Here is a 433,394-nt window from a genome sequence, read left to right as displayed (position 1 = left end):
AGTAGAAGTTCCCGATTTTGCTGACACGCCCTCCGGTGGCGGGTCTGGCCACAGAATTTCTTGACGACCATAGAGCATTGGAACCACCTGATCCCATCCCGAACTCAGCAGTGAAACGATGCATCGCCGATGGTAGTGTGGGGTTTCCCCATGTGAGAGTAGGTCATCGTCAAGATTGAATTCCGAAACCCCCGTCTGCTCACGCAGATGGGGGTTTTGTTTTTGGGCTGAAAAAAGCCACGAGACATTTCTTGAAATGAGTTAAGTTTTCGCTCCATGGTGCCGACAGCATGGTGAGCAATGCGTGCACCAAAGTAGAGCAGTCACAGAACGCTGCCTACGTACACAACGAGTGTTGTACCCGCACGCATCCCCACTATCGGCATAGAAGTCTATGAAATGAATCTTAAATTCAGCCATAAAATCCTTTTGGCCGCCTCTGGTGTCGTGGTTCTCGCCTTTGCGCTGTTCACGCTGTACAACGACTATCTACAGCGCAGTACCATCCGGCAGAATCTCGAGTCCTCCGTCCAGCAAGCCGGTGACCTGACCGCCAGCAGCGTGCAGAACTGGTTGGGCGGGCGGATCCTGGTACTGGAGAACCTGGCGCAGAACCTGGCCCATCAGGGCAGCAAGGCCGATTACCCGGGCCTGGTCGATCAACCGGCATTGACCTCCAACTTCCAGTTCACCTATGTCGGTCAGACCGATGGCACCTTCACCCAGCGTCCTGACGCGAAGATGCCCGACGGCTACGATCCACGTCAGCGCCCCTGGTACAAATCCGCTGTCGTGGCGGACAAGACCATGCTCACTCCGCCCTATATGGCCTCGGTCGGCGGCCTGGTGGTGACCATCGCCCTGCCGGTGAAGAGCAACGGGCAATTGCTCGGTGTGGTGGGGGGTGACCTGAGCCTGGAGACCCTGGTGAAGATCATCAACTCGGTGGACTTCGGCGGTATTGGCCAGGCCTTCCTGGTCAGCGGCGACGGGCAGGTGATCGTCAGTCCTGACAAAGACCAGGTGATGAAGAACCTCAAGGACCTCTACCCGAACTCCGGGCTGCGGATTACCAAGGGCATCCAGGAAGTCACCCTGAACAACCAGGAACGGATTATCTCGTTCACGCCGGTGGTGGGCCTGCCTTCGGCGGACTGGTATATCGGTCTGTCCATCGACCGGGACAAGGCCTACGCGCCACTGAGCAAGTTCCGGACTTCGGCGTTGATCGCGATGTTGATTGCCGTGGTGGCGATCGCGGTGTTGCTGACCCTGTTGATCCAGTTCCTGATGCGTCCGTTGACCACCATGGGTCGCGCGATGCAGGACATCGCCCAGGGCGAGGGCGACCTGACCCGCCGCCTGAGCATCGAGAACCGGGACGAGTTCGGCGAGCTCGCCGGTTCCTTCAACCAGTTCGTCGAGCGCATCCACGCCTCCATCAGTGAAGTATCCTCGGCCACGCGCCAGGTGCACGACCTGTCCCAGCGGGTGATGAACTCCTCGAATGCCTCGATCATCGGTTCCGATGAGCAGAGCGCGCGGACCAACAGCGTGGCGGCGGCCATCAACGAGCTGGGGGCGGCCACCCAGGAGATCGCCCGCAACGCCGCCGATGCTTCGCAACACGCCAGTGGCGCCAGCGAGCAGGCGGACGACGGGCGTCAGGTGGTGGAAAAAACCATCCTGGCGATGACCGAGCTGTCGCAGAAGATCAGCCTGTCCTGCACCCAGATCGAAACGCTGAACGCCAGCACCGATAACATCGGGCACATTCTTGATGTGATCAAGGGCATCTCCCAGCAGACCAACCTGCTGGCCCTCAACGCGGCGATTGAAGCGGCGCGGGCGGGGGAGGCGGGACGCGGGTTTGCCGTGGTGGCCGATGAGGTGCGTAACCTGGCCCACCGGACCCAGGAATCGGCGGAGGAAATCCACAAGATGATCACCTCGCTGCAGGTCGGTTCGCGGGAAGCGGTGACGACCATGAACGCCAGCCAGGTGTCCAGCGAAGAGAGCGTTGAAGTCGCCAACCAGGCCGGTGCCCGTCTGGTCAGCGTGACCCAGCGGATTACCGAGATCGACGGGATGAACCAGTCGGTGGCGGCCGCGACCGAGGAGCAGACCGCGGTGGTGGAAACCCTCAACGTCGATATCAACCAGATCAACCTGCTGAACCAGCAGGGTGTGGCCAACCTGAATGAAACCTTGAAGGATTGCGATGCCTTGGCGCAGCAGGCCGGACGGTTGAAGCAGTTGGTGGACAGTTTCAGGATCTGATAGCCGGGCTTGTCTGCGAGGCTTTTGGCGGTCTTGAGGCCGCCTTCGCGGGCAAGCCCTGCTCCTACAGGTTTATGTCGTACACGAAATCTGTGATTGACGCTGTACTGTAGGAGCAGGGCTTGCCCGCGAAGAGGCCCTCAAGAACGCCAAAGCCCAATCAGCTCAACAACGTCCGCACATTGTTCATCGCATCATCGGCAAACCCCTGAACAAAACTGCGGAACCCCGGCAGCGCCTCCTCACCACCACTGGCCGGTTCGGCAATGATGGTCCAGGTTGCGCGGCTGCGGTCCGCATCCAGCGCCTCGACCGTCATCGACGCCCACAGCTGGCCAACCCCCAGGGTGTTGTAGATCGTCGTCCAGGTCATCCGCCGTGCCTGCTCGTCCCGCGAGTTGAGCTGCTCGACCACCAGGTTACCGTCCTTGAAGAACTTCTTGCGCAGCGAGCCGACGCCTTCACCGGTGATCTCGATGCGCTCCAGCGCCGTGATAAACGCCGCAAAGCCACCGAAATCGCCGACCACGGCCCAGACCGTAGCGGCGTCGCGGGCCACTTCCACCGATGAAATCACCGGGCTGCCTTGTGGATTGCGGATCAGGCTATCGGGTTGCAGGTTATTCATGATGTAACTCCTTGTGGGTGGGGGGTGAATCAGATGAATTGAATCTGTTTGAGGTAGTCGCAGCCCTTGCGCAGCAGCGCCGGGGTCTTGGCCGGGTATTGCTCGCCCATCTCGCGCACGGCTGCGGCGGCATGGGCATGGCCGATGGCCGAGATATCGCCGATGTCCTCTTCGAAACCGTTGAGGTAGAAACCGAGGACTTCGAACAGCGCATTGTTGCTGTCGACCCGGTGTAACTGGCGCTGCCAGTCGGCGACACTGACCAGCTGGAAGTCATGGCCGGCTTCACGGAACGAGGCCATGTAGTCGGCCCAGCTCAGGGGTTGCGGGTTATGCAGGTTGAACACCCCGTGGGCGCTGGTACGTCGGCCATGCATGGCGATGAAGCGGGCGAGGAAGTCCACCGGCATCAGGTCGAAATTGAGCTCCAGGGCGGGCACCTGGCCCAACTGCAGCGAGCCCTTGAGCATCAGCATCAATCGGTTCTTGTGGGGCTGGCTGACCCCGGTGCGGCTGTTGAAGCTGATATTGCCGGGCCGGTAGAGGTTGACCCAGGCGCCTTGCTCGCGGGCCCGTTGCAGGATCCGCTCGCCGACCCACTTGCTCAGGTTGTAGCCGTTGCGGATATAGATCGGCGGTGTCTGGGCCGCCGGTTGCTCGAGCACCCGACCCTCGGCATCGGTACTGCTGGAGGCCGACAGCGTCGAGATGAAGTTGAAGATCTTCTTGCTGCGCCCCTCGCACAGGCGCAGGCATTCGAACAGCGGATCGACGTTATCGGGTGCCAGCGACTCGTAGTCGAGCACGTGGTTGACGTTGGCCGCGTTGTGCACCAGCGCGCCGAACTCGCGATCGATCCGTTCATAGACCGCCGGGGCGAGCCCCAACAGAGGACGGGTCAGGTCGGCGGCATGGACCCGCACCCGGCTCAGATCCAGGTGCTCCAGGCGGTTTTCCCGCAGGGCCCGGGCAAAGCGCTCGGCCGCCGGTTCCGCGGCGCTGTCGCGGACCAGGCAGGCGACCTCGACGGCCCCGCCGGCCAGCAGCGCTTCGACCAGGTGCACGCCGACAAAACTGTTGGCGCCGGTCACCACCACCTTGTTCACATCACCGGTGCGATCAGCGGGCAATACGTTGAGGCCCAGTTCCCGCTCGACATCGATCAGGATCTGCTCGCTCAGGGCCTGGCTGGTAGCCGCGCCACCGACCAGCATCGCCAGGCGGCACAGGGTCGGTTCCTCGATAAAGCGGTTGATGGAGATACCCCGGCCATACTGCTCGCGAATACCCAGCAGCATTTTCGACAACAGGATCGAGTGGCCGCCCAGGTTGAAGAAGCTCTCGTCGGTGGAGATATCTTCGACAGGCAGTTCCAGCAGCTCGGCCCAGAGTTCCAGCAGGCGACTTTCGTCCGCCGTGGCGGGTAACCGGCGGCGGCTGTTTTCGGGCGTCTCCACCGGCAGCTTGAGCAACGCCGCGCGGTCGATCTTGCCGTTGCTGGCCGAAGGCAGGCTGGCCAGCTCGGTGTAGACGGTCGGTTGCATATAGTCCGGCAGGTAGCGCTCGGCATGCTGCCTGAGGGCGTCCTGGCCGCCGGCAGACTGCGGCTGGCTCATAAAGGCCAGCACCCGCCGCCGGGGATCGATGACCACCGCGATCTGGCGGTACAGCCGGCTGTCGCGCAGGCACTGCTCGATCTCCTCCGGCTCGACCCGGAAGCCGCGAATCTTCACCTGGTTGTCCCGGCGCCCGCACAGCTCGATGCCTTCGCTGGTCCACTTGGCCATGTCGCCGGTGCGGTAGGCCCGCAGGCTTTCGCCCTGGCCCAGCGCCAGTTGCAGGTAACTGTCCGCCGTCTTGTCGGGATTGTTCAGGTAACCGAGGCCGACCCCGGGGCCGGCGATATACAACTCGCCGACGGTCTGCTCGGCGACCGGCTGGCGCTGTTCGTCGAGAATCAGCACCTGGCTGTTGGCGATGGCCTGGCCCAGGCTGCGATTGCCGGAGCCGGGCTGGAAGCGCCTGGCGGTGACCAGCACGGTGGTCTCGGTAGGGCCGTAGAGATTGTAGAAATGGCACTGGGTCGAGAGTTTCTCGATGACATCCGGTTCGCACACGTCACCGCCGGTCATCACATGGCTCAGGCCCAGGGGCGTGTCCAGCGGCAGGATACTCAGCAGTGCCGGCGGCAGGAAGGCATGGCTGAGCCGTTGCCCGCGAATCAGCGCCAGCAGTTGCAAGGGATCGCGACGCTGGTCTTCAGTCGGCACCACCAGCGCCGCGCCGCTGACCAGGGTCGGGAAGATGTCGATCAGCGACGAGTCGAAACTCAGGGTGGAGAACTGCAGCACCCGACTGGTTTCGCTGAGCTGCACATAGTCGGCATACCAGGCGGTGAAGTGGCTGAGGTTGTGCTGGCTGAGCAGCACGCCCTTGGGCTGTCCGGTGGTGCCCGAGGTATAGAGCGCCAGGCAGGGTGCCTGGGGGGCGCGTGCCTGGCGCACCAGGGGCTGATCAGTCGGTTTTTGCGCCAGGCCACGGACATCCAGGGCCAGCAGCTGTTCGGCCAGGGAAGATTGTCCGTCATGCAGCAGCAGGCTGGCGCCGGCATCCTTGAGAACGAACAGTTGGCGTTGCAGCGGGTGGCCCGGGTCCAGCGGCAGATACACCGCGCCGGCCCCGAGAATCGCCAGGATGCTGGCGTACAGCGCGGGGCTCTTGTGCTGGCAGAGCCCGATCACCGGCGGTTCGGTGAACGGTCCCAGGGCATCGAGCCGGGCCAGCAGACTTTGCTGGATCGTCCGGCTCAGGTCGTGCAGTTCCCGGTAGGTCAGCGACACCCCGTCCAGGGTCAGCGCGGGGCGTTCGGCGAAACGCAGCAGGCTGCTTTCGATATGCTCGATGACCGACACCTGGGCCAGGGCCAGCAACTCGGGGCGGGCGGTCTGGTTGAGACGGTGTTCGAAAGCCAGCGTCTCAAGCCTGCGCAGATCCTGTTCCGGGTGCTCCGACGCCGATGGCAACGTGGCGGCCTCGGCAAAGTATTCGGCGTCACGGGAATAGCGGCTGACCTGCAAGGCCACCCGCTCCACCAATGCCTGGACTGCGGCGAGGCGTAGCGCCTGGCCGTTTCCGGAGCCGTCCTGATCAACCCCCAGGCGCTGGATCAGGCGGCTCCCGGCATCCTCGACCAGCCGACAAAGCAGGCTGAGTGCGGGCAGGCCCTGGGGCGCCACGGGCCCTTGTTCCAGGCGCAGGGCCAGGTGAATGCAGGCGCCGAGGTCGCGCCGCCAACTGGTGGGCAGCACCAGGCTGCCATCTTCGATCAACAGATCCGCCGCGCCCGGCGGTTGTGCTTCGATGGCCTGTGCGTGACTCAGGCGTTGAATCGAATGACCGTGCTGTTCCAGCTCGCGGAGCAATTCATCCAGCGCCTGGCTGCTGCCGACGAGCAAAAGGGTGAGACGTCTCATGATGATCTCCTTGGCTAGATCAGGTAGTCGCTCAAGGCGTCCTGAACACAGGGCGAATCGAGCAGCGAGCTGTTACGCAGAAAGCGCACGATATTGATCACCAGCGGATGGTGGCGATTGATCGGATACGCCAGCCCCAATGCCTCGCGCCTGAGTTCCTGGCGAATCGCCTCGCTCACCGGCAGGTGCTCGATCACGCGGAAGTCGAAGGCTTTCTGGATGTCGTTGGTCAGGTAATGGACGATGAACACCGGCAGGATCTGCGCGATCAGGTCGCGGTCGTCCTCATTCGCGGTCTGCCAGTAGATCCGCACCAGGCGCGTCCAGAACCCGGCATGCCGGCCTTCGTCGAGCAGGTGGTCGGCCATCAGGCCCTTGATCGAGGGTTTGATCGTGTCGTCCTTGGCAAAGGCCGCGACATCGTTGGTCACGGTGTTTTCCGAGATCGCCACGCAGATCAGCTCCATGGCCGCTTGCAGGTGCTCGGGGGCCATCCCCATGGCCGCCGGGATCGCCCGGCTCAGTTCGATTTCCTCGGGCAGCTCAAGGGGTTCGATGCCGGTCATGGCCACGGTCTGCTGCATGAAGTCCATGGCCACCAGGGCGTGATAGTCCTCGTCCACCACCACGGTCATGGCGTCATAACGACAGGCGAACGGAAAGCGGATCGGGAAGCGCCCCTTGGCAATGCTGCGGGCGGTGCGGTCGACGATATCGGTCTCGAAAATCACCACGTCATTGATGAATTTGTAGAGGCTCTGCAGCAGCACGAAATCCCGCTGCTCCGGACACAGGGTGAGGAAACTCTCGCTGCTGACCAGGGGCTGGCGGCTCAGGGGATAGATCAGCCGATCGTCGTCCTCGAGCAGGCGCCGTGGGCGGGTGCGGATGCTGGCGCGGCTTTCCCAGGCATCGGCGAAGGAGGTGTAGTCGACGGCGTTCATGAGAGGGCCACCTCGACGGCGCGTTCGCTCAGGCTCAGTTGCAAGCCGTCCCACAGCGCCAGGCGGCTGTCCACGGCGGCCAGGGCGGCGCTGTAGATCTCCGCCTCGCGTTGCGGCTGACCGCCCACCAGGCGTTCGAGCAAGTGTTCGGCCGCCGGCCCGTGGTCCTCGGAGTCGACATCGATATGCCGTTGCAGGTAGTAGCGCAACGTCGGGGCCTGGGCGTGATCGATGCCCCACTCATCGAGAATCCGCTGGAACATCTGCGGGATGACACTTTCCCGGCCGTGCAGAAAGGCCGCGGCTACCTGATGCGCCGAGGCGTGGAGGGCGATATCGAGGGTGTTTCTGACAAAGCCGATCACCATCGGCGCGGCGTTCACCGTGCGCAGCGCGGTGTCGACCGTCACGCCTTCACGCAGCAGTTCGATGAAGTGCTCGATGGCGGCCGTGCTGGCGCCCACCTCGCGCATGGCTTCCAGATACAACTCGAAGTGGCTGCAATGGCCGGGGCCTTCGCGTTGGTCCGATTCCTCGCCAAGGACAATTTCATTGATCAGGCGTGCGGCCTGGGGGTCCCTGGGCGGCAGCCAGGGCAAAGTGGTACAGGTCAGTTCCTGTTGCAAGCGCTTGGTCAACGACATGAAGTCCCAGACCGCAAAGACATGGACTTCCATGAACCGTCGAAGGAGTGAAAGTGAATGAATCTCACTGAATACAGGATGTTGGGTCAGTTGTTCTTTACGGGCGTCGAGAAGGTGCTTTAGTGCGCTCATTAATATTCACCACGTGTCTGCGAAGTTGAAAGGGCTGTGACAGGTTGCACGGTGTTTTCTATACGGTATGGCGGTGTCACGGTGTTGCATTGGCTAACGGGCGGACGAACAGAGTCCTCAATAAGAAATTGAAAGTATCGAGAGGGATCACGGCGTATTTAACGTACGCCAAAGTGTCATCGTGCAAGCGTTTTGAGCGTATTTTGTTTGGTGTTGCCGGGCGCCTATGTCTAGGCTGGCTAAGGCCTTGGCGACAGGGGTTGCCCGAAAGCCATTAAAAATTAATACAAATAATCAGCGCGGATCAAGTTATTTTTAGAACAATTGTAAGTGGCACTTTTTAATAGATGAGTGTCCCCGATAACACTGGCGATGCCGTGTTTTTAGGGGTGAGAGTGCCCCTTCCGAATAATAACGATCAGAATTTAAATGAATGATGGAATGCCTCATTCAACTGGCTCTCAATGGGATGGATTAATAGTTTGATAGGCGTGGCCGAGACACGGCTGATCCGTACTTCCGGCGCGTGGAAGTGCTCCTTGGTTGAGTGATGTAATCCGAAAGTTGCATGCGCAGAGCCGTACGTCGCTCGTCAATTGATTATCGGTGAGCAAGCCTGTGCCCAAACGGACAGTTCTGCTATCGCCGGAAGAGGCGAAACCTGTCCGAAGCGGTGAATAGATAGGGTCATCCCGCGTGGCAGGGCGTGCGCCCACGACCTTTTTCACAAATCATGGAAAACAGCTGATGGCAGCTTGTCGGCGGTGTTGTTATCGCTCACCGACAACCCGTCTCATCAGCCTGTGGGCTGCCATGCACATCGGTAGAACAGCAGACCCCGGGCCCAACAGGCGTATCGGCTCAGGGGTCAAGACCGGGCCTGGGCCAGATAACGCAGAATCACTTCAATGCCGCGTTGCAGGTGGTGTCGCAGATTCTCCACGCACACCTCGATCTCGCCGGCCCGAGCAGCGCTGAGAAGGGCGCGATGGTCATCCTGGGAGAGTTTGCCCAGCCCCATGGCGGACAGGTTGAAACGCAGGAAGCGTTCTTCTTCCACCAGGCCCTGCTTGATCAGCTTCAACAGTTTGTGATTGGGGGCCTTGCTGTAGAGCCCCATGTGGAACAGGCGATTGAGCCGTCCGACCTGGGTATAGTCCTGTTCGGTTTCCAGCAGATCGATATAGGCCTCGATCTGCTTGAAGTCGTTGTCATCGAGCAGGGGCACCGACAGGCGCAGGGCCTCGGTCTCCAGGAGGATCCGCAAGTCGTAGGCTTCGATGGAATTATCGACGATCAAAGGGGCAACCACGGCCCCCTTGTGATGCACCACATTCAGGAGTTCCTGGGCTTCGAGCTGGCGCAGGGCTTCACGCACGGGCATGCGGCTGACGCCGAACAGCGTCGCCAGTTCCTGTTGGCGCAAGGCCAGGCCACAGGGAAGACGCCCGTCCAGGATGGCGTTGCGCAAGGTCTCCTCAATCACCGCCCGGGCCAGATGGGCGGGTATGGGTCCATTGACGTGAACGCTGTTCAAGGGATTCGGTTTTTCCGCCACGCGACTACTCTGTTTTGAACAAGGTTGAAGGGTGATCCGATGGCACACTAGAAGCTGCCCGGGTGCTTGTCAAACCGTCCATTCTCTGCGCCTGAGGCACGCGATAACGGATGATTGCATGGTGCCATTCTCTTTCACCAGCCCTCACTGAAACTATCAATCGATTCCCAAGTGGCTGTAGGGACTCGCCCTCTTGGCGATGCGTATTGCTTCCCGCGGCTCCAGTGTTTTGCACAAGGTTCCAGAACCCGGGTTTTCAAGGTATCCGGATGTGTCGGAGAGGTCCTCGGGGCGCGTGAAAAAATCATCGCCTCTCACCGGCTCGGCGCCGGGGCGCTTATGAAAAAGGCCCTATTGATATTCCTTAATAGTATTTAAGTTATCTCTCTTATATCTATATCGTCATATTTCTGCGTGCTCACCGACCCTTGGGTGGGCCGTATGAACTGAACCCACACGCGACCCGCGTGAGTGTCTGATCACCAAGTGCACCTCTGAGCGTGCCCTGCGCAGGAGTCCTTCCATGTCCCTGGCTTCTTCCGTTTCGACCACCGCTGATGCCCCGGCACAGCACTTCGACGTCCGCCCCTTTGATGGATCGGTGGGCGCTGAAATCGTCGGCCTCGACTTGAGCCAGGCGCTCAATGCCGAGGACTTTGCGCGCATTCACCGTGCGCACCTGGATCACCCTGTGGTGGTGTTCCGCGACCAGCGCATCAGTCCCGAACAGCAGATCGCCTTCAGCCGTCGGTTTGGCGTGTTGCAGATTCATGTGCTCAAGCAATTCCTGCTGGCGGGGCACCCGGAGATCCTGATCGTTTCCAACATCGTCGAAAACGGCCAGAACATCGGCCTGGGCGATGCGGGCAAGTTCTGGCATTCCGATCTCTCCTATAAGGAGCTGCCGAGCCTCGGTTCGATGCTGCACGCCCAGGAGCTGCCATCCGAAGGCGGCGACACCCTGTTTGCCGACCAGCACAAGGCCTGGGACAGCTTGCCCGAGGCCCTGCGCAAGGCGATCGAAGGCCGTTCGGCGGCGCACTCCTACACGGCGCGTTACAGCGAGACCAAATTCGAAGGCAACTGGCGGCCGACCCTGACCCCTGAACAACTGGCCCAGGTCGCCGAGGTGGTGCATCCCATCGTGCGTACCCACCCGGAAACCGGACGCAAGGGGTTGTTCGTCAGCGAGGGTTTCACCACGCGGATTGTCGGCCTGCCGGAAGACGAAAGCCGCCAGCTGCTGAGCGAGCTGTATGCCCACAGCGTGTTGCCGGAAAACATCTACCGCCATCAGTGGCAGCCCCACGACCTGGTGTTCTGGGATAACCGTTCGCTGGTGCACCTGGCTGCCGGTTGCCCGAGTTACCTGCGGCGCAAGCTCTACCGCACCACCATCCAGGGCGATGCCCCGTTCTGATCCGATCGCTTCAAGGAGCATCCCCATGCCTGCACCCTTTGCGTTGTGGCCGAAACTCGGCCGTCTCACCACCGCCGTCGGCCTCGGCTTGAGCCTGTTGGCCGGCAGCCTGCTGGCGCCTGCCACGGCCCAGGCCGAGGGCGAGATCCGCGTCGCCGAACAGTTCGGCATCGTCTACCTGTTGCTCAACGTGGTCCGCGACCAGCACCTGATCGAGAAATACGGCAAGGCCGAAGGCATCGATATCAAGGTCGACTGGACCCAGCTGTCCGGCGGCGCGGCGATCAATGACGCGCTGCTTTCCGGCTCGGTGGATATCGCCGGTGCGGGTGTCGGGCCCTTGCTGACCATCTGGGATCGCACCTATGGCAAGCAGAACGTCAAGGCGGTCGCTTCCCTGGGCAACTTTCCCTACTACCTGGTGAGCAACAACCCGAAGGTCAAGACCATCGCCGACTTCACCGACCAGGACCGCATCGCCTTGCCGGCGGTTGGCGTTTCCGTGCAGTCGCGCTTCCTGCAATACGCCGCGGCCAAGCAGTGGGGCGACAAGGAATTCAATCGCCTGGACAAATACACCGTCGCCGTCCCGCATCCCGACGCCACGGCGGCGCTGATCGCCGGCGGCACCGAATTGACCGGGCACTTCTCCAACCCGCCGTTCCAGGAACAGGCGCTGGAAAACCCCAACGTGCATGTGGTGCTCAACAGCTACGACCTGCTCGGGCCGAACTCGCCGACGGTGTTGTTCGCCACGGAGAAATTCCGCAACGACAACCCGAAAACCTACAAGGCTTTCGTTGACGCCCTGGCCGAAGCGGCCGAGTTCGCGCAGAAGGACAAAGGCGCGGCGGCGGACACCTACCTGCGGGTGACCAAGGCCAAGATCGACCGTGCGGCGCTGCTGAAAATCATCGACAACCCGCAGTTCGAATTCAGCGTGACGCCGAAGAACACCTACCCCCTGGCCGAGTTCCTCTATCGTGTGGGCGCCATCAAGCACAAGCCGGAATCGTGGAAGGACTACTTCTTCGAGGACGCCAAACTGTTGCAGGGGAGCTGACCGACATGAATGCCCCCTTGCAAGGCCACACGGCCAGCAACCCGAGCGTCGCCACCCCGGCGTTGCTGGCGGTCGACCAGGTCAGCCTGGAATACCGCACGCCGGCGCGGGTGGTGCGGGCGACGCATCAGGTCAGTTTTGAAGTCGACCGTGAAGATCGTTTTGTGCTGCTCGGGCCTTCGGGCTGTGGCAAGTCGACCTTGCTCAAGGCGGTAGCCGGGTTTCTCCGGCCCTGTGAAGGCGAGATCCGCCTGCAAGGCCAGGCCGTCACCGAGCCGGGCCCGGACCGTATCGTGGTGTGCCAGGAATTCGACCAGTTGCCGCCCTGGAAAACCGTCAAGCAGAACGTGATGTTTCCGCTGCTGGCGTCCGGCAGCCTCAAGCGTCGGGAGGCGGAGGAGCGGGCGCTGCATTATCTGGAGAAGGTCGGGTTGTCGGCCTTTGCCGATGCCTATCCGCACACCTTGTCCGGCGGTATGAAAGCCCGGGTGGCGATTGCCCGGGCCCTGGCGATGCAACCCAAAGTCCTGCTGATGGACGAGCCCTTCGCCGCCCTCGACGCCTTGACCCGGCGCAAGATGCAGGAGGAGTTGCTGCAGCTCTGGGAGGAGGTGCGCTTCACCCTGCTGTTCGTCACCCACTCGATTGAAGAGGCGCTGGTGGTGGGCAACCGCATTCTGCTGTTGTCACCCCATCCGGGTCGGGTACGGGCGGAGATCCACAGCCATCAGTACAACCTGCACAGCCTGGGCGGCGTCGAGTTCCAGGCGTCGGCGCGACGGATCCACCGGCTGCTGTTCGACGAAACCCCGCAGGCTGAAACCGAACTGAATTTCGCCGATATCCGCATCGCCTATTGAGCGGCTGGAGGAATGCCCGATGAGTCTTTCATCCCCTGTGCGTGAAGAATATGAAGTGGTCCTGGAGCCGTTGCTCGAGGTCCCGCTGGAGCGCGAACTGCCTCTGGGGCAACGGTTGTGGCAACAGGGCTGGTTACGCAAGAGCCTGATCCTGATCTTGCTGGCGGTGCTTTGGGAGGCCGCGGCGCGGTATCAGAACAACGATCTGTTGCTGCCGAGTTTTCTGCAGACGACGAGTGCGTTGTACGACGGCCTGATCAGTGGTGAGTTGCTGAGCAAGGTCGGGATTTCCCTGGTGGTGCTGCTCAAGGGCTATGTGCTGGGGATCGTCCTGGCGTTCGCCTTGACCACATTGGCGGTGTCGACCCAGTTTGGACGGGACCTGCTGAGTACCCTGACGTCGATGTTCAACCCGTTGCCGGCGATTGCGTTGCTGCCGCTGGCGTTGCTCTGGTTCGGATTGGGGCAGAACAGTTTGATTTTCGTGCTGGTGCACTCGGTGCTCTGGGCGTTGGCGCTGAATACCTATGCCGGGTTTCTCGGGGTGTCGGAGACCTTGCGCATGGCGGGGCGTAATTATGGTTTGAAGGGTTTGCGTTTTGTGCTGTTCATCCTGATTCCGGCGGCGTTGCCGTCGATTCTCGCGGGGTTGAAGATCGGCTGGGCGTTTGCCTGGCGCACCCTGATCGCGGCCGAATTGGTGTTCGGCGCCACCAGCGGCAAGGGCGGGTTGGGCTGGTACATCTTCCAGAACCGCAACGAGCTCTACACCGACAAGGTATTTGCTGGCCTGGCGGTGGTGATCCTGATCGGCCTGCTGGTGGAGAACCTGGTGTTCGACACCCTGGAGCGAATCACGGTGAAGCGTTGGGGGATGCAGCGCTATAGCTAATGAGAATGCTTTTGAGAACGCCTACGTCGCGGGGTCGCGACGAAGATATTACATCTGTCCTTTGGGGTTCTTTGATGCGGGTCAATAGTCCGATGATCGGATGGAGGCATATTGATATTAGTGTTTACATGACGACCTTACTACTGTCGCGCATCGATAGGGAGGGCCATTCAACCCCCCTCTGATCTCTGCAAGAGTGGGGCGGCGATCAACAAAGTCCTGAAGCACCGGGAAGGAGCCCGACACCGTGTTTGTCTTCCTTCCCGTGAGTGGGCTACCGCCATGCCTGACATTCAGGATCTTTCCCAGGTTTTCATCCAGACCCTAGAGCAGAGCATCGACAGTGTTGTGGTCATTGATAGCCAGAACAGGGTCATCCTGTTCAACGCTGCCGCCGAAGCCTTGTGGGGGTACAGCCGGGAGGAGGTGATCGGGCAGAACGTCAGTATCCTGGTGCCACAGTTGATCCGTGCGGAGCACGACGGCTACATCGATGCCAATCGTCGCAGCGGCCTCAACAAGATCGTCGGCACCAGTCGCGACGTGCTGATCGAGCGCAAAGACGGCGCCCGGCGTTGGGGGGCGATGTCCATCTCCAAGGTCAAGAGCGACGGCCAGTTGATGTACACCGCCTTCATCAAGGACATCACGGTCCAGCATGAAGAGCGCGAACGCCTGTATCTACTGTCACTGGTGGTCGACAGCACCGAAAACGCAATCATCGTCACGGATGCCCAATGGCAGATCCGCTACGTCAACGGTGGGTTCACCGAGATGTTCGGCTATGACGAAGCCGCCGTGGTGGGACGAACGCCCATCAGCCTGATTGCCCCCTATTTCGAGGTGGGAGATATCGCCGCCATCCGTGCTCAGTTGGGGCGCGGTGAGGCATATCACTCACAGGAATTCGGTTATCGCCATGATGGCCGTCGTGTCTGGTGCAATGTCACTACCTATCCGGTGCTCGATAGCCTCGGTCACCTGACCCATACCGTCAGCGTGCTGATTGACGTGACTCATTCGCGAATGCCGGAAGTCCTGCGGCACAAAGTGCTCGAAGCGATGGTTCGAGAGGAATCACTGGCGGCCTTGATGATGTTGGTCTGCCGTGAAGTCGAGCGGATTGCCCCTGACGTGATTGCTTCGATTCTGCGGGTGGACGAAGGGGGCACCTTGCACCCCCTGGCCGCCCCCAGCTTGCCTGAACATTACTCCAATGCGTTGGATGGCTTGCGCATCGGGCCGCAAGTGGGGTCTTGCGGTACGGCGGCGTTCAGCGGTGAGCCGGTGGTTGTGGCGGACATTGCTCATCACCCGTTCTGGGAAGGTTTTCGCGACAAGGTGATTCCGTTGGGGCTCAAGGCCTGTTGGTCGACGCCGATCAAATCCAGTTCTGGCCGGGTGCTCGGGACCTTCGCGTTCTACTACCGGGAGAGGCGCGAGCCGAGCCCGCTGGATCAACTGCTGGTGAATGCCACGATCCACCTCTGCGCGCTGGCCCTGGAGCGCGAAGAGTCCCGCGCGCATATTCGTCAGTTGGCGTTTTACGATGACCTGACCGGGCTGCCCAATCGCAATATGCTGCACGCCAAGGCCGACCAGGCGATTGCCGATTCGGTGCGGAGCAAGAGCAGCCTGGCCGTGGTCTTCATTGACCTGGACCGCTTCAAGCAGGTCAACGACTCCCTTGGGCATGCGGCGGGCGATGAGTTCCTGTGCATGATCGCCCGGCGTTTGCAGGAGCGGCGACGCAAGCAGGATATTGTCTGTCGGCTGTCCGGCGATGAGTTTGTGCTGGTATTGCCGCAATGCTCGCTGGAGCAAGTGACCGATCTTCTCGTCAGTCTCAAAAGCTGCCTGAGCGTCCCGTGCCAGATCGCCGGGGTGACCCTCAAGCCGTCCGCCAGCATTGGCGTCAGTATGTTTCCCGAGGATGGCCGGACCATGGAGGTCCTGCTGCAACGGGCCGACATTGCCATGTACCAGGCCAAGACCAGCGCACGGGGCAGCGTCAGTTTCTTCAGTCACGGGCTGGATCAGATGGCCAAGGGGCGGCTGAGCCTGGAAACCGCTCTGCGTGAGGCGATTGATCGCAAACAGCTGCATCTGGTGTATCAGCCGCAGGTCGATCTCAACCATCAGGACCTGTGCGGCATCGAGGCCTTGGCGCGTTGGAATCATCCGCAATTCGGCGAGGTATCACCCTGCACATTCATTCCCATGGCCGAGGAGTGCGGCCTGATCGGCGAGTTCGGCCAATGGTCGGTGCGTGAGGCTTGTCGGCAGCTGGCGAGCTGGCGTCGTCAGCACCTGAAGGTGCCGAGCATTTCGGTGAATCTCTCACCGACCAATTTCCACAACCGTGATCTGCCACGTTTTATCAGTCGGGCCTTGTCGCAGAACGGACTGGTGGCGGCGGACCTGACGGTGGAGATCACCGAGAGTGTGTTGATGGACAACAACCCGGATACCTTGTGCACGATCGATGAGATTCATGCCCTTGGGGTCCGTCTGGCCATGGATGACTTCGGCACGGGCTATTCGAGTTTGAGCTACCTGCGGCGCTTGCCGATCCAGGAGCTCAAGCTCGATCGCAGTTTTGTCCACGACCTGGAAACCGACGAGACCAGCCAGGCCCTGAGCGAGGCTGTGATTCGTATCGGCGAGAGCCTGGAGTTGCGGGTGGTGGCCGAGGGGGTGGAAACCCTGGCCCAGCAAAGGATTCTCCAGGCCCAGGGCTATGAGGTGGCGCAGGGGTTTCTGATTTCAAAGCCGATGCGGGCGGCCGAGCTGGGTGCCTGGCTGGAGAGTTTTCGGCTGAATGCCTGATGTTCCATTAGTCGCGGCCTCTGGTGCGTTGATATACATCCGCTGATTTTGTGGTGCCTGTGCTGCCGCCTTCGCGGGCAAGCTCCGCTCCCACAGTAAATCTCGCGTCGAGCCTGGAGTTTGCGTGCGACCTGGAACTACTGTGGGAGCGGAGCTTGCCCGCGAAGGCGTCTTCAGCAACACCGCAGGCCCTGGATCAGCCCGTAGTCCCCATTGTCGACGTCTCATCAATCACCGAGTCCACCCACGACTGCGCCAACTCGATCAGATGCACCGTCCCCATCGCCAACTTGCGCTTCGCCCCGTCGAGTTGGTCGGCGGACTCGTAAGCCGTGGCCGCCGCCGATTGTAGGATCGACAGCGCGTTGACCAGCTTGTCTTCTACGCTGAGTAACGACGGGATACGAGTGGGCGAGGGCGAGAAGGTTGGGTGAGGTCTGAGTGGGTCTTCGCTCAGCGGCAGCCCGTAGTGCGCAAAAGCGCGTTCGGCAGCGGCATCGAAATGAGGTTTTCCGGTCTTTGCGCGACGTGATGCCGGGAAAGTGATCGGCGGGTCGGGTGTAAGTCTTTTATCCATGGTCCAGCTCCTACATGTACGTAATGAGGGGCCATCGATTGCCGTTCTCACGCGGCAAAGGGTGGCAGCTGTACACAGGGTGAGAATACCGGACAGTAGGCAACCGGCCAGACCGAAGTCTGCCTGCGCACAGCCGCCATGAAGCGTTTTCTGATGAAAAGGCGTTCGTAACGAAAGTGGCGCTGATGCGCTTACTGAGCACGGGTTCTCACGCCCGATCGCTGATTTTGCAGCGATAGGACGAAGACTAGTGACCGCTTCCAGCAGGCGCAAGGCGAAAGGATTTTCTAGGAAACTTCAGGCAAGGGAAAGGGAATTGTCCGGTAATCAGGGGTTCTGCAAAAACACCACATACCCCCGAAACCACTCATTTCCCTGCAAATATCCCGGCGCCTGCCATTCGCCGCCCTGGATCAAACCGATCTTGAACGGCACGCCCAGCCGGTTCATCCGTGGCAGATACGCGGCGTAATCGGGAATGCTGTGCCGCCCCTGATACGTCTGCACCACCACCTCATCCACCACGCCCTTGAGTTGGGCGATGGCCGCCGGGTCGGCATTGCTGCTCCAGTCCATCAGTCCGGTGATGCTCAGGCGCAAGTTCGCGGGCAGCCGCTGGCGCAGGTCGCGCAGAAAAGCGGCATATTCGTCGAGATAGCGGGTGCGGGCATCGAAGTCGATCTGGATGCCGACCACCGGATTGCCCGCTTGTTGCCAGCGTTTCACCTGGCCGAGCAACTGCTGATAGACCGACTCCGGCCAACGCAGGGTGTGGGCGCGATAGACCACCCAGACCTCGCCCCGGGTCAGGCGTGGAATGGCAATGCCCTGGGCGATAAAGTTGACCGTCCGCTGCGGCGAGCGCCGCGACTCGCTGACCTGGCCTTGCAGGATGTACAGGCTCTTGGCCTGGCTCAGCACCGGCTGCGGGGCGACGCCGCTCCACAGCCAGAAACTGTCGTAGTCCCGCGCATCGACCGCCGCCCGGGCATCGGCCAACGCCAGCAGCCCGGCCAGCAACAGCCAGCGCCAGCGACCCACGGCCACTTACCAGTAGTACTGCAGCGACTTGCCCCACTGGGTGCTGGCATAGCTGGTTTTAAGCTGTTTGAACCAGGCCTTGCGCTGAGCCGGTGTCACTTCTTTCCCGCCGCAACTGTTGTAGCCCGAGGGCGCATAGCAGTTGATGGCGCGGAACAGTGCGTAGGCCTTGTCGGTGGACGACGCCTTGGCATCGCCGATCACGCTCTGGTAGCCGTCGAGACGCGAGAAGGTCGTGCCCTTGAACAAGGACGCGGTCCCGCCCAGTTCATCCGCGCTGCGCTGGCTATCCAGCGGCATGCCGTCCAGGCTGTTGCGCAGGATGAATTCCCCCAGGCAGTTCAGCGCCTGGGGCTGCTTCGCGTCGGCTTGCAAGGTCGTCGCCGTCTCGCCAATGGTCGGGCAGGCATAGCCGGACTCGGCCTTGGCGCCGCTCCAACGGAACAGCTTGAGCGGCTGGCCGCCACTGTAGGTGTAACCCAGCGAGGCACCCAGTTTGGTGTCGGACGGCTCGGCGGGTAACTGCTTGAGGTCGGCGGTGAAATCGGCGTAATGGCCCAGGCGCAGGTCCTTGTAGAGCAACACGAACAGCGCCGTATCCCGCTCGGTGGAAGCTTCCCCCTGGGCGACCTGACGCAGCAGTCCGGCGTCGGCGATATGCCGCAGCAGGATGGCACGCACCTGCGCGGTCTTGATCGGCGAGTCGGCGGCAAACACCTTGGCCACCTGCTGGTTGCGCTCGTAGTGATTGGCCAGGGCCAGTTCGACCTGCTCGCGTTGCAGTGGTTGGTGGACCTGCGGCAGCAGTTGCAGCCAGAGGGCTTCGGCACCGTTCACGTCCTGTTTTGCGTCCAGGGCCAGGCCGCGCAGCATCTGCTGGCTGAAGGCGAGGTAGTCGAGTTTCGCCGGGATCTCGGTCGGCAGGCTCTTGAGCGCCAGCTCCGGGTTTTTCGCGACATACAGTTGGAACGCCGCCTGCAAATAGTCATACAGCGCCGGTTGCGCGGCGAAGATCGGTTTCTGCGCCTGGAGGATTTCCAGGGTCAGCTTGGGCGTGGCGTTCTCGCCGTATCCGGGGCGCATGCCCATCAGGTCGTCGAGGGCCTGGAACAAGGGGTGCTCGACCTTGCCGCCGCCGAACAGCATCTTGTTGTCGATCTCCTGCACCAGCTCGTCAGGCGTCACGTTGCGCTGTTCGGCCTTGGCCTGGTCCAGTTGCCAGAGGTATTCGGTCGCCTGTTTTTCGGCATTCCCCGCCAACCAGTAGACCCGGCGCAACAGGCCACGGGCGGAGGTCGCATAGAGGCCCTCGGGCCAGGTGCCGAGGTAATGCTGGAAACCTTCTTCGGCCAGTTTCAGCTGGGCCGCGTCGGCCTCTTCCTTGGTCGGCATGCCGTCGCTGTCGAAGGTGTTCTGTTGCGCCAGGTTGAGGGCGGTGCGCGCCTGCATGTACTGCGCGGTTTCCTTCAGCCAGGGTTGCGGGCTTTCGCCCAGGCTGGCGAAGGCCTGGGCGGCGTCGGCGAAGCGCCCGCTATAGAAGCTGATGGCACCGTTCAGGTAGCTGGTAAATGCTTGGCCCTGGGCCGATTGCACGGCGGGCACCAGGCTTGCTTGCTGCGCCGGCTCCCAGGCGCAGGTGCCGAGCATCTGCACGCGAGCGCGGGCCAGGGCCTGGCGCTCGGGGTCGGGCAGTTCGCTGCTGCCCAGCAACTGGTTGATAAAGGTCGTGGCGCTGTCGGCGTCGTTGCTGCGGCAGCGGCCACCCTCGCCGGACAGCAGCGAACTGACGGCGGTGTCGGCGTTTTCGCGGGTGATACCGAGTTTTCCCAGGGCCTCATCCAGCGGGGCGGCGACGGGCTTGCCTGGTTCGGCGCCGACGACCGGCTCAGGGGCGGCGTCGAGGCGGGTCGTGGCGAACGGTACCGGGCCGAAGCCCGCGCCCAGGTCGTCGTTGCTCAACGGGTTGGGCGCCAGGGGCAAAGCGCCCTGGTCGGCGAGCAACAGGCGCAGGTTGACCCGGCTGTCGTTGCCCGGGTTGAGGAAGGCGAGGTTACTGCAGCCGTCGAGGCTGTACTTGAGCATTGACCAACGCGGGTAGCAGGTGTCGTCGGAACTGGCCAAGACCTGTGAGCAGAAGCCGGCGCTCACCGCCAGGGCCAGAGATGTCAGAAGACCGATACGCATGAATTGTCCCTAATTCGTTAAACGAGCGGCAGCGAGGCCGGGAATGGCGCGAATAATACCGAAGCCGGGCCACAACACCTATGCTTGTACCCAGCACGGCGTTGCAGCCTGTGATCTGCCGCACATCGGCGACCGCCCGGTCGTTCGATAAACATAGTGGCAATTGGCTTGACGCTTGATACGGCTGCCGTAGACTCGCGATTGTCCGACAAGGAGTCCCTTAATATGTGGTGTTTGCGGGTGGGTGTGTTTGGGTTGTCCTGCATGGCGTGCCTGGCTCAGGCGCAGACGCCGGCCGAGACTGACCCGCTGTTGGATAACAATAATAATGCTGCAGCGACCCATGCCGTCGCCGCGAGCGAGGCCCGTGGCGTGTTGCGCGCCCGTGACCAGGCGATGCTCGCCAGCGAGCTGTCGGGGCGTATCGTCGAGTTACCGTTCAGTGAAGGTGAAACCTTCAAGCAGGGCGACACCCTGGCGCGGTTCGACTGCTCGGCCTATCAGGCCCAGCTCAATGCCGCCCAGGCCGCCAGCCGCGGTGCCAGTGAAGAGCTGGCCCACAATAAACAGTTGGCTTCGTTGAACTCCGTCGGCCGCTTCGAAGTGGCCCGCGCCGAGGCCAAGCTCGCCGAAACCCAGGCCCAGTCCCAGGTCTACCAGGTACAGGTCAGGCGTTGCAGCGTGATTGCGCCCTATGACGGCCAGGTCGTGCAGCGCAAGGTCCAGCGCTATGAAAGCGTCTCGGCCGGGTCGCCGATGCTGGAGATCGTCGACAACCGTACCCTGGAAATCCACCTGCTGGTGCCGTCGCGCTGGATGGGCAAGCTCAAGGCCGGCCAGACTTTCAGTTTTGTACCGGATGAAACCGGGCAGCCACTGACTGCCACCATCAAACGCCTGGGCGCGCGGATCGATGAAGGCAGCCAGACCCTGTTGCTGGTGGCCAGCCTGCCCAAGGCCGACGGCCTGTTGGCGGGCATGAGCGGCACCGCGCGCTTCGAGGCGCTGAAATGAACGCACCGGTAGCGGGTGCCGTGGAGCGGGTGTTCGCCCAGTTCCTCGACCTTGAACGCGTGACCCGCGCTGCCCGCACCACCGAACAGCTGGCTTATAGCCTGGTCAACGACGGCCAGGCGCTGTTTGGCTTTCGCCACGCTGCCCTGCTGATCGCCGGTAAGGTGCGGGCGGTCACCGGGGTCAGCTCGGTGGAACCGAATGCGCCGTTTGTCGCCTTCGTCGAACACGCCGTGGCGCAGATTTTCAAGCTGGAACGGGCCAAGCCGGCGACCGTGGTGCCGATGGACGCCTTCACCGCTTCGGTGCGCGAGGACTGGCAGAGCCTGTCGGCGCCCCAGGTGTTCTGGCTGCCGCTGCTCGATCACAAGGGCGAGGTCTTCGGCGGCCTCTGGCTGGCTCGCGACAATCCCTGGAGTCCTTCCGAACAGGTGCTGCTGGCGCAATTGGGCGACACCTACAGCCATGCCTGGCTCGCCCTGCAGCCCCGCCGGCCGTGGCGTTTGCGTTTCACCCGCAAGCGCCAGGCGTTGCTGGTGCTCCTGGCGCTGCTGAGCCTGTTGATTCCAGTGCGCCAGTCGGTGCTGGCGCCGGCGGAAGTCGTGCCGCTGGCCGGCCGGGTGGTGGCAGCCCCGCTGGACGGGGTGATCGCCGAATTCCTGGTCAAACCGAACCAGACGGTGAAGACCGGCGACCTGCTGGTACGCTTTGAAAGCACCACCCTCAAGGCCCAGGCCGATGTGGCCCAGCGCGCCCTGGGCGTGGCCGAAGCCGAATTGAAGGCCAATGCCCAGCGGGCTTTTGCCGATGCAGAGTCGAGTTCGAAGATCGATTTACTGGCGGCGCGGGTCGAGCAGAAACGCGCCGAGCGCGATTACGCCGCCGAATTGCTCAAGCGCAGCGAAGTGCGCGCCGAACGTGACGGTATCGCGGTTTTCGCCGACGCCGAACGCTGGACCGGCAAGCCGGTGCAGACCGGTGAGCGGCTGATGGAAATCGCCGACCCGAGCCAGGCCGAACTGCGCATTGAACTGGCGGTCGGCGACGCCATTGCCCTGACGTCCGACGCCGAAGTCGCCTTGTTCCTCGACAGCGACCCCTTGCAGCGTTACTCGGCCAAGCTGGAGCGGGTGGCCTACGAGGCGCAATCGACCCCGGCCGGGCAGTTGGCCTATCGCCTGGATGCCAGCTTCACCGATACCCCGGTACCGCGTATCGGCTTGCGCGGCACGGCGAAACTCTTCGGCCAGCGCGCGCCGCTGGCCTTGTACCTGCTGCGCCGGCCCTTGGCCGGGCTGCGCCAGAGCGTCGGGCTGTAATGAACCTGCCCAGCCTGCGCGCGGATCTGCAGCTCACCGCGGCCGCCCCGGCGTTGGATGGCTCGCCGCGCTGGACCCTGGCCGACCCGGTGCGCGGGCGTTATTTCAAGCTCGGTGTCCAGGCCATGCGTTTGCTGCGGCATTGGTCGCTGGGTGATCCGACGCAGGTGCTGCAAGCGGCGAACCGCGAACCGGGCCTGCCCCTGGGCGACCCGGAGCTGGAGCAGTTGCTGGGCTTTTTGCGTTCCCATGACCTGATCGCCTCGCTGGACCCGCAACAGCGTGCCAGCTATGCCTGGAAAGCCGCCGCGTCGCGCCAGAGCCTGTGGCAGATGGCGCTGCATCAATATCTGTTTTTCCGCATTCCCCTGTGGCGCCCGGATGCCTTCCTCAATAGTGCCTGGCCCTGGCTGCAACGCTTCGGCCCGCGCCTGCTGCGCTACGGCTTGCCGGCCACCCTGGGGCTTGGGGTATTCCTGGTTTCGCGGGACTGGGAGCGTTTTCTCTCGACCTTTCCGCACCTGTTCAGCCTCGGCGGGGCCATGGCCTTTGGCATCGCGCTGTTCTTCGCCAAGCTCTGCCACGAGTTCGGCCATGCCTTCATGGCCAAGCGTGCGGGGTGTCGGGTGCAGAGCATGGGCGTGGCCTTCATGGTCATGCTGCCGCTGTTCTACACGGACGTCAGCGACGCCTGGCGGATCAACGACCGCAAGGCGCGATTATTGATCGGGGCCGGCGGGGTCATGGCCGAGATGCTGTTGGCCTGTATCGCCCTGCTGGCCTGGTCGCTGTTACCGGATGGGCCGGCGCGCACGGCGGCGTTCATGCTCGCCAGCGCCACCTGGCTGACCACCCTGGCGGTCAACCTCAACCCGTTCATGCGTTTCGATGGTTATTTTCTGCTCAGCGACTTCTGGGAAATCGACAACCTTCAGGGCCGGGCCTTTGCCCTGTGCCGCTGGCGCTTGCGCGAGGCCTTGTTCGGCTACGACGAGCCGGCCCCGGAACCCTGGCCGCCGGCGATGCGCCGACGCCTGCTGTGGTGGGGCTTCCTCTCCTGGTTGTGGCGCGCGGCGCTGTTTTTCGGGATCGCCCTGGCGGTCTATCACCTCTTCTTCAAATTGCTGGGCATCTTCCTGATGATGGTGGAACTGGGTTGGTTCATCTTCCTGCCGATTTTCAAGGAGACCCGCGAATGGTGGTCGCGACGTGAGCAGGCGCATACCCCACGGGTGTTGCTCAGCGGCCTGGGTCTGCTGGCGCTGCTGTTACTGGTGGTGGTGCCCTGGCGCAGCAGCGTGGAAATACCGGTGATGCTGGAAGCCGGGCGGGTCACGGCCCTGCACGCGCCGGTTGCCGCGCGGGTCAAGCAGGTCAATGTGCATGATGGGCAGATGATCGAGGCGGGCACGGTGCTGGTGGAGCTGGAGTCGCCGGACGTCGATTCGCGGTTGATCATCGTGCGCCGTGAAATCGATATCCTCCAATTGCAGATGCGCCGCCAGGCCGGACGCAGCGAGACCGCGGCGGATGTCGGTATTCTTGAACAGCGGCTGGCGGAGGCCGTGGCCGAATACCGGGGGTTGCAGGCCCGTCGTGAGCGTTTGTTGCTCAAGGCACCCCAGGCCGGCCAAGTGCGCGACCTGATGCCGCAATTGGCGGTCGGGCGCTGGGTTTCGACCAAGGAGCCGCTGGCGCGGGTGGTCGAGGGTGGCACCCGTATGCGTGGTTATCTGGCCGAAGAGGACTTGTGGCGAGTTGCGCCGGGGGCGAAAGGGCGTTTTGTCGCGGATGACCCGATGCGCCCGGCCTGGCCGGTGGAGTTGCTGGACGTCGACGCCAACGGTGTGGCGGCTATCGACCAGGAGGCGCTGACCTCCGATCACCATGGCCCGATTGCCGTGCGCCGCGACGAAAACCGTCGTCCGGAGCCGGTGCAGGCGCAGTACGGCGCCCGCTTGCGGTTGCTCGAGGACATGCCGACGCCCAGCCATCCACTGCGTGGTGTAGCGGTGTTGCAGGGACGCAGTGAGTCACTGTTGGGCACGGCCTGGCGGCGCATGGCCGCCCTGGGCGTGCGGGAGAGTGGTTTCTAGTCAGTACAACGGTTCAGGGAGTACAACCGATGTTGAACAATGCGTCTGCCGCCGGTTTGTCCATGCGGCCCTCACGGCCTACCGACGGGCCTTTTCTGCAGAGTCTCTATAAGTCGGCCCGGCCCGAGTTGCAGTGGATCGACGCCGATCCCGAGGTGGTCGAACAAGTGGTCGCCCAGCAATTCCAGGTGCAGGAGCATGGGATCGGCGAGCACTTCCCCGATGCGATGCACTACGTGGTGGAAAAGCTCGACATCCCCATCGGCGTGCTCAGCGCCGACTTCGGCCCCAACGAAATCCGCGTGCTGTACCTGGCGTTTATCCCGGCGGCCCGTGGCAAGGGGTTTGGTCGCAGTGTTCTGCAAGGGGTGCAGAAGGCCGCCGAGCAGGTGCGCTGCCCGGTGGCAACGGTGGTCTGGGCGAGTAATCCCCAGGCGCGCCAGCATTACCTGGCGCTGGGGTTTCGGGTCGAAGAGAGCTCGCCAGGGGCTGAACGCTTGATCTGGTACCCGGGTTTCAGTTGAAAACGATATTGAAGTAACCCAGCGCCGGATCACGGCCCAGGGGCGGCTCGCGGGACACGAAGACGGCGTCCACGCGACCCAGTTGCGGTAACTCCAGGGCGCACAGGCCGTCGACGAACTCCGTCGGTCCCAGGCTGCGCAACACCACGTTGAAGGGAATCCGGCTGCTTTCCGGCAGGCGCGATTGCGGGCGCAGCACGATCGACTCGATCTCGATCGGCAGCAGGCTGCCGTCGGGCAGGTGCAGCGGGCAGTGCTGTTTCATCAGCAACTGGAAGTGTTCACTTGAAACTTGTTGCAGCATCGATATTCTCCGTCATGCACGGCAAGAATCAGGGCATTTGGCTCAATACCGCTCAGTCAAGGCCAAACACGGTCCCTGTAGGAGTAGAGCTTGCTCGCGAAGAGGCCCGTGAGAGCACCAAAAGCTTCGCGGCGTACGGCGACCTGACAAGCCCGGCTCCTACAGGTTTTGTGGCGCCTTCAGCGCGCGTTCCTGATCAGTTACGGGAAGGGAACAGCCCTTGCAGGGCGATGCTGAAGTTCACCACCAGATACGGATTCATCGTTCCCACGGGCACGCCGCTGCCGGGTATGGCCAGGGTTCCGCCGATGGTGGTGGTGGCGCCTTTCAGGGCGACCGGCGAGGCGCCTTGCGCGTCTGAGTAGATCGCGGCCGAGGGCGGCCCGCCAGGGACGGATGCACCGATATAGGCATTGGTGGTGGTCGGTGCGGTGACCGGATTGCTGGCGACGCTCGCCAGGTTGATGGTGGTGCTGACGGTCAGGCCGGTGGTGGGGATCGCTTGCGGCGGCAGGTTGCTGCCCAGGATGGAGACGTGTTCGGTGCCGCTGGCTTCACCCATCACCCGGGTCGTCAGGCCCGGTCCGGTGCCCTGGGCAATGGGCAGGCGGCTTTGCAGGTTGGGCAGGCCGAAGGTCTGCACGCCATTGCCACCGTAGGTCGTGCCGAGCAAGGTGAACAAAGCCTGGTACTGCTGGATATTGAGCAACTGGCCGTTGCAGAGCGCCCAACCGTTGGGGGCGAAGTTGAAGCCGAACATCTGGATACTGCCGAGAAATACGTCCATAGATCCTTATCCTTCAGCTGTGTTAAGTGAAGTGCCTTGCCCGTTGGACGGGCTGCGTAGGCCGCCGATCCGGGTCTGCTGTGCACCGTCCTGAAGCGTAGACGCTGTCCTGGCCCGCGCCGGGTTTTTTGCATGCTCAAGGTCGTGATGGGAACAGTCAGGCAAGGCGGTATCGTTCTAGCCTACAATCACCGCGTCATACCCCCCCAGGCGGGTGCAGTTGTCGATTTCTAGAGGATGGTGATGGGCGTTCCGAGCAATGATGAAGTAGCAAAACGACTTTACGGTCAGCCTGTCACGCATCCGCAATCCCTTGTCCAGTTGCTTCGCGAACCCTGGCTGATAGCCCTCCTGCTATTGGCCGTGGCGTTACGTCTTTATGAACTGACGGCCTCGGCGATCTGGGGCGACGAAGGCTCCAGCCTGCTGCTGGCCCAGTTCCCGCTGGCCGGCATCTGGTCCCATGCGTCCCACGATGTCCATCCGCCGCTGTATTTCATGCTGCTGCATGTCTGGATCGGCCTGTTCGGCGACTCGATCCTGTCGATCCGCATGATGAGTGCGGTGCCCGGGGTGATTACGGTGCTGCTCGGTACCTGGCTGGCGCACCTGGTCGCCAACCGGCGGGTCACGATGCTGACCTGCCTGCTGCTGACCCTGCTGCCCACGGCCGTACGCTACAGCCAGGAAATACGCATGTATTCGCTGATGGGCGTATGGCTGCTGGGGGCCACCATTGCCCTGGTGTATTGGGTTCGTGAGCCCGCGCGCCAGCGTTATCTGGTGATCTATGCGCTGCTGATGGCGGCCGCCTTCTATACCCACTACTTTTCGGCGTTGTGCGTGTTGTCGCACTGGCTCTATCTGCTGGTGATCCGCCCGCAGCCCGGCAGTGCACACCGTCACATCGCGCGCCGCGAGTGGTGGTTGGCCAATGTGGCGATCGTGCTGTTGTTCCTGCCCTGGCTGCCGGGGCTGATCGACCTGGTGCGGCATATGGAGGAGTTGAAGGTCGGTGGCGATGTCGGCTGGGAGCCGCCGGTCACCTTGCGCTCGCTGCCGTCGATGCTCTGGCAACTGATGGCCCAGGACGACGGCGAAGGCATGCCGCTGTGGCTGTTCGTCACCTTGCCGGGCGTGATGGCGGCCGTGATGACATTCCTCGTCTGGACTGATCGCAGCCGCCACCGCTTCGACACGCTGCTGGTGATCTACAGTGCGTTGCCGTTGCTGCTGGTGTTCGCCATTTCGTTTGTCTCGCCGGTGTTTATCGAGCGTTACCTGACCGTGCCGGCGCTCGGCCTGCCGATTATCCTGGCCTTGGCCGTCGACCGCCTGGCGCGGCGCTTCAAGGTCCTGGCCGTGTTGCTGCTGCTGGCGGTCCTGGCGGTGGAGGGCGTGGGCCTGAAGAACAACTACACCGTCGACGCCGGCGATCAGTTCAACAATATGGTCGAGTACATGAACCAGCACAGCGTCGCCGGTGACCAGGTGGTGCTGGGCGACATGTTCTGGCTGCTCACCTGGGGCTACTACGACAAGAGCGCCACCGCGCCACGGCTGTACACGCCGCCCACTGCCAAGGGCGTGTCGACCCGACCCAACAACTATGGTTTCGGTACGCTCGTCGATGAAAGCGCTGGCGTCTACCTTGATCGCCTGGACGACCTGCCCCAGGGCAATGGCCGGGTCTGGCTGGTGATGAGCCGCGTGGCACCGGATGAATTCCCGTCGATTCCGGACAATTGGCGAAAAATTGACCAGCATGCCGGTGGCGACACCCAGGCGGTTTTATATGAGGTCTGTCACCCTTCGTGTAGTGATGACTCACCGCAATAGGTCCGATTTAGAGCCATAAAGTCATATTTTATGCCCATAAACATCTCTGTTTGTGTGTTTTTAGACTTAAAACGCAGATGGTTGATATCAAAATACTACTAGTGTGAAATATTCCCTTTAGGCTACGCTTTGTCCTACAAATGGACTTCCGTCTAGGGTGAAGGGATTGCGTAGTTTTCACTTTGTCTCCGGTTTGCCGCGCTCAGGGTCAACCCTGCTGTCCGCCATTCTTCTCCAGAATCCCCGCTTTCATGCCGGCATGAGCAGCCCGGTCGGCACCCTGTTCAACAGCGTGCTGGAACAGTGCAGTGCCGGCAGCGAGTTCGGCGCGGTGATCGACACCGATATGCGCCGCCGTCTGTTGCGCGGCCTGTTCGAGTCCTATTACGCCGACAAGACCGAGCAATCGGTGGTCTTCGATACCAATCGCCAGTGGTCGGCGCGCCTGCCCGCGCTGATGGACCTGTTCCCCCAGTCCAAGGTCATCGCCTGCGTGCGCAATGTCGCCTGGGTCATGGACAGTCTTGAGCGGCTGTATCGCGCCAACCCCTTCGAGAACACCAAGCTGTTCAACGACGAAGTCGAGCGCAACACCGTCTACAGCCGTTGCGAAACCCTGGCCCAGCGCAATCGCCTGGTGGGGTTCGCCTGGACCGCGCTCAAGGAAGCCTATTACGGCGAACACGCCGACTCCGTGTTGCTGGTCGACTACGACCTGCTGTCCCAGGCGCCGGAGCGGGTATTGCGGTTGGTCTACGACTTTATCGGCGAACCTTGGTTCGAGCACGATTTCGACCATCTGGTGTATGACGCCCCGGCATTCGACCAGGCCCTCGGGGTTGCCGGCCTGCATAAGGTCAAGCCCAAGGTGGCGATGGAGCCACGGCGTACGATTCTGCCGCCGGACCTGTTCGAAAAATATGCGACGCTGTCGTTCTGGAACGATGGTTCAGCCAGCGCCGCCAATGTTATTCGCATGAAAACCAATACCGCGATCAGTTGATCGCGGTTTTTTATTCCAACAAAAAAATCCTTTGGGCGTGTGAGCGCTCGAGTGCAGGTGAAGCATGTGGTGGAGCAAACAGAAATCGCGGGCTGAAGGCGTGAGAACCCTGGTTTCACCCATGATCATTCCGCTCGAGCCGCGCATGCTGTTCGACGGCGCCGTGGCGGCCACCGTGGCCGAAGCCGCGCAGCCGGCCAGCCACGCCACCACCGATGCGGCGAAGGCCCCGGCCACCGATCACGCGACCGCGCCCGCCGATGCCCACCCGCAATCCGATGCCACGCCGACCCCGGCGCCGGCCGCCGTACCCGGCCAGTCGGTGGTCTTCGTCGACTCCCGGGTCCAGGATTTCAGTGCCCTGCTCAAGGGCATTGCGCCCGGCACCCAGGTGGTGGTGTTGCAGGCCGGCAAGGACGGCCTGCAACAGATCGCTGATTACCTGGACACCCATCAGGGCGTGAGCACCGTGGAAATCATCGCCCACGGCAACTCGGGCGACCTGTGGCTGGGCAGCACCTACCTTTCGTCGACCAACGTCGCGGCGCGGGCCGACATATTGGCGCGTATCGGCAATGACATGAATGTCGGCGGCGATATCCTGATCTACGCCTGTAATACCGCCGAGGGTGCCACCGGCCTGGGCTTTGTCGACTCCCTGGCGCAATACACCGGGCGCGATATCGCGGCATCGACCAACCGCACCGGCCTGGGCGGCGACTGGACCCTGGAAATTTCCACCGGGGTCATCGAAAGCCACAACGTGCTCTCGGCCGACGCCATGGCCGCGTACCAGTACGCCCTGTCGACCATTACCGTGACCAGCAACGCTGACAGTGGCGTCGGTTCACTGCGTTCGGCCCTGAGCAGTGCGGTGGCGGGCGATATCATTACCTTCAACGCCAGCATGACTGTCAACCTGAATTCGCAACTGGTCATCAGCAAGAACCTCACCATCGAAGGCGACCTGGACCACAACGGCACACCCGATGTGATCCTCAGCGGGCAATACAAGACCCAGGTGCTCATGGTCAATTCCGGGGTCACCGCGACCCTGGACGGGCTGGTCATTACCCAGGGGTTGGCGGTGGGCAATGGCGCGGCGGCCGGGGTCGACGGCACCGCGGCGATGGGCGGCGGTATTGTCAACGCCGGTAACCTGACCCTGAACAATGTCACGGTGACCAGCAACGCGGCCTCGGGCGGCGGCGGAGGCGGCGGGGTCACGGCGCCCTACGTCGGCGGCGCGGTTGGTGGTGGCGGCGGCGGCGGTGGTGCTCTTGGCGGACAGAATGGTGGTCATGGTGGTAGCTCGGGCTTCGGTACGGGGGTCTATGGCGGTACCTCCGGCACCGCTAACCATGGCGGTACCGGCGGCGGCTACAACCCCAACTACATGGGTGGCAAGGGGGGTAGCAGCACCGGCGGCGCGGGCGGTATAGGCGCCGCCAACTACAGTAGCGGCGGTAACGGCGGCACGGCGAACAACGGCACCATCTCGATTGGTGGCGGCGGTGGTGGCTCCGGTTGGGACAAACCTGGCCGGGCCGGCGCATCGGCCAGCGGCGGTATCTACAACGCCAGCACCGGTACCCTGACCATCGTCGGCACTTCGGTGATTTCCGGCAACATCGCGGCTGGCGGCGGTGGTGGTGGCGGCGGTGGCCTGGGCGGCTCCGCCGACTCCGGTGGCGCGGCCGGCAAAGGCGTCGGCGCGATCTGGAACAAAGGCACGTTGTTGATGACCGCCGCCAACTTCGCGGCGATGACCGGCAACGTCGGTGGCAGCGGCTCCGGTGGTCCGGCGCTGGGCGGCGGCGGTACCGGCGCCAGCGTGGCGGCGGTGAACAATATCTTCAACGACGGCGGTACGCTCAACACCGCCTATGCGCCGGCGCCGACCGCAACCATCGTGGTGACCAACACCGCGCAGCATATCGGCAGCACCTCGCTGGTGACCATTACCTTCAACCAGGCAGTGACCGGCTTTACCAGCGCCGACCTGACGATTAGCAACGGTACCCTGGGCACCCTGAATACCAGCGACAACATCACCTACACCGCGACCTTTACACCGAACTCGAGCGTGACCAGCGCCACCAACCATATTGTCCTCGACAATACCGGCGTCACCTCCACGTCGACGGGTACACCGGGAACCGGCACCACCTCGTCCAACAACTATGCCATCGATACCGTGCGGCCGACCGCGACCGTCTCGGTGGTCGCGCCTACGCTGAGCACCACGGTCAACTCGACGGTGAACATTACCTTCAGCGAAGCGGTGAGCGGTTTCAGCCTGGCCGACATGACGGCGTCCAATGGCACCCTGAGCAACCTGACTACCAGCGACAATATCCACTGGACCGCGACCCTGACGCCGAGCGCCAGCAACAATAGCAGCGGCAACGTCATCACCCTGGACAACACCCTCTATACCGATACCGCGACCAACGCCGGTACCGGTACGACCACCTCCAACACCTACGTCGTCGACACCGTGCGACCAACCGCGACCATCGTGGTGTCAGACACGGCGCTGAACGTCAACGGTAACACCTCCCTGGTGACCATCACCTTCAGCGAGACGGTCAACAATCTTGCCCTCGGCGCGTTAACTGTTGCTGATGGCAGTCTGAGCAACCTGGTCCAGGTCGACGGCACCCACTGGACCGCGACCCTGACCGCGAACCCCGGGGTCAACCATGTCGGCGATGTCATCACCCTGAACACCACCGCGATCAGCGACGTCGTGGGCAACACCGGCAGCGGCACCACCACCTCCAACGCCTACGCCGTCGACACCGTGCTGCCGACCGCGACCATCGTGTTCGGCAATACCAACCTGGGGATCGGCCAGACCTCGCCGGTGACCATCACTTTCAACGAAGCCGTGCCCGGTTTTACCAACGCCGACCTGACGGTGTCCAATGGCACCCTGAGCACGGTGAGCACTAGCGACGGTGGCGTCACCTGGGTCGCGACCTTCACCCCGACGGCGGCGATCGTCAGTGCGAGCAACCACATCACCCTGGACACCAGTCATGTGAGTGACGCTGCGGGCAACGTCGGTAGCGGCACCGTCACGTCCAACAACGTGGCCATCGACGGTGTACGCCCGACCGCCACTATCGTTGTGTCGAACAACAACCTGGGTATCGGCGGCACCTCCACGGTGACCATTACCTTCAGCGAGGCGGTGAGCGGTATGACCCTGGCCGACCTGACGACCGACAACGGTACCCTCAGCGGCCTGAGCACCAGCGACAACATCACCTATACCGCGCTGTTGACGCCGGTGGCGGGTATCACCCAAAACAACAATCACATCGTCCTGGACAACAGCACGGTGATCGACGGTGCCGGTAATAGCGGTACCGGGACCACCAGCTCGAATGCCTATAACCTCGACAGCACGCGCCCGACTGCAACCATCGTGATGGCCAACCCGACCCTGGCGGCCGGGCAGAGTTCATTGGTGACCATCACCTTCAGCGAGGCGGTGACCGGCTTCGACAACAGCGACCTGAGCGTGCCCAACGGTATCCTGACGGCAGTCAGTACCAGCGACGGAGGCATCACCTGGACAGCGACCTTCACCCCGACCAACGGCGTTCACGACACCACCAACCTCATTAGCCTGAACAACAGCGGTGTGCAGGATGGGGCGGGCAACGCCGGCACCGGCATCACCAACTCGGGCAACTTCACCATCGACACCGTGCGCCCGACCGCGACCATCGTGGTGGCGGATAACGCCCTGAAGATCGGCGAAACCTCGCTGGTGACTATCACCTTCAGCGAAGCCGTGACCGGCTTCAGCAACGCCGACCTGACGATCAGCCACGGTACATTGACCAGCGTCACCACCGGCGACGGTGGCATCACCTGGACCGCGACCTTCACCCCGACCAGCAACATCACCAGCGGCAGCAACGTGATCGAGCTGAACAACACGCTCGTGGCGAACGCCTCGGGCAACACCGGCAGCGGTGTTACCGACTCCAACAACTACAGCATCGACACCCAGCGGCCGACGGCGAGTATCGTGGTGGCGAACAACGCCTTGAATATCGGCGGTACGTCGCTGGTGACCATTACCTTCAGCGAGGCGGTGACCGGTTTCAGCAATGCCGACCTGACGGTCGCTGACGGTACGCTGAGCGCTGTCAGCACCAGCGACGGCGGCATCACCTGGACCGCGACCCTGACACCGAATGCGGCCACGACCCACACCGGCGACGTGATCAGCCTGAATAACACCTTGGTCAGCGATCTCGCCGGCAATGCTGGCGCGGGAACCACCCTGTCCAATACCTATGGCGTCGATACTGTGGCGCCGACCGCGACCATCGTGGTGTCCAACACGGCGCTGAACGTCAACGGTAGCACCTCCCTGGTGACCATCACCTTCAGCGAGACGGTCAACAATCTTGCCCTCGGCGCGTTAACTGTCGCCGATGGCAGTCTGAGCAACCTGGTCCAGGTCGATGGCACCCACTGGACCGCGACCCTGACCGCGAATCCTGGGGTGACCCATACCGGCGATGTCATCACCTTGAACAACACCCTGTTCAGCGACAGCGCAAGCAATGCTGGTAGCGGTACCACTACCTCCAATACATACGCCATCGACACCCAACGCCCAACGGCCACTATCGTGGTCGCCAACAGTGCACTGAGCATCGGCCAGACCTCCCAGGTGACCATTACTTTCAGCGAGGCGGTAACCGGCTTCAGCAATGCCGACCTGACGATTGCCAACGGTACCTTGAGCGCGGTGAGCAGCAGCGACGGGGGTATCACCTGGATCGGGACCTTCACCCCGACCAGCAATATCACCCACGCCAGCAACATGATCAGCCTGAACAACACGACGTACACCGACCTGGCCGGCAACGCCGGCACGGGCACCACCGATTCCAACAACTACGCCATCGACACCCAGCGTCCGACCGCGACCATCTCCGTGGCGAACAACAACCTGGGTATCGGCCAGACCACAACGGTGACCATCGCCTTCAGCGAAGTGGTGACCGGCTTCAACCTGTCCGAGCTCAGTGTCCCCAACGGCACCCTGTCCAACCTGGCCAGCGCCGATGGCGGCAAGACCTGGACCGCGACCCTGACCCCGACGGCCGCCGTCACCGATGCCACCAACCTGATCGTGCTGGACACCAGCCTGGTCAGCGATACCGCGGGCAATGCCGGGTCCGGCATCGCAATTTCCAACAACTACGCCGTCGATGCCACCCGGCCGACCGCGACCATCAGCGTCGCCAACCCGAACCTGACCGCCGGCCAGACCACCGTGGTGACCTTCACCTTCAGCGAGAAAGTCAGCAACTTCGACCTTTCGGAGTTGAGCGTGGCCAACGGCGTGCTGTCCAACCTGGCCAGCGCCGACGGTGGCAAGACCTGGACCGCGACCCTGACCCCGACGGCGAACGTCACCGACCCGAGCAACTTCATCACCCTGGATAACAGCCTGGTCACGGACCTGGCCGGCAACGCCGGGACCGGCTTCGCCAACTCCAACAACTTTGCGGTCAATACGGTCGCGTTGGGCGGCGATCCGCAGTTCCGCGTGGACACGCCCGTGGCGCGGCCGGATGCGCCGAACCAACCGCTGCAGCCACAGATCAGCGTCGCTCCGACCGGCAACCTCGGCTCGCCGCTGGGCTTCCCGCCGTTGTTCGAACAGCGCAGCTCGGGAGATGGCCTGCCACCGCTGGGCAATATCTTTATCAATCCGAACGTGCTGGCGCCGAGCTTTATCGCCCAGGTGTTCAGCAGCGACAGCGGTGCCACGGGCAGTACCAGTGGTTTCCTCGGTTTCGGCGGCGGCGATGGCGGGGTGTTCGGCAGCAGCACCATGTCGAGCATCTTCAATCGCGAGTCGGGCAACAGCGACACCTCGGCCAACCAGGTCTTCGACCGTAATGGCAAGGGCCTGGGCGAGCCGGCACAGGGCGCGCGCGGTATTTTCGGCGCGCCGACCCTGGGGCAGCAATTGCAGAAAATCAAAGACGGAGAGCAGAAACAGCTGCATGAACTAGCCTGGGCATTGGAACAAGTCGGCATCAGCGAAATGTCGGCCTGAGCACGATTGGGAAGCTGCGCCGACGCTGGTCGGCGCCTATAAAAAAAGAATGCAGTAGTCAGGGGCGGTGCAAGGGATGAGAAGAAGTCATAAGTTGTTCAGCGTCAGCTTGCTGGCGCTGGTAGTCAGTGGTTGTGCCGTCACCAGCCAGCCGATCGATCGTAGTGTCAGTGAACAACGTGCCAAGAGCGATATGCAGACCATGTTCAAGGATCAGGAGCCGCTGAATGGCCCGCTGACCTTGCACCAGGCCATGGCCCGAGCGGTGAAGTACAACCTCGAAGGCCGCCTCAAGATCATGGAAGAGGCCCTGGCCAAACGCCAACTCGACCTCGCCAGCTTCGACATGCTGCCACGCATGGCGCTGTCCGCCGGCTACGCCGGGCGTAACAACGTCAGCGCCTCCAGCAGCCAGAACGTCCAGACCGGCGAGCAGTCCCTGGTCCCTTCGACCTCCCAGGACCGCGACCGTCGTGTCGGCGACCTGACCATGGTCTGGAACGTGCTCGACTTCGGCGTGAGCTATATCAACGCCAAGCAGCAGGGCGACCAACGCCTGATCGTCCAGGAACGCCGGCGCAAGGTGGTCAACACCATCGTCCAGGACGTGCGTTCGGCCTACTGGCGTGCCGTGGCCGCCGAGCGCCTGCTCAAGCAGATCGACAGCCTGATGGCGCGGGTCGAGCAGGCCCAGGGCAACAGCGAGAAAATGAGCGACCAGCGTATCGGTGACCCGGTCCAGGCCCTGGGTTACCAGCGCGCTTTGATCGTCGCCACGCGCCAGTTGGAAGAACAACGCAAGGCGCTGACCCTGGCCAAGACCGAGCTGGCGACCCTGATCAACCTGCCCATGGGCACCGAGCTGACCCTGGCGACCCCGGAAAACTACGAGATCCCGGAACTCAAGGTCGACATGGGCAAGCTGGAGCAGGAAGCCCTGGCCAACCGTCCGGAACTGCGCGAGCAGGACTACCAGACCCGCATCAGCGCCAACGAAACCCGCAAGGCCATGCTGCGCCTGCTGCCGGGCCTGGAATTCTCCGCCGGCGGCCATTACGACAGTAACTCCTTCCTGGTCAACGACAAGTGGGCCGACTACGGCGTCAAGGTCACCTGGAACCTATTCAACGTGATCTCCGCCCCGGCGGCCATCGACGTCGCCAAGGCCGGTGAAGAGGTCGCCACGGCACGCCGCCAGGCCATGTCCATCGCGGTGCTGGCCCAGCTCTACGTGGCCAATGCCAACTTCAACGAAGCCGTGCGCCAGTTCAAGACCAGCCAGCAACTGTCGAATATTGACGGGCAGATCGCCGGTCAACTGCGCAACCGCTACAAGGCCGCGGGGCTCGGTGAACTGGACCTGATCCAGGGCGAGCTCAACACCTTGCAGGCCGACCTGCGTCGCGACCTGGCCTATGCCGACCTGCGCAACGCCTATGGGCAGATCTTTGCCAGTGCCGGGCTTGATCCGCTGCCGCCGGAAGTCTCTTCGACCAAGATCCAGTCGATTGCCGGGGCCTTGGCCAGCCGTGAATCCGACTGGGCCGCGGGCAAGATCGATGAACCTGTGAGGTCTGCTCAAGCGAAATGACCGACCTGACCACGGGGTCCATCAGCGCCAGCCGGCGCGAGGCCTGTGTCGAACACTTGCTCGACAGGCTGGGCGCGGGCGGAGTGATTCCTTGAGCCGGCCGGCGTTTTCCCGCCTGCCGGTCGCCGTGGACCTGCCACTGCTGCGCCAGGCCTTGGCGCAGTTGGGCGACAGCGCCTGGGTAGCGCATTTCAATCGCGATTACTTCACCGGCGAGTGGAGCGGGGTGGCGTTGGTGTCCGCCAACGATGCCCCGGGCGAACTGGCGCCGGGCAAGGGCGAGGCGGTTGCGCGCAAGCCTTGGCTGGAGGACTCGCGCTGGTCCTATGGCTTGCAGGGCCTGCCGTTGGAAATCCGCTCGGCGCGCCTGCTGCGGTTGGGGCCGGGTGGGCGAATTCATGAACACCGTGATTACGACCTCGGTCCTCCGGACGCCGACCGGCGCCTGCATATTCCCCTGCTCAGCCCGCCCGACGTGGAGTTCATGCTCGACGGACAGTGCATTCCCATGAGGGCCGGCGAGTGTTGGTTTCTCGATCTGGCGCGGCCCCACAGCGTCGACAACTGGGGTGATAGCGAGCGGGTTCATCTGGTGCTCGACTGTCGCCCAAGTGCCTGGCTGGAACAGCAGATCGCCGCGGGCCTGCCGAGTACTCCGGCGCCCGGCCTGGGGCGGGCGGCCATGGCGCTCGAGCAATTTCGCCAATGGCTGGAGCGTGACCCGCAACTGTGCCGTGAGCTGCAAGCGCAAACCGACAGCGAGGCTTTTATCGCCCGGGCCCTGGCGCGGGCCGCCGCCCATGGCTTGCATTTCGCCCATGAGGACCTGCGCGCGGCCATGATCCGTGGCCGGCGTTGGAATCCACCATGGACGGCCTGAAGGACTGGTTGCCGATTCGCGTCTGGCGCGAAGACCTCCATTGGCGTGTCGATTGGTGCTGGTTCGGCGAGCGACGGCTGGATCAGCCGTTCTTTGGCGATTCGGTGGACGCGGCCCTGCAACTGCCGTTCAACCAGGTCTTTCGGCGTGAGACACCGCTGGCGGTGCTCAGCGAGTGGCAATTGCCGGCGGTGGCGCCGAGCGCCTTTATCTATCACGCCTCGCGCTGTGGTTCGACGCTGATCGGTCAGATGCTGGCGCAGTTGGACAGCCATATCGTAATCAGCGAGCCGCCGCCCCTCGACCGCCTGTTGCGTGATGACCTCGATCCGCAGGGGCGGCGCGCGGCCCTGCAGGGCTTGTTGGCGGCTTACGGTCAGCGCCGCAGCGGCAGTGAGCAGGCCCTGGTGATCAAGCTGGACGCCTGGAATATCGGCGAGTTGCCGTTGCTGCGCGAGTGTTTTTCCGAGACGCCCTGGCTGTTCCTGTACCGCGATCCGCTGGAAATAGCCGTGTCCCATGTGCGCCGGGCCGGTATGCAGATGGTGCCGGGGATGATTGGTCATAGCGTATTGGACACCCCGGGGCAGGATGACTCGCGGGAGGACTATATTGCGGCGCGCCTCGGGCGGATCCTTCAGAAGGGTTGGGAGCACTGCGTGGCTTTTGGCGGTTTGCCGGTCAACTACAGCGAGTTGCCGGGGGCGCTGGAAGGGCATCTGGGGGCGTTCTTCGGACTCGACGCGGAGCAACGCGACCAGGTGTTTTCCGTGGCCCGACAACACGCCAAGCAGCCAGACCAGGTGTTTGTGCCGGATAGCCAGGACAAGCACCGGGAGGCATCGGAGCGGCTCAAGGAGCGGGTGGCGTTCTGGGCCGAGGGGCCTTATCAGGCATTGGAAACCTTGCGGGCCGAACGCAATCCTCCAGGAACATCCGGCCGTCTCTTGATCGCGCGCAATGGACGTCAACGCTAACGCGCGTCAGGTCTTATCTTTCTGTGACAGATCCGCCATCCCCTTCAACAACTCGATCGGCAACGGAAACACGATGGTCGAACTCTTGTCCCCGGCAATCGACGACAACGTCTGCATATACCGCAACTGCATGGCCCCCGGCTGGCGCCCGAGCATTTCGGCGGCCTGCATCAATTTTTCGGAGGCCTGCAATTCCCCTTCGGCGTGAATCACCTTGGCCCGCCGTTCCCGTTCGGCCTCGGCCTGCTTGGCGATGGCGCGGATCATCGACTCGTTGAGGTCCACATGCTTGATCTCGACATTGGCCACCTTGATCCCCCAGGCATCGGTCTGGGCATCGAGCACCTGCTGGACATCGGAATTGAGCTTTTCCCGCTCGGCCAGCAGCTCATCCAGTTCGTGTTTGCCCAGCACCGCGCGCAACGTGGTCTGCGCCAGCTGGCTGGTGGCGGCGAGAAAATTCTCCACCTGGATAATTGCCTTCTGCGGGTCGAGCACGCGGAAATACAGCACCGCATTGACCTTGACCGAGACGTTGTCGCGGGTGATCACGTCTTGCGGCGGGACATCGTGGACCACGGTGCGCAGGTCCACCCGGACCATCTGCTGCACCAGCGGAATCAAGATGATCAGCCCCGGTCCCTTGACCTGCCAGAAGCGTCCGAGCTGGAACACCACGCCGCGTTCGTATTCGCGCAGGATGCGAAAGGTCGATGCCAGCAGCATCAGCAGCAGAAGCGCGAGCAGCGCGCCGGAGCCCAATTGCAGGACCATGATCAATCTCCTCGCCTTGGCGGGTCGTCAACGGCTTTCACTTCCAGGAGCAGGCCCTTGCGTGCGATGACCCGGACCTGTTGGCCGGGATGCAGCGGCGTGGGGCTGAGGACCTGCCAGTTTTCGCCTTGCAGTTGCACCCAACCGGCATAGGCATCGCCGGCTTTCAGGGCGGTCACCGGGGTCAGGCTGCCTTCCAGTCCGGCGTCGCCGCTGACCACCTGGCGCTGGCGGGCCTTGAGGGCCGCGACGATCAAGCCGACCAGCAGGAGCAGCCCGATCAGCATCAGGGTGAGTTTCAACGGCCGTGCGGTGTTGTCGTCGAACAGCTGGGGGTCGAACAGGACCAATGTGCCCGCCACGACGGCGACCAGGCCACCGAAGCCGATCACGCCGAAGCTGGGCAGGAGCGTCTCGGCGACGATCAGGGCGATACCCAGCAGGATCAGCCCGGAACCGGAGTCGTCGAGGGGTAACACGATCAGGGTCACGACGGAGTCGGCGCCTTCAGCAAGCTGGTGCCCGACGGGCCAGACGATCAGCCACCCGATCAACAACCAACGCCACCAGCAACGACCGCTCACTTGCATTCTCCGCGAGTTCGTTACCCCCATTAAGAAGCTTAGTCGAGCTCTGGCGACCCACCGGATAAACGCAGGCTTGGAGCCCCACGGAACCTGTAGGAGCAGGGCTTGCCCGCGAAGCTTTTAGCGATCTCAAGGACCCTTTCGCGGGCAAGCCCTGCTCCTACAGGTTCCGTGTCGGTTCAAGATTCCGCGTATGGCCGAATTTGTGGACTCGAAGCTTTAGACCCGACTCGACTATCGAGGACCTGTGATAGCGAGAACGGTTACTGACGTTAAGCCGACGCTCCACGGCGAACTGCCTAGACTCTTACTCAAGGAATGCAGCAAACCCATCGCCCTGGGGCATTCGACAGGGCCCGGAGGTGCATCATGCGCATGGCAAAAACCGTGCAGCGCAGCCTGGAACAGGCGCACTGCGAATTCGACATCGTCGCTCATCCGCATTCGTCCAGCAGCCTGGAAACCGCCCGCCTGGCGGGGATCCCGGCCGAACGCATGGCCAAATCGGTGGTGCTCGACGACCAGCACGGCCACTACCTGATGGCGGTCCTGCCCGCCAGCCAGCACCTGGACCTGAGCAAGGTCCGTGGCGCCAGTACCTGGCAGATCACCCGGGAAAGCACCCTGGCCTATCTGTTCCAGGATTGCGAACGCGGGGCGGTGCCGGCGCTGGGTGAGTCCTATGGCTTGAAGATGGTGGTCGACCCGCAACTGACCCGCCAACACGACATCTACCTGGAAGCCGGCAACCACCACAACCTGGTGCATATGCAGATGGACCAGTACCTGAAGCTGGTTCCCCATGCCGAGGTGTGCGAGGTCTGTCACTAAGACCCGGGCGCTGTCTGTTTTCGACTCACGCGGTGCTTCACAGCGGGAACGCGCTTGCTCGCGAAGCTGTCTGACCGGCACCGCCCTTTTCCTTGTACCGGAGACCTCCATGGAATCGCCTGACCACAGTCTGCCATCCCTGTTCAAGCAATTGGGCTTGCCCGATGACCCGGCCGGCATCGACCGATTCATCGCCACCCATTCGCCACTCAAGCCGGAGCTGCACCTGGCGGACGCGTTTTTCTGGAGCAAGAGCCAGGCGGATTTTCTGCGTACCGAGATCCTGGACGATGCCGACTGGGCGGAAGTGGTGGATCAGTTGGATGTGTTGTTGAGGAAGGGGAGAGGGGTGTAAAAAAAAATGTGGAAAATGCCCTAAATGTAAAAAAATCTGGGGAAGAGTAAAAAAATCTGGGCTTTAATCGCGTTAGTCAGTTTTTTCTGTGGATGCCCAGAATGCAATTTGTCGGTTATGCCTATCTGCGTGATGCGCTGAGGTTAAAGGCTTTTGCCTTGAAGCGTTCAGCGATGATCAAGCCTGTGACGCGTATTACGCTGATAGGCGATTGTCTTGCCGTTCCTCATGGGGTTTCACCAGGCGACGGAAGGTATCTCGACCATCTGCTTTTTGCGCTGAAACACGAAGGTATCAACCTTTGCCTGCTGGCACAGGTGCTGGAAGCCATTCCCGCCGAACAGTTATTGCAGGAGTTGGCGAAGGCTCCCAACGGGGTCTTTATCCGAAAAGCCTGTTTCCTTTGGGAGGGGTTGAGCGGGCGTCGACTCGACTATGAGGCACCGGTGAGAGGCAGCGTTGTTCCGCTCTTCGACCCGAAACACTATTTAACGGGCCCTAGCGTGCGTAATGCCCGGTGGCGAGTTGATTTTAACGGCCTGGGCTCTCTGCACTATTGCGCTACGGTAGAGCGTACTCCCGAGCTGGAAGACTTGCTGAGTCTCGATATCCTGGGACGCGCCAAAGCTTTTTTGGTCAGCTTACCCCCGGAGATGATGGATCGCGCCATCAACTGGGCTTACCTCCACGAAACCCGTGACTCCTTCGCCATCGAGAAAGAAGAGCCCAGCGAAGAGAAGTCCCGACGTTTCGTTCAACTGCTGCGCCAGGCCCATGAAGGCCGGCTTTTAAGCGAAGAGTACTTGGTGGAGCTGCAAAACAGTACCGTCTCCAGCCCGTTCGATAAGGCGGCCTTGTTCCGTCATGAGCAAAACCATCTGCACAACGGATTGCGCGGCGCGGCGGGGGTGAGCTATGTGCCGCCTACCCCCGAGTTGTGTCGCGAGCTCATGCAGGAGCTGATGGTGTTTGCAAACGAAGCCCCCCGACAGATCGATCCTTTGGTGGCGGCGGCTGTGACGGCGTTTGGCTTTGTGTTTATCCATCCATTCATGGATGGCAACGGTCGCCTGTCGCGTTTTCTCATTCATCAGGTGTTGTGTCGTTCCGGCGCGTTGGAGCACGGTTTGCTGTTGCCTGTTTCCGTGGCGATGAAGCACGAGGAGCAGAACTACCTGGAGGCGCTCAAGGACTTTTCCCAGCCGACGCGTGATTTCTGGAATGTCACGTGGCTGGACGGGGATCAGATGGCTTTCGAGTTCATCGGTCACCCTTCGATTTACCGCTTTTGGGATGCGACCCGCTGTGTCGAGTTCACCCTGCGTATGGCCCGCCGTGCGCTTGAGGTCGAACTGCGGGAGGAGACGGAGTTTCTGGATCGCTACGACCGCGTGGTCAAAGCCGTGAACCAGCGCTACGACGTGCGCGGTAGCGATTTGTCCCGGTTGGTGATGATGTGTCTGGACAATGGTGGCAAGGTCTCGAAGCACCGGCGCAAGCAGTTTCAATACAGTGTGCCGGAGGCGGTTTTTGATTTTATTGAAGAGCAGGCGGCGCAGGTTTTACCTGAGCAGTAACAACTGTGTTCTACAGCTTTCGTCGTTCCCGGGTTCGGCGACATGCCTGGTAATGTATTGCCTGAGCTTGGGCGTTTTGCCTCCGTTGCGCCCACTGAATCATCAATCCTATAGTTTGCTCCGTCGGCACCTGTCGACAGCGGATTTGGCGATCCGATCAACCGTGTGAGCGCAAACAGCGCCCAGGCTTTGTTGCACGTATTCGAAAATGCGGGTAATAGCGTTATGGCGGCTGTGCGTGGGAGACCTTCGGGTCTGCCGGGTTACATGGTTTCCGGTTCGCCAACCTGCGTACAGCTGCCACCCTTCGTTTGGCGACGGTGGATGACAGCTTCAGGTTTAGAACTTTGGAGCTTTAACCATGACTATGTACCACCCACTAACTACCAACCCCGCCGGCACCCCAGTCCTGCTGATCGACACCCAAGCCCCGCTACGCCTGCTCCACGAAACCGCCTGCGCCCGCATCCGTGCCGGCACCGCGCAACTGGAAACCCTCACCTCGGTCACCGTCAGGAACATCGACGACGCCGATCTGTACCGGCTGACCAACGGGGCTTACCTGCTGCTGCAGGATGGCCTGGATATTCTCGACCTGATCCAGTTCCGTCTCCCCCGGGAAACCCCATTGCAAGCGTGACGCGTGGCTTTCACCCAATCGCTGCTCGTTCCCATTGTGGCGGGCAGCGCCGTCCACGGGCACGGAGCAACGGTGCAAGAACGCTGAAGTTTCCCAAGCCAAAACAGCAGAATTTTTACATCACGCTACGATTCAAGCCCGACGATTCCCCAAGCACCTCATCACCCGTGAACTAGGCTTGAGTTCAGCCGGGCCACCCTGTCCCCAGCCGTTACCCGGTCGAATGAAGTAATTGTTTCAAAACTTGACGAGCCCCCAACTGATGCGAGATATTGATAGTTAGCAAACTAACAATGCGAATCTCCCCGTGTCCAAGCCCCTCGAACAGCTGCACAAGCACATCAGTGCCGGCCTCGTCGTCGCCTCGCGCCATTGGCGCCGGGTGTGCCAGACCACGCTGGTCAACTATGGGATCTCCGAAGCCTGCGCCATGCCGTTGCTGTTGATCGGCCGTATGGGGCCGGGCGTGCGCCAGGTCACCGTGGCCCAGGAAGCCGGGATGGAAAGCCCGTCGCTGGTGCGCCTGCTCGACCAGTTGTGCAATGCCGGCTATGTGCTGCGCAGCGAAGACCCGAGTGACCGCCGGGCCAAATGCCTGAGCCTGACCGAGGCCGGCGAGCACTTGATGCAGGACATCGAAATCCAGTTGATCCGCCTGCGTAGTGAAGTGCTCGACGGCATCGCTCCCGCTGATCTGGAAGCGGCGCTGCGAGTCATCCGCGCCTTCGAAGCGGCCGGGTGGAACCTGGGAGTGGCGAATCCGTGAACGGTTTCTGGACCGGCATGCCCCCCGCCCGCGACTGGTTCTACGGTGTACGTACCTTCGCCGCCTCGATGATCGCGCTGTATATCGCCTTGCTGATGGAAATGCCGCGTCCGTACTGGGCCATGGCCACCGTCTACATCGTTTCCAGCCCCTTTGTCGGTCCCACCAGCTCCAAGGCCCTGTACCGCGCGGTCGGTACTTTTCTCGGCGCCTCGGCGGCGGTGCTGTTCGTCCCGCTGTTCGTGCAGACACCCTATCTGCTGGTGGTGGCGATCGCGCTCTGGACCGGCATCCTGCTATTTCTCTCGCTGCACCTGCGCACCGCCAACAGCTACGCGCTGATGCTCGCCGGCTACACCATGCCGATGATCGCCCTGCCGGTGGTCGACAACCCGCTGGGGGTGTTCGATGTGGCGGTGTCGCGGACCGAGGAGATCTTTCTCGGCATCGCCGTGGCGGCGGTGGTCGGCAGCATGTTCTGGCCCCGGCGCCTGGCCCCGGTGTTTATCGACGCGGCGGGCAAATGGTTCGGCGATGCCTCGACCTACAGCCTGCGTTTCCTTTCGCGTAACGTGCAGGCCGATGAAGTCAGCGCGCTGCGCTCGGCGATGGTGGCGACCTTCAACAGCCTCGAATTGATGATCGGCCAGTTGCCCCACGAAGGTGCCCGGCCGCAGACCGTGCGCAACACCAAGGAGTTGCGCGGGCGGATGATTCACCTGTTGCCGGTGGTCGATGCCCTGGACGATGCTCTGTATGCGATGGAGCGGCGCACGCCGGAGTTGGTGGCGCGTTTCGAACCCTTGCTCGTGGCCACCCGCGAATGGCTGGAAAGCACCACAAAAGGAGCGCCGGTTGAACGCTGGCAAAGCCTGCGGGCCGAGATCGAGAGCCTGCAACCGAGCCCGCTCGAGCTGGATGACCGACGCCAGTTGCTGTTCTCCAACGCCCTCTACCGCCTCGGCGAATGGATTGACCTGTGGCAGGACCTGCGCAGCCTGCAATATGCCATCCAGTGCGAAAGCCAGGACAGCTGGCGCGCGGTCTATCGCCACTGGCGCCTGGGCCGCCTGACGCCGTTTCTCGATCGTGGCCTGATGCTCTATTCGGCGGGCTCGACGGTGCTGGCGATCATCGTCGCTTCGGTGCTGTGGATCCTGCTCGGCTGGACCGACGGGGCCAGCGCGGTGATCCTCGCGGCGGTGGCCTGCAGCTTTTTCGCGGCGATGGACGACCCGGCGCCACAGATCTACCGGTTCTTTTTCTGGACCGCGATGTCGGTGATTTTCGCCAGCCTCTACCTGTTCGTGGTGCTACCCAACCTGCATGATTTCCCGATGCTGGTGCTGGCCTTTGCCGTGCCCTTTATCTGCGTCGGCACCCTCACCGTGCAGCCGCGTTTCTACCTCGGGACCTTGCTGACCATCGTCAACACCTCGTCCTTTATCAGCATTTCAGGGGCCTATGACGCGGACTTCCTGAACTTTTCCAACGCCAACCTGGCCGGCCCCCTGGGCTTGCTGTTCGCGTTTGTCTGGACCCTGGTGGCCCGCCCCTTCGGCGCCGAGCTGGCGGCCAAGCGCCTGACCCGGTTCAGTTGGCACGACATCGTCAAGCTGACCGAGCCGGCGACCCTGGCCGAGCACCGACATATGGGCGCGCAGATGCTCGACCGGCTGATGCAGCACCTGCCGCGCCTGGCCATGACCGGCCAGGACACCGGCGCGGCGCTGCGGGAGTTGCGGGTCGCGCTCAACCTGCTCGACCTGCTGGCCTACACCCCGCGTGTGTTGGGGGTGGCGAATGTGCTGCTCAAACAGGTGGTGGAAGAGGTCGGCGAGTACTTCCGCGCCTGCCTCGAGGCCCGCGAGCGCCTGCCGGCTCCAGCGCCTTTGCTGATGACGATGGACCGCACGCGCCGGGCCTTGAGTTCCCAGGGCCTGGACGATGGCGAAACCCGCCTGCACCTGTTGCACGCCTTGAGTGGCCTGCGCCTGGCGTTGTTGCCCGGCGTCGAGTTTGTCGATAGCGGCGATCAGCCGGAGAGCGTTCCGTATGGGATCAATGGAGTGCCGTTATGATCGGTGAGCTGGATATCAGCGGGGTGTTCCTGCCCACGCTGCTGGTGCTGATGGGCATTACGTATGCGCTGTACCTGGTGGTGCACGGGCTGTTGACGCGCGTCCACTTCTACCGCCTGGTCTGGCACCGGGCCTTGTTCAACGTCGGTCTCTACGCTTTGTTGCTGGGCGTTGTGGATTCGTTCAGTCGATACCTGATGACATGAAAAAACCTCTTTTGACCATTGGCCGTGTAGTCCTGACTTTGCTGGTGGTGATCTTCGCCTGCCTGGTGGTCTGGCGCATGGTGATGTACTACATGTTCGCGCCCTGGACCCGGGACGGGCATATCCGCGCCGATATCGTGCAGATCGCCCCGGACGTGTCCGGCCTGATCCAGCAGGTGCAGGTGCGCGACAACCAGCCGGTGAGCCGCGGCCAGGTGCTGTTCAGCATCGACCAGGATCGCTTCAAGCTGGCGCTGCGCCAGGCCAGGGCCGCCGTCGCCGACCGCCAGGAAACCCTGGCCCAGGCCCAGCGCGAGAACAAACGCAACCGGGGTCTGGGTAACCTGGTGGCCGGCGAGCAACTGGAAGAAAGCCAGTCGCGGGTCGCCCGTGCCGAGCTGGCCCTGGCCGAAGCCCAGGTGGCGGTGGACGCCGCGCAGTTGAACCTCGATCGTTCGGTGATTCGCAGTCCGGTGGACGGCTACGTCAACGACCGCGCGCCCCGCGAGCGGGAGTTTGTCACCGCCGGGCGGCCGGTGCTGGCGGTGGTGGACAGCGGCTCATTCCATATCGACGGTTATTTCGAGGAAACCAAGCTCGACGGCATTCATGTCGGCCAGGCTGTGGACATTCGGGTGATCGGTGACAACGCGCGGTTGCGCGGGCATGTCGAAAGCATCGTCGCCGGGATCGAGGACCGTGACCGCACCAGTGGTACGAACCTGCTGCCCAACGTCAACCCGGCGTTCAGCTGGGTGCGCCTGGCCCAGCGGATTCCGGTGCGCATCGCCTTCGACGACGTGCCGGCGGACTTCCGCATGATCGCCGGACGCACCGCCACGGTGTCGATCATCGATGACGCCAAGGCCGCGTCGAAGAAAGAGGCCGCGCAATGAAACCGCTGGCGCAAGTCGCGACCCTGGGCCTTGGCCTGATGCTGTCGGCGTGCTCGATGGTTGGCCCGGATTATCACCTGCCGGCCGACTCGGCGATGCAACGCAAGGACCTGCAAGGGACGCTCGCCGGTGAAGGCGACAATGTGGTGTCGGCGCCGGTGCCGACCGATTGGTGGCGGCTGTACCAGGACCCGCGCCTGGATGAGCTGGTACGCCAGGCCCTGGCGTCCAACACCGATTTGCGCGTGGCGGCGGCTAGCCTGTCACGGGCCCGGGCCCAGGTGGAAGAGGCCGAGGCGGCCGGCGGTTTCAGTGCCGGGGTGAAAGCCGGGGCCCAGCGCTTGCAGGAGTCCGGCCAGGCCTTCCTGCTACCGGAAAAGGTCCCGGTGGCCAATATAGGTGAAATCGCGCTTTCCGCGTCCTATCAGTTCGACCTGTGGGGCACCTTGCAGCGCGGCATCGAGGCGGCCAAAGCCAATGCCGACGCTACCCAGGCGGCGGGCGATGTGGCCCGTATCACCCTGGTGGCAGATGTGGTGCGCTCCTACACCCAGATCTGCGCGGCCAACGAAGAGCGCGGGATTGCCGAGGAGTCCCTCGCGCTGCAATCCCAGAGCACCGAGCTGACCAAGCGTCTGCGCGATGCCGGGCGCGGCGACGAAACCCAGGTCACCCGTTCCCAGACCCAATTCAAATCCCTGCGCGCCGAACTGCCGCGCTACCAGGCCGCGCGCCAGGCTGGTTTGTATCGCCTGTCGATGCTGTTGGCCAAACCCCTGGACCAACTGCCGGGCGGTGTTGCCGATTGCGCCGCGCTGCCGCATATCACTCAATTGTTGCCGGTGGGCGACGGTGCCGAGTTGCTCAAGCGCCGTCCGGATATCCGCCAGGCCGAACGCCGGCTCGCGGCAGCGACGGCCAGCATCGGCGTGGCCACGGGCGAGCTCTACCCGAACATCAGCATCGGTGCCACGGTGGGGACGGTCGGTATTCTCAAGGATCTGGGCGAACCGTCGACCAACCGTTGGGGCTTCGGCCCGGCCATCAGTTGGACCGTGCCTACCAACGGCGCCCGTGCCCGCATCCGCGAAGCCGAGGCCGGCACCCAGGGTGCCCTGGCGCACTTCGACGGTGTGGTGCTCAATGCCATCCGCGAAACCCAGACCAGCCTGGCCCAGTACACCGCGCAGCTTGATCGCCGCGATGCCCTGGCCGATGCCGAGCAGTCGGCCAGGCTGGCGGCGGACCAGACGCACCGCTTCTTCAAGGCCGGTCGCGCCTCGTTCCTCGCCGACCTGCAGGCGACCCGCACCTACACCGATGTGCGCGCCCAACTGGCCTCGGCCAATACCCAGGTCGCGATGAGCCAGATCGATTTGTTCCTGGCCCTGGGCGGCGGTTGGGAAAGCGGACGAACGCCACCTGTTGAGCACACGAAACCCTGAGTCCATTGCTATGCTTTGAACTATCGGCTGGTCGCCGCTGGTGGGGAGCACTGGGTGAATCCTAACCATCGTGGTCAGCGTGGCCCGATGGGGATTCTAATAATGAAAAACCCTTATGCTCCTGGTTTCTGGTGTGCGGTGGTGGCGCTTGTCCTGCTTTCGGCGACCTACTTCTATGGCGTCATGCTGGCGCACCAGATCGACAAGGCCCTGGCCTTTCTCGACAGCGCCACGGCGTTGATCGCGGTGATGTCCATCGCCGTGGTGGCCTGGGCCAGTTACCAGGCGCAGCAGGTGAAGAAACGCCAGCTCTCCCAGAGCAAGACCCTGGTGCTGGTCTGGGATACCAAAGTCGCCCTGCGCCGGGTCGAAACGGTCTTCGACCGCTATTTCTGGGGCAGCTACTGGCAACCCGGTCGGACCTTCCAGGAAGTCATGGGCGAACTCACCGGTACGCCGCTGGAAAAAAGCCTTGAGATGCTCAAGATTCAATGTCTGAAACTCGACCGCGAAGTGGCCCATGACGAACGCCACTGGTTGACCAATGCCCGCGAATTGTCCGATGTGGCCACGGCCATGGCCCGTGAGCGGCATCAACTGGACGTCTGCGACCCGCGCAATGACTCGGCGGACGGCGTGGTGATCAACCGTGACTTCGAGGTGCTGGTGTACACCTGGACCGCGCGTTTGAAGACCTTCGACCATCAACTGGATGAGATGGAAGTCCAGTATTCCTGAGTCATTGCTGTTCCTGCCCGGCGGTTGTTGATCCGCCGCAAACGTGCGCGGGACGCCAATAGGCGCTGCCGAACGCACGATTCCCGTACTGCGCTGTCAGTCATTTCGCTTTTGTTCGTAGGATGAGGTGGTGGCCAATGGCCTTGCGGGCAAAGCCTTGGGGCCTGCTCCGGCAAATGCTACCCTGCGTCCCTTCGGGCATTGTCGAGCCGGCTCCGGTCAGGGGTCAGGAAGACCAGCATTTCTCCATTTAACGGACATCGATCGGGTCAATTCATGAATAAATCAGCGGGCTTGCTTTTAGGTTTTGTCGTGGTGGTCGGTGCGGTGAGCACCGTCGGCGCGTGGTACACCGGCAATCAGTTGGAAGGGGTGCTGAACACTTCGATCCAGGACGCCAACCAACAGCTGAAGACTGCCCTGGCCAGTGCCGGCGGCAGCGCGCAGATCGAGCTGGTATCGCTTGATCGCCATCTGTTCACCAGCACCGCGCACTACCGCGTCAAGTTCCAGAACCTGCAGGCCGGCGCGGAGAAGAAAGACCTTGAGCTGCTGTTCGTCGACCATATCGAGCACGGGCCGTTGCCGTGGTCGCGTCTCAAGGCGTTCAAGCTGGCGCCGGTGATGGTCAACAGCAACTACGAGCTGGAAAAGAACGACACCACCGCCAAGTGGTTCGACGCCGCCAAGGGCGCCGCGCCGCTCAAGGGCCAGGTTGCCCTGGGCTACAACCGTTCGGTGGACGGCAATGTCGAACTGGTGCCGCTGGACTTCGCGCCGAACGCCACCAGCAGCCTGAAATTCTCCGGGCTGAACCTTGCGGTGACCGCCAGCGACCAGGCGGCCAAGATCAAGCTCAACGGCTATATGGATAACCTCAAGGTCTCCACGGTCACCCCTGAGCAGGGGCCGGTGCAGGTCGAATTGAGCGGCCTGACCCTGGCCAGCGACCTGACCAAGAGCGACCTGGGTTTCTACCTGGGGCAGAACACCCTCGAGTTGAGCGAAACCAAGCTGGGCTTTGGGGTCAAGCCGGCGGTGGTCACCATCAAGGGCTTCGAGCAGAAAGACTCGACGCAAGCGCAGGGCAATGTGCTCGCCGGACGCCTGGCCTATAACATCGCCTCGATCGACTACAACGACAAGCCGGTGGGCAGCGCCCAGATGAGCTGGACGGCGAAGAACCTGGATTTCCCGGCGATGCAATCGCTGATCAAGCTGTACCAGGTCCAGTTGGAAGCCTTGCAAAAGGCCCAGGCGGCAGGGGCTGAAGACCCTGAGGCGGCGGTTCCGGAACTGACCCCGGCCCAGCAGGCCCAGGCCGAAGCGGACATCAAGCAAGTGTTGACCGGCAAGCCGCAGATCGCCCTGGAAAATTTCTCGATCAAGACCGCCAACGGTGAGAGCCGCGCCAGCCTGGTGGTGGACCTGACCAACCCGTCTTCCACCGATCTGCCACCGGTGGAACTGGGCAAGCAACTGGTTTCGCAACTGGATGCCAAGGTGTCGTTGTCCAAGCCGATGATCGCCGACCTGGCGGGCCTGCAAGCGCAGATCCAGGGTCAGACCGACCCCAAGGCGATCACCCAGCAAGCCTCGATGGCCAGTGAAATGGCCGGCACCATGGCCTTGTCCACGGAGATGGCGACGGTGCAAGGCAGCGATATCATCTCGACGCTGCACTACGCCAATGGCCAGGTGGACTTCAACGGGCAGAAAATGCCGGTGGAAGATTTCATCACCTTGCTGCTGACCAAGTTCGGTGGTGCGAGCGGCGGCGAGCAGCCTTAAGCGGCGTTCAGCCAGAGGTGACGCTTTCCAGTCGATACCCATAGCCGTAGATCGTCAGCAATTGCCAGCCGTGTTCGGCGGTCAGGCCCAGCTTGTTGCGCAGGCGATAGATATGGGTATCGAGGGGCCGCGAGGAGAGTATTTCCTCATGGGGCCAGAAGCGCTCATAGAGGTACTCGCGCGACAGCGGCCGCCCGAGGTTGCTGAACAGGCAGCGGGCCAGGCGATACTCACGCTCGGTCAGGTTGACCGGGCGGCCTGAGCGGGTCACGGTCAGTTCGGCATCGTCGAAACTCAAATCATTGAAGATGGCGATTTCGCTGGTATTGCCGCGCTGTCCGGCATGCCGACGCAGTACCGCATTGACCCGCGCCTTGAGTTCATTGGCGCGGAACGGTTTGCTCACGTAATCGTCGGCGCCACTGCCCAGGGCCAGGACGATATCGCTCTCGGCATCGCGGCTGGTGAGCATGATCACCGGCGGCGGTACTTCCATGTGCTCACGGGTCCAGCGCAACAGCGCCAGGCCGCTGAGGTCCGGCACCTGCCAGTCGAGAATCAGCAGGTCGAAGGTTTCCCGGCGCAACTGACGCAACAGGTCCTCGCCGCGCTCGAAACCGTGCAGGGTCCAGGGGGCTTCCCCGACACCGGCCATCTGGCCCAGGGTCTGTTCGACCCGGCGCAGTTCGGCGGGTTCGTCGTCGAGTATGGCGACACGCATATCTGGAGCGTTCTCCTAGCTTAACGGCGGATGTGTCTCTCAAAAGGGGACTCTACAGGCTATTTCCTACGCGAAGGTCTGTAAGTCGGCTGTCAAATCTGAACAATTCTGGCGATTTCCTCAAGGACCGGTGACGGCTGGCTAGGCTGATGTCAAATGGCTTTTACCCGGCGTACCGCGGCCTTTGTGGGGGCAGGCGCAGGGTAACGATTTGCACGGTCAAGGAGAAGGATCCATGGGCAGTCCCTTTCGTTTCAGCGGTTTGCCATCCTGGGCGGTGCTCGGGTTGTTGTCCGGGTTGAGCCTGTGTCTTGGTTTCGGTTTTGTCGTCGGGCTGTTCCATTACGGGGCTGCCCGTCCCTCGCTGGTTGCCGACCGTTTACCCGTGGTGCCCGAGGGCAGCTGGATAGCGCCATTCTCCGCACCGACGCTATGGACCACCGGTGAGGTCATCACCCCACGGGAGCAGCCGCGCTGGGTGTTCTGACCGGCAAGGGCAATTCTGAACAAATCTGACAGATTCGCCGAGCACCGCCGTTTTACCCATAGAGTAGCTTCAGCACTAAAAGGGGCACTTTGGAGCAAGTCCGACCCACGGACGGGTGGCGGTTCGGATCCACACGGACCGCCGCCAAGGGAAGCCAGGATGCCTTCCCTTGGCCATTTTTCCGTCAGGCCCCGGTGTGCATTCATACAAAGCAACACAGTGTGGCCAGGCTGACTGGGGCACTGTGGCATGATGGGCCCGGATGGTTGTGTGCCGTCGTTCCTTTACTTCGATCCTGCTCCCTCCAGAGCCTGAGCGGCCAAGCCCATGAGCGAACGCTTTCTTTCGCACCCGTATTTTCCTGCTCTCCCGTCCCGTCCGAGCCTGCTGCTCGGCATTGTCTTCTGCCTGTTCGGCCACGCTGCCCTGGCGGCCACACCGGCCCTGCGCGCGCCTTACCTTGATCGCGAACAACAGTGCCGTCCGCAGCCTTTTCCGGCGGTGGTGCTGCACCTGGCGGGCGAGGCCTGGAAGCTGGATGCCAAGGGCAAGCCGCTGGCGCTGGAAGAAGGGATGAGCCTGGAGGAACACGAAGGGGTGAGAACCTCGGGCGATGCCTTTGTCAGCCTGGTGCTGGGCGACGGTTCGCGGATCGTCCTGCCGTCCAACTCGCAGGTGCGTTTGCAGCTGGACGACACGCAGTCGATCCCGCAGATACAGCTCGAACAAGGTCAGGTCGAGTCCTATGTGATCAAGCGCATCAGCGAACATGATCGCTTCCAGATTCGCACCTCGGTCGGCGTGCTCGGGGTGCGCGGTACGCACTTTCGCACCCGTAGCGAAGAGGGTCAGTCGCTGGTTGAAGTGCTCGACGGCCAGGTCGCGGTGAGTCGCGCCGAAGCGTCGCCGGCACCCGGCAACAAGGCGCGGGACAAACTGCCCGTTGCGGCTGAGCCCGCGGTCAGGGTCAACGCCCGACAGGGCCTGAAGATCCAGGACCAGGGCGAGCTCAAGCCGGTCGACCTGCTGGCGGCTCCACGCCTGCTCGGGCAGGACGGCCAGCGTGGCGACAAGCCGATCTGGCAACTTTTTCTCCAGCCCCTCGACGGCGCCCGGCGCTATCGCGCGCAGGTCGCCACCGACGCGGCGTTTCTCAATATCAAGCAGGAACGTTTTTCCAGCACCCCGGATATCCGTTTCAGTGGTTTGCAGGCGGCGTTCTACCATGTGCGGCTGTCGGCATTCGACGAGCAGGGACTTGAGGGCCAGACTGGGGTCTACGATATCTACTACTGGCCCAGGACGGTTCATGAGCAATAGCTGCGGTATCCGGCGTCCATGAGGTTGTGGCGACGGCACGAGGGACGCGAGCCGACGCAGGCACAACGGCTGTTTCGTGGTTTGTTGCGCGAATGGCTGCTGGTGGGCCTGTTGTTGCTGCCGCTGACCGCCGTGCTCTCCTTGAGCCAGAACCTGGCGTTCAGCCATTTTCTCTATGACCGGTTGAGCCGCCTGAGCCCCTTGCCGGTCGATCCACGGATCCTCCTGGTGACCATCGATGACCGCAGTCTTGAGGCCCTGGGGCGCTGGCCCTGGCCGCGCAGCGTGCATGCCGAGCTGCTCGAGCGCTTGAGCGCCGTGCAGCCCCGGGGTGTGCTGTTCGATGTGATTTTCAGCGAGTCGGAGGCTGCGGGCAGCGGCGACGAGCGCCTGGCCCAGGCCCTGTGCCGCGCCGGCAATGTGGTCTTGCCGCTGTTGCGCGAAGGCGTGCCGCGCTTTGCCACGGCGCTGGGCGAAGTCGGGCCGATCGAACCGCTGCGACGTTGCGCCAGGGCGGTCGGCCATATCAATGTCGAAGCGGATAACGACGGCGTGGTGCGCGGGGTATTCCTGCGCGAAGGTCCGGTCCACCAGCCCCGTGAGCAGTTGGCCTGGCTGGCCTATCAGATGGCGCTGCCGGAGGCTGAGCGGCAACCGATGCCCGGTGCCGGAAGTGTTTCCGAGCTCCACGGATGGCAACGGCAGAACGCCATCTTGGTGCCCTTTATCGCGGCGGCTGGCGGCTTCCCCAGCGTGCCCTATATCAGCGTGCTGCGCGGTGAAGTGCCAGCGACGCTGTTGCGTGATCGGCTGATCCTGGTGGGCGCGACCGCACCGGGCCTGGGGGATCGCTATGTCACGCCGGTGTCCGAGCAGGCCGGCACCACCGCCGGGGTGGAGATCCAGGCGAACCTGCTCAATGGCCTGTTGCAGCAGCGCAGCATTGTCGAGCTGGCGCCACTGCCGGGCATGCTGTTGTCGGTGTTGGCGGTGGCCCTCCTGCTGGGCGGGCTGTTGTTGCGTGCGCGTTATGCGTTGTGGCTGACGCTCGGCAGCATGGCGGCGGTGCTGCTGGCGGCCTGGGGGTTGTTGCGGTTCGGCCTGTGGTGGTCGCCGGCCGCCAGCCTGAGCGGTTTTTTGCTGGCTTACCTGATCTGGAACTGGCGGCGCCTGAGTGCGGTACTGGCTTACTTCGGCTGGGAATTGGCCCGTCTGAACGACGAGCCCAGGGTGCTGCCCGAACGGCGCCGGGTCGTGGTACCCAAGGGTGATGTGTTGCAAGGTCGCATCGAGGCGTTGGAACAGGCCCTCGGGCGCACCCGCGATACCCGGCGGTTTATGGCCGACGGCCTGGAATGCCTGCCCGTGGCAACGTTGATCACCGACACCCAGGGCCAGGTGCTGCTCGCCAACCGCAGCGCGCGTGACCTGCTGGGACCCATGCTGGTGGGCGAAGATTGGCTCGATTGCCTGGCGGACCTTGGTTTTCCCGGTGTTGGCGGGCCAGTGCGGCCAGCATTGGCCGAACTGCCGAGCCAGGAATTTCGCGACAGTCGCCAGCGCACCCTGCACCTGGACCTGGCACCGCTGCGGTCAACGGAAGATGAAGTCACCGTCGGCTGGCTGTTCAGCCTGGCGGACCTGAGTCTTGCACGTGAGGCCGAGCAGCAACGGGCGACCTTGTTGCGCTTTCTGTCCCATGACCTGCGGGCGCCGCACTCGGCGATCCTGGCACTGCTGGAAGTGCAGCGCGCGCAGCACGACGATGCGCCGCTCTATCGCCAGATCGAACAGCAAGTGCGCCGGGCCCTGGGTCTGACCGAGGCCTTCGTGCAGTTGGCGAAGGCCGAGTCGGAGGCTTACACCTTCGCGCCGGTGCTGTTCGCCATGCTGGTGCTGGATGCCTTCGACCAGGTGGCCCCTTTGGCCCAGCTCAAGGGCATCGAGCTGCGCCATCGGCTCGACGAGGTCGATGAAAGCCTGGTGCGGGCCGATGCCTCGCTGCTGACCCGGGCGCTGTTCAACCTGCTGGAAAACGCCATCAAGTACAGCCCTTCCGACACCATCGTAAGCCTCGATGTAACGGTAGCGGAGCATGAACTGACCTGCAGCATTGGCGATCAGGGGCGAGGCATCAGCGCATCGGCATTGCCGCAGCTTTTTGAGCCGTACAAACGCTTTGCCGGCCCTGACAACACCGAAGGCCTGGGCCTGGGCCTGTCGATGGTCAAGGCGGTGATCGACCGGCATGACGGGCGTATTCACTGTGTCAGCGTCGAGGGCCAGGGCACGACGTTCACGCTGTGCCTGCCACTCTGGCAGGACTGAATACGTGGCGCCCCAGGTCTTTTTGGCTGGCACCGGTCGAATCGATCTTGGCTTTTGTTTTTTGGTCTACCCTTCGAGAACGACAGACGGGCGGCGTGTTCGACTGCTGTCGCTAGGCTCCCCTGTGTGTCTGCATCAGGCAGGAGCATTGGACTCCGGCTGTCACTGGGGAAATGGACGATATGCCGCGTAATGCTCAACTCTGCCTCGAGGGCAGATTGCACACGTTGCTGGGAGTGGCGTTGTGCAGCCAGTTGCTCTGGCCCCTCAATGCCTTCGCCGATGCCGCCTACGACCAGCTTATCCGACAGGCCCGTGACGGCAGCTACACCCCGGCACTGGTGCTCTTGCGCCAACTGCCCGCCCCGCAACAATCCGCCGGCCAGATCAGCGATCACTTGCAGATCGCCAGTTGGGCCGGGTTGGACGCCGAAGTGGTCAGTGTCTATGAAACCCAGGGTGCCCAGCGGGTCTTGCCGACCCAGGCCCTGACCGCCGTCGCCCGCGCCTATCGCAACCTGAAACGCTGGGATGAAGCCGAGCGCCTGTACCGCCAGGCGATGGAGCGCGAACCGCAGAATGCCGACCTGCAACTGGGCCTGGCAATTACCGAGGCCGATGGCGGTGACCCGCAGGATGCGGTGCGCCGGGCGCGGGAACAGGTCGACAAACAACCCAACGACCCGGCCCGCCGCATGGCCCTGGGGTATGCGCTGACCCGCTCGGGCGCTAACAGTGATGCTTTGTTCGAGTACGACCAGGCTTTTATCCGGGCTTCGGATAAACCCGAAGTGATGCGTGAATACCTGTTCGCCCTGGAGCGCGCGCGCCTGCCGGAGCCGGCCCTGCGCCTGGCCCAGCGGCATCCCGGGCTGATCGACGCGGCCGCGACCCGGCGCCTCGAAGGCGAGCTGGCGGCCGAGCGGGTCCGCCTGGCCGAGCTGCCGACCCGAACCGAACAGGAACGTTTTGTCGTCGCCGATCGTGCCCTGGCCGACTACGACCGCTTGCTCGCGGCCTGGTCCGCGGACCCGCAGGCCCATGATGATGTGGTGCACTGGCGCATCGATCGCCTGGGTGCGCTCAAGGCCCGCTCGCGCAATGCCGAGGTGCTGAGCGAGGCGCAAAAACTGATCGATGAAGGGGTGACGATCCCACCCTATGCCCAGCGCTGGATTGCCTCGGCTTACCTCGCGGTGCGCGAACCGGAGAAGGCCGTGGCGTTGTATCGGCAGATTCTCGCGGCACCCAGCGCGGACCCCATCGACCAGGCGGGCGATACCTCGGCGCTGGTCTATGCCCTGGTTGAAAGCGACCAGCCGGAAGAAGCCCGCGCGTTGGCGGATGCCCTGGCGCTCACCGTACCGCCGCGATTGCAGCTCAAGGGCGTGCCGGGCGGTGTTCCCAACGATGCCTGGCTGGACGCCCAGCAGTTGGCGGCGCAGATGGGGCAGCACAACGGCGATCTACCCGCCAGCGAGCAAGGTCTGGAGGCGCTGGTGGCACAGGCGCCAGGCGAGGTCGGCTTGCGGGTGGCCCAGGCCGATATGTACCTGGCCCGTGAGTGGCCACGGCGTGCCGAGGCCTTGAACAAGGAAACCGAAAGTGAGGCGCCGCGCGACCTGGGGTTGGAAGTGGCGCAGGCCAACACCGCCCTGGCGTTGCAGGAGTGGCGCCAGCTCGATGTGCTCACCGACGACGTTGCCGCACGGTTTGCCGAGAGCCTGCAGGTCCAGCGCCTGGAGCGTCTGCGCGAAGTCCATGACATGGCCGAGTTGCGGGTCGAGGCCTATACCGGCAAGAGTTTTGGTGGCGGCGCCGCCGGTGCCGGTGCGGTGACCGGCAGTCGCGACTACGGCATTGAAAGCACGCTCTACAGCCCGCCGATCAATGAGGACTGGCGGCTGTTCGCCGGGGCCGGTTACGCCTTTGGCCGTTTTACCGAAGGAGATGCCCGACGGCGCTGGCAGCGGCTTGGTATCGAAGATCGGACCCGTGACATGACCCTGCAGGCCGAGGTCTCCAACCAGTCCTACGGCTATGGCGACAAACTCGGCGCGCGCCTGGCGGCGGCCTTCGATATCAACGATCACTGGCAATACGGCGGCAGCCTCGAACGGCTGTCGGCGGCGACGCCGTTGCGCGCCTTGAACAGCGACATCAGCGCCAATTCGGCGAGTGCATTCCTGCGTTGGCGCGCCGACGAAAGCCGCGAGTGGAAGCTGGCGGTCACGCCCTCGCATTTCAGCGACGGCAACAATCGTACCGAGGCCCTGCTTACCGGACGCGAAGGTATCTACAGCACGGCCCATGTGCAGGTGGACCTGGGCCTGGAGGTCGGCACCAGCCACAACAGCAAGAGCGAAGACGTGCCGTACTTCAATCCCAAGTCCGACTTCAGCGTGCTGCCGACGGTGAACGTCAATCATGTGCTTTATAGCCGCTACGAAACCCAGTGGAGCCAGCAATTCCAAGTCGGTGCCGGGACCTACAGCCAGCGCGATTATTCGACAGGTGCCGTTGCGCTGCTGGGGTATGGCCAGCGGGTGAGCTGGAACGATGTGCTGGAGGCCGGAGCCAACCTGAGCTGGATCAGTCGGCCCTATGACGGTGACCGCGAACGCGACGTGCGGCTGACCGTCGATCTGACCTACCGTTTCTAGAAGGGGATGATGATGCCTTGGATCACGCGTTGCATCCTGTTGCTGGGAGCCTTGCTGATCGGTGCCTGTGCCCAGAAGCCGGTCGAATTTGTCGCGCCCGCGCAGCGTAGCGTGCCGATCAATGAAGCGCCCTGGCCGAAAAATCATTTTCTCAGCCTGACCTACCATGACATTGAGGACCGCGACCCGGACCAGGCGGTGGTTGCCGTGCGCACCGAACGCTTGCTCGAGCAGCTGGCGTGGCTCAGGGAGAATGGCTATCGGCCGGTGACCGTGGACCAGATCCTGGCGGCGCGCAAGGGTGGGCCCGAGTTACCGCCAAGGGCGATTCTGCTGACCTTCGATGACGGTTACGCGAGTTTCTACACCCGCGTGATGCCGCTGCTCAGGAGCTATCAATGGCCGGCCTTGCTGGCCCCGGTCGGCGTCTGGATGGATACCCCGGCGGATAAACCGGTGGATTTTGCCGGTGACATGCGCCCGCGCTCCATGTTTCTGAACTGGGCGCAGATCAAGGAAGTAGCGTCCTCGGGACTGGTGGAAATCGTCGCGCACACCAACGCCAACCATCACGGCATGCTCGCCAATCCCCAGGGCAACCTGCAACCGGCGGCGGCGACCCGGCGCTACGATTCGGCGACCGGTCGTTATGAAAGCGAGGCCGATTTCGAGGCTCGCACGCGCGCGGATGTGCTGGCCATCTCGGCGAAGATTCGTGCGGCCACCGGTTATTCGCCGCGGGTCTGGATCTGGCCTTACGGCACCGCCGATGGCACTGCATTGAAAGTCATCAAGGAGCAGGGCTACCAGATCGCGCTGACCCTGGACGACGGTATCGACAGCCTCGACCAACTGATGAACAGCCCGCGCCTGCTGGTGGCGGCGGACCCGGATGGGGCGCACTACGCCAGTGCTGTTGTCGCGGTGCAGAACCGTTTGCCAATGCGCGTGGTGCATGTCGACCTGGATAATGTCTACGACCCGAACCCGGCCCAGCAGGAAGCCAACCTCGGCATGCTGGTCCAGCACGTGGCGGATATGGGCGCCAATACCGTGTTCCTGCAAGCGTTCGCCGATCCGGCGGGGGACGGCCTGGCGCGTTCGCTGTACTTCCCCAACCGCCATCTGCCGATGCGCGCCGACCTGTTCAATCGCGTTGCCTGGCAACTGCACACCCGGGCCCACGTCAAGGTCTTCGCCTGGATGCCGGTGCTGAGTTTTGCCCTGGATGAAAAACTGCCCCGGGTGACGCGTTGGGACCCGGCCAGCGGGCAGGCCTCGGTGGACCCGAAACAATACAAGCGCCTGTCGCCGTTCGACCCGAACGTACGGCGGATCATTGGTGAGATCTACGAAGACGTGGCCCGGCTGACCTCGGTCGACGGCATTCTCTACCACGACGATGCCGTGCTGTCCGACTTCGAGGATGCCAGCCCGCAGGCACTACGGACCTACGCCGCCAATGGCCTGCCGGGCACCCTCGGTGCCCTGCGCGGTGATCCGGCGACACTGCAACGCTGGACGCGGTTCAAGAGCCGCTACCTGATCGATTTCACCGCCGAACTCACCGCGAGGGTCCGCGCCATTCGCGGCCCGCAGGTACAGACAGCGCGCAACCTGTTCACAGAGCCGGTGATCGATCCTCAGAGTGAAACCTGGTTCGCCCAGAACCTCGACGACTTCCTCGCCAGCTACGACTGGACCGTGCCCATGGCCATGCCGCTGATGGAAGGGCAGAGCGAGAAACAGGCGGGCGACTGGCTGGAGGGCCTGGTCGGCAAGGTCAAGCAACGCCCGGGAGCGCTTGACCGCACGGTGTTCGAGTTGCAGGCCCGGGACTGGCGGCAGAAGCCGGCGACGGACCTCGACGGTGAACTGCTGGCTGACTGGATGGGACGACTCAAGCGCCAGGGCGCCAGCAGTTTTGGTTATTACCCGGACAACTTCCTGGATGGCCGCCCGGCTGTGCAGGCCGTGCGCCCGGCACTTTCCAACAAGTGGAATCCCTAGATCATGATGGATCGAATCCTGGCTCTGGTCGTCCTGGCGCTCGTCCTGGGGTTTCCCCTCGGCGTGATTTTTCTGGTCACCGGGCAATTCCTGATGGACTTCGTATTTTTCTACCCGTTGTTCATGTCGGGTTTGTGGATGGCCGGCGGTTTGTACTTCTGGCTGCACTGGGAACGCCACTGGCCCTGGGAAGCCGATACCTTGCCCCCGGCGCTGGCGGGTGAGCCGCTGATCTCGATCCTGATCCCTTGCTTCAACGAAGGGGACAACGTTGCCGAGACCATCGAGGCCGCGCTGGCCCAGCATTACCCGAACATCGAAGTGATCGCCATCAATGATGGTTCCAGCGACAACACCGGCCCGTTGCTCGACAGCCTGGCACTGCTCGACCCACGTTTGCGGGTGATTCATCTGGCGCAGAACCAGGGCAAGGCGGTGGCCCTGCGCATGGGCGCCGTGGCGGCCCGCAGCGAGTACCTGGTGTGCATCGACGGCGACGCCTTGCTGGCACCGCACACGGCGGCCTACCTGGTGGCGCCGCTGTTGCAGAACGTGCGCCTCGGCGCCGTCACCGGCAATCCGCGGATCCGCACCCGCTCGACCCTGGTCGGACGGGTCCAGGTCGGTGAATTTTCCTCGATCATCGGTTTGATCAAGCGCACGCAGCGGGTCTTCGGGCGGATTTTCACCATCTCCGGGGTGATCTGCGCCTTTCGCCGTACGGCGCTGGACCGGGTGGGCTACTGGAGCCCGGACATGATCACCGAAGACATCGATATCAGCTGGAAGCTGCAACTGGATCACTGGAGCATTTTCTACGAGCCGCGGGCGCTGTGCTGGATCCTCATGCCGGAGACCCTGCGTGGGCTGTGGAAACAGCGGTTGCGCTGGGCCCGGGGCGGCGCGGAGGTCCTGTTCAAGAACATCCGGGGCATCTGGCAGTGGAACCATCGTTACCTGTGGCCGCTGTTGTTCGAGTACTGTCTGTCGACCGGCTGGGCCTTCACCCTGCTGTTGTCGATTGTCTTCTACTGCATGGGGCTGTTTATCGAAATGCCGGCCTCGATTGCCGTGCACCGCATCGTGCCGCCGGCCTTTACCGGGTTGCTGCTGGCAATGGTCTGCCTGGGGCAGTTCGCGGTCAGCGTGCTGATCGACCGCCGCTACGAAAAAGACCTGTGGAAAATCATGTTCTGGGTGGTCTGGTATCCACTGGTGTTCTGGTTCATCAGCTTCTTCACCACCCTGGTCAGCTTTCCCCAGGTGCTGTTCCGCCAGAGCGGCAAGCGGGCGCGCTGGGTCAGTCCGGACCGGGGGATCAAGCCCGTCGATGACGACAAGCAGAAGGTGCGGTCATGAAAATCATCAGAACCCGCCAGCGGCCGTTCATGGTGCTGGTGGATGTGGTCCTGACCGTGCTGGCCTGGGTCGGGCTGTGGTACCTGTTGATCCAGGGGTTGATACCATTGTTCGACGGGCATACGGGGCCGCGGATCGATATCTCGTTCTTCGACGCCGTCAATACCCTGGAGGTTTATCTGTGGGTCGGCCTCTTGAATGCGGCGGTATTGATTGCCTGGGCGCGTTATCAGCAGCGCAAGAGCCGTGGTTTCAGTCGGCGCCGTTTGCCCGCGCCGGTGGTCGGGGATGAGGGCTTGAGCCGCAGTTTCAAGCTCAGCGAGGACAACTTCGCGCGGATGCGCCAGTCGGCGACGATGATCGTGCATCACGATGAGCATGGTGGGGTGCTTGAAGTGATTACGCCGCTGTATCGCGTTGAGCCGCAGGAACAGCCGCTGGCCGCGCCTGCGATCATCCAGCTGCCATCGGAGGATGACGGCAGTCGCCCGTCGCTGTAGCGCCGGTTCGCGGTGAGGCCCGAACCTTAACTATCTAGTGCACGGGGACGTCGTTTCGCGCTCTACGCTTTTCCCTTTTTCCATGGAACAAGGGAAATCCTATGAAAACCTCCGTAGCGGACCCTCCCGGGGAGGCCGTCGAGCCGGTAGCGGTTTTACCCGATCCCCGTGGCGCCACCCTGGAGCGCCTCGCTGAAAAACTCGGCGAACGTATCGCGACCGCGCAACGCCCCAGCCTGTTGCTCAATCGGCTCCAGGCGGCGCTGGTGCGTGGGCACGATAGCCAGCACCAGCTCTGGAAGCTCTTCGCGCAAGCGCCGCGGATCGGTGCGTTGCTCAAGCAGATCCTGACCGAGGCCTTCGGACACGATCCGCACCAACTGGTGTTCGCCCCGCCGTTGCATTCCGGCGACGGCCAAACGGCGCGGACCCTGGCGCAGGTGGCCATGTCGCTGTTGCGCAATCCGTTCCTGTCCCTGGTACCGGGTCATGCCGTGCGCCTGAGTCTGGCTGACGAACCGGAGAGGCTTTTGGCACTGGACCCGGAGCAGGTGCTGGCACGTCTGAAGCGCTTGGGGTTGTCTTCCCGTTTCGACACGGCCCTGCGCGGCTATTGGCATGAGCCGGCGTGCGATAGCCCTCTGTCACGACGCGAGCGCCTGATCGAGCTGCACAAGCTGCAGTTTCACGACAAGGCCCTGTTGGCCTATGGCACTGATGCCTTGTCCGCTGCCGGATTCAACATGCTGATGGGCCTGCTGGACGCACCGACCCCGCAAGCGCGGGCGCTTGCCGGCGGTCGCTGGGGGCGACTCAGGGTGTCGGAGCTGGTCTGGCCGGGAAAGGGGGCGGCAACGGTGGTCTTGAGCGGCGCTTTGCACCTGCGGGGTTCCGGTAGCGCCGAGCGGGGGAGGCAGCTGATTTTCGTGCCTGGGGTGTTGGAGGAGTTTTTCGAGTTTGCCAGCCACGCCGAGATGCAACACCGGCTCGCGGAGCTGTTCAACGAGCCGGGGAATTATCGGCCCTGGCAGTTGCTTGCGCTGCAAGAGCGCCATCAGTTGTTCCCCCAACCGGATGGCCCAGCCCTGGCTTACCGTTTCCAGGAGGGGGCCGAGCTTGGCGGCGATGCCCTGGCCCACAGCGCCCTGAGCCGGCTGGATACCCAGTTGGCCAACGAGTGGGCCGCCGCGTTGTTGCTCAACAGGGCGTATATGCTGCCCGATGGGGTGGTCGATGTCGGACGCCTGACGCCGCTGCAGGCGGTGGACGCCATGCAGGAGTCGCGCACGGCGCTGACCGGCTTGCCGCCCCTTAGGACGATGCTTGCACAAAGGCTTCGACATGATGAGCGTCGTCGGAGGCTGGAAATCAGCTTCGGCAGCCTGGACGCTGATCTTCCCGTGCGCCTGCGCCAGGGCAAGGTTCGGCAGCAGGAGCTTGGTCTCCTCAAGCTGCTCGATGAACAGGACCCCGGACGCGACACGCTGGCCTATAGCGAGTTGTTGACACGCCACGCCCTTTGGCGACAACAGCTGGTTTATGTCCAGGGCCTGCTTCAGGGCAGGGACCGATACGGCCAGTCCGAATTCTGGAACACCCGGGATCGGGCGGGGGACGATCTTCCAGACAAGTTGCTCAAGGGGCGCTGGCAGGGACTGTTGCACGAGGCGAAGATGCAGCATCAGCTCGGGATGATTGATCAGGAGGAACTGGCGCGGGTGCTTGATGTGCTGCCACAGGCGTTGGCGGACGTGCGTATGGGCAATGAGACAGAAGTCGTCGCGATCAGCCTGGGGCCGCTTGACTCAGGGTGGTCGCTGACGGGCGCTTGCGTCATCAGTACCCGAGCGGCGCTGGCCGATCCGCGCTCGAGCGTATCGGCACTGCTGTTTGTGCCGGGGCGGCTGGGCGGACTGCAACGCTTCCTGACCCTAGACGGCCTTTCGCAACAGTTGGACGTCAGCTTGCGTAGTCCGGAGTGCGAAAGTCTCTGGCCGTTGATTGCCCGGGACCGGCGTGGCGAGGCACGTCGCTGGGTGCGAGGGAGGCCCGGCGGTGAGCGGATTCCCATCCACTATCAAGCGATTGAAAGGGACGCCCTGCAACAGGGACTCCAGCAACAGATCCAGGATCACCTGCGGGTCTGCCGGTTGATCGAGGACGGCTTGCGGCCGTTCTCGGAAATCGGCGACGCCCGCAGTTCCCTGCAACTGCTGGCCCATGAGCTGGAGGAGAATCTGGGCGTGCCGGACCACGATGCCCGCGAGCGCGCGTTGGACAATATTGCGCTGCTGCGGCTCGGTGCGAAGCAGGCGCAAGGCCTTCCCGACTGGCTGCCCACGGCGACCCGCGCGATCCGCCGGCAGTACGCGCGACTGTTGGCCCGCTATCAGAGAAATATGCATGCCCTGGAGCTCAAGCTGAAACGCCAGCTACCGGACCTGGACGACTTTGCCCGGGAGAGCATCATCGAGCAGCTCAAGCGCGATGGTTTTTACCCGGAACTGGATATCGACAAGCCGCTGTTCGATCTTCCCGACAGCGTCGAGCGGGTGTGGGCCGGGCATCCTGAACGCACGGTGGGCGAGGCGGGTCCGAAGACGGTGGTCAGCGAGGGGCGCACGACCTACAGCTTCTTGCGCCTGGCCCTGGAAAACCTCGATCCGCAAGCGCCCGGAACCAAACGTCGGTTGCAGCATGGACGAATACTGGACCGGGCCTGGCAACAGCGACTGACGCCGGATTATCTGATGACGACGATTTCGGCACTCGATCTTGGCGGCCACTACGACACCCTGATCCAGCGGGCTTTTTACGGCGTCGATGATCCCAGGCTCGAACCGCTACGGGCGTTCGATCAGGTGCTGTTGTATCGGCTGGTCAGGCAGCGGGCCCGAATGGAATTGTTCAGCGCTCGGCAACAGGGGCTCAGCAACTGGGCCGCCGAGGTTTTCGAGAGGGCCCTGAATCTGGAGTCTGCCGCCGACCTGCGCACCGAGCAGCTTGAACTCGAATTGCACTTTGTCACCTTCGCCGGCCGGGGTTTTGCCTGGGCCCGGCATGTGGGCAATGCCGTGGCCATCCACGACAAGGTTTCTGCACGAACGCTCATCTATTTGCCGGGCGCTCCCCATGAGCAGGTGCTGACCGAGCACGCCGACCTGGCGACGGCGCAACGGGCACTGGTCAATATCGAGCGGGCGCCGCAGCGGGTGGCGGATATTGTGCAAAGGCTGGCGGCCGGTTGGGAGGCGGAAGTCATCGAGGGTTATCCCGCCGAGCAAGACCCGGAGGCGCTGCGCTCAAGGCTCCTGGCGCCTGCGCGCGATGATCGGCGGCCAATCGGCTTGACGCCTTTGGGGATCGGTCCGATGGCCACGGTCAAACCCACTTCGTTGTTCAAGGCCGTCAAGAGCTGGTGGACGAGCGAGCCGGAGCAACCCGTGCCGGATTCCGCGGCGTTGGAAAAGGAGGTGAGGCGCGAGATCGCGGAAAATCCCGGACGCTGGTTGCGGTTCAGGAAAACCCAACGCTGGGACCTGTCGCTGGTGCTGGCGCATGCCTTTGTCCTGCGGGCGCAGCAACGGGCCCGGACAGTCTCGAACTCGGCTCGACAATTATCCCAGCTGCGCGAGTTGCATGAACGCGAACAGCGCTCGGCCTACTGGCTCAGGGTGTTGTCGGTGGTGCCCGTCGTCAGTATTGGGGTCAATGTCCGGGAGACGGCCGTGGCGTTGCGTCGATTTCACCGCAGCGGTGATCCGCGCGATGCCCTCGAGCTTTTCAAGGCGGCACATATGACGTTGGTCGACGCCGTGCTGACCTTCTACCCGTTGAGCAAGGGCGCCGGCGTGGCTTCCCGGCCGTTACGGGTCGGTCATGGGGGCTGGTCGCGTGCGGCCTTACGGACCCTTGATCGTCGGCAGAGCCTGTCTCACAAAGGCGCGATAGCCCTGAAAACGAAGGTTGCCCCAAAACCCAAACCCTTGCTCCCCGGCTATGACGCGAAGATGACCCCCGACGATGCGGTGGCCCTGCACGGTCCGGCCAATGCCGGCAGCTACGCGAAAAACGGCGTGCAGTTCATCACCGATGGCAGCACCAGCTACGAGGTCTACCGGCCGAAGGGCGAGAGTGTCTTGCGCTTGAAGAAAACCGCCGTACAGGACAATGAGCTGATTCTGTATATCCGCGAGCCGGGCGAACACCTGTTGCGCGCCGATGCGCCCGAGCCGCAGCCGGGTCCCAGTCGCGCGATGTGGCAACCCTGGACGCGGCCTGCGTTGCCGGAGTCCGCCGGTGCGCCCGTGCTGCAACTGGAATGGATGACCCGTCGGCCGGCCTTGTTGCCCGTGGATTGGAAGACCCGGGGATTGGTCCTGGAACGCGACCAGGTCGTGGAGTTGTCGGCGAGCCGGGGGCTGTATGCACGGCGGGGGGCTGAACACGTTCGACTGCTGAAGATCGATGATCGTTATTTCGAACTGCTTCCCGATGGTTCCGGGGTTCACCCCGATATCGTTTTTCTGAAACGTCCCGTTCCGTTGTCTGCCCATGCCGAGGCCGACTTCAACCTTTGGTGGACGCGCCTGGACGAACAGCCGGTACCGGCTACTTTTGATCCGCGCAGCCAGAGCTGGACAGTGCGTTCCGCCTTGTTTGACGAGCCTCTGGAGCAGTCCCTGGCGCAACCCCTGGCGGGCATGACACCGGTGAGCCTGCGCAAGACGGCCCGCCGGCTGATCGAGCGAACCGATATGGAGTATTCGTCGGCCACGGCGACCCGGATGGTCGCGCTCAAGCGCACGCAGGAAGCCTGGAGCTCGCGGGGCGTGCGCATGGATGTGCTGTTGCGCGAACTCGATGCCCGGCCCCTGGGGCAGACTTACCTGCGCATCGGTGGTGCGGCCGATACAGCGGGCTTTTCCCGGTTGGACTTCGATCCGCCCCAGGCCGTTAATCCCCGGCTTTTCGACGCCAGGGGGGCGGCCCGTATTGCCGAGTTGGCCTCGAACAGCGAGAACGCCGTGATCGACATCTTGCATCGTCATGGCTTTGTCGTGACCGAGGTCCCGAAATCCCAGTCCTTCAATACGGTCAACCTGTTCTGTACTCACCCGAACTCGGAGCATCTCTACTACATCATGCTCAAATGGACCGACAAGCGTTCGATACCCATGACCCGCTACCAAGGGGGTCCACGACAGTTGACGGATGGCTGGTTCAACCGACATTTCGATTTGAGGCCGCTGGGTCAGCGCGCGCTGCTCAAGCCGGTCAAGGAGGCCATGGAGCAGGGGCGCCTGGTGAAGCTGATCGCGGGGCTGCAGCGCTCGGGGGATACCGGGCAGGTCACGGTGTACTTTACTCGGGTGGTCTAGGGGGGGCAGAGGGCTGCGGCCATGGTTGTTGCCCTATGACGAATGACCCTGATCTTGACCTTGGGGATGGCGTAGGCGTAGGCTCTGACTCAAGAAAGTACTGATGCGCTGGCTGAGTTACAAGTTATCCAGGCGAGTGTTTTCTTGGTTGCACTCAGGCCGCTTATAGCGGCCTTTATTTTGCCTGTCGTTTAGGTCTGATTCTGTCCTCCTTCGGCACGATGGAGTAAAGCTCCGCTATGGGCTTTGGGGCTGTAAGCTCAAAAACCGTCTTTTGCGGCCGATGAGTTACGGCAGGTTGTTACAACCAGTTATAATCTTCACCCTGGGCGGCTTGCATACCTTGAATTTTGCCCCCTATAGTTCAGCATGTTGCTGCACAAACCAGTGACTGGATTTGGCGATCCGAAACAAGTTAGGCACAGTTGTATCATGTCTTTTCGTGGGTGCTATTGGCCCTGGCGATTGCAGTTCATGGTGACTGTGTGCGGGAGACCTTCAGGTCTGTCGGTTTATTTAATTTGCCGGATCGTCAATTCAGGAGTTATGTAATATGGCGCAATATATTTCGCTGCAAACCAATCTTTCCAACCGCCCTGTCCTGTTGATCGACAGTCACGTCCCCGTAGCTCAGTTGTTGGAATGCGCGCAGCAGCGCATCAAGGCAGGTACCGATCTACTGGAAAGCATCACGTCCGTGAGCATCACCTGTCTTGAAGATAACGACTTGTACCGATTCACCAGTGCTGCGTATCTGCTGCTCCGGGAGGGGGCGGATTTGCTGGAAGTGGTCAGGCGGAGGGTTGACGAATAGCCGGCGTTCACTACCCATTACAAACTTGAGCGCAAGCCCTGGCATTTTGTGCGGGGTTTTTCGTTGACGCCCTTTGTGAGAGCGGAATAGATCAGGGACGTAGATGGATACCATTGTCATCAGATATTACCAGCAAGCTAAGTCCGGGCTCTCTGGTACAGTTTGTCTGACCCCATTAGGTAAAGAGACACTCGAGTCAATCTCTGAGGTTTTGCTCCCAAGTTCTGCTGCCCACAAGGTGTTCTGTATCAAGAAATTCACTGGTGTGGACAACTACCGTTGGCACGTTGAGGGTGTGTGTTTGGTGTCACTTCCAACTGCGTCACCCGTGGTTTACGCAGTGACCCTGAGCAAAATATTTCAAGGGCCCCCAGAGGAGTATCTGCAGAAGACAATGACAAAAAGAGGGTCATCCCTTAGCAAGATCATTCAGAGCGGCACCGTGGTCGAAGTTGACTACTGGTTCATCCAGGCTATCGGTCGGGAAGATGGGTTGCTGAAAACGAATAAACGCTATTCGGATACCTTGCAGAAGGGAGAAATGCACAAGCGGCGTTTGGCTGTGGTCGTTCGTGTTAACCGGAACGTTGTTCAAGTGGCACCGGTTACTTCTGATCCCCAGAGTCCCAACGACAAGACCACTTTCCAGCTTTCTCGTGAGACCCTGGATCAGCTCACCGTATGGGGTTCCAGTGGAAAACAAAGCTGGGTGATTTCGAGCATGATTGAATCCGTATCAGCCAGCAGGATTTTGCCTCCCATCACAGACTATGAGGTGCGAGGAGTGAAACGCAAAGGTCGCAACCTCAACTACGTGCTTCGCCTCACTCCTGATGAAAAGGAACTGCTGAAAGGGTGTCTGACCCACACCATTGGTGTGACCGATTACCAGCAGACCAAAGATAGGCTGGCGGCGGCTCAGCAGCAGATAACCACACTCGCGCCGACGCATGCTGCCCTGGAGGCAGCCAACGCGAAAATTGCGCAGTTGGAGCTTGAAAGGACTGAGCTTGTCTTGGTGAATGAGGTTGCAAATGACTGGGATAAGCGGATGGGGGGAGGTTGCTTGCAGACGGCAGTGGATGAGCTGCGTGAATTGTACTCCGAGATTGAAGGCGAGCCTGCTGGCGGCTAGGCCAATAGCTCCGTTCCGCTTACGTGGGTTACTTATTCAGGCTTGACACGCAAGTGCCCCCCTCGATAGCATTGATCCCATTGGCGGGGATCACTGGAGCAGTACCGGAACCTCGCGACGGCCTATGGGCATATACTGCAAAAGAAAACGTAAACAACAAACCGCCTATAGGGCGGTTTTTTGTTGGGCAAAAAATGTGGTTTTTTATAAATGGCACCTGCCGTTACCACTGAATGAGTGGTCTGTCCCGGCCGACCCAGACCCGAAAACAAAAATGCCCCGAATCAACGATCCGGGGCATTTTATTTGCAGATGGTGCACCAGGCGGGATTCGAACCCACGACCCCTGCCTTCGGAGGGCAGTACTCTATCCAGCTGAGCTACTGGTGCTTATGCGGGCGACATCATACCCATGTCGGCTCGGGGCGTCCATTCAGGTTTTGTCGGGAAATTCTCTTCTTCGGTTTTCCGTGCTCATGGCCCCGGCCCGCCTCGGTTCGAGCCGTCCGCCTGGTAATCGCCGCCTTCGCGATTTCCAGGGACATCGCGAAGGCCCTGACTTCACGTTGATCAGAAAAACCCGGCAAAAGCGCCATTTTCGTTCTTTTTTTCGAACAGACTATTGTCCTTTACCCCCATTGATCCTAGGATTCGTTTGAGATTTCAAACGCTCTTGTCTGGGTGCTGAACCGCACGGCAATCTCATGTGCGCTATTTATGTGCTTCGGCCCGGTGAATGAATTTCCTGACGGCAGCCTCCAAGGCGCCTTTCTACAATCAATAATTCGCTGCGCATCAGCGCGGTGCTGTTAAGGAAAGCCTACATGCAGCTCAAAGACACCCAGTTGTTCCGCCAGCAAGCCTATATCGATGGGGCTTGGGTCGATGCGGACAATGGTCAGACGATCAAGGTCAACAACCCGGCCACGGGCGAAATCCTGGGGACCGTGCCGAAGATGGGCGCCGCCGAAACCCGTCGCGCCATCGAAGCCGCTGACAAGGCCCTGCCGGCCTGGCGTGCCCTGACCGCCAAAGAGCGTGCGAACAAACTGCGTCGCTGGTACGAGCTGATCATCGAGAACCAGGACGACCTGGCCCGCCTGATGACCCTCGAACAAGGCAAGCCATTGGCCGAAGCCAAGGGCGAAATCGTCTACGCCGCTTCCTTCATCGAATGGTTCGCCGAAGAAGCCAAGCGTATCTACGGTGATGTGATTCCCGGCCACCAGCCGGACAAGCGCCTGATCGTGATCAAGCAGCCGATCGGTGTCACCGCCGCCATCACCCCGTGGAACTTCCCGGCCGCGATGATCACCCGTAAAGCCGGCCCGGCCCTGGCCGCCGGTTGCACCATGGTGCTCAAGCCCGCTTCGCAAACCCCGTTCTCGGCCTTCGCCCTGGCCGAACTGGCCCAGCGTGCCGGTATCCCGAAAGGCGTGTTCAGCGTGGTGTCCGGCAGTGCCGGCGATATCGGCAGCGAGCTGACCAGCAACCCGATCGTGCGCAAACTGTCCTTCACCGGCTCGACCGAGATCGGTCGCCAACTGATGGCCGAATGCGCCAAGGACATCAAGAAGGTTTCCCTGGAACTGGGCGGCAACGCGCCATTTATCGTGTTCGACGACGCGGACCTGGATAAGGCCGTCGAAGGCGCGATCATTTCCAAGTACCGCAACAACGGCCAGACCTGCGTCTGCGCCAACCGCTTGTACATCCAGGATTCGGTCTACGACGCGTTCGCCGAGAAGCTGAAAGTGGCGGTCGCCAAACTCAAGATCGGCAACGGTCTGGACGAAGGCACCACCACCGGCCCGCTGATCGACGAGAAGGCGGTGGCCAAGGTCCAGGAACACATCGCCGACGCCCTGAGCAAAGGCGCGACCCTGCTGGCCGGCGGCAAGTCCATCGAAGGCAACTTCTTTGAGCCGACCATCCTGGTCAACGTCTCCAAGGACGCCGCCGTGGCCAAGGAAGAAACCTTCGGTCCATTGGCGCCGCTGTTCCGCTTCAAGGACGAAGCCGAAGTGATCGCGATGTCCAACGACACCGAGTTCGGCCTGGCTTCCTACTTCTACGCCCGTGACCTGGGCCGTGTGTTCCGTGTGGCCGAGGCCCTGGAATACGGCATGGTCGGTGTCAACACCGGGCTGATCTCCAACGAAGTCGCGCCGTTCGGCGGTATCAAGGCGTCGGGCCTGGGCCGTGAAGGCTCCAAGTACGGCATCGAAGACTACCTGGAAATCAAATATCTCTGCCTGGGCATCTAACCCGGTCAGGTGGTTCAGCGAGAGGGGCACGAGAGCGCTGCTCCTGTCGCGTTTCAAACGACACTTCAGTGTGGCCGGAACGCTGTACCAGTCGATCATCGTATGCTGGTGCAGTGCCTCCCTGCCGCGTCATCCTTGAACCACGCCGCCCGATGAGCGGTGAATGAGGACACCATGAGCAAGACCAACGCATCCCTGATGAAACGCCGCGAAGCCGCTGTACCCCGCGGCGTCGGCCAGATCCATCCGATCTTCGCCGACCACGCGAAGAACGCCACCGTGACCGACGTTGAAGGTCGTGAGTTCATCGACTTCGCCGGCGGTATCGCCGTGCTGAACACCGGTCACCTGCACCCGAAAATCATCGCCGCCGTGACCGAGCAGTTGAACAAGCTGACTCACACCTGCTTCCAGGTCCTGGCCTACGAACCCTACGTAGAGCTGTGCGAAAAAATCAACGCCAAGGTCCCGGGTGATTTCGCCAAGAAAACCCTGCTGGTCACCACCGGTTCCGAAGCCGTGGAAAACGCCGTGAAAATCGCCCGTGCCGCCACTGGCCGCGCCGGCGTGATCGCCTTTACCGGTGCCTACCACGGTCGCACCATGATGACCCTGGGCCTGACCGGTAAAGTCGTGCCTTACTCGGCCGGCATGGGCCTGATGCCTGGTGGCATCTTCCGCGCGCTGTACCCGAACGAACTGCATGGCGTGAGCATCGACGACTCCATCGCCAGCATCGAACGCATCTTCAAGAACGACGCCGAGCCCCGTGATATCGCCGCGATCATCATCGAGCCGGTCCAGGGTGAAGGCGGTTTCTACGTCGCGCCCAAAGAATTCATGAAGCGCCTGCGTGCCCTGTGCGACCAGCACGGCATCCTGCTGATCGCCGATGAAGTGCAAACCGGCGCCGGTCGTACCGGTACCTTCTTCGCCATGGAACAGATGGGCATTGCCGCCGACCTGACCACCTTCGCCAAATCCATCGCCGGCGGCTTCCCGCTGGCCGGTGTCTGCGGCAAGGCCGAATACATGGACGCCATCGCTCCCGGCGGCCTGGGCGGCACCTACGCCGGTAGCCCGATTGCTTGCGCCGCGGCCCTGGCCGTGATGGAAGTGTTTGAGGAAGAGCACCTGCTGGATCGCTGCAAAGCGGTCGGCGAGCGCCTGGTGACCGGTCTGAAAGCGATTCAGGCCAAGTACCCGGTGATCGGTGAAGTGCGTGCCCTGGGCGCGATGATCGCGGTCGAGCTGTTCGAAGGCGGCGACAGCCACAAGCCGAACGCAGCGGCTGTGGCCCAGGTCGTGGCCAAGGCCCGTGACAAGGGTCTGATCCTGCTGTCCTGCGGTACCTACGGCAACGTATTGCGCGTACTGGTTCCACTGACCTCGCCGGACGAGCAGCTGGACAAAGGCCTGGCAATCATCGAAGAGTGCTTCGCCGAACTCGCCTGAGTTGTGACGCGATAGACAAAAAGACCCGCTCCGGCGGGTTTTTTTGTTTTATGAGATCGCAAGAGTGGCTTTTGGCTGTATCTGCCTGTGCGTATTGACTAATGTGTCAGGATTGCTCTCGGAGAGTGCTTGATGACCGCTGTGGATCTACCCGCTGTACCCCGTGTGTTGATTGCCGAGGCGGAGCCTTGGTCACGGGACCTGCTCAAGCAGGTGCTGTTGAACGTGCGCTGTGATGCTCGACTGGAAATCTGTGCCGACGGTCACCACGCGCTCGAGTTGCTCAGCGAACGGGCGTTCGACCTGGTGATCGCCGACTGGGAGTTGCCGGGTGTCGATGGCCTGAGCCTGCTGCGCGGTCTGCGCCAGAAAAAGCGCACGCCACTACTGCCGTTCATTCTGGTGGGCTCGCGCAATGACGTGGCCAGCGTGCGGGAAATCCTGCCGCTGCAACCGACGGCCTACCTGACCAAACCCCTGAATATGGAAAGCCTGACCCAGCGCCTGCAGGATCTGCTGCTGGACGCCGGGCAGGCGGTCTCGTGCGAAATTCCGGCCCTGGCGCCGGGCATGACCGTGGCGAAGTTTCTCGAGCGCCGCCGCGAGGAGTCGGACGGCGCGCCGTTGATGGCCGACGTGCAGGTGGCGGTCAATCGCAGCCTCAATCCCGGTGGCCTCGACTTGAAGGTGTTGGAGCAGGAAATTCGCACCGACCCACAAATCACGGCTGTGCTGATTGCCGCCGCCAACAGTGCGGCCCAGCATCACGGCAGCGGGGTGCAGACCCTGGCCCAGGCATTGCAGCGGCTTGGCGCGGCGCAGAGCATGAACCTGATCCTCGGCCTGACCCTCAAGCGCAGCGCCCGGCTCAGTGATGCGGCCCTGGGCGACTACGCCGAACGCTACTGGAATCTGTCGCTGCACACGGCCGAATACGGCCACTCCCTGGCGCGTTTGCTCGATCTGGATCACGAGCGTTGTTACTGCGCGGGTTTGTTGCATCGCCTGGGTGACCTGGCTTTACTGCGTTGTCTGCAGGAATGGTTGAGCGCCGGTGGTGAGCTGGATGATGAACTGATCGGTGAATCGCTCTATGCCTTTGGGGCTGCCTTCGGTTCGGCGCTGCGCACGCGCTGGCGCCTGCCGCTGGAGCTGCGGGAGCTGATTGCGGCGGTCTACCAGCTCGGTGGCGGGGTTTACTCGCGCGAGGCCCTGGTGATGAGCCTGGCGGCGCAGATGGCACGGCTGACGCCCCACGAGGGCGTCGAAGAAATCGCCAAGAGCCGCACGGCGCGTTTGCTCAAGGTCGGCTTGCCGGAGCTGATGCGTTTGCGCAAGAACTGATCGTCTCTACGCCAGTACGATCTGGTTCTTGCCTTGGCGCTTGGCCTGGTACATGGCGCTGTCCGCCCGGGCGAACAGCGGGTCGAGGGTTTCGTCCTGGGGCGTCAGGCTGGTCAGGCCCTGGCTGACGGTGACGCCGAAGCTCTTGCCGTCGTGGTTGAAGCTCAGGCGCTGGATCTCCCGTTGCAAGCGCTCGGCGATCTGCTGGGCCATCTCCGGTGCGCAGCCGGGCAGCAGCGCGGCGAATTCTTCACCGCCAATGCGTCCGAACAGATCACCCATCCGCAGCGCCCCGCGCCCGGTCTCGGCGATCCGTTGCAAGACCACATCGCCTTCGGGATGACCGTAGGTGTCGTTGATCTGCTTGAAGTCATCGATGTCCAGCAGCAGGAACGCCAGGGGCGAATCCTGCAGGCGGGCTTCTTCGAAGGCGCGATGTGCACTGTCGAAGAAGTGCCGGCGGTTGCTGCTGCCGGTCAGCACATCGGTGGTGGCCAGGCGCTGCAACTCGTCTTCCAGGGCTTTCTTCTCGGTGATGTCCTCGGCGATACCGACCACGATCACTCGCTGCCCCGGCTCGGCGTGACGACTGATAAAGCACTTGTCGCTGAGCCAGCGGATCTGCCCGTCGGCGCTGATGATGCGGTACTCGCGGTCTTCCACCGCACCCTTTTCCAGTACCTGGGCCAGGCTGCGTTCGGCGTAGTCAAGATCGTCGGGGTAGATGCTGTTGCGCCATTCGCTGTAGTCGGCCAGCAGCAGGCCGGCCGAGCGGCCAAAGATCCGCTCGTAGGCGGGGCTGACGTAGAGCATCTGCTGGCTGTTCCAGTCCAGGGCCCAGAGCACCGCATTGACGCTGACCAGCAGGGAACTGAAGAGTTGTTCGCGTTCGCTCAGGCGCGCGACTTCGGCCTGGGCGTGCATCAGGGCCAACAGGGTTTCAGCGGCTTTTGGCCACTGTGGGAGGGAAGGCGGTTTTGAGTTCTTGTTGACCATCGGCACTCATCTCACAGGGCGTGCCGACCGTTATGGCGGCACGGCCACGCTACGGCCCGCCGGGATGGCGACGTGCTTTTGAGATAGGGCCAGGGCCGCTAAGTTCCGTTCGGCGCGCCCTGGGGGGAGGGCGCGCCGATCAACGGTGTCAGGCGACCGAGGGACGTAGCGAGTAGGTTTTCAACTGGTCGGCAAAGTCACGCAACGACTGGATGCCGCTGGCTTCGGCTTCGTGGACCCAATCCTTGATCGCGGCGAGCATGTCATGGCCATTTGAGCTGGTCTTGACCCAGATCTGTTGCAGGGCCAGGCGTTTCTCGTAAATTACCTTGAGTGCCTGGCTGTGGGCGAGCATGGTTTCGATGCGCACCTGATGGTTTTCGCTGAGCAGGCTGGTTTCCCGCGACAGCAAGCGCTTGGCGCGGTGGAACTGGTGGCGGACCGAATGATCGACCTTGGCCAGCTCCTGCTGCACCAGCGGTGCGATCACCAGCTTGCGGTACTGGGCCATGATCTGGAAGCGGTTGTTGAGGATCGCCATGGCGGTGTCCATGTCCAGATGACCCTTGCCTTCGACCCGGTGGGCGATGGGGGCGACCCGCTGTACCTTGGCCAGGCCCAGGAAGCTGAAGACCTTGATCCAGGCCCAGCCCAGGTCGAACTCCCACTTCTTGACCGACAGCTTGGCCGAGTTGGGATAGGTATGGTGGTTGTTGTGCAGCTCTTCGCCGCCGATCAGGATGCCCCAGGGCACCAGGTTGGTGGCGGCGTCACGGCATTCGAAGTTGCGGTAGCCGATCGCATGGCCCAGGCCGTTGATCACGCCGGCGGCCCAGAACGGAATCCACATCATCTGGATGGCCCAGACGGTGATGCCGATGGCGCCGAACAGCAGCAGGTCGATCACCGCCATGATGGCGATGCCGAGCAGCTTGTAGCGCGAGTAGAGGTTGTTCTCGAGCCAGTCGTCCGGGCAGTTCTTGCCGTAGATACGCAAAGTCTCGGGATTACTGGCCTCGGCCCGGTACAATTCGGCACCGGTACGCAGGACCGTGGACAGGCCGAGGATCACCGGACTGTGGGGATCGTCGACGGTTTCACATTTTGCGTGATGTTTACGGTGGATAGCCGTCCACTCGCGAGTATTCTGTGCCGTGGTCAGCCACAGCCAGAAACGGAAGAAGTGTTTCAGGCCAGCATTGAGCTCCAGGGAGCGGTGGGCCGAATAGCGGTGCAGATAGACCGTGACGCCGACAATGGTCACGTGGGTCATCAACAGGGTGACCGCCACTGTTTGCCAGGCTGACAGGTCAAGAAAACCGTTGTACCACATAGGCTGTATGGCCCTCGAAAAAGTAAAGAACAGCCCGTGCATTATCACCGAGCCCACAGAGAAAACCAGTCGCTGTTTCAGATAAGAGTGGCGGGATGTTTCTTACTCTATAATTCCGGCCAGTTTGTAGGGCAATTTGGCGTTTCTAGAGGGATTTAGCACTGTTTATGTCGATTTCAACTCGTAATGCTCTGAGGTCAGGCCTGTTGTACCTGTTGCTGTCGGTCCTCTGGATCCAGCTCAGCCAACGCCTGTTGAGCAGCTTTTTCGATGACCCTGAACAGTTGCTGCAGTGGCAGATCGTTCGCGGTTACCTGTGGGTGAGTGTCAGCGCCGTGCTGATTTTCCTGATTCATGCCCGTTACCAGCGTTTCGGCCAGGCCGTCCCGGACTTGAAGCCCGGGTCCGAGGATCGCGAGCGCTTGCGACAGGCGGCCGCGGTGTTCGATTGCACCCGCGAGGGCGTGCTGGTCACCGACAAGGACGGCTTGATCGTCCACGTCAACCGCGCCTTTGTCGCCATTACCGGTTATCAGGAAGCCGAGGTGCTGGGAGAGCGGCCGAACCTGTTCAAGTCCGGTCGGCATTCGGCGGAGTTTTACCAGAAGGTCTATCAGACGCTGGACGCCACCGGCGAGTGGAGCGGCGAGATCTGGAACCGGCGCAAGAGCGGCGAAATCTACCCGCAATGGCAGACGATCCGCGCGATTCGCGACGATTTTGGCCAGCTCAGCCAGTATGTCGCGGTGTTTTCCGATATCAGTGCGATCAAGGACTCGCAGCACGAGTTGGCGCAACTGGCCAACTACGATCCCCTGACCGGCCTGCCCAATCGCCTGCTGTTCACCGACCGCGCCTCCCAGGCACTGGCCTCGGCGCAGGTGCACAAGCGCGGTTGTGCCTTGCTGCTGATCGACCTGGATCACTTCAAGATCATCAACGACAGCCTCGGCCACAATGTTGGCGACCAGTTGCTCAAGGCGGTCGGCGAGCGCCTGCAGCACCTCTTTGGCAGCGGGATCAGCCTGGCCCGCCTGGGCGGTGACGAGTTCGCCGTGCTGGCGGAGAACTGTCCGCAGGTGGTGCAGGCGGCGGCCCTGGCGCAGCGGGTGATCGAGGGTTTGAAGGAGCCGTTCCAGCTCGACGGGCATCAATTGTTCATCAGCGCCAGCATCGGTATCAGCCTGTTCCCCAGTGATTCGCTGAATGCCGAGCAATTGTTGCGCAATGCCGACTCGGCCTTGTTCAAGGCCAAGAGCGCGGGGCGCGAAGGTTATGCGTTGTATACCGAAGAACTGACCGCCCACGCCCAGCATCGGGTGGAAATGGCCGGTGAGTTGCGCCGGGCGCTGGAGCAGGACGAGTTGCGGGTCTATTACCAGCCGGTGCATGACCTGAGCAACAGCCGGCTGATCGGGGTCGAGGCCCTGGTGCGCTGGGAGCATCCGCAGCGTGGGCTGGTGTCGCCTGGCGAATTCATTCCGATTGCCGAGCGCACCGGGCTGATCGCCGAGATCGATGCCTGGGTCATGGAGCAGTCCTGTCGGCAGATGTGCCAGTGGTTGCAGGAGGGGGTGGAGCTGTCGTTTATCGCGGTGAACGTCTCCAGTCGTCTGTTTGCCCGTCGCGAGTTGTACCAGCAGGTGGCGAAGGTGCTGGATGACACCGGGCTGGACCCGGCGCTGCTGGAGCTGGAAGTGACCGAAAGCGCGGTGATGGACGACCCCGAGGTGGCGTTGGAACAACTGCATCGCTTGCGCGAGTTGGGCGTGAGCCTGGCGATCGATGATTTCGGCACCGGGTATTCCTCGCTGCTGCGGCTCAAGCGGCTGCCGGTGCAGAAACTCAAGATCGACCAGGGTTTTGTCGCCGGTTTGCCGTGGGACGAAGACGATGCGGCGATTGTCCGGGTGGTCATCGCCCTGGCGCAAAGCATGGGCATGCAGGTCCAGGCCGAGGGCATCGAGCAGGCCGATCAGGCGCGTTTCCTGCTCGATCAGTCCTGCGACCTGGGGCAGGGCTACTGGTTCGGACGACCGATGCCGGCGGATCAGCTCGATTGGCAACGTGCGCCGGTGATTGCCTGATTATTTCGAGTTTCAGGTTGAACGCGGCCCTGTGGCGAGCGGGCTTGCCCCCTCGCCAAAGTGGCTCGCTCACCCCTTGGAATGCTTCAGCCACCGCTACAACCCGCGCCACTCCTGATAATGGTATTTGGTTATATTAAAATTCTTAAATAGTATTTTTAAGAATAACTTCCCCTGTCTAAGATTGCCCTCACGCCACAAGCAGTGCCCCACTGCCGGGGCAACTCTCATTTCAGGAGCACGACCATGAGCGCATCTCTGCGTAGCGTTGACGGCCAGGACGAAGCAACCATTCTGCGTGAGATCCAGAGCGCCTTGCGCGATCTGCGTTTCGGTGCCGTCGAGATCACGGTTCACAACGCACAAGTGGTCCAGATCGAACGCAAGGAAAAATTCCGTCTGCAAAACCCGGGCACCAAACCCAGCTGAACCCCGCGTCTTCCTCTGTTCAAGCAGAGGCCCGACTGGATAACCGGAGGGCGTCATCTCCCCCCAGTCAAAAACAGAGCGTTCGAGCCCGAATGCGGGCCGCAAGCGCCATAAGAAAAAGCCAATACACCAAAATTTTCGGGAGCTTCACCATGTCGTCGATTCGCCGTTACGCCCTGGCTGCGCTCGCCAGTGCCGTGTTTGCCGGTTCCGCCGTTGCCAAGGATTACGAGCTGCTCAACGTGTCCTACGACCCGACCCGTGAGCTGTACCAGGACTACAACGCCGAATTCACCAGCTTCTGGAAGCAGGCCCACCCCGGCGACAACGTGAAGATCCAGCAATCCCATGGCGGTTCGGGCAAGCAAGGCCGTGCCGTGATCGACGGCCTGCGCGCCGACGTGGTGACCCTGGCCCTGGCCGGCGACATCGACGAAATCGCCAAGCTCGGCAAGACCCTGCCCGAGGACTGGCAAAAACGCCTGCCGGACGCCAGCACCCCCTACACCTCGACCATCGTTTTCCTGGTGCGCAAGGGCAACCCCAAAGGCATCAAGGACTGGGGCGATCTGGTCAAGAAAGACGTCTCGGTGATCACCCCGAACCCGAAAACCAGCGGCGGTGCGCGCTGGAACTTCCTCGCCGCCTGGGCCTACGGCCTGAAAGCCGGCGGCAGCGAAGCCAAGGCCCAGGAATACGTGAAAGAGCTGTTCAAGCACGTGCCGGTCCTCGACACCGGCGCTCGCGGCTCGACCATCACCTTCGTCAACAACGGTCAGGGCGACGTGCTGCTGGCCTGGGAAAACGAAGCCTTCCTGGCCCTGAAGGAAGACGGCGGCGCCGACAAGTTCGATATCGTCGTGCCGTCCCTGTCGATCCTCGCCGAGCCACCCGTGGCCGTGGTCGACAAGAACGCCGAGAAAAAGGGCAACACCGAGATCGCCACCGCCTACCTCAAGCACCTGTACAGCCCGGCCGGCCAGGAGATCGCGGCGAAGAACTTCTATCGTCCACGTGACGAGAAGATCGCCGCCAAATACGCACAGCAGTTCCCGAAACTGGACCTGGTGACTATCGACAAAGACTTCGGCGGCTGGAAAACTGCCCAACCGAAGTTCTTCAATGACGGTGGCGTGTTCGACCAGATCTACACGGCGCAATAAACCGTGAATTAAGCAGCCAGCACAGAGCCCGCATTCACCTGCGGGCTTTGCGTGTCAGTTCCGTTAACCAAGGACTTTTATGTCACGTCGTATCTCCCCCGTCATACCCGGCTTCGGGCTGACGCTGGGCTACACCTTGGTGTACCTCAGCCTGATTGTGCTCATCCCCCTGGCGGCGATGTTCGTGCATGCCGCCCAACTCACCTGGGATCAGTTCTGGGCGATCATCTCGGCACCGCGGGTTGTTGCAGCGCTGAAGCTGAGTTTCGGTACCGCGCTGTACGCCGCGATCATCAATGGCATCATCGGCACGCTGCTGGCCTGGGTGCTGGTGCGTTATACCTTCCCCGGCCGCAAGATCATCGATGCGATGATCGACCTGCCGTTTGCCTTGCCCACCGCCGTGGCCGGTATCGCGCTGACCGCGCTATACACGCCGGCAGGCCTGGTGGGGCAGTTCGCCGCCGACCTCGGTTTCAAGATCGCCTACACCCCCTTGGGCATCACCCTGGCGCTGACCTTCGTCACGCTGCCGTTCGTGGTGCGTACCGTGCAGCCGGTGCTGGCCGATATCCCCCGGGAGATCGAAGAAGCCGCCGCCTGCCTGGGGGCCAAGCCCTTGCAAGTGTTCCGCTACATCCTGGTGCCGGCGTTGCTGCCCGCCTGGCTGACCGGTTTTGCCCTGGCCTTTGCCCGTGGTGTCGGTGAGTACGGCTCGGTGATTTTCATCGCCGGCAACATGCCGATGAAAACCGAGATCCTGCCGCTGCTGATCATGGTCAAGCTCGACCAGTACGACTACACCGGCGCCACCGCCATCGGCGTGATGATGCTGGTGGTTTCCTTTGTCCTGCTGCTGCTGATCAACTTGCTGCAGCGGCGCATCGAACACCCATAAGGAGGCGCGGAACATGTCCCAATCGTCTATTTCCGCCGCGTCCTCGGCCAACGCCGCCCGTCGTGGCAGCGCCGTGTCGCGACATATCCTGATCAGCCTTGGCTGGCTGGTGTTTTTCCTGTTTCTGCTGCTGCCGCTGTTTATCGTGGTGTCCCAGGGCTTGAAGAATGGCCTCGGCGCGTTCTTCAGCGCGATCCTTGAGCCCGATGCGCTGTCGGCGTTGAAGCTCACGGTGATCGCCGTGGTGATTTCGGTGCCACTCAACGTGGTGTTCGGGGTCAGCGCCGCCTGGTGCGTGAGCAAGTACTCGTTTCGCGGCAAAAGCATCCTGGTGACGCTGATCGACCTGCCGTTCTCGGTCTCGCCGGTGATTGCCGGCCTGGTCTACGTGCTGATGTTCGGTGCCCAGGGCTTCTTCGGCCCCTGGCTGGCGGATCACGATATCCAGATTGTCTTTGCTCTTCCGGGCATCGTCCTGGCGACCATCTTCGTCACCGTGCCGTTCGTCGCCCGTGAGCTGATCCCGCTGATGCAGGAGCAGGGCACCCAGGAAGAAGAGGCCGCGCGCCTGCTGGGCGCCAACGGCTGGCAGATGTTCTGGCATGTCACCGTGCCGAACATCAAGTGGGGCCTGATCTACGGCGTGGTGCTCTGTACCGCCCGGGCGATGGGCGAGTTCGGTGCGGTGTCGGTGGTCTCCGGGCACATTCGCGGGGTGACCAATACCCTGCCGCTGCACGTCGAGATCCTCTACAACGAATACAACCACGTGGCCGCGTTCGCCGTGGCGAGCCTGTTGCTGATCCTGGCGCTCTTCATCCTGCTGCTCAAGCAGTGGAGCGAAAACCGAATCAACCGCCTGCGCGCCGCTGCGGCGGAGGAATAAGTCATGTCGATCGAAGTCCGTAATGTCAGCAAGAACTTCAACGCCTTCAAGGCCCTGGACCGCATCAACCTGGATATCCACAGCGGTGAGCTGGTGGCGCTGCTCGGCCCGTCCGGTTGCGGCAAGACCACCCTGTTGCGGATCATCGCCGGGCTGGAAACCCCGGACGAAGGCAGCATCGTGTTCCACGGCGAAGACGTCTCCGGCCATGATGTGCGGGATCGCAACGTCGGTTTCGTGTTCCAGCACTACGCGCTGTTCCGTCATATGACGGTGTTCGACAACGTCGCCTTCGGCCTGCGTATGAAGCCGAAGAACCAGCGTCCGAATGAAAGCCAGATCGCGACCAAGGTCCATGAATTGTTGAACATGGTGCAGTTGGACTGGTTGTCGGATCGTTATCCTGAGCAGCTATCCGGTGGTCAGCGCCAGCGGATTGCCCTGGCCCGGGCCCTGGCGGTGGAGCCCAAGGTGCTGCTGCTGGATGAGCCTTTCGGCGCGCTGGATGCCAAGGTCCGCAAGGAGCTGCGGCGCTGGTTGGCGCGGCTGCACGAAGACATCAACCTGACCTCGGTATTCGTGACCCACGACCAGGAAGAAGCGATGGAAGTCGCCGACCGTATCGTGGTGATGAACAAGGGCGTGATCGAGCAGATCGGCTCACCGGGCGAGGTGTATGAGAATCCGGCCAGCGATTTCGTTTATCACTTCCTCGGTGATTCCAACCGCCTGCACCTGGGGGACGACCAGCATGTGCTGTTCCGGCCCCATGAAGTGTCGCTGTCGCGCCATGAACTGGAGGATCACCATGCGGCCGAGGTACGTGATATCCGTCCGCTGGGCGCGACGACCCGGGTGACCCTGAAAGTTGAAGGCCAGAGCGAACTGATCGAAGCCGAAGTGGTGAAGGATCACGACAGCCTGATCGGCTTGACGAGGGGGGAGACCTTGTTCTTCAAGCCCAAGGTCTGGCAGAAGCAGGCCAGTCTCTAAGGGCACGGCGGACCCCGTAGGCGCCTGGCTTACCAGCGCAGCTTTTGGTGGTCTTGAGGGCCCTTTCGCGGGCAAGCCCTGCTCCTACAGTCTTCTGTCGGTACGACACGATACTGTAGGAGCAGGGCTTGCCCGCGAAGAGGCCTTTACAGGCACCGGCTATTTCAAACGGCCGTCCGCTTCTCCCGCAACCGCACCGCCCCCACCCGCGCCTCGATCTCATGCTTGAGCTCCTGGCGCAGCCCGAGCAAAAACAACAGCTCCGCCACCACGAACAACGGCCCGACGATCAGCCCGCTGAGATCGTCGACAAACGCCGGCTTGCGCCCTTCGTAGTAATGCCCGACAAACTGGATCGCCCAGCCGATCACGAACAGGCCGATTCCGCTCGCCAACCACACCAGCGTGGCCTGCGCCGCAAGGATTTGGCCCACCCAAACGGATAGGCCGAGCAGCACCGTCATCAGCAGTCCGAGGGCCAGTTCCAGGCGCAGATAAAACACCGCCGAGACCACCGCCAGAAGCACTGCGGGACTGATTCCGAGCCCGGCTACCGGCCATTGCGGCCGTGACAGCAACACCGCCACGGCGACCACGATCAGGGGAATGCCGATGAAGTGGCTGGCGATATTGCGCGGGTCACGGTGATAGTCCGCGTATTGACTGAGATGCTCGACGAGGTTTTTCATTGTTATTCCTCCTGTAGGGTGATGGGATCATGCCCTGCGTGAAATTTTTACTCTGTCAGCTACACGACAATTGTCTCGGAGTTCTCATGGATGTATCTGCCTGGCGCTCGCGCCTGCTGACCGGACACTGGTTCAACCATCTGCCCGCTCACTTGCAGGATAGCCTGCTCGCCGCCGCCAAGGGCCGACGCCTGACGCCTGGCCAGCGCCTGTTCCAGCGCGGCGATCCGCCGTGCGGGCTGTACGCGGTGCTGGAGGGGTCGGTCAGGGTCGGTGCCGTCAGCGAGAAGGGCAAGGAAGCCTTGCTCGGGGTGATGGAGCTGCCTTACTGGTTCGGCGAGATTTCCCTGTTCGATGGCCTGCCGCGGACCCACGACGCTTATGCCGTGGGGCACACCATCCTGTTGCAGGTGCCCCAGGACGTGTTGCTCAAGCTGCTTGACGAGCACCCCGAATACTGGCGGCAGTTCGCTTTGCTGATGAGCCAGAAACTGCGCCTGACCTTTATCGGCCTGGAACAGTTGAGCCTGATGCCGGCACCGGCGCGCCTGGCGCATCGGCTGTTATTGATTGCCGAAGGCTATGGGGAATTGAACCGTTCACGGCAATTGCTCGAGGTGTCCCAGGAGCAGTTGGCGGCGATGTTGTCGTTGTCGCGCCAGACCACCAACCAGATCCTCCAGGATTTCCAGCAGCAGGGGATTCTGCGCACCAGCTATGGCGGGATCGAGATCCTCGATCTGGAAGGGCTGCGGGCTACGGCCAGCGCCTGAGTCGCTCTTAGCGCAGCCCGTCGCGAAACTGCCCCGGGGTGATCCCGGTCCAGCGCTTGAATGCCCGGCTGAAGCTGCTGGTGTCGGCAAAGCCGAGCAGATAGCTGACCTCACTCAGAGAACACTGCGGGTCGCGCAGATGCAACAGCGCGAGGTTCTCCCGACACTCGTTGAGCAAGGTGTCGTAGCGCGCGCCTTCATCGGCCAGGTGCCGTTGCAGGCTGCGCAGGCTCAGGTGCAGCGTCTGGGCGATGCGTTCCGCCGACGGTTCGCCTTCCGGCAACTGGGCCTCGATGGCCTCACGCACGCGGCGCTCCCAGGTCAAGGGCTTTAATTGCGCCAGGGTCCGGTTGAGTACCGTCTCGTTGTGCTCGGCCAGTTCCGGGTTGGCGTCGTCCAGGTGACTGTCGAAATCGCTGCAGGCGAACTCCAGCCGGTCCTCCTCGGCGGCGAAGAACACCGGCGCGCGGAATACCGTGTGCCAGGGCGTCGGATCGGCCGGCTCCGGGCGTCGCAGATACACCGCCAACGGCGCGTAGTCGCGGCCCAGGCGGTTGCGGCAGGTGCGTACATAGATCGAAACGAAGGCATCAATGGCTTCGGGGGCCGGTGCCGGGCTGTCCTTGGGTACCCGCAGGCGAAAGCGGTAGCGTTCGCCTTCGCGGCTGAGTTCCAGTTCCAGGGCATCGCTGACCACCTGGTGATACCGCACGATCCGTTCGAACACCTCGCGCAGGCTGCCGCTGGCCACCAGTGCGTAGCCGAGGGCGTGGAAGGTGGTCGGACTGACAAAGCGCGAGACCCGCAAGCCGATGGCCGGGTCGCCGCTACTGGCCACGGCCAACTCCCACAGGCGGGTGGTGGCCGACAGCGGGTAGCGGGCGTTGGGGTCGTCCATCAATTGCGGGTCGAGTCCGGCTTGGTGGCACAGGGCGGCGCTGTCAAGGCCCAGGGCGTCGAGCTGCTTGCGCAGGGCGCGGGTCCAGCTGGAGAGCGAGGTCGGTTCAGGCATGTTGGCGTATCCGGTCAACGGGTTGGCGTTCGCGGCTACGACCTCTGATGCTGCAACGGCGCAGGATACGAACATCAATAACTAGAGGATGGAATCATGGACGGTGTTTGCGCAAGTCCCGAACGCATGAATGCTCAACAACGATCCGCCTATATTCGCGAAAAGGTCATGTCCCGGGGCGTCGAGTTGCGCCGGCGTTACCCGCTTTTGAATCACCAGGACGCCCTGGGCGCGGGTATCCTGGCGTTTGCCCTGGCCGGAATGATCGGTTCGGCGGCGCTTTATGTGGGTGGATACCTGGCTTGGTGGGGGTGTTTGTTACTGAATGCTTTTTTTGCCTCGCTGACCCACGAGCTGGAACACGACCTGATCCACAGCATGTATTTCCGCAAGCAGCGGGTGCCGCACAACCTGATGCTGGCGCTGGTCTGGCTGGCCCGGCCGAGCACCATCAACCCCTGGATTCGGCGCCATCTGCACCTCAATCATCACAAGGTTTCCGGCACCGAGGCGGACATGGAAGAGCGCGCCATCACCAATGGCGAGCCGTGGGGGATTGCCCGCCTGCTGATGGTCGGCGACAACGTCATGTCTTCGCTGATCCGCATGCTGCGGGCCAAGACCTGGACCCACAAGTTCAGCATCCTCAAGCGCACGCTGAGGGTCTATGCGCCACTGGCGTTGCTGCACTGGGGCGCGTGGTACGTGTTTCTCGGGTTCCACGCGGCCAACGGGATCGCCGGTCTGCTGGGCAGCTCCATCGACTGGTCAGCCCATACCCTGGCGGTGATGCAGGTGATCGATATCGCGGTGGTGGTGATCATCGGGCCGAATGTGCTGCGGACCTTCTGCCTGCATTTCGTCAGTTCGAACATGCACTACTACGGGGATCTCGAGGCGGGCAACGTGATCCAGCAGACCCAGGTGCTCAATCCCTGGTGGTTGTGGCCGTTGCAGGCGTTCTGCTTCAACTTCGGCAGCACCCACGGGATTCATCATTTCGTGGTCAAGGAACCGTTCTATATCCGCCAGATGACCGCGCCGGTGGCACATAGGGTGATGGCCGAGATGGGTGTGCGTTTCAATGATTTCGGGACCTTCGGACGGGCCAACCGGTTTGTCCGGCCGGAGCGTGCGGGCGTGCAGGCGGTGCAACCGGCGCGGGGGTAAGAAGGCTCGCGGCGGCTCAGATCTTTTGTGTATCGACCGCGACCAGGGTCTCGATCATCGCCCGCGCCGCCGGTGACAGGCGAAACCCGGTGCGGCTGACGATGCCGCAACGGCTATGCAGGCTTTCGATGTTATGGGGCAGGTTGCGCCAGTGCAGCCGCACCAGCGAGCCCTGTTCCATGTCCTCGATAAAGGCCTCTTCGGTGCCCATGCCAATGGCATCGGACTGGCGAACGATCTTCACCAGCGCCGGGTAATGTTCGGTCTCGATACTCGATGAGAAGTCCTTGCGACCGCTCAGGTTCGCCAGCAACTTACGTACGCCGGGGGCTATCAGGGCACTTGCCAGCGGGTAATCGAACAGGTCGTTGGTCGACAGGCTTTCCTTGGCCAGCAATGGATGCCCAGGGCGGCAGAAAAACACCCCGCGACGGGGTGTCAGCGCCCGGGTCTGGAAATCCGGATCGGCCTCGAAATGGCGGATATCGGCGATAAAGAACTCGATCTCTTCACGACCCAGACTGCGGCTGAGTTTTTCCCAATTCTCCACTTGGAAACCGGTACGCACTTTCGGATAGGCATCGATAAATCGGGCCGTGGCTTCGGGGACCAGTTTCACCGCCGAGGCGGTGTCGCAACCGAAGCGCAGCTCGCCGGCATCGAGCTTGGTCATCTGGATCACTTCGGCACTCAACAGGGCGGCGCCCTGCACCAGGGTCAGGGCATGTTGCAGCACCACCTGGCCTTCGGGCGTCGGGCGCAGGTCCTTGTGGCCACGCTCCACCAGCACACAACCGAACTCCTGCTCCAAGCCCTGGATACTGCGGCTGAAGGCTGGTTGGGTGATGCCCATGGCGTCCGCCGCTCGAACAAAACTGCGGTGTTCGTTGAGGGCGATGAAGTAGCGCAGCTGGCGAAGATCCATAAGCTTTCCCTGCATCCGGAAAATGACCCGTAGGCATTGGCGACGAGTGGGGCTTGAGGTTTTAAATGGCGACTGTTATTCCGTCAATGAATAGTTATTGTGTTTCTTAGATCTATTTAGAATATTCATAGAGCGTTGTTATGCGCCGCTCTATTCTCAACGGTGTGAGCCTTAGCCTGTCTCGAACCTAGGCGAGTTGGTTACATACCCAAAAGAGCGGGTTATAAGGGCAGGGTCAAAAGAGTAAGTTATTCACAATGCTCATGGTTCATATAGCCAATCAATTGAGAAATAACCGGTGGTGCAATTGGACAGGCGTTACAAGTCCAACCATGCTGGGTGTCGTGAGTTTCAGGAGAACCTCACTTTCAGTGGAAGAGTGTATTAACGACATAAGGAGAACGCATCATGTCGAGCATCAATGGAACTTATGTAAACGCCAACTCTGACGCCAGACTGGTCGTGACCGACGGTAACGACTCGAACGGTTCCTTCAGCGGGCAGATCACCCAGGCCGGTGTGAATTACAACGTGACCGGCCACTACCACTTCCAGAACAGCACCGGCCAGCCCACGATCATCGCCTTCACTGGCTACAATGATGGTCACGGCTATGTCACCTTCGCCGCCTTCTCGCCCGACCACAATTACGGGCGACTGAGAGCGAGCGGCTCACGCAGCACCTTTGACGGCCAAGTGGTCGGTCTGGGTGGCGAGTTCGTCAAACAGTAATAAAGGCAACACAATATACTGCCAGGCCAACGAACGGGTGAGTGGCTGAAACTGCTCATCCGCTCGAAGTACTGGCGGTATGTTTTGTCGTGTTTGTTAATGATCAAATACGCATTTTTATTGTTTAAACTTCCCTCTTTCTTACGGTCAAATCCTTCTTCTTGTTGCCGGGTCATCTGCGCAGTTATCAGTGCGCTGATCGCCGCTGCGTGTTTGAAATTCGACAGACAAGTGGCGGTTTCGGGCCTTGAAGGCATGCCCTGAGCGAATATTTTCGATGCCTGAAAGGCATGGCTTTTCGAACGATGGGCTGCAGCCCTTGAAACACGCGGTCTTGAGCGGATCAGCGGAAATCTATATTCATTTTTGTTCTATGTATAACTTTAAAGATTACTTTAAGGCCTAAGCAGCCTCCGTGGATCATCGGCACCTCGACGCCGCCAAGCGCGCCTCGACGATTTTTTGCTGAAGACCGCAGGAGTTATTCAATGGGCAATGTCCAGACCGCTGCCAGTGCACATGAGGTGCGCAGGCACCCGGCACCGGGTGGCGAGTTGGTTGACCTCGGCCGGCCCCATCGCGCGCCGCTGGGGCAGTTGCGTCTGCAGAAAGTGCCCAAGGGCATCCTCAGCCGACGCGAGGCGATCTTGCTCGGTGTGTTCGCGCTGGTGCTGCATGGCGCGGTGATCTACTGGCTGAGCCAGAAGGAAACCCCGGTGCTGCCGGTGGTGCCGCCGGAAATCCCACCGATGACCATCGAGTTCTCCCAACCGGCTCCGCCCGTGGTTGAACCGCCGCCTCCACCCCCTCCGCCTCCGCCGCCCCCACCGGTGGTCGAGCCGCCGCCGCCAGTGGTCGATGAGCTGGCGGCCAAACCGCCGCCGCCCAAGCCGGTGCCCAAACCCAAGGTCAAGCCGGTGCCCAAGCCTGAGCCGAAACCTGCGCCCAAGCCGGTCGAGCAACCGCCCGCGCCGCCAGAGCCAGCGGCTCCGGCAGCGCCACCGGCGCCGCCGACGCCGGCACCGGTGACCCCGGCTTCGGCCAGCGCCGCGTACCTGAAGAACCCGGCGCCGGAATATCCGCAGCTGGCTCAGCGTCGCGGTTGGGAAGGCACGGTCTTGTTGCGGGTGCAGGTCCTGGCCAGCGGCAAACCGGGCGAGATCCAGATTCAGAAAACCAGTGGTCGCCAGCAACTCGACGACGCCGCGCTGGCAGCGGTCAAGCGTTGGAGCTTTGTCCCGGCCAAGCAGGGCGATGTCGCCCAGGTCGGCTGGGTCAGCGTACCCATCGACTTCAAGATCCACTGATCGGCACCCAACGCGCTAAACGCTTCCACAGAGGGAACACATCATGACGTTACTGGCATCTCCACTCCAATCCATCGAAAGCGCGGTGATCTGGCTGCTGGTGGTTTTCTCCGTCGCCACCTGGGGCCTTGCCCTGCTCAAGGGCGTGCAGTTCGGCCGCCTCAAGGCCCAGGATCGCAAGTTCCACAAACAGTTCTGGGCCGCTTCCAGCCTCGACTCGGCCGCCGAGCTCAGCGAAACCCAACCGGGCGCAGCCGCTCGCGTGGCCCAGGCCGGTTATGCCGCGATCCAGGTCGGCGATGCGTCCCACGCGGCGGATCTGAGCCAGGCGATCAATCATCAGGACCGTCTCGAACGTGCCCTGCGCCAACAGATCGTGCGGGAACGACGCTCCCTGGAAACCGGCCTGGCGGTAGTCGCCAGTATCGGCAGCACCTCGCCGTTCATTGGTCTGTTCGGCACCGTGTGGGGGATCATGGAAGCCTTGAAAGGCATCAGCGCCGCCGGGTCCGCGAGCCTGGAAACCGTTGCCGGGCCGATCGGTGCCGCGCTGGTGGCCACCGGTGTCGGGATCGCCGTCGCGGTGCCGGCGGTGCTGGTTTACAACTATTTCCTGCGTCGCCTGAAGCTCACCGCCGCCGACCTCGATGACTTCGCCCATGACTTCTACAGCCTGGCGCAGAAGAGTTCGTTCCGCGTGCTGATCCACCCGACGGCGAACAAAACCGCCGCCCAGGGCGGTGCGCAGAAAGTGAAGGAGGCGTCCTGATATGGCCTTCTCGACCCAGGACAGCGATGAGGTATTGAGCGAGATCAACGTCACGCCGCTGGTGGACGTGATGTTGGTGCTGCTGGTGGTGTTTATCGTCACCGCGCCGCTGCTGACCAATGCGATTCCGATCAACCTGCCGAAGACCGAAGCCGTGGCGCCGGTGGAGCAGAAGGACCCGCTGGTGGTGAGTATTGATGGCAGCGGCAAGCTGTTCCTCAACAAGGATGAAATCAAGCCCGAGCTGCTGGAGTTCAACCTCCAGGCGGCCAAGGCCAAGGATCCGGACCTGCGGGTGCAATTGCAGGCCGACAACGGCGTGAACTACGGCGAAGTGGCGCGGGCCATGGCCTCCATCGAGCGGGCCGGGATCACCAAACTGTCGGTGATTACCGCACGCTGAGGGCAACACATCTTCGATGTTTCTTGGGCCGTCTCCTTGGCAGGGTGCGGCCCTTTTTTATTTTCCACGGAGCAACTGGCAAATGCAGAACCTGTGAGCCGGCTTGCCGGCGATGGCGGCTGGATAGTCGATGCAGGACTTGCGGGCCTCATCGCCGGCAAGCCAGCTCCCACAAGGATTCGCGTCGACAAGGAGTGATTCGCAAGCTCTTATATTTCTTTATCGTCTTAATAAATAGCTTCTTATTCCTTAACGAATATAACTCTCCTCCCTATACTCGATCGGGAACGCAAACGCTGGAGGAGGTGTACCCCATGCGCAACGAGTCGATTCGTTATCTGATCGTGCCGGGCTGGCAAGGATCGCCAGAAGATCATTGGCAAACCCACTGGCAGAACAGCCTGCCCAACAGTGCGCGGGTGGAGCAGGCCGACTGGCTGACGCCGCGCCGCGAAGACTGGGTCGCGGCCCTGGCCGAAGCCATTGCCGCGGACGATACGCCGGTGATCTTGATTGCCCACAGCCTGGGTTGCATCACCGTTGCCCACTGGGCGCAAACAGCGCCGTTGCACCTGCTGCGCCAGGTCCGTGGTGCATTGCTGGTGGCCCCGGCCGATGTCGAGCGTCCCGCCTGCGCCCCGGCCTTGCGTAACTTTGCGCCGATTCCGAGCGACCTGCTGCCGTTTCCGAGCCAGATCGTCGCCTCCGACAACGACGCCGCCGTCAGCGCCCCGCGGACCCTGGAACTGGCCCGCGACTGGGGCGCGCAAGCGAGCATCCTCAGCGGTGCCGGGCATATCAATGTGAAGTCCGGTCACCAGCGTTGGGAACAGGGTTTTGCCTACCTGTACCGCCTGCAGACCCGAATGGAACAGCATTCCCTGCGTCGCGCCTGAATTCTTTCTTTTGCTTGAACGCCCACTGCCATTGGTGGTTTGGGGCGGGAGCCTGCCATGAGCCTGCATGAAACCTTCGGTCAGCCGCTGCTGACCTTTCCCGATTCGGAAAAAAGCCCACTGAGCATTCGCGCCAAGGCGCTGGTGTTCGTCGACCCGCGTTCGCGGCAACTGCGTGAAGAACTCGAAACCCTGGCGCCCAAGTCGGTGCCGGTATTGATCCGTGGCGAGACCGGGACCGGCAAGGAGTTGCTCGCCCGGCATATCCACCGCGCCAGCGACCGCACCGGGTTGTTTGTTTCGGTGAACTGCGGCGCCATCAGCCCGACCTACGCCGATGCCGAACTGTTCGGTTATGCGGCGGGGGCCTACAGCGGTTCGGCCAGCAGTCGCGCCGGCTGGTTCGGCTCGGCCAATGGCGGCACCTTGTACCTGGACGAGATTGGCGACCTGCCGTTGCCGATCCAGGTGAAGTTGCTCGCCGCCCTGGAAAATCATGAAGTCACCCGGGTCGGCGCGCCGCAGCCGAGTCCGGTGGATGTACGCCTGGTGGCGGCCACCAGCATCGACCTGGCCCAGGCGGTGGCGGTCGGTAAATTCCATGAGCGCCTGTATCACTACCTCAGCGAAGGCCGGCTGGAGTTGCCGGCATTGCGCGAGCGGGTCGGCGATATCCTGCCCCTGGCCGAGTATTTTCTCGGTATCTACAGTCAGCGCCTGAGCCTGCCGGTGCCACTGGTCAGCGAAAGTGCCCAGCGTGCTCTGGAGCGTCACAGCTGGCCGGGCAATACCCGCGAGCTGGAGAATGTCATTCACTTTGCCTTGCTGGTGAGCAGCGGCGACGAGATTTTGCCGGAACATTTGAATCTGTCAGCGCCGCTGGCCTTGATCGAGCAATTTATCGGCAGCAGTTCCCCTGAGGAACTGACGGCGCTCAAGCGCCTGCTGGATAACGCGGGCGTCTGAGCTTCTGTAGGAGCCGGCTTGCTGGCGATTCGGGCGACGCGGTGTTTTCAGGTACACCACGTTATCGTTCATCGCCAGCAAGCCGGCTCCTACAAAGGGCAGGGTCTGTATGAACAAAATGGAATATGAAGATGAATAAAAGATATTGTTCTGGAATAAAAAATATCGGTATCTTCTGCCCCACGCCAGCGATATCACTTTACTGGCACCTCTCTCTCAAGGCTGTCGTCGATGACGACCGTGATCTTCGATAAGGACACTGCATGAAAAAGGTTCTGTTGTTTACCGCATTGGCGGCCGCTCTGGCGGCAGGTCTGGCCCAGGCCGGCGAGAAACTGGTCGTGGCGGCAACGCCGATCCCCCATGCCGAGATCCTCGAGCTGATCAAGCCGACCCTGGCCAAAGAAGGCGTGGACCTGGAAATCAAGGTCTTCACCGACTACGTACAACCGAACACCCAGGTGGCCGAGAAACACCTGGACGCCAACTACTTCCAGACCAAGCCGTACCTGGATGGCTTCAATAAAGGCAAGGGCACCAACCTGGTCACCGTGATTGGCGTGCACGTCGAGCCTTTCGGTGGTTACTCGAAGAAAGTCAAAAGCCTGGCTGAGCTGAAAGACGGCGCCACCGTGGCCATTCCGAACGAAGGCAGCAACAGCGGCCGTGCCCTGCTGCTCCTGCAGAAATCCGGTCTGATCACCCTGAAAGACCCGACCAACGCCCTGTCGACGCCCAAAGACATCGTCAAGAACGACAAGCACCTGAAGTTCAAGGAACTGGAATCGGCCCTGCTGCCACGGGTTCTGGACCAGGTCGACCTGGACATGATCAACACCAACTACGCGCTGGAAGCGGGCCTGAACCCGGCTAAAGACGCACTGGTGATCGAAGGTGCCGATTCGCCTTACGTGAATTTCCTGGTAGCTCGTCCGGACAACAAGGACAGCGACGCGATCCAGAAACTGGCCAAGGCCCTGACCAGCCCGGAAGTGAAAGCATTCATCGCCGAGAAGTACAAAGGCGCGGTATTGCCGGCGTTCTGATTCGCGAAGAACCCCTTCCAAGGTTTGAACGCCGACGAGCAACCAGCGTCGGCGTTTTTTATTGCCCGCTCGGTTGTTTTCTCACTGCTCGGCGCAATGCCATCAACAGCTTCACGATGTCTTGTGGATCGAGCTTTTCCGGCGCTTTTGCCTGAACCATATAGTCTTCCTTGTTATGGGCTGGCCATTGAGCGGGCCATGTTCGTCCGTGCTTGGAGCGCCCATTGGGTAAAAAGATCCGTATTGCGGTGCAAAGGAAAGTAGCCGCCCGCTGACTATCCGGCAAATCCGTCGGGCGGGTTTTAACCCAGGGTCAGTCCGGCCAGTTCCAGGCCGGCTCATCGAGCCTGTCCTGGCCGACAACCCCGGTCTGTCCGAGGATTTTTTCCAGGACGATGGCGTTGCACGCCGGGTCCTGCTGCAACGCCGCTATCAGGCGGCTGGCATGGGACACCACCCACAGCTGGCAGTGCTCCGAAGCCTGTACGATCAGGCGCGCCAAGGCCGGCAGCAGGTCCGGGTGCAGGCTGGTTTCCGGTTCGTTCAGCACCATCAGGGTCGGTGGCCGGGGCGTCAGCAACGCCGCCACCAGCAGCAGATAACGCAAGGTCCCGTCCGACAGCTCGGCAGCCGACAGCGGTCGCAGCAACCCTTCCTGATAGAACTCGATGGCAAAGCGCGCACCCTGCAACGGCGCGATCTTCAGTCGTGAGCCAGGAAAGGCATCGCTGATGGCCGCGTGCAGGGCTTCGGCGTCGCCGACTTCGATAATGGTCCGCAACGCCGCCGCCAGGTCGCGACCGTCGTGATGCAGCACCGGCGTGCGTGTACCCAACTGGGGCTGGCGTACAGGCGCGTCGGCATCGCTGCGAAAGTGATCGTAAAAACGCCAGCCGCGAATGCTCTCACGCAGTAACAGTACTTCCGGCGAACCGCGCAGATTGCCGACCTGATCGAACAGGCTGTCGAAGCTCGGCGTGTGTTGCGCCAGCACCTCCCAGCCACGCCCTTCGCGGGCCTTGACCATGGGCCCGGAACGTCCCACCAGCAGGCTGGCCGGGCGATACAGGGCACCGGCCCAGATGCATTCGCGCTTGATCTCCGGGTCCAGGGAAAAATACGAACTGCTCGGCTCCGGCAAGCCGAGGGAAATGGCGTAGCTGAAGTCCTCACCGGCAAACCCCAGGCGCAGGCGCTTCGCCCCCTTGCGGACCTGGCCTTCAATGGCCACTTCACCGTTGCGCATGCGCCGGCTGATGGTTTCCGGCCCCGCCCAGAAGGTCGAATCCAGCCCGCCTTCACGCGCCAGTGCGTTGACCACCCCGCCCTGGGCGGTTTCCGCCAGCAGGCGCAGGGCGCGATAGAGGTTGGATTTGCCGCTGCCATTGGGCCCGGTGATCAGGTTCAGTCGACCCAGCGGCACCACCAGTTGGTTGATCGAGCGGTAGTTGGCGACCGCCAGGGTCTTGAGCATGAAAAGCGTCCTGCGGGGTGAGTTGAGTTGTTGGTGTGCAGTGAGGGAACCCTGTTCTACGCTAACAGTCGTAACCGCACTGGCGAAACTGTATTACGCAAAGGAGCGTGCATGAAGGGGCATCGAACACAGTGGATGGTCGCCCTCGGCCTGGCAGCGCTCTTGAGTGGATGCGGTCATGACAAACCGCCTGAACCCGAGCGGCCGCGGGTCTTCGTCGAGCAGGTGCAACGCAAGGATTTCGGCGCCGCCGTGACCCTGACCGGCGATGTCCAGGCCCGGGTCCAGACCGACCTGTCGTTCCGTGTCGGTGGCAAGATCATCCAGCGCTCTGTCGACGTCGGCGCGCGGATCTCCGCCAAACAGGTGCTCGCCAAGCTCGACCCCAAGGACCTGCAAACCCATGTCGACACCGCCCAGGCCGAGGTCAATGCCCAGCAGGCGCGGGTGCAGCAGACCAGCGCGGCTTTCGTCCGCCAGCAGAAGCTCCTGCCCAAGGGGTATACCAGTCGCAGCGAATACGACTCGGCCCAGGCCGCCTTGCTGAGCAGCAAGAGCGCGCTCGCCGCGGCCCAGGCACAGTTGGCCAATGCCCGTGAACAGCTGAGTTACACCTCGCTGATCGCCGAGGCGCCCGGGGTGATCACCGCCCGCCAGGCCGAGGTCGGGCAGGTGGTGCAGGCGACCATGCCGATCTTCAGCCTGGCCCGTGACGGCGCGCGCGACGCGGTGTTCAACGTCTACGAGTCGCTGCTGGTGGAGCCGCCCGGCGACCAGAGCATTACCGTGACCCTGCTCGACAACCCGGCTATCCAGGCCACCGGCAAGGTCCGTGAAGTGACCCCGGCGGTCTCGGCCCAGAGCGGCACCGTGCAGGTCAAGGTCGCCCTCGGCGCGCTGCCGGCCGGCATGGACCTGGGCTCGGTGGTCAGCGCCACCGTCACCGCTCCCGGCAAAGCCAGTATCGAGCTGCCCTGGTCGGCCCTGACCAAGGACATCAGCGAGCCGGCCGTGTGGCTGGTGGACGATAGTGGGAAGGTCAGCCTGCACCGGGTCAAGGTCGGACGCTACCTGACCGGCCATGTGATCATCAGTGACGGCCTCCAGGGCGGTGAAAAGGTGGTGATCGCCGGTGGGCAGTTGCTCCATCCGGACATGCTGGTGGAGATCGCCGCGCAACCGGCCAAGGGAGCCCAGCCATGAAGCGCCTGTCGCTGGTGTTGCTGAGTGGCGCCTTGCTGGTCGCCTGCTCGAAACAGGAGCCTGCCCCCGAACCGGTACGCCCGGTGCTGTTCGTCGAGGTCACGCCGGCCCTGGAACAGAGCCTCGGGCGTTTCGCCGGGAGCATCCAGGCACGTTATGAAAGCACCCTGGGTTTTCGCGTCTCGGGACGGATCGCCCGGCGTTATGTGGATGTCGGCAGCGAGGTGGCGCAGGGCGCCTTGCTCGCCAGCCTCGATCCCACCGATCAACAGAACCAGTTGCGCGCCGCCGAAGGCGATCTGGCGCGGGTCCAGGCGCAGTGGATCAACGCCCAGGCCAATGCCCGACGCCAGCAGGAGCTGTTCGACCGTGGCGTCGGCGCCCAGGCGCAACTGGACGTTGCCCAGACTGACCTGAAAACCACCGGAGCTTCCCTGGAGCAGGCCAAGGCCTCGGTCAGCCAGGCCCGCGACCAGCTCGGCTACAGCGAACTGCACAGCGACCACGCGGCGGTGGTCACCGCCTGGAAAGCCGAGGCCGGCCAGGTGGTCAGCGCCGGCCAGCAGGTGGTGACCCTGGCGCGTCCCGATATCAAGGAAGCGGTCATCGATCTGCCGGCCGCCTTGGCTGATCAGCTGAGCGAGGGCGTCGAGTTCCTTGTCGCCAGCCAACTTGATCCTTCCGTCAACACCACCGCCCGACTGCGAGAAATCGAGCCCCAGGCCGACAGCGCCACCCGCACCCAACGTGCCCGGCTGACCCTGGCCGAGACCCCGGCGGCATTTCGCCTGGGCAGCTCCATCAGCGTCACCCTCAGCTCGGCCATTGCGCCACGGACCCGCCTGCCCCTTTCGGCACTGCTGGAAAGCGGGGGCCAGACCCGGGTCTGGATCATCGACCCGCAGAGCCAGACAGTCGCATTGCGTGAGGTCCGGGTGCTCAGTCGCGATGCCGACGGCGTGCTGCTGGCTTCCGGCGTCAAACCCGGCGAACGGGTGGTGAGTGCCGGAGTGAACAGCCTGAAACCGGGGCAGAAAGTCAAAGTCGCTGAGGAAAAAGCCCAATGAAAGGGTCCTTCAACCTGTCCGAGTGGGCCCTCAAACACCAGTCGTTCGTCTGGTACCTGATGTTCGTCGCGCTGTTGATGGGGGTGTTTTCCTACATCAACCTGGGGCGCGAGGAAGATCCGTCCTTTACCATCAAGACCATGATCATCCAGACCAAATGGCCCGGCGCCACGGTGGATGACACCCTGGAACAGGTCACCGACCGCATCGAGAAAAAACTCGAAGAACTCGACTCCCTGGACTATGTGAAGAGTTACACCCGGCCGGGCGAGTCGACGGTGTTCGTGTTTCTGCGTGACACCACCAGCGGCAAGGACATCCCGGAGATCTGGTACCAGGTACGCAAGAAGATCGACGATATTCGCGGTGACTTCCCCCAGGGTATCCAGGGACCGGGGTTCAACGACGAGTTCGGCGATGTATTCGGTTCGGTCTACGCCTTTACCAGCGACGGCCTGAGCATGCGTCAGCTGCGCGACTACGTGGAACAGGTGCGGGCGCAGATCCGCGATGTGCCGGGCCTGGGCAAGATCCAGATGATCGGCGCGCAGGACGAAGTCCTCTACCTGAACTTCTCCACCCGCAAGCTGGCCGCCCTGGGCATCGACCAGCGCCAGGTGGTGCAGAGCCTGCAATCGCAGAACGCGGTGACCCCGGCCGGGGTGATCGAGGCCGGGCCGGAGCGGATCTCGGTGCGGGCCTCCGGGCAATACGCCTCGGAGAAAGACCTGGAGGCGGTCAACCTCAAGCTCAATGATCGTTTCTACCGGCTGGCCGATATCGCCGAGATCAGCCGCGGTTATGTCGACCCGCCGACCCCGCTGTTTCGCTACAACGGCCAGACCGCCATCGGTCTGGCCATCGCCATGAAGAAGGGCGGCAATATCCAGGACTTCGGCAAGAGCCTGCATGCGCGCATGGACAGCTTGACCGCCGAACTGCCGGTGGGCGTCGGGGTACACAAGGTCTCCGACCAGGCTGAGGTGGTGGAGAAGGCCGTCGGCGGTTTCACCAGCGCCTTGTTCGAAGCGGTGATCATCGTGCTGGTGGTGAGCTTTATCGCCCTCGGCATGCGTGCCGGGCTGGTGGTGGCCTGCTCGATCCCGCTGGTGCTGGCGATGGTCTTCGTATTTATGGAATACAGCGGCATCACCATGCAGCGGATCTCCCTCGGCGCCTTGATCATCGCCCTCGGCCTGCTGGTGGACGATGCGATGATCACCGTGGAGATGATGGTCACGCGGCTGGAGAAGGGCGACACCAAGCAGCAGGCGGCCACGTTCGCCTACACCTCGACGGCCTTTCCGATGCTCACCGGCACCCTGGTCACCGTGGCCGGCTTCGTGCCCATCGGCCTCAATGCCAGTTCCGCCGGGGAATACACCTTCACCCTGTTCGCGGTGATTGCCGTGGCGATGCTGGTGTCGTGGCTTGTCGCGGTGCTGTTCGCGCCGGTGATCGCCGTGCATATCCTCAGTGAGAACGTGAAGGGCCATGGTGGCGAACCGGGACGTGTTGCCCGGGTGTTCAACGCCGGTTTGCTCTGGTCGATGCGCAATCGCTGGTGGGCCATTGGCCTCACGGTGCTGGTGTTTGCCTTGTCGGTGTTTTGCATGCGATTTGTGCAGAACCAGTTCTTTCCGTCCTCGGACCGTCCGGAAATCCTTGTCGACCTCAACCTGCCGCAAAACGCCTCGATCAACGAAACGCGCAAGGCGGTGGACCGACTTGAGGCGAGCCTCAAGGACGACCCGGATATCCTGCGCTGGAGCAGCTATATCGGCGAGGGCGCGGTCCGTTTCTACCTGCCCCTCGATCAGCAATTGCAGAACCCCTACTACGCGCAGTTGATCATCGTCAGCAAAGGCCTGGAGCAGCGCGCCGCGTTGATCGAGCGGCTGAACAAGCGCTTGCGGGAGGATTTCGTCGGCATCGGCAGCTTTGTCCAGACCCTGGAAATGGGCCCGCCGGTGGGGCGGCCGTTGCAGTACCGGGTCAGTGGCAAGGACATCGACCAGGTGCGCAAGCATGCTATCGAGCTGGCAACCATCCTCGACAAGAACCCCAATGTCGGCGAAACCATCTACGACTGGAACGAGCCGGGCAAGGTGCTGCGCATCGATATCGCCCAGGACAAGGCGCGGCAGTTCGGTTTGTCATCCGAGGATGTGGCGAGGCTGATGAACAGCATTGTCAGCGGTTCGCCGGTGACCCAGGTCAAGGACGATATCTACCTGATCAACGTGGTCGGGCGGGCGGTGGACAGTGAGCGGGGCACGCCGGAAACCTTGCAGAACCTGCAGATCGTCACGCCCAACGGGGTGTCGATTCCGTTGCTGGCGTTCGCCACCGTGCGTTATGAACTGGAGCAGCCGCTGGTCTGGCGCCGTGATCGCTTGCCGACCATCACCCTCAAGGCCGGGGTGCGTGGCAACTTGCAGCCGACCGATCTGGTCAAGCAGTTGAAGCCCGATATCGACCAGTTCGCCGCCGGCTTGCCACCGGGTTACAAGGTGGTCACCGGCGGTACGGTGGAGGAGAGCGGCAAGGCCCAGGGGCCGATTGCCAAGGTGGTACCACTGATGCTGTTCCTGATGGCGACCTTCCTGATGATCCAGTTGCACAGTGTGCAGAAGATGTTCCTGGTGGCCAGTGTCGCGCCGCTGGGGCTGATCGGCGTGGTCCTGGCGCTGGTGCCGACGGGCACGCCGATGGGCTTTGTGGCGATCCTCGGGATTCTCGCGCTGATCGGCATCATCATCCGCAACTCGGTGATCCTGGTGACCCAGATCAACGAGTACGAGAGTAATGGTTATGCGCCGTGGGATGCGGTGGTGGAGGCGACGGAGCATCGACGCCGGCCGATCTTGCTGACGGCGGCGGCGGCGAGCCTGGGGATGATCCCGATTGCCCGGGAAGTGTTCTGGGGCCCGATGGCCTACGCGATGATCGGTGGGATCGTGGTGGCGACGGTGCTGACGCTGATGTTCCTGCCGGCGCTGTATGTGGCGTGGTACAGGATTCGGGAGCCGGAGCAGGAGGTCCGGTAGAAAGGTTTTTTCGGGTATGCCCCGATATCCCTGTAGGAGTCGGCTTGCTGGCGATAAGGCCAGTGGGCCTTGCATCGCCTGACCGGACGCCATCGCCAGCAAGCCGGCTCCCACAGGTTTTGCGCCGTACTCAAGATTTGAGTACGACTCGAACATTGTGGGAGCGGAGCTTGCCCGCGAAGGGGCCAGTGATCACTCCGCCGTCGACGGTTTCTCCCACAAATTGATCCCGCCTTCCTGGGCAAAGCGATCGATCTCCGCCAGTTCTTCCTGGGTGAAACTCAGGTTCTTCAGCGCACCGACGTTCTCGATGATCTGCTCCGGCCGGCTGGCGCCGATCAGGGCCGAGGTCACCCTTGGATCGCGCAAGGTCCAGGCCAAGGCCAATTGCGCCAGGCTCTGGCCACGACGCTGGGCGATCTCGTTCAACGCCCGCACGTGGGCGATATTCGCCTCGGACAAGTGCGAGGCCTGCAACGAACCACCGCCCGGACGGTTGACCCGCGCATCCTTCGGCACGCCATTGAGGTATTTATCGGTCAGCAGACCTTGCGCCAATGGGGTAAAGGCAATCACCCCGGTCCCCAGCTCGTCGACGGTGTCCAGCAGGTCCTTTTCCACCCAGCGATTGAGCAGGTTATAGGCCGGTTGGTGAATCAGCAGCGGGACTTTCCATTCTTTCAGCAGCGCGGTGATCTCGCGGGTTTTCACCCCGGAATACGACGAGATGCCGATATACAGCGCCTTGCCCTGCTGCACGGCGGTAGCCAGGGCGCTGGCGGTTTCTTCCAGCGGGGTGTCCGGGTCGAAGCGGTGCGAATAGAAGATATCCACATAGTCCAGGCCCAGGCGTTGCAAGCTCTGGTCGAGGCTGGCGAGCACGTACTTGCGTGAACCGCCGCCCTGGCCGTAAGGGCCGGGCCACATGTCCCAGCCGGCTTTGCTGGAGATGATCAGCTCGTCGCGGTACTGCTTGAAGTCTTCGCGCAGCAGGCGGCCGAAGTTGATCTCGGCGCTGCCGTAGGGCGGGCCGTAGTTGTTCGCCAGGTCGAAGTGGTTGATGCCCAGGTCGAAGGCGGTGCGCAACAGGGCGCGCTGGGTGTCGATCGGCGTGCTGTCGCCGAAGTTGTGCCACAGTCCCAGGGACAGCGCCGGCAGCACCAGTCCGCTGCGTCCGACGCGGCGGTAGGGAATGGAGTCGTAGCGGTTTTCGGCAGCTTGGTAAGTCATCGAATCCTCTCTCGTTTGGCAGTCAATACAAGTTGTCGCTATAAAAATCGGTTGGCCGGCCGCTCCAGCCCCAGGTGCTCGCGCAGCGTCTTGCCTTGGTACTCTGTTCTGAACAGCCCGCGGCGTTGCAGTTCCGGAACGACGCCAGCGGCAAAGTCTTCCAGCCCGCCCGGCAGATGCGGCACCAGCACGTTGAAGCCGTCCGCCGCCCCGTGTTCGAACCAGGCCTGCAGCTCGTCGGCAATCTGCGTCGGCGTGCCGATCAGGCTGTAGTGCCCACGTCCGCCAGCGATGCGCCGTCCCAGTTGCGCCAGCGTCAGGTTTTCCGCGCCGGCCAGTTCGGTCAACAGTTGCTGACGGCTTTGCTGGCCGCTGTCGGTCAACGGCAGCTCCGGCAGTGGCCCGTCCAGCGGGTATCCAGACAGATCGAAGTTGCCCAGCATACGCCCAAGTAGCGCGACGCCAACTTCGGGTTCGACCCATTGCTGAAACGATTCATATTTTTCCTGGGCCTCGGCCTCGCTCTGGCCGACCACGACAAAGACCCCCGGCATGATTTTCAGTGAGTCGGTCGAACGTCCGAACTTTGCCAGGCGGCCTTTGAGATCGGCATAAAACGCCTGGGCCTTGCTCAACGACGTCTGCGCGGTGAACACCACTTCGGCGGTTTGCGCCGCCAGATCACGGCCGAGCTCCGAGGCACCGGCCTGGATGATCACCGGCTGGCCCTGGGGCGAGCGGGCGACGTTCAGCGGGCCCTTGACCTTGAAGTGTTCGCCGCTGTGATTCAACACATGCAACCGGGCGGGGTCGTAGTACTGGCCGCTGGATTTGTCGCGGGTAAAGGCGTCGTCTTCCCAGCTGTCCCACAGCCCTGTGACCACCTGGTGAAATTCCCGCGCCCGGCTGTAGCGTTCGGCGTGGCCGATATGTTCGGCGCGCCCGAAGTTCAGGGCCTCGGCGGCGTTGTCCGAGGTCACCAGGTTCCAGCCGGCGCGCCCGCCGGACAGATGATCCAGCGAAGCGAACTTGCGGGCCACATGGTACGGCTCGTTGTAGCTGGTGGTGGCGGTGGCGATCAGGCCTATGTGATCGGTCACCGCGCTTAACGCCGACAGCAAGGTCAGCGGTTCGAAGTGTTCCGAGCGGGCCATGCGGCTGGCGATTTCGGCGCTGGGCGCGGCGACGCTGTCAGCGACGAACAGGGCATCGAACTTCGCCGCCTCGGCGACGCGGGCCAGGTGTTTGTAGTGGGCGAAATCCAGCCCGGCATTGGCCGGCACATCCGGGTGGCGCCAGGCTGCGACGTGGTGCCCGGTGGCCATCAGGAAGGCGCCGAGTTTCAGCTGGCGCGGGGTGTGGGTCATGACAGAGTCCTTGGCGATCTATTGAGGGTTGGTGCACGCAACGGCTCAAAAATCCTTGCGCAACTGGATGCCGAAGTAGCGCTGGTCATCCCGTGGCACGGCGCGGTAGATGTAGTTGCCGCCGCTGGCCAGCAAGGGTGAATAGGATTTGTCGGCGAGGTTTTTCCCCAGCAGAGCGACCCGCCAGCCCTGGCTGTAATCGGCCAGGGCAATGCTTGCGTTCCAGATCCCATAGGCGCCTTGCACGGTGTCGGGGTTCTGGCTGATGTCGTACTGCACCTGGCTCTGCCAACTGAAGTCGGTACCCAGTTCGACATCCAGGCCGTTGTCCAGGGGGATGCTGTAGTCGGCGCGCACGTAGCTCTTCCAGTCCGGGCTGAACGGCAGCGGCTTGCCGTTGACGTTGCAGCTGGCCGCCGCTCCCGGCGGGCAGGAGAATTCGTCGATCCGCGCCTTGGTGTAGGCCAGTGCACCGGAGAACTTGAGGTTACGGGTGGCCTGCAAGGCGTAATCGGCTTCCACGCCTTCGGTGCTGACGCTGCCGGCGTTGATCAGGCGCGTCACCACTTGCCCGGCGACGGTGTCGAAGAAGTTCGCCTGGTAGTTGCTGTAGTCGCTGTGGAACACCGCCAGGTTGGTGGTCAGGCGATTGTTCCAACTGGTGGCCTTGATCCCGGCTTCCCAGGTGTTGGAGGTTTCCGGTTTCAGCGCGTCGGTGTCCCGTGGCTGCATATTGAAGAACACGTTGTAGGCCGGGCCTTTGTAGCCGCGCGAATAGGTCAGGTAGGTGGTCACCGCATCGCTCAGGTCGTACTGCACGCCGAGACGCCCGGACCAACCGTCTTCGGCCACCGAACCGCTGCTGCTGGTGGCGGGCTGGATGCCGCTGACGGTGGTGGCGGAGGTGGATACCCGACGATGGTCGTAGGACAGGTCGTCGTGGGTCCAGCGCAGGCCGGCGATGCCGCGAAATGCCGAAGTGAAGTTGAGGGTGGTTTCGCCGAACGCCGAGTAGCTGTCGCTGGTGGTGCCGTAGTGGGCGACGCCACGATTGACGCTGCCGGGCGCGGTCAGGGTGCGTTGATAGGTTTCTTCGTCCTTGCCATGCAGGTAGAACAGGCCGCCGACGTATTCCAGGAATTGGCCCTTGGGCGAGGCCAGGCGCAGTTCCTGGGAGTACTGGTTGAAGTCCAGCGCGCCCTGGTCGGCGGTGCCGGGGAAGGCGGCCGTGATGGTGCTCAGGCGATCGGCGTCCTGGCTCTGGTGGTTGCTCCAGCCGCGCCAGGCGGTGATCGAGGTCAGGGTGTAGTCGCCCAGGTTCCAGTCCAACTGGCCGGACAGGCCCTTGTTGATATCGTCGACCTCGGTGCGGGTATCGGTGTTGATATCGCGGTTGTCGCTGGAGGCCCGGACCGGGTTCAACGCATTGGCGAAGGCCGGGGTCAGGGACTTGCTGACCACGCCGTTGGGCGCGTTGTCGTGGGACTCCATGTAGTCGGCGGCGAAGGTGAATTTCACGTCCTCGTTGGGGGTGAACTCCAGCTTGCCGCGCACGCCCTTGTGGTTGTAGCCGTTGACTTCCTGGCCGCTGGCCTTGTTCTCGACGTTGCCGTCATAGCTGCCGAACAGGGTGGTCAGCGAGCCTTTCAGGGTCTCGGGGATCAGGCTGCCGCCGATGCCGAAACGGGTGCGGCTTTCGTTGCCGCTGTAGTACGACTGGTCGATATAGCCGTGGGTCTCGGCGGTCGGGGCCTTGGTGACGATGTTCAGCACGCCGGCCGAGGCATTCTTGCCGAACAGCGTGCCTTGCGGGCCGCGCAGCACTTCGATGCGGTCGAGGTCGAGCAGGTCGAGGGTGGCTTGGCCTGGACGGCTGTAGACCACGCCGTCGATCACTGTGGCCACGGTGGGCTCGACCCCCGGCGAGGTGGAAATGGTGCCCACGCCACGGATGAACAGCGAGGTGTCCTTGTTCGAGGCGCCGGTGCGGAAGTTCAGCGTCGGCACTTGCTGGACGATGCTGGCGACGCCGTTGCGACTGTCGCGCTCCAGCTGTTCGCCCTCAACCACCGAGACCGCCACCGGGACTTTCTGCAACGATTCCTCGCGCCGCGTGGCGGTGACGGTGACGGGCTTCAGTGTCGGCTCCTGGTCGCTGCCGGTGTCGGCGGCAAACACCGCGGATGGCGGCAGGGCGGCGAGCCCGGCGAGCAGCCAGCCCAGGTGTGGACGACGTGGTGTGGTGGCGCGAATCGACTGCGCCAGTGTGCGTTGAACCCCAAGTGTGTTGTGCATGTGTTGCCCGCTCGAAAAATGGCCCTGAACTGCTGTCGCTCTGCGTCGACGGCGCCTGAAATTTGTCTTGGGGCATTCGCTCGAGCGAGTAGCAGACAAAGCACTTTGTTAGCGCTAACATCGCCAGTATCGGAAAGGTCGACATAGACCGTCCAATACTGAAAAATTACTTTTATATTCCTTTTTGTTTTTTTAGACGGGCCGCACTTTGACTGCTGAAAAATCGCCAGGCCGCAAACGTCGGGGCGCCGGACGCGTCACCCTGAGCACGGTGGCCCAGGAGGCCGGGGTCTCGGCGATCACCGTGTCGCGGTATTTCAACAACCCGGAGCAGGTCTCGCCCGAGCGTCGTGAGCGGATCGCGGCGGTGGTCGCGGCCCTCGGTTATGTACCGAATCTGGTGGCCGGCGGCCTGGCCTCGGCGCGGGGGCGGATCGTGGCGATGGTGATCCCGAATATCTCCGGGCCGATTTTCGCCAATACCATTCAGGGTTTCAGCGACACCCTCAGTCGGCATGGCTATCAGTTGCTGCTGGCGTCGAGCTACTTCTCGGCGGAGCAGGAGGAGAGTGCGGTCCGCGCCTTTCTCGGCTGGTCACCGGCGGCCCTGGTGCTGACCAGTCATTTCCATAGTGCGGGCACGGAAAAAATGCTCGCCGAGGCGGATATCCCGGTGATCGAGACCTGGGATTACCAGCCGCAGCGCGAACCGATGCAGATCGGTTTTTCCCACCATGAGGTCGGCGTGACCGCTGCGCGTTACCTGCATGGCAAGGGTTATCGACGGATCGCCTTTGTGCAGAACAGCGCCCCGGGGGACTTCAGCGCCCTGGAGCGTCGAGACGGTTATGCAGCGACCGTTCGGGAGCTGGGGCTGGAGCCCTGGGTGTTTGCCCCGGATGCTGACCTCGCACCGTTCGAGGCCGGCAAGCAGGCGATGCAGGCGCTGATGAGTGGCGCGTCGAAACCGGATGCGATCATCTTCGCCAATGACAACCTGGCCGCCGGTGGCCTGCTGGCCGGGCAGCGGGCGGGGTTGAAGATCCCCGAGGACTGCGCGGTACTGGGCTTCGGCGACTATCCGTTTGCCGAAATGCTCCTGCCGAGCCTGAGCACCATCAAACCGCCGGCCCTGGAGATTGGCGTGCTGGCGGCGACCCGAGTGTTGGAGAGCCTCGGGGTGTTGCCGGTGGACGAGGTGCAACGCTTGAACCTGCTGACCTGCCAGTTGATCAAGCGGGAAAGTGCCTGACTTCAAACGGCCTTGGCGAAAACCTCGCTGATCCAGTCGACGAATACCCGCACCCGTGGCGACATATGCCGGTTCTGCGGGTAGAGCACCGACACCGGCATGGGCGGCGGCGGATGGTTCGGCAGGACTTCCTTGAGCAGACCCTGGCCGATCTGCTCCGCCACCCGGTAATGCGGCACCTGGATCAGCCCCAGCCCGGAAACCGCCGAAGCGGCATAGATCTCGGCGCCGAACACCGACACCCGGCCCGCCAGGGGCACTTCCCGTAGCTCGCCGGCTTCGGTGAACTCGAACGGGAACAGTTTGCCGGTGACCCTGGAAACATAGTTCACGCCCTGGTGTTGGCTCAGGTCCGAGAGACTTTGCGGTTCACCGTATTTGCGCAGGTAGGCCGGGCTGGCGCAGGTCACCTGGCGCAGGTTGGCAACGCGCCGGCCGACCAGCGAGGAGTCGCCGAGATTGCCCGAACGCAGCACGCAGTCCACGCCCTCGGCGATCAGGTCGATAAAGTGGCTGGCCTCGCTCATCGAGATCTCGATATCCGGGTAGCGCTCGAGAAACGCCGGCAGCGCCGGGACCACGAAGTACCTGGCCAGCGTCCCCTGCAAATCCACCCGCAAACGCCCCTTGGGCGCCACCGAACGGAAGGCCAGTTCGGCTTCTTCCAGCTCCGCCAGCAACTGCACGCAACGGCGGTAATAAGCCTCGCCATCCAGGGTCGGGCGCACGCGCCGGGTACTACGCTCCAACAGCCGGGTGCCGAGCCAGGCCTCGAACTGATTCAGGGTGTGGGTCAGGGTCGCGCGGGGCAGGTTCAGGTCTTCGGCGGCCAGGGTGAAGCTGCTGCGCTCGTAGATCCGTACAAAAGCCTTCATGGCCTTGACCTGGTCCATGGGCGCTCCGTTGCGATTGATTGTTGGCGATTATTGAATAGTAAAGCCAACTATCGAGTATTTATCACCCTGGGTAAACATGTGAAATTGGCGCCACACCCAACCCACGCCCCAGGAGATTCGACATGACTACCCAGACTCGGAAAGTGGCCATCGTTACCGGCGCTTCACGCGGCATCGGCGCGGTTATCGCCCGTCAGCTCGCTTCGGAAGGTTTTGCCGTCGCCATCAACTACGCCAATAGCGCCAACGAGGCTTCGGCACTGGTGGTGGAACTGCGCCAGGCCGGCCACCAGGCCATCGCGATCAAGGCCGATGTCGCCAGCTCCGCCGACGTTGCCCGCCTGTTCGATGAGACCGAGCAGCAACTGGGCAAGGTCGATGTGCTGGTCAATAACGCCGGGATTCTCAAGGTCTTGCCGTTGGCCCAGCACAGCGACGAGCTGTTCGAGCAGACCTTCGCCATCAACACCCGTGGCACCTTCAACACCCTGCGCGAGGCCGCGACGCGGATGAATGGCGGCGGTCGTATCGTCAACTTCTCCAGCAGCACCGTGGGCCTGAACCTGCCGGGTTACGCGGTGTATATCGCCAGCAAGGCGGCGGTGGAGTCCTTGACCCACGTTTTCTCCAAGGAGCTGCGCGGCCGCCAGATCACCGTCAACGCGGTGGCCCCGGGTCCGGTGGCGACTGAACTGTTCCTCCACGGCAAGAGCGAAGAGCAGATCCAGACCTTCGCCAAGATGCCACCGCTGGAGCGTCTCGGTCAGCCGGAAGATATCGCCAGCGTGGTGTCCTTCCTGGTCAGCCCGGCTGCTGGCTGGGTCAACGGCCAGATCCTGCGGGCCAACGGTGGCCTGGTCTGATCAGCGCATCACCCTTTGAATGATCCCCCGGTTCGCGGGCGGTCAGGCGCGTGCGCTTGAATACACCGAGGGGCCCTACGTAGGAGTGGTGCATCAGGCACTGCAAGGCCTTGCGGTGCTGTAGCCGGCGGATGCGGATGTCGCCGAGGTGGTCAATGCCATGGCCGATCGGGGTAGGGGATTTGTTATGGGTCAGTGGTCAGTGAGAGGGCGGGTTTCGATCTACAGTGTTTAGTAAGGGATGAGCGTCTGAATTAAGTCATGTGTGGCGTTCAAAATGGCTTTCGCGGGCAAGCTCCGCTCCCACGGGTTCCGAGTCGTGTCCAAACTTGGCGCACGACAGGGGACCTGTGGGAGCGGAGCTTGTCGGGACGCCGCACCGCCGCGAAGGCGGAATCACAGGCAACACAGCTCCCGGAGGCCAACCCATGCACACCGCCATCATCCTCGCCATCGGCCTGATCCTGCTCGGCTGCACGCTGTTCTTCGGTCAGCGCCTGGGCATCAGCCGGCAGATCCTCGGCGCCGGCTTTCTCGGTATGTGGCTGCTGGCGACCATCGTCAACGGCGCCATCGGCGTGATCACCGCCCACCAGAGCCTCCTTTCGGAGTTGATGATCGGGCTGGCGGTGTTCGGCTTGCCGGCCATCGCCATGGCCTTGTTCATGGTGCTGGACCAGACCTGATCCCAGGCTTCAACGGACCAGATGCAGGAACTGCATATGCCGTTCGTACTGGTCGAGGATGTCGTTGATGATCTGCTCCTTGCTGTAGCCCATCAGGTCATAGTCCTGGCTGCCTTCGCGCAGGTGCACTTCGGCGCGGTAGTAGCGGCGGTTGCGCAGTTCCTTGGGGCCCATGCCGCCACGGGCGAAGGACGGCGTGAAGTAGCCGCGCATTTGCACCTGGTAGATGAACGGATGCTGGTCGTCATGGCCGATTTCCAGGCTGACGCTGTCATTCGCCGGGTCCGGCTGCGTGACCACGTTCAGGCCCTTCTCGACAAAAACCGCACTGACTTCCTCGATGGCCGGACGCACCGTCTGGTCGAGGAAGCGATACACCTCGTCCCGCGACGGAAAGTGCACCGCCTGGCTCAGGCGTTGGCGCCAGCCGCTGCGTCGTGAGCTGGACAGCGGCGCGAGGGAGTGCAATTGGGCGATCTGCTTCTGCGACTCCAGGTAGAACGCCTTGTGCAATCCCCACATCATCAACAGCAGGATCAGCGAGAACGGCAGCGAGGTCAGCACCACCGCCGACTTCAGCGCATCGATGCTGCCGGAGAACAGCAGCGCACTGGTGATCAGCGCGGTCATCGCGCCCCAGAACACCCGCAGCCATTTCGGCCCGTCTTCGTCGGCGCTGCCGCCACGGGCGGACAAGGTCGAGAGCACCACGGTGCCGGAGTCGGCCGAGGTGACGAAGAACACGAAACTGATAAACACCGTGATCGCAATCACGGTCCTGCTCCAGGGATAGGTTTCCAGCAGCAGGTACAGGGTCCGCGACGGGTCGTCGATGGCCGACTGGCCGAGGGCGCTCATGCCGTGGTTGAGCACCTGGTCGATGGCGCTGTTGCCGAAGATCGACATCCACGCCAGGGTGAAACCCAGCGGAATCAGCAGCACGCCGAAGACGAACTCGCGAATGGTCCGGCCGCGGGAAATCCGCGCGATAAACAGGCCCACGAACGGCGACCAGGCAATCCACCAGGCCCAGTAGAACACCGTCCAGCCACCCAGCCAGTCACTCGGTTTGTCATAGGCGTAGAGATCGAAACTCTTGGTCGGCAGCGCCCCGAGGTAGTCGCCGACGTTCTGGATCAGGGTGTTGAGCAGGTGCTGGGTGGGCCCGGCGAACAGCACGAACAGCAGCAGCGCGCAGGCCAGCAGCATGTTGATGTCGGACATCACCCGCACGCCCTTGTCGACACCGGCGACCGCGACGGCGATGGCCGCGCCCATCATCAGGGTGATCAGCCCGACCTGGATCCACTGGGTATGGGGCACGTGGAACAGGTAGTCCAGGCCCGAGTTCAGGTGCAACACGCCAAAGCCCATGTCGGCACCGAGGCCGAACACCGTGGCGATAATGCCGAAGCCATCCACGGCATAACCGATGGGCCCGTTGATGCGTTTGCCGATCAGCGGGTAGAGCGCCGAGCGCAGGGCCAGCGGCAGGTTATGCCGGTAGGCGAAATAGGCCAGGGCCATGCCGACGAAGGCGAACACGCCCCAGCCGTGCAGGCCCCAGTGCAGAAACAGGATCTGCATGGCCTGGCGCGCGGCGGCCTGGGTCCCGGCCTCGCCCTGGGGCGGTTGCAGCAGGTGGGTCAGGGGTTCGGAGACGCAGAAGAAGAACAGCGTGATGCTGATCCCGGCGGCGAACAGCATGCCGGCCCAGGACAGGTAACTGAACTCGGGTTCGTCGTGGTCGGCACCGAGCTTGATCTTGCCGTAGCCGGACAAGGCGGTGACCACCACGAAGACCAGGTACAGGGTCATCGCCAGCATGTAGTACCAGCCGACCGTATTGGCCGCCCAGTTCTGCGCCGCCAGCAGCCATTGGCCGGCCGCTTCGGGCAGGGCCATGACCACCAGGCCGAACAGCAGGATAAAGCTCGCGGCGAAGTAGAACACCGGCGGGTTCATGCGGATCAGGCCGCTGGTGGAGAGGGGGGAGGTGCTCATGAAACGGGCACCTCAATGATATGAAACGTGGCTGGACATCTCGGACTCAGCAAAGGCAAGCCTCCTGTTGTGAGCGGGCAGCGAACCGCCGGTTTAACTTGAACGAACGGTCAAGTTAAACACGGATAAGGCGTTCAGGACTAATCGCAGGGCTCGGTGGTGCTTTTCTTACGTGGGCTTTAGGCGGGATGTATGACGCTTGTTATGAGGAAATCGTTCGGGCCTCTTCGCTGGCAAGCCAAGCTCCTACAGGTTTGTTGTCGTACGCGAAATCTAGGTACGACGCAAAACCTGTAGGAGCTTGGCTTGCCAGCGAAGGCGGCCTGACAGGCGATAAAGTTGTGCCTGGACTCAGCGCTGCGTCCCTTCCTCATGCTGCTGCAGATTCGCCTGGGTCAGGTTGCAGCCCGCCGGCACGCTGCGGGTCAGCCAGACATTGCCGCCGATGGTGGCGCCGCGGCCGATGGTGATCCGCCCGAGGATGGTCGCCCCGGCATAGATCACCACGTCGTCCTCGACAATCGGGTGACGCGGATGACCCTTCTGCAACTGCCCGTCCTCGTCCGCCGGGAAGCGCTTGGCGCCCAGGGTCACCGCCTGGTAGATGCGTACCCGTTCGCCGATGATCGCGGTTTCGCCGATCACCACGCCCGTCCCATGGTCGATAAAGAAACTGCCGCCGATCTGCGCCCCGGGATGAATGTCGATGCCGGTGGCCGAGTGGGCAATCTCCGAGCTGATCCGCGCCAGCAACGGCAACCCGGCGCGGTACAGGTGATGGGCCAGGCGATGGTGGATCACCGCGAGAATCCCCGGGTAGCACAGCAACACTTCGTCGACGCTGCGCGCCGCCGGGTCGCCGTGGTAGGCCGCGAGGACATCGGTGTCGAGCAACCGGCGCAGCTCCGGCAGGGCCATGGCGAAGTCCTGGATCAGTTGCACGGCTTTGCTCTGGACCTCGGCGTCCGACTCGCCGCCATGTCGCGCCACGTAGCGCAACTCCAGGCGGGCCTGGGCCAGCAAGGCATTGAGGGCCGCATCGAGGGTATGGCCGACGTAGAAGTCCTCGCTTTCCTCACGTAGGTCCACCGGCCCCAGGCGCATGGGAAACAGCGCGCCGCAGAGCGATTCGAGAATCTCGGCCATGGCCTGGCGCGACGGCAGCTCGCGACCGCCCTGTTCATCGCTGACCCGGCCATTACGGCTGCGCCACTCATCCCGGGCGCTACGCAACTGGCCGACGATGGTCTGTAGTTGCCAATGGCTGGAACGCTCGCTCACGATCAAATCTCCGACGGGACGACCGGCCCATCGGGTCGCCTTAATGACTTCCACTTTACGGCACCGACACAAACGGTAATTAAGAACGAATGGTGCTTTCCTCAGAACTTTCCGGCATAAGCGAATGACAGTTGCCTGGGGAAAAGCCGCTGCCTATAGTCCAGGCATCTCCTACAGCCAGCTCGGACCCATGATCAAACAACAGCTTGCCCGTTTTAACCGCCTGGAACTCCTGGCCCAGGCCACTCCCCTGGAAAAGCTCGAACGCCTGTCGGCGTGGGTGGGCCGCGATATCTACATCAAGCGCGATGACCTGACGCCCCTGGCCCTGGGCGGCAACAAGCTGCGCAAGCTGGAATACCTGGGCGCCGATGCCCTCGCGGTCGGCGCCGACACGCTGATCACCGCCGGCGCCATCCAATCCAACCATGTGCGCCAGACCGCGGCCCTGGCGGCCCGCCTTGGGTTGGGCTGCGTGGCCTTGCTGGAAAACCCCATCGGTACCGAGGACGCGAACTACCTGGGCAATGGCAATCGCCTGTTGCTCGACCTGTTCGACGCCCGGGTCGAGCTGGTGGACAACCTGGACAATGCCGACGAGCAGTTGCAGGCCCTGGCCGAGCGCCTGCGCAGCAACGGCAAGAAGCCGTATCTGGTGCCGATCGGTGGCTCCAATGCATTGGGCGCGCTGGGTTATGTGCGGGCCGGCTTCGAGCTGGCGGCGCAGATCGAAGACAGCGGACTGGAATTTGCCGCGGTGGTGCTGGCCTCCGGCAGTGCCGGGACCCACAGCGGCCTGGGCCTGGCCTTGAGCGAAGCGTTGCCGGGGTTGCCGGTGGTCGGCGTGACGGTGTCCCGTAGCGACGAGGCGCAGCGGCCGAAGGTGCAGGGTTTGGCTGAACGTACGGCCGAGTTGCTCGGTGTACCGCTGCCGGCCAGTTTCAAGGTCGAGTTGTGGGACGAGTATTTCGCTCCCCGTTATGGCGAGCCGAACGCCGGGACCCTGGCGGCGGTCAAGCTGTTGGCCAGCCAGGAAGGCATCCTGCTCGACCCGGTCTACACCGGCAAGGCCATGGCCGGGCTGCTCGACGGCATCGGCCGCCAGCGTTTCGAGGACGGTCCGATCATCTTCCTGCACACCGGCGGGGCGCCCGCGTTGTTCGCCTACAGCACTGTGCTGTAGCCCGACACCAATTGTGGCATCAATAGGTAATAAAATAGAATATACAAATAGTTTTTTATTATTTTATAGAATATTAAGTGCTCGCTATAGTCGCGGCGCAGGCGATTTGGCGCGAGACGCCGGCGCCGCTTTAAGGCAGGATTGACGCTGCTCTCCAGAGCGTCAGTTTCGCGTTCCTTCCCATAAGAAAACACACGGGGCTCGTCATGAATATTTCCGCATTTCGCAAGCGTCTGCTGGTCGGCAGCCTGGGGTTGGTACTCGGTGCCGGACTGCTCGGCCAGGCCTTTGCCGGTGAGCAACTGGACAAAATCAAGAAAGACGGCGTTATCAACGTCGGCCTGGAAGGCACCTACCCGCCGTTCAGCTTTATCGGTGCCGACGGCAAGCTGGCCGGTTTCGAGGTCGAGTTCTCCGAAGCCCTGGCGAAAAAACTGGGGGTGAAGGTCAAGCTGCAACCGACCAAGTGGGACGGGATTCTCGCCGCCCTGGAGTCCAAGCGCCTGGACGCGGTGATCAACCAGGTGACCATCTCCGAAGAGCGCAAGAAGAAGTATGACTTCTCCGAGCCTTATACCGTTTCCGGTATCCAGGCCCTGGTGCAGAAGAAGGACGCCGACAAGTTCAAGACCGCCCAGGATCTGGCGGGCCACAAGGTCGGTGTCGGCCTGGGCACCAACTATGAACAGTGGCTCAAGGACAATGTGCCGAAAGCCGTCATCAAGACCTACGACGATGATCCGACCAAGTACCAGGACCTGCGCGTAGGCCGTATCGACGCGATTCTGGTGGACCGTCTGGCAGCCTTTGAACTGATCAATAAAACCAACGGCACCCTGGCCGTTTCCGGTGAGCCGTTCTCCCGTCAGGAAGCCGGTATCGCCCTGCGTAAAGGCGAACCCGAGTTGCTGGCCGCGGTAAACAAGGCCATCGACGAACTGCGCGCTGATGGCACCTTGAAAAAGCTGTCGGAAAAATACTTCAACGCTGACGTCACTCAATAATGGAAGCAGCTTTTCAGCTTGCGTTGGACTCCGCGCCCTTTCTGCTCCAGGGCGCGTACTACACGGTCATCCTCAGCCTGGGTGGAATGTTCTTCGGTTTGCTGCTGGGTTTCGGCCTGGCCTTGATGCGTCTGTCGCGCTTCAAGACGGTGAGCTGGATCGCCAGGGTCTATGTGTCGTTCTTTCGCGGCACCCCCCTGCTGGTCCAGCTGTTCGTGATCTATTACGGACTGCCGCAGATGGGCATCGAGCTGGATCCGCTGCCCGCCGCGTTGATCGGCTTCTCGCTGAACATGGCGGCCTACGCCTGTGAAATCCTGCGGGCCGCCATCAGCTCCATCGAGCGCGGCCAGTGGGAAGCGGCGGCGAGCATCGGCATGTCGCGGGCGCAGACCCTGCGCCGGGCGATCCTGCCGCAAGCCGCGCGCACGGCTTTGCCGCCGTTGGGCAACAGTTTCATTTCCCTGGTCAAGGACACGGCATTGGCCGCGACCATCCAGGTGCCGGAACTGTTCCGCCAAGCCCAGCTGATTACCGCCCGGACCTTTGAAATTTTCACCATGTATCTTGCCGCCGCCCTGATCTACTGGGTCCTTGCCAGCCTGCTCGCGCACTTGCAGAACCGTCTGGAAGAGCGGGTCAATCGGCATGACCAGGAGTCTTGACAGCATGATTGTGGTTGAAAAACTGACCAAGCAATTCAAAGGGCAGACCGTGCTCAACGGTATCGACCTGACGGTCGAGGCCGGCGAGGTGATCGCGATCATCGGCCCCAGCGGTTCCGGCAAGACCACCTTCCTGCGTTGCCTGAACTTCCTCGAGGAACCCACCAGCGGCCGGATCAAGGTCGGCGACATCGAAATCGATGGCAGCCGCCCGCTGAACCAGCAATTGGGCCTGGTGCGCAAGCTGCGCCAGCAGGTCGGTTTCGTGTTCCAGAACTTCAACCTGTTTCCCCACCGCACGGCGCTGGAGAACGTTATCGAAGGCCCGCTGGTGGTCAAGAAGATGCCGCGCGACCAGGCCCTCGTCCTGGGCCGCAAGCTGCTGGCCAAGGTTGGTCTGGCGGGCAAGGAAGACGCCTATCCGCGCAGGCTTTCCGGTGGTCAGCAACAACGGGTGGCCATTGCCCGGGCGCTGGCGATGGAGCCGCAGGTGATCCTGTTCGACGAGCCGACTTCGGCCCTCGACCCGGAACTGGTGGGTGAAGTGCTGGCAACCATTCGTGGCCTGGCCGAAGAAAAACGCACCATGGTCATCGTCACCCACGAAATGAGCTTTGCCCGGGATGTGGCCAATCGGGTGATCTTTTTCGACAAGGGCGTGATCGTCGAACAGGGTGAAGCCAAGGCGCTGTTTGCCAATCCCAAGGAAGAACGCACCCGGCAGTTTCTCAGCAAGTTTCTCGGTAATACGTAGGACACTTCTTGACTCAATAAGGCGTACTCAGGGAATGAGTACGACGGTTTCGAAAAGTTGCTTTCCCGCCTATCCGGCAATAATTGTTTACTACCGCCTTTCCCCGGCTTCTTCTTTCACACGAACGACTGCGAAAGTAGGAAGTGTCCGAATTCCCGAGCGATCCCCGCCCTGACGGCTTAATGGCTTGACACCTTCCCGGCAAAACTCTTAGCTGCACTTCACAACCTGCACGACGTTATCAGGACTGTATGCACCTTTCGGCCAACTGTTCGCCGGACTGCGCGTGCGCCTTCCAGAATGTTCGACGGTAAGGACGCCTATTAAGGTTCAAGGACAACGGTTGTTTATGCGGCCCAGGCCTGCGCCTGCACGTTGGACTTTTCGTTACCCTACAAAAAGGATTTTTGCATGACTCATTTTCAGGAAACCCTGCGGCTGGCTCCGCCTGTCGTCCCCCAGGCCCATGGGCGTGGTATTGGCCTGTTGGCCGCCGCGCAGTTGTCGATTGTCATCCGGCCCTATGTCGGCATGGATGAGGGCGACCTGATCGAGTTGTTCTGGGACGATTGTTATGTGACGGCGCGGCAGGTGTCGGCCGATGATGTGGGCCAGTCGCTGAGTTTGCGGGTGCCGGAAAGCTTCGTCCTGGACGGGCTGGCGCGGGTTCACTATCGGGTGCTGCGGGTGGGCAGCGCCGGCGCCTGTTCGCGTCGGCTCGAGGTGCCGGTCAAGCTTGCCTGTCCGGGTGGCCAGCCCTTCGGTGAGGAAAACCAGGGCTTGGCGCCGCTGATCATTCCCGCGCCGATCCAGCGCTACGGGGTCAACCCCAGCCAGATGCGCCGAGGCGTGCCGCTGACCCTGGCGCCGTATCTGAACATGGCCGCCGAGGACGAAATCACCCTGCTCTGGGGCGATGTGCGCCTCGACCTGCCCAAGCTCGCCGGCGAGGACGTCGGCAAGCCGGTCAGGGTCTTCGTGCCGCCGGCGGTGATCCAGGAAGCCGGTGAAGACAGTGGTCTGGACCTCACCTACTGCGTGATCGACCGGGTCGGCAACAACTCCCGTTGGGCACCGGCGCGGCGGCTCAGGGTGGGCAGCGCCCGACATTACATCAGGGCTCCGCACCCGGTTTTCCCCAAACTCGCCCAACCCTGCCGGGGCTGAGAGGCTGACCTTCTATACATATTCCTAAAGGTTAGTTTATTTAATTTTTATACGCGTTTAGGGTATATGTACCGGACCACCGGACTTGTTTGATTTCGCTGGCGTCGCGCTTTCGCGACGCCTCCAAAGAGAGATGAGGACGGTATGGTCAGGAACACAATCACCCTTGTGCGGATCGCCAGGGCATTGCGCACGCCACGGAGTGGCGTTGATGTCTAATTTGCATGAAGCACAGGTCCGGAGCGACCTGGATATTGCCCCGTTGTTGCTCCCGGCCCGGGTGCTGCGCAACGACGCCGAAGCCCTGCAGGCCGCCCGTGAGCTGGCCGAGGCTGCCCGTTTGCAGGCCGCGCGCCGCGACCGTCAGCGCAAGCTGCCCTGGGCCGAGATCGAGCAGTTCACCCGCAGCGGCCTGGGCAGTATCACCATTCCCCGCGAGTACGGCGGCCCGCAGGTTTCATTCGTGACCGTGGCCGAGGTCTTCGCGATCATTTCCGCCGCCGATCCGGCGCTCGGGCAGATCCCGCAGAACCAGTTCGGCATTCTCCAGTTACTGCAGGGCACCGCCACCGAGCGCCAGAAAAAGCAACTGTTCCAGAGCGTGCTGGAAGGCTGGCGCATCGGCAATGCCGGGCCGGAACGCGGCACGAAAAACACCCTGGAACTCAAGACCCGGATCACCGCCGACGGTGACGGTTTTGTCATCAGCGGCCAGAAGTTCTATTCCACCGGCGCCCTGTTTGCCCACTGGGTGGCGGTCAAGGCGATCAACGACGAAGGGCGGCAGGTCATGGCCTTCGTGCGGCGCGGCACGCCGGGCTTGCGCATCGTCGACGACTGGTCGGGCTTCGGCCAGCGCACTACCGCCAGCGGCACCGTGTTGCTGAATCAGGTGCGGGTGGAAGCGGAAGACGTCGTCGACAACTGGCGCCAGGGCGAGGTGCCGAATATCCAGGGCGCGTACTCGCAACTGATCCAGGCCGCCATCGACGCGGGCATCGCCCGTGGGGCCATCGATGACAGCATCGCTTTTGTCCGCGAGCGTTCGCGGCCGTGGGTCGATGCCAAGGTCGAGCGCGCCAGTGACGACCTCTACGTGATTGCCGATATCGGCAAATTGAAAATCGAACTGCACGCCGCCGAGGCGCTGTTGCGCAAGGCCGGGCAGGTGCTCGATCAGGTCGGCGCCAAGCCGGTGGATGCGGCCTCTGCCGCGCGTGCCTCGATTGCGGTGGCCGAGGCCAAGGTCCTCACCACCGAAATCGCCCTGCTGGCCAGCGAGAAACTGTTCGAGCTGGCCGGCAGCCGCGCCACCCTGGCCGAATTCAACCTCGACCGACACTGGCGCAACGCCCGGGTGCACACCCTGCACGACCCGGTGCGCTGGAAATACCACGCCGTGGGCGCCTATCACCTGAACGGCAGTTTGCCGGCCCGGCATTCCTGGATTTGACGACCAGACCTCTGGAGAAGCACATGACTTTTTCCCAACACGTCGCGGTCATCAGCAGCGACGAGCAAGCCCTGATCGTGGCCAGCGACCTGGCCGAAGACTTCAAGCGCGACAGCATCCTGCGCGACCGTGAACGGCGCCTGCCGCTGGCCGAGCTGGAGGTGTTTTCCCGCTCCGGCCTCTGGGGCATCAGCGTGCCGAAAGCCTACGGCGGTGCCGGCGTGTCCAACGTGACCCTGGCCAAGGTCACGCAACTGATCGCCGAGGCGGATGCGTCCCTGGGACAGATTCCACAGAATCATTTCTATGCGCTGGAAGTACTGCGGGTCAACGGCAGCGAGGCACAGAAACAGCGCCTGTATGCCGAGGTGCTCGCGGGGCGGCGCTTTGGCAATGCCCTGGCCGAACTGGGCACCAGAACCGCCCATGACCGTGTCACCAGCCTGCGCCGGGACGGCGACGGTTACCGCATCAACGGTCGCAAGTTCTACGCCACGGGGGCCTTGTATGCCCAGCGCATTCCGACTTCGGTGGTGGATGAACAGGGTGTCCAGCAACTGGCCTTTGTGCCCCGTGACAGCGCCGGCCTGAACGTGATCGATGACTGGAGCGGCTTTGGCCAGCGCACCACGGGCAGCGGTTCAGTGGTGTTCGAGGACGTGTATGTCGCCGCCGAAGATGTGATCCCTTTTCAGACGGCATTCGAACGTCCGACCCCGGTCGGCCCGCTGGCGCAGATTCTCCATGCGGCCATCGACACCGGTATTGCCCGCGCGGCCTATGAAGACACCTTGCACTTTGTCCGCACCCGCACGCGGCCCTGGATCGATGCCGGCAGCGACAAGGCCACTGAAGATCCCTTGACCCTCAAGAGCATCGGCCACCTGAGCATTCGCCTGCACGCCGCCGAGGCCTTGCTGGAGCGGGCCGGTGAATACCTCGACCGGGCCCAGGCCGAGACCAACGCCGAAACCGTGGCGGCGGCTTCGATTGCCGTTGCCGAAGTGCGGGCCATCAGCACCGAAATCTCCCTGGCGGCCGGCAGCAGCCTGTTCGAACTGGCCGGCAGCCAGGCGACCCTGGCCGAACACGGGCTGGATCGCCACTGGCGCAATGCGCGGGTGCACACCCTGCACGACCCGGTGCGCTGGAAGTACCACGCGGTGGGCAACTACTACCTCAATGCGCAAAACCCACCGCTGCGGGGGACGATCTGATGGCGAAGAAAAAGATCCTGCTCAACGCCTTCAACATGAATTGCATCGGGCATATCAACCACGGTTTGTGGACCCATCCGCGGGACAAATCGACCCAGTACAAGACGCTGGAGTACTGGACCGAGCTGGCGCAGCTGCTGGAGCGTGGTTTGTTCGACGGTCTGTTTATCGCCGATATCGTCGGGGTCTACGACGTATATCAGGGATCGGTGGAAGTGCCGCTGCGGGAGTCGATCCAGTTGCCGGTCAACGATCCGCTGCTGCTGGTTTCGGCCATGGCGGCGGTGACGAAGAACCTGGGTTTCGGCCTGACCGCGAACCTCACCTACGAGGCGCCGTATCTGTTTGCCCGGCGTATGTCGACGCTCGATCATCTGAGCCGTGGGCGGGTCGGCTGGAATATCGTCACCGGTTATCTCGACAGCGCCGCCCGGGCCATGGGCCTCAAGGAGCAGGTCGAGCATGACCGACGCTACGACCAGGCCGACGAGTACCTGGAGGTGCTCTACAAACTCTGGGAAGGCAGCTGGGAAAACGACGCGGTGCTCAATGATCCGACCCGGCGGATCTACGCCCAGCCGGAGAAAGTGCACAAGGTGCGACACGCCGGCGAGTTCTATCAGGTGGAGGGCTATCACCTTTGTGAGCCGTCACCGCAGCGTACGCCGGTGCTGTTCCAGGCCGGCAGTTCGGAGCGTGGCCTGGAGTTCGCCGGGCGACATGCCGAGTGCGTGTTTATCAGCGGGCAGAACAAGGCCGCGACCAAGGTCCAGGTGGACAAGGTGCGGGCCAGTGCGGTGGCGGCGGGGCGTGATCCCGATGGCATCAAGGTATTCATGGGCTTGAACGTGATCGTCGGCGAGACCGAGGAAGCGGCCTGGGCCAAGCATGCCGAGTATCTGGGGTATGCCAGCGCGGAGGCTGGGGTGGCGCATTTTTCTGCTTCCACGGCGATTGATTTTTCCGAGTACGAACTGGATGAGCCGATCCAGTATGTGAAGAGCAACGCGATCCAGTCGGCGACCAGGAACCTGCAGAACAACGACTGGACCCGGCGCAAGTTGCTTGAGCAGCACGCGTTGGGTGGGCGCTATTTCACTGTGGTCGGCTCGCCCGGGCAGGTGGCTGATGAGCTGGAATCGTGGATCGCCGAAACCGGGCTGGATGGTTTCAACCTGACACGCATTGTCACTCCGGAAAGCTATGTGGATTTTATCGAGCTGGTGATTCCGGAGTTGCAGCGGCGCGGCTCGTACAAGACCGCTTATGACAGTGGGACATTGCGCGAAAAGCTGTTTCACGGTGAGGCGCATTTGCCGCAGCAACATGCTGGGGCGGGTTATCGCCGGTCCTGAGAGCCTGAGTCACCCTTTGATGTTGCTGTGCCTGTTCCGCCGTCTTCGCGGGCAAGCCCTGCTCCTACAGTTTTATGGTCGTACACAAGATTCGAGTACGACTCGAAACTGTAGGAGCAGGGCTTGCCCGCGAATAGGCCCGCCCAGACACCCCAAAACCTATGGCTGGAAACCCATTATGAAAACAACACGTCTCCCCCAACCAGTCAAAGCACTGGTCCTGGCCCTCGGCCTCTTCAGCGCTATCGCTCACGCCGCCGACGCCCCACTCAAGGTCGGCACCACCGCCGCCTTCGCCATCCCCCTGGAAGCCGCTGTCGAAGAAGCCGGCAAACAGGGCCTGAAAGTCGAGCTGGTGGAATTCACCGACTGGATCGCGCCCAATGTCAGCCTCGCCGCCGGCGATATCGACGTGAACTACTTCCAGCACATTCCCTTTCTGGAAAACGCCAAGGCCGCCGCCGGTTTCGACCTGGTGCCCTTTGCCCCGGGGATCATCAACAACGTCGGCCTCTACTCGAAGAAATACAAAAGCTTCGACGAGCTGCCGCAAGGCGCCACCGTGGCCATCGCCAACGACCCGATCAACAGCGGTCGCGGCCTGCAACTCTTGGCCAAGGCCGGCTTGATCACCCTGAAACCCGGCGTCGGCTACAAGGCCACCGAAGACGACATCGTCAACAACCCGAAAAAGATCAAGATCCTCCAGGTTGAAGCCGTGCAACTGGTGCGCGCCTACGATGACGCCGATCTGGTCCAGGGCTACCCGGCCTATATCCGCCTGGCGAAGACCTTCGATGCCGGCTCCGCGCTGCTGTTCGACGGTCTCGATCACAAGGAATACGTGATCCAGTTCGTGATCCAGCCGAAAGAAAAAACCGACCCGCGGCTGATCAAGTTCGTCGATATCTACCAACACTCACCGGTGGTCCGCGCCGCCCTGGATAAAGCCCACGGCAAGCTGTACCAGGCCGGTTGGGAAGGCTGACATGAGTGTCGTCAACCTCCAGCGCCCGCGTGAGGAAACGCCGCGCAGTGCCGAGCAATCCGAACTGCACCCCGAACTCAATCGTGCCCATGTGCGTTTTATTGGCCTGGGCAAGACCTACGAAGGCCGCCAGGGCCCGGTGCATGCCTTGCAAGGCATCGACCTGGCGATCCAGCGTGGCGAGGTGTACGGCATCATCGGCCGCAGCGGCGCCGGCAAGTCGTCTTTGATCCGCACCATCAATCGCCTGGAACAACCCAGCGCGGGGCGGGTGCTGATCGACCAGGTCGATATCGGTGAGTTCGACGAAAACCGCCTGGTGGAACTGCGTCGGCGCATCGGCATGATTTTCCAGCACTTCAACCTGATGTCGGCCAAGACGGTCTGGCAGAACGTCGAACTGCCGCTGAAGGTGGCCGGGGTGCCGAAGCTGCAACGGGAGCAGAAGGTTCGCGAGCTGCTGGATCTGGTCGGCCTGCGGGACAAATACAAGGCCTACCCGGCGCAGTTGTCCGGCGGGCAGAAACAGCGGGTGGGGATTGCCCGTGCGCTGGTCCATGACCCGGCGATCCTGCTGTGTGACGAGGCCACCTCGGCGCTGGACCCGGAAACCACCCAGTCGATCCTTGGCTTGCTGCGCGAGATCAATCAGCGCCTGGGCCTGACCATTGTCCTGATCACCCACGAGATGGCGGTGATCCGCGAGATCTGTGATCGGGTGGTGGTGCTGGAGCATGGTCGGGTGGTGGAACAGGGGCCGGTCTGGCAGGTGTTCGGTGATCCACAGCACGAGGTCAGCCGGACCTTGTTGGCGCCGTTGCAACACGCCTTGCCGGTGGAGCTGCAGGAGCGTTTGCAGGCGCGGCCCGAGTCAGCGGCATCGGCGGTGGTGTTGCGTCTGCAGTTGACCGGCAGCGCTGCCGACGAACCGGACCTGGCGGCGTTGTTCAGCGCCCTCGGTGGGCGGGTGCGCTTGCTACAGGGCGGTGTCGAACGAATCCAGGGGCATGTGCTGGGGCAGTTGCTGTTGTCGGTGAGCGGTTCGTCCCTGGGAGCCGAGGAACTGCGCCAGCGCGCCGGGCGTTGGGCGCAACAGGTGGAGGTGCTGGGTTATGTGGCTTGATCGGTTATGGCAGGGAGTGATCGACACCTTCCTGATGGTTGGCGTGTCGTCGCTGATCGCCTTGCTGCTGGGCATTCCGCTGGCGGTGATCCTGGTCACCAGCGACAAGGGCGGGATCTATGAAGCGCCGGTGGTGAACCGAGTGCTGGGGGCGTTCGTGAACCTGTTCCGTTCGATCCCGTTCCTGATCCTGATGGTGGCGTTGATTCCCTTTACCCGGCTGATCGTCGGCACCACCTATGGGGTGTGGGCCGCCGTGGTGCCGCTGACCATCGCGGCCACGCCATTCTTTGCGCGGATTGCCGAGGTGAGTCTGCGGGAGGTCGATCATGGGTTGATCGAAGCGGCCCAGGCCATGGGCTGCCGGCGCTGGCATATCGTCTGGCATGTGCTGTTGCCCGAGTCGTTGCCGGGGATTGTCGGCGGTTTCACCATCACCTTGGTGACCATGATCAACTCCTCGGCCATGGCCGGCGCCATTGGCGCGGGCGGGTTGGGGGATATCGCCTATCGGTATGGCTACCAGCGTTTCGACAGCCAGGTGATGCTGACGGTGATCGTGTTGCTGGTGATCCTGGTGGCGGTGATCCAGTTGGGTGGGGATCGGTTGGCGAAGGTGCTCAACAAACGCTGAGCATTAAGTTATTCTCCGCGCCGATTGATCTGCGGCAGTCGGTGCGGATTCACAGGGAATCAAGGAATTAGCCAGTTGGCATGGAGCTTTATTATTCAGATTCTCTGTAATGGATGAAGAGAGAGGCCCATCGCTGGCACACGCCTTTGCCGAAGCCGTTCGTGGGCTGAGAGTACTCGGTCGCAAATCCTTGCTGGCGCTGTTTGGGATTGCCGTAGGCTGTGCCGCGATCATCGCCCTGGTCAACATCGGGCATAACGCGGAAATTGAAGCGATCAGTGCATTCCAGAACATGGGCATTGATACCTTGGTTGCTTCATTTCCGGGTTCCACTTCGCAACAAAGTATCGCTCCCGAAGCGCTTGATTTCGCCAGGCTTCGCCAGAAGCTACCGAATATATCCTACGCCGCGCCCATGGCGATTTATGCGACAGACATCCGCTACAACGGTCGCTCCACCGGTGCCACTGTCGTCGGCAGCACAAGTGATTTGTCGGTGGCGCTGAAGTTCAATGTCCTCAGTGGGAGGCTCTTGTCGGATTTCGACCGACATGCCACCTATGCCGTCGTCGGCAGCCAAGTGGCGCGCGCGCTCAGCCAGCCTTCCGACGAACTGTTGATTGGGCGTCAGTTGCAAATTGAAGGTTATATCTTTCAAGTGGTGGGTGTGCTTGAGGATCAGTTCGATAATCCGCTGATTCCGATACAAATAAATAATTCGATATTTGTTCCGATCGAAGGAATGAAAAGGCTGACCTCCAGCCCGCAGGTCAGTGCGATTGTTATCAAGGAACGGGATGCCGCGGATATGGAGCGCCATGCCAAGTCGCTGCGGGAGTACCTGGTCGGTGTCCTGGGGGAGCGTAATATCCTGATTCAAATACCTCAGCAACTGCTGGACAGTATCAAACAGCAGACGAGGACTTTTTCCAATCTGCTGGCAGGGCTGGGTGCGATTTCGCTGCTGGTGGGCGGTGCGGGCGTGATGAACGTGATGCTTTCAAATGTTACGGAACGCCGTAGAGAGATTGGCATTCGGATGGCCTTGGGCGCGCGCCGTCGAGACATTCTTAATTTATTCTTGATGGAAGCCGTTTGTCTTTCTATCAGCGGTGCGTTGATAGGCGCCGTGCTCGGTCTGGTCGGCACGCTGATTTTTGTATCTTTGTCTGGCTGGACCTTTGCCCTGTCTATTGTTTCTGTGCCGATGGGCATTGGCAGTTCAGTGTTGATCGGCCTTTTCTTTGGCATTTACCCAGCTGTTTCGGCGGCTAGATTGGAGCCGATAAAAGCCTTGCGCGATGATTGAGCGCACAGGCGAGTGGGCAACATAAGCGTGGCCGGCTTGCTTTGGCAGCGTCGGCCTCTTGCTTCCCCATGATTTGGGCTCGCTGCTTTTCGGGTGCCAAGCGTATAGTCGCTGCATCTCAGTCTTGCATGCCGCTGCCATGAAACTTGCTCCCGACGCTCTCGTTACCATCACCGCCACCACGCTCGGCCACTACAACCGCACGGCCGAAGGTTTTCGTGAAGGCACCCGCGATCACGATGTGAGCCAGAACATCGATGCGTTGTTGCGGCATATCCAGGGTGAGGAGCCGTTTACCGTGCTGGATTTCGGTTGCGGACCGGGTCGTGATCTCAAGACCTTCACCCGCATGGGCCATATCGCGGTCGGTCTCGACGGCTCCGAGCGCTTTGCGCAGATGGCTCGCGAGGACAGTGGTTGCGAGGTGCTGCAGCAGAACTTCCTTGAACTTGAGTTGCCGTCTGGGCGCTTCGACGGAATCTTCGCCAATGCCGTGTTGTTCCATATTCCGCGCCAGGAATTGCCGCGAGTGCTGGGGCAATTGCACGGTGCCTTGAAACCCGATGGTGTGTTGTTCAGTTCCAACCCGCGTGGGGAAAACCAGGAGGGTTGGAATGGCGAGCGTTATGGCTCGTACCACGACCTGGAGGCCTGGCGGGAGTTGCTGACGGCGGCGGGTTTTGTCGAGCTGGAACACTATTACCGCCCCACCGGACTGCCGCGAGAGCAACAGCCATGGTTGGCGAGCGTCTGGCGCAAGGTCTGACGCCAGATACCGCCCCCTGTAGGCGCCGGCTTGCTGGCGATGGCGTCTGCATAGGCGGCGCAAGGCTCCGGGGCCTCTTCGCGGGCAAGCCCTGCTCCTACAGTTTTGTGCCCTACACAAAATCGGTGAACGACGGAAGACTGTAGGAGCAGGGCTTGCCCGCGAAGCTTTTGGCGGCCCTCAGGCCTCCAGAAAGGGACCTGTACAGCGCCTCAGTGTTGTTGTGCGAGCAAGTCATCCACCTGGCTCTGCGCCAGCTCGATCAGATGCACCGAGGCCATCGCCAGTTGGCGAGGCGTGCCGCTCAGATGATCGGCGGACTCATACGCCGTCGCGGCGGCCGAACGCAGGATCGAATCGAGATTGTTCAGGGTGTCTTCGGTGTTCGGGAGGGGCGATTTGCGCACAGGCTGATCTGGCAATCCATAGTGAGCGAAGGCACGTTCGGCGGCCTCGGCATCTACAAAAGATGCATTCTGTACGGGCGGATCAGGAACGATTGTTTTCATGGCAACTCCTTGATTGATGGAGCCGACACTGATCGCTACCAAACGATATGGGTGGCGGCTATACGCAGGTTGGTAGACCGGGAATCAAGGAACCCAGCGCACTCGAAAGTGCCCTGCGCAGAGCCGCCATAGACGAAAACCGCGGGCAATAAAAAACGCCAACAGAGAATCGACTTGGTGGCGCTATGCGCCTTGATTGACCTCGGGCTACCAAACCCGATCACTGTGTTTTTGCAGTGACAGGTCCAAGCCTAGGTCCCGAGAATCGCAGGCGCAAGCCGAAAGGATTTTCTAGGAAAGTTCACGCAAGGGAAAGGGAATAGTCCTCGGTCTGTGCCCAGAACACCTCCCTGTAGGAGCATGGCTTGCCAGCGAAGGGGCCGGTGAGACCGCCAAAAGCTTTGCGGGCAAGCCCTGCTCCTACAAGGTTACGCAGTGTTTTCAATACCCCACAAAGAGCATGACTGGCGCTTCAGTGCTGTTGCGCGAGCAAGTCATCCACCTGGCTCTGCGCCAGCTCGATCAGATGCACCGAGGCCATCGCCAGTTGGCGAGGCGTGCCGCTCAGATGATCGGCGGACTCATACGCCGTCGCGGCGGCCGAACGCAGGATCGAGTCGAGATTGTTCAGGGTGTCTTCGGGGGTCGGAAGGGGCGATTTGCGCACTGGATGACGTGGCAATTCATAGTGAGCGAAAGCGCGTTCGGCCGCCGCCTTGAAAGCCGGATCGTTCTTTTCCAGCGATTGAACAGGCGGGTTGGGCGTGACTTTGAACATGGTGATTCTCCTGACATATTGAGAACCCATCACTTTCGTGGCCAAACGAAAGGTGGCGGGCGGTACGCAGGTTGGCCAACCGGGATGTCAGGCACCCGGCGCACCCGAAGGTGCCCCGCGCACAGCCCACCATAAAGCGACAGACACAAAAAAGCGCCTGAGACCGTAGTGGCGCTGGTGCGCCTGACATTGGGCGGGTGACCAAACCCGATCACTGTGTTTTGCAGTGACAGGTCCAAGCCTAGGTCCCGAGAATCGCAGGCGCAAGCCGAAAGGATTTTCTAGGAAAGTTCATGCAAGGGAAAGGGAATAGTCCTCGGACGGTGCGTGGAACACCCTCTTTGTGGCGAGCGGGCTTGCCCGCGCTGGGGTGCGAAGCGCCCCCAAAACCTGCAATCGCGGTGTGCCAGGGATAACGGGGACTATGGTTTAGGGCTGCTCCGCAGCCCAGCGCGGGCAAGTGTGTATTCAGCCGTCGCGGTATGTTGACATCAATCTCGTCTGTGGCACCCTTGGCGGACCACTCAACCCCGTACGCAGCGATTCAGTTCACTGGCCGTTGGGGTAAAAAAAACCGGCCCTGCGCCGGTTTTTTCGATCAAGGGACGGCATCTGTCCCTCTCGCCAAAAAAGAAAATCCCGAAGGGCCAAACCCTTCGGGGCCACAGGTGTCCATCGTTTACAGCTTGGCGATGGACACCTCGGTGGATTTCACAAAGGCAATCACTTCACTGCCGATCTGCAGTTCCAGCTCTTTCACCGAACGGGTGGTGATCACCGAAGTGACGATCCCCGAAGCGGTCTGTACGTCGATTTCCGAGAGCACGTCGCCGGTGACGATTTCCTTGATGGTGCCCTTGAACTGGTTGCGAACGTTGATGGCTTTGATGGTCATGGCATTGATTCCTGTCGTGGATTGAGTAGGCAAGGCATGGGTTACAGCGCCCAACGCAACTGCGTGGGCAAGGGCGATACAGGTTCCGGCTCGGGCGGTACGCCCGGCAGCGACAACACCCGGTTCAACACTTCGGTCTCCAGCGCCGCCAGGCGATGGGAGCCACGCGCCCGTGGACGCGGCAGTTCGACGTGCAAGTCCAGGCCGACCTGGCCGTCTTCGATCAGGATCACCCGATCGGCAATGGCCACGGCTTCACTGACGTCGTGGGTCACCAGCAACACGGTAAAACCATGCTGCTGCCAGAGACGTTCGATCAGCTGCTGCATTTCGATCCGGGTCAGGGCATCCAGGGCCCCCAGCGGCTCGTCCAGCAACAGCAGGCGCGGTTTGTGGATCAGGGCGCGGGCCAGGGCCACGCGCTGCTTCTGGCCGCCGGACAGGGCCGCCGGCCATTCATGGGCGCGGTCCGCCAGGCCGACCGCTTCCAGCGCTTCCAGCGCCTGCGGTCGCCAGTTGCCCTTGAGACCCAGGCCGACGTTGTCGATCACCTTTTTCCAGGGCAGCAAACGCGCTTCCTGGAACATCAGCCGGGTGTCTTCGCGGGCCTCGCTCAGCGCGGCGGAACCGGCCAGCAATTCACCACCGCTAGGTTGGTCGAGACCGGCCAGCAGGCGCAGCAGGGTGCTTTTACCGCACCCGCTACGGCCGACCACGGCGACGAATTGCCCGGCCGGGATATGCAGGTCGATCTCCCGCAGCACCTGGCGTTGGCCGAAAGTCTTTTGCAGGTTGCGCACCGCCAGCGGAATACCCCGCAGCAGGCGTGGAGGTTGTTGAGCCGTCATTGCGCACCGCCCTTGCTCACTTGATAGGCCGGGTGCCAGCGCAGCCAGACCCGCTCCAGGCCGCGGGCCGCGAGGTCCGCCAGTTTGCCGAGGACGGCGTAGAGAACGATGGCCAGCACCACCACGTCGGTCTGCAGGAACTCCCGGGCATTCATCGCCAGGTAGCCGATGCCGGAACTGGCCGAGATGGTTTCCGCGACGATCAGCGTCAGCCACATGAATCCGAGGGCAAAGCGCACACCCATCAGGATCGAGGGCAGGGCGCCTGGCAGGATCACCTGGCGAAACAGGCTGAAACCGGACAAACCGTAGCTGCGGGCCATTTCCACCAGCGCCGGATCGACGTTGCGGATGCCGTGGTAAGTGTTGAGGTAGATCGGGAACAGGGTGCCCAGGGCCACCAGGAAAATCTTCGCCGACTCGTCGATGCCGAACCACAGGATCACCAGCGGGATCAGCGCCAGGTGTGGCACGTTGCGGATCATCTGCACCGAGCTGTCGAGCAGGCGTTCACCCCATTTCGACAGGCCGGTGATAAAGCCCAGGGCCAGGCCGATGCCGCCGCCGATGGCAAAGCCGATCCCGGCGCGCCAGCCACTGATGGCCAGGTGTTTCCAGAGATCGCCGCTCTTCACCAGGGCGATGCCGGCTTCGACCACGGCGCTCGGCGCGGGCAGGATCCGGGTCGACAGCCAACCGGCCGACACCGACAGTTGCCACACCGCCAGCAACAGCACCGGCAGGGCCCAGGGCGCGAGTTTGTGGGTAAGTCTGGTCAAGGTCGTCATGGCCGGCCTCAGCTCTGGGACACGGCTTTGGGCAGGATGTCGTTGGCGACCATCTCACCGAAGGGGCTGACGTAACCGGCGCTTTTCGGCAGTTCCGGACGTTCGATATCCAGGTGCGGGAACAACAGCTCGGCGACCCGGTACGATTCTTCCAGGTGGGGGTAACCGGAGAAGATAAAGGTGTCGATGCCCAGGTCGGCGTATTCCTTGACCCGCGCGGCCACGGTCGGGCCGTCGCCCACCAGCGCCGTGCCGGCACCGCCACGGACCAGACCGACACCGGCCCAGAGGTTGGGGCTGACTTCCAGGTTGTCGCGGCTGCCGCCGTGCAGGGCGGCCATGCGTTGCTGGCCGACGGAATCGAAGCGTGCCAGGGATTTCTGCGCGCGGGCGATGGTCTCGTCGTCCAGATGGGAGATCAGTTTATCCGCCGCTTGCCAGGCCTCGGCATTGGTTTCACGAACGATCACATGCAGGCGAATACCGAAGCGCACGGTGCGCCCCAGCTTGGCGGCCTTGGCCCGGACCTGCTCGATTTTCTCGGCAACGGCGGCAGGCGGTTCGCCCCAGGTCAGGACCATTTCCACCTGTTCGGCGGCGAGGTCCTGGGCGGCCTCCGACGAGCCGCCGAAATACAGCGGCGGACGCGGTTGCTGGATCGGTGGGTAGAGCAGCTTGGCGCCTTTGACGCTGATGTGCTGGCCGTCATAATCGACGGTTTCGCCTTCCAGCACACGACGCCAGATACGGGTGAATTCCACCGAGGCCTGGTAGCGCTCTTCGTGGCTGAGGAACAGGCCGTCGCCGGCCAGTTCGTCCGGGTCGCCGCCGGTCACCAGGTTAAACAGCGCCCGCCCGCCGGACAGCCGGTCGAGGGTTGCGGCCTGGCGCGCCGCCACCGTCGGGGAAATGATTCCGGGGCGCAGGGCGACAAGAAACTTCAGGCGCTGGGTCACCGGGATCAACGAAGCGGCCACCAGCCAGGAGTCCTCGCAGGAACGTCCGGTAGGGATCAGCACGCCACCGAAACCGAGACGGTCGGCAGCCTGGGCCACCTGCTGCAGGTAACCGTGGTCAACGGCGCGAGCGCCTTCGGCGGTGCCAAGGTAATGGCCGTCGCCGTGGGTAGGCAGGAACCAGAAAATATTGAGGCTCATGGAGTGGTCTCCTAAGGAATACGGTTCAAAGTGTTTTGGCAACGGCCGCCGGCGGGGTCCAGATCACGTCCTTGATGCTCAGCGGTTTGGGAATCAATTTGAGCTGGTAGAAGCTGTCGGCGATTTTCTGTTGCGCCGCGATCACTTCCGGGGTGAGGAACTGCGCGCCATAGCCCTGGCGGTTCACCGAGATCCGGGTGATGTCGGCGGGCAGGCCGAGCAGCGGTGCCACCTGGGTGGTGACTTCCTCGGGATTGGCCTTGGACCAGTCGCCTACTGCGCGGACTTCTTCCACCAGGGCCTTGATCACCTCGGGATGTTTTTCGGCATAGGGGCGGGTCGCGAGGTAGAACTGGTTGTTGTCCACCAGGCCGGTACCGTCACGCAGGGTGCGGGCCTTGAGCTGTTGCTCGGCGGCGGCCTGGTAGGGGTCCCAGATGACCCAGGCGTCGACGCTGCCACGCTCGAACGCGGCGCGGGCATCGGCCGGCGCGAGGAACACGGTCTGGATATCGCTGTATTTCAGGCCGGCGTCTTCGAGGGCGCGGACCAGCAGGTAATGGACGTTGGAGCCTTTGTTGAGGACAACCTTCTTGCCCTTGAGCTCTTGCACCGATTTGATCGGCGAGTCCTTGGGCACCAGGATTGCTTCACTGGTGGGCGCCGGCGGTTCCGAGGCGACATAGAGCAGGTCGGCACCGGCGGCCTGGGCGAAGACCGGCGGTGTTTCGCCGGTCACGCCGAAGTCGATGGAACCGACGTTCAGCCCTTCAAGCAGTTGCGGGCCACCGGGGAACTCGGTCCATTGCACTTGCACGCCCTGGGCCGCGAGGCGTTTTTCCAGGGTGCCCTTGGCCTTGAGCAGCACCAGGGTGCCGTATTTCTGATAACCGATCCGAAGCGTCTCGGCTTGAGCTTGAGTGATGGCGCCGAAGGTGACAGCCGCAGCAAACAGAGCGACCAGACCGCGACGCAAAATGACAGTGCGCATGGCGCTCTCCTTTTTGCTGTGAGGGTTTTGGCTGCACCTGCTGGCCCGTTGGCGGGCGAGTAAGGCCAGTACATCGATGTCGGGTAAAACGGCTCAGATACTCCAGCGAGCCGTGAGCAGGCGGTCGTTGAGCAGTGTCGGGTCCAGGGGCTTGGGACGTCGCGCCAGGGCGCTGTGGAACTGTTCCAGGGCCTCGTTCAGGCGTTGTGCCAGGGCCGGGGCCAACTGCGCCTGGGCGCTGCCTTCGCCATAGGCGATCTGGTTGTCTTCGGCGAAGATGCCGTGGAGCATTTCCTGGGCCTTGAGCGCCGACAGCACCGGCTTGAGGGCGTAATCCACCGCGAGCATATGGGCGATGCTGCCGCCGGTGGCCATGGGCAGCACCACCTTGTGGCTCAGGGCGCGTTCGGGCAGCAGGTCGAGCACGGTTTTCAGGGCGCCGGAGAATGAGGCCTTGTACACCGGCGTGGCGATGACCAGGCCGTCGGCCTGTTCGATCTGTTGCAGCAGGTCGACGATCTGCGGGCTGCCGAAGCGTGCGTGCAGCAGGTCTTCGGCCGGGAAGTCGCGGACCTGGTAACTCACCACTTCCACGCCTTGTTCGATCAACCAGCGCCTGGCCTGGTCCAGCAGCACCCCGGAGCGTGATCGCTGGCTGGGGCTTCCTCCAAGTGTGACGACCAGCATGTGGCTAATTCCTTAAGCGTTTGTCGGCGATTCGCGGGCTGCGATCTCACCGGGATGGACAGACCATATCAGCTGATTTATATATCTATAAATCTTATTTTTTCATTTGTTTATTCTTTAAATGAATATGCGGGTGACTTTCTTCCAGGCAAAAAAACAGGCCGTCGAAACGGCCTGAAACCCCTGCATCGTGAGTCGGTAAACAATTCGGTTCAGCGGTTGGGTTGTGGTGTCAGGCGCAGGTACGGCTTCACCGCGCGGTAGCCTTTGGGGAAGCGTTTCTTGATTTCGTCTTCGTCCTTGAGCGATGGCACGATCACCACCTCGTCACCGTCCTGCCAGTTGGCCGGAGTGGCCACCTTGTAGTTGTCGGTGAGCTGCAAGGAGTCGATCACCCGCAGGATCTCGTGGAAATTGCGCCCGGTGCTGGCCGGGTAGGTGATGGTCAGCCGCACCTTCTTGTTCGGATCGATCACGAACAGCGAGCGTACGGTGAGGGTGTCGTTGGCATTCGGGTGGATCAGGTCGTAGAGATCAGACACCTTGCGGTCGGCATCAGCCAGGATCGGGAAGTTGACCACGGTGTGCTGGGTCTCGTTGATGTCCTCGATCCACTTGTGGTGCGAATCCACCGGGTCCACCGACAGGGCGATGGCCTTGACGCCGCGCCGGGCGAATTCGTCCTTGAGCTTGGCGGTAAAGCCAAGTTCGGTGGTGCACACCGGGGTGAAGTCCGCCGGGTGGGAGAACAGCACACCCCAACTGTCGCCGAGCCACTCGTGGAAACGAATCGTGCCGGCGCTGGAATCCTGTTCGAAGTCGGGGGCGATGTCGCCGAGTCTTAGGCTCATGGTGCTGCTCCTGGTGAGTGCGTGATGAGCCTACTGTGCCTGCTGCAGGGTTTATTTAAAAAGAATAAATATCGATTTATCTAGATCGAAATTGAATATTAAAAACTTCTTCATTGGACGCCGGACGGGCGCAGGAGCAACCTTGTCCACAGCTTGTGAGAGGGCTAAGGGGATGTAACTCAGTGGGGTGCCGGGCGCCGTGATGTCGAAGGTTGGCGTTCGAGTCGAAGCTGAGAGGTAGTGTTAAGCGGTACGTGAAGCACTCAGCCCGGCATTGCGCCGGGCTGAGTGTGGATCTCGACTTTAAACGATCACGCTTACAGCAGCGGGATCGAGTAGCTGACGATCAGACGGTTTTCGTCCTGGTCGGGAGTGGCAACGTTGGTACGCCACATAGCGTTTTTCCAGGCGAAACCGAGGTTCTTGAAGGTGCCTTGCGGAATCACGTAGGACAGGCTGATATCGCGCTCCCACTCAGTCTTGTCACCAGTGGTCGACTGGATATTGTCGCCGTGCAGGTAAATCACGCCAGCGGTCAGGCCAGGCACGCCGACCGTGGCGAAGTCATAGGCATAGCGAGCTTGCCAGGTACGTTCGCCAGCGCGGGCGAACTTCTGGATCTGCATATCGGTGATGGTGCTGTTCGAGGAGCCGTCACCCTGGTTCAACCATGGGAAGTCGCTGTCGCCCTTGGTGTACTGATAACCAGCGCCGAAGGTGTGACCGGCCACCGAGTACAGGGCCAGGTAGCTGTACAGGTCGTTGTCGACCTTGCCCTTGACGGTGCTACCGCCGTAGTAACCCGAGGTGAAGTAGGCAGAGGTATCGTCATTGGCACCGTTGTCGCGGCTACGGTAGTAGCGCAGATCGCTTTTCAGCACGCCAGGACCAATGGCCCAGTTGTGCGCGAGCCCCAGGAAGTTCTGCGAGTAAAAGTCCTTCAGCTCGCCGTAGTAGTACGAAGCAACCAGATCCTTGGTGATCTTGTAGTCGGCACCACCGTAGTAGAATTTGTTACTGCGACGACCGATCGAAGTCGGGTTGTTGGCACCAGCGATCGATAGACCTTCATCGTTGGTGGAGTTACGGCCCTTGACGGCTTCAATCTGACCGCCGGTCAGTGTCAGGTCCTTGATCTCGTTCGAGGTGATTTCACCACCGGTAAAGGTCTGCGTCACCAAACGACTGTCGTTGGTCTTGATCACCGGGTTAGTCGGCGTCAGAGTGCCGATTTTCAGCACGGTCTGCGAAATCCGGGCCTTGCCAGTCAGGCCCAGGCTGGAGAAGTCGTTGACGGCTTTGCTGTTGCCGTTAGTGGACTCAGTCGGGAACATGTTGCTGCCATAACTCGTGGTGGTGGCGCCGTTGCTGCCACGACCGGAGTCCAGCTTGATCCCCAACAGGCCAATGGCGTCAACGCCAAAACCTACGGTACCTTGGGTGAAACCGGAGTTGAAGCGCAGATCGAAGCCTTGACCCCATTCCGTGCTCAGGCTCTGGGCAGGTTTCCCGCTACGGTTATCGTTGTTGATGTAGTAGTTACGGATACCCAAGGTCGATGTAGCGCCTTCGATAAAACCTTTGGCTTCGGCTTGCGTTTCTGCGTGAGCCTGTTGCGCCAAAACGCCTACGGCCACTGCTAGGGCCAAGGTGGACTTCTTCATGGTACAGCTCCTCTCATTTCTAATTTTTGTGTGTCCTGGCCGGGGATCTAGCGTCCCTTTGTAGCCACAGATGCGCGATTAGCACCAGATCGTGACTGGCAAGTCAATCGTAACAAACCACGTCTAGACTTTGGTCTAACTCGCCGTAAATTTGGTCCCTGCAGGGTAATGAAATTCTTCATAAACCCAAAAAGAACTGTTTCGTCCTTTTTAAGACGATTCAGGAATAAGCTGCCTGAGAATTTACCCGGCCCTGAGGTCTTTGTCGGCCTCCAGACTTATTTCTGAAAAGTATTTGTAGCAGCCTTTTTCGAACAATCCGTATTTGAGAGCGGTTCTCAGGGACAGGAAAGTTCATAAAAGCGACGCAATCATGGCTAAACGCTGCCACTCCCGTCAATTTATTACAGCATTTGGCTGATTAAGCCGGACCGCTGACATGTTGCTGTGCCAAGAACCATAGAAGAAAAAACGCGGAACGCACCTTCATTCGTCGGGTTTAGTTATTTTGCGGATTTTCCGCTGAGCGTCTGACGGTATGGCCTCCCGCAGACACGAGCTGGCGCTGCAAGCGCTGGCCGTCGGCTGTCGCGTGTCATATTTTGACTCATAAGCTAATGCAAATAAGTTATTTATTTTAAGATTCTTAGATCATTTAGTCTCTCGACATGCCGATTCCCGGTCGCCTGTCGAGGAACTTGTCCCATGAAACTCCCTGCTCCGCTCCGCCTTCTGGCGGCCTTGTCCCTGGCCGGGGCCAGCTGGTTTGCCCAGGCCGCCGATGTGACCGTGGCCTACCAGACCACCGTCGATCCGGCGAAAGTCGCCCAGGCTGATGGCGCTTATGAAAGAGCCACGCATGCAAAGATCGACTGGCGCAAATTCGATAACGGCGCCGATATCATCGCCGCCATCGCTTCGGGTGATGTGCAGATCGGTTACCTCGGTTCCAGCCCACTGACGGCGGCCATCACCCGCAAGGTGCCGGTGGAAACCTTCCTGATCGCCACCCAGATCGGCGGTGCCGAAGCCCTGGTGGCCCGTGACGGCTCCGGGATCAAATCGCCCCAGGATCTGATCGGCAAGAAAGTCGCCGTGCCCTTCGTCTCTACCGGGCACTACAGCCTGCTGGCCGCGCTGAAGCACTGGAACATCGACCCTTCGAAAGTACAGATTCTCAACCTCGCGCCACCGGCCATCATCGCCGCCTGGAAACGCGGTGATATCGACGCCACCTACGTCTGGGATCCGGCCCTGGGCGTGGCCAAGGAAAACGGCAAGGTGCTGATCACGTCCGGCGAGCTGGCCAAGTTCGGTGCGCCGACCTTCGATGCCTGGATCGTGCGCAAGGACTTCGCCGAGAAGCACCCGGAAATCGTCAAGGCCTTCGCGAAGGTCACCCTGGATGCCTACGCCCAGTACCGCAAGGACCCGCAAGCCTGGCTGGCGACCCAGGGCAATGTCGACAAGCTGGTGAAGCTCTCTGGCGCCAAGGCGTCTGATATTCCCCTGCTGCTGCAAGGCAACGTCTACCCGTTGGCGGCTGACCAGGTCACCGTTCTCGGCAAGCCGACCGCCCAGGCCATCACCGACACCGCCGCGTTCCTGAAAGAACAGGGCAAGGTCGATGCGGTGCTGCCGGACTACGCCCCTTATGTCAGCGCCAAGTTCATCACCAACTGATTCCGCCGAGGAGCCGCCGTCATGGCCTTGTTACAGCTGGAGCGCATCAGCGCACAGTACCCCGGCGCGGCCGAGCCGGTGCTGGCGGACATCTCCCTCAGCCTCGGCCCCCGGCAACTGCTGGTGGCCCTCGGGCCTTCGGGGAGTGGCAAGACCTCGCTGTTGAACCTGATCGCCGGCTTCGTCGAGCCGAGCGCCGGGCGCATCACCCTCGACGGCGTGCCCGTCAAAGGCCCGAGTGCCGAGCGTGGCGTGGTGTTCCAGGATGACGCGCTATTGCCCTGGCAGGATGTACTGGCCAATGTCGGCTTCGGTCTGGAGCTGGCGGGTGTGCCCCGGCCGCAACGTGAAAGCCGCGCCCGGGAGATGCTCGCCCTGGTGGACCTGGCCGGTTTCGACACGCGTCGGATCTGGCAACTGTCCGGTGGTCAGAAACAGCGTGTCGGCCTGGCCCGTGCCCTGGCGGCGGACCCTCGGGTGTTGCTGATGGACGAGCCCTTCGGCGCCCTCGATGCCTTTACCCGCGAACAGATGCAGGAGCTGTTGCTGCAAGTCTGGCGCCGCACCGCCAAGCCGGTGTTCCTGATTACCCACGATATAGAAGAGGCGGTTTTTCTCGCCACCGACCTGATCCTGCTGGCGCCGAATCCGGGGCAGATCGTCGAACGCCTGAGCCTGGATTTCGGCCAGCGCTACAGCGCCGGTGAATCGGCCCGGGCGATCAAGTCCGACCCGCGTTTTATCGAAACCCGCGAGCACGTGCTGGCCCGTGTGTTCTCCCAACGCAGCGCCGCCCAGCGGCAGGAGTTCGTATGAGCAGCTATGAATTGCCGGTGGCGCTGGCGGGCAAACCGAAAGTCATACCGGTTCGCCGCAGCCTGAGCACGCGCTGGATCAGTGTGCTGACTCTGTTGACCTTGGTCCTGCTCTGGTGGGCAGTGACCGCTGCCGGCCTCATCGAACCGTTGTTTCTGCCGCCGCCGGGCGCGGTGCTGGAAAAAGGCTGGTTGCTGGCGACCAAGGGCTACATGGATTCGACGCTGTGGCAGCACCTGGGCGCGAGCCTGGGACGCATCGGCCTGGGCCTCGGCTTTGCGGTGTTGACCGCGATTCCCGTGGGCATCGCCATCGGCCATAACCGCATCGCCCGGGGCATTTTCGATCCGCTGATCGAGTTCTACCGACCCATTCCGCCGCTGGCCTATCTGCCCCTGATCGTGATCTGGTGCGGGATCGGTGAGCTGTCGAAAGTGCTGCTGATCTACCTGGCGATTTTCGCCCCGATCGCCATCTCCACCGCCACCGGCGTACGCACCGTCGACCCGGCCAAGCTGCGGGCCGCGCAATCGCTGGGGGCCACCCGTGCCCAACTGATTCGCCATGTGATCCTGCCCAGCGCCTTGCCGGACATTCTCACCGGTGTGCGCATCGGCCTCGGTGTCGGCTGGTCGACCCTGGTGGCCGCCGAACTGATCGCCGCCACCAGCGGCCTGGGCTTCATGGTGCAGTCGGCGGCGCAGTTCCTGGTGACTGATGTGGTGGTGCTGGGGATCCTGGTGATCGCCTTCATCGCCTTTGCCATGGAGATGGGCCTGCGCGCCCTGCAGCGCAAGCTGGTGCCGTGGCACGGCCAGGCCCACTGACAGCCCGCAGCCTATTGACCACGCCGACAGCCCGGCGCGTATTTGAAGAGATCGATCATGAGCCTGACCATTACTCCTCTGAGCGCCGCCCTGGGCGCGCAGATCGACGGCGTTACCTTGAACCGGCCGTTGACCGTCGAACATCGCGACGCCATCCAGCAGGCCCTGCTCAAGTATCAGGTGCTGTTCTTCCGTAACCAGCCGTTGAACCCGGTGCAGCAGGCGACCTTTGCGGCGTATTTCGGCGACCTGCATATTCATCCGATCTACCCGAACGTGCCGGAGCAGCCCGAAGTGCTGATCCTCGACACGGCGGTGACTGACGTGCGCGACAACGCGGTCTGGCACACCGACGTGACCTTCCTGCCGACCCCGGCGCTGGGCGCGGTGCTCAGCGCCAAGCAGCTGCCAGCGTTTGGTGGCGACACCCTGTGGGCCAGTGGCATCGCGGCGTTCGAAGCCTTGTCGGCGCCGTTGCGGCAGTTGCTGGACGGGCTGACGGCGACGCACAACTTCATCAAGTCGTTTCCTGTCGAGCGTTTCGGCAATACGCCCGAGGACCTGGCGCGCTGGGAGGAGACCCGCAGGAAGAACCCGCCGCTGTCGCATCCGGTGATCCGCACGCACCCGGTGAGCGGACGCAAGGCGTTGTTCGTCAACGAGGGGTTCACCACCCGGATCAACGAGCTGGAGGAGGCCGAGAGCGAGGCGATTCTCAAGTTGCTGTTCGCCCATGGGACGCGTCCGGAGTTCACCATTCGTTGGCGCTGGCAGGAGCATGACGTGGCATTCTGGGACAACCGCGTGACCCAGCATTACGCGGTGGACGATTACCGGCCGAATCGGCGGGTGATGCACCGGGCGACCATTCTGGGTGATGCGCCGTTCTGAGTGCTTGTATGAGTGAGGCCAGGCTCAAGGGCCTCTTCGCGGCGGTGCGGCGTCCCGACAAGCCCTGCTCCTACAGGTTTGTGTCGTGCACAAAATCCGTGATCGACACCGTACTGTAGGAGCAGGGCTTGCCCGCGAAGAGGCCGGATCAAGCGACGCAGGGTTCGCGACAGCCTTCAGAGCGGGCTTTCGCGCCGGGGCAGATACGGTGGCAAATACAGCCCCAGGTAGGCATCGAACACCCGCATTCCTTCCTCCGCCATGCGCGGCGTGATCTGGTCGTGCAACTGCACCGAGCGTGCATAGACCCGATCCCCCAGCTCCATCGCCAGGGCGAATACATCGACTTCCGCGGGTAGCGCCGGCAATTCGAAATGCCGGATAAACAGCTTGTGCATCAGGTCGCCGAGTTCGATGTCGTGCTGGCGGTCAGCCTGGGTCACTTCGGTCAGGCCGTGCTGCGCAAGGATCAACTGGCGCGCCGCCGCATCCTCCTCGTAGATATTCAGCATCCGCTGCTCCACCAACCGTGACAGGTCGCGCCAACTGGTGAGGGCCTGGTGGTCGATGGGCGCCTGCAGGGTGGCGCGGAAGGCTGCGTGGACATCGTTGGTCAGGGCTTCGAGCAGGGCCGGGACGCTGGCGAAGAAGTGATAGACCGAGGACGGCGGGATCTCGGCCCGTTCCGCCACGCTGTAGATCGACAGACTGGCCACGCCTTCGGCGGCAAGCAAGGTGCGCGCGGCGTCGAGGATCGAGTCGATCCGGGCCTGGCTGCGTGCGCGGGGTTTGCGAGCGGTGGCGGGGCGGGTCATGGGGTTCTCCGGCAAGGGCAGCGGGCATTGTACGCGAGGACGCTGGTGTGGTGTCTGTGAGTCCGCATCGCTGGCAGGCGGGCATAAAAAAACGCCGCAGGCCCAAGGCCGGCGGCGTTCTTTTTTATTGCTTCAAGCGCTTACACGGTATGCAGGTACCAGTTGTACTCGAGGTCGGAGATGGAGTGTTCGAACTCCTCCAGCTCGCTCTCTTTACAGGCCACGAAGATATCGATGTATTTCGGGTCGATGTACTTGGCCATGATCTCGCTGTCGTCCAACTCGCGCAGGGCATCACGCAGGTTGTTCGGCAGGCTCTGCTCGTTCTGCTCGTAGCTGTTGCCTTCCACCGGAGCGCCCGGCTCGACCTTGTTGGTCAGGCCGTGGTGAATACCGGCCAGAACGGAAGCCATCAACAGATACGGGTTGGCATCGGCACCGGCGACCCGGTGTTCGATACGTACCGCGTCGGACGAGCCGGTCGGTACGCGAATCGCCACCGTCCGGTTGTCCAGGCCCCAGCACGGCGAGTTCGGCACGTAGAACTGTGCGCCGAAACGCCGGTAGGAGTTGACGTTCGGGCAGAGGAAGGCCATCTGTGCCGGTAGGGTCTCGAGCACACCGCCGATCGCGTGACGCAGCGCGGCGTTCTGCTCGGGATCCTCACTGGCAAAGATGTTCTTGCCTTCCTTGTCGAGAATCGAGATATGGACGTGCAGTCCGTTGCCCGCCTGGCCCGGGTAAGGCTTGGCCATGAAGGTGGTGTCCATCTCATGGTCGTAGGCGATGTTCTTGATCAGGCGCTTGAGCAATACCGCATAGTCGCAGGCCTTGATCGGGTCGGCCACGTGGTGCAGGTTCACTTCGAACTGCGCCGGGGCACTTTCCTTGACGATGGCGTCGGCCGGGATGCCTTGCTCTTTCGCACCTTCCAGGATGTCCTGAAGGCAGTCGACGTATTCGTCGAGGTCGTCGATCAGGTAGACCTGTGTCGAGTGCGGGCGTTTGCCGGAGATCGGCGAGCGGGGCGGTTGTGGGCGACCGTTCACGTTCTCCTGGTCGATCAGGTAGAACTCCAGCTCGAACGCGGCGCAGATGGTCAGGCCGAGTTCGTCGAACTTGCTCACGACTTGCCGCAGGACTTCGCGAGGGTCGGCGAAGAAAGGTTCACCTTCGAGTTCGTGCATGGTCATCAGCAGCTGCGCGGTCGGGCGCTTTTGCCAAGGTTCATTGCACAGGGTGTCGGGGATCGGATAACAGATTCGGTCAGCATCACCGATATCCAGACCCAGGCCGGTGCTTTCCACCGTCGAGCCGTTGATATCCAGGGCAAATAGAGAGGCAGGCAGGTTGATGCCTTTCTCGTAAACCTTGTGGAGGCTGGTGCGTTCGATGCGCTTGCCGCGCACCACACCATTCATATCCGCAATTAGAAGGTCTACGTACAGAACCTCAGGATGATCCTTAAGGAACGCGTTCGCTTCGTTAAGCTGAACGGCACGCGGGGGTACCGACATGATGCAACACCTTTGTTGTTAAAAATATCAATCATTGATCTTTTCTGGTTTCAGTCAACCCGAACGGCATGCCGAAGTCAAGCGAGGCCTTTTTTGCCCTGAAAAAGCGCTCAAGGGGCTTTTTTGCGGCCTTTTGGGGCAATTTTTTGCACCGGACGCTCTCCGGCACCGCGGGCTTGAGCGGGCCGTGTTGTATTTTTTACGGGGGTGTTGTGTAAAAAAATGAACAAGGCTAAGCTCGATTGAAACCCATAACAGCAATAATACCGGGGTGCTACATGTCTCGCCTGCCGTTGATCGGCGTTACCGCATGCTCCAAACAGATCGGTTTGCATGCTTATCACATCAGTGGCGACAAGTATGTCCGTGCTGTCGCCGTCGCAGCCAAAGGGCTGCCGCTGATTCTTCCGGCCCTGGCCGAGCTGTTCGAGCCGTCCGATATTCTCGACGGCCTGGATGGAATCCTGTTTACCGGCTCTCCGTCCAACGTCGAACCGCATTTGTACGGCGGTCCGGCGAGCGCGCCGGGCACTGCTCATGATTCTGCACGCGACCGCACCACCCTCCCGCTGATCCGTGCCGCCGTCGCCGCGGGCATTCCGGTGCTCGGTATTTGCCGGGGCTTCCAGGAAATGAACGTGGCCTTCGGCGGCAGCCTGCATCAAAAGGTTCATGAGGTTGGAACCTTCCTGGATCATCGTGAAGACGAGTCCCAGCCACTGGACGTACAGTACGGTCCGGCCCATGCCATGCAGGTTCAACCCGGCGGCGTACTGGCGGGTCTCGGGCTGCCGACGCAATTTCAGGTCAACTCGATTCACAGCCAGGGCGTGGACCGCCTGGCACCGGGGTTGCGCGTCGAAGCCACGGCGCCGGACGGCCTGATCGAGGCGGTCTCGGTGGTCGAAGGCAAGGCTTTTGCTTTAGGGGTGCAATGGCACCCGGAATGGCAGGTCACGAGCAACCCGGTCTACCTGGCGATCTTCCAGGCTTTCGGCGATGCCTGTCGAAAGCGGGTTTTACAGCGCGAAGTCGATACGTCCAGGAACGCCTGACCGATAATAGACGTCAGGAACCCCAACCCAGAGGCACTTATGAGTAACAACCTCGACCAGCTCACCGATTGGTTGAAAGACCACAAGATCACAGAAGTCGAATGCATGATTGCCGACCTTACCGGCATCACCCGGGGCAAGATCTCGCCGACCAACAAGTTCATCGCCGAAAAAGGCATGCGTCTGCCTGAGAGTGTGCTGTTGCAGACGGTGACCGGCGACTACGTCGAAGACGACATCTATTACGAACTGCTCGACCCGGCCGACATCGACATGATCTGCCGCCCCGACAGCAATGCGGTGTATGTGGTGCCCTGGGCCATCGAGCCCACCGCCCAGGTGATCCACGACACCTACGACAAGCAGGGCAACCCCATCGAGCTGTCGCCGCGCAACGTGCTCAAGAAGGTCCTGGCGCTTTATGCCGAAAAAGGCTGGCAGCCGATCGTGGCGCCGGAAATGGAGTTCTACCTGACCAAACGCAGCGACGACCCGGACTATCCGTTGCAGCCGCCGGTCGGCCGTTCCGGCCGCCCGGAAACCGGTCGCCAGTCCTTCTCCATTGAAGCGGCCAACGAATTCGACCCGTTGTTCGAAGACGTCTACGACTGGTGCGAACTGCAGGAGCTGGACCTCGATACGCTGATCCATGAGGACGGCACGGCGCAGATGGAGATCAACTTCCGGCATGGCGACGCGTTGTCCCTGGCGGACCAGATCCTGGTGTTCAAGCGCACCATGCGCGAAGCGGCGCTCAAGCACGACGTGGCGGCGACCTTCATGGCCAAACCCATGACCGGCGAGCCGGGCAGTGCCATGCACCTGCACCAGAGCATCATCGACATCGCCACCGGCAAGAACGTCTTCTCCAATGAAGACGGGACCATGAGCGAGCTGTTCCTGCATCACATCGGCGGCCTGCAGAAGCTGATTCCCGAGCTGTTGCCGCTGTTCGCGCCGAACGTCAACTCGTTCCGCCGCTTCCTGCCGGACACCTCGGCCCCGGTGAACGTTGAATGGGGCGAAGAGAACCGCACCGTCGGCCTGCGGGTCCCGGATGCCGGCCCGCAGAACCGCCGTGTGGAAAACCGCCTGCCGGGCGCCGACGCCAACCCTTACCTGGCGATTGCGGCAAGCCTGCTGTGTGGCTACATCGGTATGGTCGAAGGCCTCAACCCGAGCGCGCCGGTGGTCGGTCGTGGTTATGAACGCCGCAACCTGCGCCTGCCGCTGACCATCGAAGACGCCCTGGAGCGGATGGAAAACAGCAAGACCATCGAGAAATACCTGGGCAAGAAATTCATCACAGGCTACGTCGCGGTCAAGCGGGCCGAGCATGAAAACTTCAAGCGCGTCATCAGTTCGTGGGAGCGGGAATTCCTGCTCTTCGCCGTCTGATGCGCCGGGCGCGGTAGATAAAGACCGCGCCCTTACTGGAACTAGGAGATCCGTATGACCAGCAACAACCCGCAAACCCGTGAGTGGCAAGCCCTCAGCAGTGATCACCACCTGGCCCCTTTCAGCGACTTCAAGCAGCTGAAAGAGAAAGGCCCGCGCATCATCACCCACGCCAAGGGCGTCTACCTCTGGGACAGCGAGGGCCATCAGATCCTCGACGGCATGGCCGGCCTCTGGTGCGTGGCCATCGGCTACGGTCGCGATGAGCTGGCCGACGCCGCCAGCAAACAGATGCGCGAGCTGCCTTATTACAACCTGTTCTTCCAGACTGCCCACCCACCGGTGCTGGAACTGGCCAAGGCCATTTCCGAGATCGCGCCGGAAGGCATGAACCACGTGTTCTTCACCGGTTCCGGCTCCGAAGGCAACGACACCATGCTGCGCATGGTCCGCCACTACTGGGCGATCAAGGGCCAGCCGAACAAGAAGGTCATCATCAGCCGCAAGAACGGTTATCACGGTTCCACCGTGGCCGGTGCGAGTCTGGGCGGCATGACCTATATGCACGAGCAGGGCGACTTGCCGATCCCGGGCATCGTCCATATCCCGCAGCCTTACTGGTTCGCCGAAGGCGGCGACATGAGCCCTGAAGAGTTCGGGGTCTGGGCCGCGAATCAACTGGAAGAGAAGATCCTCGAGCTGGGCGTGGATAATGTCGGCGCCTTTATCGCCGAGCCGATCCAGGGCGCGGGCGGTGTGATCGTGCCGCCGGACAGCTACTGGCCGCGCATCAAGGAAATCCTCGCCAAGTACGACATCCTCTTCGTCGCCGACGAAGTGATCTGTGGTTTCGGTCGCACCGGTGAGTGGTTCGGCAGCGATTTCTACGGCCTCAAGCCCGACATGATGACCATCGCCAAGGGCCTGACCTCCGGCTATATCCCCATGGGTGGCCTGATCGTGCGGGACGAAGTGGTCGCGGTGCTCAACGAAGGCGGCGATTTCAACCACGGTTTCACCTATTCCGGCCATCCGGTGGCCGCGGCCGTTGCCCTGGAAAACATCCGTATCCTGCGCGAAGAAAAAATTATCGAGCGCGTCCAGAGTGAAACGGCACCCTATTTGCAGAAACGTCTGCGGGAACTGAACGATCATCCGTTGGTGGGTGAAGTTCGCGGTGTGGGCCTGTTGGGCGCCATCGAACTGGTCAAGGACAAGGCCACCCGTGCGCGGTATGAAGGTAAGGGCGTCGGCATGATCTGCCGGCAGTTCTGCTTCGATAATGGACTGATCATGCGTGCCGTTGGCGACACCATGATCATTGCGCCGCCACTGGTGATCAGCAAAACCGAGATCGACGAGTTGGTGGCCAAGGCACGCAAGTGCCTGGATCTGACCCTGAGTGCGTTGCAGGGCTAAGTGCTAGGCTCTGAGCCGGAAGTACGGTGTAGGTGCTTTCGCTCAGAGCAATCAGAAAGGGTGGTCTTTCCTTGAAAGGCTACCTTGGATCTTGCCAGACTACCCCCACTGTTTCGAGTTGCCCGGGAATCGGCCGCCGAACAGCGGGTTAAAAAGAATAAATTGGAGCATGACGCATGAAGGCATTAGGTAAGAACGTAGCCGGCAAGACTCTCCTCGCCCTGTCCCTGGCAGGTGCATTGGCCGGTGCCGCTCACGCGGACGACAAGGTGCTGCACGTTTACAACTGGTCCGACTACATCGCGCCGGACACCGTTGCCAACTTTGAAAAAGAGTCTGGCATCAAGGTGGTTTACGACGTCTTCGACAGTAACGAAACCCTGGAAGCCAAGTTGCTGGCCGGTAAGTCCGGTTACGATATTGTTGTGCCATCCAACAACTTCCTGGCCAAGCAGATCAAGGCCGGTGTCTACCAGGAACTGGACAAGTCGAAACTGTCCAACTACGGCAACCTGAACCAGTCGCTGCTCAAGGCCGTCTCGGTCAGCGACCCGGGCAACAAGCACGCCTTCCCGTACATGTGGGGTTCGATCGGCATCGGCTACAACCCGGAGAAGGTCAAGGCCGCGCTGGGCGTGGACAAGATCGATTCCTGGGACGCGGTGCTCAAGCCCGAGAACCTCGCCAAGCTGAAGAGCTGCGGCGTGAGCTTCCTCGATTCGCCGACCGAAATGCTGCCGGTGGCCCTGCACTACCTGGGTCTGCCGACCGACACCCAGAAGAAGGAAGATCTGAAGAAAGCCGAAGACCTGTTCCTCAAACTGCGTCCTTCGATTTCCTACTTCCACTCGTCCAAGTACATCTCTGACCTGGCCAACGGCAACATCTGTGTCGCCATCGGTTACTCGGGTGATGTTCAGCAGGCCAAGTCCCGTGCCGCCGAAGCCGGTGACAAGGTCAAAGTCGCCTACAGCATTCCGAAAGAAGGGGCTGGCAGCTTCTACGACATGGTGTCTATCCCTAAAGATGCGGAAAACACCGAAGCGGCCTACAAGTTCATGAACTACCTGCTCAAGCCGGAAGTCATGGCGGCGATCACCGACAGCGTGCGTTTCCCTAACGGTAACGACAAGGCGACCGCACTGGTTGACAAGAGCATCACCAGCGACCCGGGCATCTACCCGCCAGCGGATGTGCAGGCCAAGCTGTATGCCATCGCCGACTTGCCGGCGGCGACCCAGCGCGAAATGACCCGCAGCTGGACCAAGATCAAATCGGGTAAATAAGCCGATTTGAGACAACCTGCGGGAGTTGCGCAGCCTTTGGCAGCTCCCGCGGATTTCCAGAGGACCTCCACTTGTCTATTTCTTTCTTTCGCAAAGCCATGCTGGCGGGCGCGTGCCTGACCTTGGCGGTCAGTGTGCAAGCAGCACCGACCGTGCATGTTTATAACTGGTCGGATTATATCGGGCAGACCACCCTGGCGGACTTCCAGAAAGCCACCGGTATTGTGCCGGTCTATGACGTCTTCGATTCCAATGAAACCCTGGAAGGCAAGTTGCTGGCCGGCCACACCGGTTATGACGTGGTGGTGCCGTCCAACCATTTCCTCGGCAAGCAGATCAAGGCGGGCGCGTTCCAGAAACTCGACAAGGCGCAATTGCCCAACTACGCGAACCTCGACCCGGCGTTGATGAAGCGCCTGGAAAAGAACGACCCGGGCAACCAGTACGCCGTGCCTTATCTGTGGGGTACCAACGGCATCGGCTACAACGTCGAGAAGGTCAAGGCGGCGCTGGGCGTCGACAAGATCGACTCCTGGGCGGTGCTGTTCGAGCCGGAGAACCTGAAGAAACTCTCCAGCTGCGGCGTGGCGTTCCTCGACTCCGCCGATGAAATGCTTCCGGCGGTGCTCAACTACATGGGCCTGAGCCCCAACAGCACCAATGAAAAAGACTACAAGTTGGCCGAAGAGAAGCTGCTGAAGGTCCGTCCTTACGTCACCTACTTCAACTCGTCCAAGTACATTTCCGATCTGGCCAACGGCGAAATCTGCGTGGCGGCCGGGTTCTCCGGCGATATCTTCCAAGCGAAGAAGCGCGCCGCAGAAGCCAAGAAAGGCGTGAACATCGCCTATGTGATTCCCAAGGAAGGCGGCAACCTCTGGTTCGACATGCTGGCGATCCCCAGGGACGCCGGCAACGTCAAGGAAGCGCACGCCTTTATCAATTATCTGCTGCAGCCTGAAGCGATTGCCCAGGTCAGCGATTATGTCGGTTATGCCAACCCGAACCCAAAGGCTGGCGCTCTGATGGATCAGTCCGTGCGTACCGATGAAGCGGTTTACCCACCGCAGGCAGTCTTGGACAAGTTGTATGTCAATTCTGAACTACCCCCGAAAATCCAACGTTTGATGACCCGCAGCTGGACCAAGGTCAAGTCGGGCAAATAGTGCCCGTGGGTCGAACCATCCAAAGCCGGGTCACCCAGGCCCGGCGGCTAAATCTTGTTGGGAGTTTTACAAATGGCAGTTGCCTCCGGCGCCTATAAGAAAGCCCTCGAGGGCGACCAGACACCTAAACAGGTGCTGGTCAAAATCGACAGGGTCACGAAGAAGTTCGATGAGACGATTGCCGTGGACGATGTGTCCCTGGAAATCAAGAAGGGCGAGATCTTCGCCCTGCTCGGCGGATCGGGTTCGGGTAAATCCACCTTGCTGCGCATGCTTGCCGGCTTCGAGCGCCCGACCGAAGGTCGGATTTACCTCGACGGTGTCGATATCACCGACCTGCCGCCCTATGAGCGGCCGATCAACATGATGTTCCAGTCCTACGCCTTGTTCCCGCACATGACCGTGGCGCAGAACATTGCTTTCGGCCTGCAACAGGACAAGATCCCCAAGGCCGAGATCGACGCCCGGGTGGCCGAGATGCTCAAGCTGGTGCAGATGAGCCAGTACGCCAAGCGCAAGCCGCACCAGCTCTCCGGCGGTCAGCGCCAGCGCGTGGCCTTGGCCCGTTCCCTGGCCAAGCGGCCGAAGCTGTTGTTGCTCGACGAGCCCATGGGTGCTCTGGACAAGAAGCTGCGCTCGCAAATGCAGCTTGAGCTTGTCGAGATCATCGAGCGCGTCGGCGTGACCTGCGTCATGGTGACCCACGACCAGGAAGAGGCCATGACCATGGCCGAACGGATCGCCATCATGCACCTGGGCTGGATCGCCCAGATCGGCAGCCCGATCGACATCTATGAAACCCCGACCAGCCGCCTGGTCTGCGAGTTCATCGGCAACGTCAATATCTTCGAAGGTGAAGTGGTGGACGACGCCGAAGGTTACGCGCGGATCGCCAGCCCGGAACTGGAGCGCGACATCTACGTGGGCCACGGCGTCACCACCTCGGTCCAGGACAAGCGTGTCACCTACGCGATTCGTCCGGAAAAACTGCTGGTGACCCCGGTGCCGCCGACCTGCGAATACAACTGGTCGCGGGGCAAGGTCCACGACATCGCCTACCTGGGCGGCCACTCGGTGTTCTACGTCGAGCTGCCGTGCGGCAAGCTGGTGCAGTCGTTTGTCGCCAACGCCGAGCGCCAGGGCCAGCGTCCGACCTGGGGCGATGAAGTCTACGTCTGGTGGGAAGACGACAGCGGCGTGGTACTGCGCTCATGAACCTCAAATCCCTGGTGCGGCGAATAACCCCCAGTGGCCGCCATGCGGTCATCGGGATTCCTTTCCTCTGGCTGTTCCTGTTCTTCATGCTGCCGTTCTTCATCGTCCTGAAGATCAGCTTTGCCGAAGCGGACGTGGCGATTCCGCCATACACCCAGATCTACACCTTCGTTGAACAGAAGCTGCAGATCATCCTCAACCTCGGCAACTACACGATGCTGGGGGACGACGACCTGTACCTGGCGGCCTACCTCGGCTCGTTGAAGATGGCGTTCTTCAGCACGCTGCTGTGCCTGTTGATCGGCTACCCGATGGCCTACGCCATTGCCAGCGCGCGCAAGGAATTGCAGACCGTGCTGGTGCTGTTGATCATGATGCCGACCTGGACCGCGATCCTGATCCGCGTCTACGCCTGGATGGGGATCCTCAGCAACAACGGGTTGTTGAATGGGTTCCTGCTGTGGACCGGACTGATCAGCGAGCCGTTGCAGATCCTCAATACCAACCTCGCGGTGTATATCGGGGTGGTCTATTCGTATCTGCCGTTCATGATCCTGCCGCTCTACGCCAACCTGGTGAAGCACGACCAGAGCCTGCTGGAAGCCGCCTCGGACCTGGGTTCGAGCACCTTCAACAGCTTCTGGAAGATCACCGTGCCGCTGTCGAAGAACGGCATCATTGCCGGCTGCATGCTGGTGTTTATCCCGGTGGTGGGCGAGTTCGTGATCCCCGAGCTGCTCGGCGGCCCGGAAACCCTGATGATCGGTAAAGTGCTGTGGCAAGAGTTCTTCAACAACCGTGACTGGCCGGTGGCGTCCGCGCTGGCGGTGGTGATGCTGGCGATCCTGATTGTGCCGATCATTCTGTTCAACCGTAGTCAGGCCAAAGAAATGGAGGGCAAGGAATGAAGCGCTTCAGTTTTTCCAACCTGATGCTGGTGCTGGGTCTGCTGTTCATCTACCTGCCGATGCTGATCCTGGTGATCTACTCGTTCAACGCCTCCAAGCTGGTGACGGTGTGGGGCGGCTGGTCGGTGAAGTGGTACGTGGGCCTGCTGGACAACACCCAACTGATGGGCTCGGTGGCCCGCTCGCTGGAAATCGCCTGCTACACCGCGGTGGCCGCGGTGGCGCTGGGGACCCTGGCGGCGTTCGTCCTGACCCGTGTCACCCGTTTCAAGGGCCGCACACTGTTCGGCGGCCTGGTGACAGCGCCGTTGGTGATGCCGGAAGTGATCACCGGCCTGTCGCTGTTGCTGCTGTTCGTGGCCATGGCGCAGTTGATCGGCTGGCCCCAGGAGCGTGGCATCGTCACCATCTGGATCGCCCACACGACGTTCTGCGCGGCCTATGTGGCGGTGGTGGTGTCGGCGCGTCTGCGTGAGCTGGACCTGTCCATCGAAGAGGCGGCCATGGACCTGGGCGCCAAGCCGTGGAAGGTGTTCTTCCTGATCACCATCCCGATGATCGCGCCGTCGCTGGCGGCGGGGGGCATGATGTCCTTCGCGTTGTCCCTGGATGACCTGGTATTGGCCAGCTTCGTGTCGGGGCCGGGTTCGACCACCTTGCCGATGGAAGTGTTCTCGGCGGTGCGCCTGGGCGTGAAGCCGGAGATCAACGCGGTGGCGAGCCTGATTCTGCTGGCGGTGTCGTTGGTGACCTTCCTCGTCTGGTACTTCAGTCGCCAGGCTGAAGAGCGCCGCAAGAAAGCCATTCAGTTGGCCATCGATGAAAGCGCGGCGGACTCCTGGAAACAGCCGGACGTGCGTCGGGCGAAGGTGGCGGAGACCGCGTAGGTCTCAAAAAGCTTCGCGGGCAAGCCCTGCTCCTACAGGTACGACGTCGTTCACAAATTTTGTGTACGACCCAAACCTGTAGGAGCAGGGCTTGCCCGCGAAGAGTCCCTCAAGACCGCCGACTACTCCGTGCGCTAGCCACGATGTTCCCGGGGTTTATTCAGCCCAAGGCGAACGCCGAATCACCTCGACAAAATTCATCGGCTTGAACGTTGCATCCTTGTCCTTCAGCACATCGGTCTTCACGTTGCCGAAAGTGGTCAACGGACGATGGCGCAGCCCCTCGGCGAACGCGCAGATGATGCACTCCTTGAACCCTTCCCCCCGTGGATGCGCATGCACCACCGCTTCGCGCTGGGCGCTCGGAAACGCCGCGTAGTCCATCCCCAGCACATCCATTTCCACCCCGGCCGTGACCAGTGCCACCGTCGGCCGCAGATGTTGCGGCACCCCCGGTGTGGTATGCAGGGCAATCGACAGCCAGACCTGCTCGATATCGTCATCCGACAGCCCGTAAGGCTTCATGAACACCTTGGCCGCATTGGCGCCGTCGACTTCGAAACGTTCGTCATCGCTGCGGTGACCTTCCACCAGGCCGAGGTCGTGGAACATTGCGCCGACGTACAGCAACTCCGGATCGTAGGCCAGTTGCTTGCGTTCACCGCTCAGGGCACCGAACAGGAAGACCCGGCGCGAGTGGTGGTAGAGCAGATCGCTTTCCACGTCGCGAATGTATTCGGTGGTGGCCTTGGCCAGGGCGCTGTCGGGGATCTTGATGCCGGCAATGGTGTTGCTCATGTCGAGACTTCCTCTGGGGGAGCGCCCGGTTGGCGCCGATGGGTTCAGTCTGGCGCCGGGGCGAGATGGCAACAATCGACACAAGGTGGTGAATCCAGCCATTCGGGGCGGGTTCCGTGCCAGCGTGTGCGTGTGATAGAAGCGGCTGTCGCATCGGCCGGAGGCATGCGTTACCGTAACGCTGACTTGCATCGAGACCCGCCCATGACTCGAACCCTTGCCATTGTGGTGTTCCCCGGCGTCCAGTCCCTGGACGTTACCGGGCCCATGGACGTTTTCGCCGAAGCCAACAGCTTCCTGCCCCCTGACGCCCAGTACCGGCTGGAAGTGATCGGTGTCGAGCGCGGTTGGCTGGCCTGTTCCAACAGCCTGGCGATCCAGGCGCATCGGCATTTCAGCGAGGCCGTGGAGCGTTACGATCTGCTGCTGTGTGCCGGCGGGCCGAGCTTGCCGGGGCTGGATTTCGGTGAGGCCTTCCATGCCTGGTTGCACGGGGCCAGCGCCCGTGCCGGGCGCTTCGGTTCGATCTGCAACGGCGCCTTCATGCTGGCCCGGGCCGGATTGCTCGACGGGCGCACGGTGACCACCCACTGGAGTGATGCGTCGGCATTGGCGGCGTTGTGCCCGGCCGCGCGGGTCGAGGCCGATCGTTTGTATGTGCAGGACGATCGGCTGTTCACCTCGGCGGGGGTGACGGCGGGGATCGATTTGTCGTTGTACCTGCTGTCACAGGATCACGGTGCGCAGGTGGCGCTGAAGGTCGCCAAGCGGCTGGTGGTGTTCACCCAGCGTTCGGGCGGGCAGTCGCAGTTCAGCCCGTACCTGGCGCCCCACGCCGAGGCCTCGTCGCCGGTGGCCCAGGTGCAGCAATATGTGCTGGCGCACCTCACCGGGGACTTGAGTATTGCCGAGTTGGCGCGGGCGGCGAATATGAGTGCGCGGAATTTTTCCCGGGTTTTTGCCCGCGAGACCCAGGTGACCCCGGCGGAGTTTGTCGAACGGGCCAGGGTGGATGCGGCGCGGGTGATGCTGGAAAGCGCCGGGGCGCCGTTGAAGACCGTGGCGTATGAGTGCGGTTTTCGTGATGCGCACCATATGCGCAGTGTGTTTCAGCGACGGTTGGGGGTGACGCCGCAGCAGTTTCGGCGGCATTTTGCGGGGTTGCTTTGAAGCTGGTGTTGTCTGGGAGTACGCATTCGCGGCGGTGCGGCGATCCGGCAAGCCCTGCTCCTACAAGTTCAGGTCGTACGCAAAATCTGTATACGACACCGCACTGTAGGAGCAGGGCTTGCCGGATCGCCGCACCGCCGCGAAGAGGCCAGTCGCCTTTGCGCAAATCGAAAGCCTCAGGACTTCAGGCTGTCGTAAGCCTCCAGCGCATGCAGCGAGTAGATGTACGCCGCACCGGCATTCAACGAAATCGCGGTAGCCAGGGCCGCAGCCACTTCTTCGCGAGTCGCCCCGGCCTTGATCGCCGCATCGGTATGGGCGCCGATGCAACCGTCGCAACGGGTGGAAATCGCCACGGCAATGGAAATCAGCTCGCGGGTCTTGGCATCCAGCACATTGTTTTCCGCGGCGGCCTCGCCCAATTTCATATAGGCCTGGACCATCTTCGGATTGGATTTGCCCAGGGCACCAAAGGCATTCTTGATGGTTGGCAGCAGTTCGGACCAATTGAGAAACATAGTAGTAACTCCTGAAAGGGTAAGCGTAGAGTGGCTTGGCAACGAGCTCAGTCTCCTTTGTCCGGTGTCATCACTCTTGTTCGATTCACTCAAGGTTTTGTCCGAAACGCGCAAATGAATTCGATCGATAAACTCATCACCCTTGCCGGCGTCCGCGGCTGTCTCGACCTGCGTTGCCAGTTGCAGGGCGACTGGGCCATGGATCACGGGCAGGAAAGCGTCGGGGTCGCGCCTTATCATCTGGTGCTGTCCGGCGATTGCCTGGCCGAGTTGCCGGACGGTCGCTCCTTGCGCCTGCACGCCGGCGATATCCTGGTGCTGCCCGGTGGCGGCGGTCATCTGTTGCGCAGCCCGGGGCAACGGGTGGCGCCGACGGCGGCGCGGATCAGTCATGGCGGTCTGTTGCCGGTGCACCGGTTCGGCGTTGAAACGGCGGACCTGGACCTTCTCTGTGGCCGCTTCCACTACCAGCGCGAGTCGATGCTGTTCGCCGCGTTGCCCGGGTATTTGCTGATTTCTGGCCGCGAGCTGCAAGCCAACGGCCAATTGGCGGCGCTGGTGAGCTTGCTACGGCTGGAGGCTGATGGTGACCAGGCCGGGGCACGGTTTCTGGTGGATGCGCTGTCGTCGGCGTTGTTCACCTTGATCCTGCGGGCCTATCTGCAACAGCAGACGCCCGCCAGCGGGACCCTGGCGTTACTGGCCGACAAGCGCCTGAGCCGGGCCTGGCAGGCGATGCTCGAGGAACCGGCCCATGAGTGGACCATCGAGGCCCTGGCGGCGTTGGCGAATATGTCGCGGGCGACCTTTATGCGCGTGTTCGCCGCAGTGGCCGGAGCGTCGCCCTGGGTGTTGCTGACGCAGGTGCGGATGGAGCTGGCGTACAGCTTGCTGAGCCATTCGCACCTGGGCTTGAGCGATATCGCCGTCCAGGTCGGGTACCAATCCCAGGCGGCGTTCAGCAAGAAATTCAAGGAGATCTATGGCGAGGCGCCAGGGCGCCTCCGCCGGGCTGCACGTTGATCGATCACTTCCCGGGCAGCAGCTTCAGCACACTGCGAGTATTGGCCGACACCTCCACCTCATCCAGGCGCACCTGCTCATAGCCGCCTTCGATATAGGTCTCGGCCTGGTCGTCGTAATACTTGTCGAACAGCACCCCGCTTTGTCCCACTGGGTTGATGGTCAGGCTGTGCTCCGGATCGGCGAAGTCGATAAGACGGCGGGTCGAAGGCCCGTTGCTCACCGCCCAGGGCGCCGGGCCGATCTTCGCCGACAGGTTGTTCGGTACTTCATGGCTGCCCGGCGCATCGAACGGCCCGACATTGAACAACCGGTCCAGTGGCTTCTGCCGGCCCAGCGGATGCTCGTGGGTCAGGGTATGGGCCTTGCCCCAGACCCAACTGGCCGGGTCGTCGCCATAGAGCCCCTTGAGGTGGGCGATGCTCGCTTGCCAGGCGGTTTTCACCGTCTCGGCGCGGCCCTTGCCCCACCACGGCGAGTGCTCGTCGGCGGCCAGGCGTGGCAGGGCGGCGTCGACCACGCGAGTGCTCAGCAGCGCCTTGAAATAGTCGTCGCCCAGCTTGTCGTGCATCGCGGTATAGGTCAGGTCATAGAGGAACTGGTTGAACAGCGTGGCGCCGGTGGAACTCATCGGGTAGTCACCCTTCCACTGTGCCAACTGCTCCACCAGCTTCAGTTCCAACGGGTCTTTCACCACTTCGCGCAACACCGGCAGCAGCGGCTTGAGCAGGCGCGGGCCGTAATCGGTGGTGGTGCCCAGTTGCAGCTTCTGGCTGTTTTCCAGGCTCCAGCGCACGCTGCTGTCGCTCAGTTGCCGATTCAACTGCTGGCCGCGATCGGGCAGGTTGTAGTAACCGGGAATCTCAATCCCGGTGGGTGACACCGGCTGGGCGTTGGCCGAGACGATATAGCCGCGTGCCGGGTTCTCTTCCTGGGGGTTGGCGCTGAACGGGTAGAAGCCGTCCTTGTCGGCATCGCCGGTGCTGCCGTCGAGGATAAAGCCCGGGTTGACCCCGGCCTGGCGCTTGGGCAGCAGCGCCGCCGCCCACCAGCCGATATCGCCCTTGGCATTGGCCCAGACCACGTTGAGGCCCGGGGCCTGGATTTTCGACGAGGCCGTGCGAGCCTTCTCCAGGGTGTCGGCGCGGTTGAGCTCGTAGAAGGCATCGAGGATCGGGTCCGGGGTCTCGAGAAAGGCCCACCACATGGCGATCGGCTTGGTCCCACCGTTGGCGCCCACGGCGTCATTGACGATCGGACCGTGGGGCGAGCGACGCAGGGTAACGGTGACCGGCGCCTCGCCCTTGACGGCGATCTGCTGCTGGGTGCTGGTCATCTCGACCCATTGGCCGTGGTACCAGACCTGGTTGGGGTTGTCCGGGTTGACCTTCTCGGCGACCAGATCGAGGTCGTCGTTCTGGAACATGGTCAGGCTCCAGCCGAACGCCTGGTTATTGCCCAGGAAGGCGAAGGGCACCAGCGCCTGGTGATAGCCGTACAGTTCGAAGTTCGGCGCCGAGAGGTGCGCCTCGTACCAGACCGAGGGCGTCGAAAAGTGGATATGCGGGTCGCCCGCCAGCAGCGGTTTGCCGCTCTTGGTCCGGCTGCCGGACACCACCCAGGCATTACTGCCTTCGAACTGCGGCAGGCCGGCGTGTTCCAGGGCCTGGTCGCTCAGTTGGGCGAGGGCGCCGAGGCTCTTCCAGTCGGCATCCGCCAAGGGCGCCGGGGTGCCGAATGCGCCCTGGGGGCGCCATTGCAGGTCGAAGACCTTCAGGTAATCGGCGCCGAGTTTGTCGCGCACGTAGGTCAGCAGCGGCTCGGTACGAAAGGCGGCGGCGAAGCTGTAGGCCAGGTAGCCGGCGATGCTGATGGTGTCTTCGGCGGTGAACGGCCGCTTGTCGATGCCCAGCAGGTCGAACTCCACGGGGCTGGCGTGGCTCGCCTGATACTGGTTGATGCCGTCCAGATAGGCTTGCAGGGCCTTCCAGCTGGGGGACTGTTTGTCGAGCTGGGCGACGTACTGGTCGGCTCGTTCGCGGATGCGCAGGCCACGGAACAGCTTGTCGGTGTCCACCAGTTTGGGCCCGAGCACCTCTGCCAGTTCGCCGCGGGCCAGGCGGCGCATGATTTCCATCTGGAACAGCCGGTCCTGGGCTTGCACGTAACCCAGGGCGCGATAGAGATCGGCGTCGTTTTCGGCACGGATATGCGGCACGCCACGGTCGTCGTAGCGCACCGTGACCGGCCCTTGCAGGTTCTGCAGCGTGACCTGGCCCTGACGCATCGGCTGCTTGCTCTGGACGTACCACAGGCCACCCCCGGCAATGGCGGCGATCAGGACGGCGAGAACGGTCAGGCTGCGTTTCATGCATGAATCCTTGTGGCTACCGGGACTGGGCCGGGAAGGTTTAGCACAGGAGAGTATGGGGATGCATCGGCCGAATGGGCGATTACTGTAAAAAGTCCGGTTCGCCCTACGGGGACGACAGCCACGGGCAATAGCAGCCCACCGCCATGTTGTGGGTGGCATTCACCGCGCGTCCTTCGCTCAGCGCCTGGAGGATCGGCTCGATAAAGCTGTTGCTGGAATTACAAGTGGCGCCCTGGCTGTAGGGGCCAAAGTAAGCCAGCTTGCCGTCGCGGTCCCAGATCGCCACCGCCGGGCTGACCGTCAGATGCTCGGCCCCCGGCAAGCCGGGCAGCGCCTTGATCGCACTCAAGGTGGCCGGCAACTGGCCGTGGGTCCCGGGCTTCTGCACCGAGTAGAACTGCACCCCCAGCGGTCCGAACCGTTCGATCAACTCCCCCAGGTGCTGCTGGTTGCCGACATTGCACGGGCAGGCCGGGTCCCAGAAGTGCACCAGGCGGATCGGCCCCGGCCCGGCCAGTTCCGCCGGCAGGCTCAGGCTGTCGCCGGCGAACAGCGCGGTCTGCTCGCTGAAGGCGCGGATATAACGACCCTGGAACCAGTCATAGGCGAACCACAGCCCCATCGCGCAGATCAAGGCGAGCAACCCGGCGAGTAATGTATCGTGACGTATCTGGGGCATGACGATTGTGTCCTCGAAGGTCGCGTAGCTTGCCATGCCTGTCCTGACAGATGAATATCGCAGGTCTGTAAAACGCCCTTGGCGTTGCCGTGCCTTTATCTGGAAAGCCTATGTCCGCCACCTTTGCCGCCGATTCCCTGCGTTCCAGCCTGCGACCCCTGGCCGCGGCGCAGCCGTTGTCGGAGGAGACACGAGCCTACCAGCGTTTCTATGGCCTCGACTTGCCCCAGCGCAAGTCGCCTGTCGTGCGTCGCCTGGGCCGCTTCAGCAGCGGCACTTTCGAGCTGGCGAGCCAGCTCTGGCTGCCACCCGATCCGCTGGCCACGCTATTCCTGTTCCACGGCTTCTACGATCATATGGGCCTGTTCCGCCATGTCGTGGACTGGGCGCTGGACCAGGGCTTCGCGGTGATTGCCTGCGACCTGCCGGGGCACGGCCTGTCCAGCGGCGAGCGGGCCAGCATCGATGACTTCGGCCAGTACCAGCAGGCGTTGCAAGGCCTGTTCAACGAGGCCCGCACCCTCGGCTTGCCGCAACCCTGGCACCTGTTCGGCCAGAGCACCGGCGGCGCGATTATCATTGACCACCTGCTCAAACACGGCAGCGACAGCCCGGCCCAGGGCCAGACGGTCCTGCTTTCGCCGCTGGTGCGGCCACGGGCCTGGGGCTGGTCGAAGTTCAGTTATTACCTGCTCAAGCCTTTCGTCAAAGGCATCGCCCGGCGTTTCAGCGAGAACACCAATGACCCGGCGTTCATGCCGTTCCTCCAGGCCGACCCCTTGCAGCCGCAGCGCCTGCCGACCGCCTGGGTCGGTGCCCTGGCCCGCTGGATCCCCGGTATCGAGTCCGCGGTGAAAAGTCCGCGCCGACCGCTGATCGTACAAGGCGAGGCCGACATGACCGTCGACTGGACGCATAACCTCGACGTGCTGCGCAGTAAGTTCGACCATCCCGAAGTGCTGATGCTGCCCGGCGCCCGGCACCACCTGGCCAATGAAATCCCGGCCTATCGCGAACGCTATTTCCGCTTTATCAGCGAGCACCTGCAGCCATGACCCAAGAGTCCGCCATGACCGACCGCCTGCCGCAACGCGCCGACTATCGCCACTTCCAGCCGATCATCACGCGCTGGCACGACAACGATGTCTACGGCCACGTGAACAACGTCACCTACTACAGCTTTTTCGACACGGCGGTGAACACCTACCTGATCGAAGAGGGTGGCCTGGATATCCATGATGGCGAAGTCGTTGGTTTCGTGGTCAGTTCGGCCTGTGATTATTTCGCCTCGATCGCCTTCCCCGAGCGCATCGAGATCGGCCTGCGGGTCGGCAAGCTGGGCAACAGCTCGGTGCAATACGAACTGGCGGTGTTCAAGGCCGGTGAAGACGACGCCTGTGCGGCCGGACGCTTTGTCCATGTGTTCGTCGATCGCGTCTCGAACCAGCCGGTGAGCATCCCTGCTGTCTTGCGCGAGGCCCTTCAGTCGTTGAGCTGAATGATCCCTTCACGCACCGCGAACAGCACCAGTCCGGCAATATCGTGAATCCGCAGCCGGTGCATGATCTGCGAGCGGTGCGCCTCCACGGTCTTGACGCTCAGGCCAAGCCCCACCGCGATGGAGCGGGTGGTCTCGCCCCGGGCGATCAGCCTGAGGATTTCCAGTTGCCGCGCCGTCAGCGCGACCTGGCTGGCCTTGATCGGCTGGCTGTGGGTCTGGCGCACCGCCTGGTCGACCACCAGCGGCACCACCGCCGAGGACAGGTACTGGCCTCCGTGGCGCAAGGCCTTTAGCGCCAGCTCCAGTTCCAGCACCGTGGCGTTTTTCAGCAGGTAGCCGTGGGCGCCGAGTTGCAGGCACTTCATCACGAAGTGGCTGTCGGTGTGCATCGACAGCATCAGCACCTTGCTGCGCGGCGCGCGCAACGACAGCTCCTTGAGCGCCGCCACGCTGTTCATCCGCTCCATGGACATGTCCAACAACACGATATCCGGCTTGAGCCTTGAGGCCAGCTCGATCGCCGCCTGGCCATCGCCTGCTTCGCCGACGATTTCGTACTCTTGTTGTTTTTCCAGCAGTGCCTTCATACCCGCGCGAAACAGCGGGTAGTCGTCGGCAAGCAGTATTCGACAAAGCATAAGCTCAAGCCCAATGACGCAAAAGGAAGGGCGCAGTCGCCGCGGCGGGCTGCGGTGTTTATGTCGGGTTCAAGGGCCGGATACCTTGTTCTGTTCAGTCGTGGCGGGCGCTGTCACCGAACTGCTGGATCATTTTCGGCAGCTTCGCCAGGGGCTCGACCCACTGTGCCGCACCCAGGCGGATGGCCTCTTTCGGCATCCCGAAAACCACGCAACTGGCTTCGTCCTGGGCCACCGTACAGGCGCCGTTTTCACGCATGGCCAACAGCCCGCGCGCGCCGTCGTCGCCCATGCCGGTCATGATAATGCCCAAGGTGTTGGCGCCCGCCTGTCTGGCCACTGAACGAAACAATACATCCACCGACGGCTTGTGCCGGTTGACCGGCGGCCCGTCGAGTACCTCGACCTGATAGTGCGCGCCGCTGCGTTTGAGCTGCATGTGCAGGCCGCCCGGTGCCAGCAACGCCAGCCCGCTGTGGACGCGGTCCAGGTGCCTGGCCTCGCGTACTTCTATCTGGCAGAGCTTGTCCAGGCGCCTGGCAAAATCGGCGGTGAACTTCTCCGGCATGTGTTGAACGATGACAATCCCCGGGCAGTCACGTGGCAATTGCCGCAGGATGAATTCCAGGGCCTGGGTGCCGCCGGTGGAACAGCCCAGGGCGACCACCCGGTCGGTGGTCCTGAGCGAGCTGATCGTGGCTGTGACGACGGATTCTGCGGCAGGCACGCTGTGGCGAAGGGCCACTGGTCGCGTCCGGGCGCTTTCCTCGACCTTGCGGATCAGCTCTCCGGACAGTTGCTCCAGGCTTTGCTTGAGCCCCAGCCGGGCCTTGGTGAACACCCCGACCGCGCCGGCGGCCAGGGCTTCGACACCGACCGCCGAACCTTGCTCGGTGAGGGTCGAGCAGATCAGGGTCGGCGTCGGTCGTTCGGCCATGATCTGGCGCAGGAAGGTCAGGCCGTCCATGCGCGGCATTTCGATGTCGAGGATCAGCACGTCCGGCCAGTCGCGGCGCATCTTGTCGATGGCATACAGTGGGTCGGCGGCCTGGCCGATCACCTGGATATTCGGGTGGCTGTCCAGGCACTGGGTAAGGACCTGGCGTACCAGGGCCGAGTCGTCGACGATAAAGACCCGGATCATCGTGGACGCATCCCCAGGCGCATGGGTTGCACGCTGTTGCGCTGGAGCTCGATTCGACCGCTGGTGCCGTCGATGCGCAGGCGCCGGTAGTGCTGGCCGTTGAGGTCGCAGTGGTCCACGGGCCAGTTGCGCAGGCTGAACTGTTCCCTGGCGAAGGCGCTGTTGTTGTGCCCGACCCGCTGCGCTGGCGGGCCGTCGGCGCGGACCAGGCTGCCGCCGCCGAAAATGCTTTTGCGGTATTCGTGGGGATGGGTGCCGTGGCGGCGCATGTCGGCCAGCATGCGCTGGAACACCCCTTCGCCATAGCGGGTGTCGAGGGCGTTGCGCGCGGTTGGATCGTTGGGCAGCAGATAGTGCGACACCGCCAGCAGTTGCCAGCGGGGATGCCAGAGCACGATCGACACGCAACTGCCGAGCAGGGTGGTGACACTGCCTTGATGGCGACCGAAGAAATAGTCGCCAGGGCGCAGGAACAGCGGCGGATTCATAAGCGTTCGTAGACCGAGGGATTGAGCAGTCGCACCGGCACGTCGAAGCCGTGGATGCTTTCCGCATGACCGATGAACAGCAGCCCGCCCGGACGCAACTGGCTGACCAGGCGTTGCACGATGCGCTGTTTTTCGTCGTTGTTGAAATAGATCAGGACATTGCGCAGGAAAATCACATCGAATCGCCCCAGGCCATCGGGCAGCGGCTGGACGATATTGATCTCGCGCAGGCTGACCCGCTCGCGCAGCGCGGCCTGGACCCGGAAGCGTCCGCTCATCTCGCCGATGCCGCTGAGGCAGTGGCGATGCAGCCAGCCCTGGGGGAAGTTCTTCGCCTGGGCCATGTCGTAGATGCCGTCTCTGGCCTTCTCGAGCATGCTCTGGCTCAGGTCGCTGGCGAGGATCGACCAGTCACCGCCGCGCAGATGCTCCTGGACGACCATGGCCAGGCTATAGGGTTCTTCGCCGGACGAGCAGGCCGCGCTCCAGAGCTTCAGCGGGCCGCGCTGACGACCGAGCCACTGGCCGAGGTAGTCGAAGTGCGCCGGCTCGCGGAAGAAGTAGGTTTCGTTGGTGGTCAGCAGATCCACCACCAGCCGCCGTTCCTTGAGATGTGTCTGCTGTTCGAGCAGGCGCAGGTAGTCGCTGTAGCTGTCGAGCCGGTAATGGCGCAGGCGCTTCATCAAGCGCCCGGCCACCAGCGGCCGTTTGTTCGGCGCGAGGATGATCCCCGAGGCCTCGGCCATGAGCTTTTGCAGGCTACGGAATTCGCTGTCGCCGAGGCTGGGCAGCGTGGGCTGGCTCGACATCAGTTGCCCTGGGCCACGGCCAGGCTGAGCTGGCGGATATCGTCCAGGGACAGGACCTGGGGAATATTCAGGATGATGGTGAAGCCCTGTTCGTGGCGAGCCATGCCGGCGATAAAGTCGGTGCGGATCCCGGAACCGAATGGCGGCGCCTGGACCACCTGATGTGGGTCGATATCCAGCACCGCGTCCACCGCATCCACCACCAGGCCGATGCGCTGGGCGCTGCCGTCGAGCTGCGGCTCGATGATCACGATGCAGGTGCGTTTGCCGGCGGCGGTCAGCTCGAAGCCGAAGCGCGCCGCCAGGTCGAGCACCGGCACCACGTTGCCGCGCAGGTTGATCACTCCGTGGATAAACGCCGGCATCATCGGCACGGCGGTGACGTCGCCGTACTCGATGATCTCGCGCACGCCGTCGATCGGCACCGCATAGGCGGCCTGGCGTACCCGGAACGACAGGTGCTGGATGCTCGGTGCCGGCGGCACTTCGTGCAGGGCCTGGAGCCCGTGGCGCAGATTGGCAGTCATGATCCGGCCCTCAAGTGAAACTGACAAACTGGCCTTCATCCACCGGCGCGCGGCCTTTGAAGCCGTCCTGGGGCCCGCTGGTGTAGCTGTCGAAGCTGCGGGGTTGTGGTTTGTACGCGGGCGCCGCTTCGCCGTCGAAACGGAAGAAGCCGATCAGCTCCTGCAACTGCCCGGCCTGGGCATTCATTTCTTCGGCTGTGGCCGCCAGTTCTTCGGAGGCCGAGGCGTTCTGCTGGGTGATCTGGTTCATCTGGCCCATGGCGATATTGATCTGCCCGGCGGCGCCACTCTGTTCCAGGGAGGCAGCGGTGATTTCCTGGACCAGATCCGAGGTCTTCTGGATATTCGGCACGATTTCATTGAGCAATTGACCGGCCTGTTCGGCCAGGCGCACGCTGCTGGAGGCCACCTGGCCGATTTCCTGGGCCGCGACCTGGCTGCGTTCGGCCAGCTTGCGCACTTCGGCGGCGACCACCGCGAAGCCCTTGCCATGGTCGCCGGCGCGGGCGGCCTCGATGGCGGCGTTAAGGGCCAGCAGGTTGGTCTGATAGGCGATGTCGTCGATGATGCTGATCTTGTCGGCGATCTGTTTCATCGCCAGCACCGTGTCGCTCACCGCGCCGCCACCCTGCACGGCGTCATTGGCGGCCTTGCCGGCAATGCCGTCGGTGATCTTCGCGCTTTCGGTGTTCTGGGCGATGGAGGCGGACATCTGCTCCACCGAGGCGCTGGTCTGTTCGACGCTGGCGGCCTGTTCGTTGGCTGCCTGGCTCAACGACTGCGAGGTCGAGCTGACCTGTTCGGAAGCCGAGGACAGCGAGTCGGCGGCGCTGCGCACGTCACCGAGGATGCTGCGCAGGCGCAAGGTCATGTTCTGCATGGCGGTCAGCAGCTGGCCGGTCTCATCCTTGCCGGAGGTCGGCAAGTCCTGGCCCAGGTCGCCGGCGGCCATGCGGTTGGCGGCTTCCACGGCACCGTTGAGCGGACGGGTGATGCTGCGGGTCACCAGCACGCCGACCAGAATGCCGAGCAGGGTGGCGGCGATGATCAGGGCGATCATCTGGGTCTGGGAGCGGGTGGCGATATCGTTGATCTGCTGGTTGGCCTCGGCGGCGCGGTCCTGTTTGCCGCGGGTGACCTGGCCCATCAGTTTGTCCACCACGTCGCCGCTGACCACGGCCTTGGGCAGCAATTCGGTGACGTCGCTGGTTTCCTGCAACAGCCCGGACTGCTGGTGGGTGGCGAGCACCTGCTGGACCAGGTTCTCGTAGTCCTTGAGCGGTGCGTCCAGTTGATCGAGCTGGGCCAGGCCGTCCTTGGTGATAAAGGATTTACGCGCCTCGGCGATCAGCTTGCGGGTCTGCTCCATGGCGGCGCGGGCCTGGCCGGCGGATTGTTCGCGCCCGGCCTGGCTGGTGGCGAGCAGGGTGTGACGCATCGAGCGGCCGACGACGATCAGCTGGATATTGGCTTCCTGCATCAGGCTCATGCCGGTGACGTCGAGGTCGTACATGCGGTCCGAGAGGCTGTTGACCTGGGACAGGTTGCGGATGCCGATCACGCCGATGCTCGCGGTCAGCAGCACCACCAGCAGGAACCCCGCGGTCAGGCGGATGCCTATCTTCATGTTCCTGATGAATTGCATGATCAATCTCCTGAAAGGCTGGACAAGGGGGTGTGGAGCGAAGCCGGCGACGCGGGCTCGGCGGCGCTCTGCAAATGGCGGAACAGGCTGGCGATATCGAGGATCAGCGCGACCTGGCCGGAGCCGAGGATGGTCGAGCCGCTGATGCCGCGCAGGTGCTGGAACATCTGGCCGAGGGGCTTGATCACGGTCTGCAGTTCGCCGAGCAAATGATCGACGATCAGGCCGGCCTGCTGGCGGCCCTGGCTGACCACGACTATGTTGCGCCGGCGCGCGCGGCTCGGGCTCAGGCCGAAATGGCTGTCCAGTGCGATGCACGGCAGTGGCTTGCCGCGCAGGTTGAGGTAGCCCTGGCCGAGTTGGCCGGGGCTGGCCTCCATGCATTCGGTGACCATGTCCAGGGGGATGACAAAACTGTCCTGGCCGACACTGACCTGGAAACCGTCGATGATCGCCAGGGTCAGTGGCAGGCGGATACGGAAGGTGCAGCCCTGGCCGGCCTGGGAGTCGATCTCGATGACCCCGCGTAACTGGTCGATGGCGCTGCGCACCACGTCCATGCCGACGCCGCGTCCGGAGAGGTTGGAAACCTGCTCGGCGGTGGAAAACCCGGCCTCGAAGATCAGCCCGTGGATGTCCGCATCGGCCAGTTGCGCATCCGGATCCACCAGGCCCTTGTCGATGGCTTTTTCGAGAATGCGCGCGGTGTTCAGGCCACGGCCGTCGTCCTGTACTTCCAGCACGATCATGCCGGAGTCGTGGTAGGCGTTGAGGCTCAGGTTACCCTCGGCGGGCTTGCCCACGGCCAGGCGCTCGGCGGCGGACTCAATGCCGTGGTCGATGGCATTGCGCACCAGGTGGGTCAGCGGGTCGGCGATCTTGTCGATCACCGATTTATCCAGTTCGGTTTCGCCACCGCGCAGGCTCAGCTGAATCTGCTTGCCCAGCTCCTGGCTGACATCGCGGACCACCCGGTGGAAACGGTTGAAGGTTTCGCCGACTTCCACCATGCGCAGTTTCAAGGCGGTTTCGCGGATCTGTTCGACGTGCTGGTGCACCGCCTGGATGCTTTCCAGGCAGCCGCTGTCGCCGTTGCGCCGGGCGTGCATCTGGGCCCCGGCGGTGCTGATCACCAACTCGCCGACCAGGTTGATCAACTCGTCGAGCTTGTGCGCGGCAACCTTGACCAGGCTGGTGTCCTGCGGCCGGCGGTCGCGGCTGACCGGGGTTCTTTCCGGCGCCGGCTCGAGCATTGCCTGGGCCCCCAGCAGCGCTTCCGCCGCCGGTACCGGCAGACGATCTTCCGGGACCAGGCGCAAGGTGCAGAAGTCCTGGATAAACTCGAACACATCCTCGATCTCGCCCTGGCTGGCGGCGCTGCGCAGGTTGAACTCAAAGCCCAGGTGGCAGGTTTCCGGGTTGAGCCGCTCCAGTGCCGGCAGGGCCTTGCTGACGGTCTGCAACTGGCTGATGTCGCCCAGGCGCTTGAGGTAGCGCAGGAACGCCGCCGGGTCGAAGCCGTTGCGAAACAGCTCTTCGGAAAAACGAATCGAGACCTGCCAATTTATGAGCGCTGCCTTGGCGGCTGGCGCGGTAGCGGTCTCAGGTTCCGGCGCCTGTTCAGCGACATGGCCCTGGGCTTCGAACAGCGCGGCGAGCAAGGGCCCCTGGCGGGCTTCGTCGGCGTCCAGCAGGCCGCTGTCGGGGTCGACCCGTTCGATCATCGCGCTCAGTTCGTCCATGCAGTTGAGCATCAATGAGGTCAGCGCCGGGGTGAGCAGGCGCTGACCGTCGCGCACCGACATCAGCAGGCTTTCCAGATGGTGGGTGAGGTTGACCAGCGGCGTCAGCGAGAAGATCCCGGCGGAGCCCTTGAGGGTATGCACGGCGCGGAACAACTGGTTGACCGCGTCCTGGTCGGCGGGGCTGGCTTCCAGGCGCAGCAGGCTGTCCTCGGCCTCCTTGAGCAGGTCGCGGCCTTCACTGAGAAAGCCCAGCAGGAGCTGGTTCCATTGTTCGCCACTGAGCATCGGTCAATCCTCGTTCGGGGCGGCGGGGTACAGCGATTCCAGGTTCAGCAGGGTCAGCAGTTCATGCACCGGCGGCGAGACCTGCGACACGGTGGTCGGTTGGTCGATGGACGACAGCGCCCGCTGGATCGCCAGGAGCAATTGCGCGCCGGCGCTGTCGAGTTCGTTCAGGCCACTCAGGTCCAGTTGCCAGGGCCCCGCCGGCAGCGGCAGCAGGCCGAGCAACTGGTCGCGGGCCATGCTGACCTCGTACAGGGTCAGGTCGCCCTTCAGGTGCAGTTGTGCGGGGGTGTCATCCCTGGCGGGGGTCAGTGAAAACATGGCGTGGTCATCCCAGCAATTTTTCCACGGCCGCCAGCAATTGCTGGGGCTGGAACGGTTTGACGATCCAGGCCCTGGCACCGGCGGCCTGGCCTTCGGCTTTCTTCGATTGCTCGCTTTCGGTGGTGAGCATGATGATCGGCGTGAAGCGGTATTCGTTGCGCGCCTTGACCTCTTTCACCAGGCCGATGCCATCGAGGTTGGGCATGTTCACGTCGCTGATGATCAGGTTGATTTTCTGGCCGTTGAGCTTGGTCAAGGCATCGCGGCCGTCGCAGGCCTCGATGACCTGGTGACCGGCAGCGGTCAGGCTCATCTTCACCAGTTGGCGCATGGACAGGGAGTCGTCGACGATCAGGATGGTCTTGGCCATGTTCATCACTCTTGCAAAGGGGAAAGCGGGAAAACTAGAAAAAGGTCACTTCGCTGGCGGCGTTCATGTGCGTCTGGCCTTGGCGTTCTTCATCGGTGGTGAAGCGTTGGCGCTGGCGTTCGAGCCAGGCCGCCGGATCCTTGAGGCTGCTGTCCTGGCGGGCAATCGCGTCGATCAGGTTCGCGAGATCGATCTGCACGTGATCGAGCATCTGGTCGGTGCGGTCCTGGAACTGCAGGTTGACCATGATTGCCTGGATGTCGGCCTGGGTCGCGCGGGCATCCTGTTGCAGGGCGCGGGAGGCGCCGGTCAGTTCGTCGAGGTTGTCCCCCAGGCGGGTCATGACCTGGGTCACCGAGCGGTTGAGGAAGTCCAGGTTGGCCTGTTCGCTGGTGCCCAGCTCCGCGGCTTCGGCGATGGTGGTCTCGATCGCCAGGTTGATTTCGCCGACCTTGGCGTCCATGCCCTGGCCGGTTTCGGCGGACAGGGTGGAGAGTTTACGTACTTCGTCGGCGACCACCGAGAAGCCGCGTCCGTATTCGCCGGCGCGGGCCGCTTCGATGGCGGCGTTGAGGGCGAGCAGGTTGGTCTGGCTGGCGATTTCCTGGACCCGTTTGGCCATGTGCTGCAACTGGCTGGCGTAGTCGCCCAGGTGGCTGATGGTGTCCAGCAGGTCGTGCTGGCGCTGGCTGCTGGCTTCGAAGGATTGGGTGACTTCATGCAGGCGCTGGTTGGCATCGCGCAGGCTTGCACCGACACCGCCGCTGCCGAGGATGCCTTCGGAGTTATGCAGGCCGCCTTCCAGGCGTGTGGCGATGCTGGCAAAACGCTGGAACAGCTCGCTGATATTGGCTTGCAACAGGTCGCGGCTCTGGCCGATGCCGGCACTCCAGCCCGGGGCGACTATCGGCAGGAGTTTATGCAGGTCGAGATCGGTCTCGTCAGTATCGGGCGGTGGCGTAAGGGTGGGGGCGGCGGTAGCCGTCGAAAGCTGTGTGGCGCGCAGGGTGAGGGAGGCCACCGCGATCATGACCAGGCCGGCGCCGATAAGCAGGGACTGACTGAAGAACAACCCGATGGTACTGAGCCCGATGCCTAGCCAAACTCCAAAATAGATCCGCATCTCCTGCTTCCATTGCATAGCTCAAGGACGGCGGATCATATCGGTAGCATATTGATATCAATATCGGGATAACCCTTAATCCGAAGGGGCGAAAGGCCCTGTTTTCGGGGACGTGGCTGGGGTTTGAAACGGTCTGTCGGGTTAGGTATTTGAACCATCATTCAACAGCGACGCCGGCTGCTGAGGAAATGGTGCAAAGGCTCTAATCGGCGGCTTCTAGGAATTAGGCTTAAGGTTTGGTAACAGAAAAGATGTAATGGAATGTAACTCCTTCAAGCACACCACCGACCCTGTAGGAGCCTGGCTTGCCAGCGATGAGGCCCGTAAGACTTGCAGCGAATTTGCGAACGCCTTCGCTGGCAAGCCAGGCTCCTACAGGATTGCGTGTTGTCAGGCGGCTTAGGTGGCCGCCTTATAACGCGTGTTGTCAGTGCACAAACAACGCAATCAGGATGATGACCGGGATCGGCACGCCTAGAAAAAACAGCAGTAATGAGCGCATTTTTGTTCTCCTTGGGTTAACTCAGCGTCGTTGTGTGGGCTGGGTAGTCGGCGCTTTCGACAAAGTGCACACCATCGCGCCGGCGTCCGCCGAAGGTGGCGGCCAGGCTGGCGAAGAAGGCGCCGATCAGCAGGGCGATAAAGAGCCACAGGGTCGACCAGGCGGCCACTTTCGCGGCGCTGTCGGCCGCCTGCTTGGCCTTGTTGGTGGCGGCGTCGACGTCCTGGCGGGCTTCGCCGTAGACCTGGTCGACCCGCTGTTCCGCCTGGGTGCGCGAGAGGTCGGTGCGCTGGGTCACCAGTTGCGCCAGGTAGGCATGGTCTTCGACGCTCAATGGGCCAACACTCAGGTTGCGGGCAAGGATGCGTGTGGCCACGCCATGGGCGGCGTCTTCACTGACGGCCACGGGGCGACCATCACGAAACAGCTTGTCGATGTAGTAGTCGCCGCTGTCCGTCACCGTGTTCAGCAGGACGCTGCTGCCGGCCGTTGCCGCCCCGGCCTTGATCCCGCCGCCCATCAGGCCGCTGACGGAGCCGGCGACCAGGGTGACCGTCACCAGGGTCGCGACGGCCCAGGCGAGCAGGCCATGGGCGGTATCGCGGAAGTAGACTTCGTCGTCATGCAAGTTGACCCATTTCACCCGCAGTCGACCGGCCAGGTAGCCGCCCATGCCGGAGGCGAGGATCTGGGTCACGGCCAGCCAGATAATCGCCGACACGCCGAGGCCCTTGGCGCCGAGGCCTTCGCCGGCCCAGGGGGACATCGTCGAGAAGCCCAGCCCGGCACCGAGCATGAGTAGCAACAGGGACAGTGCCGCGGCCGCGGCGGCGCCTGCGAAGATCGCCGCCCAGGACACCCCTGAGTGAGTCGACGCATCGTGGCGTATGGCAGATGGGTATTGAGTGTGCTCGATCATTGTTGTTCTGCTCCATGAATGAAAGACGTGCAGCCTTCATGCAGGACTGAGCAGAGCGCGTGCCAACCTGTTTTATTGCTGAATTATCAGTTTTATCAACAGGTTGGCTTTTCGAGAGGGTCTGAAGCCCATGCAAACTGCATGATTGGACGCAGGGTGACGGGCTTTATGCATTGGCCGGGCGATCAGTCATCCCAATGTCGGCGATGCTTGCGATGGCCGTAGCCGTGACCGCGGTGTTCGCCGTGGTAGTCGCGGCGATCGCCACGGTAATGGCGACCTTCGCGTTCGCTGGAGTTGCCCATGTAGTTGCCCAGTGCGCCACCCGCGCCACCGCCGGCCGCCGCGCCGAGCAAGGCGCCATTGGTACCGCCCATGTTGCGACCGACAACGTTGCCACCGGCTGCGCCCAGGGCACCGCCGATGGCGGCTTCGCCACGGCTGTGTTTATTCGCGCCGACTGCGCTGCCACCGGCGCCGCCGAGGGCCGCGCCGATGGTCGAGCCGGTGTTGCCGCCCAGGGACTGACCGACGGCCGAACCGAGTACCCCGCCCAATGCGCCACCGATACCGGCTTCGGCGGTACCACCGGCTGATGCGAAGCCACTGGCCAGGCTCAGGGACAACAAGAGAATCGACGAGAACTTCATGTGAGAGGAGCCTCCAAGGGATGACGGCGCGATCCTGAGGCTTGTGTAGGAATAGTTACAATTGAAATCCGACGAATAACATGGGTTGTATACAAAATCATAACTTACTGTTTTTACTGGGGAACTTAGTCGATTTTAGTCAGTCTCACGTCGCTTGAACTCGCCTGTTTTGCACGTCCTGCGCCGCTGAAAAGAGCTTTTCCGGACCTAGCGCCGGTTCCAGAAAATTGATTCGCTCCAGCGTTTTTCCATCCCATAGAACTGTTGCCGGTTGCCCAGGTAAGCGGCGTAGATCCGTGTCAGCAGATCGGCATAACCGGGCAATGCCTCGGGGTCGCCTTGCAGCGCGGCATGCACGGCCTGGGCGCAGTGTTGGCCGCAGTAAAGGGCGGTGGCGATGCCTTGCGAGGACAACGGATCGAAGGACAAGGCCGCATCCCCGACCGCCGCCCAGCGTTCACCGTGGAACAGCGAAAGCCGCCCGCTGCTGGCGTCCATGCCGTGGACCGAGGTGCCTGGTCGGTAGCCGTGGGTTTGGCACAGTCCCCATAGCAGGCGAGTCTGTGCCAACTGCTGCCACAGACCTTCGCTGCTCAGCAGTTGCTGGCGATCCAGCAGGTCGAGATCGCTGAGGTAGGTCACCAGCCGTTCCCCCGACGGCAGCAGCACGCTGTACCACCAACCTTGCTCGACCGCCTCGACCAGGGTCCGACCGTCCTGGTCGCTGCCTTGTGAACTGTGCAGCAACAGATAGAACGCCACCAGTCGATCATCCGTCAGGCGTTGCGCGCCCTGCTGGCGTGCGAATACGGCCGGGCGACCGCCGGCGTCGATCAGCCAGCGGCTGTGGGCCAGGTGTTCGTGGCCGTCGCGGCTCAGTTGCAGCTGGAAACCGTCTTCGGCGGCGCTCTGGCTCAGTCGTGTGGAGGCGTGCACCGATACCCCGGCTTGTCGCGCCGCCGCACGCAGTTGCTGGTCGAAAGCCGCACGGTCCAGTTGATAGCCCTGGCCGTGGGTGTGAAAGATGAAGTCATCCGCGTGTGGCTCGTCCGAGCCCCACACGGAGACATTGCCGTAGCTGGTGCGATGCCTGGCGTCGAGGAAGCCCTCGAGCACTCCCAGATCACTGAGCAGCGAGCGCGCCGAAGGCGGAAAACCTTCGCCCACCCGAAAGCGCCCGGCGGGCGCCGAGTCGGCCAGCAGCACCCGCCAGCCCAGGCGAGCGAGGGTAATCGCGGTCGCCGAGCCGGCCGGGCCGCCACCGATAATGGCGACGTCGTAGTGCTCCATCTAGACCGGACGGCTTCCGGGTTTGACGGCGCGAGGGGCCTGCAACGCTTCTTCCGGGCTGCTGAAGTTGGCGCCTTTGGGCGGACGTGGGCCCGCGCTCGACGGACTGCCCGCCGCGGCGAAATCGGCGGCCAATTGCGGGCTGGCAAAGGTCTGCGCCTGGGTGATGGCCGGCCCATAGCTGGCGACCATCATCGTGTCGGGATACACCGGGTTACCGGGGATCCCCTGGCGCACTTCCAGCAAACCCATGGAGCCGAAGATATCGACCATGGTCTGCATCTGGACGGCGGTCGGGGTCTTTTTCGGATAGTTGATGTCCAGCGGTGAGTTCCAGTTGCTGCGATCGGCAAAGGCGTCGCGACGTTGCTCCGGTGCCACCGAGGGATCGATGACCAGGGCGTAATCGGCATCGCTGAGGACCTGGTTGGGTACGCGGGCCGGCCAGAAGGTCGAGGTGAACGGGTTGTAGGCCTGGTCGTAGCCGCCACGGCAATATGCGGTGTCGGCCTGCCAGGGCAGCCCCATCCAGCGGTTCAGGTCGCCGGGGGCTTGTCCGTAAAGCGGACCGCCGACGGCCAGCGCCTGGGTCTGGTCCAGGGTCGCCCCGTAGTCGGGCTGCGGGCTGCCCGCCGCGCGTTGGCGGATGCGCCAGGGCTTGGCGTACAGCGGCAGGTGGCGCATCGGCCAGGTCAGTTCGCAGCCGGGGTGGAAGGCATCGGCCAGGCAGAAGTCGAGGGCTGCGCGGTCGAGCATCGCCGGCTGTTCGGCCAGGGGCACCGAGTCGAGGTGACCCGGCGGCGGCTCGCTGGTCCAGTCGGCTTCAAAGGTTCCAGCGGCCCAGCTGGAGAGGACCAGGTACTGGGTCTGGGTAATCGCCGAATTCTGCCGTGGGCTCTGGTTGGGCACCGAGCTCATGAAGTCGCCATAGATCCATGGCCAGGGCAGCACGTTGCCATCGGTCGGCTCGGGCTGGCGGAAACTGTTGAAGATCTGCCGGCGGGTTTCGGCGAAGAGGTCATAGTTACCCGGTGCCGGTTTGCTCGCCAGCTGGGCGATAAAGGCCGGGTCTTCGAAGTTGTAGCGGCCGTTGTGGCCGAACTGGGTGGCAAAGCCCTGGTTGACCCATTGCAGGCCCGACAGGCGTTGCAGGATCGGATAGACGTCATGGCGGAACGAGACCGAGGTGTTCGGCGTCAGCCAGCCGGCCTGGATAAACAGGTCGTAGGTCAGGTCATACAGGGTGCGCACGGCCTTGACCTGCGGCGCGTAGTTCGGTGGCGCGGTGACGACCCAGGCCGACTCCACCGGGATCGAGCGCCCGCCGATGCTGACCTGGGCGCTGATCGGGCCATCGGAGGTGTCGTCGAACCAGCCGTCGGCGTTGATGAAGCTGTTGCCGTCGGCGGGATTGAAGATCGGCGTGCCGGCGGGCGAGGCCGAGACACCGCGCCCGCCGAGGAACAGCAGCCGACCCTGGGCATCGGTGCGCAGTTCGCCGAGGTTGACCGGGGTGTCTTCGTACTGCCCGTTGAATTCGACGCCGCTCTGGTTCGGCCCGCTGATGCTTTGCAGGCCGCCGTCGATGGTCAGGGCCGCGCGGGCCTTGGGGTCGGTGATCTTCGCGTTGCGCAGGGGCAGCACCACGGTGGCGGCTTCGGGGATGTCCATCGCCAGTTGCCACTGGTACCACTGCGCCTTGCTGTTGGCGACATGGGCCGACCAGACGATATCGGCGTTTTCCACGGTCAGCTCGGCGACCACTTCTCCGGCCAGGTTGTAGCCATACAGCCGGAACTCGGCGGCCTGGCGCTTCAGCGCCCTGGGCATCGCGGTAGAAGCCCAGGGGCTCGGGTCGCGGTGAGGTCACCAGGGGGCCGACAAAGTATTCCGCCTCGCTGTTGCCGACCCGCGCCACGCCGATGGCGGGGTGGATCGCGGCGCTGACGATGCGATTGTCTTTGTTGGGGGAGGAAGGGGTGTCGCCGTGGTAGTGCGTGGTATGACCGGGCGTGATAGACATAAATGCGCTCCGCAATCCGTGCTGGGAGGACGGGCCCGACGGGCGGGCAGGGTCCCTGGGCGGGTGCCGGACATCACATTCGCAGCACCGTCCGCAGACTCTAGTAAAGGGCCCGCGGTTTGTCGAATGGCCTTTTGCTATTGCCCTGGCGGCTATCCGACGCCCTGGTTATAGAGCGCCTCGCGGGGTGTCGATCAGCTCGCCTTGGCCATGATCAGACCGGTTTCGCTGGCCTGCTCCAGGACAATGGCGACGAACTTGGAGGTCGGGGTGTGGCTGCCGTCGCCGATGCTTTCCAGCGGCACCAGCGGGTTCACTTCCGGGTAGTAGGCGGCGGCCTGTCCGGCGGGGATGTCGAACGCCAGCAGGGTGAAGCCCTTGACCCGGCGCTCGCGGCCGTCTTCCCAGAGCGAGACGATATCGGCCTTCTGGCCCGGCTTGAAGCCCAGGCGGATGATGTCCGCCTCATTGACGAACAGCACGTCGCGCTGGCCCTTGACCCCACGGTAGCGGTCATCGAGGCCGTAGATGGTGGTGTTGTACTGATCGTGGGAACGCATCGATTGCATGATCAGATGCGGCACCTTGCCGGTGGCATGGATGCGCTCGTGGATCAGGTCGGCCGGCAGGATATTCGAGCGGAAGTTCGCCCGGCCCGACGGGGTGTGCCAGCGGCGTGTGCCGGCGGCGTTGCCCAGATGGAAACCACCCGGGTGCGCGAGGCGCTGGTTGAAGTCCTTGAAGCCGGGAATGGTGTCGGCGATCAGGTCGCGGATGCGCCCGTAGTCGGCCACCAGCCAGTGCCAGTCCACCGGCTGGGTACCCAGGGTCGCGGCGGCAATGCCGGCAATGATCGCCGGTTCCGAGCGCATCTGCTTCGACAGTGGCTGCAACTGGCCATTGGAGGCGTGGACCATGCTGAACGAGTCTTCGACGGTGACGGCCTGCGGACCCTCGCTCTGGATGTCGATGTCGGTACGGCCCAGGCACGGTAGGATCAGCGCTTCCTTGCCGTGGGTCAGGTGGCTGCGGTTGAGCTTGGTGCTGATCTGCACGGTCAGCTCGCAATTGCGCAGGGCTTCGAAGGTCCTTGGGCTGTCCGGGGTCGCCTGGGCAAAGTTGCCGCCCAGGCCGATAAACACCTTGGCCCGGCCGTCGAGCATGGCGTGGATGGCTTCGACCACGTTATGGCCGTTGCTGCGCGGTACCTTGAACTGGAAGCGTCGCTCCAGGGCGTCGAGGAACGCCACCGGTGGACGCTCGTTGATGCCCATGGTGCGGTCGCCCTGCACGTTGCTGTGGCCACGCACCGGGCACAGGCCCGCGCCCGGGCGGCCGATATTGCCGCGCAGCAGCATCAGGTTGGCGATTTCCTGGATGGTCGGCACGGAGTGCCGGTGCTGGGTGATGCCCATGGCCCAGCACATGATGACGTTCTTGCCTTTGACGTACATCCGCGCCGCTTGCTCGATCTCCACCAGGGGCAGGCCCGATTGCGAAACGATCTGCTCCCACGGGGTGTCATCAATGGCGGCCAGGTAGTCGAGGACATTGGCGGTGTGTTCGTTGAGGAAGTCGTGGTCGAACACCGACGGCTCATTCGCCGCCTGGGCCTCGCGCTCCCATTGCAGCAGGAACTTGGCCATGCCGCGCAGCACGGCCATGTCGCCGCCCAGGGCCGGGCGGAAATAGGCGGTGTTGGTCGGCTTGTCGCCATTGGTGAGCATTTCCAGCGGGTGCTGCGGATGCTGGAAACGTTCCAGGCCGCGCTCCTTGAGCGGGTTGATGCAGACCACCTGGCCACCGCGCTTCACCGCTTCACGCAGCGGTTCGAGCATCCGTGGATGGTTGGTGCCGGGGTTCTGGCCCCAGACGAAAATCGCGTCGGCGTGTTCGAAATCGTCGAAGGTCACGGTGCCCTTGCCGACCCCGACACTCTGGACCAGGGCCACGCCGCTGGCCTCGTGGCACATGTTCGAGCAGTCGGGGAAGTTATTGGTGCCGAAGGCCCGCACGAACAGTTGATACAGGTACGCCGCTTCGTTGCTGGCGCGGCCCGAGGTGTAGAACTCGGCCTGGTCGGGGCTGGTCAGGTTGAGCAGGTGTTTGGCCACCTTGGCGTAGGCGGCTTCCCAACTGATGGGCTTGTAGCGGTCGGTGAGCGGGTCGTAGCTCATCGGTTCGGTCAGGCGGCCCTGGTATTCCAGCCAATAGTCGCTCTGCTCGAGCAGCGCAGTGACGCTGTGCTTGGCAAAGAACGCCGCGTCCACCTGCCGTTTGGTGGCTTCCCAGTTGACCGCCTTGGCGCCGTTCTCGCAGAACTTGACCATGCCGCTTTCCGGCGAATCGCCCCAGGCGCAGCCCGGGCAGTCGAAGCCGCCGTTCTGGTTGGTCTTGAGCATCATGCGCAGGTTCTTCAGCGCGTTATCGCTGGTCAGCCAGGCCTGGGCCACGCTGATCAGCGCGCCCCAACCACCGGCCGCGCCCTTGTAGGGCTTGTAGCGCGGGGTGGGGGTCTGATCGGCTTGTTGATGATTGCTCACGCGGGTTTCTCCATCGCAGGGCTGTAGACCCGCGGCGCATTCTTTTGCGGCAGGTGGATGAGATTGAGGTTGTGCCGGCGCGCCCACTGCAGGGCCAGGCCGGTAGGCGACGACAGGCTGACCAGGGTCTGGATGCCGGCGCGCAGGACTTTCTGGATCAGTTCGAGACTGCAACGGCTGGTGACAATGGCCAGGCCGCCAGTGGTCGGGATGTTCTGCCGGATCAGCGCGCCGATCAGCTTGTCCAGGGCGTTGTGCCGGCCGATGTCTTCACGGCCCAGCAGCAATTCGCCCTGGTCGTTCATGAACAGGGCAGCATGCACGGCCCCGGAATATTGCCCCAGGGGCTGGAAGGCGCCGATGCGTTGGCGCAGGCCGTCGAGCCAGGCGGCCGGCGGCAAGGGCGCGCCGGGCAGCACCTGGAGTTCGGGCAGTGCCTGTTCCAGCGCTTCCACGCCGCACAGGCCGCAGCCGCTGGTGCCGGCCAGCTGGCGGCGTTGCTGCTTGAGGTTCCAGAACGCGCGACTGGCGATTTCCACCTGGGCGTACTGGGCCGAGCCGCTGCCGCTGAGTTTCAGGTCGTAGATTTCAGAGGCGTCGGCAATGATGCCGCTGCCGATGCTGAAGCCGACGATAAAGTCTTCGAGGTCCGTGGGGGTGACCAGCATGACCGCCTGGCTGATGCCGTTGTAGGCAATCGCCAGGGCCACTTCTTCGGCAAGGGCCGTCTCAGCGGTTTCGCTGCGATCGAGGTCGCTGTACTGGTAGCTCTGGCTGGCGGCGGGCACGGCTGTCGAGGCGGCAGGGAGCGCGCAGGTGGGATCCTTGGCGTTCATGGGGGCATTACCGGCGGAATATCCAGTGTCAAGATTAGGCGCGACAAAGGGTCGCGTCTAATCGCTAGTACTGATCTGCCGATAGAGCCCGTCGATCAAGCCTTGTTCGATGATCGTTGGTGGAGGGCGAAACAGGCTTCCGCCAAGGCCGAGCGTGGTGCTCCCCGGCGCATGATCAGGCCGAGGCGGGCCAGGGTCCGGGCTTCGGCGATGGGTTGCAGGCGCAGGGTACCGACCAGATTGCCGCGACAGGCGGCGGCTTCGGCCTGCAGGCCGTCGTAGGCCGCCAGCACGGTACGAGCCCAGGCCAGGACCCGTTCGCCAGGGGCGGTGAAACCTTCGAAACGCTGGCCGCGGTTGACCAGTTGCAGGTCGAGTTCTTCTTCCAGGCTGCGCAGGCGCATGGACAGCGTCGGCTGAGTGATGTGGCAGTGGCTGAAGTGTCGGGTCTCGTCCAGGGCAATCAGGAATTTCAGCTGTTTGATGTCCATCGTCGCTCCGCAGGCTGTACAGCCGGGGATTCTAGCGCGCCTGGCTTCGAACTTGCTTATTCCAGGCCTTCGATCAAGGTCCGGTAATCACCTACGGCGTTGAATTCCTCGGTGTCCTTGGGGCCCTTACGGCTGTCCGGCTCGCTGACCGCGAGCAAGTGCGCCACGCCGAAGCGCCGGGCGCTGCGCAGGATCGGCAAGGTGTCGTCGATAAACAGGCTGCGGGCCGGGTCGAAGTCGATATCGGCCTGCAAGGCGTCCCAGAACTGCGGGTCTTCCTTGGCGAAACCGTAGTCATGGGAACTGATCAAACGCTCGAAATACGGCGCCAGTTCGATGCGCTCCAGCTTCAATGACAAGGAATCGCGGTGGGCGTTGGTAATCAGGATGACCCGCTTGCCAGCCTGACGGATGGCTGCCAGGAAGGTATCGGCATCCGGGCGCAGCGCAATCAGATGGGCCGTCTCCAGCTTCAACTCACGCACCGGCAGCTTCAACTCGGCGCTCCAGAAGTCCAGGCAGTACCACTTCAACTGGCCGGCATGGTCCCTGAACAACGGCGTCAGCTCCTGCTCGGCCAGTTCCCGGCTGACACCATGCAGATCGGCATACCGCTGGGGCAGGTGCTCCATCCAGAAATGGTTGTCGTAGTGCAGGTCCAGCAGGGTGCCGTCCATATCCAGCAGAACGGTGTCGATGTCGCGCCAGGGCAATGAGGGCATGGGAAACTTCTCGAACGGTAAAGGATATCCGACACAGACAATCGGAAAAGCCACGGTATAGTAACCCGTTCACGCCCAGGAGCCGCCCCATGCGCCAGAAACCCACCGTCCTCGCCCGCGAAATCATCGCCAGCAGCCGTTTGTTCCGTGTCGAAGAAGTGCAACTGCGCTTTTCCAATGGCGTTGAGCGGACCTATGAGCGCCTGGTCGGCCGAGGCGCCGGTTACGGGGCGGTGATGATCGTGGCGATGATCGATGCCGAGCATGCCCTGCTGGTGGAGGAGTATTGCGGCGGCACCGACGAGTACGAGCTGTCCCTGCCCAAGGGCCTGATCGAGCCGGGCGAGGACGTGCTGGCGGCGGCCGAGCGTGAACTCAAGGAAGAAGCCGGTTATGGCGCGCGGCAACTGGAGCACCTGACCGAGCTGTCCTTGTCGCCCGGTTATATGAGCCAGAAGATCCAGGTGGTCCTGGCCACCGACCTGTATGAAGAGCGCCTGGAAGGCGACGAGCCGGAGCCGATGCGGGTCGAGCGCGTCAATCTGCGTGAGTTGTCCGCCCTGGTGCAGAACCCGCAGTTCAGCGAGGGGCGGGCCCTGGCGGCGTTGTACCTGGCGCGAGACCTGTTGACCCAGCGTGGAGTTTTTCAATCGTGAGTGAGTTTTTTTCGAATCTGCCGCACCCCTACCTGGCCCCGGTGATCGACCTGGCGCGCCGCGCCGGCGAGGTGATCCTGCCGTTCTGGCGGGCGAATGTGCAGGTCATGGACAAGGCCGATGCTTCGCCGGTGACCGCCGCCGATATCGCTGCCCATCACCTGATTCTCGATGGGTTGACGGCGCTGGACCCAAGCATCCCGGTGCTGTCCGAAGAGGACGCCGATATCGCCCTGGCCGTACGGGCCGGCTGGCAGCGCTGGTGGCTGGTGGACCCGTTGGACGGCACCAAGGAGTTTATCGCCGGTAGCGAAGAGTTCACGGTGAACATTGCCCTGATCGAGCAGGGCCGGGTGGTGTTTGGCGTGGTGTCGATGCCGACCAATGGTCGCTGCTATTTCGGCGGTGCCGGCCTGGGCGCCTGGCGTGCGGATGTCGACGCGGCGCCGCTGCCGATCCGGGTACGTGACGTGCCGGCGGCGGGCGAGGCGTTTACCGTGGTTGCCAGTCGCCGGCATTCGAGCCCGGAGCAGGAAAAATTGTTGGCGGGGCTGAGCAGTAGCTTGGGGGAACTGGCGTTGGCGAATATCGGCAGTTCGTTGAAGTTCTGCCTGCTGGCTGAAGGCGCGGCGGACTTTTATCCGCGCCTGGCGCCGACTTCGCAGTGGGATACGGCGGCGGCCCAGGGCGTGCTGGAAGGCGCGGGCGGCGAGGTGCTGGAGTTGAGTGGCGAACGCTTCAGCTATCCGCCGCGCGAATCATTGCTCAATCCGTTTTTCCTGGCGTTGCCGGCCAAGGCGCAGTGGCGTGGGCAGTTGCCGGACTTGTTGCGTAGCTGAAAGCAGCGCCGAACCCTGTGGGAGCAGGCTTGCCCGCGAAGAGGCCTCGCAGCCTTGCGCCGTCTACACGGACACCGCCGCACTCCTCAGCGGTGCAGCACGTACTGCCCGCTGAAACGCACCGCCGCGTCCTCACTGCCCTCATTCACCACCCGCGTCTCCAGGGTCAACCGCGCCCGTCCATAACGCTGGTAAGTGGCCAGGAATTTCTTCCAGACCTTTTCCTGCGGCGCATCACAGATCGCCTGGGCATCCCCCGTCACCGGCAGTGGATAACCGATCTGCCCCTCCTGGATCACGATATGCCCATCCTCGATGCCGGCCTCGCGCAGGCTCAGGTGCAACCAGCCCCAGCCGGCCAGCACCGCGCCGCAATAGAGACTGCCGCCGAACATGGTGCTCTTGTGGTTGACGTTGGGTTCCAGCGGCAGGTGCAGGCGCAACTGCCCGGCCTGCCAATCCAGGACCTTCAGCTTCATGTCGCGGGTAAGCGGAATATCGTGATGGAGAACGGATTCCAGGTAACGACTGTCGCGGTTCATGCACTGACCTCTTGGCGGTGATTCATTCGAGTTCGTCGCTGGCGGCGGTGCCGACGCTGTCGAAGCTCAAACCGTGTTTGCGCAGCTTGTCGTGCAGGGTCTTGCGCGGAATACCCAAGGCTTCGGCTAGGCTGCGCAGCGAGCCGTGAGCGCGCGCCAGTTCGGCGGCGATCAGGGATTTCTCGAAGTGCTCCACCTGCTCGCTCAAGTTGCCGCCCGGGTGCCCGGCAATGTTCGTATCGAGATTTTCCGGCGTGTTGTCCAGGGCCAGTTCCAGGCCCAGGGCGAAGCGCTCCGCGGCATTTTGCAGTTCGCGGACATTGCCCGGCCAGGTATGCCGCAACAGCAGGCCGCGTTGCGCCGGTTGCAGGGTATGGGGCGGCAGGCCGTGGCGCGCGCTGGCTTCGTCGGCAAAGTGCTGGAACAGTATCAGCGCGTCTTCACCGCGTTCGCGCAAGGGCGGAATCCGCAGCGGCGCGACATTCAGGCGGTAATACAGGTCAGCCCGGAAGCGCCCCTGGTCTGCCGCCTGGCGCAGGTCTTCCTTGGTGGCGGCGATCACGCGGATATCCAGGGGGATCTGCTGGTTGCCGCCGAGGCGTTCGACCACCCGCTCCTGCAGCAGCCGCAGCAGCTTGACCTGCACGTCCAGGCTCATGCTTTCGATTTCATCGAGGAACAGGGTGCCGCCATTGGCGAATTCGAACTTGCCGATCCGGCGCTTCTGCGCACCGGTAAAGGCCCCCGGTTCATGGCCGAAGAGCTCGCTTTCCACCACCGACTCGGCCAGGGCCCCGGCGTTGATCGCCACAAAGGGACCGTTGCGGCGGTTTGACAGGTCGTGCAGTGCCCGCGCCACGACCTCCTTGCCGGCGCCGGTCTCGCCGAGGATCAACACATCGGCGCGGGTCGCCGCCAGGGCGCCGATCTGTTCGCGCAGGCGCAGCATCAGCGGCGAGTGCCCGACCAGTCGCGCACTGAGTTCCTGGCGGTCACTCAACGCCAGGCGCAGGCTGCGGTTGTCCAGTACCAGGCGGCGCCAGGCCAGGGCCCGGCGTACGCTGTCGAGCAAAGCGTCGCTGGCGAAGGGCTTCTCGAGGAAGTCATAGGCGCCGGCCCGCATGGCCTCTACGGCCAGGGGCACATCGCCGTGACCGGTGATCAGCAGCACCGGCAGTTCCGGGTCCTTGTCATGCAGCTCCTTGAGCAGCTCCAGGCCATCCATGCCCGGCATGCGGATGTCGCTGACGATCACGCCTGGCCAGTCGCGCTCGATCTGCGCGGCCAGGCCCTGGGCTTCGGCCAGCGGCAGGATCTTCAGGCCGGCCAGGTCCAGGGTCTGGCTCAGGGCCTGGCGCAGGTGGGGATCGTCGTCGATCAGCACCACCTGGATCTGGTGGTCGATTTTCATACACTCGAGTCCTCGGGTGGTTGCAAGCTGACCCCGGGCGCGCCGGCGCGCATCCGCAGGGTGATCAAGGCGCCGCCGTCGCGGTGGTTGGCAAACAGTAACTCGCCACCGAAGGCGCGCATCAGCGAATCGCAGATCGCCAGCCCCAGGCCCAGGCCTTGGGTCCGCGTCTTGGTGGTGTAGAACGGCTCGCCGGCGCGGCCCAGGGCTTCCAGGCAGAAGCCCGGGCCATTGTCGCGAATCGTCAGGCTGACGCCCTGTTCGGAAGATTGCGCACTCAGCCAGAGCTTACGCGGCGGGCCCTTCTCAGTCAGGGCATCGAGGGCGTTGGCCAGCAGATTACCGAGCACCTGGCGTAGCCGGGTTTCGCCGGCCTGGACCCACAGGGCCGCCGCCGGCAGGTCGCGGATCAGTTCGACCTCCATGGCCCGCCGGCGCTTGGCCAGCAAGGCCAGGGCGTCGTCCAGGGCCGGCTGCAGGGCCACGCTTTCCGGGGCATGTCGGTCGCGGCGGGCGAAGGCGCGCAGGTGGGCGATGATCGAGGCCATGCGCCCGGTCAGTTCGCTGATCAGCTTGAGGTTGCCGCGGGCGTCGTCGGTGCGTTGGTGGTCGAGCAGCACTTCGGCGTTTTCCGCGTAGCTGCGGATCGCCGCCAGCGGCTGGTTGAGTTCGTGGCTGATACTCGCTGACATGGTGCCCAGGGCCGAAAGCTTGCCCGCCTGGACCAGATCATCCTGGGCGCGCACCAGTTCCTGCTGGGCGTGTTCGCGCTCCAGCACTTCCTGTTTGAGACGGCGGTTGAGTCCTTCCAGGTCGCTGGTCCGTTCGGCCACGCGCATTTCCAGCTCGCGCCGGGCCTTGGCCTCGAAGGCGATCCGCTCCAGGTAATGACGGCGCCGTTGCATCATCAGGCCGAGCAGCAGCATCAGCACCAGCAGGGTTGCGCCGCCGACCGCGACGACGGTGCGCACCGGACGGTCGACCAGGGTCCGCGGCGCGAGAATGCTCACGTTCCAGCCGGTTTCCTCGATCTGCTGGGTCTGGGTCAGCCAGGCATCGGGGTTGATGTTCAAGGGCTGGGGATTGCGGGTCGGGTAAGGTTGCACGGCGGTGATCGCATCGCGTTCCTGTTCGCTGAGCACGCGGGTCGAGCGGAAGCGCCATTCGGAGTGCGAGGTGAGAATGACCACGCCGTTATGGTCGGTCATCATCAACTGCTCCGGGGTCCTGCCCCAGAGGCTTTCGGTGCGGTCCAGATCAACCTTGACCACCAGCACGCCGATGATCTTTTGCCCTTCATGCACGGCCGCGGCAAAGAAGTAGCCGCGTTTGCCCGACGTGGTGCCGAGACCGAAGAAACGCCCCAGGCGCCCGGCCATGGCTTCGGTGAAGTAGGGGCGGAAGGCGAAGTTGCGATTGACGAAGCTGTCGTGTTTGTCCCAGTTGGAGGCCGCCAGGGTCTTGCCGTTGGTGTCCATCAGGTACATCACTTCGGCGCCGGTCTGGGCGCAGATACTCTCCAACAGGTTGTTGGCATTGGTCAGGCGCAGGCTCTGGTCCGGCTCTGCCAGGGCGTCGCGCAGGGCCGGCAGGTCGCCGAGGATTTGCGGCAGGACCTCATAGCGATGCAGGGTGCCCAGCAGGTTGGCGACATAGAGGTCGAGGGTCTGGCGATTCTGGCTGACCAGTTCGTTGCGGTAGTAGCGCTCGGCCAGGTGTTCCAGCGGCCACAGCAGCGGCGCCAGGCACAGGAACAGCAGGGCGAGGCTGCGCCAGCGGGGTCTGCGGGGAAGGGTGGGGCTCGTGATCATGAAGAGAATGCGCCGGTAGAGTCCGACGCATTATGTCTCAGCCCTGCTCTGCAAGACACTCGCGTAATGCGGTGTGCCAGTCGGGCTGGGCAACCTGCCATTCGCGCAACAGGCGGCTGCAATCCAGGCGCGAGTTCAGCGGCCGGCGGGCAGGCGTCGGGTAGGCGCTGGAGGGGATGGCTTCGATCAGGGCGCAGGGCTTGTTCAGGGCCAGCAGTTGCTCGCCGATGGCCTGGGCAAAACCGAACCAGGAGGTTTCACCGCTGGCGGTCAGGTGATAGGTGCCCCAGGCCCCGGCGTGGCCGGCCTGCCAGCGTTCGATCAGGGCCCGGGTGCTGTTGGCGATGGTGCCGGCCCAGGTCGGCGCGCCGATCTGGTCGGCGACGATGCGCAGCTCCGGCTTTTCCTGCAACAACCGTTGCATGGTCAACAGGAAATTGCGCCCGTGATTGGAGTAGACCCAACTGGTGCGCAGGATCAGGTGCTGGCCCCGGGCCGCGGCGATGGCCCGCTCGCCGGTCAGCTTGCTGTCGCCGTAGACGCTCAACGGGTGGGTCGGGTCGTCTTCGGTGTAGGGTTCTTCCTTGCTGCCGTCGAACACATAGTCGGTGGAATAATGGATCAGCGGCACGCCCAGGTGGGCGGCTTCCTGGGCGAAGATGCCCGGCGCCGTGGCGTTGATGGCGAATGCCAGGTCGGGTTCGCTTTCGGCCTGGTCGACGGCGGTGTAGGCCGCCGCGTTGATGATCAGGTCGGGGCGCAGGGCGCGGACCTGTTGGCGAATCTGCTCCGGGTGCGCCAGGTCGAGCTGGTCGCGGCCCAGGACAATCAGTTCGCCCAGATCGGCGAGCCTCTGTTGCAGTGCGCGGGAGACTTGGCCGTGCTGGCCGCTGATAAGGATTTTCAGGGCTGAAGTACTCATTCGAACAAGTCGGCCTCGTGCAGGGTTTTACCGTTCAGGTCCTTGGCCGACAGCTGGGGGACACCGGCGAACTCCCAGTCGATGGCCAGGCTTGGATCGTCCCAGCGAATGCAGCGTTCGGCGCTGGGAGTGTAGTAGTCAGTGGTCTTGTAGAGGAACTCGGCGGACTCGCTGAGGACCACGAAGCCGTGGGCGAACCCCTCGGGTATCCACAGTTGGCGGTTGTTTTCGGCGGACAGGCGCACCGCCACCCACTGGCCAAAATGGGCTGAGCTGCGGCGAATGTCCACGGCCACATCCAGTACTTCGCCGGCAATCACCCGCACCAGCTTGCCCTGGGTGTTTTCCAACTGGTAATGCAGGCCGCGCAGGACCCCTTGCTGCGAGCGCGAATGGTTGTCCTGGACGAACGAAACGTCGAGTCCCGTCGCGTCCTGGAACGCCCGGGCATTGAAGCTTTCATAGAAAAAACCGCGCTCGTCACCAAAGACCTTGGGTTCGAGGATCAGCACCCCCGGCAGACGGGTCGGCGTTGCTTTCATCGGTGTTCTCCCGCGACGGTATACAGGTATTGCCCATAACCGGTCTTGCCGAAGTATTTGGCCCGCTCCAGCAGATACTCACGGTCGATCCAGCCGTTCTGGTAGGCGATCTCTTCCAGGCAGGCGACTTTCAGGCCCTGGCGATGCTCGATGGTCTGCACGTACTGCGAGGCTTCCAGCAGGCTGTCGTGGGTGCCGGTATCGAGCCAGGCAAAGCCGCGCCCGAAGCGTTCGACATGCAGATCGCCGCGCTTGAGGTAGGCGTTGTTGACGTCGGTGATTTCCAGCTCGCCGCGAGGCGAAGGCTTGACCGCCTTGGCCACCTTGATGACGTCGTTGTCATAGAAATACAGGCCGGTGACCGCATAGCTGGACTTCGGCTTGGCCGGTTTTTCCTCGATGGAAAGGGCACGACCTTCGCTGTCGAAATCGATCACACCGAAGCGTTCCGGGTCCTTGACCCAGTAGCCGAAGACCGTCGCACCGCTCGGCCGCCGTGCGGCGTGTTTCAACTGGTCGCCAAAATGCTGGCCGTGAAAGATGTTGTCGCCCAGGATCAGGCACACCGGATCGTCGCCGATAAAGTCTTCACCGATCAGGAACGCCTGGGCCAGACCGTCCGGGGACGGCTGTTCGGCGTAGCTCAGGTGCACCCCGAACTGGCTGCCGTCGCCCAGCAGGTTGCGGTATTGCGGCAGGTCCTGGGGCGTGGATATCACCAGGATTTCGCGGATGCCGGCCAGCATCAACACCGAGATCGGGTAATAAATCATCGGTTTGTCGTAGATCGGTAGCAGTTGCTTGGAAACGCCGAGGGTAATCGGGTGCAGCCGGGTACCCGAGCCGCCCGCGAGGACAATGCCTTTCATCATGCCAAGAGTTCCTTATGGTCAAGCGCGCCGAGGCGCTCTCCTTGATAGCTACCATCCTGGACGCGACGGCACCATTCCAGGTTCTCCAGATACCACTGCACGGTCTTGCGTAGACCGCTTTCGAAGGTTTCCTCAGGGGTCCAGCCCAGCTCGCGCTCGATCTTGCCGGCGTCGATGGCATAGCGCAGGTCGTGGCCCGGGCGATCCTTGACGAAGGTGATCAGGTCGGCGAATTTTTCCACGCCGGCCGGGCGCGTCGGCGCCAGCTCTTCCAGCAGGCCGCAGATCCCGCGTACCACATCGATATTCTTCTGCTCGTTATGGCCGCCGATATTGTAGGTCTCGCCCACCACGCCGTCGGTCACTACCTTGAACAGGGCGCGGGCGTGGTCTTCGACATACAGCCAGTCGCGCACTTGCAGACCGTCGCCATATACCGGCAGCGGCTTGCCGGCCAGGGCGTTGAGGATCACCAGCGGGATCAGCTTTTCCGGGAAGTGGAACGGGCCGTAGTTGTTCGAGCAGTTGGTCAGCAGCACCGGCAGGCCATAGGTGCGGTGCCAGGCGCGGACCAGGTGATCGGACGCCGCCTTGCTCGCGGAGTACGGCGAGCTGGGGGCGTACGGGGTGTTTTCGGTGAACAGGTCATCGACGCCGTGCAGGTCGCCATACACTTCGTCGGTGGAAATATGGTGGAAGCGGAACGCGCTTTTTTCGGGTTCGGGCAGTTTCGACCAGTAGCCACGGGCGGCTTCCAGCAGGCTGTAGGTGCCGACGATATTGGTCTGGATAAAGTCCGACGGGCCGTCGATGGAGCGGTCGACGTGGGATTCGGCTGCCAGGTGCATGATGGCATGGGGTTCGAAGCGCGCCAGCACCGCGCTGACGGTGGCCTGGTCGACGATATCGGCCTGGACGAACTCATAGCGGCTGTCCGTGGCGATGCTGCTCAGTGATTCCAGGTTGCCGGCGTAGGTGAGCTTGTCCAGGTTAAGGACCTCGTGCTCGGTATGGCGGATCAGGTGCCGGATCAGGGCCGAGCCAATAAAACCGGCACCGCCGGTGACTAGAATTCGCATATCGGTGTGCCTTCTTTCTTAAGCAGACTCAAGCTGGATGGAGCATAGCTTGTGGGTAGGCGTTCGGCGGTGCAAGTGCGATGGCGATGTATCCATTTTCAGACGGCTGACTTTAGTGCCGTACTTGCGTCTTGGCGGCACCAATGGCGATATAGGCAGCCAATAAAAACTTCAGGGAGTCGTTCCATGTTGCTCACCACGTTGATTCACCGCGCCAGCCTGCCCAGCCCGAATGTCTCGGCGCAGCAGGCGCTGAACCTGCTTGAGGAGCACTATGGCCTCTCTGGAACGCTGCAGGCACTGGGTAGCCAACAGGACGTCAATTACCGCGTCGACAGCGACCAAGGCCGTTTTGTCCTGAAAATCTGCCATGGCGACTACGCCACGCTGGAATTACAGGCCCAGCATGTCGGCCTGGCTCACCTGGAGGGCCGCGCCGGCTTGCGGGTGCCGCGGGTGATTGCCGCGCGCAACGGCCAGGACCTGCTGTCCCTGGTGCTGGACGGCCAGCCTGTGCACGTGCGATTGCTGGAGTATATCGAAGGCCAGTCGCTGACCCATCTCAAGCATCTGGGCCGTGACCTGGTGGTGGGCCTGGGGCAACTCTGCGGGCAAATGGACCTGGCCCTGGCCGACTTCCAGCACCCGGGCCTGACGCGCACCCTGCAATGGGATCCCCAGCATGCTGCCGCATTGATCGAGCACCTGCTGCCGGTGCTTAAGGATACGGATCAGCAAACGCGGGTTCGTGACGCCGCCGCACAGGCCCGGCACCGCCTGCAGCCTCTGGTCGAGGCCTTGCCGGTCCAGGCCATTCATCTGGATATCACTGACGACAACGTGGTCTGGCGCCGTGATGCCGAGCGCCACTGGCAACTGCAGGGCGTGATCGACTTCGGCGATCTGGTCCGGACCTGGCGCATCGCCGACCTGTCGGTGACCTGCGCGGCGCTGCTGCACCATGCCGAAGGCGACCCCTTTGTGATTCTGCCGGCGCTCCAGGCCTATCACGCGGTCAACCCATTGCAACGCGAAGAACTGCTCGCACTCTGGCCGTTGATCGTGGCGCGGGCGGCGGTGCTGGTGCTCAGCGGCGAACAGCAGGTCGGCATCGACCCGGGCAACACCTACAGTCGCGATAACCTGGCCCACGAGTGGGAAATCTTCCAGGTGGCGACCTCGGTGCCATTTGAACTGATGGAGGCCGCGATCCTGACGGCCGTCGAAGAGCGCCTGGCGCCGGTCGCCGGCGAGGGTTTCGCGCCCTTGCTGCCCGGGCTGGTGGGCCGCGAGTTCGCCTTGATCGACCTGGGCGTGCTCAGCCCGCATTTCGAGGCGGGAAACTGGGAGCAGAGCGGCATCGACGAACGCTTGCTGGCCGAGGCGGCTGCGGCCCATGGCCTGGCGGCCAGTCGCTACGGACAATATCGCCTGTCGCGCACCCGGCCCGACAGCGCCAGCGAGCCGGACACCTTTCCCTTGCATGTGGACTTGCAGGTACCGGGCGGCACCACCGTGGAGTCGCCATTTGCCGGGACCCTGCGGATCATGGCCGATGGCGCCCTGCTATTGGCCAGCGCGCAATTGAGCGTGCGGCTCTGGGGAGTCAAGGCGTCCCTCAGGTCCGGTGCCGCCGTGGTCAAGGGCCAGGTGCTGGGCGAGGCCGGCGGTGCTCTGCGGGTGCAACTGTGCCGCCACGCCGATCTCACCCCACCGTTGTTTTGTACACCGTCGCGGGCCGCCGCCTGGCAGGCGTTGTGCCCGTCGCCGGCGACCTTGCTGGGACTGGCCTGCGATGCCGAGCTCGAGCTGGACTCGGCGGACCTGCTGGCCCGCCGGGACGCCAGCTTCGCCCGCACACAAAAGCACTACTACGTCGACCCGCCGCGCATCGAGCGCGGCTGGCGCAACCACCTGATCGATATGCAGGGCCGTTCCTACCTGGACATGCTCAACAACGTCGCCGTGCTGGGCCACGGTCATCCGCGCATGGCCGCCGAGGCGGCGCGGCAGTGGTCGCTGCTCAATACCAACTCGCGCTTCCACTACGCCGCCGTGACCGAGTTCTCCGAACGACTGCTGGCCCTGGCGCCGGACTCCATGGACCGGGTGTTCCTGGTCAACAGCGGCACCGAGGCCAACGACCTGGCGATTCGCCTGGCCTGGGCCTACAGCGGCGGACGCGACATGCTCAGCGTGCTGGAGGCCTACCACGGCTGGTCGGTGGCGGCGGATGCGGTGTCCACTTCCATCGCCGACAATCCCAAGGCCCTGAGCAGCCGCCCGGACTGGGTGCATCCGGTGACCGCGCCCAACACCTATCGTGGGGCGTTCCGCGGCAGCGCCAGTGCGCCGGACTACGTACGCAGCGTGGAACACAACCTGGCCAGGCTGGCGGAAGAAAATCGCCAGTTGGCGGGCTTTATCTGCGAGCCAGTGTATGGCAATGCCGGCGGTATCTCGTTGCCGCCGGGTTACTTGCAGCAGGTCTATGCGCTGGTCCGGGCCCAGGGCGGCGTGTGTATCGCCGATGAGGTGCAGGTCGGCTACGGACGCATGGGCAAGTTCTTCTGGGGTTTCGAGGAGCAGGGCGTGGTGCCGGATATCATCACCATGGCCAAGGGCATGGGCAACGGCCAGCCCCTGGGCGCGGTGATCACCCGCCGGGAGATCGCCGAGGCGCTGGAGGCCGAGGGTTATTTCTTCTCGTCTTCCGGCGGCAGCCCGGTCAGTTGCCGGATCGGCATCGCCGTGCTCGACGTGATGGCCGAGGAAAAACTCTGGGAAAACGCCCAGGTGGTGGGCGGCTATTTCAAGGAGCGCCTGGAAGCACTGATCGACCGTTATCCACTGGTGGGCGCGGTGCACGGTTCCGGTTTCTACCTCGGCGCGGAGCTGATCCGCAACCGCGAAACCCTGGAGCCGGCGACCGAAGAGACTGCGCTGTTGTGCGATCGCCTGCGTGAACTGGGGATCTTTATGCAACCCACCGGCGACTACCTCAACATCCTCAAGATCAAGCCGCCGATGTGTACCAGTCGTCGTAGCGTGGATTTCTTTGTCGACATGCTGTCCAAGGTGCTCGACGAAGGCCTGTAAAAAGCATCGCCGGCTTGCCGGCGATAGCGATAGATCAGTCAAGGTAAATCTCGATTCTTATCGGTAAAAATAACATCCGATACATATATTTTTAATTTTTTATCTTTAAAGGCCGATTTTTATCGGCTATAAAGTCGCCATCACCTAGGCCGGACCCATCACGCCCGGCTATTCTCAATCTGTCATCGGTCGATGCCTAGAATCGCCCACCGCATTCGCCCAGGAGATGATCCATGAGTCGTATCGTTACCGTTGCCGCCACCCAGATGGCCTGTTCCTGGGATCTCGAAGCCAATCTCGAAACCGCCGAGAAACTGGTGCGCGAAGCGGCCGCCAAGGGTGCGCAGATCATCCTGATCCAGGAACTGTTCGAAACCCCGTACTTCTGCCAGAAGCCGAACCCGGACTACCTGCAACTGGCGACCCCGGTGGAAGACAACATCGCCATCAAGCACTTCCAGAAGGTCGCCAAAGAACTGCAAGTGGTGCTGCCCATCAGCTTCTTCGAACTGGCCGGCCGCGCGCGCTTCAACAGTATCGCGATCATCGACGCCGACGGCAGCAACCTCGGGATTTATCGGAAAAGCCATATCCCGGACGGCCCTGGCTACCACGAGAAGTACTACTTCAATCCGGGCGACACCGGTTTCAAAGTGTGGAGCACCCGATACGCGAAGATCGGCGTGGGCATCTGCTGGGACCAGTGGTTCCCCGAGTGCGCCCGCAGCATGGCCCTGCAAGGCGCGGAGATCCTCTTCTACCCGACCGCCATCGGCAGCGAGCCGCACGACAAGAGCATCTCTTCGCGTGACCACTGGCAGCGCGTGCAACAAGGCCATGCAGGCGCCAACCTGATGCCGCTGATCGCCAGCAACCGCATCGGCAACGAAGAGCAGGACGGCTACGACATCACCTTCTACGGCTCCTCATTCATTGCCAATCAATTCGGCGAGAAGGTCGAGGAACTCAACGAAACCGAAGAAGGCATCCTGGTCCACAGCTTCGACCTTGATGAACTGGAACACACACGCAGTGCCTGGGGCTCGTTCCGCGACCGCCGACCGAACCTGTACGGCGCACTGAAAACCCTCGACGGATCCCTGGAGTCCTGATCGCCATGACCACTTTGAACAGCACACCACGCGCCGACGGCTTCCATATGCCCGCCGAATGGGCGCCACAAACCCAGGCCTGGATGATCTGGCCCGAGCGCCCGGACAACTGGCGCCTGGGCGGCAAGCCGGCGCAGGCCGCCCATGCCGCCGTGGCCCGGGCCATTGCGCGTTTCGAACCGGTAACGGTGGCGGTGTCCGCCGCTCAGTATGAAAACGCCCGGGCGCGCCTCGACGTGCCGAATATCCGTCTGGTGGAAATGTCCAGCGACGACGCCTGGGTCCGCGACAGCGGCCCGACCTTTGTCATCAACGACCAGGGTGAAGTGCGCGGCGTCAACTGGGGCTTCAATGCCTGGGGCGGCTTCGACGGCGGCCTCTATGCGCCGTGGAACCGCGACGAACAGGTAGCCGGCAAGATCCTCGAAATCGAGCGTTGCCCGCGTTACCAGACCGAAGGCTTCGTGCTCGAAGGCGGCTCGATCCATGTCGACGGCGAAGGCACGGTGATCACCACCGAGGAATGCCTGCTCAATCGCAACCGCAACCCGCACCTGACCCGCGAAGCCATCGAGCAGGTGCTTGCCGAGCACCTGGCGGTGGACAAGGTGATCTGGCTGCCGGACGGCCTGTTCAACGATGAAACCGACGGCCATGTGGATAACTTCTGCTGCTACGTGCGCCCGGGTGAGGTGTTGCTGGCCTGGAGCGACGATCCGCAAAACCCCAACTACCCACGCTGCCAGGCGGCCATGAAGGTGCTGGAAAGCAGCCGTGATGCCAAGGGTCGCCCCTTTACAGTGCACAAAATGCCGATTCCGGGGCCGCTGTATGCCACTGAAGAGGAATGCGCCGGAGTGGACGCGGTGGCGGGCAGCCAGGAGCGTAACCCCTCGGTACGCCTGGCCGGCTCCTACGTGAACTTCCTGATCGTCAACGGCGGCATCATCGCGCCGAGCTTCGATGACCCGCAGGACCGCGTGGCCAAGGAAATCCTGCAGAACCTGTTTCCACAACACGAGGTGGTGATGGTGCCAGGGCGTGAGTTGTTACTGGGGGGCGGAAATATCCATTGCCTTACACAACAACAACCTGCGCCACACAAAGGTTGAGTGAAGTTGTAACAAAAGAGGCATTGCTACAAATGATGGCACTTTTCAATCACCGTTAAGCGACCCCCTGTCAAACCCGCAGCCCTTACAGACTGCGGGTTTTTTTTGGTTTTCCGACTGCTGAACTGGCACTTTGGCATAGCTCTTGTATCAGCTTGGTTTATATGACGGAGCGTTTTCTACAATTCAACGTTCTGTCATAAACCTTAAGTAAGTTAGCCGCTCATGAACCAGGAGAGCGCTGAGATGAACGTAGCCAGTGAGCGGGTTTCGCACCCTCTGTCGGTGACGAGCGAGTCGCTTCAAGTCCTGGCTCAGTGGTTGAAAAGCAATGGAACGCGTACCACCCGTGCTCAGGATCCTCGTCGGATGATTACCGACCGTTACCCCGCAGGCTTGTTCAGCGATGCTGAATTGGAGGTCTTGCTCGGGGTTTTACAGGGTTAAAAGGACTTTGCAGAAAAACGCCGCTGGCCGGAGCGATCCGGGCAGCGGCGTTTTTTTATGGCTGTTCCCTGGGGGGCGGGTCGGTTGATTCGACCGGTTTGCGCAATAAACCAGGAGTCATTCCGGCGTTTTTCGATTGGCTACCAGCGACTAGTCTGGAGGTATCGAACTCATTGATACCTTCGGGAGATCTCCATGGCTGCCACGAGCGTCCTTCACTACATCTACGATCCCTTGTGCGGCTGGTGCTACGGCGCCAAACCGCTGATCCAGGCCGCCAGTCAGGTGTTGCCGGTGGCCTTGCATGGCGGCGGCATGATGGCCGGTAACAACCGCCAGTTCGTCTCCTCTAACCTGCGCGACTACGTCATGCCCCACGACCGGCGGATTGCCGAGTACACCGGCCAACCGTTTGGCCAGGGCTATTTCGAGGGGTTGCTGCGTGACTCGTCGGCGATCTTCGATTCCACGCCGCCGACCCGTGCGGTCCTCGCGGCTGAACAACTGCAAGGGCGCGGGCTGGAGATGCTGGGCCGCCAGCAGACCGCGCACTACGTCGAGGGGCAGCGCCTGGCCGATGTGGAGGTCCTGCTGGCGTTGGCCGCCGAACTGGGCTTTGAAGCGCAAGCGTTCAAGGCCGCTTTTGAGCGGAACAGCGATGCGGTGGCGGCGGAACATTTCAAGCAAAGCCGTGCCTTGTTGTCCCGGGTCGGCGGCCAGGGTTTTCCGACCCTGGCGCTGGAGCAGGAGGGGCGTTTCAGCCTGATCGATATCGGTCCTTACCTGGGCAAACCCGACGCGTTCGTCGCCTGGCTCAGTCAATCGCTGGCGCCCGCCACCCCGGCCTCCACGGGGCCATCCTGTGGCCTGGAGGGTTGTTCGTCCTGAAACAGGCGAGGTCATGAGGGGAAAGCGACGTCGCCCGGAGATAAAGGACGGTCGGTAGCGGATATGCCTTTTTTCGAGGTTGCCTCGCTAATCCCTTCTATTCTCAGGTGTTTCACGAAATTGACACAATACTCGTGTCGCGGATAGGATTCGCCCTACGCCTGTGGCTATACGCCATACACTTAAAATAATAAAAGGCCCGCTGCATCCATTGCAGGCGGGTCTTTTTGTTTTTGCGTGAAGCATCAACACAACATTTCAGCTCGAAGCCGCAGGGCGTTTCATCCAGAGATTAAGGAATAAAACATGTTGAACAAACGGATCGGCCTGCTCGCATTGGGCATCCTCGGCGCTACCCAGGCCATGGCCAGTGACCAATCAGACTCCAAGGGTTTCGTTGACGACAGCCACCTGAATGTCCTGCTGCGTAACGCCTACATCAACCGCGATTACAAAAGCGGCGCCGACGACAAGATCGAATGGGGCCAAGCGGCCATCGCTACCTTCAAGTCCGGCTTCACCCAAGGCACCGTAGGTGTGGGTGTTGATGCTTTCGGCCAGTACGCTGTGCGTCTGGACGGCGGTCGCGGTGAGACCGGTGCGCAAGGTATCGACTTCTTCAAGCAGGACAACAACCGCAACCCGGCCAAAGACCTGGCTCAGGGCGGCGCCGCGGTGAAATTCCGCCTGTCCAACACCGTGCTGACCTACGGTGACCAGATGCCGGCTCTGCCGCTGCTGAACTACGACAACTCCCGCCTGCTGTCGGAAAGCTACACCGGTACCTTGATCACCTCCAAAGAGATCAAAGGCCTGGAACTGAACGCCGGTCACTTCACCGCCGAATCGCGCAAGAGCGCCGAAGGTCGTGACAGCGGTGGCCTGAAAGGCATCGACATCCTGGGTGGTAGCTACCAGTTCACCGATCAGTTCAAGGCCGCCTTGTACGCTTCCGACGTCGACGAAGTGCTGAAGAAGCAGTACCTGAACCTGAACTACGTGTTCCCGATTGCGTCCGACCAGTCCCTGACCCTGGACTTCAACGGCTACCGCACCCAGCTGGACCGTGGCTACGCCGCAGAGCAGAACGCTCAAGGTCGCGACAACAAGATCTGGAGCCTGGCCGCTACCTACGCCCTCGGCGCTCACTCGTTCACCATCGCCCACCAGAGCAGCACCGGTTCGAGCGTGCTGGGCTACCCGTACGGCGGTTACCAGCAAGGTCAGGGTCGCGTTGGCGACGGTGGCAACACCATCAACCTGGCGAACTCCTACTGGTCGGACTTCAACGCTGCTGACGAGCGTTCCTGGCAGGTGGGCTACGGTCTGGACTTCGCCACCTTCGGCGTTCCTGGCCTGACCTACAACGTGGCCTACGTCCGTGGCGACAACATCACCACCTCCACCAGCACCGGTGGTACCGAGCGCGAGTTCTTCAACCAGGTCAAATACGTGGTCCAGAGTGGCCCGGCGAAAGACCTGAGCGTGAAGCTGCGTAGCTCGATCCTGCGTGTCTCGGAGAAATCCAGCGAGTACAACGTGGGCGGTAACGAAGTACGTGTGTTCGTCGACTACCCGATCAACGTGTTCTGATCGAGCGACATGGCTGTAGCGACCTGATCCCAGGTTGAAAAAAACGCCCCGACTGGTTCGGGGCGTTTTTGTTTGTGCGCGCGCTTGCGAGTAATCTGTCGGCTTTGTGAGCCAATGCATTCCTTGCAAGCGAGATCCGGGCGCCATGACCCTCAGAACCTTTATCGCCCGTCGCCGCTGGTTGTCCCTGGGATTGCTGGCGGTTTTTCTTGCCGTCGGGCTGCCTTATGGGTGTTCGCGGCTGGCTTATAAAGAGCGCGAGCTGCTGTTCAATGTCCAGCCAGGCACGGCGAGCTGGTTCAGCGGCGTACCGGCGGGGGTCAGGGAGCTGCGGATTCCCATCAGCGACGGGCTGGCCGGTTCCGACTATCTGCATGCCTGGTGGTGGCCGTCGAGCCGGGCGAATGCGCCGGCCATCCTCTACCTGCACGGCACCCGCTGGAACCTGACGGCGCAGGTCGGACGGATCACCCAACTGCGCGACCTGGGTTTCTCGGTACTGGCCATCGACTATCGCGGCTTTGGCGACAGCCCCGGCAGCCTGCCTTCCGAACGCAGCGTCTACCAGGACGCGGACAATGCCTGGAAGCGCCTGGTGCAACTGCAACCCGATGTCCACAAACGTTATATCTACGGCCACTCCCTGGGCGGCGCGGTGGCGGTGGACCTCGCCGAACGTCTGGCCGGCGACAAGGCGGCGCCCAAGGCCACGGGCTTGATCATCGAGTCGACCTTTACCGACCTGGGCGATGCGGCCCGGGCGGCGATCCCGACCTCGCTGCCGGTCAGCTGGATTCTCTCGGAGAAATTCGACTCCATCGACAAGATCAACCAGATCGATATCCCGGTGCTGATCGTCCATGGCACCGACGATCCCTATGTCCCCTCGCGCTTCAGCCAGGCCCTGTATGAAGCTGCCGTGCAGCCCAAACAATTGCTGCTGATAAAGGGCGGTAACCATATCAACAGCATGACCCTTGGCAGCCGCGAATATGCCAAGGCCTTGCGGCAGGCATTCGAAGGTTTTGCGTCGCCCGTGGCGCGATAACGTTTCGGGCAAAAAAAACGCGCAAACCCCAATAGACATTGCGTTCCGTGGATAAGGTACTAGCTTTATGCCTGCACGGATTGCAGCTGTTGGATGCTTATGCCATTGCGCCTGCTCCCCGCCTCTTTCCTGTGCCAAAACCACGAAGTTCACGGTTGCTCCGCAGGAGAAACACCATGACAGGAATGCGCAAGGACAGGCCCCTTTATCCGTACGCTCTGGGGCTGCTGGCCCTGGGAGTGATGGGGGCCGCCACCACGGCACAGGCAGTGGAAGCCTCCCGGCTGTTCAACAACCCGCCGACCCTGGAGCAGCAGGCACCGACGGCCAAGGTGGTGGAGGGCACGTTGATGCTCAAGTCCACTCCCACGCCCTTGGCACCCCAACCCCATGTCGGGCGTGAGCGGCAGTTGGACCTGATCATCAAGTACACCAAGAACGAGATATTCGATCCGGCCACGGGCGCGCAAGTGCCGGTGATGTTGCGTAGCTACGTCGGCACCGGTGTCGACCCCAAGGCACCCTTTATCGCCCCCACCATCGACGTGACGCCGGGCGACACCGTCCGCATCAGCCTCAACAACCAGTTGCCCCCCGACCCCAGCTGCACCGCCCACGACAGCAGGCCGGACGTGCCGCACTGCTTCAACGGCACCAACCTGCATTCCCACGGGTTGTGGGTCAGCCCCACCGGTAACAGCGACAACGTGCTGCTGTCGATCAACCCCGGGGTCAGCTTCCAGTACGAATACAACATCCCGGCCGACCACCCGGCGGGCACCTTCTGGTATCACCCGCATCGCCATGGTTCCACCGCGATCCAGGTCGCCAGCGGCATGGCCGGTGCGCTGATCATCCACGGCGATCGCAAGCCGACGGCCGACACCAACGGCGATATCGACACCCTGCTCAAGGGCGCTGATGGCAAGTCTTTCAAGGAACGCTTGCTGGTGTTCCAGCAAATCCCCTATGCATGCCGGGACACGGCCGACAAATTCCGCTACAAGCCGGTGAGGGACAAGGACGGCAATATCGTCAAGGACAAGGATGGCAAGGACAAGATGACCCTGGACTGGACCTGCAAACCGGGCGAGGTGGGGGTTGTCGAGTCGTTCGACCAGTTGCAGCCTTCCAGTTGGCCCGACTCGGGGCGCTACACCAGCGTCAACGGCCTGGTCCAGCCGATCTTCGACGATGCACGGCCCGGTGAGGTAGAACGCTGGCGCCTGGTCCACGCGGGGATTCGCGACACCATCCGGCCGCTGTTCCGCAAACTCAAGGACAGCGCCAAGCCGGCCAGTGACAAGGGCATCGCGGCCCTGGCGTCGGCCAATTTTATCGAAGAGCAATGCACCGGCCAGCCGGTCGAATACCAGGTGATCGCCTCCGACGGCCTGACCATGGAACAGGCCCAGAGCCGTCAGGTCATCACCCTGCAGCCGGGGTATCGCAACGATCTGCTGATCGTCTTTCCCGAGCCTGGGCGTTACTGCGTGACGGATGAACCTTCCACGGCTTCAGGCGGGGTCAGCCAGCAGGCCAACGGTCGTCAATTGCTCGGCTTTGTCGATGTGGGCGCGGGTCCGAAAGTGGCGAACACCAAGGCCCGCTTGACTGAGGAACTGTTGGCGGCGGCGGAACGCAACATGCCGGCGGACATCAAGGCCACCGTGGTAGCGGATCTGAAAAAGGACCTGCGCTTTGACAAGTTCATTCCGCACCCGAGCATTGTCGACAGCGAAATCAAGGGTGAACAGAAACTGGTGTTCCTGATCGATTTCAAGGATCCGGACCACACCAAGTTCGCCGTGGGCACTACGGCGGAAAATGCCGTGCCTTATCAGCCGGGGGTGATCGATCGTCATCTGAAACTGGGGGATGCGCAAACCTGGATCCTGCAATCGGCGTTTGCCAGTCATCCGTTCCATATTCATGTGAACCCGTTCCAGATCGAGAAAATCATTGGCCCGGATGGCGTGGATCTCAGTGAGCCGGGTGCGGTGGACAAGACGGACAAGAACGACGCGCAATATGCCGGTATGAAAGGGGTGTGGAAAGACACGCTGTTCGTCAAAGGCAAGACCGATGGCAGCGGGATGTACACCCTGTATGTGCGGACTCGATACCAGCGCTATATCGGTGAGTTCGTGCTGCACTGCCACATTCTTGATCATGAGGATCAGGGGATGATGCAGAACGTGAGCATCGAGCTGCCGGATGGGGTGGGGGGGACAACGATGGGGGCGCATCACTGAGGAGGAGGTCAGTTTTTTCTGATGGCTGAGGTATGACGTGATGGTTGATATCGACCCTTCTCGCGGTGGCGTGAGGAGGGCCGTGTCATTGCTGGGCTTGCAATATGTGGAATTATGCCAATAATCATAATTATGTTTTTTCACATAATTAGGCATAACCATGACACCTGACCGTCTCTACTTCCCTCGCGCGGTCCTTGCCCAGCAGGTATTGATGGGCTTTGAGAACCAGCTCCAGCAAGCGACGACGCTATTTGCCCCGCGTCGTAAGGGTAAAACGCAATTTCTGCTGCGCGACCTTGTGCCCATGGCCGAAGCGCAAGGTTTTGTGGTGGCCTACGCGGATCTCTGGTCCAACAAGGATGATCCTGAACGGGTGATCTGTGCCGCACTCGCCAAGGCGCTGCATGAAACCAGCCTGCTGACCCGGATTGAAACCTGGTGGACCAGGCCAAAGCGTTCGCTCAAGGGTTTGAAGGTCGGTTTGGGAATGGACTCGGCTTCTGCCGAAGCCGAACTGGCAGAGGTGGGGATTCCTTCCATCCATGAGTTATTCGAGCGTTTCAACGTCGCGGGCAAGGGCAAGGCACTGCTGATCGTCGACGAGGTGCAGCATCTGGCTACCCGCCCGGCTTTCGAGAATTTCACCGCCACACTCCGCTCCTTGCTGACGACCAGTCAAGGCAGCGTTTTCGCGGTGTTCACCGGCTCTTCCCAGGATGGCCTGACGAACATGTTCCGGCGTAGCAAGGCGCCGTTCTATCAGTTTGGCTCGCAGCTGAATTTCCCCGATCTTGGGCGAGAGTTCTCGGAGCATTTCGGCCGGTTGTACCGGGAAACCACGGGTAAACCCTGGGAAGTGGAGCAGGCCTATCGTTTGTACGTCGCCCGGGGCATGACGCCGCATTATCTGCGCACTCTGTTTACCACGAGCCTGACCCAAGGGATTCCGGTCAAGGAAGCCGACAAGATTGTCTGGGCGGGGATGGTGGATGAGGGGCAATTCACGACATTGCTGCAAGACCTGCCGCCGCTGGATCAATTGCTGCTCAGGGGCATTGTCACTGGGGCGTCGCTGTACGCCGATGAGTATCGACGGTCCCTGGCCGATGAACTGCCGAGTGGACTGGTGCCGACGACGCAACAGGTACAGGCCGGGTTGGAGCGGATGCGCAAGCGGGATCTGATTGCGAATCTGGGGCATGGGCAATGGACGGTTGAAGAGCAGGCGCTGGAGAGTTTTCTGCGCGGGGTTTATAGCGGTGGGGACGGGGGGTGAGCGGAGTCTGTGGGGCTTTTGGTATCACTGGCTCCATCTGAATTTTTCCTGTCGTAGGTAATGGGCGGCTTCTTGTACGCGCTCCCCTGCGATGGAAAGCCGGATGGCCGAGCTAGCGGGGTAGTTTCTTGTGCTGCACGCGCAGATCAGTAGGGTTCAGCCTGGATGAGAAATGACCTGCTGGAAAAACTCTTATTTCCCACGCGATTCGGGCATTGAGGCGTATTGCAGGTGCTAAAGGCCAGGACTATTGTCCAAGAGTCGCTGTCAGTTCAGCGATACGGGCTTGGACACCCGGTGCAAAACAGGCGCACAGCACCGCGAAAGCGGTTTAAGGAGCGTCATCATGACAAAGCAAATTAACCCTGATCTGCAGTCAACTCGCAAAGCCACCAGTACTGCCGACAAAGAGGTATACCTGCGTAAAGTTTCTTCCGATCTTTTGAAGCAAACTGAGTTGGAGCCTGCAATCACGTCCCGCTTACTTGATACCCTCGAGTTCACTTCCTCCAAACCGGTCATTCCCGAAGATCCGTTCAAACCCGCGTTGTTTGCCATTCAAGCGGGAGTGACTGCACAGGATGCACTGATCTACGTTTCGCGTTTGCTCGAAACGGCGGAACTCAATGGCGACGAGATCAGCCTGCATACCAATCCCGTCGAGCGGGCATTGTTCTGGGGCATGCTGCATTCGGTAGAGGTGGCGCGTGCGGTGGTGGATGCTCTGCTTGAGGGGGCGTCTCCGTCTCATCAGGCGTAGACCGGGTTGGACCGCCATCCGATTTATAGGAGATACAGGTTGTGGCTCTGATCAGTAGGTCGGAAGGCTCACGACAAGCATGAAGTGCAATCTATATCAGCAGTCACCGCTTTTGATGGCTGCTGAGTTTCCCAATACAGGAGTCCCCGTGATGGTAGTCGCCGAGAAAGCCAGTCAGTCCCTGTCCACTTGGATAGACGAAGAAGAGCTCCGTCGGATGACCTACGAAGCTTTGGCCGATGTTGATGCCGGTCGTTTTATTGAGCACCAGACGGTCCAGACCTGGGTCAGCGGTCTCAGTATCGATATCCGCAACTGCGGGCCTTACAATGGCGTACTCCCTTCAAGGTGATCTGTGAAACCTGGACTCAAATCCAGACCGTTTCACAATTAATCCTCACCCTCTCATTTCGGGACCGAACACCTAGGTACTTTCCGTGCTGGGGATGTAGCATTCGGGGGAGGTGACGTGAGAAATAGGATCTGCGCTTAGGCAAGCATCGCCGCCAGAAATAAATCTCTTCTCTTTGACTGGTATTGTTGGATTTTATTGTTGCTCGAGTTTAGCGGAAATGCTCGACTCGTTTGAGTTTTGGTGTGGGCGAGGTAGCTTGGTTGAGTTGAGAGTAAGTTTGCTATTGTTTTTGTGTGTTTTTTGTAAATAGGTTGTTCCACTCCTGGATCAGGAATATGTCGTGATAATTTCTCTCGCATAAAGATTGAAGCGTGTTGAGCTTTTCTTGGTCTTTTTCAGACAGGTTTGTGATTTCAACAGTGGGGCATTTGTCTCTTTTTTCTAGCGCGGGGGTTAGAAGTTTGTTTGAGTTCAGCATTCTAAATGCAGGGGCGCTCAATTGGTCACCGGCCTTTGAGGTGAAGTGAATCGGGGCACTGACGTCAATGATTTCGACAGCCCACTTCCTAATATCATCATCTCCGCCCGTGCGGGGTTCTTGTAGGATTTTTAGAGCCATTTGGACGTAATCCTTACGTATTCCGGTTTCTGAAATAGAGCGCTGTGCACTCCAGCCAGCAACTGCAATTATTAAGGGTATTACTATTAAGGCAAAGGTTTGTGCTAGCTTATAACTCTTGTCAAGTGCTGATTCGGAAAGCGCTTTTTTTAATGGGTTTTTATAATTTCTTTTTAGGGGGTCGTGGTTTTGCAACGGTATGTTCCTTTTTGTAGGAAGCTAATATTTTTTGCCTTTGCCGAATCCATCGATCTCAGCGATAGTCCACTTCACCCAACTCTATCAGCTCATGTCCGAAAGCTAACTATAGGCCTTGCCTTACTCTGCACTTGGGAAATTTCGAACAGCCCCAGAATTGCTGTCCTGCCTTCGTGCCAGAATTCACGGTGCGGATCACCAGCTTGTTGCCGCATTTCGGGCATTGCCGCTCGGCGTTTGGGTCGCTACGGCGTTTCAGGTTTTGTACATGTTCGCGGTGGGTCGCGAGGGATGGGGCGCGCCGGCTGGTTTGCAGGGCCAGCATGAGGGCGTCGACTTCGGCCTCACTGAATACCCTCTGCTGGAATGATTTGATGTAGCGGATAAAGCCAATGCCCTGGGTGACGTTGGCCGGCATCTGAGTCTTGAAGGTGCTGCCGCCGATGAAGGTGATGACCGAGTGCAGGTGCGCGGCGCTAACACCAAGGGTGGCTTCCAGAGCTTTGAGATGTTTGTAGTTCTGTCGCAGTGGGTTCTGGAACTTGAACGTGCGTTTGTAGAGCTTTTGCGTCCACTGTGGCTGGTTCTCGCTGCCAAAAATCCAGCCCCTCATGTTCTTCGTTTCCAGCACGAAGATACCGTAAGGCGAGAGGAAGACATGGTCGATCTGCGTGGTGCCGTCAGGTGTGCTCAAGGTGACGTTGTGCAGACGGCGGTAGGTCTGCTTATCCAGTTGCCAATGGGCGAACAGACGCACCAGGAGTTCGCCGATCTGACCCTTGACCCAAGGCAACTTGAGCAAGCCGATCAGCAGAATCAGCGGGATCAGCCAGCCAAACGTGCTCCAGAGCTGCGCGATGATGGGGGTGAAGTCCATTTCTTAACCTTCAGCAATTCAAAGAGTCCTTCAGCGCTGAGCGGCTGTAGCGCCGCTGGTAGCTGTTTTGGCGATGGTGATGCAGGTGCTACAGGTAGCGAATCCAACGACCAAAGAAGCCTGAGCCATCATATTGGCATTATCGACGTTTAGAAAGTCGGAATTAACCAAGTGCTTTCAGTGGGGCTCGCGCAAAGGGTAACGCCGTGGCTTGTCCCCGCCACGGTTGATAACCCGAGGTACCTAGCGGTGCGTCATTGCGCCAAAAAAATCTAAACCCATCTTGTTGTTTCTACGATGTTTAAACGTTTATTGCCGGAGCCATCCTGCCGCCGGCTTGGGCCTGGCCGCCAGCGAACTAAACTGGATGTACCTCTGAAGCAGATGTCTCCAGAGAGGTCAGGAGGTGTCAGATGGCCATTTATGATACTTATCGGGAAATTGAAGAGGCCCTCGGTGTGGTACCGGAGTGGATCAAGCAGATGCCGGAAGGCGGAGCGAACGGATTCTGGGGAGTGGCCCGGGACTTTTGGCTGGCAGATACCAAAATCCCGAATAAGTACAAGGAGTTGATTGGTCTGGCGGTGTCCGGGGCGACCCGTTGCAAGTACTGCACCCTGTTCCATACCGAAGCCGCGCGCTTGTTTGGCGCGAGCGACGAGGAAATTGCCGAAGCCAGCTTGATGGGCGCGGTGACCATGATGGGCAGCACTTTTATTAACGCCCAGCAGATCGACTACGAGCAGTTCCGCCAGGAAACACTGAGTATCGTCCGCTATGTCAAAGATCACTCGCAACCCAAGGCCGCTTGAGCCGTTGCGGGAACCAGCCCTTCGCCAACTGACGAAGGATCACTTGATTGCAATCACCGGCGATGGTCCGAGGACCACCGCCCGGTGGCAAGCGGCGGTGCTGCGCGCCATCAGTGAACTGATGCGATACAGCGATACCGCCCGCGAAGATAACCAGGACCTGCGCATTCCGTTCGCCAAAGCACTCCATGACCTCTATGCGGGACGCAAGTCCGACGCCGAGTTGACGGAAATGGTGTTGCTGATGCTGGAAGTGGAAAGCGCGCCCTTGCTCGGCAACGGCCCCGAGGCGGGAACGGCATCTGGGAACAGTGATCGCTGAGAAGTGGACCGGGCCAAAGGAGAGTCTGAAGAGGAGCGATGGGACACCCTCCAGCCCTTCTGCCCGTCACAAAAGTGTGTAGCGCTCCTCAAAAATCACGAGAGCCCGCGAGCCACTGCATCCCCCAACAAACCCTCCCTCGCATCCCGAGTCTTCGACGTCAACAGCATCCGATACTGCCCCGGTGTCATGCCAAACCACTGGTGGCAGGCACGATAAAAGCTACTCAGTTCCCGAAACCCTACCCGATACGCCGCTTCCTGCAAGGTGCAGCACAGATTACCCAGATGAAACTCAGCCTGGCCCCGGCGCGTTTCATTGGCCAACTCCTTATACGGCTGACCGGCCTTCTGCAGCAGCCGTTGCAAGGTACGCTTGCTCATGCACAGCTTCCTGGCCATGTCTTCGATATGCGGGACGCCCTCGCTCAGCGACTCCAGAATCATCTTGCGTACTTCCCCCGGTACCGAGAAATAACGGCGGGTCGACAGGTGCATCTCGGCAACCAGTTCATGCAAGGTTGCCAACTCCTTGTTCGCCGAAGAAAGCGGTTTTTCCAGATCGCTGTTGGCCAACACAATCGAATAGCAGCTTGCGCCGTACTTCACCGGGCAATGGAATGTGTGCTCATACACCGAAACATCCGCCGGAATCGAATGCATCACGCCGACTCCGCGCAACTGAAGCGCCGGGCCGACCAGCATTCGACACAGCCCGAACATCGTGGCAATGCCGGCATCGCCGTATTGGCGCGGGACCTGGTTCGCGTCCAGAAAGTGACAGGAGAACCGATGCTGCCCGCCCTCCTTGTGCAAGGACATGGCGATAGAGGTGTCGAGCAGGGCCACGAAGTGCACCAGCCGTTCCAGCGCCGCGTGCAACGTGGCGCTGGACATCATCACATAACCCACCACATCGAAGATGCCAGGGCCGGTCTGCGAGGTGGCGCGCAGGCCGATGTCGGGGTCGTGGGACAGTTCGGCGGCCAGCGTATAGAGGCGGTAGAGCTTGACCCGCGGAATCCATGACTCGTCGAAGCTCAAGGCCTGCACGTCCAGGTCCACGGTCTGGCAAAAACTGTCGATGTCCAGCCCCGTCGACCGCAAGGCGTCGATCATGAAATGCGCTAATGAGGGGATGACCTCAGGCATGGATGTTCCTTGATGGTTGCTGTGAAGCACAGCGCGCGCTGGCGATAGACCATCGAACGCTGCCGTCGTTCAGGTCACGGCGCTGTCCCTCTCAAATGAAGCAGATGGCGCCAGATGCCAAGGCCATGGCGCCGTAGGCGATTGCCGGCCAGTGCGGCGAGGGTCAGATTGAGCCCCGGGCCGAGCCCAAGCACGCCCTACTGTTTGCCTGGCTCCGTTGCCGATTATGGAGTTACTTCATGGCTTTGCACCAGACCGTAGAAACGCGCGACCCCTCCATTGAAGACGTCTACTCAAGCGGTGCCTCAGAGCGCCGCCTGCCCAAATACCGACTGCCCGACCACTCCACCGCACCCTCGACGGCCTATAACCTGGTGCGCGATGAGTTGCTGCTCGATGGTAATTCCCGGCAGAACCTGGCGACCTTTTGCACCACCTGGGTCGAGCCGGAAGTCCAACAGTTGATGGCCGACTCCATCGACAAGAACATGATCGACAAGGATGAATACCCGCAGACGGCTGAAATTGAAAACCGCTGCGTGCATATCATCGCCGATCTCTGGCACGCGCCGAAGTCGTGGCAAACCGTGGGCTGCTCGACCACGGGCTCCAGTGAGGCGGCCATGTTGGGCGGCCTGGCCCTGAAGTGGAGCTGGAAGAAACGTCGCGAAGCCGCGGGCCTGCCGACCGATAAACCCAACTTCGTGTGCGGCCCGGTGCAGATCTGCTGGAAGAAGTTCGCGCGTTACTTCGACGTAGAGATTCGCGAAGTGCCCCTGCGGGACGGCGCGCTAGGTCTACGGCCCGAAGACTTGCGTGAGTTCTGTGACGAAAACACCATTGGTGTGGTGGCGACGCTGGGGGTCACCTTTACCGGTATTTACGAACCCGTGGCGGCACTGGCCCATGAACTTGACAGCCTCCAAAGTGAACTGGGACTGGATATTCCCATCCATGTCGATGCGGCAAGCGGCGGCTTTATCGCGCCCTTCATCCAGCAAGAACTCAGCTGGGATTTCAGCATCGAGCGGGTCAAGTCGATCAACGCCTCGGGCCACAAGTATGGCCTGGCGCCCCTGGGCGTCGGCTGGATTATCTGGCGAGCCAAGGCCGACTTGCCGGAAGAGCTGATCTTCTACGTGGATTACCTGGGCGGCAATATGGCCACGTTCGCCTTGAACTTCAGTCGCCCGGGTGGCGAGATCATCGCCCAGTACTACAACTTCCTGCGTTTGGGCCGCGAGGGTTATACCCGTATCCAGCAAGCCTGTTCGGACACCGCCCAATGGCTGGCGTCGGAGATCGCCAAGATCGAGCCGCTGGAATTGGTCTACGACGGCAACGGTGGTCTGCCGGCGGTGTGCTACAAGCTCAAGGACGGTATCGAGCACGGCTTCACCCTCTATGACCTTTCCGAACGCGTACGCATGCGCGGTTGGCAGATTGCCTCGTACCCACTCCCGTCCGATCGCCAGGACATCGTGGTTCAGCGAGTCCTCGTACGCCACGGTGTCAGCCGGGATTTGATCGCGATGCTGCTGGATGACCTGCACAAGGCCATCGCCTTCCTGCAGAAAAATCCGGTCCCGCATTCCGAGGCCGGGCCTACGTTCAACCATGGTGCCCTGTCGGCCGCCGATACCACGGCCAACCTTTAGCCCCGCCTGACTCCGACCACCCGGGGCGCGCCTTCCATTGCGCCCCGGGTGGTCGTGCCCTTTATTGCAAATAGCTTAAGGAAAGCAATGTGAATTGGCTCCAAAGCACTCTGCGTGCCTACCCGGAGATGGCGATTTTCCTGTCCCTGGGTTTGGGATTCTGGTTTGGCGGCAAGTCATTCAGGGGGTTCAGCCTCGGCGCGGTGACCTCCACCTTGATTGCCTCACTGATCATCGGCCAGGCGGGGATTGTCATCTCGCCCAACGTCAAGAGCACCTTCTTCCTGATGTTCCTGTTCGCCGTCGGTTATGGCGTGGGCCCGCAGTTTGTCCGTGGCATCGCCAAGGATGGTTTGCCACAGGCGTTGTTTGCCGTGGTCATGTGCGTCCTGTGCCTGGCGGCACCGTTACTGGCCACCTGGATCGCCGGTTATGGCCTCGGCTCGACGGCCGGGATGTTCGCCGGCTCGCAGACGATCTCCGCCTCCATGGGGCTGGCAACCGATGCGATCAATCGGCTGGGCCTGGACGCCGAGCAGGCCCGCCAGCAACTCGATGCCATGCCCGTGGCTTACGCGGTCACCTACATTTTCGGTACCGTCGGTTCGGCGCTGATTCTGGCGTTGCTGGGGCCCAAGCTGCTGCGCATCGACCTGGTCAAGGCCTGCAAGGATTACGAGCTGAGCATGGGCGGGCATCAGGACATCGCCAGCGAAGGCACGGCCTGGCACCGCTACGTGCTGCGGGCCTACAAGGTGCCGGAGCACAGTGCATTTATCGGCCTCAGTGTCGTCCAGGCCGAAGCGCATTCCCATGGCAAGCGAGTGTTTATCGAGCGGCTGCGACGCGGGGGCAAGATCGAGACCTTCACTTCCGCCACCACCCTTATGGCCGGGGACATCCTGGCGGTGGGTGGCCTGAACGCCGACATCCTGGAACTGCTCGGCCATTCCGAAGCCGAGGTGGACGACCCGGAGTTGCTGGCGGTGCCGGTCGAAGGGGTCGATATCTTTGTCACCAATAAACAATACGATGGCCAGACGCTGGAGCAACTCTCCCACCTGCCGGGGGCCCACGGGGTGTTTATTCGCCGGATCAAGCGCGGCGCAATCGCCGCCGAGTTGCCGGTATTGCCCAAGACGGTCATTCACCGTGGCGACATCATCACCCTGGCCGGGCTGACCTCGGACACCTCCGCGGCTGCCAAGGAGTTGGGCCAACCCGACCGCAAGAGCGACATGGCGGATGTGGCGTTCATAGGCCTGGCGATCTTTATCGGCGCGCTGATCGGCGCTGTGGTGTTCACCGTCCATGGCGTGCCGATCACGCTCTCCACCGCCGGTGGCGCGTTGATCGCCGGTCTGGTCTTCGGCTGGTTGCGCTCGATTCACCCGACCTTCGGCAGAATCCCCGAGCCCACCGTCTGGTTCATGAACTCGGTGGGCTTGAACGTCTTCATTGCTGTGGTCGGCATCAATGCCGCGCCGGGCTTCGTCCATGGCCTGCAGACCCTGGGTGTGAGCCTCTTCCTCTGGGGCATCTTCGCCACCTCGGTGCCGCTGATCCTCGGGATGTTTATCGCGCGCTACGTCTTTCGTTTCCATCCCGCCCTGGTGTTGGGTTGCTGCGCCGGTGCGCGAACCACCACCGCCGCGCTGGGGATGATCTGCGAGACCGCTAAAAGCAACGTCCCGGCCCTGGGTTACACCGTGACCTATGCCGTCGGCAACACATTGCTGACCATCTGGGGAATGGTGCTGATCGTCATTCTTTCCTGAGATTGCCCTTCCGTATTCCCGCGCGGCCACTGGGTCGCACGTCAGACAAGGCCCCGTTCATGACCCATGATTACAGCCAATACGCAGCGCTGAGCCCCTTTGAACTCAAGGATGAACTGATCAAGGTGGCGAGCAGCCGAGAAAATCGCCTGATGCTCAACGCCGGTCGCGGCAACCCGAACTTTCTTGCCACGCTGCCGCGCCAGGCGTTTTGCCAACTGGGGTTGTTTGCCAACCACGAGGCCGAGCTGTCGTTTTCATTCCTGGGCAATGGCATCGGCGGCTTGCCGAAAGTCGAGGGCATCGAAGCGCGCATGGACCGCTTTCTGGCCGACAACGCCAGCCAGCCAGGTGTTGATCTGCTGATGAAAATCACCAGTTACGTGCGCGACCAACTGGGCCTGGACGGCCCGGCGTTCCTCCATGAAATGGTCGAAGGCATCCTGGGCTGCAACTATCCGGTACCGCCGCGCATGCTGAGCATCAGCGAGAAAGTGGTGCGTGAGTATCTGGTCAAGGAAATGATCGGCGGCACCGTCTCGCGGGACGACTTCGATATTTTCGCGGTCGAAGGCGGCACGGCGGCCATGACCTACATTTTCAACAGCCTCAAGGAAAACAAGATCATCCGCGCGGGCGATAAGGTGGCGATCGGCATGCCGACGTTCACGCCTTATTTCGAGATTCCGGTGCTGGAAGATTACGGTCTGGAGGTCGTGCATATCGACGCTTCACCGGAGCTGGACTGGCAGTATCCGCAGGCCGAACTGGACAAGCTGCTGGACCCGGCGATCAAGGTGTTCTTCGTGGTCAACCCGAGCAACCCGGCGTCGGTGCGCATCGATGACCGCAGCCTGGCTTATATCGCCGAGTTGGTGGAAAAGCAGCGCCCGGATCTGTTCATCATCACCGATGACGTGTACGGCACCTTTGCCGACAACTTCACCTCGCTCTTTGCCACCTGCCCACGCAATACGGCCCTGGTGTACTCGTTCTCCAAGTACTTCGGTTGCACCGGTTGGCGCCTGGGGGTGATTGCGCTGCACAAGGACAATATCCTCGACCAGCAAATCGCCGCGTATGACGAGGATAAGCACGCCGCGCTCAACCTGCGTTACCAGACGCTGGTGCCCGATACCTCGAAATTGAAGTTTATCGACCGGCTGGTGGCGGATAGTCGCTCAGTGGCGCTGAACCACACCGCCGGCCTGTCGACGCCTCAGCAAGTGCAGATGGTGTTGTTCTCGTTGTTTGCCCTGATCGACAGTACCGACAGCTACAAGCAGGTTCTGAAAAAACTGATTCGTCAGCGTCACCACGCCCTTTACCGTGAGCTTGGGGTGGCTATTCCGGTGGACGCGTTCGAGGTGGAGTACTACACGCTGCTGGACTTCGAGCAGATCACCGAAGAGCTGTACGGTGAGGCGTTTGCGCGTTGGGTTCATGACAATGTTGACCCGAATACGCTGTTGTTCCGGATCGCTGATGAGACGGGGATCGTTATGCTCCCGGCCACGGGGTTCGGCACCAAGAAGCCGGGCGGGCGTTTGTCCCTGGCCAATCTCAATGAGTATGACTACGCCAATATCGGCAAGGCTTTGCGCAAGCTGGCGGATGGTGCTTACGAGCACTACAGGGCGTCGTTGGAAAAGTGAGAGGCATCTGAAGGGGGGGCTCAATCGGCGCGGAGTTGAGTTTGTATGGTGCGGTACCAAGGGGGCGAGCCCAGGACGTGGTTGACCATCCATGTCTACACCTCCCTGGATTTGCTCGGTAAGAGGAAAATCATCGAGCCCTCTGCGGCCGCGCTCTTCATAAAGCTGCCCGACCAGATCTTCCTGGGCGGGTGCCCTACTTTCGTAGTGGACTGTGTTTTGATGCATATCAGTCATGACTGAGGGCCCGGTGTATGCGTCCGGCCAACACACCTTCCTGACCCCGACACCAAAGGCGATGGTATCCACCTGATTTATGATCTGACCCCGCAATGTTGGACATCAACTGAAGGACGCCCTCACGCGCCTGTTGACGCAGCGCGCAAGTGAGATTGCGGAGCTGCTGCCGCATCAGTGGGCGCCCCGATAACCAGGCAAGGTGTTTGAGCAAATAGTGGTGAGCTAGAATGCCGAATGCATAGACCTCAAGGACGCGCGATGATATTGCAACACAGGCCAGTGAAGGCTGATGACATCAAAACTATCTGTAGCTTTCCCCTTAACGCTCAGGAACTGTTTTATATGTTCCCGAAAGCTCAATACCCTCTGACTGAAGCTCAGCTGTCTAACGCTATTACTCAACGATTCGACTCGACGATTGTCGAGGCCGGGAATAGCGTCGTCGGCTTTGCTAACTTTTATCGGGTTGAAACGGGTGGGGTTTGCTGTATCGGCAATGTCATCGTTGCCCAAGAGGCAAGAGGCAAGAGGTAGAGGTGTGGCGACCTTCATCGTGGAGACGATGACTGCCCTGGCGTTCGACCGCTATGACGCCACAGAGGTGCAGATCTCGTGCTTCAACGAAAATACAGCAGGCTTGCTGCTTTATCCAAAACTGGGCTTCTTGCCCTTTGCTGTCGAAGAGAGATCTTCTCTGGATAGTCGTAGGTCAGCACTCATCCATATGACCCGCAGCAGAGCAGGCCGACCATAACCTCACCTTGAAAGTCCGGTTAATACAGCTGCTTTTAGGTATTCAGTCAACTGCGTTGTTTCTGGTGTGTCAGTGCTGAGTGGGCATCACTGTACAGCCTAAGGATCAAGGGATGGGATTACTGGACGATTACGGCCCGGTTCAAAAGATCGAGTTATACCAGCCTCCCAAAGCTTTATGAGAATGCCGATTGCAAAAAACGGCAGCCACCGAGAACGGTGGCTGCAAATGGAGATAGCACTTCCTGCGTGCGGCGGGCCGTACCTGCTGATCAGGGACCCAACCACCGCGTGTGCCAGCTCGATCAAACGAGCGGTTGCCTACGGTGATGCGTGATGGTGTGAGGTCGACCCTTCAAGCAGCGCATCAATATTGTCCCGGCTACCTTTTCGGCGATTGGTCAGAATGCCTTCTTCCAGTTCATTCTCATCGGTCAGGGTAATGACCTCTATGCCGCGCAGCCGACACAGGTAGGCCAGCTCCATGACGTAACCGAGGTATTCAGGGCAGCCGCCTTTTTCATTGCGCGTGAGCAACCCGTCGATGTCGAGAGCCTGGTGAAAAGCCTGTACCACGGACAAGTGCCGATCTACCGGGCCAGCCCGGCCCGTGAAAAGCAGGCCCGGTTACAGCTCGGCGTGACCTCGGCTTTTCACATCTACCACGCCAGCCATGTGCTGGAGGTCTACACGGCGTTCGGCGTGTTCCAGGTGCAACTGCCCCGACATGAGTTCCTGGTGGGCATGGTCGATGCCCTGAGCACCCGGCGGCTCGGCATGGTGAGGTTCGAAGGCATATCGGATAAAGACGGTTGGTAGAACGTCAAAAACGCTGAACCAAGGCAGGGGGCGTTGACTGATTAGGCATTTAATCTCGAAGAAAATAACAAACAGGATGTAGGATTTTATCCGCCAATCATATGGAAGAAGCGAAAGCTAAATGCCGCGACGGCCAACACGAAGGAAATCAAGAAGATCACCATCAGATTCCCCTGACAAATTTTCAATAATGAATAACCGGACCACATAAAAAAGAGAGTTATTTGTCAGAGCAATATCTAAAGAAAAAAACACTTACAAAATCAAATTACACTTAAAAAACAATCAGTTAAAAGAAAAGGCGTCGCATCGAAATATACTCACACATCCACAGCCCCCTTCAGCTACAGCCTTGACTGTTTATTTTATTCGTCCGTAAAGTATGCCGGAGTCTTCCGACTATTAAAGGAGAAATAAGTTTGGCAAGCTTGGACTGCAAAGTAATAATAGAAGCATTGGACACCATCGGCGAAGTCTCGCGTGTTGTGACCTGTATGGGCGTGACGGTCGCCGCCAGGTCCCTGGATGAATACGAAAGCAGCGGTGTCACCGCCGTGCTCAATTGGTCGACTCAACGGCTCGATAACTGCTTGAACGTGCTGAAGGGAGCCATGCTTCAGGAAGGTAAAGCGCCCAACTGATCGAACAGCTCTCGCTGCTTGGCCGCCGGCAGCTCACGCAGGCGGTCAAACAGCAACTGATCGCCACTTCCGGCCGGCGGTCGCAGGCTATGGGAGTAGGTCAGGTTCATGACGAACGTATGACCACAGACAGGGTCCAGACATTGGCAATACAGCTTGGTGAACGCAGACGAAAGCTGCTCCCGCGAAGCGATACGGCCCTTGGCCCCGCAACTGCCACAATAGATACGCAATGACCTGTCCCCCGACGTATGGCGTAACACACTGAAAACATAATATATGGGGGACTTTAACATCTCGGACACCAAATCTAGGCGCCGAGCTAACATCTTGAATAGGTTTAGCCCTTTACGCTGTTACGCTTTTGGCTATATTTTCAGTACATGTACCCATTCAATGTTTTAAACGCAGAAGAATGGACTTGTCCTACAAAACCGCAGGGCAAGCACGACGAGGCACCGCAGACATGGCGAAGTACAAACTGGATTTCGACGCATTTTCCTCCGTTCTAAACCTGTATCCCGACGGCGACCCCTATGAGGAAGCCGACCAACTGGCCAAGAAGGTCAGTGAAGGTTCACCGGTCACTCAAGACCCCCGGACAGTGTCCGCATTGAAATCAATCGTTGATATTGATCGCTATAGCAGCGCCCGTAGTTTGGGAAGTGATATCAAAAGGTTGACTGACGACTATCAAGCCGCCTCCAAACAATTTTTTGCAACGGTGCGCAACGCCAGGCGAACTCAAGCCTAAGGATCGATCCTTAACCGATGATCAAACAGACAGAACCTAAAGCATCGGGTGAAAAAGAAACAACACTCGAATTAGACCCCACCGCTGACTCCGGCGAAATCGTAGAAGAAGTCTCCGCCGCGCTGCAAGCGTTGGGGGAATACGATCCCGCCATCAGTGCACTGCTCAACAGTAGCCAAAGCAAAGCCACTCTCGACGCAATCTCAATGGTCGCCATTTCGATTGCCGAAGAGCGACACCTTGCAGGTACTCTGTCAGCACGACAACTAAGAGAATACGAGTCCGTTGTAGAAGGCGGCGCCCACCTCATGTTCGAGTTGATGAAGAATGAGCAAACTCATCGGCACAAAATGGAAATGGGCATGCTTGAAGTTCGTAAAGAAGAACTCACAGCAACATTAAACAATCAAGCTACCGATCTGACAGTTAGGTCTAACTCATTGCACCTGATTGAGCAACGTGAGCGGCGAGGCCAAAACATCGGTGGCGCTTTGGCTTTCGGGGTGCTGCTGCTAGGCGGGTATCTCATCCACCTAGGGCATCCTGAAATCGGTGCTGGCATGATCGGCTCCACGATGGTGGCCATCGCCGCCGTATTCGTGACGCGCAGACGCCCTAAAAAGCCCGGCCAATAATCGCCCCAAAACACCGGCATGGAGGCGCATGATCCTCACGCGCGATGCGTGGGCAAGCTTGCGTTTCTCAGCACTCAGCTACACTGAGTGCTCGGGTATTATGTGTCAGCCAGTTGTTGGCAAGCGCTCTACTCTTTGCCATTGCTGTATCCATTGTTGTTACCTCACCAGTAAACAAAGGAGAACTGCAATGAGCAAGAGTACCGATACCCCCGATTCTACAACGTCAGATCAGGCACATACATATGGCTCGAACCGGGCGGTAACCATTCCAACGGGGCCAGTGAAAATATGTACAGCTTTAAACGAAGCTTTTTTCTCGAGTTTAAAAGTGCCGAGGATAATGCCATAAAAATTATTAGCACGGCCACTTCGTTATTCCCGCTCTGGGTGTTTAAACCTAGCTCGATAGTAGGTGCATACGAAATTCAATCCTTCACGGCGCCTAGCATGTATATAGCTACAGGACAGTCTGGACAAGATGTCGTCGCTAATACTTGGGGGAGCTCTTGGGATATTTGGGATGCGGGAGACGGCCTTGTATATATCCAACAGATTGGTTACGGTAGGGTTCTAAGTGTTTGGGGGGGAGGCGCCTTTGAGGGTAACCGCATCGTCCTCAATGAGAGAGGCGGGATCACAGCTCAAAAATTCAGGTTAAAGGCCTAGCCCAGCATGATTCCATCCGACGGCAGAGGAAAATACGATTGCGACCCTCGATACTTTCTTAGTGAACTGCGCCCGATGTCTATCGGCACTACTGAGAGTCCGGAAAATTAAGTCATATCAAGTACGAGTTTTTTTTGAGCAAGCTTCTGCAAGAATGGGGACGTAAAAGCCCCATTCTTGCAGCCGTTCTCACGTCCGAGAATATCCAAGGATGTCTCTAGGTCACTTTATCTCTAGCCACTCGACCCGTTGCTCACTCCTCAAACACCCATTCACTTGTAAAAACAGCTGCCTAATCGGTCGTATTTCATTATTCATATAAACCCGGTCGATCTTTTCAATGTCCCCAAAACCTGCCGCATTTTCCGGCATCACCCCGGCCAACGCTGGGTTCATCCTCCACGCGGCGATCACGTCGTTGCGCGTGATGTTCTTCACCCGCTCGAATTCGTCTTTCGTCGCAATATCCCCCACCGGGATGATCTGAATCGCCTTGTCGCTCCCCCCCGGAATGTTCACGAACAACGAACGAAAATTCCCGACGCCCTTGCTCCCGGCAATCTGGTGTTTCAGCCGTTTCTCGTCCTCCTCCGACAGGTCGGGGTCGTTGGTATAAAACACATACCCTGCATGGGCCCCGTTGTTGTAATAGCGGCGCCGAAACAGGGTCGCTGACTCGTTCAGCAGTAACGCATGCATGCCCCCCAGATAATCCGGCACGCCGTAGATGTCCTGCTCAACGTCGTACTCCTTCACGTGCTCCACCTCGTCTGCGTCAAAGTGCAGCTCCTTCCCATGGGGCAACAGCATCACAAATCCGCCGCCGACCTTGCAGCGCATATTGATCGCCGGCAGATGACGCAGCTCCAGCACCTGCCCAATCACATTGCGCAGCCGCTGAAAGTACGCCTCCCCGAACACCATGAAGTCCAGTGCAGCGCGCCCCATCGTCTCTGCACTGCACCCCGCCGAGGGCTGGAAGTCACGCAGCAAAAGATTGCGCTTGAAGCGCGGGATCGTGCCGTGATGCGCGTTGGCGCGTAGCAACCGGGCCAACCCGGTGCGAGACACTGGCGGCGTATACAGCCGACCGTCGTGGCTGGCGAACACGCCGAGATATCCGCCCAATTCGTTGGACAGCACCGGCTCCGGCTCGCCAAAACTGAACACCTGCACCGGGCGCTTCTCTTGAGGTTGCTGCTTGAGTACGGTCATCACGGCCTCCTCACAGCAAAAGACTAAGTTCGCACCTTGAATTTTGCGCCACCTCCGTGAGGTGGGGAGGCCGGCCAGATGATTCTCAGATTTATTTTTTCGGTGTGTTTAGGAGTACGTGTCTTCCATGATCGGCAGACCAATGCAGCGGTCAAATATCTGGATCAGTTGGTCATCATCACCATGAAATGACTGATGATTCGCTTCAATCCATTCTTGTTTGTCGACTTCCCACCAATTGATCTCGTAGCCCGCGTTGACGATGATCCATTCGAACAGCATTCGCTGGGCTCGCCCGTTACCTTCTCGGAAAGGGTGTGCGACGTTCAACGTACCGTAGGACTCGGCGACGGCTGTGACCAGCAAGTCGCGTGAATAGCCTTCAAACCAGCCGTTGGACTCGATTTTTCGGAATTCTCTGGCGGCTTCCGGCTCTATGCGATCAGGGACGCAGAACTGATTTCCACCTTTGCTGATCTTCACCGTCCGGATCTCGCCGGCCCAACTATAGATAGATGAGAATAGGGTGCGATGAATTTGTTTCAGAGTATCCAGGCTGTAGGGTGGCTCTATGAACTCAAGTCGCTCTGCGGCAGTTTCAGTGAGATAGCGTTCGGCCTCGTTGAGGTCGTCCTCTTCATGCAAATCAAGTAGATTTTTGAGGATGCCTGTTCCCGGGTAACAGTAGGGGTCCTGATCGACCCCGTATTTGTCGTTACTCAAGCTTTGATTTGCCGAACGGCCATGAGCGCAGCTTCGCGAGTGGGAAGCTTGTGATCGTCATTCGGGGAGGTCGTAAACCCCTCGAGGCGCAAGCTGGCCGCGAAGTTGGATTTACGGTGTTTGGCGAAGTAGGCTTTTTTGGCTTGAAAACTCAGCTTTTCCACGTCTGCTCTCCACGGATGGGTGCCCGAGAGTATAGCTTATTCAACTACCTGTTTGGCTCCGCATCAGCGGCACTCGTCGCCTTGGGAGGCGTGCCCCCCGAAAGCCAAGCTGGCAGGACATTTCGTCAGGCAAAAAAAAGCCTCGCATCGCTGCGAGGCTTTTTAATATGGTGCGGCACCAGGAGTCGAACTAATCCCTTTGTTATTGAAAAATAAAGGGAAATATCGTTGGCATGGTTTTTCATACCCCTATCTGTATCCTCAGCGTAGGTAATCGGGTGAGGCTGTGCTCGGAAAAATCCCTGCCGAAGTGCTGAAAGATGGACTGGCGTGGTGCCGATGGTCCTTGACGATGCACGATTATTAATTATGATTAATTATTAATCGAAACTCATCACAATGGCTGATCGCGATACCCGAAGCGACCATCCATCTAGCGAGAGCCTGCTGATTCTCGCAACACAGGAGTCACCCACCATGGCAGCTAGCGCGAAAACCCGATCCGTCACGGCTCACGTCCCGGTGCAACTGGCCGAGAGAATCGATTTGATGGCTGAGCGGCTGGAGCGCTCCAAGAACTGGATCCTCAAGCAGGCTTTGTCCGCCTGGATAGACCAGGAAGAAGAGCGCAGTCGCCTGACTCGCGAGGCTCTGGCCGATGTTGATGCCGGTCGTGTGATTGACCACCAAGCGGTCCAGGCCTGGGCCGACAGCCTTAGTACCGATACGCCGCTGCCGGTACCGCGCTGATGGAGTTGAAGTGGACCAGCAAGGCGCTTTCAGACATTGCTCGGCTGTACGAGTTTCTGGCTACAGTGAACTGGCCCGCCGCCGCGCATACGGTTCAACAGCTCACGGCGGCCCCAAGCATACTGCTGACCAATCCGCGTATTGGCGAACGGCTGGAAGAGTTCGAACCACGAGATGTGCGCCGAATCCTGATCGGCCATTATGAGATGCGCTACGAGATTCATGAATCCACCGTCTATTTGCTGCGACTGTGGCATACGCGTGAAGATCGATAGGTAGCCCTCGATTGATTGAGGTTACGGCGGAAAGCGGGCGGATTTATTTTTCTTTTACCACTGAAAAATAAAGAGAAATCTCATGGGCATGGTTTTTATACCTCTACCGGCACCCTCAGCGTGCGTAACTGGTGAGGCCGTGCTTGGTAAAGCCTCAGCTGTTGCAGCAATGGCTGTGGCGTTGTCCCGCATTACCTGGGGCTGGAATGCCTTGGCTACGAAGGGATTCATCGGAAAAGACCTACGAAATAACAAGACACATACCTTTGTTGCGTGGGCATGGTCTGGCTACTAGATTTGCAACCCTGCCGCTAGCCTAGTCTCGCCACAGTCAATCCTGTGGCCGGGTGTGACAACTCTAAAGTGTTCGAGGCGCGGTATCGCGTCATGGCTGTTTAGCTGCCGCATTTTTGCGTTCGGCTAGTGCACCTATGGCGGACCGTGTGGGGCAGGCTTCGGTCTGGCCGGTTCCCTCGGACGCCGGTTTGTCACCCTCGCACGGTCTGCCTCCCTAATCCGCGTGACAACGGCGGGAGTCAGTTCCTTAACTGTCCGAGGAGGCAAGGAGAATGACTTATCCCCCTTTTACGCACGGGCACCGCCCGTTACGTCCGACCTCGCTGCACCTCGATCACGGAGACCCCTTCCATGATTGATCGCTCCCTACTGTCCCGTCTTCCACCGTCCGACCTGATCAGACTGGCGTCTCTCAAGCCTCATGAGGCCGCAGCTCATTTCCGTGTTGCCGCGAGGCTCTGTCTGGACGGTGCCCGGTGCGTGGCCTTCCGTGATCAGGAACAGGAACGACTGGCTCATCGATTGATCGCCGACGGCATAGCACTTTACACCCTGGCTTTTCAGCGACTCGGTTCACCATCATCCCGACCCATCAGGATCTCCTCGACGTGGCTGGCCGCGAATGACTCAAGAGAAGATCCAGTACCATGAGACAAAGATTTTGCCCATGAAATTGCCAAGGGTGACCGAGAGGCTTTCGACGTAGGTTTTCTGCGTCGAATTCAACAGTATCTGCACAAGAGCTAGATTCGAAGACAAAAATAGCTCCCAAAACGACATCGTCTTCTCAGATGCGGCATAAAGCCATCGTATCGTCGACCAATCGGTTGCGGTTCTCGAAATCGTGCTATACCCCTATCAAGGATCGCGGCAGAGCGCCGATATCTGATAGGTCAGGAAGCGCGACCACTCGTCTGCTTCCTTGGAATGCTCGCCTGATATTATTGACTAAGGGATACATGCGCCCATAATTTCGCGCCCGCGAACCGCAGTGCCCATGGATGGCGCAAGAGAGGTGACTCTTGATTTTTTCCGAACAAAAAGTAGCCCAGATGGCGGCTTTCTTTTTGGCTCGCCGCGAAGCTCCGATGGCTCACATCAAGCTGATGAAGCTGCTCTATCTGGCTGATCGCTTGAGTATGGAACGCTACGACGTTCCAATGTCTGACGATTCCCAATGCAACATGAAAAACGGCCCGATTCTTTCAGCAACCTTGGATCTGATGAATGGCACTCGTCGAAGTGATGCGTGGAGTGCGCTCATTTCCCCAATCCAACACAACAAAGTGGCACTCCAGCGAAATTTTGCATGGGATGAGCTTGATGAGCTTTCTCGAGCAGACTTGGCGATTCTTGACGAAGTGTTTGCGAAATTTGGCCACATGAAGCGCTGGGACTTAGTGGATTATGTCCATACGCTGCCGGAATGGGAGAACCCCGGCATTTCCAGCAAGCCAATTGACGCCGAGCTGACCTTCAAATCCTTTGGATTCACCAAAGTTCAAGCTCATGAGAAGGTCGAAATGCTTCAAACCCGAAGGCTGCTAGGTCAGAAACTCGCCGAGATGTCGTGATGCCGCCATGGACTGTATTTCAGCAAGGAACGCTGTTCATCCTCACTGGGCCTGTCCCGCATCTCCACGTGGTAATGAACGATCCTGTTCATTGTGGCGAAATCAACGAGATGAGCGTGCTGGTAGTAAATTTTTCATCTATCCAGCCCGGGACGTTTCATGATTCTGCATGTGTCCTGCAGCCTGGTTGCCATCCATTCATAAACCGTGAGAGTTGGGTCGTTTACAGAGGCGCTACGGTGCTAAAGGTACCCCGACTGGAGGCTCAAATTACAGCCGGGGATGTTCGACCGGACGCCCCAGTCAGCCGCCTCATCTATGACCAAGTAAGGGCAGGCTTCGATTTGTCAGATCTAGTCGCTCCGAAAATCTCCCGCTACCTCCGTAGGCACGGTCTCTAGGCATTCCGCACAATCTGGAGCGAATAGTTCGAAGCGGCAGCCCCTAGCCACGTCAGTGCTTGTCCAGCGTCGATGCCCAGGCAGCGCCGATGCGGCAGGCGGCTATCGGCCGATTCTGTTGAAAAAGTCGACCCGGGCTAGCGATCCATGCATTGAGCAGTGAAAACGTCATTTTTGCACGCTGCTACGTGAAATCTGAGCCCTGCACCCTCTGCTCAAAACACGGATTTCAATCTCAGACGCGTACTTTTCTGTCATGAAAAGCGAGACCGACTTTTTCAACAGAATCGGCCGATTGCTGACTCTCACTGAACGCAAAAACTGCCAAGGCTTCCCTAAGCGATGAGTGAGTAATCGCATGGTCAACAGGTAGTAATAGCGTGTCGATTCAGCGTACTGATTCACATGATGATTTAGAAACCATACGAGATGTTTTTGCTGCCAGGTCCATGGATTCTCTCGGTGCCAGCGGCTAGAGATTGCTGCCTGGATTGCATTCGCTTGGCGAAGGTGACGCTGACGAGTGGCGTGCGATCCGGTCAGAACGCCCCTCAGGAACAGTTCCATATCGAATGGTTTGCTCATGCTCTACCTCCAATGTAGGCCGATACCACGTCTACACGACCATGCCCGAGCTCATAGCTGATCTGCAGTCGAGCCTCCTGATCGAGACATCGGTCGAGCCTGTAGCAATAGCCGCCGTTGATCGGCGCGGGCTGATGGGTGATTTGTTCATACCGTTCGCATGCATAGGCCGCCCGCAAGTTGTGAAAACCTTTGAGCCTGTGCCTATGGAGCAGGTTTCTAGCGGAGCGGACTGGCCCTCGTATGAAGTCCAGGTAGCTTTCGTGCGGGGCCAACAGGTTGTGGCTACCATCAGGCGAGACATAAAGGGCGAATGCCAGTGCGTCGCGGATGTGATCATTCAACATGATCCAGCGAGGTGCTGTGGCGCCTGAACGGCCACCCTTGGTGCCTTCCTGAATATTGATTCTGCCGAATTGCTCAGCTTCACGCTGTAGGCGCGGAAGATCGGCCAAAATAGCCTCGCGCAAGCGCATCCCCGTTGATCGCGCCAACTGCACGATGGCAGCGGCACGCGGTTGCTGATGTTCGCAGAGCACATCGACAATCCGCATGACCTGGTCACGATCCTGACCCTGTGGAACCGTTGTGCGGACAGTGGTGCGCCGCAGTCCAAGCGCCTTGCTCGGACTCGGCACCGATACATACCGATCACCACGAAGCGCCGCCAGGGTTCGGTTTACGCTGGACAATCGGTTTTGCGCGGTCGCGATGACTATCTCACCGTGCTCAACTTGGCTTCGCAGGTACCTGGCGTAATCCAACAACGTCTGCCGATCTATCTGGCGGGCATCGTTGAATCCTGGTCCATCATCCGACCGGCACCACCGTACAAATGCTTGCCAGCGATCACTGTGCGCCTTGACCGTACCGTAATGCCCGCCGCCAAACATGTCCCGCAATGCCTGCAGCCCGGCATAGCTCAGTTGCCGCCCATAACCAAAATTGCGCCCGTCACGTCGACCGACCAGAGCCATGATCAAACTCCTCTCCAATCCAAACCGTTAAACCCATCCCCCACCTCACCCCGCCAAGAATGCTGAGTGTTATCAGGGATCAAGGCCCCTGCGACCTGTGAGGGTTGTCCACTGACGCGGGACTGGCGGCTCCTTACGGCCGGGAGCGTGGGCATCTCATGATCTGGCCTCCTGAACACCGAGATCGGTGGGCGGGTGGAGGCTGCACTGGCTGACGAGACCGGTGCCGCAAGATCCAGAGTCGGATAAAGGCAGCAGTGCGATGACCGGGGCATGCCTGACTGTCAGTCAGGTGCAGTCCATTCCGTGGACTGCGGCACCATCATCTGCATCGCTGTGGCAGCTGACGTTTCGGTGTTTGTCACGCCGATTGTCATGGGACGAGTTGTCGCAAAGCCCTGTACGGCTTGGGCTGCGGCAGAGGGGATTGCGCCCGTCTCTTTCCGGGAGAAAGAGACGGGCGCAGGTTGGCGCAATGAAATGGCCAATGAGATAGCAAGGCTGAGACAGCTATGACGAAGTGTGAGTTGCCGCAACGGCACTCTGGGAGAAGTAGGCATCCATCACATGGGTAGTGACCGTGCGAGCCGCCGGATGCTAATCGCACTGGGGATGAACCACCACGGAAGTGGCGTAGCCTCAAAGGTTCTGGCTACCTGGGCTGCTGTCGACGACAGCGCTTTGCCCGATCTTTTTTACGCCTGTGGATAATTTGGGTCAAGGCCCTGACTTTTGGAAATTCCAGGGCTGTGGATGAAATTATCCACCAGTGGAAATCTATGGTTTTCCACAGACTGTGGGGCGGGCTTTAGATTTTTAAGTGAGGTCCATCCAGGCGGGGCGGCTTTGCAGTCCTGCCTGGATGGACCCGTGTGGACAAGCGGATCACTGAAATCCTGCCGGTAAGCGCTTACTTTATTGCGCCCAATTTACCTTTGGCTAAGCGACGTTCTCGCTAGTCCGGTCCGAGAGTTTGTGAGCGATGACGCTGCCCTATGGGAGATCGAGGTGCGCGTGAATTATTTTATTACAAATTACCCATAAGTTATGCACAGGTAATGGGCTTGCATAACTTTTGATGGCACATTATCTTGTGTTCTTGGCGTAGAAAAACACTACATGTTGTGTTCTTCGCCAACAATCTGTCGTTGGGTTAAGCGTCAAAAATCTGCGAGTGATGGCACGAAGTTGTCGAGACCAGAATGCCATCACTCGCACCGCCCAAAGCCAGAAAACTATGCGTAGCCCAAGGGGGCTTGCATTGAGCCAAATCGTGACTTAACCGTCAATGACTCTCTGCTCGGCGTCCCCCCGATGGCTTGTTTAACTCAAAATCGGGAGGGCCCCCCATGGGACCTAACACCAAAGCTACATCGAATAAGGTTGCTCAACTCGCGTCCGAGACGCTTCGCAACCCAAATGCCTCAGCCATTGCCAAGAGCTTGGCGGCTTCAGCGCTTGCTCAGACGCACACGGATAAGCAAACCGGTGCTGATATGGAGCATAAAGCTGGGCAGGTACTTCAGAGTGAGAAATACAGCGAAGCGACGAAGACACTCGCCGGGTCGTTGGTTTCTCAAGCTAACAAAGAACGCTGAGGGACGAACCATGAAAATTGATATGGCCCATGTAAGAACCCGTTCGACTACAGGTGGATGGATTGACTACGCATTGTTTAATGCGAAGTCTACCAACGGCGATAACGACGGTCTCTTGGCCCGGTTAACCGGCAATGCAAGAAACGCAGGTCTAAAAGTCGATCAGTCTGCACTTGTCTATTCCTCGGGAGGGCGTAACCGCTTTTATGGCTCGCGGCATTTGGTCGACCACTTAGCCCGTCATGGCGTGCCAAATTGGACCCATGAAATCGATCTCTGAGATCACAAAGCTGCCCCCAGTAAGGGACTTGAGAACCTCAAGGCTCTTACTGGGCAGGGGAAGGTAAGAGTACTGACTTTCCACCTGTCGCTTCTTGGGCGGTATGGCTGTTTGCAAAGCTGCATTTTGCCTAGGTGGTCAGTTCTTGCCCGGTAGGTAGGGGCGGTTTCGCATCGGTACTGACACTTAGGCTGAGAGACCCCGTAATCGATGGGTGAGTAGTGAGCTACACGCTACCTGCTCGCACGTTCTTTCGACTTGAGTCGAGTTACATTCTTGCCGGTCTGGTTTGCGAATTCGTGCGGAGTGACATGTTCCTGCCGATTGGCCTCCAGGTACCGGCTCCACCAGTTCATGATCAGCCTGCGTTCCTCGATGAACTCGGCTTTGTGGATATAAGCGGCTCGGACGTTATTGCGTTCCTTGTGGCTCATCTGCCTTTCAATCGCGGTCTCGGACCAGAGTCCTGACTCAATCAACGCGCTACAGGCCATCGAGCGAAAGCCATGGCCGCAGATTTCGGTTTTGGTGTCGTAACCCATCTTCCGAAGCGCGCTGTTCACCGTATTTTCAGACATGGGTTTCCACGGCTTGGCATCGCCAGCAAATACCAGGTCAAATTCACCGGTGAGGATACGGATCTGTTCCAGCAGAGCCACCGCTTGTGGCGATAAGGGTACAAGGTGAATGTCCCCGGGCATTTTTGTACCCCTTGTGGAAAAGGGTACACCGTCCAACGCCGGCCGAGTGTCCGGTATCTCCCAGGTGCCGCGCTTGAGGTCGAATTCACTCCAGCGGGCGAAGCGCAGTTCGCTGGAGCGCACGAAGACGTGAAGCGACAGCAGTACGGTAAGGCGGGTCAGTGCTCGCCCTTGGTAGTTGTCGATGAGAGCGAGCAATTCCGGCAGGCGGGAAAGGGGGAGGGCAGGCCGGTGAACGACTCGTGAGGCCTTGATCGAGCCTTCGAGGTCGTGCGCCGGATTTGCAGTAATCAGTCGGCAGCGTTTGGCCTCGCGCATGATGCTCTGCAGGTAGTTTTGTACCCTTAACGCGACGTCAATCGTTCCCCGCTGCTTGATCGCTTCCAATGGCTGGAGAAGATCGAACGTGTCCAGCTCTGCAATGCTGCGAGCGCCGATCACTGGAAAAACGTGGGTCTTGAGGCGGCTCATCACCGTTTTGGAATGCCCCGGCGCCCATTTGGCGGACATCTGTTTGTGCCACGCTGTCGCGACACTTTCGAAGCTGCGACCTTTGAGTTCGGCGTCGGCTTTGGCTTCCTGTTTCTGCTGGACCGGATCAATCCCCTGGGCCAAGAGGCGCTTGGTTTCCAGGCGTTTGCGGCGAGCCTCTACGAGGGTAATGACGGGGTAGTTGCCAAACGAGGTGAGTCCTTCCCGGCCATCAGGTTTTACATACCTGAGACGCCAGCCTTTACGGCCATTGGGTTGGACTAGAAGGTAGAGGCCGTCGCCGTCGAAAAGCTTGTAGGCGCGGTCAGTGGGCTTTGCCGAACGGCAGGCTGCATCGCTGAGTGGGGCAGTGGTGCGCGACATAAGGGTACTCCCCTTTATCGAACTGGCTGGTTACCCTTAAATTTACCCCTAAAACGACTGGATTCCAGCAGATTTTGACGGAACCCGACGGAACGCCAAAACGAAAAAACCCGCCAGAAGGCGGGTTTTTCGGGGGTTCCAGAGATTTTGTAAGCCTTCTATGGAACCTTGAATGGTGCCGGCACCAGGAGTCGAACCCGGGACCTACTGATTACAAGTCAGTTGCTCTACCAACTGAGCTATACCGGCGTGTTAGGGCGACGATTATAGCGATTGGCGAGGTTCTGTAAACCCCTGATATCTGACTATTTTTGCGAAGGTGGCGTTCTTGTGATCCGCCCATGCCGGCAACCCTGGGCTTTGTCCTGATCCGCCGACCGCGCCGCCTCGATCGCCATCAGCAACCGGTCCGCTATTTCAGCCGCCTGCTCGGCCGACGCGACGTTGGTAAAGGTCATCAACAACCCGCCTTCCTGCCCGGCCACCACCTGCCAGCGCGACAATGGCTCAATCGATAATCCCGCCGCCCGCGCCTGCTTGGCTATGCGGACATCCGGCACATCAATCAACACCCGCACCAGCAGATTGATCCCCCCAGCCTGCGGGTCGACCTTCAATATCCCGCGGCCCACCTCTTCCAACGCCTTGACCAGCAATGCCCGACGCATGCTGTACAGCTGGCGCATCTTCTTCAGGTGCCGGGTAAAGTGACCCTGACTCAGAAAGTCGCTGACCGTCGCTTGCAACAGTTCCGGGCAGCGATTGCGCCACAGTCGGGCGACCTGTTCAAAACGCTCAACCTGTTCCCTCGGAACCACCAGATACGCCAACCGCAACCCCGGAAACAGCATCTTGCTGAAGGTCCCGGCGTATAACACGCGATCATGCACATCCTGGCTCTTCAGCGCGGGAAGTGGGCGGCCTCGATAGCGAAACTCGCTGTCATAGTCGTCTTCCAGTACCCAGCTCGACTGCACCTGCGCCCAATCCAGCAGCGTCTTGCGCCGCTCCGGACTCAACGCCACGCCCAACGGGCTCTGATGGGCCGGGGTGACCACTGCCAGTCGCGCCGTCGGATTCAGGCGGATACCGTGCTCCACCCGCAGACCGTCGGCATCCACCGGCACCGGCACCAGTTGCACACCGCGATTGAGCAACATCTGCCGCGCATGCACATAACCAGGTTCCTCAAACCAGCAACCCTGGCCCGTCATCTCCAGGCTTTCGCAAACCAGTTCGAGCACGGCGTTGTAACCGGTGCAGATAAACACCTGGTCCGGCGTGCACTGCACGCCTCGATACAACCCCAGGTACGTGGCAACGGCCGAGCGCAGCGGCGCGTAGCCTCTCGGGTCGCTGAAGCCCAGGCCGGCAATATCGGTTTGTCGGACACGCTGGGTGATCAGCCGGCTCCAGAGTTTTCGCGGGAAGGCATCCAGCGCTGGAAGTCCCATTTGCAGGAGCAGCGGTTGATCCTGTTCCGTCGGCGCGGCACTTTCCGCTGATGGGCTCGGAGCCACCTTCACCGGCAGATCGAGGGCAATGACCGTCCCGGCCTGACCACGCGCCGTCAGGTAACCCTCGCTGATCAGCAGCTCATAAGCCGCCTCGACGGTGCCCCGCGCCAGATTGAGTTCTGCCGCCAGGGCGCGCACCGAAGGCACGCGATCGCCGGGCCGCAATTGGCCTTCATCGATAGCGCTACGAATGCGTCGATAGACCACCAGGTATTTGGGCAACCCCGGTTCAGTGGCGGCTTTGGAAATGGGCATGGGGTTTCCGTGGTCATGCAGAACGGACGCAGTTTAACCCCATGGCTGGCCCGATTCAGTAGCGCTCATGTCCCAAACGGCTTGCGCGATCTTGGCCCTGTCGGCCGGTTTCAACGCACCGCAGACTGCAACCCATGATTTCACCCACCTCAAACGGGAGCCAACCATGACTCAACGTCTCAATTACCTCGACGCCGCACCCCTGGGCTACAAAGCGCTGTTCGGCGTTAAAAGCTATCTGCAAAGCTGCGGGCTTGAACCGCACCTGATTGACCTGGTGTACCTGCGGGTTTCGCAGATCAATGGCTGCGCCTTCTGCATCAGCCAGCATTCCCGGGATCTGATCAAGCTGGGCGTGAGCCTCGACAAGGTACTGCTGGTGCCGGTCTGGCGCGAAGGCGGTGCATTGTTCGACCGCCGTGAATGCGCCGCCCTGGCCTGGGCCGAAAGCGTGACCCGGGTGCACGCAACCGATGTGCCGGACGAAGACTTCCAGGCCGTTTCCGCGGTGTTCGGCGAAAAGGAAGTGGCCGACCTGACCCTGGCAATCGCCCTGATGAACGCCCTTAACCGCGTCGGTGTCAGTTTCCGGCTGGTGCCGGCCAGCGTGCGCCAGCATGGGGAAACGTCCCATGGGCAATGATCTCGAATACGCGCTGGTCGAAAGCAAAGCCCAGTGCCGCGAATGTTTTGCGGTGATGCAGGAGCTGCGGCCGCATCTGACCGATGCGGATTCCTTTGTTGAGCAGGTTTTCCGTCAGGGCGAGCAGGGCTTTCGCCTGTTGGCGCTGCGCGAGCACGGGCAGGTGATCGGCCTGGCCGGCTTTCGGGTGACGGAGAACACCCTGTATGGGCGCTTCGTCTATGTCGATGATCTGGTGGTGACGGCTTCGCAACAGCGTCGCGAGCTGGGCGCCGGGCTGTTGGAGGAGGTGCGCCGTCACACGCGGGCCTTGGGTTATCGCTATCTGGTGCTCGACACAGGGATGCATATGCCGTTGGCGCAACGTTTCTATTTTCGTCAGGGGTTGTTGGCTAAAGGTATGCACTTTTCCCAGGATCTCAGTACGGGGAGAGCGGTATGAGCCGCGCCCTGTTGTTGAATTTCAGCCCCCATGGCAAGGCGGCTCGGGTTTATCGTTTGGCCGCTGACGTGCTGGGCGACTGGCCGGGCATCAGCACGCTCATGGATCGCCAACTGGGCGGTGAACCGCTGCCCGCCCTGACCAGCGACTATGCGTCGGCCGTGACCTCGGTAGCTGGCATGGACAACGTGGCCATCCATGCGTCCGAGCGGCAGATCGTCGAGCTCGAGACCAGCGATCTGCTGGTGCTGTGCACACCACTCCACAACTTCACGCTGCCCGCCGCCATGAAGCTGTGGATTGATCATGTGGTACGTATTCAACGCAGTTTCGGGGTGAACGGTGCGGGGGAGAAGTTTGGTCTGCTCAAGGATCGCCCGACCTTTGTGCTGGTCAGTTCCGGGGGCTTGATTCAGGGCGAACAGGCTCGTCAGCCGGACTTTCTCACGCCTTATTTAAAGGCGATCCTCAATTCCATCGGCATTCATCAGCTGACGTTTATCTATCTGGAGGGCACTGTCCATGGTGGTGAGGCGGTTGAGCAAGCTGTGTTGGCCGCTCGGGAGGCATTGCTGAGGGGGCTTCAGGCTAATACGAGAACCTGTTGGAGCCCGCTTGCCGGCGATGAGGCCAGTGAGTCTTGCATCGCCTGAGCGGACGCTATCGCCGGCAAGCCAGCTCCTACAGGGGGTTGTGGCGTTTTCAGAATGTGGAAAAAAGCGCGTTATATCTGTTGACTAAAACGCTTATGCACAAGTGACTGGTGGTTGGCGCGCTGAGAATGCAATTTTGTGGACGCGTTCTCATCACGCTGCAACTATCTGTTTTTCCGGTGCTTTATTTTGTGAACAAAAAATGATCAGTCAGCTTTTTGCTCTGTAGGCGGCGTTTTCAGGGCGTCTTCGGGAAAAGCATCAACAGACTTATCCACAGGCTGCGTCGTGCGCCAGGGCGGTCAATGGCGCTCTGCCAGTAGCATAAGATTGCGCGGCGTCAACGGGCTTTCGCAAAATAAGCCCAGGCGTACCGCATAGCCTTGCTCTTCGAGGAACAGCGCGCGGTCCAGCACCAGCCAGAGTTCCAGCGGGCGGCGGAACAGTCCGCGTAGCAGTTCCAGGTTGCGCACTTGCGCCAGTCGTTGCCAGCCTGCCGTTTCCAATTCCGCCCAATTCTGCTCGCCGACTGTGGATAACTCCTTGAGCGCGGCCAGGTCGCGGCAGTAATCGGCGAAGGGTTTATCGAGCCAGGCGCTGGGTAGCGAGGGGGTGGGCAAGTAGTCGTCGGTTTGCCGCAGACGGCGTTGCAGCAGGTCGAAGGCCAGGCGCCGGGCCATGGAGGTGTCACGCTGGCGGCGGACCCGGGCACCGGCGGTGACGGTTTCGCTCAGGGGCAGGGCGAGGTCGTCCAGGGATAGATGCAGGGTCGAGGCCTGGGCTGCGGCGGATAAAGGCTGGTAGTTCGCGGCGCTGATGCGGTTGTAGCAGCAAGGGGCGATCGCCAGTTGGCGGCAGCCGGCGTGGCTGGCGAGTTGCATCAGGCGTACGTGGAGGTCGCCGCAGGCGTGGAGGGCGACCGGGGTGTGCTCGGCGTTCAGGCGGGCGGCGGCATCAGGCGCTAGGACGTCTTGTTGCAGGTGTTGGGCCGGTAGGTGGTGGTGCTGGCTGAGTTGCTGGCCGCTGGCGATCAGGGCCGGGTCGTATTCCAGGCAGGTCAGGTGTTGGCCGGGTTGTAGTAGACGGCGGCCCAGGTGGCCTTTGCCGGAGCACCAATCTAGCCAGTGGGTGGGCGATTGGGCGAAGTCCAGGCGGCTGGCGAAGGCTTCGATTTGTTGCCATTTGCGCCCGGGGACGTCGACGTTCAGGCGGTGATTGGCAGGGGGCAGGGCGCTGTCGGGGAGTGTTCCGACAGTAGCCAGTGCCTGGGATTCGGCAGCTAACGCGGGAAACGGCGCGGGGGCGGCGAGGTGTTCCGGGTGGTTGTGGCTGGCTTCGGCATCGTCGAGGCTGCGTTGGCGTAGCCAGGTGGCGAGTTCCGGGTGTTGGCTTTCCCACGGCAGATGCAGGTGGGTGAAGGGGCGTGGGCGCCACAGGTGCTGGTGCGCCGAGAGGAATGCGTCCAGGGCCTTGAAGCGGGTTTGCAGGGTGGGGCCTTGGAGGAGGGTGGGCATGCTGGGGTTCCGGGGTGGTTGGGCTGACGTCTTCGCGGCGGTGCGGCGATCCGACAAGCCCTGCTCCTACAGGTTTGTGTCGTACGCAGAACTTGTGCACGACATCAGACTGTAGGAGCAGGGCTTGCCCGCGAAAGGGCCCTTGAGACCACCAAAAATCCCATGGCTGGGCGCAGGGGATTTTAAGTCCCTCGCGCCCTTCAAGTCACCGCCCCTGGCAGGCATCCACCCGCATCCAGCGCTCCACCTGCTTGAACGCCTGCACCAGCAGGAACGAGATCACCAGGTAGAACACCCCCGCGGTGAAGAACATATCCACCGTCAGGTAGTTGCGCGCAATGATGGTCCGGGTCATGCCGGTCAGTTCCAGCAGCGTCACGGTGCTCGCCAGCGAGCTGGCCTTGAGCATCAGGATCACTTCGTTGCTATAAGCCGGCAAGCCGATCCGCGCCGCGCGCGGCAGGATGATGTAGACCATCGCCTTGGCCCGCGACATCCCCAGCGCCCGCGCCGCTTCGATCTCCCCCGGCGGAATGGCCTGGATCGCACCGCGCAGGATCTCAGCGATATACGCGGTGGTGTGCAGCGTCATGGTCGCCGTCGCACACCAGAACGGGTTGCGCAGGTAAGGCCACATAAAGCTCTCGCGAATCGCGTCGAACTGCGCCAGGCCGTAATACACCAGGAACAGTTGCACCAGCAGCGGCGTCCCGCGGAAAAAGAAGATGTAGGCGTAGGGCAGGGATCGCACATACCAGAGCTTCGACGCCCGGGCGATACCCAGCGGCACCGCCAGGATCAACCCCAGCACCACGGCGATGCCCACCAGTTCCAGGGTCAGTACCGCGCCCTGGAAGAACTTCGGCAGCCATTTGAAGATGACTTCCCATTCCATTATGTGGTCCTCACAAAACCGCGAGCGGCACGTTTTTCCAGGAAATGCATGCCGGTCATGGCCAGGACGGTCAGCCCCAGGTACATAAAGGCCGCCACCAGGTAGAAGGTGAACGGTAACTTGCTGAACAGCACCGCGTTCTGCGCCTGGCGCATGATTTCTTCCAGGCTGATCACCGACACCAGCGCGGTGTCCTTCATCAGGATCATGAACAGGTTACCCAGGCCCGGCAGGGCGATGCGCCACATCTGCGGCATGATCAGCCGGGTGAAGATCCGCACCTTGGACATGCCCAGTGCGACCCCCGCTTCCCGATGCCCCTTGGGGATCGCCAAAATCGCGCCACGAAACACTTCCGTGGCGTAGGCGCCAAAGCACAGGCCCAGGGCGATCACCCCGGCGGCGAACGGGTTCAAGGCCAGTTCGGGATTACCGAACACCTCGCCCAATGCGCTCATCAATGTGACGGTGCCGTAGTACATCAGCAGCACCCAGAGCAGTTCCGGTATGCCGCGAACCAGGGTCGAATAGGCGCCCCCCAGCCATTGCAGCGGTTTGTACGGTGAAGTCTTGGCCAAGGCGCCGAGCAGCCCGAGCACCAGTCCCAGGCACAGGGCACAGAGCGCAAGCTTGACGGTCATCAGCGCGCCGGCGGCGAGCGCCGGGCCGAATCCATAGAGGTCGATATTCATGGGCAGAGGCAGGCTTTACCAGGGACAGCCGACACCTTGCGTTGAGGTGCCGGCCATCGGGGCAGGTCAGAGGATGCTGAACGGGAAGTACTTGTCGTTGATCTTCTTGTAAGTACCGTCGGCGATGATTTCTTTCAGCGCAGCGTTCAGCTTCTCACGCAGTTCGTCGTCCTTCTTGCGCACGGCGATGCCGATCTTGTCGCTCTCTTCCACCGGGTTGCCCTTGAACTCGTAAGGCTTGCCGGCTTCGCTCTTCAGCCATTCATAGTTGACGTATTTGTCCGCCAGGATGGCATCCAGGCGCCCGGCCTGCAGGTCGAGGTAGGCGTTTTCCTGGGTGTCGTAGAGCTTGATGGTGACGTCGTCGCCCAGGTGGTCATCCAGCCAACTACCGGCCAGGGTCGCGCGCTGGGCACCGATGATCTTGCCCTTGAGCGAATCCTTGTCGGTCTTGAAATCGGCGTCTTTCTTGGCCGCGATGAATTGCAGCTTGTTGGAGTAGTAGGGGTCGGTGAAGTCGACCGCCTGCTTGCGTTCTTCGGTGATCGACATCGAGGAGATCAGGAAGTCGAACTTCTTGGTCTGCAGGGCCGGAATGATCCCGTCCCAGTCTGAGGTCACGACCGTGCACTCGACCTTCATCTTGGCGCACAGGGCGTCGCCGATGTCCTTGTCGAAGCCCACGACCTGGCCACTGGCATCCTTGTTGTTGAACGGCGGGTAGGCGGCCTCGATACCCATTTTCAGGGTTTCGGCAAAGGCACTGGCGCTGAAGGCCATGGAGACGGCAGCGGCCAGGAGGAATTTTTTGTAGGTCTGCATACGTGTTGCTCCGTTAGCGGTTGCTGGACATGAATTGTTTGCAGCGCGCCGACAGCGGGTTGTCGAAAACCTGCTGCGGGGTTCCTTGTTCTTCCACCAGGCCCTGGTGCAGGAACACCACTTCACTGGACACCTGGCGGGCAAAGCCCATTTCGTGGGTGACCAGCAGCATGGTGCGGCCTTCTTCGGCCAGGGCACGGATTACAGCGAGGACTTCCTGGACCATTTCCGGGTCGAGGGCCGAGGTCGGCTCGTCGAACAGGATGACCTTGGGCTGCATCGCCAGGGTGCGGGCGATGGCCGCGCGCTGTTGCTGGCCGCCGGACAGTTGCGAGGGGTAGGCGTGGCGCTTGTCGGCGATGCCGACCTTGGCCAGCAGCGCTTCGGCCACGTCGATGGCCTCGGCCTTGCTCTGGCCGAGCACCCGGCGCGGGGCTTCGATGATGTTGTCGAGGATGCTCATGTGCGGCCAGAGGTTGAAGTTCTGGAACACAAAGCCGATTTCGCTGCGCAGGCGGTTGATCTGCTTGCCGTCGGCGGCCACCAGTTCACCGTTTTTCGCGGCCTTGAGCTTGAGTTCCTCGCCATTGACCAGGATCTGGCCCTGGTGCGGGTTCTCCAGCAGGTTGATGCAGCGCAGGAAGGTCGACTTGCCGGAACCGGAGGAACCCAGGATCGAGATCACATCACCGTCGCGGGCGGTCAGCGAGATACCTTTGAGTACCTCCAGCTCACCGTAGCGTTTGTGCAAGTTGCGGATTTCAAGCGCGGGCGTGGCCTCAGCCATGTGCGGTCCTCATTGTGTTCTGTCGTGCTCCTGCTATTGGCGGCCTTCCTGGCGAGCGCCAAGCTAGCATAGGGAAAAGCCGGTGCAGGACGGATGGGTGACAGGTTGTCGCATCGGCACAGCAGTCTGTCGCCACGGCAACAACCAAGCAGCCTTTGATCCGTCTTCCTGACTCGGCAGTCGCTTAAAAAAGGGCGCGATGGTGCCAGCTTTGGCCAAGGGTGGGAAGGGTAAACCCGCTGAGTGGGCATAGGTTCGCCCTGAAATGGGGCGTTACGCTATTTTTTGAGTGTTTCTGGTGCGACCGGCAGGTCTGAATTTGGGTGCCTCGGTAACGTCTTGGCAAATAGCCATTAATCTCAACAGGTTACGGATGTCCTTCGGTCGGGCGTGCAGGCCACGGAAACCGGAGTCCTGTAACATTTTGGCGCAAATCTTGCGTAAAAAATAAAATACGCCCCCGTTGGATTCCTTCAACAAGGTCTTCCGATGTGTAGGGCGAGCTCTTCATTGCAAAGGTAGCCTCAATGAGCAGTACGCATAATTCCAATAACCTGGAGCAAGGGCTCAAGTCGCGGCATGTGACCATGCTGTCGATTGCCGGGGTGATCGGGGCCGGTCTGTTTGTCGGTTCCGGGCACGCGATCGCCGAAGCCGGTCCTGCCGTACTGATGGCTTACGCCGCGGCCGGGACCCTGGTGGTGCTGGTGATGCGCATGCTCGCCGAAATGGCCGTGGCCTCGCCGGATACCGGTTCCTTTTCGACCTACGCCGACCGTGCCATCGGGCACTGGGCCGGTTTCACCATTGGCTGGTTGTACTGGTGGTTCTGGGTGTTGGTGATCCCGCTGGAGGCCAACGCCGCCGCGACCATCCTCCATGCCTGGTTCCCCAATGTGGCGATCTGGGCCTTTACCCTGATCATTACCTTGTTGCTGACCGCGACCAACCTGTTCAGCGTGAAGAACTACGGTGAGTTCGAGTTCTGGTTCGCGCTGATCAAGGTGATTGCGATCATCGCGTTCATCGTGCTGGGTGTGCTGGCGATCTTTGGCTTGCTGCCGACCAGCCAGGTCAGCGGTGTATCGCATCTGGTGGATACCGTGGGCTTTATGCCCAATGGCCTGGGCGCGGTATTGGCGGCCATGCTGACCACCATGTTCTCGTTCATGGGCACGGAAATCGTCACCATTGCCGCGGCTGAATCGAAAGACCCGGGCAAGCAGATCTCCAAGGCCACCAACTCGGTGATCTGGCGGATCGGCCTGTTCTACCTGGTGTCGATCTTTATCGTGGTCGCGCTGGTGCCGTGGAATGACCCGAGCCTGGCGGCGGTCGGTTCCTATCAGGTGGTGCTGGATCGCATGGGCATCCCGAATGCCAAGCTCATCGTTGACCTGGTGGTGCTGGTGGCGGTGACCAGTTGCCTGAACTCGGCGCTGTATACCGCGTCGCGGATGCTCTTTTCCCTTGGCAAGCGCGGTGATGCGCCGGCCGTGTCCAAGCGCACCAATGCCAGCGGCACGCCTTATTGGGCGGTGATGCTGTCGACGGCGGCGGCCTTCCTGGCGGTGTTCGCCAACTATGTCGCGCCGGCAGCGGTGTTCGAGTTCCTGTTGGCCAGTTCCGGTGCGATTGCGTTGCTGGTGTACCTGGTGATTGCGGTGTCGCAGCTGCGCATGCGCCGTCAGCGCATGGCCAAGGGCGAGAAGATCGACTTCAAGATGTGGCTGTTCCCGGGGCTGACCTGGGCGGTGATTGTGTTCATCGTGGCGGTATTGGCGGTGATGTTGTGCCAGGAAGCCCATCGCGTCGAGATTCTCGCCACGGGCTTGCTCAGTGTGCTGGTGGTGGCCGCCGGGCTGCTGGTGGCACGCCGTCGTCGGCATGAGAAAGCCGGGCGGGTGGTGTTGAGCTGATGGATTGACGGTGGTTTGTCTGCGGGGCTTTGGGTGATAGTGACGGCCTCTTCGCGGGCAAGCCCTGCTCCTACAGTTCGGTGTCGTGCGCAGGTTTGGCGCATGGCGTGCGGTTCGGTGTCGTACACAGGGGGTGTGTACGACGCGAACCTGTAGGAGCAGGGCTTGCCCGCGAAGGTCGTGAACGATTACGCGAAGAATCAGAGACGCCGCCGTATGGTTAGCCGGCGGCTTTCTGTAGCGCCTGCGAAGCCGCCACATAGTCGGCCTGGAAGGCCGGGCTTTCGATCCAGGCCAGGGCCGCTTCCTCGGTGGCCTCGGTGGACCACTGGCGGTATTCGATCAGTGCCGAAAGGATAAAGTCCGTCGCTTCTTCCTCACCTTCCTGCTCCAATACCAGCTCCAGTAGCGGGTCCTCCAGGAACACGCTGCACATGGCCAACTGGCCGCCGTGCTCGGCGTCACGCATTCTCTTGAACAGATCCGTCAGGTCGACGGAAGCGAAGTCGATCCGGTCGTCATCCACCGGCAGCGTCTCGACCGGCTCGCTGGCGCGGCGGGTGCGGTTCTGCTTGGCCTTGGCTTTCGCCCGTTGCGCGCGTTTGTCTTGCTTGTTCTGGGATGCCATGGACTCGGGTGCTTTCACAAAGAGGTAAGCAGGCAATTATCCTCCGTGAGCCGCCGCAATTCCAATCTTCCCCGGCGCTCCCGCCTGCAACTCCCCCTTCTCCAGCCAGTTCAACGCAATCGGCCAGAGCTTTTCCTGGTACTGGCTGCGGAAAAAAGCGAAATGCCCCACCTCTGATTCATCGATATCTTCCGGTGCAATGCGCAGGTGAGTCCGGCTGCTGGCGCTGAAATACGCCAGCAGCCGTTCGATGGCGGCGACGGTGCCGAACGGGTCGTCGGTCAGGCTGATCGCGAGGATCTGCGCCTTGACCCGGGCAAAGGGCAGCGCCGCCAGCTTGCGTCCGCTGGGGCGCTTTTCGTAGCGGGCGGTCGGCGTACTCCAGTCCCGCACCACCCCGGCCGGGGTATCTTCCAGCCAGCCGAGGCGCTTGCCGGGGAAGTAGCCGTAGAGGCCGGTCAGGAGCGGCATGACCAGGTGCCATTTGCCGAACATCTTCCAGCGGGTGGCGGGCGCATAGTCGCGCCAGTAGGCGAATTGCGCGCCGACGGTGACCACCCGGCGAATCAACTGGCCCGAGGCTGCCAGCCCGACCGCGCAGCCGCCGAAGCTGTGGGCGACCACATCGATGGGCTGGCCGGGATATTCGCGCGCCGCCCGTTGCAGCATGGCTTCGAAATCCAGCGCGCCCCAGTCGGTCCAGGAAGCCTTGAGCCCGCGCAGGGTCGCCGGCCGCGATTCGCCGATGCCGCGATAGTCGTAGGTGATGACATCCATGCCGTTGGCAAACAGGTAGTCGGCAAAGCGCGAGTAATGGCGGCAGCGCACCGAGGTCGCGGCATTGATGATCACCACGGGACGGACGAGAGCGCTGTCACCGTGATGCCAGGCGAAACCGCCCAATGCGAAGCCATCGGCGGCCCGCTCAATAAAGGGCTCGGCGCACAAGGCGTCGGGAGAGAGACAGGGTCGGCAGTTGATCGAAGTCATTGAACGGCTTCCAGGCATGGAATGTGTCTGTTCTTGAACGCTATTGGTGCCCCAATACAGTGCTTGCAGCTGGGCAAATTGATGGCTGATACTGCGGCTTCTATCGGTGCACGAGGCGCTGGCCTGCTGGCTGCGGCTGTTTCAACAAGGGAATGCCATGTTCCAGATAGACCGTAACAGCAAGACGCTGTTGGTGGACCAGATCAGAAACGCGATCATTGCCCGTATTGAATCCTTCCAGTGGGTCCAGGGCGGGCGACTCCCGTCTGTGCGTGCGCTGGCCAAGCAATTGGGCGTCAGCATCTTCACGGTGAGCAGTGCCTACGAAGACCTGGTGGCGCAGCACATCATCGAGTCGCGTCCGGGGGCGGGCTATTTCATCCTGGCCTGCCATTCGGTCGGTCCGCTCAAGGACGTTGACACGCTGGTGCCACCTTCCAGTGAGCACTCGAGTTTTCTCTTTCGTGCACTGGATCCGACGCAATACGATATTCCCGTCAGCTCAGGCTACCTGCCACCGGCCTGGCTGGCCGACGCGGTCCCGGCTTCCGTGACCGGACGGCTGATTCGTAACACACTTTCCTGCAGCACTCCAGCGCCCGCGGCCGGCAGCCAGGACCTGCGGGCAGTGATTGCGCGCAAATTGCGCGAGGTCCATATCAACGCCTCCAGCAGCCAGATCGTGGTCACCATGGGCGCCACCCATGCGTTTTCCCTGCTGCGCAGTATTCTCCTGAAACCCGGGGATTACCTGCTGGTGGAAGACCCCAGCTACCTGCTGCTGCAACTCAAACTGATCAAGGATCGCGACTTCAAGATCATCACCGTGCCGCGCCTGGATGACGGGCCGGACCTGGCGGCGATGGAAGCGATGCTGATCAAGTATCGACCGAAGCTGTTCCTGACCCAGTCCCTGGTGCACAACCCCACCGGCGGCAGTACGTCTCCGGAGAAAGGGTTCAAGCTGCTGTCGCTGGCTCGCCAGTATGATTTCCATATCATCGAGGACGATATTTTCGGTGTACTGTCGTCCCGACAGACGCTTCGGCTCGCCAGCCTGGATGGCTGCGAAAGGACTTTCTATATCAGTGGTTTCAGCAAGATGCTGAGCCCGGCGCTACGCCTGGGGTATGTGGCGGCGCCACCGGCTTTTGTCGAGCGGCTGGTCGAGCAGAAAATGTACAACCTGCTCTGCGGCTCGGCTATCGACGAAACCATCGTCACCTACACCCTGGAGTCCGGTCGCTATCAGCATCATCTGGATGCGCTGGGTCAGCGGGTCATGCAGGAGCGCTCAAGGGCGCGGGAGTGGTTGGGGGCTTGTGGGGTGGTGTTTGACGAGCACGGCGCCGATGGCCTGTTTCTCTGGGGGCGTCTGCCGGGGTATGTGAATATCTCGAACCTGGTCGAACAGGCCCATCACGCCGGCATCCTGCTGGCGCCAGGTTCCTTGTTCAGCAATACCGGCGATTATGATCAGTACATCCGCTTCAATGTCAGCCACTGCAATCATCCTGGATTCAAGCGTTTTCTCCAGGCGCATATCAGGTCGGTGCTGTCCATCGAACACCGTGCCTGAGAGCGTGGCGCGCGAACTCAGGCGTTGGTCGTGCTGCGTAGTATCTGTCCGCCTGCCGCTTCGATTATCGAGCTGAGCTTTTCATATTGGGCTTGGGGGATGAAGGCGCCGAGGAAGACCGAGCCGAGGCTGCGCTGCCAGAGTTTGAAGTAGCGCTCCAGGCTCATGACTTCGCTCAGGTTCTGATAGGAGAAGATGGTGCCTTCAAGGATGATGACCTCATCACTGTCCTGCAGATTCTGAATGCACAGCTCGTCATCCACTTCCGAGTTGTTGATGGTCAGTCTGATGTTCTCTATCCAGTGCAGTGGCCTGCCGTCATGGCTCAGCCACACGGCGGGTTCGGCATAAAAGGATTTCAGTGCAGATCCAGTGGTTTTCGTCGACATGGACAGCTCCTGTTCACTTTTTCTCGGCTTTGAACCGTAGGCACGTGCAGTCCAGTGTCCATTGGCCATTGCTGTCCAGCAAATCGGCAGCCAACTCTTCGGTCACTTCATTCAAAAACGCATCTTGCGATTCGACGGGTAGCAAGGCCAGGTAGCGGGCACCGAACTTTTGCAGCCATTGGGTAATCGAACTATCCAGGGGCACCGGGCGTTCGAACCAATGAATGGAATTGACATGGAATCCCGCGTTTTCCAGCACCCGCTGATAAGCCCCGGCGGTAGGCAGATAAAGCTGATCGGCGACTTCGAAGTCAAGGGATCTGCGCGCCAGTGAGTCGCGTAGCGCGCGCCGCAGAATTTTCTGGTGTCCGGCCCCGGCGAATTCGCCGACAAAACGTCCCCCTGGTTTCAGGGCTTCATAGATCCCGATGGCCACCTGGTCCGAGCGCTGCATCCAGTGCAGTGCGTCATAGCTCAGGACCGCGTCGAACTCCTGATAGAAGTACAACTGTTCGGCATTGCCATGGCGTACCTCCAGCCCTCTGGACCGGGCTGCCGAGACCAGTCCTGGGTCGTTGTCGAACCCCACCACTTGATGCCCATCGCGTTGGAGTTGTTCGCTCAGGTAGCCGTCGCCGCAGCCGATATCGAGGAGCAGTTCGCCGGGCTTGGGTGCCAGCAGTTCAAGGATTGCCCTGGCAGTATGGTCTGTAAAATGGATGTCACGTTCATCCCGCGCTGCCCCCCTTTGCTGCGATTCACCGCTCTGACAAAAAGATGTCGAAGAAGTCATGCTCAAGATTCCATTCTAGGGCGAGGGCGGCGCGGCCACCGGGCGAGGAGTCAGGTACGTTTGGACAACCAGACCAAGATGATGACAATAGCGCAGACTAATGGTGTCAGCCAGTTCCAGGTTTCCCCCATCAGCCAGATCGAGAAACCGAAGGTGAAGAACGGTTGCAGCAGTTGCAGCTGGCTGATCCGCTGGATACCACCGAGTGCGAGGGCACGGTTCCAGGAAAAGAAGCTCAGCAGCGAGTTGACCAACGCCAGGAACAGCAGGGCGGCGACGCCGGTGCCCGGCAGGTGGGCGATGGTGTTGCTGTCGTACAGCCACAGACTGGCCGGCAGCAGCACCGGCAGGCTGATGACCAGGGTCCAGCACATGACCTGCCAGCCCGGCAGTTCCTTGGACAGCGCGCCGCCCTGGGCATAGCCGAAGCCGGCCAGGGCAACGGCGCCGAGCAAGGCGAGGTCACCGATGTAGATGTCGGAAACATTCGACTTCATCACCGTGTACGACATGACCACCAGGAAGCCCAGGCTGGAGACTGCCCAGAACGCCTTGGACGGCCGTGTGCCGGTGATCAGGGTGCCGAAGATCGCGGTCGACAGCGGCAACGCGGCCAGGACCACGCCGCCGTGGCTGACGGGCACATACTGCATGCCCAGTGCCGTGAGGATCGGGAAGCCGTAGACGATCCCGGTGGAGGTCAGCAGCATGCGCTTGATCTGCGAGCGGTCTGGAAGCCTGGCGCGACCAATGAGCAAAAAGGGAATCGCGGCGAGGGCCGCGATCACCGAGCGAAAGATCCCGACCTGGACGGCGCTCAGATCGCCCGCGAGCATCTTGGCCGCGGGCAGGGTCATGGCAAAGGCTGCTACTGAGATCAGACCCAGGAAGTAGGCTTGCAGGTCTTGACTCTTGGTCTCTGGAAAACTGGCTGCGTTGGCTTGCGTCATGCTGACGGCTCCTTTTGGTGGTGGGAGGGATCCGGGGCGGCCGGGTCTCCGTGAACATATTCTTCAGGGCGTGGAGGGGTCATTTGCACTGGCCTTCAACCACAGGCGCAGCTCCGTCTTGAGGAGTTCGCCGTAGTTGTTCCTGAGCACTACGTTGCGCAGGTCTGTCGGGTAGATGGGCGCGTCGCCGTAGATGATGGTCCTGATGCCGTTGCCGTCGTAGCCTTGGAGGCGAGCCTGCTCGACCATATACGTGAACATGGTGGGGGCCATGAATAGCGAGATATTGCCGAACCCGCTCGCCAGTTCGAACAGTTCATCGGCCTTGAAGTCGCGGGACTGCGGGACGACATGGCGGGCGGCCCGACGCACATGGATCAGGTTGTAGAGCCCGGCGCAGTGAGACATCGGCGCGGCATAGACCACGGCCTCATCGGCGTCGATCGGATCGAGATCGGGCGAACAGTCCTGCGACATGGCCGTCAAGTTGCCGTGGCTGAGCATCACCGCCTGTGCGTCGCCTGTGCTGCTGGGGGTGTAGAACAGCCAGGCCAGGTCGTCGGCATGCCGCGGATAAGGTGTGTCCGGCGGCGAAGTGATCGAGGTGAGTGCGCCCATGTCCTCCCGGTCCAGTTCGTGGCACCCCAGGGGGAGTCTCTCGGGGGCGAATACCTGGCCGCCGTCGGTGAAAATCAGCCGGGCGTCGGCGTTGCCGACGATCCAGCCGGCCTCGACGGGGTGCAGCTTGCAGTTGATCGGCACTGCCACGGCACCGGCCCACCAGATGGCATAGAGCAGTTCGAGGTATTCGCAACAGTTCTTCATGAACAGCACGACCCGATCGCCGGGGGCGATGCCGTGCTCGTCGATCAGATAAGCGGCCCGGTGTCGGACCAGGGCGACAAAGGCTCCGTAGTTGGCGACTAGCTGCTGCCCTTCGAACAAGGCCGGACGCTTCGGGTATCGAAGGCCGGCTTCATCCAGCCAGTTGGCGATATTCATGCTCGGCTCCTGCGTGCCTGAAGGACAGGTGCACACTAGTCAGCCAGGCGGGCCCAGTACCGGTACGGTTGGGAGTGAGCGCAACGAACTGTATTGTTTGCCGACCATGACAGTTGTCGTTGGCGTCTGTCAGCCGATAGCGCGTGGCTATACGGATGGCGGTATCCGGAGAGGCAAGCGGCGTATTTTTCGCAGGGGCCAATCACGCTATTGCCGCTTCTGGCGCAGCAGCTTTTGCGTGGCCACTGCACGTTCGCGATTTAGCTCCGCTCTCAGTTCTTCTTCCGTTGGCAGCACAAGTTTGTACTTGCTGGCGAACAGTTGTTCATGGCCGTGGAGGACTGAGTAGCGCACCAGTGATTCATCTTTTTTCGAGCAAAGGATGATACCGACCGTTGGTCCGTCGTCCGGGCCGCGTTTGAGGTCGTCATACATGCGCACATACATGTCCATCTGGCCTATGTCCTGATGACTCAGTTCTCCCCGTTTCAAATCAAAGATCACGAAGCATTTGAGCAAGTAGTTATAGAACACCAGGTCGATGTAGAAGTCCTTGCTGTCCGTGCTCAGGCGTTGTTGGCGCGCCACGAAGGCAAAGCCTTTGCCCAGTTCCAGAAAGAAGTCCTGCAATTGATCGATCAGAGCTTGTTCCAGGTCGCTCTCCAGCAGAATGCCGCCGTTCGGCAAGCCAAGAAATTCAAGTAGCACCGGATCCCGGACAAACTCTCTCGGGTTGGTTTCGTGGGTGTCGATATGGGCAGTTGCTTCGTCCTGCACGGCATCACGGTCGCGACTGGCCAAAAGGCGCTCGTAATACAGAGTACCTATCTGCCGTTCCAGGGAGCGCGTTGTCCAGTTCTGGTTGGCGGTTTCATGCATGTACCAATGGCGGGCAATTTCGCTTTCTACGCGCAGCAGGGTGCGATAGTGGGTCCAACTCAATTCGGTACGCACTGCGTTCCAAATTGGAAAGTACTGATAAAAGCCTCGCATGTGGCGCAGATTGCGCTCATCGAATCCCCTGCCGAACTCACGAGTCAGCGTTTTGGCCAGGGCTGGCAGTAATCGCTTTCCGTAGGCGGCCCTTATCGCTCCTGCCTGTTCAAACTCGACGATATGTCGGCCAATTTGCCAGCAGGTTTGTACCTGAATCGTGTCCACGGCCCGCAGAGCCCGCTGTCGGGCCTGGCGAATCAGTTCACCAAGATTGTCGAGCAAGGGCGCAAGCTGTGTGTCGTGGTCGATGGAAGCAATTGTTTTGCTCATGAGATGTCCTCTTCGTTGGGAGCGGGTGAAGAGGGTGGCAGCAATCGAGCTGTCTGGCGGTTGCTATGAAAAGGCCATGCTTTCCTTGTTCTGTAGGGAGTTTCTATTTCGGTTGACGTCTGTTTTCAGTGCGCGACCGCCCGCCCTAGTGTTTCCGCGACCAGTTTTCTTTTCCTTAGCCGCTTGAGCGCAATCGGCTAAAGCCTTTCCTGATGCTGGCTATGAATTAATGCGAAATACCCTACCTCGGTTTCGGCGAGCTCTTTAGGGGGGAGTTGCAGGAGGAGGAGACGTTAGCTGTGCGCCGAGATTTTTCAGGCAACAAAAAACCCGTACTAGGCGGGTTTCTTGTGGGCTTTCAGATGATGTTGACACCACCTAAAACTAATTAGTGGTGCCCAGAGACGGAATCGAACCGCCGACACGGGGATTTTCAATCCCCTGCTCTACCGACTGAGCTATCTGGGCAACGGGGCGCATTAAACTGGTTTTTCGAGGGGTCGTCAAGCGCGATTTCAAAAAATATTTAATTATTACCGTCGCTTACGACCCAAAGCTGTTCCAGCCCTGATTATTCGGCCGGCGGAACGTAGCCTTCGGCCTGGGCGTATTCCTCGCCGGAAAAGAACTTGTCCATCTCGCCCTGGATGTATTTGCGGTCTTCGCCGTTCATCATGTTCAGGCGTTTTTCGTTGATCAGCAGGGTCTGGTGCTTCAACCAGTCGCCCCAGGCTTTCTGCGAAATATGTTCGAAAATATCCTGGCCCTTGGCGCCCGGGTACGGAGGGCGCTCAAGGCCGGGCAGTTCTTCGTGGTACTTGCGGCACATTACGGTGCGGGTCATGACGACTCTCCTGCATTCAAAACGTCGGCTGCCCGTTTGAGCAGCTTTTTCACCGGGGCGGCAAGGCCCAGGCGCGGCGGGGTGGCGAGGTTATACCAGAGCCAGTCGGCCTCGGCCACGTGATGGGCGCTCTCCTCGACCTGCACCAGCCACGGTTCGATGGCCAGCTGGAAGTGGCTGAAGGTGTGGGTCAGGTTCGGCAGCGCCTGTTGCGCGCCCAGTTCCAGCGAGTGCTGCGCCGCCAGGTGTTGCAGGTCGTCGAGGTCGTCCAGCTCCGGCAAGCTCCATAAGCCGCCCCAGAGGCCGCTGGAAGGGCGCCTGTAAAGCAGAATGGCGCCCTCGCGGTTGGCGAGCATTGGCATCAGGGTGCGCTTCTGCGGCACGCTCTTGCGCGGCTTGGGAATCGGGTAGCGGGTCTCCAGGCCGAGCATGTGGGCTTCACAGCCGACTTTCAGCGGGCAGAGCAGGCAACTGGGCTTGCTGCGGGTGCACAAGGTCGCGCCCAGGTCCATCATCGCCTGGGTGTAGTGGTTCACCCGGGTGTCGGGGGTAAAGCGCTCGGCGTTGGCCCAGAGCTGCTTGGCCACCTTGGGCTCGCCCGGGTAACCCTCCTGGGCGGTGTAGCGCGCCAGCACGCGCTTGACGTTGCCGTCGAGGATCGCCGCGCGCAGGCCCATGCTGATGCTGGCGATGGCGCCGGCGGTGGACAGGCCGATGCCCGGCAGCTCGGTGAGTTTCTCGACGTCGCGGGGAAACTCGCCGCCATGCTCGGCAACGACGATCTTCGCGGTCTTCTGCAGGTTGCGCGCCCGGGTGTAGTAGCCCAGGCCCGTCCACAGGTGCAGCACTTCATCTTCCGGCGCGGCGGCCAGGGCCTCGACCGTCGGCAGCGAGGCCATGAAGCGGTCGAAGTAGTTCAGCACGGTGCTGACCTGGGTCTGCTGCAACATGATCTCCGACACCCACACCCGATAGGGCGTGATGCCCTGTTGCCAGGGCAGGTCGTGGCGGCCGTGACGGTCATACCAGTCCAGCACGGCGCTGGAAAACTGCTCGGCTCTCATCGCTTGAACAGCCCCTTGAGTGCGTCCTTGAGTTCGGGACTGACCTTGTCGCCGAGCTTTTCTTCAACTTTCTCGCTCAGTTTGTTGCCGGCCAGCCGCGCGGCGACCTGGCCGAGGCCGTCCTTGTCGATGCGGCAGGCCTTGGCACCCAGCTCCAGCGGGCCACGGCAACGCAGCGGCCATTCGATCCCGGCGAAACGTTCGCTGACCTGGCAGGCCGGGTCCGGCATGTCGCTCTTGTCGCCTTCGACGATGATGCCGATGCGGTAGTCCATGCCCAGCACGCGCAGGTCGATATCGCCGTTGCCGTTGACGCTCAGGCCCGGGATGTTGACTTTCAGGTCCGGGTTGCTGGCCACGCCGTTGTGCAGGTTCAGGCTGCCCTTGAGGTCCTGGAACGGTGTGTCCTTGCCCCGCGGTTCGCCGCTCAGGGTCTTGCGGTTGAGGGTGGCGATGCCGGTGCACAGTTGCTGTTCGAGGTTGGCGTTGAGCAGCAGGCCGTCGTTGAGGACAAAGCTGGCGGTGCCGTTGAGGCTGTCGATCAGGGCTTTCTGGCTGTTGCCGCTGGCAGTGAAGTCGCTGTTGAGGGTCAGGGCGCCCTTGACCGGCGGTTTCTGTCCCTGGGCTTGCAGGACGCGTTCGAGCGGCACCCGGTTCAGCCGCGTTTGCAGGGTCAGGCGCGGCACGTCGGGGCGCACATCGAGGCTGCCCTTGGCGCTGAAGCTGCCGCTGTAGAGCTCGCCGCGTAGGTCGCCGAGGGTCAGCACGCCACCCAGGCCGGTGGCCTTGAGGGCGGCGTTGTTGATCGGCAGCTTCTTCAGGGTCAGTTGGTCGAAACTCAGGTCGGCGTCCACATCAGCGCTGCGCAGGCGTTCGATGGGCAGCAACTTGTCGCTGCTCCAGGCACCCTTGGTCGGGGATTCCGGCAATGGCGAGCTACTGGCGATGGCGTTGGCCTCGCTGTTCAGCACATCGGCCTGGCGGACCTTCGAGGCGCTGTTGGCGTCGGCCGATTTCGGCGGCAGGTAGCGATCGGCGTCAAATTTGTCGCCCTTGAGCTGTACGCGCAGGGATTGCTTGGCGAAATCCTCGATGGCGATGCGACCGGTGAAGTTGCTGTCATCGAGTTTCAGGTTGAGGCCATCCAGCGCCAGGCTGGTGGGCGTGCCGGTGAGGTGGGTGACCAGCTCGACCTTGCTCAGGCTGCCGTCGGCGACGGTCGGCAGGGGCTGGCCGATACTGTCGAGAAACTTCATCAGGTCCAGTTGGGCAATCGACAGCGTGCCGTTGAGTTGCGGGGTCTTGTTCAGGTCGTTGGCCTTCAGCTCGCCGAGGGCGCGCAGTTGGTTGGCCGACAATTTCAGGCTGGTCCATTCGGCGACGTTCGCCTGCATATCCACCAGCAATTGGCCCTGGGCCGAGAACGTCAGCGGCTTGCCTTGCAGCGGATCGCCCGTCAGTTCGCCGCCGAGGCGCATGTCTTCGAACTGGTAGCGCTTGAGTACGCGGTCGAAACGCAGGTTGCCGCTGAGTTCGGTACGGGCCCGCAGGACCGGCTGGTTGGTGCCGAAGAAGGCGGTCAACTTGACCGGGATTTCCTTGCCGTCATGCACCGCGCCGGTGCTCAGCTGGATGCTTTCCGAGGTGATCTGGCGGCCGGTCTTTTCATCGTTGAATTCGATCCGGGCGTTGTTCACGGTCAGGCTGTCGATATCCAGGCGGATCGGCTGCGAGGGTTTTTCTTCCGCCTCGGCGCCGGCCGGTTCGGCGACCTTGTCGGCCTGCGCGGTGATGCTGGCGCCGGGGGCCGGGCGACCGATGTCCTGCCAGTTGCCGTGGCCGTCCTTGTCGCGATTGAGCCGCAGGTTCAGGCCTTCGACGCGGACATCGCTCATCTGCACTTCACGACGCAGAAGCGGCAGGACGCGCACCGACAGGCCGAGCATCTGCAGGTCGGCAAACGGCTGGGTCGGGGTGACCAGGGTCGCCACGCTGGCATCGTGCAGCTCCAGGCCCAGCCAGGGGAAAAGGCTCCAACCGATGTCGCCATTGAGGGTCAGCTCAATGTGGGCCTTGTCGCGGGCAATCTGGCGAATCTCGTTTTTATAGTCGTTGGGATTGAACAGGTGGGTCAGGGCAAAGCCTGCCGCCACGATGATCAGCAACAACCCGAGAAGCCCCAGACCCAGGATTTTGCCGAACGCTTTCATGGGCGAGTCCTTGTAGTCAGTGGAATTTGAAATTCAGCCCGCGAGTATAGCGTCACGGGGCTGGCGACAGGGCAGGGATGATCCCTAGAGCGGATCCAGGGGAATCCGCAGCTTGGCCGCCAGCGCCTGGGCTTCGAGATGTCCGGCGGGGGCCAGGAGCCGCAGTTCCGCGCCGGCCAGCCTGGCCATCCGTGCGGCTTCCGCCACCAGTCGTTCGGCTACCCCACGGCGCCTGGTGATTTTTCTGACGCAAAGTTGGGATAAAAGCCAGAGATCCGCCCGCCGTTCCAGGCGCGCCGCGCCCAGCAGGCGGTCATTGAAGCGCCCGGCGATCAGGCTGCCGTCGGCCAGGGCGGTCTCGATCAGTTGCTGGCCGTCGGCTTGCGGTGCGAAAAGCCAGGCGGGGGCGTCCAGATAGATCTTCTGCAGGTCCTGCTGGTCCTGGTAGGTGGCTTCGGTGAGGGACTCGACAACGATGGGCATAGATTCCTCGAACGTCCGGGGTTGGCGTTTCGTAGGAGCAGGCTTGCTCGCGATAGCGATCTTTCGGGCGCCATCTGCATTCGCGGCTGATGGCCGCCTGCGGCGGATCGCGAGCAAGCTTGCTCCTACAGGAAAGCAGAGCAGTTGCATTACATAAAGAGCGTATCAGTCTGGTTGTGCTGTCATGCGTAAATGGTAACCTCTCGCACTTCGTCAGTCTTTCTGCGACCTATTGTCGCGTAACAAGCATCACTCGATAACACGGCCATGCCTGCGTGCACCAAGGTCGGGAGTGATGTGTGGCCGGCGAACCATCATTTCAATTGGGGGAAACACTTCAAATGAGCACCAGCATGACGGCGCGCATTCAAGCCGCCGAACCTGCGTTCCTGTCAAAAGAGCGCATTATCGCCAAGCCCGGTTTCAACCGCTGGCTGGTTCCACCGGCCGCCCTGGCCATCCACCTGTGCATCGGCATGGCCTACGGCTTCTCGGTGTTCTGGTTGCCACTGTCCAAGGCCTTGGGCATCACCGCACCGGTCGCTTGCGCGCCGGACATGAGCTTTATCTCACAGGTCTTCTCGTCGCAGTGTGATTGGCCGATTTCCATGCTCGGCTGGATCTACACCCTGTTCTTCATTTTCCTCGGCTGCTCGGCCGCGATCTGGGGCGGCTGGCTGGAACGTGCCGGTCCGCGCAAGGCCGGTGTGGTGTCCGCACTGTGCTGGTGTGGTGGCTTGCTGATTTCCGCGTTGGGGGTCTATACCCACCAGATCTGGCTGATGTGGATCGGTTCCGGGGTGATTGGCGGTATCGGTCTGGGGCTGGGCTATATCTCGCCGGTCTCGACCCTGATCAAGTGGTTCCCGGACAAGCGCGGCATGGCCACCGGCATGGCAATCATGGGCTTCGGCGGCGGCGCGATGGTCGGTGCACCGTTGGCGGCGGCCTTGATGGGCCACTTCGCTTCGCCTACCAGTGTCGGCGTGTGGCAGAGCTTCGCGGTGATGGCGGCGATTTACTTCGTCTTCATGATCGGCGGCGCATTGTCGTACCGCGTGCCGCCTACCGGTTGGAAGCCCGAGGGCTGGACCGCACCGGTGAAGAAGAGCAGCAACGCGATGATCACCCACCGTCACGTGCATGTGAACGTGGCCTGGAAGACCCCGCAGTTCCGTCTGGTGTGGCTGGTGCTGTGCCTGAACGTATCCGCCGGTATCGGCATCCTCGGCATGGCTTCGCCACTGTTGCAGGAAGTCTTCGCCGGCAAACTGCTCGGCAACGGCCTGACCTTCGGCCAGTTGGACGCCGCGCAACTGGGCCAGATCGCCGCCATCGCAGCCGGCTTCACCGGTTTGCTCAGCCTGTTCAACATCGGCGGCCGGTTCTTCTGGGCGTCGTTCTCGGACTATATCGGCCGCAAGGCGACCTACTTCGTGTTCTTCGCCCTGGGTTTCGCGCTCTATGCGTCAGTGCCGAGCCTTGGTCATCTGGGCAGCGTCGCGCTGTTCGTGGCGGCGTTCTGCGTGATCCTGTCGATGTACGGCGGTGGTTTCGCCACGGTGCCGGCCTACCTGGCGGACCTGTTCGGCACCCAGATGGTCGGTGCGATCCACGGTCGCCTGCTGACCGCCTGGGCGGCAGCCGGGGTGCTGGGTCCGGTGCTGGTGAACTACCTGCGTGAGTATCAGTTGAGCATCGGCGTCGAGCGCGCCGCGGCCTACGACATCACCTTGTACATCCTCGCCGGCCTGCTGGTGCTGGGGTTCATCTGCAACCTGCTGGTGCGTCCGGTGGCCGACAAGTACTTCATGACCGACGCGCAGCTCGCCGCCGAGCAGGCGCTGGGTCATGACAAGGGCGCCGACAGCACTACCGTGCTGGAGTGGAAAGCCGCTGCGGGCAGCAAGCCGATGGCGGTTGCCGCCTGGCTGGTGGTGGGCATTCCGTTGGCGTGGGGCGTGTGGGTCACCCTGCAGAAGACGGCGGTGCTGTTCCACTAAGTTGTACATCGTGATCATTCCCGCGTAGCGCGTGGGAGTGATCACACCCTCCTTTCGTAGTTGTCCTGACAGGTATATCCCCGACACGCCTGGATTCAGCCCGTCCGGGAGTTCACCTTGCGTGTTTCTGTTTGCCGCCCGCGCCCCTATAATGGTTGCCTTTTTCGCCCAATGATTTTGCGGAGCTGGTGATGGCCGAACGTAAGGCGTCCGTCGAGCGCGACACTCTGGAAACCCAGATCAAAGCCTCGATCAACCTGGATGGCACCGGAAAGGCCCGATTTGATATCGGTGTGCCTTTTCTTGAACACATGCTCGACCAGATCGCCCGTCACGGGCTGATCGACCTGGATATCGAGTGCAAGGGCGACCTGCATATCGACGACCACCACACCGTGGAAGACGTCGGTATCACCCTGGGTCAGGCCTTCGCCAAAGCCATCGGCGACAAAAAAGGCATCCGTCGCTACGGTCACGCCTATGTGCCGCTGGACGAAGCGCTGTCGCGAGTGGTCATCGACTTCTCCGGCCGTCCCGGCCTGCAGATGCACGTGCCCTACACCCGCGCCACCGTGGGCGGCTTCGACGTCGATCTGTTCCAGGAATTCTTCCAGGGCTTCGTCAACCACGCCCTGGTCAGCCTGCACATCGACAACCTGCGTGGCACCAACACCCACCACCAGATCGAAACCGTGTTCAAGGCCTTCGGTCGCGCCCTGCGCATGGCCGTCGAACTCGACGACCGCATGGCCGGGCAAATGCCTTCGACCAAGGGCGTCCTGTAATGCAGACGGTCGCGGTTATCGATTACGGCATGGGTAACCTGCACTCGGTGGCCAAGGCCCTCGAGCACGTGGGTGCCGGCAAGGTGCTGATCACCAGCGATGCGGCTGTGATTCGCGAAGCCGACCGGGTGGTTTTCCCCGGCGTCGGCGCGATTCGCGACTGCATGGCCGAGATCCGTCGCCTGGGTTTCGACGCCCTGGTGCGTGAAGTCAGCCAGGATCGTCCGTTCCTTGGCATCTGTGTCGGCATGCAGGCCTTGCTCGACCATAGCGAAGAGAACGCCGGCGTCGACTGCATCGGCCTGTTTCCTGGCCAGGTGAAGCTGTTCGCCAAGGACCAGCGCGAGGACGGCGAGCATCTGAAAGTGCCGCATATGGGCTGGAACGAGGTGACGCAGGTAGTGGATCACCCCCTGTGGCACAACATCCCGGACCTGGCGCGCTTCTACTTCGTGCACAGCTACTACATCGCCGCCGGTAACCCGCGGCAGGTGGTGGGCCGCGGGCACTACGGCGTCGACTTCGCTGCGGCGCTGGCCGAGGGCTCGCGTTTCGCCGTGCAGTTCCACCCGGAGAAAAGCCATACCCATGGCCTGCAATTGCTGCAGAACTTCGCCGCCTGGGATGGGCGCTGGTAAATGGCCGCGAAGAAGACCAAGCCGCCGATCCTGACCCTCACTCCGGAACAGGAGAACGAGGCCAATCAGAAGATCAAGCGCTTCATGGAAGAGCGCTTCGAACTGGACCTGGGTTCGTTCGAAGCGGCTGAAATCCTCGACCTGTTTACCCGTGAAATTGCTCCGCACTATTACAACAGGGCGATTTTCGATGTGCAGACGCACCTTAAAGAAAGGTTCGAAAGCATCGAAAGCGACCTGTGGGCACTCGAGAAAAACTGATTTCCGAGTAAAGCTGAAAAAACGACTCTAAGGTTTGCCAGATGCTGATTATCCCCGCTATCGATCTCAAAGACGGTGCCTGCGTTCGTCTGCGCCAGGGCCGCATGGAAGATTCCACGGTGTTCTCCGATGACCCGGTGAGCATGGCTGCCAAGTGGGTGGAGGGCGGCTGCCGCCGTCTGCATCTGGTCGACCTGAACGGCGCGTTCGAAGGCCAGCCGGTCAATGGCGAGGTGGTCACCGCCATCGCCAAGCGTTACCCGAACCTGCCGATCCAGATCGGCGGCGGTATCCGTTCCCTGGAAACCATCGAGCACTACGTCAAGGCCGGCGTGAGCTACGTGATCATCGGCACCAAGGCGGTGAAAGACCCTGCGTTCGTTGCCGAAGCCTGCCGCGCGTTCCCGGGCAAGGTCATCGTCGGCCTGGATGCCAAGGACGGTTTTGTCGCCACCGACGGCTGGGCTGAAATCAGCACCGTGCAGGTCATCGACCTGGCCAAACAGTTCGAAGCCGACGGCGTCTCCGCCATCGTCTACACCGATATCGCCAAAGACGGCATGATGCAGGGCTGCAACGTGCCCTTCACCGCAGCCCTGGCCGCGGCCACGAAAATTCCGGTGATCGCTTCCGGCGGTATCCACAACCTGGGCGATATCAAGAGCCTGCTGGACGCCAAGGCACCGGGCATCATCGGCGCGATTACCGGCCGGGCGATCTACGAAGGCACCCTCGATGTCGCCGAGGCGCAAGCCTTCTGCGATTCGTACAAAGGCTGAGGACTCACCATGGCGCTGGCCAAACGCATCATCCCTTGCCTGGACGTCGACAACGGTCGCGTGGTCAAGGGCGTCAAGTTCGAGAACATCCGTGATGCCGGTGACCCGGTGGAAATCGCCCGGCGTTACGACGAGCAGGGCGCGGATGAGATCACCTTTCTCGACATCACCGCCAGCGTCGACGGCCGTGACACCACGCTGCATACCGTCGAGCGCATGGCCAGCCAGGTGTTTATCCCGCTGACGGTCGGCGGCGGCGTGCGCACCGTGCAGGACATCCGCAACCTGCTCAATGCCGGGGCCGACAAGGTCTCGATCAACACGGCGGCGGTGTTCAACCCCGAGTTCGTCGGCGAAGCGGCGCAGCATTTCGGCTCGCAGTGCATTGTCGTCGCCATCGATGCGAAGAAGGTCTCGCTGCCGGGCGAAACCCCGCGCTGGGAAATCTTCACCCACGGCGGGCGCAAGCCCACCGGGCTCGATGCGGTGGAGTGGGCTTCGAGGATGGAAGGCCTCGGTGCCGGCGAGATCCTGCTCACCAGCATGGACCAGGACGGCATGAAAAGCGGTTTCGACCTCGGTGTGACCCGGGCCATCAGCGATGCCCTGGGCATCCCGGTGATCGCTTCGGGCGGTGTCGGTAACCTGCAGCACCTGGCCGACGGGATTCTGGAAGGCCACGCCAGTGCGGTACTGGCGGCGAGCATCTTCCACTTCGGCGAGTACACGGTGCCGGAAGCCAAGGCCTATATGGCCGCGCGCGGTATTGTGGTGCGCTGAGCGCAACAGCCCACTGGACAGCGTGGCGGGCTCAAGTCACTCTTGAGTCCGCCACGGATTCCGGTTGCCTACTATGTCTAAACGCTTTTTCCTTGTGCTGTTTTGCCTGATCGGACTGTTGTCGGGCACGGTAGAGGCGGCGGACACAGCCGATGACGGCATTGTCCTGCTGACGGAGAACTTCCCGCCCTACAACATGGCGAAAAATGGCAAGAACTTCGCCAAGGACGAGAATATCGAAGGCATTGCCGCCGATATCGTGCGGGAAACCTTCAAGCGCGCCGGTATTTCCTACAGCCTGACCCTGCGTTTCCCCTGGGAACGTATCTACAAGCTCGCCCTGGAAAACCCCGGCTACGGGGTGTTTGTCATGGCCAGGCTGCCGGAGCGCGAGAGACTGTTCAAATGGGTCGGGCCGATCGGTCCTGACGATTGGGTGCTGCTGGGCAAGACGGACAGCCCGATTGCCTTGTCGGGCCTGGAGCAGGCCCATCGCTACCGGATCGGCGCCTACAAGGGCGACGCTATCGCCCAATACCTGGCGCAGCACGGATTCAACCCGGTGCTGGCCCTGCGCGACCAGGATAATGCGCGCAAGCTGGTCGACGGTCAGATCGACCTGTGGGCCTCGGGCGATCCCGCCGGACGCTATCTGGCGCGGCAGGAGGGCATTGCCGGGCTCAAGACGGTCTTGCGCTTCAACAGTGCGTCCCTTTACCTGGCCCTCAACAAAGAGGTGCCCGACGCGGTCGTCGCCAAGTTGCAGTCGGCGCTCGATCAGCTACGCCGTGAAGGGGCGGTGGATCAGGCCTTTGCTCATTACCTGTAGTGTCGGTCAGCGCGGCCTGAGGATATCTGTCCGGACCGGCGAGACCTGATTGGCCTGGTCGTAGGCTCGCGTGCACAGCTTGATCGGTTCCCTGTACACCGAGAACAGCTCCTTGTATTGCCCGTTGGGCAATTCGTCGATGCGGACTTTGATCGTCTTCTTCACGAGTTCGACGGCGGGCGGAATGTCGGGGTCCACGGGCAGCAGGACATCTTCCTCCTCCTCTTCCAGGGGCGGAGGTATTTCCACGAAGCCGGCTTTGTCCTGACAGTCCGTCGAGCGAGCGGGTCCGTACTTGTATTCATAGCGGGCGTAGAACGGCGGGTTGTGTTGCCAGATGACGGCGTAGGTGCCAAGCAGCGTCCGGTCCAGCTCGATGCTCATGTCCGGCGACCGCGCCGGCCCGGGTTCCGCCAGTTCGACGGCCAGGGTCAGGGCGCCTTTCATCCGTGCCGGGGGGTGTTGCGGCGTCTGTGTCTCCATCCCCAGGATGCAGAGCATATGGATGCCGGTTTGCGGGCCTATGGGCAGGTCGATCATCGCGCTCAGGCTGGGCAGCGCGGGGCCGTAGTGGGCCGGGTCTTCGCAGTCGGTCGCCCGGCGTACGGTCTTGAAGCGATAGAACGGCGTGCTGAGTCTGAGGGGGGCTTTCCAGTTGGGGATGATGTCGCTATTGCCGTTGGGTGACGCGACAAAGTACTGCTGGATCGGCTGCGGGTTTTCAAAACTGATCGAGGTCGTCGGATACAGATCGCACTCGTGCGGATCGGCCGTTAATCGGCCATCGATAAAACAACGGTTCAGAAAGGCCAGCGAACTTCCATAGTTGGTACCGGGTTGCCAGTCGGGCTGGCCTTGGGTGGTCTCGCAAGGTGTTCCCGCCAGGCACTGCTTCTCTTCCCGCGTCTCATGGGTGGTGGTGGCGATAATCCCGAACAGTTCCCCGCTCTCTCTGTCCAGCAAGGGGCCGCCAAAGCTTCCCGCCGTGATGCCGCGGCAGCGGTTCTTCATGGTCGAGCGCCAGACCCAGGGCTGTTCGAGGATTTCCGCACTGGCCAGATGAGTGCAGGCGGACACCTGTAGCGTTGCCCATTCGGGCACGCCGAGGGCCAATATATCGCTGCGTGGACGCGGTTCGGTGGTGGCCAGTTTCAGTGGCTCTATCCCTTCGGCGAGCAAGGTGGCGAGGGGTTTTTCAAGTTCGATAATGGCCAGGTCGATGCCTGCGCTGCTGCTCCACCTGAGGGTTTTGAGTTTGTAGAGCTTCAGTTGCTCGATGCTGTCCTCGAAGTAGTTGAAGGAGACCGTGCCGACAATGGGCTGGTCTTTCTGGATCTCACGGTTGTCCTGGTGCAGGCAGCGGTTGCTGGTGACGATATAGGCGGGTGCATCGGCGGCGGTGTCAGGCGTGCGAGTGTCCAGAAGGCTGGCGGTACAGAGTGCCTGTGACTGGTTCTTGATGCGGCCGATACCGCTCCATTTGTTGAAGCGGCCGTCGAAGTTGCTGACGAAAGCGGGGGGCGGCATGCCATAGGCGCTGTGGGTGTCGATCCGGGCATGGAGGTTGAGGGGCAGGAGCAGCAGCGCGGTGTGGAGGAGGTTTCTCAGTAGGTCTTTCATGTCGGCTCAGTCAAGTTCGTGAGCACTGAACTTACTGGCGCGGCTGGAGCGCGTGTGTATGGATAGATATCAGCGATAAACGCCTTGTTTGCCGTGAGCCTCGGTCGCCTGGTTGCTGCGCAGGGCGATCATCGACTTGATGTCGATCCAGTCGATGCCCTGCTCCTTGAGCTTGGGCAGCTCGCGTTCGAGGACCGCCAGGGTCTGCGGGTACGGATGGCCGATGACCACCACCGTGCCCTGTTTGCGGGCCAGTTTGATCGCGGTTTCCAATTGGACGGTGATGGCCGCTTCGGTGCGCTCGTTGTCGAGGAAGACATCCCGCGACACACTGGGCAGGCCGATCTTCTGCGCTTGGGCCGCGGCGACGGTCTTGGCGCTGGTGCGGCTGTCGACGAAGAACTTGTTGCGCCGCTGCAATTCGCCCATCAGCCAGGCCATGGCCACCGGTTCGGCGGTCATGCGGCTGCCTTCATGGTTGTTGATCCCGCTGGTAAAGGGCACGGCCTTGAAGGCGGCGGCCAGGCGCGTTTGCAATTCATCGAGGGACAGGTCGGGATGCCAGGCGAAAGGCCCGGTGGCCGGGTCCATGGGCATGTGCAGCATGACGATCTTGCCGGCGGCATGGGCCTCGCGGGCGAATTCGGCGGCGTGCAGGGTGTCGGGCATGATCGAGGGGGTGACCGGCCCGGGCAGGGCCAGCACCCGACGATCCCGGGGCAGGTTCTGCCCCAGGTCATCGATAATCAGGGTGAGGTAGGCCTTGGTCGGTGCCGGCGGCTCGACCGGCGCCGCCTGGGCAACGCCGATCAAACAGCCGATAAGGAGCAGCAGCCAGCGGCGCATCTCAGTTGCCGCGTGTCACGCTCAGACCCTTGAGCAGGCTCAGGGCCTGGCCCAACTGATAGTCGTCATCCTGCAGGCGTGGCTTGGCCTTGGGCGCCTTGACGCTTGGCTTGTCCGCGCCGCCGTTGCCGTTGCCCAGGTGACCCTGGAGATCGGCTTCCTTGAAGGTGTCGTCGTCCTGGGCGCCGGTGACCTTGGCCTGGCGCACTTCAACATCGGGGATGATGCCCTGGGCCTGGATCGAACGACCGTTGGGGGTGAAGTACAGCGCGGTGGTGATCTTCAGCGCGCGATCATTGCTCAACGGCAGCACGGTCTGGACCGAGCCCTTGCCGAAGCTGGTGGTGCCCATCAACACGGCGCGTTTCTGGTCTTGCAGGGCACCGGCAACGATTTCCGAAGCCGAGGCGCTGCCGCCGTTGATCAGCACCACCATCGGCACCGCTTCGCTTTCGTCGTGGCCGGTGGCCGAGAAGCGCAGTTCGGAGTTGGCGATGCGACCTTTGGTGTAGACGATCAGGCCCTTGGTGATGAAGTGGTCGACCACTTCCACCGCCGCCTGCAACACGCCGCCCGGGTTGTTGCGCAGGTCGAGGACGATGCCGTTGAGCTTCTTGCCGTTTTCCTTGTGCAGGGCCGCGAGGGCCTTGGAGACCTCTTCGCCGGTCTTGACCTGGAACTGGGTGATGCGGATATAGCCGTAGCCGTTTTCCAGCAACTGGCTGCGCACGCTCTTGGTGCGGATGATCGCCCGGGTCAGGGTCACGTCGAACGGCGCGCCGCCGCCGCGCACCAGGGTCAGGGTGATCTTCTGGCCGACCTTGCCGCGCATCTTGTCGACGGCTTCGGTCATGGTCTGGCCGCGGGTCGGCTGGCCGTTGATCTTGACGATCAGGTCGCCGGCCTGCACGCCGGCCTTGGACGCCGGGGTGTCGTCGATCGGCGAGACCACCTTGACGAAGTTGTCTTCCATGCCGACTTCGATGCCCAGGCCGCCGAATTCGCCGCTGGTGTCTTCCTGCAGCTGGGCGAAGTCGTCCGGCCCGAGGTAGGCGGAATGCGGGTCAAGGTTGCTGAGCATGCCCTTGATGGCATTCTCCAGCAGGGTCTTGTCGTCCACCGGTTCGACATAGGCGGCCTTGATCCGGTCCATGACCTCGGCAAAGGTGCGCAGCTCGTCGAGCGGCAGCGGGGCCTTGGCGGTGACGGCCGGAGCAGCGGCAGCCGGCGCGGGCTGGGCAGGTTGCGCAGCGAACGCGTGGGGCGCACCGATCACCAGGGCGATCGTCAGGGCCAGCGAGGTGAGGCGGGACAAATGCAACATGTCGAACGAACTCCTGATTAAGATGCCGGCCTATCCTTGGGCGCGGCACCATTGGGCCGGATCACTCGGGTGACCCTGCTGACGTATAGCGAAATACAACGCGGGTGCGTCCTGACCGCCACTGTTGCCTACAGTAGAGATCGACTCACCGGCTTTTACCACATCGCCTGCGGACTTGAGCAGCGTCTGGTTGTGCCCGTAGAGGCTCAGGTAACCGTTGCCGTGGTCCAGAATGACCAGCAAACCGGCGCCCCGCAACCAATCGGCGAACACCACGCGGCCACCGTGCACGGCGTGCACCTGGCTACCGGCGGCGGCGCTGATCATTACCCCGTCCCACTTGGTCCGGGCGTCATCGCCACGGGTTTCACCAAAGCGCGCAAGCAGTCGACCATCAACTGGCCATGGAAGTTTGCCGCGCGCTGAAGCAAAAGGGCCGCCGAAGGATTCTCCTGCACTCGATACCAAGGCTCCAGGCGTGGTTTTACGCGGTGGCCGTGGGCTGTCGTCGTTGGCGACCGCAGCCTCACGCTGGCGCTTTTTTTCGGCTTCCTGCTGGGCGAGCAGCGCTTTCTGACGCGCTTCTTCCGCCTCGCGGGCCTGGCGAGCCAGGGTTTCTTCGATGGTCTTGAGGACTTTCGACAGGTCGGCCTGGTCCTGTTCGCGAGCGGCGAGCTTCTGGTCGCGGGCTTTCACGTCGTCACTGAGCTTGGCCAGGGCCGCCTGGCGCTCCTTGCGGACCTTGTCCAGTTCGTCGCGCTGGCTGTCCAGGCTGCTTTTCTGCACCAGCAACTGGGCTTGCTGCAGATTGATGTCGTTTTCGACATTGGCCAGTTGGCGCAGGGTTTCGTTGAAGTTCTTCAACTGCTCCATGCGCGCCTGGCTCAGGTAATCGTAATAGGTCAGGGTGCGGGCGAATTTTTCCGGGTTTTGCTGGTTGAGCAACAGCTTGAGGTACTCCTGGCGGCCACCCTGGTAGGCGGCGCGGGCCTGGATCGCGATCAGTCGCTGCTGTTCAATGCGCGCGCTCTGGAGTTTTTTTTTCTCTGCGTCGAGCCGCTGCAGTTCGCTTTCGCTCTTTTTCAGCTCTTTCTGCAGGGCATCGACCTGCTTCTCCAGCTTGCCCATCTCGGTTTCGGTGCCGCGCAGTTCTTTCTGCACCCCGGATTTTTCTTCCTGCAGCTTGCCCAGGAGCTTTTTCAGCTCAGCGATATCCTGACGCGTAGCGTCCAATTGCTGCTGGGTTTGTGCGCGCTCGTCGGCAAAGGCCGGTTGGAGCAGGCAGATCAGGGCTAGGGCGATAAGGGCGCGAAGCATGGGGCGGGCGACACCTGGGAACGAGACGCCCTAGTATGCCCGCCGCGGGCTGCAAAAAAAACGCCCAAAAGCGGTTGCTTTCAGGCGTTTCCGATAAAGAGGTAGGCCGCAGGCCTGCGGCCTACCTGATTTGTGGCGTTTAGAGGTCAGTCAGGATCGACGTACCGGTCATCTCTTTCGGCTGTTCCAGGCCCAGAAGCTTGAGCATGGTCGGTGCGACATCTGCCAACACGCCGCCTTCACGGACCTTCAGCGGACGCTTGCCGACATAGATGAAGGGTACCGGCTCGGTGGTGTGGGCGGTGTGGGCCTGGCCGGTGGATTCGTCTTCCATTTGTTCGACGTTGCCGTGGTCGGCGGTGATCAGCGCTTCGCCGCCGACCTTGTCCAGGGCCTCGACGATACGTCCTACACACAAATCCAGACATTCCACTGCTTTAACGGCCGCATCGAACACGCCGCTGTGGCCGACCATGTCGCCGTTGGCGTAGTTGACCACGATCACGTCGTAACGCTGGTGTTCGATAGCATCGACGATGCGGTCGGTGACTTCCGGCGCGCTCATTTCCGGTTGCAGGTCGTAGGTGGCGACTTTCGGCGACGGGATCAGGATACGTTCCTCACCCGGGAAAGGTTCTTCACGACCGCCGGAAAAGAAAAAGGTGACGTGGGCGTACTTCTCGGTTTCGGCGATCCGTAGCTGGGTCTTGCCGTTTTTTGCCAGATAGTCGCCCAGCACGTTTTCCAGGCTGCCCGGGGCGAAGGCTGACGGCGTGTGAATGCTGGCGGCGTACTGGGTCAGCATGATGAAGCCAGCGGTTTTCGGCTGGCGGGCGCGCTCGAAGTCCTTGAAGTCGTCTTCGACGAACACCCGGGTCAGTTCACGGGCACGGTCGGCGCGGAAGTTCATGAATACCACCGCATCGCCGTCTTCGACGGTGACTTTCTCGCCAATGCGGGTGGCCTTGACGAATTCGTCGCTCTCGCCGCGCTCATAGGCGGCTTGCAGGCCTTCCTGGGCATTGGCGGCGTGGAACTCGGCCTGGCCGTCGACAATCAGGTTGTAGGCCTGGGCCACACGGTCCCAGCGGTTGTCGCGGTCCATGGCGAAATAGCGCCCGATCAGGCTGGCGATACGGCCCTTGCCCAGGGTACGGAAGGTTTCGTCGAGCAACTCGATGGATGACTGGGCGCTTTTCGGCGGGGTGTCGCGGCCATCGAGGAAGGCGTGCAGGTAGATTTTCTCGGCGCCGCGCTTGAACGCCAGCTCGGCCATGGCCACCAGGTGGTCCTGATGGCTGTGCACGCCACCTTCGGACAGCAGGCCGAGGATGTGCACCGCCTTGCCCGCGGCCACGGCCTTGTCCACCGCCGCGCAGATGGTCGGGTTCTCGAAGAACTCGCCGTCGCGGATCGACTTGGTCACGCGGGTGAAGTCCTGGTACACCACCCGGCCGGCGCCGAGGTTCATGTGGCCGACTTCGGAGTTGCCCATCTGCCCGTCCGGCAGGCCGACATCCATGCCGGAGCCGGAGATCAGGCCGTTGGGCTGGGTCGCGACCAGGCGGTCGAGCGCCGGTTTTTTCGCCGAATAGACGGCGTTGTAGTCATGGCTCTCACTGTGACCGAAGCCATCCAGGATGATCAGGACCAAAGGTTTAGGCGTGGTAGTCATGGACGGCACTCGCGGCTGGATTGAAAGGTCATGGAAAAAAGAGTCGCAGTTTAAAGCCAAGTTCAAATGCAGTCACCGCCGGGCGGGGTTTGGCCGACCTTGACGGCTGTGTATACTGGCCCACATTTTAACGCCCTGGAACCTCCTGATGGTCGATCACCTGATTGCATTTGCCACTAGCCACTACCTGTTAGCCGGCGCCTTCGTGCTCCTGCTGGCCTTGCTGATTGCCCATGAAATGAGCCGCGGTGGCGCCAGCCTCAGTACTGGCCAGTTGACCGCACTGGTCAACCAGGACCAGGGCGTGGTCATCGACTTGCGCCCGAGCAAGGACTTTGCCGCCGGTCATATCGTCGGCGCGCTGAACATTCCCCAGGACAAACTGATGGCTCGCATCGGTGAACTGGAGAAGCACAAGGCCAAGACCCTGATTCTGGTCGACGCCCAGGGCCAGCACTCCGGGACTCACGCCCGCGAGCTGCTCAAGTCCGGTTTCACTGCCGCCAAGCTGTCCGGTGGTATTTCCAGCTGGAAAGCCGACAATCTGCCGCTGGTGAAGTGATATGAGCCAGGTCGTTGTCTACTCCAGTGATTACTGCCCTTACTGCATGCGCGCCAAGTCGTTGCTCGGCAGCAAGAACGTTGCTTTCGACGAGATCAAGGTCGATGGCAAACCGCAGTTGCGGGCCGAGATGTCCCAGAAGGCCGGGCGCACGTCCGTGCCACAAATCTGGATCGGCGACCGGCACATCGGTGGTTGCGACGACCTGTTCGCCCTCGAGCGCGCCGGTAAGCTGGACGCGTTGCTGGAAGCTTGATTCCCCCAACCCTTTAAAGACCTGAAGATCAAGAAGGATCTGCTGCGATGACTGACCAACAGAACACTGCTGCCACTGAAGAAGATAGCCAACCGCAATTCTCCTTGCAGCGTATCTACGTGCGCGACCTGTCCTTCGAAGCCCCGAAAAGCCCGGCGATCTTCCGCCAGCAGTGGGAGCCGAGCGTCGGCCTGGACCTCAATACCCGTCAGAAAGCCCTGGAAGGCGACTTCCACGAGGTGGTGCTGACCCTGTCGGTGACCGTGAAGAACGGTGAAGAAGTGGCTTTCATCGCTGAAGTGCAGCAGGCCGGTATCTTCCTGATCAAGAACCTCGATGCGGCTTCCATGAGCCACACCCTGGGTGCATTCTGCCCGAACATCCTGTTCCCGTACGCCCGTGAAACCCTGGACAGCCTGGTCACCCGTGGTTCGTTCCCGGCGTTGATGCTGGCCCCGGTGAACTTCGATGCCCTGTACGCGCAAGAGCTGCAGCGTCTGCAGGAAGACGGCGCGCAAACCGTTCAATAAACGGATTGCCTGCCCACAAAAAAGCGCCTTTTTCCGGCGCTTTTTTTGTTCAGGCAAAGCCCAACTGGCGCCAACCTTCGTAGACCGCCACCGCCACGGTGTTGGACAGGTTCAGGCTGCGGCAGCCTTCGCGCATCGGCAGGCGCAGGCGTTGTTCGCCGGGCAGGGCGTCGAGCACCTCGGCCGGCAGGCCACGGCTTTCCGGGCCGAAGAGAAACGCATCACCCTCGGCGAAGCGCGCCTCGTGGAACACTCGCGAACCCTTGGTGGTAAAAGCGAACAGGCGCGGGTGGCCGAGGCTTTCCAGGCAACTGGCGAGGTCGGCGTGGGTCTTGAGCGTGGCGTACTCGTGATAGTCGAGGCCGGCGCGGCGCAAGCGCTTGTCGTCCATTTCAAAACCGATGGGCTCGATCAAATGCAGGTGGCAGCCGCTGTTGGCGCACAGCCTGATAATGTTGCCGGTGTTCGGCGGAATTTCTGGTTGAAAAAGGATGACGTGAAACATGCACGGCTCCGAAGATGAAGATGGGCTGCATTCTACCCCCGAAGAGGACCCGCGATCGAAGCTATTGCCGCGGGTGTTGGGATCGCTGGCGATTGTCGGCTTGATGGTCGGGATGATGATCGGTCGCCTGACCGCGCCCGAGCCCCTGGTTTTGCAACAGGTCGAGGTGGTGCCCGAGGGGGTGGTGGTCTGGTTCAGTGCCGAGCCCAAGGTGCATGGCGAGCAGGTCGACGGCACGGTGGCGTTGCTGTTCGACGCCGAGGGCAAGGCGCAGAACGGCCACTTGCAGGTGGCCGGCAAGGACGCCAACTGGCGTGTGCGCTTGAGTGACAAGGGGTTGTTGCTGACGTTGCTGGCGGCGCGTCCGCTGCACGGCGAATGGGCCGGGGCGAAGGTGGACGGGCGCTGGAGATTGGCGATCAATCTCCGTGAGGAATAAAAGAGGGAATCTCCGGCCTGCCTGTACCGGAGCTCCCAGAACGGCTATCGGGCTCGTCGCGGTGAGCGGTGTGAGTCCGGGTGTTAAAGAGGGAATTCCTGACCTGCCTGTATCAGGGTTCCCAAAAGCGTTTGGACTCGTCGCTGTGAGCGGTGTGAGTCCCGGTGTAAAGAGGGGGAGTCCCGGCCTGCCTGTACCAGGGTCCCCGAAAACGTCTGGACTCATCGCTGTGTGCGGTATGAGTCCCGGTGTAAAGAAGGGAATTCCTGACCTGCCTGTATCAGGGTTCCCAAAAGCGTTTTTGGACTCGTCGCTGTGAGCGGTGTGAGTCCCGGTGTAAAGAAGGGGAGTCTTGACCTGCCTGTATCAAGGTCCCCGAAAGCATCTGGACTCGTCGCTGTGAGCGGTATGAGTCCTGGTGTAAAGAAGGGAAGTCCCGGCCTGCCTGTACCAGGGTTCCCAAAAGCGTCTTGGGACTCGTCGCTGTGAGCGGTGTGAGTCCCGGTGTAAAGAAGGGGAGTCCCTGACCTGCCTGTATCAGGGTCCCCAAAACTGGGTTGTACTGGGGTTATTGCAGGGCGCGTGCCAGCTTTTGAAAAAACGCCAATGATTGCCCTGATAATTTTCAAAATGTGTCTGAAGGCCCCGGAATACGGGGCCTTTCTGCTCGAGCGTAAAAACGGCGATGGCGCCTGCGCGGCCTGATTCTCTGCTCGATCGCGGTTCAAGGCGCATTGCCGTGGTGCACGCCGTCCCATTTACAGGGCAATAAAAAACCCTCTACAGCCAGGCTGTAGAGGGTTTGGCTTGAAGCGACGGATCAACCCTCGTCGCTGTCGTCCTCATCGCCGCCATCGACCTTCATGCCCAGTTCCTTGATCTTGCGGGTCAAGGTGTTGCGGCCCCAGCCCAGCAGCACGGCGGCGTCGCGACGGCGGCCGGCGGTGTGCTTGAGGGCGGTCTCGATCATGATCCGTTCGAAACTCGGTACGGCGCTGTCCAGCAGGCTCGATTGGCCGCGTGCCAGCGCCTGGTCGGCCCACTGGCGCAGTGCCTGTTCCCAGTTGGTCACCGGTGCCGAATCCTGCGGCAGGTTCAGCAGCTCCGGCGGCAGGTCGCTGATATGCACCTCGCGCCCGGAAGCCATCACTGTGATCCAGCGGCAGGTGTTCTCCAGCTGGCGCACGTTGCCCGGCCACGGCAGGTTCTTCAGGTATTCCTCGGTTTCCGACTTCAGCAGCTTCGGCTCCACCGACAGTTCCTGGGCGGCGCGGGCGAGGAAGTGCTTGGCCAGGGTCGGGATGTCTTCGCGACGGTCCGACATCCGTGGAATATGGATGCGGATCACGTTCAGGCGATGGAACAGGTCCTCACGGAATTTGCCCGCGTGAACCAGGGTTTCCAGGTTCTGGTGGGTCGCGGCGATGATGCGCACGTCGACCTTGACCGGCGTATGCCCGCCGACCCGGTAGAACTCGCCGTCCGCCAGTACCCGCAGCAGACGGGTCTGGGTGTCGGCCGGCATGTCGCCGATTTCGTCGAGGAACAGGGTGCCGCCGTCGGCCTGTTCGAAACGCCCGCGCCGCAGGTTGGCCGCGCCGGTAAAGGCGCCTTTTTCATGGCCGAACAGCTCGGATTCCATCAGGTCCTTGGGAATCGCCGCCATGTTCAAGGCGATGAACGGTTGCGCCGCCCGTGGGCTGTGGCGGTGCAGGGCGTGGGCCACCAGCTCTTTGCCGGTGCCGGACTCGCCATTGATCAATACGGTGATGTTGGAGTGGCTGAGGCGACCGATGGCGCGAAACACTTCCTGCATCGCCGGCGCTTCGCCGATGATTTCCGGGGTCCGGGTCAGGGTCGGCGCCACGGCCATGCCTTGTTGTTCCTGGGCATGCTGGTTGGCGCGCTTGACCAGCGACACCGCTTCATCGACGTCAAACGGCTTGGGCAGGTATTCGAACGCCCCGCCCTGGTAGGAGGCCACCGCGCTGTCGAGGTCGGAATGGGCGGTCATGATGATCACCGGCAGGCGCGGGTGCTGCTCGCGAATCCGCGCGAGCAGGTCCAGGCCACTGGCGCCGGGCATGCGGATGTCGGAGATGATCACATCCGGCTGCTGACGGACCAGGCGGCTCATTACGCCATCGGCACTGTCGAAGCTCTGGGTGGTCATCCCTTCCTGTTGCAGGGCTTTTTCCAGGACCCATCGGATAGAACGGTCGTCATCGACGATCCACACGGTTTCACTACGGCTCATGTCGATGTGGCTCCTTGTTCCAGTGGCAGAAAGATCGAGAATGTGGTGTGGCCGGGGTGGCTCTCACATTCGATCAGGCCCTGGTGCTGGCTGATGATGTTCTGGGTAATGGCCAGGCCGAGCCCGGTACCGTCCGGGCGGCCGCTGACCATGGGATAGAAGATGGTTTCCTGCAGCTCGGCGGGAATCCCCGGGCCGTTGTCGATGATCTCGATCTTGGTCACCAGGCGATGGCGCACGTGGCCGATGGTGAACTGGCGGATCGCCCGGGTGCGCAGGCTGATGCGACCCAGGCGCAGCTCGTTCTGGCTGCTGATGGCCTGCATGGCGTTGCGCACGATATTGAGCACGGCCTGGATCATCTGTTCACGGTCGATCAGTACATCGGGAATACTGGGGTCATAGTCGCGCACCAGATTGATGCAGCCCTGGCTCTCGGCTTCCACCAGGCTGCTGACGTGTTCGAGGACTTCGTGGACGTTGGTCAGCGCCAGGGACGGCAGCTTGTTCGAGCCGAGCATGCGGTCCACCAGGTTGCGCAGGCGGTCGGCCTCTTCGATGATGACGTTGGTGTAGTCCTTGAGGCTTTCTTCCGGCAGCTCGCGGGCCAGCAACTGTGCGGCGCCGCGAATCCCGCCCAGGGGATTCTTGATTTCGTGGGCCAGGCCGCGCACCAACATCTTGGTGGTTTCCTGCTTGGACAGCTGGGCCTCTTCCTTGGTGATCCGCAACAGGCGGTCGCGGGGATGGACTTCCAGCAGCAGGAGGGTTTCGCCCTGGCTGAGAATCGGCGTCACGGCGTAATCGACGGTCAGGGTCTGGCCGGTCAGCGCCGTGAGCATGGCTTCGCGCTTGGTGAACGGGTGCGCCTGTTCCACGGCCTGGCGCAGGGAGTTCAAGGCCTCGACCGACTCGGTGAACAGTTCGCTGATGAACTGGCCATGGCTGCGCTGGCCGCTGATGGCCAGGAGCATTTCCGCCGCCGGGTTCATGTACTCCAGGCGCAATTCGGCGTTGAGCAGGATGGTCGCGGTGGTCAGGTTGTCGAGTAACAGTCTGTGCAGGGCGTCACTGATGGTCATGGGGACCTCTTTTGGAGCATGGCAAACGGGGCCGGTCCCGATTTGCGCGCGCGAACAAGGCGTCGATACAAGGAAAATGCAAAAACCAAACCAAGGCTCCGAAAAGAAGCGCGAATTGCCTGAAATGGGCGTTTCAGGCTCGATTGAGTGGCGTTCTGCCAGAAACGACGGGTACTTTCGAACCAAAATGGGATTTGGTTCGGGTAGGTGTGCAGTTTAGTGCACCAATCTGGTGCCATGCTTGGCGTGGATCAGAGAAACGGCAAAATGCTGCTGCTTTCTTCCTCGGGCTTGTCTGCCAGCGGGCATTCCGGCCGTTGTCCGTAATCAGCCAGTTGGCAGGGGTTGGCCTGGCGTTTCTGCGCCAGCGAGATACGCACCATATGGAAGGGTTGGTTGGCCGTGCGTTCGGCGATCCGCCCCTGTTCGTCGAGGATCTCCACCGCGAGCTGGTGGCTGCCGCGGTCGATATTGTTCAAGGCGAACACCGGGCTGGGGCCGGGCGCGGCGGTGGGTTTGCCATCCAGCAGCAATTGGTAGGTGTGCCCGGGCATCAGGCCGGGTTCACTGGTGACGCTGACGATCAGGTTGCCTTCGGTGCTACGGATGGTGGCATCGGGGTCCGGCACCAGGATGCGTAGCATCTGGTAATGGAGAATCGGCTGGACCTTGGGTTTTTGCGCGGTGGCCGGCGTGGGCAGGGGCGCCGTCGGGGTCAGCGACAGGCGATTGACCGGCGGCAACGGCACCGCCTTGGCACCGGCCCGGTGTTGATCGGTGAAGACCCGGTTGCCCTGGCTGTCGATGTAGGTGTAGATCTCGGCCAGTGCCGAGCCGGCGCAAAGCGTCAGGAGCAGCGGCAGCAGGCGGACGAAAACGCGAATCATAAGTGGCTCAAGGCTTGTGTACCCGTTGGACGGTAAAGGGTACGAGGGCGCTTTGCTGCACCACCTGTTCGCCGGCCAGCACCTGGACGCCGAGGGTATGGTCACCGCGGTCGATATTCACCAGTTGCAGGCGTGGCACATTGCTTGGCTGGCCGTAGGGCGCGCCGTCGAGCACCAGGCGCAGCAGGTGCTGGCGTTGCAGGCGTGGCTCCATCTTCACGCCGACGGTGAAGGTGCCGTTGTTGGCACGCAGGGCTTCCTGGGTCGGGATGTCCGTCAGTTCCAGGGTGCTGTAGGCCGCGCCGGCATTGGTGGGTGTCGTCGCCGAAGTCGCCGGTGCGGGTGTCGCCGGTGTGGGCAGCGGCAGCGTGTACGACTGCTGCAGGCCCACGCTGTTGAGCGGCGGCAGCTCCACGGTCTGTGCGGCGGTGCCGTCGGGCGGCTGGTTGCTGTAGGCCGTGTTGCCGTTGGCATCGGTGTACTTGTAGATCTGTGCGGCGGCTGGCAAGGCGACCGCCATTAGCAGCAAAAGAAGGCTTCGACCCATGGGCGCTCCCGATAGTGGTCCTGGCGCTGACATCCCGCCCAGGTGCTTCAGGGTGTCAGCATAGAGCACAACCTTCAACGGCTTCAGCGCCCGCTGAGGCACAACTCGCCCACGGCGCGAATCAGCGCCAGGTCATGGATCTCGTCGGTGCTCAGGACCTGGCGCTCCTGGGCCAGCCAGGTCGGGCATTGCGGGTCCTGCCGGGAGGCGGCGAAGGCGGCGTAATGCTGCAGCAGGCGCACTTGCAGTTGATCAAGGGCCGGGCGGATCTGCTTGACCAGGTCGGGGCGGGCGATGGTCGGGGCCTTGCCCGCGGCGTGCCACTTGGCCAGCAGGGCGTATTGCACCAGCTTGTTGGCTTCGATCTGGGCGGCGAGGAACTGGCTGACGTCTTCAGGCTTGAGCTGGTAGGTGGCGGCTTCCTGCGCGGCATTGGCGATGACTTGCTGCTCGCGCGGGCTGTCCTGGATCGGCTTGCCGCTGTCCCATTTGGTCAACGCGACCTGATCGGCGATCTCCAGGCGTTCGCTCACGGCCTGGAGCAAGGGTGCCAGGGATGCGGGGGCGGGTGCTGGCTTCGGGGTTTCAGCGAGGGCACCGGTGCTGAGGAGAATAAGCAGCAGCGGGCTGGCAAGGCGTTTTGTCAGGTACATGGAGCGGGCTTCGTCCAGAGGGTGGGCACAGGGCCCTGAGTAAACGTCACAAGCGCGGCCAGGCGCCAGTTTCTTTTCATGAAAAAGATGTCGGCGTGTCCCGGGAGGCCATTCGTGGCGTGGGATCTTGAAAACACCACAATACCTGTAGGAGCAGGGCTTGCCCGCGAAGCTTTTAGCGATCTTGAGGCCCCCTTCGCGGCGGTGCGGCGTCCCGACAAGCCTTGCTCCTACAGTTCAGTGTTTAATGCACATTTTGTGTTCGGCAAAAATCTGTAGGAGCTATGTCAGAGGTCCGATACCGAGAGCGGCACGCCCTCGGTGCCGGCGTAGAACACCAACAGGTCCACCGGAACCGCGCCGGTCTTGGCGCGGTGCTGGATGTTGACCAGGGCGGCTATTGTGTCGCCCTGTTTCAGGTGGGTGTTGTGGCCCCCTTCCCGGGTCTCGACCCACACTTCGCCCGAGAGGATGTAGGCGGCGCTGGGAATCGGGTGGAGGTGCCAGCCCAACTCGGTATCGGCCGGAATATTGACCTGCAACAAGGTCAGTTCCGGTGGTCCTTCGGGATAGCGTTCGTAGGGCGTGCCATCCCAGGAGCTGGTGCTGCGCAGCAGCACTTGGGCGCTGGGTTGGGGTGGGGTTTGTGCATTGGATGTGGAGATCGGGGTCATGTGCTGGCTTCCAGGTTAACGTCCTTGTACCGCGCGCCACGCGCGGTGCCTGTGGTTCCCGTCACAAGGTCGGGAGCCCCTAGTTAACGCCGCTCCACAGCGTCCTGCCAGTCTGGAAACGTTTCAAGAATTCTCGATTTCTGCCCATGAAAAAGGCCACCCGAAGGTGGCCTTTCGTTACGCCGCTTGCGCGAGCGCTACCGGATCAGCAGCTGTAGTACAGCTCGTATTCCAGTGGGTGTACGAAGGTGCGTACTTTGATTTCTTCTTCGCTTTTCAGCTCGATGTAGGCATCGATGAAGTCGTCGCTGAAAACGCCGCCTTTGGTCAGGAACGCACGGCCTTTGTCCAGCTCTTCCAGGGCTTCTTTCAGGCTACCGCACACCTGTGGAATCTCTTTGGCCTCTTCAGGCGGCAGGTCATACAGGTTTTTGTCGGCAGCGTCGCCAGGGTGGATCTTGTTCTGGATACCGTCCAGGCCGGCCATCATCAGTGCGGCGAAGGCCAGGTAAGGGTTGGCAGCCGGATCCGGGAAGCGTGCTTCGATACGACGAGCCTTGGGGCTGTTGACGTAAGGAATACGGATCGAGGCGGAACGGTTGCGTGCCGAGTAGGCCAGCATTACCGGCGCTTCGAAGCCTGGGACCAGACGCTTGTAGGAGTTGGTCGACGGGTTGGTGAAGCCGTTCAGGGCCTTACCGTGCTTGATGATGCCGCCGATGAAGTACAGGGCGGTGTCGGACAGGCCGGCATAACCTTCGCCAGCGAAGGTGTTCTTGCCCTCTTTGGAGATGGACATGTGAACGTGCATACCCGAGCCGTTATCGCCGTACAGCGGTTTTGGCATGAAGGTCGCGGTACGGCCGTAGGCGTCTGCCACGTTGTGTACGCAGTACTTCAGGGTCTGGACTTCGTCAGCCTTGTTGACCAGGGTGTTGAACTTCACACCGATTTCGTTCTGGCCGGCAGTTGCCACTTCGTGGTGGTGAACTTCGACGGTCTGGCCCATCTCTTCCAGTGCGTTGCACATGGAGGTACGGATTTCGTGGTCGTGGTCGAACGGTGGAACCGGGAAGTAGCCGCCTTTGATACCTGGACGGTGGCCTTTGTTACCGCCTTCCACGTCCTGGTCGGACATCCACGAACCTTGTTCGGAGAAGATCTTGAACATGGAGCCGGAGATGTCGGACTTGAACTTGACCGAATCGAAGATGAAGAACTCAGGCTCAGGGCCGAAGAAAGCGGTGTCGCCGATACCGGTCGACTTGAGGTATTCCTCGGCGCGACGGGCGATCGCACGTGGGTCGCGGTCATAGCCCTGCATGGTCGAAGGCTCGATCACGTCGCAGACCAGGATCAGGGTCGGCTCTTCGGTGAACGGGTCGAGTACGGCGGTGCTGTCGTCCGGCATCAGGATCATGTCGGAGGCTTCGATGCCTTTCCACCCGGAGATGGAGGAGCCGTCGAACATTTTGCCGATTTCGAAGAATTCGTCATCCAGTGCATCACGGGCCGGCATGGTCACGTGGTGCTGAGTGCCTTTGGTGTCAGTGAAGCGCAGATCAATCCATTTAACGTCATGATCTTTGATGAGTTGAACCGACTTCGACATGGTGTCCTCCGGGTGGCTTCGGGCTGGGTAGTGGAGTTAGCCCTGAAAGAGTGGTGATGCCGGCGCGAATATCGGCCAAGGCAACCTGCCTCACAAGAGAGCAAATTGCATGCCAGTGCCCCGTGATGGGTTTTTTGCCCCAATCTCACGCGTTGCAGCGAGCATAGGAGAATTTTCGGGCGTTTGTCGCACCATTTTGGATCTAAAATAATCGACGGCGACCTGTTTTGGTGCGTGCAAAACCATCTGCACAATAACTGGTTAAACCTTGAGCAATTTCCGCTATAATCCGCGCCCCCCTTTTTCGGCCGGCCCTTCGCGCGCTGTTTTCATGAAACTTATCGTAAAAGTCTTCCCCGAAATCACCATTAAAAGCCGCCCTGTCCGGATGAAATTCATCCGCCAGCTGGCCAAGAACATCCGTACCGTGCTCCGTGACCTGGACCCGAACGTGGTGGTGAACGGCGTGTGGGACAATCTCGAGCTGGAAACCGCGCTGAGCGAGCCCAAGGCCCTGCAGGAACTGACCGAGCGCCTGTGCTGCATGCCGGGCATCGCGCATTTCCTGCAGGTCGACGAATACCCGCTGGGTGACTTCGACGAGATCACCGCCCAGTGCAAACAGCACTTCGGCGAGGCCCTGCCCGGGAAGATTTTTTCGGTGCGTTGCAAGCGCGCCGGCAAGCACAGTTTCAGCTCCATGGATGTGGAGAAATACGTCGGCAGCCAGTTGCGCCGACAGTGCAATGCCGCCGGGATTTCCCTCAAAGAGCCGGAAATCGAAGTGCGGATGGAAATTCGCGACCAACGGTTGTTTGTTATCCATAGTCAGCACAATGGCCTGGGAGGCTACCCGCTGGGTTCCATCGAGCAGACCCTGGTGCTGATGTCCGGCGGTTTCGACTCCACCGTGGCCGCCTATCAGATGATGCGCCGCGGCCTGATGAGCCATTTCTGCTTCTTCAATCTCGGTGGCCGCGCCCACGAGCTGGGGGTGATGGAAGTCGCTCACTTCCTCTGGAAGAAGTACGGCAGCTCCCAGCGGGTGCTGTTTGTCAGCGTGCCGTTCGAGGAAGTGCTGGGAGAAATTCTCGGCAAAGTCGATAACAGTCATATGGGCGTAGTATTGAAGCGTATGATGTTGCGCGCTGCTACCGTCATGGCCGATCGCCTGGAGATCGGCGCGCTGGTGACCGGCGAGGCGATCTCCCAGGTATCCAGCCAGACGCTGCCGAACCTGTCGGTGATCGACTGTGTGACCGAGAAGCTGGTGATTCGCCCGCTGATCGCCAGCCACAAGCAGGACATCATCGACCTGGCGACCGAGATCGGCACGGCGGATTTCGCCAAGCACATGCCGGAATATTGCGGGGTCATTTCGGTGAACCCCAAGACCCACGCCAAGCGCAATCGCGTGGAGTACGAAGAACAACAGTTCGACATGGCGATTCTCGAGCGGGCGCTCGAGCGGGCCAAACTGGTGCCGATCGATCGGGTGATCGACGAATTGGGCCAGGATTTGCAGATTGAAGAAGTCAGCGAGGCGCTGGCCGGTCATATCGTGATCGACATCCGTCACCCGGATGCTCAGGAAGATGACCCGCTGGTGATCGCTGGCATCGAGGTACAAGCGATGCCGTTTTATGCTTTGAACGCTCGTTTCAAGGAACTGGACCCTACTCGCCAGTACCTGTTGTATTGCGACAAAGGCGTGATGAGTCGCCTGCATGCCCACCATTTGCTCAGTGAGGGGCATGCCAATGTGCGCGTTTATCGACCGAGCTAAGAGCCCGGGGCTGTTTGCCTGTGGCCTGCGTCACCGGCCCCCCGACTCTGCCGTCAAGCTGTAACGGCTAGGCCTGACTCTACTGTTAATCGCTGCCACGACCTGTCAGCACACCGAATCCTCTGATCGAGATACACAAGTGATCGAAAATCTACGCAACATCGCCATCATTGCTCACGTTGACCATGGTAAGACCACCCTGGTAGACAAACTCTTGCGTCAATCCGGCACCCTGGAGCGCAACGAGCTCAACGACGAGCGCGTGATGGACTCCAACGACCAGGAGAAAGAGCGCGGTATTACCATTCTGGCGAAAAACACCGCCATCAACTGGAACGGCTACCACATCAACATCGTGGACACCCCGGGCCACGCCGACTTCGGCGGCGAAGTTGAACGCGTAATGTCGATGGTCGACTCCGTTCTGCTGCTGGTTGACGCTCAAGACGGCCCTATGCCGCAAACCCGTTTCGTGACCAAGAAGGCGTTCGAAGCCGGCCTGCGTCCAATCGTGGTGATCAACAAGGTCGACCGTCCAGGCGCGCGTCCGGACTGGGTTCTGGACCAGATCTTCGACCTGTTCGACAACCTTGGCGCCACCGAAGAACAGCTGGACTTCCAAGTCGTCTACGCCTCGGCCCTGAACGGTATCGCCGGTCTGGACCACAACGAGATGGCCGAAGACATGACCCCGCTGTACCAGGCGGTCGTCGATCACGTGCCAGCTCCGAAAGTCGACCGTGACGGTCCGTTCCAGATGCAGATCTCCGCACTGGACTACAACAGCTTCCTGGGTGTGATCGGTGTTGGCCGTATCGCTCGTGGTCGCGTCAAGCCGAACACCCCGGTCGTGGCCATCGACGCTGACGGCAAGCGCCGCAACGGTCGTATCCTGAAGCTGATGGGTCACCACGGCCTGCACCGCATCGACGTTGAAGAAGCTTCCGCCGGCGACATCGTCTGCATCAGCGGCTTCGACCAGCTGTTCATCTCCGACACCCTGTGCGACCCACTGAACGTCGAAGCGATGAAACCGCTGACCGTTGACGAGCCGACCGTATCCATGACCTTCCAGGTCAACGATTCGCCGTTCTGCGGTAAAGAAGGCAAGTTCGTCACCAGCCGTAACATCAAGGAACGTCTGGACAAAGAGCTGCTGTACAACGTGGCGCTGCGCGTTGAAGAAGGCGACTCGGCTGACAAGTTCAAGGTTTCCGGCCGTGGTGAGCTGCACCTCTCGGTACTGATCGAAACCATGCGTCGCGAAGGCTTCGAAATGGGCGTGGGCCGTCCGGAAGTGATCATCCGTCAGGTTGACGGCGTGAAGCACGAACCGTACGAAAACGTCACCATCGACCTGCCGGAAGAGTCGCAAGGCGCGATCATGGAGCAAATGGGTCTGCGTAAAGGCGACCTGACCAACATGGTTCCGGATGGCAAGGGCCGTGTGCGCCTTGAGTACAACATCCCGGCGCGTGGCCTGATCGGTTTCCGTAACGAGTTCCTGACCCTGACCTCCGGTGGCGGCATCCTGACCTCGATCTTCGATCGTTACGACGTGATGAAGTCCGGCGACATGTCCGGCCGTCAGAACGGCGTACTGGTTTCGGTTGAAACCGGCAAGGCCCTGACCTACTCGCTGGAAACCCTGCAGGCTCGTGGCAAGCTGTTCGTTGAACACGGCCAGGAAATCTACGGTGGCCAGATCGTTGGTCTGAACAGCCGTGACAACGACCTGGGCGTCAACCCTACCAAGGGTAAGAAGCTCGACAACATGCGTGCTTCGGGTAAAGACGAAACCATCGCCCTGGTTCCACCTGTTCGCTTCACCCTGGAACAGGCCCTGGAATTCATCCAGGACGACGAGCTGTGCGAAGTGACGCCGAAGTCCATCCGTCTTCGCAAGAAGATCCTGGACGAAAGCGAGCGTACCCGCGCCGCCAAGAAAGCCAAGGCTTGATCGTTTAGCCCCGGCTGAATAAAAAACGCCCCCGACCGCAAGGTCGGGGGCGTTTTTGTTTGTGCGAGAAAGTCTTCAGCGCTTGCCGAGTAATTCGGATCGACCGATGACCTCTTTTGGGGTTGAGCGTTTAGCGGGGGCCGAGAGACCTGCGAAGGCTTCTCCGGCAGTCCAGTCGCTGACACTGAAGACTTTCTTGTCATGCAGTCCCATGACGCCTTCATTCCAGGCCAGCAGCATTCGCTTCCCTATCTCGGCGAACTGCGGGTGGCTGGACATGGCCTCGCGGACAGCGCTGGCGGTGTCCGAAATGGCATCACTGATCTGTTCGACCATCAGGCCCTGCTGGCGAGCGGGGATTCCCAATGAAGTGGCGATGAACTTCTGCAGGTTCTTCCCGGGGGCCCAGGTCTTTTTCCCCGCAAAGCTGATGGCCGGTGGATTGCGCTCATATCCGGCATAGACGCTTGTCGTCAGCCAGTCGTAGGCCGGGGCTAGGTGGACATCTTCGCGTGTTGTATAGCGCAGGGCGAGGTTCTTGGCGTGGCAGTCGGCATTGCGCAGGGCGTAGGTGAGCAAGAGGCTTGCCGCCAATTGCTGGAATGTCTCGAGACGTGCAGGGCCCGGCACGTGATCCCTGACAGCCTTGGCGATCCGCTCCCAGGTGGTGTCGTATTTTGCCGCCGGTCGTAATCCCAGCAGGCAACAGAAATCCTCCATGCCCCAATAGGGATGGCCGTTTTCATCGACATCAAAGCGGTGAACGACCAATGCTTTCCCATCGAGAGAAATTTCGGTTTTTGCCGTGGGAATGACTTTGGCGGCGACCTGCATGCACAGATGTTCATTCATTGCCGCGTAAGGCAACTGGCTGGATGAGCCCTTTATAAGGTGGCGCCGAGTCAGCAGGGTGCCTTTCTTGTGCGGTCCCAGTTCAGACTTCTCGACCTCGCTGTCGAGGAACTTGGGGACAACGCCGGAAACACCACTGGTTGCATGCTGGCGGACCAGTTCGGCAAAGGCCTCTTCAGAGTTGTCACCTTGCAGCAGTTGGCTGACTTCGATGGGCTGTGCCGGCTCATTCAGTGTCGCCCCGGGGGCTGCCACTTGCAGGCGCCCGACCATGTTTCGGCCAATGACGGAGAGCAGGGCTGTCGGATTGGCGCCGATATGCGGGCCGAACTGTTCTTGCAGCACTTGCAGCAAATAGCCTTCCGGCAGGTTCATCTGAAAGATCGGATGAAGCGGGTCTTCCCACAGATAGGACTCTGTGCGCACAGGCATGGTCAGGGAGACAAAGTCGTGTTTCGCGACGTCAGTGTGGTAGCTGAGAACGCTTTTGAAGTCGCCGATTTGTTCGAGCGTGGCGACTTCACGGCCCAGCACATGGACGGAAAGTTTCATGATCCCCCGCGCTCCTTGCGCAGCTCGTCCAGGGAGCCGGCACTGCCTTCCTCGATAAATTGCAGTTCCATGCCGAGTACCGCCAGCAGTGCCAGCAGCTTGCGTGAGCCAAACTCGGTGGTACGCCCTCTTTCCAGGCGGGAAAGGGTTTCTTGGGAGATGCCGGATTGTTCGGCGACGGTACCTTGCTTCAGGCCAAGGGCTTGTCTGCGTTGAGCGAGGGCTTCGCCGAGTTCTTGCAAGGTTTGCATTTTGAGATATTCATCAAATTTGATTAGGTAATGCCTAATATTTGACGTAAAAATCAAAAAAATCAAGAGCGGGTACTGTGGAAGCCAACTTGTTATGGGGGCTTCTACAGGGTGTCGAGGGTTCCTGTGAGAGGGCTCTGATCAGAAATTGTACAGCATCTTGTCCGGCACCGGGCGTTCCGGGGTCTTGGGCTTGTAGGCGCAGTAACCCGGGCGTGGCCCGATTTTTGGATGGTTACGGCAGGTGTCCGGACGTTTTTCGTAGATGGTGCACAGCCGTGACTTGCGATCCAGGTACAGGCAATCGTTGTTGCTCATGCGCTGCAAGGTGAAGATCTCGGACTTCTGGTTGTAGCGCTCGACGATCCCCTCCTTCTGCAGGCGCTTGGCGATGTTCTTCGGCGGGTCGCCACGCTCGAATTCGTCGACGATGCCGATGCGGATCAGGTCCTTGATCTTCACTTCCACCGGCAAGGTGCAGCAACTGGACATGCAGCCCCCGCACATATGGCTGGCGTATTTCTGCCAGGTTTCGAGGCGGTCGAGTTCCGCGGCGGCGATCAGGGTAGGTTTCATCCGGCTGTTGTCCAGGGTGTATCAGGGCGCGCGATGATACCGGGGCTGGTGGATTTGTGAACAACCTTTTGACGGTTTTTCGTACAAACGCGCCGTTGCAGGGAGATTTCCACATGAGTGCATGCTTTTGGGGCAATCCCGGCTCGTCGGGTTTTCCCGAGGCGATCTGCAAAAAACGCCGAACCTGCAGCGCCACCCTGTGTCGAACCGTCTAGGCTCAGAAAACTCGTCTTTCAAATCGTCCATCTCGCTAGAGGTTGTACCGATGTCTCAGGAACCGCTTGTCCGTGAAGCCGAGGTCGCTGCCTTTCGCGACGCTGTCCTCGCCAAACTTACATACGCGGTGGGCAAGGACCCGGACCACGCGTTTGATCATGACTGGTTTGAAGCCATTGCCCTGGCCGCCCGCGACCATATGGTCGAGCACTGGATGGACCACACGCGGCATATCTATCGCAAGGGCCAGAAACGGGTGTATTACCTGTCCCTGGAATTCCTGATCGGGCGGCTGCTGTACGACAGCCTGAGCAACCTCGGCCTCCTGGAGATCGTTCGTGAAGCGATGGTGGAGCTCGGGGTGGACCTGGAGCGCATTCGCCTGCTGGAGCCCGATGCGGCCCTCGGCAACGGTGGCCTGGGGCGCCTGGCGGCCTGCTTTATGGAAAGCATGTCGACCCTCGGCATCGCCGGCCACGGTTATGGCATTCGCTACGAGCACGGTCTGTTCCGCCAGGCCATCGTCGACGGCTGGCAGCAGGAGCAGACCGAGAACTGGCTGGACTTCGGCAACCCCTGGGAGTTCGAGCGCGCCGAAGTGATCTATCCCGTGGGCTTCGGCGGCCAGGTGCAAACCATCACCGACGAAAATGGCGCGACCCGCCAGGTCTGGACGGCATCGGAAACCGTGCGCGCGGTGGCTTATGACACGCCGGTGGTGGGTTGGCGCGGCGCCAGTGTGAACACCCTGCGGCTGTGGCGGGCGCGGGCGACCGAAGAGCTGCACCTGGAACGTTTCAACGCCGGCGACCACCTCGGCGCGGTAGCCGAAGTGGCCCGGGCCGAGAGCATTTCCCGGGTCCTGTACCCGGCCGACAGCACCGAGGCCGGCCAGGAGCTGCGGCTGCGCCAGGAGTACTTCTTTGTCTCCGCTTCCTTGCAGGACCTGCTGCGCCGGCACAAGAACATGCACGACTCGGTGCTCAGTCTCGGCGAGCACGCGGCGATCCAGCTCAATGACACGCACCCCTCGATTGCCGTGGCCGAATTGATGCGCCAACTGGTCGACCTGCACGATATCGCCTGGGATGCGGCCTGGCAGGTCACCGTGGAAACTCTTTCCTACACCAACCACACCTTGCTCCCCGAAGCCCTGGAAACCTGGCCGGTGGGCCTGATGGAGCGCATGCTGCCGCGGCATATGCAGATCATCTACCTGATCAACGCCCAGCACATCGATTCGCTGCGGGCCCAGGGCATCCACGATTTCGACGTGCTGCGCGCGGTGTCGCTGATCGAGGAGGACAACGGCCGGCGGGTGCGCATGGGCAACCTGGCGTTCCTCGGCTCCCACAGCGTCAACGGCGTTTCCGGCTTGCACACGCAACTGATGCGCAGCACGGTGTTCTCCGAACTGCACAAGCTCTATCCGGAGCGGATCAACAACAAGACCAACGGCATCACCTTCCGCCGCTGGCTCTACCAGGCCAACCCGAAGCTCACGGCGATGATGGTCGACGCCGTGGGGCCGGAGCTGCTCGACAATCCTGAGCAGTTGCTGCTGGGCCTGGAGCCTTTTGCCGAGAAGGCCGGTTTTCGCAAACAGTTCGCCGAACAGCGCCTGCACAGCAAGCGCGCCCTGGCGGCCTTGATCCATGAGCGCCTGGGGATCGCGATCAACCCGGCGGCGATGTTCGACGTGCAGGTCAAGCGCATCCACGAGTACAAGCGCCAGTTGCTCAACCTGCTGCACACCGTGGCGTTGTACCAGGCGATCCGCGCCGAGCCGGAAACCGACTGGGTGCCACGGGTGAAGATCTTTGCCGGCAAGGCGGCGGCCAGTTATCACCAGGCCAAGCTGATCATCAAGCTGACCAACGATATCGCCCGTACGGTGAACAACGACCCGACCGTGCGCGGTCTGCTCAAGGTGGTATTCCTGCCCAACTACAACGTCAGCCTGGCGGAAAGCATCATTCCGGCGGCGGACCTGTCGGAGCAGATTTCCACCGCCGGCTTCGAGGCCTCGGGCACCAGCAACATGAAGTTCGGCCTCAACGGCGCGCTGACCATCGGCACCATGGACGGGGCCAACGTCGAGATGTGCGAGCGAATTGGCGAAGAGCACATGTTCATCTTCGGCCTCAGTGCCCAGCAGGTGGAGTCGCGCAAACAGAGCGGCGAGTTCAGCGCGGCGGCGGATGTGGCCGCCTCCCATCGGCTCAACGATGTGCTGCAAGCCATTCGTGGCGGGGTGTTTTCACCGGATGATCCGTCCCGTTATGTCGGGCTGGTGGATTCGCTGATCGACTACGACCGCTTCCTGGTCTGCGCCGATTTCGACTCCTACTGGAGCGCCCAGGCCCGGGTCGAAGCCCATTGGCACGACTCCAAGGAATGGTGGCGTTCTGCTGTACTTAACAGTGCGCGAATGGGCTGGTTTTCCTCGGACCGGACCATTCGTGAATACGCCACGGAAATCTGGAAAGCACTGGATTAACTTTTTGCGGCAAGTTGTGCGGCCGGCCCCACTTTCCGGGGGCCGGATCGATATACTACGCGGCATCTTTTCGGACGCCGCATAGGGATATCGTGCATGCAATGGATTCTGATGCTGGTGGGCCTGGCACTGGGCTGGCTGGTGGACTCGGTGTTCACCGACGCCCTGATCGGTGCCTTGTTGGGCCTGGGCATCGGCCAGAGTTTCCGGCTGATGAGCCTGGGCCGGCGAGCCGCCGAGCAGGTGGTCGAACTGGAACAGGCGCGAAAAGCCCTGGCGACCATCGAACTGCGCGTACGCCAACTCGAAATCACCTCGGGCAGGGCGCCCGAACCGTCAGTTGCCCCGCAGGTCACTGAAACGACGCCCGAAGTTGCCGGGCACGTGCCGCAAGTTGTTGCCGAACAAGCTCCAGCGGAACAGCCCCACGCACCCATTCCTGAAGCCCTGCGCGCCACTCCCGAGCTGGTCTGGGAGCTGCCGGACGAACTCCAGCAACCCCGGCATGCAGCCCCGCAACCCGAAAGCCTGCACCCCGAGGTCAATGCCTGGGCGCCGGAACCGGTCATGGCCGAATCCCGCGAGCCACAAGCGCCGCGTGCCCCACGCGAACCCAATCTGATCGAACGTGCCCTGGCCGGCGCGCGCAACTGGCTGTTCGGCGGCAACACGGTGTTGCGCGTCGGTGTGCTCCTGCTGTTTCTCGGCCTGGCCTTCCTGCTGCGCTATGCCACCGAAGGCATGGTGGTGCCGATCGAGGCGCGTTATGCCGGGGTCGCCGCCTGCGCCATCGGCCTGCTCGGACTCGGTTGGTGGCTGCGCCTGCGCAACAGCAACTACGCGTTGATGCTGCAAGGCACCGGGATCGCGGTGCTGTACCTGACGGTGTTTGCGGCGATGCGCCTGCATCCGCTGCTTGATCCCTCGGCCGCCCTTGGCCTGCTGGTGGCGGTCACGGTGTTTTCGGCGATTCTCGCTATCACCCAGGATGCCCTCGGCCTGGCTGCCGCCGCGGCCCTGGGTGGCTTCGCCGCGCCGATCCTGACCTCCACCGGCAGCGGCATCCATGTGGCGCTGTTCAGCTATTTCGCCTTGCTCAACGCCGGCATCCTGGCGATTGCCTGGTTCAAGACCTGGCGCTTGCTCAACCTGATCGGCTTTGTCGGCACCTTCGGCATCGGCTTCGCCTGGGGCCTGCGTTCGTATAAACCGGAATTGCTCTGGAGCACTGAACCCTTCCTGGTGCTGTTCTTCCTGATGTACCTGGCGATCGGCCTGCTGTTCACCCGGCGTAAATTACGCGAGATGGCCGTCGGTCCCGAGGACGACAGCCGTGAAGCCTTGCTGCGCTGGTCGGCCCGCCAGGGCGACTATGTCGATGGCGCCATGCTGTTCGGTCCGCCGCTGGTGGGCTTCGGCCTGCAATTCGCGGTGGTCCGGCACCTGGAGTTCGCCGCGGCCTTCAGTGCCCTGGGCCTGGGCATTATCTATATGGGCCTGGCGCGGATACTCGCCGGCGGGCGCGCCTTGCTGCTGGGGGAAACCTGCCTGGCCCTGGGCGTGATCTTCGCCAGCCTGGCGATCCCGCTGGGCCTGGATGCCCGTTGGACATCGGCGGCCTGGGCGGTGGAGGGTGCCGGGATCTTCTGGCTCGGCCTGCGCCAGCAACGGCCGTTCGCCCGGGCGTTTGCCCTGTTGCTGCAGATCGGTTCGGCGCTGGCGTTTCTCGGCAAGCTGCAGCTCGGTGAAACCGGTCTGCTGGATGGCGCGCCGCTGGGCGCCTTGCTGCTGGGCGGGTCCTTGCTGTTCAGCTTCCAGCAAGTGCGCAAGGCGCTGCCTGAACAGCTCTCGTCCTGGGAGCGCAGCCTGGCGCCGGTGCTGGCCTGCAGCGGCCTGACTTTCCTCTATCTGCTGGCGCCGTTGTTCTTCTTCACCCAGGGCACGGCCATCAGCTGGGCGCTGGCCGGGTTGGCGACCTTGTTTATCGGCCTGCGCCTGCAATCGCGGAGTTTCCTGTTCTGCGCCTTTGCCGTGCAACTGCTCGGCGGCGCGCTGTTCCTGCTGCGCCTGCAAGGTGCCCAGGGCGATTCGACGGCGGTCTTCAACGCCGGCTGGAGCGGTTTGATGAGCGCTTCGCTGATCGGTCTGTCACTGATCGCCGGGATGCTGCTGGCGGCCCGGGACGAGATGGTGCGCAACGATGTGCGTCTGCTCCGTGGCTTGTCGGTGGTGTTGCTGGCAGGTCTGGTGCTGATCAACCTCGCCGTGCTGTTCGTTCTGCCGTGGGAAACCGCCAGTGGGGTCTGGGCCGCCAGCGGTTTGTTGATCATCTGGCTGAGCTTGTATTTGCAGCAGCGGGTGAGTTTTGTCTTCGGCCTGCTGTTGCAGGTGATCGGCGGCGCGGCATTCCTGATGGCCGAGCCGGAACTGTTCCGCGCGTTGTCCGCCGAAGGCTTGCGACCATTGGCCCACAGCGGTTTCTGGACGCCGATGGTGCTGAGCCTGGCCGCCATGATCGGCGCCTGGCGTTTGCAACGGGGTACCCAGGCCGCGGCTTTCGATGCCCTGAGCCTGGGCGGTCTGTCCAATGTCCTGCTGGTGTGGGGCGCGTTGTGGTGGGGGCTGGCCTGGGTCAGCGAAATCCTGCGCTTTGTCCCGACGCATCTGCAGCCTCAGGCGTTGCTGGGGTTGGCGGCGCTCAGCGTGGTGCTCTGGACGCTGCTGGCGTCGCGCTTGAACTGGCCGACCCTGGGCCGCCTCTGCACCTTGCTGACACCGGTGGCGGTGCTGGTGCTCTTCGGCGCCTGGTACCCGGCTTATCACCCGGCGGCCGATTACGGCTGGCTGGCCTGGGCGGCGGTGTTTGTCGTGCATCTGCTGTCGTTGCGCCGCCTGGCGTCGATCCTGCCCGCCAAGGCCCTGAGTTATGCCCATGTGCTGGGTTGCTGGCTGATCCTTGGCGTGCTGGCGCTGGAGCTGCGCTTTGGCCTGATGAGCCTGTCGGAGCATTACAACGCCTGGCGCTGGTTGGGCTGGGCGATCCTGCCGAGCCTCTATCTGGTGCTGATGGCCGCGCCACGCCAATGGCCATGGCCGGTGGCGGCTTACCCGCGCGAATATCGCCTCTACGCCGCGCTGCCCCTGGCCGTGCTGATGCTGGCCTGGTTCTGGCTGGCGAACACCTTCAGCGACGGCCAGGCCGAGCCGCTGCCTTATGTGCCACTGCTCAACCCCTTGGATCTGGGCCTGATGTTCGCCCTGCTGGGGATCTACCTCTGGTCCCAAAGCGCCGTGGCGCAATGGGCGTTGCGCCGCGACTATGCGCAACTGGTCACCCAGGCCGTGGCCGGACTTTCATTGTTCGCCTTTGTCAGCGCGCTGGTGATGCGCACCGCGCACCATTGGGGCGGGGTGCCGTTCAATCTGGATGACCTGCTGGCGTCGATGCAGGTGCAGGCCGGCTTGTCGATTGCCTGGACCCTGATTGCCCTGGGCCTGATGATCGGCGGACATCTGCGCCATCGTCGCGAGGTCTGGCTGGTGGGCGCGGCGCTGATCGCCGTGGTGGTCGCCAAGCTGTTCTTCGTCGAGTTGAGCAACCGTGGTGGGTTGGCGCGGATCGTTTCGTTTATCGGCGTGGGTGTGCTGTTGCTGGTGGTCGGTTACTTTGCACCGCTGCCGCCCAAGCGTCCGGAGCCAACGCCTGTGACCGAAGAAACTGAAGGAGTGTCGTCTTGATTCACAAACTGAGCCCGTGCTGGCTGGGCATCCTGGGGTTGTGTGCGGCGCTGTCGGCGTTCGCCCAGGAAAAACCGAGCGACTACAGCACCCAGGTGCCCCTGACCCTGAGTGGTGAGGGGCCCTGGTATCGCCTGGAACTGCCGTTGACGCTGCAACTGAGCGCACGCCAGTCCGATCTCAGCGATGTACGGGTGTTCAATGGCGCCGGTGAGCCCCAGGCCTATGCCCTGGCGCGGGAGCAGGCACAGGCGACGCAGAGCAACAGCCTGACGGATGTGAAGTGGTTCCCGTTGTACAACTCGGCGGATGCGCCCGAGGTCACTCCGAGCGTGCGGGTCCAGTCGTCGGCCAACGGTACCCTGGTCGAGGTGAGTCCTTCGGGTAAGTTGCAAACGGGTGAAAAAGTGCTGCGCGGCTGGCTGCTGGATGCCAGCGCGATCAAGACGCCATTGCAGCAGCTTGTTCTGGATTGGAGCAGCGAGCGCGACGGCTTCCAGCATTTCAGCATCGAGGCCAGCGACGACCTGCAACACTGGCAGGCCTGGGGCGACGGGCAGGTGGCGCGCTTGTCGTTTGCCGACGAGCGGGTGGAACAGCATGAAGTCGCCTTGCCGGGGTTGTCGGCGCGTTACTTGCGCTTGCTGTGGCAGTCGCCGCAGGCGGCGCCGATGCTCAGTTTGGCGCAGTTGGCCAGTTCCACCACCAGCAGCCTGCCGTTGCCGCTGGTGTGGTCGCAGCCGTTGGCCGGCAGCAGCGCCAAGGCCGGGGAATACACCTGGCAATTGCCCCTCGGCCTGCCCCTTGAGCAGGTGCGGGTTGAGCTGGCGCAGGCCAACAGCCTGGCGCCGGTAAACCTGTACGGGCGCCAGGATGGCAATGCGCCCTGGCAGACGCTGAGCAGCGGTTTGCTCTATCGCCTGACCCAGAACGGCCAGGATGTGGTCCAGGACCAGTTGCAGTTGCCCGGCCGTGCGGTTGCGCAATTGAAGCTGGTGGTCGACGAGCGCGGCGGTGGTTTGGGTGCCCAGGCACCGACCTTGCGTTTCGCGGTGCGCAGCACGCAGCTGGTGTTCCTGGCCCGTGGCGAGCCGCCGTTTTCCCTGGCCCTGGGCAATCCGACGGTCAAGGCGGCGAACCTGTCGCTATCGACCTTGATCCCCGATTACAGCCCGCAGCGTCTGGCCGGATTGGGCAAGGCCACGGCGACCGGTGCGGCCGTGACCACGGTGCAGCCGCCAGCGGTGCCGGTTGCGGTGGGCACCGATTGGAAGAAGATCGGTTTGTGGGCGGTGCTGTTGCTGGGGGTGGCGGCCTTGGCCGGGATGGCCTTCAGCCTGTTGCGCAAGCCTCAGGTCTAGACGCCTGGCAATGACCGGGGGCAGGGGATTTCCCGCTCTTTTGGACTACGCTCAACCCGGTTCATGAACTCTCCCTGTCGGAACTCGGTCTGACAGGAGGCAATACATGTCGACTCGCGTTAAACTGCGCGGGTTTTCAGCCCCCCATCTCCGGAGCCATCCATGTCCCGCGTTACCCTGAGTCGCTATTTGATTGAGCAGACCCGCAGCAATAACACGCCTGCCGATCTGCGTTTCCTGATCGAAGTGGTCGCGCGTGCGTGCAAGGAAATCAGCCATGCCGTCTCCAAAGGCGCGCTGGGTGGGGTTCTGGGCAGCATGGGCACAGAAAACGTGCAGGGTGAAGTACAGAAGAAACTCGACGTGCTTTCCAACGAAATCCTCCTCGAAGCCAACGAATGGGGCGGTCACCTGGCCGGCATGGCGTCCGAAGAAATGGACAATGCCTACCAGATCCCCGGCAAATACCCGAAAGGCGCCTACCTGCTGGTATTCGACCCGCTGGACGGTTCGTCGAACATCGATATCAACGCCCCGGTCGGGACCATCTTCTCGGTGCTGCGTTGCCCGAACGAGTATCTGAGCCAGAACGAAGCCCTGAACGAAAAGGCCTTTCTGCAGCCAGGTACCGAGCAGGTCGCCGCCGGTTATGCCATCTATGGCCCACAGACCATGCTGGTGCTGACCCTGGGCGATGGCGTGAAAGGCTTTACCCTTGACCGTGAAATGGGCAGCTTCGTGCTGACCCATGAAGACATCACGATCCCGGCCTCTACCCAGGAGTTCGCGATCAACATGTCCAACCAGCGTCACTGGGAAGCGCCGGTCCAACGTTACGTCGGCGAACTGCTGGCCGGCGAAGAAGGCCCGCTGAAAAAGAACTACAACATGCGCTGGGTCGCCGCGATGGTGGCGGACGTGCACCGCATCCTGACCCGTGGCGGTCTGTTCATGTACCCGCGCGACAGCCGCGAGCCGTCCAAGCCGGGCAAGCTGCGCCTGATGTACGAAGCCAACCCGATGTCGTTCCTGGTGGAGCAGGCGGGCGGTGCGTCCACCGACGGTCACCAGCGTATTCTCGACATCAAGCCGGACGGCCTGCACCAGCGCGTTGCGGTGTTCCTCGGCTCCAAGGAAGAAGTGGCACGGATCACCGGCTACCACAAGGACTGAACCCATGTCCGCGCCCTGGCAGCCCTTGCTTGAGTGGTGGTTCGGTTCAGCCGGGACGACCGCCGGGCAGGTGGCCGACAAGGGCCGGTTGTGGTTCGGCAAGCGCGACAGCCAGGACCTTGAAGCGCGCGAGCGTTTCGGGGTCCAGGTCGAGCAGGCACTGGCTGGCGATTTGGTTGAGTGGACGCAATGTCCCGAAGGCTGGCTGGCGCTGGTGCTGTTGCTCGATCAACTGCCGCGGATGATCTTCCGTGACACCCCCAAGGCTTTCTCCGGTGATGCCCGCGCCCAGGCGCTGGTGGCGCAAGGGCTGGCTGCGGATTTTGATCGGCGGTTGTCGGCGATAGAGCGGGTGTTTGTCTATCTGGTGTTCGAGCATTGCGAACACCTGGCGGTGCAGAACGAGGCAGTGTCGCGTTTTGCGGCGTTGTTGGCGGAGCAGGTGGAGGTGGATCGGGAGATATTTGCCGATTATCTGGACTATGCCGAGCGGCATCGTGACGTTATTGCCCGGTTTGGGCGTTTTCCCCATCGCAATGCCATTCTTGGGCGTGAGTCCACGGCTGAGGAAGTGGTGTTTTTGCGGGAACCGGGTTCACGGTTCTAGATCGGCTGTGTGGCGGATGGCCCTTTCGCGGGCAAGCCCTGCTCCTACAGTATGGCGTCGATCACAGATTTTGTGCGCGACACAAACCTGTAGGAGCAGGGCTTGCCCGCGAAGAGGCCCAAAGCCCCCCCCGCAGATCTCAGATCCGGAAACTTCCCACCAACTGCTTCAACCGCGCCGCCTGCTGTTCCAGGTCCGCACACGCGCGCAAGGTCGATTGCAGGTTTTCCACGCCTTCCTGGTTCAGCGTGTTGATCTCGGTAATATCGACGTTGATCGACTCCACCACCGCCGTCTGTTCCTCGGTCGCGGTCGCCACCGACTGGTTCATGCCGTCGATCTCGCCGATCCGCTGGGTCACGCTGCCCAGCCGCTCGCCCGCCTGGTTGGCGATGCCGACGCTGCTTTCGCTCTGACGCTGGCTGTCGGTCATGATGCTCACCGCTTCCCGGGCGCCGACCTGCAACTCCTCGATCATCTTCTGCACTTGCTGCGCCGAATCCTGGGTGCGGTGCGCCAGGTTGCGCACCTCATCGGCCACCACCGCAAACCCACGCCCGGCCTCACCGGCCCGTGCCGCCTCGATGGCCGCGTTGAGCGCCAGCAGGTTGGTCTGCTGGGAAATACCGGTGATCACTTCGAGGATCTGCCCGATATTCACCGTGTTGCTGTTCAGGGTCTCGATATTGCCGCATGAATCGCTGATCTTGGCCGACAGTTGCTGCATCGCGCCGATGGTTTTTTCCACCACCTGCTGGCCGTCTTCCGCCAGGCTGCGGGCTTCGCTGGAATGCTGCGAGGCGAGGGCGGCGTTCTGCGCGATCTCCTGGGCCGCGGCGCCGAGTTCGTTGATTGCCGCCGCCACGCTGCTGGTACGGCTGGCCTGCTGGTCGGAATTGATCATCGACGAATTGGAGGCGCTGACCACCCGCAAGGCCACTTCGTTGACCTGGCCGGTGGCCGAAGCCACTTCGCGGATCGAGGTGTGGATACGTTCGACGAAGCGGTTGAAGGACATGCCCAGGGTGCCGAACTCATCGTGGCCGTGGATGACCAGGCGTTTGGTCAGGTCGCCTTCACCTTCGGCGATGTCGTGCATGGCGCGACCCATCAGGTGCAACGGCTGCATCAACACGTGGATCAGCATGCTCAGCAGGGCGATGATAATGATCACGGCGATCACCGTGGCGATGATCGCCGAGGTGCGGAACTCGCTGAGCATGGAGAATGCGGTTTCCTGGTCGAGCACCAGGGCGACGTACCAGTCCACCGAGGACACGCCGCTGACATGGGTGAAGGAGATGAACTGTTGCTTGCCGTCGACCTCGACTTCCTTGAGCCCGGCACTGATTTTCGGTGCGCCGCTGGGGTAGGCGTCAGAGAGGTTTTTCAGGATCAGCTTGCTGTCCGGGTGAATCAGGATCTTGCCGTCGGCGCTGACGATGAACGCGTGCCCGTGACCACCGAAGTTCAACGAGTTGATAATGGCGCTGATGCTGCCCAGGTCTATATCGGCGCCGGCCACGCCGATGAATTGGCCCTGATGCTGTACCGGGGTGGCCAGGGTGATCACCAGCTTGCCGGAGGAGGCGGCGATGTAGGGTTCGGTGACGATGGTCTGTTGGGCGGCGGTGGCCGCCTTGTACCAGCCGCGTGAGCGTGGGTCATAGTCGGCGGGGCGGTTGCCCACCGGAACCGAGGTCATTACGCCCTCTGCGCTGCCGAAATAGCTGAGCTGGAAGTTGCTGCCGTAGGCGGGCAGGCCGATGGCGTGTTTCAGGCTGTCGGCGGAGCTGCCGTCCGCGGCGATCTGCTGGGACAGCGATTGCAGAAGCTGAATGCGACTTTCCAGCCAGGTCTGGATATTGCTGGTGGTCAGGCTGCCCAAGGCCTGCATCGAGTCCTCGGTGCTGTGGCGCAGGGCCTCGCGTTGGCGGTAGTCGTTGAACAGGATGAAGCAGGCGAACGCCACCGCGACCACCAGGGCCGCCGCCAACAGAATCTTATGGCTGAACTTGAAATTTTTGGTCATGAAATGGTCTGTCCACAGGGGGGCTGGTCACCGGGGGGCGTCAATTTGCCACAGGTCTGCACCTGTGGGGCAATTTCTCTTGATCAACGTCGGCGTCGGAAGTCCTTGTCCTGCTTTTCCATTGCTCGCCATATTGGGGCGTTGCGCCGTGAACATCGGCGTGCGGGCCTTTCATACAGGCAAAATGGTATTACCTGAATATGTCGACACCATTGCCCCGAATATTAATTTTCGAACGACAAAACCGACGAAATACCTTTTTCGCTGAAAAAGCGCCTGAAAATTCTTGAAGGAAGTTGCTGTAAGAAAAGCACCCGTGCTCGGGAACCAGATGGCCCTTTTCTCTTCTAAGCTTGCGGTAGGCAGCCGTGCCCACCTTTGAGCCCCAGGAGTTCCCCATGTCGTTGCGCTCTCTCGCCCTTTTGTCGTTCTGCGTGCTGTTGGTCGCGTGCAGCAAGGTCAATCAGGAAAACTACTCGAAAATCTCCGCGGGCATGGCCAAGGCCGATGTCGAGAAATTGCTCGGCTCGCCTTCGGATTGTTCCGGCGCACTGGGCATGTCCAGTTGCACCTGGGGTAACAAGAACAGCTTTATCAGCGTGCAGTACGCCGGTGACAAAGTCCTGATGTTTTCCGGGCAAGGCCTGAAGTAAACCGGGGCGATCGCCCACGGGAGAAGAACAATGTTGCGTTTAGTGGTCACTCTTTTGGCTGGCTTGTTGCTGGCTGGTTGCGCTACGTCCGGCGACGATTTGGCGCCCAAGACCGCAGGTCACGTGGACCTGAACCGTTACCAGGGTACCTGGTACGAGTTGGCACGGATGCCGATGTATTTCCAGCGCAATTGCGCGCAGTCGGAGGCCCGCTACAGTCTGATGGCGGACGGCAAGGTCGCGGTGTTCAACCGTTGCCTGACCGAGCAGTGGACCTGGGAGGAAGCCAAGGGCACGGCGACGCCGCAGGTCCCGGGGCAGACCGACAAGCTGTGGGTGAAGTTCGATAACTGGTTCACGTCGCTGTTGCCGGGCGTGGCCAAGGCCGACTACTGGATTCTGTATGTCAGCGACGACTACAAGACGGCGCTGGTCGGCAATCCGAATCGTCGTTACCTGTGGTTGTTGTCGCGTACCACCAAGGTCAGCGCGGAGACCCGCGAGGACCTGCTGAGCCGCGCGCGCCAGCAGGGTTACGACACCACCCGGCTGATCTGGCGCACGCCGGATTCGAAGATGCCCAACTGAGTCGGGGGCGTATGCGCCCCCTTCAGGAACCGTGGGTTCAGTTCAGCAGATCACGCAGCACCTGGGTGAACGCCCGGGCGCTTTCTTCTTCGCCCGCATGCCGACCACCGCGCACTGCCCACTGGCCGTTGACCATCACGTCGCGCACCTGGCGGTCGCCGCCGGCGAACAACCAGCGGTTGAGAATGCCGTCGTCCCGGGCCGTGGCCAGGTACGGGTCGTTGCCGTCGAGTACCAGCCAGTCGGCGCGCTTGCCGACTTCCAGCCGACCGATCCCTTGCCCCAGGGCCTGGGCACCGCCGTCCAGTGCCGCGTCATATAGCGTGCGTCCGACCATCGGCTGGTCGGCGCGGTACAGGCGGTTACGCCGCTGGTCGCGCAGGCGCTGGCCATATTCCAGCCAACGCAGCTCTTCCACCACGCTCAATGACACATGGCTGTCGGAACCGATACCCATCCGCCCGCCCTGGGCGAGGAAGTTCACCGCCGGGAAAATCCCGTCGCCGAGGTTGGCCTCGGTGGTCAGGCACAGGCCGGCAATCGCCCGGCTCTTCGCCATGCGCGTGACTTCCTCGGTGTCGGCGTGGGTCGCGTGCACCAGGCACCAGCGCTCATCCACCTCGACATTGTCATACAGCCATTGCAGCGGACGCTTGCCGCTCCAGCTCAGGCAGTCGTCGACTTCCTTCTGCTGCTCGGCGATATGGATATGCACCGGGCAGTGCTTGTCGCTGGCGGCCAGCACTTCATTGATCTGCCCGGGCGTCACTGCCCGCAGCGAGTGGAAACACAACCCGAGGGCCTGGGCCGGCTGTCTGGCGAGAAACGGCTGCAAACGTGCCTGCAACTTCAGGTAATTCTCGGTGCTGTTGATAAAGCGGCGCTGCCCTTCGTTGGGTGCCTGGCCGCCGAAGCCGGAGTGGCTGTAGAGCACCGGCAGCAGGGTCAGGCCGATGCCGGCGTCGCTGGCCGCGTGGCTGATGCGCAAGGCCAGTTCGGCCGGATCGGCGTAGGGCTGGCCGTTGGTGTCGTGGTGCACATAGTGGAACTCGGCCACCGAGGTGTAGCCGGCCTTGAGCATCTCGATATATAACTGGCGGGCGATGATGCCCATTTGTTCCGGGCTGATCTTGCCCACCAGCCGATACATCAGGTCGCGCCAGGTCCAGAAGCTGTCGTTGGGATTGCCGGCGACTTCCGCCAGGCCGCCCATGGCGCGCTGGAAAGCGTGGGAATGCAGGTTCGGCATGCCCGGCAGCAGCGGGCCGCCCAGCCGTTCGGCACCTTCTGCATGGGAATCGGCCTGGACCTGGGTCAGTACGCCCGCGGCGTTGACCTCCAGGCGTACATTGTTGGCCCATCCACTAGGCAGCAGCGCGCGTTCGGCAAAGAAAGCGGACATGGTTCAGCACCCCATCGTGTGTTATTTGTATATACATATACAGACGTTTGCGTGCCCGGTAAACTCCGGCAAGCTAGCCATCTTTGAATCAAACAAGGATTTCCCGTGCCGACTCCGCCTGCCAACCACCCGCTGGCTGCCCATATGGGCGACAGTCCGGCGCCGCTATACGCCCGCGTCAAACAGATGATCAGCCAGCAGATCGACAGCGGAAACTGGCCGCCGCATTACCGCGTGCCGTCCGAAAGCGAGCTGGTGGAACAACTGGGCTACAGCCGCATGACCATCAACCGGGCCCTGCGCGAGATGACCGCCGAAGGCCTGCTGGTGCGCATGCAGGGTGTCGGTACGTTTGTCGCCGAGCCCAAGAGCCAGTCGGCGCTGTTCGAAGTGCATAACATTGCCGATGAGATCGCTTCGCGCGGCCATCGGCACACCTGCAAGATCATCACTCTTGGGGAAGAGGCCGCCGGTTCCGAGCGCGCCGTGGCCCTGGATATGCGTGAAGGGCAGAAGGTCTTCCACTCGCTGATCGTGCATTTCGAGAACGATATCCCGGTGCAGATCGAGGATCGTTTCGTCAATGCGCTGGTGGCGCCAGACTACCTCAAGCAGGATTTCACCCTGCAGACCCCCTACGCCTATCTGTCCCAGGTCGCGCCGCTGACCGAGGGCGAGCACGTGGTCGAAGCCATCCTCGCCGAGGCCGAGGAGTGCAAGCTGTTGCAGATCGAGCCGGGCGAGCCGTGCCTGCTGATTCGCCGCCGGACCTGGTCCGGTCGTCAGCCGGTGACCGCCGCCCGTCTGATCCACCCCGGTTCCCGTCATCGTCTGGAAGGACGCTTTAGCAAATGAGCCAGTTGAAAGTCTTGCGCGCGGCGGATTACCCGCGCATGCCGTGGAAAAACGGCGGCGGCAGCACCGAGGAAATCACCCGGGACGCGGGCGAAGGCCTGGACGGCTTCGGCTGGCGCCTGTCGATTGCCGATATCGGCGAGTCGGGCGGGTTTTCCACCTTTGCCGGTTATGAGCGGATCATTACCGTATTGCAAGGCGCGGGCATGACCTTGCAGGTCGATGGCCAGCGTACGCGCGCCTTGTTGCCGCTGGATCCGTTTGCCTTCAGCGGCGCGAGCCAGGTGAGCTGCACCCTGATCGACGGGGCGATCCGCGACTTCAACCTGATCTATGCGCCGGATCGCTACCGTGCGCGCCTGCAATGGCTCGATGCCGCGCAGCCGAAGCGCTTTTTCAGTTCGGCGGCGGTGTTGCTGATTTTCAGCGTCAGCGAGCAATTGCATGTCGGCCTGGGTAACAGCGGCTATGAAGTGCTGGGGCGGCATGACTGCCTGCAACTGGACGGTAACGACGGGCTGCTGGAAGTGGCCGTGACCGGGCGTTGCTGTGTGATCGAGCTGACGCCCGCCTGACAGACTGCTCCCAATTTGTGGTGAGTGGGCGAGCCCACTCACCACATGGCGTTATCGTTTCCACCCTGCCCCATTTTGTTACCGAACGCCCCAGCATGGCGCAAAACCCTGCCTCGGTAACAGCTTCCTGCCTGCCGCCTGTCATCCTCCTGCAATTTCATTTCCCGCTCAAAGTCCTGTCCCACAAGGCCTGCGGGGCATCCTGAAAAATTCTTCTGCTCGCGATTTGCAAGTTGGCCGCCTGATTGCATATGCTTGTATGTACAAGTAAAGATGTGTGCGTATGAGTCATCAGGGAGATCGACGCACCGCCCCCTAATTTCTGCTTGTGCCGGGGACCTTCCCCCACAGGCTTGCTCGCCCGTTGCCTGGGCTGGTTTGGACGATCGCAGAGGAGTTATTTCGTGACTGAGAATACCCAGAAACCTACCGCCACTTTTACCAAGCGCCGTGACGTCGAAATCCGTGCCGCCCGTGGCAACAAGCTGACCGCGAAAAGCTGGCTGACCGAAGCGCCACTGCGGATGCTGATGAACAACCTCGACCCCGAAGTGGCCGAGAACCCCAAGGAACTGGTGGTCTACGGCGGTATCGGCCGGGCCGCGCGGAACTGGGAGTGCTACGACAAGATCGTCGAGAGCCTGACCAACTTGAATGAAGACGAGACCCTGCTGGTGCAATCCGGCAAGCCGGTCGGTGTCTTCAAGACCCACAGCAACGCCCCGCGCGTACTGATCGCCAACTCCAACCTGGTGCCACACTGGGCGAATTGGGAGCACTTCAACGAACTCGACGCCAAGGGCCTGGCCATGTACGGCCAGATGACCGCCGGCAGCTGGATCTACATTGGCAGCCAGGGCATCGTCCAGGGCACCTACGAAACCTTCGTCGAAGCTGGTCGCCAGCACTATGACAACAACCTGAAAGGTCGTTGGGTCCTGACCGCGGGCCTCGGCGGCATGGGCGGCGCACAGCCTCTGGCGGCAACCCTGGCCGGCGCCTGCTCGCTGAACATCGAGTGCCAGCAGGTCAGCATCGATTTCCGCCTGAACAGCCGTTATGTCGATGAACAAGCCACCGACCTCGACGACGCCCTGGCGCGTATCGCCAAGTACACCAAGGAAGGCAAGGCCATTTCCATTGCCCTGCTCGGCAATGCGGCGGAAATCCTGCCGGAGCTGGTCAAGCGTGGCGTGCGTCCGGACATGGTCACCGACCAGACCAGCGCCCACGACCCGCTCAACGGCTACCTGCCGGCCGGCTGGACCTGGGAAGAGTACCGTGCCCGCGCCATCACTGAACCCGCAGTGGTCGTGAAGGCCGCCAAGGCGTCGATGGCCGTGCACGTCAAGGCCATGCTCGACTTCCAGAAACAAGGCATCCCGACCTTCGACTACGGCAACAACATCCGTCAGATGGCCCAGGAAGAAGGCGTGGAAAACGCATTCGACTTCCCGGGTTTCGTCCCGGCTTATATCCGTCCGCTGTTCTGCCGTGGTATCGGTCCGTTCCGTTGGGCTGCACTGTCGGGCGATCCGCAGGACATCTACAAGACCGACGCCAAGGTCAAGGAACTGATCCCGGACGACGCCCACCTGCACAACTGGCTGGACATGGCCCGCGAGCGCATCAGCTTCCAGGGTCTGCCGGCGCGGATCTGCTGGGTCGGCCTGGGCCTGCGCGCCAAGCTCGGCCTGGCGTTCAACGAGATGGTCCGCAGCGGCGAGCTGTCGGCGCCGATTGTGATCGGTCGCGACCACCTGGACTCCGGTTCCGTGGCCAGCCCGAACCGTGAAACCGAATCGATGCAGGACGGTTCCGATGCCGTGTCCGACTGGCCACTGCTCAACGCCTTGCTCAACACCGCCAGCGGCGCGACCTGGGTGTCCCTGCACCACGGCGGCGGCGTCGGCATGGGCTTCTCCCAGCACTCGGGCATGGTGATCGTCTGTGACGGTACCGACGAAGCGGCCGAGCGTATCGCTCGCGTTCTGCACAACGACCCGGCCACCGGCGTTATGCGTCACGCCGATGCCGGTTACCAGATCGCCATCGACTGCGCGAAAGAGCAGGGCCTGAACCTGCCGATGATTACCGGTAAATAAGCGGTTGGAGGAAACCCGATCTGTAGGAACCGGCAAACCGGCTCCTACAGATCGGGTGTTTCACCTGGAGCCTGTTTCACAACGCTGTGCACCTAACTAAAACAATCCACAGAGGTTGAACAATGTCTGCGTCAAATGATCGTGCAAGCAGCAAACCGTTGATCGAAAGGCGTTCGATCGACTACATCCCGGAAGCGGAAAGACACGGTCGTCTACTCAGTCAGTTCACCCTGTGGTTGGGTGCCAACCTGCAAATCACCGCGATTGTCACGGGCGCCTTGGCGGTCGTGCTCGGCGGTGATGTCTACTGGTCGCTGATCGGCCTGCTGATCGGGCAACTGATCGGTGGCGGGGTCATGGCGTTGCACGCCGCGCAAGGTCCGCAACTGGGCCTGCCGCAGATGATTTCCAGCCGTGTGCAGTTCGGTGTCTATGGGGCGGTGATCCCGTTGGTGCTGGTGTGCCTGATGTATATCGGCTTTTCGGCCAGCGGTTCGCTGCTGGCGGGGCAGGCGGTGGCGCAGCTGCTGCATGTGGAAGACTGGGTCGGCATTGTGTTGTTCGCCGCCAGTATCCTGGTCTGCACCATCTTCGGTTACCGGGTGATCCACGGCATCGGCCGGATTGCCAGCGTGCTCGGGGTGGTTGCCTTCGTCTACCTGTTCTACAAACTGTTGGCCGGCAACGATATCTCGGCGCTGCTCGGCAACAAGCATTTCTCCCTGGCGAGTTTCCTGTTGGCGATGTCCTTGTCGGCATCCTGGCAGATCGCGTTCGGGCCTTATGTGGCGGATTACTCGCGTTATCTGCCGCGCAGCACTTCGCCGGTGAAAACCTTCTGGGCCGTGGGCCTGGGTTCGGTGATCGGCGCGCAGGCGTCCATGGTCTTCGGCGTCTTCGCCGCCGCCCTGGCCGGCTCGCAGTTCTCCCACCACGAAGTCTCGTTCATCGTCAGCCTCGGCGGCACTGGCGCGGTCGCGGCGGCGCTGTATTTCGCCGTGGCCTTCGGCAAGGTGACGGTCACCACCCTGAACGCCTATGGCAGCTTCATGTCGATCGCCACCATCATCAGCGGTTTCCGTGGCAACCGGCATATCTCCAGTGGTGTGCGCCTGCTGTACATCTTCATCATGGTCAGCGTGTCCGCGGCCCTGGCGCTGCTGGGCAAGGATTCGTTCCTCAAGGAATTCTCCTCCTTCATCCTGTTCCTGCTGGCGTTCTTCACGCCCTGGAGCGCGATCAACCTGGTGGACTTCTACTGCATCACCAAGGAACGCTACGACATTCCCGCGCTGTCCAACCCAAAGGCGCGCTACGGCGGCTGGAACATCCTGGGCATCAGCATCTATGTGTTCGGCGTGCTGATCCAGATGCCGTTTATCAACACCCAGTTCTACACCGGCTCCCTGGTGGCGGGCCTGGGCGATACTGATATCTCCTGGATCATCGGCCTGGTGGTGCCGGCGGCGTTGTACTACGTCGCGGCGAAGAAGTGGCATGGGGCAATTCCTGATCGTCTGATCCTGCCGGTAGAGTCGGCCGTGGAAGCGCCGGCCCAACCCCGTGGTCGCGTACAACCAGCGTCGAACTGACCGGTTGCAGCCGGGTGTCCACGTGGGTGAGCGTGGACAGGGCCTGCTCGCAGGCCAACCCGGGCCGCTAGTCTCATGAGCGGCGTTAACCCTTTTATGATTTGGAGCGGCACAGTATGAAGATGACCAAGACCCTGCTGACCACGGCGCTGTCCCTGGGCCTGTTGGTCGTGGCCGGCGCAAGCCAGGCCGCCGGCTGGTGCGAATCCGGCAAGCCGGTGAAGTTCGCGGGTCTGAATTGGGAAAGCGGCATGCTCTTGACCGACATGCTGCAATTCGTGCTGGAAAAGGGTTACGACTGCAAGACCGACGCCCTGCCGGGCAACTCCATCACCATGGAAAACGCCCTGAGCAGCAACGATATCCAGGTTTTCGCCGAGGAGTGGGTCGGCCGCAGCGAAGTCTGGAACAAGGCTGAAAAAACCGGCAAGGTCGTCGGGGTCGGCGCCCCGGTGGTGGGTGCCGTCGAAGGTTGGTATGTGCCGCGCTACGTGATCGAGGGCGATGCCAAGCGCAACCTCAAGGCCTTGGCGCCGAACCTCAGGCACATTGCCGACCTGGGCCAATACGCCGCCCTGTTCAAGGACCCGGAAGAGCCGAGCAAAGGCCGTTTCTACAATTGCCCGGCGGGCTGGACCTGTGAGCTGGAAAACAGTGAGATGCTGAAAAGCTACGGTCTGGAAAAGTCCTATACCAACTTTCGCCCTGGCACCGGCCCGGCACTGGACGCCGCCGTGCTGTCGAGCTACAAGCGTGGCGAGCCCATTCTGTTCTACTACTGGTCGCCGACGCCCCTGATGGGCCAGGTCGACCTGGTGAAACTGGAGGAGAAACCCGGTGTCGACAAGCGCGTGAGCATCAAGGTCGGTCTGTCGAAGACCTTCCACGAGCAAGCGCCCGAGCTGGTCGCCGTCCTGGAAAAGGCTAACCTGCCCATCGATCTGCTGAACCAGAACCTCGGTCGCATGACCCGGGAGCGGATCGAATCGCCGAAACTGGCGAAAATCTTCCTCAAGGAACACCCTGAGGTCTGGCAGGCTTGGGTCAGCGCTGACGCTGCCAAGAAAATCAACGCGGCTCTGTAGGTCGACTACCTCCCGGCTAACCGAGAGGCTGGCCGGGAAGTTCGCCACAACCACTTGATCGAGAGTTTCCAATGTTTCCCGAACGTTTCACATTTTCCATCGCCGACTGGGTCAACAGTTGGGTCGATGCACTGGTGACCAACTACGGCGATGTGTTCCGCCAGATCTCCGACACCCTGCTGTGGGCCATCGTCAATCTCGAGGGCCTGCTCCGCGCAACGCCCTGGTGGTTGATGTTGGTGATCGTCGGCGGTATCGCCTGGCACGCCACCCGCAAGCTGGTCACCACCACCGTTATCGTCGGCCTGCTGTTTCTGGTGGGGGCCGTCGGCCTGTGGGACAAGCTGATGCAGACCCTGGCGCTGATGCTGGTGGCCACCCTGATCTCGGTGCTGATCGGGATTCCCCTGGGAATTCTCTCGGCGCGCAGCAACCGCCTGCGTTCGGTGCTGATGCCGCTGTTGGACATCATGCAGACCATGCCCAGCTTCGTGTACCTGATTCCGGTGCTGATGCTGTTCGGCCTGGGCAAGGTCCCGGCGATCTTCGCCACGGTGATCTACGCCGCGCCGCCGCTGATCCGCCTGACCGACCTGGGCATCCGCCAGGTCGACGGCGAAGTCATGGAAGCGATCAACGCCTTTGGCGCCAACCGCTGGCAGCAACTGTTCGGTGTGCAACTGCCGTTGGCCCTGCCGAGCATCATGGCCGGGATCAACCAGACCACCATGATGGCGCTGTCGATGGTGGTGATCGCCTCGATGATCGGTGCCCGTGGCTTGGGTGAGGACGTGCTGGTCGGGATTCAAACCCTCAATGTCGGACGCGGCCTGGAAGCGGGCCTGGCGATCGTGATTCTCGCGGTGGTGATCGACCGCATTACCCAGGCCTATGGTCGTCCACGGCATGAGGTGAGCAAATGAGCGAGCCCATCGTCAGCAAGATTGAAGTCAAGAACGTCTTCAAGATCTTTGGTTCACGCGAGAAAGACGCGATGAACCTGATTCGCCAGGGCAAGACCAAGGACCAGGTGCTGGCCGAGACCGGTTGCGTGATCGGGGTCAACGACCTGTCGCTGAGTGTCAGTACCGGCGAGATCTTCGTGATCATGGGCCTGTCGGGTTCCGGCAAGTCGACCCTGGTGCGGCATTTCAACCGCCTGATCGACCCCACCAGCGGCGCGATCCTGGTGGACGGCGTGGACATTCTCCAGCACGACATGGAGGCGCTGCGCGAATTTCGCCGGCACAAGATCAGCATGGTGTTCCAGAGCTTCGGCCTGTTGCCCCACAAGACCGTGCAGGAAAACGTCGCCTACGGCCTCAAGGTCCGGGGCGAGAGCAAGGACGTCTGCGCCGAGCGCGCCTTGCACTGGATCAATACCGTGGGCCTGAAAGGCTACGAGAACAAGTACCCGCACCAGCTGTCGGGCGGTATGCGCCAGCGTGTGGGCCTGGCCCGGGCCTTGGCGGCGGACACCGACATCATTCTGATGGACGAGGCCTTCAGTGCCCTGGACCCGCTGATCCGGGCCGAGATGCAGGATCAGTTGCTGGAGCTGCAGAAGACCTTGCACAAGACCATTGTGTTTATCACCCATGACCTGGATGAAGCGGTGCGGATCGGCAATCGGATTGCGATTCTCAAGGACGGCAAGTTGATTCAGGTCGGGACGCCGAAGGAGATCCTGCATTCGCCGGCGGATGAGTATGTGGATCGGTTTGTTCAGCGGCGTGCCGCGATCGTTTAAGCAGATGAGGTTGAAGATGTCCCAGGCTGAAAAAATCGTTATCGCCGACGCCCCCTTGCGTTGGCAGGATGTGGTCGCGGTGGCGCGTCATGGCGCGTTGCTTGAACTGGCGCCGCAGGCCTGGGCGCGGATCGACAACGCCCAGGCCATCGTCCAGCGCATCGTTGTCAGCGGTGAGCGCGCCTATGGCGTGAACACCGGCCTCGGCGCGCTATGCAATGTCTCGCTGTCCGGCGAACAACTCAGCCAGTTGTCGCGCAACACTCTGCTCAGCCATGCCTGCGGTGTCGGCGCGCCGTTGCCCGACGAACAGACCCGGGCCATCCTCTGCGCCGCCATCGTCAACTACAGCCACGGCAAATCCGGCCTGCACCGCCAGGTGGTCGAAGCCCTGCTGGCCCTGCTCAACCGCGGTGTCACCCCGCAAGTGCCGGCCCAGGGCTCGGTGGGTTACCTGACCCATATGGCCCATATCGGCATCGCCCTGCTCGGTGTCGGCCAGGTGAGCTATCGTGGGCAGATCGTTCCGGCGCACCAGGCCTTGGCCGCCGAGGGCCTGGAACCGGTGCAACTGGGGGCCAAGGACGGTCTCTGCCTGGTCAACGGCACGCCGTGCATGACCGGCCTGAGCTGCCTGGCCCTGGCCGACGCGACCCGCCTGCTGCAATGGGCCGATGTGGTCGGCGCCATGAGCTTCGAGGCCCAGCGCGGGCAGATCGCCGCGTTTGATGCGCAAATCATCGCACTCAAGCCCCATCCCGGCATGCAGCAGGTCGGCAACAACCTGCGCAGCCTGCTCGACGGCAGCGAAGTGATCGCCGCCAGCCTGGGTATTCGCACCCAGGACGCCCTGAGCTTGCGCTCGATCCCGCAAGTCCACGGCGCCGCCCGCGACCAGTTGGACCACGCCACCCGGCAGATCGAAATCGAACTCAACGGCTGCACCGACAACCCGTTGCTGCTGGGCACGCCGGACAACTACCGGGTGATGTCCCAGGCCAACCCCCATGGCCAATCGGTGGCCCTGGCGGCGGACCTGCTGGCAATCGCCATGGCGGAAATCGGTTCGATTGCCGAACGCCGTCTCGATCGCCTGATCAACCCCCATGTCAGCGGCCTGCCGGCGTTCCTGGTGAGCAACCCGGGGGTCAACTCCGGGATGATGATCGTGCAGTACGTCGCTGCTTCCCTCTGTGCGGAAAACCGCCAGTTGGCGCAGCCGGCGGTGCTCGACAACTACGTCACCTCGGGCCTGCAGGAAGACCACCTGAGCCTGGGCACCAACGCCGCGCTGAAATTGCACCGGGCCCTGGAAAACTGCACGCAGATCCTCGCCATCGAGTACCTGCTGGCGGCCCAGGCCTTTGAGTTTCTCAAGGAGCAGCGTTTCGGCGCCGGCACCGAGCGCGCCTGGAAACTGCTGCGCGAGCGCGTTCCGGCCTATGACCAGGACCGCTGGCTGGCCCCGGACATCGCCAGCGCGGCGAGCCTGCTCAAGGACCCACTATTGATCCAGGGCAGGTTTCCCGACCTGCACTGATTCCACGAATAACCAGCGTGCCAAGGCGCCTCCGGCTCAAAAAGTCGGCGGCGACGGATAACGGAAGCTTCCGGAGCGTCTGGTAGTTGATAAAACTCTCAAAAGGAGCATGAATGTGACTGCGTTGAACCTGATTCCCGGCCAACTGAGCCTGGCCCAACTGCGTGCCATCTACCAGCAGCCGGTGAAACTGACCCTGGACGACAGTGCCTCGGCACAGATCGAAGCCAGCGTGGCCTGCGTCGAACAGATCCTCGCCGAAAACCGCACCGCCTACGGCATCAACACCGGTTTCGGCCTGCTGGCCTCGACCCGTATCGCCAGCGAAGACCTGGAAAACCTCCAGCGCTCCCTGGTGCTGTCCCATGCCGCCGGTGTCGGCGTGCCGATCAGCGATGCGCTGGTACGCCTGATCATGGTGCTCAAGGTCAACAGCCTGAGCCGTGGTTTCTCCGGGATTCGCCGCCAGGTGATCGACGCCCTGATCGCCCTGATCAATGCCGAGGTCTACCCGCATATTCCGCTGAAAGGTTCGGTCGGTGCTTCCGGCGACCTCGCGCCGCTGGCCCATATGTCCCTGGTGCTGCTGGGTGAAGGCAAGGCCCGCTACAAGGGTGAGTGGCTGGATGCCCACGCCGCGCTGAAACAGGCCGGCCTGCAACCGCTGACCCTGGCCGCGAAGGAAGGCCTGGCGCTGCTCAACGGCACCCAGGTGTCCACCGCCTTTGCTCTGCGCGGTCTGTTCGAAGGCGAAGACCTGTTCGCCGGCGCCCTGGTCAGCGGTGCGCTGACGGTTGAAGCGGTACTGGGTTCGCGTTCGCCGTTCGACCCGCGTATCCATGCCGCCCGTGGTCAACATGGCCAGATCGATGCGGCTGCCGCCTATCGCCACCTGCTGGGCGAGCGCAGCGAAGTGTCCGACTCCCACGAGAACTGCGAGAAGGTCCAGGACCCGTACTCCCTGCGTTGCCAGCCACAGGTCATGGGCGCCTGCCTGACCCAGTTCCGCCAGGCCGCCGAAGTGCTGGTGATCGAAGCCAACGCGGTGTCCGACAACCCGCTGGTGTTCGCCGCCGAAGGCGATGTGATCTCGGGCGGCAACTTCCACGCCGAGCCGGTGGCGATGGCCGCTGACAACCTGGCATTGGCGATTGCCGAAATCGGCTCCCTGAGCGAGCGCCGCATCTCGCTGATGATGGACAAGCATATGTCGCAACTGCCGCCGTTCCTGGTGGCCAATGGCGGCGTCAACTCCGGCTTCATGATCGCCCAGGTGACCGCCGCGGCCCTCGCCAGCGAGAACAAGGCCCTGGCGCACCCCCACAGCGTCGACAGCCTGCCGACTTCCGCGAACCAGGAAGACCATGTGTCGATGGCCCCGGCAGCTGGCAAGCGTCTGTGGGAAATGGCTGAAAATACCCGTGGGATTCTGGCGGTTGAATGGCTGGCGGCTTGCCAGGGTCTGGACCTGCGCAATGGCCTGAAAACCTCGCCGGCCCTGGAAACCGCGCGGGCGACCTTGCGTGAGGAAGTGGCGTACTACGAGAAGGACCGTTTCTTTGCCCCGGATATCGAGGCGGCGACCGAGTTGCTGGCTTCCCGTTGCCTGAATGCCCTGGTCCCGGCGAAGTTGCTGCCAAGCCTGTAAGCGTTGCCCGAGAACAGACTGGGGTTGAGCCAACTCGCCACAAGGTGGCGGGTCAGCCAGTTTGCGGGTTGTTGCCACCCGGCAGATGCGTTTTGCCTGCGCGTGCCGGGTTGGGTACTCTGCGACCCCTTTTGCGGCCGGGCGGCCGCAAGACACTCGCCATCAGTCTGATTCTCATCGAGTTTTACCGATAAGAATAATTAAGGACGAGCAATGCAACAGCAAGTCAAAGGTTTGAAACGCGGGCTTTCGGCCCGACATATTCGCTTTATGGCCCTGGGGTCCGCTATCGGCACCGGGCTGTTCTACGGCTCCGCCTCGGCCATCCAGATGGCCGGTCCGGCCGTGCTGCTGGCCTACCTGATCGGCGGTGCCGCAGTGTTCATGGTCATGCGCGCCCTCGGCGAAATGGCCGTGCACGATCCGGTCGCCGGTTCCTTCGGCCACTACGCCAGCACCTACATCGGTCCCCGTTCCGGTTTTATCCTCGGTTGGACCTATGCATTCGAGATGGTTATCGTCGGCCTGGCCGATGTCACGGCCTTCGGCATCTATATGGGCTTCTGGTTTCCCGACGTCGATCGCTGGGTCTGGGTGCTCGGCGTGGTCTTCTTTATCGGCGCGCTGAACCTGTGCACGGTCAAGGTCTTCGGCGAAATGGAGTTCTGGCTTTCGCTGCTCAAGGTCGGCGCCATTGTCGCGATGATCCTCGGCGGCTTCGGCATTATGTTCTTCGGCATCAGCACGGCCACGCCCTCGGCGAGCGTCGGTATCAGTAACCTCTGGAGCAACGGCGGCTTCATGCCCAACGGCGCGGCCGGGATGATCGCCTCGTTCGCGGTGGTCATGTTCGCCTTCGGCGGTATCGAGATCATCGGTGTCACCGCCGGTGAAGCCCAGGACCCGCAGCGGGTGATCCCCAAGGCGATCAACGCGGTGCCACTGCGCATCCTGCTGTTCTACGTGCTGACCCTGTTCGTGCTGATGTCCCTCTACCCGTGGCAGCAGATCGGTAGCCAGGGCAGTCCCTTCGTGCAGATCTTCCAGAACCTGGGGATCGGCTCGGCGGCGACAGTCCTCAATATCGTGGTGATCTCGGCGGCGATTTCCGCCATCAACAGCGATATCTTCGGCGCCGGGCGCATGATGTACGGCCTGGCCGAGCAAGGTCATGCGCCGAAGGCCTTTGCCAAGCTGTCCCGCGCCGGGGTGCCGTGGATGACCGTGGTGGTCATGGCCGCCGCGCTGCTGCTGGGGGTGCTGCTCAACTACCTGATCCCGGAAGACGTGTTCCTGCTGATCGCGTCCATCGCCACCTTCGCCACGGTGTGGGTGTGGATCATGATTCTGGTCACCCAGGTGGCCATGCGCCGTTCCATGAGCCGTGAACAGGCCGCGCAACTGAAGTTCCCGGTGCCGTTCTGGCCCTATGCGCCGATGGCGGCGATTGCCTTCATGGTGTTTATCTTCGGCGTGCTGGGCTATTTCCCCGACACCCGGCCGGCGCTGATCGTCGGTGCGATCTGGATCGGCCTGCTGGTGCTGGCCTACCAGGTCTGGGTCAAGCCGAAGGCGGCCCAGGCCGCAGGCGTTCAGCAAGAACCTGCTTTGTCTCATCGATAACCTAACGGAGGCCCCGGATGAAAACGCTTTGGCAGAACTGTCACGTTGCAAGCATGGCGCAAGGCACTTACTCGATCATCGAGGATGCCGCCATCGTGACCGTGGCGTCGACGATCGAGTGGATCGGCCCGCGCGCCGAACTGCCGGCGGCGGATTATCCCCGGGTCGAGGACCTGGACGGCGCCTGGGTCACGCCGGGGCTGATCGATTGCCACACCCACACGGTGTTCGGCGGCAACCGCAGCGGTGAATTCGAGCAGCGCCTGCAAGGCGTGAGTTATGCCGAGATCGCCGCCGCCGGTGGCGGGATTGCCAGCACTGTGCGGGCGACCCGTGCCGCCAGCGAGGACGAGTTGTTCGCCAGCGCCCGGCAACGCCTGACCTGCCTGCTGCGCGACGGTGTGACCAGCGTCGAGATCAAGTCCGGCTACGGCCTGGACCTGGACAGCGAGCGCAAGATCCTCAAGGTGATTCGCCGCCTCGGCGCCGAGCTGCCGTTCAGTGTGCGCAGCACCTGCCTGGCCGCCCATGCCTTGCCGCCGGAATATGTCGGGCGGGCCGACGATTATATCGAGCATATCTGCAGCGAAATGCTTCCGGCCCTGGCGGCCGAAGGCCTGGTGGATGCGGTGGATGCCTTCTGCGAATACCTGGCGTTTTCCCCCGATCAGGTCGAGCGGGTATTCAAGGTCGCGCAGCAACTGGGCCTGCCGGTAAAGCTGCATGCCGAGCAGCTGTCGTCACTGCATGGTTCGAGCCTGGCGGCGCGTTACCAGGCGCTGTCGGCGGACCACCTGGAATTCATGACCGAAGAGGACGCCATCGCCATGGCCGCCTCCGGTACCGTCGCGGTGCTGTTGCCCGGGGCGTTCTACTTTCTGCGCGAAACCCAGTTGCCGCCGATGGATGCCCTGCGCAAACACGGCGTGAAAATGGCCATCGCCAGCGACCTCAACCCTGGCACCTCGCCGGCGCTGTCCCTGCGCTTGATGCTGAACATGGCCTGCACCCTGTTCCGCATGACCCCGGAAGAGGCCCTGGCCGGCGTGACCCAGCATGCCGCCACGGCGTTGGGCATGGGTGCTACCCACGGTTCGCTGGAGATCGGCAAGGTTGCGGATTTCGTCGCCTGGCAGATCGAGCGCCCGGCGGACCTGGCCTACTGGCTGGGCGGTGACCTGAGCAAGCGCGTGGTGCGCCATGGTGTCGAAGTATTGATCTAGGAGATTGTCCTGTGGATAACGTTCTGAGTTTCAGACAAGGTCGCGTGCCGCTGTTGATCAGCATGCCCCATGCCGGTGTGCAACTGACCCCGGCGGTCAAGGCCGGGTTGGTCCCCGAGGCGCAAAGCCTGCCGGACACCGACTGGCACATCCCGCGGCTCTATGATTTCGCCGCCGAACTGGGTGCCAGCACCCTGGCGGCCGGTTATTCGCGGTTTGTCATCGACCTGAACCGGCCGTCCGACGACAAGCCGCTGTATGTCGGCGCCACCACCGGCCTGTACCCGGCCACCTTGTTCGACGGCGTGCCGTTGTTCGTCGAGGGGCAGGTGCCGTCGGCCGAAGAGCGGGCGAACTACCTGGAGCAGGTCTGGACGCCTTATCACCAGACCTTGCAGCAGGAACTGGCGCGACTCAAGGCCGAGTTCGGTTACGCCTTGCTGTTCGACGCCCACTCGATCCGCTCGGTGATCCCGCACCTGTTCGACGGCAAGCTGCCGGACTTCAACCTGGGCACCTTCAACGGTGCCAGCTGCGACCCGCAACTGGCGGCTCGGCTGGAAGGTATCTGTGCCGGGCATCCGGCTTATAGCCATGTGCTGAACGGGCGCTTCAAGGGCGGGCATATCACCCGTCACTATGGCGACCCGGCGCAGAACATCCACGCGGTGCAGCTCGAACTGGGGCAGTGCACCTATATGGAAGAGTTCGAACCGTTCAACTACCGCAGCGACCTGGCGGAACCGACGCGGGTGGTGCTCAAGGAACTGCTGCAAGGCCTGCTGGCCTGGGGCCGCGAGCACTACGGGCGTTGATTTATCCCGGGAGCACCTCGACGCCCGGGCTCAGGAAGTCGATGTGATAACCGCTGGCGCCGTCCCCCAGGCCTACATGCACGCCGCTGACGCCTTCGTTCATCGGCGAGTTGTGGCTGTAGTTGATATTCGGTCCGATGGTGTCGTTGACGCCAATGGCGAACTCGCTGAGGAACAACCCCCGGTCGCCCGCGGCCCGCGCCAGCAGGCCGGCATATTCCTGCCCGGCGACCTTGAAGGAGCGCACCTGGTTGTGTTCGATATGCAGCCAGGCCTGGTGCCGGGCGACACGCTGGGTCAGTTCCAGCAACTGTTCGTCGACGCCGCTGGCCAGCGGCGTCCGGCGACGGCCCTGGGAGGTCAGCAGGCCGCTGATGCGCAGGATACCGTTCAATTGGAAGAGGTCGGGGCTGTCCGGGCGCATGTGCGCGTAATGCACCTCGAACAATTCCGAGACGGACAATACGAACCGCTCGCTGATCTCGTCGCGGGTCGTGACATAGGGGGCCGAACGGCTTTTCAACCAGACATCGGCCCGCGATCCCTCTCCGACCAGATGCAGGCGTTGGTGCCGGCTCAAGAGCCTGAGATGGTCGCGCTGGCGCCTCAGGCAGTCGGCGAAATCGCTGCGCAGTAACAGCATCAGGCTGTACAGCGCATTTTCCAGGCCTGAATCGAAAGCGTGCAACGGGCAGAGAATGCATTGTTTGTCCCGGGTCCTGGCCGCGCGCTCATAGAATTGCCGGGCGCCCTGCCTGGTAAAGGAAAACACCAGGCTTTGCGCCGGCAGCGGTTCGGTCGAGTCGACGACGGCGGCATCCAGCCCCAGTTCGGAGAGGGCACGGATAAACATTTCGTTGTCAGCGAGGATGATGGCTTTCTCCGGGTGGGAAAGCAGGCCCGGCAAACAGTCTTGTTGCATTGGAAACTCCCTTTCACTTTTGCACGGCTACCCCGGCAGAACGGCTCCTGCCGCTCTACGTGACCTGGCTATTGAAGCGTTTATCGGGCCGGCTTGAACACTGACCGAACGGCTAGGCAGCGTCCGACGGAAGGGCGCGTGCGACAAATGCGTCTGTACACCCGCACTTTTGACAAGGGCATGCCGATTCCGCGATTCGGGTTTATGATGCCGGACGGCAGAATAATATGAAGTCCCCATCAGGGATGACCTCGACCCCTACGGAGCGCGTGATGCAGACTTTGTACCCGCAGATCAAACCCTACGCCCGGCACGATCTGGCCGTGGATGAAACGCATGTACTGTATGTCGATGAAAGTGGTTCGCCGGAAGGCTTGCCGGTGGTCTTTATCCACGGAGGCCCGGGAGCCGGTTGCGATGCGCAGAGCCGGTGCTATTTCGACCCCAACCTGTTTCGTATCATCACCTTCGACCAGCGCGGTTGCGGGCGCTCAACCCCCCATGCGAGCCTGGAGAACAACACCACCTGGGACCTGGTGGCGGACCTCGAGCGGATTCGCCAGCACCTGGGGATTGAAAAATGGGTGCTGTTCGGTGGCTCCTGGGGCTCGACGCTGTCCCTGGCCTACGCCCAGACCCACGCGGAGCGGGTGCATGGCCTGATCCTGCGGGGGGTTTTCCTGGCCCGGCCACAGGACGTCGATTGGCTCTACCAGAGCGGGGCCAGCCGTCTGTTCCCGGATTACTGGCAGGACTACATGGCGCCGATCCCGCTGGATGAGCGCGACGACCTGCTCAACGCCTTCCACAAGCGTCTGACCGGCAACGACCAGATCGCCCAGATGCACGCGGCCAAGGCCTGGTCCCTGTGGGAAGGCCGTACCGCGACCCTGCGCCCGAACCCGCTGGTGGTCGACCGCTTCTCCGAGCCGCAGCGCGCGCTGTCGATTGCCCGGATCGAATGCCACTACTTCACCAACAACTCCTTTCTCGAACCCAACCAACTGATCCGCGACATGGACAAGATCGCCCACCTGCCGGGAGTGATCGTGCACGGTCGCTACGATGCGATCTGCCCATTGGACAACGCCTGGGAGTTGCACCAGGCCTGGCCCAACAGCGAGTTGCAGGTGATTCGCGATGCCGGTCACGCGGCTTCCGAGCCGGGGATCACCGATGCCCTGGTGCGCGCGGCCGACCAGATGGCCCGACGCCTGCTCGACCTGCCTCTCGAAGAAGCATGAAGGGGCTGTTGCAACGGGTCAGCGGCGCGCGGGTGGAAGTGGCGGGAGAAATCGTCGGGGCCATCGACCAGGGGTTGCTGGTGCTGCTGGCGGTGGAACCGGGCGATACCCAGGCGCAGGCCGACAAACTGCTGAAGAAGCTGCTTAACTATCGGGTGTTCAGCGATCCGCAGGGCAAGATGAACTTGTCCCTGGCGGACACCGGTGGCGGGTTGCTGCTGGTGTCGCAGTTCACCCTGGCGGCCGATACCCAAAGTGGATTGCGTCCGAGCTTCTCCACGGCGGCGCCTCCGGCGCTCGCCGAGGTGTTGTTCGACTACGTAGTGGCACAGGCGCAACGCTTGCATGGGCAGGTGGCGACCGGGCGTTTCGGGGCGGACATGCAGGTGCATCTGGTCAATGATGGCCCTGTGACCTTCCTGTTACAGACCTGAATGCATCAAAAACGACGTACTTGGCTGAAAACAGGAGGTTTTCGCGATAAATACTTTGTTTCACCTGATGCGTTGTAACGCGGCCTACTAGATAATCGCGCGCTACGGGGATCGGCGTTCGTTGGTCCAATTTGACTTAGGTAGAGACTTGTCCGTGACCGTTTGGGGAATCATTTGCCCCCATGGGAGTCGGAACAATGCTCGCCAACCTGGCATATAGATAGCTAGCCGTTGGTTTTTGATCTGTTTTCGGCGAGGGTTGCTCGTGATTGTTAGTCCCTGTAATGCTCCAACACTGACCGCCAAAGGGTTGAGAAAAGCACTGGTGGCGGGCTCGGCACTGCTTTGCCTGCTCAGCGCCGGCCAACTCTTTGCCTTCAATCTGGATGATGTGTCGGCCAAGGCCAAGACGCTGGCCGGGCAGAAATACGAAGCTCCGCGCAGCAATCTGCCGAACGAGTTCCGTGACATGAAGTTCGCGGACTACCAGAAAATCCGTTTCCTGACCGACAAGGCCGAATGGGCGGGCGAGAAAACCCCCTTCAAACTGTCGTTCTACCATCAGGGCATGCACTTCGATACGCCGGTGAAAATCAACGAAATCACCGCCGACGATGTGAAAGAAATCAAGTACGACCCGACCCGTTTCGATTTCGGTGACGTCAAGTTCGATCCTAAATCCACCGAACAGCTGGGTTATGCCGGCTTTCGTGTGCTTTACCCGATCAACAAGGCGGACAAGCAGGACGAGATCATGACCATGCTCGGCGCGAGTTACTTTCGCGTCGTCGGCAAGGGCCAGACCTATGGCCTGTCGGCCCGTGGCATGGCCATCGACACTGCCTTGCCGTCCGGCGAAGAGTTCCCGCGCTTCACCGAGTTCTGGATCCAGCAACCGAAGCCGACCGACAAGCACCTGGTGATTTTCGCCCTGTTGGACTCGCCACGGGCCACCGGCGCCTACCGCCTGATCCTGCGTCCGGGCACCGACACCATCGTCGACGTGAAGGCGCAGATGTTCCTGCGTGACAAGGTCGGCAAGCTCGGCGTGGCGCCGTTGACCAGCATGTTCCTGTTCGGCGCCAACCAGCCCTCCAAGGTCCTCAACTACCGTCGCGAGCTGCATGACTCCAGCGGCCTGTCGATCCATGCCGGCAATGGCGAGTGGGTCTGGCGTCCGCTGAACAACCCGAAACACCTGTCGGTGAGCAATTTCTCCGTGGAAAACCCACGGGGCTTTGGCTTGCTGCAACGTGGCCGTGATTTCAGCCACTACGAAGACCTTGACGACCGTTACGACAAGCGCCCAAGCGCCTGGATCGAGCCCAAGGGCGACTGGGGCAAGGGCACCGTCGACCTGGTGGAGATTCCGACCGCCGACGAAACCAACGACAACATCGTGGCTTTCTGGAACCCGGCCGAACGCGCCGACACCGGTCAGCCGATGAACTTCGCCTACCGCCTGCACTGGACCACTGATGAAGCGGCCCTGCATTCGCCGGACGGCGCCTGGGTCAAGCAGACCCTGAAGTCCACCGGCGACGTCAAGCAATCCAACCTGATCCGTCAGCCGGACGGCAGCGTGGCCTACCTGATCGACTTCGAAGGTCCGTCCCTCAAGGCCCTGCCTGAAGACGCGCCGGTACGCAGCCAGGTCAGCGTCGGCGACAACGCCGAACTGGTGGAAAACAGCCTGCGCTACAACCCGGAAACCCAGGGCTGGCGCCTGACCCTGCGCCTGAAGGTCAAGGATCCGGGCAAGGCCACCGAGCTGCGCGCGAACCTGGTCAAGGACCTCGCCACGGCGGATCCGGCCAAGGTCGCGGTCTCTTCCCAGGTGGTCAAGGCCGACAAGGTTGCGGCCAAGCAGCAGGAGAAAGAGAAGGCCCTGGAGAAGAAAGAGCAGGCTCAGGAGAAGAAGGATCCGGCCCAGGATAAGAAAGAGCCGGTCCAGGACAAGAAGGATCTGGCCCAGGATAAGAAAGAGCCCGCCCAGGACAAGAAAGAGCACGACGCCGCGGCGCCGGCTCCCGAGGCTGCCCCTATCACCCCGGAGCCGGTGCCGACTGAGCAAGTCCTGACCGAGACCTGGAGCTACCAGTTGCCTGCCGATGAGTAACCCAAACGTACAGCCAGAGGCTCTTTTCGAGTACCTGGCACACTTGCCGCTGAGCAATGAGCAACGTGCGGAGCTGGCGAACTGTACCTCGTTCGCCGAACTGCACGAGCGCCTGAGCGAACAACCGCTGCTTGACTCCGCCGAGGCCGCGCAGGCTTCGGTGGGGCGCCGCCTGACCCTTGATTCGGCCGCCGAGCTGGAAGACGCCGAGATGCTCGCGGTGGATGCTTCCGGGCGCGTGCGCCTCAAGGCCACGCCGCCGATCCGCCGGACCAAGGTGGTCCCGGAGCCGTGGCGCACCAATATCCTGGTGCGCGGCTGGCGGCGTATGACCGGACGGAGCAATCCGCCGGCGCCCAAGGACGACAAACGCGACCTGCCCCATGCGCGCTGGCGCACCGTGGGTTCGATTCGTCGTTATATCCTGCTGGTGTTGATGCTCGGCCAGACCATCGTTGCCGGTTGGTATATGAAAGGCATCATGCCTTACCAGGGCTGGGCCTTCGTCGATCTCAACGAAGTGGTGCATCAACCGCTGTTGCAGACCGCCCAGCAGGTGCTGCCCTACCTGCTGCAAACCAGCATCCTGGTGCTGTTCGGGATTCTGTTCTGCTGGGTTTCGGCGGGTTTCTGGACCGCGCTGATGGGCTTTCTCGAATTGCTCACCGGGCACGACAAGTACCGTATCTCCGGTGCCAGCGCCGGCAGCGAGCCGATCGCCAAGGATGCGCGTACCGCCATCGTCATGCCGATCTGCAATGAAGACGTGCCGCGAGTCTTTGCCGGCCTGCGGGCGACCTTCGAGTCGGTGGCGGCCACCGGTGACCTGGACCGCTTTGACTTCTTCGTCCTCAGCGACAGTAACGACACCGATATCTGCGTCGCCGAGCAACAGGCCTGGCTGGATGTCTGCCGCGAAGCCTCGGGCTTCGGCAAGATCTTCTACCGCCGTCGCCGTCGTCGCGTGAAGCGCAAGAGCGGTAACCTTGACGACTTCTGCCGTCGTTGGGGTGGCGACTACAAGTACATGGTGGTGCTCGACGCCGACAGCGTCATGAGCGGCGAGTGCCTGACCAGCCTGGTGCGGTTGATGGAAGCCACGCCGGACGCCGGGATCATCCAGACCGCGCCACGGGCGTCGGGCATGGACACCCTCTATGCGCGCATGCAGCAGTTCGCGACCCGCGTCTACGGTCCGTTGTTCACCGCCGGCCTGCACTTCTGGCAGTTGGGCGAATCCCACTACTGGGGTCACAACGCGATCATCCGCATGAAGCCGTTTATCGAGCACTGCGCCCTGGCGCCGTTACCCGGTAAAGGTGCCTTCGCCGGCGCGATCCTCTCCCACGACTTCGTCGAGGCCGCGCTGATGCGCCGTGCCGGCTGGGGCGTATGGATCGCCTACGACCTGCCGGGCAGCTACGAAGAACTGCCGCCGAACCTGCTCGACGAGCTCAAGCGCGACCGCCGCTGGTGCCACGGCAACCTGATGAACTTCCGCCTGTTCCTGGTCAAGGGCATGCACCCGGTGCACCGCGCGGTGTTCCTCACCGGCGTGATGTCCTACCTGTCGGCGCCGCTGTGGTTCTTCTTCCTGGTGCTGTCGACGGCCCTGCTGGCGGTCAACACGCTGATGGAGCCGCAGTACTTCATGGAGCCGCGCCAGCTCTATCCGCTGTGGCCGCAATGGCATCCGGACAAGGCGGTGGCGCTGTTCTCCACCACCATCGTGCTGCTGTTCCTGCCCAAGCTGCTGAGTATCATCCTGATCTGGGCCAAGGGTGCGAAAGAGTTCGGCGGCAAGTTCAAGGTGACCTTGTCGATGCTGCTGGAGATGCTTTTCTCCATGTTGCTGGCGCCGGTGCGGATGATTTTCCACACCCGTTTTGTCCTGGCCGCGTTCCTCGGCTGGGCGGCGACCTGGAACTCTCCGCAGCGTGACGACGACTCCACGCCGTGGGGCGAAGCGGTGCGCCGGCATGGTCCGCAAACCCTGTTGGGTGCGCTCTGGGCACTGCTGGTGGTCTGGCTCAACCCGAGCTTCCTCTGGTGGCTGACCCCGATCGTCGGTTCGCTGATGCTGTCGATCCCGGTCTCGGTGATTTCCAGTCGGGTCAACCTGGGCTTGCGTTCCAGGGATGAGAGCCTGTTTCTCATTCCCGAGGAATACAATCCGCCCCAGGCGCTGCAGGCAACGGATGAGTACACCCACGAAAACCGTTGGCATGCGCTGAATGACGGCTTTGTCCGGGCCGTGGTCGATCCACGCCAGAATGCCCTGGCCTGCGCCCTGGCAACGGCCCGTCACGGCCACGCCGAGCCGATCGAATGGCTGCGTGTCGAGCGTGTTCGGCATGCGCTGAAGGTCGGGCCATCCGGTCTGGACAATCAGTCGCGGCTGCACCTGCTGAGCGATCCGGTGGCCCTGACCCGCCTGCATGAGCAGGTCTGGAGCGAAGGCCACGCCGAATGGTTGGGCGCCTGGCGCGACTCGATCAAGGCCGATCCCCATGCGCCGTTGCTGCCCCTGCAGCCGGCCACAGCGCCGGCCCAGCCGGCCTGACGCCCGAGGGGCCGCGGTGTGACAAGCACCGCGGCCCCTTTGTCATTTGGTAACAAAAGACCCGTCCCCCTTGGTGTTGCCCCGTACTCGAGTACGTTAGGATCGCCCCCCAAAATCGTGCCCGCCAGACCACGGCGACTGTGTGTTCGCGCAGACTGGCACGACCGGAAAAGCGGCCCTGGGGAGTTTCATGATGAAAAGGTTTCTGTCGATGCTGCTGCTGGGCATCGTTGTGCTTACTCACGCCTGTGGGGTGCAGGCGGGTGCCGTTGATGACGCGCTCAAGCGCGGCACGCTGAGAGTCGGGACCAATCCGACGTATATCCCCTTCGAAATGACGAGCAAGCGCGGCGAAATCATCGGTTTCGAAATCGACCTGTTGCGGGAAATGAGCCGAGCGCTGGGGGTCAAGCTGGAACTGGTGGCCAGTCCTTACGCCGAGTTGCTCCCCGGTTTACTGGCGAACAAGTTCGACCTGGTCGCCAGCGGCATGACCCTGACCCAGGAGCGCAACCTGCGACTCAACTTCAGCGATGCCTTTATCGTGGTCGGGCAGACGCTGTTGATCCCCCTGGAACTGGGCAGCAAGGTGCAGAGTTTCGAGGACCTCAACGAGGCCGGCTATCGCATCGCCGCCAAGGCCGGGACCACGGGGGAAATCGTTGCAAAAAAAATGATGGGCGCAGCCCAACTGAGCACCTATGCCAATGAGGAAGAGGGCGTGCAGGCCGTGCTCGACGGCAAGGCCGACGCCTTTGTCCATGACGCCCCCTACAACCTGGTGGCGGTGAACAAGCTGGGTGACGGCAAGCTGTTGTGCCTGGACCAGCCGTTCACCTACGAACCGCTGGCCTTCGGGGTGAAGAAGGGCGACCACGACAGTCTCAACTGGATCAACCACTTTCTCCACCAGATAGCCGAAGATGGCACCTACGATCGGATCCACGACAAGTGGTTCAAGACCAGCGACTGGCTGGCCGAGATCGATTGAGCCCGGGCGCGATCTTGCGGGCAGCATAAACCTTTAGGAGCCGGCTTGTTGGCGATAGCGGCCGATCAGGCGATGCAAGGCTCACTGGCTCCATCGCCAGCAAGCCGGCTCCTACAGGGGGAGAGGTTTAGACCTTGAAGCGCTCCACCAGCCGCTGCAACTGAGCGCCCAACTGGCTCAATTGCAGGCTGGCGGCAGCGGTCTCATCACAGGCGTTGGCAGTCTGCTGTGACATATCCCGCACATGCAACACGCTGCGGCTGATCTGCTCGGCGACGACACTCTGTTCTTCGCCGGCGGCGGCGATCTGCTCGTTCATCCCGAGGATCTTCGACACGCTGCGGCTGATGGCTTCCAGCTTGCCGCCGCTGTGGCGGCTCGACTCGACGCTGTTGCGGGTCAGTTTGCGGCTGTTGTCGAGCATGCCCGCGACCTCCTGGGTCCCACCTTGCAAAGCCACGATCAGGTCCTTGATCTCTTGTGCCGAGTCCTGGGTGCGCTGCGCCAGGCAGCGCACCTCGTCGGCGACCACGGCGAAGCCACTGCCGGCCTCGCCGGCCCGGGCCGCCTCGATGGCGGCATTCAGGGCCAGCAGGTTGGTTTGCTGGGACACCGACTTGATCACGTCGAGCACGCTGCCGATCCGCTCGCTTTCGCGCTGGAGCCCGCCCATGGCCTGGGAGCAGCGCTGCATATGTTGCTCGAGCTGTTCGATCTGTTCGATGGCATCGGCCACGGCGCTGTCACCTTCACGGGCCTGCTGGTCGGCCTGGGTCGCCGCCACGGAGGCGGTTTCAGCGTGCCGGGCGACTTCGAGCACGCTGGCGCTCATCTGTTTCATGGCGGCGGCCACTTGCTCGGTGGCGGCGTACTGGCTGCTGACGCTGGCGTCGGTCTGCTCGGTGCTGGTCGACAGGTGCTCGGCGGCGCTGGCCACCCGCGAAGCGCTGATGCCGATGCCACGGATCAGCTCCCGCAGGCCCAGGGTCATGCCGCGCATGGCCTGTTGCAACTGGCCGAGCTCGTCCTGGCGATCCACCGCCACATCGCGGCTCAGGTCGCCCGCGGCGATATGGTGGGCCAGCTTCAGGCTGCGTGAGAGCGGGATCAGCAATTGGCGGCTGAGGACCCAGGCGGCCAGGGTCGCGATCAACCAGGCCAGCAGGGCTATTTTCGCCAGCAGCCATTTCGCCGCCTGGGTCTGGCGATCACGGGCCTGGGTCTGGCTGCGGCTGAGATCCTCGTTGCCGGCCAGCAGCTGGTTGCCCAGGCCTTCCATCACATTGTGGGCCGCCTCGGTGAGCAGTTGCGCGTCCTTGAAACGCTGCAGGGCCTCGCGGTAGTGGCGCAGTTCCAGCAGCATGCGCTGGTGGTCGTCGGCCAGTGGCGCCGTCAGCGGTGCCACCTGGGTTTCAAGTTGTCCAAGCCGGTCGATCGCCTTCAGTGCCTGCTCGGAATAGGCTTGCAGCGAATCGGCCAGATAGGCCGGTGTCTGCACGCTGGCGTGGGTCTCGTTGAGCAGTTGACGGAGTTCTTCGACCCGTTTGAGCGGGGCCTGCCACTGTTGCTCGTGGGGACTCTTGCCGGCTTCGCGCAATTGATGGGCGGCAAAGCGGGCCACCGCCTGGGTGGCCTGGGTCAGGCCGGCGTTCATCCGCTTGCGGGCGCGGTCACGATCGCGAAGGTTTTCATCGAGATCGTCGAGGGTGGTCTGGAAACCTTGGGCCGCGTGCTGCTGGTCGGCGAGGATCTGTCGTTCGCCCGGGTCCGTCAGGCGCGGCAGGAGCGTCGTCAGCAGTTTCTCGATGCTCGCCAACTGGCGGGTGATCCGGGTGCGACTCTGCGGGTCGTTCAGCACCCGGAAGGCGATGCGATCAGCGCGCATGTCACTGGTCAGGCGGCTGAGCCGGGCGATGCTCGACAGCGTGTGCGAGCGCTCTACCGTGGTACTCAGGGCGTGCCAGCCGGTGAGAGTGATCGCCAGGGTCAAGAGCAATACCAGGCCGAAGCCCAGGGCCAGTTTGAAACGGATACTGCGGTCGCGCAGTGCGCGGGTCAGCCAACGGAACATGGTGAATCTCCTGCCAAACAGATAAGTCCATGGCCCTCACGCGCGAGTGCGTGGGGCATGTTCTGTCATCGGCTTGGACGCGGGAGATGCGACCTGAATGGGCTGTAGGGGGATTCCCTTAAAGGTGAAGGTTTTTGCTTTCTGCCTGTCGAACGCGTACTTGTAGGAGCATGGCTTGCCAGCGAAGAGGACCTTGAGATCGCCAAAAGCTTCGCGGGCAAGCCCTGCTCCTACAGGGCACCGAGTACATCCGGGTGATGGGCGAGGGGGCTATGAAAAGAGCGTTGGTGGATCAGAACAACCGGGCGAGCAGGGCGGTCACGGCGGTCTCGACCCGCAGGATGCGTTCGCCGAGTTGCACCGGTTGCAGCCCGGCCTTGCCCAGCAGGTCTATTTCGTAAGGAATCCAGCCGCCTTCCGGGCCGATGGCCAGGGTCACCGGCTCATCCAGGCCACGAGGGCAGGCCGGGTAGTCGCCGGGGTGGCCGACCAGGCCGAGAGTGCCCGCGCTGATGGCCGGCAGGCGGTCTTCGACAAAGGGCTTGAAGCGTTTCTCGATAACGATTTCCGGCAGCACGGTGTCGCGGGTCTGCTCCAGGCCGAGGATCAGTTGCTCGCGAATCGCTGCGGGTTCGAGGAACGGGGTCTGCCAGAAGCTCTTTTCCACCCGGTAGCTGTTCACCAGCACCACTTTCGGTACGCCGAGGGTGGCGACGGTCTGGAACACCCGGCGAAGCATTTTCGGGCGCGGCAGGGCGAGGATCAGGGTCAGCGGCAGTTTCGCCGGTGGCGCGCGATCCAGGCTGACTCGCAACTCGGCTTCCGTGGCATCCAGGCGCAGCACCTCGGCGCTGCCCATCAGGCCGCCGATACGCCCGACCCGCAAGCTGTCGCCCACCGCCACGCGATGGACTTCCTGCATATGGGTCAGGCGCCGATCCCGCAGCACCACGACGTCGGCCGCGATAAAGTCGGCCTCCTCCAGAAGCAGCAGGTTCACGTCAGCGGGGCTGGCGGCTGGGCGTCGTCGCGGTCGGCGGCCTCTTCGTCACTGCGTTTGCGGACCAGGCCACCGAACAGGATACCGATCTCGAACAGCAGCCACATCGGCACCGCCAGCAGGGTCTGGGAGAACACGTCCGGCGGAGTCAGGATCATGCCGACCACAAAGCAGCCGATGACCACGTAGGGACGGATCTTCTTCAGGTACTTGATGTCGACCACGCCGATCCACACCAGCAGCACCACCGCCACTGGGATTTCGAAGGCCACGCCGAAGGCGAAGAACAGCGTCATCACGAAGTCGAGGTAGCTGGTGATATCGGTCATCATTTCCACGCCGGCCGGGGTGGCGGCGGCGAAGAACTTGAAGATCAGCGGGAACACCAGGAAGTAGGCGAAGGCCATGCCGGTGTAGAACAGCAGGATGCTCGACACCAGCAGCGGCACGGCGATGCGTTTTTCATGCTTGTACAGGCCCGGCGCGATAAAGCCCCAGATCTGGTGCAGGATCACCGGGATGGCCAGGAACAGCGAGACCATCATGGTCAGCTTGAGCGGCGTCAGGAACGGTGACGACACGTCGGTGGCGATCATCGTCGCGCCCGCCGGCAGGTACTGGCGCAGCGGGATCGAGACGAAGGTGTAGATCTGCTGGGTAAAGGCGAACAGCCCGGCGAAGATCAGGAAGATCGCCGCGACACAGCGCAGCAGGCGGGTGCGCAGCTCGGTGAGGTGCGAAACCAGCGGCATGTGCTGGTCGTTTTCCGGAATATCGCTCATGGGACTCGCGGCGGCAATGTAGGGTCATGAGGCGCAGGCGCGGCGGCTGGCGTCGTGCTTGCGGGTTCTGTCAGGTGCGGCGCGGGCTCCACGGCACCGAGTACCGCTACCGGCTCGGCGGTGCTCGCCGGCGTCGGCGGGGTTTCCGTCGACACGGGGGGAGCGGTGTGGATCGTCTGCTCCACCACCGGCTCGGCCGGCGTGCTGGTGGCGATCGGCGAGAGGATCTTGCGAGCCTCCTGCTCCAGCGAGAGGATGTGCTCGTTGTGCAGTTGCCGACGGATCTCGTCGGCGCCGATCTCGCGTTCCACTTCCTGCTTGATCGCGTTGAAGCTGCGCTTCAACCGGCCGACCCACAGGCCTGCCGTGCGCGCAGCATGGGGCAGGCGCTCGGGGCCGAGCACCAACAGGGCCACCAGGCCCACGAGCAGCAGTTCACTGAAGCTGATACCGAACATTTGTCAGTACTCAAGAATTGTTGCGGGGCTCGTCGACTTTCTGCGCCTGCACATCGATGGTGTGCGGCGTGTTCTGCTGGGTGGTAGCCTGTGGCTGTACCGGTGGAGCCGGTTGCACGACAGGGGGGACCACCGGCTCGGCAGGTTTTTCTTCGTCGTTCATGGCCTTGCGAAAGCCCTTGATCGATTCGCCGACGTCGGTGCCCAGGTTCTTCAGTTTCTTGGTGCCGAACACCAGCACGACGACAACCAGGATGACGATCCAGTGTTTCCAGTCAAAAATGCCCATGATGCTGCTCCTCTCGAAAGTTGTTAGGCGGACGGGCGCGAGGCCTTCTCGACGTGTCCGGACAGGCCGAAGCGGCGATCCAGTTCGTCCAGCACGGCCTGCGGATGCTGCCCCAGTTGGGCGAGCATGACCATACTGTGGAACCACAAATCGGCGGTTTCGTAGATGACGTCGCTGCAGTCGCCACTGATCGCGGCATCCTTTGCAGCAATAATAGTCTCGACCGACTCTTCGCCAACCTTTTCCAGGATCTTGTTCAGGCCTTTGTGATAGAGGCTGGCGACGTAGGAGCTGTCGGCGGCGGCGCCTTTGCGCTCTTCCAGCACTTGGGCCAGACGGGTCAGGGTGTCAGTCATGTTCAGTGTCCTGCCGAGTAGATGCTGTGCGGGTCCTTGAGGACCGGGTCGACGATCTTCCAGCCGCCGTTTTCATACACGCGGTAGAAGCAACTGTGCCGGCCTGTGTGGCAGGCGATATCACCGACCTGCTCGACCATCAGGATGATCACGTCGGCGTCGCAATCCAGGCGCATTTCGTGCAGGTGCTGCACATGGCCCGACTCTTCGCCCTTGCGCCACAGCTTGCCACGGGAGCGTGACCAGTAAATGGCGCGGTTTTCGCTGGCGGTCAGTTGCAGCGCTTCGCGGTTCATCCAGGCCATCATCAGCACGCGCCCGGTCTTGTGATCCTGGGCAATGGCCGGCACCAGGCCGTCACTGTCCCATTTGATCTCGTCCAGCCAGTCTTTCATCTTCGACTCCGACAACCGGACACCACCCGCGTGGTGATGCCTCGGCGAATCAACAGTGTGCCAGCCCACGGCCCGACTGGCTATCGGCGCACGATCAGATACAAACCCACGGCAACCATGATACCCGCTGGCCAGTGGCCAAGCTCTTGTAACGGCCCGCCGGCGGCCAGTACCGCGCCGCCGCCGAGATGCGCGCAGCCGAGCAGGCGCAGGAGCCAGTCATCCTTGCGCCTGGTTTTCGGCTCGGGATTGCTGGCGTGGGGTTGGGCCATGCGTTCGAGCAGGTCGCGGGTCATATTGGCCAGGTGCGGCAACTGCTCGATCTGGCCGTGCAGGTTGCCGAGCAGGGTTCTCGGGCTGACACGCTCGCGCATCCAGCGTTCGAGGAACGGCTGGGCGGTGCTCCACAGGTCCAGGTCCGGGTACAGCTGGCGGCCCAGGCCTTCGATGTTGAGCAGGGTTTTCTGCAATAACACCAACTGCGGCTGGACTTCCATATTGAAGCGCCGCGCGGTCTGGAACAGGCGCATCAGCACCTGGCCGAAGGAGATGTCCTTGAGCGGTTTCTCGAAGATCGGTTCGCACACGGTACGGATTGCCGCTTCGAACTCGTTGAGCTTGGTGTGCGCCGGCACCCAGCCCGAATCGATGTGCAACTGGGCGACCCGGCGGTAGTCACGCTTGAAGAAGGCGAACAGGTTGCGGGCCAGGTAATCCTGGTCTTCCGGGGTCAGGCTGCCGACGATGCCGCAGTCGATGGCGATGTACTTCGGGCTCCACGGGTTCACGGTGCTGACGAAGATATTGCCGGGGTGCATGTCGGCATGGAAGAAGCTGTCGCGGAACACCTGGGTGAAGAAGATTTCCACGCCACGCTCGGCGAGCATTTTCATGTCGGTGCGCTGGTCGGCCAGGGTCGCCAGGTCGGTGACCTGGATGCCGTAGATGCGCTCCATCACCAGTACTTTCGGCCGGCACCAGTCCCAGTAGACCTGGGGCACGTACATCATGTCCGAACCTTCGAAGTTGCGCCGCAGCTGGCTGGCGTTGGCCGCCTCGCGCAGCAGGTCGAGTTCGTCGTAGATGGTCTTTTCGTAGTCGCTGACCACGTCCACCGGGTGCAGCAGGCGGGCATCGGCCGAGACTCGCTCGGCGGCGCGGGCGAGGAGGAACAGCCACGCCAGGTCCTGGGCAATGATCGGCTTGAGGCCGGGGCGGATGACCTTCACCACCACTTCTTCGCCGCTCTTGAGCTGGGCGGCGTGGACCTGGGCCACCGAGGCCGAGGCCAGGGGCTCGATATCGAAGCGGCTGAAGACTTCGCCGATCTTCTTGCCCAGTTGCGCCTCGATCAGCGTGACCGCGGTCTGAGAGTCGAACGGCGGCACGCGGTCCTGGAGCAGCATCAGCTCGTCGGCGATGTCCTCGGGCAGCAGGTCGCGGCGGGTCGAGAGGATCTGGCCGAACTTGATAAAGATCGGTCCCAGGTCCTGCAAGGCCAGGCGCAGGCGTGCGCCGCGACTCAGGTCCAGGGTCTTGCGCGGGAACCAGCGCCAGGGCAGGGCAAAGCGCAGCGCCAGGAGGAACCAGGGCAGGGGCAATTCGAACAGCAGGTCATCGAGACGGTAACGGATCACGACGCGCTGGATGCGCAACAGACGGCGGACGGCAAGCAGCTTCATGCGTTATCGCTGGATTTGAGGGATCGGGAAAGGCGCTCGACACGCGCCTCGAGACGTTCCAGGTCGAGCTTTACCCGGTCCAGTTCGGCGAAGCGCGCTTCGGCCTCATGGGTGCCGACCAGGGCACGGGACTCTTCACTGAGGTATTCGGCGAGGTTCTGCTTCAGGCTGACAAAGCCCTGCTTGTACCAGCCGGCGCGGCTGCGCAGGTGACCGCTGAGCAGGGGCGTGGCGATCGGCCCGAGCCAGCGCGAGAGTTCGTACTCCCAGTCCAGCTCCAGGTCCTGGAGCACGCCGGCCAGGTCCAGCAGCACCGCGCTGTCGCCTTCCAGGTCGACCTCGGGGCTGTGCAGCACGGCGGTCTTGTCGCGGCTCAGGGCCAGGTTCACTAGGCTCGAAGCCGGGGCGCGGAGAATGCAGTCGGCCTCGGCGGCCCAGTGCGCGGCCAGCAGCAGGCCTTCGTCGCTGGGCAGGATGAACAGCTTCAGGGCCGGGCTGGCGCAGTCGACTTCGATGACTTTGCCGGTCAGGTGGCCCAGGCGGCTCAAGGCCGTGCTGTCGAGGCGCAACACACGGTTGAGACCGTGTTCGACGCCGGCGAGAAGGCCGCTTAGGATCATCAGGGCTTGATGCCGCGATGCAGGGCGACGATGCCCGCGGTCATGTTGTGGTAGGTCACGCGGTCGAAACCGGCTTCCACCATCATCGACTTCAGGGTTTCCTGGTTCGGGTGCATGCGGATCGATTCGGCCAGGTAGCGATAGCTTTCCGAGTCGTTGGTGATCAGCTTGCCGGCCAGGGGCATGAAGGCGAACGAATAGGCGTCGTAGACCTTGGACATCAGCGCGTTGGTCGGCTTGGAGAACTCCAGCACCAGCAGGCGGCCGCCGGGCTTGAGGACTCGCAGCATGGAGCGCAGGGCGTCTTCCTTGTGGGTGACGTTGCGCAGGCCGAAGGCGATGGTCACGCAGTCGAAATGGTTGTCCGGGAACGGCAGTTTTTCCGCGTCGGCCTGGACGAACTCGACATTGCCGGCCACGCCCAGGTCCAGCAGGCGATCACGGCCGACCTTGAGCATGGAGGCGTTGATATCGGCCAGCACCACCTGGCCGGTGGGGCCCACCAGGTGCGAGAACTTGCGCGCCAGGTCGCCGGTGCCGCCGGCGATATCCAGCACCCGGTTACCCGTGCGCACGCCGGACAGCTCGATGGTGAAGCGCTTCCAGAGGCGATGCATGCCACCGGACAGCACGTCGTTCATCAGGTCGTACTTGGCGGCCACGGAGTGGAACACCTCGGCGACCTTCTCGGCCTTTTGGCTTTCCGGTACGTTCTTGAAGCCGAAGTGCGTGGTGGGTTCGGCATCGCTGCCTTTGCGCTGATCAGTCATGTCGCTGTCACCAGAAGAGAATGCGGGCATTCTAATCCCGGTGGCCGGCTTTGTCTTGGCAAGGGTGCATGTAAGATAGGCAACCGCCGGGACGTTTTGACGCATTCAGGGTCAGGAATCACCGGGCAAGTCCCGATAGAGCAGGAGTCATTCGATGGCCCGTATTAGTGTTGAACGCGCCCATGGCCTGGGCAAGGCCGGTGCACGCGAGAAGGCCGACCAGTTGGCGCAGAAGCTGGCCGGGCAGTATGGCCTGGAGCCGCAGTGGTCCGGCGATACCCTCAACCTCAAGCGTTCCGGGGTCAAGGGCGCGGTGCATGTGAGTGAAGAAACGATCCACGTCGAGGTCGAGCTGGGCCTGTTGATGTCGGCCATGAGCAGCACCATCAAGGCCGAGATCGAAAAGGCCCTGGACAAGGCGCTGGTCTGATTCGCGGTCCTTGCGCCTGCAAGGATCAGGGCACCCCTGTCGCGGGTTAGGGTGCCCATTCTAATTTTTGTCATTACTTTGTGCATAAGCCCCCATTCCGGTGGGCAGATCCTCCAACCCTTCACGTGTGAGGTGCACCATGGCCAAAGTAAGTCTGAAGAAAAAATCCGACGGTCAGCCAACCGCCCTGGCTGAGGTGAAAGTGTATGCCCGCAAGATCTGGCTGGCGGGTCTGGGCGCTTATACCAAGGTCGGCCGCGAAGGCAGCGAGTACTTCAAGGAACTCGTGGAAGCTGGTCAAGACGTTGAAAAAGAAGGCAAAAAACTGATTGGCGCGCAGCGTGAAGCGGCCAACAGCCAGATCGATAACGTTAAGAGCGAAGTCACCAGCCTCAAGGGCAAGGTGGAAGTGCAACTGGACAAGGTCGAGAAGGCCTTTGACAACCGTGTCGCCAGTGCCTTGAATCGCATCGGGATTCCGTCTAAACATGATGTGGAGACACTCTCTGCTAAGCTCGATGAGCTGACGGCATTGCTCGAACGTGTCGCGCGTAAACATTAAGGAGAACGGGATGGCTGGCAAAAAGAATACCGAGAAAGAAAGCAGCTCGTGGATCGGGAAGGTTGAGGAGTACTCCCGCAAAATCTGGCTTGCTGGTTTAGGCGTGTACTCGAAGATCGATACCGACGGCAGCAAACTCTTCGAGACCCTGGTGAAAGACGGCGAGAAGGCCGAGAAACTCACCAAGACCGCCGTCGACAAGAAAGTCGATGCGGCCAAGGACTCCGCCAGTTCGGCCAAGTCGCGCATCGCAGGGGTCAAGGACCGTGCGCTGGGCAAGTGGGACGAGTTGGAAGGGGCTTTCGACAAGCGCTTGAACAGCGCCATTTCGCGCCTGGGCGTACCGAGCCGCAATGAAGTGAAAGCGCTGCACAGCAAGGTCGATACCTTGACCAAGCAGATCGAGAAACTGACGGGTGAAGCCGTGACTCCGGCTTCGAAAAAAACAGCAGCGGCCAAGCCTCTGGTTAAAGCAGCGGCCAAACCTGCTGCCAAGCCTGCGGCGAAAACCTCGGCAGCCAAGCCGGCAGCGAAAGCAGTTGCCAAGCCGGCAGCGAAACCTGTCGCCAAGCCCGCCGCCAAACCGGCAGCAGCGGCGAAACCGGCTGTGAAACCAGCGGCCAAGCCTGTGGCAGCTAAACCGGCCGCGAAACCTGCGGCCAAACCGGCAGCGGCGAAAAAGCCTGCTGCCGCGAAGCCGGCTCCTGCTGCGGCAGCCAAGCCTGCCGTGGCTCCGGTATCGGCGGCCAACTCGGCCGCTCCGGCGCCGGCATCCGCTCCAGCGGCTACGCCAGCAGCACCGACGCCTGCTTCTCAAGCCTGAGTCGTCGCCCGCTGAATGAAAACGCCCGGCCTGTGAAGGTCGGGCGTTTTTGTGTGGGGCTGTCGAGCACCGCTCTTGTAGGAGTCGGCTTGCTGGCGATGGGGTCCGAAAGTCTTGCATCGCCCTGAGGGACGCCTTCGCGGGCAATCGAGCGTCGACCGGCCGCTCCTGCAGTCCTCTGTCGTACACAAAATCAGCGAACGACGAAGTACTGTAGGAGCGGCCGGTCGACGCTCGATTGCCCGCGAAGAGGCCAGCACTGGCGCTACAGAAGATAACGTTAGTCGTGATCTTCGAGATACCGCAACGCCATCTGCTCCGTCACCAACCGCGACGAGGGCAGCAGATGCGGGGCCACCAGCATCATGATCTGGTACACCACCAGCCGCACTTCACCCTCCCGCCCAAGAATCCGCTGGTAATCCAGGGAGAACAACAGCGTCAGGGTAATCTGCTCCACCAACTGCCCAAGGGCCTGGGTTTCACTCAGCAGCATGCCCTGCGCCTTCAGTCGCGCCAGCAACGACGCCAACGTCCGCTTGAGGGCATTGAGCAGGTTGCGAATGCCCTTGGCCAGCTTGGGCAAGCGCCCGGACAGATTGGACAGGTCCTGGAACAGAAAACGGTAATGGGCCAGTCGCTCGACGATCAGATGCAGGAAGAACCAATAATCCTCGGGCGCCAGCCGCGCGTCGGCCGGCGGGTCGAGCAAGGGTGCCAGCTCGGCCTGGAAACGCTCGAACAAGCCCAGCACCAGCGGCTCCTTGCCATGGAAATGGTAGTAGAGGTTGCCCGGACTGATCCCCATTTCATTGGCCACCTCCATGGTCGAAACGTTGGGCTCGCCTTTCTGGTTGAACAGTTGCAGGGCGCATTCAAGGATCCGGTCGCGGGTTTTCATCCAGTCTTCTTAGGTCGTTCCGACCGTTCGCCACGGCTGTGGGCAGCCGTGGCCGGTAATCATCAGCGCACTCGCACATAGGTGCCGGGTGCCGCCTCCATGGGTGGGTAATTGGCGTTGCCCAAGGTCATCTGGGTTTCACGTTGCGCTCCCGAACGCTCCTGGATCCAGCCCAGCCACTGGGTCCACCAACTGCCGTCGACCTGCTTGCCGTCGTAGTACCAGGCCCGCGGATCGCTGCTCAGCCGGGGGTTGTCGATGTAGTTGGCCTTGGGGTTGCTCGGTGGGTTGAGGATGCTCTGGATATGCCCGCTGTTGGACAGCACGAACCGGCGATTGCCCCCCAGCAGCAGGGTCGAGCGATACACCGCGTCCCAGGGCGTGATGTGGTCGTTGATACCCCCGACGCTGAAGCTGTCGACCGTGACTTTTTGCAGGTCGATGGGCGTGCCGCAGACTTCCAGGCCGCCCGGATGGCTCAGCGGGTTGTGCTTGAAGAAGTCCAGCAGGTCGCCGTGAAAGGCCGCCGGCAGGCGGGTGTTGTCGTTGTTCCAGTAGAGAATGTCGAACGCCGGCGGTTCCTTGCCCAGCAGGTAGTTGTTGACCCAGTAGTTCCAGATCAGGTCGTTGGGCCGCATCCAGGCGAAGACTTTCGCCATGTCGCGGCCGTCGAGTACACCTTGCTGGTAGGAGCGGCGCTTGGCGGCTTCCAGGGTCTGCTCATCGGCGAACAGCATGGCCGGGCCGTCCAGCTGGCTGTCGAGCAGGCTGACCAGGTAGGTGGCGCTGGATACCCGGCGCAGTTGTCGTTTGGCCAGCAGGTGGCCCTGCAGGGCGGCGATGGTCAGGCCGCCGGCACAGGCACCCATCAGGTTGACCTCGCGGCTGGCGGTGATCGCCCGGCACACGTTCAGCGCTTCTTCCAGCGCCTCGACGTAGCTGGACAGGCCCCATTCGCGATGACGCACATCCGGGTTGCGCCAGCTGACGATAAACACCTGCAGGCCGTTCTTCAGCGCGTACTGGACGAAGCTGTTGGACGGGCTGAGGTCGAAAATGTAGTACTTGTTGATCTGCGGCGGCACGATCAACAGCGGCTTGGCGTACTGTTTTTCGCTCATGGGCTTGTACTGGATCAGTTCCAGTTGCTCGTTGCGAAACACCACCGAGCCGGGGGTGGTGGCCACGGTCTTGCCGACTTCGAACGAGTGCTTGGTGACCTGGCTGGGCAAGCCGTTGTTGTGCAGCAGGTCATCCACCAGGTGGCTGATGCCGCGCACGATGCTGTTGCCGCCGGAGTTGAAGACTTCCTTGACCGCCAGCGGATTGAGCAGGGTATTGGACGGCGCCATGGCGTCGTTGAGCAGGGCGAAGACAAAGTGCGCGCGGGCGCGGTCATCGTCGCTCATCCGGCTCTCGTCGATCCAGTGCTTGACCTGTTTCTGCCAGGCCAGGTAGGCCTGCAGGCTGCGTCGGTAGAACGGGTTCAGGCTCCAGGCCGGGTCGGCGAAGCGCGGGTCGTGGGGGTTGGGCTTGTACGGTGTGTCACCGAGCAGCACCTTGCCCAGTTGCCCGCCCAGGGCCAGGGCATGCCGGGCAGTATGGATCGGGTTGCGCAGGCCGTGGACGGCCACGCTGCGCAGGGTGGAAAACAGATCCCGGCCGCGCAGACCGGTAATCGCACTTTGTGCGTTGATGAACGCGGCGGGTGTGGGCATCGAGCCCGTCGCTGGTTTGTCTCGCATGAGTCAACACTCCTTCGTCATCAAGCTATCAACCAACACAGGGGACCGCGACGGACGGGGGTGTCGGTCGCTGACCTTGTGCGCCGCACGGACGTCCTGCCCGTGTGCGCTTACTACCAGGGAATACTCCTAGGTGCTTTTGAGCGGCGCCGGTTGTGGATGCATCACCGCCCGTTGGCGTTCTTCCTGGAGGAATTTCATGATGATCGGCGCGACGGCCTCGGCCCGGGTGATCAGGAATAAATGACCGTCGTCGATTATGTGTAGCTGGGCATTGGGGATTCGCCAAGCCAGCAGGCGCATATTGATCAGTGGAATCAGCGGATCGTCATCACCGGCCAGCACCAGGGTCGGCTGGCGGATCCTGTGCAGCCAGTGGATGCTGGTCCAGCCGAGGCCCGCGAACAGTTGCCAGTAGTAACCGAGCTTGCCGGCGGAGCGGACCTTGGCGGCATGCTCGGCGGCCAGGTGCGGGTCGCGGCGAAAGGCGCCGCCGTAGATGGTCGGGGCAATGCGGATCACGTGGGACGGCTGGATATAGCGCCGTGGACTGGCCATGTTCCACAACACCTTGGGCTTGCCCGGAACCATCACCGCACCGGCGGCGGTGGCGGCGAGGATCAGCTTCTTGCAGCGTTCCGGGTAGTCATGGGCGAATTGTTGCGCCAGGGCGCCGCCCCAGGACACGCCCACCGCGTTGACCTGGCCGTAATCCAGGTAGTCGAGCATGCGCGCGGTGAGCTTGGCCAGGCCGGGGAAGCGATAGGGCCGCTTGGGGGTCGACGAGCCGCCGACGCCGGGGACGTCGAAGGCGATGACTTCCAGGTCCGGGTCCAGGGCATGGACGAACGGAAACACCAGCTCCAGGTTGGCGCCGATGCCGTTGAAAATCAGCAAGGGCGTCATATGAGGCTTGCCGGGGCGAACCGCGGTGCGGATGGTCTGGCCATCCAGATCGATGGTTCGGAAGATAAACGGTTGCGGCATGCTCGAAGCCCTGTGGTTAAAACCTGTTTGCAGCCCCGGCTCCGTAGGAGCGAGCTTGCTCGCGGTGGTTGCCGGGACGCCGCGGGGTGTCAGGTTTCCCGCATTATAGTTGGCCTCCATCGCGAGCAAGCTCGCTCCTACAGGGTGAGGGCTGTTCTAGCGCTCGTGCACGTAGGTGCCCGGTGCCGCCTCACCGGCCGGGTAGGCCTTGCTGCCCAGGCTGGTCGGTGATTTCTTCAGTTTGCCCGAGCGCTCGGCCTGCCACGCTTGCCAGTGCAGCCACCACGAATCGGTGTGTTTGGTGGAGTTTTCCTGCCAGTCGTCGGCCTTGGCCGGCATCTCGGTGTTGGTCATGTAGCGGGATTTCGGGTTGCCCGGCGGGTTCAGGATGCTCTGGATATGGCCGCTGCTGGACAGCACGAACTCGACCTTGCCGCCGAACAGCTGCGCCGACTTGTAGCAGGACTTCCAGGGCGTGATGTGATCGTTGGTGCCGGCCAGGGCAAAGATATCGGCGTCGACCTTCTTCAGGTCGATCGGCGTACCGCACACTTCGAGGGCATTGGGGCGTATCAGTGGGTTGTTCTTGAACATCTCGATCAGGTCGCCGTGGAAGGCGGCCGGCAGGCGCGTGGTGTCGTTGTTCCAGAAAAGGATATCGAACACCGGCGGCTCGTTGCCCAGCAGGTAGTTGTTGACCCAGTAGTTCCAGATCAGGTCGTTGGGGCGCATCCAGGCGAAGACCTTGGCCATGTCGCTGCCTTCCAGCACGCCGGCCTGGTAGGAGTGGCGCTTGGCGGCTTCGAGGGTCTGTTCGTCGACGAACAGCGCGACCTGGGTGTCGAGGGTGGTGTCGAGCACGCTGACCAGCAGGGTCAGGGCGTTGACCTTCTTCTCGCCCAGGGCGGCGTAGTGGCCGAGCAGGGCGGTGCAGGTGATGCCGCCGGAGCAGGCCCCGAGCATGTTCACGTCCTTGCTGCCAGTGATGGCGGTGACCACGTCGACGGCTTCTTTCAAGGCGTCGATATAGGTCGACAGGCCCCACTCGCGCTGGGCCTTGGTCGGGTTGCGCCAGCTGACGATAAAGGTCTGCACGTGGCTGCGCAGGCAGAAACGCGCCAGGCTCTTGTCGGGGCTCAAGTCGAACACATAGAACTTGTTGATCTGCGGCGGCACCACCAGCAGCGGCCGCTCATGCACCTGCTCGGTGACGGGGCTGTACTGGATCAGTTCCAGCACATCGTTGCGAAACACCACCGCGCCTTCGGTGGTGCCCAGGCTCTTGCCGACCTCGAAGGCGCCCATGTTCACCTGGCTGGGCATGCCGCCGTTGTGCACCAGGTCCTTGGCCAGGTTCGAGAGGCCGTCGAGCAGGCTCTTGCCGCCGGTTTCGAAGAAGCGCTTGACCGCCGCCGGGTTGGCCGCGGTGTTGGTCGGGGCCATGGCCTCGGTCATCAGGTTGATGACGAAGTGGCCGCGACTGATGTCCTGTGGCGACAGCGAACTCTCATCGATCCAGGCATGGAGCTCCTTGCGCCAGGCCAGGTAGGTTTGCAGGTAGCGCCGGTACAGCGGGTTCTGGCTCCAGGCCGGGTCGCTGAAACGACGGTCATCGCTTTCCGGCTGCAGGCCGGACTTGCCCAGCAGTACGTTCTTGAGTTCGACGCCGAAATGGGCGACATGCTTGACGCTGTGGATGGGTTGTTTGATGGCTTGGGTCAATACCATTCGTGCAGAAGTAAGAAGATCCTTTCTACGCAAGCCGACGACGGGGTTCAGGCCCAGGGTGTTTTCCGAGGCTTGCCGCTGCAGGTCATCGTTGTTCTTGTTACTCATCTACGACGCTCCATTGTCCTGAGACGAGTACCGGGTACAGCTGTGCAAATGGCACAGCGAATGCCAAGTACTACTGCTCGGGTGACCGTTGATTGCACATCGTTAAATGCACGGAACTTGCCAGCTCCATTGGTTACCCGAGTTTGATTTTTTTCGCAAGCGGGCCAATCGTTAGCCACGCCGTGGGGGATTGAATCAGATGTGATTAGAAAATGCCCTCCAAAACGACCAGAGGTCCGGATTAGAGCATCAGCCTGACGACGGACTCGGACGGGTCGCGGGATTTTCCGGCGGCTTTGAGTTCGGCAAGATAATCGGCCCACAAGTCATCCTGGCGACGGGCGAGCTCGTAGAGGTAGTCCCAGGTGAACAGTCCGCTGTCATGACCGTCGTCGAAGGTCAATTTCAGTGCGTACTGGCCGGCGGGTTCGAGTTGGCTCAAACCGACGTTGAGCTTGCCGAACTGGAGGATGGGCTTGCCGTGGCCCTGGACCTCGGCCGAAGGCGAGTGCACCCGCAGGAATTCGGCGCTCAGGTGGTATTCCTCGTCCGGACCGTATTTGAGGGTCAGGGTTTTCGAGGCTTTGTGCAGGTTGATGGCGGTGGGGAGTCGGGTGGTCATGGGAAGCCTGCGATCCGTCTGTGTAAGCGAATCCTGTAGGAGCAGGGCTTGCCCGCGAAGGGGGCCTTGAGGGCGCTAAAAGCTTCGCGGGCAAGCCCTGCTCCTACAGGGGCGCGGTGTGCTCCTTAGAGGATATACCGCGACAGGTCTTCGTTCTTCGCCAATTCACCCAGGTGGCTGTTGACGTACTCGGCGTCGATGCGGATCGGCTCTTCGCTGTGGGTGCTGGCCAGGTCGCCGGCGCTGAACGAGACTTCCTCCAGCAAGCGCTCGAGCAGCGTGTGCAGGCGACGGGCACCGATGTTCTCGGTCTTCTCGTTGACCTGCCAGGCGATTTCCGCCAGGCGCTTGATACCGTCCGGCATGAACTCGATGGTCAGCCCTTCGGTTTTCAGCAGTTCACGGTACTGCTCGGTCAGCGAGGCATGGGGTTCGCTGAGGATGCGCTCGAAGTCTTCCGGGCTCAGGGCCTTGAGTTCGACACGGATCGGCAGGCGGCCTTGCAGCTCGGGCACCAGGTCGCTCGGTTTGCTCAGGTGGAACGCGCCGGAGGCGATAAACAGGATATGGTCGGTCTTGACCATGCCCAGCTTGGTGTTCACCGTGCAGCCTTCGATCAGCGGCAGCAGGTCGCGCTGCACGCCTTCACGGGAGACATCGGCACCGCCGACATTGCCGCGCTTGGCGACCTTGTCGATTTCGTCGATAAACACGATACCGTGCTGTTCCACCGCTTCCAGGGCCTTGGCCTTCAACTCCTCGTCGTTGACCAGGCGCCCGGCTTCTTCGTCACGGACCAGCTTGAGCGCGTCCTTGACCTTGAGCTTGCGGCTCTTGCGCTTGCCCTTGCCCATGTTGGCGAACAGGTTCTGCAACTGGTTGGTCATTTCCTCCATGCCTGGCGGCGTGGCGATCTCGACGCCGAACGACTCGGCCACTTCGATTTCGATTTCCTTGTCATCCAGCTGGCCTTCGCGCAGGCGCTTGCGGAACAGCTGGCGGGTGTTGGAGTCCTGGGCCGGGGCGGCATCTTCGTTGAAACCCATGCGTGCCGGTGGCAGCAGGGCGTCGAGGATACGTTCCTCGGCGGCGTCTTCGGCGCGATGGCGGACCTTGACCAGCTCCTGCTCGCGCAGCAGCTTGATCGCGGCGTCGGCCAGGTCACGGATGATCGATTCGACGTCACGGCCGACATAGCCGACTTCGGTGAACTTGGTCGCTTCGACCTTGATGAACGGGGCGTTGGCCAGTTTGGCCAGGCGCCGGGCGATTTCGGTCTTGCCGACACCGGTCGGACCGATCATCAGGATGTTCTTGGGGGTCACCTCGACGCGCAACTCCTCGGGGAGCTGCATCCGCCGCCAGCGGTTGCGCAGGGCAATGGCGACGGCGCGCTTGGCATCGTCCTGGCCAATGATATGGCGATTGAGTTCGTGGACGATTTCGCGGGGGGTCATGGACATAATATGTGGGTCCTCAAGCGGGAACGGGCAGCCGGACAGGCTGGTTATTCCGCGAGGTCCTGCTCCTCGATGGTGACGTTGTGATTGGTGAAGACGCAGATGTCAGCGGCGATACCCAGGGCGGCTTCGACGATTTCCCGGGCCGACAGATCGGTTTTCTTCAACAGTGCGCTGGCCGCGGCCTGGGCGTAGCCACCACCGGAGCCCATGGCGATCAGGCCGTTTTCCGGTTCAACGACGTCGCCGTTGCCGGTGATGATCAGTGAAGCATCTTTGTTGGCGACCGCCAGCATGGCTTCCAGGCGACTCAGGGAGCGGTCGGTACGCCACTCCTTGGCCAATTCGACAGCGGCGCGGACCAGATGACCCTGGTGTTTTTCCAACTGGCCTTCGAAACGCTCGAACAGGGTGAAGGCGTCGGCGGTGGCACCGGCGAAACCGGCGATGACTTCGCCGTGGTAGAGGCGCCGGACTTTTTTCGCGTTGCCCTTCATGACGGTGTTGCCGAGGGAAACCTGGCCGTCGCCGCCCATGACGACTTTGCCGTGGCGACGAACTGAAACGATGGTGGTCAAGGGAGAATCTCCACGCAGCGGGGCGAAAATGCCTGATGGAAACTCATATGGGGGTGGTGGTGGGTTTTTCAACCATGGGCGGGATGAGGGGATGAGTGGTGTAGGCGGGCGAGGTTTGTTTTGTCTGAACGATAGAGGGCACGAGGGCGGCAAGCACCGCCCCCACGGGCTTCGCGCTCGTCAGCGACTCTGGCGCTGTTGCAGCAGCAGATTGTTGAAACCGCTGCCGGCCAGTTGTTTCTGTGCCTTGGTCAGTTGTTCGCGATTGCTGAACGGTCCGACCAATACCCGGTACCAGGTCTCGTCCTTCACAGTCCCGGACTCCACCGCTACGGCCTGCCCGAGCAGGATGATCTGCGCCCGGACCTTGTCCGCATCGGCTTCCTTGCGGAACGAGCCGGCCTGCAGGAAGAACTGCGTCACCGCTGCCGGCTTGGCCACGGCCACGGGCGGCGGCGGTGGAGGGGTAATCCCGGACAGCGCGGCCTGGGCCCGCGCGGTGTCGATCTTCGCCGCTTCGGCCGGGGTCACCGGGGTGGTTGGCGTCGGCACGGTCTGCGGCGTCGGCAGGGTTTTCTCCGGCACGGCTTCCGGTGGCACGATGACTTCCGATTCCGGCAGCAAGGTGTAGAAGTCGTACTTGGGCTTGACCGGCTGGGTCGGGCTCGGTGGGGTCTTGTTGGCTTCGGCGATCTTGCTCGCCTTCAGCTGTTCCTGCTTGACCCGCTTGATGTCATCGCCCTTGCCCGGCTCCAGCTTCATCAGGAACACGATAAACGCGCCCACGCCGAGGCCGATTGCCAGCCACAACCAGCCCGGGATCGGCTTTTTCGCAGGAGCTTGGTAACGGCTGGCGCCACGTTTGGGTGCTGGGGTTTTCTTGGCAGCCAACTTACATACGCTCCAGGGTTTCCAGACCCAGCAACTCCAGGCCTTGCTTGAGGGTGCGACCGGTCAGCGCGGCGAGGCGCAGGCGGCTCTGTTTCTGTTCGGCGGTATCGGCGGACAGGATCGGGCAGTTCTCGTAGAAGCTGGAGAACAGCCCGGCGACATCGTACAGGTAGGTGCACAGCACGTGCGGCGTGCCTTTCTCGGCAACGTTGCCGAGCACTTCGCCGAACTGCGCCAGTTTGGCGGCCAGTTCGTGCTCGTGGGGCGCTTCAAGGACGATCTGCCCTTCAACCTGGCTGAAATCCGTGCCCAGTTTGCGGAATACACCGGCCACGCGGGTGTAGGCGTACAGCAGGTACGGCGCGGTGTTGCCTTCGAAGTTGAGCATCAGCTCGAAGTTGAAGCTGTAGTCGCTGGCGCGGTGCTTGGACAGGTCGGCGTACTTGACCGCGCCGATGCCCACCACGCGGGCGATGGTGCGCAGTTCGTCTTCGGCCAGCTCCGGGTTCTTTTCCTTGACCAGCAGGTAGGCGCGGTCCATGGCTTCGGTCAGCAGGTCGATCAGCTTCACGGTGCCGCCGTCGCGGGTCTTGAACGGGCGGCCGTCGGCGCCGTTCATGGTGCCGAAGCCCATGTGCTCCATGTCCATCGGGTGGCCGACGAAGCCGGCCTTGCGTGCCACCGCAAACACCTGCTGGAAGTGCAGGGCCTGGCGCTGGTCGACGAAATACAGCGCGCGATCGGCTTTCAGCACATTGCTGCGGTAGCGCACGGCGGCCAGGTCGGTGGTGGCATACAGATAGCCACCATCGGCCTTGACGATGATCACTGGCAGCGGTTCGCCTTCGGCGTTCTTGAACTCGTCGAGGAACACGCACTGGGCGCCGTTGCTCTCGACCAGCATGCCCTTGGCCCTGAGGTCGTTGACCACGTTGATCAGGTCGTCGTTGTAGGCGCTTTCGCCCATCACGTCGGCCATGGTCAGTTTGACGTTCAGCAGTTCGTAGATCTTCTGGCAGTGGGACAGCGAGATGTCCTTGAAGCGGGTCCACAGCGCCAGGCAATCCGGGTCGCCGGCTTGCAATTTGACCACCAGGCCGCGGGCGCGGTCGGCGAACTCCGGGGATTCGTCGAAGCGTTTCTTGGCCGCGCGGTAGAAGTTTTCCAGGTCCGAGAGTTCGTCGCTGGTAATCGGGTTTTCCTGCAGGTAGGCCATCAGCATGCCGAACTGGGTGCCCCAGTCGCCGACGTGGTTCTGGCGGATCACGGTGTCACCGAGGAACTCGAGGACGCGCGCCACGCCGTCGCCGATGATGGTCGAACGCAGGTGGCCGACGTGCATTTCCTTGGCCAGGTTGGGGGCCGAGAGGTCGACCACTACCCGTTGCGCCGGGCCTGCCTTGTGCACGCCGATGCTGGCGTCGGCCAGGGCGGCGTCGAGGCGCGCGGCCAGGGCCTGGGTGTTCTGGAAGAAGTTGATAAAGCCGGGGCCGGCGATCTCGGCCTTGCTCACGCTGTCGGCGACGGGCAGGGCGGCGATGATTTTTTCCGCCAGGTCGCGGGGTTTGAGACCGGCCGGCTTGGCCAGCATCATCGCGATATTGCTGGCGAAGTCGCCGTGGGTCTTGTCCCGGGTGTTTTCCACCTGGATCGCCGGCGTCAGCCCTTCAGGCAACACACCTTCGGTGACGAGTTGGGTGATGGCTTGTTGGATCAGCTGGCGAATGGTGTCTTTCATGGTCTTCTCTTTCGACCGCATGCGCGGCGGCGCTTCGATGCGCAGGTGGAAAAACTGGGCATTATCCGTTGCCGGGACGAGCTTGCCAACCGGTTACGGACTTGTGGCGTCTGAGCGGGCCTCTTCGCGGGCAAGCTCCGCTCCCACAGGTTCTCGGTTGTACGCAAGGTTGCGGTATGGCTCGGACATTATGGGACTGATGCCACAAGTCCCGAGTCGTTTACAGTATTTGCATACAACTCGGACCTGTGGGAGCGGAGCTTGCCCGCGAAGGGGCCGGTCCGATCAATACAAATCCACCGGATCGACATCCAACGACCAGCGCACCTGCCGCCCGCTGGGCATCTGCTCCAGCACCAGCAACCAACTGCTCAACAATCGGTGCAGCGAGGCCCGGCCATTGGCCTGCAACAACAACTGCGCCCGATAACGTCCGGCCCGGCGCTCCATGGGCGCCGGCACCGGCCCCAGCAGTTCGATGCCGCCCAGGTTCATCTCGGCCAGCAAACGCTCGGCCTCGCTGCAGGCTTCATCGAGAAAGCTCTCGGCCTGCCCCGGCTTATGGGCTTCGGCCCGCAGCAGGGCCAGGTGTGCGAACGGCGGCAAGCCAGCCGCCCGACGCTCGCTCAAAGCCTGTTCGGCAAAGGCGAAATAACCCTGCTCGGTCAGCTGAATCAACAGTGGATGGTCCGCCAGGTGCGTCTGGATAATCACCTTGCCCGGCTCTTCCGCCCGCCCGGCCCGGCCCGCCACCTGGACGATCAACTGGGCCATGCGCTCGCTGGCGCGGAAGTCGCCGGAGAACAGGCCGCCGTCGGCATCGAGGATCGACACCAGGGTCACCCGGGGAAAGTGATGGCCTTTGGCAAGCATCTGCGTGCCGACCAGGATGCACGGCTGGCCTTTCTGGATAGTAGCGAACAGCTGGTTCATCGCGTCCTTGCGCGAGGTACTGTCGCGGTCGACCCGCAGCACCGGGTAATCGGGAAACAGGATGCCCAGGCGCTCCTCGGCGCGCTCGGTCCCGGCACCCACTGGGCGCAGGTCGACCTTGCCGCACTGCGGGCAATTGCGCGGTACCCGCTCGACATAACCACAGTGATGGCAGCGCAGTTCGCCGGAGCGCTGGTGTACGGTCATGCGTGCATCGCAGCGCGAGCATTCGGACATCCAGCCGCAGTCGTGGCACAGCAGTGTTGGCGCAAAGCCGCGGCGATTGAGGAACACCAACACCTGCTGGCCGGCGGCGAGGGTCTGGCCGATGGCCTGCTGCATCGGTCCGGAAATGCCGCTGTCCAGTGGTCGGCTTTTCACATCCAGGCGCAGGAAGCGCGGCTGCTTGGCCCCGCCCGCGCGTTCGTTCAGGCGCAACAGGCCATAACGCCCGGTGTAGGCGTTGTGCAGGCTTTCCAGGGATGGCGTGGCCGAACCCAGCACAATCGGAATGTTTTCCTGGCGCGCGCGCACCAGCGCCAGGTCGCGGGCGTGATAGCGCAGGCCTTCCTGCTGTTTGTAGGAACCGTCGTGCTCTTCGTCAATGATGATCAGACCGGGGTTTTTCATCGGGGTGAACAACGCCGAACGGGTACCGATAATGATGTCGGCTTCGCCGTCGCGGGCGGCGAGCCAGGCGTCCAGGCGCTCGCGGTCGTTCACCGCCGAGTGCAGCAGGGCGATGCGGGCGTTGAAGCGTTGCTCGAAACGCGCCAGGGTCTGCGGCCCCAGGTTGATTTCCGGGATCAGCACCAGCGCCTGCTTGCCGGCTTCCAGGGTCTCGCGGATCAGTTGCAGATAGACTTCGGTCTTGCCGCTGCCGGTGACCCCGGCCAACAGGAAGGCATGAAAACTGTCGAACCCGGCGCGGATCGCTTCGCAGGCGGCGCGTTGCTCGCTGTTGAGTGGCAGCTCCGGTTGCGCCAGCCAGTGTTCGTGACGCTCGCTCGGCGCATGGCGACGAACCTCCACCTGCACCAGGTCTTTGGCCAGCAGCAGGTCGAGGCTGTCCTTGCTCAGCATCAGCTTGCTCAGTAGTTGATGGGCCACGCCGTGGGGATGCTGCGCCAGTGTCGCCAGGGCTTCGCGCTGGCGCGGGGCGCGGGCGATGCGCGGATCGTCGAGGCGGGCGCCGGGGACCATCGACCAGAAGCGGTCCTGGCGCGCTTCGGCCGGCTCGCCCTGGCGCAGCAGCACCGGCAGCGCCCAGCTCAGGGTGTCGCCGAGGCTGTGCTGATAATACTGGGCGGTCCACAGGCACAGCTTGAACAGCGCCGGCGGCAGCGGCGTGCTGGCGTCGAGCAGGGCCGTGGCGCGCCTGAGCTTTTCCGCCGGGACTTCACTGTGCTCGGCGATTTCCACCAGGATACCGATCATCTCCCGGCGGCCGAACGGCACCCGCAGGCGCATGCCGGGCTGCAACGCGTTACGCGGCACACCCTCCGGCGCCCGGTAATCGAACAGGCGGCGCAGTGGCGAGGGCAGGGCAAGGCGCAGGATGGCGTCGGGCACGCGGTTCTCTCTGGGAGGGGTTCGTGGAGGGCGCGAGCCTAGCAGACGGCTCGGGCAGTGTCTTCCCGACGGAGGGCTCGCTGGCCACTTGCGCCGGGCAAAAGGTCTGGTATGATCGCCGGCTAAATTACGTGCGGTGTTCAACAATCGTGTTGAGCGGCGGCACGCCAGCCTGAGGAAGTCCCCATGAAAGCCGATATCCATCCAGCATACGTAGACATCGACGTTACCTGCAGCTGCGGTAACAAGTTCGTGACCCGTTCGACCCATGGCAAAGCTCTGCCAATCGACGTGTGCAACGAATGCCACCCGTTCTACACCGGTAAGCAGAAGACCCTGGACACTGGCGGCCGCGTACAGAAGTTCGCCGACCGTTTCGGCATGTTCGGCGCTGTCAAAAAGGCCTGAGGCTGATCGCTCCGGGAAAAACCGCTGGTTTTTCCCGGTCGATAAAAAAGGCGTCCCCCGTGGACGCCTTTTTTGTGGGCGCTGTTTGTATCAGCGGCCGCCGCATAAAAAATTGTAGACATTTTTCTGCATGATTGTGAACAGTTTATCCCTTGTGTTTCCTGGCTCTTGGGCCAAAGTCGTAGGGACAGGTGCTTGACACCTGTGACTGGTCAGTCTTGTGAGGACTTGGCGACACGCGTATCCTCGGCGGTCCGTCTGTCCCACAGTAAAAAGCGGAATGCCCACATGTCAGATTTGAAAACTGCCGCTCTCGAATATCATGCCAATCCTCGTCCGGGGAAGCTGAGCGTCGAGCTCACCAAAGCCACCGCCACTGCCCGTGACCTGTCGCTGGCCTACAGCCCTGGCGTCGCCGAACCAGTACGCGAAATCGCCCGCGATCCTGAGCTGGCCTACAAGTACACTGGCAAGGGCAACCTGGTTGCAGTCATTTCCGATGGCACCGCGATTCTCGGCCTGGGTAACCTCGGCCCATTGGCCTCCAAGCCAGTAATGGAAGGCAAGGGCGTGCTGTTCAAGCGTTTCGCCGGTATCGACGTGTTCGACATCGAAGTCGATTCGGAAAGCCCGCAAGCCTTCATCGACACCGTCAAGCGTATCTCCATCACCTTCGGTGGCATCAACCTGGAAGACATCAAGGCCCCTGAGTGTTTTGAGATCGAACGTGCTCTGATCGAGCAGTGCGATATTCCGGTGTTCCACGATGACCAGCACGGCACCGCGATCGTCACCGCGGCCGGCATGATCAATGCCCTGGAAATCGCCGGCAAGACCCTGCCGGAAGCCAAGATCGTCTGCCTGGGTGCCGGCGCTGCCGCCATCTCCTGCATGAAATTGCTGGTGAGCATGGGCGCCAAGATCGAAAACATCTTCATGGTTGACCGTACTGGCGTGATCCACGCTGGCCGTGACGACCTGAACCAGTACAAGGCAGTGTTCGCCCACGCCACTGAGAAGCGCACCCTGGCTGACGCCCTGAAAGGCGCTGACGTGTTCGTCGGCCTGTCCGGCCCGAACCTGCTGGACGCTGAAGGCCTGCTGTCGATGGCGGCCAACCCGATCGTGTTCGCTTGCTCGAACCCGGATCCGGAAATCTCGCCAGAGCTGGCTCACGCCACTCGCAACGACGTGATCATGGCCACCGGTCGTTCCGACTACCCGAACCAGGTCAACAACGTCCTCGGCTTCCCGTTCATCTTCCGTGGTGCCCTGGACGTTCGCGCCAAGCGCATCAACGAAGAGATGAAAGTGGCTGCCGCCAACGCCCTGCGCGAACTGGCCAAGCTGCCGGTGCCTCAGGAAGTGTGCGACGCCTACGGCGGTATCAAGCTGGAATTCGGTCGTGAGTACATCATTCCGAAACCAATGGATGCCCGCCTGATCACCCTGATCTCCGATGCCGTGGCCAAAGCCGCGATCGAGACCGGTGTGGCAACCCTGCCGTATCCGAAGAACTACCCGCTGAAAAGCGTGGATGACGTGTTCAACGGCTAAGCTGTTGTAGCGTCAAACAAAAAGCCCCGGCTCGAATGAGCCGGGGCTTTTTTGTGGCTGCCGTTTGAGCGGTGTGGGTCAGCCAGGCTGAACGCGGTCCTTTGTAGGAGCCTGGCTTGCCAGCGAAGAGGCTCTTGAGCCTTGCACCGTTCATGCGGACGCCATCGCTGGCAAGCCAGGCTCCTGCAAGGGCGGCACTGTGGCCGCTCTCTCGGATCAGAACAGATCGATCGGCGCCGCCTCGTCCGCCGGCAGCGGGCTGCCCGGGGCACTGCCGCCATTGCCGATCTCGTTGACCGACGGCGGTGTGTCTTCGCTCTTGAACAGTTCGAAGTAGGCGTTCGGCGTGCCCGGGGTTGCCGCGCGACCGCTGATCGGATCCACCCGCAGGCTGAGGATGCCTTCCGGCTCCGTCTGGGTGTGCAACGGCTTGCCCTTCAGTGCGGCGCCCATGTAGTCCATCCAGATCGGCAGCGCCACGGTGCCGCCGAACTCGCGACGGCCCAGGCTTTCGGGCTGGTCGAAACCGGTCCAGACGGTGGTGATGTAGTCGGCGTTGTAACCGGTGAACCAGGCGTCCTTGGAGTCGTTGGTGGTACCGGTCTTGCCCGCCAGGTCGCCACGGCCCAGGGCCAGGGCACGACGCCCGGTACCGAGCTTGATCACGTCCTCGAGCATGCTGTTGAGGATAAAGGTGGTCCGTCCGTCGACGATCCGCTCGGCCACCGCTGGGGCTTGGGCAGCCGGTGCTGGGGCTTCACTGGTGCTGTTGACGGTGAACGACGGTTGGCTTGGTGCCGCGATGCCGCTGCTGGCCGCCGCGCCGGTCGGCACGCTTGGTGGATTGGCGACGAACAGGGTGTCGCCGTTGCGGCTTTCGATCTTGTCGATCAGGTAGGGGGTGATCTTGTAGCCGCCGTTGGCAAAGGTGCTCCAGCCGGTGGCAATTTCCATTGGCGTCAGGGTTGCGGTACCCAGGGCCAGGGACAGGTTGCGCGGCAGGTCCTGCTTGTTGAAGCCGAATCTGGCGATGTAGTCGATGGTCTTGTCGACGCCCAGGCTTTGCAGCAGGCGGATCGAGACCAGGTTACGCGACTTGTACAGTGCCTCGCGCAAGCGGATCGGGCCGAGGAAGGTGTTGGTGTCGTTTTTCGGCCGCCAGACCTTGTCCAGGTATTCGTCGACGAACACGATCGGCGCATCGTTCACCAGGCTGGCCGGGGTGTAGCCGTTGTCCAGCGCGGAGCTGTAGATGAACGGTTTGAAGCTCGAACCCGGTTGGCGCTTGGCCTGGGTGGCGCGGTTGTAGTTGCTCTGTTCGAAGGCGAAGCCGCCGACCAGTGCACGGATCGCGCCGTTTTGCGGGTCAAGCGAGACCAGGGCACCCTGGGCCACCGGTACCTGGCTGAACTTCAGGCTGTTGTCGGCCTGGCGCTGGACGCGGATCAGGTCGCCGACCTGGGCTACGTCGGACGGTTGCTTGGGGGTGGCACCGAGGCTGTTGGTGTTGAGGTACGGACGGGCCCACTTCATGCTGTCCCAGTTGACGATTTCCGGGCCGTTGCGGGTCAGCACGTGCAGGCTGGCCTTGTCCACCTGGGTGACGATGGCTGGGTCCAGACCGCTGATGGTGCGCTGCTTGCCCAGCTCGGCGATCCAGGCGTCACGGGTCTTGCCCGGCAGCCGCGATTCCGGTCCACGGTAGCCGTGGCGCTGGTCGTAGGCGATCAGGCCTTCTTCAATCGAGTGGTTGGCCAGCTCCTGCAGGTTGCTCGGCACGGTGGTGGTGACGCGGAAACCTTCGGTGTAGGCTTCGCTGCCATAGCGACCGACCATTTCCGCACGGGCCATTTCGGCGATGTACGGCGCGTTCACTTCCGGCGTCGGTACGTGATAGCTGGCGTTGATCGGCTCGACGATGGCGGCCTGGTAGGCGGCCTCGTCGATCTTGCCCAACTTGTACATGCGGCCGAGGATCCAGTCGCGGCGCTCTTTGGCGCGCACCGGGTTGGCCAGCGGGTTGAACCGCGACGGCGCCTTCGGCAGGCCGGCGATCATGGCCATCTGGGCCAGGGTGATGTCACGGATCGACTTGCCGTAATAAACCTGAGACGCCGCTTCGATACCGTAGGCGCGGTTGCCCAGGTAGATCTTGTTCACGTACAGCTCGAGGATCTCGTCCTTGGTCAGCTGGCGCTCGATTTGCAAGGCGAGAAGAATTTCGTTGGTCTTGCGCGAGAAGCTACGCTCGCTGGACAGGAAGAAGTTCTTCGCCACCTGCATGGTGATGGTGCTGCCGCCGGACTGGATGTGCCCGCTCTTGACCAATTGGGTCGCGGCGCGCATCAGGCTGCTGGGGTCTACGCCATAGTGGTTGGCGAAGTTGTCGTCTTCGGCGCTCAGCAGGGCGTTGATGAAATTGGGCGGAATATCTGCGAATTTAAGGGGCGAACGGCGCATCTCGCCGAATTCGGCGATCAGCTTGCCATCGCTGGTGTAGACCCTGAGCGGAATCTGCAATTGTATGCTGCGCAAAGTCTCGACGGACGGCAGGCCCGGACTAAGATAAAGAAAAGCGCCGCTCAGGACGAGCAGCAGCCCGCAGAACACGGCGACGAAAGACCACCCGAAAAACTTCAGCAGACGAATCAAGGCTTGTGGATTTCCAGATAAAAGAATGGGTTAGGCGTCAGGCTAAATTCGCAGCAAGCGCTGGTTCGGCGATTCGGAAAAAAACGCTGGGCATTATAAGCATTTTTGGGCGTGAGCGTCATTTGCGCTTATGTCAAGACTGCTATTAAATGCCCATCATCATAAAGGGTCCGTAAGTCGCGGATAGTAATAGGGAATCGGTAGTGCTTGGACTCTTTGGCAAAAAAGCGCATTCGCTCCTGGGGATCGACATCAGTTCCACCTCGGTAAAGCTCCTCGAATTGAGCCGCTCAGGCAATCGATATCGGGTCGAGTCCTACGCCGTGGAACCGTTGCCAGCCAATGCCGTGGTCGAAAAGAACATCGCCGAGCTCGAAGGCGTCGGGCAGGCCCTTGCACGGGTGCTGCTCAAGGCCAAGACCCATGTGCGCGGCGTGGCCGTGGCCGTGGCCGGTTCCGCGGTGATCACCAAGACCATCGAGATGGATGCCGGGCTTTCCGATGACGAAATGGAAAACCAGCTGAAGATCGAGGCCGACCAGTACATTCCCTATCCCCTGGAAGAAGTGGCCATCGACTTCGAGATCCAGGGTTATTCGGCGCGCAATCCCGAGCGTGTCGAAGTCCTGCTTGCCGCCTGTCGGAAAGAAAACGTCGAGGTCCGCGAGGCAGCCCTCGCCCTGGCCGGGCTCGAAGCCCAGGTGGTCGATGTCGAGGCCTACGCCCTGGAGCGCTCCTTTGGCCTGCTCGCCGCGCAACTGGCCAGCGACCACGAGAAGCTGACGGTGGCGGTGGTGGATATCGGCGCGACCATGACCACCCTCAGCGTCCTGCATAACGGCCGCATCATCTATACCCGCGAACAATTGTTCGGCGGTCGCCAGCTCACCGAGGAAATCCAGCGCCGCTACGGCCTGTCCAACGAGGAGGCGGGGCTGGCGAAGAAACAGGGCGGCCTGCCCGACGACTACGTCGCCGAGGTGTTGCAGCCCTTCAAGGATGCGGTGGTCCAGCAGGTGTCGCGTTCCCTGCAGTTCTTCTTTGCCTCCGGACAGTACAACGATGTCGACTACATCCTGCTCGCCGGCGGCACCGCGTCGATTGCCGGGCTCGATCACCTGATCCAGCAGCGGCTCGGTACGCCGACCCTGGTGGCCAACCCCTTCGCCGACATGGCCTTGAGCAGCAAGGTCAATGCCGGGGCCCTGGCCAGTGATGCGCCGGCCCTGATGATCGCTTGCGGTCTGGCCTTGAGGAGTTTCGACTGATGGCGCGGATCAACCTTCTGCCCTGGCGCGAGCAACTGCGTGAAGAGCGCCGCAAACGTTTCCTCACCGCCCTGGTCGGCGTATTGGTGGCGGCGGTCGGCGTGGTGTTGCTGACCGACCAGTACTTCAGCGGTGCCGTCGACCGCCAGGTCGCGCGCAATGCCTACATGAACAAGGAAATCGCCCAGCTCGACGGCCGGATCAAGCAGATCAGCGAGCTCAAGGCACGTCGCCAGCAACTGATCGAGCGTATGAAAATCATCCAGGACCTGCAGGGCAACCGCTCCATCAGCGGGCGGATCTTCGATCAACTGGTGCGGACCCTGCCGGACGGCGTGTATTTCACCGCAGTGAAGATGACTGACAAGACCATCGCGATCACCGGCGCGGCCGAGTCCAACAACCGGGTGTCGGACCTGATGCGTAACCTCGAGGCCTCCGATTGGCTGACCGCGCCGACGCTGACCGAGGTCAAGGCGACCACCGCCGGCGCGGTGGACCAGGCCAACACTTTCCAGCTGAGCGTGCGCCAGACCCAGCCGAAACCAGAGGGGGCGGTTAAATGAATGTCTCCCTCTGGTTGGAAAACCTGCGCAAGGTCGATCTCGGCGACCTCGATATGCAGAACATCGGCTCCTGGCCGGCGGTGGTCAAGGTCGCTAGCGGGATACTGACCGCGATCCTGGTGCTGGCCCTGGGCTACAACTTCTACATCAAGGACCTCACCGATCAACTGGACCAGCAGCGCTTGACGGAAGTGACCCTCAAGGAGCAGTTCGCCACCAAGGCCCACCTGGCCGCGAACCTTGAAGCCTATACCCGGCAGATGGAGGATATGGAAACCTCCTTCGGCACCCTGCTCAAGCAGTTGCCGAGCGACACCGAGGTGCCGGGGTTGCTGGAGGACATCACGCGCACGGGGCTGGGCAGCGGGCTGGAGTTCGAGGAGATCAAGCTCCTGCCGGAAGTCACCCAGCAGTTCTATATCGAGCTGCCGATCCAGATTACCGTGACCGGTGCCTATCACGACCTGGCCACCTTCGTCAGCGGCGTGGCGGCCCTGCCACGGATCGTGACCCTGCATGATTTCGAGATCAAGCCGGTCGTAGCCTCACCGGCCGGCGGCACCAAATTGCGCATGAGCATCCTGGCCAAGACTTATCGCTACAACGACAAGGGGCTGCAGAAATGAGCCGCTTGCATGGGATCTGCCTGGCCCTGTTGACGCTGATGCTGGCCGGTTGCGGCAACAGCAACGACTTCAGCGACCTCGATGCGTACATGAAGGAAGTGCGCGCGCGGCCGGCGGGCAATATCGAGCCGACGCCGAAATTTCGCGCCTTCGAGATGTTCACCTACAGTGCCGCTGCGCTGCGCAGCCCGTTCCAGCCGCCGGTTAAGATCGATCTGGTCAATCGCCAGAAAGGTTCCCACGAGGTCAAGCCTGATCCGAATCGGACCAAGCAATTCCTCGAGGGCTTCAATATCGAGCAGTTCGAAATGGTCGGTACCCTCTCCAACGCCAGTGGCACCTTTGCCCTGGTGCGTGGGGCCGGCGGTGTCCATCGATTGAAAGTGGGCGACTACCTGGGCCGCAATGATGGCCGTATCGTGGCTATCACTGATTCCCAGGTCGAGGTGATCGAGATCGTTCCGGACGGCGAAGGCGCCTGGCTGGAACGACCGCGCTCCATCCCTTTGAAAGAGCACTCATAGTGGAATTCGATATGAACAGGATTATTTCATCCCTCGGCATTTCGCTATGGATAGCGCTGGTGTCGCCGATGGTGTTGGCGGCCAACCTGCAAAGCCTGGATGTGGCGGCGCTGCCCGGAGATCGGGTCGAGCTGAAGCTGGGCTTCGACAGCCCGCCCGCCGCGCCCCACGGCTACACCACCGACCAGCCGGCGCGTATCGCCCTGGACCTGACCGGTGTCACCAGCCAATTGGTCAAGAAGACCCGCGACCTGGGCGTGGGCAACGCGCGCAGCGTGACCGTGGTCGAAGCCAAGGATCGCACGCGGCTGATCATCAACCTGACCAAGCTGGCGCCTTACAGCACGCGTATCGAAGGCAGCAACCTGTTTGTGGTGGTAGGCCAGGGCGGCGGTTCGAGCGCTCCGGTCCAGGCCGGCGCGCCAAGGCCCGCCACGGCGGTATCGGTGCCACCGCGAGCGGTGCCCAGGCCCTATGTGGCGGCAGGCCGGGCGATCCGCAATGTCGACTTCCAGCGCGGCGAGCAGGGTGAAGGCAATGTGGTCATCGAACTGTCCGATCCGACCATCAGCCCGGATATCCAGGAGCGTGGCGGCAAGATCAGCGTGGATTTCGCCAAGACCCAGTTGCCCGATCCCCTGCGGGTGCGCCTGGACGTGAAGGATTTCGCCACCCCGGTGCAGTTCGTCAACGCCAGCGTGGTCGCCGACAAGGCGAGCATTTCCATCGAGCCCAGCGGCGCCTTCGATTACTCGACCTACCAGACCGACAACAAGCTGACCATCAGCGTGCGCCCGCTCACCGTCGACGACCTGCAGCGGCGTAATGCCGAGCGTTTTGTCTACAGCGGCGAAAAGCTCTCGCTGAACTTCCAGGACATCGACGTGCGTTCGGTGCTGCAACTGATCGCCGACTTCACCAACCTCAACCTGGTGGCCAGTGACACGGTGCAGGGCGGTATCACCCTGCGCCTGCAGAATGTGCCCTGGGACCAGGCGCTGGACCTGGTGCTGAAAACCAAGGGACTGGACAAACGCAAGATCGGCAATGTGCTGCTGGTGGCCCCGGCGGACGAGATTGCCGCCCGCGAGCGCCAGGAACTGGAGTCGCAGAAGCAGATCGCGGAACTGGCGCCCCTGCGCCGCGAGCTGTTGCAGGTCAACTACGCGAAAGCGGCGGATATCGCCAAATTGTTCCAGTCGGTGACCAGTGCCGAGTCCAAGGCCGACGAGCGCGGCTCGATCACCGTGGATGATCGCACCAACAACATCATCGCCTACCAGACCCAGGACCGCCTCGACGAACTGCGGCGCATCGTCGCCCAACTGGACATCCCGGTGCGCCAGGTGATGATCGAGGCACGGATCGTCGAAGCCAACGTCGGTTACGACAAACAGCTCGGCGCCCGTTGGGGCGGCAAGATCAGTGGCGGCAACTGGAACACCTCGGGCGGCTCGCCGACTCTTTCCAAGCTGACCGGCCAGAGCGCCAGCACCCCGTTCGTCGACCTTGGCGCCACCACCGCCACTTCCGGGATCGGCATCGGTTTCGTGACCAACAACACGACCCTGGACCTGGAACTCAGTGCCATGGAAAAAACCGGTAACGGTGAAGTGGTGTCCCAGCCCAAGGTGGTCACTTCCGACAAGGAAACCGCGAAGATCCTCAAGGGTACGGAGATTCCGTACCAGGAATCCAGCTCCAGCGGCGCGACCTCGGTGTCTTTCAAGGAGGCCTCGCTGTCCCTGGAAGTGACCCCGCAGATCACCCCGGACAACCGGATCATCATGGAAGTGAAGGTGACCAAGGATGAACCGGACTACCAGAACGTGCTGAACAACGTGCCGCCGATCAAGAAAAACCAGGTCAACGCCAAGGTCCTGGTCAATGACGGCGAGACCGTGGTGATCGGTGGCGTGTTCTCCAATACCCAGAGCAAAACCGAAGAGAAGGTGCCATTTCTCGGCGATGTGCCGTATGTTGGCCGCCTCTTCCGTCGAGACATCGTTTCGGAAGCAAAATCCGAGCTGCTGGTATTCCTGACTCCGCGTATCATGAATAACCAGGCGATTGCTGTGAGTCGTTGATTCTGTGCGAAATTTGATTCTTGTAGGGCCTATGGGGGCTGGAAAGAGCACCATAGGCCGATTGCTGGCCAAAGAGCTGCGCCTGCCTTTCAAAGATTCCGACAAGGAAATTGAACTGCGTACCGGTGCGAATATTCCGTGGATCTTCGACAAGGAAGGCGAACCCGGCTTTCGCGACCGCGAGCAGGCGATGATTGCCGAGCTGTGCGCGGCCGACGGCGTGGTCCTGGCCACCGGCGGCGGCGCGGTCATGCGCGGCGAAAACCGCCAGGCCTTGCACGCCGGCGGTCGGGTGGTCTACCTGCACGCTTCTGTGGAGCAGCAGGTCGGGCGCACGGCCCGTGACCGCAACCGGCCGTTGCTGCGCACCGCCGACCCGGCCAAGACCCTGCGCGACCTGTTGGCGATCCGTGATCCGCTGTACCGGGAAATCGCCGACCTGGTGGTGGAAACCGATGAGCGGCCGCCACGCATGGTGGTATTGGACATCCTTGAACGCTTGCAGCAGCTGCCTCCCCGTTAAAGCGCGGGAGGAAATGCGCTATCCTCGACCACCGACATGCTCGGTGTCGGTCATGGCTTGAAGCCATCGGGCCGCGTCGATACCAGACGCCGCCGACAATCGTTAATCCTGAGACTGGACGCACGCGTCCATCTTCACTGTGGGGACACATGCAGACACTTAAGGTCGATCTTGGCGAGCGTAGCTACCCGATTCACATTGGCGAAGGGCTGCTGGACCAGCCTGGGCTGCTGACGCCGCACATTGCCGGTCGGCAGGTTGCGATCATCTCCAATGAAACCGTCGCTCCGCTCTACCTCGAGCGTCTGACCCGCAGTCTGTCAGCCTATTCCGTGGTTTCGGTGGTGTTGCCCGATGGCGAGGCCTTCAAGACCTGGGAAACCCTGCAACTGATCTTCGACGGCCTGCTGACCGCCCGTCATGACCGCCGCACCACCGTGATCGCCCTCGGCGGCGGGGTGATCGGCGACATGGCCGGCTTTGCCGCGGCCTGCTACCAGCGCGGCGTGGATTTCATCCAGGTGCCGACCACCCTGTTGTCCCAGGTCGACTCGTCGGTGGGCGGCAAGACCGGGATCAACCATCCGCTGGGCAAGAACATGGTCGGTGCCTTCTATCAGCCCAATGTGGTGCTGATCGACACCACCACCCTCAACACCCTGCCGCCGCGCGAGCTGTCGGCGGGCCTGGCGGAAGTGATCAAGTACGGCCTGATCTGCGACGAGCCGTTCCTGACCTGGCTGGAAGAGCACGTCGACCAATTGCGCGCCCTTGACCAGAGTGCCCTGACCGTCGCCATCGAGCGCTCCTGCGCGGCCAAGGCCGCGGTGGTCGGTGCCGATGAGCGCGAGTCCGGCGTACGCGCCACCCTCAACCTCGGGCACACCTTCGGCCATGCCATCGAAACCCACATGGGCTATGGTGTCTGGCTGCACGGTGAAGCCGTGGCGGCGGGCACCGTAATGGCGCTGGAAATGTCCATGCGGCTGGGCTGGATCAGTGCCCAGGAGCGTGATCGCGGTATTCGCCTGTTCCAGCGTGCCGGCTTGCCGGTGATTCCGCCGGAAGAAATGACCGAAGCCGATTTTCTCGAACACATGGCAATTGACAAGAAAGTGATCGACGGTCGCCTGCGCCTGGTGTTGTTGCGCCGAATGGGCGAAGCCGTGGTAACCGACGATTATCCGAAAGAAGTTCTACAGGCCACGCTGGGGGCGGACTACCGCACTCTGGCTCAGCTTAAAGGTTGATAGGATTCCGATGACCAGTTTGCATGCCGACGAGGCTTTCCTCGGCCATTACCAGTTAAGTCACGACCCTTTCGCTCCCCGGGTGCCTGGCTTCAAATTCTTCCCCGCCCAGCGCAAGCCGGTGCTCGGGCAATTGCACCACCTGGCCCGCTACAGCCAGTTGCTGCTGGTGGTCACCGGCCCCCAGGGCAGCGGCAAGACCCTGCTGCGCCAGGCGCTGGTGGCGAGTACCAACAAACAGTCGGTACAAAGCGTGGTGGTTTCCGCGCGCGGTGCCGGCGACGCAGGCGGTGTGCTGCGCCAGATCGCCCAGGCGCTGAATGTCGCCCAGGCCGAGATCCAGGAGATCCTCAAGCAGGTGGTGCAACTGGCGCTGACCGGCCAGGAAGTCTACCTGCTGGTGGACGATGCCGAGTCGCTCGACGACTCCGCTGTCGAGGCCCTGCTGGCCCTGGCGGCCGGCGCGCCGGAAGGTCGCCCGCATGTCTTCCTGTTCGGTGAATCGTCGCTGATCGCGGCGCTGGAGCAGCACGGCGCGGAGGAAGAACGCTTCCACGTGATCGAATTGCAGCCCTACACCGAAGAAGAAACACGTGAATACCTGGCCCAGCGTCTTGATGGCGCGGGTCAGGGAATCGAACTTTTTTCCGCTGAGCAGATCACTGAGATTCACGAAAGCGCCGAAGGTTGGCCTGGCAACATCAACCAGGTCGCCCGTGACGCCATGATCGAAGCGATGATCGCCAGCCGCTCCGCGGTGAAGCGTCCAAGTATGGGGTTCAAGATGCCTAAGAAGCAGGTATTGGCGTTGTCCGCCGTGGTGGTGGTTGCCGTCGCGGCGGCCTGGATGATTCCGGGTCGCAACAAGGCGCCGGCCACCGCCGGCACAACCGCCAGCGAGCAGGCGCAGCTGCCATTGGGGCAGGCGCCGAAACCGAACGCCTCGGGTAATCCGACGGTGGAATTCGCCGGCAATTCGCAGCCGATGCCGCTACCGTTGGTCGGCCAGTCGCAGCCGGTGATGCGCGGTCCGCTGGCTGAAGCGGCGGGTGGCAGTATTGAAGGCGATGATGGCATCGCGCCTCCGGTTGACGGTGGTCCGGCCAAGCCGCCGACCGTCACCACCACCTCGCCGCCTGTCGGCGTGCCAGCAGGCCCGACACCGACTCCGGTAGCCAAACCAGTGCCGGCCCAGGCAGCGGCCGTCAAACCGGCCCAGACCCCGGTTCCGGTGCCCAAGCCGGTCGCCAAGGCGCCGGAGAAGGCCGTTGAGAAGCCAGCCGTGGTAGCCAAGGCCGCCGCGACCGGCCACAGCTGGTACACCGGCCAGGCGCCGGGCAACTATGTGGTGCAGATCCTCGGCACCAGTTCCGAGACCACCGCGCAGAATTTCGTCAAAGAACAGGGCGGCGAGTACCGTTATTTCAAGAAAGTGCTTAACGGCAAGCCGCTTTACGTGATCACCTACGGCAGCTTCGGCAGCCGCGATGCGGCCGTCAGCGCCATCAAGGCCTTGCCAGCGAAGGTTCAGGCTGGTAAACCTTGGCCTCGTACTGTCGCCAGCGTCCAACAGGACCTGGCCACAACTCGCTGAAGAATCGGCGGCCTTATCCAGGCCGCCTTCCCGGCACCTCAAAATTTCCGCAAGGGCATGCTGCTTCCAAAGCCGCGTGCCTTGTGGTGTCTGCGTCACAGTGGGTTTGAGTCGTCACGGTCAAAATTCAAAAATGTTTTGACTAGCACGAGATATCGCTTTAAACCTTTCATAAATGCGACATGAATTTTCGACATTTCGTCGCTAAATTTGTGAGCGTGAATGTCGGTGTGTACAATGACCTCCCTTTTGCCCCTGCAAAGCCGGCGTACGTTCGGCGTGGATGGTAAGCGGTTGAATTGAAAAGAAATTTGCCTCGATAAAGAGGCAGCCTGGTGAGAAAGTGTCTATGAAAGCAGGTCTGTACCAACCAGATGAATTCAAGGATAACTGTGGTTTCGGCCTGATTGCCCATATGCAGGGCGAACCCAGTCATCACCTGTTGCAGACGGCCATTGAGGCCCTGACCTGCATGACCCACCGCGGTGGGATCAACGCCGACGGCAAGACCGGTGACGGTTGCGGCCTTCTGATCCAGAAGCCGGACCAGTTCCTGCGCACTGTCGCCAAAGCGACATTCGGTAGCGATTTGCCCAAGCAATATGCGGTGGGCATGGTGTTCTTCAACCAGGACCCGGTCAAAGCCGAAGCCGCCCGCGAACACATGAATCGCGAAATCCTCGCGGCCGGCCTGCAACTGGTGGGCTGGCGCAAGGTGCCGATCGATACCAGCGTCCTCGGCCGCCTGGCCCTGGAGCGTCTGCCGCAGATCGAGCAGGTGTTCATCGGCGGCGAGGGCCTGAGTGACCAGGCCTTCGCCATCAAGCTGTTCAGTGCCCGTCGTCGCTCGTCGGTGGCCAATGCCGCCGACACCGATCACTACATCTGCAGCTTTTCCCACAAGACCATCATCTACAAAGGCCTGATGATGCCGGCGGACCTCACCGCCTTCTATCCGGACCTCAGCGACCCGAGCCTGAAAACCGCGATCTGCGTGTTCCACCAGCGCTTTTCCACCAACACCCTGCCGAAATGGCCGTTGGCGCAACCGTTCCGCTTCCTGGCGCACAACGGCGAGATCAACACCATCACCGGCAACCGCAACTGGGCCCAGGCCCGGCGCACCAAGTTCGCCAACGACCTGATCCCCGATCTCGACGAGTTGGGCCCGCTGGTCAACCGTGTCGGTTCCGACTCCTCGAGCATGGACAACATGCTCGAGCTGATGGTGACCGGCGGTATCGACCTGTTCCGTGGCGTGCGGATGCTGATTCCGCCTGCGTGGCAGAACGTCGACACCATGGACGCCGACCTGCGCGCGTTCTATGAATTCAACTCCATGCATATGGAGCCGTGGGACGGCCCGGCGGGCGTGGTGATGACCGAAGGTCGTCACGCGGTCTGCCTGCTCGACCGCAACGGCCTGCGTCCGGCCCGTTGGGTGACCACCAAGAACGGCTATATCACCCTGGCGTCGGAAATCGGCGTGTGGAACTACCAGCCGGAAGACGTGATAGCCAAGGGCCGTGTCGGTCCTGGGCAGATCTTTGCCGTGGACACCGAAACCGGCCAGATCCTCGATACCGATGCCATCGACAACCGCCTGAAGTCGCGCCACCCGTACAAGCAGTGGCTGCGTAAACACGCCCTGCGGATCCAGGCGACCATGGAAGACAACGACCATGGTTCGGCGTTCTACAACGTCGAGCAGCTCAAGCAGTACATGAAGATGTACCAGGTCACGTTCGAAGAGCGCGACCAGGTGCTGCGTCCGTTGGGCGAACAGGGCTACGAGGCGGTCGGCTCCATGGGCGACGACACGCCGATGGCGGTGCTGTCCCAGCGCGTGCGCACGCCGTACGACTATTTCCGCCAGCAGTTCGCCCAGGTGACCAACCCGCCGATCGACCCGCTGCGTGAAGCCATCGTCATGTCGCTGGAGATCTGCCTCGGTGCCGAGCGCAACATCTTCGAAGAGTCGCCGGAACACGCCTCGCGGGTGATCCTCAGCTCGCCGGTGATCTCCCCGGCCAAGTGGCGCTCGCTGATGAATCTCGAGCGTCCGGGTTTCGCTCGCCAGGTCATCGACCTGAACTACGACGAGAGCGTCGGGCTGGAAGCGGCGGTGCGCAACATCGCCGACCAGGCTGAAGAAGCCGTGCGCGCCGGGCGGACCCAGATCGTCCTCAGCGACCGCCATATCGCCCCGGGCAAGTTGCCGGTGCACGCGTCCCTGGCGACCGGTGCCGTGCACCACCGCCTGACCGAGAAAGGCCTGCGCTGCGACAGTAACATCCTTGTGGAAACCGCCACCGCGCGCGACCCGCACCACTTTGCCGTGCTGATCGGTTTCGGTGCGTCGGCGGTCTATCCGTTCCTGGCCTATGAAGTGCTGGGCGACCTGATCCGTACCGGCGAAGTGCTGGGCGATCTCTACGAAGTGTTCAAGAACTACCGCAAGGGCATCACCAAGGGCCTGTTGAAGATCCTCTCGAAAATGGGGATTTCCACCATCGCGTCCTACCGTGGTGCGCAACTGTTCGAAGCCATCGGCCTGGCCGAGGAAGTGGTCAACCTGAGCTTCCGTGGTGTGCCGAGCCGGATCAAGGGCGCGCGTTTCGTCGACCTCGAAGCCGAACAGAAACTGCTGGCCGGCGAAGCCTGGAGCGCGCGCAAGCCGATCCAGCAAGGCGGCCTGCTGAAGTTCGTCTACGGTGGCGAATACCATGCCTACAACCCGGACGTGGTCAGCACCCTGCAAGCCGCCGTGCAACAGGGCGACTATGTCAAGTTCAAGGAATACACCGCGTTGGTGGACAACCGTCCGGTGTCGATGATCCGCGACCTGTTCCAGGTGAAAACCCTGGAGACGCCGTTGGCGATCAGCGAAATCGAACCGCTGGAGTCGATCCTCAAGCGCTTCGACTCGGCGGGGATTTCCCTCGGCGCCCTGTCGCCGGAAGCCCACGAAGCCCTGGCCGAAGCCATGAACCGCCTCGGTGCGCGTTCCAACTCCGGCGAAGGGGGTGAAGACCCGGCACGTTACGGCACCATCAAGAGCTCGAAGATCAAGCAGGTGGCCACCGGCCGTTTCGGTGTGACCCCGGAATACCTGGTCAACGCCGAAGTGCTGCAGATCAAGGTGGCCCAGGGCGCCAAGCCCGGCGAAGGCGGGCAACTGCCCGGCGGCAAGGTCAACGGCCTGATCGCCAAGCTGCGTTATGCGGTACCCGGCGTGACCCTGATCTCGCCTCCGCCGCACCACGACATCTACTCCATCGAGGACTTGTCGCAGCTGATCTTCGACCTGAAACAGGTCAACCCGAAGGCGCTGGTCTCGGTGAAACTGGTGGCGGAAGCCGGCGTCGGCACCATCGCCGCCGGTGTGGCGAAAGCCTATGCCGACCTGATCACCATTTCCGGTTATGACGGCGGCACCGGTGCCTCACCGCTGACCTCGATCAAATACGCCGGTGCTCCGTGGGAACTCGGCCTGGCCGAAACCCACCAGACCCTGCGTGGCAACGACCTGCGCGGCAAGATCCGGGTGCAGACCGACGGCGGCCTGAAAACCGGCCTCGACGTGATCAAGGCGGCCATCCTTGGCGCCGAAAGCTTCGGCTTCGGCACCGCGCCGATGATCGCCCTGGGCTGCAAATACCTGCGCATCTGCCACCTGAACAACTGCGCCACCGGCGTTGCGACCCAGAACGAGAAGCTGCGCAAGGACCACTACATCGGTACCGTCGACATGGTGGTGAACTTCTTCACCTACGTCGCCGAAGAAACCCGTGAGTGGCTGGCCAAGCTCGGCGTACGTACCCTTGAGGAACTGATCGGGCGTACCGATCTGCTGGAAATCCTCAAAGGCGAAACCGCCAAGCAGAACCACCTGGACCTGACGCCGCTGCTGGGCAGCGATCACATCCCGGCGGACAAGCCGCAGTTCTGCCAGGTCGAGCGCAACCCGCCCTTCGACAAGGGCCTGCTGGCCGAGAAGATGGTCGAGATGGCCCTGCCGGCGATCAACGACTTGAGCGGCGCCGACTTCTCCCTGGATATCTGCAACTGCGACCGCTCCATCGGCGCGCGGATCTCCGGTGAAGTCGCCCGTCGTCACGGCAATCAGGGCATGGCCAAGGCGCCGATCACCTTCCGCTTCAAAGGGACGGCGGGTCAGAGCTTCGGTGTGTGGAACGCCGGTGGCCTGCACATGTACCTCGAAGGTGACGCCAACGACTACGTGGGCAAGGGCATGACCGGCGGCAAGCTGGTGATCGTTCCGCCTAAAGGCAGCATCTACAAGACTCAAGACAGTGCCATCATCGGCAACACCTGCCTGTACGGCGCAACCGGCGGCAAGCTGTTTGCGGCGGGTACGGCGGGTGAGCGTTTCGCGGTGCGTAACTCCGGTGCCCACACCGTGGTCGAAGGCACGGGCGACCACTGCTGCGAATACATGACCGGTGGTTTTGTCGCGGTTCTGGGCAAGACGGGCTACAACTTCGGTTCGGGCATGACCGGCGGTTTCGCCTACGTGCTCGACCAGGACAACACCTTCGTCGACAAGGTCAACCACGAGTTGGTCGAGATCCAGCGGATCAGCGGCGAAGCGATGGAATCCTATCGCAACCACTTGCAGCATGTGCTGGACGAATACGTCGAGGAAACCAACAGCGAATGGGGTCGCAACCTCGCTGAAAACCTTGATGATTACCTGCGTCGTTTCTGGCTGGTCAAGCCCAAGGCTGCCAACCTGAAATCGTTGCTTTCCAGCATCCGTGCGAACCCGCAGTGATATGCGCCTGAAGAGTTTGATGAGGTTTTTGTAATGGCTGAACGTCTGAGTAACGACTTCCAGTTCATCGATGTCGGGCGCAAGGATCCGAAGAAGAAACTGTTGCGTCAGCGCAAGAAAGAGTTCGTGGAGATCTACGAACCCTTCAAACCCCAGCAGTCGGCCGACCAGGCCCACCGCTGCCTGGGTTGCGGTAACCCGTATTGCGAATGGAAGTGCCCGGTGCACAACTTCATTCCCAACTGGCTGAAGCTGGTGGCCGAGGGCAATATCCTCGCCGCCGCCGAGCTGTCCCACCAGACCAACACCCTGCCGGAAGTCTGCGGCCGGGTGTGCCCGCAGGATCGTCTGTGCGAGGGTGCCTGCACCCTCAACGACGGTTTTGGCGCGGTGACCATCGGTTCGGTGGAGAAGTACATCACCGACACCGCGTTCGCCATGGGCTGGCGTCCGGACATGTCCAAGGTCAAGCCGACCGGCAAGCGCGTCGCAATCATCGGTGCCGGGCCTGCGGGCCTGGGCTGTGCCGATGTGCTGGTGCGCGGCGGGGTGACCCCAGTGGTGTTCGACAAGAACCCGGAAATCGGCGGTCTGCTGACCTTCGGCATCCCCGAGTTCAAGCTGGAAAAGACCGTGCTCAGCAATCGTCGCGAAGTCTTCAGCGGCATGGGCATCGAGTTCCGCCTCAATACCGAGGTGGGCAAGGATGTGACCATGGAGCAACTGCTCGCCGAATACGATGCCGTGTTCATGGGCATGGGCACCTACACCTACATGAAGGGCGGCTTTGCCGGTGAGGATCTGCCGGGCGTCTACGACGCCCTCGATTTCCTCATCGCCAACGTCAACCGCAACCTGGGCTTTGAAAAGTCGCCGGAAGATTTCGTCGACATGAAGGGCAAGAAGGTCGTGGTACTGGGTGGTGGCGATACGGCGATGGACTGCAACCGCACCTCGATCCGCCAGGGCGCCAAGTCGGTGACCTGTGCCTATCGTCGTGACGAGGCGAACATGCCCGGTTCGCGCAAAGAGGTGAAGAACGCCAAGGAAGAAGGCGTGAAGTTCCTCTACAACCGCCAGCCGATTGCGATTGTCGGTGAAGACAAGGTCGAAGGCGTGAAGGTGGTCGAGACCCGTCTCGGCGAACCGGACGCCCGTGGCCGTCGCAGCCCAGAGCCGATCCCGGGCTCCGAGGAGATCATCCCGGCCGACGCCGTGGTCATCGCCTTCGGTTTCCGTCCGAGCCCGGCGCCATGGTTCGAGCAGTTCAGCATCGAGACCGACAGCCAGGGCCGCGTGGTGGCTCCGGAGCAGGCCCAGTTCAAGCACCAGACCAGCAATCCGAAGATTTTTGCCGGTGGCGATATGGTGCGCGGTTCCGACCTGGTGGTGACGGCGATCTTCGAAGGGCGCAATGCCGCCGAAGGGATCCTCGACTACCTCGGTCTCTGATCTGTACCTGACCCTCTGTAGGAGCGAGCTTGCTCGCGATGGACGTCAACGATGACGCGGGGCACCTGATGCCCCGCGGCGCCTGAGCCACCATTGCGAGCAAGCTCGCTCCTACAGGGGGGCGCATCGCCTGATGCCCGCGACAAATTGACCCGATAGACAAAAGGCACGGCTCTTGCCGTGCCTTTTGCGTCGCGCTCTGAGAAAATGCCCGCACTTTTTCTCCGGATGCCGACATGACTGCCCTGAAGAACGACCGTTTCCTGCGTGCCCTGCTCAAGCAACCCGTGGACGTCACCCCTGTGTGGATGATGCGCCAGGCCGGTCGCTACCTGCCGGAATACCGCGCCAGCCGCGCCAAGGCCGGCGACTTCATGAGCCTGTGCATGAACCCGTCGTTCGCCTGCGAAGTCACGATGCAGCCCCTGGACCGTTATCCGGGCCTGGACGCCGCGATCCTCTTCTCCGACATCCTGACCATTCCCGACGCCATGGGCCAGGGCCTGTACTTCGAAACCGGTGAAGGCCCGCGCTTCAGAAAAGTCGTCAGCACCCTGGCCGATATCGAGGCCCTGCCGATCCCCGATCCGCAGAAGGACCTGGGTTATGTCATGGACGCGGTCAGCACCATTCGCCGCGAACTCAATGGCCGCGTGCCGCTGATCGGTTTCTCCGGCAGCCCCTGGACCCTGGCCACCTACATGGTCGAAGGCGGTTCGTCGAAAGACTTCCGCAAGACCAAGGCCATGCTCTACGACAACCCCCAGGCCATGCACCTGCTGCTGGACAAGCTGGCGCAGTCGGTCACTTCCTACCTCAACGGCCAGATCCTCGCCGGGGCCCAGGCCGTGCAGATTTTCGACACCTGGGGCGGCAACCTCTCGGCAGCGGCCTACCAGGAGTTCTCCCTGGCCTATATGCGCAAGATCGTCAGCGGCCTGATCCGCGAGCACGAAGGGCGCAAGGTGCCGGTGATCCTGTTCACCAAGAACGGCGGCCTGTGGCTGGAAAGCATCGCCGAGGCCGGGGCCGATGCCCTGGGCCTGGACTGGACCTGCGATTTGGGCGAGGCCCGTCGTCGCGTCGGTCACCAGGTCGCCCTGCAGGGCAACATGGACCCGACCGTGCTCTACGCCAAGCCCGAGGCCATCCGTACCGAAGTGGCGCGTATTCTCGCCAGCTACGGTGAAGGTTCCGGCCATGTGTTCAACCTCGGCCACGGCATCACGCCGGAAGTCGACCCGGAACATGCCGGTGCGTTTATCAACGCGGTGCACGAGTTCTCCGCGCAATACCATCGCTGATCCTCCCCGCGTTTTCTCAATGACCCCGCCTCGGCGGGGTTTTTGCGTTTAGTCCTTCGCGTTTTTGCTTTTCCTGATGCTACCGGTTCATTCGGCGTCATATATTCGGATCGCCATCCGGACATCTGGTCGGATCGTCAAAATGCCATACCGTCTTCTTCCATGAGATGTCGGAGTATTCTTTTTCTGAACGTTAATACGGAGACATTTGTTCTATGTCTTCAAGGTTTGTCGCGTCTAGTTACAGAATCTTAGGCAAAATCGAGGCGCTCGTGTGAATAAGTGAAGTGCAGAGCTGTCGCGCGTCTTCATGGGACCTTTCCTACATATAAAAAAATATAAGTTCGTACAATGCGTACTCCGACATTCAATGTGTGGAGCGGCACTCAAGACTCCAGGTTTCTGATAGTCAATATTTTTGAATGTAATCGTTTATACGGCGCTGGCGTTTGTCCGGCGGACGAGGATGTCTTTGTAAGAATGGTTTTTGTAAGAGACCCAAGAAGTGACGCCGGTGGGGCGTGGAACTTTCGCGGTTGATCTTTGCAGTCAGGACGGCGGCTCGGATTGATTGAACACCGATGGAAGTAGGAAGGGAGTCGTTCGTCTTGGAGGGATGTCCGGCAACCCGATAAACAGGATAAGTCTGGAGTTGAATCGCATGAAAAGAAAGATGTCGGCACTTGGCAAGGCGTCGGGGTGTGTCTCTTCCCTGGCGGTGATCGCGACCCTGGTCGCCTCACAGCATGTCGCCGCGCACGGTTATCTGAATGATCCGCCGTCCCGGGCGTTTGCCTGCCAGAAGGGCTTGAACAATGACTGCGGTCAAGCGCAGTACGAGCCGCAAAGCGTCGGTGAAACCACCAAGGGTTTCCCCAATGGCGGGGTGGCTGACGGCAAGATCGCCAGTGGTGGGATCGCGTTGTTCTCGCCCTTGGATATCCAGTCGGCGAGCCGCTGGTACAAGACCGAAATCACGGACCGTACGATCAACTTTGACTGGTACTACAGGGCCACTCACCCGGCGACCAAGTATGAGTACTTCATCACCAGGAACGGTTGGAACGCCAACCAGGCCCTGACACGCGCTTCGTTCGACCTGACTCCGTTCTGCTCCGTGGATGCGGGCGGGCGGTTGCCCACCGATCAGCCTCAGGGCAGTGACGGGCCAGCTCGCGAGAAGCACCCGTGCGAGATTCCTGCCGACAAGAGCGGGTATCACGTGATCCTCGGCATGTGGACCGTGGCCGACACCGGCGGCGCGTTCCACAACGTGGTCGACGTGAATATCGTGGCCGAGGAACAGGCGCCGGATGGTTGGAAAACCGTCGGTAACATCACGCCGACCCAGGCCCTGTTGGCCGGCGACAAGGTCAAGGCCCGCGCCATGACCGGTGAGGGCGAAAGTGCCGAGTACAGCACTGAAATCACCATCGCCGACAGCGAGGACGGCAAGCCGGAGAATTGGTCGTTCAAGCTGGCCGAGCAAATCAACCGGAGCCAGACGCTGGTCCGTGCCGGTGTCCGTGGCGAAGACGGTGCCATCGAACCGATCAAGGGTGTTAACCAGCTGTTCGCCAAGGCTGAAAGCGGTGTGAATCGTTATGAGGTCGATGTGCTGATGCAGGAAGACGCTGATGCGAGCATGCGGATTTCCGCTATCGGCACCAATTTTGAGCTCAAGGAAGGACGCTTGGCGATGCCTTTCCCGGTGCTAACCAACCGTAAAATGGATATCAAGGCCGAGCTCTTCGATGCCGCCAACAATCCAGTTCCAGTGGGCACCCTGACACAACTCGTGGAGGCCGGCAGCACCTGGCTGAACATGGACGTGCATAGCGAGCCGGGTATCCACCAGCTCAAGTTGATCGGCGTGACCGTCGATGGCCGTACCACTCGTCAGGATCTGGCATCCGTGGAGCTCGGCGGTGAGGGTGGCAGCCAGGATTACGACTTCAAATATCCGCAAGGTATTGCAAGTTATCAGCCCGGGACCAAGGTCTTGTCCAGGGACGGTAACGTCTACGAATGCAAGCCGCTCCCCGTAGGTGACTGGTGCAAGATCGACAGCCATCACTATGTACCCGGTGTCGGATCAAGCTGGACGGATGCCTGGATCGCTAAATAACCCCTGGCGTTCAGCGCCGGGCTGCTGGGCAGCCCGGCGTATTCGGTTTATGGGCGATATTGTTACCGGGTTTTGGGTGAGCGAAATTGTTTTACTCTAGAACGCAAATTTTTCTTCACTGGTTGTCAGCCGTCGTTATTTTATGGGCGCTGATCAGTGGCTTTTATATGGCCTTTTTGAGTGCTTCGCCGGCGCTTAAAGCGGTCGTAGGTTCTTTTAATGTGTCTCTCACGGCGCTGTTTATTCCGTTTTTTATTATCAGGGTTTTTCTTTCTTTTTTTTCGAGAGAACAGACTGACCGAACACTTGCGCAGTGGACGGCTTTTTGGGTTCATAAAGTTATTTATCTGGTGACCGCCATCGTATTGGCAACCGGAGTCATGATGATGGACCGGGCCATCAATCTATTTGATCTTTTCTTGATACCCGCACCGGTTGAAAGTGTCGGGCTCATCGCTGTTTTCAAAAAAATCCACGATATTTCCTGCGTTGTTCTGGCGGTCCTGGTGGTTTTGCATATTGGCGCGGTTATCCGCCATGAAGTTTCCGGTCATCGAATACTCAGGCGGATGCTGTGGTGAGTGCGCGAACCCTCAAGGACCGAATGGGTGTCCTGAGCCTGGCGTTATGTGCGTTGCCGCTGGGTTATGCCGCGCTGTCGTTGTGGGGCGAGCGGGTCTTCCGTCAGACATTGCCGACGTTACCCACCGAGCAGGCCAACAACCGAGCCGCGCCTGCCGAACGTGCGCCGCTCAATCATGCCGCCGTTGCCACGGTGATGGGGCTGGCCGCCCAGGGGGCCTTGGCCCGCAGTGCCGAGCCCTTGAAGTTGCGGGCCAGCTTTGTCTCCAGCACGGGCGACTCCCGTGCGCTGCTGGCGGGGGCCGAGGGCCAGCGGATCTACCGGGTGGGTGAAAGCCTGCCGGGCGGCAGTGTCCTGCGCCGGATCGAGAGCGGCCGGGTGGTGCTCTGGCGCAATGGTCGCGAGGAGCTTTTAACCCTGGATCCGCCGGGCCGTACCACCTTGCAGGTGCTCAAGGGGCCCGTTCCTGACGCCGTCGCCCCGACTTCTTCCCTTTATCTGCGACCGACGGCCACGCCGCGTCAGAGTGAGTAAATGAACAGATTTTTCGAGTCCGGCCGGTGCTGCCTGAAGCTCTTGAGCCTGATCGTCAGCCTGCTGCTGGCGTCGGGCGCACTGGCCGATGAGCCGCAATGGCAACTGGCGATGAACGATGCCGAGTTGCGCGACGTGGTGCGGGAAATGTCCTCGATTCTCGGCACCACGGTGGTCCTTGACCCCCGGGTGCAGGGACGGATTACCGTTCTCTCCGAGCTGGCCCTGGACCGCGAAGGGGTGCGCCGGCTGTTCTATTCGGTGCTCGACGCGCATAACTTCACGGTGATCGACGAAGGCGACCGCATTCTTATCGCCCCCGTGGCCGATGCCCGCACCCGCGCCAGCAGCGCCGACAGTGCCAGCGCCCAGGGCGGCCAGTTCGTCACCGAGGTGGTGGCGCTGGGCAGCAGCGTCGCGGCGGATATCGCCGGGCTGGTGCGGCCGCTGGTTTCGGTCAACGGTTATGTCGGCCCGTCGGCGTCGGCCAATGCCCTGGTCATCACCGATAGCGCGGCCAACGTCCGCCGTATCGCGAAGATCGTCCGGCAGTTGGACCTGGGGCAGAAGAATGCCCATGAGGTCATCCAGTTGCGTCACGGGCTGGCGAATGAGCTGGCGCGGATGATGGAGCAATCCCTGGGGCGGCAAGGCGCCGAATCGGGGAGCCAGGTCATCGCCGATTCGCGCAACAACCGTTTGGTGATCATCGGCACCCAGGACGTACGCAAGCGCCTGGCTGACCTGGCCCGCTCCCTCGATACCCCGTCGGCGGCCGTTACCGACAATGCACGGGTGATCCGTCTGCGTCACAGCGATGCCAAGCAACTGGCCGAGGTGCTCGAGGCCATGGGCCAGGGACTTGCTCAGGAAGCCGGCGCTGCCGCCAGCCGGGACGCGGCTGCCGCCAAGGCCCTGGTCAAGGCCGATGAAAGCCAGAACGCCCTGGTGCTGATCGCCGAGCCGAGCCAGATCCGCACCCTGGAAAACATTGTCCGGCAACTCGACCAGCCGCGCTCGCAGGTGTTGATCCATGCGGCGATTGTCGAGATATCCGGGGATATCCACGATGCCCTGGGTGTGCAGTGGGGCGGCAAGGCCGGTAGTGCCCAGGGTGGAGTCACCTTTGCCGGAGCCGGCATTACCTTGCCGAAACTCAGTGGCAACGATGCCACGTTGCCCGACGGTGCGGTGTTGCGCGTCGGTAATGACCGTTTCGGCATGCTGGTGTCCGCCCTGGCGAGCAACACCCACAACAACGTGCTGTCCACCCCCAGCCTGCTGACCCTGGACAACCAGGAGGCGGAGATCCTGGTGGGTCAGAACGTGCCGTTCCAGAGCGGTTCCTACCAGACCGGTACGGATACCGAGCGGCCCTTCAACACGGTCACGCGCCATGATATCGGGATCAAGCTGAAGGTCCGCCCGCATATCAACGAAGGGTCGACCCTGCGTCTGCAGGTCGAACAGGAAAACTCGGAACTCGCCCCGAATACGGTGGTTCCCGGTGACCTGATCACCAACAAGCGCACCCTGAAAAGCACCATCCTCGCCGATGACGGCGAGATCATCGTGATCGGCGGGCTGATCAAGGACAGCGTCCGTGTCCAGGAAAGCGGTGTGCCGCTGCTGCGGGATATCCCCTACCTGGGGGCGTTGTTTCGCTGGAACAGCGAAAAGCATGAAAAAACCAACCTGATGGTATTCCTGCGGCCGACCATCGTCCGCTCCAAAGAGGATATCTCCGAAGTCAGCGAGCAGCGCTACAACAGCTTGCGCCAGCTTAGTCAGCCCGCCGCCGGGAAGAGCAACTCGCTGTTGCTGCCGCGTGAGGCCCGGCAACTGTTCGACGGCGATGACGCGGAGCCGGCGATCGACCTGCGACGGCAGAAGGTTGGGGCGCCATGACACCACGCCTGCCGTTCGGCTTTGCCCGTCGCTACGGGATCTTGCTGGAACAGCAGGGTGAGGTGGCATGCCTGGCGATCCGCGCCGACACGCCGTTGGCCGCGGTGTCCGAGGCTCGCCGGCTGATCGCTGGCGAACTGCCGTTGCGGGTGCTCGAGGAGCCGGTGTTCGCCGCTCGCCTCGCCGCCAGCTACAGCGATGGCCATAGCGCCGCGCAGCAGGTGGCCCAGGGCCTGGACGATGAACTCGACCTGATGAGCCTGGCCGAGCAACTGCCGCAGACCGCCGACCTGCTGGAGCAGGAAGGCGACGCGCCGATCATCCGCCTGATCAACGCGCTGCTCGGCGAAGCGGTGCGCGAGAAAGCCTCGGATGTACACCTGGAGACCTTCGAGCACAGCCTGTCGGTGCGCATGCGCATCGACGGGCAACTGCGTGAAGTGCTCAAGCCAAGGCGCGAGCTGGCCAACCTGCTGGTGTCGCGGATCAAGGTCATGGCCCGGCTGGACATCGCCGAGAAGCGCGTGCCCCAGGACGGTCGGATTGCCCTGCGGCTGGCCGGGCACGAAGTCGATGTGCGGGTTTCCACCTTGCCCTCGGCCCATGGTGAACGGGTGGTCCTGCGCCTGCTGGACAAACAGGCCGGACGTCTCGACCTGCAACGCCTGGGCATGCCGCCGCAGACCCTGGAGCGCTTCCGGCATATTCTCGGCAAACCCCACGGCATCTTTCTGGTCACCGGCCCTACCGGCTCGGGCAAGACCACCAGCCTCTACGCGGCGCTGAGCAGCCTCAACGACCAGACCCGCAATATCCTCACCGTCGAAGACCCCATCGAGTATCACCTGCCGGGCATCGGCCAGACGCCGGTCAATCCCAAGGTCGAGATGACCTTTGCCCGGGGCTTGCGGGCGATCCTGCGCCAGGACCCTGACGTGGTCATGGTCGGTGAGATACGCGACCGCGAAACCGCCGAGATCGCCGTGCAGGCTTCGCTGACCGGGCACCTGGTGCTGTCGACCCTGCACACCAACAGCGCGGTGGGCGCGGTCACGCGGTTGCTGGACATGGGCGTGGATGCCTATCTGCTGGCCTCGTCCCTGGTCGGGGTGCTGGCCCAGCGCCTGGTCCGTACCCTGTGCCGCGAGTGCCGGAGCGCCTATGTGGCGGACGCGGCCGCCTGCCGGTGCCTGGGTGTCGACTCGAACCATCCGCCGAGGCTGTTCCGGGCCACGGGCTGCGAGCACTGCCAGCAAGGCTATCGCGGTCGTATCGGGCTTTACGAACTGATCGGCATCACCCCGGCCCTGGCGGTACTTATCCATAACGGCGCCAGTGAGCCCGAGCTGGTCCGTGAAGCCCGGACGGCCTCGCGCAGCCTGTTCCAGGATGGCCAGCGGCTGGTCCTCGAAGGCAGCACCAGCCTCGATGAACTGCTGCGCGTGACCCAGGAGGACTGAGTATGCCGACGTTCGATTACCAGGCCCAGGATGCCAACGGTCGGCGCTGTCGCGGTCAGCAGGAGGCCGACAGCCCGCGCCATGCCCGCCAGTTGCTGCGTGAGCGCGGCCTGTTGCCCACGCAGCTGAAAAGCGCGCGCGGCCAGACGGGTGCGGGCAACGGCGCCCAGCGCTCGGCTGGCTTGAAGGCCAGTGAACTGGCCTTGCTGACGTTGCAACTCTCGACCCTGATCCAGGCCGGCCTGCCCCTGGAAGAGGCGTTGCGGGCGGTGGCGGCGCAGAGCGAAAAGCGTCGGGTCAGCAACCTGCTGGCGGCGCTGCGTAGCCGGGTCATGGAGGGTTATGACCTGGCCTCGGCGCTTGCCGGCTTTCCCAAGGCGTTCCCGGACATGTTCCGCGCGAGCATCGCCGCCGGCGAACGCTCCGGACACCTGGGCCCGGTGCTCGAACAACTGGCCGAGTACACCGAGGCCCGCCAGCAGGCCCGGCAGAAGATCCAGATGGCGCTGGTCTATCCGATGATCCTGCTGTTTGCATCGCTGGCCATCGTCGCTGGATTGCTCGGCTATGTGGTGCCGGATGTGGTGAAGGTTTTTATCAACAATGGCCAGGCCCTGCCCCTGCTGACCCAGGGCCTGATTGCCCTGAGCAGCGGCCTGCAGCGTTACGGCTGGCTGCTGCTGGTCGGGCTGGTGGCGTTGGCCTTGCTGGTGCGCTGGGCGCTGGCGCGTCCCGCCGTGCGCTGGCGCTGGCATGCCTGGTTGTTGCGGGCGCCGCTGATCGGCGGAGTCCTCAAGGCGATGGAAGCGTCCCGTTTCGCCAGCACCCTGGCGCTGCTCGGCAAGAGCGCCGTGCCCCTGGTGGACGCCCTGGAAATCGCCGCGGCGGTGATCGGCAACCTGCCGATTCGCGCGCGCATGGGCGAGGTCGCGCGCTCGGTGCGCGAGGGCGGCACCCTGACCCGTGGCCTGGAGCGCAGCGGCGATATCCCGCCGCTGATGCTGCACATGATCGCCAGCGGCGAGCGCGCGGGCGAGCTCGACCGCATGCTCGCCCGCGCCGCCGAACAGCAGGAGAAAACCCTCGCGGCGCGGATCGCCCTGGTGGTGAGCCTGTTCGAGCCGGCGATGCTGGTGCTGATGGGCGTCATCGTGCTGTTGATCGTCATGGCGATTCTGTTGCCGATTCTTAGCCTCAACCAACTGGTGAACTGATCTTATGAAAACCTCTGGAACACAGCGACAAGGTGGTTTCACCCTGATCGAAATCATGGTCGTGGTGGTGATTATCGGTGTGCTCGGCGCGATGGTGCTGCCGCAGTTCATGAGCCGTCCGGACCAGGCCAAGGTCACTGCGGCCCGGGCCGATATCAAGGCCATCGGCACCGCGCTGGAAATGTACCGCCTCGACAATTTCCAGTACCCCTCGACCCAGCAGGGCCTCGAGGCGCTGGTCAAGCGGCCGCTGGGCGTGCCCGAACCGCGGAACTGGAACCCCCAGGGCTACTTGAAAAGCCTGCCGGTGGATCCCTGGGGCACGCCCTACCAATACCTGAGTCCGGGCACCCGGACCAAGGGTTATGACCTGTATTCCTTTGGCTCCGACGGCGTGTCCGGCGGCGAAGAGTTTGCCGCCGATATCGGCAACTGGAGTGATTGATCCATGCCCACACGTTCCCGTGGTTTCACCCTGCTGGAGTTGCTGGTGTCCATGGTGGTGATCGGCGTGCTGGCCGGCATGATCGCCGTGAGCATGAACCCCAGCCCGGTGCGTCAGGCCCGCCAGGAGGCCGGTGCCCTGGTGCACCTGCTGCAACAGTTGCGTGAGTACGCGGTGGTCAACAGTCAGGAATATGGCTTGCGGATCGGTGCCGAGGGTTATCAGGTGATGGTCTTCGAACGGCCCGACTGGCGCCCGGCGGGGGCGGCCTATCGCTTGCCCGACGGCCTGTATTTTCGCCTGGAGCTGGAGGGTCGTCCGCTGAAACTGGGCGACCGGGTGAACCAGCCGCAATTGCTGGTGCTGAGCAGCGACGAAATGAGTGCCTTCACCCTGCATTACGAGTCCGCGCAGCGGCGCTGGTTGAGTGTGTCCGGTGACGGCCTCGGTGATCCGGCCATCGATGAAAGCTGAATCGGGATTTACCTTGCTGGAGGTGATGATCGCCCTGGCGATCTTTGCCGTGCTGGCGGCCAGCGTGCTGTCCGCCAGCCAGTTCGTGGTGCAGCAGAGCGGCACCTTGCAGGAGCGTTTGTTCGCCACCTGGCTGGCGGACAATCAGTTGAATGAACTGCGCCTGCAGGCGCCCCCGGCCAAGGGACGACAGCAGCAAAGCCTGCGCTTCGACCAGCGCGAATGGCGCCTGGAGCAGATTGTCACGCCGACCTCGGACCCGCGTTTGCTCAAGGTCGAGATTATCGTGCGGCTGGGCAATGGCGGGCCGCCGTTGCACCACGCCAATACCTGGCTGCGGGCCCGGAATGAATAGACAGGTCGGCTTTACCCTGGTCGAACTGGTGATTGCCCTGGCGATTTTCAGCCTGATCGGCCTGGCCAGTTATCGCCTGTACGAAGGCGTGCTGCTGACCCAGGCCCGGGTCAATGAGCACGAGCAGGGCTTGCGCAGCCTGCAGCGGGCGATGGCGGTGCTGGAGCGCGATGTCATGCAGGCGACTATCCCCAAAGAAGGCGTGGCCGTGACACTGGGCGGGGGGCAGTTGAACCTGCAGCGCGGCAATGCGCGCAACCCGCTGGATGAGCCCCGCAGCGAGCGCCAGGAGATTGCCTATCGCCTGGAGGAAGGCACCTTGTGGCGTTATCGCCGCAGCCTTGATCTGCCCGAGACCCACAAGCTGCCGGTGCTCAAGGAGGTGCGTGCCTTGCAGTGGCGGCTGTATGTGGACAAGGCCGGTTGGCGCGCTGAGGGGGCGTCGACGCCGGGCCGTTCCCCGGTGCATCCGCGAGCGTTGGAAATCACCCTGTCCGTGGGTCGCTTCGAACAGATCCGTCGCGTCATCCTGTTGCCGGAGGGCTCATGAACCGCACCGGCCAGCGTGGCGTGGCGCTGATCAGTGTGCTGCTGATCATGACCCTGGCCCTGTTCGTGGTCGGCGGCCTGTTGCGCAGTCATACGCGGGCCCTGCAGAGCAGCGCGCAGCATATTCATCAGGTGCAACTGCGTCAGTGGGCGATTGCCGCGGAGAGTTGGGCGCGGGAGTTGTTGCAGGAGCCTGATCGGCTTGAGGAGAAGACCATCCATCTGGCCCAGCCCTGGGCGAGCCCATCGCTGCCGTCCGAGCTGCCGGGTGTCGAGGTGCGGATCGAGATCGAAGACCTGGCCGGGCGGTTCAACCTGACCCGCCTGCTCCTGCCCGGCAAGGCCGATGAAATCAGCCTGGAGCGCTGGGCCCGGTTGCTGGCGGCGCTGGAGATCCCGGCATTCGACCTGGCGTCGCTACGGGGTACCGAGGTCAGCGACACCAGCCAGCTGCGCCTGTTGCCCGGTGTCGACCAGGATCTTTTGCAGCGCCTGCAACCCTTCGTCGCGTTGCTGCCGCCCGAGGCCAGGCTGAACATCAATACCGCCTCGGCCACGCTGCTGGCGACGCTGGAAGGCATGACGGCGGCCAGTGCCCGGGACGCTGTCGCCCAGCGCCCGGCGCAAGGTTATGCCGATGCCCATGAATTTACCCGTGCGCCGGGGCTGGATGGGTTGGGTATTGCCAGCCATGGCCTGGGTGTCGACAGCCGCTGGTTCCGGGTCACGGTCGAGGTCGGCGCGGGCGCGGCGCGACTGCGGCTGGTCAGCGATCTGGAGCGGCCTCGCGACAGCCTTCGCCTGCGTGTCCTGCAACGCCGCTTCCTGGCCCCGACTCAAGGTGAAACCCCGTTATGAGCAATTGGCTTTATCTCACGGCCGAAGGCCTGGCTGGCTGTGACGCCGGCTGGCCGGTTGGCTATTGGCAGGCGGGCGGCGAGTACCGCGTGGTCACCCTGGCGGAGGCGGCGACGTTTCTGTCGGGGCAGTCGGTGCGGGTGATCCTGCCCATGGAAATCTGTAGCGGCTTGCGCAGCGAGCCCTGGCCCGGTCGACGCAAGCCCACGGTTCAGGCGTTGGCCTACGCCGTCGAGGAGCGCTTGGCCGAGGAGCTGGATGGATTGCACCTTGCGGTCGGTGCGGCGGACAAGGATTCACGCTACCCGCTGCTGGCGATCAACAAGGAGCGCTTCAAGGCGATCCTGGCGTTGTTGCGGGATTCGGGGCTGCAAGTGGAAAGCGTCAAGGTGGATGCCGACTTGCTGCCGGATGATCAGGCCTATGGCGTCTGGTGGGCTGGACGCTGGTTGGTGGGTGGGGCTATCGAGGCCCGACTTGCACTGTCGCCTGAGGATCTGGAGGTACTGAGACCACGATTGCCGGATGGGTTGTGCTGGATGGGCGCTGATCGGCAGGCCGATATCGCGGCGTTGCTGGTGGCCGGTCATTCGCGCGGGCTGGACTTGCTGCAAGGTGAGTTTCGTCAGGTGCGGGCGCGTTGGCCATTGGGCACGCTGGTGCTGTCGGCGTTGGCGCTGTTCGCTGTGTCCTGGGGTTTTACCCTGGCCCGTGCCCATTATCTGGAAAGCGCTGCGGGGCAGTTGTACGAGCAGAGTGTGCAGCGCTTCCAGCGTTTGTATCCCGAGCAAACCCGGATTGTCGATCTGGCGGCCCAGCTCAAGGCCTTGCAGGGTCAGACCGATCAGCCCGGCAGCCAGATGGGCCGTCTGGTGCAACTGATCGAACAGGTGATCGGAGGCAGCAGCGTTGAGGTTCAGCGTATCGAATACCGGGCCGGCTCGGGCTGGACGTTGTTGCTGACGGCCGGCAGCTTCACCGATCTTGAGCGCTTGCGCGAGCGCGGCCAGGGCAGCGGTTTACCTATCAGGCTGGGCAGCGCCAGCAAGGACCGTGAGCGAGTGCAGGCGGTGCTGATGTTGGAGGAGAAGAACGGATGATCAGGTCATTGGCGGTACCGGCGGCGCTGACGCAAAGGTGGCAGGGCCTCGCCCTTCGGGATCGACGGATGCTGATGGGTTTGGGGATTTTTCTGACGGTGGTGAGTTTGTTCAGTGGAGGCTGGCAACCGGCGCAACAGCGTCTGGAAAGGGGCGAGCGCCTGTACCAGCAACGTCTGTTATTGGCCGCTGAAGTACAGCGTGCCCAGCCGACGGCTCAGCGCTCGAACCCATCGCGGTCCCTGTCGAACCGGTTAAGTGAAACGGTGGCGGCGGCAGGGCTGGAGTTGCAGCAACTGGACCAGGATGGCCAGTCACTGCGGGTCACCCTCAGCGGCAATGCACTGGCCTTGCTGCAGTGGCTGGACCAGACCGAGCAATCGGGCGCGGTGTTGCAGTCGTTGAGCCTGGAAAAGCGCGACAAGCTGTTGGTGGCGCAGGTTGCGTGGCGTGCTGATTAGGCTGTTGCATTACCCGGCAACGCCTGCAACCGTGCCAGCTTCAACGCCACCAGCAAGGCCACCACCAGCAGCGCACCGATAAACAGGCCGATGCCGTTCCAGCCACCGTAGTGCCAGAACACCCCGCCCAGGGTCCCGGCCACGCTGGAGCCGACGTAGTAGCAGAACAGATAGAGTGACGAGGCCTGACCCTTGGCTTTCAGCGCCCGACGGCCGATCCAGCTGCTGGCCACCGAGTGGGCACCGAAGAAGCCGAAGGTGAACAGCAGGATGCCGAACACCACCACCGGCAACGGCGTCACAAGGGTCAGGACGATGCCCACCAGCATCATCAGGATCATGCCCCAGAGCACTTTGCGTCGGCCCAGCTTGTCGGCCAGGGCGCCGATTTTCGCGGAGCTGTAGATGCCCGACAGGTAGACGATGGACAGCAAGCCGACGAATGCCTGGCTCATGCCGTAGGGTTCGGCCAGCAGACGGTAGCCGATGTAGTTGAACAGGGTGACGAAGCTGCCCATCAGCAGGAAGCCTTCGAGGAACAGCCACGGCAGGCCGGCATCGCGAAAGTGCACGGTGAAACCGTCGATCAGGCTGCGGGTATTGAACTGGCTGGCGCGGAAGTTGCGCGACGGCGGCAGGATCTTCCAGAACACCGTCGCCGCGATCAGCGCCAGGACACCGATCACCAGCATCGCCATATGCCAGCTGACAAAGTCGATCAGCACGCCGGTGATCAGCCGCCCGCTCATCCCACCGATGGCGTTGCCGCCGATATACAAGCCCATCGCCAGACCGATGTGCTTGGGATGAATTTCCTCGCTCAGGTAGGTCATGCCCACCGCCGCCAGGCCGCTGAGGGAAAGCCCCACCAGGGCTCGCATCACCAGCACGCCCTGCCAGTTGGGCATCAACGCGCCGAGGATGGTGAACAGCGCCGCGCCGAACAACGCCACCACCATCACCGGCTTGCGCCCGAGGCTGTCGGAGATCGGTCCAGTGATCAGCAGGCCGATGGCGAGCAGGGCGGTGGCCACCGAGAGGATCAGGCTGCTCTGGGCGGCATTGATCCCGTACTCCTTGGACAGCACCGGCATCATCGGCTGTACGCAGTACAACAGGGCAAAGGTCGCGAAGCCGCCGGAGAATAGCGCCAGCACCGTGCGCATAAACGCCGGGGTGCCTTTTTCGATATAGGTGTCGTTGAGTTGGGCGACCACATCGTCCAGCGCAGTAGGGGGAGTCTCGTGGGCGAGGGGAGCAACAGCAGTTTTCACGGGGGACCTCGGGGGGAGCAGCCGGTCAGGCAATGGAAAAAGCATATAGCTGGCTAACTATTCTTTCCAATATATTGTTCGACCTGTTTGATAGGTTTTACGACTTGATGAGGTGTTCATGGAATTGCGGCATTTGCGCTACTTCATCGCGGTGGCCGAAGAACTGCACTTTGGCCGCGCCGCCGAGGTGCTGGGGATTTCCCAACCGCCGTTGAGCCAGCAGATCCAGGCGCTGGAACAGGAGCTGGGCGCGCGACTGTTTGACCGGACCAATCGTCGGGTCGAGTTGAGCGAGGCGGGGCGTTTGTTCCTGCAAGAGGCGCGGTTGGTGCTGGCGCAGGTGGATAAAGCGGCGGATGTGGCGCGGCGGGCACAGTTGGGGGAGTTGGGGGAACTGAAGATCGGGTTTACCTCGTCGGCACCGTTCAACTCGACCATTCCCCAGGCGATCTTTGCCTTTCGCCAGGCATTCCCTGCGGTGCATTTGAACCTGCGGGAGATGAGCAGCAAGACGGTTGCCGACGGTTTGATGGATGAGTCCATTGAGGTGGGCTTGATGCGGCCTTTGTCGTTACCGGATGCGCTGAGTGTTGTGGAACTGATGCATGAGCCGCTGGTGGCGGTACTCAGTGCCAAGCATCCCTTGGCCGGCGGCAGCGAGGACGGGATGTATTTGTCCGAGCTGGCGCTGGAGCCCTTTGTGTTTTTCCCGCGCAGTTATGGCAGTGGTTTGTATGCGCAGTTGCTGACCTTGGCGCGGCAGGCGGGCTTCAGCCCGCACTTTGCCCAGGAGGCGGGGGAGGCGATGACCATTATCGGCTTGGTGGCGGCGGGGTTGGGGGTGTCGGTGTTGCCGGCGTCTTATCAGAGGATTCGGATTGATGGCGTGGTCTATCGACCGTTGCTTGACCCGGATGCGGTGTCGGCGGTGTGGCTGGTCCAGCGCAAGGACCAGAAGTCACCGATGGCCAAGGCGTTTATCGAGTTGCTGACGCGTCGAGCGGTGCCGCAGGCTTAAGGGGGTCTGAAGCCGAGCGCGGTCCTGTGGCGAGCGGGCAAGCCCGCTCGCCACAAGGGTGTAACCGTCTAGTGCAGCGGCAGATTATCCAATGACTGATCCAGCTCGGCTTTCGCCATTTCCACCAGATGCATGGCCGAGAACGCCAGCGCCCGCTTGGAGCCGCTGAGACCATCGCCGGATTCGTAGGCGGTGGCCGCTGCGCAGGTCAGCAACTCGGAGACGTGAACCAGGGATTCTTCCAGGCTTCGACCGGATTTGGTGTTAGGCAGCCGGATAGCGCCCGGCGATGCAGATGTTGGGCTGGGCAGATAGTGATCAAGAGCACGCTGGATGGCGGCCTGATCCTTGAACCGGTCGGCAGAAGGGAAGGCGTTGGGATCCTGGACAGGTGGTGCGGGAGTTGTTTTGCTCATGGTTGAGTCCCTATATCAATAATTGGAACTGCAACCCATCGCTTGCACGCAGAAGGGTGGCAGCTGTGCGCAGGTGTGCAAGACCGAGGATATAGGACTCGGCAGACCCGAAGGTCTCCCACGCACAGCCACCATTGATCGACTTTACGGACGAATTAAGACACGTCGCGAGAAGAGGAGATAGGGCAGGCGCTGAAGCGCTATATCAGTCGGACTTGCACGTCCAGTCATCGACATTGCGATGACAGGGCAAGACTAGTCGGGAGATATAGCAGCCGCAAGAGGTTGGGATTTTCTAGGAAATGTCCTGCAAGGGAAAGAGAATTGTCTTCCAAATCTCAGCTAACAAAAGGGTGGCGGCTGTACGCGAGCCTGCAAGACCGGAACGTCAGGCATACCGGCTGACCCGAAGGTCACCCGTGTACAGCCACCATAGCAATCGAGCGTCGAATACCAGTCTACTGAATGACGCGAATATTGTGGGAGCGGAGCTTGCCCGTGAAGCTTTTAGCGGCCTCAAGGGCCTCTTCGCGGGCAAGCTCCGCTCCCACAGACTCTTGCGATGCAGGGACTAAGCGCCGTTACTGGGACAGCGGCTGCGCCTCGCCAACACCGATCGCACGTGCCGACGGGTGGTCATGATGGGCCCGCAGTTCGGCGAGGATGTCCTGGTCCAGAAAGCTCACCCAGCGGATGTAGTTCCTGTGGATCTTGCCGTCCTGGTAACCCATGCCGCTGCTGTCGCGGTAGGCGATGGTGTAGCCGCTGGCGCTATAGTTGATGTCGATCTCGACGTGGAATTTCTCACGCACGGTGATCTCGGCCTGGACCTGGCCCGGGTTGACGCGCTGCACGGTCCACTCCCGTTTGGTCAGGGCGGTGACAATCGCTTGTTTCACCTCGTCCTGGCTGGCCTGGACCTGCGGGGTGAGGGTGCGGCTCGGGTTGACGATGGGTTTGCTGGTACAGCCGGCCATGGTCAGCAGGGCCAGGGTGACAAGTGCAGCACGAAGCAGGGAAGACATTCCGTTTTCTCCAGAGGGTTTCAAAAAAGTCAGCGCCAGCGGCGGAACACCAGGGACGTGTTCACGCCGCCAAAGGCAAAGTTGTTGTTCATCACATACTCGTTGCTCATCTGCCGGAATTCGCCGCGCAGGTAATCCAGCTCGCCGCATTGCGGGTCGATCTGGTCGAGGTTCAGGGTAGGGATGTAGCTGTCGCGGTTCATCATCTCGATGCTGAACCAGGATTCCAGCGCCCCGCAGGCGCCCAGGGTATGGCCGAGGAAACTCTTCTGCGAACTGATGGGCATGCGGCTGCCGAACAGGCTGCTGGTGGCCAGGGTCTCGGCGATATCGCCCTGCTCGGTGGCGGTGCCATGGCCGTTCACATAACCGATGGCGTCCGCCGTCAGGCCGGCATCTTCCAGGGCCAGTTCCATGGCCCGGCGCATGGTGCTCTGCTCCGGGCGGGTGGCGTGCTGGCCGTCGGCGTTGCTGCCGAAGCCGACGATTTCCGCATGAATATGCGCGCCACGGGCCAGGGCATGTTCCAGCTCTTCAAGCACCAGCATGCCGCCGCCTTCACCGATCACCAAACCGTCACGGCCGCTGTCGTAGGGACGCGGACTGCTCTGCGGCGCATCGTTTTTCAGGCTGGTGGCGTAGAGCGCGTCGAACACCATGGCTTCGGTGGGGCACAGCTCCTCGGCACCGCCGGCGAGCATCAGCGGCAGGCGCCCGAACTTGATCGCCTCGTAGGCATAGCCGATGCCCTGGCTGCCGCTGGTGCAGGCGCTGGAGGTGGGGATCAGGCGCCCGGTCAGGCCGAAGAAGATGCTGATATTGGCCGCCGTGGTGTGCGGCATCATGCGCACGTAGGAGTTGGCGTTGAGCCCTTCGGCCACGGAGTTGATCAGCATCATGCCGAAGGCCTTGATCTCGTCGGTGCTGCCGGTGGACGAACCGCAGGCCACGCCCATGCGCCCGTCACGGATGATCTCGTTGCCCAGCAGGCCGGCATCGGCCAGGGCCATTTCCGCCGCGCCGACGGCAAAACGCGAGACCCGGCCCATGCTGCGCAACTGCTTGCGGGTCCAGTGCGACGGCACCGCGTAATCATCGATGGGCCCGGCCAGACGCGTGTTCAGTTCGGTGAAACGCTCCCACTCGGCCATGTAACGGATACCGCTGCGGTTGGCGCGGAAGTGGGCTTCGATGCTGGCCCAGTCGCTGCCCAGGGAGGTGATGCCGGCCATGCCGGTGACGACGACGCGCTTCATCAGCACAGGCCTCCGTTGACGGCCAGCACTTGCCGGGTGATATAGGAAGCTTCCGCGGACATCAGGAAGTTCACCGCGCCGGCGACTTCTTCCGGGGTGCCCATGCGTTGCGCCGGGATCATTTTCAGCAGTTCTTCCACCGGCACATTGTCATCGAGCATGGCGGTGTCGATCAGGCCCGGAGCAACGCAGTTGACGGTGATCTTGCGTTTGCCCAGCTCGATGGCCAGGGCCTTGGCGGCGCCGATCAGGCCGGCCTTCGAGGCGCTGTAGTTGACCTGACCACGGTTGCCGATCAGCCCGGAAACCGAAGTGATACAGACGATTCGCCCCGGGGCGCGACGGCGGATCATCGGCATCATTACCGGATGCAGCACGTTGTAGAAACCGTCGAGGTTGGTGCGCAGGACCAGGTCCCAGTCTTCTTCGGACAGGGCCGGGAAAGCGCCGTCACGGGTCAGGCCGGCGTTGAGTACCACGCCGTAGTAGGCGCCATGTTCTTCAACGTCGGCTTCCAGGCGGGTGCGACAGGCTTCCCGGTCGGACACATCGAATTGCAGCACGCGGGCCTGGCGCCCCAGCGCTTCGATTTCGGCCTGCACGGCGTCGGCATCGGCGCGGCCGCTGCGGCAATGCAGCACCAGGTCAAAACCGGCGCGGGCCAGGCGCAGGGCGATTGCACGGCCGATACCGCGGCTGGAGCCGGTGACCAGGATGGATTCAGTCATGACGCGACTCCTGTGATTCGGATAGATAAGCGGCGGCCTGGGGTGGACGGAACACGTTCAGGCGCGCGGTGGCATGGATGTCGGGACCGGTCAGGTGGCATTCGAATACGCCCATGCCGTTGTCGTCTTCCAGGGAGCGCAGGGCATGGATGCGCAGTTCGCTGCCGGCGGGAAAGTGTTCCACATTGCAGTCGAATTTACGGGTGCCGAGCAGGAAACCCAGCTCCACCGGTTTGCCTTCGCCACGGGCGCGGCAACCGGCATAGGCGGCGACGCTCTGGGCCATCAGTTCGATCCCGACCCAGGCCGGCAGGCTGCCGTCCTCGCGGTTGAACAGGCCGTCCGGGCGCACGGTGAGGCGGGTGTGGATCTGTTCTTCGTCGCAGGCCAGGACCTGGTCGATCAGGATCATGTCCCCGGCATGGGGCAGCAATTCGGCGAGCGGCCAATCGATCATGGGGCGTCTCCGATAATCAGGCTGACATTGTTGCCGCCGAAGGCAAAGGAGTTGCTCATCAGGCGGCGCAGTGGATGGGGGTTGAGGCGGTCGCCCGGCTTGACCCAGTTCAGGGGTGGCAGCTCCGGGTCGGCCTGGCCGTCCCAGAGGTGCGGCGGCAGGGCGGCGGACGGGTTATCGGCACTCAGGCTCAACCAGCAGAACGCCGCTTCCAGCGCGCCGGCGGCGCCCAGGGTGTGGCCGGTCATGGGCTTGGTCGAGGAGCAAGGCGGGCTTGTCGGGAACAACGTGGACACGGCCAGGCTTTCCATGGCGTCGTTGTGCTGGGTGGCGGTGCCGTGCAGGTTCAGGTAGTCAATGTCTTGCGGTTGCAGGCCGGCCTGCTTCAGCGCTTTGCCCATGGCCTGCACGGCGCCCTGGCCGGTCGGGTCGGGGGCGGAAATATGGTGGGCGTCGCAACTGGCGCCAGCACCGAGCAGGGCAATGGCCGGGCCGTCGTCGGCGCGTTTGCTCATCAGGAACAGCACCGCCGCTTCGCCGATATTGATGCCGTTGCGGTTCAGCGAAAACGGATTGCAGCGCTGCGTCGACACGGCTTCGAGCGAGCTGAAGCCACGGAGTGTCAGCTGGCACAGGCTGTCGACGCCGCCGCAGAGCACTGCGTCGCACAGGCCCAGGTCGAGCAGGCGCCGGGCACTCATCAGGGCCCGCGCGCTGGAGGTGCAGGCGGTGGAGATCACGTAGGCCGGGCCGCGCAGTTGCAGCCAGTCGGCGAGGAAGGCCGCCGGGGCGCTCAGTTCCTGTTGCTGGTAGTCGTAGCCGTCGGGGAAGTGCCCCTCTTTCAGATAGCTGGCGATGCCACGACTGGCCTCATCGATGCCCGAGGTGCTGGTGCCCAGGACGATGCCGATGCGTTCGCGGCCATAGGTGTCGATGGCACGCTGGATCGGCTCGGCGATTTGCAGGGTGGCTTCCATCAGCAGTTGATTGTTGCGGCTGGCCTGGGCGCTCAGTTCAGCGGGAATCGCTGCCAGTTCGCCTTGCACGGCGGCCACCGGCAGGATGCGTTCGGGCACCCAGCCGCTTTCCGGACGCATACCCGAGCAGTCGCCGGCAAACAGGTTGCGCGCCACGCTCTGCTTGTCGCGGCCCAGCGCGCAGATAACGCCGAGGGCGTTCAGGTAGGCGGTCATGGGGCAGCCTCGCTCAACGGACTGATTCGGTAGCGCAGACTCTCCGGCAGGTTCAGGGTGAAGTCCAGCGGCTGGCGATAGCTGACTCGCCAGCGGGCGTCGAGGACGCGTTCCGCGTTTTGGCGTTGCGCGCTCGGGTAGTTGCCCGCGAGCTCGGCATCCGGGGTCAGGGCAAACAGCAAGGCGGCGAATAGTTCGCGAGCCTGGGGATTGGGCGGCAGCAAGCCGTCGGCCTGCCATTCACCGTCCTGCAGGCGCTGGCGGGCCAGGGGAATGCCCAGTGGGTCCATCAGTGACCAGCGCAGGCCGTGCGCCTCACGCTGGATCACCAGCAACCAGTCCTGGCGTTGCCCGGCCTGTTCACGCTCGATATGCAATTGCAGCGGTAACGCCAGCGTCGGCGCGTGCACGGGCAGCGGCGCGCGGCTGGCGCAGGCGCTCAGCAGCAGGAGGCAGCCGAGCAACAGGGCGCGGATCATTCGACGGTCTCGCCAAGGGGTTTGCGGGCGACCACATTGACCAGGGTTTCCTCACGCCGGCCCACGGGCGGCGGGCTCTTCAGGCGCAGGCGCTCCAGCAGCCCGAAGTCCTTGGACCGGCTCCACCACAGGTACGGGTAGGAGACGTTCCGGGACGTGAATTCGAAACCCTGGTCGCTGATCATGTCCAGGTACTGCGCCGCGCTTTTCTGCACATGCATGGGGTGGCGGAACAGCCAGCGAATCACCCAGGTGTCGATATAGGCTTCGGTGGACTCGGCGAACAGCAGGTAGCCGCCCGGCTTGAGCACCCGATAGAACTCGGCCAGGGCGCGATCCTGCTGCACCAGGTGGTGGAAGGTCTGGTGGCAGAAGAGGATATCGACGCTTTGCGAGGGCACATCGAGGGTCGCGCAGTCGCTGCCGATCAGCTCGACTTCCAGGCCACGGCGTTGTGCTTCTTCGCCGCTCAGCTTGAGGCTGTGGGGATCGGCGTCAAGGCCGATCAGTCGCGCCGGGGCGAAGGTTTGCTGCAAGTACTGGAAGGACTTGCCCTGGCCGCAACCGGCATCGAGTACCACCGGGTTGGCCGGCAGGGCCTCGCTGAACAGGCCACGCAGGTCGTTGATCGCCACCCGCAGCACGTGGTGCTGCCAGGTATGGCTGCGCAGGAACCAGAAGCCGAAGCGGGTTTCCGCGACGTAGGTGTCGCTCAGGTACGGATGGCTCATGTCGGGGTACTCGCACAGATTTCCGACAGCATCCGCAGGCGGCGTCGGGGTTCACTGACAAAAGGGTTGCGCTCGTCCCAGGCATAGCCGGCGAGGATCGCACTGATCATGGCGCGGATTTCCGGCGAGCTGCCGGGATGGAAGATCACATCCTGGAAGGTCCCGGCGTACCAGCCTTCGACGTAGCAGCGGAAGGTTTCGACACCGCGCTTGAGCGGCTCGGCGAACTGGGTCTGCCAGTCGACGCTTTCACCTTGCAGTTGGCGGTGCAGCAGGCCGGCGGCCATGCTCGCCGAACGCATGGCGATGGTCACGCCGGAGGAGAACACCGGGTCGAGGAATTCCGCCGCATTGCCCAGCAAGGCGAAGCCCGGGCCGTGCAAGGTTTTCACGTTGGCCGAGTAGCCGCCGATGGTCCGCGCCGGGGTATCCCACAGGGCGTTTTCCAGCACGGCTTGCAGGCTCGGGGTTTCTGCAACGAAGCCCTTGAGGCAGGCATCCAGGTCCTCGGTGCGTCCGGCAAAGTGCTCGGCGGCGGCGACCACGCCAAGGGAGCAGCGGCCGTTGCTGAACGGAATGGTCCAGAACCAGATATCGCGCTGTTGCGGGTGGGTGGTGATCAGGATCTTTTCCCGCTCGAAAGCGGGATGTTCGATACGGTCTTCGATATGGGTGAAGACCGCCTGGCGTACCGGGAAACTCGACGGTGCTTCGAGGTCGAGCAGGCGCGGCAACACCCGGCCGTAGCCGCTGGCATCGAGGACGAAACGTGCTTCGATCAAATACTCGCTGCCGTCTTCGCGACGGGCCCGCAACTGCGGTTGTGGCCGGTCGAAATCAACGCTGACGACTTCCTCGCCGTAGCGGATTTCCACGCCTTGCAGGGCGGCCTGGTCCGCCAGCAGTTTGTCGAAGTCGGCGCGTTGGACCTGGAAGGTGGTCGGCTTGCCGTTGCTGAAGGTCTGGCCGAAATCGAAGGCGCTGTAGTGTTCGCCCCAGGCGAAGGCCGCGCCGTTCTTCAACTGGAACCCGGCGGCGTTGACGGCGTCGAGCATGCCGGCTTCTTCGACGAAGTCCAGGCAGTGCGACAGCAGGCTCTCACCGATGGAAAAGCGCGGGAAGTGCTGGCGTTCGACGATCAGCACGTCGTGGCCATTGCGTTTGAGCAAGGCGGCGGCGATGGCGCCGGAAGGGCCCGCGCCAATCACCACGACTTCTCGATGTTCCATTTCAATCGCTGGCACACAGGCTCCTTGCGGGGTTCGAAGGTTTCGAAGGGATAGGGCTCGGGTCGACAGTCGTGACCGAGTGATCAGCTTGCGGTGTCGCGGTCTTGTCAGTTGGGCGTGCGGCCCAGGGCGCGAGCAGGAAGCTGAAGGCCAGCCCCAGGCTCACCGCCAGGCCGAAGTTGCTCACCGCCGGGGTGCTGGAAATCGCCAGCAGGCCGAACGACAGCCAGGTGGTCAGGGCGGCCAGCAAGGTGCCCAGCAGGCTGACGGCGGCACCGCCGATCTGCTCGCGCATCAGGATGGCGTAGTCGACGCTGATGGCGGTCACCAGCAGCAGGCCGAACAGGCTGAACAGCGTCAGCGGCTGGCCGAGCCAACCGAGGCTGGCCAGGCTGCACAGGGCCGCCAGCAGCGGCAGGGCGACGATCCGCAGAGCACCGCCGACGCCGAACGGCAGGATCAGCAACAGCACGATCAGTACGCAGGACGCCAGTTTCAGTTCGGCGGCGCTGACCTGGGTGGCAGCGAAGACCTTGTTCAGCTCGCCCAGCCGGTCCACCAGCTTTACCCCCGGCAGGCCGTCGGTTTGCGCCCGCAGCAGGTCGGCGTTGTTCAGGCCGCGCAGGCTGACCATACCGGCCACGCCGTCGGTTTGCTGGCCCAGCCAGAGCAGGCGCCAGGGTTCGGACAGCGGGCCTTTGAGGGCGCTGTCGATATCCTGGATCGGCAGGGCTTGCAGCTGTGCCAGTTCGCTTTGCAAGGCAGCGGCCGGTACGCCGAGGTCGAGCAAGGGTTGCCAGAACCCCGGCAGTTGCTTGAGCGAGTCCTGCAACTGCTGCTGTTCCCGGGGCAGGCTGACCACCTGGTCCAGTGACTGATAGCCCTGGAGCTTGCCTTGGCTCACCAGTTGATCGAGACGTTCGCCGAGTGCGGCCTGGCGCTCCAGCAACTGCTGTTGATCGGCGCCGCGAACCAGGAAGAACTGGCTGGTGGGCTGGTAGCCGGTGATCCTTGCGACGGCCTGGGCCTCGGCCTGCAATTGCGGCGGCGCACCGACCCATTGGCGGATATCGTTCTTGCTGGTCAGGTGCCACAGGCCACCGGCGCAGAACAGCACCAGCAGCGCCAGCAACAACCGGCTGCCGACCTTGCGCAGCAATGCTTCACGCACCTTCAGCAAGACTTCGCAGACCCGCAACGGCCATTGCGCCGGACGCAGGTCGGTGCCCTTGAGCAGCGCCGGCAGCAGGCACACGGCGGTCAGGTAGGCGCCGAGCAAGCCGGCGGCGGAGAACACGGCGATCTGGGTCAGGGCCGGAAACGGCGTCCAGGCCAGGGCCAGGTAACCGATGCAACTGGTGGCCAGGCTCAGGCTCAGGCCGGGCAGGGTAATGCGCAGGGCCGGCCAGCTGTGCCAGGGTTTCAGGCTCCAGCTCTTGGACAGGTAATGCAGCGGGTAGTCCACGGCTACGCCGATCAGGCTGGCCCCCAGCACCAGGGTCATCACGTGCAGATGACCGAACAGCATCACGCAGGCCACCGTGCCGAACAGCATGCCCACCAGTACCGGGACGAAGGCCAGCAATACCCGCCAACGGCGGAAGGCCAGCAACAGCAGCAGGAGAATGCCGAAGGTGGCGCCACCGCCGACCCAGGTGATTTCCCGGGTGGCCTGTTGCTGGCCGGCGGCGGCATACAGCAGGCCGCTGGCGGCGAGCAGTTGGGCGTCGGCCTGGGCGGCTTCCTCGCGGCTGTGCTTGAGCAGTTCGGCGACCTGTATCGGCAGCTTCATGTCAAAAGCATTACCCCGTGTCCGGGCCCGCAGCAACACCCAGCTTTTGCCGTCGGCCTCGGCGATCAACGTGCCGCTGCCGATATCGAATTGCACTGCGCCGGGTTTCGGTCGGCTGTCCTGGATGCGCCCGGTCAGGCCGAGCCAGTCGTCCTGGCTCGGCACCAGGCTGATGCCGGCAAAGGGATCGAACAGCGACTGGACCCGTTGCTGGATAAACGCCGCCGGGTGGTCGATCAGTTGCTGTCGGTCAGCGCGGGTCAGCATCGCCAGGCGGCTGGCCAGCAGTTGTTGGCGCAAGGCCGGCAGGTCGGCCTGCAAGCTCCACTGCACGGTTTCGAACAGTCCGCTGGCCTGCCAGCGCTCGCCCAGCTGTTGCGCCAGGGCAATGGCTTTCTGGCGATCGGCCTGGCCCACCAGCACCAGCATTTCCCGGTTCAAGGGTTCCTGCATGCGCTGTTCGGCCTTGAGCTCCAGGGCGTTGGGCGCCGAGCCCGGCACCAGTTCCATCAGGTCGGCCGACACCGGCGCGCCATGGCGCCATTGCCAGCCGGCGAGCGCCAGCACTGCCAGCAGCAGGATCAGGAACAGGCGCGGGAGCAGGCGTTCACTCGGCAAAGTCATGCTGCTCCGCATCGCTCAGGGGCAGGGTGGCGCTGCTGTCCTGCATGCGCAGGACCGTACTGTCGCCCTGGGTTTCCAGCAGTTCGATGCGTTGCACCAGTTCGCCGCCGTCGATATTGATCCGGGTGAAGATCTGCTTGAGCAGCACCGAGCGCGGCACCAGGGTCAGTTGCCAGTGCTGGGCGTCGCCTTGCAGTTGCAGTTCGAAATCCCGTTGCAGTCCACTGCTGTCGCCTTGCAGCACGGCGATGAACAGGCGGTTCTGTTCGGCCCCGGCGCTTTTGTTCGGGACCATCTGCCAGCCGCTCGGGTCGCGTCGGGCGATGCCCTTGGCGCTGATGCGGTAGTCCTGTTGCAGTGGGGTCTTGAGCAGCCAGAGCAGGCCGTGGTCCTTGGCGAGGACGAAGGTGCCCTTGCTGGTCAGCGGTTGCGGCAGGGCGCGCAGGTGTTTTTCCTGGATAAAGCTGCCGTGGATCACCGAGGGCTTGGCCAGTTGCTCGCTCAGCTGTTGCAGGTCGAAGGCCGAGGCGTGGGCGGACAAAACCAGGCCGAACAAAAGGCTCAGCAGGCACGCGAACCTTGTAGGAGCCGGCTTGCCGGCGATGAGGCCCTTGAGCCTTGCGGTGATCTTGCGGACGCCATCGCCGGCAAGCCGGCTCCTACAGGTTTTGTGGCGTACCTGAATGTTCATGCGAGCACCTTTTCGACAGCGGCGACAAAGACCTTGGGCGAGGCCAGCTGCATTTCCCGGCTCTGGATATCCACCGCCACCTGCACGGTGCTGGCGCGGGTCAGGCGTTCGCCGCTGGCAAGGTCGGTGATCAGGTAGTTGACCTTCAAGCGGTTCTCCCACTCCACCAGGTTGGCCCGCACATTGATCTTCTGGCCGAACACCGCGCCGCGTACATAACGCAGTTGCAGGTCGATCACCGGCCACGCATAGCCGGATTCGAGCATGTGCGTGTAGTTGTGGCCGATATGGTCCAGCAGCGCGCAGCGGGCGACTTCCAGGTACTTCACGTAATGGCCGTGCCAGACCACGTGCATGGTGTCGACGTCGAAAAACGGCACCAGGATCTCGGTATCGACATGCAGTACGCCGCGGCTACGCATGCAGCCTCCAGTGTTGCTCGGCGATGCGTTTCAGGCACAGGCGCAGTTCGGCTTCCAGGGCGCGGTCTTCGATGACCGGGGGGAAGTCCTTTGCCAGGGCTTCGTGCATCGCCGCCAGGGCCGGCGGCAGCGGCCGCGCATCGCTGGCCTGGCTGCGCAGCCAGACGCCCTGGTTGGCGGCGAGCAAGGTGGCGGCAGCGACCTGTTCAGTCAGTTCCAGCACGCGGATCGCATCGCGGGCGGCAATGGTGCCCATGCTCACCTTGTCCTGGTTGTGGCATTCGGTGGAGCGCGAGAACACGCTGGCCGGCATGGTGTTTTTCAAGGCCTCGGCGGTCCAGGCACTGGCGCCGATCTGCACGGCCTTGAAACCATGGTTGAGCATCGCGCGCTCGGCGCTGGAACCGGACAGGTTGCTCGGCAGACCGTGGTTGTAGCGCACGTCCACCAGCAGGGCGAGCTGGCGATCGAGCAGGTCGGCGACGTTGGCCACCAGGGTCTTGAGGCTGTCCATGGCAAAGGCGATATGCCCGCCGTAGAAGTGCCCGCCGTGGAGCACGCGCTCTTCTTCGGCGTCGATGATCGGGTTGTCGTTGGCGCTGTTCAGTTCTGTCTCGATAAACGAACGCAGCCAGCCCAGGCTGTCGGCCAGCACTCCGAGCACATGGGGGGCGCAGCGCAGCGAGTAGCGATCCTGCAAACGGTGCAGCGGCGCGGTCGGCGCATCAATGGCGAGGTCCTTGCGCAACCAGGCGGCGACTTGCATCTGCCCCGGGTGCGGTTTGGCGGCGAACAGGCGCTCGTCGAAGTGTTCCGGGTTGCCTTGCAGCGCCACTACGTTGAGGGCGGTGATGCGGGTTGCCAGTTGCAGCAGGTAGTCGGCGCGGGCAAAGGCCAGGCAGGCCAGGCCGGTCATGACGGCGGTGCCGTTCATCAACGCCAGGGCTTCCTTGGGCCGCAGCACCAGCGGATCCCAGCCGAGTTCACGGTGCACGTCGCTGGCCTGGCGGCGTTCGCCGCGGAACAGCACTTCGCGTTCGCCGGAGAGGGTCGCGGCAACATAGGACAGCGGCGTCAGGTCGCCACTGGCACCGACCGAGCCTTCTTCGGGAATCAGTGGCAGGATATCCAGGTCGAGGAACGCCTGCAGACGTTCCAGCAGCTCCACACGCACGCCGGACACGCCGTGGCACAGCGACTGCAAACGCGCCGCCAGCACCGCGCGGGTCGCCTGGGGATCGAGCAGCTCGCCGAGGCCGCAACCGTGGAAGGTGTAGAGGTGCCGCGGCAACGCTTCGACATGTTGCAACGGCACCGCCACCACGCAGGAATCGCCGTAGCCGGTGGTGACGCCGTAGATCACGCCTTCCTTGTCCAGCAGCGAGTCAAGGAACTGCGCACCCTTGGCGATGCGCTGGCGGAACACCGGGTCGCCTTGCAGTTGCGTCGGCACCTGACGGTTGGCCAGGGCCAGCACGTCTTCGATGCGCAGCGGGAGTTCGCCGAAGGTGACCGGCTCAAGCGGATGCGTTGTCATCGGATTTCCAGAAAGGGTAGAAGTTGAACCACTGGTACGGTGCCTGCAGGCAGTAATGGCCCAGGCGCTCGGCGTAACGGGCGGCCCACTGGGCGATCACCTGTTCGCGGTCGTTGCGTTTCCACTGCACCGCTTCGGTGAAGGGTTCGAGGGTGATGCGGTAGCGGCCCTGGAGTTTCACGCAGAACAGCAGGTTGACCGGGCATTTCAGCAGGCCGGCCAGGAGCCATGGACCTTGCGGGAACGCAGCGGGTTGGCCGAGGAAATCCACTCGTACATGGCGTCCGCGATGGAGTGGCACACGGTCGCCGGCAATCGCCAGCCACTCGCCGCGATCCAGGCGCTGGCTCAGTTGCAGCATCACCGCCGGGTTCAGTTCGCTGACCTGGATCAGCCGCAGGTTGGTCGCCCCGGCTTCGCCCAGCAAGCGGTTGAAGCGCTCGGCGTGCTTGGTGTGCACCAGCACGTTCATGGTGACCTTTTCCCCCAGTTCGGCGAGGGCGCGGCAGACTTCCAGATTGCCCAGGTGCGCACCCACCAGCATCTGCCCGCGCTCGCCGCGCAGTTGATCGCGCAGCCGGGCCGGGTCGACGATCTCGAGCTGCTCAAGGCGCAGCTTGCCGTTCCACACGTCGAGTTTGTCCAGCAACGAGTCGGCAAAGGCCATGAACTGCCGAAAGACATTCATGCGGGTCGGCCGCAGGGCGCTTTGAGCGCTCCAGTCGGCCAGGCGCTGCTGGTAGTGCCAGGCACTCTGCCGGGCGCTGCGGCCGAACAGGAAAAAGTACAGGACGATACCGTGCAGCACCGGGCTGAGCATCCGGCGGCCGAGGACCTTGACGCCGAAGGCGGTGAGTTTCATCAACCAGAAGCTGCCGCGCTCCTGGCGGTCGGCCCAATGTTTTTGTGCGTTGCTCATGCCCGCCACCGTCGCCAGAGGATGCTCGGCAGGCGCACCAGCATGCCGAAGAACAGCCGGGTGTGCATGCTGGAAATCAGCGCGTTGTCGTGGAACATCCGAAAGTGCGATAGGCCGTCCAGGGGGTAGTGGACCTTGGTCGGCAACCAGCGCATGGGCTGGTTGCGCCAGGACAGGCGCACGAGAATGTCCGAGTCGAAGTCCATGCGTTTGCCCACCTTCACCGAATTGATCAGCGCCAGCACCGGTGGCAGCGGGTAGACCCGGAAGCCGCACATGGAGTCGCGGATCTGCAACGACAGGCTGTTGATCCAGACCCAGACATGGGTCAGGTAACGGGCATAGAGCCGGCCCTTGGGCACGCTCTCATCGTATTGCGGGTAGCCGCAGATCAGCGCTTCGGGGTGCTGGCGCGAGGCGTCGAGAAAGACCGCGATGTCCTGCAGGTCGTGCTGGCCGTCGGCGTCCACCTGCAGGACATGGCTGAAGCCCAGCCGGGCGGCCTCGCGCATTCCGCTCATGACCGCGCCGCCCTTCCCTTGGTTGACGGGTAGTTTCACCAGGGAAACGTGTTCGCGTTCGGCGAGTTGTTCCAGTACCGCCGCGCAGGTCGGGCTGCTGGCATCGTCCACCAGCACGCAGGGCAGGCCGGCGGCGAGCACCGCTTCGAGAACAGCGGGCACGGCGGCCTCATGGTTGTAGACCGGGATAACGGCGCAGGGCTTATGCATGGGCCGTCTCCAGCACGATGCGGCCGCTGGAGCAGGCGGCCTTGGTATTGCGAAAGGCGAAGTGCAGTTTGCTGCGCTCACGGTCGAAGCGCAGGCTCAGTTCGAGCTGGTCGCCCGGTCGCACCAGTTGCTGGAACTTCAGCACTTCCATGCCGGCGAATTTTTCCGGCAGTTCGAGTCGTTCGCGACCCAGCTCCAGCGCCCAATCCACTTGCACCACGCCGGGCAGCACCGGGGTGACCGGGAAGTGTCCGCTGAAGTAGGCCAGGTCCGGCGGCACGGCCAACTGCAACAGCCATTCGCCATCTGTTTCGTGTTGCGAAAGCACTTCCGGACCTTTGGGGCGCGGCGCCTGCAACAGGGCCTGGACTTCGGCTTGGGGCAATTTGCCCTGGGGGTTCAGCGGCAGCTGCCGCAGTAGCCGCCAGCGGCGCGGCAGCGCCAGGGTTTCGCAATGGCCGAGCAGATGTTTGCGCAGGGCCTCGGTCAGCGTACGCCGACCCTGGTTACGCAGGATATGCAGCCCCTGTTCGGAGAGCACCAGCAGCGCGCCGAGGTAGGCGCGGTTTTCCTGCACCACGCCCAGGCGCGCTTCGGCGACCCAGTCGTGCTCCACCAGGGCCTGTTCCAGCATCGGCAGGGAGATGCGTTTCTCTTCCAGTTTGACGATGCGGTCCAATCGGCCCAGCAGTTCAAAACGGCCATCGGCTTCGAAGCGTACGGCGTCCGCCGTTTGCTCGATATGACCGGCCGGCAGGTAAGGCGAAGCCACCTGCAAGGCACCGTCCGGGTCCTGGCTCAGCTGTACGTCGGCAAAAGGGCGCCACAGCGGATCGCCCTGGCGCCAGGCGATACCGCCGGTTTCCGAGCTGCCGAGAATTTCCGTCGGCCATTGTCGCAAGCGTTGTTGCAGACTGGACGCGGCCTCGGGCGGAAGTGCACCGCCGGAAGAAAACACCCGGCGCACCTGGCTCAGGGCCGGCCAGTCGAGGTTGTCGCCCATGCGCTTGAGCAGGGCCGGGCTCGCCACCCAGGCGAATTGCGGGTGTTCACGGCTGGCGCGTTGCAGGTCTTCCGGGAAGGCCAATTGCTTGCGCACAAAGGTCCGTCCGGCACACAGCGGCCAGAGCACACGGAACAGCAGGCCATAGATATGTTGAGTAGCGACACTGCCGATAATGCAGGCCTGCTCGAGGTCGGCGCCCCACAGCTGTTCCAGGGCCTGCACTTCATTGGCCAATTGGCGCAGGCTTTTGTCGATGCGCTTGGGTTCGCCACTGGAGCCGGAGGTGCACAGGCTCAGGTGGCAATCATCAAGATCGAGCACGGCCGGGCTCAAGGGTTCGCCGCAGAGCGCTTCGAGGGTGTGGCTATCCGTCAGCCACAGGTCGACATCCGCCGCCCAGCGTTGGCGGGTCTGCTCTTGCAGGTCGGCGGGCAACAGCACCTGAACGCCTGCGCGCCAGGCACCGAGCAGGGCGATGGCCAGTTCCCCGGCATCTTCCAGGTGCACGGCGATATGCTTGACGTCACGCGCCTGCAAGCCGGCCGCCAGGCTTAACGCCCGCAGTGACAGCCCGGCATGATCCAGCGACGGACCCAGGGTGACCGCTCGCGGTCCATGCGACTTGAGCAACAACTGCTCAAGGTTTATCCAGTTCATGCGCGGCCTCTTACCCGTTGTCGTACCAGCCACTCAATGGCGAACAGCAAACCCATCAGCCCATAGGAAATCAGGCCGGTGTACAACATCCACCAGTTCAGCGGCGCCCAGAGGGTCAGGGCGGCGGCGATCAGGCCGTTACAGAGAAAGAACAGGCTCCAGACGCGGGTCACCTGCCTCGTATAGTTAATGGCCACATCCGGCAACTGCGGCTCCCGCAGACGGGCCAGCCGCTCGACTATCGGTGGGCCGAATTTCAGGCTCAGGCCGAACAGCCCGAGCATGAAGGCGCTGATCAGCACCGGGTACCAGCGCAGCAGCAGCGGGCTGTTCAGCAACGCCAGCAAGCCGCAGAAGGCGATGGCACTGAGCGCCATCCACAGGCTGCCGGGGCGCCGCTCATCGGTCAGGACCCGGGCCAGCCACAGGCCGCCGAGCAACAGCCCGAACTGCCAGGGGGCAAAGTGCTCCATGCCGAAATACACCGCAAAGGGGTACAGCAGGCCCGCCAGGAGCAGGCCCAGGCCGATCAGGCGTTTCATGCGGCCGGTTGCACCAGGCGAAAGACCGCCTCGACCACATCGTTGACGGTGCGCACCGACTTGAACTCCTCGGCGGCGATTTTCTTGCCGGTCTGACGCTTGATATGGTCGATCAGGTCCACGGCATCGATGCTGTCGATTTCCAGGTCCTGGTACAGGTTGCTGTCCAGGGTGACGCGTTCGGGTTCGAGTTCGAAGAGTTCGACCAGGGCATCGCGCAGGGTGTTGAAGATGTCGTCACGGGTTTGCATGGTACGGCCTCACGCTGCCTGTTTTGCCGTGACGAAAGCCGCAAGGCTGGCCACGCTGGAGAAATGGTCGCGGGTGTCCTTGGCGTCCGCATCGATCTTGATGCCGTAGCGCTTCTGGATCGCCAGGCCGAGTTCGAGGGCATCCACCGAATCCAGGCCCAGGCCTTCGCCGAACAGGGTTTGCTCGTTGCCGATGTCTTGCGCGCTGATGTCTTCCAGGCCCAGGGCCTCGATGATCAGCTCTTTGATCTCAAGGTGCAGGGCGGGGGTTGGATCGCTCATCTGAGGCGAGCTCCTTAATGAAGTAATGGTGCAGATAATCGTTGAGTTTGCGCGAGGCCTGGGGCGCGGGGCCCTGCGCGGCAAAGCCTTGTGGGTCTATATCGGCGCCGACACTGAAACTGAAGTGCACCCGGCGTTGCGGAATGCGATACCAGGGTTCGGCCTTGGTCAGGGTGGTGGGGCTGACCTTGATCACGACCGGGGTGATGATTCTCGCACCCCGCAGGGCAATCGCGGCGGCGCCGCGATGAAAGGCGGGTGCCGTGCCCGGTGTGGTTCGGGTGCCTTCGGGAAAAACGATCAGGGTCTGGCCGTCTCGCAGGGCGCTGGCGGCGGCTTCGAGCATGTCCAGGCTGCCGTCGTTGCTGATGTATTCGGTGGAGCTTACCGGCCCGCGGGTGAAGGGGTTTTGCCAGAGGCTCTGCTTGACCACGCAGTTGGCATGGCGCACCAGGCCGATCAGGAACACCACATCGATCAGCGATGGGTGGTTGGCGATGATCATCTGGCCGGGGCGACCGAGTTTTTCCGCACCTTCGACTTCATAGGTCAGTACGCCGGTGCGGGCCATGAAGCGGATGAACAGCCAGAACAGCCGGCTGACCGTTTGTCGCGCGCGCAGGCGCTGACGTTCGGCATCGCCCGGCAGACAGCCGAGCAAGGGGAATATCACCAGTCGCAGGCACAGGCCGCCCAGCCCGAACAGGGCGAAGCTCAAGGCGGTGGCCAGCAGACGCCAGTAATAGGCGTCGCAAGGTTTGGTCATGGTCGGCGTTGCCAATTCCATACCCGGGACTTCCATTGGTGTTGGCAGGAGGCGTGTTGGCCGAGCAGGGTACGCAACAGATCGAGGGCATGGGGCCACTCGGTCGGCGGTTGTTCGTCCGTGGCGCTCGCGAGGGACAGTTGCCACTCGTCGCCCGGGGTCAGCAGCAGACCGAGGGCGTAGGGAAACGGCACGTCGTCGATCCAGCGGCGGTAGGCTTCGGGCGGTTGTTCTTCGGTGATCACCAGCAGGACCGCCGGGGCGCCTTCATCGAGCAGCGCGGCGGCCTCGAGCATGCCGTGCTCCAGGCCATCGCCGTTGGCGGCCAGGGCGGTCATTTCGCAGGTCGAGCCACGCAGGATCGACCAAAGGCCAATCACCGCGTTGTGCACCGACAGGCTGAACTGGGTCGGCGACAATGGCTGATCGGCCGCCAGGTCGCTGAGGATCTCGAAGGTGCGCGGGGTTTCGCCGTGTCGGGAGATGAACACCAGGGGCAATTGCGCGTGCCCTTCGGCCAGCGGCCAGCCGACGCTGAACGCCATGCGCGCCATACGGCCGAGGCGGCGGCGCTGCATGGCCGGCAGGAAAGACACATCCGGAGCCGCATCGCTGGGCGCGGGCACGCAGGGCTGGCGGCTCCAGGCCTGCCAGTCGTCCACACTTTCCAGGCCCGGGGCCCAGGCGCGCCATTGGGCGATGTTGAAATTGATCACTGAATGTCTTCCCGCCCCTGCGGGCTTCCTTGAACGCTATGGTTGATCCCTGAACCCCTACCAACCCTGGCGTGGCGCGATGGCCAAGTGGCGCGCATTATCCCGGTGCACAAGGCCTGTAGCAAATTTTTGGTCACATTTTGCACGATTAAATTTGCAGTTATGCGAAGGGAGAGCTAGCAACTGGCTATTATTCGTATTTTTTCGGATACGTATGTCAGAACTTTCCCGGCTTAAAGGGAAAATACCCTGGATTGGTGAAGTTATTGCGGTGTGAGAGGTAGTCCTCGTCCTGCCAAGGTGGCGCGGCAGCGGTCAAGCCCTCTACACTCGGTGATTCATTGATACACGGAGGTCTTGTCATGCGGCGTGTGGTGTTCAATCAGAAAGGCGGGGTCGGCAAGTCGAGTATTGCTTGCAACTTGGCGGCGGTCAGCGCCAGCGAGGGCTATCGGACCCTGTTGGTGGACCTCGATGCCCAGGCCAACTCCACGCAATACCTCACTGGGCTCACCGGCGAGGATATTCCCATGGGTATCGCGGACTTCTTCAAGCAGATCCTCTCGTCCGGGCCGTTCTCGAAGAAAAACCAGGTGGATATCTATGAGACGCCTTTCGACAACCTGCATGTGATCACCGCCACGGCCGAGCTGGCGGATCTGCAGCCCAAGCTTGAGGCGAAACACAAGATCAACAAGCTGCGCAAACTGCTGGACGAGTTGTCGGAAGATTACGACCGCATTTACCTGGATACGCCGCCGGCGCTGAACTTTTATGCGGTGTCTGCGCTGATTGCCGCCGATCGCGTGTTGATTCCCTTCGATTGCGACAGCTTCTCCCGTCAGGCGCTGTATGGCCTGCTGGCCGAGATCGAAGAGTTGAAGGAAGACCACAACGAAGATCTGCAAGTGGAAGGGATCGTGGTCAACCAGTTCCAGGCCCGGGCGAGCCTGCCGCAGCAGATGCTCGACAGCCTGATCGCCGAGGGCTTGCCGGTGTTGCCGGTGTACCTCGCCAGTTCGGTGAAGATGCGCGAGTCCCATGAGGCGAACCGGCCGCTGATTCACTTCGATCCGCGGCACAAGCTGACCCAGCAGTTCGTCGAGTTGCACGCGCTGCTGGAGAAAAACGCTTAACGCCCCTTTGCGTTTTGCGCCTGCCGGCTGCGCGAGCCTCAGATACCTTGGCTGCGCAGCCAGGCCATCAACTGCGGCAGGGGAAAGGCGCCGCTCTGGCGCGCTACTTCCTGGCCATTTCTGAACAGGATCAGGCTGGGAATCGAACGAATCCCCAATTGTGCCGAGAGTTGCGGGTTGGCCTCGCTGTCGAGCTTGGCCAGGCGGCATTTGCCGGCCAGTTGCGCCGCAGCCTGTTCGAACACCGGCGCAAAGGATTTGCACGGCCCGCACCAGTCCGCCCACACGTCCACCAGCAACGGCAGGTCGCCCTTGATCTGGCTGACGTAGTCGCCCTGTTTCAATTCGAACGGTTTGTCCAGCAAGACCGCGGCTTTGCAGCGCCCGCATTTCGGCTGGTCGCCCAGGCGTTCGGCGGGGATGCGGTTGAGGCCGTTGCAATGGGGGCAGGGGATCAAGAGGGGGGCGGACATGGAAGGGTTCCCGGGTAGTGGCCAATGAACTTGAACTGGAGTCTGGGGCGCGCTTTATCAAGGGGGCCAAGGGTGTGTTGCATGTCCTCACATATTCAAACGGCGCGTTTTACCTTCAGGATCTAGCCTCAGGGAATGAGCCGTCGGTCAGATTTTGACAATCGCAAATTGCGATAACCTGGTTTGACGGATAATCTTCATAGCAAGATGCGATAAGGATATTGCATGCGTGTGATTACCGAGAAGCGGATTCGGGAAGCCAAGGCAAGATGGCCCGACACTGCCAGTGCGTTGGATGCCTGGTGCCGAAGGATCAAGGGGAGCAGTCCTGAAAGCTTTTCGGCGCTCAAGGCGATGTTCCCAGCGACAGACAAGGTGGGTCGCTTGCATGTGTTTGATATTGGCGGGAACAAGCTGCGCTTGATTGCGGGTGTGCACTACGGTGCCCAGCAGCTATATATCAAGCATGTGCTGGATCATCGCGAATATGACAAGGGTAAATGGAAGGAGACGTGTTGATGAATGCTGTCATCAAGCAGGCTTCCGAGCACTGGCCGTTCGTGGAGCCACTGCTGCGCAAACCAAAAAACGAGGCCGATTACGATGCCCTGGTGGGCATTCTCGACGAGTTGCTGGGCGTCATTGGCGAAGACGAATCGAACCCGCTCATGAGTCTGGTGAACATCATCAGTGATTACATAGAGGCCTATGACAAGGAGCACTGGCCGATGCCGGTGGCCAGTGGGGCCGATGTACTGCGGGAGATGATGCGTGAACATGGCTTGAACCAGAGCGACCTGCCCGGGGTCGGGCCGCAATCGGTGGTTTCCGAGATACTCAGCGGCAAGCGTCAGCTCAACCTGCGCCAGATCCGCTGGTTGGCTGAGCGTTTTGGGGTGCGGGAGCAGACCTTTATCTGAGCCGGCTCACGACGAACAACTGATCTCCAGATGCTTGCCCCACTCCGGTGGCCGCTCGGCGTAGCGCTCCATGCCCGCTTGTTCCTCGAACGGCTTGCTCAGTACTTCGTGAAGTTGCCGTACCTCTGAGTAGTCACCATTTTCCGCCGCATCGATGGCCTTCTGCGCCAGGTAGTTGCGCAGGATATACAGCGGGTTGGCCGCGTGCATCCGAGCCTTGCGCCGGGATTCATCCTGGTCCGGCTCGCGGGCGACCCGGGCCTTGTAGCGGTCGGCCCAGGCGTCGAAACCCTTGAGATCGATAAAGTCATCCCGCAGCCTCGCCGTGGCCAGGGCGGCAGACTCATCCCCCAGGCGGCGGAAGAACAAGGTGTAGTCGACCCCGCCGGCCTGCATCAGTTGCAGCAGGTTTTCCACCAGCTTCAGGTCGTCGTCTTCGGCGCTGGTCAGGCCGAGGCGGCGGCGCATCAGGTCCAGGTAGTGGGCCTGGTACAGCGGCAGGAACAAGCCCAACGCCTCGCGCAACGCCTCGACACTGATGAAGGGCGTCAGGGCCTGGGCCAGTGCACTGAGGTTCCACTGGCCGATGGGCACCTGGTTGCTGAACGAGTAGCGGCCCTGGTCATCGGAGTGGTTGCAGATGAAGTGCGCATCGAAATCATCGAGAAAGGCGAACGGACCGAAATCGAAGGTGATACCCAGGATCGACATATTGTCGGTGTTCATCACGCCGTGGCAGAAACCGTAGGCCTGCCACTTGGCGATCAGCTCGGCATTACGCTCGACGATCTCGCGGAACATCGCCAGGTACGGCTCCGGCTGTTCCAGGCACTCGGGGAAATGCATGGCCAGCACGTGCTCGCCGAGCTGCTTCTGCTGCTCCGGCTGCTTGGTGTAGTAGAAGTATTCGAAATGACCGAAGCGCACATGGCTGGGCGCCATGCGCAGGACCATGGCGCCGCGTTCCTGTTTCTCGCGCCACACTGGCGTGTCGGAGCCGATCACGCACAGCGCGCGGCTGCTGGGAATACCCAGGGCATGCAGGGCCTCGGAAGCGAGGAACTCGCGGATCGACGAGCGCAATACCGCGCGGCCGTCGCCCATGCGCGAATACGGTGTTTGCCCGGCGCCCTTGAGATGCAGGTCCCAATGCTCGCCCGCGTTGTTATAGACCTCGCCCAGCAACAATCCGCGACCGTCACCCAGGCGCGGGTTGTAGGAGCCGAACTGATGCCCCGAATAGACCATGGCCCGCGGCTCGGCTTCGGCCCAGAGCTTGTGCCCGCCGAACAGCTCGGCGAACACCGGTTCCTCGGCAATGGCCGGGTCCAGGTCGAGCAGGGCCATGGCCGCCGGACTCACCGCCACCAGACGCGGATTGTCGAGAGGCTCGGGCAGGATATGGGTGGAAAACGCATCGCCCAGGCGGGCGAAGCGGTTATCGAAGGTCAGTTCGTCGAGGGCTTTCAAACGGCCGGCTCCAGCAGAATGTCCGAGTATTCTGCTGGGATTAGCCGGCAGACGCCAGCGGCCTCATGCAAACGGCATGAACGCCGCGCTGGTCGAGTTTCAGTCAAGCTTGTCCGGCGGTGGCAACTGCTCCGGCTCGGCCGGCGTCTTTGACACGGGCCCAGGCGCTTCGCCTTCCACCGGCACCAGCTTGTATTCCTGGCCCTGCAGGTTCTTGAGGTAGACCTCCATCTGCCGGAACGAGATGTTGATGTGCTCTTTCTTGAACTCGCGGTTGATAAAGCGATTGACCTCGTCGACCACCGGGTTGCGGTCACCCAGGTCGCGCACGTGCATGCGCAGTTCGTGGTCCAGGGTACTTTCGCCGAAGTTCAGGAAGTACACGTGGGGCTCGGGTTCCTTCAACACTCGGGGGTTATCGCGGGCTGCCTTGAGCAGCAGCTCCTTGACCCGGTCCAGGTCCGAACCGTAGTCGACGCCGAGCTTGAGGGTCACGCGGGTGACGGTGTCGGTCAGCGACCAGTTGATCAGTTGTCCGGTGATAAAAGTCTTGTTCGGGACAATGATGTCCTTGCGGTCGAAGTCGGTGATGGTGGTGGCGCGGATACGGATCTTGCTGACCGTGCCCGACAGGGTGCCGATGGTGATGGTGTCGCCGATCCGCACCGGACGTTCGAACAGGATCATGATGCCGGAGATGAAGTTGGCGAAGATTTCCTGCATGCCGAAACCCAGGCCTACCGACAGCGCCGCCACCAGCCACTGCAACTTGTCCCAGCTCACGCCAAGGGTCGAGAGGGTGGAGACAAAGCCGATGCCGGCGATCACGTAGGACAGCAGGGTGGTGGTGGCATAGGCGCTGCCTTGGGCCAGTTCGAGCTTGGACAGCACCAGCACTTCCAGCAGGCCCGGCAGGTTGCGCGCCAGGGCGAAGGTGATACCGATGATCGCCAGGGCCCCGATGACGTTGCCGATGCTGATGGGCACCATGCTCATGGTCGCGCCGGTGCCGCTGGTGTATTCGTAGAGGGTGATGTTGTCCAGGTAGGAGAACACGCTGATCAGGTCCGCCCAGACCCAGTACAGCGCCGCCACGAAACCGCCGAGCAGGGCCAGGCGGATCAGGCGCATGGATTGTTCGTTGACCTGTTCGATGTCCAGGGTCGGCTCTTCGATCAGCGGTTCGCCATCGCCGGCCTCCTTGGCCGCCTGGCGTTTGCTCAGGGCGCGCTGGTAGGCCAGGCGCCGGGCCGCAACCCCGAGGCCGCGAGCGAAGGTCGCTTCAATCACCAGCCAGAGCATCAGCAGGTACAGGGTCTCGATCAGTCGGTCGCTGAGTTTCAGGGCGGTGTAGTAGTAGCCGAAGCACACGGCGATAAACAGCGCGATGGGCATGGCGGTGAAGATCACGCCGACCAGTTTGCGGAACAGCGAGGCACTGCCGCGGTTTGGAGTGCCCAGCAGCAGGCGACTGAGCAGCCAGGCCATCAGGCCGTAACAGGTCAGGACCACGGCGATCCCCAGCACGTCACCGGCCAGCGAGGCCGGTTGCAGCTCGGCGACGGAGACGATGGCCACCAGGGCCAGGACCACGAAACCGAGTCGGCGCACCCAGCCCTGGAGAAATTCGACCTGGGGTTTTTCCCAACGGAAATGCAGTTCGGCCACGCCACCCGGCGCCAGAATCCGGTAGGCGGTGTAGAACACCAGCCAGGCCAGGGCGATTTGCAGCAGCGCGGCGCCGAGGCTGGCGTTCTGGCCGCGGGCGTCGATCTGCAGGGCATAGCCGCACAGGGCCAGCCCGAGGGCGACCGGCATCGCCAGGGCGACGTTGACCAGGATCGCCAGCGGTGTGTGCCACTGGCTGTCGCGTTTGAAGTGGCCGATATCCTTGTGCACCTTGCTCAGGCGCGCATACAGCGACTTGCGCCGCCACAGCAGGGCACCGATCAGCAGCAGCAAGGGCAGGAACAGCAGTGGATGCTGGGCCAGGCCGTCGGTCAGCTCACTGAAACTGGAGGCCCAGGGCAGGGTGGTGACCTGCTTTTGCAGGCGTGCCGGCACGCTTTCTATCCAGTCCAGGTCCAGGGGCTTGTTGCTCGGGATCCAGAACATCTGCTCGTCCAGGGTCGCGCGCAGGCTCTGGGCGGTGCTGAGCAGTTGTTTCTGGTTCAGTTGCAGGGTGATGGATTCGTTGAGCAGGGCGCTCAGTTCGCGGTTCAGGCGCTCGAGCAAGTCGCTACGGGTCACCGCCAGGTCCAGCAGGGTCTTGCGCAGTTGCGCATTGACCTGGTCCGGCGGCTGGGTCGCCAGCAGGTTGTCGACATAGGTGGCCGGGCTGCTGATCAGTTCGCGCTGCTGGTTGACCTCGAACTGATAGAGGCGGATATCGGCGATTTCATCGGCCAGGTTCTTGTCCACTTGCAGCCGCGGCAGGGCCTGTTTCTGCTTGTAGAGAATCTTCGACAGCAACAGGCTGCCCTTGAGCACGCTGATCTGTTCGTCCAGGGCCTGGTCGCTCTGGGTCACGCTGTCGAGCTGCTGTTTGGTCTGCAGGTTCTGCTGGGTCAGTTCGTTGAGACGGTCGGTGCTTTTGAGCAGGTAGTCGGAGAGCTTGAGGTTGGTGGCGCTTTCGGTGGCCAGTACGCTGCTGTCGCCGGCCTTTTGCGCTTCGATGGATTGCTGGGTGACGGTCTGCTGGGACTGGGCCAGGCGCTTCTGGTTGATCAGCGACTGCATGTCCTGGATTTCCTGCTCCAGGCGCGCGGTTTTTTCCATCAGCAGGTCGTGCTGGCTGTTGCCCAGGTCCTGCAATTGGCTGTTGCCGGCCAGTTCCTGGCGGCGCAACAGGATCAGCGCGTTGATCGAGCCCAGCTCGGCGGTCAGCTGGTTGCGCTGGTCGCTGTTGAGGGTCTTGCCGTTGTCCTTGCCCTGCTTGAGGGTGTTGTTGATCTGCTGGATGCGTGTCTGGCTGGTGCTGATTTCCGACTGCGCGCGCTCGGGGCGGGTCTGGGCGGTGATGATCAGGCTGTTGGCATCGGCCAGGGCTTTTTGCAGATCGCCCTGTTGGGTGGTGCGCTCGGTCAGCAGCTGTTCCAGCTGCGACACCGACTGGTTGGCATAACGCTGGGCCACCGGGATCACCTTGGTGACTTTCAGGCGCGCCAGTTCACGCTGGTTTTCGACGGTCTGGCGCGGCGCGTCGGCGACTTGCTGCTTGGTCGCGGCCAGGCGCTTTTCATAGTCGTCCTGATTCGACAGCCAGGTCAGCGTCTGCTGCAGCACCGCTTGCAGGGCCTTTTGATCGGCGTCGGCGAGCTTGCGGTCGGCGATCCTGTCCAGGCTTTGCTGGACCGATGCACTGGTGGGCGGTTCGGCTGCTTGCAACGCGCCGACGGAAAGACTCAGGCCCAGCAGGGCCATGGCAAGAAAAGTGCGCAAGGAAGACATAAGTACCGGTCGAGCAGCGTGAAGAAAGTGGGCAGTTTAGAGGAAGAGACCCGGACCCGGGCGACTTCCTTCGGGGAATCTGACGCCGACTTTGCCGATCTTGTTCCCGTCCATGACCGCGACAGTCCACAGGGTGTTGTTCCACTCCACCTGGTCGCCGACGATGGGCGCGCCGCCGACCTTGTGGGCGATGAAGCTGCCCAGGGGGGTATTCGGGTCGACGCCTTCGAGTTTCAGGCCATAGAGGGCCGAGACCGCGCCCAGCTGGGCGTCGCCTTCGAGCACGAAGTCGCCGAAGAAGCGCAGGTCGAGGCCGCGCTGCGGCGCCTGGCTGAACAGCTTGCCGAGGGCAGGGAGGTTGTGTTCATGGCCGATCACGCAGAGCAGGTCATCGACTTCCAGGGTGGTACTACCCGACGGATGGAGCAGTTGCTGGCCACGGAACAGTGCGGCGATACGCGTACCCTCGGGCATTTTCAACTCGCGCAGGGCGGCGCCGATGCACCATTTTTCAGCGCCCAGGCGATAGACGAACAGCTCCCACTCGCTGGTGACATGCACTTCCAGGGCGGCCCGGGAGATCGGCGCCGGTTCTGGCGGCACCGTGACCTTCAGCAGCTTGGCTACCCACGGCAGGCTGGTGCCTTGCACCAGCAGCGACACCAGCACGATAAAGAACGCCAGGTTGAAGTAGAGCTGTGCGTGGGGCAGGCCGGCCATCAGCGGGAACACCGCAAGAATGATCGGGACCGCGCCGCGCAGGCCGACCCAGGAAATAAACGCCTTTTCCCGGCCATGGAAGGCCTTGAACGGCAGCAGGCCGACCAGCACCGACAGCGGCCGGGCGAACAGGATCATCCACAGGGCCAGGCCGAGGGCCGGCAGGGCGATCGGCAACAGGTCATGGGGCGTGACCAGCAGGCCCAGCACCAGGAACATGCCGATCTGCGCCAGCCAGGCCATGCCGTCGAGCATATGCAGAATGCCGTGGCGACTGCGCACCGGGCGGTTGCCGATCACCAGGCCGCACAGGTACACGGCGAGGAAGCCGCTGCCGTGCAGGGCGTTGGTCAGGGCGAAGACCACCAGGCCGCCGCTGATCACCAGGATCGGGTAGAGGCCGTTGGCCAGGTTGATGCGGTTGACCAGTTGCAGCATCAGCCAGCCACCACCGAGGCCGATGATGCCGCCGATGCCGAATTCGCGAATCAGGTGGCCGAGCAGGCTCCAGTGCAGGCCGGTCTGGCCGCTGGCGAGCATGTCGATCAGGGTCACGGTAAGGAACACCGCCATCGGGTCGTTACTGCCCGACTCGATTTCCAGGCTGGCGGTGACCCGTTCGTTCAGGCCCTTGCCGCCCAGCAGCGAGAACACCGCGGCGGCGTCCGTGGAACCGACGATGGCGCCGATCAGCAGGCCCTGGATGATATTCAGGTTGAACAGCCAGGCGGCGGCCATGCCGGTCAGCCCGGTGGTGATCAGCACCCCGACGGTGGCCAGCGACAACGCCGGCCACAACGCCACGCGGAAACTCGCGACCCGCGTGCGCAGGCCTCCGTCGAGCAGGATCACGGCGAGGGCGAGGTTACCCACCAGGTAGGCGGTGGGGTAGTTGTCGAAGATGATGCCGCCGCCGTCGACGCCGGCGGTCATGCCCACGGCGAGGATGATCACCAGGATCGGGATGCCGAGGCGCGAGGACAGCGAGCTCACCAGGATACTTGCGCCTACCAGCAACGCGCCGATCAAGAACAGGCTGTTGATGGTCGTCGCATTCAAAGGCAGTACTCCAGGAAAGCTTGCAAAGGCTGGGCGCAGACTGACCATGCAGTCTGCGTGCCAGCGATTCTAACCTGTTGAAATGTACCGCTGTCAAAAGCTTTAGAACCAGGCGTCCTGCATCGACAGGCAGGTATCGTCCCGCGCTTCGAGAATGGCCAGCTCATGATGGCAGCCAGGCACTTCCCAGGTGAGGAAGTAGCGCGCGGCTTGCAGCTTGCCTTTGTAGAACGGCAGGTCCGCCGGATTGCCCCTGGCCAGGCCTTCCTCGGCGCGCACCGCCTGTTCCAGCCAGCGCCAGCCAATCACCGTGTGGCCGAACGCCTTGAGGTACAGCGCCGAGTTGGCGAGGCTGTTGTTGACCTTGCCCTGGGCCAGGTCGGTCAGCAGGCCGAGGGTCACGCTTTGCAGGCGTGCGACCAGATCCTCCAGCGGCTGGCGCAGGGTATCCAGGGAGGAATAGGCGGCGGCGCGCTTGGCGGTGTCGGCGATCAGTCGGATCAGCTGCTTCAAGCCGGCCCCGCCGTTCTGCGCCAGCTTGCGCCCCAGCAGGTCGAGGGACTGGATGCCGTGGGTGCCTTCGTGAATCGGGTTCAGCCGGTTGTCGCGGTAGTACTGTTCCACCGGGTATTCGCGGGTGTAGCCGTGGCCGCCGAGAATCTGGATCGCCAGTTCATTGGCCTTGAGGCAGAACTCCGAGGGCCAGGATTTGACGATGGGAGTCAGCAGGTCGAGCAGTTCATGGGCCTGGCGGCGCTCTATCTCGGAGGTCAGTGTGGTGGTGTCATCGAACAGCCGCGCGGCGTACAGGCCGAGATCGAAGGCGCCTTCGACATAGGCCTTCTGGGTCAGCAACATGCGCTTGACGTCGGCGTGCTGGACGATCGAAACCGGCGCGGTGCTCGGGTCCTTGCTGTCGGGCAGGCGGCCCTGGGGGCGTTCCCGGGCGTACTCCAGGGAATACAGGTAACCGGCATAGCCGAGCATCACCGCGCCCATGCCGACGCCGATCCGCGCTTCGTTCATCATCTGGAACATGCAGCTCAGGCCCTGGTGCGGCTTGCCCACCAGATAGCCGACACAGTTGCCGTTATCGCCGAAGTTCAGCGCCGTGGAGGTGGTGCCGCGCCAGCCCATCTTGTGGAACAGCCCGGCCAGCAGCACATCGTTGCGCGGGCCGAGGCTGCCGTCGTCGTTGACCAGGAACTTGGGCACGATAAACAGCGAGATGCCCTTCACTCCGGGCGGGGCGTCCGGCAGTTTTGCCAGAACCATGTGCACGATATTTTCCGATAGCGGGTGGTCGCCGCCGGAAATAAAGATCTTGTTGCCCTTGAGCCGGTAGCTGCCGTCGGCGGCCGGTTCGGCGCGAGTGCGGATATCCGACAGCGAAGAGCCAGCGTGGGGCTCGGTCAGGGCCATGGTGCCAAAGAAGCGGCCGTCGATCATCGGTTGCAGGAAGCGGCGCTTTTGCTCGTCGCTGCCGAAGCTCTCGATCAGGTTCGCCGCGCCCATGGTCAGGAACGGGTAGGAGGTCGAGGCGGCGTTGGCCGACTGGAAGTGGGCGAAACAGGCCTGGGACAGCAGGGTCGGCAGTTGCATGCCGCCATCTTCGAAACTGCGCGCTGCGTTGAGAAAGCCGGCTTCGAGGAAGGCGTCGACAGCGGGTTTCACTTCGGGGATCAGGATGGCTTCGCCGTTTTCGTAGCGCGGTTCGTTTTCGTCGTTCTTGCGGTTGTGCGGAGCGAAGAATTTCTCGGCGATGGTGCGGGCGGTGCCGATGGCGGCGTCGAAGGTTTCCCGGGAGTGTTCGGCGAATCGCTCGCGCTGGGTCAGGCCCTCGGCATCGAGGACTTCGTACAGCTCGAAAGCCAGATTGCGGGAACTGAGCAGCATCTCGGACATGGCGGCCTACCTGTGGGGGAGTGCGCCGAGTCTAGGCGGCTGAATAAGCGGTGCCTAGCAAGATTGATGTGGGTGATGGAGGGGCAGAATTCAGGGAGGTGTGTTGTCTGGGCCGGCCTATTCGCGGGCAAGCCCTGCTCCTACAGTTTTTTGTCATCCTCTGATTTTGTGTACGACACAGGACTGTAGGAGCAGGGCTTGCCCGCGAAGGCGATTTTCCGCTGGGTGAAGTCGTCAGGCCTGGCACCCATTGCGGAGCCAGACCTTCCGCCCGGCTTAACCGATGGTCATCAAGCTGGCGTTACCGCCCGCCGCCGCGGTGTTGACGCTCAACGCCCGCTCGATCACCAGGCGCTCCAGTGCAATGCCGGTTTCGCCCTGGGACAAACCGTGCACACCGACAATCGCGCCGCTACGTTGGGCAATCTGCTGGCAGACCCCGCGCAACTGGTCGGAATGGCCGTGATGCAGCACCGCGTCGAACAGCACCTCGTCCTTGGTCCAGTCGGCCACGCGCTGGATGCGCGCCTGCACTTCTTTCGGCAAGCGCCCGTAGAGCGCCTTGGCCGATTCGCCTTCCGGCCAGACCGCCGAGCCGCCCACGGCCAATACCGCCGCCAGTTGCGTCAGCAGGTCGCCTTCGATGTCCGCCAGGCACAGCACATGCTCGCGAGGCAGGATGGCGTAGCTGTTGCGCTCGCCGGTCGGGCCGTTGAGCACTCGGGTAATCCCGCTTTGCGACTGCGCCGCAAAGGCCGCGCACAGCGCATCGAGGTCCGCCAGCTTCTGGCTCTCGGCCCAGGCCTGCAGGGCGTGGAGCGGCTTGAACAAAGCTTCGCGCAGACGCAGATCCGGTGCGGCCAGGGCGTCGCCCCGAGCAAAGGACTGTTCGATGGCATCCGTTGGCCGGGTCGACAGCAGGCGATACAGGTACAGCGGCCCACCGGCTTTCGGCCCGGTGCCCGACAAGCCTTCGCCACCGAATGGTTGCACGCCGACCACGGCGCCGACGATATTGCGGTTCACATAGACGTTACCGGCGTGGACATTGTCGATCACCTTGGCAATGGTCTCGTCGATGCGGGTGTGTACGCCGAGGGTCAGGCCGTAGCCGGAGGCATTGATCTGGGCGATCAACTGGTCGATATCCTTGCGCTTGTAGCGCACCACGTGCAGCACCGGGCCGAAGATCTCCCGCTGCAGTTCGTCGAGGCTTTCCAGTTCGATCAGGGTCGGCATCACGAAGGTGCCGCGCTTGCATTCCTCGCCTTCGGCGATGGCCACCTGATAGACGGTGCGGCCTTTGTCGCGCATGGCCTGGATATGTTTCTCGATACCGGCCTTGGCTTCGGCATCGATCACCGGACCGATATCCACCGACAGGCGTTCCGGGTTGCCCAGGCGGCATTCGGCCATGGCGCCCTTGAGCATTTCGATCACGCGGTCGGCGGAATCTTCCTGCAGGCACAGTACACGCAGGGCTGAGCAACGTTGGCCGGCGCTGTCGAAGGCCGAGGACACGACGTCGATCACCACCTGTTCGGTCAGCGCCGAGGAGTCGACGATCATCGCGTTCTGCCCGCCGGTTTCGGCGATCAGCGGAATCGGTCGGCCCTGGGTATCCAGGCGACCGGCGACATTGCGTTGCAGCAGGCGCGCCACTTCGGTGGAACCGGTGAACATCACCCCCTTGACCCGCTCATCGCCCACCAGCCGTGCGCCGACGGTTTCACCGCGGCCTGGCAGCAGTTGCACCACGCCTTCGGGAATCCCGGCTTCGAGCAGCAGGCGCACGGCCTGGGCGGCGATCAGCGGGGTCTGTTCGGCGGGCTTGGCGAGTACCGGGTTACCGGCCGCCAATGCTGCAGCCACCTGGCCGCTGAAGATCGCCAGCGGGAAGTTCCACGGGCTGATGCAGACCACCGGGCCCAGCGGGCGGTGGGCGTCGTTGCTGAAATCGTTGCGCGCCTGCACCGCGTAGTAACGCAGGAAGTCCACGGCTTCACGGACTTCGGCGATGGCGTTGGCGAAGGTCTTGCCGGCTTCGCGGACCAGCAGGCCCATCAGCAGCTGGATCTCGCCTTCCATCAGGTCGGCGGCGCGTTCCAGGATGGCCGCCCGTTCGGTGGGCGGGGTAGCCTGCCAGATCGGCGCGGCGTTCAGGGCGCACTGGATCGCATTGTCGGCATCTTCGGCAGTGGCTTCCTGGACATAACCGACCAGGTCGCGATGGTCCGATGGGTTGAGCACTGGCACCGGGGTTTCGCTGCTGGCGACACAGCCCAGCAGCGGCACGGCTTTCCAGTCATTGTGGGCGCTGGCCAGCAGGGCGCAGGAAAGCGATGCCAGGCGATGCTCGTTGGCCATGTCGATGCCGGCGGAGTTGGCCCGGTCACGACCGTAAAGGTCACGCGGCAGCGGAATACGCGGGTGTGGCAGGCCGAAGCCGCCTTCCAGGGTCGCCATCTGCTCGATGCTGGCCACCGGATCGGCCACCAGCTCCTGGATCGAGATGGACTGGTCGGCGATACGGTTGACGAAGGAGGTGTTGGCGCCGTTTTCCAGCAGGCGACGGACCAGGTAGGCCAGCAGGGTTTCATGGGTGCCGACCGGCGCATACACCCGGCACGGACGGTTCAGCTTGCCTTCGGAAACCTTGCCTACTACCTGTTCGTACAGTGGTTCGCCCATGCCGTGGAGGCACTGGAATTCGTACTGGCCCGGGTAATAGTTCTGCCCGGCGATATGGTAGATGGCCGACAGAGTGTGGGCGTTGTGGGTGGCGAACTGCGGGTAGATGACTTCCGGTACCGACAGCAGCTTGCGTGCGCAGGCAATGTAGGAAACGTCGGTGTAGACCTTGCGGGTGTAGACCGGATAGCCCTCCAGGCCTTCGACCTGGGCGCGCTTGATCTCGCTGTCCCAGTACGCGCCCTTGACCAGGCGGATCATCAGGCGATGGCGGCTGCGACGGGCCAGGTCGATGACGTAGTCGATCACATAGGGGCAGCGTTTCTGGTAGGCCTGGATCACGAAGCCGATGCCGTTCCAGCCGCTCAGCTGCGGTTCGAAGCACAGGCGTTCGAGCAGGTCGAGGGACAGTTCGAGGCGGTCGGCCTCTTCGGCGTCGATATTCAGGCCGATATCGTATTGCTTGGCCAGCAGGGTCAGTGCCAGCAGGCGCGGGTACAGCTCGTCCATCACCCGTTCGTACTGGGCGCGGCTGTAGCGCGGGTGCAGGGCCGACAGCTTGATCGAGATGCCCGGGCCTTCGTAGATGCCGCGACCGTGGGAAGCCTTGCCGATGGAGTGGATGGCCTGCTCGTAGGACGCCAGGTATTTCTGCGCGTCGTGCTCGGTCAGGGCCGCTTCGCCGAGCATGTCGTAGGAATAGCGGAAGCCCTTGGCTTCGAAGCGGCTGGCGTTGGCCAGGGCTTCGGCGATGGTTTCGCCGGTGACGAACTGTTCGCCCATCAGGCGCATGGCCATGTCGACGCCCTTGCGGATCATCGGTTCGCCGCTCTTGCCGATGATGCGGCTCAGGGACGAGGTCAGGCCGGTTTCGTTATGGGTGGCGACCAGCTTGCCGGTCAGCAGCAGGCCCCAGGTGGCGGCATTGACGAACAGCGACGGGCTGTTGCCCAGGTGCGGTTGCCAGTTGCCGGTGCTGATCTTGTCGCGGATCAGCGCGTCGCGGGTACCTTTGTCCGGGATACGCAGCAGGGCTTCGGCCAGGCACATCAGCGCCACGCCTTCCTGGGACGACAGGGAGAACTCCTGCAACAGGCCCTGAACAATCCCGGCACGGCCGCCGGCGCTCTTCTGGTTGCGCAGTTTTTCGGCAATCGAGGCGGCGAGCTTGTGGGTGGCGTCGGCCATGGCTGCCGGCAGGCGTGCCTGCTCCAGCAGCATCGGCACCACTTCCGGCTCCGGACGGCGGTAGGCGGCGGTAATGGCGGCGCGCAGTACCGATTGCGGGAGGATGCTTTCGGCGAATTCGAGGAAGCACTGATGGGCGTGGTCGCTCGGAACGTCACCGCTGTCATCGGCGTCGCCACGGGACGAACCGTTGATTTCACCCGGGGTTGCACCGCTCTCGAGCTTTTCCAGGTAGTTGAAAATGGCTTGCTTGATCAGCCAATGGGGGGTGCGGTCAATCGAGTGGGCCGCGGCCTTCAGGCGCTCACGGGTCGGGTCGTCGAGTTTGACCCCAAGGGTGGTCGTAGCCATTTTCTTATCCTCATGGTTACCACGATGGCGTGGCATCAGCTGGCGGAAAGAGTAGCGCTGGCTCGATCGAGGTGCAACCGGGTGCAACCCTTTTTTTGCAGGAAAAAACGGCGGCAGATCAGGAATTATTTTCCCACTTGTACTTGGCGCCTTCAGTCCGGGGTTTTCCGGGGGGCAGGGGCATTTCTCGCACTGAAAAAGGGCGGGAAATCGTCGGAAAATACGCAAAATTCAATAGGTGCAACTTATTCGGGCGAAATGGGTTGCACCTTATTCGGTTTGTTGAATAGCATTCGCCGCCGCAGTGCAACCTCCTACGTGCGGTAGGTCGTGGCTGGCGATTTTCCTGAGGAAATATCGGTCATAAATGCCTGCTGCGTTTAATCGTCTGACAAACATCATGCTTTGCGTCGGTCGGACCGTCGCTCAATAAAAACAATGCCAGGGATTTTTCAATGAGTGTAAGCAACCCCACCCTGATCACGTTCGTGATCTATATCGCCGCCATGGTGCTGATCGGCCTGATGGCTTATCGCTCGACCAATAACCTCTCCGATTACATTCTCGGCGGCCGCAGCCTTGGCAGCGTTGTCACCGCGTTGTCGGCCGGCGCTTCCGATATGAGCGGCTGGTTGCTGATGGGTTTGCCCGGTGCGATCTACCTGTCGGGGCTGTCGGAAAGCTGGATCGCCATCGGCCTGATTGTCGGGGCCTACCTGAACTGGCTGTTCGTCGCCGGGCGCCTGCGGGTACAGACCGAGCACAATGGCGATGCGCTGACCCTGCCGGACTATTTCTCCAGTCGTTTCGAGGATCACAGCGGCCTGCTGCGGATCATTGCCGCGGTGGTGATCCTGGTGTTCTTCACCATCTACTGTGCGTCGGGCATCGTTGCCGGGGCGCGGTTGTTCGAAAGCACTTTCGGCATGTCCTACGAAACGGCCTTGTGGGCCGGCGCGGCGGCGACCATTGCCTACACCTTTATTGGTGGTTTCCTGGCAGTCAGCTGGACCGATACCGTGCAAGCCACGCTGATGATCTTCGCGCTGATCCTGACGCCGATCATCGTGCTGCTGGCCACTGGCGGCGTCGATACCACCTTCCTGGCCATTGAAGCCAAGGATCCGGCCAACTTCGACATGCTCAAGGGCACCACTTTCGTCGGCATTCTCTCGCTGATGGGCTGGGGCCTGGGCTACTTCGGCCAGCCGCATATCCTGGCGCGCTTCATGGCGGCGGATTCGGTCAAGTCGATTGCCAAGGCCCGGCGCATCTCCATGAGCTGGATGATCCTCTGCCTGGGCGGCACCGTGGCGGTGGGCTTCTTCGGCATTGCCTATTTCTCGGCACATCCCGAGGTGGCTGGCCCCGTGGGTGAGAACCATGAGCGGGTGTTTATCGAGTTGGCGAAGATTCTGTTCAATCCGTGGGTTGCGGGTGTGCTGCTGTCGGCGATCCTGGCGGCGGTGATGAGTACTTTGAGCTGCCAGTTACTGGTGTGCTCCAGCGCCCTGACCGAGGACTTCTACAAGACCTTCCTGCGTAAGTCGGCTTCCCAGCGCGAGCTGGTCTGGGTCGGTCGTGCCATGGTGTTGTTGGTGGCACTGGTGGCCATCGCCCTCGCGGCCAATCCGGAAAACCGTGTGCTGGGCCTGGTGAGCTACGCCTGGGCCGGTTTTGGTGCGGCGTTCGGTCCGGTGGTGCTGATCTCGGTGATCTGGAAGGACATGACCCGCAATGGCGCGCTGGCCGGGATTCTGGTGGGGGCAATCACGGTGATCGTCTGGAAGCACTTCAATCTGCTGGGGCTGTACGAAATTATTCCAGGCTTTATCTTCGCCAGTCTGGCGATCTATATCGTCAGCCGGATGGGGACGCCCTCGGCGCTGATGCTGCGGCGCTTCGACGCGGCAGAGAAGCAATTCCGCCTGGAGCACTGATCGAAGATGGGCTGAAGCCCTGAACGCTTAGCGGCCCGTCTCCCTGGAGGCGGGCCGTTTTGCTTTAAGCGCGTAGCGCTTGTTGCAGGTCTTCGAGGATATCCTCGATCGCCTCGATGCCAACGGACAGGCGGATCATTTCCGGTTTCACGCCGGCCTTGGCCTGCTCTTGCTCGTTCATTTGCCGGTGGGTGGTGGAGGCCGGGTGGCAGGCCAGGGACTTGGCGTCGCCGATATTCACCAGGCGCTTGAAGATCTGCAGTGCATCGTAGAAACGCACACCGGCTGCATAGCCTCCCTTGAGGCCGAACGAGAGGATCGCCGAAGGCTTGCCCTTCATGTATTTGAGCGCCAGTTCATGGTGCGGGTGGTCCGGCAGGCCGGCGTAACTGACCCAGGCCACTTGCTCGTGGGCCTTGAGGAACTGCGCCACCTTGAGCGCGTTCTCGGTATGCCGCTCCATGCGCAAGGCCAGGGTTTCCAGGCCTTGTAGTAGCAGGAAGGCGTTCATCGGCGCCAGGGCCGCGCCGGTATTGCGCAATGGTACGGTGCGGGCTCGGGCGATAAACGCCGCAGGACCGAATTTTTCCGTGTAGACCACGCCGTGATAGGCGGCCTCCGGGGTGTTCAGGCCGGGGAATTTTTCCGGGTAGTCGGCCCAGGGGAAGGTGCCGGCATCGACAATCACCCCGCCCAGGGAGTTGCCGTGGCCGCCGACGTACTTGGTCACCGAGTGCACGACGATATCGGCACCAAACTCGATCGGCTTGCACAGGATCGGCGTCGCCACGGTGTTGTCGACCATCAGTGGTACGCCGCGGGCATGGGCAACCTCGGCGAAGCGCTGGAGATCGACGATATTGCCCGCCGGATTACCGATACTTTCGCAATAGACCAGCTTGGTGTTCTCGTCGATCAGTTCGGCGATGGCTTCGGGTGAGTCGTCGCGGGCGAAGCGCACATCGACACCGAAACTCGGCAGCAGGTGGGCGAAGAGGGTGTAGGTACCGCCGTAGAGCTGCGGTGTGGAGACGATATTGTCGCCGGCGCGGGTCAGGGTCTGGATCGCGTAGTGGATCGCGGCGCTGCCGGCGGACACCGCCAACCCGGCGATCCCGCCTTCGAGGGCGGCGAGGCGCTGTTCCAGCACGTCGTTGGTGGGGTTCATGATCCGGGTGTAGATATTGCCCGGGACATCCAGGTTGAACAGGTCGGCGCCGTGCTGGGCGTTATCGAATTCGAAGGCGACGTTCTGGTAGATGGGCACGGCCACGGCCTTGGTGGTCGGGTCCGACTTGAAACCGTGATGGAGCGCAATCGTTGCGTCTTTCATAAAGTCTCGACTCAGTGGAATTCCATTAATGAGCACTGCCAGGCAGGTGCGGTCGCTTAATGGTCTCGTGTGTCTGAGTCGCCAATGACCTTGGGTGCTGCGCCCGTGGTCGGACCGCAAACCGGCGCGCCAGTGTCCGATACTGGCGCGCAATCGGCAAGTGGCCGGATTAAGCCAGCTCGTTGTCCGCCTGATTGACGAAGATCAGCACCCCGAGGATAGCCATGTAGAACTTGAAGGCCGGCTCCTGGCCATTCCAGGTCTGCGATTGCCACATCAGGAACCATTCGCCGCCGACTACCATGAAACCGAAGAACCAGACCAGGAAGCCGACGGTTGCGCCGCCGATGACCCACTGCTTCGCCTGGGCGAAGCTGGCGGCGTCGCGTTTGCGCGCTTGCCAGAGTGACCACGCGCCACGGGCCAGCAGCACCGCGGTCAGGCCTTCGCCGAAGATGATCAGCCAATAGGCGGCGTGCCAGAGCGCGGGGGTGGTGATCGCGCGGTACATCGCGGCATTGTCCGGGAAGGTGGTGTCCATGCTCAGTACATGGCGGACAAAGGCGAAGTTGGAACCGTAGTCGGTGATATTGTTGAACGTGACCATGAAGGCGAAGGCTGCGAGGGCCAGGGTGAGGGCGATCTTGGCGTAGCGGCTGGTCATTGCTCGGATCCTTCTTTCCGATAGGCGGGAAAATGACCTTATCACTGCCCGGCCCCAGGAATATGTCAGACACTTCCGATGCCGCCGGTACGCTGCGACCTGACGTACGCCCGGGCACAAGGTAAACTTCGCCTCCTTCGCAGGAGTCGCCATGAACTACCGTCACGCCTTCCACGCCGGCAATCACGCCGACGTCTTGAAACACCTGATCCTGACCCGCCTGATTGCCCTGATGGCGCGCAAGGAGCAGCCGTTCGCCTATATCGACAGTCACGCCGGCATTGGCCTGTACGACCTCAAGGGCGACCAGGCCAGCCGCACCGGCGAATACCTGGAGGGGATCGCCCGCTTGTGGGGCGAGCAGGCGTTGCCGGCGGTGACCGCCGACTACATGCGTGTGCTGCACGAGATGAACCCGGATGGCGAATTGCGCTACTACCCGGGCTCGCCGGAGCTGGCGCGACGCCTGACCCGTGAGCGCGAGCGGATCCTGCTCAACGAGAAGCACCCGGAAGACGGCAAGCTGCTCAAGGACAATATGAAGGGCGACCGGCGCGTGGCGGTGCATCTGGGCGAAGGCTGGCATGTGGCGCGGGCCTTGCTGCCGGTAGCAGAGAAGCGTGCGGTGCTGCTGATCGATCCGCCGTTCGAACAGCTGGATGAGATGCAGCGCTGTGCGGCATCGCTCAAGGAAGCCATCGGGCGTATGCGCCAGGCGGTGGCGGCGATCTGGTATCCGATCAAGGATCAGCGCGCCCTGAAGCGCTTCTATCAGGATCTGGCTGGTAGCGGTGCGCCGAAATTGCTGCGGGTGGAATTGCTGGTGCATCCGCTGGATACGCCGGCGAGCCTGAACGGTTCGGGCCTGGCGATTGCCAATCCGCCGTGGGGGCTGGAAGAGGAGCTGCGGGAGTTGTTGCCGTGGCTGGCGCAGAAGCTGGGGCAGACCCAGGGTGATTGGCGGATGGATTGGCTGATTGCCGAGTAAGTCGGCGGCTTTGGGTTTTCCCCGATGTTCTGAGCACATCGGAACCTGTGGGAGCGGAGCTTGCCCGCGAAGCTTTTGGCGCTCTTGAGGGCCTCTTCGCTGGCAAGCCAGGCTCCTACAGGTCTGTGGTGTCCGCAAAACCTGTGTCCGACGCCGGGTGCTGAATCAGATCGGGCAGGTCACGCCCGTGCCGCGAATCCCGCAATAGCCTTCGGGGTTCTTCGCCAGATACTGCTGGTGATAGGCCTCGGCATAGAAGAAGGTCGGCGCTTCGTCGATTTCCGTGGTGATAGTGCCATGCCCGGCCTTGCTCAGTTCGGCCTGGTACAGCTGCTTGCTCTTCAGCGCCGCTTCCAACTGATCCGGTTTGGTGGCGTAGATCACCGAGCGGTACTGGCTGCCGATGTCGTTGCCCTGGCGCATGCCCTGGGTCGGATCGTGCAGTTCCCAGAACAGCGCGAGCAGTTGCTCGTAGCTGACGATTTCCGGTTCATACACCACCAGAACCACTTCGCTATGGCCGGTCAGGCCCGAGCAGACTTCTTCGTAGGTCGGGTTCGGCGTGAAACCGCCGGCGTAACCCACCGAGGTGCTGTACACCCCTTCACGTTGCCAGAAGCGTCGTTCCGCGCCCCAGAAGCAACCCAGGCCGAAAATCGCGAATTCCACGTTGCCGGGGAAGGGCCCCAGCAGCGGGTTGCCGTTGACGAAATGCTTTTCCGGCACGCTCATCGGGGTTTCGCGGCCAGGCAGAGCTTGTTCTTTGGTTGGGAGCACGTTTTTGTTCACCAGTATTTCCGAGCGCAAGACCATGTCACAGTCCTCTCAGTCAGGTTGGGATAAGCGATACAGTAGGATAGACCGACAGTGTGCCCGAGTGTTACAGCGCTGTCAGGCCATAGGGCCGCGCGGGTAACGTTTGAGCTGCTGGATCAGGTCGAGACCGGGGATCGGCCGGTCGAACAGGTAGCCCTGGCCGACATCGCAACGGTGGCGCCGCAGGAAGGTCAGTTGCTCGTAGGTCTCGATCCCTTCGGCCACCACCTTGATCTTCAGGTTGTGGGCCATGGCGATCACCGCGGAGGTGATTTCCATATCGTCCTGGTTGTCCGGGATTTCATGGATGAAGCTGCGATCGATCTTGATGATGTCGATCGGGAATTTCTTCAGGTAGCTCAGGGACGAATAGCCGGTGCCGAAGTCGTCCATGGCCAGGGTCAGGCCAAGCCTTTTCAACTGGTCGAGTTGCTGGTGGGTGTCTTCGGTGGCTTCCAGCAGCAGGCCTTCGGTCAGCTCAAGCTCCAGCAGGGCCGGCGCCAGCTGTTCTTCCTTGAGGATACTGGCGATGGAGGCCACCAGGTCCGGGTCGGAGAACTGCTTGGGCGACAGGTTGATCGCCACCTGCAGCTTGCCCAGCCCGGAGGCGGTCAGTTGCTTGCTCATGCGGCAGGCCTGGCGCGCGACCCATTTGCCGATCGGGATGATCAGCCCGGTTTCTTCGGCGACGCTGATGAACTGGTCCGGGCGGATCATGCCGCGTTCCGGGTGGTTCCAGCGCAACAGCGCCTCCATGCCCAGCAGGCGGCCGCTGCGCAGGCAGAGCTTGGGCTGGTAGAACACGTCCAGCTCGTTCTGGGTCAGGGCCCGGCGCAGGTTGTTCTCGACGAACAGCTTGTAGCTGGCCTCTGCGTTCAGCGCCTCGGTAAAGACCTGGACCTGGTGCTTGCCGTTGGCCTTGGCCTTGTGCAGGGCCAGGCCGGCGTTGCGCATCAGGGTCTGTGGGTCGCGGCCGTGCAGCGGTGCGCTGGCCAGGCCCACGGAGCCGGTGACGCTGATCAGCTGGTTGTCGACGAACATCGGCTTGTCGAGGGTGGTCAGCAGCTGGCTGGCGATCTGTTGCCCGGTTTCCAGGTCGGTATCGTCCAGCAGCACCGCGAATTCGTTACTGGCAAAGCGCGCCAGACTGCCGCTCGGACTCAGGCTGTTGCGCAGGCGTCGGGCCAGGCTGATCAGCAGTTTGTCGCCGGTCTGGTGGCCGAGGCTGTCGTTGATCCGCTTGAAGTTGTCGATGTCCACCAGCAGCAGGCTGATGGGCGAGTCGCTGTCGCGGGCGAAACGCTCGTCGAGGTTGCGGATGAACGCCGGGCGGTTGCCCAGGTTGGTCAGGTTGTCGGTGTAGGCCAGGCGCTCGATGCGCTGTTGCGCCAGCTTGCTCTGGGTGATGTCTTCGTAGATGCCGATGTAGTGGGTCAGTTCGCGGTTGTCACCGTAGACCTTGGAGATCGACAGCTGGCCCCAGTAGGGCTCCAGGTTCTTGCGTCGGCTCTTGAACTCGCCTTGCCAGCTATTGCTCTTGGCCAGGCTCGAGGGCGCGTCGAACAGCAGCTCGCTGAGGTTCTCCAGGGCTGGCAGCTCGGAGAGCTTCTGGCCGTGGACTTCCTCGGTGCTGTACTGGGTGATGGCGGTGAAGCTGGGGTTGACGTATTCCACCACGCCTTCGCTGCTGACCAGCAGGAAGGCGTTGGCGCTCTGTTCCACGGCGCGCTGGAACAGGTGCAGGGCGCTGGTGGCGGCCCGTCGGTTGTGGTTGTTGATGACCTGGGCGAACTGGTCTGCCAGCTCACCGGCAAAGGCGATCTCATCGGACTGCCAGGCGCGACTCTTGCCGGTCTGCTCCAGGCACAGCACGCCGACCACCTGGCCATCGATGCGGATACTGGCATCGAGCATGGCATTGGTGTCCCGTGGGCGCAGGCTTTCGGCCATTTCCCGGGTACGCGGGTCGCGGTTGGCATTGTGGGCGTCGATGGCACGGCTGGTGTGCAGGGCTTCGAGGTAGTCGGGAAAACCACTGACGTCGATGATGTCCGGCAGCACGTATTGCTGGCGATCACGGTGATAGGAGCAGATCGGTACCAGGCGGTTGCCTTCGAGGTTCCAGATACTTGCGCAGTCGATCTCGTAGATGTCGCAGGCGCAGCGGGTGATCAGTTCGGCGGCTTCGAGCAGGGACTTGCCGGCGCTGTAGCGCTGGCGCGCCAGGCGCAGGATCAGGTCCTGCTGGGCGCGTACCCGGTCGAGGTGGAGCAATTGTTCCTGCTGGGCGCGCTGGTTCAGTTCCAGGGCAATCTGCAGGCGGCTGTTCTGGGTTTCCAGGTCGGCGGCCGGCAAGCTCGGCTCCTGGCCGAGCAGGCCCTCGACCACCAGCAGGTAGCCGCGCAGCAGGTGACGGTTGTGTTGTTTGTAGGCTTCACCGACTTCCAGCAGGCTCAGTGGCCCCTGGGTGGTGTGCAGGGTGTAGCGAATCAGGTAATGCGGGCTGTCGACCAGTTGCTGCTGGATGGTATCGTGCAGCCGGTAACGGGCTTCCGGTTCCATCAGGCTGGCATAGGGCGAGCCGACCAGGGCGCAGAGTTCAATGGCCGGTTGGCCGAACTGGCGCTCGCAATTGGGATCGAGAAACAGCAGTGCCCAGCTTGCTTCATTCAGCCGTTCGAAACGCAGCATGCCGAGCCGCGAGGGCACCGGCAATTGCGTTACTACCTCGGCCGCCAATCTATTGGCGACATCCGGTTGGCTTTTCATTGAGAGCTCGCTTCAAGAGTACGGGTCACGCTGGGTACAAACCGTTTTTCTGGCGTGTTGGGCAAGGTTGCATTAAGCAGGTCAGGCTGACAAGCACAACAGTGGCTCCGTGCCTTCAATGTATCGGCCGAGGAGGGGATTTCTTCAATTAACGGGCGTCGCCACCCGTCTATTTCAAGGGGCGCACGGTGTTTGCTGAATCGTTTATGGCATTGCCCGGAAAACAGGCAAAAAAAGCCCCGCCAATTGGCGGGGTTGAGGTACGAGCGTGGCGCTCGGAAATCGGTACGCGGGCCCGGTCTCCTCAAGGGAAGAGACCGGGTTCGCGGTTACAGCAGGATAGTGCGGATATCCGCCAGCAGGTCGCTCAGGCGCTTGGTGAAGCGCGCGGCGGCTGCACCGTTGATCACCCGGTGATCGTAGGACAGCGACAGTGGCAGCATCAGCTTGGGCTGGAAGGCCTTGCCGTCCCAGACCGGCTGGATGGTGGCCTTGGAGACACCGAGGATCGCCACTTCCGGCGCGTTGACGATCGGCGTGAAGCCGGTGCCGCCAATGTGCCCGAGGCTGGAAATGGTGAAGCAGGCGCCCTGCATGTCGTCGGCGGAGAGCTTCTTGGTCCGGGCTTTTTCAGCCAGGGAAGCCGCTTCGGCGGCGAGTTGCAGCAGGTTCTTCTGGTCGACGTTCTTGATCACCGGAACCAGCAGGCCATCCGGCGTGTCGACGGCGAAGCCGATGTTGACGTACTTCTTGCGGATGATCGCCTTGCCGCTTGGGGCCAGCGAACTGTTGAAGTCCGGCAGTTCCTTGAGCAGGTGAGCGCAGGTCTTGAGCAGCAGCGGCAGGATGGTCAGCTTGACGCCAGCCTTCTCGGCCACGGCTTTCTGGGCCACGCGGAACGCTTCCAGTTCGGTGATATCCGCCGAGTCGAATTGGGTCACGTGCGGTACGTTCAGCCAGCTGCGGTGCAGGTTGGCGGCGCCAGCCTGCATCAGGCGGGTCATCGGCACTTCTTCGATTTCGCCGAAGCGGCTGAAGTCCACGACCGGGATCGGCGGGATGCCGGCACCGCCGGTGGCGCCAGCAGGTGCGGCGGCCGGTGCTTCCTTGGCTTTCTGCATCATCGCCTTGACGTAGGCCTGCACGTCTTCCTTGAGGATGCGACCGTGGGGGCCGCTGGCGCTGACCGCGTTCAGCTCGACGCCGAATTCACGGGCCAGTTGGCGTACCGCCGGGCCGGCGTGAACCTTGGCACCCGGGTTGGCCGGAGCGGCTACCGGGGCAGCGGCTGGAGCCGGCGCAGCAGCAGGTGCGGCTTCAGCCTTGGCCGGTGCGGCAGGTGCAGCCGCTGGAGCAGGAGCGGCTGGCGCGGCAACGCCCTTGACCTTCAGCTTGAGGATCAGGTCGCCGGTACCGACTTCGTCGTCGAGCTTGATGGAAATGCTTTCCACCACGCCGGCGGCCGGCGATGGGATTTCCATGCTGGCTTTGTCGGATTCGAGGGTGATCAGCGATTGATCGACCTCGACGGTGTCGCCGGCCTTGACCGAGACTTCGATGATCTTGGCCTTGCCCGCCGAGCCGATATCCGGCACGTGGATGTCCTGGACGCTGTCGGCAACCGGAGCGGCCGGTGCAGCCACTGGCGCCGGAGCGGCAGCAGGTGCGGCGGCGGCTTGGGCCGGTGCTGGAGCAGCGGCCGACGCCGCGCCCGCGACTTTCAGGACCAGGATCAGGTCGCCGGTACCGACTTCGTCGTTGAGCTTGACGTTGATGCTTTCCACGACACCGGCGACCGGCGATGGGATTTCCATGCTGGCCTTGTCGGATTCGAGGGTGATCAGCGATTGATCAGCTTCGATGCTGTCGCCGACCTTGACCGAGATCTCGATGATCTGGGCCTTGCCCGACGAACCGATGTCCGGCACGTGCACTGGCTGGGCCGAGGCGGCGGCAGGTGCGGCGCTCGGAGCGGCAACTGGTGCGGCGGCCGCAACCGGCGCAGCCGCCTGGGCAACAGGTGCCGGTGCAGCCGCAGGCGCCGCAGCAGCGGCACCTTCGACTTCCAGTTCCAGCAGCTCGTCGCCTTCTTTCAGGCGGTCGCCCAGCTTCACTTTCAGGCTCTTGATGATGCCGGCTTTCGGCGCGGGCACTTCCATGCTCGCCTTGTCCGATTCCAGCGTCAGGATGCTCTGGTCGGCTTTGATGCGGTCGCCGACCTTCACAAACAATTCGATTACTTCACCTTCACCGCTGCCGATGTCAGGTACGCGAATGAGTTCGCTCACAGGGTGTCTCCTCAGCAGTCCAGTGGGTTGCGTTTTTCCGGGTTGATCCCGAACTTGACGATGGCGTCCGCCACCACCTTGGGTTCGATCTCACCACGGTCAGCCAAGGCTTCCAGGGCTGCCAACACCACGAAATGACGGTCGACTTCGAAGAAGTGACGCAGCTTCTTGCGGCTGTCACTGCGGCCGAAACCGTCGGTACCCAGGACTTTGAATTCCTTGGATGGGACCCACTGACGAATCTGTTCGGCAAACAACTTCATGTAGTCGGTAGAGGCGATCACCGGACCTTTGCGGCCGTTGAGGCATTCTTCGACGTAGCTCAGCTTTGGCTTCTGGCCCGGGTGCAGGCGGTTGCTGCGCTCCACGGCGAGGCCGTCGCGACGCAGTTCGTTGAAGCTGGTGACGCTCCACACGTCGGCGCCGATGTTGAATTGCTCACGCAGGATCTTCGCCGCTTCACGCACTTCGCGCAGGATGGTGCCGGAGCCCATCAGTTGCACGTGGTGGGCCGCTTCCTTGGTGTCTTCCTCGAGCAGGTACATGCCCTTGATGATGCCCTCTTCAACACCGGCCGGCATGGCGGGTTGCTGGTAGGACTCGTTCATCACGGTGATGTAGTAGAAAACGTCCTGCTGCTCTTCGGTCATCTTCTTCATGCCGTCCTGGATGATCACCGCCAGCTCGTAGCCGTAGGTTGGATCAAAGGTACGGCAGTTCGGGATGGTGCCCGCGAGGATGTGGCTGTGACCGTCTTCGTGCTGCAGGCCTTCGCCGTTCAGCGTGGTTCTGCCTGCGGTACCGCCGATCAGGAAGCCACGGGTGCGGCTGTCGCCGGCGGCCCAGGCCAGGTCGCCGATGCGCTGGAAGCCGAACATCGAGTAGAAGATGTAGAACGGCAGCATCGGCTGGTTGTGGCTGGAGTACGAAGTACCGGCGGCGATGAAGGAGCTCATGGCGCCCGCTTCGTTGATGCCTTCTTCGAGAATCTGGCCCTTCTTGTCTTCCTTGTAGAACATCACCTGGTCTTTATCGACTGGCTCGTAGAGCTGGCCGACGGAGGAGTAGATGCCCAACTGACGGAACATGCCTTCCATACCGAAGGTACGGGCCTCGTCCGGGATGATCGGGACGATGCGCGAACCGATTTCCTTGTCCTTGACCAACTGCGCGAGGATCCGCACGAAGGCCATGGTGGTGGAGATTTCACGGTCGCCCGAGCCGTCCAGGATAGCCTTGAGGGTATCGAGTGGCGGCGTCGGGATGTTGAAGCTTTGCGCGCGGCGCTGTGGCACGAAACCGCCCAGTGCGGTACGGCGCTCGCTGAGGTAGCGGGCTTCGGCGCTGTTGGGTTCCGGCTTGAAGAACGGCAGGTTTTCCAACTGGTCGTCTTTGACCGGAATGTCGAAGCGATCGCGGAACAGCTTCAGGCTTTCGACATCGACCTTCTTGGTGTTGTGCGCGGTGTTCTTCGCTTCGCCGGCACCGGTGCCATAACCCTTGATGGTCTTGGCCAGGATGACGGTCGGTTGTTCCTTGTGGTTGACCGCTTCGTGGTACGCCGCGTAGACCTTGTACGGGTCGTGGCCGCCACGGTTGAGTTTCCAGATCTCATCGTCGGACAGGTCGGCAACCATCGCCTTGAGTTCTGGCGAGTTGAAGAAGTGTTCACGCACGAACGCGCCGTCTTTGGCCTTGTAGTTCTGGTACTCGCCGTCGATGACTTCGTCCATCCGGCGTTGCAGGATGCCGTTGACGTCCTTGGCCAGCAGTGGGTCCCAGAAACGGCCCCAGATGACTTTGGTGACGTTCCACTGGGCGCCACGGAACACGCCTTCGAGTTCCTGGATGATCTTGCCGTTGCCGCGAACCGGGCCGTCGAGGCGCTGCAGGTTGCAGTTGATGACGAAGATCAGGTTGTCCAGCTTCTCGCGGCCGGCCAGGGAGATGGCACCCAGGGATTCCGGCTCGTCGCACTCGCCGTCGCCCAGGAAGCACCAGACCTTCTGCTTGCCTTCCGGGATGAAACCGCGAGCTTCCAGGTACTTCATGAAGCGTGCCTGGTAGATCGCCTGGATCGGACCCAGACCCATGGATACGGTCGGGAACTGCCAGAAGTCCGGCATCAGCCAAGGGTGCGGGTAGGACGAGAGGCCCTGACCGTCGACTTCCTGGCGGAAGTTGTTCATCTGTTCTTCGGTGATGCGGCCTTCCATGAACGCACGGGCGTAGACGCCTGGCGAGGTGTGGCCCTGGAAGTAGATCAGGTCGCCGCCGTGTTCGTCGGTCGGGGCCTGGAAGAAGTAGTTGAAACCGATGTCATACAGGGTGGCGCTGGAGGCGAAGCTGGAGATGTGACCGCCCAGGTCAGAATCTTTCAAGTTCGTGCGCATTACCATGGCCATCGCGTTCCAGCGCACCAGCGAGCGAATGCGGCGTTCCATGAACAGGTCGCCAGGCATGCGTGCTTCGTGGGTGACGGGAATCGTGTTGCGGTAAGGCGTGGTGATGGCGTAGGGCAGTTGCGAGCCGCTGCGGGTCGCGAGTTCGCCCATACGGGTCATCAGGTAGTGAGCACGGTCTTCGCCTTCTTTGTCGAGAACCGATTCCAGGGCGTCCAGCCATTCCTGGGTTTCGACGGGATCGAGGTCTTGCATGGCTTGCTCCAGGGCGGAAAGGCTTCCAGAATCGGTTGCCTGAGTTTGCGACTGGCCTTGTGGGCAGACGACATAAATTCTTGGATGTCCGGAGGTTGTACCGGAGTCCTGTAGTTTTACTACAAATCGTCGACCATTTCAGCCTTTCGAATGTATAGACGAGTAGTAAAACTACAGATCGACGAGTAAAAACTTCCTGCTATGTTGTGAGCGTAATCGATATTGTTGGTTGGAAAATAATCAAGGTGACCACCTTTTTGAGGCTGGCTGCCAAAAAATAACCATTATCAGCTATTTCTAACTTTTGTTCGACAGTCCTTTCCAGAGCGTGTTTCTCGCTATCACAGACTGCGGCTGATTGTTCGATCACCAAGGATAGACCATGAGCCTTCCAATGTTGGCCGACCTGCCGGCCATTCTCCTGCCTGCCGCCAGTCGTGCCGAGCAGTCGTTTCGTGCCGCTGTCGCCGCCCTGGAGGATGATCACGGGCTGGCTGAATGGACCGCGCCACGCTGGGCGCAGTTCTCCCGGGTCAGCGCGGCCAGCGACTTCTTTATTGAACAATCGCTGCGTGACCCTTTGATGTTGCTGGAGCTGGCGCAGTTCGGCGACCTGGATCGCGGCTTCGCGCCGGGGGAGATGTGCGGGCAGATCGCCGCGGCGTTGCAGCAGGTCGAAACCGAGGACGAACTGGGCCGCGCCCTGCGCCGGCAGCGCACGCGCCAGCAGGTGCGGATCATCTGGCGCGACCTGACTCGCCAGGCGGACCTGGTGCAGACCTGTCGCGACCTTTCCGACCTGGCCGACGCCTGCATCGACCAGGGGTATCACTGGCTGTATCCACGGCATTGCCAGCAGTTCGGCACACCCACCGGGCGGCGCAGTGGCGAGCCGCAGCAGATGGTCATCCTCGGCATGGGCAAGCTCGGTGCCGTGGAGTTGAACCTGTCTTCCGACATCGACCTGATCTTTGCCTACCCGGAAGGCGGCGAGACAGTCGGGACCAAGCGCCCGCTGGACAACCAGGAGTTTTTCATCCGCCTGGGCCAGCGACTGATCAAGGCGCTCGACCCTATCACCGTCGACGGCTTCGTGTTCCGCGTCGACATGCGCCTGCGCCCCTATGGCTCGGCCGGCGCGCTGGTGTTGAGCTTCAACGCGCTGGAACAGTATTACCAGGACCAGGGGCGCGACTGGGAGCGCTACGCGATGATCAAGGCGCGGGTGGTGGCCGGCGACCAGGTGGCCGGCGCGCAGTTGCTGGATATGCTGCGGCCCTTCGTCTATCGGCGCTATCTGGACTTCTCGGCCATCGAAGCGTTGCGCACCATGAAGCAGTTGATCCAGCAGGAAGTCCGGCGCAAGGGTATGGCCGAGAATATCAAGCTGGGTTCCGGCGGCATTCGCGAGGTCGAGTTCATTGCCCAGGCCTTCCAGCTGATTCATGGCGGGCGTGACCTGAGTCTGCAGCAGCGCCCGTTGTTGAAGGTGCTGGGGACCCTGGAAGGCCAGGGTTACCTGCCGCCGGCGGTGATCGGCGAGTTGCGCAGCGGCTATGAATTCCTGCGCTACACCGAACATGCGATCCAGGCGATTGCCGACCGCCAGACCCAGATGCTGCCCGATGGCGAGAAGGATCGTGCGCGCATTGCTTTCATGATGGGCTTCGACAGTTGGGAGGCGTTTCATGAGCGGTTGATGTACTGGCGCGGGCGGGTCGACTGGCATTTCCGCCAGGTGATCGCCGATCCGGACGAAGAAGATGGCGCCGACTGTGAAGTGATGGTCGGCGGCGAATGGCTGCCGCTGTGGGAAGAGTCCCAGGATGAAGAGGCGGCCTGCCGGCAGTTGCAGGAAGGCGGTTTCAAGGATGCCGCCAAGGCCCTGAAGCAACTGACGGCGCTGCGCACCAGCCCGCAGTTGCGCGCCATGCAGCGGCTCGGTCGGGAGCGGCTCGATGCCTTTATCCCGCGCTTGCTGGCCCAGGCGGTGGAACATGCCGATCCGGACCTGGTGCTGGAGCGGGTGCTGCCCTTGGTGGAAGCAGTGGCCCGGCGTTCGGCTTACCTGGTGCTGCTCACGGAAAACCCCGGTGCCTTGCGTCGCTTGCTGACCTTGTGTGCTGCGAGCCCCTGGATTGCCGAACAGATCACCCGCTTCCCGATGCTGCTCGACGAGTTGCTCAACGAAGGCCGGCTGTTCAAGCCGCCCCTGGCGCCGGAGCTGGCCGCGGAGCTGCGTGAGCGCCTGACGCGGATTCCGGAAGACGACCTCGAGCAACAGATGGAAGCCTTGCGCCACTTCAAGCTGGCGCATCGTCTGCGGGTCGCGGCCTCGGAAATCTCCGGTAGCCTGCCATTGATGAAGGTCAGCGACTACCTCACCTGGCTCGCCGAAGCGATCCTCGAACAGGTGCTGGCCCTGGCCTGGCGCCAGACCGTCGGCCGCCATGGTTCGCCACGACGTGTCGATGGCAGCTTGTGCGACCCGGGCTTTATTATTGTCGGCTACGGCAAGGTCGGCGGTATCGAGCTGGGCCATGGCTCGGACCTGGACCTGGTGTTTATCCACGACGGTGACCCGAATGCCGAGACTGACGGCGCCAAGCCTATCGATACCGCGCAGTTTTTCACCCGCCTGGGTCAGCGGATCATTCACCTGCTGACCACCCAGACCAACTCCGGCCAGCTCTATGAAGTGGACATGCGCCTGCGCCCGTCCGGGGCTTCGGGGCTGCTGGTCAGTTCCCTGGGCGCTTTCGAGCGTTACCAGCAGAACGAAGCCTGGACCTGGGAGCACCAGGCGCTGATCCGCGCCCGGGTTCTGGTAGGTTGCAACGAGGTCGGCACGGCGTTCGAGAAGGTACGCGCGGCGGTGCTGGGGCGTGAGCGGGATTTGCCGACCTTGCGTCAGGAAGTCAGCGAGATGCGCGCCAAGATGCGCGACAACCTGGGGAGCAAGGCCACCGCGGCGGGCACGGCGGCCAATGCCTTCGAGGCCACGGCGCCCTTCGATATCAAGCAGGATGCCGGTGGTATCGTCGATATTGAATTTATGGTGCAATACGCGACATTGGCTTGGTCGAAAGCGCACCCGGCGTTACTCCGCTATACCGACAATATCCGCATTCTCGAAGGGTTGGAGCAGGCGGGCCTGATCCCCGCCACGGACGCCCACCTGCTGCGCGAGGCCTACAAGGCCTATCGCTCCGCCGCCCACCGCCAGGCGTTGCAGAAGGAGGCGGGGGTGATCACCGGCGATCAGTTCGCGGTCGAACGCCGCGATGTCATGCGGATATGGACCGAGCTGGGGCTAAGCTGATTGATATTTTAGAGGCGGGGAGGCATAAGCCTCCCCGCATCGTTTGTGGAAGCCTATGAATATTCTGATCGTTGGGCCCAGCTGGGTCGGTGACATGGTGATGGCTCAGACACTGTTCCAGTGCCTGAAGCAGCGTCATCCGCAGTGCGAGATCGATGTGCTGGCCCCGGAATGGAGCCGCCCGATCCTCGAGCGCATGCCCGAGGTGCGGGCCGCCTTGAGCTTTCCGCTCGGCCACGGCGCGCTGGAACTGGCCACGCGGCGGCGCATCGGCAAGTCCCTGGCCGGCCGGTACGACCAGGCGATCCTGTTGCCCAACTCGCTGAAGTCGGCGCTGGTGCCGTTTTTTGCCGGCGTGCCGAAGCGCACCGGCTGGCGTGGCGAGTTTCGCTATGGCCTGCTCAACGATGTGCGCAAACTGGATAAGGAACGTTATCCGCTGATGATCGAGCGATTCATGGCCCTGGCCTATGAGCCGGGTGAAAGCCTGCCGACGCCGTATCCGCGGCCGAGCCTGCGGATCGACCCGGCCAGCCGCGCGGCCGCGCTGGCCAAGTTCGAGCTGAGCCTGGATCGCCCGGTACTGGCGCTGTGCCCGGGGGCCGAGTTCGGCGAATCCAAGCGCTGGCCGTCGGAGCATTACGCGAAAGTCGCCGAGGCGCGGATTCGTGAAGGTTGGCAGGTCTGGCTGTTCGGTTCGAAGAACGATCATGGGGTCGGCGAAGACATTCGTCAGCGCCTGATTCCCGGGCTGCGCGAAGAGGCGGTCAACCTCAGTGGCGCCACATCCCTGGCCGAGGCCATCGACCTGATGTCCTGCGCCGATGCGGTGGTTTCCAACGATTCTGGGCTGATGCACGTCGCTGCCGCGTTGAACCGCCCGCTGGTGGCGGTCTACGGCTCGACTTCCCCAGGGTTCACCCCGCCGTTGGCCGACCAGGTGGAAATTGTCCGCCTGGGCCTGGAGTGCAGTCCCTGCTTCGACCGGACCTGCCGCTTCGGCCATTACAACTGCCTGCGTCAGCTTGAGCCGACTCCGGTGAACGAAGCCTTGCAGCGTTTGCACGGCACTGCGGTCGAGGTCCATTAATTGCGCGTATTGCTGGTCAAGACCTCTTCCCTGGGCGATATCATTCATGCCTTGCCGGCCCTTACCGATGCCGCGCGGGCGATTCCCGGTATCCGTTTCGACTGGGTGGTCGAGGAAGGCTTCGCCGAACTACCGAGCTGGCACCCGGCGGTGGACAAGGTGATTCCGGTGGCGATCCGCCGCTGGCGCAAAAATATCTGGCAGACCCTCAAGAGTGGCGAGTGGCGGCGATTCAAGGAGAGCCTGCGGGCCAAGCCGTACGATCTGGTGATCGATGCCCAGGGCCTGGTGAAAAGCGCGTTGCTGACCCGTTATGCCAAGGCCCCGGTGGCCGGTCCGGACAAACAGTCGGCCCGCGAACCCCTGGCCAGTCGTTTTTATTCGCGGCGCCTGGCGGTGTCGCGCAATCAGCATGCGGTTGATCGCATGCGCCAGTTGTTTGCCTTGGCGCTGGGTTATGACCTGCCCAGGGGTATGGGCGACTACGGCCTGGATGCCGACAAGCTGGTCGAGTTGCCGCGCAAGCCTTTCGTGGTGTTCCTGCATGGCACCACCTGGGACACCAAGCACTGGCCGGAAGCCTATTGGCGCGAGCTGGCCGTGCGCCTCGGTCAGTTGGGTGTACCGGTGAAACTGCCCTGGGGCAATGCCGAGGAAAAGGCCCGGGCCGAGCGGATTGCGCGCAACCTGAAGCATGTCGTGGTGCTGCCCAGGCTGAACCTGGCCGGGGTTGCGAAGGTACTGGCCGCCGCCACTGCCTGCGTGGCGGTGGATACCGGCCTCGGTCACCTGGCCGCCGCGCTGGATGTGCCGACGCTGTCGCTGTTCGGTCCGACCAGCTCGATCCTGACCGGTGCCTACGGCCGGTCGCAGATTCATCTGGCGAGCAACTTCCCTTGCGCGCCTTGTCTTCAAAAGAAATGCACCTACGTTCCGACAGCGGAGGACCAGCAGCGCTTCGATCTGAAGCGCGAGTTGCCTCTGTGCTTCACCCGTTTGAATCCCGAACGGGTGGCAAGCCGATTGAGCGCGCTGTTAATGGCTGAGGAGCGGCACTGATGCAATTGGCTTTTGTCCTGTACAAGTACTTTCCGTTTGGCGGATTGCAGCGTGACTTCATGCGCATTGCCCTGGAATGCCAGCAGCGCGGGCACCAGATCCGCGTCTACAGCCTGTTCTGGGAGGGCGATATCCCGCCCGGTTTCGAAGTGGTGATGGTGCCGGTCAAGGCGTTGTTCAATCATCGGCGTTACGCCAGGTTCAGTGCCTGGGTAAAGGCCGACCTGGCCAAGCGGCCGGTGGCACGGCTGATCGGCTTCAACAAGATGCCTGATCTGGACGTCTACTATGCCGCCGACGGTTGCTTCGAAGACAAGGCGCAGAACCAGCGTCATTCGCTCTATCGCCTCTGGGGCCGCTATCAGCATTTCGCCGAGTATGAGCGGGCGGTGTTCGCCAGGGAGGCAAAGACTGAAATCCTGATGATCTCCGAAGTCCAGCAGCCGTTGTTCGTCAAACACTACGACACCCCGCCGGAGCGTTTCCACCTGCTGTCGCCGGGCATTTCCCTGGACCGTCGGGCGCCGGCGAATGCGGCCGAAATCCGCGCCGAGTTCCGCCGCGAGTTCAAGCTGGCGGACGATGAGCTGCTGCTGGTGCAGATCGGTTCCGGGTTCAAGACCAAGGGGCTCGATCGCAGCCTCAAGGCCCTGGCCGCGTTGCCGCCGGCCCTGAAAGAACGCACCCGGCTGTTTGTCATTGGCCAGGACGACCCCAAGACCTTCCAGGCGCAGAGTGCTGCGCTGGGATTGGGCGAGCGTGTGCAATTCCTCATGGGGCGCAGCGATATCCCGCGCTTCCTGTTGGGAGCCGATCTGCTGATCCATCCGGCCTACAACGAAAATACCGGTACGGTGCTGCTTGAGGCCCTGGTGGCCGGGTTGCCGGTGCTGGTGACCGCGGTCTGCGGTTATGCCCGCTACATCGCCGAGGCCGACTGCGGCCTGGTGCTGGACGAACCGTTCGAGCAGTCCCAGCTCAATCAGTCTCTGGAGCGTATGTTGTCCGATCAGGCCGCGCGCCAGGCGTGGAGCCAGCATGGCCTGAGCTACGCCGAGACCGCCGACCTCTACAGCATGCCGCAGCGCGCGGCGGACGTGATCCTGGGGGAACTACCGCAATGAAGCTGATCCTGGCCGAACCGTTCAAGCGCTTGTGGGCTGGACGCGATGCGTTCGCCGAGGTCGAGCGCCTGGAGGGTGTGGTTTACCGTGAGCTGGAAGCGCGACGGACCTTGCGTACGGAAGTCGACGGCCGTGGTTATTTCGTCAAGATCCACCGTGGCATCGGCTGGCGCGAGATTTTCAAGAACCTGTTGACCGCCAAGTTGCCGGTCCTCGGCGCGGGGCAGGAGTGGCGGGCGATCCAGCGCCTGCAGGAAGTCGCGGTGCCGACCATGACCGCCGTGGCTTATGGCGAGCGTGGCAGCAATCCGGCGGACCAGCATTCGTTTATCGTCACGGAGGAACTGGCGCCGACCATCAGTCTCGAAGACTTCAGCATGGACTGGCCCAAGCAGCCGCCGGAGCCACGGCTCAAGCGCGCGCTGATCGCCGAAGTGGCGCGCATGACCGGCATGATGCATCGCGCCGGGGTCAATCATCGCGACTGCTATATCTGCCATTTCCTGCTGCATACCGACAAACCGGTGACGGCCGAGGACCTCAAGCTTTCGGTCATCGACCTGCACCGTGCCCAGACCCGCGCGGCGATCCCCGCGCGCTGGCGCAACAAGGACCTGGCGGCGCTGTATTTCTCGGTGCTGGATATCGGCCTGAGCCGGCGCGACCTGCTGCGTTTCCTGAAAGGCTATTTCCGCCAGCCGCTGCGCCAGATCCTGCGCGATGAAGCCGCGTTGCTGGTCCTGCTCGAGCGCAAGGCGGAAAAACTTTACCAGCGCAAACTGCGCTACGGCGGCGCGCTCTGATGTCGCTGCGCTTGCGTCGTTTGGCGAAGGATGGGGTTGATGCGTTTATCTGAATTGAAAGCGGCCGGACGGGCTCCGGCTTTGCCCCTGGACCTGGAGTTGGCGGATGCCGCCGGCCGTGCGCAGCTGCAGTTGCTGAGTCTGTTGCGTGTGTTGCCCGGTCAGCGTTATGTCGGCGCCGGGGTTTGGCGTGGACGTCCGGTGCTGGCCAAATTACTGGTGGGCAACAAGGCGCCACGGCACTTCCAGCGTGAATTGCAGGGTGTTCGGCTGTTGGCCGAGCAGGGCCTGACCACGCCGCTATTGTTGGTCGACGGTTTGAAAGAGGGCGAGGGCGGTTGGTTGCTGTTCGAGTTTCTCGAAGGTGCCGAGAGCCTGGGCGAGGCCTGGAGCAAGGTTGAATCGCTGCCGTTGTTGGCCGACGAACAGCAACAGGTACTGGCCGAGGCGCTGGGCGTCATTGCGCAGATGCACGGCAAGGGCCTGTGGCAGGAAGATCTGCACCTGGACAATCTGCTGCGCCATGACGGCAAGCTGTATTTGATCGACGGTGCCGGAATACGTGCCGAACAGCCGGGCCAGCCGTTGTCACGGCAGAAGGTTCTGGAGAACCTCGGGGTGTTTTTCGCCCAGTTGCCCAAGGCGTTCGAGCCGTTTATCGAAGAGCTGCTGGTGCATTACCTGCTGAGCAATGGCGAACATGCGCTACCGCTGGAGGCGTTGCTCAAACAGGTGGACAAGGTCCGTGGCTGGCGCCTGAAGGACTTCCTCGGCAAGGTCGCCCGGGACTGTTCGCTGTTCAGTGTTCGGAGCGGGGCCTTTGGCCTGCGGGCCATTCGTCGCGAAGAAGAAGCAGCGCTGGCGCCGGTGCTGGAGCAAGCCGATGCACTGCTCGCCCAAGGGCCCTTGTACAAGAACGGCGGAACAGCCACGGTCGGGCGAGTCGATGTCGGTGGCCGCCCGTTGGTGCTCAAGCGCTACAACATCAAGGGGGTCGGTCATTGGCTCAAGCGTTTCTGGCGGCCGAGCCGGGCCTGGCACTCCTGGCGCGAGGGCAATCGCTTGGCGTTCCTCGGGATCGCCACGCCCAGGCCGCTCGCGGTGCTGGAGCGGCGGTTCTTCTGGCTGCGCAGCCGCGCCTATCTGCTCACGGAACACCTTTCCGGGCCTGATGTGATCGAGCGTTTTGCGCCGTACGTGGAGTCGGGCGCAGTGCCGCCGGCCGAGCTCACGGCGCTGGAGCAACTGTTTGCCGAGTTGATCCGCGAGCGTATCAGCCACGGTGATTTCAAGGGGCATAACCTGTTCTGGCAGGATGACCGTTGGACCCTGATCGACCTGGACTCGATGCGCCAACATACCTCGGCCCATAGCTTCGCCAAGGCTTATGCCCGTGATCGGGCGCGCTTTATGCGCAACTGGCCGCCGAGCAGCACTTTGTATCAATTGATTGATCAGCGTTTGCCCCGCCTCCAGGGCTGATACCTCTGCGGCGGGCGAAGCGGGCAGATGAAACCAGAGTGATCGTCTGCCCGCTGTCAGCTCCCGCATTGATAATCCTTGCTATAATCCCGCGCTTTAGTTGCTTGCCACTCCTTTGGTGGCACACATTTTTTCGGGCGCCTTGTCGCCTGCATATGGACTTTGAGAGGCTAGACCCCTGTGGCATTGACGATTCTCGGCCTGTCCGGCGCCCTTAGTCATGATCCCTCCGCAGCGCTGTACATCGACGGCAAGCTGATTGCAGCGGCCGAAGAAGAACGCTTCGTACGCGACAAGCATGCAAAGAACCGCATGCCCTACGAATCGGCGAAGTTCTGCCTGGAGCAGGCGGGTATCAAACCGTCCGACGTTGATGTGGTGGCGATTCCGTTCGCTCCCATCAGCCTGTTCGGAAAGGCTCGCTGGCACTATGCCAAGCGTTACTGGTACGCCCCGGATCGCGCCCTTGACGCGATCCTGATGGGCAACCGCCGCTACAAGCGCTATCGCAACAAGATCGTCTGGTGCCTGGAGCAACTGGGCTTCGATCCGAAGAAAGTCAAGATCGAGCCGGTCGAGCACCATCTGGCCCACGCCTCCAGCGCCTACCACTGTTCCGGTTTCAAAGAGAAAACCGCGATCCTCGGTATCGACGGCAAGGGTGAGTACGCCACGACCTTCTTCGGCTACGGCGAAAACGGCAAGATCCACAAGATCAAGGAGTTCTTCGATCCGGACTCCCTGGGTGGCCTGTACGGTGCGATCACCGAGTTCCTCGGCTTTGAAATGCTCGACGGCGAATTCAAGGTGATGGGCATGGCCCCTTACGGCGATGCTAGCCAGTATGACTTCTCGCGCCTGGCCTCCTTCGAAAACGGCGAGCTGGTGATCAACACCGACTACGCCAACGTCGTCGGCCTGCGTCGCTACAAGGAAAAGGGCAAGGGCTTCTACTTCTCGCCGAAACTGATCGAATGGTTGGGCCCCAAGCGCGAAGGCGATATTGCCGACGAGCCCTACATTCACTACGCGGCCAGCATGCAAGCGCTGTTCGAGAAGATCTCGCTGCAGATGATCGACTACTACCTGGGTGATGTTCTCAAGGAAACCGGCAAGCTGGCCTTCGCCGGCGGTTGCGCGCTGAACGTCAAGCTGAACCAGAAGATCATCGCCCGCGACGACGTCAAGGAGCTGTTCGTGCAACCGGCTTCTGGCGACGCCGGTACGGCGGTGGGCGCTGCGGCCTATGTGTCCCATGCCCGCGGTGTGCCGGTGGAGAAGATGGAGCACGTCTATCTCGGCCCGTCCTACAGCAACGAAGATGTGATCGCCGCCTGCGCGCGTCACGAGAACGCGCCGAAGTGGCGCAAGCTCGAGAACATGCCGGAGCAGATCGCCAAGATCATGGTCGATGGCAATCCGGTGGCCTGGTTCCAGGGCCGCATGGAGTTCGGTCCGCGGGCCCTGGGGGGGCGTTCGATCATCGGTTGCCCGAGCATCGCCGGCGTGGCGGATCGGATCAACCACCAGATCAAGTTTCGCGAGCGCTGGAGGCCTTTCTGCCCGTCGATGCTCGACACCGTGGCCCCACAGATGATCAAGATCGATCATCCGGCGCCGTTCATGACCTTCACTTTCGAAGTGGCTGAAGAGTGGAAGACCCGTGTGCCGGAAGTCGTCCATGAAGACGGTACTTCGCGGGCCCAGGTGCTCAAGCGCGAATACAACCCGCGCTACTACGACATGATGAAGGCGCTGGAGGTACTCACCGGTAATGGTGTCTCCCTGAACACCTCGCTGAACCGTCGTGGCGAACCGATGATCTGCTCGCCGACCGATGCCCTGAACATGTTCTTCGGCTCGGACCTGCAGTACTTGATCATGGAAGACATCCTTGTGGTCAAGGATGGCGCCAATGAGTATCCCGAGTTCTGATCCGTCGAGGGGCGTCGTCATTGTGGTTCGGCGACGCTGATGGGGGTCATGGGGATTGGGTTGGGTCATGCAATCCAATGGGTGAAGTTTGACGGAATTTCGTTACGCAAGGATTGCGTTGGTATTGAGGGGCGGCAAGGTGGTGGGTATCGGCGGCAAGGCAGTGGCATTGGTCTCCAGGAGTATCAATGAGTATCCGGTTCGAGTGGCTTTCCTGGGGAGCCTGCTGCTTTCCCTGATCGCGGTGATGGGGTTGGTGACGATCGGTCGCGATGCGGCCTTTTACATGACGATTGCCCAGGGTGTCACGGAGCAGGGGCCGAAGCTGGCCTTCCAGTCGTTCGACTGGCCGTGGTTCACCTTGCTGATTGCCGGGACCCACGTGGTCCTGCCCCTGCCGTTCGAGACAATCGCCCATTTGTGGTGCGCTTTTCTCCTGGCCGGGACCTGCGCGCTGGTGGTCGACTGTGTGCGCCAACGCACGCCGGAAGCCGCACGCTGGGCCTGCCTGGTGGTACTGGCAATGCCGGCGGTCAACCAGGATCGTGATGACATCCTGCGTGAGTTCGGCTTCTGGTTCTTCTGTACCCTGACGCTCTGGTTGGCCTTGCGCTGGCAGGCGCGCGGCGGTTGGTTGCGTGCGGCCAGCATGCATATGGCCATTGTGGCGGCCCTGCTGTTCCGGCTCGAGGCGGTACTGCTGTGGGCTGCCCTGGGCTTGTGGCAGCTGCCGAACCTCTGGTCGAGCGAGCGGCGCAAGCAGTTCCTGCAGTTCGCGTTGCTGCCGATGCTGGGGTTGATCCTGGCAGTGGCTGTGCTCTCGATGAAGGGGGGGCTCTCATCGGTTCGTGTCCAGGCGTACCTGGATATGATCAATCCGCGGAATGTCTTTGCCTCTTTCAACTTGCTGTCCCAGCAGTTTGCCAACACCTTGAGTCACACCTATTCCAGATCTGATGCCGGACAGATCATCTTCTTTGGCCTGCTGGCGACGGTGGCGATTCTTTTTGTGAAGATGATGGGGGTTTTCGGCGCCTCCTTCCTTTATCGCGGTAGCTGGGGCGTGCTGGGGATTTACTGGCGTCAGTACCGCCCGTTCGTCTGGGCCGCCTTGCTCTACTGCGTGGTCCTGATGCTGTTCTTTATCAAGCAGCAGTTCATGATCGGTCGCTATGTAAGCTTTCTGAACCTGTTGTTCGTCCCCGCGCTGGCCATGGCCCTGGTGGTATTCGCCCGGCGGTTCCCACGATTGGGCAAGGTCGTGCTGGTGATCGGCCTGCTGTTGGCGCTGTCCAACGTGATTACCATCGGGGCAAAAAAGACCCAATATATCGAGGCGGGTCATTGGGTGGCTGCCAATATGGAGCCCGGTGCATCGGCCTACTACGATGACGGACGCATCAGTTATTACGCCGGGCGCGGGTATGTATACCCCACGGTGACCCGTGAGGAGGCGATGTCTGCGGAGCAGGCGGAGCGTTATCGCTATTTCCTGATCGAGGCCAAGGGGGACGAGCCCTGGTTGAGCGATTGGCTGGTCGGGCGCGAAATGCGCATTATTGCCCGCTTCGCCAATCGCAAGGGCGCCACCGTACTGGTGATCGGCAAGTAGACTTCAAGCTGACGGCAGGCCTGCCTGCCGTCATCTTCATTGGTCAGAAAAGGGGGTGTGATATTATCCCGTTCTCACTGATTCGCGCGGATTCCCATGAGCAGTCCTGAAACCCAAGCCCAGTCCACGCTGGCGATCTATTTCCGTCTTCTGAGTTACGTAAGGCCCTACGTGGGTCTGTTTGCTCTGAGCATCGTTGGGTTCCTGATTTTCGCTTCTACCCAGCCGATGCTGGCGTACATCCTCAAGTACTTTGTCGATGGCCTGGCCAATCCCGAGGCGGCGCTGTTCCCGGGCAATCCCTATTTCGGCAAGCTGCAACTGCTTGAAACCGTGCCGATGATGATTGTGCTGATCGCAGTCTGGCAGGGCGTGGGTTCTTATCTGGGCAACTTCTTTCTGGCCCGGGTTTCCCTGGGGCTGGTCCACGATTTGCGCATCGTCCTGTTCAATAAGCTGCTGGAATTGCCTAATCGCTTCTTCGACAGGCACAACTCCGGGCATCTGATCTCCCGCATCACCTTCAATGTGACCATGGTCACGGGCGCCGCCACCGATGCGATCAAGGTGGTCATTCGCGAAGGCATGACCGTGGTCTTCCTGTTCTGTACCCTGGTCTGGATGAATTGGAAGCTTACCCTGGTCATGCTGGCGATACTGCCGGTGATCGGGATGATGGTGAACAGCACCGCCCGCAAGTTCCGCAAGCAAAGCAAGAAGA

The 433,394-nt window shown here is 62.0% G+C and carries 366 protein-coding genes, 3 tRNA genes, 1 rRNA gene and 6 pseudogenes (1 of these 376 only partly in view); 205 read left to right on the top strand and 171 right to left on the bottom strand.

What is annotated here, in order from left to right; genetic code table 11:
- Positions 1–59: 59 nt before the first annotated feature.
- A 5S ribosomal RNA gene (gene rrf, locus M5B42_RS08280) occupies positions 60–175 on the top strand.
- Between the two features lie 224 nt (positions 176–399).
- The gene (locus M5B42_RS08275) at positions 400–2,280 is read left to right on the top strand and encodes a methyl-accepting chemotaxis protein (RefSeq protein WP_248745512.1); all 1,881 of its coding nucleotides are present in this window, start codon (positions 400–402) and stop codon (positions 2,278–2,280) included.
- 160 nt (positions 2,281–2,440) lie between these two features.
- Here the strand turns inward: M5B42_RS08275 and M5B42_RS08270 are convergent, their stop codons facing one another.
- The 5 genes from M5B42_RS08270 to M5B42_RS08250 all read right to left on the bottom strand — a co-directional run bounded on the left by M5B42_RS08270 (position 2,441) and on the right by M5B42_RS08250 (position 9,659).
- Positions 2,441–2,908: an SRPBCC family protein gene (locus tag M5B42_RS08270; protein WP_248745511.1), complete on the bottom strand. Its 468-nt coding sequence runs from the start codon at positions 2,906–2,908 to the stop codon at positions 2,441–2,443.
- A 29-nt stretch (positions 2,909–2,937) separates the two neighbouring features.
- Positions 2,938–6,381 carry an amino acid adenylation domain-containing protein gene (locus tag M5B42_RS08265; protein ID WP_248745510.1) on the bottom strand — a complete coding sequence of 1,148 codons (3,444 nt, stop codon included), beginning with the start codon at positions 6,379–6,381 and terminating at the stop codon, positions 2,938–2,940.
- 14 nt (positions 6,382–6,395) lie between these two features.
- Positions 6,396–7,325: a diiron oxygenase gene (locus M5B42_RS08260; protein ID WP_248745509.1), complete on the bottom strand. Its 930-nt coding sequence runs from the start codon at positions 7,323–7,325 to the stop codon at positions 6,396–6,398.
- Positions 7,322–8,101, bottom strand: coding sequence for a DUF3050 domain-containing protein (locus tag M5B42_RS08255; RefSeq protein WP_103499533.1), 780 nt, complete (start codon positions 8,099–8,101; stop codon positions 7,322–7,324). The genes M5B42_RS08260 and M5B42_RS08255 overlap by 4 nt, the downstream gene beginning before the upstream one ends.
- An 868-nt stretch (positions 8,102–8,969) precedes the next feature.
- A complete protein-coding gene (locus M5B42_RS08250) occupies positions 8,970–9,659 on the bottom strand; it encodes a GntR family transcriptional regulator (protein WP_248745508.1) in 690 nt (229 codons plus the stop codon).
- Positions 9,660–10,182: 523 nt separating this feature from the next.
- On the opposite strand from M5B42_RS08250, the gene M5B42_RS08245 reads away from it, so the two are divergent.
- The 5 genes from M5B42_RS08245 (at position 10,183) to M5B42_RS08225 (ending at position 16,723) form a co-directional block, all read left to right on the top strand.
- The gene (locus M5B42_RS08245; protein ID WP_248745507.1) at positions 10,183–11,079 is read left to right on the top strand and encodes a TauD/TfdA family dioxygenase; all 897 of its coding nucleotides are present in this window, start codon (positions 10,183–10,185) and stop codon (positions 11,077–11,079) included.
- A 25-nt stretch (positions 11,080–11,104) separates the two neighbouring features.
- Positions 11,105–12,142, top strand: a complete 1,038-nt coding sequence (locus M5B42_RS08240; RefSeq protein WP_152741834.1) for an ABC transporter substrate-binding protein — start codon at positions 11,105–11,107, stop codon at positions 12,140–12,142.
- Between the two features lie 5 nt (positions 12,143–12,147).
- Positions 12,148–13,002 carry an ABC transporter ATP-binding protein gene (locus tag M5B42_RS08235; RefSeq protein ID WP_248745506.1) on the top strand — a complete coding sequence of 285 codons (855 nt, stop codon included), beginning with the start codon at positions 12,148–12,150 and terminating at the stop codon, positions 13,000–13,002.
- A 19-nt stretch (positions 13,003–13,021) separates the two neighbouring features.
- Entirely contained in the window at positions 13,022–13,894 is an 873-nt protein-coding gene (locus tag M5B42_RS08230) for an ABC transporter permease (RefSeq protein ID WP_103499538.1), read from the top strand.
- Between the two features lie 282 nt (positions 13,895–14,176).
- A complete protein-coding gene (locus M5B42_RS08225; RefSeq protein ID WP_103499539.1) occupies positions 14,177–16,723 on the top strand; it encodes an EAL domain-containing protein in 2,547 nt (848 codons plus the stop codon).
- A gap of 196 nt (positions 16,724–16,919) precedes the next feature.
- Here the strand turns inward: M5B42_RS08225 and M5B42_RS08220 are convergent, their stop codons facing one another.
- From M5B42_RS08220 to M5B42_RS08210, 3 genes are all read right to left on the bottom strand, one after another.
- Entirely contained in the window at positions 16,920–17,300 is a 381-nt protein-coding gene (locus tag M5B42_RS08220; protein WP_248745505.1) for a hypothetical protein, read from the bottom strand.
- Between the two features lie 327 nt (positions 17,301–17,627).
- Positions 17,628–18,341 carry a DUF3142 domain-containing protein gene (locus M5B42_RS08215; protein ID WP_248745504.1) on the bottom strand — a complete coding sequence of 238 codons (714 nt, stop codon included), beginning with the start codon at positions 18,339–18,341 and terminating at the stop codon, positions 17,628–17,630.
- Between the two features lie 6 nt (positions 18,342–18,347).
- The gene (locus tag M5B42_RS08210) at positions 18,348–20,525 is read right to left on the bottom strand and encodes an outer membrane assembly lipoprotein YfiO (protein WP_248745503.1); all 2,178 of its coding nucleotides are present in this window, start codon (positions 20,523–20,525) and stop codon (positions 18,348–18,350) included.
- Between the two features lie 225 nt (positions 20,526–20,750).
- On the opposite strand from M5B42_RS08210, the gene M5B42_RS08205 reads away from it, so the two are divergent.
- From M5B42_RS08205 to M5B42_RS08190, 4 genes are read left to right on the top strand one after another with little or no spacing between them, the layout of a single operon-like run.
- Positions 20,751–21,539, top strand: a complete 789-nt coding sequence (locus M5B42_RS08205) for an efflux RND transporter periplasmic adaptor subunit (RefSeq protein ID WP_248745502.1) — start codon at positions 20,751–20,753, stop codon at positions 21,537–21,539.
- Positions 21,536–22,858, top strand: a complete 1,323-nt coding sequence (locus M5B42_RS08200) for an HlyD family efflux transporter periplasmic adaptor subunit (RefSeq protein WP_248745501.1) — start codon at positions 21,536–21,538, stop codon at positions 22,856–22,858. The genes M5B42_RS08205 and M5B42_RS08200 overlap by 4 nt, the downstream gene beginning before the upstream one ends.
- Entirely contained in the window at positions 22,858–24,954 is a 2,097-nt protein-coding gene (locus tag M5B42_RS08195; protein ID WP_248745500.1) for a biotin/lipoyl-binding protein, read from the top strand. The genes M5B42_RS08200 and M5B42_RS08195 overlap by 1 nt, the downstream gene beginning before the upstream one ends.
- A gap of 29 nt (positions 24,955–24,983) precedes the next feature.
- Positions 24,984–25,478, top strand: a complete 495-nt coding sequence (locus tag M5B42_RS08190; protein ID WP_152741826.1) for a GNAT family N-acetyltransferase — start codon at positions 24,984–24,986, stop codon at positions 25,476–25,478.
- On the opposite strand, the gene M5B42_RS08185 is transcribed toward M5B42_RS08190, so the two are convergent.
- Positions 25,471–25,782: a hypothetical protein gene (locus M5B42_RS08185; RefSeq protein ID WP_248745499.1), complete on the bottom strand. Its 312-nt coding sequence runs from the start codon at positions 25,780–25,782 to the stop codon at positions 25,471–25,473. The genes M5B42_RS08190 and M5B42_RS08185 overlap by 8 nt on opposite strands.
- Before the next feature lie 196 nt (positions 25,783–25,978).
- Positions 25,979–26,569: a tail fiber protein gene (locus M5B42_RS08180; protein ID WP_248745498.1), complete on the bottom strand. Its 591-nt coding sequence runs from the start codon at positions 26,567–26,569 to the stop codon at positions 25,979–25,981.
- A gap of 243 nt (positions 26,570–26,812) precedes the next feature.
- On the opposite strand from M5B42_RS08180, the gene M5B42_RS08175 reads away from it, so the two are divergent.
- The 6 genes from M5B42_RS08175 to M5B42_RS08150 all read left to right on the top strand — a co-directional run bounded on the left by M5B42_RS08175 (position 26,813) and on the right by M5B42_RS08150 (position 38,962).
- Positions 26,813–28,408, top strand: a complete 1,596-nt coding sequence (locus tag M5B42_RS08175) for a glycosyltransferase family 39 protein (RefSeq protein ID WP_248745497.1) — start codon at positions 26,813–26,815, stop codon at positions 28,406–28,408.
- Positions 28,409–28,565: 157 nt separating this feature from the next.
- Positions 28,566–29,411 carry a sulfotransferase gene (locus tag M5B42_RS08170; RefSeq protein ID WP_248745496.1) on the top strand — a complete coding sequence of 282 codons (846 nt, stop codon included), beginning with the start codon at positions 28,566–28,568 and terminating at the stop codon, positions 29,409–29,411.
- Between the two features lie 121 nt (positions 29,412–29,532).
- Complete coding sequence (locus M5B42_RS08165; protein WP_248745495.1) at positions 29,533–35,514, top strand: Ig-like domain-containing protein; 5,982 nt, start codon at positions 29,533–29,535, stop codon at positions 35,512–35,514.
- 94 nt (positions 35,515–35,608) lie between these two features.
- Positions 35,609–37,105: a TolC family protein gene (locus M5B42_RS08160; RefSeq protein WP_248745521.1), complete on the top strand. Its 1,497-nt coding sequence runs from the start codon at positions 35,609–35,611 to the stop codon at positions 37,103–37,105.
- Between the two features lie 91 nt (positions 37,106–37,196).
- Positions 37,197–37,985, top strand: coding sequence for an aspartyl/asparaginyl beta-hydroxylase domain-containing protein (locus M5B42_RS08155; RefSeq protein ID WP_248745494.1), 789 nt, complete (start codon positions 37,197–37,199; stop codon positions 37,983–37,985).
- The gene (locus M5B42_RS08150) at positions 37,973–38,962 is read left to right on the top strand and encodes a sulfotransferase family protein (protein ID WP_248745493.1); all 990 of its coding nucleotides are present in this window, start codon (positions 37,973–37,975) and stop codon (positions 38,960–38,962) included. Before M5B42_RS08155 ends, M5B42_RS08150 begins: the two co-directional genes overlap by 13 nt.
- Before the next feature lie 6 nt (positions 38,963–38,968).
- On the opposite strand, the gene M5B42_RS08145 is transcribed toward M5B42_RS08150, so the two are convergent.
- Positions 38,969–39,736, bottom strand: coding sequence for a slipin family protein (locus M5B42_RS08145; protein WP_103496037.1), 768 nt, complete (start codon positions 39,734–39,736; stop codon positions 38,969–38,971).
- A 2-nt stretch (positions 39,737–39,738) separates the two neighbouring features.
- Positions 39,739–40,320, bottom strand: a complete 582-nt coding sequence (locus M5B42_RS08140) for an NfeD family protein (RefSeq protein WP_247263348.1) — start codon at positions 40,318–40,320, stop codon at positions 39,739–39,741.
- Positions 40,321–40,692: 372 nt separating this feature from the next.
- On the opposite strand from M5B42_RS08140, the gene M5B42_RS08135 reads away from it, so the two are divergent.
- The 11 genes from M5B42_RS08135 to M5B42_RS08085 all read left to right on the top strand — a co-directional run bounded on the left by M5B42_RS08135 (position 40,693) and on the right by M5B42_RS08085 (position 51,649).
- A complete protein-coding gene (locus M5B42_RS08135; protein ID WP_100942667.1) occupies positions 40,693–41,154 on the top strand; it encodes a YbaK/EbsC family protein in 462 nt (153 codons plus the stop codon).
- A gap of 109 nt (positions 41,155–41,263) precedes the next feature.
- Positions 41,264–41,509 (top strand): DUF2789 domain-containing protein, encoded by a 246-nt coding sequence (locus M5B42_RS08130; RefSeq protein WP_152741816.1) that lies wholly within the window; start codon positions 41,264–41,266, stop codon positions 41,507–41,509.
- Between the two features lie 101 nt (positions 41,510–41,610).
- The gene (locus tag M5B42_RS08125) at positions 41,611–43,086 is read left to right on the top strand and encodes a Fic family protein (RefSeq protein WP_218227189.1); all 1,476 of its coding nucleotides are present in this window, start codon (positions 41,611–41,613) and stop codon (positions 43,084–43,086) included.
- 361 nt (positions 43,087–43,447) lie between these two features.
- Positions 43,448–43,726, top strand: a complete 279-nt coding sequence (locus M5B42_RS08120; protein WP_248745492.1) for a hypothetical protein — start codon at positions 43,448–43,450, stop codon at positions 43,724–43,726.
- Between the two features lie 307 nt (positions 43,727–44,033).
- On the top strand, positions 44,034–44,492 hold the full coding sequence (locus tag M5B42_RS08115) for a MarR family transcriptional regulator (RefSeq protein WP_248745491.1): 459 nt from the start codon (positions 44,034–44,036) through the stop codon (positions 44,490–44,492).
- Positions 44,489–46,573 carry an FUSC family protein gene (locus M5B42_RS08110; RefSeq protein WP_177104181.1) on the top strand — a complete coding sequence of 695 codons (2,085 nt, stop codon included), beginning with the start codon at positions 44,489–44,491 and terminating at the stop codon, positions 46,571–46,573. The genes M5B42_RS08115 and M5B42_RS08110 overlap by 4 nt, the downstream gene beginning before the upstream one ends.
- Positions 46,570–46,779 (top strand): DUF1656 domain-containing protein, encoded by a 210-nt coding sequence (locus M5B42_RS08105; protein ID WP_103496031.1) that lies wholly within the window; start codon positions 46,570–46,572, stop codon positions 46,777–46,779. The genes M5B42_RS08110 and M5B42_RS08105 overlap by 4 nt, the downstream gene beginning before the upstream one ends.
- Positions 46,776–47,675, top strand: coding sequence for an HlyD family secretion protein (locus M5B42_RS08100; RefSeq protein ID WP_248745490.1), 900 nt, complete (start codon positions 46,776–46,778; stop codon positions 47,673–47,675). Before M5B42_RS08105 ends, M5B42_RS08100 begins: the two co-directional genes overlap by 4 nt.
- The gene (locus M5B42_RS08095; RefSeq protein WP_248745489.1) at positions 47,672–49,120 is read left to right on the top strand and encodes an efflux transporter outer membrane subunit; all 1,449 of its coding nucleotides are present in this window, start codon (positions 47,672–47,674) and stop codon (positions 49,118–49,120) included. Before M5B42_RS08100 ends, M5B42_RS08095 begins: the two co-directional genes overlap by 4 nt.
- 102 nt (positions 49,121–49,222) lie before the next feature.
- Positions 49,223–49,858, top strand: coding sequence for an NADH:ubiquinone oxidoreductase subunit N (locus M5B42_RS08090; protein WP_103496028.1), 636 nt, complete (start codon positions 49,223–49,225; stop codon positions 49,856–49,858).
- A 276-nt stretch (positions 49,859–50,134) separates the two neighbouring features.
- Positions 50,135–51,649, top strand: a complete 1,515-nt coding sequence (locus M5B42_RS08085; protein WP_103496027.1) for a YdgA family protein — start codon at positions 50,135–50,137, stop codon at positions 51,647–51,649.
- A gap of 7 nt (positions 51,650–51,656) precedes the next feature.
- On the opposite strand, the gene M5B42_RS08080 is transcribed toward M5B42_RS08085, so the two are convergent.
- Entirely contained in the window at positions 51,657–52,370 is a 714-nt protein-coding gene (locus M5B42_RS08080; RefSeq protein WP_103496026.1) for a response regulator transcription factor, read from the bottom strand.
- A gap of 235 nt (positions 52,371–52,605) precedes the next feature.
- Here M5B42_RS08080 and M5B42_RS08075 point away from each other — a divergent pair, with 235 nt between their 5' ends.
- The 10 genes from M5B42_RS08075 to M5B42_RS08030 all read left to right on the top strand — a co-directional run bounded on the left by M5B42_RS08075 (position 52,606) and on the right by M5B42_RS08030 (position 70,367).
- On the top strand, positions 52,606–52,857 hold the full coding sequence (locus M5B42_RS08075) for a hypothetical protein (RefSeq protein ID WP_248745488.1): 252 nt from the start codon (positions 52,606–52,608) through the stop codon (positions 52,855–52,857).
- Between the two features lie 327 nt (positions 52,858–53,184).
- A complete protein-coding gene (locus M5B42_RS08070; protein ID WP_248745487.1) occupies positions 53,185–54,177 on the top strand; it encodes a FecR domain-containing protein in 993 nt (330 codons plus the stop codon).
- A gap of 18 nt (positions 54,178–54,195) precedes the next feature.
- Positions 54,196–56,505, top strand: coding sequence for a CHASE2 domain-containing protein (locus M5B42_RS08065; RefSeq protein WP_248745486.1), 2,310 nt, complete (start codon positions 54,196–54,198; stop codon positions 56,503–56,505).
- Between the two features lie 182 nt (positions 56,506–56,687).
- Positions 56,688–59,168: a poly-beta-1,6 N-acetyl-D-glucosamine export porin PgaA gene (gene pgaA, locus M5B42_RS08060; RefSeq protein ID WP_248745485.1), complete on the top strand. Its 2,481-nt coding sequence runs from the start codon at positions 56,688–56,690 to the stop codon at positions 59,166–59,168.
- Positions 59,169–59,180: 12 nt separating this feature from the next.
- A complete protein-coding gene (pgaB, locus tag M5B42_RS08055) occupies positions 59,181–61,178 on the top strand; it encodes a poly-beta-1,6-N-acetyl-D-glucosamine N-deacetylase PgaB (RefSeq protein ID WP_152741807.1) in 1,998 nt (665 codons plus the stop codon).
- 3 nt (positions 61,179–61,181) lie between these two features.
- Positions 61,182–62,537, top strand: coding sequence for a poly-beta-1,6-N-acetyl-D-glucosamine synthase (gene pgaC, locus M5B42_RS08050; protein ID WP_248745484.1), 1,356 nt, complete (start codon positions 61,182–61,184; stop codon positions 62,535–62,537).
- Entirely contained in the window at positions 62,534–63,037 is a 504-nt protein-coding gene (gene pgaD / locus M5B42_RS08045) for a poly-beta-1,6-N-acetyl-D-glucosamine biosynthesis protein PgaD (protein WP_248745483.1), read from the top strand. The genes pgaC and pgaD overlap by 4 nt, the downstream gene beginning before the upstream one ends.
- 101 nt (positions 63,038–63,138) lie before the next feature.
- The gene (locus M5B42_RS08040) at positions 63,139–68,418 is read left to right on the top strand and encodes a DUF6543 domain-containing protein (protein ID WP_248745482.1); all 5,280 of its coding nucleotides are present in this window, start codon (positions 63,139–63,141) and stop codon (positions 68,416–68,418) included.
- A 553-nt stretch (positions 68,419–68,971) separates the two neighbouring features.
- Positions 68,972–69,232: a hypothetical protein gene (locus M5B42_RS08035; RefSeq protein WP_248745481.1), complete on the top strand. Its 261-nt coding sequence runs from the start codon at positions 68,972–68,974 to the stop codon at positions 69,230–69,232.
- Between the two features lie 103 nt (positions 69,233–69,335).
- On the top strand, positions 69,336–70,367 hold the full coding sequence (locus M5B42_RS08030) for a type II toxin-antitoxin system PemK/MazF family toxin (protein ID WP_248745480.1): 1,032 nt from the start codon (positions 69,336–69,338) through the stop codon (positions 70,365–70,367).
- Between the two features lie 313 nt (positions 70,368–70,680).
- Here the strand turns inward: M5B42_RS08030 and M5B42_RS08025 are convergent.
- Positions 70,681–70,757, bottom strand: a tRNA-Arg gene (locus tag M5B42_RS08025).
- Between the two features lie 434 nt (positions 70,758–71,191).
- Here M5B42_RS08025 and gabD point away from each other — a divergent pair.
- From gabD to M5B42_RS08010, 3 genes are all read left to right on the top strand, one after another.
- The gene (gabD, locus tag M5B42_RS08020; RefSeq protein ID WP_100942648.1) at positions 71,192–72,634 is read left to right on the top strand and encodes an NADP-dependent succinate-semialdehyde dehydrogenase; all 1,443 of its coding nucleotides are present in this window, start codon (positions 71,192–71,194) and stop codon (positions 72,632–72,634) included.
- Between the two features lie 174 nt (positions 72,635–72,808).
- Positions 72,809–74,089 carry a 4-aminobutyrate--2-oxoglutarate transaminase gene (gene gabT, locus M5B42_RS08015; protein ID WP_248745479.1) on the top strand — a complete coding sequence of 427 codons (1,281 nt, stop codon included), beginning with the start codon at positions 72,809–72,811 and terminating at the stop codon, positions 74,087–74,089.
- Between the two features lie 132 nt (positions 74,090–74,221).
- Positions 74,222–75,433, top strand: coding sequence for an HDOD domain-containing protein (locus tag M5B42_RS08010; RefSeq protein WP_103496018.1), 1,212 nt, complete (start codon positions 74,222–74,224; stop codon positions 75,431–75,433).
- Positions 75,434–75,439: 6 nt separating this feature from the next.
- On the opposite strand, the gene M5B42_RS08005 is transcribed toward M5B42_RS08010, so the two are convergent.
- Together M5B42_RS08005 and desA are read right to left on the bottom strand one after the other, a co-directional pair.
- A complete protein-coding gene (locus tag M5B42_RS08005) occupies positions 75,440–76,429 on the bottom strand; it encodes a sensor domain-containing diguanylate cyclase (protein WP_248745478.1) in 990 nt (329 codons plus the stop codon).
- A 148-nt stretch (positions 76,430–76,577) separates the two neighbouring features.
- Entirely contained in the window at positions 76,578–77,762 is a 1,185-nt protein-coding gene (desA, locus tag M5B42_RS08000) for a delta-9 fatty acid desaturase DesA (RefSeq protein ID WP_103496016.1), read from the bottom strand.
- Between the two features lie 167 nt (positions 77,763–77,929).
- On the opposite strand from desA, the gene dibA reads away from it, so the two are divergent.
- From dibA to M5B42_RS07970, 6 genes are all read left to right on the top strand, one after another.
- Positions 77,930–79,849: a phosphodiesterase DibA gene (dibA, locus tag M5B42_RS07995; RefSeq protein ID WP_248745477.1), complete on the top strand. Its 1,920-nt coding sequence runs from the start codon at positions 77,930–77,932 to the stop codon at positions 79,847–79,849.
- A gap of 246 nt (positions 79,850–80,095) precedes the next feature.
- The gene (gene oscA / locus M5B42_RS07990) at positions 80,096–80,278 is read left to right on the top strand and encodes a sulfur starvation response protein OscA (RefSeq protein WP_094469701.1); all 183 of its coding nucleotides are present in this window, start codon (positions 80,096–80,098) and stop codon (positions 80,276–80,278) included.
- 152 nt (positions 80,279–80,430) lie between these two features.
- Entirely contained in the window at positions 80,431–81,441 is a 1,011-nt protein-coding gene (locus tag M5B42_RS07985) for a sulfate ABC transporter substrate-binding protein (RefSeq protein WP_177104289.1), read from the top strand.
- 79 nt (positions 81,442–81,520) lie between these two features.
- Positions 81,521–82,339, top strand: coding sequence for a sulfate ABC transporter permease subunit CysT (cysT, locus tag M5B42_RS07980; RefSeq protein WP_152741797.1), 819 nt, complete (start codon positions 81,521–81,523; stop codon positions 82,337–82,339).
- Positions 82,340–82,352: 13 nt separating this feature from the next.
- Positions 82,353–83,225 (top strand): sulfate ABC transporter permease subunit CysW, encoded by an 873-nt coding sequence (gene cysW / locus M5B42_RS07975; RefSeq protein ID WP_248745476.1) that lies wholly within the window; start codon positions 82,353–82,355, stop codon positions 83,223–83,225.
- A 3-nt stretch (positions 83,226–83,228) separates the two neighbouring features.
- A complete protein-coding gene (locus M5B42_RS07970; protein WP_248745475.1) occupies positions 83,229–84,218 on the top strand; it encodes a sulfate ABC transporter ATP-binding protein in 990 nt (329 codons plus the stop codon).
- Positions 84,219–84,382: 164 nt separating this feature from the next.
- On the opposite strand, the gene M5B42_RS07965 is transcribed toward M5B42_RS07970, so the two are convergent.
- Entirely contained in the window at positions 84,383–84,907 is a 525-nt protein-coding gene (locus M5B42_RS07965; protein ID WP_177104293.1) for an Mpo1-like protein, read from the bottom strand.
- An 86-nt stretch (positions 84,908–84,993) separates the two neighbouring features.
- Between M5B42_RS07965 and M5B42_RS07960 the strand changes: the two genes are divergently transcribed.
- Positions 84,994–85,680, top strand: a complete 687-nt coding sequence (locus M5B42_RS07960) for a Crp/Fnr family transcriptional regulator (protein WP_103499032.1) — start codon at positions 84,994–84,996, stop codon at positions 85,678–85,680.
- Positions 85,681–85,687: 7 nt separating this feature from the next.
- On the opposite strand, the gene M5B42_RS07955 is transcribed toward M5B42_RS07960, so the two are convergent.
- Positions 85,688–86,692 carry an AraC family transcriptional regulator gene (locus M5B42_RS07955; RefSeq protein WP_248745474.1) on the bottom strand — a complete coding sequence of 335 codons (1,005 nt, stop codon included), beginning with the start codon at positions 86,690–86,692 and terminating at the stop codon, positions 85,688–85,690.
- 96 nt (positions 86,693–86,788) lie between these two features.
- Between M5B42_RS07955 and M5B42_RS07950 the strand changes: the two genes are divergently transcribed.
- Positions 86,789–87,862 (top strand): fatty acid desaturase, encoded by a 1,074-nt coding sequence (locus tag M5B42_RS07950; protein ID WP_248745473.1) that lies wholly within the window; start codon positions 86,789–86,791, stop codon positions 87,860–87,862.
- Between the two features lie 16 nt (positions 87,863–87,878).
- Here the strand turns inward: M5B42_RS07950 and M5B42_RS07945 are convergent, their stop codons facing one another.
- The gene (locus M5B42_RS07945) at positions 87,879–88,787 is read right to left on the bottom strand and encodes a LysR family transcriptional regulator (RefSeq protein WP_103499035.1); all 909 of its coding nucleotides are present in this window, start codon (positions 88,785–88,787) and stop codon (positions 87,879–87,881) included.
- Between the two features lie 408 nt (positions 88,788–89,195).
- Between M5B42_RS07945 and M5B42_RS07940 the strand changes: the two genes are divergently transcribed.
- The 7 genes from M5B42_RS07940 (at position 89,196) to M5B42_RS07910 (ending at position 94,906) form a co-directional block, all read left to right on the top strand.
- Entirely contained in the window at positions 89,196–89,519 is a 324-nt protein-coding gene (locus M5B42_RS07940) for a hypothetical protein (RefSeq protein ID WP_103499036.1), read from the top strand.
- Positions 89,520–90,007: 488 nt separating this feature from the next.
- A complete protein-coding gene (locus tag M5B42_RS07935) occupies positions 90,008–90,826 on the top strand; it encodes an energy transducer TonB (RefSeq protein ID WP_248745472.1) in 819 nt (272 codons plus the stop codon).
- 43 nt (positions 90,827–90,869) lie between these two features.
- Positions 90,870–91,595 carry a MotA/TolQ/ExbB proton channel family protein gene (locus M5B42_RS07930; RefSeq protein ID WP_152741783.1) on the top strand — a complete coding sequence of 242 codons (726 nt, stop codon included), beginning with the start codon at positions 90,870–90,872 and terminating at the stop codon, positions 91,593–91,595.
- Between the two features lies 1 nt (position 91,596).
- Positions 91,597–91,998, top strand: coding sequence for a biopolymer transporter ExbD (locus M5B42_RS07925; protein ID WP_100942624.1), 402 nt, complete (start codon positions 91,597–91,599; stop codon positions 91,996–91,998).
- A gap of 314 nt (positions 91,999–92,312) precedes the next feature.
- Positions 92,313–92,894: an alpha/beta hydrolase gene (locus M5B42_RS07920; RefSeq protein WP_103499039.1), complete on the top strand. Its 582-nt coding sequence runs from the start codon at positions 92,313–92,315 to the stop codon at positions 92,892–92,894.
- Between the two features lie 57 nt (positions 92,895–92,951).
- Entirely contained in the window at positions 92,952–93,860 is a 909-nt protein-coding gene (locus tag M5B42_RS07915; RefSeq protein WP_248745471.1) for a sigma-54 dependent transcriptional regulator, read from the top strand.
- 263 nt (positions 93,861–94,123) lie between these two features.
- Complete coding sequence (locus tag M5B42_RS07910) at positions 94,124–94,906, top strand: MetQ/NlpA family ABC transporter substrate-binding protein (RefSeq protein WP_103499041.1); 783 nt, start codon at positions 94,124–94,126, stop codon at positions 94,904–94,906.
- Positions 94,907–95,219: 313 nt separating this feature from the next.
- Here the strand turns inward: M5B42_RS07910 and M5B42_RS07905 are convergent, their stop codons facing one another.
- Positions 95,220–96,380 carry an AAA family ATPase gene (locus tag M5B42_RS07905; protein ID WP_248745470.1) on the bottom strand — a complete coding sequence of 387 codons (1,161 nt, stop codon included), beginning with the start codon at positions 96,378–96,380 and terminating at the stop codon, positions 95,220–95,222.
- Positions 96,381–96,491: 111 nt separating this feature from the next.
- On the opposite strand from M5B42_RS07905, the gene M5B42_RS07900 reads away from it, so the two are divergent.
- Genes M5B42_RS07900 through M5B42_RS07890 form a run of 3 tightly spaced genes read left to right on the top strand, consistent with a single transcriptional unit; the run spans position 96,492 to position 101,700 of the window.
- A complete protein-coding gene (locus M5B42_RS07900; RefSeq protein ID WP_248745469.1) occupies positions 96,492–97,583 on the top strand; it encodes an efflux RND transporter periplasmic adaptor subunit in 1,092 nt (363 codons plus the stop codon).
- Positions 97,580–98,650, top strand: coding sequence for an efflux RND transporter periplasmic adaptor subunit (locus M5B42_RS07895; RefSeq protein ID WP_248745468.1), 1,071 nt, complete (start codon positions 97,580–97,582; stop codon positions 98,648–98,650). The genes M5B42_RS07900 and M5B42_RS07895 overlap by 4 nt, the downstream gene beginning before the upstream one ends.
- Positions 98,647–101,700 carry an efflux RND transporter permease subunit gene (locus M5B42_RS07890; protein ID WP_248745467.1) on the top strand — a complete coding sequence of 1,018 codons (3,054 nt, stop codon included), beginning with the start codon at positions 98,647–98,649 and terminating at the stop codon, positions 101,698–101,700. Before M5B42_RS07895 ends, M5B42_RS07890 begins: the two co-directional genes overlap by 4 nt.
- A 192-nt stretch (positions 101,701–101,892) precedes the next feature.
- On the opposite strand, the gene mgrA is transcribed toward M5B42_RS07890, so the two are convergent.
- From mgrA to M5B42_RS07875, 3 genes are read right to left on the bottom strand one after another with little or no spacing between them, the layout of a single operon-like run.
- Positions 101,893–102,930 (bottom strand): L-glyceraldehyde 3-phosphate reductase, encoded by a 1,038-nt coding sequence (mgrA, locus tag M5B42_RS07885; protein ID WP_248745466.1) that lies wholly within the window; start codon positions 102,928–102,930, stop codon positions 101,893–101,895.
- Positions 102,931–102,968: 38 nt separating this feature from the next.
- Positions 102,969–104,297 (bottom strand): LLM class flavin-dependent oxidoreductase, encoded by a 1,329-nt coding sequence (locus M5B42_RS07880; RefSeq protein ID WP_248745465.1) that lies wholly within the window; start codon positions 104,295–104,297, stop codon positions 102,969–102,971.
- A gap of 45 nt (positions 104,298–104,342) precedes the next feature.
- Positions 104,343–106,592, bottom strand: coding sequence for a TonB-dependent receptor (locus M5B42_RS07875; RefSeq protein WP_248745464.1), 2,250 nt, complete (start codon positions 106,590–106,592; stop codon positions 104,343–104,345).
- A gap of 208 nt (positions 106,593–106,800) precedes the next feature.
- Here M5B42_RS07875 and M5B42_RS07870 point away from each other — a divergent pair, with 208 nt between their 5' ends.
- A complete protein-coding gene (locus M5B42_RS07870) occupies positions 106,801–107,844 on the top strand; it encodes a LacI family DNA-binding transcriptional regulator (protein WP_248745463.1) in 1,044 nt (347 codons plus the stop codon).
- Between the two features lie 2 nt (positions 107,845–107,846).
- Here M5B42_RS07870 and M5B42_RS07865 read toward each other — a convergent pair whose 3' ends face one another.
- Positions 107,847–108,737: a LysR family transcriptional regulator gene (locus M5B42_RS07865; RefSeq protein ID WP_103499050.1), complete on the bottom strand. Its 891-nt coding sequence runs from the start codon at positions 108,735–108,737 to the stop codon at positions 107,847–107,849.
- A 125-nt stretch (positions 108,738–108,862) separates the two neighbouring features.
- On the opposite strand from M5B42_RS07865, the gene M5B42_RS07860 reads away from it, so the two are divergent.
- The gene (locus M5B42_RS07860) at positions 108,863–109,603 is read left to right on the top strand and encodes an SDR family oxidoreductase (protein ID WP_248745462.1); all 741 of its coding nucleotides are present in this window, start codon (positions 108,863–108,865) and stop codon (positions 109,601–109,603) included.
- Between the two features lie 428 nt (positions 109,604–110,031).
- A complete protein-coding gene (locus M5B42_RS07855; protein WP_103499052.1) occupies positions 110,032–110,289 on the top strand; it encodes a hypothetical protein in 258 nt (85 codons plus the stop codon).
- Positions 110,290–110,298: 9 nt separating this feature from the next.
- Here M5B42_RS07855 and betT read toward each other — a convergent pair whose 3' ends face one another.
- Both betT and epsC read right to left on the bottom strand, forming a co-directional pair.
- Positions 110,299–112,254 (bottom strand): choline transporter BetT, encoded by a 1,956-nt coding sequence (gene betT, locus M5B42_RS07850; protein WP_178129987.1) that lies wholly within the window; start codon positions 112,252–112,254, stop codon positions 110,299–110,301.
- A gap of 390 nt (positions 112,255–112,644) precedes the next feature.
- On the bottom strand, positions 112,645–113,574 hold the full coding sequence (epsC, locus tag M5B42_RS07845) for a serine O-acetyltransferase EpsC (RefSeq protein ID WP_178129985.1): 930 nt from the start codon (positions 113,572–113,574) through the stop codon (positions 112,645–112,647).
- Positions 113,575–113,764: 190 nt separating this feature from the next.
- Between epsC and M5B42_RS07840 the strand changes: the two genes are divergently transcribed.
- The 13 genes from M5B42_RS07840 to M5B42_RS07780 all read left to right on the top strand — a co-directional run bounded on the left by M5B42_RS07840 (position 113,765) and on the right by M5B42_RS07780 (position 127,192).
- Positions 113,765–114,757: a D-cysteine desulfhydrase gene (locus tag M5B42_RS07840; protein WP_248745461.1), complete on the top strand. Its 993-nt coding sequence runs from the start codon at positions 113,765–113,767 to the stop codon at positions 114,755–114,757.
- Between the two features lie 206 nt (positions 114,758–114,963).
- Positions 114,964–115,761, top strand: a complete 798-nt coding sequence (gene tcyJ, locus M5B42_RS07835) for a cystine ABC transporter substrate-binding protein (RefSeq protein ID WP_103498503.1) — start codon at positions 114,964–114,966, stop codon at positions 115,759–115,761.
- A complete protein-coding gene (tcyL, locus tag M5B42_RS07830) occupies positions 115,761–116,426 on the top strand; it encodes a cystine ABC transporter permease (RefSeq protein WP_103498504.1) in 666 nt (221 codons plus the stop codon). The genes tcyJ and tcyL overlap by 1 nt, the downstream gene beginning before the upstream one ends.
- Before the next feature lie 4 nt (positions 116,427–116,430).
- Positions 116,431–117,180 (top strand): L-cystine ABC transporter ATP-binding protein TcyN, encoded by a 750-nt coding sequence (gene tcyN, locus M5B42_RS07825; protein WP_103498505.1) that lies wholly within the window; start codon positions 116,431–116,433, stop codon positions 117,178–117,180.
- A gap of 411 nt (positions 117,181–117,591) precedes the next feature.
- Entirely contained in the window at positions 117,592–118,347 is a 756-nt protein-coding gene (locus M5B42_RS07820) for a hypothetical protein (protein WP_248745460.1), read from the top strand.
- Positions 118,348–118,558: 211 nt separating this feature from the next.
- Complete coding sequence (locus M5B42_RS07815; RefSeq protein ID WP_248745459.1) at positions 118,559–119,800, top strand: SfnB family sulfur acquisition oxidoreductase; 1,242 nt, start codon at positions 118,559–118,561, stop codon at positions 119,798–119,800.
- A gap of 23 nt (positions 119,801–119,823) precedes the next feature.
- Positions 119,824–121,017 (top strand): SfnB family sulfur acquisition oxidoreductase, encoded by a 1,194-nt coding sequence (locus M5B42_RS07810; RefSeq protein WP_248745458.1) that lies wholly within the window; start codon positions 119,824–119,826, stop codon positions 121,015–121,017.
- Positions 121,017–122,372, top strand: a complete 1,356-nt coding sequence (locus M5B42_RS07805) for an LLM class flavin-dependent oxidoreductase (protein WP_248745457.1) — start codon at positions 121,017–121,019, stop codon at positions 122,370–122,372. The genes M5B42_RS07810 and M5B42_RS07805 overlap by 1 nt, the downstream gene beginning before the upstream one ends.
- A 178-nt stretch (positions 122,373–122,550) precedes the next feature.
- Positions 122,551–123,360: a MetQ/NlpA family ABC transporter substrate-binding protein gene (locus tag M5B42_RS07800; protein ID WP_248745456.1), complete on the top strand. Its 810-nt coding sequence runs from the start codon at positions 122,551–122,553 to the stop codon at positions 123,358–123,360.
- Position 123,361: 1 nt separating this feature from the next.
- A complete protein-coding gene (locus tag M5B42_RS07795; RefSeq protein WP_248745455.1) occupies positions 123,362–124,483 on the top strand; it encodes an ATP-binding cassette domain-containing protein in 1,122 nt (373 codons plus the stop codon).
- On the top strand, positions 124,473–125,117 hold the full coding sequence (locus M5B42_RS07790; RefSeq protein WP_248745454.1) for a methionine ABC transporter permease: 645 nt from the start codon (positions 124,473–124,475) through the stop codon (positions 125,115–125,117). Before M5B42_RS07795 ends, M5B42_RS07790 begins: the two co-directional genes overlap by 11 nt.
- 109 nt (positions 125,118–125,226) lie before the next feature.
- Positions 125,227–126,426 (top strand): ABC transporter permease, encoded by a 1,200-nt coding sequence (locus tag M5B42_RS07785; RefSeq protein ID WP_248745453.1) that lies wholly within the window; start codon positions 125,227–125,229, stop codon positions 126,424–126,426.
- Positions 126,427–126,565: 139 nt separating this feature from the next.
- Complete coding sequence (locus M5B42_RS07780) at positions 126,566–127,192, top strand: class I SAM-dependent methyltransferase (RefSeq protein WP_152741686.1); 627 nt, start codon at positions 126,566–126,568, stop codon at positions 127,190–127,192.
- Positions 127,193–127,404: 212 nt separating this feature from the next.
- Here M5B42_RS07780 and M5B42_RS07775 read toward each other — a convergent pair whose 3' ends face one another.
- From M5B42_RS07775 to M5B42_RS07730, 10 genes are all read right to left on the bottom strand, one after another.
- Entirely contained in the window at positions 127,405–127,701 is a 297-nt protein-coding gene (locus M5B42_RS07775) for a hypothetical protein (RefSeq protein ID WP_152741685.1), read from the bottom strand.
- A gap of 472 nt (positions 127,702–128,173) precedes the next feature.
- Complete coding sequence (locus M5B42_RS07770; RefSeq protein WP_248745452.1) at positions 128,174–128,479, bottom strand: hypothetical protein; 306 nt, start codon at positions 128,477–128,479, stop codon at positions 128,174–128,176.
- A gap of 679 nt (positions 128,480–129,158) precedes the next feature.
- Complete coding sequence (locus M5B42_RS07765; RefSeq protein WP_017125347.1) at positions 129,159–129,374, bottom strand: TOBE domain-containing protein; 216 nt, start codon at positions 129,372–129,374, stop codon at positions 129,159–129,161.
- A gap of 41 nt (positions 129,375–129,415) precedes the next feature.
- The gene (gene ssuB, locus M5B42_RS07760) at positions 129,416–130,222 is read right to left on the bottom strand and encodes an aliphatic sulfonates ABC transporter ATP-binding protein (RefSeq protein WP_100942595.1); all 807 of its coding nucleotides are present in this window, start codon (positions 130,220–130,222) and stop codon (positions 129,416–129,418) included.
- Positions 130,219–131,010 carry an aliphatic sulfonate ABC transporter permease SsuC gene (ssuC, locus tag M5B42_RS07755; RefSeq protein ID WP_248745451.1) on the bottom strand — a complete coding sequence of 264 codons (792 nt, stop codon included), beginning with the start codon at positions 131,008–131,010 and terminating at the stop codon, positions 130,219–130,221. The genes ssuB and ssuC overlap by 4 nt, the downstream gene beginning before the upstream one ends.
- Positions 131,011–131,018: 8 nt before the next feature.
- Positions 131,019–132,167, bottom strand: coding sequence for an FMNH2-dependent alkanesulfonate monooxygenase (gene ssuD / locus M5B42_RS07750; RefSeq protein WP_100942593.1), 1,149 nt, complete (start codon positions 132,165–132,167; stop codon positions 131,019–131,021).
- Between the two features lie 25 nt (positions 132,168–132,192).
- Complete coding sequence (locus M5B42_RS07745) at positions 132,193–133,158, bottom strand: sulfonate ABC transporter substrate-binding protein (protein WP_248745450.1); 966 nt, start codon at positions 133,156–133,158, stop codon at positions 132,193–132,195.
- A 93-nt stretch (positions 133,159–133,251) separates the two neighbouring features.
- Positions 133,252–133,845: an NADPH-dependent FMN reductase gene (gene ssuE, locus M5B42_RS07740; RefSeq protein ID WP_248745449.1), complete on the bottom strand. Its 594-nt coding sequence runs from the start codon at positions 133,843–133,845 to the stop codon at positions 133,252–133,254.
- Between the two features lie 212 nt (positions 133,846–134,057).
- The gene (locus M5B42_RS07735; RefSeq protein ID WP_103498913.1) at positions 134,058–134,696 is read right to left on the bottom strand and encodes a peroxiredoxin; all 639 of its coding nucleotides are present in this window, start codon (positions 134,694–134,696) and stop codon (positions 134,058–134,060) included.
- A 317-nt stretch (positions 134,697–135,013) separates the two neighbouring features.
- The gene (locus M5B42_RS07730) at positions 135,014–136,360 is read right to left on the bottom strand and encodes an OprD family porin (protein ID WP_248745448.1); all 1,347 of its coding nucleotides are present in this window, start codon (positions 136,358–136,360) and stop codon (positions 135,014–135,016) included.
- A gap of 705 nt (positions 136,361–137,065) precedes the next feature.
- Between M5B42_RS07730 and tauA the strand changes: the two genes are divergently transcribed.
- The 4 genes from tauA to tauD are packed head-to-tail and all read left to right on the top strand — an operon-like array spanning position 137,066 to position 140,577.
- On the top strand, positions 137,066–138,043 hold the full coding sequence (gene tauA / locus M5B42_RS07725) for a taurine ABC transporter substrate-binding protein (RefSeq protein WP_248745447.1): 978 nt from the start codon (positions 137,066–137,068) through the stop codon (positions 138,041–138,043).
- 21 nt (positions 138,044–138,064) lie between these two features.
- Entirely contained in the window at positions 138,065–138,859 is a 795-nt protein-coding gene (gene tauB / locus M5B42_RS07720; protein WP_103499440.1) for a taurine ABC transporter ATP-binding subunit, read from the top strand.
- Positions 138,856–139,686, top strand: coding sequence for a taurine ABC transporter permease TauC (gene tauC / locus M5B42_RS07715; RefSeq protein WP_248745446.1), 831 nt, complete (start codon positions 138,856–138,858; stop codon positions 139,684–139,686). The genes tauB and tauC overlap by 4 nt, the downstream gene beginning before the upstream one ends.
- Positions 139,687–139,743: 57 nt before the next feature.
- Complete coding sequence (tauD, locus tag M5B42_RS07710; RefSeq protein ID WP_177104373.1) at positions 139,744–140,577, top strand: taurine dioxygenase; 834 nt, start codon at positions 139,744–139,746, stop codon at positions 140,575–140,577.
- Between the two features lie 176 nt (positions 140,578–140,753).
- Here tauD and M5B42_RS07705 read toward each other — a convergent pair whose 3' ends face one another.
- Positions 140,754–141,392 (bottom strand): TetR/AcrR family transcriptional regulator, encoded by a 639-nt coding sequence (locus M5B42_RS07705; protein WP_248745445.1) that lies wholly within the window; start codon positions 141,390–141,392, stop codon positions 140,754–140,756.
- A 140-nt stretch (positions 141,393–141,532) separates the two neighbouring features.
- Positions 141,533–142,909, bottom strand: a complete 1,377-nt coding sequence (locus M5B42_RS07700; protein WP_100942583.1) for a glutamine synthetase family protein — start codon at positions 142,907–142,909, stop codon at positions 141,533–141,535.
- Between the two features lie 278 nt (positions 142,910–143,187).
- Here M5B42_RS07700 and M5B42_RS07695 point away from each other — a divergent pair, with 278 nt between their 5' ends.
- The 8 genes from M5B42_RS07695 to M5B42_RS07660 all read left to right on the top strand — a co-directional run bounded on the left by M5B42_RS07695 (position 143,188) and on the right by M5B42_RS07660 (position 152,243).
- Positions 143,188–143,964 carry a gamma-glutamyl-gamma-aminobutyrate hydrolase family protein gene (locus M5B42_RS07695; RefSeq protein WP_248745444.1) on the top strand — a complete coding sequence of 259 codons (777 nt, stop codon included), beginning with the start codon at positions 143,188–143,190 and terminating at the stop codon, positions 143,962–143,964.
- A gap of 39 nt (positions 143,965–144,003) precedes the next feature.
- Positions 144,004–145,362: a glutamine synthetase family protein gene (locus M5B42_RS07690; protein ID WP_248745443.1), complete on the top strand. Its 1,359-nt coding sequence runs from the start codon at positions 144,004–144,006 to the stop codon at positions 145,360–145,362.
- A gap of 54 nt (positions 145,363–145,416) precedes the next feature.
- Positions 145,417–146,781 (top strand): aspartate aminotransferase family protein, encoded by a 1,365-nt coding sequence (locus tag M5B42_RS07685; RefSeq protein WP_103495444.1) that lies wholly within the window; start codon positions 145,417–145,419, stop codon positions 146,779–146,781.
- 176 nt (positions 146,782–146,957) lie between these two features.
- Complete coding sequence (locus M5B42_RS07680) at positions 146,958–148,067, top strand: polyamine ABC transporter substrate-binding protein (protein ID WP_152741671.1); 1,110 nt, start codon at positions 146,958–146,960, stop codon at positions 148,065–148,067.
- A 71-nt stretch (positions 148,068–148,138) separates the two neighbouring features.
- Positions 148,139–149,233 (top strand): polyamine ABC transporter substrate-binding protein, encoded by a 1,095-nt coding sequence (locus tag M5B42_RS07675; RefSeq protein WP_283099703.1) that lies wholly within the window; start codon positions 148,139–148,141, stop codon positions 149,231–149,233.
- 72 nt (positions 149,234–149,305) lie between these two features.
- Positions 149,306–150,448 (top strand): polyamine ABC transporter ATP-binding protein, encoded by a 1,143-nt coding sequence (gene potA / locus M5B42_RS07670; protein WP_103495441.1) that lies wholly within the window; start codon positions 149,306–149,308, stop codon positions 150,446–150,448.
- Entirely contained in the window at positions 150,445–151,356 is a 912-nt protein-coding gene (locus tag M5B42_RS07665; protein WP_103495440.1) for an ABC transporter permease subunit, read from the top strand. The genes potA and M5B42_RS07665 overlap by 4 nt, the downstream gene beginning before the upstream one ends.
- On the top strand, positions 151,353–152,243 hold the full coding sequence (locus M5B42_RS07660) for an ABC transporter permease subunit (RefSeq protein WP_103495439.1): 891 nt from the start codon (positions 151,353–151,355) through the stop codon (positions 152,241–152,243). The genes M5B42_RS07665 and M5B42_RS07660 overlap by 4 nt, the downstream gene beginning before the upstream one ends.
- A gap of 156 nt (positions 152,244–152,399) precedes the next feature.
- Here M5B42_RS07660 and M5B42_RS07655 read toward each other — a convergent pair whose 3' ends face one another.
- A complete protein-coding gene (locus M5B42_RS07655; protein ID WP_152741669.1) occupies positions 152,400–153,041 on the bottom strand; it encodes an HD domain-containing protein in 642 nt (213 codons plus the stop codon).
- 204 nt (positions 153,042–153,245) lie between these two features.
- Here M5B42_RS07655 and M5B42_RS07650 point away from each other — a divergent pair, with 204 nt between their 5' ends.
- Positions 153,246–154,211: a helix-turn-helix domain-containing protein gene (locus M5B42_RS07650; protein ID WP_248745442.1), complete on the top strand. Its 966-nt coding sequence runs from the start codon at positions 153,246–153,248 to the stop codon at positions 154,209–154,211.
- Positions 154,212–154,387: 176 nt separating this feature from the next.
- Here the strand turns inward: M5B42_RS07650 and M5B42_RS07645 are convergent, their stop codons facing one another.
- Positions 154,388–154,729, bottom strand: a complete 342-nt coding sequence (locus tag M5B42_RS07645) for a carboxymuconolactone decarboxylase family protein (RefSeq protein WP_100944057.1) — start codon at positions 154,727–154,729, stop codon at positions 154,388–154,390.
- A 114-nt stretch (positions 154,730–154,843) separates the two neighbouring features.
- Here M5B42_RS07645 and M5B42_RS07640 point away from each other — a divergent pair, with 114 nt between their 5' ends.
- The gene (locus tag M5B42_RS07640; protein ID WP_248745441.1) at positions 154,844–155,752 is read left to right on the top strand and encodes an AraC family transcriptional regulator; all 909 of its coding nucleotides are present in this window, start codon (positions 154,844–154,846) and stop codon (positions 155,750–155,752) included.
- 4 nt (positions 155,753–155,756) lie between these two features.
- On the opposite strand, the gene M5B42_RS07635 is transcribed toward M5B42_RS07640, so the two are convergent.
- Positions 155,757–158,123 (bottom strand): penicillin acylase family protein, encoded by a 2,367-nt coding sequence (locus tag M5B42_RS07635; RefSeq protein ID WP_248745440.1) that lies wholly within the window; start codon positions 158,121–158,123, stop codon positions 155,757–155,759.
- A 106-nt stretch (positions 158,124–158,229) separates the two neighbouring features.
- Positions 158,230–158,805, bottom strand: a complete 576-nt coding sequence (locus tag M5B42_RS07630) for a DUF6436 domain-containing protein (RefSeq protein WP_248745439.1) — start codon at positions 158,803–158,805, stop codon at positions 158,230–158,232.
- Between the two features lie 110 nt (positions 158,806–158,915).
- On the opposite strand from M5B42_RS07630, the gene M5B42_RS07625 reads away from it, so the two are divergent.
- Together M5B42_RS07625 and M5B42_RS07620 are read left to right on the top strand one after the other, a co-directional pair.
- Positions 158,916–159,860: an alpha/beta hydrolase gene (locus tag M5B42_RS07625; RefSeq protein ID WP_248745438.1), complete on the top strand. Its 945-nt coding sequence runs from the start codon at positions 158,916–158,918 to the stop codon at positions 159,858–159,860.
- A gap of 14 nt (positions 159,861–159,874) precedes the next feature.
- Positions 159,875–160,303: a thioesterase family protein gene (locus tag M5B42_RS07620; protein ID WP_177104392.1), complete on the top strand. Its 429-nt coding sequence runs from the start codon at positions 159,875–159,877 to the stop codon at positions 160,301–160,303.
- On the opposite strand, the gene M5B42_RS07615 is transcribed toward M5B42_RS07620, so the two are convergent.
- The 18 genes and pseudogenes from M5B42_RS07615 to yrfG form a co-directional block, all read right to left on the bottom strand.
- On the bottom strand, positions 160,288–160,944 hold the full coding sequence (locus M5B42_RS07615) for a response regulator transcription factor (RefSeq protein WP_152741662.1): 657 nt from the start codon (positions 160,942–160,944) through the stop codon (positions 160,288–160,290). The genes M5B42_RS07620 and M5B42_RS07615 overlap by 16 nt on opposite strands.
- 94 nt (positions 160,945–161,038) lie before the next feature.
- On the bottom strand, positions 161,039–162,088 hold the full coding sequence (locus M5B42_RS07610; RefSeq protein WP_152741661.1) for a chemotaxis response regulator protein-glutamate methylesterase: 1,050 nt from the start codon (positions 162,086–162,088) through the stop codon (positions 161,039–161,041).
- Positions 162,085–162,576, bottom strand: a complete 492-nt coding sequence (locus M5B42_RS07605; protein WP_248745437.1) for a chemotaxis protein CheD — start codon at positions 162,574–162,576, stop codon at positions 162,085–162,087. Before M5B42_RS07605 ends, M5B42_RS07610 begins: the two co-directional genes overlap by 4 nt.
- Entirely contained in the window at positions 162,573–163,385 is an 813-nt protein-coding gene (locus tag M5B42_RS07600) for a CheR family methyltransferase (RefSeq protein ID WP_248745436.1), read from the bottom strand. Before M5B42_RS07600 ends, M5B42_RS07605 begins: the two co-directional genes overlap by 4 nt.
- Entirely contained in the window at positions 163,385–163,912 is a 528-nt protein-coding gene (locus tag M5B42_RS07595; RefSeq protein WP_152741658.1) for a chemotaxis protein CheW, read from the bottom strand. The genes M5B42_RS07600 and M5B42_RS07595 overlap by 1 nt, the downstream gene beginning before the upstream one ends.
- A 10-nt stretch (positions 163,913–163,922) precedes the next feature.
- The gene (locus M5B42_RS07590; RefSeq protein WP_152741657.1) at positions 163,923–165,557 is read right to left on the bottom strand and encodes a methyl-accepting chemotaxis protein; all 1,635 of its coding nucleotides are present in this window, start codon (positions 165,555–165,557) and stop codon (positions 163,923–163,925) included.
- Between the two features lie 2 nt (positions 165,558–165,559).
- The gene (locus M5B42_RS07585; RefSeq protein WP_248745435.1) at positions 165,560–167,587 is read right to left on the bottom strand and encodes a chemotaxis protein CheA; all 2,028 of its coding nucleotides are present in this window, start codon (positions 167,585–167,587) and stop codon (positions 165,560–165,562) included.
- A gap of 3 nt (positions 167,588–167,590) precedes the next feature.
- Entirely contained in the window at positions 167,591–167,908 is a 318-nt protein-coding gene (locus M5B42_RS07580) for an STAS domain-containing protein (RefSeq protein WP_248745434.1), read from the bottom strand.
- A gap of 7 nt (positions 167,909–167,915) precedes the next feature.
- Positions 167,916–168,281, bottom strand: a complete 366-nt coding sequence (locus tag M5B42_RS07575; protein WP_100944043.1) for a response regulator — start codon at positions 168,279–168,281, stop codon at positions 167,916–167,918.
- A gap of 34 nt (positions 168,282–168,315) precedes the next feature.
- Positions 168,316–169,404, bottom strand: coding sequence for a methyl-accepting chemotaxis protein (locus M5B42_RS07570; RefSeq protein WP_283099702.1), 1,089 nt, complete (start codon positions 169,402–169,404; stop codon positions 168,316–168,318).
- A 518-nt stretch (positions 169,405–169,922) separates the two neighbouring features.
- On the bottom strand, positions 169,923–170,825 hold the full coding sequence (locus tag M5B42_RS07565) for a hypothetical protein (protein ID WP_248745433.1): 903 nt from the start codon (positions 170,823–170,825) through the stop codon (positions 169,923–169,925).
- 185 nt (positions 170,826–171,010) lie between these two features.
- Entirely contained in the window at positions 171,011–171,475 is a 465-nt protein-coding gene (locus M5B42_RS07560; RefSeq protein WP_103495427.1) for a hypothetical protein, read from the bottom strand.
- A 207-nt stretch (positions 171,476–171,682) separates the two neighbouring features.
- A complete protein-coding gene (locus M5B42_RS07555; RefSeq protein ID WP_248745432.1) occupies positions 171,683–172,765 on the bottom strand; it encodes an NAD(P)/FAD-dependent oxidoreductase in 1,083 nt (360 codons plus the stop codon).
- The gene (locus M5B42_RS07550) at positions 172,766–174,595 is read right to left on the bottom strand and encodes a LodA/GoxA family CTQ-dependent oxidase (protein ID WP_248745431.1); all 1,830 of its coding nucleotides are present in this window, start codon (positions 174,593–174,595) and stop codon (positions 172,766–172,768) included.
- Between the two features lie 387 nt (positions 174,596–174,982).
- Positions 174,983–177,331, bottom strand: a complete 2,349-nt coding sequence (locus tag M5B42_RS07545; protein ID WP_248745430.1) for an FdhF/YdeP family oxidoreductase — start codon at positions 177,329–177,331, stop codon at positions 174,983–174,985.
- Positions 177,328–178,167: a formate dehydrogenase accessory sulfurtransferase FdhD gene (gene fdhD / locus M5B42_RS07540; RefSeq protein WP_103495423.1), complete on the bottom strand. Its 840-nt coding sequence runs from the start codon at positions 178,165–178,167 to the stop codon at positions 177,328–177,330. The genes M5B42_RS07545 and fdhD overlap by 4 nt, the downstream gene beginning before the upstream one ends.
- Before the next feature lie 218 nt (positions 178,168–178,385).
- Positions 178,386–178,658 (bottom strand): annotated as a pseudogene (locus M5B42_RS07535) (LysR family transcriptional regulator); the annotation flags it as partial.
- Positions 178,659–178,714: 56 nt separating this feature from the next.
- Positions 178,715–179,380, bottom strand: a complete 666-nt coding sequence (gene yrfG / locus M5B42_RS07530; RefSeq protein WP_248745429.1) for a GMP/IMP nucleotidase — start codon at positions 179,378–179,380, stop codon at positions 178,715–178,717.
- Between the two features lie 89 nt (positions 179,381–179,469).
- Here yrfG and nudE point away from each other — a divergent pair, with 89 nt between their 5' ends.
- Together nudE and cysQ are read left to right on the top strand one after the other, a co-directional pair.
- Positions 179,470–180,036: an ADP compounds hydrolase NudE gene (gene nudE, locus M5B42_RS07525; protein ID WP_177104431.1), complete on the top strand. Its 567-nt coding sequence runs from the start codon at positions 179,470–179,472 to the stop codon at positions 180,034–180,036.
- Entirely contained in the window at positions 180,033–180,875 is an 843-nt protein-coding gene (cysQ, locus tag M5B42_RS07520; protein ID WP_248745428.1) for a 3'(2'),5'-bisphosphate nucleotidase CysQ, read from the top strand. Before nudE ends, cysQ begins: the two co-directional genes overlap by 4 nt.
- A gap of 86 nt (positions 180,876–180,961) precedes the next feature.
- On the opposite strand, the gene M5B42_RS07515 is transcribed toward cysQ, so the two are convergent.
- From M5B42_RS07515 to rfbB, 7 genes are read right to left on the bottom strand one after another with little or no spacing between them, the layout of a single operon-like run.
- Positions 180,962–181,417 (bottom strand): YiiD C-terminal domain-containing protein, encoded by a 456-nt coding sequence (locus M5B42_RS07515; protein ID WP_103495418.1) that lies wholly within the window; start codon positions 181,415–181,417, stop codon positions 180,962–180,964.
- Between the two features lie 22 nt (positions 181,418–181,439).
- A complete protein-coding gene (locus tag M5B42_RS07510; protein ID WP_248745427.1) occupies positions 181,440–182,828 on the bottom strand; it encodes a sigma-54 dependent transcriptional regulator in 1,389 nt (462 codons plus the stop codon).
- Positions 182,825–184,639: an ATP-binding protein gene (locus M5B42_RS07505; protein WP_248745426.1), complete on the bottom strand. Its 1,815-nt coding sequence runs from the start codon at positions 184,637–184,639 to the stop codon at positions 182,825–182,827. The genes M5B42_RS07510 and M5B42_RS07505 overlap by 4 nt, the downstream gene beginning before the upstream one ends.
- A gap of 37 nt (positions 184,640–184,676) precedes the next feature.
- A complete protein-coding gene (gene rfbD, locus M5B42_RS07500; protein WP_103495415.1) occupies positions 184,677–185,561 on the bottom strand; it encodes a dTDP-4-dehydrorhamnose reductase in 885 nt (294 codons plus the stop codon).
- A complete protein-coding gene (rfbC, locus tag M5B42_RS07495) occupies positions 185,558–186,103 on the bottom strand; it encodes a dTDP-4-dehydrorhamnose 3,5-epimerase (RefSeq protein WP_103495414.1) in 546 nt (181 codons plus the stop codon). Before rfbC ends, rfbD begins: the two co-directional genes overlap by 4 nt.
- A complete protein-coding gene (rfbA, locus tag M5B42_RS07490; protein WP_103495413.1) occupies positions 186,100–186,975 on the bottom strand; it encodes a glucose-1-phosphate thymidylyltransferase RfbA in 876 nt (291 codons plus the stop codon). The genes rfbC and rfbA overlap by 4 nt, the downstream gene beginning before the upstream one ends.
- The gene (rfbB, locus tag M5B42_RS07485) at positions 186,972–188,054 is read right to left on the bottom strand and encodes a dTDP-glucose 4,6-dehydratase (protein WP_103495412.1); all 1,083 of its coding nucleotides are present in this window, start codon (positions 188,052–188,054) and stop codon (positions 186,972–186,974) included. The genes rfbA and rfbB overlap by 4 nt, the downstream gene beginning before the upstream one ends.
- Positions 188,055–188,240: 186 nt before the next feature.
- On the opposite strand from rfbB, the gene M5B42_RS07480 reads away from it, so the two are divergent.
- The 11 genes from M5B42_RS07480 to M5B42_RS07430 all read left to right on the top strand — a co-directional run bounded on the left by M5B42_RS07480 (position 188,241) and on the right by M5B42_RS07430 (position 201,999).
- Positions 188,241–191,153, top strand: a complete 2,913-nt coding sequence (locus M5B42_RS07480; RefSeq protein WP_248745425.1) for an aminotransferase — start codon at positions 188,241–188,243, stop codon at positions 191,151–191,153.
- Between the two features lie 233 nt (positions 191,154–191,386).
- The gene (gene aguB / locus M5B42_RS07475) at positions 191,387–192,265 is read left to right on the top strand and encodes an N-carbamoylputrescine amidase (protein WP_248745424.1); all 879 of its coding nucleotides are present in this window, start codon (positions 191,387–191,389) and stop codon (positions 192,263–192,265) included.
- 5 nt (positions 192,266–192,270) lie between these two features.
- A complete protein-coding gene (gene aguA / locus M5B42_RS07470) occupies positions 192,271–193,377 on the top strand; it encodes an agmatine deiminase (protein WP_248745423.1) in 1,107 nt (368 codons plus the stop codon).
- Between the two features lie 246 nt (positions 193,378–193,623).
- Entirely contained in the window at positions 193,624–193,824 is a 201-nt protein-coding gene (locus M5B42_RS07465) for a hypothetical protein (RefSeq protein WP_103495408.1), read from the top strand.
- A 195-nt stretch (positions 193,825–194,019) separates the two neighbouring features.
- Positions 194,020–194,712 (top strand): DsbA family protein, encoded by a 693-nt coding sequence (locus M5B42_RS07460; RefSeq protein WP_248745422.1) that lies wholly within the window; start codon positions 194,020–194,022, stop codon positions 194,710–194,712.
- 306 nt (positions 194,713–195,018) lie between these two features.
- Positions 195,019–196,305 (top strand): OprD family porin, encoded by a 1,287-nt coding sequence (locus M5B42_RS07455; protein ID WP_248745421.1) that lies wholly within the window; start codon positions 195,019–195,021, stop codon positions 196,303–196,305.
- Positions 196,306–196,450: 145 nt separating this feature from the next.
- The gene (locus M5B42_RS07450; RefSeq protein ID WP_103495405.1) at positions 196,451–197,353 is read left to right on the top strand and encodes an alpha/beta fold hydrolase; all 903 of its coding nucleotides are present in this window, start codon (positions 196,451–196,453) and stop codon (positions 197,351–197,353) included.
- 176 nt (positions 197,354–197,529) lie between these two features.
- Positions 197,530–199,608 carry a multicopper oxidase family protein gene (locus tag M5B42_RS07445; protein ID WP_103495404.1) on the top strand — a complete coding sequence of 693 codons (2,079 nt, stop codon included), beginning with the start codon at positions 197,530–197,532 and terminating at the stop codon, positions 199,606–199,608.
- Between the two features lie 160 nt (positions 199,609–199,768).
- Positions 199,769–200,887 (top strand): hypothetical protein, encoded by a 1,119-nt coding sequence (locus M5B42_RS07440; protein ID WP_248745420.1) that lies wholly within the window; start codon positions 199,769–199,771, stop codon positions 200,885–200,887.
- 346 nt (positions 200,888–201,233) lie between these two features.
- Positions 201,234–201,647: a hypothetical protein gene (locus tag M5B42_RS07435; RefSeq protein WP_248745419.1), complete on the top strand. Its 414-nt coding sequence runs from the start codon at positions 201,234–201,236 to the stop codon at positions 201,645–201,647.
- A 115-nt stretch (positions 201,648–201,762) separates the two neighbouring features.
- Positions 201,763–201,999 (top strand): hypothetical protein, encoded by a 237-nt coding sequence (locus M5B42_RS07430; protein ID WP_247263353.1) that lies wholly within the window; start codon positions 201,763–201,765, stop codon positions 201,997–201,999.
- Between the two features lie 283 nt (positions 202,000–202,282).
- On the opposite strand, the gene M5B42_RS07425 is transcribed toward M5B42_RS07430, so the two are convergent.
- Positions 202,283–202,816, bottom strand: a complete 534-nt coding sequence (locus tag M5B42_RS07425) for a hypothetical protein (RefSeq protein WP_247263354.1) — start codon at positions 202,814–202,816, stop codon at positions 202,283–202,285.
- A 109-nt stretch (positions 202,817–202,925) separates the two neighbouring features.
- The gene (locus tag M5B42_RS07420; protein ID WP_103495398.1) at positions 202,926–203,696 is read right to left on the bottom strand and encodes an NERD domain-containing protein; all 771 of its coding nucleotides are present in this window, start codon (positions 203,694–203,696) and stop codon (positions 202,926–202,928) included.
- A gap of 413 nt (positions 203,697–204,109) precedes the next feature.
- Between M5B42_RS07420 and M5B42_RS07415 the strand changes: the two genes are divergently transcribed.
- Both M5B42_RS07415 and M5B42_RS07410 read left to right on the top strand, forming a co-directional pair.
- Entirely contained in the window at positions 204,110–204,508 is a 399-nt protein-coding gene (locus tag M5B42_RS07415; protein ID WP_103495397.1) for a carboxymuconolactone decarboxylase family protein, read from the top strand.
- Between the two features lie 43 nt (positions 204,509–204,551).
- The gene (locus M5B42_RS07410) at positions 204,552–204,830 is read left to right on the top strand and encodes a hypothetical protein (protein WP_248745418.1); all 279 of its coding nucleotides are present in this window, start codon (positions 204,552–204,554) and stop codon (positions 204,828–204,830) included.
- A gap of 95 nt (positions 204,831–204,925) precedes the next feature.
- Here M5B42_RS07410 and M5B42_RS07405 read toward each other — a convergent pair whose 3' ends face one another.
- Positions 204,926–205,981 carry an AraC family transcriptional regulator gene (locus tag M5B42_RS07405; protein ID WP_248745417.1) on the bottom strand — a complete coding sequence of 352 codons (1,056 nt, stop codon included), beginning with the start codon at positions 205,979–205,981 and terminating at the stop codon, positions 204,926–204,928.
- A gap of 239 nt (positions 205,982–206,220) precedes the next feature.
- Between M5B42_RS07405 and M5B42_RS07400 the strand changes: the two genes are divergently transcribed.
- From M5B42_RS07400 to M5B42_RS07385, 4 genes and pseudogenes are all read left to right on the top strand, one after another.
- Positions 206,221–207,639, top strand: coding sequence for a glutamate decarboxylase (locus M5B42_RS07400; protein ID WP_248745416.1), 1,419 nt, complete (start codon positions 206,221–206,223; stop codon positions 207,637–207,639).
- 89 nt (positions 207,640–207,728) lie between these two features.
- Positions 207,729–209,417, top strand: coding sequence for an aspartate-alanine antiporter (gene aspT, locus M5B42_RS07395; protein ID WP_103495393.1), 1,689 nt, complete (start codon positions 207,729–207,731; stop codon positions 209,415–209,417).
- A 59-nt stretch (positions 209,418–209,476) separates the two neighbouring features.
- Positions 209,477–211,072 (top strand): bifunctional aspartate transaminase/aspartate 4-decarboxylase, encoded by a 1,596-nt coding sequence (locus M5B42_RS07390; protein WP_103495392.1) that lies wholly within the window; start codon positions 209,477–209,479, stop codon positions 211,070–211,072.
- Between the two features lie 498 nt (positions 211,073–211,570).
- Positions 211,571–212,066, top strand: a pseudogene (locus M5B42_RS07385) (GNAT family N-acetyltransferase).
- Between the two features lie 368 nt (positions 212,067–212,434).
- On the opposite strand, the pseudogene M5B42_RS07380 reads toward M5B42_RS07385, so the two are convergent.
- Positions 212,435–212,593, bottom strand: a pseudogene (locus M5B42_RS07380) (integrase); the annotation flags it as partial.
- A gap of 30 nt (positions 212,594–212,623) precedes the next feature.
- Here M5B42_RS07380 and M5B42_RS07375 point away from each other — a divergent pair.
- Both M5B42_RS07375 and M5B42_RS07370 read left to right on the top strand, forming a co-directional pair.
- Entirely contained in the window at positions 212,624–212,884 is a 261-nt protein-coding gene (locus M5B42_RS07375; protein ID WP_248745415.1) for a hypothetical protein, read from the top strand.
- A 419-nt stretch (positions 212,885–213,303) separates the two neighbouring features.
- The gene (locus tag M5B42_RS07370; RefSeq protein ID WP_248745414.1) at positions 213,304–213,525 is read left to right on the top strand and encodes a hypothetical protein; all 222 of its coding nucleotides are present in this window, start codon (positions 213,304–213,306) and stop codon (positions 213,523–213,525) included.
- On the opposite strand, the gene M5B42_RS07365 is transcribed toward M5B42_RS07370, so the two are convergent.
- On the bottom strand, positions 213,501–213,758 hold the full coding sequence (locus M5B42_RS07365; protein ID WP_248745413.1) for an ogr/Delta-like zinc finger family protein: 258 nt from the start codon (positions 213,756–213,758) through the stop codon (positions 213,501–213,503). The genes M5B42_RS07370 and M5B42_RS07365 overlap by 25 nt on opposite strands.
- 188 nt (positions 213,759–213,946) lie before the next feature.
- Between M5B42_RS07365 and M5B42_RS07360 the strand changes: the two genes are divergently transcribed.
- The gene (locus M5B42_RS07360; protein WP_248745412.1) at positions 213,947–214,279 is read left to right on the top strand and encodes a hypothetical protein; all 333 of its coding nucleotides are present in this window, start codon (positions 213,947–213,949) and stop codon (positions 214,277–214,279) included.
- Positions 214,280–214,296: 17 nt separating this feature from the next.
- Entirely contained in the window at positions 214,297–214,914 is a 618-nt protein-coding gene (locus tag M5B42_RS07355; protein ID WP_248745411.1) for a DUF2335 domain-containing protein, read from the top strand.
- 891 nt (positions 214,915–215,805) lie between these two features.
- Here the strand turns inward: M5B42_RS07355 and M5B42_RS07350 are convergent.
- The 3 genes from M5B42_RS07350 to M5B42_RS07340 form a co-directional block, all read right to left on the bottom strand.
- Positions 215,806–216,726, bottom strand: a complete 921-nt coding sequence (locus M5B42_RS07350; RefSeq protein ID WP_248745518.1) for a phage portal protein — start codon at positions 216,724–216,726, stop codon at positions 215,806–215,808.
- Between the two features lie 180 nt (positions 216,727–216,906).
- Positions 216,907–217,521, bottom strand: a complete 615-nt coding sequence (locus tag M5B42_RS07345) for a Fic family protein (protein WP_152737815.1) — start codon at positions 217,519–217,521, stop codon at positions 216,907–216,909.
- Positions 217,518–217,685, bottom strand: coding sequence for a YhfG family protein (locus M5B42_RS07340; protein WP_090234743.1), 168 nt, complete (start codon positions 217,683–217,685; stop codon positions 217,518–217,520). Before M5B42_RS07340 ends, M5B42_RS07345 begins: the two co-directional genes overlap by 4 nt.
- A 477-nt stretch (positions 217,686–218,162) precedes the next feature.
- On the opposite strand from M5B42_RS07340, the gene M5B42_RS07335 reads away from it, so the two are divergent.
- The 3 genes from M5B42_RS07335 to M5B42_RS07325 all read left to right on the top strand — a co-directional run bounded on the left by M5B42_RS07335 (position 218,163) and on the right by M5B42_RS07325 (position 220,581).
- A complete protein-coding gene (locus M5B42_RS07335; RefSeq protein ID WP_248745410.1) occupies positions 218,163–218,435 on the top strand; it encodes a ribbon-helix-helix domain-containing protein in 273 nt (90 codons plus the stop codon).
- Complete coding sequence (locus M5B42_RS07330) at positions 218,435–218,710, top strand: type II toxin-antitoxin system RelE/ParE family toxin (protein WP_248745409.1); 276 nt, start codon at positions 218,435–218,437, stop codon at positions 218,708–218,710. The genes M5B42_RS07335 and M5B42_RS07330 overlap by 1 nt, the downstream gene beginning before the upstream one ends.
- Before the next feature lie 1,319 nt (positions 218,711–220,029).
- On the top strand, positions 220,030–220,581 hold the full coding sequence (locus tag M5B42_RS07325; RefSeq protein WP_248745408.1) for a Panacea domain-containing protein: 552 nt from the start codon (positions 220,030–220,032) through the stop codon (positions 220,579–220,581).
- A gap of 719 nt (positions 220,582–221,300) precedes the next feature.
- Here M5B42_RS07325 and M5B42_RS07320 read toward each other — a convergent pair.
- Both M5B42_RS07320 and M5B42_RS07315 read right to left on the bottom strand, forming a co-directional pair.
- Positions 221,301–221,567, bottom strand: a pseudogene (locus M5B42_RS07320) (hypothetical protein); the annotation flags it as partial.
- The gene (locus M5B42_RS07315) at positions 221,564–222,544 is read right to left on the bottom strand and encodes an integrase domain-containing protein (protein WP_248745407.1); all 981 of its coding nucleotides are present in this window, start codon (positions 222,542–222,544) and stop codon (positions 221,564–221,566) included. The gene M5B42_RS07315 and the pseudogene M5B42_RS07320, both read right to left, overlap by 4 nt.
- Positions 222,545–223,893: 1,349 nt before the next feature.
- Here M5B42_RS07315 and M5B42_RS07310 point away from each other — a divergent pair.
- Both M5B42_RS07310 and M5B42_RS07305 read left to right on the top strand, forming a co-directional pair.
- Complete coding sequence (locus M5B42_RS07310; protein WP_248745406.1) at positions 223,894–224,142, top strand: hypothetical protein; 249 nt, start codon at positions 223,894–223,896, stop codon at positions 224,140–224,142.
- 10 nt (positions 224,143–224,152) lie between these two features.
- On the top strand, positions 224,153–224,422 hold the full coding sequence (locus M5B42_RS07305; protein ID WP_083875371.1) for a hypothetical protein: 270 nt from the start codon (positions 224,153–224,155) through the stop codon (positions 224,420–224,422).
- Positions 224,423–224,655: 233 nt separating this feature from the next.
- On the opposite strand, the gene M5B42_RS07300 is transcribed toward M5B42_RS07305, so the two are convergent.
- The 3 genes from M5B42_RS07300 to M5B42_RS07290 all read right to left on the bottom strand — a co-directional run bounded on the left by M5B42_RS07300 (position 224,656) and on the right by M5B42_RS07290 (position 227,750).
- Positions 224,656–225,978 carry an integrase arm-type DNA-binding domain-containing protein gene (locus tag M5B42_RS07300; RefSeq protein WP_248745405.1) on the bottom strand — a complete coding sequence of 441 codons (1,323 nt, stop codon included), beginning with the start codon at positions 225,976–225,978 and terminating at the stop codon, positions 224,656–224,658.
- Between the two features lie 173 nt (positions 225,979–226,151).
- A tRNA-Thr gene (locus M5B42_RS07295) sits at positions 226,152–226,227 on the bottom strand.
- A gap of 56 nt (positions 226,228–226,283) precedes the next feature.
- On the bottom strand, positions 226,284–227,750 hold the full coding sequence (locus tag M5B42_RS07290; RefSeq protein ID WP_248745404.1) for a PLP-dependent aminotransferase family protein: 1,467 nt from the start codon (positions 227,748–227,750) through the stop codon (positions 226,284–226,286).
- A 166-nt stretch (positions 227,751–227,916) separates the two neighbouring features.
- On the opposite strand from M5B42_RS07290, the gene M5B42_RS07285 reads away from it, so the two are divergent.
- The 3 genes from M5B42_RS07285 to M5B42_RS07275 are packed head-to-tail and all read left to right on the top strand — an operon-like array spanning position 227,917 to position 229,488.
- A complete protein-coding gene (locus M5B42_RS07285) occupies positions 227,917–228,393 on the top strand; it encodes a carboxymuconolactone decarboxylase family protein (protein WP_152737813.1) in 477 nt (158 codons plus the stop codon).
- On the top strand, positions 228,383–228,835 hold the full coding sequence (locus M5B42_RS07280) for a GNAT family N-acetyltransferase (protein ID WP_177103209.1): 453 nt from the start codon (positions 228,383–228,385) through the stop codon (positions 228,833–228,835). The genes M5B42_RS07285 and M5B42_RS07280 overlap by 11 nt, the downstream gene beginning before the upstream one ends.
- Positions 228,832–229,488 (top strand): NAD(P)H-dependent oxidoreductase, encoded by a 657-nt coding sequence (locus tag M5B42_RS07275; RefSeq protein ID WP_248745403.1) that lies wholly within the window; start codon positions 228,832–228,834, stop codon positions 229,486–229,488. Before M5B42_RS07280 ends, M5B42_RS07275 begins: the two co-directional genes overlap by 4 nt.
- Positions 229,489–229,790: 302 nt before the next feature.
- Here the strand turns inward: M5B42_RS07275 and M5B42_RS07270 are convergent, their stop codons facing one another.
- The 5 genes from M5B42_RS07270 to M5B42_RS07250 form a co-directional block, all read right to left on the bottom strand.
- Positions 229,791–231,002, bottom strand: a complete 1,212-nt coding sequence (locus M5B42_RS07270) for a methyltransferase (RefSeq protein ID WP_248745402.1) — start codon at positions 231,000–231,002, stop codon at positions 229,791–229,793.
- 205 nt (positions 231,003–231,207) lie between these two features.
- Positions 231,208–231,897 (bottom strand): ABC transporter permease, encoded by a 690-nt coding sequence (locus tag M5B42_RS07265; RefSeq protein WP_103498929.1) that lies wholly within the window; start codon positions 231,895–231,897, stop codon positions 231,208–231,210.
- On the bottom strand, positions 231,897–232,589 hold the full coding sequence (locus M5B42_RS07260; protein WP_248745401.1) for an ABC transporter permease subunit: 693 nt from the start codon (positions 232,587–232,589) through the stop codon (positions 231,897–231,899). Before M5B42_RS07260 ends, M5B42_RS07265 begins: the two co-directional genes overlap by 1 nt.
- Before the next feature lie 66 nt (positions 232,590–232,655).
- Positions 232,656–233,411, bottom strand: coding sequence for an ABC transporter substrate-binding protein (locus M5B42_RS07255; protein ID WP_103498927.1), 756 nt, complete (start codon positions 233,409–233,411; stop codon positions 232,656–232,658).
- Positions 233,412–233,424: 13 nt separating this feature from the next.
- Positions 233,425–234,198: an ABC transporter ATP-binding protein gene (locus M5B42_RS07250; protein WP_103498926.1), complete on the bottom strand. Its 774-nt coding sequence runs from the start codon at positions 234,196–234,198 to the stop codon at positions 233,425–233,427.
- 527 nt (positions 234,199–234,725) lie between these two features.
- On the opposite strand from M5B42_RS07250, the gene gabP reads away from it, so the two are divergent.
- Positions 234,726–236,117, top strand: coding sequence for a GABA permease (gene gabP / locus M5B42_RS07245; RefSeq protein WP_152737808.1), 1,392 nt, complete (start codon positions 234,726–234,728; stop codon positions 236,115–236,117).
- A 220-nt stretch (positions 236,118–236,337) separates the two neighbouring features.
- Here gabP and M5B42_RS07240 read toward each other — a convergent pair whose 3' ends face one another.
- Both M5B42_RS07240 and M5B42_RS07235 read right to left on the bottom strand, forming a co-directional pair.
- A complete protein-coding gene (locus M5B42_RS07240) occupies positions 236,338–236,745 on the bottom strand; it encodes a hypothetical protein (protein ID WP_103498930.1) in 408 nt (135 codons plus the stop codon).
- A gap of 36 nt (positions 236,746–236,781) precedes the next feature.
- Entirely contained in the window at positions 236,782–237,735 is a 954-nt protein-coding gene (locus M5B42_RS07235) for an alpha/beta fold hydrolase (RefSeq protein ID WP_248745400.1), read from the bottom strand.
- Positions 237,736–237,892: 157 nt separating this feature from the next.
- On the opposite strand from M5B42_RS07235, the gene M5B42_RS07230 reads away from it, so the two are divergent.
- On the top strand, positions 237,893–239,314 hold the full coding sequence (locus M5B42_RS07230) for a PLP-dependent aminotransferase family protein (protein ID WP_248745399.1): 1,422 nt from the start codon (positions 237,893–237,895) through the stop codon (positions 239,312–239,314).
- A gap of 17 nt (positions 239,315–239,331) precedes the next feature.
- Here the strand turns inward: M5B42_RS07230 and M5B42_RS07225 are convergent, their stop codons facing one another.
- The 10 genes and pseudogenes from M5B42_RS07225 to M5B42_RS07180 all read right to left on the bottom strand — a co-directional run bounded on the left by M5B42_RS07225 (position 239,332) and on the right by M5B42_RS07180 (position 248,315).
- Complete coding sequence (locus M5B42_RS07225) at positions 239,332–239,703, bottom strand: hypothetical protein (RefSeq protein WP_103498922.1); 372 nt, start codon at positions 239,701–239,703, stop codon at positions 239,332–239,334.
- Positions 239,704–239,716: 13 nt separating this feature from the next.
- Positions 239,717–240,496 (bottom strand): class I SAM-dependent methyltransferase, encoded by a 780-nt coding sequence (locus M5B42_RS07220; RefSeq protein WP_248745517.1) that lies wholly within the window; start codon positions 240,494–240,496, stop codon positions 239,717–239,719.
- Between the two features lie 50 nt (positions 240,497–240,546).
- Positions 240,547–241,446: a DMT family transporter gene (locus tag M5B42_RS07215; protein ID WP_248745398.1), complete on the bottom strand. Its 900-nt coding sequence runs from the start codon at positions 241,444–241,446 to the stop codon at positions 240,547–240,549.
- 156 nt (positions 241,447–241,602) lie between these two features.
- A pseudogene (locus M5B42_RS07210) lies at positions 241,603–242,448 on the bottom strand (AMP-binding protein); the annotation flags it as partial.
- Positions 242,449–242,655: 207 nt separating this feature from the next.
- Positions 242,656–243,714 (bottom strand): PDDEXK nuclease domain-containing protein, encoded by a 1,059-nt coding sequence (locus tag M5B42_RS07205; protein ID WP_177144627.1) that lies wholly within the window; start codon positions 243,712–243,714, stop codon positions 242,656–242,658.
- A gap of 392 nt (positions 243,715–244,106) precedes the next feature.
- A tRNA-Phe gene (locus M5B42_RS07200) sits at positions 244,107–244,182 on the bottom strand.
- A gap of 103 nt (positions 244,183–244,285) precedes the next feature.
- Complete coding sequence (locus M5B42_RS07195; protein WP_100940325.1) at positions 244,286–244,558, bottom strand: oxidative damage protection protein; 273 nt, start codon at positions 244,556–244,558, stop codon at positions 244,286–244,288.
- Positions 244,555–245,622: an A/G-specific adenine glycosylase gene (gene mutY, locus M5B42_RS07190; RefSeq protein WP_103496795.1), complete on the bottom strand. Its 1,068-nt coding sequence runs from the start codon at positions 245,620–245,622 to the stop codon at positions 244,555–244,557. The genes M5B42_RS07195 and mutY overlap by 4 nt, the downstream gene beginning before the upstream one ends.
- On the bottom strand, positions 245,619–247,832 hold the full coding sequence (locus M5B42_RS07185; RefSeq protein WP_248745397.1) for an AsmA family protein: 2,214 nt from the start codon (positions 247,830–247,832) through the stop codon (positions 245,619–245,621). Before M5B42_RS07185 ends, mutY begins: the two co-directional genes overlap by 4 nt.
- 84 nt (positions 247,833–247,916) lie before the next feature.
- Positions 247,917–248,315, bottom strand: a complete 399-nt coding sequence (locus tag M5B42_RS07180) for an acetyl-CoA sensor PanZ family protein (RefSeq protein ID WP_152737799.1) — start codon at positions 248,313–248,315, stop codon at positions 247,917–247,919.
- 341 nt (positions 248,316–248,656) lie between these two features.
- Between M5B42_RS07180 and M5B42_RS07175 the strand changes: the two genes are divergently transcribed.
- The 7 genes from M5B42_RS07175 (at position 248,657) to M5B42_RS07145 (ending at position 254,390) form a co-directional block, all read left to right on the top strand.
- Positions 248,657–250,318, top strand: a complete 1,662-nt coding sequence (locus M5B42_RS07175; protein WP_177103185.1) for an OFA family MFS transporter — start codon at positions 248,657–248,659, stop codon at positions 250,316–250,318.
- Between the two features lie 191 nt (positions 250,319–250,509).
- On the top strand, positions 250,510–251,103 hold the full coding sequence (hisB, locus tag M5B42_RS07170) for an imidazoleglycerol-phosphate dehydratase HisB (protein ID WP_100940330.1): 594 nt from the start codon (positions 250,510–250,512) through the stop codon (positions 251,101–251,103).
- Positions 251,103–251,741 carry an imidazole glycerol phosphate synthase subunit HisH gene (gene hisH / locus M5B42_RS07165; RefSeq protein ID WP_248745396.1) on the top strand — a complete coding sequence of 213 codons (639 nt, stop codon included), beginning with the start codon at positions 251,103–251,105 and terminating at the stop codon, positions 251,739–251,741. The genes hisB and hisH overlap by 1 nt, the downstream gene beginning before the upstream one ends.
- The gene (locus M5B42_RS07160) at positions 251,742–252,002 is read left to right on the top strand and encodes a DUF2164 domain-containing protein (protein ID WP_100940332.1); all 261 of its coding nucleotides are present in this window, start codon (positions 251,742–251,744) and stop codon (positions 252,000–252,002) included.
- A gap of 41 nt (positions 252,003–252,043) precedes the next feature.
- Positions 252,044–252,781: a 1-(5-phosphoribosyl)-5-[(5-phosphoribosylamino)methylideneamino]imidazole-4-carboxamide isomerase gene (gene hisA, locus M5B42_RS07155; protein WP_008041005.1), complete on the top strand. Its 738-nt coding sequence runs from the start codon at positions 252,044–252,046 to the stop codon at positions 252,779–252,781.
- A 9-nt stretch (positions 252,782–252,790) separates the two neighbouring features.
- The gene (gene hisF, locus M5B42_RS07150; protein ID WP_100940334.1) at positions 252,791–253,561 is read left to right on the top strand and encodes an imidazole glycerol phosphate synthase subunit HisF; all 771 of its coding nucleotides are present in this window, start codon (positions 252,791–252,793) and stop codon (positions 253,559–253,561) included.
- A gap of 73 nt (positions 253,562–253,634) precedes the next feature.
- Complete coding sequence (locus M5B42_RS07145; RefSeq protein WP_248745395.1) at positions 253,635–254,390, top strand: ABC transporter substrate-binding protein; 756 nt, start codon at positions 253,635–253,637, stop codon at positions 254,388–254,390.
- A 6-nt stretch (positions 254,391–254,396) separates the two neighbouring features.
- On the opposite strand, the gene M5B42_RS07140 is transcribed toward M5B42_RS07145, so the two are convergent.
- The 5 genes from M5B42_RS07140 to gpmI form a co-directional block, all read right to left on the bottom strand.
- Positions 254,397–256,010, bottom strand: a complete 1,614-nt coding sequence (locus M5B42_RS07140) for a trypsin-like peptidase domain-containing protein (protein ID WP_248745394.1) — start codon at positions 256,008–256,010, stop codon at positions 254,397–254,399.
- A gap of 69 nt (positions 256,011–256,079) precedes the next feature.
- Positions 256,080–256,856, bottom strand: a complete 777-nt coding sequence (locus tag M5B42_RS07135) for a divergent polysaccharide deacetylase family protein (protein WP_248745393.1) — start codon at positions 256,854–256,856, stop codon at positions 256,080–256,082.
- Position 256,857: 1 nt separating this feature from the next.
- Positions 256,858–258,180, bottom strand: coding sequence for a S41 family peptidase (locus M5B42_RS07130; RefSeq protein ID WP_103496803.1), 1,323 nt, complete (start codon positions 258,178–258,180; stop codon positions 256,858–256,860).
- A gap of 30 nt (positions 258,181–258,210) precedes the next feature.
- Positions 258,211–259,497, bottom strand: a complete 1,287-nt coding sequence (locus tag M5B42_RS07125; RefSeq protein WP_152737797.1) for a murein hydrolase activator EnvC — start codon at positions 259,495–259,497, stop codon at positions 258,211–258,213.
- 139 nt (positions 259,498–259,636) lie between these two features.
- Positions 259,637–261,172: a 2,3-bisphosphoglycerate-independent phosphoglycerate mutase gene (gene gpmI, locus M5B42_RS07120; RefSeq protein ID WP_248745392.1), complete on the bottom strand. Its 1,536-nt coding sequence runs from the start codon at positions 261,170–261,172 to the stop codon at positions 259,637–259,639.
- 148 nt (positions 261,173–261,320) lie between these two features.
- Here gpmI and M5B42_RS07115 point away from each other — a divergent pair, with 148 nt between their 5' ends.
- The 3 genes from M5B42_RS07115 to secB are packed head-to-tail and all read left to right on the top strand — an operon-like array spanning position 261,321 to position 262,520.
- On the top strand, positions 261,321–261,734 hold the full coding sequence (locus M5B42_RS07115) for a rhodanese-like domain-containing protein (RefSeq protein ID WP_100940340.1): 414 nt from the start codon (positions 261,321–261,323) through the stop codon (positions 261,732–261,734).
- Position 261,735: 1 nt separating this feature from the next.
- Positions 261,736–261,990 (top strand): glutaredoxin 3, encoded by a 255-nt coding sequence (gene grxC, locus M5B42_RS07110; protein ID WP_103496806.1) that lies wholly within the window; start codon positions 261,736–261,738, stop codon positions 261,988–261,990.
- Between the two features lie 47 nt (positions 261,991–262,037).
- Positions 262,038–262,520 carry a protein-export chaperone SecB gene (gene secB / locus M5B42_RS07105; RefSeq protein WP_103496807.1) on the top strand — a complete coding sequence of 161 codons (483 nt, stop codon included), beginning with the start codon at positions 262,038–262,040 and terminating at the stop codon, positions 262,518–262,520.
- 49 nt (positions 262,521–262,569) lie between these two features.
- Here secB and M5B42_RS07100 read toward each other — a convergent pair whose 3' ends face one another.
- Positions 262,570–263,025 (bottom strand): tRNA (cytidine(34)-2'-O)-methyltransferase, encoded by a 456-nt coding sequence (locus tag M5B42_RS07100; protein WP_100940343.1) that lies wholly within the window; start codon positions 263,023–263,025, stop codon positions 262,570–262,572.
- Between M5B42_RS07100 and M5B42_RS07095 the strand changes: the two genes are divergently transcribed.
- Entirely contained in the window at positions 263,024–263,464 is a 441-nt protein-coding gene (locus tag M5B42_RS07095) for a hypothetical protein (protein WP_152737795.1), read from the top strand. The two genes, M5B42_RS07100 and M5B42_RS07095, sit on opposite strands and share 2 nt — an antisense overlap.
- An 820-nt stretch (positions 263,465–264,284) precedes the next feature.
- Here the strand turns inward: M5B42_RS07095 and ntrC are convergent.
- The 7 genes from ntrC to glnA form a co-directional block, all read right to left on the bottom strand.
- Positions 264,285–265,721, bottom strand: coding sequence for a nitrogen regulation protein NR(I) (gene ntrC, locus M5B42_RS07090; protein ID WP_100940345.1), 1,437 nt, complete (start codon positions 265,719–265,721; stop codon positions 264,285–264,287).
- Positions 265,718–266,803 carry a nitrogen regulation protein NR(II) gene (glnL, locus tag M5B42_RS07085; protein WP_040063506.1) on the bottom strand — a complete coding sequence of 362 codons (1,086 nt, stop codon included), beginning with the start codon at positions 266,801–266,803 and terminating at the stop codon, positions 265,718–265,720. Before glnL ends, ntrC begins: the two co-directional genes overlap by 4 nt.
- 251 nt (positions 266,804–267,054) lie before the next feature.
- Positions 267,055–267,690, bottom strand: coding sequence for a DUF4124 domain-containing protein (locus M5B42_RS07080; RefSeq protein ID WP_248745391.1), 636 nt, complete (start codon positions 267,688–267,690; stop codon positions 267,055–267,057).
- A 7-nt stretch (positions 267,691–267,697) separates the two neighbouring features.
- Positions 267,698–268,237, bottom strand: coding sequence for a DUF4124 domain-containing protein (locus M5B42_RS07075; RefSeq protein ID WP_248745390.1), 540 nt, complete (start codon positions 268,235–268,237; stop codon positions 267,698–267,700).
- 83 nt (positions 268,238–268,320) lie between these two features.
- Positions 268,321–268,890: a chorismate mutase gene (locus tag M5B42_RS07070; RefSeq protein ID WP_248745389.1), complete on the bottom strand. Its 570-nt coding sequence runs from the start codon at positions 268,888–268,890 to the stop codon at positions 268,321–268,323.
- A gap of 287 nt (positions 268,891–269,177) precedes the next feature.
- Complete coding sequence (locus tag M5B42_RS07065) at positions 269,178–269,564, bottom strand: cupin domain-containing protein (RefSeq protein ID WP_103495505.1); 387 nt, start codon at positions 269,562–269,564, stop codon at positions 269,178–269,180.
- A 205-nt stretch (positions 269,565–269,769) separates the two neighbouring features.
- Positions 269,770–271,176, bottom strand: coding sequence for a type I glutamate--ammonia ligase (glnA, locus tag M5B42_RS07060; protein ID WP_191489959.1), 1,407 nt, complete (start codon positions 271,174–271,176; stop codon positions 269,770–269,772).
- Between the two features lie 331 nt (positions 271,177–271,507).
- Here glnA and thiI point away from each other — a divergent pair, with 331 nt between their 5' ends.
- Both thiI and typA read left to right on the top strand, forming a co-directional pair.
- A complete protein-coding gene (gene thiI, locus M5B42_RS07055; protein ID WP_248745388.1) occupies positions 271,508–272,962 on the top strand; it encodes a tRNA uracil 4-sulfurtransferase ThiI in 1,455 nt (484 codons plus the stop codon).
- Positions 272,963–273,101: 139 nt separating this feature from the next.
- A complete protein-coding gene (gene typA / locus M5B42_RS07050; protein WP_177103177.1) occupies positions 273,102–274,922 on the top strand; it encodes a translational GTPase TypA in 1,821 nt (606 codons plus the stop codon).
- Between the two features lie 75 nt (positions 274,923–274,997).
- On the opposite strand, the gene M5B42_RS07045 is transcribed toward typA, so the two are convergent.
- The 3 genes from M5B42_RS07045 to M5B42_RS07035 form a co-directional block, all read right to left on the bottom strand.
- Positions 274,998–276,326: a type II toxin-antitoxin system HipA family toxin gene (locus tag M5B42_RS07045; protein WP_248745387.1), complete on the bottom strand. Its 1,329-nt coding sequence runs from the start codon at positions 276,324–276,326 to the stop codon at positions 274,998–275,000.
- Positions 276,323–276,577 carry a helix-turn-helix transcriptional regulator gene (locus tag M5B42_RS07040; RefSeq protein WP_152737790.1) on the bottom strand — a complete coding sequence of 85 codons (255 nt, stop codon included), beginning with the start codon at positions 276,575–276,577 and terminating at the stop codon, positions 276,323–276,325. Before M5B42_RS07040 ends, M5B42_RS07045 begins: the two co-directional genes overlap by 4 nt.
- A 141-nt stretch (positions 276,578–276,718) precedes the next feature.
- Positions 276,719–277,153 (bottom strand): YkgJ family cysteine cluster protein, encoded by a 435-nt coding sequence (locus M5B42_RS07035; protein WP_177103175.1) that lies wholly within the window; start codon positions 277,151–277,153, stop codon positions 276,719–276,721.
- 265 nt (positions 277,154–277,418) lie between these two features.
- On the opposite strand from M5B42_RS07035, the gene M5B42_RS07030 reads away from it, so the two are divergent.
- The 5 genes from M5B42_RS07030 (at position 277,419) to M5B42_RS07010 (ending at position 286,748) form a co-directional block, all read left to right on the top strand.
- Positions 277,419–279,869: a glycogen/starch/alpha-glucan phosphorylase gene (locus M5B42_RS07030; protein ID WP_248745386.1), complete on the top strand. Its 2,451-nt coding sequence runs from the start codon at positions 277,419–277,421 to the stop codon at positions 279,867–279,869.
- A gap of 96 nt (positions 279,870–279,965) precedes the next feature.
- The gene (locus M5B42_RS07025) at positions 279,966–283,607 is read left to right on the top strand and encodes a DUF2339 domain-containing protein (RefSeq protein WP_248745385.1); all 3,642 of its coding nucleotides are present in this window, start codon (positions 279,966–279,968) and stop codon (positions 283,605–283,607) included.
- The gene (locus M5B42_RS07020) at positions 283,604–284,968 is read left to right on the top strand and encodes a DUF3999 domain-containing protein (protein ID WP_248745384.1); all 1,365 of its coding nucleotides are present in this window, start codon (positions 283,604–283,606) and stop codon (positions 284,966–284,968) included. The genes M5B42_RS07025 and M5B42_RS07020 overlap by 4 nt, the downstream gene beginning before the upstream one ends.
- A 162-nt stretch (positions 284,969–285,130) precedes the next feature.
- Positions 285,131–286,141 carry a class 1 fructose-bisphosphatase gene (locus M5B42_RS07015; protein WP_152737785.1) on the top strand — a complete coding sequence of 337 codons (1,011 nt, stop codon included), beginning with the start codon at positions 285,131–285,133 and terminating at the stop codon, positions 286,139–286,141.
- 4 nt (positions 286,142–286,145) lie between these two features.
- Positions 286,146–286,748 (top strand): DUF924 family protein, encoded by a 603-nt coding sequence (locus M5B42_RS07010; RefSeq protein WP_248745383.1) that lies wholly within the window; start codon positions 286,146–286,148, stop codon positions 286,746–286,748.
- Positions 286,749–286,887: 139 nt separating this feature from the next.
- Here M5B42_RS07010 and M5B42_RS07005 read toward each other — a convergent pair whose 3' ends face one another.
- Positions 286,888–288,780 (bottom strand): methyl-accepting chemotaxis protein, encoded by a 1,893-nt coding sequence (locus M5B42_RS07005; RefSeq protein ID WP_248745382.1) that lies wholly within the window; start codon positions 288,778–288,780, stop codon positions 286,888–286,890.
- Positions 288,781–289,178: 398 nt separating this feature from the next.
- Here M5B42_RS07005 and M5B42_RS07000 point away from each other — a divergent pair, with 398 nt between their 5' ends.
- Together M5B42_RS07000 and M5B42_RS06995 are read left to right on the top strand one after the other, a co-directional pair.
- Complete coding sequence (locus M5B42_RS07000) at positions 289,179–289,433, top strand: hypothetical protein (protein WP_103495495.1); 255 nt, start codon at positions 289,179–289,181, stop codon at positions 289,431–289,433.
- Positions 289,434–289,463: 30 nt separating this feature from the next.
- Positions 289,464–290,021: a lipocalin family protein gene (locus M5B42_RS06995; protein WP_103495494.1), complete on the top strand. Its 558-nt coding sequence runs from the start codon at positions 289,464–289,466 to the stop codon at positions 290,019–290,021.
- 37 nt (positions 290,022–290,058) lie between these two features.
- On the opposite strand, the gene M5B42_RS06990 is transcribed toward M5B42_RS06995, so the two are convergent.
- Positions 290,059–291,423, bottom strand: a complete 1,365-nt coding sequence (locus M5B42_RS06990; RefSeq protein WP_248745381.1) for a formimidoylglutamate deiminase — start codon at positions 291,421–291,423, stop codon at positions 290,059–290,061.
- Positions 291,424–291,567: 144 nt separating this feature from the next.
- Here M5B42_RS06990 and hutC point away from each other — a divergent pair, with 144 nt between their 5' ends.
- From hutC to hutG, 12 genes are all read left to right on the top strand, one after another.
- A complete protein-coding gene (hutC, locus tag M5B42_RS06985) occupies positions 291,568–292,278 on the top strand; it encodes a histidine utilization repressor (protein WP_152737845.1) in 711 nt (236 codons plus the stop codon).
- Positions 292,275–292,853: a HutD family protein gene (locus tag M5B42_RS06980; protein WP_177103160.1), complete on the top strand. Its 579-nt coding sequence runs from the start codon at positions 292,275–292,277 to the stop codon at positions 292,851–292,853. The genes hutC and M5B42_RS06980 overlap by 4 nt, the downstream gene beginning before the upstream one ends.
- 404 nt (positions 292,854–293,257) lie before the next feature.
- A complete protein-coding gene (gene hutU, locus M5B42_RS06975; RefSeq protein WP_248745380.1) occupies positions 293,258–294,958 on the top strand; it encodes a urocanate hydratase in 1,701 nt (566 codons plus the stop codon).
- Positions 294,959–295,080: 122 nt separating this feature from the next.
- The gene (locus tag M5B42_RS06970) at positions 295,081–296,550 is read left to right on the top strand and encodes a cytosine permease (RefSeq protein ID WP_103495489.1); all 1,470 of its coding nucleotides are present in this window, start codon (positions 295,081–295,083) and stop codon (positions 296,548–296,550) included.
- Positions 296,551–296,666: 116 nt separating this feature from the next.
- Positions 296,667–297,635 (top strand): ABC transporter substrate-binding protein, encoded by a 969-nt coding sequence (locus M5B42_RS06965; RefSeq protein ID WP_248745379.1) that lies wholly within the window; start codon positions 296,667–296,669, stop codon positions 297,633–297,635.
- Positions 297,636–297,706: 71 nt separating this feature from the next.
- Positions 297,707–298,558, top strand: a complete 852-nt coding sequence (locus M5B42_RS06960; RefSeq protein WP_152737778.1) for a proline/glycine betaine ABC transporter permease — start codon at positions 297,707–297,709, stop codon at positions 298,556–298,558.
- The gene (locus M5B42_RS06955; protein ID WP_248745378.1) at positions 298,555–299,385 is read left to right on the top strand and encodes a glycine betaine/L-proline ABC transporter ATP-binding protein; all 831 of its coding nucleotides are present in this window, start codon (positions 298,555–298,557) and stop codon (positions 299,383–299,385) included. The genes M5B42_RS06960 and M5B42_RS06955 overlap by 4 nt, the downstream gene beginning before the upstream one ends.
- A 16-nt stretch (positions 299,386–299,401) precedes the next feature.
- On the top strand, positions 299,402–300,925 hold the full coding sequence (gene hutH, locus M5B42_RS06950; protein WP_248745377.1) for a histidine ammonia-lyase: 1,524 nt from the start codon (positions 299,402–299,404) through the stop codon (positions 300,923–300,925).
- A gap of 109 nt (positions 300,926–301,034) precedes the next feature.
- Complete coding sequence (gene hutH / locus M5B42_RS06945) at positions 301,035–302,573, top strand: histidine ammonia-lyase (protein ID WP_248745376.1); 1,539 nt, start codon at positions 301,035–301,037, stop codon at positions 302,571–302,573.
- Between the two features lie 213 nt (positions 302,574–302,786).
- On the top strand, positions 302,787–304,196 hold the full coding sequence (locus M5B42_RS06940; RefSeq protein WP_248745375.1) for an amino acid permease: 1,410 nt from the start codon (positions 302,787–302,789) through the stop codon (positions 304,194–304,196).
- Positions 304,197–304,213: 17 nt separating this feature from the next.
- Positions 304,214–305,419 carry an imidazolonepropionase gene (gene hutI / locus M5B42_RS06935; RefSeq protein WP_248745374.1) on the top strand — a complete coding sequence of 402 codons (1,206 nt, stop codon included), beginning with the start codon at positions 304,214–304,216 and terminating at the stop codon, positions 305,417–305,419.
- Positions 305,420–305,430: 11 nt separating this feature from the next.
- Positions 305,431–306,234 (top strand): N-formylglutamate deformylase, encoded by an 804-nt coding sequence (gene hutG, locus M5B42_RS06930; RefSeq protein WP_248745373.1) that lies wholly within the window; start codon positions 305,431–305,433, stop codon positions 306,232–306,234.
- 1 nt (position 306,235) lies between these two features.
- Here the strand turns inward: hutG and M5B42_RS06925 are convergent, their stop codons facing one another.
- Positions 306,236–307,156 (bottom strand): hypothetical protein, encoded by a 921-nt coding sequence (locus M5B42_RS06925; RefSeq protein ID WP_248745372.1) that lies wholly within the window; start codon positions 307,154–307,156, stop codon positions 306,236–306,238.
- Positions 307,157–307,428: 272 nt separating this feature from the next.
- Between M5B42_RS06925 and pip the strand changes: the two genes are divergently transcribed.
- From pip to M5B42_RS06900, 5 genes are all read left to right on the top strand, one after another.
- Positions 307,429–308,400 (top strand): prolyl aminopeptidase, encoded by a 972-nt coding sequence (pip, locus tag M5B42_RS06920; RefSeq protein WP_103497730.1) that lies wholly within the window; start codon positions 307,429–307,431, stop codon positions 308,398–308,400.
- Complete coding sequence (dtd, locus tag M5B42_RS06915) at positions 308,397–308,834, top strand: D-aminoacyl-tRNA deacylase (protein ID WP_152737773.1); 438 nt, start codon at positions 308,397–308,399, stop codon at positions 308,832–308,834. The genes pip and dtd overlap by 4 nt, the downstream gene beginning before the upstream one ends.
- A 265-nt stretch (positions 308,835–309,099) precedes the next feature.
- The gene (locus M5B42_RS06910) at positions 309,100–310,953 is read left to right on the top strand and encodes a glucan biosynthesis protein G (RefSeq protein WP_349292767.1); all 1,854 of its coding nucleotides are present in this window, start codon (positions 309,100–309,102) and stop codon (positions 310,951–310,953) included.
- Positions 310,946–313,516 carry a glucans biosynthesis glucosyltransferase MdoH gene (mdoH, locus tag M5B42_RS06905; RefSeq protein WP_248745370.1) on the top strand — a complete coding sequence of 857 codons (2,571 nt, stop codon included), beginning with the start codon at positions 310,946–310,948 and terminating at the stop codon, positions 313,514–313,516. Before M5B42_RS06910 ends, mdoH begins: the two co-directional genes overlap by 8 nt.
- Positions 313,517–313,706: 190 nt before the next feature.
- Positions 313,707–314,507, top strand: a complete 801-nt coding sequence (locus tag M5B42_RS06900) for a transporter substrate-binding domain-containing protein (protein ID WP_152737770.1) — start codon at positions 313,707–313,709, stop codon at positions 314,505–314,507.
- Between the two features lie 127 nt (positions 314,508–314,634).
- Here the strand turns inward: M5B42_RS06900 and M5B42_RS06895 are convergent, their stop codons facing one another.
- The 10 genes from M5B42_RS06895 to ubiE form a co-directional block, all read right to left on the bottom strand.
- Complete coding sequence (locus tag M5B42_RS06895) at positions 314,635–316,578, bottom strand: methyl-accepting chemotaxis protein (protein WP_248745369.1); 1,944 nt, start codon at positions 316,576–316,578, stop codon at positions 314,635–314,637.
- Positions 316,579–316,870: 292 nt separating this feature from the next.
- The gene (locus M5B42_RS06890) at positions 316,871–317,578 is read right to left on the bottom strand and encodes a 16S rRNA (uracil(1498)-N(3))-methyltransferase (protein WP_248745368.1); all 708 of its coding nucleotides are present in this window, start codon (positions 317,576–317,578) and stop codon (positions 316,871–316,873) included.
- Positions 317,575–318,378, bottom strand: a complete 804-nt coding sequence (gene tatC / locus M5B42_RS06885) for a twin-arginine translocase subunit TatC (protein WP_248745516.1) — start codon at positions 318,376–318,378, stop codon at positions 317,575–317,577. The genes M5B42_RS06890 and tatC overlap by 4 nt, the downstream gene beginning before the upstream one ends.
- Positions 318,357–318,818, bottom strand: coding sequence for a Sec-independent protein translocase protein TatB (gene tatB, locus M5B42_RS06880; protein WP_248745367.1), 462 nt, complete (start codon positions 318,816–318,818; stop codon positions 318,357–318,359). Before tatB ends, tatC begins: the two co-directional genes overlap by 22 nt.
- Before the next feature lie 10 nt (positions 318,819–318,828).
- Positions 318,829–319,107 (bottom strand): twin-arginine translocase TatA/TatE family subunit, encoded by a 279-nt coding sequence (locus M5B42_RS06875; protein ID WP_248745366.1) that lies wholly within the window; start codon positions 319,105–319,107, stop codon positions 318,829–318,831.
- Positions 319,108–319,130: 23 nt separating this feature from the next.
- On the bottom strand, positions 319,131–319,463 hold the full coding sequence (locus M5B42_RS06870) for a phosphoribosyl-ATP diphosphatase (protein ID WP_018929162.1): 333 nt from the start codon (positions 319,461–319,463) through the stop codon (positions 319,131–319,133).
- A gap of 2 nt (positions 319,464–319,465) precedes the next feature.
- The gene (gene hisI / locus M5B42_RS06865; protein WP_177103136.1) at positions 319,466–319,858 is read right to left on the bottom strand and encodes a phosphoribosyl-AMP cyclohydrolase; all 393 of its coding nucleotides are present in this window, start codon (positions 319,856–319,858) and stop codon (positions 319,466–319,468) included.
- A gap of 80 nt (positions 319,859–319,938) precedes the next feature.
- On the bottom strand, positions 319,939–321,540 hold the full coding sequence (gene ubiB / locus M5B42_RS06860; RefSeq protein WP_248745365.1) for a ubiquinone biosynthesis regulatory protein kinase UbiB: 1,602 nt from the start codon (positions 321,538–321,540) through the stop codon (positions 319,939–319,941).
- Complete coding sequence (locus M5B42_RS06855) at positions 321,537–322,160, bottom strand: SCP2 domain-containing protein (RefSeq protein ID WP_248745364.1); 624 nt, start codon at positions 322,158–322,160, stop codon at positions 321,537–321,539. The genes ubiB and M5B42_RS06855 overlap by 4 nt, the downstream gene beginning before the upstream one ends.
- Complete coding sequence (ubiE, locus tag M5B42_RS06850) at positions 322,160–322,930, bottom strand: bifunctional demethylmenaquinone methyltransferase/2-methoxy-6-polyprenyl-1,4-benzoquinol methylase UbiE (RefSeq protein ID WP_103497711.1); 771 nt, start codon at positions 322,928–322,930, stop codon at positions 322,160–322,162. The genes M5B42_RS06855 and ubiE overlap by 1 nt, the downstream gene beginning before the upstream one ends.
- Before the next feature lie 154 nt (positions 322,931–323,084).
- On the opposite strand from ubiE, the gene M5B42_RS06845 reads away from it, so the two are divergent.
- From M5B42_RS06845 to M5B42_RS06835, 3 genes are all read left to right on the top strand, one after another.
- Positions 323,085–323,360, top strand: coding sequence for a polyhydroxyalkanoic acid system family protein (locus M5B42_RS06845; protein ID WP_248745363.1), 276 nt, complete (start codon positions 323,085–323,087; stop codon positions 323,358–323,360).
- Positions 323,361–323,499: 139 nt separating this feature from the next.
- The gene (locus tag M5B42_RS06840) at positions 323,500–323,922 is read left to right on the top strand and encodes a phasin family protein (RefSeq protein ID WP_103497708.1); all 423 of its coding nucleotides are present in this window, start codon (positions 323,500–323,502) and stop codon (positions 323,920–323,922) included.
- Between the two features lie 10 nt (positions 323,923–323,932).
- On the top strand, positions 323,933–324,745 hold the full coding sequence (locus tag M5B42_RS06835; RefSeq protein ID WP_248745515.1) for a phasin family protein: 813 nt from the start codon (positions 323,933–323,935) through the stop codon (positions 324,743–324,745).
- Positions 324,746–325,025: 280 nt separating this feature from the next.
- Here the strand turns inward: M5B42_RS06835 and M5B42_RS06830 are convergent, their stop codons facing one another.
- The 10 genes from M5B42_RS06830 to M5B42_RS06785 form a co-directional block, all read right to left on the bottom strand.
- Positions 325,026–325,646, bottom strand: coding sequence for a TetR/AcrR family transcriptional regulator (locus M5B42_RS06830; protein WP_152737764.1), 621 nt, complete (start codon positions 325,644–325,646; stop codon positions 325,026–325,028).
- A gap of 62 nt (positions 325,647–325,708) precedes the next feature.
- On the bottom strand, positions 325,709–327,391 hold the full coding sequence (gene phaC / locus M5B42_RS06825; protein ID WP_248745362.1) for a class II poly(R)-hydroxyalkanoic acid synthase: 1,683 nt from the start codon (positions 327,389–327,391) through the stop codon (positions 325,709–325,711).
- 129 nt (positions 327,392–327,520) lie between these two features.
- The gene (gene phaZ, locus M5B42_RS06820; protein WP_103496428.1) at positions 327,521–328,378 is read right to left on the bottom strand and encodes a poly(3-hydroxyalkanoate) depolymerase; all 858 of its coding nucleotides are present in this window, start codon (positions 328,376–328,378) and stop codon (positions 327,521–327,523) included.
- 156 nt (positions 328,379–328,534) lie between these two features.
- Positions 328,535–330,214: a class II poly(R)-hydroxyalkanoic acid synthase gene (gene phaC, locus M5B42_RS06815; RefSeq protein WP_248745361.1), complete on the bottom strand. Its 1,680-nt coding sequence runs from the start codon at positions 330,212–330,214 to the stop codon at positions 328,535–328,537.
- A 241-nt stretch (positions 330,215–330,455) separates the two neighbouring features.
- Positions 330,456–330,836 carry a DUF971 domain-containing protein gene (locus tag M5B42_RS06810; protein ID WP_103495041.1) on the bottom strand — a complete coding sequence of 127 codons (381 nt, stop codon included), beginning with the start codon at positions 330,834–330,836 and terminating at the stop codon, positions 330,456–330,458.
- A gap of 125 nt (positions 330,837–330,961) precedes the next feature.
- Positions 330,962–332,299 carry an ATP-dependent protease ATPase subunit HslU gene (hslU, locus tag M5B42_RS06805; protein ID WP_103495040.1) on the bottom strand — a complete coding sequence of 446 codons (1,338 nt, stop codon included), beginning with the start codon at positions 332,297–332,299 and terminating at the stop codon, positions 330,962–330,964.
- Between the two features lie 44 nt (positions 332,300–332,343).
- The gene (gene hslV, locus M5B42_RS06800) at positions 332,344–332,874 is read right to left on the bottom strand and encodes an ATP-dependent protease subunit HslV (RefSeq protein WP_103495039.1); all 531 of its coding nucleotides are present in this window, start codon (positions 332,872–332,874) and stop codon (positions 332,344–332,346) included.
- A gap of 180 nt (positions 332,875–333,054) precedes the next feature.
- A complete protein-coding gene (locus M5B42_RS06795; protein ID WP_152737761.1) occupies positions 333,055–333,765 on the bottom strand; it encodes an SPOR domain-containing protein in 711 nt (236 codons plus the stop codon).
- A 1-nt stretch (position 333,766) separates the two neighbouring features.
- Positions 333,767–335,503, bottom strand: coding sequence for an arginine--tRNA ligase (argS, locus tag M5B42_RS06790; protein WP_248745360.1), 1,737 nt, complete (start codon positions 335,501–335,503; stop codon positions 333,767–333,769).
- A gap of 285 nt (positions 335,504–335,788) precedes the next feature.
- Positions 335,789–338,008, bottom strand: a complete 2,220-nt coding sequence (locus M5B42_RS06785; protein WP_248745359.1) for a primosomal protein N' — start codon at positions 338,006–338,008, stop codon at positions 335,789–335,791.
- A 186-nt stretch (positions 338,009–338,194) separates the two neighbouring features.
- Between M5B42_RS06785 and rpmE the strand changes: the two genes are divergently transcribed.
- On the top strand, positions 338,195–338,416 hold the full coding sequence (gene rpmE, locus M5B42_RS06780; RefSeq protein ID WP_100940403.1) for a 50S ribosomal protein L31: 222 nt from the start codon (positions 338,195–338,197) through the stop codon (positions 338,414–338,416).
- Between the two features lie 288 nt (positions 338,417–338,704).
- Positions 338,705–339,973: a malic enzyme-like NAD(P)-binding protein gene (locus M5B42_RS06775; RefSeq protein ID WP_103495035.1), complete on the top strand. Its 1,269-nt coding sequence runs from the start codon at positions 338,705–338,707 to the stop codon at positions 339,971–339,973.
- 216 nt (positions 339,974–340,189) lie between these two features.
- On the opposite strand, the gene M5B42_RS06770 is transcribed toward M5B42_RS06775, so the two are convergent.
- Complete coding sequence (locus tag M5B42_RS06770) at positions 340,190–342,625, bottom strand: penicillin-binding protein 1A (RefSeq protein ID WP_248745358.1); 2,436 nt, start codon at positions 342,623–342,625, stop codon at positions 340,190–340,192.
- A gap of 203 nt (positions 342,626–342,828) precedes the next feature.
- On the opposite strand from M5B42_RS06770, the gene M5B42_RS06765 reads away from it, so the two are divergent.
- From M5B42_RS06765 to gspM, 24 genes are all read left to right on the top strand, one after another.
- Entirely contained in the window at positions 342,829–343,893 is a 1,065-nt protein-coding gene (locus M5B42_RS06765; RefSeq protein WP_177101498.1) for a pilus assembly protein PilM, read from the top strand.
- Positions 343,893–344,459 (top strand): PilN domain-containing protein, encoded by a 567-nt coding sequence (locus M5B42_RS06760; protein ID WP_248745357.1) that lies wholly within the window; start codon positions 343,893–343,895, stop codon positions 344,457–344,459. The genes M5B42_RS06765 and M5B42_RS06760 overlap by 1 nt, the downstream gene beginning before the upstream one ends.
- On the top strand, positions 344,456–345,085 hold the full coding sequence (gene pilO, locus M5B42_RS06755) for a type 4a pilus biogenesis protein PilO (RefSeq protein ID WP_103495032.1): 630 nt from the start codon (positions 344,456–344,458) through the stop codon (positions 345,083–345,085). The genes M5B42_RS06760 and pilO overlap by 4 nt, the downstream gene beginning before the upstream one ends.
- On the top strand, positions 345,082–345,609 hold the full coding sequence (gene pilP / locus M5B42_RS06750; protein ID WP_248745356.1) for a type 4a pilus biogenesis lipoprotein PilP: 528 nt from the start codon (positions 345,082–345,084) through the stop codon (positions 345,607–345,609). The genes pilO and pilP overlap by 4 nt, the downstream gene beginning before the upstream one ends.
- Before the next feature lie 11 nt (positions 345,610–345,620).
- Positions 345,621–347,696: a type IV pilus secretin PilQ gene (pilQ, locus tag M5B42_RS06745; protein WP_248745355.1), complete on the top strand. Its 2,076-nt coding sequence runs from the start codon at positions 345,621–345,623 to the stop codon at positions 347,694–347,696.
- A 4-nt stretch (positions 347,697–347,700) separates the two neighbouring features.
- Entirely contained in the window at positions 347,701–348,219 is a 519-nt protein-coding gene (gene aroK / locus M5B42_RS06740) for a shikimate kinase AroK (protein WP_103495030.1), read from the top strand.
- Between the two features lie 149 nt (positions 348,220–348,368).
- The gene (aroB, locus tag M5B42_RS06735; protein WP_103495029.1) at positions 348,369–349,469 is read left to right on the top strand and encodes a 3-dehydroquinate synthase; all 1,101 of its coding nucleotides are present in this window, start codon (positions 348,369–348,371) and stop codon (positions 349,467–349,469) included.
- Between the two features lie 10 nt (positions 349,470–349,479).
- Positions 349,480–351,063 carry an AAA family ATPase gene (locus tag M5B42_RS06730; protein WP_152737754.1) on the top strand — a complete coding sequence of 528 codons (1,584 nt, stop codon included), beginning with the start codon at positions 349,480–349,482 and terminating at the stop codon, positions 351,061–351,063.
- Positions 351,064–351,412: 349 nt separating this feature from the next.
- Positions 351,413–355,861: a glutamate synthase large subunit gene (gene gltB, locus M5B42_RS06725; RefSeq protein WP_248745354.1), complete on the top strand. Its 4,449-nt coding sequence runs from the start codon at positions 351,413–351,415 to the stop codon at positions 355,859–355,861.
- Positions 355,862–355,894: 33 nt separating this feature from the next.
- Positions 355,895–357,313 (top strand): FAD-dependent oxidoreductase, encoded by a 1,419-nt coding sequence (locus tag M5B42_RS06720; RefSeq protein WP_103495026.1) that lies wholly within the window; start codon positions 355,895–355,897, stop codon positions 357,311–357,313.
- Positions 357,314–357,549: 236 nt separating this feature from the next.
- Positions 357,550–358,617 carry a uroporphyrinogen decarboxylase gene (gene hemE / locus M5B42_RS06715; RefSeq protein WP_121136088.1) on the top strand — a complete coding sequence of 356 codons (1,068 nt, stop codon included), beginning with the start codon at positions 357,550–357,552 and terminating at the stop codon, positions 358,615–358,617.
- A gap of 661 nt (positions 358,618–359,278) precedes the next feature.
- Positions 359,279–360,745 (top strand): lytic polysaccharide monooxygenase, encoded by a 1,467-nt coding sequence (locus M5B42_RS06710; protein WP_248745353.1) that lies wholly within the window; start codon positions 359,279–359,281, stop codon positions 360,743–360,745.
- Between the two features lie 86 nt (positions 360,746–360,831).
- Positions 360,832–361,326, top strand: coding sequence for a cytochrome b/b6 domain-containing protein (locus tag M5B42_RS06705; protein WP_248745352.1), 495 nt, complete (start codon positions 360,832–360,834; stop codon positions 361,324–361,326).
- Positions 361,323–361,862: a type II secretion system protein N gene (locus M5B42_RS06700; protein ID WP_248745351.1), complete on the top strand. Its 540-nt coding sequence runs from the start codon at positions 361,323–361,325 to the stop codon at positions 361,860–361,862. The genes M5B42_RS06705 and M5B42_RS06700 overlap by 4 nt, the downstream gene beginning before the upstream one ends.
- Complete coding sequence (gspD, locus tag M5B42_RS06695) at positions 361,863–363,770, top strand: type II secretion system secretin GspD (protein ID WP_248745350.1); 1,908 nt, start codon at positions 361,863–361,865, stop codon at positions 363,768–363,770.
- The gene (gene gspE, locus M5B42_RS06690; RefSeq protein WP_248745349.1) at positions 363,767–365,230 is read left to right on the top strand and encodes a type II secretion system ATPase GspE; all 1,464 of its coding nucleotides are present in this window, start codon (positions 363,767–363,769) and stop codon (positions 365,228–365,230) included. Before gspD ends, gspE begins: the two co-directional genes overlap by 4 nt.
- Positions 365,231–365,232: 2 nt before the next feature.
- A complete protein-coding gene (gene gspF, locus M5B42_RS06685) occupies positions 365,233–366,444 on the top strand; it encodes a type II secretion system inner membrane protein GspF (protein WP_152737748.1) in 1,212 nt (403 codons plus the stop codon).
- A 4-nt stretch (positions 366,445–366,448) separates the two neighbouring features.
- The gene (gspG, locus tag M5B42_RS06680) at positions 366,449–366,889 is read left to right on the top strand and encodes a type II secretion system major pseudopilin GspG (RefSeq protein ID WP_152737747.1); all 441 of its coding nucleotides are present in this window, start codon (positions 366,449–366,451) and stop codon (positions 366,887–366,889) included.
- Positions 366,890–366,892: 3 nt separating this feature from the next.
- The gene (gspH, locus tag M5B42_RS06675) at positions 366,893–367,363 is read left to right on the top strand and encodes a type II secretion system minor pseudopilin GspH (protein WP_103497988.1); all 471 of its coding nucleotides are present in this window, start codon (positions 366,893–366,895) and stop codon (positions 367,361–367,363) included.
- Positions 367,353–367,718 carry a type II secretion system minor pseudopilin GspI gene (gspI, locus tag M5B42_RS06670; protein WP_248745348.1) on the top strand — a complete coding sequence of 122 codons (366 nt, stop codon included), beginning with the start codon at positions 367,353–367,355 and terminating at the stop codon, positions 367,716–367,718. Before gspH ends, gspI begins: the two co-directional genes overlap by 11 nt.
- A complete protein-coding gene (gene gspJ, locus M5B42_RS06665) occupies positions 367,711–368,268 on the top strand; it encodes a type II secretion system minor pseudopilin GspJ (RefSeq protein ID WP_152737745.1) in 558 nt (185 codons plus the stop codon). Before gspI ends, gspJ begins: the two co-directional genes overlap by 8 nt.
- A complete protein-coding gene (locus M5B42_RS06660; protein ID WP_248745347.1) occupies positions 368,265–369,125 on the top strand; it encodes a type II secretion system protein GspK in 861 nt (286 codons plus the stop codon). The genes gspJ and M5B42_RS06660 overlap by 4 nt, the downstream gene beginning before the upstream one ends.
- On the top strand, positions 369,122–370,225 hold the full coding sequence (gene gspL, locus M5B42_RS06655; RefSeq protein WP_248745346.1) for a type II secretion system protein GspL: 1,104 nt from the start codon (positions 369,122–369,124) through the stop codon (positions 370,223–370,225). Before M5B42_RS06660 ends, gspL begins: the two co-directional genes overlap by 4 nt.
- Positions 370,222–370,686 (top strand): type II secretion system protein GspM, encoded by a 465-nt coding sequence (gspM, locus tag M5B42_RS06650; protein ID WP_248745345.1) that lies wholly within the window; start codon positions 370,222–370,224, stop codon positions 370,684–370,686. Before gspL ends, gspM begins: the two co-directional genes overlap by 4 nt.
- On the opposite strand, the gene M5B42_RS06645 is transcribed toward gspM, so the two are convergent.
- Positions 370,683–371,960 carry an MFS transporter gene (locus tag M5B42_RS06645; protein WP_248745344.1) on the bottom strand — a complete coding sequence of 426 codons (1,278 nt, stop codon included), beginning with the start codon at positions 371,958–371,960 and terminating at the stop codon, positions 370,683–370,685. The genes gspM and M5B42_RS06645 overlap by 4 nt on opposite strands.
- A gap of 118 nt (positions 371,961–372,078) precedes the next feature.
- On the opposite strand from M5B42_RS06645, the gene M5B42_RS06640 reads away from it, so the two are divergent.
- Positions 372,079–372,978, top strand: coding sequence for a LysR family transcriptional regulator (locus M5B42_RS06640; protein WP_248745343.1), 900 nt, complete (start codon positions 372,079–372,081; stop codon positions 372,976–372,978).
- A gap of 68 nt (positions 372,979–373,046) precedes the next feature.
- On the opposite strand, the gene M5B42_RS06635 is transcribed toward M5B42_RS06640, so the two are convergent.
- The 21 genes and pseudogenes from M5B42_RS06635 to M5B42_RS06535 all read right to left on the bottom strand — a co-directional run bounded on the left by M5B42_RS06635 (position 373,047) and on the right by M5B42_RS06535 (position 391,428).
- Positions 373,047–373,394 carry a DUF3077 domain-containing protein gene (locus M5B42_RS06635; RefSeq protein ID WP_247263110.1) on the bottom strand — a complete coding sequence of 116 codons (348 nt, stop codon included), beginning with the start codon at positions 373,392–373,394 and terminating at the stop codon, positions 373,047–373,049.
- 581 nt (positions 373,395–373,975) lie between these two features.
- Positions 373,976–374,419 (bottom strand): hypothetical protein, encoded by a 444-nt coding sequence (locus tag M5B42_RS06630; RefSeq protein WP_103497996.1) that lies wholly within the window; start codon positions 374,417–374,419, stop codon positions 373,976–373,978.
- Between the two features lie 29 nt (positions 374,420–374,448).
- A complete protein-coding gene (locus M5B42_RS06625; protein ID WP_248745342.1) occupies positions 374,449–375,675 on the bottom strand; it encodes a beta-ketoacyl-ACP synthase in 1,227 nt (408 codons plus the stop codon).
- Positions 375,675–376,403 carry a 3-ketoacyl-ACP reductase FabG2 gene (locus M5B42_RS06620; RefSeq protein ID WP_248745341.1) on the bottom strand — a complete coding sequence of 243 codons (729 nt, stop codon included), beginning with the start codon at positions 376,401–376,403 and terminating at the stop codon, positions 375,675–375,677. The genes M5B42_RS06625 and M5B42_RS06620 overlap by 1 nt, the downstream gene beginning before the upstream one ends.
- Positions 376,396–376,860: a hotdog family protein gene (locus M5B42_RS06615; protein WP_152737736.1), complete on the bottom strand. Its 465-nt coding sequence runs from the start codon at positions 376,858–376,860 to the stop codon at positions 376,396–376,398. Before M5B42_RS06615 ends, M5B42_RS06620 begins: the two co-directional genes overlap by 8 nt.
- On the bottom strand, positions 376,857–378,053 hold the full coding sequence (locus M5B42_RS06610; RefSeq protein WP_248745340.1) for a beta-ketoacyl-[acyl-carrier-protein] synthase family protein: 1,197 nt from the start codon (positions 378,051–378,053) through the stop codon (positions 376,857–376,859). The genes M5B42_RS06615 and M5B42_RS06610 overlap by 4 nt, the downstream gene beginning before the upstream one ends.
- Entirely contained in the window at positions 378,050–378,532 is a 483-nt protein-coding gene (locus M5B42_RS06605; RefSeq protein ID WP_248745339.1) for a DUF3261 domain-containing protein, read from the bottom strand. Before M5B42_RS06605 ends, M5B42_RS06610 begins: the two co-directional genes overlap by 4 nt.
- The gene (locus M5B42_RS06600; RefSeq protein WP_248745338.1) at positions 378,529–379,263 is read right to left on the bottom strand and encodes a class I SAM-dependent methyltransferase; all 735 of its coding nucleotides are present in this window, start codon (positions 379,261–379,263) and stop codon (positions 378,529–378,531) included. The genes M5B42_RS06605 and M5B42_RS06600 overlap by 4 nt, the downstream gene beginning before the upstream one ends.
- Positions 379,260–380,507 carry an NAD(P)/FAD-dependent oxidoreductase gene (locus M5B42_RS06595; protein WP_248745337.1) on the bottom strand — a complete coding sequence of 416 codons (1,248 nt, stop codon included), beginning with the start codon at positions 380,505–380,507 and terminating at the stop codon, positions 379,260–379,262. Before M5B42_RS06595 ends, M5B42_RS06600 begins: the two co-directional genes overlap by 4 nt.
- A gap of 106 nt (positions 380,508–380,613) precedes the next feature.
- A pseudogene (locus M5B42_RS06590) lies at positions 380,614–382,908 on the bottom strand (MMPL family transporter); the annotation flags it as partial.
- Positions 382,892–383,599: an outer membrane lipoprotein carrier protein LolA gene (locus tag M5B42_RS06585; RefSeq protein ID WP_103498003.1), complete on the bottom strand. Its 708-nt coding sequence runs from the start codon at positions 383,597–383,599 to the stop codon at positions 382,892–382,894. The pseudogene M5B42_RS06590 and the gene M5B42_RS06585, both read right to left, overlap by 17 nt.
- A complete protein-coding gene (locus tag M5B42_RS06580; protein ID WP_103498004.1) occupies positions 383,596–384,021 on the bottom strand; it encodes an acyl-CoA thioesterase in 426 nt (141 codons plus the stop codon). The genes M5B42_RS06585 and M5B42_RS06580 overlap by 4 nt, the downstream gene beginning before the upstream one ends.
- Positions 384,014–385,558 carry an aromatic amino acid ammonia-lyase gene (locus tag M5B42_RS06575; protein WP_248745336.1) on the bottom strand — a complete coding sequence of 515 codons (1,545 nt, stop codon included), beginning with the start codon at positions 385,556–385,558 and terminating at the stop codon, positions 384,014–384,016. The genes M5B42_RS06580 and M5B42_RS06575 overlap by 8 nt, the downstream gene beginning before the upstream one ends.
- Complete coding sequence (locus M5B42_RS06570; protein ID WP_248745335.1) at positions 385,539–386,477, bottom strand: glycosyl transferase; 939 nt, start codon at positions 386,475–386,477, stop codon at positions 385,539–385,541. Before M5B42_RS06570 ends, M5B42_RS06575 begins: the two co-directional genes overlap by 20 nt.
- The gene (locus M5B42_RS06565; RefSeq protein WP_248745334.1) at positions 386,474–387,208 is read right to left on the bottom strand and encodes a glycosyltransferase family 2 protein; all 735 of its coding nucleotides are present in this window, start codon (positions 387,206–387,208) and stop codon (positions 386,474–386,476) included. The genes M5B42_RS06570 and M5B42_RS06565 overlap by 4 nt, the downstream gene beginning before the upstream one ends.
- Positions 387,201–388,871, bottom strand: coding sequence for an AMP-binding protein (locus M5B42_RS06560; RefSeq protein ID WP_248745333.1), 1,671 nt, complete (start codon positions 388,869–388,871; stop codon positions 387,201–387,203). The genes M5B42_RS06565 and M5B42_RS06560 overlap by 8 nt, the downstream gene beginning before the upstream one ends.
- Positions 388,868–389,413, bottom strand: coding sequence for a hypothetical protein (locus tag M5B42_RS06555; protein ID WP_103498009.1), 546 nt, complete (start codon positions 389,411–389,413; stop codon positions 388,868–388,870). The genes M5B42_RS06560 and M5B42_RS06555 overlap by 4 nt, the downstream gene beginning before the upstream one ends.
- Positions 389,410–389,664 carry an acyl carrier protein gene (locus M5B42_RS06550; protein WP_100940447.1) on the bottom strand — a complete coding sequence of 85 codons (255 nt, stop codon included), beginning with the start codon at positions 389,662–389,664 and terminating at the stop codon, positions 389,410–389,412. The genes M5B42_RS06555 and M5B42_RS06550 overlap by 4 nt, the downstream gene beginning before the upstream one ends.
- Before the next feature lie 9 nt (positions 389,665–389,673).
- Complete coding sequence (locus M5B42_RS06545; protein ID WP_100940448.1) at positions 389,674–389,946, bottom strand: phosphopantetheine-binding protein; 273 nt, start codon at positions 389,944–389,946, stop codon at positions 389,674–389,676.
- Complete coding sequence (locus M5B42_RS06540) at positions 389,915–390,733, bottom strand: lysophospholipid acyltransferase family protein (RefSeq protein WP_248745332.1); 819 nt, start codon at positions 390,731–390,733, stop codon at positions 389,915–389,917. The genes M5B42_RS06545 and M5B42_RS06540 overlap by 32 nt, the downstream gene beginning before the upstream one ends.
- Positions 390,709–391,428, bottom strand: a complete 720-nt coding sequence (locus M5B42_RS06535; RefSeq protein WP_103498011.1) for a beta-ketoacyl synthase chain length factor — start codon at positions 391,426–391,428, stop codon at positions 390,709–390,711. Before M5B42_RS06535 ends, M5B42_RS06540 begins: the two co-directional genes overlap by 25 nt.
- 362 nt (positions 391,429–391,790) lie before the next feature.
- Between M5B42_RS06535 and M5B42_RS06530 the strand changes: the two genes are divergently transcribed.
- Positions 391,791–392,564 carry a ParA family protein gene (locus M5B42_RS06530; RefSeq protein ID WP_248745331.1) on the top strand — a complete coding sequence of 258 codons (774 nt, stop codon included), beginning with the start codon at positions 391,791–391,793 and terminating at the stop codon, positions 392,562–392,564.
- Positions 392,565–392,602: 38 nt separating this feature from the next.
- On the opposite strand, the gene trxC is transcribed toward M5B42_RS06530, so the two are convergent.
- Complete coding sequence (trxC, locus tag M5B42_RS06525) at positions 392,603–393,037, bottom strand: thioredoxin TrxC (RefSeq protein ID WP_248745330.1); 435 nt, start codon at positions 393,035–393,037, stop codon at positions 392,603–392,605.
- 225 nt (positions 393,038–393,262) lie between these two features.
- Between trxC and M5B42_RS06520 the strand changes: the two genes are divergently transcribed.
- Positions 393,263–393,556 (top strand): type II toxin-antitoxin system HigB family toxin, encoded by a 294-nt coding sequence (locus tag M5B42_RS06520; protein ID WP_248745329.1) that lies wholly within the window; start codon positions 393,263–393,265, stop codon positions 393,554–393,556.
- Positions 393,556–393,957 carry a transcriptional regulator gene (locus M5B42_RS06515; RefSeq protein WP_103498015.1) on the top strand — a complete coding sequence of 134 codons (402 nt, stop codon included), beginning with the start codon at positions 393,556–393,558 and terminating at the stop codon, positions 393,955–393,957. Before M5B42_RS06520 ends, M5B42_RS06515 begins: the two co-directional genes overlap by 1 nt.
- A 6-nt stretch (positions 393,958–393,963) precedes the next feature.
- Here the strand turns inward: M5B42_RS06515 and selO are convergent, their stop codons facing one another.
- The 5 genes from selO to putA all read right to left on the bottom strand — a co-directional run bounded on the left by selO (position 393,964) and on the right by putA (position 406,791).
- Entirely contained in the window at positions 393,964–395,427 is a 1,464-nt protein-coding gene (gene selO, locus M5B42_RS06510; protein ID WP_248745328.1) for a protein adenylyltransferase SelO, read from the bottom strand.
- A 99-nt stretch (positions 395,428–395,526) separates the two neighbouring features.
- Entirely contained in the window at positions 395,527–398,877 is a 3,351-nt protein-coding gene (gene mscK, locus M5B42_RS06505) for a mechanosensitive channel MscK (RefSeq protein ID WP_248745327.1), read from the bottom strand.
- A gap of 36 nt (positions 398,878–398,913) precedes the next feature.
- Entirely contained in the window at positions 398,914–400,656 is a 1,743-nt protein-coding gene (locus tag M5B42_RS06500; RefSeq protein ID WP_103498018.1) for a potassium/proton antiporter, read from the bottom strand.
- Between the two features lie 102 nt (positions 400,657–400,758).
- Positions 400,759–402,561 (bottom strand): acyl-CoA dehydrogenase, encoded by a 1,803-nt coding sequence (locus tag M5B42_RS06495; RefSeq protein ID WP_248745326.1) that lies wholly within the window; start codon positions 402,559–402,561, stop codon positions 400,759–400,761.
- Between the two features lie 276 nt (positions 402,562–402,837).
- Positions 402,838–406,791 carry a trifunctional transcriptional regulator/proline dehydrogenase/L-glutamate gamma-semialdehyde dehydrogenase gene (gene putA, locus M5B42_RS06490; protein ID WP_248745325.1) on the bottom strand — a complete coding sequence of 1,318 codons (3,954 nt, stop codon included), beginning with the start codon at positions 406,789–406,791 and terminating at the stop codon, positions 402,838–402,840.
- 455 nt (positions 406,792–407,246) lie between these two features.
- Here putA and putP point away from each other — a divergent pair, with 455 nt between their 5' ends.
- Positions 407,247–408,731, top strand: a complete 1,485-nt coding sequence (gene putP, locus M5B42_RS06485; protein ID WP_248745324.1) for a sodium/proline symporter PutP — start codon at positions 407,247–407,249, stop codon at positions 408,729–408,731.
- A 64-nt stretch (positions 408,732–408,795) separates the two neighbouring features.
- Here the strand turns inward: putP and M5B42_RS06480 are convergent, their stop codons facing one another.
- Together M5B42_RS06480 and M5B42_RS06475 are read right to left on the bottom strand one after the other, a co-directional pair.
- Positions 408,796–410,064 (bottom strand): O-acetylhomoserine aminocarboxypropyltransferase/cysteine synthase family protein, encoded by a 1,269-nt coding sequence (locus M5B42_RS06480; protein ID WP_103498022.1) that lies wholly within the window; start codon positions 410,062–410,064, stop codon positions 408,796–408,798.
- 169 nt (positions 410,065–410,233) lie between these two features.
- On the bottom strand, positions 410,234–410,728 hold the full coding sequence (locus tag M5B42_RS06475; RefSeq protein WP_248745323.1) for a DUF2165 domain-containing protein: 495 nt from the start codon (positions 410,726–410,728) through the stop codon (positions 410,234–410,236).
- Positions 410,729–410,879: 151 nt separating this feature from the next.
- Here M5B42_RS06475 and rlmJ point away from each other — a divergent pair, with 151 nt between their 5' ends.
- Positions 410,880–411,716 (top strand): 23S rRNA (adenine(2030)-N(6))-methyltransferase RlmJ, encoded by an 837-nt coding sequence (gene rlmJ / locus M5B42_RS06470; protein ID WP_248745322.1) that lies wholly within the window; start codon positions 410,880–410,882, stop codon positions 411,714–411,716.
- Positions 411,717–411,881: 165 nt separating this feature from the next.
- Here rlmJ and msrA read toward each other — a convergent pair whose 3' ends face one another.
- From msrA to aceE, 4 genes are all read right to left on the bottom strand, one after another.
- Complete coding sequence (msrA, locus tag M5B42_RS06465) at positions 411,882–412,529, bottom strand: peptide-methionine (S)-S-oxide reductase MsrA (RefSeq protein WP_248745321.1); 648 nt, start codon at positions 412,527–412,529, stop codon at positions 411,882–411,884.
- A 78-nt stretch (positions 412,530–412,607) separates the two neighbouring features.
- A complete protein-coding gene (locus tag M5B42_RS06460; RefSeq protein WP_248745320.1) occupies positions 412,608–415,301 on the bottom strand; it encodes a GGDEF and EAL domain-containing protein in 2,694 nt (897 codons plus the stop codon).
- A gap of 329 nt (positions 415,302–415,630) precedes the next feature.
- Positions 415,631–417,589 carry a dihydrolipoyllysine-residue acetyltransferase gene (gene aceF, locus M5B42_RS06455; protein WP_248745319.1) on the bottom strand — a complete coding sequence of 653 codons (1,959 nt, stop codon included), beginning with the start codon at positions 417,587–417,589 and terminating at the stop codon, positions 415,631–415,633.
- An 11-nt stretch (positions 417,590–417,600) separates the two neighbouring features.
- Entirely contained in the window at positions 417,601–420,246 is a 2,646-nt protein-coding gene (aceE, locus tag M5B42_RS06450; protein ID WP_248745318.1) for a pyruvate dehydrogenase (acetyl-transferring), homodimeric type, read from the bottom strand.
- A 382-nt stretch (positions 420,247–420,628) separates the two neighbouring features.
- Between aceE and glnE the strand changes: the two genes are divergently transcribed.
- The 9 genes from glnE to msbA form a co-directional block, all read left to right on the top strand.
- Positions 420,629–423,568 carry a bifunctional [glutamate--ammonia ligase]-adenylyl-L-tyrosine phosphorylase/[glutamate--ammonia-ligase] adenylyltransferase gene (gene glnE, locus M5B42_RS06445; RefSeq protein WP_103498029.1) on the top strand — a complete coding sequence of 980 codons (2,940 nt, stop codon included), beginning with the start codon at positions 420,629–420,631 and terminating at the stop codon, positions 423,566–423,568.
- A gap of 55 nt (positions 423,569–423,623) precedes the next feature.
- Positions 423,624–424,658: a lipopolysaccharide heptosyltransferase II gene (waaF, locus tag M5B42_RS06440; protein WP_248745317.1), complete on the top strand. Its 1,035-nt coding sequence runs from the start codon at positions 423,624–423,626 to the stop codon at positions 424,656–424,658.
- Entirely contained in the window at positions 424,659–425,717 is a 1,059-nt protein-coding gene (gene waaC / locus M5B42_RS06435; RefSeq protein WP_177101433.1) for a lipopolysaccharide heptosyltransferase I, read from the top strand.
- Positions 425,717–426,841, top strand: coding sequence for a glycosyltransferase family 4 protein (locus M5B42_RS06430; protein ID WP_177101431.1), 1,125 nt, complete (start codon positions 425,717–425,719; stop codon positions 426,839–426,841). Before waaC ends, M5B42_RS06430 begins: the two co-directional genes overlap by 1 nt.
- Entirely contained in the window at positions 426,838–427,644 is an 807-nt protein-coding gene (rfaP, locus tag M5B42_RS06425; RefSeq protein ID WP_248745316.1) for a lipopolysaccharide core heptose(I) kinase RfaP, read from the top strand. Before M5B42_RS06430 ends, rfaP begins: the two co-directional genes overlap by 4 nt.
- A 39-nt stretch (positions 427,645–427,683) precedes the next feature.
- Positions 427,684–429,126, top strand: coding sequence for a lipopolysaccharide kinase InaA family protein (locus M5B42_RS06420; protein WP_248745315.1), 1,443 nt, complete (start codon positions 427,684–427,686; stop codon positions 429,124–429,126).
- Between the two features lie 180 nt (positions 429,127–429,306).
- Entirely contained in the window at positions 429,307–431,061 is a 1,755-nt protein-coding gene (locus tag M5B42_RS06415) for a carbamoyltransferase (protein WP_248745314.1), read from the top strand.
- Positions 431,062–431,185: 124 nt separating this feature from the next.
- Positions 431,186–432,673, top strand: coding sequence for a hypothetical protein (locus M5B42_RS06410; RefSeq protein ID WP_248745313.1), 1,488 nt, complete (start codon positions 431,186–431,188; stop codon positions 432,671–432,673).
- Between the two features lie 96 nt (positions 432,674–432,769).
- Positions 432,770–433,394 carry the 5' end (the start) of a lipid A export permease/ATP-binding protein MsbA gene (gene msbA / locus M5B42_RS06405; RefSeq protein WP_152737709.1) on the top strand. The gene runs 1,196 nt beyond the window's last position, so 625 of the gene's 1,821 nt are visible here — the first part of the coding sequence; the start codon lies at positions 432,770–432,772; the stop codon falls past the right edge of the window.

The organism is Pseudomonas sp. MWU12-2037, from assembly GCF_023242345.1.
GTDB lineage: Bacteria > Pseudomonadota > Gammaproteobacteria > Pseudomonadales > Pseudomonadaceae > Aquipseudomonas > Aquipseudomonas gingeri_D.
The sequence above is the reverse complement of the archived record's forward strand: the minus strand, read 5'-3'. Positions and strand labels throughout refer to the sequence as shown.

What these genes read in the sequence shown, in the direction of transcription:
- phaC (WP_248745361.1), bottom strand. Translation starts at nt 330,214, where the DNA reads ATGAGTAACAAGAACAACGATGACCTGCAGCGGCAAGCCTCGGAAAAC.
- M5B42_RS07415 (WP_103495397.1), top strand. Translation starts at nt 204,110, where the DNA reads ATGGCCATTTATGATACTTATCGGGAAATTGAAGAGGCCCTCGGTGTG.
- M5B42_RS07905 (WP_248745470.1), bottom strand. Translation starts at nt 96,380, where the DNA reads ATGCTCAAGACCCTGGCGGTCGCCAACTACCGCTCGATCAACCAACTG.
- M5B42_RS07115 (WP_100940340.1), top strand. Translation starts at nt 261,321, where the DNA reads ATGGTCGATCACCTGATTGCATTTGCCACTAGCCACTACCTGTTAGCC.
- M5B42_RS07000 (WP_103495495.1), top strand. Translation starts at nt 289,179, where the DNA reads ATGTCGTTGCGCTCTCTCGCCCTTTTGTCGTTCTGCGTGCTGTTGGTC.
- tauC (WP_248745446.1), top strand. Translation starts at nt 138,856, where the DNA reads ATGAGCAGCTATGAATTGCCGGTGGCGCTGGCGGGCAAACCGAAAGTC.
- M5B42_RS07790 (WP_248745454.1), top strand. Translation starts at nt 124,473, where the DNA reads ATGTGGCTTGATCGGTTATGGCAGGGAGTGATCGACACCTTCCTGATG.
- M5B42_RS07855 (WP_103499052.1), top strand. Translation starts at nt 110,032, where the DNA reads ATGCACACCGCCATCATCCTCGCCATCGGCCTGATCCTGCTCGGCTGC.
- M5B42_RS08065 (WP_248745486.1), top strand. Translation starts at nt 54,196, where the DNA reads ATGAGGTTGTGGCGACGGCACGAGGGACGCGAGCCGACGCAGGCACAA.
- M5B42_RS07575 (WP_100944043.1), bottom strand. Translation starts at nt 168,281, where the DNA reads ATGGCCAAGACCATCCTGATCGTCGACGACTCCCTGTCCATGCGCCAA.
- M5B42_RS06775 (WP_103495035.1), top strand. Translation starts at nt 338,705, where the DNA reads ATGTCAGATTTGAAAACTGCCGCTCTCGAATATCATGCCAATCCTCGT.
- M5B42_RS07580 (WP_248745434.1), bottom strand. Translation starts at nt 167,908, where the DNA reads ATGTTTTCACTGACCCCCGCCAGGGATGACACCCCCGCACAACTGCAC.
- M5B42_RS07315 (WP_248745407.1), bottom strand. Translation starts at nt 222,544, where the DNA reads ATGGCTCTGGTCGGTCGACGTGACGGGCGCAATTTTGGTTATGGGCGG.
- M5B42_RS07040 (WP_152737790.1), bottom strand. Translation starts at nt 276,577, where the DNA reads ATGCAAACCTTGCAAGAACTCGGCGAAGCCCTCGCTCAACGCAGACAA.
- yrfG (WP_248745429.1), bottom strand. Translation starts at nt 179,380, where the DNA reads ATGCCCTCATTGCCCTGGCGCGACATCGACACCGTTCTGCTGGATATG.
- M5B42_RS08240 (WP_152741834.1), top strand. Translation starts at nt 11,105, where the DNA reads ATGCCTGCACCCTTTGCGTTGTGGCCGAAACTCGGCCGTCTCACCACC.
- M5B42_RS07620 (WP_177104392.1), top strand. Translation starts at nt 159,875, where the DNA reads ATGACCGACCGCCTGCCGCAACGCGCCGACTATCGCCACTTCCAGCCG.
- M5B42_RS06990 (WP_248745381.1), bottom strand. Translation starts at nt 291,423, where the DNA reads ATGTCCGCTTTCTTTGCCGAACGCGCGCTGCTGCCTAGTGGATGGGCC.
- M5B42_RS07045 (WP_248745387.1), bottom strand. Translation starts at nt 276,326, where the DNA reads ATGAAACTTTCCGTCCATGTGCTGGGCCGTGAAGTCGCCACGCTCGAA.
- msrA (WP_248745321.1), bottom strand. Translation starts at nt 412,529, where the DNA reads ATGGTCTTGCGCTCGGAAATACTGGTGAACAAAAACGTGCTCCCAACC.
- M5B42_RS07560 (WP_103495427.1), bottom strand. Translation starts at nt 171,475, where the DNA reads ATGAAGTTCTCGTCGATTCTCTTGTTGTCCCTGAGCCTGGCCAGTGGC.
- M5B42_RS07405 (WP_248745417.1), bottom strand. Translation starts at nt 205,981, where the DNA reads ATGCCTGAGGTCATCCCCTCATTAGCGCATTTCATGATCGACGCCTTG.
- M5B42_RS07815 (WP_248745459.1), top strand. Translation starts at nt 118,559, where the DNA reads ATGTCTAATTTGCATGAAGCACAGGTCCGGAGCGACCTGGATATTGCC.
- M5B42_RS07865 (WP_103499050.1), bottom strand. Translation starts at nt 108,737, where the DNA reads ATGGACCAGGTCAAGGCCATGAAGGCTTTTGTACGGATCTACGAGCGC.
- mdoH (WP_248745370.1), top strand. Translation starts at nt 310,946, where the DNA reads ATGAGTAACCCAAACGTACAGCCAGAGGCTCTTTTCGAGTACCTGGCA.
- M5B42_RS06895 (WP_248745369.1), bottom strand. Translation starts at nt 316,578, where the DNA reads ATGTTCCGTTGGCTGACCCGCGCACTGCGCGACCGCAGTATCCGTTTC.
- M5B42_RS08100 (WP_248745490.1), top strand. Translation starts at nt 46,776, where the DNA reads ATGAAAAAACCTCTTTTGACCATTGGCCGTGTAGTCCTGACTTTGCTG.
- M5B42_RS06530 (WP_248745331.1), top strand. Translation starts at nt 391,791, where the DNA reads ATGCGGCGTGTGGTGTTCAATCAGAAAGGCGGGGTCGGCAAGTCGAGT.
- M5B42_RS08080 (WP_103496026.1), bottom strand. Translation starts at nt 52,370, where the DNA reads ATGCGTGTCGCCATACTCGACGACGAACCCGCCGAACTGCGCCGGGTC.
- M5B42_RS07465 (WP_103495408.1), top strand. Translation starts at nt 193,624, where the DNA reads ATGAACGTAGCCAGTGAGCGGGTTTCGCACCCTCTGTCGGTGACGAGC.
- tauD (WP_177104373.1), top strand. Translation starts at nt 139,744, where the DNA reads ATGAGCCTGACCATTACTCCTCTGAGCGCCGCCCTGGGCGCGCAGATC.
- M5B42_RS06720 (WP_103495026.1), top strand. Translation starts at nt 355,895, where the DNA reads ATGGCTGAACGTCTGAGTAACGACTTCCAGTTCATCGATGTCGGGCGC.
- oscA (WP_094469701.1), top strand. Translation starts at nt 80,096, where the DNA reads ATGAGCGCATCTCTGCGTAGCGTTGACGGCCAGGACGAAGCAACCATT.
- M5B42_RS07195 (WP_100940325.1), bottom strand. Translation starts at nt 244,558, where the DNA reads ATGACCCGCACCGTAATGTGCCGCAAGTACCACGAAGAACTGCCCGGC.
- gspD (WP_248745350.1), top strand. Translation starts at nt 361,863, where the DNA reads ATGAACAGATTTTTCGAGTCCGGCCGGTGCTGCCTGAAGCTCTTGAGC.
- M5B42_RS07255 (WP_103498927.1), bottom strand. Translation starts at nt 233,411, where the DNA reads ATGCAGACCTACAAAAAATTCCTCCTGGCCGCTGCCGTCTCCATGGCC.
- M5B42_RS07805 (WP_248745457.1), top strand. Translation starts at nt 121,017, where the DNA reads ATGGCGAAGAAAAAGATCCTGCTCAACGCCTTCAACATGAATTGCATC.
- M5B42_RS07590 (WP_152741657.1), bottom strand. Translation starts at nt 165,557, where the DNA reads ATGCAATTCATCAGGAACATGAAGATAGGCATCCGCCTGACCGCGGGG.
- M5B42_RS07860 (WP_248745462.1), top strand. Translation starts at nt 108,863, where the DNA reads ATGACTACCCAGACTCGGAAAGTGGCCATCGTTACCGGCGCTTCACGC.
- M5B42_RS07605 (WP_248745437.1), bottom strand. Translation starts at nt 162,576, where the DNA reads ATGAATCCGCCGCTGTTCCTGCGCCCTGGCGACTATTTCTTCGGTCGC.
- ssuC (WP_248745451.1), bottom strand. Translation starts at nt 131,010, where the DNA reads ATGACGACCTTGACCAGACTTACCCACAAACTCGCGCCCTGGGCCCTG.
- M5B42_RS07290 (WP_248745404.1), bottom strand. Translation starts at nt 227,750, where the DNA reads ATGCCCATTTCCAAAGCCGCCACTGAACCGGGGTTGCCCAAATACCTG.
- M5B42_RS06625 (WP_248745342.1), bottom strand. Translation starts at nt 375,675, where the DNA reads ATGAAGCGCGTCGTCGTCACCGGCATGGCCGGCATCACCTCCCTGGGC.
- pgaB (WP_152741807.1), top strand. Translation starts at nt 59,181, where the DNA reads ATGCCTTGGATCACGCGTTGCATCCTGTTGCTGGGAGCCTTGCTGATC.
- M5B42_RS07655 (WP_152741669.1), bottom strand. Translation starts at nt 153,041, where the DNA reads ATGAGCAACACCATTGCCGGCATCAAGATCCCCGACAGCGCCCTGGCC.
- rlmJ (WP_248745322.1), top strand. Translation starts at nt 410,880, where the DNA reads ATGAACTACCGTCACGCCTTCCACGCCGGCAATCACGCCGACGTCTTG.
- M5B42_RS08030 (WP_248745480.1), top strand. Translation starts at nt 69,336, where the DNA reads ATGGATACCATTGTCATCAGATATTACCAGCAAGCTAAGTCCGGGCTC.
- gspJ (WP_152737745.1), top strand. Translation starts at nt 367,711, where the DNA reads ATGAATAGACAGGTCGGCTTTACCCTGGTCGAACTGGTGATTGCCCTG.
- M5B42_RS07955 (WP_248745474.1), bottom strand. Translation starts at nt 86,692, where the DNA reads ATGCCTGAACCGACCTCGCTCTCCAGCTGGACCCGCGCCCTGCGCAAG.
- M5B42_RS07970 (WP_248745475.1), top strand. Translation starts at nt 83,229, where the DNA reads ATGTCGATCGAAGTCCGTAATGTCAGCAAGAACTTCAACGCCTTCAAG.
- rfbD (WP_103495415.1), bottom strand. Translation starts at nt 185,561, where the DNA reads ATGAGTACTTCAGCCCTGAAAATCCTTATCAGCGGCCAGCACGGCCAA.
- M5B42_RS07690 (WP_248745443.1), top strand. Translation starts at nt 144,004, where the DNA reads ATGAGTAACAACCTCGACCAGCTCACCGATTGGTTGAAAGACCACAAG.
- aguA (WP_248745423.1), top strand. Translation starts at nt 192,271, where the DNA reads ATGACCACTTTGAACAGCACACCACGCGCCGACGGCTTCCATATGCCC.
- gspH (WP_103497988.1), top strand. Translation starts at nt 366,893, where the DNA reads ATGCCCACACGTTCCCGTGGTTTCACCCTGCTGGAGTTGCTGGTGTCC.
- M5B42_RS06840 (WP_103497708.1), top strand. Translation starts at nt 323,500, where the DNA reads ATGGCCAAAGTAAGTCTGAAGAAAAAATCCGACGGTCAGCCAACCGCC.
- M5B42_RS07225 (WP_103498922.1), bottom strand. Translation starts at nt 239,703, where the DNA reads ATGTCGACGAAAACCACTGGATCTGCACTGAAATCCTTTTATGCCGAA.
- M5B42_RS06875 (WP_248745366.1), bottom strand. Translation starts at nt 319,107, where the DNA reads ATGGGCATTTTTGACTGGAAACACTGGATCGTCATCCTGGTTGTCGTC.
- M5B42_RS07775 (WP_152741685.1), bottom strand. Translation starts at nt 127,701, where the DNA reads ATGAAAACAATCGTTCCTGATCCGCCCGTACAGAATGCATCTTTTGTA.
- M5B42_RS06710 (WP_248745353.1), top strand. Translation starts at nt 359,279, where the DNA reads ATGAAAAGAAAGATGTCGGCACTTGGCAAGGCGTCGGGGTGTGTCTCT.
- M5B42_RS07145 (WP_248745395.1), top strand. Translation starts at nt 253,635, where the DNA reads ATGTCTAAACGCTTTTTCCTTGTGCTGTTTTGCCTGATCGGACTGTTG.
- ubiB (WP_248745365.1), bottom strand. Translation starts at nt 321,540, where the DNA reads ATGAAGCTGCTTGCCGTCCGCCGTCTGTTGCGCATCCAGCGCGTCGTG.
- M5B42_RS06635 (WP_247263110.1), bottom strand. Translation starts at nt 373,394, where the DNA reads ATGAGCAAAACAACTCCCGCACCACCTGTCCAGGATCCCAACGCCTTC.
- M5B42_RS07625 (WP_248745438.1), top strand. Translation starts at nt 158,916, where the DNA reads ATGTCCGCCACCTTTGCCGCCGATTCCCTGCGTTCCAGCCTGCGACCC.
- M5B42_RS06495 (WP_248745326.1), bottom strand. Translation starts at nt 402,561, where the DNA reads ATGTCCGAGATGCTGCTCAGTTCCCGCAATCTGGCTTTCGAGCTGTAC.
- tatB (WP_248745367.1), bottom strand. Translation starts at nt 318,818, where the DNA reads ATGTTCGGTATCAGCTTCAGTGAACTGCTGCTCGTGGGCCTGGTGGCC.
- glnE (WP_103498029.1), top strand. Translation starts at nt 420,629, where the DNA reads ATGAGCCTTCCAATGTTGGCCGACCTGCCGGCCATTCTCCTGCCTGCC.
- M5B42_RS07275 (WP_248745403.1), top strand. Translation starts at nt 228,832, where the DNA reads ATGAGCCGCGCCCTGTTGTTGAATTTCAGCCCCCATGGCAAGGCGGCT.
- M5B42_RS07875 (WP_248745464.1), bottom strand. Translation starts at nt 106,592, where the DNA reads ATGCACAACACACTTGGGGTTCAACGCACACTGGCGCAGTCGATTCGC.
- M5B42_RS07330 (WP_248745409.1), top strand. Translation starts at nt 218,435, where the DNA reads ATGGAGTTGAAGTGGACCAGCAAGGCGCTTTCAGACATTGCTCGGCTG.
- M5B42_RS07555 (WP_248745432.1), bottom strand. Translation starts at nt 172,765, where the DNA reads ATGGAGCACTACGACGTCGCCATTATCGGTGGCGGCCCGGCCGGCTCG.
- M5B42_RS07735 (WP_103498913.1), bottom strand. Translation starts at nt 134,696, where the DNA reads ATGAGCCTAAGACTCGGCGACATCGCCCCCGACTTCGAACAGGATTCC.
- M5B42_RS06620 (WP_248745341.1), bottom strand. Translation starts at nt 376,403, where the DNA reads ATGACTGAATCCATCCTGGTCACCGGCTCCAGCCGCGGTATCGGCCGT.
- hutH (WP_248745377.1), top strand. Translation starts at nt 299,402, where the DNA reads ATGTCCCAGGCTGAAAAAATCGTTATCGCCGACGCCCCCTTGCGTTGG.
- M5B42_RS08225 (WP_103499539.1), top strand. Translation starts at nt 14,177, where the DNA reads ATGCCTGACATTCAGGATCTTTCCCAGGTTTTCATCCAGACCCTAGAG.
- M5B42_RS07015 (WP_152737785.1), top strand. Translation starts at nt 285,131, where the DNA reads ATGTCCCGCGTTACCCTGAGTCGCTATTTGATTGAGCAGACCCGCAGC.
- ntrC (WP_100940345.1), bottom strand. Translation starts at nt 265,721, where the DNA reads ATGAGCCGTAGTGAAACCGTGTGGATCGTCGATGACGACCGTTCTATC.
- pilO (WP_103495032.1), top strand. Translation starts at nt 344,456, where the DNA reads ATGAATGTCTCCCTCTGGTTGGAAAACCTGCGCAAGGTCGATCTCGGC.
- M5B42_RS06970 (WP_103495489.1), top strand. Translation starts at nt 295,081, where the DNA reads ATGTCTGCGTCAAATGATCGTGCAAGCAGCAAACCGTTGATCGAAAGG.
- M5B42_RS08040 (WP_248745482.1), top strand. Translation starts at nt 63,139, where the DNA reads ATGAAAACCTCCGTAGCGGACCCTCCCGGGGAGGCCGTCGAGCCGGTA.
- gabP (WP_152737808.1), top strand. Translation starts at nt 234,726, where the DNA reads ATGAGCAGTACGCATAATTCCAATAACCTGGAGCAAGGGCTCAAGTCG.
- M5B42_RS07390 (WP_103495392.1), top strand. Translation starts at nt 209,477, where the DNA reads ATGACCCATGATTACAGCCAATACGCAGCGCTGAGCCCCTTTGAACTC.
- M5B42_RS06900 (WP_152737770.1), top strand. Translation starts at nt 313,707, where the DNA reads ATGATGAAAAGGTTTCTGTCGATGCTGCTGCTGGGCATCGTTGTGCTT.
- M5B42_RS08165 (WP_248745495.1), top strand. Translation starts at nt 29,533, where the DNA reads ATGATCATTCCGCTCGAGCCGCGCATGCTGTTCGACGGCGCCGTGGCG.
- M5B42_RS07770 (WP_248745452.1), bottom strand. Translation starts at nt 128,479, where the DNA reads ATGTTCAAAGTCACGCCCAACCCGCCTGTTCAATCGCTGGAAAAGAAC.
- M5B42_RS07285 (WP_152737813.1), top strand. Translation starts at nt 227,917, where the DNA reads ATGACTCAACGTCTCAATTACCTCGACGCCGCACCCCTGGGCTACAAA.
- M5B42_RS08255 (WP_103499533.1), bottom strand. Translation starts at nt 8,101, where the DNA reads ATGAGCGCACTAAAGCACCTTCTCGACGCCCGTAAAGAACAACTGACC.
- hutC (WP_152737845.1), top strand. Translation starts at nt 291,568, where the DNA reads ATGGGCGACAGTCCGGCGCCGCTATACGCCCGCGTCAAACAGATGATC.
- M5B42_RS07630 (WP_248745439.1), bottom strand. Translation starts at nt 158,805, where the DNA reads ATGCCCCAGATACGTCACGATACATTACTCGCCGGGTTGCTCGCCTTG.
- M5B42_RS07930 (WP_152741783.1), top strand. Translation starts at nt 90,870, where the DNA reads ATGACGTTACTGGCATCTCCACTCCAATCCATCGAAAGCGCGGTGATC.
- M5B42_RS07900 (WP_248745469.1), top strand. Translation starts at nt 96,492, where the DNA reads ATGAAGGGGCATCGAACACAGTGGATGGTCGCCCTCGGCCTGGCAGCG.
- M5B42_RS07650 (WP_248745442.1), top strand. Translation starts at nt 153,246, where the DNA reads ATGACTCGAACCCTTGCCATTGTGGTGTTCCCCGGCGTCCAGTCCCTG.
- aceE (WP_248745318.1), bottom strand. Translation starts at nt 420,246, where the DNA reads ATGCAAGACCTCGATCCCGTCGAAACCCAGGAATGGCTGGACGCCCTG.
- rpmE (WP_100940403.1), top strand. Translation starts at nt 338,195, where the DNA reads ATGAAAGCCGATATCCATCCAGCATACGTAGACATCGACGTTACCTGC.
- M5B42_RS06565 (WP_248745334.1), bottom strand. Translation starts at nt 387,208, where the DNA reads ATGCATAAGCCCTGCGCCGTTATCCCGGTCTACAACCATGAGGCCGCC.
- M5B42_RS07080 (WP_248745391.1), bottom strand. Translation starts at nt 267,690, where the DNA reads ATGATTCGCGTTTTCGTCCGCCTGCTGCCGCTGCTCCTGACGCTTTGC.
- M5B42_RS07765 (WP_017125347.1), bottom strand. Translation starts at nt 129,374, where the DNA reads ATGACCATCAAAGCCATCAACGTTCGCAACCAGTTCAAGGGCACCATC.
- M5B42_RS08175 (WP_248745497.1), top strand. Translation starts at nt 26,813, where the DNA reads ATGGGCGTTCCGAGCAATGATGAAGTAGCAAAACGACTTTACGGTCAG.
- M5B42_RS08220 (WP_248745505.1), bottom strand. Translation starts at nt 17,300, where the DNA reads ATGGATAAAAGACTTACACCCGACCCGCCGATCACTTTCCCGGCATCA.
- M5B42_RS06855 (WP_248745364.1), bottom strand. Translation starts at nt 322,160, where the DNA reads ATGATCCTAAGCGGCCTTCTCGCCGGCGTCGAACACGGTCTCAACCGT.
- M5B42_RS07795 (WP_248745455.1), top strand. Translation starts at nt 123,362, where the DNA reads ATGAGTGTCGTCAACCTCCAGCGCCCGCGTGAGGAAACGCCGCGCAGT.
- M5B42_RS07235 (WP_248745400.1), bottom strand. Translation starts at nt 237,735, where the DNA reads ATGACTTCGATCAACTGCCGACCCTGTCTCTCTCCCGACGCCTTGTGC.
- M5B42_RS07785 (WP_248745453.1), top strand. Translation starts at nt 125,227, where the DNA reads ATGGATGAAGAGAGAGGCCCATCGCTGGCACACGCCTTTGCCGAAGCC.
- M5B42_RS06580 (WP_103498004.1), bottom strand. Translation starts at nt 384,021, where the DNA reads ATGCGTAGCCGCGGCGTACTGCATGTCGATACCGAGATCCTGGTGCCG.
- pip (WP_103497730.1), top strand. Translation starts at nt 307,429, where the DNA reads ATGCAGACTTTGTACCCGCAGATCAAACCCTACGCCCGGCACGATCTG.
- M5B42_RS06760 (WP_248745357.1), top strand. Translation starts at nt 343,893, where the DNA reads ATGGCGCGGATCAACCTTCTGCCCTGGCGCGAGCAACTGCGTGAAGAG.
- M5B42_RS07915 (WP_248745471.1), top strand. Translation starts at nt 92,952, where the DNA reads ATGAGCCTGCATGAAACCTTCGGTCAGCCGCTGCTGACCTTTCCCGAT.
- M5B42_RS07435 (WP_248745419.1), top strand. Translation starts at nt 201,234, where the DNA reads ATGACAAAGCAAATTAACCCTGATCTGCAGTCAACTCGCAAAGCCACC.
- M5B42_RS06545 (WP_100940448.1), bottom strand. Translation starts at nt 389,946, where the DNA reads ATGAGCGATCCAACCCCCGCCCTGCACCTTGAGATCAAAGAGCTGATC.
- M5B42_RS06420 (WP_248745315.1), top strand. Translation starts at nt 427,684, where the DNA reads ATGCGTTTATCTGAATTGAAAGCGGCCGGACGGGCTCCGGCTTTGCCC.
- waaF (WP_248745317.1), top strand. Translation starts at nt 423,624, where the DNA reads ATGAATATTCTGATCGTTGGGCCCAGCTGGGTCGGTGACATGGTGATG.
- pgaC (WP_248745484.1), top strand. Translation starts at nt 61,182, where the DNA reads ATGATGGATCGAATCCTGGCTCTGGTCGTCCTGGCGCTCGTCCTGGGG.
- M5B42_RS06870 (WP_018929162.1), bottom strand. Translation starts at nt 319,463, where the DNA reads ATGACTGACACCCTGACCCGTCTGGCCCAAGTGCTGGAAGAGCGCAAA.
- M5B42_RS06600 (WP_248745338.1), bottom strand. Translation starts at nt 379,263, where the DNA reads ATGAGCCATCCGTACCTGAGCGACACCTACGTCGCGGAAACCCGCTTC.
- M5B42_RS07810 (WP_248745458.1), top strand. Translation starts at nt 119,824, where the DNA reads ATGACTTTTTCCCAACACGTCGCGGTCATCAGCAGCGACGAGCAAGCC.
- M5B42_RS06630 (WP_103497996.1), bottom strand. Translation starts at nt 374,419, where the DNA reads ATGTCTTCCCTGCTTCGTGCTGCACTTGTCACCCTGGCCCTGCTGACC.
- M5B42_RS07075 (WP_248745390.1), bottom strand. Translation starts at nt 268,237, where the DNA reads ATGGGTCGAAGCCTTCTTTTGCTGCTAATGGCGGTCGCCTTGCCAGCC.
- aroB (WP_103495029.1), top strand. Translation starts at nt 348,369, where the DNA reads ATGCAGACACTTAAGGTCGATCTTGGCGAGCGTAGCTACCCGATTCAC.
- hutI (WP_248745374.1), top strand. Translation starts at nt 304,214, where the DNA reads ATGAAAACGCTTTGGCAGAACTGTCACGTTGCAAGCATGGCGCAAGGC.
- tcyN (WP_103498505.1), top strand. Translation starts at nt 116,431, where the DNA reads ATGATTGTGGTTGAAAAACTGACCAAGCAATTCAAAGGGCAGACCGTG.
- M5B42_RS07305 (WP_083875371.1), top strand. Translation starts at nt 224,153, where the DNA reads ATGAAAATTGATATGGCCCATGTAAGAACCCGTTCGACTACAGGTGGA.
- M5B42_RS07460 (WP_248745422.1), top strand. Translation starts at nt 194,020, where the DNA reads ATGGCTGCCACGAGCGTCCTTCACTACATCTACGATCCCTTGTGCGGC.
- M5B42_RS07695 (WP_248745444.1), top strand. Translation starts at nt 143,188, where the DNA reads ATGTCTCGCCTGCCGTTGATCGGCGTTACCGCATGCTCCAAACAGATC.
- M5B42_RS06575 (WP_248745336.1), bottom strand. Translation starts at nt 385,558, where the DNA reads ATGACAACGCATCCGCTTGAGCCGGTCACCTTCGGCGAACTCCCGCTG.
- rfbC (WP_103495414.1), bottom strand. Translation starts at nt 186,103, where the DNA reads ATGAAAGCAACGCCGACCCGTCTGCCGGGGGTGCTGATCCTCGAACCC.
- M5B42_RS08210 (WP_248745503.1), bottom strand. Translation starts at nt 20,525, where the DNA reads ATGCGTATCGGTCTTCTGACATCTCTGGCCCTGGCGGTGAGCGCCGGC.
- M5B42_RS08200 (WP_248745501.1), top strand. Translation starts at nt 21,536, where the DNA reads ATGAACGCACCGGTAGCGGGTGCCGTGGAGCGGGTGTTCGCCCAGTTC.
- M5B42_RS08085 (WP_103496027.1), top strand. Translation starts at nt 50,135, where the DNA reads ATGAATAAATCAGCGGGCTTGCTTTTAGGTTTTGTCGTGGTGGTCGGT.
- M5B42_RS08260 (WP_248745509.1), bottom strand. Translation starts at nt 7,325, where the DNA reads ATGAACGCCGTCGACTACACCTCCTTCGCCGATGCCTGGGAAAGCCGC.
- M5B42_RS07220 (WP_248745517.1), bottom strand. Translation starts at nt 240,496, where the DNA reads ATGACTTCTTCGACATCTTTTTGTCAGAGCGGTGAATCGCAGCAAAGG.
- potA (WP_103495441.1), top strand. Translation starts at nt 149,306, where the DNA reads ATGGCAGTTGCCTCCGGCGCCTATAAGAAAGCCCTCGAGGGCGACCAG.
- M5B42_RS07480 (WP_248745425.1), top strand. Translation starts at nt 188,241, where the DNA reads ATGTTGCTCACCACGTTGATTCACCGCGCCAGCCTGCCCAGCCCGAAT.
- M5B42_RS08130 (WP_152741816.1), top strand. Translation starts at nt 41,264, where the DNA reads ATGGAATCGCCTGACCACAGTCTGCCATCCCTGTTCAAGCAATTGGGC.
- M5B42_RS07985 (WP_177104289.1), top strand. Translation starts at nt 80,431, where the DNA reads ATGTCGTCGATTCGCCGTTACGCCCTGGCTGCGCTCGCCAGTGCCGTG.
- gspM (WP_248745345.1), top strand. Translation starts at nt 370,222, where the DNA reads ATGATCAGGTCATTGGCGGTACCGGCGGCGCTGACGCAAAGGTGGCAG.
- M5B42_RS07310 (WP_248745406.1), top strand. Translation starts at nt 223,894, where the DNA reads ATGGGACCTAACACCAAAGCTACATCGAATAAGGTTGCTCAACTCGCG.
- gltB (WP_248745354.1), top strand. Translation starts at nt 351,413, where the DNA reads ATGAAAGCAGGTCTGTACCAACCAGATGAATTCAAGGATAACTGTGGT.
- M5B42_RS07665 (WP_103495440.1), top strand. Translation starts at nt 150,445, where the DNA reads ATGAACCTCAAATCCCTGGTGCGGCGAATAACCCCCAGTGGCCGCCAT.
- gspE (WP_248745349.1), top strand. Translation starts at nt 363,767, where the DNA reads ATGACACCACGCCTGCCGTTCGGCTTTGCCCGTCGCTACGGGATCTTG.
- M5B42_RS06810 (WP_103495041.1), bottom strand. Translation starts at nt 330,836, where the DNA reads ATGACCACCCGACTCCCCACCGCCATCAACCTGCACAAAGCCTCGAAA.
- M5B42_RS07100 (WP_100940343.1), bottom strand. Translation starts at nt 263,025, where the DNA reads ATGTTTCACGTCATCCTTTTTCAACCAGAAATTCCGCCGAACACCGGC.
- rfaP (WP_248745316.1), top strand. Translation starts at nt 426,838, where the DNA reads ATGAAGCTGATCCTGGCCGAACCGTTCAAGCGCTTGTGGGCTGGACGC.
- rfbA (WP_103495413.1), bottom strand. Translation starts at nt 186,975, where the DNA reads ATGATGAAAGGCATTGTCCTCGCGGGCGGCTCGGGTACCCGGCTGCAC.
- gspF (WP_152737748.1), top strand. Translation starts at nt 365,233, where the DNA reads ATGCCGACGTTCGATTACCAGGCCCAGGATGCCAACGGTCGGCGCTGT.
- M5B42_RS07450 (WP_103495405.1), top strand. Translation starts at nt 196,451, where the DNA reads ATGACCCTCAGAACCTTTATCGCCCGTCGCCGCTGGTTGTCCCTGGGA.
- M5B42_RS07300 (WP_248745405.1), bottom strand. Translation starts at nt 225,978, where the DNA reads ATGTCGCGCACCACTGCCCCACTCAGCGATGCAGCCTGCCGTTCGGCA.
- ubiE (WP_103497711.1), bottom strand. Translation starts at nt 322,930, where the DNA reads ATGACTGATCAGCGCAAAGGCAGCGATGCCGAACCCACCACGCACTTC.
- M5B42_RS06965 (WP_248745379.1), top strand. Translation starts at nt 296,667, where the DNA reads ATGAAGATGACCAAGACCCTGCTGACCACGGCGCTGTCCCTGGGCCTG.
- M5B42_RS07505 (WP_248745426.1), bottom strand. Translation starts at nt 184,639, where the DNA reads ATGATCACGAGCCCCACCCTTCCCCGCAGACCCCGCTGGCGCAGCCTC.
- M5B42_RS07180 (WP_152737799.1), bottom strand. Translation starts at nt 248,315, where the DNA reads ATGCCCATCGTTGTCGAGTCCCTCACCGAAGCCACCTACCAGGACCAG.
- M5B42_RS07185 (WP_248745397.1), bottom strand. Translation starts at nt 247,832, where the DNA reads ATGAAAGCGTTCGGCAAAATCCTGGGTCTGGGGCTTCTCGGGTTGTTG.
- gabT (WP_248745479.1), top strand. Translation starts at nt 72,809, where the DNA reads ATGAGCAAGACCAACGCATCCCTGATGAAACGCCGCGAAGCCGCTGTA.
- mscK (WP_248745327.1), bottom strand. Translation starts at nt 398,877, where the DNA reads ATGTCTTCCTTGCGCACTTTTCTTGCCATGGCCCTGCTGGGCCTGAGT.
- dibA (WP_248745477.1), top strand. Translation starts at nt 77,930, where the DNA reads ATGTCGATTTCAACTCGTAATGCTCTGAGGTCAGGCCTGTTGTACCTG.
- M5B42_RS08070 (WP_248745487.1), top strand. Translation starts at nt 53,185, where the DNA reads ATGAGCGAACGCTTTCTTTCGCACCCGTATTTTCCTGCTCTCCCGTCC.
- M5B42_RS06585 (WP_103498003.1), bottom strand. Translation starts at nt 383,599, where the DNA reads ATGAACATTCAGGTACGCCACAAAACCTGTAGGAGCCGGCTTGCCGGC.
- M5B42_RS06955 (WP_248745378.1), top strand. Translation starts at nt 298,555, where the DNA reads ATGAGCGAGCCCATCGTCAGCAAGATTGAAGTCAAGAACGTCTTCAAG.
- M5B42_RS08145 (WP_103496037.1), bottom strand. Translation starts at nt 39,736, where the DNA reads ATGGTCCTGCAATTGGGCTCCGGCGCGCTGCTCGCGCTTCTGCTGCTG.
- M5B42_RS06520 (WP_248745329.1), top strand. Translation starts at nt 393,263, where the DNA reads ATGCGTGTGATTACCGAGAAGCGGATTCGGGAAGCCAAGGCAAGATGG.
- M5B42_RS07095 (WP_152737795.1), top strand. Translation starts at nt 263,024, where the DNA reads ATGCACGGCTCCGAAGATGAAGATGGGCTGCATTCTACCCCCGAAGAG.
- M5B42_RS08245 (WP_248745507.1), top strand. Translation starts at nt 10,183, where the DNA reads ATGTCCCTGGCTTCTTCCGTTTCGACCACCGCTGATGCCCCGGCACAG.
- M5B42_RS06925 (WP_248745372.1), bottom strand. Translation starts at nt 307,156, where the DNA reads ATGCAACAAGACTGTTTGCCGGGCCTGCTTTCCCACCCGGAGAAAGCC.
- aguB (WP_248745424.1), top strand. Translation starts at nt 191,387, where the DNA reads ATGAGTCGTATCGTTACCGTTGCCGCCACCCAGATGGCCTGTTCCTGG.
- M5B42_RS07240 (WP_103498930.1), bottom strand. Translation starts at nt 236,745, where the DNA reads ATGGCATCCCAGAACAAGCAAGACAAACGCGCGCAACGGGCGAAAGCC.
- M5B42_RS07130 (WP_103496803.1), bottom strand. Translation starts at nt 258,180, where the DNA reads ATGTTGCATTTGTCCCGCCTCACCTCGCTGGCCCTGACGATCGCCCTG.
- M5B42_RS08180 (WP_248745498.1), bottom strand. Translation starts at nt 26,569, where the DNA reads ATGGACGTATTTCTCGGCAGTATCCAGATGTTCGGCTTCAACTTCGCC.
- M5B42_RS06640 (WP_248745343.1), top strand. Translation starts at nt 372,079, where the DNA reads ATGGAATTGCGGCATTTGCGCTACTTCATCGCGGTGGCCGAAGAACTG.
- M5B42_RS06610 (WP_248745340.1), bottom strand. Translation starts at nt 378,053, where the DNA reads ATGACCGCCTACCTGAACGCCCTCGGCGTTATCTGCGCGCTGGGCCGC.
- M5B42_RS07440 (WP_248745420.1), top strand. Translation starts at nt 199,769, where the DNA reads ATGACACCTGACCGTCTCTACTTCCCTCGCGCGGTCCTTGCCCAGCAG.
- M5B42_RS06460 (WP_248745320.1), bottom strand. Translation starts at nt 415,301, where the DNA reads ATGAAAAGCCAACCGGATGTCGCCAATAGATTGGCGGCCGAGGTAGTA.
- M5B42_RS07025 (WP_248745385.1), top strand. Translation starts at nt 279,966, where the DNA reads ATGCAATGGATTCTGATGCTGGTGGGCCTGGCACTGGGCTGGCTGGTG.
- M5B42_RS07895 (WP_248745468.1), top strand. Translation starts at nt 97,580, where the DNA reads ATGAAGCGCCTGTCGCTGGTGTTGCTGAGTGGCGCCTTGCTGGTCGCC.
- M5B42_RS07430 (WP_247263353.1), top strand. Translation starts at nt 201,763, where the DNA reads ATGGCTGCTGAGTTTCCCAATACAGGAGTCCCCGTGATGGTAGTCGCC.
- M5B42_RS08275 (WP_248745512.1), top strand. Translation starts at nt 400, where the DNA reads ATGAATCTTAAATTCAGCCATAAAATCCTTTTGGCCGCCTCTGGTGTC.
- M5B42_RS07950 (WP_248745473.1), top strand. Translation starts at nt 86,789, where the DNA reads ATGGACGGTGTTTGCGCAAGTCCCGAACGCATGAATGCTCAACAACGA.
- M5B42_RS08190 (WP_152741826.1), top strand. Translation starts at nt 24,984, where the DNA reads ATGTTGAACAATGCGTCTGCCGCCGGTTTGTCCATGCGGCCCTCACGG.
- M5B42_RS07910 (WP_103499041.1), top strand. Translation starts at nt 94,124, where the DNA reads ATGAAAAAGGTTCTGTTGTTTACCGCATTGGCGGCCGCTCTGGCGGCA.
- M5B42_RS08265 (WP_248745510.1), bottom strand. Translation starts at nt 6,381, where the DNA reads ATGAGACGTCTCACCCTTTTGCTCGTCGGCAGCAGCCAGGCGCTGGAT.
- M5B42_RS06730 (WP_152737754.1), top strand. Translation starts at nt 349,480, where the DNA reads ATGACCAGTTTGCATGCCGACGAGGCTTTCCTCGGCCATTACCAGTTA.
- M5B42_RS06995 (WP_103495494.1), top strand. Translation starts at nt 289,464, where the DNA reads ATGTTGCGTTTAGTGGTCACTCTTTTGGCTGGCTTGTTGCTGGCTGGT.
- M5B42_RS07705 (WP_248745445.1), bottom strand. Translation starts at nt 141,392, where the DNA reads ATGACCCGCCCCGCCACCGCTCGCAAACCCCGCGCACGCAGCCAGGCC.
- hisB (WP_100940330.1), top strand. Translation starts at nt 250,510, where the DNA reads ATGGCCGAACGTAAGGCGTCCGTCGAGCGCGACACTCTGGAAACCCAG.
- ssuD (WP_100942593.1), bottom strand. Translation starts at nt 132,167, where the DNA reads ATGAGCCTCAATATTTTCTGGTTCCTGCCTACCCACGGCGACGGCCAT.
- M5B42_RS06540 (WP_248745332.1), bottom strand. Translation starts at nt 390,733, where the DNA reads ATGGAATTGGCAACGCCGACCATGACCAAACCTTGCGACGCCTATTAC.
- M5B42_RS06615 (WP_152737736.1), bottom strand. Translation starts at nt 376,860, where the DNA reads ATGATCGATTGGCCGCTCGCCGAATTGCTGCCCCATGCCGGGGACATG.
- M5B42_RS07550 (WP_248745431.1), bottom strand. Translation starts at nt 174,595, where the DNA reads ATGCCCAGGGCGCTGAAGCGCCAGGCCGCCGAGTTCCGGCTGTATGGC.
- gabD (WP_100942648.1), top strand. Translation starts at nt 71,192, where the DNA reads ATGCAGCTCAAAGACACCCAGTTGTTCCGCCAGCAAGCCTATATCGAT.
- M5B42_RS08075 (WP_248745488.1), top strand. Translation starts at nt 52,606, where the DNA reads ATGGGCAGTCCCTTTCGTTTCAGCGGTTTGCCATCCTGGGCGGTGCTC.
- M5B42_RS08035 (WP_248745481.1), top strand. Translation starts at nt 68,972, where the DNA reads ATGGCGCAATATATTTCGCTGCAAACCAATCTTTCCAACCGCCCTGTC.
- M5B42_RS07640 (WP_248745441.1), top strand. Translation starts at nt 154,844, where the DNA reads ATGAATTCGATCGATAAACTCATCACCCTTGCCGGCGTCCGCGGCTGT.
- pilP (WP_248745356.1), top strand. Translation starts at nt 345,082, where the DNA reads ATGAGCCGCTTGCATGGGATCTGCCTGGCCCTGTTGACGCTGATGCTG.
- M5B42_RS06430 (WP_177101431.1), top strand. Translation starts at nt 425,717, where the DNA reads ATGCAATTGGCTTTTGTCCTGTACAAGTACTTTCCGTTTGGCGGATTG.
- trxC (WP_248745330.1), bottom strand. Translation starts at nt 393,037, where the DNA reads ATGTCCGCCCCCCTCTTGATCCCCTGCCCCCATTGCAACGGCCTCAAC.
- M5B42_RS07940 (WP_103499036.1), top strand. Translation starts at nt 89,196, where the DNA reads ATGTCGAGCATCAATGGAACTTATGTAAACGCCAACTCTGACGCCAGA.
- grxC (WP_103496806.1), top strand. Translation starts at nt 261,736, where the DNA reads ATGAGCCAGGTCGTTGTCTACTCCAGTGATTACTGCCCTTACTGCATG.
- M5B42_RS07660 (WP_103495439.1), top strand. Translation starts at nt 151,353, where the DNA reads ATGAAGCGCTTCAGTTTTTCCAACCTGATGCTGGTGCTGGGTCTGCTG.
- hisI (WP_177103136.1), bottom strand. Translation starts at nt 319,858, where the DNA reads ATGAAAGACTGGCTGGACGAGATCAAATGGGACAGTGACGGCCTGGTG.
- M5B42_RS08005 (WP_248745478.1), bottom strand. Translation starts at nt 76,429, where the DNA reads ATGGTCAACAAGAACTCAAAACCGCCTTCCCTCCCACAGTGGCCAAAA.
- M5B42_RS07140 (WP_248745394.1), bottom strand. Translation starts at nt 256,010, where the DNA reads ATGAAAGACCTACTGAGAAACCTCCTCCACACCGCGCTGCTGCTCCTG.
- phaZ (WP_103496428.1), bottom strand. Translation starts at nt 328,378, where the DNA reads ATGCCGCAACCGTTTATCTTCCGAACCATCGATCTGGATGGCCAGACC.
- M5B42_RS06940 (WP_248745375.1), top strand. Translation starts at nt 302,787, where the DNA reads ATGCAACAGCAAGTCAAAGGTTTGAAACGCGGGCTTTCGGCCCGACAT.
- putA (WP_248745325.1), bottom strand. Translation starts at nt 406,791, where the DNA reads ATGGCTACGACCACCCTTGGGGTCAAACTCGACGACCCGACCCGTGAG.
- M5B42_RS07280 (WP_177103209.1), top strand. Translation starts at nt 228,383, where the DNA reads ATGGGCAATGATCTCGAATACGCGCTGGTCGAAAGCAAAGCCCAGTGC.
- M5B42_RS08230 (WP_103499538.1), top strand. Translation starts at nt 13,022, where the DNA reads ATGAGTCTTTCATCCCCTGTGCGTGAAGAATATGAAGTGGTCCTGGAG.
- M5B42_RS08090 (WP_103496028.1), top strand. Translation starts at nt 49,223, where the DNA reads ATGAAAAACCCTTATGCTCCTGGTTTCTGGTGTGCGGTGGTGGCGCTT.
- glnL (WP_040063506.1), bottom strand. Translation starts at nt 266,803, where the DNA reads ATGACCATCAGTGACGCCCTGCACAGACTGTTACTCGACAACCTGACC.
- M5B42_RS07920 (WP_103499039.1), top strand. Translation starts at nt 92,313, where the DNA reads ATGCGCAACGAGTCGATTCGTTATCTGATCGTGCCGGGCTGGCAAGGA.
- M5B42_RS06660 (WP_248745347.1), top strand. Translation starts at nt 368,265, where the DNA reads ATGAACCGCACCGGCCAGCGTGGCGTGGCGCTGATCAGTGTGCTGCTG.
- M5B42_RS07685 (WP_103495444.1), top strand. Translation starts at nt 145,417, where the DNA reads ATGACCAGCAACAACCCGCAAACCCGTGAGTGGCAAGCCCTCAGCAGT.
- hutH (WP_248745376.1), top strand. Translation starts at nt 301,035, where the DNA reads ATGAATGTGACTGCGTTGAACCTGATTCCCGGCCAACTGAGCCTGGCC.
- M5B42_RS07070 (WP_248745389.1), bottom strand. Translation starts at nt 268,890, where the DNA reads ATGTACCTGACAAAACGCCTTGCCAGCCCGCTGCTGCTTATTCTCCTC.
- M5B42_RS08135 (WP_100942667.1), top strand. Translation starts at nt 40,693, where the DNA reads ATGCGCATGGCAAAAACCGTGCAGCGCAGCCTGGAACAGGCGCACTGC.
- M5B42_RS07965 (WP_177104293.1), bottom strand. Translation starts at nt 84,907, where the DNA reads ATGAAAAACCTCGTCGAGCATCTCAGTCAATACGCGGACTATCACCGT.
- pgaD (WP_248745483.1), top strand. Translation starts at nt 62,534, where the DNA reads ATGAAAATCATCAGAACCCGCCAGCGGCCGTTCATGGTGCTGGTGGAT.
- M5B42_RS07890 (WP_248745467.1), top strand. Translation starts at nt 98,647, where the DNA reads ATGAAAGGGTCCTTCAACCTGTCCGAGTGGGCCCTCAAACACCAGTCG.
- hslU (WP_103495040.1), bottom strand. Translation starts at nt 332,299, where the DNA reads ATGTCCATGACCCCCCGCGAAATCGTCCACGAACTCAATCGCCATATC.
- M5B42_RS07960 (WP_103499032.1), top strand. Translation starts at nt 84,994, where the DNA reads ATGGATGTATCTGCCTGGCGCTCGCGCCTGCTGACCGGACACTGGTTC.
- M5B42_RS06560 (WP_248745333.1), bottom strand. Translation starts at nt 388,871, where the DNA reads ATGAACTGGATAAACCTTGAGCAGTTGTTGCTCAAGTCGCATGGACCG.
- desA (WP_103496016.1), bottom strand. Translation starts at nt 77,762, where the DNA reads ATGTGGTACAACGGTTTTCTTGACCTGTCAGCCTGGCAAACAGTGGCG.
- gpmI (WP_248745392.1), bottom strand. Translation starts at nt 261,172, where the DNA reads ATGACTACCACGCCTAAACCTTTGGTCCTGATCATCCTGGATGGCTTC.
- M5B42_RS07175 (WP_177103185.1), top strand. Translation starts at nt 248,657, where the DNA reads ATGAGCACCAGCATGACGGCGCGCATTCAAGCCGCCGAACCTGCGTTC.
- M5B42_RS07645 (WP_100944057.1), bottom strand. Translation starts at nt 154,729, where the DNA reads ATGTTTCTCAATTGGTCCGAACTGCTGCCAACCATCAAGAATGCCTTT.
- M5B42_RS07030 (WP_248745386.1), top strand. Translation starts at nt 277,419, where the DNA reads ATGTCTCAGGAACCGCTTGTCCGTGAAGCCGAGGTCGCTGCCTTTCGC.
- M5B42_RS07680 (WP_152741671.1), top strand. Translation starts at nt 146,958, where the DNA reads ATGAAGGCATTAGGTAAGAACGTAGCCGGCAAGACTCTCCTCGCCCTG.
- phaC (WP_248745362.1), bottom strand. Translation starts at nt 327,391, where the DNA reads ATGCGAGACAAACCAGCGACGGGCTCGATGCCCACACCCGCCGCGTTC.
- M5B42_RS08095 (WP_248745489.1), top strand. Translation starts at nt 47,672, where the DNA reads ATGAAACCGCTGGCGCAAGTCGCGACCCTGGGCCTTGGCCTGATGCTG.
- thiI (WP_248745388.1), top strand. Translation starts at nt 271,508, where the DNA reads ATGAAACTTATCGTAAAAGTCTTCCCCGAAATCACCATTAAAAGCCGC.
- M5B42_RS07005 (WP_248745382.1), bottom strand. Translation starts at nt 288,780, where the DNA reads ATGACCAAAAATTTCAAGTTCAGCCATAAGATTCTGTTGGCGGCGGCC.
- ssuE (WP_248745449.1), bottom strand. Translation starts at nt 133,845, where the DNA reads ATGCTGGTCGTCACACTTGGAGGAAGCCCCAGCCAGCGATCACGCTCC.
- M5B42_RS07265 (WP_103498929.1), bottom strand. Translation starts at nt 231,897, where the DNA reads ATGGAATGGGAAGTCATCTTCAAATGGCTGCCGAAGTTCTTCCAGGGC.
- M5B42_RS06475 (WP_248745323.1), bottom strand. Translation starts at nt 410,728, where the DNA reads ATGACCAGCCGCTACGCCAAGATCGCCCTCACCCTGGCCCTCGCAGCC.
- fdhD (WP_103495423.1), bottom strand. Translation starts at nt 178,167, where the DNA reads ATGAACGCCAAGGATCCCACCTGCGCGCTCCCTGCCGCCTCGACAGCC.
- M5B42_RS06845 (WP_248745363.1), top strand. Translation starts at nt 323,085, where the DNA reads ATGGCCCGTATTAGTGTTGAACGCGCCCATGGCCTGGGCAAGGCCGGT.
- hisF (WP_100940334.1), top strand. Translation starts at nt 252,791, where the DNA reads ATGGCGCTGGCCAAACGCATCATCCCTTGCCTGGACGTCGACAACGGT.
- M5B42_RS07205 (WP_177144627.1), bottom strand. Translation starts at nt 243,714, where the DNA reads ATGAGCAAAACAATTGCTTCCATCGACCACGACACACAGCTTGCGCCC.
- glnA (WP_191489959.1), bottom strand. Translation starts at nt 271,176, where the DNA reads ATGTCGAAGTCGGTTCAACTCATCAAAGATCATGACGTTAAATGGATT.
- M5B42_RS07125 (WP_152737797.1), bottom strand. Translation starts at nt 259,497, where the DNA reads ATGCTTCGCGCCCTTATCGCCCTAGCCCTGATCTGCCTGCTCCAACCG.
- dtd (WP_152737773.1), top strand. Translation starts at nt 308,397, where the DNA reads ATGAAGGGGCTGTTGCAACGGGTCAGCGGCGCGCGGGTGGAAGTGGCG.
- hisA (WP_008041005.1), top strand. Translation starts at nt 252,044, where the DNA reads ATGCTGATTATCCCCGCTATCGATCTCAAAGACGGTGCCTGCGTTCGT.
- M5B42_RS06960 (WP_152737778.1), top strand. Translation starts at nt 297,707, where the DNA reads ATGTTTCCCGAACGTTTCACATTTTCCATCGCCGACTGGGTCAACAGT.
- M5B42_RS07565 (WP_248745433.1), bottom strand. Translation starts at nt 170,825, where the DNA reads ATGATCGAGCACACTCAATACCCATCTGCCATACGCCACGATGCGTCG.
- M5B42_RS07745 (WP_248745450.1), bottom strand. Translation starts at nt 133,158, where the DNA reads ATGCGCACTGTCATTTTGCGTCGCGGTCTGGTCGCTCTGTTTGCTGCG.
- M5B42_RS07515 (WP_103495418.1), bottom strand. Translation starts at nt 181,417, where the DNA reads ATGAACCGCGACAGTCGTTACCTGGAATCCGTTCTCCATCACGATATT.
- M5B42_RS07635 (WP_248745440.1), bottom strand. Translation starts at nt 158,123, where the DNA reads ATGAAACGCAGCCTGACCGTTCTCGCCGTCCTGATCGCCGCCATTGCC.
- M5B42_RS07570 (WP_283099702.1), bottom strand. Translation starts at nt 169,404, where the DNA reads ATGCGGATCTATTTTGGAGTTTGGCTAGGCATCGGGCTCAGTACCATC.
- cysW (WP_248745476.1), top strand. Translation starts at nt 82,353, where the DNA reads ATGTCCCAATCGTCTATTTCCGCCGCGTCCTCGGCCAACGCCGCCCGT.
- M5B42_RS06835 (WP_248745515.1), top strand. Translation starts at nt 323,933, where the DNA reads ATGGCTGGCAAAAAGAATACCGAGAAAGAAAGCAGCTCGTGGATCGGG.
- M5B42_RS07335 (WP_248745410.1), top strand. Translation starts at nt 218,163, where the DNA reads ATGGCAGCTAGCGCGAAAACCCGATCCGTCACGGCTCACGTCCCGGTG.
- nudE (WP_177104431.1), top strand. Translation starts at nt 179,470, where the DNA reads ATGCGCCAGAAACCCACCGTCCTCGCCCGCGAAATCATCGCCAGCAGC.
- M5B42_RS08125 (WP_218227189.1), top strand. Translation starts at nt 41,611, where the DNA reads ATGCAATTTGTCGGTTATGCCTATCTGCGTGATGCGCTGAGGTTAAAG.
- gspG (WP_152737747.1), top strand. Translation starts at nt 366,449, where the DNA reads ATGAAAACCTCTGGAACACAGCGACAAGGTGGTTTCACCCTGATCGAA.
- M5B42_RS07925 (WP_100942624.1), top strand. Translation starts at nt 91,597, where the DNA reads ATGGCCTTCTCGACCCAGGACAGCGATGAGGTATTGAGCGAGATCAAC.
- tauB (WP_103499440.1), top strand. Translation starts at nt 138,065, where the DNA reads ATGGCCTTGTTACAGCTGGAGCGCATCAGCGCACAGTACCCCGGCGCG.
- M5B42_RS07600 (WP_248745436.1), bottom strand. Translation starts at nt 163,385, where the DNA reads ATGTCGAGCCAGCCCACGCTGCCCAGCCTCGGCGACAGCGAATTCCGT.
- tcyJ (WP_103498503.1), top strand. Translation starts at nt 114,964, where the DNA reads ATGAATATTTCCGCATTTCGCAAGCGTCTGCTGGTCGGCAGCCTGGGG.
- M5B42_RS07135 (WP_248745393.1), bottom strand. Translation starts at nt 256,856, where the DNA reads ATGCGCCGCTGGCTGCTGCTCCTTATCGGCTGTTTGATCGGCGTTGCC.
- M5B42_RS08010 (WP_103496018.1), top strand. Translation starts at nt 74,222, where the DNA reads ATGACCGCTGTGGATCTACCCGCTGTACCCCGTGTGTTGATTGCCGAG.
- M5B42_RS07260 (WP_248745401.1), bottom strand. Translation starts at nt 232,589, where the DNA reads ATGAATATCGACCTCTATGGATTCGGCCCGGCGCTCGCCGCCGGCGCG.
- M5B42_RS08150 (WP_248745493.1), top strand. Translation starts at nt 37,973, where the DNA reads ATGGACGGCCTGAAGGACTGGTTGCCGATTCGCGTCTGGCGCGAAGAC.
- M5B42_RS07840 (WP_248745461.1), top strand. Translation starts at nt 113,765, where the DNA reads ATGATCAAACAACAGCTTGCCCGTTTTAACCGCCTGGAACTCCTGGCC.
- M5B42_RS07160 (WP_100940332.1), top strand. Translation starts at nt 251,742, where the DNA reads ATGGCCGCGAAGAAGACCAAGCCGCCGATCCTGACCCTCACTCCGGAA.
- hisH (WP_248745396.1), top strand. Translation starts at nt 251,103, where the DNA reads ATGCAGACGGTCGCGGTTATCGATTACGGCATGGGTAACCTGCACTCG.
- tauA (WP_248745447.1), top strand. Translation starts at nt 137,066, where the DNA reads ATGAAACTCCCTGCTCCGCTCCGCCTTCTGGCGGCCTTGTCCCTGGCC.
- M5B42_RS07215 (WP_248745398.1), bottom strand. Translation starts at nt 241,446, where the DNA reads ATGACGCAAGCCAACGCAGCCAGTTTTCCAGAGACCAAGAGTCAAGAC.
- cysT (WP_152741797.1), top strand. Translation starts at nt 81,521, where the DNA reads ATGTCACGTCGTATCTCCCCCGTCATACCCGGCTTCGGGCTGACGCTG.
- M5B42_RS08120 (WP_248745492.1), top strand. Translation starts at nt 43,448, where the DNA reads ATGACTATGTACCACCCACTAACTACCAACCCCGCCGGCACCCCAGTC.
- M5B42_RS07510 (WP_248745427.1), bottom strand. Translation starts at nt 182,828, where the DNA reads ATGAAAATCGACCACCAGATCCAGGTGGTGCTGATCGACGACGATCCC.
- M5B42_RS07065 (WP_103495505.1), bottom strand. Translation starts at nt 269,564, where the DNA reads ATGACCCCGATCTCCACATCCAATGCACAAACCCCACCCCAACCCAGC.
- M5B42_RS08270 (WP_248745511.1), bottom strand. Translation starts at nt 2,908, where the DNA reads ATGAATAACCTGCAACCCGATAGCCTGATCCGCAATCCACAAGGCAGC.
- M5B42_RS07585 (WP_248745435.1), bottom strand. Translation starts at nt 167,587, where the DNA reads ATGCTCAGTGGCGAACAATGGAACCAGCTCCTGCTGGGCTTTCTCAGT.
- mutY (WP_103496795.1), bottom strand. Translation starts at nt 245,622, where the DNA reads ATGAGAGCCGAGCAGTTTTCCAGCGCCGTGCTGGACTGGTATGACCGT.
- mgrA (WP_248745466.1), bottom strand. Translation starts at nt 102,930, where the DNA reads ATGACTTACCAAGCTGCCGAAAACCGCTACGACTCCATTCCCTACCGC.
- hemE (WP_121136088.1), top strand. Translation starts at nt 357,550, where the DNA reads ATGACTGCCCTGAAGAACGACCGTTTCCTGCGTGCCCTGCTCAAGCAA.
- M5B42_RS07035 (WP_177103175.1), bottom strand. Translation starts at nt 277,153, where the DNA reads ATGAAACCTACCCTGATCGCCGCCGCGGAACTCGACCGCCTCGAAACC.
- putP (WP_248745324.1), top strand. Translation starts at nt 407,247, where the DNA reads ATGAGTGTAAGCAACCCCACCCTGATCACGTTCGTGATCTATATCGCC.
- M5B42_RS07445 (WP_103495404.1), top strand. Translation starts at nt 197,530, where the DNA reads ATGACAGGAATGCGCAAGGACAGGCCCCTTTATCCGTACGCTCTGGGG.
- gspI (WP_248745348.1), top strand. Translation starts at nt 367,353, where the DNA reads ATGAAAGCTGAATCGGGATTTACCTTGCTGGAGGTGATGATCGCCCTG.
- M5B42_RS06605 (WP_248745339.1), bottom strand. Translation starts at nt 378,532, where the DNA reads ATGATCCGCGCCCTGTTGCTCGGCTGCCTCCTGCTGCTGAGCGCCTGC.
- secB (WP_103496807.1), top strand. Translation starts at nt 262,038, where the DNA reads ATGACTGACCAACAGAACACTGCTGCCACTGAAGAAGATAGCCAACCG.
- argS (WP_248745360.1), bottom strand. Translation starts at nt 335,503, where the DNA reads ATGAAAGACACCATTCGCCAGCTGATCCAACAAGCCATCACCCAACTC.
- M5B42_RS07355 (WP_248745411.1), top strand. Translation starts at nt 214,297, where the DNA reads ATGATCAAACAGACAGAACCTAAAGCATCGGGTGAAAAAGAAACAACA.
- M5B42_RS07455 (WP_248745421.1), top strand. Translation starts at nt 195,019, where the DNA reads ATGTTGAACAAACGGATCGGCCTGCTCGCATTGGGCATCCTCGGCGCT.
- M5B42_RS07880 (WP_248745465.1), bottom strand. Translation starts at nt 104,297, where the DNA reads ATGACCCACACCCCGCGCCAGCTGAAACTCGGCGCCTTCCTGATGGCC.
- M5B42_RS06570 (WP_248745335.1), bottom strand. Translation starts at nt 386,477, where the DNA reads ATGAGCAACGCACAAAAACATTGGGCCGACCGCCAGGAGCGCGGCAGC.
- M5B42_RS08105 (WP_103496031.1), top strand. Translation starts at nt 46,570, where the DNA reads ATGATCGGTGAGCTGGATATCAGCGGGGTGTTCCTGCCCACGCTGCTG.
- gspL (WP_248745346.1), top strand. Translation starts at nt 369,122, where the DNA reads ATGAGCAATTGGCTTTATCTCACGGCCGAAGGCCTGGCTGGCTGTGAC.
- M5B42_RS06980 (WP_177103160.1), top strand. Translation starts at nt 292,275, where the DNA reads ATGAGCCAGTTGAAAGTCTTGCGCGCGGCGGATTACCCGCGCATGCCG.
- tcyL (WP_103498504.1), top strand. Translation starts at nt 115,761, where the DNA reads ATGGAAGCAGCTTTTCAGCTTGCGTTGGACTCCGCGCCCTTTCTGCTC.
- M5B42_RS07730 (WP_248745448.1), bottom strand. Translation starts at nt 136,360, where the DNA reads ATGAAGAAGTCCACCTTGGCCCTAGCAGTGGCCGTAGGCGTTTTGGCG.
- M5B42_RS08205 (WP_248745502.1), top strand. Translation starts at nt 20,751, where the DNA reads ATGTGGTGTTTGCGGGTGGGTGTGTTTGGGTTGTCCTGCATGGCGTGC.
- M5B42_RS07800 (WP_248745456.1), top strand. Translation starts at nt 122,551, where the DNA reads ATGAAAACAACACGTCTCCCCCAACCAGTCAAAGCACTGGTCCTGGCC.
- M5B42_RS07615 (WP_152741662.1), bottom strand. Translation starts at nt 160,944, where the DNA reads ATGCTTTGTCGAATACTGCTTGCCGACGACTACCCGCTGTTTCGCGCG.
- M5B42_RS07700 (WP_100942583.1), bottom strand. Translation starts at nt 142,909, where the DNA reads ATGTCGGTACCCCCGCGTGCCGTTCAGCTTAACGAAGCGAACGCGTTC.
- M5B42_RS06830 (WP_152737764.1), bottom strand. Translation starts at nt 325,646, where the DNA reads ATGAAAACCCGCGACCGGATCCTTGAATGCGCCCTGCAACTGTTCAAC.
- M5B42_RS06550 (WP_100940447.1), bottom strand. Translation starts at nt 389,664, where the DNA reads ATGCAAACCCGTGACGACATCTTCAACACCCTGCGCGATGCCCTGGTC.
- M5B42_RS07250 (WP_103498926.1), bottom strand. Translation starts at nt 234,198, where the DNA reads ATGGCTGAGGCCACGCCCGCGCTTGAAATCCGCAACTTGCACAAACGC.
- M5B42_RS07595 (WP_152741658.1), bottom strand. Translation starts at nt 163,912, where the DNA reads ATGACTGCCAATCTGCGCCACGGGCTCCAGGCCCTGCACGAAGTGCCG.
- M5B42_RS07400 (WP_248745416.1), top strand. Translation starts at nt 206,221, where the DNA reads ATGGCTTTGCACCAGACCGTAGAAACGCGCGACCCCTCCATTGAAGAC.
- M5B42_RS07780 (WP_152741686.1), top strand. Translation starts at nt 126,566, where the DNA reads ATGAAACTTGCTCCCGACGCTCTCGTTACCATCACCGCCACCACGCTC.
- pgaA (WP_248745485.1), top strand. Translation starts at nt 56,688, where the DNA reads ATGCCGCGTAATGCTCAACTCTGCCTCGAGGGCAGATTGCACACGTTG.
- M5B42_RS06515 (WP_103498015.1), top strand. Translation starts at nt 393,556, where the DNA reads ATGAATGCTGTCATCAAGCAGGCTTCCGAGCACTGGCCGTTCGTGGAG.
- M5B42_RS07935 (WP_248745472.1), top strand. Translation starts at nt 90,008, where the DNA reads ATGGGCAATGTCCAGACCGCTGCCAGTGCACATGAGGTGCGCAGGCAC.
- M5B42_RS07270 (WP_248745402.1), bottom strand. Translation starts at nt 231,002, where the DNA reads ATGCCCACCCTCCTCCAAGGCCCCACCCTGCAAACCCGCTTCAAGGCC.
- ssuB (WP_100942595.1), bottom strand. Translation starts at nt 130,222, where the DNA reads ATGACGGCTCAACAACCTCCACGCCTGCTGCGGGGTATTCCGCTGGCG.
- M5B42_RS07610 (WP_152741661.1), bottom strand. Translation starts at nt 162,088, where the DNA reads ATGATCCGGGTCTTTATCGTCGACGACTCGGCCCTGGTACGCCAGGTC.
- M5B42_RS08195 (WP_248745500.1), top strand. Translation starts at nt 22,858, where the DNA reads ATGAACCTGCCCAGCCTGCGCGCGGATCTGCAGCTCACCGCGGCCGCC.
- M5B42_RS08185 (WP_248745499.1), bottom strand. Translation starts at nt 25,782, where the DNA reads ATGCTGCAACAAGTTTCAAGTGAACACTTCCAGTTGCTGATGAAACAG.
- rfbB (WP_103495412.1), bottom strand. Translation starts at nt 188,054, where the DNA reads ATGCGAATTCTAGTCACCGGCGGTGCCGGTTTTATTGGCTCGGCCCTG.
- betT (WP_178129987.1), bottom strand. Translation starts at nt 112,254, where the DNA reads ATGAACCCGCCGGTGTTCTACTTCGCCGCGAGCTTTATCCTGCTGTTC.
- M5B42_RS06555 (WP_103498009.1), bottom strand. Translation starts at nt 389,413, where the DNA reads ATGAAACGCCTGATCGGCCTGGGCCTGCTCCTGGCGGGCCTGCTGTAC.
- M5B42_RS07945 (WP_103499035.1), bottom strand. Translation starts at nt 88,787, where the DNA reads ATGGATCTTCGCCAGCTGCGCTACTTCATCGCCCTCAACGAACACCGC.
- M5B42_RS07820 (WP_248745460.1), top strand. Translation starts at nt 117,592, where the DNA reads ATGACTCATTTTCAGGAAACCCTGCGGCTGGCTCCGCCTGTCGTCCCC.
- M5B42_RS07420 (WP_103495398.1), bottom strand. Translation starts at nt 203,696, where the DNA reads ATGGACTTCACCCCCATCATCGCGCAGCTCTGGAGCACGTTTGGCTGG.
- M5B42_RS08235 (WP_248745506.1), top strand. Translation starts at nt 12,148, where the DNA reads ATGAATGCCCCCTTGCAAGGCCACACGGCCAGCAACCCGAGCGTCGCC.
- M5B42_RS07010 (WP_248745383.1), top strand. Translation starts at nt 286,146, where the DNA reads ATGTCCGCGCCCTGGCAGCCCTTGCTTGAGTGGTGGTTCGGTTCAGCC.
- M5B42_RS06480 (WP_103498022.1), bottom strand. Translation starts at nt 410,064, where the DNA reads ATGAAAGACGCAACGATTGCGCTCCATCACGGTTTCAAGTCGGACCCG.
- pilQ (WP_248745355.1), top strand. Translation starts at nt 345,621, where the DNA reads ATGAACAGGATTATTTCATCCCTCGGCATTTCGCTATGGATAGCGCTG.
- M5B42_RS07230 (WP_248745399.1), top strand. Translation starts at nt 237,893, where the DNA reads ATGTTCCAGATAGACCGTAACAGCAAGACGCTGTTGGTGGACCAGATC.